386 protein-coding genes, 4 tRNA genes, 7 pseudogenes and 1 riboswitch (2 of these 398 cut by a window edge) are annotated in these 461,373 nt (G+C 59.4%); of the genes and pseudogenes, 184 read left to right on the top strand and 213 right to left on the bottom strand.

Annotation, left to right across the window (positions count from 1 at the left end; all coding sequences use genetic code 11):
• Positions 1-868: the 3' portion of an urease subunit alpha gene (gene ureC / locus ACZZ0G_RS14835; protein ID WP_463556621.1), read on the top strand. Its footprint begins 833 nt before the window's first position; 868 of the gene's 1,701 nt are visible here — the last part of the coding sequence; its start codon lies off the left edge, out of view; the stop codon is at positions 866-868.
• A gap of 160 nt (positions 869-1,028) precedes the next feature.
• On the opposite strand, the gene ACZZ0G_RS14830 is transcribed toward ureC, so the two are convergent.
• On the bottom strand, positions 1,029-1,334 hold the full coding sequence (locus ACZZ0G_RS14830; RefSeq protein ID WP_016984795.1) for a chaperone modulator CbpM: 306 nt from the start codon (positions 1,332-1,334) through the stop codon (positions 1,029-1,031).
• Between the two features lie 23 nt (positions 1,335-1,357).
• Positions 1,358-2,308, bottom strand: coding sequence for a DnaJ C-terminal domain-containing protein (locus tag ACZZ0G_RS14825; RefSeq protein ID WP_463556620.1), 951 nt, complete (start codon positions 2,306-2,308; stop codon positions 1,358-1,360).
• A 291-nt stretch (positions 2,309-2,599) separates the two neighbouring features.
• Here ACZZ0G_RS14825 and ACZZ0G_RS14820 point away from each other — a divergent pair, with 291 nt between their 5' ends.
• Positions 2,600-3,868, top strand: coding sequence for an Hsp70 family protein (locus tag ACZZ0G_RS14820; protein ID WP_463556619.1), 1,269 nt, complete (start codon positions 2,600-2,602; stop codon positions 3,866-3,868).
• 113 nt (positions 3,869-3,981) lie between these two features.
• Here ACZZ0G_RS14820 and ACZZ0G_RS14815 read toward each other — a convergent pair whose 3' ends face one another.
• From ACZZ0G_RS14815 to ACZZ0G_RS14805, 3 genes are all read right to left on the bottom strand, one after another.
• The gene (locus tag ACZZ0G_RS14815) at positions 3,982-4,995 is read right to left on the bottom strand and encodes an AI-2E family transporter (RefSeq protein WP_007915933.1); all 1,014 of its coding nucleotides are present in this window, start codon (positions 4,993-4,995) and stop codon (positions 3,982-3,984) included.
• A gap of 330 nt (positions 4,996-5,325) precedes the next feature.
• The gene (locus tag ACZZ0G_RS14810; protein WP_463397856.1) at positions 5,326-5,631 is read right to left on the bottom strand and encodes a PsiF family protein; all 306 of its coding nucleotides are present in this window, start codon (positions 5,629-5,631) and stop codon (positions 5,326-5,328) included.
• A 63-nt stretch (positions 5,632-5,694) separates the two neighbouring features.
• A complete protein-coding gene (locus ACZZ0G_RS14805; RefSeq protein WP_463556618.1) occupies positions 5,695-6,489 on the bottom strand; it encodes an AraC family transcriptional regulator in 795 nt (264 codons plus the stop codon).
• Between the two features lie 96 nt (positions 6,490-6,585).
• On the opposite strand from ACZZ0G_RS14805, the gene ACZZ0G_RS14800 reads away from it, so the two are divergent.
• Positions 6,586-7,473, top strand: coding sequence for a DMT family transporter (locus tag ACZZ0G_RS14800; RefSeq protein ID WP_095121883.1), 888 nt, complete (start codon positions 6,586-6,588; stop codon positions 7,471-7,473).
• Positions 7,474-7,582: 109 nt separating this feature from the next.
• On the opposite strand, the gene ACZZ0G_RS14795 is transcribed toward ACZZ0G_RS14800, so the two are convergent.
• From ACZZ0G_RS14795 to ACZZ0G_RS14785, 3 genes are all read right to left on the bottom strand, one after another.
• Positions 7,583-8,461 (bottom strand): alpha/beta fold hydrolase, encoded by an 879-nt coding sequence (locus ACZZ0G_RS14795; protein ID WP_463556617.1) that lies wholly within the window; start codon positions 8,459-8,461, stop codon positions 7,583-7,585.
• A 91-nt stretch (positions 8,462-8,552) separates the two neighbouring features.
• Positions 8,553-8,858, bottom strand: coding sequence for a DMT family transporter (locus ACZZ0G_RS14790; protein WP_007915923.1), 306 nt, complete (start codon positions 8,856-8,858; stop codon positions 8,553-8,555).
• The gene (locus ACZZ0G_RS14785; protein ID WP_463556616.1) at positions 8,859-9,497 is read right to left on the bottom strand and encodes an FMN-dependent NADH-azoreductase; all 639 of its coding nucleotides are present in this window, start codon (positions 9,495-9,497) and stop codon (positions 8,859-8,861) included.
• A 109-nt stretch (positions 9,498-9,606) separates the two neighbouring features.
• Between ACZZ0G_RS14785 and ACZZ0G_RS14780 the strand changes: the two genes are divergently transcribed.
• Together ACZZ0G_RS14780 and ACZZ0G_RS14775 are read left to right on the top strand one after the other, a co-directional pair.
• Positions 9,607-10,536 carry a LysR substrate-binding domain-containing protein gene (locus ACZZ0G_RS14780; protein WP_463556615.1) on the top strand — a complete coding sequence of 310 codons (930 nt, stop codon included), beginning with the start codon at positions 9,607-9,609 and terminating at the stop codon, positions 10,534-10,536.
• Between the two features lie 90 nt (positions 10,537-10,626).
• The gene (locus ACZZ0G_RS14775) at positions 10,627-11,160 is read left to right on the top strand and encodes a ferritin-like domain-containing protein (RefSeq protein ID WP_122606555.1); all 534 of its coding nucleotides are present in this window, start codon (positions 10,627-10,629) and stop codon (positions 11,158-11,160) included.
• Between the two features lie 129 nt (positions 11,161-11,289).
• Here ACZZ0G_RS14775 and ACZZ0G_RS14770 read toward each other — a convergent pair whose 3' ends face one another.
• A complete protein-coding gene (locus ACZZ0G_RS14770) occupies positions 11,290-13,365 on the bottom strand; it encodes an AsmA family protein (RefSeq protein ID WP_463556614.1) in 2,076 nt (691 codons plus the stop codon).
• Positions 13,366-13,750: 385 nt separating this feature from the next.
• Here ACZZ0G_RS14770 and ACZZ0G_RS14765 point away from each other — a divergent pair, with 385 nt between their 5' ends.
• The 7 genes from ACZZ0G_RS14765 to ACZZ0G_RS14735 all read left to right on the top strand — a co-directional run bounded on the left by ACZZ0G_RS14765 (position 13,751) and on the right by ACZZ0G_RS14735 (position 19,022).
• Positions 13,751-14,218, top strand: a complete 468-nt coding sequence (locus ACZZ0G_RS14765) for a hypothetical protein (RefSeq protein WP_463556613.1) — start codon at positions 13,751-13,753, stop codon at positions 14,216-14,218.
• 155 nt (positions 14,219-14,373) lie between these two features.
• Positions 14,374-15,006: a TetR family transcriptional regulator gene (locus ACZZ0G_RS14760; RefSeq protein ID WP_463556612.1), complete on the top strand. Its 633-nt coding sequence runs from the start codon at positions 14,374-14,376 to the stop codon at positions 15,004-15,006.
• Positions 15,007-15,309: 303 nt separating this feature from the next.
• On the top strand, positions 15,310-15,810 hold the full coding sequence (ureE, locus tag ACZZ0G_RS14755; RefSeq protein ID WP_463556611.1) for an urease accessory protein UreE: 501 nt from the start codon (positions 15,310-15,312) through the stop codon (positions 15,808-15,810).
• Positions 15,807-16,481 carry an urease accessory protein UreF gene (locus ACZZ0G_RS14750; protein WP_463556610.1) on the top strand — a complete coding sequence of 225 codons (675 nt, stop codon included), beginning with the start codon at positions 15,807-15,809 and terminating at the stop codon, positions 16,479-16,481. The genes ureE and ACZZ0G_RS14750 overlap by 4 nt, the downstream gene beginning before the upstream one ends.
• Before the next feature lie 11 nt (positions 16,482-16,492).
• A complete protein-coding gene (gene ureG / locus ACZZ0G_RS14745; protein WP_053116815.1) occupies positions 16,493-17,107 on the top strand; it encodes an urease accessory protein UreG in 615 nt (204 codons plus the stop codon).
• A 27-nt stretch (positions 17,108-17,134) separates the two neighbouring features.
• The gene (locus ACZZ0G_RS14740; protein ID WP_463556609.1) at positions 17,135-17,707 is read left to right on the top strand and encodes a HupE/UreJ family protein; all 573 of its coding nucleotides are present in this window, start codon (positions 17,135-17,137) and stop codon (positions 17,705-17,707) included.
• Between the two features lie 181 nt (positions 17,708-17,888).
• Complete coding sequence (locus ACZZ0G_RS14735; protein ID WP_463556608.1) at positions 17,889-19,022, top strand: AGE family epimerase/isomerase; 1,134 nt, start codon at positions 17,889-17,891, stop codon at positions 19,020-19,022.
• A 123-nt stretch (positions 19,023-19,145) separates the two neighbouring features.
• Here the strand turns inward: ACZZ0G_RS14735 and ACZZ0G_RS14730 are convergent, their stop codons facing one another.
• From ACZZ0G_RS14730 to amaB, 9 genes are all read right to left on the bottom strand, one after another.
• Entirely contained in the window at positions 19,146-20,051 is a 906-nt protein-coding gene (locus tag ACZZ0G_RS14730) for a cation diffusion facilitator family transporter (protein WP_463556607.1), read from the bottom strand.
• Between the two features lie 173 nt (positions 20,052-20,224).
• A complete protein-coding gene (locus ACZZ0G_RS14725) occupies positions 20,225-20,989 on the bottom strand; it encodes an SDR family oxidoreductase (RefSeq protein WP_007915905.1) in 765 nt (254 codons plus the stop codon).
• 838 nt (positions 20,990-21,827) lie between these two features.
• Positions 21,828-22,544, bottom strand: coding sequence for an ABC transporter ATP-binding protein (locus ACZZ0G_RS14720; protein WP_463556606.1), 717 nt, complete (start codon positions 22,542-22,544; stop codon positions 21,828-21,830).
• Positions 22,541-23,413, bottom strand: coding sequence for an ABC transporter ATP-binding protein (locus tag ACZZ0G_RS14715; RefSeq protein WP_016985385.1), 873 nt, complete (start codon positions 23,411-23,413; stop codon positions 22,541-22,543). The genes ACZZ0G_RS14720 and ACZZ0G_RS14715 overlap by 4 nt, the downstream gene beginning before the upstream one ends.
• Positions 23,410-24,711, bottom strand: a complete 1,302-nt coding sequence (gene livM, locus ACZZ0G_RS14710; protein ID WP_093430197.1) for a high-affinity branched-chain amino acid ABC transporter permease LivM — start codon at positions 24,709-24,711, stop codon at positions 23,410-23,412. The genes ACZZ0G_RS14715 and livM overlap by 4 nt, the downstream gene beginning before the upstream one ends.
• Positions 24,712-24,714: 3 nt before the next feature.
• Entirely contained in the window at positions 24,715-25,629 is a 915-nt protein-coding gene (locus ACZZ0G_RS14705; RefSeq protein ID WP_053116796.1) for an ABC transporter permease subunit, read from the bottom strand.
• A 239-nt stretch (positions 25,630-25,868) separates the two neighbouring features.
• Entirely contained in the window at positions 25,869-27,002 is a 1,134-nt protein-coding gene (locus ACZZ0G_RS14700; RefSeq protein ID WP_007915892.1) for an ABC transporter substrate-binding protein, read from the bottom strand.
• 368 nt (positions 27,003-27,370) lie between these two features.
• Complete coding sequence (gene amaA / locus ACZZ0G_RS14695; RefSeq protein WP_463556605.1) at positions 27,371-28,654, bottom strand: L-pipecolate oxidase; 1,284 nt, start codon at positions 28,652-28,654, stop codon at positions 27,371-27,373.
• A 171-nt stretch (positions 28,655-28,825) separates the two neighbouring features.
• Positions 28,826-30,316, bottom strand: coding sequence for an L-piperidine-6-carboxylate dehydrogenase (gene amaB, locus ACZZ0G_RS14690; RefSeq protein WP_180698178.1), 1,491 nt, complete (start codon positions 30,314-30,316; stop codon positions 28,826-28,828).
• A gap of 163 nt (positions 30,317-30,479) precedes the next feature.
• Here amaB and ACZZ0G_RS14685 point away from each other — a divergent pair, with 163 nt between their 5' ends.
• The 3 genes from ACZZ0G_RS14685 (at position 30,480) to nadE (ending at position 33,651) form a co-directional block, all read left to right on the top strand.
• Entirely contained in the window at positions 30,480-31,382 is a 903-nt protein-coding gene (locus ACZZ0G_RS14685) for a LysR family transcriptional regulator (protein ID WP_110719582.1), read from the top strand.
• A 213-nt stretch (positions 31,383-31,595) separates the two neighbouring features.
• Complete coding sequence (pncB, locus tag ACZZ0G_RS14680) at positions 31,596-32,819, top strand: nicotinate phosphoribosyltransferase (RefSeq protein WP_463556604.1); 1,224 nt, start codon at positions 31,596-31,598, stop codon at positions 32,817-32,819.
• Positions 32,820-32,823: 4 nt separating this feature from the next.
• A complete protein-coding gene (gene nadE / locus ACZZ0G_RS14675; protein WP_463556603.1) occupies positions 32,824-33,651 on the top strand; it encodes an ammonia-dependent NAD(+) synthetase in 828 nt (275 codons plus the stop codon).
• A 200-nt stretch (positions 33,652-33,851) separates the two neighbouring features.
• On the opposite strand, the gene azu is transcribed toward nadE, so the two are convergent.
• Positions 33,852-34,295 (bottom strand): azurin, encoded by a 444-nt coding sequence (gene azu / locus ACZZ0G_RS14670; RefSeq protein ID WP_095138131.1) that lies wholly within the window; start codon positions 34,293-34,295, stop codon positions 33,852-33,854.
• Between the two features lie 340 nt (positions 34,296-34,635).
• On the opposite strand from azu, the gene ACZZ0G_RS14665 reads away from it, so the two are divergent.
• Positions 34,636-35,223, top strand: a complete 588-nt coding sequence (locus ACZZ0G_RS14665) for an LOG family protein (protein WP_064117208.1) — start codon at positions 34,636-34,638, stop codon at positions 35,221-35,223.
• A gap of 68 nt (positions 35,224-35,291) precedes the next feature.
• A complete protein-coding gene (locus tag ACZZ0G_RS14660; RefSeq protein WP_129388337.1) occupies positions 35,292-35,480 on the top strand; it encodes a hypothetical protein in 189 nt (62 codons plus the stop codon).
• A gap of 209 nt (positions 35,481-35,689) precedes the next feature.
• Here ACZZ0G_RS14660 and ACZZ0G_RS14655 read toward each other — a convergent pair whose 3' ends face one another.
• From ACZZ0G_RS14655 to ACZZ0G_RS14635, 5 genes are all read right to left on the bottom strand, one after another.
• Positions 35,690-36,580: a transglutaminase family protein gene (locus tag ACZZ0G_RS14655; RefSeq protein WP_007915861.1), complete on the bottom strand. Its 891-nt coding sequence runs from the start codon at positions 36,578-36,580 to the stop codon at positions 35,690-35,692.
• Complete coding sequence (locus ACZZ0G_RS14650; RefSeq protein ID WP_463556602.1) at positions 36,580-39,066, bottom strand: circularly permuted type 2 ATP-grasp protein; 2,487 nt, start codon at positions 39,064-39,066, stop codon at positions 36,580-36,582. Before ACZZ0G_RS14650 ends, ACZZ0G_RS14655 begins: the two co-directional genes overlap by 1 nt.
• Before the next feature lie 88 nt (positions 39,067-39,154).
• Positions 39,155-42,430, bottom strand: a complete 3,276-nt coding sequence (locus ACZZ0G_RS14645; protein WP_463556601.1) for a transglutaminase family protein — start codon at positions 42,428-42,430, stop codon at positions 39,155-39,157.
• A 410-nt stretch (positions 42,431-42,840) separates the two neighbouring features.
• On the bottom strand, positions 42,841-45,153 hold the full coding sequence (locus ACZZ0G_RS14640; protein WP_463556600.1) for a YgiQ family radical SAM protein: 2,313 nt from the start codon (positions 45,151-45,153) through the stop codon (positions 42,841-42,843).
• 168 nt (positions 45,154-45,321) lie between these two features.
• Positions 45,322-45,576: a hypothetical protein gene (locus ACZZ0G_RS14635; RefSeq protein WP_463556599.1), complete on the bottom strand. Its 255-nt coding sequence runs from the start codon at positions 45,574-45,576 to the stop codon at positions 45,322-45,324.
• 13 nt (positions 45,577-45,589) lie between these two features.
• On the opposite strand from ACZZ0G_RS14635, the gene ACZZ0G_RS14630 reads away from it, so the two are divergent.
• The 3 genes from ACZZ0G_RS14630 to ACZZ0G_RS14620 all read left to right on the top strand — a co-directional run bounded on the left by ACZZ0G_RS14630 (position 45,590) and on the right by ACZZ0G_RS14620 (position 55,107).
• Positions 45,590-47,584 (top strand): hypothetical protein, encoded by a 1,995-nt coding sequence (locus tag ACZZ0G_RS14630; protein WP_463556598.1) that lies wholly within the window; start codon positions 45,590-45,592, stop codon positions 47,582-47,584.
• Positions 47,585-47,746: 162 nt separating this feature from the next.
• Positions 47,747-50,350 carry a hypothetical protein gene (locus ACZZ0G_RS14625; protein ID WP_463556597.1) on the top strand — a complete coding sequence of 868 codons (2,604 nt, stop codon included), beginning with the start codon at positions 47,747-47,749 and terminating at the stop codon, positions 50,348-50,350.
• 101 nt (positions 50,351-50,451) lie between these two features.
• On the top strand, positions 50,452-55,107 hold the full coding sequence (locus ACZZ0G_RS14620; protein WP_463556596.1) for an NEL-type E3 ubiquitin ligase domain-containing protein: 4,656 nt from the start codon (positions 50,452-50,454) through the stop codon (positions 55,105-55,107).
• Positions 55,108-55,149: 42 nt separating this feature from the next.
• On the opposite strand, the gene dnaB is transcribed toward ACZZ0G_RS14620, so the two are convergent.
• From dnaB to rnr, 7 genes are all read right to left on the bottom strand, one after another.
• Complete coding sequence (gene dnaB, locus ACZZ0G_RS14615; RefSeq protein ID WP_053116810.1) at positions 55,150-56,547, bottom strand: replicative DNA helicase; 1,398 nt, start codon at positions 56,545-56,547, stop codon at positions 55,150-55,152.
• A gap of 119 nt (positions 56,548-56,666) precedes the next feature.
• Positions 56,667-57,113, bottom strand: a complete 447-nt coding sequence (gene rplI, locus ACZZ0G_RS14610; protein ID WP_003221136.1) for a 50S ribosomal protein L9 — start codon at positions 57,111-57,113, stop codon at positions 56,667-56,669.
• A gap of 19 nt (positions 57,114-57,132) precedes the next feature.
• Positions 57,133-58,026, bottom strand: coding sequence for a hypothetical protein (locus ACZZ0G_RS14605; RefSeq protein ID WP_122599308.1), 894 nt, complete (start codon positions 58,024-58,026; stop codon positions 57,133-57,135).
• Between the two features lie 36 nt (positions 58,027-58,062).
• Positions 58,063-58,293, bottom strand: coding sequence for a 30S ribosomal protein S18 (rpsR, locus tag ACZZ0G_RS14600; RefSeq protein WP_002551829.1), 231 nt, complete (start codon positions 58,291-58,293; stop codon positions 58,063-58,065).
• A gap of 28 nt (positions 58,294-58,321) precedes the next feature.
• Positions 58,322-58,744 (bottom strand): 30S ribosomal protein S6, encoded by a 423-nt coding sequence (rpsF, locus tag ACZZ0G_RS14595; protein WP_038360383.1) that lies wholly within the window; start codon positions 58,742-58,744, stop codon positions 58,322-58,324.
• Between the two features lie 239 nt (positions 58,745-58,983).
• Positions 58,984-59,754, bottom strand: a complete 771-nt coding sequence (gene rlmB, locus ACZZ0G_RS14590) for a 23S rRNA (guanosine(2251)-2'-O)-methyltransferase RlmB (RefSeq protein ID WP_108224401.1) — start codon at positions 59,752-59,754, stop codon at positions 58,984-58,986.
• Positions 59,751-62,381, bottom strand: a complete 2,631-nt coding sequence (gene rnr, locus ACZZ0G_RS14585; protein ID WP_463556595.1) for a ribonuclease R — start codon at positions 62,379-62,381, stop codon at positions 59,751-59,753. Before rnr ends, rlmB begins: the two co-directional genes overlap by 4 nt.
• A gap of 226 nt (positions 62,382-62,607) precedes the next feature.
• On the opposite strand from rnr, the gene ACZZ0G_RS14580 reads away from it, so the two are divergent.
• The 4 genes from ACZZ0G_RS14580 (at position 62,608) to ACZZ0G_RS14565 (ending at position 65,727) form a co-directional block, all read left to right on the top strand.
• Positions 62,608-62,694, top strand: a tRNA-Leu gene (locus ACZZ0G_RS14580).
• A 180-nt stretch (positions 62,695-62,874) separates the two neighbouring features.
• A tRNA-Leu gene (locus ACZZ0G_RS14575) sits at positions 62,875-62,961 on the top strand.
• A gap of 190 nt (positions 62,962-63,151) precedes the next feature.
• Positions 63,152-64,162, top strand: coding sequence for an extracellular solute-binding protein (locus ACZZ0G_RS14570; RefSeq protein WP_463556594.1), 1,011 nt, complete (start codon positions 63,152-63,154; stop codon positions 64,160-64,162).
• A complete protein-coding gene (locus ACZZ0G_RS14565) occupies positions 64,162-65,727 on the top strand; it encodes an ABC transporter permease (RefSeq protein WP_463556592.1) in 1,566 nt (521 codons plus the stop codon). The genes ACZZ0G_RS14570 and ACZZ0G_RS14565 overlap by 1 nt, the downstream gene beginning before the upstream one ends.
• Before the next feature lie 116 nt (positions 65,728-65,843).
• On the opposite strand, the gene ACZZ0G_RS14560 is transcribed toward ACZZ0G_RS14565, so the two are convergent.
• The 12 genes from ACZZ0G_RS14560 to ACZZ0G_RS14505 all read right to left on the bottom strand — a co-directional run bounded on the left by ACZZ0G_RS14560 (position 65,844) and on the right by ACZZ0G_RS14505 (position 80,840).
• Complete coding sequence (locus ACZZ0G_RS14560) at positions 65,844-67,778, bottom strand: methyl-accepting chemotaxis protein (RefSeq protein WP_463556591.1); 1,935 nt, start codon at positions 67,776-67,778, stop codon at positions 65,844-65,846.
• A gap of 140 nt (positions 67,779-67,918) precedes the next feature.
• Positions 67,919-69,208, bottom strand: coding sequence for an adenylosuccinate synthase (locus ACZZ0G_RS14555; protein WP_007915835.1), 1,290 nt, complete (start codon positions 69,206-69,208; stop codon positions 67,919-67,921).
• A 54-nt stretch (positions 69,209-69,262) separates the two neighbouring features.
• Positions 69,263-70,450 (bottom strand): ATP phosphoribosyltransferase regulatory subunit, encoded by a 1,188-nt coding sequence (locus ACZZ0G_RS14550; protein WP_463556590.1) that lies wholly within the window; start codon positions 70,448-70,450, stop codon positions 69,263-69,265.
• 313 nt (positions 70,451-70,763) lie between these two features.
• Positions 70,764-71,633 (bottom strand): protease modulator HflC, encoded by an 870-nt coding sequence (gene hflC / locus ACZZ0G_RS14545; RefSeq protein ID WP_463397884.1) that lies wholly within the window; start codon positions 71,631-71,633, stop codon positions 70,764-70,766.
• Positions 71,633-72,805, bottom strand: a complete 1,173-nt coding sequence (gene hflK, locus ACZZ0G_RS14540; protein ID WP_463556589.1) for an FtsH protease activity modulator HflK — start codon at positions 72,803-72,805, stop codon at positions 71,633-71,635. Before hflK ends, hflC begins: the two co-directional genes overlap by 1 nt.
• A 96-nt stretch (positions 72,806-72,901) precedes the next feature.
• Complete coding sequence (gene hflX / locus ACZZ0G_RS14535) at positions 72,902-74,203, bottom strand: ribosome rescue GTPase HflX (RefSeq protein ID WP_095056368.1); 1,302 nt, start codon at positions 74,201-74,203, stop codon at positions 72,902-72,904.
• A gap of 12 nt (positions 74,204-74,215) precedes the next feature.
• Entirely contained in the window at positions 74,216-74,476 is a 261-nt protein-coding gene (gene hfq / locus ACZZ0G_RS14530) for an RNA chaperone Hfq (RefSeq protein WP_007902656.1), read from the bottom strand.
• 94 nt (positions 74,477-74,570) lie between these two features.
• A complete protein-coding gene (gene miaA / locus ACZZ0G_RS14525; RefSeq protein ID WP_463556588.1) occupies positions 74,571-75,542 on the bottom strand; it encodes a tRNA (adenosine(37)-N6)-dimethylallyltransferase MiaA in 972 nt (323 codons plus the stop codon).
• Positions 75,542-77,443 carry a DNA mismatch repair endonuclease MutL gene (mutL, locus tag ACZZ0G_RS14520; protein ID WP_463558859.1) on the bottom strand — a complete coding sequence of 634 codons (1,902 nt, stop codon included), beginning with the start codon at positions 77,441-77,443 and terminating at the stop codon, positions 75,542-75,544. Before mutL ends, miaA begins: the two co-directional genes overlap by 1 nt.
• A gap of 8 nt (positions 77,444-77,451) precedes the next feature.
• Complete coding sequence (locus ACZZ0G_RS14515) at positions 77,452-78,825, bottom strand: N-acetylmuramoyl-L-alanine amidase (protein WP_371748301.1); 1,374 nt, start codon at positions 78,823-78,825, stop codon at positions 77,452-77,454.
• Positions 78,826-78,882: 57 nt separating this feature from the next.
• A complete protein-coding gene (gene tsaE, locus ACZZ0G_RS14510; RefSeq protein WP_007915806.1) occupies positions 78,883-79,353 on the bottom strand; it encodes a tRNA (adenosine(37)-N6)-threonylcarbamoyltransferase complex ATPase subunit type 1 TsaE in 471 nt (156 codons plus the stop codon).
• A complete protein-coding gene (locus tag ACZZ0G_RS14505; RefSeq protein WP_463556587.1) occupies positions 79,341-80,840 on the bottom strand; it encodes an NAD(P)H-hydrate dehydratase in 1,500 nt (499 codons plus the stop codon). The genes tsaE and ACZZ0G_RS14505 overlap by 13 nt, the downstream gene beginning before the upstream one ends.
• Before the next feature lie 63 nt (positions 80,841-80,903).
• Between ACZZ0G_RS14505 and queG the strand changes: the two genes are divergently transcribed.
• On the top strand, positions 80,904-81,977 hold the full coding sequence (gene queG / locus ACZZ0G_RS14500; RefSeq protein WP_463556586.1) for a tRNA epoxyqueuosine(34) reductase QueG: 1,074 nt from the start codon (positions 80,904-80,906) through the stop codon (positions 81,975-81,977).
• Between the two features lie 25 nt (positions 81,978-82,002).
• On the opposite strand, the gene ACZZ0G_RS14495 is transcribed toward queG, so the two are convergent.
• The 7 genes from ACZZ0G_RS14495 to orn form a co-directional block, all read right to left on the bottom strand.
• Complete coding sequence (locus tag ACZZ0G_RS14495; protein WP_463556584.1) at positions 82,003-86,769, bottom strand: RHS repeat domain-containing protein; 4,767 nt, start codon at positions 86,767-86,769, stop codon at positions 82,003-82,005.
• A gap of 80 nt (positions 86,770-86,849) precedes the next feature.
• On the bottom strand, positions 86,850-87,836 hold the full coding sequence (locus ACZZ0G_RS14490) for a hypothetical protein (RefSeq protein ID WP_463397890.1): 987 nt from the start codon (positions 87,834-87,836) through the stop codon (positions 86,850-86,852).
• Between the two features lie 340 nt (positions 87,837-88,176).
• Positions 88,177-90,606 carry a leucine-rich repeat domain-containing protein gene (locus tag ACZZ0G_RS14485; protein ID WP_463556583.1) on the bottom strand — a complete coding sequence of 810 codons (2,430 nt, stop codon included), beginning with the start codon at positions 90,604-90,606 and terminating at the stop codon, positions 88,177-88,179.
• A gap of 184 nt (positions 90,607-90,790) precedes the next feature.
• Positions 90,791-91,822 (bottom strand): hypothetical protein, encoded by a 1,032-nt coding sequence (locus ACZZ0G_RS14480; RefSeq protein WP_463556582.1) that lies wholly within the window; start codon positions 91,820-91,822, stop codon positions 90,791-90,793.
• A 174-nt stretch (positions 91,823-91,996) separates the two neighbouring features.
• On the bottom strand, positions 91,997-92,608 hold the full coding sequence (locus tag ACZZ0G_RS14475) for a trimeric intracellular cation channel family protein (protein WP_038360340.1): 612 nt from the start codon (positions 92,606-92,608) through the stop codon (positions 91,997-91,999).
• A 65-nt stretch (positions 92,609-92,673) separates the two neighbouring features.
• Positions 92,674-93,699: a hypothetical protein gene (locus tag ACZZ0G_RS14470; RefSeq protein WP_463556581.1), complete on the bottom strand. Its 1,026-nt coding sequence runs from the start codon at positions 93,697-93,699 to the stop codon at positions 92,674-92,676.
• Positions 93,700-94,209: 510 nt separating this feature from the next.
• Positions 94,210-94,752 (bottom strand): oligoribonuclease, encoded by a 543-nt coding sequence (gene orn / locus ACZZ0G_RS14465; protein WP_034151653.1) that lies wholly within the window; start codon positions 94,750-94,752, stop codon positions 94,210-94,212.
• 107 nt (positions 94,753-94,859) lie between these two features.
• Between orn and rsgA the strand changes: the two genes are divergently transcribed.
• Positions 94,860-95,891, top strand: a complete 1,032-nt coding sequence (gene rsgA / locus ACZZ0G_RS14460; protein WP_038360332.1) for a small ribosomal subunit biogenesis GTPase RsgA — start codon at positions 94,860-94,862, stop codon at positions 95,889-95,891.
• A gap of 48 nt (positions 95,892-95,939) precedes the next feature.
• On the opposite strand, the gene ACZZ0G_RS14455 is transcribed toward rsgA, so the two are convergent.
• The 3 genes from ACZZ0G_RS14455 to motA all read right to left on the bottom strand — a co-directional run bounded on the left by ACZZ0G_RS14455 (position 95,940) and on the right by motA (position 99,119).
• The gene (locus tag ACZZ0G_RS14455) at positions 95,940-97,103 is read right to left on the bottom strand and encodes a sterol desaturase family protein (RefSeq protein ID WP_463556580.1); all 1,164 of its coding nucleotides are present in this window, start codon (positions 97,101-97,103) and stop codon (positions 95,940-95,942) included.
• A gap of 90 nt (positions 97,104-97,193) precedes the next feature.
• A complete protein-coding gene (gene motB / locus ACZZ0G_RS14450) occupies positions 97,194-98,264 on the bottom strand; it encodes a flagellar motor protein MotB (protein ID WP_463556579.1) in 1,071 nt (356 codons plus the stop codon).
• 3 nt (positions 98,265-98,267) lie between these two features.
• Positions 98,268-99,119, bottom strand: a complete 852-nt coding sequence (gene motA, locus ACZZ0G_RS14445) for a flagellar motor stator protein MotA (RefSeq protein ID WP_007915795.1) — start codon at positions 99,117-99,119, stop codon at positions 98,268-98,270.
• A 166-nt stretch (positions 99,120-99,285) separates the two neighbouring features.
• Here motA and ACZZ0G_RS14440 point away from each other — a divergent pair, with 166 nt between their 5' ends.
• Genes ACZZ0G_RS14440 through asd form a run of 3 tightly spaced genes read left to right on the top strand, consistent with a single transcriptional unit; the run spans position 99,286 to position 102,560 of the window.
• Positions 99,286-100,824 carry an HDOD domain-containing protein gene (locus tag ACZZ0G_RS14440; RefSeq protein ID WP_463556578.1) on the top strand — a complete coding sequence of 513 codons (1,539 nt, stop codon included), beginning with the start codon at positions 99,286-99,288 and terminating at the stop codon, positions 100,822-100,824.
• 42 nt (positions 100,825-100,866) lie between these two features.
• Complete coding sequence (gene rhdA / locus ACZZ0G_RS14435) at positions 100,867-101,700, top strand: thiosulfate sulfurtransferase (protein WP_463556577.1); 834 nt, start codon at positions 100,867-100,869, stop codon at positions 101,698-101,700.
• A complete protein-coding gene (gene asd, locus ACZZ0G_RS14430) occupies positions 101,700-102,560 on the top strand; it encodes an archaetidylserine decarboxylase (RefSeq protein ID WP_463556576.1) in 861 nt (286 codons plus the stop codon). Before rhdA ends, asd begins: the two co-directional genes overlap by 1 nt.
• A gap of 69 nt (positions 102,561-102,629) precedes the next feature.
• Here asd and ACZZ0G_RS14425 read toward each other — a convergent pair whose 3' ends face one another.
• A complete protein-coding gene (locus ACZZ0G_RS14425; protein WP_463556575.1) occupies positions 102,630-103,031 on the bottom strand; it encodes a lectin OAA family protein in 402 nt (133 codons plus the stop codon).
• Positions 103,032-103,251: 220 nt separating this feature from the next.
• Between ACZZ0G_RS14425 and ACZZ0G_RS14420 the strand changes: the two genes are divergently transcribed.
• Positions 103,252-105,006, top strand: coding sequence for a molecular chaperone (locus tag ACZZ0G_RS14420; protein WP_463556574.1), 1,755 nt, complete (start codon positions 103,252-103,254; stop codon positions 105,004-105,006).
• Between the two features lie 118 nt (positions 105,007-105,124).
• On the opposite strand, the gene serB is transcribed toward ACZZ0G_RS14420, so the two are convergent.
• Positions 105,125-106,339: a phosphoserine phosphatase SerB gene (gene serB, locus ACZZ0G_RS14415; RefSeq protein WP_008079219.1), complete on the bottom strand. Its 1,215-nt coding sequence runs from the start codon at positions 106,337-106,339 to the stop codon at positions 105,125-105,127.
• Positions 106,340-106,473: 134 nt separating this feature from the next.
• On the opposite strand from serB, the gene ACZZ0G_RS14410 reads away from it, so the two are divergent.
• Positions 106,474-107,979: an AhpA/YtjB family protein gene (locus tag ACZZ0G_RS14410; RefSeq protein WP_463556573.1), complete on the top strand. Its 1,506-nt coding sequence runs from the start codon at positions 106,474-106,476 to the stop codon at positions 107,977-107,979.
• Between the two features lie 384 nt (positions 107,980-108,363).
• Here the strand turns inward: ACZZ0G_RS14410 and ACZZ0G_RS14405 are convergent, their stop codons facing one another.
• The 9 genes from ACZZ0G_RS14405 to ACZZ0G_RS14365 form a co-directional block, all read right to left on the bottom strand.
• Positions 108,364-109,074: a PqiC family protein gene (locus ACZZ0G_RS14405; protein ID WP_007915780.1), complete on the bottom strand. Its 711-nt coding sequence runs from the start codon at positions 109,072-109,074 to the stop codon at positions 108,364-108,366.
• Positions 109,075-109,251: 177 nt separating this feature from the next.
• Positions 109,252-111,516: a DNA topoisomerase IV subunit A gene (gene parC, locus ACZZ0G_RS14400; RefSeq protein ID WP_463556572.1), complete on the bottom strand. Its 2,265-nt coding sequence runs from the start codon at positions 111,514-111,516 to the stop codon at positions 109,252-109,254.
• Between the two features lie 7 nt (positions 111,517-111,523).
• Positions 111,524-112,048, bottom strand: coding sequence for a retropepsin-like aspartic protease family protein (locus tag ACZZ0G_RS14395; protein ID WP_007915776.1), 525 nt, complete (start codon positions 112,046-112,048; stop codon positions 111,524-111,526).
• Positions 112,045-113,034 (bottom strand): esterase-like activity of phytase family protein, encoded by a 990-nt coding sequence (locus tag ACZZ0G_RS14390; protein ID WP_463556571.1) that lies wholly within the window; start codon positions 113,032-113,034, stop codon positions 112,045-112,047. The genes ACZZ0G_RS14395 and ACZZ0G_RS14390 overlap by 4 nt, the downstream gene beginning before the upstream one ends.
• On the bottom strand, positions 113,034-114,941 hold the full coding sequence (parE, locus tag ACZZ0G_RS14385) for a DNA topoisomerase IV subunit B (RefSeq protein ID WP_463556570.1): 1,908 nt from the start codon (positions 114,939-114,941) through the stop codon (positions 113,034-113,036). Before parE ends, ACZZ0G_RS14390 begins: the two co-directional genes overlap by 1 nt.
• A gap of 41 nt (positions 114,942-114,982) precedes the next feature.
• Positions 114,983-115,591, bottom strand: coding sequence for a YqiA/YcfP family alpha/beta fold hydrolase (locus ACZZ0G_RS14380; protein WP_463556569.1), 609 nt, complete (start codon positions 115,589-115,591; stop codon positions 114,983-114,985).
• A 288-nt stretch (positions 115,592-115,879) separates the two neighbouring features.
• A complete protein-coding gene (gene cpdA / locus ACZZ0G_RS14375) occupies positions 115,880-116,695 on the bottom strand; it encodes a 3',5'-cyclic-AMP phosphodiesterase (protein WP_463556568.1) in 816 nt (271 codons plus the stop codon).
• A gap of 99 nt (positions 116,696-116,794) precedes the next feature.
• Positions 116,795-117,247 carry a DUF1249 domain-containing protein gene (locus tag ACZZ0G_RS14370; protein WP_064117171.1) on the bottom strand — a complete coding sequence of 151 codons (453 nt, stop codon included), beginning with the start codon at positions 117,245-117,247 and terminating at the stop codon, positions 116,795-116,797.
• Positions 117,238-117,855 (bottom strand): NUDIX domain-containing protein, encoded by a 618-nt coding sequence (locus tag ACZZ0G_RS14365; protein WP_463397907.1) that lies wholly within the window; start codon positions 117,853-117,855, stop codon positions 117,238-117,240. Before ACZZ0G_RS14365 ends, ACZZ0G_RS14370 begins: the two co-directional genes overlap by 10 nt.
• A 227-nt stretch (positions 117,856-118,082) precedes the next feature.
• Here ACZZ0G_RS14365 and ACZZ0G_RS14360 point away from each other — a divergent pair, with 227 nt between their 5' ends.
• Complete coding sequence (locus tag ACZZ0G_RS14360) at positions 118,083-118,829, top strand: RsiV family protein (RefSeq protein WP_463556567.1); 747 nt, start codon at positions 118,083-118,085, stop codon at positions 118,827-118,829.
• Here ACZZ0G_RS14360 and cytX read toward each other — a convergent pair.
• Positions 118,798-120,090, bottom strand: a complete 1,293-nt coding sequence (gene cytX, locus ACZZ0G_RS14355) for a putative hydroxymethylpyrimidine transporter CytX (protein ID WP_007915751.1) — start codon at positions 120,088-120,090, stop codon at positions 118,798-118,800. The two genes, ACZZ0G_RS14360 and cytX, sit on opposite strands and share 32 nt — an antisense overlap.
• A gap of 110 nt (positions 120,091-120,200) precedes the next feature.
• The gene (thiC, locus tag ACZZ0G_RS14350) at positions 120,201-122,090 is read right to left on the bottom strand and encodes a phosphomethylpyrimidine synthase ThiC (RefSeq protein ID WP_463556566.1); all 1,890 of its coding nucleotides are present in this window, start codon (positions 122,088-122,090) and stop codon (positions 120,201-120,203) included.
• Positions 122,091-122,236: 146 nt separating this feature from the next.
• Positions 122,237-122,342: riboswitch (TPP riboswitch) on the bottom strand.
• A gap of 206 nt (positions 122,343-122,548) precedes the next feature.
• On the opposite strand from thiC, the gene ACZZ0G_RS14345 reads away from it, so the two are divergent.
• Entirely contained in the window at positions 122,549-123,982 is a 1,434-nt protein-coding gene (locus ACZZ0G_RS14345; RefSeq protein WP_463556565.1) for a TolC family outer membrane protein, read from the top strand.
• 90 nt (positions 123,983-124,072) lie between these two features.
• On the opposite strand, the gene waaA is transcribed toward ACZZ0G_RS14345, so the two are convergent.
• Both waaA and ACZZ0G_RS14335 read right to left on the bottom strand, forming a co-directional pair.
• Positions 124,073-125,347, bottom strand: a complete 1,275-nt coding sequence (gene waaA / locus ACZZ0G_RS14340) for a lipid IV(A) 3-deoxy-D-manno-octulosonic acid transferase (protein WP_463556564.1) — start codon at positions 125,345-125,347, stop codon at positions 124,073-124,075.
• A gap of 11 nt (positions 125,348-125,358) precedes the next feature.
• A complete protein-coding gene (locus tag ACZZ0G_RS14335) occupies positions 125,359-126,255 on the bottom strand; it encodes a LysR family transcriptional regulator (RefSeq protein WP_463556562.1) in 897 nt (298 codons plus the stop codon).
• 110 nt (positions 126,256-126,365) lie between these two features.
• Between ACZZ0G_RS14335 and ACZZ0G_RS14330 the strand changes: the two genes are divergently transcribed.
• From ACZZ0G_RS14330 to ACZZ0G_RS14315, 4 genes are all read left to right on the top strand, one after another.
• Positions 126,366-126,698, top strand: coding sequence for a DMT family transporter (locus tag ACZZ0G_RS14330; RefSeq protein WP_007915730.1), 333 nt, complete (start codon positions 126,366-126,368; stop codon positions 126,696-126,698).
• Between the two features lie 117 nt (positions 126,699-126,815).
• Positions 126,816-127,991 (top strand): NAD(P)/FAD-dependent oxidoreductase, encoded by a 1,176-nt coding sequence (locus ACZZ0G_RS14325; protein ID WP_463556561.1) that lies wholly within the window; start codon positions 126,816-126,818, stop codon positions 127,989-127,991.
• Positions 127,988-128,800 carry an aldo/keto reductase gene (locus ACZZ0G_RS14320; RefSeq protein WP_463556560.1) on the top strand — a complete coding sequence of 271 codons (813 nt, stop codon included), beginning with the start codon at positions 127,988-127,990 and terminating at the stop codon, positions 128,798-128,800. Before ACZZ0G_RS14325 ends, ACZZ0G_RS14320 begins: the two co-directional genes overlap by 4 nt.
• A 31-nt stretch (positions 128,801-128,831) precedes the next feature.
• On the top strand, positions 128,832-129,794 hold the full coding sequence (locus ACZZ0G_RS14315; RefSeq protein WP_463556559.1) for a metal ABC transporter ATPase: 963 nt from the start codon (positions 128,832-128,834) through the stop codon (positions 129,792-129,794).
• A gap of 4 nt (positions 129,795-129,798) precedes the next feature.
• Here ACZZ0G_RS14315 and ACZZ0G_RS14310 read toward each other — a convergent pair whose 3' ends face one another.
• From ACZZ0G_RS14310 to msbA, 7 genes are all read right to left on the bottom strand, one after another.
• Positions 129,799-130,599, bottom strand: coding sequence for a hypothetical protein (locus tag ACZZ0G_RS14310; protein ID WP_463556558.1), 801 nt, complete (start codon positions 130,597-130,599; stop codon positions 129,799-129,801).
• 58 nt (positions 130,600-130,657) lie between these two features.
• Positions 130,658-131,365 carry a hypothetical protein gene (locus ACZZ0G_RS14305; protein WP_463556557.1) on the bottom strand — a complete coding sequence of 236 codons (708 nt, stop codon included), beginning with the start codon at positions 131,363-131,365 and terminating at the stop codon, positions 130,658-130,660.
• On the bottom strand, positions 131,366-132,340 hold the full coding sequence (locus tag ACZZ0G_RS14300) for a glycosyltransferase family protein (RefSeq protein WP_463556556.1): 975 nt from the start codon (positions 132,338-132,340) through the stop codon (positions 131,366-131,368).
• Positions 132,341-132,470: 130 nt separating this feature from the next.
• Complete coding sequence (gene hldE / locus ACZZ0G_RS14295; RefSeq protein WP_463556555.1) at positions 132,471-133,892, bottom strand: bifunctional D-glycero-beta-D-manno-heptose-7-phosphate kinase/D-glycero-beta-D-manno-heptose 1-phosphate adenylyltransferase HldE; 1,422 nt, start codon at positions 133,890-133,892, stop codon at positions 132,471-132,473.
• A 64-nt stretch (positions 133,893-133,956) separates the two neighbouring features.
• Positions 133,957-135,357 carry a PIG-L deacetylase family protein gene (locus ACZZ0G_RS14290; RefSeq protein ID WP_463556554.1) on the bottom strand — a complete coding sequence of 467 codons (1,401 nt, stop codon included), beginning with the start codon at positions 135,355-135,357 and terminating at the stop codon, positions 133,957-133,959.
• Between the two features lie 4 nt (positions 135,358-135,361).
• The gene (locus ACZZ0G_RS14285; protein ID WP_463556553.1) at positions 135,362-136,258 is read right to left on the bottom strand and encodes a GNAT family N-acetyltransferase; all 897 of its coding nucleotides are present in this window, start codon (positions 136,256-136,258) and stop codon (positions 135,362-135,364) included.
• On the bottom strand, positions 136,252-138,078 hold the full coding sequence (gene msbA, locus ACZZ0G_RS14280) for a lipid A export permease/ATP-binding protein MsbA (protein WP_463556552.1): 1,827 nt from the start codon (positions 138,076-138,078) through the stop codon (positions 136,252-136,254). The genes ACZZ0G_RS14285 and msbA overlap by 7 nt, the downstream gene beginning before the upstream one ends.
• Before the next feature lie 125 nt (positions 138,079-138,203).
• On the opposite strand from msbA, the gene ACZZ0G_RS14275 reads away from it, so the two are divergent.
• Entirely contained in the window at positions 138,204-138,857 is a 654-nt protein-coding gene (locus tag ACZZ0G_RS14275) for a protein kinase family protein (RefSeq protein ID WP_463556551.1), read from the top strand.
• A gap of 3 nt (positions 138,858-138,860) precedes the next feature.
• Here the strand turns inward: ACZZ0G_RS14275 and ACZZ0G_RS14270 are convergent, their stop codons facing one another.
• The 12 genes from ACZZ0G_RS14270 to glnE form a co-directional block, all read right to left on the bottom strand.
• Complete coding sequence (locus ACZZ0G_RS14270) at positions 138,861-140,321, bottom strand: hypothetical protein (protein ID WP_463556550.1); 1,461 nt, start codon at positions 140,319-140,321, stop codon at positions 138,861-138,863.
• A 54-nt stretch (positions 140,322-140,375) separates the two neighbouring features.
• Entirely contained in the window at positions 140,376-141,284 is a 909-nt protein-coding gene (locus ACZZ0G_RS14265) for a glycosyltransferase family 2 protein (protein WP_463556549.1), read from the bottom strand.
• On the bottom strand, positions 141,277-143,031 hold the full coding sequence (locus tag ACZZ0G_RS14260; protein ID WP_463556548.1) for a carbamoyltransferase family protein: 1,755 nt from the start codon (positions 143,029-143,031) through the stop codon (positions 141,277-141,279). The genes ACZZ0G_RS14265 and ACZZ0G_RS14260 overlap by 8 nt, the downstream gene beginning before the upstream one ends.
• Positions 143,032-143,202: 171 nt before the next feature.
• Positions 143,203-143,538, bottom strand: coding sequence for a YceK/YidQ family lipoprotein (locus ACZZ0G_RS14255; protein WP_463556547.1), 336 nt, complete (start codon positions 143,536-143,538; stop codon positions 143,203-143,205).
• 124 nt (positions 143,539-143,662) lie between these two features.
• Complete coding sequence (locus ACZZ0G_RS14250; RefSeq protein ID WP_463556546.1) at positions 143,663-145,114, bottom strand: lipopolysaccharide kinase InaA family protein; 1,452 nt, start codon at positions 145,112-145,114, stop codon at positions 143,663-143,665.
• Positions 145,114-145,866 carry a lipopolysaccharide kinase InaA family protein gene (locus ACZZ0G_RS14245; RefSeq protein ID WP_463556545.1) on the bottom strand — a complete coding sequence of 251 codons (753 nt, stop codon included), beginning with the start codon at positions 145,864-145,866 and terminating at the stop codon, positions 145,114-145,116. Before ACZZ0G_RS14245 ends, ACZZ0G_RS14250 begins: the two co-directional genes overlap by 1 nt.
• Positions 145,863-146,597, bottom strand: coding sequence for a lipopolysaccharide kinase InaA family protein (locus tag ACZZ0G_RS14240; protein WP_463556544.1), 735 nt, complete (start codon positions 146,595-146,597; stop codon positions 145,863-145,865). Before ACZZ0G_RS14240 ends, ACZZ0G_RS14245 begins: the two co-directional genes overlap by 4 nt.
• Positions 146,597-147,403 carry a lipopolysaccharide core heptose(I) kinase RfaP gene (rfaP, locus tag ACZZ0G_RS14235; RefSeq protein WP_463556543.1) on the bottom strand — a complete coding sequence of 269 codons (807 nt, stop codon included), beginning with the start codon at positions 147,401-147,403 and terminating at the stop codon, positions 146,597-146,599. The genes ACZZ0G_RS14240 and rfaP overlap by 1 nt, the downstream gene beginning before the upstream one ends.
• Entirely contained in the window at positions 147,403-148,524 is a 1,122-nt protein-coding gene (locus ACZZ0G_RS14230) for a glycosyltransferase family 4 protein (RefSeq protein ID WP_463556542.1), read from the bottom strand. The genes rfaP and ACZZ0G_RS14230 overlap by 1 nt, the downstream gene beginning before the upstream one ends.
• The gene (gene rfaC, locus ACZZ0G_RS14225; RefSeq protein WP_122609428.1) at positions 148,524-149,585 is read right to left on the bottom strand and encodes a lipopolysaccharide heptosyltransferase RfaC; all 1,062 of its coding nucleotides are present in this window, start codon (positions 149,583-149,585) and stop codon (positions 148,524-148,526) included. Before rfaC ends, ACZZ0G_RS14230 begins: the two co-directional genes overlap by 1 nt.
• 1 nt (position 149,586) lies before the next feature.
• Positions 149,587-150,621 carry a lipopolysaccharide heptosyltransferase II gene (gene waaF / locus ACZZ0G_RS14220; protein ID WP_064387782.1) on the bottom strand — a complete coding sequence of 345 codons (1,035 nt, stop codon included), beginning with the start codon at positions 150,619-150,621 and terminating at the stop codon, positions 149,587-149,589.
• A gap of 307 nt (positions 150,622-150,928) precedes the next feature.
• On the bottom strand, positions 150,929-153,868 hold the full coding sequence (glnE, locus tag ACZZ0G_RS14215) for a bifunctional [glutamate--ammonia ligase]-adenylyl-L-tyrosine phosphorylase/[glutamate--ammonia-ligase] adenylyltransferase (RefSeq protein WP_463556541.1): 2,940 nt from the start codon (positions 153,866-153,868) through the stop codon (positions 150,929-150,931).
• Positions 153,869-154,252: 384 nt separating this feature from the next.
• Here glnE and aceE point away from each other — a divergent pair, with 384 nt between their 5' ends.
• From aceE to msrA, 5 genes are all read left to right on the top strand, one after another.
• Positions 154,253-156,898, top strand: coding sequence for a pyruvate dehydrogenase (acetyl-transferring), homodimeric type (gene aceE / locus ACZZ0G_RS14210; protein WP_008081364.1), 2,646 nt, complete (start codon positions 154,253-154,255; stop codon positions 156,896-156,898).
• An 11-nt stretch (positions 156,899-156,909) separates the two neighbouring features.
• The gene (gene aceF, locus ACZZ0G_RS14205) at positions 156,910-158,871 is read left to right on the top strand and encodes a dihydrolipoyllysine-residue acetyltransferase (protein WP_463556540.1); all 1,962 of its coding nucleotides are present in this window, start codon (positions 156,910-156,912) and stop codon (positions 158,869-158,871) included.
• A gap of 277 nt (positions 158,872-159,148) precedes the next feature.
• On the top strand, positions 159,149-160,546 hold the full coding sequence (locus ACZZ0G_RS14200) for an alkaline phosphatase D family protein (RefSeq protein WP_463556539.1): 1,398 nt from the start codon (positions 159,149-159,151) through the stop codon (positions 160,544-160,546).
• Positions 160,547-160,798: 252 nt separating this feature from the next.
• Complete coding sequence (locus ACZZ0G_RS14195) at positions 160,799-163,495, top strand: putative bifunctional diguanylate cyclase/phosphodiesterase (protein ID WP_463556538.1); 2,697 nt, start codon at positions 160,799-160,801, stop codon at positions 163,493-163,495.
• 206 nt (positions 163,496-163,701) lie between these two features.
• On the top strand, positions 163,702-164,367 hold the full coding sequence (gene msrA / locus ACZZ0G_RS14190; protein WP_422607185.1) for a peptide-methionine (S)-S-oxide reductase MsrA: 666 nt from the start codon (positions 163,702-163,704) through the stop codon (positions 164,365-164,367).
• Between the two features lie 126 nt (positions 164,368-164,493).
• On the opposite strand, the gene ACZZ0G_RS14185 is transcribed toward msrA, so the two are convergent.
• The gene (locus ACZZ0G_RS14185; protein WP_463556537.1) at positions 164,494-165,333 is read right to left on the bottom strand and encodes a 23S rRNA (adenine(2030)-N(6))-methyltransferase RlmJ; all 840 of its coding nucleotides are present in this window, start codon (positions 165,331-165,333) and stop codon (positions 164,494-164,496) included.
• A 517-nt stretch (positions 165,334-165,850) separates the two neighbouring features.
• Between ACZZ0G_RS14185 and ACZZ0G_RS14180 the strand changes: the two genes are divergently transcribed.
• Positions 165,851-166,264: a hypothetical protein gene (locus ACZZ0G_RS14180; RefSeq protein WP_463556536.1), complete on the top strand. Its 414-nt coding sequence runs from the start codon at positions 165,851-165,853 to the stop codon at positions 166,262-166,264.
• 108 nt (positions 166,265-166,372) lie between these two features.
• Here the strand turns inward: ACZZ0G_RS14180 and ACZZ0G_RS14175 are convergent, their stop codons facing one another.
• The 4 genes from ACZZ0G_RS14175 to putP all read right to left on the bottom strand — a co-directional run bounded on the left by ACZZ0G_RS14175 (position 166,373) and on the right by putP (position 171,567).
• The gene (locus tag ACZZ0G_RS14175; RefSeq protein ID WP_123376875.1) at positions 166,373-166,693 is read right to left on the bottom strand and encodes a hypothetical protein; all 321 of its coding nucleotides are present in this window, start codon (positions 166,691-166,693) and stop codon (positions 166,373-166,375) included.
• 333 nt (positions 166,694-167,026) lie between these two features.
• Positions 167,027-167,740: a DUF4123 domain-containing protein gene (locus tag ACZZ0G_RS14170; RefSeq protein WP_463556535.1), complete on the bottom strand. Its 714-nt coding sequence runs from the start codon at positions 167,738-167,740 to the stop codon at positions 167,027-167,029.
• Complete coding sequence (locus tag ACZZ0G_RS14165) at positions 167,730-169,745, bottom strand: type VI secretion system Vgr family protein (RefSeq protein WP_463556534.1); 2,016 nt, start codon at positions 169,743-169,745, stop codon at positions 167,730-167,732. Before ACZZ0G_RS14165 ends, ACZZ0G_RS14170 begins: the two co-directional genes overlap by 11 nt.
• 337 nt (positions 169,746-170,082) lie before the next feature.
• The gene (gene putP / locus ACZZ0G_RS14160) at positions 170,083-171,567 is read right to left on the bottom strand and encodes a sodium/proline symporter PutP (protein WP_463397938.1); all 1,485 of its coding nucleotides are present in this window, start codon (positions 171,565-171,567) and stop codon (positions 170,083-170,085) included.
• Between the two features lie 458 nt (positions 171,568-172,025).
• Here putP and putA point away from each other — a divergent pair, with 458 nt between their 5' ends.
• From putA to ACZZ0G_RS14145, 3 genes are all read left to right on the top strand, one after another.
• A complete protein-coding gene (gene putA, locus ACZZ0G_RS14155) occupies positions 172,026-175,979 on the top strand; it encodes a trifunctional transcriptional regulator/proline dehydrogenase/L-glutamate gamma-semialdehyde dehydrogenase (RefSeq protein ID WP_463556533.1) in 3,954 nt (1,317 codons plus the stop codon).
• 259 nt (positions 175,980-176,238) lie between these two features.
• Complete coding sequence (locus tag ACZZ0G_RS14150; protein WP_463556532.1) at positions 176,239-178,041, top strand: acyl-CoA dehydrogenase; 1,803 nt, start codon at positions 176,239-176,241, stop codon at positions 178,039-178,041.
• 165 nt (positions 178,042-178,206) lie between these two features.
• Positions 178,207-178,935, top strand: coding sequence for a hypothetical protein (locus ACZZ0G_RS14145; protein ID WP_463556531.1), 729 nt, complete (start codon positions 178,207-178,209; stop codon positions 178,933-178,935).
• A gap of 50 nt (positions 178,936-178,985) precedes the next feature.
• Here the strand turns inward: ACZZ0G_RS14145 and ACZZ0G_RS14140 are convergent, their stop codons facing one another.
• From ACZZ0G_RS14140 to ACZZ0G_RS14125, 4 genes and pseudogenes are all read right to left on the bottom strand, one after another.
• A complete protein-coding gene (locus ACZZ0G_RS14140) occupies positions 178,986-179,717 on the bottom strand; it encodes a methyl-accepting chemotaxis protein (RefSeq protein ID WP_463558858.1) in 732 nt (243 codons plus the stop codon).
• A 135-nt stretch (positions 179,718-179,852) separates the two neighbouring features.
• Positions 179,853-180,878, bottom strand: a pseudogene (locus ACZZ0G_RS14135) (cache domain-containing protein); the annotation flags it as partial.
• 144 nt (positions 180,879-181,022) lie between these two features.
• On the bottom strand, positions 181,023-181,325 hold the full coding sequence (locus tag ACZZ0G_RS14130) for a cell division protein ZapA (protein WP_016987569.1): 303 nt from the start codon (positions 181,323-181,325) through the stop codon (positions 181,023-181,025).
• On the bottom strand, positions 181,322-181,552 hold the full coding sequence (locus ACZZ0G_RS14125; protein ID WP_016987570.1) for a hypothetical protein: 231 nt from the start codon (positions 181,550-181,552) through the stop codon (positions 181,322-181,324). Before ACZZ0G_RS14125 ends, ACZZ0G_RS14130 begins: the two co-directional genes overlap by 4 nt.
• A gap of 210 nt (positions 181,553-181,762) precedes the next feature.
• Here ACZZ0G_RS14125 and ACZZ0G_RS14120 point away from each other — a divergent pair.
• The 7 genes and pseudogenes from ACZZ0G_RS14120 to ACZZ0G_RS14090 all read left to right on the top strand — a co-directional run.
• A pseudogene (locus ACZZ0G_RS14120) lies at positions 181,763-182,554 on the top strand (MCP four helix bundle domain-containing protein); the annotation flags it as partial.
• A 30-nt stretch (positions 182,555-182,584) separates the two neighbouring features.
• Positions 182,585-183,457, top strand: a complete 873-nt coding sequence (locus tag ACZZ0G_RS14115; RefSeq protein ID WP_371042268.1) for a methyl-accepting chemotaxis protein — start codon at positions 182,585-182,587, stop codon at positions 183,455-183,457.
• A 432-nt stretch (positions 183,458-183,889) separates the two neighbouring features.
• Positions 183,890-185,632 (top strand): potassium/proton antiporter, encoded by a 1,743-nt coding sequence (locus tag ACZZ0G_RS14110; RefSeq protein ID WP_016983888.1) that lies wholly within the window; start codon positions 183,890-183,892, stop codon positions 185,630-185,632.
• Positions 185,633-185,666: 34 nt separating this feature from the next.
• Positions 185,667-189,020 carry a mechanosensitive channel MscK gene (gene mscK / locus ACZZ0G_RS14105; protein ID WP_463556530.1) on the top strand — a complete coding sequence of 1,118 codons (3,354 nt, stop codon included), beginning with the start codon at positions 185,667-185,669 and terminating at the stop codon, positions 189,018-189,020.
• 48 nt (positions 189,021-189,068) lie between these two features.
• Complete coding sequence (gene selO, locus ACZZ0G_RS14100) at positions 189,069-190,532, top strand: protein adenylyltransferase SelO (protein ID WP_463556529.1); 1,464 nt, start codon at positions 189,069-189,071, stop codon at positions 190,530-190,532.
• Positions 190,533-190,622: 90 nt separating this feature from the next.
• Positions 190,623-191,783: a hypothetical protein gene (locus tag ACZZ0G_RS14095; protein WP_463556528.1), complete on the top strand. Its 1,161-nt coding sequence runs from the start codon at positions 190,623-190,625 to the stop codon at positions 191,781-191,783.
• Complete coding sequence (locus ACZZ0G_RS14090; RefSeq protein WP_463556527.1) at positions 191,783-192,307, top strand: hypothetical protein; 525 nt, start codon at positions 191,783-191,785, stop codon at positions 192,305-192,307. The genes ACZZ0G_RS14095 and ACZZ0G_RS14090 overlap by 1 nt, the downstream gene beginning before the upstream one ends.
• A gap of 27 nt (positions 192,308-192,334) precedes the next feature.
• Here ACZZ0G_RS14090 and ACZZ0G_RS14085 read toward each other — a convergent pair whose 3' ends face one another.
• From ACZZ0G_RS14085 to ACZZ0G_RS14075, 3 genes are all read right to left on the bottom strand, one after another.
• Positions 192,335-192,790, bottom strand: coding sequence for a hypothetical protein (locus ACZZ0G_RS14085; RefSeq protein ID WP_463556526.1), 456 nt, complete (start codon positions 192,788-192,790; stop codon positions 192,335-192,337).
• A gap of 99 nt (positions 192,791-192,889) precedes the next feature.
• Positions 192,890-193,291 (bottom strand): helix-turn-helix domain-containing protein, encoded by a 402-nt coding sequence (locus tag ACZZ0G_RS14080; RefSeq protein WP_463556525.1) that lies wholly within the window; start codon positions 193,289-193,291, stop codon positions 192,890-192,892.
• The gene (locus tag ACZZ0G_RS14075) at positions 193,288-193,584 is read right to left on the bottom strand and encodes a type II toxin-antitoxin system HigB family toxin (protein WP_463556524.1); all 297 of its coding nucleotides are present in this window, start codon (positions 193,582-193,584) and stop codon (positions 193,288-193,290) included. Before ACZZ0G_RS14075 ends, ACZZ0G_RS14080 begins: the two co-directional genes overlap by 4 nt.
• 194 nt (positions 193,585-193,778) lie before the next feature.
• Here ACZZ0G_RS14075 and trxC point away from each other — a divergent pair.
• Positions 193,779-194,213 (top strand): annotated as a pseudogene (gene trxC / locus ACZZ0G_RS14070) (thioredoxin TrxC).
• Between the two features lie 132 nt (positions 194,214-194,345).
• Here the strand turns inward: trxC and ACZZ0G_RS14065 are convergent.
• Entirely contained in the window at positions 194,346-195,116 is a 771-nt protein-coding gene (locus tag ACZZ0G_RS14065) for a ParA family protein (RefSeq protein WP_016772022.1), read from the bottom strand.
• A gap of 356 nt (positions 195,117-195,472) precedes the next feature.
• Here ACZZ0G_RS14065 and ACZZ0G_RS14060 point away from each other — a divergent pair, with 356 nt between their 5' ends.
• The 22 genes from ACZZ0G_RS14060 (at position 195,473) to ACZZ0G_RS13955 (ending at position 215,285) form a co-directional block, all read left to right on the top strand.
• Complete coding sequence (locus ACZZ0G_RS14060; RefSeq protein WP_463556523.1) at positions 195,473-196,198, top strand: beta-ketoacyl synthase chain length factor; 726 nt, start codon at positions 195,473-195,475, stop codon at positions 196,196-196,198.
• Complete coding sequence (locus ACZZ0G_RS14055) at positions 196,174-196,986, top strand: lysophospholipid acyltransferase family protein (RefSeq protein WP_463556522.1); 813 nt, start codon at positions 196,174-196,176, stop codon at positions 196,984-196,986. The genes ACZZ0G_RS14060 and ACZZ0G_RS14055 overlap by 25 nt, the downstream gene beginning before the upstream one ends.
• A complete protein-coding gene (locus tag ACZZ0G_RS14050) occupies positions 196,964-197,239 on the top strand; it encodes a phosphopantetheine-binding protein (RefSeq protein ID WP_194935841.1) in 276 nt (91 codons plus the stop codon). The genes ACZZ0G_RS14055 and ACZZ0G_RS14050 overlap by 23 nt, the downstream gene beginning before the upstream one ends.
• A gap of 9 nt (positions 197,240-197,248) precedes the next feature.
• Positions 197,249-197,503 carry an acyl carrier protein gene (locus tag ACZZ0G_RS14045; protein WP_435034440.1) on the top strand — a complete coding sequence of 85 codons (255 nt, stop codon included), beginning with the start codon at positions 197,249-197,251 and terminating at the stop codon, positions 197,501-197,503.
• Complete coding sequence (locus ACZZ0G_RS14040) at positions 197,500-198,045, top strand: COG4648 family protein (protein WP_463556521.1); 546 nt, start codon at positions 197,500-197,502, stop codon at positions 198,043-198,045. The genes ACZZ0G_RS14045 and ACZZ0G_RS14040 overlap by 4 nt, the downstream gene beginning before the upstream one ends.
• Positions 198,042-199,721 (top strand): AMP-binding protein, encoded by a 1,680-nt coding sequence (locus ACZZ0G_RS14035; protein ID WP_463556520.1) that lies wholly within the window; start codon positions 198,042-198,044, stop codon positions 199,719-199,721. Before ACZZ0G_RS14040 ends, ACZZ0G_RS14035 begins: the two co-directional genes overlap by 4 nt.
• Positions 199,722-199,780: 59 nt before the next feature.
• The gene (locus tag ACZZ0G_RS14030; RefSeq protein ID WP_463556519.1) at positions 199,781-200,515 is read left to right on the top strand and encodes a glycosyltransferase family 2 protein; all 735 of its coding nucleotides are present in this window, start codon (positions 199,781-199,783) and stop codon (positions 200,513-200,515) included.
• Positions 200,512-201,459: an LpxL/LpxP family acyltransferase gene (locus ACZZ0G_RS14025; protein WP_463556518.1), complete on the top strand. Its 948-nt coding sequence runs from the start codon at positions 200,512-200,514 to the stop codon at positions 201,457-201,459. The genes ACZZ0G_RS14030 and ACZZ0G_RS14025 overlap by 4 nt, the downstream gene beginning before the upstream one ends.
• Complete coding sequence (locus ACZZ0G_RS14020) at positions 201,440-202,984, top strand: HAL/PAL/TAL family ammonia-lyase (RefSeq protein WP_463556517.1); 1,545 nt, start codon at positions 201,440-201,442, stop codon at positions 202,982-202,984. Before ACZZ0G_RS14025 ends, ACZZ0G_RS14020 begins: the two co-directional genes overlap by 20 nt.
• Positions 202,977-203,402: an acyl-CoA thioesterase gene (locus ACZZ0G_RS14015; RefSeq protein ID WP_463556516.1), complete on the top strand. Its 426-nt coding sequence runs from the start codon at positions 202,977-202,979 to the stop codon at positions 203,400-203,402. Before ACZZ0G_RS14020 ends, ACZZ0G_RS14015 begins: the two co-directional genes overlap by 8 nt.
• On the top strand, positions 203,399-204,001 hold the full coding sequence (locus ACZZ0G_RS14010; RefSeq protein ID WP_463556515.1) for an outer membrane lipoprotein carrier protein LolA: 603 nt from the start codon (positions 203,399-203,401) through the stop codon (positions 203,999-204,001). The genes ACZZ0G_RS14015 and ACZZ0G_RS14010 overlap by 4 nt, the downstream gene beginning before the upstream one ends.
• A complete protein-coding gene (locus ACZZ0G_RS14005) occupies positions 203,985-206,324 on the top strand; it encodes an MMPL family transporter (protein WP_463556514.1) in 2,340 nt (779 codons plus the stop codon). Before ACZZ0G_RS14010 ends, ACZZ0G_RS14005 begins: the two co-directional genes overlap by 17 nt.
• Positions 206,321-207,484 carry a cation:proton antiporter gene (locus ACZZ0G_RS14000; RefSeq protein ID WP_463556513.1) on the top strand — a complete coding sequence of 388 codons (1,164 nt, stop codon included), beginning with the start codon at positions 206,321-206,323 and terminating at the stop codon, positions 207,482-207,484. The genes ACZZ0G_RS14005 and ACZZ0G_RS14000 overlap by 4 nt, the downstream gene beginning before the upstream one ends.
• Positions 207,471-208,718, top strand: a complete 1,248-nt coding sequence (locus tag ACZZ0G_RS13995; protein WP_463556512.1) for an NAD(P)/FAD-dependent oxidoreductase — start codon at positions 207,471-207,473, stop codon at positions 208,716-208,718. Before ACZZ0G_RS14000 ends, ACZZ0G_RS13995 begins: the two co-directional genes overlap by 14 nt.
• Positions 208,715-209,440, top strand: coding sequence for a class I SAM-dependent methyltransferase (locus ACZZ0G_RS13990; RefSeq protein ID WP_463556511.1), 726 nt, complete (start codon positions 208,715-208,717; stop codon positions 209,438-209,440). The genes ACZZ0G_RS13995 and ACZZ0G_RS13990 overlap by 4 nt, the downstream gene beginning before the upstream one ends.
• Positions 209,440-210,036 (top strand): hypothetical protein, encoded by a 597-nt coding sequence (locus tag ACZZ0G_RS13985; RefSeq protein ID WP_463556510.1) that lies wholly within the window; start codon positions 209,440-209,442, stop codon positions 210,034-210,036. Before ACZZ0G_RS13990 ends, ACZZ0G_RS13985 begins: the two co-directional genes overlap by 1 nt.
• Complete coding sequence (locus tag ACZZ0G_RS13980; RefSeq protein WP_463556509.1) at positions 210,033-211,229, top strand: beta-ketoacyl-[acyl-carrier-protein] synthase family protein; 1,197 nt, start codon at positions 210,033-210,035, stop codon at positions 211,227-211,229. Before ACZZ0G_RS13985 ends, ACZZ0G_RS13980 begins: the two co-directional genes overlap by 4 nt.
• Positions 211,226-211,690: a hotdog family protein gene (locus tag ACZZ0G_RS13975; protein ID WP_463556508.1), complete on the top strand. Its 465-nt coding sequence runs from the start codon at positions 211,226-211,228 to the stop codon at positions 211,688-211,690. Before ACZZ0G_RS13980 ends, ACZZ0G_RS13975 begins: the two co-directional genes overlap by 4 nt.
• A complete protein-coding gene (fabG, locus tag ACZZ0G_RS13970) occupies positions 211,683-212,411 on the top strand; it encodes a 3-oxoacyl-ACP reductase FabG (protein WP_463556507.1) in 729 nt (242 codons plus the stop codon). The genes ACZZ0G_RS13975 and fabG overlap by 8 nt, the downstream gene beginning before the upstream one ends.
• Positions 212,411-213,637, top strand: a complete 1,227-nt coding sequence (locus tag ACZZ0G_RS13965) for a beta-ketoacyl-ACP synthase (protein ID WP_463556506.1) — start codon at positions 212,411-212,413, stop codon at positions 213,635-213,637. Before fabG ends, ACZZ0G_RS13965 begins: the two co-directional genes overlap by 1 nt.
• A gap of 25 nt (positions 213,638-213,662) precedes the next feature.
• Positions 213,663-214,466 carry a hypothetical protein gene (locus ACZZ0G_RS13960; protein WP_116255739.1) on the top strand — a complete coding sequence of 268 codons (804 nt, stop codon included), beginning with the start codon at positions 213,663-213,665 and terminating at the stop codon, positions 214,464-214,466.
• Between the two features lie 381 nt (positions 214,467-214,847).
• Positions 214,848-215,285: an excinuclease gene (locus ACZZ0G_RS13955; RefSeq protein WP_463397963.1), complete on the top strand. Its 438-nt coding sequence runs from the start codon at positions 214,848-214,850 to the stop codon at positions 215,283-215,285.
• Between the two features lie 104 nt (positions 215,286-215,389).
• On the opposite strand, the gene ACZZ0G_RS13950 is transcribed toward ACZZ0G_RS13955, so the two are convergent.
• Positions 215,390-216,292 (bottom strand): LysR family transcriptional regulator, encoded by a 903-nt coding sequence (locus ACZZ0G_RS13950; protein ID WP_016983863.1) that lies wholly within the window; start codon positions 216,290-216,292, stop codon positions 215,390-215,392.
• 119 nt (positions 216,293-216,411) lie between these two features.
• Here ACZZ0G_RS13950 and ACZZ0G_RS13945 point away from each other — a divergent pair, with 119 nt between their 5' ends.
• Positions 216,412-217,686 (top strand): MFS transporter, encoded by a 1,275-nt coding sequence (locus ACZZ0G_RS13945; RefSeq protein ID WP_463556505.1) that lies wholly within the window; start codon positions 216,412-216,414, stop codon positions 217,684-217,686.
• A gap of 124 nt (positions 217,687-217,810) precedes the next feature.
• Here ACZZ0G_RS13945 and hemE read toward each other — a convergent pair whose 3' ends face one another.
• The 11 genes from hemE to ACZZ0G_RS13890 form a co-directional block, all read right to left on the bottom strand.
• Positions 217,811-218,878 carry a uroporphyrinogen decarboxylase gene (gene hemE, locus ACZZ0G_RS13940; protein ID WP_016983859.1) on the bottom strand — a complete coding sequence of 356 codons (1,068 nt, stop codon included), beginning with the start codon at positions 218,876-218,878 and terminating at the stop codon, positions 217,811-217,813.
• A gap of 347 nt (positions 218,879-219,225) precedes the next feature.
• The gene (locus ACZZ0G_RS13935; protein WP_039757038.1) at positions 219,226-220,644 is read right to left on the bottom strand and encodes an FAD-dependent oxidoreductase; all 1,419 of its coding nucleotides are present in this window, start codon (positions 220,642-220,644) and stop codon (positions 219,226-219,228) included.
• Positions 220,645-220,770: 126 nt separating this feature from the next.
• Positions 220,771-225,216 (bottom strand): glutamate synthase large subunit, encoded by a 4,446-nt coding sequence (gene gltB / locus ACZZ0G_RS13930; RefSeq protein ID WP_463556504.1) that lies wholly within the window; start codon positions 225,214-225,216, stop codon positions 220,771-220,773.
• 350 nt (positions 225,217-225,566) lie between these two features.
• Positions 225,567-227,156 carry an AAA family ATPase gene (locus ACZZ0G_RS13925; RefSeq protein WP_463556503.1) on the bottom strand — a complete coding sequence of 530 codons (1,590 nt, stop codon included), beginning with the start codon at positions 227,154-227,156 and terminating at the stop codon, positions 225,567-225,569.
• 10 nt (positions 227,157-227,166) lie between these two features.
• Positions 227,167-228,267, bottom strand: coding sequence for a 3-dehydroquinate synthase (gene aroB / locus ACZZ0G_RS13920; RefSeq protein ID WP_463556502.1), 1,101 nt, complete (start codon positions 228,265-228,267; stop codon positions 227,167-227,169).
• 152 nt (positions 228,268-228,419) lie between these two features.
• Positions 228,420-228,938, bottom strand: a complete 519-nt coding sequence (gene aroK, locus ACZZ0G_RS13915) for a shikimate kinase AroK (protein ID WP_025110261.1) — start codon at positions 228,936-228,938, stop codon at positions 228,420-228,422.
• 4 nt (positions 228,939-228,942) lie between these two features.
• Positions 228,943-231,021 (bottom strand): type IV pilus secretin PilQ, encoded by a 2,079-nt coding sequence (gene pilQ, locus ACZZ0G_RS13910; RefSeq protein ID WP_463556501.1) that lies wholly within the window; start codon positions 231,019-231,021, stop codon positions 228,943-228,945.
• A 13-nt stretch (positions 231,022-231,034) separates the two neighbouring features.
• Positions 231,035-231,562: a pilus assembly protein PilP gene (locus ACZZ0G_RS13905; protein ID WP_463556500.1), complete on the bottom strand. Its 528-nt coding sequence runs from the start codon at positions 231,560-231,562 to the stop codon at positions 231,035-231,037.
• Positions 231,559-232,182 (bottom strand): type 4a pilus biogenesis protein PilO, encoded by a 624-nt coding sequence (gene pilO, locus ACZZ0G_RS13900; protein ID WP_463556499.1) that lies wholly within the window; start codon positions 232,180-232,182, stop codon positions 231,559-231,561. Before pilO ends, ACZZ0G_RS13905 begins: the two co-directional genes overlap by 4 nt.
• Positions 232,179-232,745 (bottom strand): PilN domain-containing protein, encoded by a 567-nt coding sequence (locus tag ACZZ0G_RS13895; protein WP_463556498.1) that lies wholly within the window; start codon positions 232,743-232,745, stop codon positions 232,179-232,181. Before ACZZ0G_RS13895 ends, pilO begins: the two co-directional genes overlap by 4 nt.
• Entirely contained in the window at positions 232,745-233,809 is a 1,065-nt protein-coding gene (locus ACZZ0G_RS13890) for a pilus assembly protein PilM (protein ID WP_463397970.1), read from the bottom strand. The genes ACZZ0G_RS13895 and ACZZ0G_RS13890 overlap by 1 nt, the downstream gene beginning before the upstream one ends.
• A gap of 219 nt (positions 233,810-234,028) precedes the next feature.
• On the opposite strand from ACZZ0G_RS13890, the gene ACZZ0G_RS13885 reads away from it, so the two are divergent.
• Positions 234,029-236,473, top strand: a complete 2,445-nt coding sequence (locus tag ACZZ0G_RS13885) for a penicillin-binding protein 1A (RefSeq protein ID WP_463558857.1) — start codon at positions 234,029-234,031, stop codon at positions 236,471-236,473.
• 320 nt (positions 236,474-236,793) lie between these two features.
• Here the strand turns inward: ACZZ0G_RS13885 and ACZZ0G_RS13880 are convergent, their stop codons facing one another.
• From ACZZ0G_RS13880 to rpmE, 3 genes are all read right to left on the bottom strand, one after another.
• Positions 236,794-238,062: a malic enzyme-like NAD(P)-binding protein gene (locus ACZZ0G_RS13880; protein WP_007909407.1), complete on the bottom strand. Its 1,269-nt coding sequence runs from the start codon at positions 238,060-238,062 to the stop codon at positions 236,794-236,796.
• A 183-nt stretch (positions 238,063-238,245) separates the two neighbouring features.
• Positions 238,246-239,046 (bottom strand): thermonuclease family protein, encoded by an 801-nt coding sequence (locus tag ACZZ0G_RS13875; RefSeq protein ID WP_463556497.1) that lies wholly within the window; start codon positions 239,044-239,046, stop codon positions 238,246-238,248.
• Positions 239,047-239,060: 14 nt separating this feature from the next.
• Entirely contained in the window at positions 239,061-239,288 is a 228-nt protein-coding gene (gene rpmE / locus ACZZ0G_RS13870; protein ID WP_016984589.1) for a 50S ribosomal protein L31, read from the bottom strand.
• 287 nt (positions 239,289-239,575) lie between these two features.
• On the opposite strand from rpmE, the gene ACZZ0G_RS13865 reads away from it, so the two are divergent.
• Entirely contained in the window at positions 239,576-241,795 is a 2,220-nt protein-coding gene (locus ACZZ0G_RS13865; protein ID WP_463556496.1) for a primosomal protein N', read from the top strand.
• Between the two features lie 77 nt (positions 241,796-241,872).
• Here ACZZ0G_RS13865 and ACZZ0G_RS13860 read toward each other — a convergent pair whose 3' ends face one another.
• Entirely contained in the window at positions 241,873-241,995 is a 123-nt protein-coding gene (locus tag ACZZ0G_RS13860; RefSeq protein WP_256579857.1) for a hypothetical protein, read from the bottom strand.
• Between ACZZ0G_RS13860 and argS the strand changes: the two genes are divergently transcribed.
• The 9 genes from argS (at position 241,994) to ACZZ0G_RS13815 (ending at position 252,418) form a co-directional block, all read left to right on the top strand.
• Positions 241,994-243,730, top strand: a complete 1,737-nt coding sequence (gene argS, locus ACZZ0G_RS13855; RefSeq protein WP_463556495.1) for an arginine--tRNA ligase — start codon at positions 241,994-241,996, stop codon at positions 243,728-243,730. The genes ACZZ0G_RS13860 and argS overlap by 2 nt on opposite strands.
• Position 243,731: 1 nt before the next feature.
• Positions 243,732-244,448 carry an SPOR domain-containing protein gene (locus tag ACZZ0G_RS13850; protein WP_007909385.1) on the top strand — a complete coding sequence of 239 codons (717 nt, stop codon included), beginning with the start codon at positions 243,732-243,734 and terminating at the stop codon, positions 244,446-244,448.
• 232 nt (positions 244,449-244,680) lie between these two features.
• The gene (gene hslV, locus ACZZ0G_RS13845) at positions 244,681-245,211 is read left to right on the top strand and encodes an ATP-dependent protease subunit HslV (RefSeq protein ID WP_016984593.1); all 531 of its coding nucleotides are present in this window, start codon (positions 244,681-244,683) and stop codon (positions 245,209-245,211) included.
• A 54-nt stretch (positions 245,212-245,265) separates the two neighbouring features.
• Positions 245,266-246,603 carry an ATP-dependent protease ATPase subunit HslU gene (hslU, locus tag ACZZ0G_RS13840; RefSeq protein WP_463556494.1) on the top strand — a complete coding sequence of 446 codons (1,338 nt, stop codon included), beginning with the start codon at positions 245,266-245,268 and terminating at the stop codon, positions 246,601-246,603.
• An 83-nt stretch (positions 246,604-246,686) separates the two neighbouring features.
• Entirely contained in the window at positions 246,687-247,058 is a 372-nt protein-coding gene (locus ACZZ0G_RS13835; RefSeq protein WP_463556493.1) for a gamma-butyrobetaine hydroxylase family protein, read from the top strand.
• A gap of 258 nt (positions 247,059-247,316) precedes the next feature.
• Positions 247,317-248,996 (top strand): class II poly(R)-hydroxyalkanoic acid synthase, encoded by a 1,680-nt coding sequence (gene phaC / locus ACZZ0G_RS13830; RefSeq protein WP_463556492.1) that lies wholly within the window; start codon positions 247,317-247,319, stop codon positions 248,994-248,996.
• A 94-nt stretch (positions 248,997-249,090) separates the two neighbouring features.
• Entirely contained in the window at positions 249,091-249,945 is an 855-nt protein-coding gene (gene phaZ / locus ACZZ0G_RS13825; protein WP_007909378.1) for a poly(3-hydroxyalkanoate) depolymerase, read from the top strand.
• Between the two features lie 139 nt (positions 249,946-250,084).
• Positions 250,085-251,767 (top strand): class II poly(R)-hydroxyalkanoic acid synthase, encoded by a 1,683-nt coding sequence (gene phaC, locus ACZZ0G_RS13820; protein WP_463556491.1) that lies wholly within the window; start codon positions 250,085-250,087, stop codon positions 251,765-251,767.
• A gap of 30 nt (positions 251,768-251,797) precedes the next feature.
• Entirely contained in the window at positions 251,798-252,418 is a 621-nt protein-coding gene (locus ACZZ0G_RS13815) for a TetR/AcrR family transcriptional regulator (RefSeq protein ID WP_122855557.1), read from the top strand.
• A 254-nt stretch (positions 252,419-252,672) separates the two neighbouring features.
• Here ACZZ0G_RS13815 and ACZZ0G_RS13810 read toward each other — a convergent pair whose 3' ends face one another.
• The 3 genes from ACZZ0G_RS13810 to ACZZ0G_RS13800 form a co-directional block, all read right to left on the bottom strand.
• On the bottom strand, positions 252,673-253,596 hold the full coding sequence (locus tag ACZZ0G_RS13810) for a phasin family protein (RefSeq protein WP_463556490.1): 924 nt from the start codon (positions 253,594-253,596) through the stop codon (positions 252,673-252,675).
• A 10-nt stretch (positions 253,597-253,606) separates the two neighbouring features.
• Positions 253,607-254,029, bottom strand: a complete 423-nt coding sequence (locus ACZZ0G_RS13805) for a phasin family protein (RefSeq protein ID WP_116029249.1) — start codon at positions 254,027-254,029, stop codon at positions 253,607-253,609.
• A 262-nt stretch (positions 254,030-254,291) separates the two neighbouring features.
• Positions 254,292-254,567, bottom strand: coding sequence for a polyhydroxyalkanoic acid system family protein (locus ACZZ0G_RS13800; protein ID WP_122599417.1), 276 nt, complete (start codon positions 254,565-254,567; stop codon positions 254,292-254,294).
• Between the two features lie 166 nt (positions 254,568-254,733).
• Here ACZZ0G_RS13800 and ubiE point away from each other — a divergent pair, with 166 nt between their 5' ends.
• The 11 genes and pseudogenes from ubiE to ACZZ0G_RS13745 all read left to right on the top strand — a co-directional run bounded on the left by ubiE (position 254,734) and on the right by ACZZ0G_RS13745 (position 262,858).
• A complete protein-coding gene (gene ubiE, locus ACZZ0G_RS13795) occupies positions 254,734-255,504 on the top strand; it encodes a bifunctional demethylmenaquinone methyltransferase/2-methoxy-6-polyprenyl-1,4-benzoquinol methylase UbiE (RefSeq protein WP_008080626.1) in 771 nt (256 codons plus the stop codon).
• A complete protein-coding gene (locus ACZZ0G_RS13790; protein WP_463556489.1) occupies positions 255,504-256,127 on the top strand; it encodes a ubiquinone biosynthesis accessory factor UbiJ in 624 nt (207 codons plus the stop codon). Before ubiE ends, ACZZ0G_RS13790 begins: the two co-directional genes overlap by 1 nt.
• Complete coding sequence (ubiB, locus tag ACZZ0G_RS13785; RefSeq protein ID WP_463556488.1) at positions 256,124-257,728, top strand: ubiquinone biosynthesis regulatory protein kinase UbiB; 1,605 nt, start codon at positions 256,124-256,126, stop codon at positions 257,726-257,728. The genes ACZZ0G_RS13790 and ubiB overlap by 4 nt, the downstream gene beginning before the upstream one ends.
• Before the next feature lie 120 nt (positions 257,729-257,848).
• Positions 257,849-258,250 (top strand): phosphoribosyl-AMP cyclohydrolase, encoded by a 402-nt coding sequence (hisI, locus tag ACZZ0G_RS13780; protein ID WP_463556487.1) that lies wholly within the window; start codon positions 257,849-257,851, stop codon positions 258,248-258,250.
• Positions 258,243-258,575, top strand: coding sequence for a phosphoribosyl-ATP diphosphatase (locus ACZZ0G_RS13775; protein ID WP_007909355.1), 333 nt, complete (start codon positions 258,243-258,245; stop codon positions 258,573-258,575). The genes hisI and ACZZ0G_RS13775 overlap by 8 nt, the downstream gene beginning before the upstream one ends.
• A 25-nt stretch (positions 258,576-258,600) precedes the next feature.
• Positions 258,601-258,882, top strand: coding sequence for a twin-arginine translocase TatA/TatE family subunit (locus tag ACZZ0G_RS13770; RefSeq protein WP_003220847.1), 282 nt, complete (start codon positions 258,601-258,603; stop codon positions 258,880-258,882).
• A 10-nt stretch (positions 258,883-258,892) separates the two neighbouring features.
• Positions 258,893-259,360, top strand: a complete 468-nt coding sequence (gene tatB / locus ACZZ0G_RS13765; protein WP_463556486.1) for a Sec-independent protein translocase protein TatB — start codon at positions 258,893-258,895, stop codon at positions 259,358-259,360.
• Positions 259,357-260,148 (top strand): twin-arginine translocase subunit TatC, encoded by a 792-nt coding sequence (tatC, locus tag ACZZ0G_RS13760; RefSeq protein ID WP_083367258.1) that lies wholly within the window; start codon positions 259,357-259,359, stop codon positions 260,146-260,148. Before tatB ends, tatC begins: the two co-directional genes overlap by 4 nt.
• A complete protein-coding gene (locus tag ACZZ0G_RS13755; RefSeq protein WP_463556485.1) occupies positions 260,145-260,852 on the top strand; it encodes a 16S rRNA (uracil(1498)-N(3))-methyltransferase in 708 nt (235 codons plus the stop codon). Before tatC ends, ACZZ0G_RS13755 begins: the two co-directional genes overlap by 4 nt.
• 89 nt (positions 260,853-260,941) lie before the next feature.
• A pseudogene (locus ACZZ0G_RS13750) lies at positions 260,942-262,003 on the top strand (methyl-accepting chemotaxis protein); the annotation flags it as partial.
• Complete coding sequence (locus tag ACZZ0G_RS13745) at positions 261,986-262,858, top strand: methyl-accepting chemotaxis protein (RefSeq protein WP_435038515.1); 873 nt, start codon at positions 261,986-261,988, stop codon at positions 262,856-262,858. The pseudogene ACZZ0G_RS13750 and the gene ACZZ0G_RS13745, both read left to right, overlap by 18 nt.
• A gap of 122 nt (positions 262,859-262,980) precedes the next feature.
• Here the strand turns inward: ACZZ0G_RS13745 and ACZZ0G_RS13740 are convergent, their stop codons facing one another.
• The 19 genes from ACZZ0G_RS13740 to hutC form a co-directional block, all read right to left on the bottom strand.
• Complete coding sequence (locus ACZZ0G_RS13740) at positions 262,981-263,715, bottom strand: ATP-binding cassette domain-containing protein (RefSeq protein ID WP_016984608.1); 735 nt, start codon at positions 263,713-263,715, stop codon at positions 262,981-262,983.
• Positions 263,708-264,667, bottom strand: a complete 960-nt coding sequence (locus ACZZ0G_RS13735; protein WP_463556484.1) for an amino acid ABC transporter permease — start codon at positions 264,665-264,667, stop codon at positions 263,708-263,710. Before ACZZ0G_RS13735 ends, ACZZ0G_RS13740 begins: the two co-directional genes overlap by 8 nt.
• Positions 264,668-264,805: 138 nt before the next feature.
• Entirely contained in the window at positions 264,806-265,603 is a 798-nt protein-coding gene (locus tag ACZZ0G_RS13730; RefSeq protein ID WP_463556483.1) for a transporter substrate-binding domain-containing protein, read from the bottom strand.
• A gap of 375 nt (positions 265,604-265,978) precedes the next feature.
• A complete protein-coding gene (gene mdoH / locus ACZZ0G_RS13725) occupies positions 265,979-268,549 on the bottom strand; it encodes a glucans biosynthesis glucosyltransferase MdoH (protein WP_463556482.1) in 2,571 nt (856 codons plus the stop codon).
• Entirely contained in the window at positions 268,542-270,323 is a 1,782-nt protein-coding gene (locus ACZZ0G_RS13720) for a glucan biosynthesis protein G (RefSeq protein ID WP_463556481.1), read from the bottom strand. The genes mdoH and ACZZ0G_RS13720 overlap by 8 nt, the downstream gene beginning before the upstream one ends.
• Positions 270,324-270,673: 350 nt before the next feature.
• Complete coding sequence (gene dtd, locus ACZZ0G_RS13715) at positions 270,674-271,111, bottom strand: D-aminoacyl-tRNA deacylase (RefSeq protein WP_007909321.1); 438 nt, start codon at positions 271,109-271,111, stop codon at positions 270,674-270,676.
• Positions 271,108-272,079 (bottom strand): prolyl aminopeptidase, encoded by a 972-nt coding sequence (gene pip, locus ACZZ0G_RS13710; RefSeq protein WP_463556480.1) that lies wholly within the window; start codon positions 272,077-272,079, stop codon positions 271,108-271,110. Before pip ends, dtd begins: the two co-directional genes overlap by 4 nt.
• Before the next feature lie 244 nt (positions 272,080-272,323).
• A complete protein-coding gene (hutG, locus tag ACZZ0G_RS13705; protein ID WP_463556479.1) occupies positions 272,324-273,127 on the bottom strand; it encodes an N-formylglutamate deformylase in 804 nt (267 codons plus the stop codon).
• Between the two features lie 10 nt (positions 273,128-273,137).
• Positions 273,138-274,343, bottom strand: coding sequence for an imidazolonepropionase (hutI, locus tag ACZZ0G_RS13700; RefSeq protein WP_463556478.1), 1,206 nt, complete (start codon positions 274,341-274,343; stop codon positions 273,138-273,140).
• Between the two features lie 361 nt (positions 274,344-274,704).
• A protein-coding gene (locus ACZZ0G_RS13695; RefSeq protein WP_463556477.1) for an IS3 family transposase occupies positions 274,705-275,846 on the bottom strand; the annotation gives its coding sequence in 2 pieces (ribosomal slippage) (positions 274,705-275,585 and positions 275,585-275,846; 1,143 coding nt in all).
• Positions 275,847-275,963: 117 nt separating this feature from the next.
• Entirely contained in the window at positions 275,964-277,496 is a 1,533-nt protein-coding gene (hutH, locus tag ACZZ0G_RS13690; RefSeq protein WP_463556476.1) for a histidine ammonia-lyase, read from the bottom strand.
• Between the two features lie 116 nt (positions 277,497-277,612).
• Positions 277,613-279,136, bottom strand: coding sequence for an HAL/PAL/TAL family ammonia-lyase (locus ACZZ0G_RS13685; RefSeq protein WP_463556475.1), 1,524 nt, complete (start codon positions 279,134-279,136; stop codon positions 277,613-277,615).
• A 142-nt stretch (positions 279,137-279,278) separates the two neighbouring features.
• On the bottom strand, positions 279,279-280,109 hold the full coding sequence (locus ACZZ0G_RS13680) for a quaternary amine ABC transporter ATP-binding protein (RefSeq protein WP_273916599.1): 831 nt from the start codon (positions 280,107-280,109) through the stop codon (positions 279,279-279,281).
• Complete coding sequence (locus ACZZ0G_RS13675) at positions 280,106-280,957, bottom strand: ABC transporter permease (RefSeq protein WP_007949591.1); 852 nt, start codon at positions 280,955-280,957, stop codon at positions 280,106-280,108. The genes ACZZ0G_RS13680 and ACZZ0G_RS13675 overlap by 4 nt, the downstream gene beginning before the upstream one ends.
• 83 nt (positions 280,958-281,040) lie before the next feature.
• Positions 281,041-282,009: an ABC transporter substrate-binding protein gene (locus tag ACZZ0G_RS13670; RefSeq protein WP_064117062.1), complete on the bottom strand. Its 969-nt coding sequence runs from the start codon at positions 282,007-282,009 to the stop codon at positions 281,041-281,043.
• A 69-nt stretch (positions 282,010-282,078) separates the two neighbouring features.
• A complete protein-coding gene (locus ACZZ0G_RS13665) occupies positions 282,079-283,551 on the bottom strand; it encodes a purine-cytosine permease family protein (protein ID WP_463556474.1) in 1,473 nt (490 codons plus the stop codon).
• 154 nt (positions 283,552-283,705) lie between these two features.
• On the bottom strand, positions 283,706-285,388 hold the full coding sequence (hutU, locus tag ACZZ0G_RS13660; protein WP_463556473.1) for a urocanate hydratase: 1,683 nt from the start codon (positions 285,386-285,388) through the stop codon (positions 283,706-283,708).
• A 449-nt stretch (positions 285,389-285,837) separates the two neighbouring features.
• Entirely contained in the window at positions 285,838-286,407 is a 570-nt protein-coding gene (locus tag ACZZ0G_RS13655) for a HutD/Ves family protein (protein WP_463556472.1), read from the bottom strand.
• Positions 286,404-287,114, bottom strand: coding sequence for a histidine utilization repressor (gene hutC, locus ACZZ0G_RS13650; protein ID WP_162130175.1), 711 nt, complete (start codon positions 287,112-287,114; stop codon positions 286,404-286,406). Before hutC ends, ACZZ0G_RS13655 begins: the two co-directional genes overlap by 4 nt.
• Before the next feature lie 146 nt (positions 287,115-287,260).
• On the opposite strand from hutC, the gene ACZZ0G_RS13645 reads away from it, so the two are divergent.
• Positions 287,261-288,625: a formimidoylglutamate deiminase gene (locus ACZZ0G_RS13645; RefSeq protein ID WP_463556471.1), complete on the top strand. Its 1,365-nt coding sequence runs from the start codon at positions 287,261-287,263 to the stop codon at positions 288,623-288,625.
• 123 nt (positions 288,626-288,748) lie between these two features.
• Here ACZZ0G_RS13645 and ACZZ0G_RS13640 read toward each other — a convergent pair whose 3' ends face one another.
• On the bottom strand, positions 288,749-289,318 hold the full coding sequence (locus ACZZ0G_RS13640) for a lipocalin family protein (RefSeq protein WP_463556470.1): 570 nt from the start codon (positions 289,316-289,318) through the stop codon (positions 288,749-288,751).
• 30 nt (positions 289,319-289,348) lie between these two features.
• Positions 289,349-289,603, bottom strand: coding sequence for a hypothetical protein (locus ACZZ0G_RS13635; RefSeq protein WP_064388903.1), 255 nt, complete (start codon positions 289,601-289,603; stop codon positions 289,349-289,351).
• A gap of 281 nt (positions 289,604-289,884) precedes the next feature.
• Between ACZZ0G_RS13635 and ACZZ0G_RS13630 the strand changes: the two are divergent.
• Together ACZZ0G_RS13630 and ACZZ0G_RS13625 are read left to right on the top strand one after the other, a co-directional pair.
• Positions 289,885-290,919: pseudogene (locus tag ACZZ0G_RS13630) on the top strand (HAMP domain-containing protein); the annotation flags it as partial.
• Between the two features lie 93 nt (positions 290,920-291,012).
• Positions 291,013-291,777 carry a methyl-accepting chemotaxis protein gene (locus tag ACZZ0G_RS13625; RefSeq protein WP_463558856.1) on the top strand — a complete coding sequence of 255 codons (765 nt, stop codon included), beginning with the start codon at positions 291,013-291,015 and terminating at the stop codon, positions 291,775-291,777.
• 183 nt (positions 291,778-291,960) lie between these two features.
• On the opposite strand, the gene ACZZ0G_RS13620 is transcribed toward ACZZ0G_RS13625, so the two are convergent.
• The 5 genes from ACZZ0G_RS13620 to ACZZ0G_RS13600 all read right to left on the bottom strand — a co-directional run bounded on the left by ACZZ0G_RS13620 (position 291,961) and on the right by ACZZ0G_RS13600 (position 301,555).
• Positions 291,961-292,563 carry a DUF924 family protein gene (locus ACZZ0G_RS13620; protein WP_463556469.1) on the bottom strand — a complete coding sequence of 201 codons (603 nt, stop codon included), beginning with the start codon at positions 292,561-292,563 and terminating at the stop codon, positions 291,961-291,963.
• A 3-nt stretch (positions 292,564-292,566) separates the two neighbouring features.
• Positions 292,567-293,577, bottom strand: coding sequence for a class 1 fructose-bisphosphatase (locus ACZZ0G_RS13615; protein WP_007909265.1), 1,011 nt, complete (start codon positions 293,575-293,577; stop codon positions 292,567-292,569).
• Positions 293,578-293,904: 327 nt separating this feature from the next.
• The gene (locus ACZZ0G_RS13610; protein WP_463556468.1) at positions 293,905-295,269 is read right to left on the bottom strand and encodes a DUF3999 domain-containing protein; all 1,365 of its coding nucleotides are present in this window, start codon (positions 295,267-295,269) and stop codon (positions 293,905-293,907) included.
• Positions 295,266-298,850 carry a DUF2339 domain-containing protein gene (locus tag ACZZ0G_RS13605; RefSeq protein ID WP_463556467.1) on the bottom strand — a complete coding sequence of 1,195 codons (3,585 nt, stop codon included), beginning with the start codon at positions 298,848-298,850 and terminating at the stop codon, positions 295,266-295,268. The genes ACZZ0G_RS13610 and ACZZ0G_RS13605 overlap by 4 nt, the downstream gene beginning before the upstream one ends.
• Positions 298,851-299,104: 254 nt before the next feature.
• Positions 299,105-301,555: a glycogen/starch/alpha-glucan phosphorylase gene (locus tag ACZZ0G_RS13600; RefSeq protein WP_463556466.1), complete on the bottom strand. Its 2,451-nt coding sequence runs from the start codon at positions 301,553-301,555 to the stop codon at positions 299,105-299,107.
• A 260-nt stretch (positions 301,556-301,815) separates the two neighbouring features.
• On the opposite strand from ACZZ0G_RS13600, the gene ACZZ0G_RS13595 reads away from it, so the two are divergent.
• On the top strand, positions 301,816-302,253 hold the full coding sequence (locus ACZZ0G_RS13595; RefSeq protein WP_008080573.1) for a YkgJ family cysteine cluster protein: 438 nt from the start codon (positions 301,816-301,818) through the stop codon (positions 302,251-302,253).
• Positions 302,254-302,562: 309 nt separating this feature from the next.
• Here the strand turns inward: ACZZ0G_RS13595 and typA are convergent, their stop codons facing one another.
• Both typA and thiI read right to left on the bottom strand, forming a co-directional pair.
• A complete protein-coding gene (gene typA, locus ACZZ0G_RS13590) occupies positions 302,563-304,383 on the bottom strand; it encodes a translational GTPase TypA (RefSeq protein ID WP_038359982.1) in 1,821 nt (606 codons plus the stop codon).
• A 139-nt stretch (positions 304,384-304,522) separates the two neighbouring features.
• Positions 304,523-305,977, bottom strand: coding sequence for a tRNA uracil 4-sulfurtransferase ThiI (thiI, locus tag ACZZ0G_RS13585; RefSeq protein ID WP_463556465.1), 1,455 nt, complete (start codon positions 305,975-305,977; stop codon positions 304,523-304,525).
• A gap of 328 nt (positions 305,978-306,305) precedes the next feature.
• Here thiI and glnA point away from each other — a divergent pair, with 328 nt between their 5' ends.
• The 5 genes from glnA to ntrC all read left to right on the top strand — a co-directional run bounded on the left by glnA (position 306,306) and on the right by ntrC (position 311,884).
• Positions 306,306-307,712, top strand: coding sequence for a type I glutamate--ammonia ligase (gene glnA, locus ACZZ0G_RS13580; RefSeq protein WP_007909254.1), 1,407 nt, complete (start codon positions 306,306-306,308; stop codon positions 307,710-307,712).
• Positions 307,713-308,001: 289 nt separating this feature from the next.
• Entirely contained in the window at positions 308,002-308,514 is a 513-nt protein-coding gene (locus ACZZ0G_RS13575) for a DUF4124 domain-containing protein (protein WP_463556464.1), read from the top strand.
• Entirely contained in the window at positions 308,511-309,134 is a 624-nt protein-coding gene (locus ACZZ0G_RS13570; protein WP_463556463.1) for a DUF4124 domain-containing protein, read from the top strand. Before ACZZ0G_RS13575 ends, ACZZ0G_RS13570 begins: the two co-directional genes overlap by 4 nt.
• A 231-nt stretch (positions 309,135-309,365) precedes the next feature.
• Complete coding sequence (glnL, locus tag ACZZ0G_RS13565; RefSeq protein ID WP_007909240.1) at positions 309,366-310,451, top strand: nitrogen regulation protein NR(II); 1,086 nt, start codon at positions 309,366-309,368, stop codon at positions 310,449-310,451.
• Entirely contained in the window at positions 310,448-311,884 is a 1,437-nt protein-coding gene (gene ntrC / locus ACZZ0G_RS13560) for a nitrogen regulation protein NR(I) (protein ID WP_007909238.1), read from the top strand. The genes glnL and ntrC overlap by 4 nt, the downstream gene beginning before the upstream one ends.
• A 94-nt stretch (positions 311,885-311,978) precedes the next feature.
• On the opposite strand, the gene ACZZ0G_RS13555 is transcribed toward ntrC, so the two are convergent.
• From ACZZ0G_RS13555 to ACZZ0G_RS13540, 4 genes are all read right to left on the bottom strand, one after another.
• Positions 311,979-313,124: an integrase core domain-containing protein gene (locus ACZZ0G_RS13555; RefSeq protein WP_463556462.1), complete on the bottom strand. Its 1,146-nt coding sequence runs from the start codon at positions 313,122-313,124 to the stop codon at positions 311,979-311,981.
• Positions 313,125-313,790: 666 nt separating this feature from the next.
• Entirely contained in the window at positions 313,791-315,980 is a 2,190-nt protein-coding gene (locus ACZZ0G_RS13550; RefSeq protein ID WP_463556460.1) for a leucine-rich repeat domain-containing protein, read from the bottom strand.
• A 109-nt stretch (positions 315,981-316,089) separates the two neighbouring features.
• Entirely contained in the window at positions 316,090-319,200 is a 3,111-nt protein-coding gene (locus tag ACZZ0G_RS13545) for a leucine-rich repeat domain-containing protein (protein WP_463556459.1), read from the bottom strand.
• A gap of 372 nt (positions 319,201-319,572) precedes the next feature.
• Positions 319,573-320,013, bottom strand: coding sequence for a hypothetical protein (locus ACZZ0G_RS13540; RefSeq protein WP_463556458.1), 441 nt, complete (start codon positions 320,011-320,013; stop codon positions 319,573-319,575).
• On the opposite strand from ACZZ0G_RS13540, the gene trmL reads away from it, so the two are divergent.
• Positions 320,012-320,467, top strand: a complete 456-nt coding sequence (gene trmL / locus ACZZ0G_RS13535; RefSeq protein WP_027611265.1) for a tRNA (uridine(34)/cytosine(34)/5-carboxymethylaminomethyluridine(34)-2'-O)-methyltransferase TrmL — start codon at positions 320,012-320,014, stop codon at positions 320,465-320,467. The two genes, ACZZ0G_RS13540 and trmL, sit on opposite strands and share 2 nt — an antisense overlap.
• A 165-nt stretch (positions 320,468-320,632) precedes the next feature.
• Here the strand turns inward: trmL and secB are convergent, their stop codons facing one another.
• From secB to ACZZ0G_RS13520, 3 genes are read right to left on the bottom strand one after another with little or no spacing between them, the layout of a single operon-like run.
• Complete coding sequence (gene secB, locus ACZZ0G_RS13530; protein ID WP_007909233.1) at positions 320,633-321,118, bottom strand: protein-export chaperone SecB; 486 nt, start codon at positions 321,116-321,118, stop codon at positions 320,633-320,635.
• Positions 321,119-321,175: 57 nt separating this feature from the next.
• Complete coding sequence (gene grxC, locus ACZZ0G_RS13525; RefSeq protein WP_038359971.1) at positions 321,176-321,430, bottom strand: glutaredoxin 3; 255 nt, start codon at positions 321,428-321,430, stop codon at positions 321,176-321,178.
• A gap of 1 nt (position 321,431) precedes the next feature.
• Positions 321,432-321,845: a rhodanese-like domain-containing protein gene (locus tag ACZZ0G_RS13520; protein WP_016986346.1), complete on the bottom strand. Its 414-nt coding sequence runs from the start codon at positions 321,843-321,845 to the stop codon at positions 321,432-321,434.
• A 153-nt stretch (positions 321,846-321,998) separates the two neighbouring features.
• Between ACZZ0G_RS13520 and gpmI the strand changes: the two genes are divergently transcribed.
• The 5 genes from gpmI (at position 321,999) to ACZZ0G_RS13495 (ending at position 328,665) form a co-directional block, all read left to right on the top strand.
• A complete protein-coding gene (gene gpmI / locus ACZZ0G_RS13515; RefSeq protein ID WP_463556457.1) occupies positions 321,999-323,528 on the top strand; it encodes a 2,3-bisphosphoglycerate-independent phosphoglycerate mutase in 1,530 nt (509 codons plus the stop codon).
• A 229-nt stretch (positions 323,529-323,757) separates the two neighbouring features.
• A complete protein-coding gene (locus ACZZ0G_RS13510) occupies positions 323,758-325,044 on the top strand; it encodes a murein hydrolase activator EnvC family protein (RefSeq protein WP_463556456.1) in 1,287 nt (428 codons plus the stop codon).
• Between the two features lie 30 nt (positions 325,045-325,074).
• Positions 325,075-326,394 (top strand): S41 family peptidase, encoded by a 1,320-nt coding sequence (locus ACZZ0G_RS13505; protein WP_463556455.1) that lies wholly within the window; start codon positions 325,075-325,077, stop codon positions 326,392-326,394.
• Positions 326,395-326,396: 2 nt separating this feature from the next.
• On the top strand, positions 326,397-327,173 hold the full coding sequence (locus ACZZ0G_RS13500) for a divergent polysaccharide deacetylase family protein (RefSeq protein ID WP_463556454.1): 777 nt from the start codon (positions 326,397-326,399) through the stop codon (positions 327,171-327,173).
• A 118-nt stretch (positions 327,174-327,291) separates the two neighbouring features.
• On the top strand, positions 327,292-328,665 hold the full coding sequence (locus ACZZ0G_RS13495) for a Vps62-related protein (RefSeq protein ID WP_463556453.1): 1,374 nt from the start codon (positions 327,292-327,294) through the stop codon (positions 328,663-328,665).
• Here ACZZ0G_RS13495 and ACZZ0G_RS13490 read toward each other — a convergent pair.
• The 7 genes from ACZZ0G_RS13490 to ACZZ0G_RS13460 form a co-directional block, all read right to left on the bottom strand.
• Positions 328,646-329,401, bottom strand: coding sequence for a substrate-binding periplasmic protein (locus ACZZ0G_RS13490; RefSeq protein ID WP_463556452.1), 756 nt, complete (start codon positions 329,399-329,401; stop codon positions 328,646-328,648). The genes ACZZ0G_RS13495 and ACZZ0G_RS13490 overlap by 20 nt on opposite strands.
• An 82-nt stretch (positions 329,402-329,483) precedes the next feature.
• The gene (gene hisF / locus ACZZ0G_RS13485; RefSeq protein WP_007909211.1) at positions 329,484-330,254 is read right to left on the bottom strand and encodes an imidazole glycerol phosphate synthase subunit HisF; all 771 of its coding nucleotides are present in this window, start codon (positions 330,252-330,254) and stop codon (positions 329,484-329,486) included.
• A 92-nt stretch (positions 330,255-330,346) separates the two neighbouring features.
• The gene (hisA, locus tag ACZZ0G_RS13480; protein WP_463556451.1) at positions 330,347-331,096 is read right to left on the bottom strand and encodes a 1-(5-phosphoribosyl)-5-[(5-phosphoribosylamino)methylideneamino]imidazole-4-carboxamide isomerase; all 750 of its coding nucleotides are present in this window, start codon (positions 331,094-331,096) and stop codon (positions 330,347-330,349) included.
• A 101-nt stretch (positions 331,097-331,197) separates the two neighbouring features.
• Positions 331,198-331,458 (bottom strand): DUF2164 domain-containing protein, encoded by a 261-nt coding sequence (locus tag ACZZ0G_RS13475; RefSeq protein ID WP_122593988.1) that lies wholly within the window; start codon positions 331,456-331,458, stop codon positions 331,198-331,200.
• Entirely contained in the window at positions 331,459-332,097 is a 639-nt protein-coding gene (hisH, locus tag ACZZ0G_RS13470; protein WP_007909206.1) for an imidazole glycerol phosphate synthase subunit HisH, read from the bottom strand.
• Complete coding sequence (gene hisB, locus ACZZ0G_RS13465) at positions 332,097-332,690, bottom strand: imidazoleglycerol-phosphate dehydratase HisB (protein WP_007909204.1); 594 nt, start codon at positions 332,688-332,690, stop codon at positions 332,097-332,099. The genes hisH and hisB overlap by 1 nt, the downstream gene beginning before the upstream one ends.
• A 270-nt stretch (positions 332,691-332,960) precedes the next feature.
• Positions 332,961-334,625: an OFA family MFS transporter gene (locus tag ACZZ0G_RS13460; RefSeq protein WP_463556450.1), complete on the bottom strand. Its 1,665-nt coding sequence runs from the start codon at positions 334,623-334,625 to the stop codon at positions 332,961-332,963.
• 223 nt (positions 334,626-334,848) lie between these two features.
• Between ACZZ0G_RS13460 and ACZZ0G_RS13455 the strand changes: the two genes are divergently transcribed.
• The 9 genes from ACZZ0G_RS13455 (at position 334,849) to ACZZ0G_RS13415 (ending at position 342,828) form a co-directional block, all read left to right on the top strand.
• Positions 334,849-335,253, top strand: a complete 405-nt coding sequence (locus ACZZ0G_RS13455; RefSeq protein ID WP_463556449.1) for an acetyl-CoA sensor PanZ family protein — start codon at positions 334,849-334,851, stop codon at positions 335,251-335,253.
• A gap of 78 nt (positions 335,254-335,331) precedes the next feature.
• Positions 335,332-337,557, top strand: coding sequence for an AsmA family protein (locus tag ACZZ0G_RS13450; RefSeq protein WP_463556448.1), 2,226 nt, complete (start codon positions 335,332-335,334; stop codon positions 337,555-337,557).
• Positions 337,554-338,621, top strand: coding sequence for an A/G-specific adenine glycosylase (gene mutY, locus ACZZ0G_RS13445; protein WP_463556447.1), 1,068 nt, complete (start codon positions 337,554-337,556; stop codon positions 338,619-338,621). The genes ACZZ0G_RS13450 and mutY overlap by 4 nt, the downstream gene beginning before the upstream one ends.
• Positions 338,618-338,890, top strand: a complete 273-nt coding sequence (locus ACZZ0G_RS13440) for an oxidative damage protection protein (RefSeq protein WP_003220737.1) — start codon at positions 338,618-338,620, stop codon at positions 338,888-338,890. Before mutY ends, ACZZ0G_RS13440 begins: the two co-directional genes overlap by 4 nt.
• 104 nt (positions 338,891-338,994) lie before the next feature.
• A tRNA-Phe gene (locus ACZZ0G_RS13435) sits at positions 338,995-339,070 on the top strand.
• A gap of 582 nt (positions 339,071-339,652) precedes the next feature.
• The gene (locus tag ACZZ0G_RS13430; protein ID WP_463556446.1) at positions 339,653-340,732 is read left to right on the top strand and encodes a hypothetical protein; all 1,080 of its coding nucleotides are present in this window, start codon (positions 339,653-339,655) and stop codon (positions 340,730-340,732) included.
• Positions 340,733-340,808: 76 nt separating this feature from the next.
• The gene (locus ACZZ0G_RS13425) at positions 340,809-341,600 is read left to right on the top strand and encodes a TSUP family transporter (RefSeq protein ID WP_463556445.1); all 792 of its coding nucleotides are present in this window, start codon (positions 340,809-340,811) and stop codon (positions 341,598-341,600) included.
• Complete coding sequence (locus ACZZ0G_RS13420; RefSeq protein WP_463556443.1) at positions 341,597-342,478, top strand: alpha/beta hydrolase; 882 nt, start codon at positions 341,597-341,599, stop codon at positions 342,476-342,478. Before ACZZ0G_RS13425 ends, ACZZ0G_RS13420 begins: the two co-directional genes overlap by 4 nt.
• Positions 342,475-342,828, top strand: coding sequence for a hypothetical protein (locus tag ACZZ0G_RS13415; protein WP_463556442.1), 354 nt, complete (start codon positions 342,475-342,477; stop codon positions 342,826-342,828). Before ACZZ0G_RS13420 ends, ACZZ0G_RS13415 begins: the two co-directional genes overlap by 4 nt.
• Here ACZZ0G_RS13415 and ACZZ0G_RS13410 read toward each other — a convergent pair.
• Positions 342,825-343,115, bottom strand: a complete 291-nt coding sequence (locus ACZZ0G_RS13410) for a YceK/YidQ family lipoprotein (RefSeq protein ID WP_160037882.1) — start codon at positions 343,113-343,115, stop codon at positions 342,825-342,827. The two genes, ACZZ0G_RS13415 and ACZZ0G_RS13410, sit on opposite strands and share 4 nt — an antisense overlap.
• A gap of 248 nt (positions 343,116-343,363) precedes the next feature.
• Here ACZZ0G_RS13410 and ACZZ0G_RS13405 point away from each other — a divergent pair, with 248 nt between their 5' ends.
• The 4 genes from ACZZ0G_RS13405 (at position 343,364) to ACZZ0G_RS13390 (ending at position 346,366) form a co-directional block, all read left to right on the top strand.
• Positions 343,364-344,422, top strand: coding sequence for a PDDEXK nuclease domain-containing protein (locus tag ACZZ0G_RS13405; RefSeq protein WP_463558855.1), 1,059 nt, complete (start codon positions 343,364-343,366; stop codon positions 344,420-344,422).
• Positions 344,423-344,490: 68 nt separating this feature from the next.
• Positions 344,491-345,465, top strand: a complete 975-nt coding sequence (locus ACZZ0G_RS13400) for an alpha/beta hydrolase family protein (protein WP_463556441.1) — start codon at positions 344,491-344,493, stop codon at positions 345,463-345,465.
• A 28-nt stretch (positions 345,466-345,493) separates the two neighbouring features.
• On the top strand, positions 345,494-345,907 hold the full coding sequence (locus ACZZ0G_RS13395) for a hypothetical protein (RefSeq protein WP_236168218.1): 414 nt from the start codon (positions 345,494-345,496) through the stop codon (positions 345,905-345,907).
• A 6-nt stretch (positions 345,908-345,913) separates the two neighbouring features.
• A complete protein-coding gene (locus ACZZ0G_RS13390; RefSeq protein WP_064117023.1) occupies positions 345,914-346,366 on the top strand; it encodes a hypothetical protein in 453 nt (150 codons plus the stop codon).
• Positions 346,367-346,436: 70 nt separating this feature from the next.
• Here ACZZ0G_RS13390 and gabP read toward each other — a convergent pair whose 3' ends face one another.
• The gene (gene gabP, locus ACZZ0G_RS13385; protein ID WP_093430017.1) at positions 346,437-347,828 is read right to left on the bottom strand and encodes a GABA permease; all 1,392 of its coding nucleotides are present in this window, start codon (positions 347,826-347,828) and stop codon (positions 346,437-346,439) included.
• Positions 347,829-348,381: 553 nt separating this feature from the next.
• Between gabP and ACZZ0G_RS13380 the strand changes: the two genes are divergently transcribed.
• From ACZZ0G_RS13380 to ACZZ0G_RS13350, 7 genes are all read left to right on the top strand, one after another.
• Entirely contained in the window at positions 348,382-349,155 is a 774-nt protein-coding gene (locus ACZZ0G_RS13380) for an ABC transporter ATP-binding protein (protein ID WP_007909167.1), read from the top strand.
• A gap of 13 nt (positions 349,156-349,168) precedes the next feature.
• Positions 349,169-349,918 carry an ABC transporter substrate-binding protein gene (locus tag ACZZ0G_RS13375; protein WP_008080539.1) on the top strand — a complete coding sequence of 250 codons (750 nt, stop codon included), beginning with the start codon at positions 349,169-349,171 and terminating at the stop codon, positions 349,916-349,918.
• Positions 349,919-349,996: 78 nt separating this feature from the next.
• Complete coding sequence (locus ACZZ0G_RS13370; RefSeq protein WP_007909165.1) at positions 349,997-350,689, top strand: ABC transporter permease; 693 nt, start codon at positions 349,997-349,999, stop codon at positions 350,687-350,689.
• Complete coding sequence (locus tag ACZZ0G_RS13365) at positions 350,690-351,379, top strand: ABC transporter permease (protein ID WP_064388941.1); 690 nt, start codon at positions 350,690-350,692, stop codon at positions 351,377-351,379. It abuts the gene before it with no gap.
• The gene (locus tag ACZZ0G_RS13360; protein ID WP_463556440.1) at positions 351,360-352,595 is read left to right on the top strand and encodes a methyltransferase; all 1,236 of its coding nucleotides are present in this window, start codon (positions 351,360-351,362) and stop codon (positions 352,593-352,595) included. Before ACZZ0G_RS13365 ends, ACZZ0G_RS13360 begins: the two co-directional genes overlap by 20 nt.
• A gap of 345 nt (positions 352,596-352,940) precedes the next feature.
• A complete protein-coding gene (locus tag ACZZ0G_RS13355; protein WP_463556439.1) occupies positions 352,941-353,777 on the top strand; it encodes an FkbM family methyltransferase in 837 nt (278 codons plus the stop codon).
• Between the two features lie 75 nt (positions 353,778-353,852).
• Positions 353,853-353,928 (top strand) — tRNA-Thr (locus tag ACZZ0G_RS13350).
• A 315-nt stretch (positions 353,929-354,243) separates the two neighbouring features.
• Here ACZZ0G_RS13350 and ACZZ0G_RS13345 read toward each other — a convergent pair.
• A pseudogene (locus tag ACZZ0G_RS13345) lies at positions 354,244-354,354 on the bottom strand (helix-turn-helix domain-containing protein); the annotation flags it as partial.
• A 474-nt stretch (positions 354,355-354,828) separates the two neighbouring features.
• Between ACZZ0G_RS13345 and ACZZ0G_RS13340 the strand changes: the two are divergent.
• Complete coding sequence (locus ACZZ0G_RS13340) at positions 354,829-355,110, top strand: DUF3077 domain-containing protein (RefSeq protein WP_401164827.1); 282 nt, start codon at positions 354,829-354,831, stop codon at positions 355,108-355,110.
• Between the two features lie 43 nt (positions 355,111-355,153).
• Here ACZZ0G_RS13340 and ACZZ0G_RS13335 read toward each other — a convergent pair whose 3' ends face one another.
• Both ACZZ0G_RS13335 and ACZZ0G_RS13330 read right to left on the bottom strand, forming a co-directional pair.
• Positions 355,154-355,819 carry an RES family NAD+ phosphorylase gene (locus tag ACZZ0G_RS13335; protein WP_008080522.1) on the bottom strand — a complete coding sequence of 222 codons (666 nt, stop codon included), beginning with the start codon at positions 355,817-355,819 and terminating at the stop codon, positions 355,154-355,156.
• Positions 355,820-355,830: 11 nt separating this feature from the next.
• Positions 355,831-356,238, bottom strand: a complete 408-nt coding sequence (locus tag ACZZ0G_RS13330; protein WP_463556438.1) for an MbcA/ParS/Xre antitoxin family protein — start codon at positions 356,236-356,238, stop codon at positions 355,831-355,833.
• 858 nt (positions 356,239-357,096) lie between these two features.
• Between ACZZ0G_RS13330 and ACZZ0G_RS13325 the strand changes: the two genes are divergently transcribed.
• Complete coding sequence (locus ACZZ0G_RS13325; RefSeq protein WP_016986311.1) at positions 357,097-358,023, top strand: LysR family transcriptional regulator; 927 nt, start codon at positions 357,097-357,099, stop codon at positions 358,021-358,023.
• Here the strand turns inward: ACZZ0G_RS13325 and ACZZ0G_RS13320 are convergent.
• From ACZZ0G_RS13320 to ACZZ0G_RS13295, 6 genes are all read right to left on the bottom strand, one after another.
• On the bottom strand, positions 357,940-358,257 hold the full coding sequence (locus ACZZ0G_RS13320; protein WP_007952614.1) for an AzlD domain-containing protein: 318 nt from the start codon (positions 358,255-358,257) through the stop codon (positions 357,940-357,942). The genes ACZZ0G_RS13325 and ACZZ0G_RS13320 overlap by 84 nt on opposite strands.
• Positions 358,236-358,952, bottom strand: coding sequence for an AzlC family ABC transporter permease (locus ACZZ0G_RS13315; RefSeq protein WP_077570277.1), 717 nt, complete (start codon positions 358,950-358,952; stop codon positions 358,236-358,238). Before ACZZ0G_RS13315 ends, ACZZ0G_RS13320 begins: the two co-directional genes overlap by 22 nt.
• Entirely contained in the window at positions 358,949-359,326 is a 378-nt protein-coding gene (locus ACZZ0G_RS13310) for a GNAT family N-acetyltransferase (RefSeq protein ID WP_042608609.1), read from the bottom strand. The genes ACZZ0G_RS13315 and ACZZ0G_RS13310 overlap by 4 nt, the downstream gene beginning before the upstream one ends.
• Positions 359,327-359,405: 79 nt before the next feature.
• Positions 359,406-360,152: a 2OG-Fe dioxygenase family protein gene (locus ACZZ0G_RS13305; RefSeq protein WP_007909122.1), complete on the bottom strand. Its 747-nt coding sequence runs from the start codon at positions 360,150-360,152 to the stop codon at positions 359,406-359,408.
• A 232-nt stretch (positions 360,153-360,384) separates the two neighbouring features.
• The gene (locus tag ACZZ0G_RS13300) at positions 360,385-361,671 is read right to left on the bottom strand and encodes an OprD family porin (protein WP_463556437.1); all 1,287 of its coding nucleotides are present in this window, start codon (positions 361,669-361,671) and stop codon (positions 360,385-360,387) included.
• A 297-nt stretch (positions 361,672-361,968) separates the two neighbouring features.
• Complete coding sequence (locus ACZZ0G_RS13295; protein WP_463556436.1) at positions 361,969-362,637, bottom strand: DsbA family protein; 669 nt, start codon at positions 362,635-362,637, stop codon at positions 361,969-361,971.
• A gap of 255 nt (positions 362,638-362,892) precedes the next feature.
• On the opposite strand from ACZZ0G_RS13295, the gene ACZZ0G_RS13290 reads away from it, so the two are divergent.
• Positions 362,893-364,986, top strand: a complete 2,094-nt coding sequence (locus ACZZ0G_RS13290; RefSeq protein WP_463556435.1) for a TonB-dependent receptor — start codon at positions 362,893-362,895, stop codon at positions 364,984-364,986.
• A gap of 185 nt (positions 364,987-365,171) precedes the next feature.
• On the opposite strand, the gene ACZZ0G_RS13285 is transcribed toward ACZZ0G_RS13290, so the two are convergent.
• The 4 genes from ACZZ0G_RS13285 to ACZZ0G_RS13270 all read right to left on the bottom strand — a co-directional run bounded on the left by ACZZ0G_RS13285 (position 365,172) and on the right by ACZZ0G_RS13270 (position 370,780).
• Positions 365,172-365,384, bottom strand: coding sequence for a hypothetical protein (locus ACZZ0G_RS13285; RefSeq protein ID WP_397480796.1), 213 nt, complete (start codon positions 365,382-365,384; stop codon positions 365,172-365,174).
• A 246-nt stretch (positions 365,385-365,630) separates the two neighbouring features.
• Positions 365,631-366,737 (bottom strand): agmatine deiminase, encoded by a 1,107-nt coding sequence (aguA, locus tag ACZZ0G_RS13280; protein WP_095120796.1) that lies wholly within the window; start codon positions 366,735-366,737, stop codon positions 365,631-365,633.
• A 5-nt stretch (positions 366,738-366,742) separates the two neighbouring features.
• Positions 366,743-367,621, bottom strand: coding sequence for an N-carbamoylputrescine amidase (gene aguB / locus ACZZ0G_RS13275; protein ID WP_463556433.1), 879 nt, complete (start codon positions 367,619-367,621; stop codon positions 366,743-366,745).
• A gap of 246 nt (positions 367,622-367,867) precedes the next feature.
• Positions 367,868-370,780, bottom strand: coding sequence for an aminotransferase (locus tag ACZZ0G_RS13270; RefSeq protein WP_463556432.1), 2,913 nt, complete (start codon positions 370,778-370,780; stop codon positions 367,868-367,870).
• 164 nt (positions 370,781-370,944) lie between these two features.
• Here ACZZ0G_RS13270 and rfbC point away from each other — a divergent pair, with 164 nt between their 5' ends.
• Genes rfbC through ACZZ0G_RS13250 form a run of 4 tightly spaced genes read left to right on the top strand, consistent with a single transcriptional unit; the run spans position 370,945 to position 375,175 of the window.
• Positions 370,945-371,490, top strand: coding sequence for a dTDP-4-dehydrorhamnose 3,5-epimerase (gene rfbC / locus ACZZ0G_RS13265; RefSeq protein ID WP_463556431.1), 546 nt, complete (start codon positions 370,945-370,947; stop codon positions 371,488-371,490).
• A gap of 42 nt (positions 371,491-371,532) precedes the next feature.
• On the top strand, positions 371,533-373,341 hold the full coding sequence (locus ACZZ0G_RS13260; RefSeq protein WP_463556430.1) for a sensor histidine kinase: 1,809 nt from the start codon (positions 371,533-371,535) through the stop codon (positions 373,339-373,341).
• Complete coding sequence (locus ACZZ0G_RS13255; RefSeq protein WP_463556429.1) at positions 373,338-374,723, top strand: sigma-54-dependent transcriptional regulator; 1,386 nt, start codon at positions 373,338-373,340, stop codon at positions 374,721-374,723. Before ACZZ0G_RS13260 ends, ACZZ0G_RS13255 begins: the two co-directional genes overlap by 4 nt.
• Complete coding sequence (locus ACZZ0G_RS13250; RefSeq protein ID WP_463556428.1) at positions 374,720-375,175, top strand: YiiD C-terminal domain-containing protein; 456 nt, start codon at positions 374,720-374,722, stop codon at positions 375,173-375,175. Before ACZZ0G_RS13255 ends, ACZZ0G_RS13250 begins: the two co-directional genes overlap by 4 nt.
• A 205-nt stretch (positions 375,176-375,380) precedes the next feature.
• Here the strand turns inward: ACZZ0G_RS13250 and cysQ are convergent, their stop codons facing one another.
• Together cysQ and nudE are read right to left on the bottom strand one after the other, a co-directional pair.
• A complete protein-coding gene (gene cysQ, locus ACZZ0G_RS13245) occupies positions 375,381-376,208 on the bottom strand; it encodes a 3'(2'),5'-bisphosphate nucleotidase CysQ (protein WP_463556427.1) in 828 nt (275 codons plus the stop codon).
• 11 nt (positions 376,209-376,219) lie between these two features.
• On the bottom strand, positions 376,220-376,786 hold the full coding sequence (gene nudE, locus ACZZ0G_RS13240; protein ID WP_463556426.1) for an ADP compounds hydrolase NudE: 567 nt from the start codon (positions 376,784-376,786) through the stop codon (positions 376,220-376,222).
• Positions 376,787-376,874: 88 nt separating this feature from the next.
• Here nudE and yrfG point away from each other — a divergent pair, with 88 nt between their 5' ends.
• A complete protein-coding gene (gene yrfG, locus ACZZ0G_RS13235) occupies positions 376,875-377,537 on the top strand; it encodes a GMP/IMP nucleotidase (RefSeq protein WP_099757727.1) in 663 nt (220 codons plus the stop codon).
• A gap of 108 nt (positions 377,538-377,645) precedes the next feature.
• Here the strand turns inward: yrfG and lysM are convergent, their stop codons facing one another.
• Positions 377,646-378,086, bottom strand: a complete 441-nt coding sequence (gene lysM / locus ACZZ0G_RS13230) for a peptidoglycan-binding protein LysM (RefSeq protein WP_322845545.1) — start codon at positions 378,084-378,086, stop codon at positions 377,646-377,648.
• Positions 378,087-378,224: 138 nt separating this feature from the next.
• On the opposite strand from lysM, the gene ACZZ0G_RS13225 reads away from it, so the two are divergent.
• The 4 genes from ACZZ0G_RS13225 to ACZZ0G_RS13210 all read left to right on the top strand — a co-directional run bounded on the left by ACZZ0G_RS13225 (position 378,225) and on the right by ACZZ0G_RS13210 (position 383,201).
• Complete coding sequence (locus ACZZ0G_RS13225) at positions 378,225-379,112, top strand: LysR family transcriptional regulator (protein ID WP_463556425.1); 888 nt, start codon at positions 378,225-378,227, stop codon at positions 379,110-379,112.
• 92 nt (positions 379,113-379,204) lie between these two features.
• Positions 379,205-380,044, top strand: a complete 840-nt coding sequence (gene fdhD, locus ACZZ0G_RS13220) for a formate dehydrogenase accessory sulfurtransferase FdhD (RefSeq protein WP_463556424.1) — start codon at positions 379,205-379,207, stop codon at positions 380,042-380,044.
• Positions 380,041-382,389 carry an FdhF/YdeP family oxidoreductase gene (locus tag ACZZ0G_RS13215; protein WP_463556423.1) on the top strand — a complete coding sequence of 783 codons (2,349 nt, stop codon included), beginning with the start codon at positions 380,041-380,043 and terminating at the stop codon, positions 382,387-382,389. The genes fdhD and ACZZ0G_RS13215 overlap by 4 nt, the downstream gene beginning before the upstream one ends.
• A gap of 329 nt (positions 382,390-382,718) precedes the next feature.
• A complete protein-coding gene (locus ACZZ0G_RS13210) occupies positions 382,719-383,201 on the top strand; it encodes a glycine zipper domain-containing protein (protein WP_016986401.1) in 483 nt (160 codons plus the stop codon).
• A gap of 54 nt (positions 383,202-383,255) precedes the next feature.
• Here ACZZ0G_RS13210 and ACZZ0G_RS13205 read toward each other — a convergent pair whose 3' ends face one another.
• The 4 genes from ACZZ0G_RS13205 to ACZZ0G_RS13190 form a co-directional block, all read right to left on the bottom strand.
• Entirely contained in the window at positions 383,256-383,681 is a 426-nt protein-coding gene (locus tag ACZZ0G_RS13205; protein WP_150750201.1) for an acyl-CoA thioesterase, read from the bottom strand.
• Positions 383,682-383,916: 235 nt separating this feature from the next.
• A complete protein-coding gene (locus ACZZ0G_RS13200; protein WP_463556422.1) occupies positions 383,917-385,143 on the bottom strand; it encodes a 3-hydroxyacyl-CoA dehydrogenase in 1,227 nt (408 codons plus the stop codon).
• A gap of 131 nt (positions 385,144-385,274) precedes the next feature.
• Entirely contained in the window at positions 385,275-387,209 is a 1,935-nt protein-coding gene (locus tag ACZZ0G_RS13195; RefSeq protein WP_463556421.1) for a RecQ family ATP-dependent DNA helicase, read from the bottom strand.
• 178 nt (positions 387,210-387,387) lie between these two features.
• Positions 387,388-387,891, bottom strand: a complete 504-nt coding sequence (locus ACZZ0G_RS13190; protein ID WP_463556420.1) for a polysaccharide deacetylase — start codon at positions 387,889-387,891, stop codon at positions 387,388-387,390.
• Between the two features lie 303 nt (positions 387,892-388,194).
• On the opposite strand from ACZZ0G_RS13190, the gene ACZZ0G_RS13185 reads away from it, so the two are divergent.
• From ACZZ0G_RS13185 to nadS, 6 genes are all read left to right on the top strand, one after another.
• Positions 388,195-388,470 (top strand): hypothetical protein, encoded by a 276-nt coding sequence (locus ACZZ0G_RS13185; protein ID WP_122599488.1) that lies wholly within the window; start codon positions 388,195-388,197, stop codon positions 388,468-388,470.
• Between the two features lie 94 nt (positions 388,471-388,564).
• A complete protein-coding gene (locus tag ACZZ0G_RS13180; RefSeq protein ID WP_463556419.1) occupies positions 388,565-389,707 on the top strand; it encodes a hypothetical protein in 1,143 nt (380 codons plus the stop codon).
• 47 nt (positions 389,708-389,754) lie between these two features.
• Complete coding sequence (locus ACZZ0G_RS13175) at positions 389,755-389,937, top strand: antitoxin PaaA2 family protein (RefSeq protein ID WP_242209878.1); 183 nt, start codon at positions 389,755-389,757, stop codon at positions 389,935-389,937.
• Between the two features lie 322 nt (positions 389,938-390,259).
• Positions 390,260-390,559: a hypothetical protein gene (locus tag ACZZ0G_RS13170; protein ID WP_463556418.1), complete on the top strand. Its 300-nt coding sequence runs from the start codon at positions 390,260-390,262 to the stop codon at positions 390,557-390,559.
• A gap of 110 nt (positions 390,560-390,669) precedes the next feature.
• On the top strand, positions 390,670-390,990 hold the full coding sequence (locus ACZZ0G_RS13165; protein WP_463556417.1) for a type II toxin-antitoxin system RelE/ParE family toxin: 321 nt from the start codon (positions 390,670-390,672) through the stop codon (positions 390,988-390,990).
• Positions 390,987-391,274 (top strand): NadS family protein, encoded by a 288-nt coding sequence (nadS, locus tag ACZZ0G_RS13160; protein ID WP_038359833.1) that lies wholly within the window; start codon positions 390,987-390,989, stop codon positions 391,272-391,274. The genes ACZZ0G_RS13165 and nadS overlap by 4 nt, the downstream gene beginning before the upstream one ends.
• A 106-nt stretch (positions 391,275-391,380) precedes the next feature.
• Here nadS and ACZZ0G_RS13155 read toward each other — a convergent pair whose 3' ends face one another.
• Positions 391,381-392,922 carry a phosphoenolpyruvate carboxykinase gene (locus ACZZ0G_RS13155; protein WP_463556416.1) on the bottom strand — a complete coding sequence of 514 codons (1,542 nt, stop codon included), beginning with the start codon at positions 392,920-392,922 and terminating at the stop codon, positions 391,381-391,383.
• A gap of 181 nt (positions 392,923-393,103) precedes the next feature.
• On the bottom strand, positions 393,104-394,006 hold the full coding sequence (gene hslO, locus ACZZ0G_RS13150; protein WP_463556415.1) for an Hsp33 family molecular chaperone HslO: 903 nt from the start codon (positions 394,004-394,006) through the stop codon (positions 393,104-393,106).
• A gap of 104 nt (positions 394,007-394,110) precedes the next feature.
• Here hslO and ACZZ0G_RS13145 point away from each other — a divergent pair, with 104 nt between their 5' ends.
• Entirely contained in the window at positions 394,111-394,911 is an 801-nt protein-coding gene (locus tag ACZZ0G_RS13145) for a phosphatase PAP2 family protein (protein WP_463556414.1), read from the top strand.
• Between the two features lie 121 nt (positions 394,912-395,032).
• Here the strand turns inward: ACZZ0G_RS13145 and ACZZ0G_RS13140 are convergent, their stop codons facing one another.
• Positions 395,033-395,440 carry an RNA-binding S4 domain-containing protein gene (locus ACZZ0G_RS13140; RefSeq protein WP_463556413.1) on the bottom strand — a complete coding sequence of 136 codons (408 nt, stop codon included), beginning with the start codon at positions 395,438-395,440 and terminating at the stop codon, positions 395,033-395,035.
• A 116-nt stretch (positions 395,441-395,556) separates the two neighbouring features.
• Here ACZZ0G_RS13140 and rimA point away from each other — a divergent pair, with 116 nt between their 5' ends.
• The 3 genes from rimA to rimK are packed head-to-tail and all read left to right on the top strand — an operon-like array spanning position 395,557 to position 397,735.
• A complete protein-coding gene (gene rimA / locus ACZZ0G_RS13135; protein ID WP_463558854.1) occupies positions 395,557-396,336 on the top strand; it encodes a S6 modification regulatory phosphodiesterase RimA in 780 nt (259 codons plus the stop codon).
• 17 nt (positions 396,337-396,353) lie between these two features.
• Positions 396,354-396,833 (top strand): retropepsin-like aspartic endopeptidase RimB, encoded by a 480-nt coding sequence (gene rimB, locus ACZZ0G_RS13130; protein WP_007917936.1) that lies wholly within the window; start codon positions 396,354-396,356, stop codon positions 396,831-396,833.
• A complete protein-coding gene (gene rimK / locus ACZZ0G_RS13125; RefSeq protein WP_007949201.1) occupies positions 396,830-397,735 on the top strand; it encodes a 30S ribosomal protein S6--L-glutamate ligase in 906 nt (301 codons plus the stop codon). Before rimB ends, rimK begins: the two co-directional genes overlap by 4 nt.
• A gap of 85 nt (positions 397,736-397,820) precedes the next feature.
• Here the strand turns inward: rimK and ACZZ0G_RS13120 are convergent, their stop codons facing one another.
• Entirely contained in the window at positions 397,821-399,134 is a 1,314-nt protein-coding gene (locus ACZZ0G_RS13120; RefSeq protein WP_007917930.1) for an ATP-binding protein, read from the bottom strand.
• Positions 399,135-399,245: 111 nt separating this feature from the next.
• Positions 399,246-399,986: an osmolarity response regulator transcription factor OmpR gene (gene ompR / locus ACZZ0G_RS13115; RefSeq protein WP_463556412.1), complete on the bottom strand. Its 741-nt coding sequence runs from the start codon at positions 399,984-399,986 to the stop codon at positions 399,246-399,248.
• A 358-nt stretch (positions 399,987-400,344) separates the two neighbouring features.
• Here ompR and ACZZ0G_RS13110 point away from each other — a divergent pair, with 358 nt between their 5' ends.
• From ACZZ0G_RS13110 to tauD, 7 genes are all read left to right on the top strand, one after another.
• Positions 400,345-402,669, top strand: a complete 2,325-nt coding sequence (locus ACZZ0G_RS13110; protein ID WP_463556410.1) for a Tex family protein — start codon at positions 400,345-400,347, stop codon at positions 402,667-402,669.
• The gene (locus ACZZ0G_RS13105; RefSeq protein WP_007917925.1) at positions 402,669-403,052 is read left to right on the top strand and encodes a PaaI family thioesterase; all 384 of its coding nucleotides are present in this window, start codon (positions 402,669-402,671) and stop codon (positions 403,050-403,052) included. Before ACZZ0G_RS13110 ends, ACZZ0G_RS13105 begins: the two co-directional genes overlap by 1 nt.
• Before the next feature lie 304 nt (positions 403,053-403,356).
• Entirely contained in the window at positions 403,357-404,940 is a 1,584-nt protein-coding gene (gene gshA, locus ACZZ0G_RS13100; protein WP_463556409.1) for a glutamate--cysteine ligase, read from the top strand.
• A gap of 328 nt (positions 404,941-405,268) precedes the next feature.
• Complete coding sequence (tauA, locus tag ACZZ0G_RS13095; RefSeq protein WP_463556408.1) at positions 405,269-406,246, top strand: taurine ABC transporter substrate-binding protein; 978 nt, start codon at positions 405,269-405,271, stop codon at positions 406,244-406,246.
• A gap of 16 nt (positions 406,247-406,262) precedes the next feature.
• A complete protein-coding gene (tauB, locus tag ACZZ0G_RS13090) occupies positions 406,263-407,057 on the top strand; it encodes a taurine ABC transporter ATP-binding subunit (protein WP_038359812.1) in 795 nt (264 codons plus the stop codon).
• Positions 407,054-407,893 (top strand): taurine ABC transporter permease TauC, encoded by an 840-nt coding sequence (gene tauC, locus ACZZ0G_RS13085; RefSeq protein WP_463556407.1) that lies wholly within the window; start codon positions 407,054-407,056, stop codon positions 407,891-407,893. Before tauB ends, tauC begins: the two co-directional genes overlap by 4 nt.
• Before the next feature lie 57 nt (positions 407,894-407,950).
• On the top strand, positions 407,951-408,793 hold the full coding sequence (gene tauD / locus ACZZ0G_RS13080; RefSeq protein WP_463556406.1) for a taurine dioxygenase: 843 nt from the start codon (positions 407,951-407,953) through the stop codon (positions 408,791-408,793).
• A gap of 208 nt (positions 408,794-409,001) precedes the next feature.
• Here tauD and mgrA read toward each other — a convergent pair whose 3' ends face one another.
• The 3 genes from mgrA to ACZZ0G_RS13065 all read right to left on the bottom strand — a co-directional run bounded on the left by mgrA (position 409,002) and on the right by ACZZ0G_RS13065 (position 413,696).
• Positions 409,002-410,039 carry an L-glyceraldehyde 3-phosphate reductase gene (gene mgrA, locus ACZZ0G_RS13075; protein ID WP_007917913.1) on the bottom strand — a complete coding sequence of 346 codons (1,038 nt, stop codon included), beginning with the start codon at positions 410,037-410,039 and terminating at the stop codon, positions 409,002-409,004.
• Between the two features lie 110 nt (positions 410,040-410,149).
• Positions 410,150-411,469, bottom strand: a complete 1,320-nt coding sequence (locus tag ACZZ0G_RS13070; protein ID WP_463556405.1) for an LLM class flavin-dependent oxidoreductase — start codon at positions 411,467-411,469, stop codon at positions 410,150-410,152.
• A 1-nt stretch (position 411,470) separates the two neighbouring features.
• Positions 411,471-413,696 (bottom strand): TonB-dependent receptor, encoded by a 2,226-nt coding sequence (locus ACZZ0G_RS13065; RefSeq protein WP_463556404.1) that lies wholly within the window; start codon positions 413,694-413,696, stop codon positions 411,471-411,473.
• A 206-nt stretch (positions 413,697-413,902) separates the two neighbouring features.
• Between ACZZ0G_RS13065 and ACZZ0G_RS13060 the strand changes: the two genes are divergently transcribed.
• A complete protein-coding gene (locus ACZZ0G_RS13060) occupies positions 413,903-414,940 on the top strand; it encodes a LacI family DNA-binding transcriptional regulator (protein WP_463556403.1) in 1,038 nt (345 codons plus the stop codon).
• A 5-nt stretch (positions 414,941-414,945) separates the two neighbouring features.
• Here ACZZ0G_RS13060 and ACZZ0G_RS13055 read toward each other — a convergent pair whose 3' ends face one another.
• The gene (locus ACZZ0G_RS13055) at positions 414,946-415,347 is read right to left on the bottom strand and encodes a type II toxin-antitoxin system HicB family antitoxin (protein WP_250606436.1); all 402 of its coding nucleotides are present in this window, start codon (positions 415,345-415,347) and stop codon (positions 414,946-414,948) included.
• A 347-nt stretch (positions 415,348-415,694) separates the two neighbouring features.
• On the opposite strand from ACZZ0G_RS13055, the gene ACZZ0G_RS13050 reads away from it, so the two are divergent.
• Entirely contained in the window at positions 415,695-415,955 is a 261-nt protein-coding gene (locus ACZZ0G_RS13050; RefSeq protein ID WP_463556402.1) for a hypothetical protein, read from the top strand.
• Between the two features lie 25 nt (positions 415,956-415,980).
• Here the strand turns inward: ACZZ0G_RS13050 and betT are convergent, their stop codons facing one another.
• Together betT and epsC are read right to left on the bottom strand one after the other, a co-directional pair.
• Positions 415,981-417,942 carry a choline transporter BetT gene (gene betT, locus ACZZ0G_RS13045; RefSeq protein WP_463558853.1) on the bottom strand — a complete coding sequence of 654 codons (1,962 nt, stop codon included), beginning with the start codon at positions 417,940-417,942 and terminating at the stop codon, positions 415,981-415,983.
• A gap of 583 nt (positions 417,943-418,525) precedes the next feature.
• The gene (gene epsC / locus ACZZ0G_RS13040) at positions 418,526-419,452 is read right to left on the bottom strand and encodes a serine O-acetyltransferase EpsC (protein WP_463556401.1); all 927 of its coding nucleotides are present in this window, start codon (positions 419,450-419,452) and stop codon (positions 418,526-418,528) included.
• 190 nt (positions 419,453-419,642) lie between these two features.
• Between epsC and ACZZ0G_RS13035 the strand changes: the two genes are divergently transcribed.
• From ACZZ0G_RS13035 to ACZZ0G_RS12985, 11 genes are all read left to right on the top strand, one after another.
• Positions 419,643-420,635, top strand: a complete 993-nt coding sequence (locus tag ACZZ0G_RS13035; protein ID WP_463556400.1) for a D-cysteine desulfhydrase — start codon at positions 419,643-419,645, stop codon at positions 420,633-420,635.
• A 310-nt stretch (positions 420,636-420,945) separates the two neighbouring features.
• Positions 420,946-421,746, top strand: a complete 801-nt coding sequence (tcyJ, locus tag ACZZ0G_RS13030) for a cystine ABC transporter substrate-binding protein (RefSeq protein WP_463556399.1) — start codon at positions 420,946-420,948, stop codon at positions 421,744-421,746.
• A complete protein-coding gene (tcyL, locus tag ACZZ0G_RS13025; protein ID WP_007918741.1) occupies positions 421,746-422,411 on the top strand; it encodes a cystine ABC transporter permease in 666 nt (221 codons plus the stop codon). The genes tcyJ and tcyL overlap by 1 nt, the downstream gene beginning before the upstream one ends.
• Positions 422,412-422,415: 4 nt before the next feature.
• Entirely contained in the window at positions 422,416-423,165 is a 750-nt protein-coding gene (tcyN, locus tag ACZZ0G_RS13020; protein WP_134176193.1) for an L-cystine ABC transporter ATP-binding protein TcyN, read from the top strand.
• A 472-nt stretch (positions 423,166-423,637) separates the two neighbouring features.
• A complete protein-coding gene (locus ACZZ0G_RS13015) occupies positions 423,638-424,402 on the top strand; it encodes a hypothetical protein (RefSeq protein ID WP_463556398.1) in 765 nt (254 codons plus the stop codon).
• Between the two features lie 266 nt (positions 424,403-424,668).
• The gene (locus ACZZ0G_RS13010; RefSeq protein WP_463556397.1) at positions 424,669-425,910 is read left to right on the top strand and encodes an SfnB family sulfur acquisition oxidoreductase; all 1,242 of its coding nucleotides are present in this window, start codon (positions 424,669-424,671) and stop codon (positions 425,908-425,910) included.
• A 25-nt stretch (positions 425,911-425,935) separates the two neighbouring features.
• Positions 425,936-427,129 (top strand): SfnB family sulfur acquisition oxidoreductase, encoded by a 1,194-nt coding sequence (locus tag ACZZ0G_RS13005; protein ID WP_463556396.1) that lies wholly within the window; start codon positions 425,936-425,938, stop codon positions 427,127-427,129.
• The gene (locus ACZZ0G_RS13000) at positions 427,129-428,487 is read left to right on the top strand and encodes an LLM class flavin-dependent oxidoreductase (RefSeq protein ID WP_463556395.1); all 1,359 of its coding nucleotides are present in this window, start codon (positions 427,129-427,131) and stop codon (positions 428,485-428,487) included. Before ACZZ0G_RS13005 ends, ACZZ0G_RS13000 begins: the two co-directional genes overlap by 1 nt.
• Positions 428,488-428,649: 162 nt before the next feature.
• Positions 428,650-429,459, top strand: a complete 810-nt coding sequence (locus ACZZ0G_RS12995; protein WP_463556394.1) for a MetQ/NlpA family ABC transporter substrate-binding protein — start codon at positions 428,650-428,652, stop codon at positions 429,457-429,459.
• A 2-nt stretch (positions 429,460-429,461) separates the two neighbouring features.
• Positions 429,462-430,583: a methionine ABC transporter ATP-binding protein gene (locus ACZZ0G_RS12990; RefSeq protein ID WP_463556393.1), complete on the top strand. Its 1,122-nt coding sequence runs from the start codon at positions 429,462-429,464 to the stop codon at positions 430,581-430,583.
• On the top strand, positions 430,573-431,217 hold the full coding sequence (locus ACZZ0G_RS12985) for a methionine ABC transporter permease (RefSeq protein ID WP_034151854.1): 645 nt from the start codon (positions 430,573-430,575) through the stop codon (positions 431,215-431,217). Before ACZZ0G_RS12990 ends, ACZZ0G_RS12985 begins: the two co-directional genes overlap by 11 nt.
• 72 nt (positions 431,218-431,289) lie before the next feature.
• Here the strand turns inward: ACZZ0G_RS12985 and ACZZ0G_RS12980 are convergent, their stop codons facing one another.
• On the bottom strand, positions 431,290-434,097 hold the full coding sequence (locus ACZZ0G_RS12980; RefSeq protein ID WP_463556392.1) for an RHS repeat domain-containing protein: 2,808 nt from the start codon (positions 434,095-434,097) through the stop codon (positions 431,290-431,292).
• A 157-nt stretch (positions 434,098-434,254) separates the two neighbouring features.
• Between ACZZ0G_RS12980 and ACZZ0G_RS12975 the strand changes: the two genes are divergently transcribed.
• Entirely contained in the window at positions 434,255-434,881 is a 627-nt protein-coding gene (locus ACZZ0G_RS12975; RefSeq protein ID WP_463556391.1) for a class I SAM-dependent methyltransferase, read from the top strand.
• 214 nt (positions 434,882-435,095) lie between these two features.
• Here the strand turns inward: ACZZ0G_RS12975 and ACZZ0G_RS12970 are convergent, their stop codons facing one another.
• Genes ACZZ0G_RS12970 through ACZZ0G_RS12960 form a run of 3 tightly spaced genes read right to left on the bottom strand, consistent with a single transcriptional unit; the run spans position 435,096 to position 440,304 of the window.
• Positions 435,096-438,143, bottom strand: coding sequence for an efflux RND transporter permease subunit (locus ACZZ0G_RS12970; RefSeq protein ID WP_463556390.1), 3,048 nt, complete (start codon positions 438,141-438,143; stop codon positions 435,096-435,098).
• Positions 438,140-439,204 (bottom strand): efflux RND transporter periplasmic adaptor subunit, encoded by a 1,065-nt coding sequence (locus tag ACZZ0G_RS12965; RefSeq protein WP_463556389.1) that lies wholly within the window; start codon positions 439,202-439,204, stop codon positions 438,140-438,142. The genes ACZZ0G_RS12970 and ACZZ0G_RS12965 overlap by 4 nt, the downstream gene beginning before the upstream one ends.
• A complete protein-coding gene (locus ACZZ0G_RS12960; RefSeq protein ID WP_463556388.1) occupies positions 439,201-440,304 on the bottom strand; it encodes an efflux RND transporter periplasmic adaptor subunit in 1,104 nt (367 codons plus the stop codon). Before ACZZ0G_RS12960 ends, ACZZ0G_RS12965 begins: the two co-directional genes overlap by 4 nt.
• Positions 440,305-440,460: 156 nt before the next feature.
• Between ACZZ0G_RS12960 and ACZZ0G_RS12955 the strand changes: the two genes are divergently transcribed.
• Positions 440,461-441,657: an AAA family ATPase gene (locus ACZZ0G_RS12955; protein WP_463556387.1), complete on the top strand. Its 1,197-nt coding sequence runs from the start codon at positions 440,461-440,463 to the stop codon at positions 441,655-441,657.
• A 195-nt stretch (positions 441,658-441,852) separates the two neighbouring features.
• On the opposite strand, the gene ACZZ0G_RS12950 is transcribed toward ACZZ0G_RS12955, so the two are convergent.
• The 12 genes and pseudogenes from ACZZ0G_RS12950 to ACZZ0G_RS12895 all read right to left on the bottom strand — a co-directional run.
• Complete coding sequence (locus tag ACZZ0G_RS12950; RefSeq protein WP_463556386.1) at positions 441,853-442,725, bottom strand: transporter substrate-binding domain-containing protein; 873 nt, start codon at positions 442,723-442,725, stop codon at positions 441,853-441,855.
• Positions 442,722-443,504 carry an amino acid ABC transporter ATP-binding protein gene (locus ACZZ0G_RS12945; protein WP_463556385.1) on the bottom strand — a complete coding sequence of 261 codons (783 nt, stop codon included), beginning with the start codon at positions 443,502-443,504 and terminating at the stop codon, positions 442,722-442,724. Before ACZZ0G_RS12945 ends, ACZZ0G_RS12950 begins: the two co-directional genes overlap by 4 nt.
• Positions 443,501-444,160, bottom strand: a complete 660-nt coding sequence (locus tag ACZZ0G_RS12940; protein WP_463556384.1) for an amino acid ABC transporter permease — start codon at positions 444,158-444,160, stop codon at positions 443,501-443,503. Before ACZZ0G_RS12940 ends, ACZZ0G_RS12945 begins: the two co-directional genes overlap by 4 nt.
• Positions 444,141-444,806 (bottom strand): amino acid ABC transporter permease, encoded by a 666-nt coding sequence (locus ACZZ0G_RS12935; protein WP_123375646.1) that lies wholly within the window; start codon positions 444,804-444,806, stop codon positions 444,141-444,143. Before ACZZ0G_RS12935 ends, ACZZ0G_RS12940 begins: the two co-directional genes overlap by 20 nt.
• A 674-nt stretch (positions 444,807-445,480) precedes the next feature.
• Entirely contained in the window at positions 445,481-446,278 is a 798-nt protein-coding gene (locus ACZZ0G_RS12930; RefSeq protein ID WP_016985636.1) for a MetQ/NlpA family ABC transporter substrate-binding protein, read from the bottom strand.
• 167 nt (positions 446,279-446,445) lie between these two features.
• Entirely contained in the window at positions 446,446-447,378 is a 933-nt protein-coding gene (locus ACZZ0G_RS12925) for a sigma 54-interacting transcriptional regulator (RefSeq protein WP_463556383.1), read from the bottom strand.
• Between the two features lie 54 nt (positions 447,379-447,432).
• Entirely contained in the window at positions 447,433-448,014 is a 582-nt protein-coding gene (locus ACZZ0G_RS12920) for an alpha/beta hydrolase (RefSeq protein ID WP_038359745.1), read from the bottom strand.
• 366 nt (positions 448,015-448,380) lie between these two features.
• Entirely contained in the window at positions 448,381-448,782 is a 402-nt protein-coding gene (locus ACZZ0G_RS12915) for an ExbD/TolR family protein (RefSeq protein WP_003220570.1), read from the bottom strand.
• A gap of 1 nt (position 448,783) precedes the next feature.
• Positions 448,784-449,509, bottom strand: a complete 726-nt coding sequence (locus tag ACZZ0G_RS12910) for a MotA/TolQ/ExbB proton channel family protein (RefSeq protein ID WP_223025583.1) — start codon at positions 449,507-449,509, stop codon at positions 448,784-448,786.
• Positions 449,510-449,554: 45 nt separating this feature from the next.
• Positions 449,555-450,364 (bottom strand): energy transducer TonB, encoded by an 810-nt coding sequence (locus ACZZ0G_RS12905; protein ID WP_463556382.1) that lies wholly within the window; start codon positions 450,362-450,364, stop codon positions 449,555-449,557.
• 373 nt (positions 450,365-450,737) lie between these two features.
• A complete protein-coding gene (locus ACZZ0G_RS12900) occupies positions 450,738-451,064 on the bottom strand; it encodes a hypothetical protein (protein ID WP_122605710.1) in 327 nt (108 codons plus the stop codon).
• 189 nt (positions 451,065-451,253) lie between these two features.
• Positions 451,254-451,879: pseudogene (locus ACZZ0G_RS12895) on the bottom strand (aryl-sulfate sulfotransferase); the annotation flags it as partial.
• 129 nt (positions 451,880-452,008) lie between these two features.
• Here ACZZ0G_RS12895 and ACZZ0G_RS12890 point away from each other — a divergent pair.
• The gene (locus tag ACZZ0G_RS12890; protein ID WP_463556381.1) at positions 452,009-452,371 is read left to right on the top strand and encodes a hypothetical protein; all 363 of its coding nucleotides are present in this window, start codon (positions 452,009-452,011) and stop codon (positions 452,369-452,371) included.
• 16 nt (positions 452,372-452,387) lie between these two features.
• Here ACZZ0G_RS12890 and ACZZ0G_RS12885 read toward each other — a convergent pair whose 3' ends face one another.
• The gene (locus ACZZ0G_RS12885; protein ID WP_463556380.1) at positions 452,388-454,748 is read right to left on the bottom strand and encodes a TonB-dependent receptor; all 2,361 of its coding nucleotides are present in this window, start codon (positions 454,746-454,748) and stop codon (positions 452,388-452,390) included.
• Positions 454,749-454,913: 165 nt separating this feature from the next.
• On the opposite strand from ACZZ0G_RS12885, the gene ACZZ0G_RS12880 reads away from it, so the two are divergent.
• Both ACZZ0G_RS12880 and ACZZ0G_RS12875 read left to right on the top strand, forming a co-directional pair.
• Positions 454,914-455,858 carry a LysR family transcriptional regulator gene (locus ACZZ0G_RS12880; protein WP_463556379.1) on the top strand — a complete coding sequence of 315 codons (945 nt, stop codon included), beginning with the start codon at positions 454,914-454,916 and terminating at the stop codon, positions 455,856-455,858.
• Between the two features lie 190 nt (positions 455,859-456,048).
• Complete coding sequence (locus tag ACZZ0G_RS12875) at positions 456,049-457,665, top strand: alkaline phosphatase family protein (protein ID WP_463556378.1); 1,617 nt, start codon at positions 456,049-456,051, stop codon at positions 457,663-457,665.
• Between the two features lie 198 nt (positions 457,666-457,863).
• Here ACZZ0G_RS12875 and ACZZ0G_RS12870 read toward each other — a convergent pair whose 3' ends face one another.
• Positions 457,864-458,772, bottom strand: a complete 909-nt coding sequence (locus ACZZ0G_RS12870; RefSeq protein WP_463556377.1) for a TauD/TfdA dioxygenase family protein — start codon at positions 458,770-458,772, stop codon at positions 457,864-457,866.
• A gap of 181 nt (positions 458,773-458,953) precedes the next feature.
• Between ACZZ0G_RS12870 and ACZZ0G_RS12865 the strand changes: the two genes are divergently transcribed.
• Positions 458,954-459,874 carry a LysR family transcriptional regulator gene (locus ACZZ0G_RS12865; RefSeq protein WP_463398096.1) on the top strand — a complete coding sequence of 307 codons (921 nt, stop codon included), beginning with the start codon at positions 458,954-458,956 and terminating at the stop codon, positions 459,872-459,874.
• Between the two features lie 117 nt (positions 459,875-459,991).
• Here the strand turns inward: ACZZ0G_RS12865 and ACZZ0G_RS12860 are convergent, their stop codons facing one another.
• Positions 459,992-461,005, bottom strand: a complete 1,014-nt coding sequence (locus ACZZ0G_RS12860; protein WP_463556376.1) for an ABC transporter substrate-binding protein — start codon at positions 461,003-461,005, stop codon at positions 459,992-459,994.
• A 308-nt stretch (positions 461,006-461,313) separates the two neighbouring features.
• Here ACZZ0G_RS12860 and ACZZ0G_RS12855 point away from each other — a divergent pair, with 308 nt between their 5' ends.
• Positions 461,314-461,373, top strand: partial view of an ABC transporter permease gene (locus ACZZ0G_RS12855; RefSeq protein ID WP_463556375.1) — the start only. Its footprint extends 1,539 nt past the window's final position; only the first 60 of its 1,599 coding nucleotides appear in the window; it begins with the start codon at positions 461,314-461,316; its stop codon lies beyond the right edge, outside the window.

Genomic DNA, 461,373 nt, shown 5'->3' with positions numbered 1-461,373 from the left:
TCACGCGCCGGACATCATCAAGGCCTGCGGTTTCCCGAACGTATTGCCGAGTTCGACCAACCCGACCCGGCCGTTCACGCGTAACACCATCGACGAACACCTCGACATGCTGATGGTCTGTCACCACCTCGACCCGAGCATTGCCGAAGACGTCGCGTTCGCCGAAAGCCGCATCCGCCGCGAAACGATTGCCGCCGAAGACATTCTTCACGACCTCGGCGCGTTCTCGATGATCAGCTCCGACAGTCAAGCCATGGGCCGCGTCGGCGAAGTCATCACGCGCACCTGGCAAACCGCCGACAAGATGAAAAAGCAGCGCGGCCCGCTGACCCAGGACGGCGCAGGCAACGACAACTTCCGCGCCAAACGCTACATCGCCAAGTACACGATCAACCCGGCAATCACCCATGGCATCAGCCATGAGGTCGGTTCGATCGAGGTCGGCAAGTGGGCGGATCTGGTGCTGTGGCGTCCGGCGTTTTTTGGCGTGAAACCGACGCTGATTCTCAAGGGCGGCGCGATTGCTGCGAGCCTGATGGGCGATGCCAATGCTTCGATTCCAACGCCGCAACCGGTGCACTACCGCCCGATGTTCGCCAGTTACGGTGGCTCGCTGCACGCCACCAGCCTGACCTTTATCAGCCAGGCGGCGCAGGAAGCGGGATTGCCCGAGGCATTGGGGCTGAAGAAGAAAATCGCCGTGGTCAAAGGTTGCCGTGATGTGCAGAAAACCGACCTGATCCACAACGACTATCTGCCGAACATCGATGTCGACCCGCAGACCTATCAGGTCAAGGCTGATGGCGTGCTGCTGTGGTGTGAGCCGGCGGAAACATTGCCGATGGCACAGCGTTACTTTTTGTTCTGACCACAAAAAAAGGCCCTTCGGGGCCTTTTACTTGTCTGTCTGTTATACCTCGTCACCGTTCTTCGCGAGCAGCCTCGCTCCCACATTGGAATGCGCACTCCTGTGGGAGCGAGCCTGCTCGCGAAGAGGCCCGATCAATCAACCGAAAAGCATTAGACCACTACTCAACCACCAACCGCCCCAACCGCTGACGCAACATGCGGTTTTCAGCACGCAACTCGCGCACCTCTTCCAGCAAGTCCAGCGCCAGGGCAACCCCTTCCCACTCCAGTTCCAGATCACGGCGCAACTTCGCCGCACGTTTGGCCAGGGCCAGTTCGTAATCGGTGAAACGCCATTCCCGGGGCTGCGCGCCCTGAGGTTCGAGGATGCCGTGCTCGACGATTTCGATCACGTAGACGTCCGACAAATCGGCCGCCTCACAGAATTCTGCCAGGTCCAGTTGAACGATCAGGGGGCTGCTCATGATGGGCTACTCCGTCGTCGAATTTAAAAGTTCTCTCGCGGATTGAAGGCGGCTTTCTGCGCCAGTTCCTGCCACAGCGCCTTGACCTCGTCGTCGGCCGCTTTCGGCATCACCGCTTTGAGTTGCACAAACAGATAACCGCGCTCGCCGGCCTTGTTTTTCAAGCCATGACCTTTGGCGCGCATGCGCTGGCCGTTCTGACTGCCGGCCGGGACCTTGAGATTGATTTTGCCAGTCAGGGTCGGCACCGCCACTTCGGCACCCAGCGCCAGTTCCCACGGTGCCAGCGGCAAAGTGATGATCAGGTTTTCACCTTCGACATCGAATTTCGGGTGTGGCGCAAAACGAATGGTCAGGTACAGATCACCATTCGCCCCGCCACCGACGCCCGGTGCGCCCTGGCCTTTGAGGCGGATACGCTCGCCGTCGGTCACGCCTGCCGGGATCTTCACGTTCAGGCTCTTGCTGGTGTTGCTGACGTGCTGGCCGTTGGCGTTGTATTGCGGCACCTGGAAGGTGACTTTCTTCGACTCGTTCGACAGCGTCTCCTCGAGGAAGATCGGCAGTTCCATTTCCACGTCTTGCCCTCGGCGCCCAGCACTGCGTTGTTGCCGACCTTCGCCGCCACCGAAACCGGGGCCGCGATTGCCGAAGATCGAACTGAAGAAGTCCGAGAAGTCGCCGGTGTCGCCACCGCCGCCACCAAAGCCGCCACGGCTCTGCCAGCCCGGTGGCCCCTGGAACGGCTGACCGTGCTGGCCATAACGGCGCAGTTCGTCATATTCGGCGCGTTTGTCGGCGCTTTTCAGCGCTTCATAAGCTTCCGAGGCGTCCTTGAACTTGGCCTCGGCGTCTTTTTCCTTGCTGACATCGGGGTGGTATTTGCGCGCCAGCTTGCGATAGGCAGCCTTGATTGCCTTGTCGTCTGCTGTCGGCTCCACGCCGAGTATCTTGTAATAGTCTTTGAAGTCCATTGAAGGAATCACCATCCGTTATCGATTTCGCGCCGATGCCAGCATGCGCCGATTCGCGCGTGCCAGGTTGACCGATCTCAAGGTTGTGACCGGGTGGCGCAGCAGAAGTTTATCGGCAGTGGACGGCGGTTCTTGCGACCGCCGGTGGTTCTGCCGGCCCATGCCAGCAAGTTTGGGGCGAAGCTGCGAGTTTCAAGCAGTTTAGTCGCGAAATAGCAGATGACCGGCCTTCGATTCTGGCGCGCACTGACATACACTGCGCGGCCGTTTTTTTGACCGGAACCGAAAGACATGAAAGACGCCTCTCCAGCCCGTGCCTGCGGTATCGACTTCGGCACGTCCAACTCCACCGTCGGCTGGCTGCGCCCCGGCATGGAAACGATGATCGCGCTGGAAGACGACAAGATCACCCTGCCGTCGGTGGTCTTCTTCAACATCGAGGAACGCCGCCCGGTTTACGGTCGTCTGGCGCTGCACGAGTACCTGGAAGGCTACGAAGGCCGGCTGATGCGCTCGCTGAAAAGCCTGCTCGGTTCCAAGCTGATCAAGCACGACACCAGCGTGCTCGGCACGGCGATGCCGTTCAAGGACTTGCTCGGTCTGTTCATCGGCCAACTGAAGAGCCGTGCCGAAACCGCCGCCGGTCGGGAATTCGAGCAGGTTGTGCTCGGGCGCCCGGTGTTCTTTGTCGATGACGATCCGCTGGCTGACCAGGAAGCGGAAGACACCTTGGTCGATGTGGCCAAGAAGATCGGTTTCAAGGACGTCTCCTTCCAGTACGAACCGATTGCGGCGGCGTTCGACTACGAGTCGACCATCGAGAAAGAAGAGCTGGTGCTGATCGTCGACATCGGCGGTGGTACCTCCGACTTCTCGCTGGTGCGCCTGTCGCCGGAGCGTCGCGGTTTCGATAACCGTCACGACGACATCCTCGCCACCGGCGGCGTGCACATCGGCGGGACCGACTTCGACAAGCAGTTGAGCCTGCAAGGCCTGATGCCGCTGTTCGGCTACGGCAGCCGCATGAAGAGCGGCGCCTACATGCCAACCAGCCACCACATGAACCTGGCGACCTGGCACACCATCAACTCGGTGTACTCGCAGAAATCCAGCCTGGCGCTGGGCAGCATGCGCTACGACATCGAAGACACCGGCGGCATCGATCGCTTGTTCAAACTGATCGAACAGCGTGCCGGGCACTGGTTGGCGATGGAAGTCGAAGAAACCAAGATCCAGCTGACTCATACCGACAGCCGCCATGTGCCGCTGGATCGGATCGAGGCCGGTTTGAGTGTGGAACTGACGCGCGTGCTGTTTGAATCGGCGATTGATGCCTTGCTGGAGCGAGTGCGCGGCAGCGTCACGCAGTTGTTGAACGATGCCGGTGTGGCGGTGGATCAAGTTGATACGGTGTTCTTCACCGGCGGTTCAAGCGGAATTCCGGCGCTGCGTAACAGCGTCTCGGCGATGCTGCCGAATGCGCGCCATGTTGAAGGGAATATCTTCGGCAGCATTGGTAGCGGTTTGGCGATTGAAGCCATGAAACGCTATGGCGTTTAACGGCAGCTGCAAGTTTTAAGCTGCAAGCGGCAAGTAAGAGCAAAAGCAAGAGCCACTGCGACTCTCGCTTCTGCTTTTACTTGTAGCTTGAAGCTTGTAACTCGAAGCTGCTGTTAAACCATCCCGCCCAGTTTCAACTCACTCTTCAGGTACGCATAATAAATCGGCCCCGCCACCACCCCCGGCAGGCCGAACGCGGCCTCGAACACCAGCATCGCCAGCAGCAACTCCCACGACTTGGCACTGATCTGCCCGCCGACGATGCGCGCGTTGAGGAAGTACTCGAGCTTGTGGATAAAGATCAGATAGCCCAGCGCGGCAATCGCCACCCAGATCGACAGTGACAGGCCGACGATGGTGATCAGCGTGTTCGACATCAGATTGCCGATCACCGGCAACAGGCCGAGCAGGAAGGTCAGCACGATCAGGGTTTTGGTCAGCGGCAGCTTGATGCCGAACATCGGCAGTATCACCGCGAGGAAGATCCCGGTGAAGAAAGTGTTGAGCAGGGAAATCTTGATCTGCGCAAAAACGATGTTGCGAAACGCCTGCACCAGCAGGTGCAAACGGTCGAACAGCGCGGCGGCCAACGGTTTGCGTTTGGTCACGTCGGGGATGCGCTGCAAGGCGATGATTGCGCCGAGCACCATGCCGATCAGCAACGTCACGAACATGTGCGCGGCGTCCTTGCCGACCAGTTGCAGGTCGGACAGGTGTTTGCTCATCCACTCGCCAATCGCCACGCGAAACTCGGCAGCACTGGCCGGCAGATAGGCGTCGATGAACGGCGGCAATTGCCCGCGTGCGCGATCAACCACGCCCATGAATTTGTCGAGGGAAGCGCCGGGGTTTTCCGCCTCATGCAGTAGGAAGCTGATGGCGCCGGCGAAGATCAACGCCAGCACACTCACCACCAACGTGCCCAGCAACGCCACCGCCAGCCAACGTGCACGGCGGCCTTCGATCAGCCGTTGCAGTTGCGGCGTAAGCATGTTGACCAGTTCGAATACCAGCAGCCCGGCCAGCAGGCTCGGTAGCAAGCGCAGCGGCAACACCAGCAGCAAACCGCCGAAAATGATGATGCAACTGACCCAGAACACTACATGACGCTCAGAAAACGTTGGCATACAGCCTCAAAACGAACGGCGTAAAAGGATTGGCAGTCTGCCAGCGTTCCGGGGCGAGCACTAGAATTATGCGGTGCTTCAGCTTTTGGTGCCCGGCTTGAGATCCAGCCCTCACCCTAGCCCTCTCCCGGAGGGAGAGGGAACCGATCGAGGAGTGGCGAAATAATCCGGCGACATGCCAGTGCTGCATTGAATCCAAAATCGGCCAGATAGTTCAGGTCGATGGATATCTGAAAACAACGCGGTCAGTCCCCTCTCCCTCCGGGAGAGGGTTAGGGTGAGGGCAAATCTCAAGCGAACGCCTCGACCCCGCCCCCCCACAGAACCAGGTTATTTTTTCTTCAGGCAATCACTCATGAACGTCTTGCGCGCATCGCCGGTCAGCGCCTTGGTTTTCGCATCGGCGTTGCAGGTTTTCATTTTTTCCTGCTGCGGGGTCAGTGCCTTGGCATCGTTGGCCGCCGGCGCAGCCTTGAGGCAGGTGCTCATGAAGGATTTGCGCTCATCGCCTTTCAGACTCTTGGCGGTCGCATCGGCATTGCAGGTGGTCATTTTGTTCTGTTGCGCCGTGGCGGCGAAACCCTGGGAACACAGGAGCAAACCAATCATCAACAAAGGCACACGCAACATCTTCATGGAGTTTTCTCCTTGTCGCCGCACCGAGGGGGGCGGCCTCTGCTGGAGTGTAGCCAAATCCTGTTACACCTTCCTGCCGTCGAGATGGCTACGGCGATACTGCTCCGGCGTACAGCCGGCCTGCCGCACGAACATGGCGATAAATGCCGAGCCGCTGCTATAACCGAGGTCGAAGGCGATTTCCTGCACGCTGCGCGAAGTTTCCAGCGCCTCGATCGCAGCGAGGTAACGCAGACGCTGACGCCACTCGCCAAAACTCATCCCCAACTCCCGAACGAATTGCCGGGCCAGCGTGCGTTCACTGACGTGCACCTGCAGCGCCCAATGCGCCAGTGGCTGATTATTGCCCGGCTCGGCCTGCAAGGTTTCGAGGATTGCCAGCAATCCCGGGCTACTGGCGTAGGGCAGATAACACTCATGCACTGGCGCCTGTTGCAATTGATCGACCAACACCTGGGCCAGGCGCTGATCGGCATCGAGCTCGGGAATCTTCACGTCGCGGGCGGCGAAGTCCTTGAGAATCGCCTTGAGAATGTCGCTGATCGCCAGCGTACAGGCGCGCTTCGGCAGTTCGGCGCAGACCTTGGGGTCGAGGCACACCGCGCGATAGTTGACCGGTTGATGGCTGTAGAAACTGTGCTCGACCTGCGGCGGCACCCACACCGCGTACTGCGGCGGTGACATGAAGCGACTGCCGTCGACGTCCATGTGCAGCACGCCATGGGCGGCGTACTCCAGCGTGCCCCACGGATGGCGGTGCGGCGCGGCGAATTCGTGGGCGTTGAAGTCGGCATAACGGAAGTACACCGCCGATGGCAGTTCGCTGAAATCCAGCAGATCGATGTGTTTGCTGTTCATGCTGTCCGGTTTCAGAGGCAGGTTGTCCGGTTCGCAGTATAGGCCTGCATCCAGACAAGGGATAATTGCGCTTCATCAACGTACTGGTTTCGACTCATGCAATACGCGTTTCCGCTGCTGGCGATTTTTATCTGGGCCGGCAATACCGTGATCAACAAACTGGCGGTCGGGGCAATTTTTCCCGCCGAGATCGGTTTCTATCGCTGGCTGCTCGCCGGTTTGCTGTTCACCCCGTTCATGCTCAAAGCGGTGATCGCGCACTGGCCGCAGATCCGCCCGAACCTGGGCAAGATTTTCATTCTCGGCGTACTCGGCATGGCGGTGTATCAGAGCCTCGCCTACTTCGCCGCGACTCTGACCACGGCGACCAACATGGGCATCATTCTGTCGCTGATGCCGTTGATGTCGCTGGCCATGGCGATCATTAGCCTCGGGCAGCGCCTGACCGCCGGCGCGCTGGTCGGTGCGGTGTTGTCGTTTGCCGGTGTGCTGGTGGTGGTCTCGTCCGGCAGCCTCGGCGCGTTGCTGCAGCACGGCGTGAACATGGGTGATGCGATGATGTTGATCGCCACTCTGGCCTATGCGATCTACAGCACTTTGCTGAAAAAATGGCAGCTGCGCCTGCCGCCGCTGGTGTTGCTGTATTTGCAGGTGCTGGTGGCGATTGTCGTGTTGTTTCCGCTGTATGCCGCTTCGCCGAAGACCGGGCTGACCCTGCAGAACATTCCACTGGTGCTGTATGCGTGTCTGCTGGCGTCGATGCTCGCGCCGCTGGCGTGGATGCAGGCTGTGCAGCGTCTGGGGCCAAGTCGCACGACGTTGTTTTTCAATCTGCTGCCGTTGATTACTGCGCTGATTGCGGCGGTGGTGTTGAAGGAACAGTTGGCGATGTATCACCTGGTGGGCGGGTTGTTGACGTTGGGCGGGGTGATTCTTTCCGAGCGTTGGACCACCGTGTTGGGTCGCCGAATCAGCGTTGCCTGATGGAAAAGATCGCAGCCTGCGGCAGCTCCTACATGAGTTCGGGGCGTTCACAAAATTTGTGTTCGACACCGAACCTGTAGGAGCTGCCGAAGGCTGCGATCTTTTGATCCTAAAGCCCGGCAGCCGCAAGCCGCGCCGCATGCTCGACAAACAACCGCACCGGATCCGCGCCCTTGCCGACCAGCCCCAGCGACTGATTGACGATATCGAAGTGGTCCAGCGGATAATCATCGCCAATCACCGTGCCCAGATGCGAGCTGTAGCGCCCGACCATGCCGTCGCACTGCCCCGGCTCACGCACAAAGGTTTTCGCAAACAAGCGACAGCTGCGATTGGTGCCGTCGAACAGATTGCCGCCGCGATCAGTCTTGCCCGGCTGCAACGTCCCCGACCAAGAGTAGTAGCGCACGCCGTTAACCTCTTCCGGCCCGTGCCCGCCCCACGTTTGCGGCAGGCCCTGTGGATAACGCTGATTGAACAGCGCCACGCCCTCCGTCGTCAGCGATTGGTGCGAGGCGTGAATATCCACCGGCAATTTCGGCCCGTGGTAACCGGTTTCCAGCAGCGCCATCAGCCAGCCGACAAAACGCAACAGAACCTCAAGAATACGGCCCTTGGCGCTGTCCGCCGGGTAGTGTTTGTGCAGATAGTCAGCCAGCTCAGAGCCATGATTCGGCCCGGCCACCGATGTCACTGAGGCCACCAGATCCGGTCGTTTCGCTGCCGCATAGCGCGCCGTTAGCGAGCCCTGACTGTGGCCGAACAGGTTGACCTTTTGCGCCCCGGTCTCGCGCAAGATCTCATCGATCTGCGCGAGCAACTGCTCGCCACGCACCTCCGTCGAATGGAGCGGCGACACCTGCACCGCAATCACCGTCGCACCACCACGGCGCAATGCCTTGATGATGCCGTACCAGTACGGATAAAGAACCAGCCGGATAAACCCGAGCATGCCGGGCACCAGCACCAGTGGATAACGCGTCGACATGAGCAAACATCCTTGTGGTCGGTGAGTGGATGCAAGGCGTGCAAAACGCCCGCCAAGCATCCTCCGTGATGATGACAACTCAACCACCAGCCTACTTCAGGCCCACCACCCCCGCCACAATCAGCCCTACCGAAACCAGTTTGACCAGCGTCAGGCTTTCGCCCAGCAGGGCGAAACCGAGGAACACCGTGCCCAGCGAGCCAATCGCCGTCCAGATCGGGTACGCAATGCTTACCGGCAACTCGCGCATCGCCAAAGTGAGGAAATAAATGCCGCCAACCGCCGCAATCACCGTAATCAACGACGGCCAGAGCCGGGTGAAACCTTCGGCGTACTTCATGCCCATGGCGAAGGTCACTTCAAACCCGGCGGCGATCAGCAAGAACAGCCAGGCCATCTAGAACACCCGGGCGAGGTCGAGCAAACGCTGCTCGGCCTCGGCCACCGATACCGCGAAGGTGCGTTCAGCGGACTCTTCGCCCTCGGCCGCGACCACGGTGACGTCGTTGATGCCGATAAACCCCAGCGCCGTGCGCAGCCATGGATCGGCATGGTTCAAGGCTTCCAGCTCGCCACCCGGGCCGAAACCGAAACCGCCGCGACTGGTGACGATCAGCGCCTTTTTGCCCTGCAACAGCGGCGTGTATTGAGCGACGCCGTTGTCCAGCGTGTGATCGAAGGTCAGGCCCAGGCGCACAATCTGATCGACCCAGGCCTTGAGGCCGCTGGGCACGCTGAAGTTGTACATCGGCGTGGAAATCAGCAGCAGGTCGTGGTCGAACAACTCGCCAACCAGTTGATCGCTCAGGGCCAGATCGGCCTGCATCGACAATGGCCGCGCTTCAGGCTGTGGATGAAATGCAGCAGCGACAAAGGCTTCGTTTACCGCCGGGATCAGCGCCCGCCCGACCTCGCGGCGAGTCACTTGCGCCTGCGGCTGATGGACCTGCCAGGCACTGAGAAAGCTTTCCGCCAGCCGCCGCGAGTGGGAACGGTCGCCACGTGGGCTGGCATGAATCGCAAGAATTTTGCTCATCTATAAATCCTCCGGACTAGAATCAAACTACTTGTGGCTTGCAGCTTGAAGCTCGCCACTGCCTCTTTTCAAATGAGCAAAAGTCAGTCTGGATGAATTGATTTCATTCATGGAGATTTCAATGTTTGCCTCGCTGCCACTCACCGCCCTGCGCGCCTTTGAATCGGCATCACGACTGCTCAGCTTCAAGGCTGCCGCCGAAGAACTGTCGGTCACGCCGACGGCGATTTCGCACCAGATTCGTTCGCTGGAAGACTGGCTCGGCGTTGCGCTGTTCGAACGCCTGCCACGTCAGGTGCGCCTGACCGAGGGTGGCGAACGCCTGTTTCGCAGCCTGCATGGCGCGCTGCTGGAAGTGGCGCAAAGCGTCGACACCCTGCGCCCGCAGCGCAACGCCAGCACGCTGACGCTATCGACCACTGCCGCGTTTGCCGCGCTGTGGCTGGTGCCGCGGCTCGGCCGGTTTTATGCGCGGCATCCGAACATCAACGTGCGTCTCGATACCCATTGCGAAGTCATCGATCTGCATCAGGACGCCAGTGTCGATCTGGTGTTGCGCTACAGCCTCGACGATTACCCGAACCTCTACGGTCTGTGTCTGTTCGATGAATCGTTCGGCGTGTACGGCTCGCCCGAGCAAGTAGCGCTGGCCGCGCGGCGCACGCCGACGTTGATCAGCGTGCGCTGGCATAACTCGAAGCTGTATGCCCATGGCTGGGAAGCGTGGTGCGCCAAGGCCGGCGAACACTGGTTGAACCAACAGCCAGCCATCCGCGAATACGATGAAGAGCATTACGCCCTGCAAGCGGCGATCGCCGGGCAAGGGCTGGTGCTGGCGAGCAATATTCTGGTGTCGGAGAGCGTCGCCAGTGGTTTGCTGGTGCCGTTCATGGGCAAGGTTCAGGTCGATGGCGCCGGTTACAGCGCATTGTGTGTGCCGGGACGTGAGCGGCACCCGCCGGTGCGCGCATTTTTTGCCTGGTTGCGCGAAGAAGCGCAGCGCTCAGGATTGACGCCAAGGTCGGCGCAAATCGGGTAAAACTTTTTGCAACGCTCACTACTCACAGCTTAGGTAGCGACCGCGTCCGCAGAACGTGGCGCCCATCGGATTAGCCTCCAGGAGATCGAAATGAGCGACGACCTGCATCTGTCAGATGTTCAAACCTTGCGCGACCGTGCGCGCCAACACGTCGAGAACGGCGCCGTCACCGAGGGCTACAGCGCCGACCGTGAAGAGGTGCTGCGCTTGCTCAATGAATCGCTGGCCACTGAACTGGTCTGCGTATTGCGCTACAAGCGCCACTACTTCATGGCCAATGGTGTGAAAGCCCATGTGGCCGCCGAAGAGTTTCTCGAACACGCCACCCAGGAAGCCCAGCACGCCGACCGCCTGGCCGAGCGCATCGTGCAATTGGGCGGCGAGCCTGAGTTCAACCCCGACATGCTGTCGAAAATGTCCCACGCGCAATACGTGGCGGGCAACACCCTCAAAGAGATGGTCTACGAAGACCTCGTTGCCGAGCGGATCGCCATCGACAGCTACCGCGAGATCATCCAGTACATCGGCGAGAAAGACCCGACTACCCGCCGCATCTTCGAAGATATTCTGGCGCAGGAAGAAGAGCACGCCGATGACATGGCTGACATCCTGAACGACCTGTAAAACATTAGAACCGCCTGCTCGCGAAGGGGCCGCAACAGAAGCAAAAAGATCGCAGCTTTCGGCAGCCCCTACGTGGAAATGCATTCCAAGGTAGGAGCTGCCGAAGGCTGCGATCTTTTGATCTGGCTCTTATTTAGTGGGTTTAACGGTGACTGGCGCCTTGCCCGCCTTCATCTGCTCCAGCAACGGCGCACACTGATTCGGCTCGCCACCGCTCGGCGCCACCAGCGCCAACAGCCCCGCCGCCGGCGCCGCAATCACGCCCAGCGCGACCATCCCCGCCCCGCGCAACATCAGCGGCACAGCCTTCACGCCGGCATCCGGTTTGATGAACTTGCCACGCACATACAGCGGCGAACGCAGGGAAATCAAACGCCAGCCCTTGGATTCCGGGGTCACGGTCAGATCCAGCTGCTCGGTAGCCATGTTCGCCGTGCCGTCGATGTAGATGATCGCGTTCTCGGTATCGAAGACGAACAGCTGCGTGGTGGCCAGACCGGTCTTGATGTCGAAGTCCGCCGCCGCGCAGTTGATCTTCACTTCCTTGTCGCCAAAGATCTTGCCGACCACGTAGTTACCGACGTTGAGCCCGGCCAGCTCCATCAACTCACGGCTGATCGCGCCGTCGTTGATCAACATCTTCAATTTGCCGTTGGCCCCGCCGAGCAGCTTGGCCACCGAGTTGCCGCGACCGCTGATATCGGCGTCGCCGTTGAGCTCACCGAAACTGGTCTTCATTGGCTCAAAGGTCGGGAACAGCTCTTTGAGTTTGAAGCGGCGCGCGGTCAGTTTGGCCCGGCCTTCCAGCGGCTCGGTGCGGCCATTGAGGCGGATTTGCGCATCGAGATTGCCGCCGGCCACGCCAAAACGCAGCGGCTCCAGGCTCAGTTCGCCGTCGTTGAGTTTCAGGTGGGTATAGAGGTCGTTGAACGGCAGTTTCTCGCTGTGGACGATGCGCTTGCCGGTGAACTCGACATCAGCGTCCATCGCGCGCCAGCGGTCGGTCTTGAACTCTTCGACCGGCAGCACTTTATCGGCCGGTTGTTTGCTTTCGCCGCCACGAGCCTTTTGCTTGTCATTGGAGTCGGCGCCAATCAGCGGCGCGAGGTCGGCGAACAACAGCTGGTTGGAGAGCAACGCGCCGCTGAGTTTCGGCCGTGGCTGACTGGCGACGTAGGTCAGGTCGCCATGGATATCACTGCTGCCGATCTTGCCGTTGAATTGCTCATAGGTGAATTTCGCCCCGGCCTCGTCGTGCAGCTTGGCGATCAAGTGACCGTCAGTGGAATATGGCGGGGTGTCCGGCAGGGTCACGCCAGTCAGTGGATAAAGATTACCGAGGCTGGCACCAGCCAGTTTCAGGCGCAGATCGAGGGCGCCGAGATTCAGCGGATCGGTCAGCGTGCCGGCCAGTTCGATGCTGGTATCGCCGATCTTCGCCTGGGCCTGCAACGGGAAAGGTTTGCTTGCGTCCTGCAACGCTAACAATCCGCCGATCTTGCCTTGGCCGGTGAGGTTCTGGCCGTGGTATTGGCCTTTGACCTTCAAGGCAAACGCGTAATCCTGCGGCGCACCGCCCCTGTCCTGCGCAGTCTTCGCCGCTTTGGCGCCAACGATGTCGCTGTACGGGATCGGCTTGCCCAGAGGGTCGATCAAGACATCGAGGTTGGTCTTGAGCGTTTGATCGTCGAGGGTGACATGGCCCTTGTCGAAACCGATGGCGCCGATGTCGACCACCCAGTTCGAGGGTTCTGCATCGGGATCTTTCGGATCGAACTTGAACGTCCAGTTGGCGCGGCCGTCGGCCAGGCGCTGCAACTCGGCATTCGGTTCGGTCAGGTCGATGCGTGGAATCACTACCCGTTGCGCCAACAGTGCCAAAGGCGAAATACGCAACTCGACGCGCTTGAGCGTGACCATCTGCGCTTTCTTCGACCAGTCCGGGTTGCCCAGGCTCAAGTCCTCGGCCACCACATGCGGCCACGGCACCCACGCACGCCAGCCACCCTCGTCCGGCTCGCGCTGCCAGATCACCGCGAGGTTGCCGTTGATGGCAAACGGTCGGTGCAGTTCTTCCGAGACTTTGGCGTTGAGCGGCGGTTTGATCCGGTTCCAGTCGAAGAACACGATGATCAATACCAGCACGGCCAGTAGCAGCACGAGGATGGCGAAGGTCCAGCTGAAGATTTTTCCAGTGCGCGTCATGCACAAAGCTCCTGATCACGACCGCACGCAAAGACTGCGGCGCACGGCTGAAACGGCGGGCCAAAGCGGCCCTCATGAAATCTACGACTGGCAAACCCGCCGCAGGTTTAATCGAAAGGCCGATTACTGCGCAAAAAGTCGCGCGGAATCTGACCAATCAGTCGAACAGTGTTACCGCGACCCGCACTTTTGCGAGGCGCGAGTGAGTCGGAAATACCCACCCCGGTGCAAAACCGTCGCCCGGAAAGCCGCGATCTAGAGCCTCCCGGCAGAACAATCAATTCTGTTGATTATTACCATTGCGTTTATGAACTTTTATATCGACTTATCGAGAGTAGCATTGCCCTCGTACCCACTTTATCGCCCTCCCAAGGAGCAACCCATCATGAAACGCCAATTACTGCTCAGTCTTACCCTGTCGATGCTAGCCAGCACTGCTTTCGCCCTGCCCGCTGCCGATCAGGCTACCCCGCAAGTGAAATCCAGCCACTCGGTGTTCAGCCAAACCGTAGCCGCTGATGGTTCGGACCGCACCCCACAAGGCCAGACCCTGGCTGAAGGCGGCCGTGATCGCCTGGAAGAGAAAGGTCTGGTTCAGGACGGTTACGACAAGACTCCACAAGGTCAGACTCTGGCTTCCGACGGTAGCGAGCGCACTCCACAAGGCCAGACCCTGGCTTCTGACGGCGGCGACCGCACCCCACAAGGTCAGACCCTGGCATCCGATGGCGGCGACCGCACCCCACAAGGCCAGACCCTGGCATCTGACGGCGGCGACCGCACTCCACAAGGTCAAACCCTTGCTGAAGGTGGTGGTGACCGCGTGATCGAACGCAACAGTGCCTTGAGCTAAGCCCATGGCGGCCTCGAAAAAAAGCCCAATCACCCGATTGGGCTTTTGACTTTTCCGGCTCGATAAAATCTTTCGCTGCACACCCTCCCGTTCGACGCCGACAAAGCCGATTTGCTAGAGTGCGGCGCTTGTCCTGCCAAAGAACACACCCTGCGATGCTGCCCCGCGCCGAACAGAAGCAACAGACCCGCAACGCCTTGATGGACGCTGCCCGCCACCTTATGGAAAGCGGCCGAGGATTCGGCAGCCTGAGCCTGCGCGAAGTGACGAAAACCGCCGGCATCGTGCCCACCGGTTTCTACCGGCATTTCGCTGATATGGATGAGCTGGGCTTGGTACTGGTCAGCGAAGTCGGCCAGACCTTCCGCGAAACCATCCGCCTGGTGCGGCATAACGAATTCGTCATGGGCGGCATTATTGATGCTTCGGTGCGGATCTTCCTCGACGTGGTCAGCGCCAATCGCTCGCAATTCCTGTTTCTCGCCCGTGAACAATACGGCGGTTCGCTGCCGGTGCGTCAGGCGATCGGACGGTTGCGCGAGAACATCAGTTCCGACCTCGCGGCGGACCTGACGATGATGCCCAAGCTACAGCACCTGGATGCCGATGGCCTGAGCGTGATGGCAGACCTGATCGTCAAATCGGTATTTGCCACCCTGCCGGACATCATCGACCCGCCCCCTGAAGCGCTGCCGGAGCATCTGACGCCACAGGCGAAGATCACCCAGCAACTGCGCTTTATCTTTATCGGCCTCAAGCATTGGCAAGGGCTGGGCAGTACCGAGTAACACTCCCTCATTACTGACACACCAAATTCCCCCCTGTGGGAGCGAGCCTGCTCGCGACAGCGTAGTTTCAGCAACATTTATATGGCTGACACACCGCCTTCGCGAGCAGGCTCGCTCCCACAATTGGCTCATGTGTCGAGGCTCTGATTTGGTGCATTAAAAAATCTTCACGCACCAAAACCTTCCATATTTCCGCAACATCTTGAAACATCCACTACGCTCCGACAGGGATTTCCTACATCTCGTCCGATTGGCAAGGCCCTTGCTCTAGCCAGAGTATCGTCCATAGCTGGAAGCTTTCCGATGCTGGTGATTCACCGCAGAATCGACCCTCAACCCGTCTGGGCCGCCGAGTTGCACCTGACCTTCGAAGCGCGGAGTAAAAGCCGTTTGCGCTGTTTCAGTGCCGAAGGCGAAGACGTCGGGTTGTTTTTGGAGCGCGGCCAGCCGCCGCTGTTTGACGGCGAATACCTGCAAGCCGAAGACGGCCGCATCGTCCGCGTCTGCGCCCGCCCCGAGCAACTGTTGCATGTCACCTGCGCCAACGCCTTCGAACTGACCCGCGCGGCCTATCACTTGGGTAACCGCCACGTCGCTCTACAGGTTGGCGACGGCTGGTTGCGCCTGCTCGACGATTACGTACTCAAAGCCATGCTCGAACAACTCGGCGCGCAGGTCGAAGCGATCGAGGCGCCGTTCCAGCCGGAACACGGCGCCTACGGCGGCGGCCATCACCATTCACGCCACGGCGACGAAGACTTCAACTACGCGCCGAAACTCCATCAGTTCGGCGTACGCCTGTGAATCCGGCCTGGGCGCTGCTGCGCCTGGCCAGTCCGCAATTGCCGATTGGCGGTTACAGCTATTCGCAAGGCCTGGAAATGGCGGTGGATAACGGCCGCGTGAACAACCCGGACAGCGCGCGGCGCTGGATCAGCGATCAATTGTTGCTCAACCTCGCCCGCTTCGAGGCGCCGTTGCTACTCGCGCATTGTCAAGCCGCAGCGGATGAGGAATGGGCCGAACTGCGGATTCTGTGCGAAAGCCATCGCGCCAGTCGCGAGACTCGCGAGTTACATCTGGAGAGCCGGCAGATGGGCTATTCGTTGCAGCAACTGCTCAACGGTTTACCAGAACTCGACGCGCCGGCGCGCGACTTTCTCGATCAATGCACTGAACCGCATCTGGCCCTGTGCTGGGCGCTGGCCGCGCGCGCCTGGGGCATCAACCCGCAGGACGCCCTCGCCGCGTGGCTGTGGAGCTGGCTGGAAAACCAGCTCGCTGTATTGATGAAAACCCTGCCACTGGGTCAGCAAGCCGCGCAACGCCTGACCAGCGAACTGCTGCCGCTGCTGCAACAAGCGCAGCAGGACGCCAGCCGAATCAACCCCGAACACATGGGCAGCGCCGCGTTCGGTCTGTCCCTGGCGTGCATGGCCCACGAGCGCCAGTACAGCCGCCTCTTCCGTTCTTAGGAGAACACTCGATGAACACACAACCTCTGCGCGTCGGCATCGGCGGCCCGGTCGGTTCCGGCAAAACCGCGTTGACCCTGGCCCTGTGCCTGGCCTTGCGCGAGCGCTACAACCTCGCCGTGGTCACCAACGATATCTATACCCGCGAAGACGCCGATTTTCTCGTGCGCAACGAAGCACTCGCCCCCGAGCGGATCATCGGCGTGGAAACTGGTGGCTGCCCGCACACGGCGATCCGCGAAGACGCCTCGATCAACCTCGAAGCGGTGGATCAACTGAACCGGCGTTTTCCGGGCCTCGATCTGATACTGGTGGAGTCCGGCGGCGACAATCTCTCGGCGACCTTCAGCCCGGAACTGTCCGACCTGACCATCTACGTGATCGACGTTTCGGCCGGCGACAAGCTGCCGCGCAAGGGCGGGCCGGGGATCTGCAAATCCGATCTGCTGGTGATCAACAAGATCGACCTGGCGCCGCTGGTGGGCGCCTCGCTGGAGATGATGGACAGCGACACCAAACGCATGCGCAACGGCAAGCCGTTCGTCTTCAGCAACCAGAAAACCGGTCAGGGCCTTGAAGCCATCATCGCCTTCATCGAACGCCAGGGCCTGCTGACTGCAGCCTGACTCATTTATCAACAAGGAAGCTTATCCATGACACTCAAACGTATTCTTGGCGCCGTGGCGCTGCTGCTGACGCCGGCGCTGGCCTTCGCTCACCCGGGGCACGGCGACAGCGGTTTGATCGCCGGCATCAGCCACCCGATCGGCGGCCTCGACCATTTGCTGGCGATGGTGGCAGTCGGTTTGTGGGCGGCGCAGCAGCAAGGCGCGGCGCGCTGGGCGCTGCCGTGCACGTTTGTCGGCACCATGCTGATTGGCGGCATGCTCGGGTTTGAAGGGCTGGAATTGCCGGCGCTGGAAAGCGGGATTGCCGCGTCGGTGTTGGCGCTAGGTCTGGCGGTGGCATTGGCGGTGCGTCCGCCGTTGGTCATGGCGGTGGTGGCGACGGCGGTGTTTGCGTTGTTCCATGGCGTGGCGCATGGGCTGGAGCTGCCGGACATGAGCAGTCCTTGGGCGTATGCGGCGGGTTTTGTGGCTGCGACGGCTGCACTGCATGCGGCGGGTTATGCCGTGGTGCGTTTCCTGCCTCAGGCTGCGGCACCGTTGGTGCGCCTGGCGGGCGCGGCTTCGGCGGCGACTGGAGTTTGGTTACTGGCGGGCTGATCTCTATTGTTTGAAAGGGCCCCTTCGCGAGCAAGCTCGCTCCCACAGGTTTTGTGTGCACTGCAAATCCACTGTGGGAGCGAGCCTGCTCGCGAAGGCGGTCTGACAGACACCACATCGCTCAGGCCGGTCTCTCTGCTACCATGTCGCGCAATCGCCCCAGCCGTGACGACGTCCGCCCATGCCCCACGCTTCCCGCTCCACCTCCCTGCCTGAATTGACCGCCCTGTTCGGCGCTGTGCAGCAGCACTTCGTCAACGTGATCGTGCCGCTCTGGCAAGGCCCGGGCTGGAACGCCGACATGGCGTTGCCCTATGAAGCGCTGGACGCTGCGCATCAGCCGCTGCCACCGCAGCGCTATCGGGCGATGGCCTGTGCACGGCAGTTGTATCTGTTTTCCAGCCTGATCGGGGTTGTGGATAACGCGGATGTGCGCGCAGCGGCGCTGTTCCGCTCCTTGCAACGGCACTTTCATGATGCCGAGCACGGCGGCTGGTTCTACAGCATCGACGCGCAGGGCAAGCCGCTGGATCAGCGCAAGGATCTCTACACCCACGCCTTTATCCTGTTTGCATGCGCGCATTACTGGGCAAAGTCCGGCGATCCGCTGGTCGAGTCGACCCTGAATGCCGCGCTGGAAATCATCGGCCGACGCTTTGCGACCGGCGATGGCTTGTACGAAGCCTGCCTGGAGCGCGACTGGATCACCCTGCAAACCGGTCCGCTGCAAAACCCGTTGATGCATCTGGCCGAAGCGTTTCTCGCCACCCTGGCGGTTCGCGAAGATGCCCAGACGCAAAAGGCATTGCTGGAGTTATGCACAGCCATGCACAAGCAGTTCGTCGATCCGCAATATGGCGTGTTGATGGAGAAGCCGCTCGGCGCTGTGGATAACTGGTACGAGCCGGGGCATCAATTCGAATGGTATTTCTTGCTCGAATCGTCTGCGCTGTTGCGTGGTTCGAAATTGCATACGGCGCTGGATCGGGCGTTCGCCTTCACCGAGCAATACGGTGTGGTGCAGCCATCTGGTGCGGTGCGGGCAATGCTCGATCTGGAAACGAATGGACGCCCGCGAGACTCGACTCAGCGGATCTGGGCTCAGGCGGAATATCTGCGCGCACTGACGTTGCGTCAGGGCAGTGAAGCAGTGGTGCTGCGCCAGTTGCAGGCGTTGCAGCAGCGGTTTTTGCATGCCGGGGGCTGGCATGAGTGCCGGGATGAAGTGGGAGAGGTGAGCCGTAAGGACATGCCTTCTACTACGCCGTATCACCTGGCGACTTGCTACCACGGTCTCGCTGAATATCTTCGCTGACTTATAGATCGCTTTCGCGAGCAGGCTCGCTCCCACAGTTGATTTGTGCAGTTCACAAATAGTGTGTTCGACGCAATTCCAATGTGGGAGCGAGCTTGCTCGCGAACAGCCGTTACACGGTCTTCAGGCGATCCACTTCTTGTCGCCGGTAAAGCTGATGGTCAACCAGCGCGCCGCATCCGGTTTGCCCAGCTTCGCCGAAATCTCCTCACGCAACGTATCCAGCTGACCGACACTGCTCAACGCATAATCCGCCGGCAACACCACATGAATCTCGATAAACCGCGCCCGCCCGTGCTTCTGCACGTACGACACGTAATCGTCGAAACCGTGCTCGGCTTTCGCCGCGTCCATCACCTGGCGTACCTGATCATCCAGTGTGTCCGGCGCGATTCCCAGCACATCGCGTAAGGCCGGGCCAAGGATCTTGAACGCCGGTGGCAACATGGTCAGGGCCAGCACGATCAGGATCAGCGGGTCGACATACACCGCCCACTGGCCATAACCCTGGGACTTGAGCAGCAGTGCCGCGAGAAAACTGATCAACAGCCCCACGGACAGCATCGCGTCCACCAGCCAACTGATGTTGTCGAACTGGATCAGGCTGGATTTGAGCTTGCGGTTACGCCGACGTACGTAGAAGAAATAAGCGAACTCGACAACGGTGAACACCGCCGCATAAATGATCACCAGGCCCAACTCGATGTCGCGGCCACCGTTGATGATGCCGAACACGCCGTTAAGGAATGCGTAGATCGCGATCAACATCAGGAAACTGCCTTCGATCAGCAGCACCATAGGCTCCAGATGCCAGAAACCGAACTGGAAGCGGTGATTGCTTTGCTTGGCGATCAGCTTGGCGGTGATCAGCATCAAGACTTTGATGAACGTTGCGATCAGCGAGAAAAAACCATCGAACAGGATGGATTGCGAACCTGAAACAAAACCGGTGACGATCCCGGCAATCGCCACCGCCAACATCAGAATGGTCGATTGTTTGAGCAGTGCCTGCTCACCTCGGTTACTCACTTTGACTCCTCGAAACCTTGAAAACCGCGGGGTGCGGTTGGGTTGTTGCGAGGGGAGTTTACCTTATCGGAATTTATTGCCTGTGACGGCCCCTTCGCGAGCAAGCTCGCTCCCACATTTGATCGCGGTCTCATGTGGGAGCGAGCTTGCTCGCGAAGAACGATGACGCGGTGTCAGGCCTTATTACGCTCAATGGCAAAACCGGCCCAGGTCTGGCTCACCGGCATCAGTTCCAGGCTGTTGATGTTGATGTGCGCCGGCGCATTCATCACCCAGAAAATCGTCTCGGCGATGTCCTGCGGCTGGATCGGCTCGGCACCGGCATAAGTCGCGTTGTAACGCTCCTGATCGCCGGCAAAACGCACCAGCGAGAACTCGCTCTCGCACAGCCCCGGCTCAATGTTACTGACCCGTACGCCGGTGCCTTGCAAGTCGCAACGCAGGTTCAGCGAGAACTGTTTAACGAACGCCTTGGTCGCGCCGTACACATGGCTGCCCGGATACGGATAGTTGCCAGCGATGGAACCAAGGTTGACGATGCCGGCGCCACGGCCATGGGCAATCAGGCGCGGCAGCAGCAAGCGCGTGGCGTACATCAAGCCTTTGACGTTGGTGTCGACCATGGTGTCCCAATCGTCCAGATCGCATTTCGGCGCCGGATCCACGCCCAGCGCTAAACCTGCGTTGTTGATCAGCCCGCGCAGCTTGGCGAACGACGGCGGCAGATTGGCAATCGCCTCCTCCATCGCCTTGCGATCACGCACATCGAGGACCAGACCGTGGACTTCAGTCTGCTTCGACAACTCGGCGCACAAGGCGTTGAGGCGTTCTTCACGACGGCCGGTCAGCACCAGTTTCCAGCCAGCCTCGGCAAAACGGCGGGCACAGGCTTCACCAAATCCGGACGTCGCGCCGGTGATAAACAGGGTGTTGGACATCGTGTTCTCCTTGCTTCGGCCGCCTGAGCAGCCCTTGGAATAGAAAATCAGCAGGCAGCATGCCCGCCCGCGCATTCACGGGCAACTCCCACAAGCGGTACAAAAAACAACCAACTCTGTCGACGCCACAGCCGCCGTGGCCTGTAGCCATGTGCACGCATGTTATCCACAGTCCCTTCCACAGTTTCCGGGGGCAAGTGCAAATGCGCAAAGCCACGCCACACAAGGCTTTGCGGGCTAAATAGAAAGTTTTTTGCTTGACCCTGAAGCGGCAGATGTGCCGGACATGGCATTTTGCACGACCGACCGGTCAGTACAGTGATTGCGCGAGGCCAGTAACTACGGCCCTCAGCGCAGTCTTTCCAGAGTTTAATCACAGACTTATCCACAGGCTTATCGACATGGAATTGTCTGACAGTCAATGCCCAGAAAAAGGTTGACAACGACGTCTTGCGCTCCCATAAAAACGCCTGATCAAAAAACAACCACACACTTGAAAGCCACGGATTACAAGGCCTGCAGCCAGATACACCCACGTTATTCACAGCCAGCTCCACAGTAACCGGGGACAAGTCAAAACTGTGGAAAAACAGGCATTTGCAGCGTCTATATGTCGCGCTTTGGCAGCTTCGGGAATTTGTTTTCCACAATTCTGGATCTGCACAATTCAACGGTGGGAGCGAGCCTGCTCGCGAAAGCGATGGCATATCCAGACAATCAAGTGACTGATACACCGCATTCGCGAGCAGGCTCGCTCCCACAAGGGGTTGAGGTGGATTTGAGATGTAAAAAAGCCCCGGGACTTGCGTCGCCGGGGCTGTGCATAACGCTGGAAGACTCAGTGCCCGCCCAGATAGGCGTTACGCACTTCCTCGTTCACCAACAGTTCTTTACCCGTGCCAGTCAGGCGAATCTCGCCGTTAACCATCACATACGCCCTGTCCGACAGCTTCAGCGCATGGTTGGCGTTCTGCTCGACCAGGAAGATGGTCATGCCGGTTTTCGCCAGTTCCCGCAGGGTTGCGAAGATCTGCTTCACCACAATCGGCGCCAACCCGAGGCTCGGTTCATCGAGCAGCAGCAACTTCGGCCGACTCATCAACGCACGGGCAATGGCGAGCATCTGCTGCTCACCGCCAGACATGGTCATCGCCCGCTGGTTACGCCGTTCTTCCAGCCGTGGGAACAGCGTGAACATGCGCTGCATGTCCTCTTTGGCGTACTTGTCGCCAATCGGGATGGTGCCCATCAGCAGGTTTTCCTCGACGGTCATGTCAGGGAACACCCGCCGCCCTTCCGGCGACTGCGCAATGCCATTGGAGGCGATGTAGTGTGAGGACTTCTGGGTGATGTCGACGCCTTGATAAAGGATCTGCCCGCCCGCCGCCCGGGGCTGGCCGAAGATCGACATCAGCAACGTCGATTTGCCCGCGCCGTTGGAGCCGATCAGGCTGACGGTTTCCCCTTCATTGATTTGCAGCGAAACACCTTTGAGGGCCTGGATCGGGCCGTAGAAGACGTCGAGGTCTTTCAGTTCGAGGATCGGTTGCGTCATACCAGTTCCTCTTCGTCGGCGCCGAGATAGGCCGCGATCACTTTCGGATCGTTGCGGATCGCTTCAGGCCCGCCTTCAGCGATGACGATGCCGTGGTCCAGTACCACAATGTGGTCGGAAATGCTCATTACCATGCCCATGTCGTGTTCGATCAGCACCACGGTCAGATCGTGCTCGTCGCGCAGCAGGCGAATCATCGCGCTCAGCGCTTCGGTTTCCTGAGGGTTGAGGCCAGCGGCCGGTTCGTCGAGGCAGATGATCTGCGGCCGCGTGCACATGGCTCGGGCGATCTCCAGACGGCGTTGCTGACCGTAGGAAAGCTCACCGGCGAGACGGTTGGCACAGTCCACCAGATCGACCACTTCCAGCCAGTAGAACGCGCAGTCCAGCGCATCGCTTTCGGCCTTGCGATAGCCCTTGGTGTTGAGGATGCCGGCGAGCATGTTGCGGTTGACCCACATATGCTGAGCCACCAGCAGGTTTTCCAGCACCGACATTTCCTTGAACAGGCGAATGTTCTGGAAGGTCCGCGCCAGGCCAGCGCGGTTTACCAGGTGCGTACCGCCGAACATCTTGTAGTACATGCGGCTGAGGAAAGATTTCGGTGAGACAAAATCCGTCGGTTTGAACGACTCGCCCAGCAACTGGATGACGTTGGTCTGCTGACCGCGCACGTTGAGTTCGATCTTGCCGCCGGAGGCTTTGTAGAACCCGGTCAGGCAGTTGAACACCGTGGTCTTGCCGGCGCCGTTGGGGCCGATCAGGGCGAAGATCGAGTTGCGCTTGACCTTCAGGCTGACATCGCTCAACGCCTTGATGCCGCCGAAATGCATCATCAGCTTTTCGACAGAGAGTACGACTTCACTCATGGCGCAGTCCTCTCATAGTGAATGGCACCTTTGCGTGGAGTGACCCCGGTACGGCTGATGCGGATCAGCCCGCGTGGTCGCCAGATCATCATCAACACCATCAGAATGCCGAACAGCAGCACGCGATATTCGGCGAAGCCGCGCAGCAGTTCCGGAGCGACGGTGAGTACGAATGCCGCAATCACCACGCCAATGGTCGAGCCCATGCCGCCGAGCACGACGATGGCGAGGATCAGTGCCGATTCGAAGAAGGTGAACGAGGTCGGGTTGACGAACCCCTGGTAGGTAGCAAAGAACACACCGGCGAGACCGGCCGTCGATGCACCGATGGTGAACGCCGAGAGCTTGACCAACACGTGGTTGAGGCCCATCGAACGGCAGGCGATTTCATCTTCACGCAGGGCTTCCCAGGCGCGGCCGACCGGCATTTTCACCAGACGATGCTTGATGTACAACACAGCCAGCACCACCAGGAACAGCACCGCGTAAATGAAGTAGTACTTCACGTCAGGGTTGTAGGCGATGCCGAAAAACTCATGAAACGGCACCCCGCCATCCTTCGCCCGTTTGCCGAACTCCAGACCGAAGAACGTCGGCAATGGCGCCGGCATACCGTTCGGGCCGCCGGTCAGCGACAACCAGTTGTTGAGGATCAGGCGAATGATTTCACCGAAGCCCAGGGTCACGATCGCCAGATAGTCGCCGTGCAGACGTAGCACCGGGAAGCCGAGGATGCACCCGGCCAGCCCGGCAGTGATCGCCGCCAGCGGCAACACGGTCCAGAAACCCAGACCGAGATACTGATAACCCAGCGCCAGACCGTAGGCACCGATGGCGTAGAACGCCACGTAACCGAGGTCGAGCAGACCGGCCAGACCGACCACGATGTTCAGCCCCAGCCCCAGCAGCACGTAGATCAAGCCGAGGATGACCACGCCCAGCAGATAGGAGTTGGAGACAAACGGCACGATGACGGCCAGCACAATCAGCAGCGGGATGATCCAGCGCAGCGAAGATTTGTGATCGGCAGGCAGCACATGCACACCGGAACCGGTGCTCTCGAATCCGTCGAGAATTTTCAGGCCTTTGGGCGTTTGCAGGAACAGGCTGAGGGCAAAGCGGCCAAGCATGACAATGCCGATGATCCAGGCCACGCGGGTCGGTTCGAGGTTGAAGCTGTAACCCTCGAGCACAACGCCGACAATCGGGCCGAAAACGATCAGAGCAATCAGGCCGGCAAGAATCGCCTCAACCAGGCTTTTTTTGATATCGATGGATTTTTGAGTGGTTGAAGACATCGCTTACACCTTCGACACAAGAGGACGGCCCAACAGGCCCTGCGGCCGGAAGACCAGAACAAGTACGAGCAGCGAGAAGCTGAACACGTCTTTGTAGTCGGAGTTGACCAGACCGGAGAACAGCGACTCGGAAATGCCGAGGATGATCCCACCGAGCATTGCCCCGGGCAGTGAACCGATCCCGCCGAGTACTGCTGCGGTAAACGCCTTGATGCCAATAATGAAGCCGGCATAGAAGTCGAAAGTGCCGTAGTTCATGGTGATCAGCACGCCGGCCAGCGCCGCCATGGCTGCACCGATGATGAACACATAGGAAATCACCCGATCGGTGTTGATGCCGAGGATCGAAGCCATTTTGCGGTCTTGCTGGGTCGCACGGCACATCCGTCCGAGCTTGGTGTATTTGATGATGTAGGTCAGCACGCCCATGCCGACGAACGCGGCCACCAGAATGAAGACTTTGGTGTAAGTCAGTTGCACGAAGCCGGTGCCGATATCGACACGCCACGCGCCAGTGAGCAGGGTTGGCACGCCTTGCTGCTTCGCCCCTTGAGCGATCTGCGCGTAGTTTTGCAGGATAAGGGAAATACCGATGGCGCTGATCAGCGGTGCCAGTCGGGTGGAGTTACGCAGGGGTTTGTAGGCAACACGCTCGATGACCCAACCATAGACCGCCGTGACAACGATGGTGAAGATCAGCGTGCCGAGCATCAGCAGCGGGAAAGATTCGATACCGAAGTAAGCCAGCAGAGCCAGACTGATTGCCGCCAGGTAAGCAGAAATCATATAAACCTCGCCGTGGGCGAAGTTGATCATGCCGATGATGCCGTAGACCATTGTGTAGCCGATGGCGATCAGGCCATAGACCGACCCGAGGGTCAGGCCGTTGACCAGTTGCTGCAGGAAAATACCATCCATAACGCAATCTCACGCAGTGAGAACCTGCACACCCGGGGTGTGCGGCTCTTCTAGGAAAAATACAGATTTACGTCGGAGCAATGTCAGCCACGATCCGCCCGTCCCACACCGTCCCTGTGGGAGCGAGCCTGCTCGCGAAAGCGGTCGATCATTCAACACATGTGTTGGCAGTCATTCCGTCTTCGCGAGCAGGCTCGCTCCCACATTGGATTGGTGGGATCAGTTGGTCGCGTCAGCCCTTACTTCTGTTTTTCCAGCTGGTGATATTTGCCGTCCTTGTCCCACTGGTAAACCACGTAGTCGGAGACTTTCAGGTCGCCCTTGGAATCCCAGGTTTTTTCGCCCATCACGGTTTTCACCGGATTTTTCTTCAGCCAGGCTGCGGCCTCTTCGCCCTTGTTGGACTTCGCGCCGTTGAACGCGGCAGCCAGGGTCTGCACCGAAGCGTAGGCGTACAGGGTGTAACCCTCAGGCTCGGTACCGGCCTTGCGGAAAGCGTCTACCACGGTCTTGCTGTCTGGCAGCAGGCGTGGGTCGGCGCCAAAGGTCATCAGCACGCCATCGACGAATTGCGGGCCACCGGCGGTGGTCACCAGTTCGTCAGTCACGATGCCGTCATCGGACATGAACTTGACGTCTTTCAGGCCTTGTTCACGCAGCTGGCGAACCAGCGGGCCGGCTTCCGGGTGCAGACCGCCGAAGTAGACGACGTCGGCGCCAGCGCCACGAATCTTGGTGACGATGGTGCTGAAGTCTTTTTCACCACGGGTCAGGCCTTCGTACAACACAGGCGTCACGCCGCGCTTGACCAGTTGTGCCTTGGTGGCATCCGCCAGGCCTTGGCCGTAGGTATCTTTGTCGTGCAGTACGACGACTTTCTTGCCCTTGAGCACGTCGACGATGTAGTCGCCGGCCACGATGCCTTGCTGGTCGTCACGCCCGCACATACGGAACATGGCGCTGAGGCCGCGCTCGGTGACTTGTGGATTGGTCGAACCCGGGGTGATCGCGATGATCCCGGCTTCGTCGTAGATTTCCGACGCTGGAATGGTCGAAGAAGAGCAGAAGTGACCGACCACACCGGCGACTTTCTGGTTGGTGAGGTCCTTGGCGACCGTCACGGCCTGCTTCGGTTCGCAGGCGTCATCGCCTTTGACCAGAACGATTTTCTCCCCGTTGACGCCGCCCGCCGCGTTGACTGCGTCAGCCGCTGCCTGTGCACCCTTCATGTACTGCTCGCCAAATGCTGCGTTGGCGCCAGTCATTGGACCCGCTACACCGATTTTCACATCAGCTTGAGCAAACGCAGAAACACCCAACGCAGTAGCCACTGCGAGGGCCAGAAAGCCTTTCTTGTAAAACGTCTGGGACATGAGGTGGTGCTCCAAGGTTTTTTTTAGTTGGCACTGCGACTTCACTTCACTGAATGCTCAGAGCAAGGGCCGTGCCATCGGTTTTTTATTCTTCAAAAAGTCGCTGCTTTCTTGTTATTTCGACTGTTTCGTTCCCATTTTCATTGGGCGTGCAACCGTCTAAACCGCGGAAGGTAAAACCATTTATTTTTTCAGGCGCAACCCGCACGCGCCATCATTGCAACCGCGGCGCCAAACGACGTGCAACCAGCCTGTAACAGCCCGCGTCACCGAACTGCACACTGCTGGTGCGGGACTGCTACAACCCGCACCATTACAGGCTAGTCGCTGCATCGAAAAGCGCCGCTTCCGGCAACATATTTCAACACTCAAATGACGATGCGCAGGCACTGGCCCGCGTGATACAGCGAGAATCCGGCCTCATATAAACAACTACGCAAGCCCACGCCGGCCAGGGGCTGCATCGGTGCGAAGGGAATCGGCAGGGCTTGCGGATTGCTGTGACACAAATAGTCGGCGAAGGCTTTGCCGACCACGGTGCCGGTCGTCACGCCACGACCGTTGTAGCCGGTAACGGCCACCAGTCCTGGCGCCGGCTCGAACAGGCGCATGAGGTGATCAGGCGTAAAAGCTATACGCCCAGTCCAGGTGCATTCCCATTCGACCGGCTTCAGATTGGGGAAATAATGCTGCTGCACGCGATCGGCCCAGGCCTTGAGAAACCAGGTAGGTTTCTGATTGCCATTGCCGAGACTGCCGAGCAATAACCGCCCTTCTTTGTCGCGGCGGATGCTGCTCAAGACTTGACGGGTATCCCACGAGCCCTGGCCGCCCGGAAGGATTTCCTGCGCGGCATCCTCGGTCAGTGGCACCGACGCGACCTGATAGTAGTAACCGGGGAAGAAGTTGCGTTTGAGCTCGGTCCAGTCGCCCTCGGTGTAGGCGTTGGAGGCAATGACCACTTGCTCGGCCAGTACCGAACCCTGCTCGGTCTGCACCGACCAGTTCGCGCCCTGACGTTCGAGCCGGGTGACCGGCGAATGATCGAACATCTGCCCACCAAGACCGCTCACCGCGTTGGCCAGCCCGGTGACATACGCCATCGGATTGAGCGTACCGGCGCGGCGATCAAGCAACGCGGCGGCGATCTTTTGCGTACCGGTGGCCTGTTCGCAGGCCTTGCCGGTCAGCAGTTCGACTGGCGCACCGCGGCGTTTCCATTGCTGTTCACGACTACGCAGATCCGCTTCACCTTTGGCGTTGTGCGCCATGTGCAGCGTGCCTTCGCGGCGCAACTGGCAATCGATGTTGTATTTATCTACAAGGCTGAAGACCAGAGCCGGCGCGGCCCCGAGCATGCGGTTGAGCTGACTGCCAACCGCCTCGCCAAACCCGGCCTCGATCTCGTCCGGCGGGATCCACATGCCGGCGTTGACCAGCCCGACGTTGCGCCCGGAACCGCCATGACCGGCACGATGCGCTTCCAGCACGCAGACACTTTTGCCTTTTTCCAACAGATGCAGCGCCGCCGACAACCCGGTGAACCCGGCGCCGATCACGCAGACATCGACTTTGACTTCGCCTTTGAGCTCGGTGTTATCCGGCCTTTGCGGCGTGAGTTTTTCCCACAGACATTCTTCGCGTAACGGCATTGCCAGACTCCAACAGAAACCTGCCAAACACAGTGCTGATCCTGTGGGAGCGAGCTTGCTCCGGGCGGCGTTCCGACGAAAGCGGCGTATCAGCCAACATCAGTGTCGACTGACGCACCGCATTCGCGAGCAAGCTCGCTCCCACAGGGAATCTCCATTTGACGGGAGCAGTCAGTCGAAGGTAATGCCCTGCGCCAGCGGCAGCTCCAGCGAGTAGTTCACGGTATTGGTCTGGCGCCGCATGTATGCGCGCCACGCATCGGAACCCGACTCACGACCACCACCGGTTTCCTTCTCGCCACCAAACGCACCGCCAATTTCCGCGCCGCTCGGGCCGATATTGACGTTGGCGATCCCGCAATCACTGCCCACCGCCGACATGAACTGCTCAGCCTCGCGCACGTCAGTGGTGAAGATGCACGACGACAAACCTTGCGGCACCGCATTGTTCAGACGCAGCGCTTCCTGAAAATCGCTGTAACCGACCACGTACAAAATCGGCGCGAAGGTTTCGCTGCACACAACGTCACTTTGCTCCGGCATTTCAACAATCGCCGGCGACACGTAGTAAGCGTTAGGGAATTGATCTTCGAGCTGACGCTTGCCGCCAAACACTCGACCACCCTCGCTCAACGCCTGCTCCAGCGCGTCCTGCATGTTTTCAAAACTGTGTTTGTCGATCAGCGGGCCGACCAGATTGCCTTCCAGCGGGTTGCCGATGCGCACTTTCGAGTACGCGGCTTTGAGACGGGTGACGATTTCTTCTTTGACCGATTCATGAGCGATCAAACGACGCAATGTGGTGCAGCGCTGGCCGGCGGTGCCGACGGCGCTGAATAGAATTGCGCGTACCGCCATGTCCAAATCGGCGCTTGGGCCGAGGATCATCGCGTTGTTACCGCCCAGTTCCAGAATGCTGCGGGCGAAACGGGCGGCGACTTTCGGCGCCACTTCGCGACCCATACGTGTGCTGCCAGTGGCGCTGATCAGCGCGACACGCGGGTCATCGACCAGTGCTTCGCCGGCATCGCGGCCACCGATAATCACTTGGCAAAGATTCGCCGGCGCATCGGTGAAATTTTTCACCACACGATCAAACAGCGCCTGACAGGCCAGTGCGGTCAGCGGAGTTTTTTCCGACGGTTTCCACACCACCGGGTTGCCGCAGACCAGCGCCAGCGTGGTGTTCCACGCCCATACCGCGACCGGGAAATTGAACGCGCTGATCACCCCGACCACGCCCAGTGGGTGCCAGGTTTCCCGCATGTGGTGGCCCGGGCGTTCGGAGGCGATGGTCAAACCGTAGAGTTGGCGAGACAGACCGACGGCGAAATCGCAAATGTCGATCATCTCCTGCACTTCACCCAGACCTTCCTGGGTGATCTTGCCGGCCTCCCAGGAAACCAGTTCACCGAGATCAGCCTTGTATTCACGCAACACTTCGCCGAACTGACGCACCAGTTCACCGCGACGCGGGGCTGGCACCTTGCGCCATAGCTCGAACGCATGATCTGCGCGACTGATGTGCTGCTCGACTTCAGCCGGGCCTTCCCAGTTGACGGCGGCAATGCGGCTGCCGTCGATCGGCGAATGCACCGGCACTTTGCCGTTCTGATAAAGAGCCGGGTTCACACCGAGACGATCAAGCAATGCGGCAACCATGGGTCACTCCTCAAGCAAAAAACTGAATGTGTGCGGGCGCTTTTTTGCGACCGGGCAGGCCTTTAGTTGTAGCGTCACATTGGCAAGGCAACAAACGACCTTTACGCGAGATATCATTCCGTTTATTCATGCTGCGCACAGAAAGACAAGAAAAGGATCGGTCATGCTGAACAAACGCCACTTGCCCTCGATCACCGCCCTGCAGTGCTTCGAGGCCGTGACCCGGCACTTGAGCTTCACCCGCGCTGCCGAGGAACTGAACCTGACCCAGAGCGCGGTGAGCAAGCAGGTCGCGCAGTTGGAAGAACTGTTGCAGCATTTGTTGTTCCGCCGCGTACGTCGGCGCTTGCAGATGACCCCGGCCGGGGATTTGTATTTGGTTGAAGTACGAAAAATCCTTACCCAAGTGGAGATGTCGACGCATTACCTGCGTTCCTACGGCGGCGAGACCGAAGTCCTGCGCGTCTCGACGCCTTCGACCTTCGGCGCGCGCTGGCTGGTACCGCGTTTGAAAGGCTGGCGGCTACGTCATCCGTCGATCCATCTGGATTTGTGCAACGAGCAGGAAGCCGATGATCTGCTGCAAGGGCGCAGCGATCTGGCGTTCTATTTCGGTCAAGGCTCGCGGCCCGGCACGGAATGCCTGAAATTGTTCGGCGAAGAGCTGGTGCCGGTCTGCGCGCCGGGCAGCCTGCCGGACAAGCCGTTTACTGATCCGACGCAACTCACCGATCTGGTCCTGCTGCAAAATGCGTCGCGACCGCAGGCCTGGCACGACTGGTTCGACAGCCAGGGTTACCAGACCGAACACAGCTACCACGGACCACGTTTCGAAACCTTTTATATGTGCATCCGCGCTGCGCAAGTTGGCTGCGGCGTGGCGTTGTTGCCGCGATTTCTGGTGGAAGAGGAATTGGCCGACGGCAAACTGGTCATTCCCTTCGAGCATGCCATGCCGAGCACTGATGCCTATTACCTTGCGTACCCGGAGCATGCGGCGGAAGTGCCCAAGGTGCGAGACTTTGTGAAGTGGATGCTCGAACAGATCGACAGCCCGGAAATTTGACTCGATTGAAAAATGTGGGAGCGAGCCTGCTCGCGAAGAGGCCGGCACATTCAGTATCAATGTTGACTGAAATGACGCCTTCGCGAGCAGGCTCGCTCCCACCAGGGTTCTGCGGTGATCTAAAAAATTGCTGGCAATCTTCGTCCCTGATATGCGCCACTAGCGCCATTGATTGAGACCGCGCACAGGCGCGGCGCACCTGGAGACCCCGTTATGAGCGAGAGCGTGTTTGCCGATCGCATCGTGCAGAACCTGCTCGACACCGACTTCTACAAACTGACGATGATGCAGGCGGTGCTGCACAACTACCCCAACGTCGAAGTCGAATGGGAGTTTCGTTGCCGTAACAGCGAAGATTTACGCCCGTATCTGGCCGAGATCCGTTTTCAGATCGAGCGTCTGGCCGAGCTGAGCCTGAGTGCCGATCAGTTGAGTTTTCTTGAGCGGATCAGCTTCCTCAAGCCGGATTTTTTGCGCTTCCTCGGGCTGTTCCGCTTCAACCTGCGCTATGTGCACACCGGTATCGAAAACGGCGAGTTGTTCATCCGCCTGCGTGGACCATGGCTGCACGTAATCCTCTACGAAGTGCCGTTGCTGGCGATCGTCAGCGAAGTACGCAACCGCTATCGCTATCGTGAAACCGTGCTGGAACAGGCGCGCGAGCAGCTCTATCGCAAATTCGACTGGCTGACCGCCAACGCATCGGCCGATGAGTTGTCGCAACTGCAAGTCGCCGATTTCGGCACCCGCCGACGCTTTTCGTATGGCGTGCAGGCTGAAGTGGTGAATGTCCTCAAACACGACTTCCCCGGGCGCTTCGTCGGCACCAGCAACGTGCATCTGTCCCGCGAACTCGACATGAAACCGCTCGGCACGATGGCCCACGAGTGGATCATGGCCCACCAGCAACTCGGCCCGCGCCTGATCGACAGCCAGATCGCCGCGCTTGATTGCTGGGTCCGCGAATATCGCGGTTTGCTAGGGATCGCCCTTACTGATTGCATCACCACCGATGCGTTCCTCGGCGACTTCGACCTGTTCTTCGCCAAGCTTTTCGATGGTCTGCGCCACGACTCCGGTGACCCGGTGGTATGGGGCGAAAAATGCATCGCCCACTACCACAGGCTGGGCATCGACCCGATGAGCAAGACCCTGGTGTTCTCCGACAGCCTGACCTTGCCCAAGTCGCTGGAGATCTTCCGCGCGCTGCACGGCCGGATCAACGTCAGCTTCGGCATCGGCACCAACCTCACCTGTGACATTCCGGGTGTCGAACCGATGAGCATCGTGCTTAAAATGACTGCCTGCAACGGCCAACCGGTGGCGAAGATCTCCGACGAGCCAGGCAAGTCCCACTGCAAAGACCCGAATTTCGTCGCCTATTTGCGACACGTGTTCCAGGTTCCTGCCGATTCCAGTTCATCTAGCAAGGAGTGAATTCATGCAAGCCGTACAGCGTGAGATTGCTGAACAGCTCAAGGTGCAACCGCCGTTCGCCGACTACCAGGCCCTGCAGGCCGAAGTCGCCCGACGCATTGCCTTTATTCAGGATTGCCTGGTCAATTCCGGGCTCAAGACACTGGTGCTGGGCATCAGCGGCGGCGTCGACTCGCTGACTGCGGGCCTGTTGGCCCAACGGGCAATGCGTGAGCTACGCGACCAGACCGGCGACAACAGCTACAAATTCATCGCCGTGCGCCTGCCCTACGAAACCCAGTTCGATGAACATGACGCCCAGGCATCAGTGGATTTCATTGCTCCGGACGAGCGCCACACGGTCAACATCGGCCCGGCGGTGAAATCGCTGGCCCGTGAAGTCGCGGCGTTTGAAGGCAAGCATGCGGTGTCGGTGGACTTCGTATTGGGCAACACCAAGGCGCGGATGCGCATGGTTGCGCAGTACACCATCGCCGGCGCTGCTCATGGTCTGGTGATCGGCACCGATCACGCGGCGGAAGCGGTGATGGGTTTCTTCACCAAATTTGGTGACGGCGCCTGCGATCTCGCACCGCTCAGCGGTCTGGTGAAGAATCAGGTGCGCGCGATTGCCCGCAGCTTTGGTGCGCCGGAGTCGCTGGTCGAGAAAATTCCAACGGCCGACCTTGAGGACCTGTCGCCGGGCAAACCCGACGAAGCGTCCCACGGAGTGACCTATGCCGAGATTGATGCGTTCCTGCACGGCGAACCGGTGCGTCAGGAAGCGTTCGACATCATCGTCGCGACCTACAACAAGACTCATCACAAGCGCGTGATGCCGTTTGCGCCGTAAGCGCTGATGGCATGAAAAAGCCCGCTGAGGAGTGATCCTCAGCGGGCTTTTCTTTGGCCCAGACATCAGTTGATGCTGATGGCCCCTTCGCGAGCAAGCTCGCTCCCACAGGTTTATCTGTTGTTCACAAAATGTGTGGCCGACACAGACCCCTGTAGGAGCGAGCCTGCTCGCGAAGAACGATGACGCGGTGGCCCTGATTACTTGACAGTAATCGTGCCTTTCATCATCGAAATGTGGCCCGGGAACGAGCAGAAAAAGCCGTAGCCGCCATCAGCAATCTTCGCCACGTCGAAGGTCAGCGAATCGGTTTCCTTGGCGCCGATGATCTTGGTGTGAGCGATGATGCGCGCGTCACCTTCCGGCAGGTAATTCTTGTCGATACCGGCGGCCAGGCCAGCGGTGGCGATTGGCTGCATGTCAGCTTCTTTGCTGATCACCAGGTTATGACCCATCACGTTCTTCGGCAGGTTGCCGGAGTGGGTCAGCTCGACGGTGAAGGTCTTGCAGCTCTTGTCGATCACGATTTCCTTGGTGTTGAAGGACATCTGATCGGTGGAGTCAACGGTGGTTTTGCACTCGGCAGCCATCAATTGGCTGCTGGCCAGCGCCAGCAGGGATACCGCAACAACTTTGGAAAACATGGTGAATCTCCAAGGCAGGGTTAACAAAAACACGAATGGTGGAAAGACTGCCTGAAATCTTCGCAAGTTCCTATGACTTGAGTCAAAAATTGTATACAACTTTCAGGCTATGACACTCATCGACACAATCTAACGGCCAGAATTCCCGGCCGGCCCTATGATCGGCGCATCTACTGAGACGGAGTGCCTGTCATGTTCTTTAACGGTCTGTTGTGCAGTTTGCTCGCCGCCTACGCCTGTGGCGCCAGCGGTACCTTTGAATCGCCGGAACGCGAAGTTTAGCCCTTGGATGAAGGCGTGCCAGCCATTACCCTGTGACGGATTGACCCAGGAGGAAGGCATGTCTCTGAAATCCGTTTGTGTATTTTGCGGTGCCAACGCCGGCACCGACCCCGCTTACACCGAAGCCGCCATCGCGCTCGGCCGGGCCTTGGCTGAACGCAAATTGACCTTGGTCTACGGCGGCGGTGCTGTGGGCTTGATGGGGATTGTCGCCGACGCCGCGCTGGCGGCCGGCGGTGAAGTGATCGGCATCATCCCGCAAAGCCTGATGGACAAGGAAATCGGTCACAAAAGCCTGACGCGCCTGGAAGTGGTCGATGGCATGCATGCGCGCAAGGCACGCATGGCTGAACTCAGCGATGCGTTTATCGCCCTGCCCGGCGGCCTCGGCACGCTGGAAGAACTGTTCGAAGTCTGGACCTGGGGCCAGCTCGGCTACCACGGCAAGCCGTTGGGTTTGCTGGAAGTGAACGGTTTCTACAGCAAACTCACTGCATTTCTTGACCATATCGTCGGCGAAGGCTTCGTTCGCGCGCCACACCGTGACATGCTGCAGGTGAGCGAATCGCCGCAAACATTGCTCGATGCCCTGGATAACTGGAAGCCGACCGTCACGCCCAAGTGGGTCGACCAAAAACCCGGTTAACCCCCGGACACCGATACAGGGCAGAATATGCGCCGCTCAACCTCACCTTCGACCCAAGAGGATCGCCCATGGCCAAACCCAATTACTCCTTCGCCAAACGTCAACGAGACCTGGCAAAGGAACAGAAGAAAGAGGAAAAGCTTCAGCGCAAGAAACAAACCGCTGAAGAAGCGGCACTGAACCCTGAGGGTGAAGTGGCGACGGATGATGATGTTGATGCAACCGAAGCACCGAAAGACCAGGCGCCTGACGCCTGAGCCCCACCGGGTTTGATCATCGAATCAGACCCTGCGGATTTGTGACGGGGCTGGCGGTTTCACTGCCGGCCCTCACAGCCCCCCATTCCAAGTACACCCAATCCCATGTGGAAGCGAGCCTGCTCGCGAAAGCGGTGTACCAGCCACAAATAAGTTGACCGACCTGACGCCTTCGCGAGCAGGCTCGCTCCCACATTTTTTGATCGGCGTTAATCCAGGGGCATTACCGTGACGCGCACTTCCGGGTCATGATTACCGCCCCCAAGAATCACCCCGCGCAACGGCGACACATCAGAGAAATCCCGTCCCCACGCCAACGTGATGTGCTCCAGCGCCGGTTGCACATTGTTGGTCGGATCAAAATCCACCCAGCCCAGCACCGGACAAAACACCGAGACCCAGGCATGCGAGGCGTCGGCGCCGATCAAGCGTGGCTGCCCAGGTGGCGGCTGCGTCAACAAATAACCACTGATGTAGCGTGCCGCCAGCCCTCGTGAGCGCACGCACGCCAGCATCAAGTGTGCGAAGTCCTGACAGACCCCGCGTCGCCGTTCCAGCACCTCGACCAACGGGGTCGCCACCTGGGTTGCCTCGGCATCGAAGGTGAATTCGCTGAAGATCTTCTGCATCAAGTCCTGCACGCCCAACAGCAACGGTCGTCCCGGCGGAAAACAGCTTTGCGAAAACTCGACGAAACTGCGCTTCAAATGTACGTACGGTGACTGGAACCGGTAGCGACAGGCTTCGAGCAACTCAGCGGACAACGGCTGGCTACTGTAGGTCAGCGCATCGCGGGTCAGCTCCCAAGCGGGCGACTGATTGAAATCCAGCGCCGGCCGCGCCAGCACTTCAACGGTGAGTTGCGCATTGACCTGCAACTCGTCATGCGGACGTTCGAACGCCAGTCGGGTCAACGGATTACCAAACACATCCAGTTCATCGCGCCGTGCTGTCGGATCCGGACTGATCAGCAGTTGCTGTTCGGTACAGCGCTGCCAGTCGCATTTTCGCGGCCACAAGTGCGCCAGTTGCTGCGCCAAAGACACCGGGCTGTCGTAGTGGTAACAGGTGTCGTGGAAAATCTGGTATCGAGCATTCATCAGACGGACACCGTGCGTTGGCTGACGTCATCGACATGGGCGAAATGGCGCAGGGCCAGACGATCCGACACTTGCCCGCTGGCCTCGGCAATCTCTTGCAGCAGATCCGCCAGACCGTTCAAAGCCGCTCGTACGCTGGACTCACCGAACAAAGGATTCTCCAGACACCCCAGATCGAACCGCGCCAGGCGCTCGACCAGTTGCGGTAGCCCGGCCTCTCTTGGCGCGGCGAAATCATCGTTCAAACGTTTCAAGGTGCGGGTCACCAGTTTCAACTGGAACAACACCGCGTGCGGGTTTTGCTCATCGAGTAGCAACAGGTCGAGCACCGGAATCAGCTGCGCCACCGCCAGATAGCGTGAGCGATAGGTGATGCTGCTGTTGCCCAGTTCCAGCAACCATTCGAGGCCCGCTTGATCGAACGCCCCGGCGCCGCGCAGAAAAGCCGCGAGGCTGCTGCTGAGAAATTGCAGCCGCTCGATGCGCCGGCCAATCATCAGAAAGCGCCAGCCTTCGTCGCGGGTCATGTCGTCCAGCGCAAATCCGGACAACGCCGCCAGCGACATCACCAATCTGTTGAGAAAATCCAGCAGCTCGCCGAAGTCGGGTTCGTCGGTATCCAGTTCCATCGCTTCGCGTTGCAACTCCACCAGCGCCTGCCAGTTCTCCCGCGAAAGCTTGCCGCGCACCTGTGAGGCCGCCCACTGCAAGCGTTGCAGGTTGGAACGCAGGCTGAACGACCAGTCGTCGCCCAGCAGTGCCGCCAACAGACGCTCCGGCAGCTCACCTTCGTCCGGCAGCAGGGTCAGTCGCTCGCCGAGGTCGACGGCGGCCTGCAACGCTTGCGGGTCGTCGCCGTCGACATACCGTGCGAGCATGATGCGCAGCAACCGCGCACTGTCATCACAACGCTCGCAGTAGCGGCCGAACCAGAACAGGTTCTCCACCACACGTGATGGCAGATACGGATCGCGCCGCACCAGATCATGCACGCCGACGCTGCGCTGACTTTTCCACTGCTCGCCGCTGGGCGGACGATCACCGAGTACCCAAGTGTCCTTGCTCGCCCCACCGCGCTGCATCGACACCACTTCGGCATCGGCCTCGGCGGCCACCCGGGTCAGACCACCGGGAAGCACGCGATAATCACCAGCACCGGCCACGGCGTACATGCGCATGCCGATCGCCCGTGGTTGCAGTTGACCGTTTTCCGCCTGCCAGATCGGCGCATGCGACAGCTGAGCCAGTTCTTGCGCCACATAGGCGTAAGGTCGCGCCTGCATGCGCTCGGCGAGCGCCTGACGCTGCTTTTCACTCAGATCACGGCCAAATACAGGCGCGAAGCTTTGCGAGGGAAACGCCGGTTTGATCAGCAACTCAGGTAGTTTTTCCAAAGCCTGAGCCAGCACCGGCGCCTCACCGCACCACCACGTCGCGATCGACGGCAAAATCAGCTCTTCGCCAAACAGGTATTGGTTGATCTTCGGCAGAAAGCCCAGCAATCCCGGCGATTCCAGCACGCCGCTGCCCAACGCGTTGGCAACCAGTACTCGCCCCTGACGCACGGCTTCGAGCAGACCGGGCACGCCGAGCGCCGAGTCCGTGCGCAGTTCCAGCGGGTCGCAGAAATCATCATCGAGCCGGCGCATGATCGCGTGAACCCGACGCAAGCCGCTGAGGGTTTTCAGGTAGACCGTGGCATCGCGCACCGTCAGGTCTCCGCCCTCGACCAGCGGATAACCGAGCTGGCGAGCCAGGTACAAATGTTCGAAATAACTTTCGTTGAAGCGCCCCGGCGTGAGCAGCACCACCAGCGGCGCGTCATCGTCACTGGGCGCCTGTCGCGCGAGGGTTTCCTGCAAGGTGCGGAAGAACCCGGCCAGATGCTGCACCTTCAGATCCCGATACAACTCGGGAAAGGCGCGGGACACGATGGTGCGGTTTTCCAGGGCATACCCGGCGCCCGATGGCGCTTGTGTGCGATCCGCCGTGACCCACCAGCGCCCGTCCGGCGTGCGTGCCAGATCCACGGCGTACAGGTGCAGAAATGTCTCTTCCGGCGGCGTGATCCGCTGACACGGCCAGAGAAAATTGTTGTGACCAAAGACCAGCTCTGCCGGCAACAAGCCTTCGCTGATCAACCGTTGCGGCCCGTACAAATCGGCCAGCACCGCGTTAAGCAGCCGCGCACGCTGGGCGATACCGGCCGACAGTTGCTGCCACTCCTGCGCAGCAATTACGTGGGGCAGCAGATCCAGTTCCCACGGCCGATCCGCGCCCTTGGGATCGGCATAGACGTTATAGGTGACGCCGTTCTCCTGAATCTGCCGCGCCAGCAATGCCTGCCGCTGCACCAGCTGCGCCGGCGTGCTGCGCTGCAAGTGATCGAACAGCCGCGTCCAGTGCGGGCGCACCGCGCCACTGCCGTCGAGCAGTTCGTGATAAGTGCCCGCCGTGAGCGGGTAGCGGTCTAGCAGGTCAGGCATGGAAAGCTCGGCAGACAGCAAGGAACGGTCAGACTAACGCAGGCACATGACATGCGGATATACGAAAAATCCGCATGTCGCGTAGGCTCTAGAAGCGTCGCAAATCGATTGTCATCGGCAGCTCGTCACTGATTTCCACGTTGGGTATAGGAAGTTTCCCCGGTGTGTGTCCGACGCGGAAGAATCGCGCCATCCGCCGGCTCTCCGCTTCGTTGGCATTGACCGGCAACGTCTCGTAATTGCGCCCGCCCGGATGCGCGACGTGGTACTGACAGCCACCCAGCGAGCGGCCCATCCAGGTGTCGAGCAGGTCGAACACCAGCGGTGCGTGCACGGGTATGGTCGGTTGCAAACAGTTGGCCGGTTGCCACGCGCGATAACGTACACCCGCGACAAACTCGCCAACTCGTCCGGTCGGATGCAACGGCACCGCGACGCCATTACAGGTCAGCAGATAGCGCTGCGGCGGCAGCCCTTTGAGCTTGACCTGCAAACGTTCCAGCGAGGAGTCGACGTAGCGCACCGTGCCGCCCGCCGCGCCCTCTTCGCCCAGGACATGCCATGGTTCCAGCGCTTGGCGCAGTTCCAGTTCTATACCGTTGACGGCGTAATCGCCGACCTTGGGAAAACGAAACTCCAAATGCGCCGCAAACCATTCCGCCCGCAGCGGATACCCGGCGTTATTGAGTTCAACGATGACGTCGGCAAAGTCCTGCTCGATAAAGTGCGGCAGCAAAAAGCGGTCGTGCAACTCGGTGCCCCAGCGCGCCAGTTTCGGCGGCGCATAAGGTTCGCGCCAGAACCGTGCGACCAGCGCCCGCAACAGCAACTGTTGAGCGAGGCTCATGCGCGCGTGCGGTGGCATTTCAAAGGCGCGCAGCTCAAGCAAGCCGAGACGCCCGGTGGCGCCGTCCGGTGAGTACAGTTTGTCGATACAGAACTCGGCGCGGTGCGTGTTGCCGGTGACGTCGATGAGCAAGTTGCGCAGCAGTCGATCAACCAGCCACGGTGCGCATTCCTCGCCCGGTTCCGGCATCTGTGCGAAAGCGATTTCCAGTTCGTACAGGGCGTCATTGCGCGCCTCGTCGACACGCGGCGCTTGCGACGTCGGGCCGATGAACAAACCGGAAAACAGATACGACAACGACGGATGGTTGTGCCAATAACTGATCAGGCTGCGCAGCAGATCGGGGCGACGTAGAAACGGCGAGTCCGCCGGCGTCGCACCGCCAAGAACGAAGTGGTTACCGCCACCGGTACCAGTGTGACGCCCATCGATCATGAATTTCTCGGTGGTCAGGCGAGTCTGCCGCGCCTCTTCATAGAGAAACTCGGTGCGTTCGACCAACTCGTCCCAGGTCGCCGACGGCTGCACGTTGACCTCGATCACGCCCGGATCGGGGGTGATGCGGAAGTTGCTCAGGCGCGGATCGCTCGGCGGCTCATAGCCCTCCAGCAACACCGGGCAATGCAACTCTTCAGCTGTGGCTTCGATGGCCGCCACCAGCTCCAGATAATTCTCGACCCGCTCCAGCGGCGGCATGAACAGGTACAAACGCCCCTCGCGAGCCTCGGCGCAGAATGCGGTGCGGGTGAGCCAGTCGGCGGATTCGTCGATTTTCGGCACGCGTTCGTCAGTCGCTGCAGGTTCGCCATGGCGGTTGAGCTGAGCGGTTTCTGGCAGCTCGGGGAAGTCCTGATTCGGATCCTGTGGATGAATGAACGGGTACTCGGCGGCCTTCACCCAAGGCTGCGAACCCAACGGCAGGCGATAACCCAGCGGCGAATCCCCCGGCACCAGTCGGCAGTGCTCGTCACGCAGATACCAGCGCCCGCTCTGCCACTGATCGCCCTTGGCGGTGCGCGCCAGCGGCAGCACCTGACCAATGACTTTGTTCAGGCCCTGACTGAACACCTTGCGCAAGCGTGCGCGCTCCAGCGGCTCCTCCAGACGCGAATCTTCGGCGCTGACGTTGCCGGGCAAGGTGCCCTCACGCCAGAGGTAATAGAAATTGTCTTCGTAGGCCGGAAACACAAAACGCGTAGGCAACTTCAGTCGCTCGGCGACACTCGCGAGGAAGCGTCCAGCCAATTCGCCATTGGCGCCGTAATCCTGTTGCTCGTCGGCGATCAAAGCATCGTTATGCCAGATCGGCACGCCGTCACGGCGCCAGTAACAATTGAGCGACCAGCGCGGCAGTTGCTCGCCGGGATACCACTTGCCCTGACCAAAATGCACCAGACCTTTCGGCGCGTAATGTTTGCGCATGCGCTGGAACAGTTCGGCGGAAAGCCTACGTTTATCCGCACCCAACGCGGCAGTGTTCCACTCGGCACCATCCGGATCATCGATTGAGACGAAGGTCGGCTCGCCGCCCATGGTCAGGCGCACATCGTCCGCCAGCAGGTCGGCATCGATCTGCCGGCCGAGCGCCTGAATCGACAACCATTGCTCATCGGTGTAAGGCTTGGTGACGCGCGGCGCCTCCCAGATCCGTTCCACCGACATTTCATGGCTGAATTCACATTCGCACGGCTCGACCAAGCCGCTGATCGGTGCCGCCGAGGACGGATCGGGACTACAGGCCAACGGGATATGCCCTTCACCGGCGAACAGCCCTGACGTGGCGTCGAGGCCGATCCAGCCGGCACCGGGCAAATACACTTCGCACCAGGCGTGCAGATCGGTGAAATCGACTTCAGTGCCGGACGGCCCGTCGAGGCTTTTCACATCCGCCGTCAGTTGAATCAAATAGCCTGAAACAAATCGCGCCGCCAATCCGAGGTTGCGCAGCAATTGCACCAGCAGCCACGCCGAATCCCGACAGGAACCGGAGGCATGTTCGAGGGTGTGTTCCGGCGTCTGCACGCCCGGTTCCATGCGGATCAAGTAACCGATGTCTTCACTCAGGCGCTGGTTGAGCGCCACGAGGAAGTCCACCGCCGGTAGCGGCGTGCGGTCGATGGCGTCCAGATAGGCCTTGAATTTCGGCGTCAGCGGCAAGGTTTCGAGGTACGGCGCCAGCTCTTTGCGCTCATCGGACGCATAGGCGAAGGGGATTTTCTCGGCATACGGCTCGAGGAAGAAGTCGAACGGGTTGAACACGGCCATCTCTGCGAGCAGATCGACTTCAATGCGCAGCTCATTGGTCTTCTCGGGGAACACCAATCGGGCGAGGTAGTTGCCCTGCGGATCCTGCTGCCAGTTGATGAAATGCTGCTCGGGCGAGACTTTCAGCGCATACGACAAAATCCGCGTGCGGCTGTGGGCGGCCGGGCGCAGGCGAACGATCTGCGGGCCGAGTTCGACAGCGCGGTCGTAGCGATAATGCGTGACGTGATGCAATGCGACATGAATCGACACGGCGTGCCTCCTGCGAGCCTAAGCGTATTCGAAAGCGCGCAAGACTTATGCCATGCAGAGGGCTTGGGCGCTTTCCCGGAATGCTTAGGGCAGTACAGCACCAAAATCGGGCGATGCGGGGAAATGGTTTGGGCTCATTGCACGTAAATGTTGCGAAGAGCCCCCCTCACCCTAGCCCTCTCCCGGAGGGAGAGGGGACTGATCGCGTTGGATGTTGAAGATACGCCGACGTGGAAGTATTGAGTCGAACTCAGGTTTGAAAGGCACAGAGATCGGCTCCCTTCCCCCTCGCCCCCCATGGGGGAGAGGGCTGGGGTGAGGGGGATGGATCTTGCGGCCTGCATAAATCCAACGGCAGAAACGCAAAACGCCAACCCGATGGTTGGCGTTCTGTTCAACTAAAAAGCAACTTAGCGCGGTACGACCGGCTTGCGGGTCGGCTTCGGCCCTTTGCCTTTCGCGGCGTCCTTGCGTTCCTTGGCCGCCTGCTGATTGCGGGCAAACGCCGCTGCCTTGGCCTGTTCACGCTTGTCCCAAGGGTTACCACCATCACTGGCACGCGGCGGTAAACCGGTGTGCTGGGTGAGGATCTTGGTGGTCTTCTCTTTGCCTTCCTTCGCCACTTTATGGCTGCCGGCCGGCGTCGAGTTCTTTCGACGGGCGCTCTGGTAGCTATCGGTGGTCGGCTGATGAGTCGGGATCAACTGATCCTTGCCCGAACCGATCAGGTCGGCGCGGCCCATACGGATCAGTGCTTCACGCAGCATCGGCCAGCCTTTCGGGTCGTGATAACGCAAGAACGCCTTGTGCAGACGACGCTGCTCTTCGCTCTTGACGATGGTCACGCCGTCGCTCTTGTAGGTGACCTTGCGCAGCGGGTTCTTGCCCGAGTGGTACATCGCGGTGGCAGTGGCCATCGGCGACGGGTAGAACGCTTGCACCTGGTCAGCGCGGAAGCCATTGCCCTTGAGCCACAGAGCGAGGTTCATCATGTCTTCGTCGGTGGTGCCCGGGTGGGCGGCGATGAAGTACGGAATCAGGTACTGCTCTTTGCCCGCTTCCTTGGTGTACTTCTCGAACATGCGCTTGAACTTGTCATAGCTGCCAATGCCCGGCTTCATCATCTGGTTGAGCGGACCTTCCTCGGTGTGTTCTGGGGCGATCTTCAGGTAGCCACCGACGTGATGGGTCACCAGCTCTTTGACGTACTCCGGCGACTCGACCGCGAGGTCGTAACGCAGGCCGGAGGCAATCAGGATCTTCTTCACACCCGGCAACGCACGGGCGCTGCGGTACAGCTGAATCAGCGACGAGTGGTCGGTGTTCAGGTTCGGGCAGATGCCCGGGAACACGCAGGATGGCTTGCGGCACGCCGATTCGATTTCCGGGGTTTTGCAGGCGATGCGGTACATGTTCGCGGTCGGGCCGCCGAGGTCGGAAATGACGCCGGTGAAGCCTGGGACCTTGTCGCGGATCTCTTCGATTTCGCGAATGATCGACTCTTCGGAACGGTTCTGGATGATCCGGCCTTCGTGCTCGGTGATCGAGCAGAAGGTGCAGCCGCCGAAGCAGCCTCGCATGATGTTCACCGAGAAACGGATCATGTCGTAGGCCGGAATTTTCTCCTTACCGTACGCCGGGTGCGGAACACGGGCGTAAGGCATGCCGAACACGTAGTCCATTTCTTCGGTGGTCATCGGAATCGGCGGCGGGTTGAACCAAACGTCGACTTCGCCATGCTTCTGCACCAGCGCACGGGCGTTGCCCGGGTTGGTTTCCAGGTGCAGCACGCGGTTGGCGTGGGCATACAGAACGGCGTCACCACGGACTTTTTCAACCGACGGCAGACGAATCACAGTCTTGTCGCGAGTCATGCGCGGGCTGGCCAGAATCTGCACGACCTTGGCTTCCTGCGGATCTTCGACCGGGCCTTTTTCCTGCTCGATGGCGCAGGCCTGAGTGTCCTGAGTATTCACATACGGGTTGATGATCTTGTCGACCTTGCCCGGACGATCGATACGCGTCGAGTCGACTTCGTACCAGTCTTTCGGCGTATCGCGACGAATGAACGCGGTGCCGCGCACGTCGGTGATGTCTTCGATCTTGTGGCCGTAGGACAGACGCTGGGCGACTTCGACGATCGCGCGCTCGGCGTTGCCGTACAGCAGGATGTCGGCGCTGGCGTCGATCAGGATCGAATTACGCACACGATCCTGCCAGTAGTCATAGTGCGCGATGCGGCGCAGCGAGGCCTCGATGCCGCCGAGGACGATCGGCACATGCTTGTACGCTTCCTTGCAGCGCTGGCTGTAAACCAGGCTCGCGCGGTCCGGACGCTTGCCGGCCATGCCGCCCGGTGTATATGCGTCGTCGGAGCGGATTTTCTTGTCCGCGGTGTAGCGGTTGATCATCGAGTCCATGTTGCCCGCTGCAACGCCGAAGAACAGGTTCGGCTCGCCAAGCTTCATGAAGTCGTCTTTGGACTGCCAGTTCGGCTGGGCAATGATCCCGACGCGGAAGCCTTGCGACTCCAGCAGCCGGCCAATGATCGCCATGCCGAACGACGGGTGATCGACGTAGGCATCACCGGTAACAATGATGATGTCGCACGAATCCCAGCCAAGCTGATCCATCTCCTCCCTGCTCATTGGCAGGAATGGCGCTGGTCCGAAACATTCGGCCCAATATTTTGGATAGTCAAATAACGGCTTGGCTGCTTGCATGTCGACGACCGGTGTTGAAGTGAAAAATCGCGGGCGCGGAATATAGCACAAATTTTGACCAATTCCGACGGCAATGGTCGGTTTCTCTTACAGCCTCCGCGACACACGGCTTACACGACGACCGGCCAGGAAAAATCGCCATTCAAATCACATATTCATCGGCCAGCGTTAAAACTGGCTGATGTGACACCCCTTCAAGGATGAAGAAATGTCACCAAAATTGCCTGCCAAAGGCAGCCTTACCAGCAACACCACAACACGAGCCACGCAATCGACCACCTCGAATCCGCGGACGCCCAACAACCCGCATCCCGCAGTCGCGAGTTCATCCACCAGCAGGCCAGGAGAAACCTCGAGCACTCCGCTCAGACCCGATTTGCAGCCTCGCGTAACAGTCAGCCGGTCACCTTCCGGGGCGGCCATGGTGGCGACACCGGTGCAACGACCGCTGGAAGATTACTGGATTCCCGCCGACGTCCGCCTGCCTCCTGCCGATACGCAGGGTTTTCGCCACTACAAAGCACGCAGTTACGTCGATGTGCCGGGCGGTCACTCGGTTCTGGTGGCGATTGATCCGAAAATGGGCCTCTATCGCGCCACGCTGACGAATGAGCGGGACCCTTCCGGCCCGGTGCTGCAACTTGATCCGCAGCGCAAACTCTGGCGGCCGCTGCAGGCACCGGGCGACTTCCCGGCCCTTCGCTCGATCGCTGATCTGAACGGGGAACTGGACGTCCATATGCAAATGATGGATGAGTCTGCTGCTCTCGCCAGAGAGTTGGAAAGCGCCTGGTACGATTTGACCGGTCAGGAGGGCGAACGAACGGCAATCATCAAATACGAGGTTCAGTACCACAGACATTTGGCCGCCGTGGACAAATGCCTCGATTTCTACCTGAGGGAACAGATCGCCCTCTTGCTCTACAAAGGCATCGCCGTTTACGAGGCAGACCTGTTCAAGATTCAGATAAGGCGTTTCGAAATTCTTTGCAGAATGATGCAGGCCGGCGATCGGCGCAAACTGATCGACATGCCGCCCAATACACGCATCACTCCCGAACAACATCGTTCGAGCGCCGGATATCTGAAGGGCAAACTGGCGCTGTTGCGCAAGCGCCAGATCCTTGCCGATGAATTACTGCACAAATCGCAATACAACCAGAACGATTTTTCCGAGTGGGGTTACGACCCTATGGAAATACACAGAGACACTGCTGACTGGCTGCAATCAAAGTGTCAGGTGCTGGCCGCCGATCAGGGCGTTTTCAGACCTTTGTACCTTTCGTTGTCATTTTCAGAAACGACGCGGGCCTTTCTTGATATCGACGCTATCCCGCTGGAAGCGCGCATTCCTGTTTTGAGCGATCTGCTGGAGCAATGTACCTCGATCAAGAACTCCTTTGAGTACCTTGAATACCCTTCGGGCTCCACCCACACCACTTCCCGGCAAGAAATCATCGACGCCATCAGCTCGTTCGAGAGCACGCTGGAGGATCGGCTGACGCGCTATCACCGTGATCTGCAAAGCATTCCATTACTACCCTCGTCCGATCAGTCCATCGACTTCGATTTCTTACCGGCGCAACGCGCAAACGAACCGGCCCCGCAGCCGACCAGGATGTTCCGCAGCAAACATAACGGCGTTCACAAGATCCGCCTCGGGCAACCGCGACGTGGTGCCGCTGACGAAGAACTGATTGATGTCATGCACCCACACCAACCCGCCGAGATCCTGCAGACGTATGAGCGGCGAGAGGGCGAGTGGCACCGCCGCGTAGCCACCCCGGCAAAAAGCCTGTCGAAGCTGACCACGGAAGCCGAGCAGCACCTGGCAATGTCAGATCAGTATTTGCGCGAGGCCTGGAAAAAAGAGGCGGCAAAACACAATGCATCAGGCATCGTGGATGAGTTGGTCAGCAAAGCCATCGTGCTCGATGACTTTGTTCCACAGATAGAAAAAGCTCCAAACCCTTCCGCCATCGATACTGGACCTGTCCTGCAACGACTCAGGCAAGACAGCCAGCGATTACACAACGAAGCCGAAGCGATCCGCGTTCGGCTGTTCAAGGACAAAAGCTACTTGAGCGCCGATCGGGTGGTGTACCTGATCAGCCGCGACGAACTGCGCGTCAGACGAATTCAAACCCGGCAGCCGCTGGGCAGAGGCGCGAAAAAAGAGTTTCTGGATATCTACGTGCTGAGCGACAAGCAGACGGGCGAGCGATTATGGGAGGCCCATTTTCACTATCCGAAAGCAGACACTTCTGCACTCGGGTTCAACGACCGCGGCGGTCATCTGAAAACGCTTGATCAAGCCCGCACAGGTGCCGCGTCCCAACGTCGGGATGAACAGGCCGGGCGTCCGCATGTCGCCGTCTGGAGACTGACCCTCGACCGCAAAACAGCGCAGAAGATCTTCGACATGGCGTAATGAAACCGTGCCTGGGCCGGGATGAACAGGCGGGTCGGGCACATGTGCGTATATGGCGAGAAGACATCGACCTGTCGACAGCGCGGCAAATATTCCAACTGACTTCATAGAACAGCCTCACCCTGAACCAGGGCTGAGGGACTTTTTCAAGGATGAAAAAACATGGCTCCAAAAAAACCCGCCAAGAGCACCACTAATGTGGATGGCCCTTCTCGCCCGGATGCACCGCTGCACGGTAATACGGGGCAAGCGTCGCGTACGACACTGGATTCGCCGTTATCCTTCGGCTTAGAACTGCGACCGGCCCTCCCTCACAGCGCTGCCGCCCCAGGAGTGGCCAGCCCCTCTCCTGTCGTGATCACGCACTCGACAGCACCCGCACTGGAAGTCGGTTCGTCGGCCCCCCGAACCCTGGAGCGCTATTGGCTCCCGGCGCCTGCCCGTTTGACACCGGCCAGTGCCGAGGGCCTCAGGGTGCACAAGGGACGCGAATATGTCGATGTAGCAAACGACGGCATCGTTATGATCGGTGCAGACGAGCAGACCGGTCTCTATCGTTGCAGATTCGCCGCTGAACAGACGGCCTCAGGACCGCTACTGCTGCGCGACGCCGACAGCGGTGTCTGGCATCCGCTCAAGGACGGTGACGCCGTAACCTTGAGCGATACTCACCTGCGAACGCTGCGTACCCCTCTGGATTTCACCGGCGTCGAGGCAGACGGCGACGGAATGTTTCGCCACGAAGGTCGGCTGTACCTGAGCATTCACCATGACGTTTATCAGGCCATGCACGATGTCAGGGCATCCACCGCGACACAAAAAGCCTGGCGCATCGTCAACCCGAATGATCCTGTCGCCATCGACATTGCCAATATCTACCGGGCCAGCCGCAGCGGCATAACACGAACGGTCAGGCGCGATGAGGGCAACCGATGGGTCTACCATTTGTCGGCCGACAAGGCTGGCATCCCGGATGCGCAGGCAGCGCTGTTAAGCAAAGATAATCTGCTGCTGATGTACGTACCTTTTCAGAAGGCCCATTCCGAGTTGGTGGCCTCGTCAGCACGGCATGACGCGCTCTGGGCCGATGCCAAAAATCTGCCGCAGGGCAGTACAGAGAAAAACGCCAAACTGCTCAACCTTGAAGTGAATCTGCTCAGACACGTTCTCAAGCAAGCAGACTTTGTGGATTCGCTTGTTCTCAACAAGAACTGGCTGATACGCGTGAAAGCAAGCGGGCTGTTCGGCGAAGAACTGCACACCTTCCGGATCGAGCGAGCAGAGTTCCTGAACCGGCTCATGGCGGCCATGGACTTGAGGGTCAGGCCTACGTTTTCCAGACTGGACGCCGACAGTTGCAAAAGGGTCATCCCCCACCTGAACAAGAAGTTGAGGTATCTCGAAGAGCGGGAATTGGTGATGGCTGAAATCAAAAAAGCCAATCCCGGCGCGGCCCCGACACTCGAAGAAATCCGCCAGCAAGTGCCCTCGGCCGAACGCATCAACTTCAACAAGCTGATCCTCTACGTCCACCTGTATGCGGGCACGCCCGACCATGCGCCCAATGCGACCATGCCCTCGCTTGCGGCCATCGACCTGATTACCGGCGACTTGAAAAACGTCCCGCAACGCGATCACCCGATGGCGCTGTTGTTGACCCTTGATCAGATAAGGACAGACAAATCCCGCTTTGAGATGCAACTGGCCGCCATCGACGCTTCCAGGACCGAGTACACAAGGGAAATCCTCAGCCTGATAGGTCCATTCGAGAAGCGCATCGAAACCAGATTAAGCGAAATTCTTGACTCGCTTGATCGCAACACCGCGCTGCCAAGCGTCAGCCACGACATCGATTTCGATTTTCTTCCAGCGCAGCCCGACCCTTCCGAAAATGCGCGCCCCGTGCCGGCCAGGAAGATTTTCCGTGTCCGTCAGCATGGCACTTACCGGGTCTTGGTCGGGAACATGGAAACGGCTCAAGACGGCAGCGTCACCGTCAATGTTCCGGATCCGTTGCGTCCGGACTTTCCTTCGGCACGCTACGAAAAAAGACATGGCGAATGGTTGCCCGTGCCCCCTCCCATGATCAGTGAACCCAGGCCACAACTCGTCGCCGAGGCTAAACGGTTACTGGCCGAAGTCGGACAACACGCCGACAAGGCCAGACAGGACGAAGCCCGAAAGACCAATCCCACTGAAATTGTCGAAGACCTGGATAAAGCGACGCAAAGCCTGAATGAGCAGGCAAGACGCCTGCAAAACCACGAAGGGGCCGCCGAGGATTTAGAGATCATCGACCTGGCAGCCCGATTGCGAGCCGCCGCTGACTCGCTTGCCGCGCAAGGTGAAAGCGTTCTGGTGCGCATGTACAAGAACAAGGAAGTACTCGACATCATGCGCTTGAACTATCTGATGGATGCCGACGAGCTCAATGTGCGCAAGACCGTTGATCGCACGCCGCAGGGCAAAGGCCAGAGCAAGTCGTTTCTTGACGTTTACTCGATCCGTGACCGTGCCGACGACACTCCGTTATGGGAAGCCCATTTCCACTACGACAGGCGCGAAGCCCTGCCCCTGAATTTCACGACAAGAGGCGGTCACCTCAAAACGCTTGAACAGAGCAGACGCGGCATCGAGTCTCAACGTCGCGATGAACAGGCCGGCTTACCGCACGTGGCCATCTGGCGTCAGACCTTCGATGGCAAGACCGCGACAAAAATATTTGCACTGGCCAGTCCGGCTGCCGTGCTTCCCAAGCCCGAGTGAGGAGCATTGGGACCAAACGCTGAATCAGGCAATGACGCCGCCCCTGCCATCAGCCCCTGCTCAGGCGAGCTGATGCGCACACTCTACAAGGATAGAAAGACATGCCCGTTAAACGGCCCCCTAATGGCAACAGTTCCGGAAATACACCCCTTCCCCCAAACACCACACCGGAGGTGAACACCCCTCGTCCTGACCTGCCACCGCGCACAGGTGTCGATATCCCGACGCCGGGCGGCCACTCGCCGCGACCGGGCAGTTCAGGGACGCAAGCCGACCTGGATGCGATCACGCCGGCACCGACCATCACGGTGCATTCGGCCCCTTCGTCAGACATCTCCCATCCGATCAATCAATCACTGGAACATTATCGGCTCACCGCAGCGGCGGGATTGGCGGCACCCGACGACAACGGTTTAAGGACGCACAAGGGTCGTCAATACGCTGAGCTGGCCGACGGCGGCATCGTGCAGGTTGGCAAGGACCCGCTCACGGGTCTGTTGCGGGCCACGTTATCAAGCGAATCAGTAGCGTCCGGCCCATTGCTCCTGCGCGACCCCGTGAGCGGGCTCTGGCACAGGCTGGAAGACTTTCAACCGGTCACCTTTCGTTTGAGCGAGACCCGCCTGGAACCGTTTCGCACAGGGCTGGATTTCAACCGCGCAGTACCTGGCCACGACGGCCTTCATCGATTTGACGGCAAACTCTACGCGGTGATCGAAAACCACGCCTATCAGGTCCTGCATGATGCCGATGGATCAACCCCGTTGGCAGCAGTGATGCGCATTGTGCGCAGCGAGGACCCCGTAGCCAGTGACAGCGCCAACCGGTATATCGCGACGCGCCCGGGAAGGTCGGAACCGATTGTTTTCGATGCGGTACAAGGCTGGGTTGGCATCACGGTCGCCGGTGCGGGCGGGATGATACGCAGCGATGGTGCTCGAGCGCCTGTTCGCCTGGGGCTACTGGACCGGCTATCTCTGTCCCTCAACAAATTGCGCAGCGCAAAGTCCCGCGCGAAAAAACTGTTCCCGGACCATACCGGTGACGAGATTGACAGCTTCATCGAGTCATTGGGAAATGACGTCGCGGATGGCTTGACCCGTCGCGAAACCGCCTACAAAACGCTCGAGATCGAACTGAGTACCTGGGCCAGACAATCTCCCCTCGCGTCCACACCGGTAACATCGCGAAACTACGCGCAAGAAGTGACTGATAGCCTCAAGTCCTGTTGGCGCCATCAGGGCGGGGACACTCTCGGACTGGACACCGGGAATGCAACTCTGCCCGCACTGACAGCGGATTTCAGCCATGTCAGGCACCTGACACTGCAATCGGTCACCTGGTCCGACTCGGCCAACATATTTCTCGGAAACTTCTCCGCTCTGGAGTCTCTGCAGATTACCGGCTCTACGCTGGGTACGTTGCCCGCTGCCATTGTGCAGATGCCCAATCTGAGCAAGCTGGATCTGAGTTCGAACCGTATTGCACTCAACGAACAAACGGCAGCAGAACTGAGCACGCTGGGCAAACTCAAGACGCTTGACCTGTCGGGCAATCCATTGGGTAAAACCCCTGATTTTGCCGGCATGCCTGAACTGGAAACGCTGAACCTGCGTCATGCACAACTGGATCAGTGGCCAACGGGTTTGCGCAATCAGGCACAACTGAAGCAACTGGACCTGCGCAATAATCAGTTGACCGAGGTTCCCGAGGCACACCTCACCCCCTCGACGGATGAACTCGAGGCGATCGCACGGATCAACCGCGTCACGCTGCTTGAGGGCAATCCTTTCCCGCGCGACTATTGGGAAAAACTTGAAGTATTTTGGCGACGCGTAGCGACCGAGCACCCGCAGCTGAGCACCGAGGCATTGGCCGGCGCATTCAGACTTGATGGTGATATGCCCGAGGTCGCCACAGTGCAAAGGCTCTACCCGAACAAGAACGCACAAGAGGCCCGGAAGTTTTTCACCGGACTGGATGATGAGGCCAAACAAAAACTGGCTCGACGCGCTGAGGAACTGGACTCGCTGGAGGCCCAGTTGAAATCCTACGTTGACAGCAGCCAGACCGATTCATCCGAGGCTGACTCACCTGCAAGGATGCAGGCGCGACGTGTCGCAAGAATCATCAGAGGCTGCTGGCTTCAAGACCCCGGAGAAATACTACGGCTGGCGTCCTTCAATACGCCGCTCCCGGCTCTCACCGCAGACTTCAGTCATGTCAGATTGCTGATGCTCGACAACGTTACCTGGTCGGGTGATGCCGACATATTCCTCGCTAACTTTACTCATCTTGAGCATCTACTGATCAACAATTGCGGGATTGAAACCCTACCCCGAGCTGTGGGTGCGATGGACAAACTGACCCACCTCAACTTGAGCGATAACCGGCTTGTACTGGACGAAGAAAGTGCGGCAACGCTCAGTACCTTGCGGCATCTGGAGCTTGTTTCTCTTTCCGGGAATCCAGCGCTATCGCGGCTCCCTGACTTCAGCAACATGTCCGGGTTGAAATACCTGCGGTTGAAAAATACGGGGATCGATCAATGGCCGACCGGACTGCAGGACAAGACCGGGCTGAGCACTGTGGATCTGCGCGACAACCGTTTGACTGAAGTGCCACAGGGCTTCATCAATCCGGCGTCAGAACAATTGCTGACGATCGCCCGAATCAACAGCAACACGCAACTTGCTGGCAATGATTTTCCGCCCGATTACTGGAAATCTTTCGACGACTACTGGCGGCGTTTGAGCACGGAAGCGCCCGATCTGCTGACTTCTCGGCATGAGGTGACATTTGACAGCGACAACTCGCCGACGCAGCGTTATCAGCGGCTGTTTCCAAACAAGGACATCAAACAATGCAGGGAATACGTCTGGAGCTTCGACCGTGATGCGGCGGTCACCAAAGTCCACAGCCTCGAGCTGGAGTTCGGCCTGCTGAAACGTCAGCTCGACGCCTGGGTTTACTCTGGCGGGGGCGATCGTGGGGGCTACGTTCGGGCGAACCAGTTGGCGCTCAACGCCCAAACCCGCCCTGACAGGGTCACGGCCAGCGAGAAGATCATCAGTTGCTGGCGCCAAGAGACACTCCCGAAACTGGCCGCTGACGGAACGCCCATCGGCCTGGAACTGAATCTCAGCGGCCTGAGGTTGCCAAGCCTGCCCGACCTTGATGTGGACTTCAGTCACGTTGGCTCTCTCAACCTGAGCAATATGAACCTGGGCACTTCGCCCGAAGGCTTTCTGACTCGTTTTCGGCATGTTCGCTGGCTGGATCTTTCGCAAAATCAACTGCGTGAACTGCCACCCGCCATTGGCGAAATGAACGGGCTGACAAGACTGTTTCTAGAGCGAAACCGGATTTCCCTCACCGCTGACACTGCCCGAGTCCTGTCAGAGCGAACAACCCTGCGAGCACTCTGGCTGCATGAAAATCCGCTACTGGGTATCGCCCCTGATTTCAGCGCGATAACCGACCTGCGTTCGCTCAATCTGGCCATCACCGGTATCGACACCTTTCCGACAGGCATTGCCGATCAGCCCCTGCTGGACACCGTCAATCTGAGCAACAATCGGATTACCGAGATTCCGGATACTGTCATTGCACCGCCCGACGAGCGCTTGGGACACACCGTGCGCATCAACGATGTGACCGACATTGCCCATAATCCGCTGTCCGCAGTGACCCTGACCCGGCTGACCCAGTACAACGACCGTCTGGTGCAGGCCGGAACACCGCTGACTGGCTTGAGAAATCTGGTCGACACGGCGCGAGGTCACGCCCCGGTCATCAACCGTAGTTCCACAGACGATCCCGTGGTGCGCTGGACAGCAGGATTTACCGCGGATCAACTGGCGAGCAGAAAAATCCAATGGCAGAGACTGCGTAAACAGCCACGCTCGGATGGCCTGTTCAATACGTTTGAACGCCTGTTGGAGTCCCCCACCGGTCACAACGAACTGCAGAGTCGGGTCTGGCGGCTGATCGACAGCATTACCGAGAACACGCCTGAGTCCGAACGTCTGCGCAGCGAAGTGTTTGATCGGGCGGGCGACGCAGCCTGCTGCGATCGGGCGGCTTTCACCTTTGCCAATCTGGAAACCCGAATGATGATGCATAACGCCCTTGCCCAGGCCGGCGACAAGGCGCAGGGGCCAAAGCTGTTCGCCTTATCCAAAGCGTTGTTCCGCTTGCATGAAGTCGACAAAATCGCCTCGGCGGACATTGCGCAACGCGAGGCCGCCATTGCCGCAGCCAGGTCCCCTCAAGACGCAGCAGCCCTTCCACCGCCGCATGTTCCCGAGGAGGTCGAAGTCCGACTCTTTTATCGCCACGGTTTGAAAGACCGACTGCAATTGCCGGGGCAACCGGAAAGAATGGGCTTTTCTCGTCTGGCCGGCGTTTCAGCAACGCAACTGGAGGACGCATACAAGAAAGTCATCGCGCTGGATAACTCCCCTGAAGAATTCCAGGAGTTGGTGGCGAGAGAGTTCTGGCAAAAATTCCTTACCCATAAGTACCAGGAAACGTTCGAAAAGCAGCGCCAGCCATTTCAGGATCGGCAGGCTGTACTCGACGAGTCACACAGCGCCAGGGAACTATCGTTTGCCGATTACGAGACGCAATCCAAAGCGATGCAGGCATCGTTGATGATTGAGGAAGCAGCATTGATCGAAACATTGACCCGGCAAGAGCTTGCCGAGTACACAGCGGCCAACACTGCTGAAGAAGCAGTGGGCACAAGCGCATAAATCCACAGCAACGGATGCTGGCCGAAAGACTTCGGCCAGCATTTATTCGTCGTCGTCGAAGTTGTAACTACCCGGCGCGAGGTTTTCGAAACGGGTGTATTTGCCGATGAACGCCAGGCGGATAAAACCGATCGGGCCGTTACGCTGCTTGCCGATAATGATTTCGGCGATGCCCTTGTGTTCGGTTTCCGGGTGATACACCTCGTCGCGGTACACGAACATGATCACGTCGGCGTCCTGCTCGATCGCTCCGGATTCCCGGAGGTCGGAGTTGATCGGACGTTTGTTCGGCCGTTGCTCGAGGGAACGGTTGAGCTGGGACAGCGCCACCACCGGGCAGTTGAATTCCTTGGCCAGCGCTTTCAGGGAACGCGAGATTTCAGAAATCTCGTTGGTTCGGTTGTCGCCGCCGGAACCTGGAATCTGCATCAACTGAAGGTAGTCGATCATGATCAGGCCGATATCACCGTGCTCACGCGCCAGACGCCGGGTACGCGCACGCATTTCCGAAGGGCTGATACCGGCGGTGTCGTCGATGAAGAGCTTGCGGTCATTGAGCAGGTTGACCGCCGAGGTAAGGCGCGGCCAGTCGTCATCTTCCAACTGACCGGAACGCACTTTGGTCTGGTCGATCCGGCCGAGCGAGGAGAGCATACGCATGACCAGCGATTCGCCTGGCATTTCGAGGGAATACACCAGCACCGCTTTGTCGCTGCGCAGTACGGCGTTTTCCACCAGGTTCATCGCGAAGGTGGTTTTACCCATCGACGGACGACCGGCGACGATGATCAGGTCGGCCGGTTGCAGGCCGCTGGTTTTCTCGTCGAGGTCGGTGTAACCGGTAGACAGGCCAGTGATGGCGTTATCGGTGTTGAACAAGGTGTCGATGCGGTCGATGGCCTTGGTCAGCAAGTCATTCACACCGACAGGGCCACCGGTTTTCGGCCGGGCCTCGGCAATCGCGAAGATCTGCCGCTCGGCTTCATCGAGGATCTCCTCGGCGGTGCGCCCTTCCGGGTTGAAAGCGCTGTCGGCAATCTCGGTGCTGATGCCGATCAGTTGGCGCAACGTCGCACGCTGGCGGACGATCTGCGCATAGGCCTTGATGTTGGCGACGGATGGCGTGTTTTTCGCCAGCTCGCCGAGGTAACCGAGGCCGCCGACTTGCGAGGTCTGACCTTCCTTGTCCAATTGCTCGGCAAGGGTCACGACGTCGATCGGGGAGTTCTGATCAGCCAGTTTGGCGATCGCACGGAAGATCAGACGGTGGTCATGCCGATAGAAATCGCCGTCGGAGACTTGATCGAGCACGCGTTCCCAGGCGTTGTTGTCCAGCATCAGACCACCGAGTACGGCCTGTTCGGCCTCGATGGAATGCGGCGGCACCTTCAGGGCAGCGGTTTGCAGATCGTATTGCTCGGGAGCGGAGATATCGTTCATGGCCACTTGTGTTGTTTGGAAAAACAGGGAATTCAGAAAGACAAAGGGCACGACCTGTAAACAGGATCGTGCCCGATGTTAACCGTCTGACGGACAAGCCGCCAGCCGATCAGTGTTGCTTAAGCTGCTACCACGACAACGCGTACGGTGGCTTCAACTTCGGCGTGCAGGTGCACAGCCACGTCGAATTCACCCACGTTGCGGATGGTGCCGTTCGGCAGACGAACTTCGCTCTTCTGCACTTCAACGCCGGAGGCGGTCAGTGCGTCAGCGATGTCGTGAGTACCGATCGAACCGAACAGCTTGCCTTCGTCGCCAGCGGTGGCAGTGATGGTCACTTCCAGCTCGGCCAGTTGGGCAGCACGGCTTTCAGCCGATGCTTTACGGTCTGCGGCAGCTTTTTCCAGCTCGGCACGACGCTCTTCAAACGCAGCCAGGTTGGCAGCGGTTGCAGCGGTTGCTTTGCCGAAAGGCAGCAGGTAGTTACGGCCGTAACCGGCCTTAACGTTTACTTTGTCGCCCAGGTTGCCCAGGTTGGCGATTTTTTCCAGAAGGATCAGTTGCATGTGGAAATCCTCTTAACTTTTAACCTTCACCGTTCGCGTTATCGGCGTCTTTCGACACGTGACGACCGCGAAAATCAATCAGGCTGTCGACAATGGCCAGGACCACGAGCAACGGATAGATCAGCTGCATGAACAACAGCAGCGTGACGTACAACCCCACCAGCCAGAAACCGGCCAGTCGCTTCTGCCCGACCAGCCCGTGAATCAGGGCAAGTCCGGCGAACACCAGCGGTACACTGCACAACGGCGTCAACATGGCCATCTGTGCACCGAGATTCGGGCCCAGAAGCATCAACGCCAGCAGTAACATCGCCGGCCCCAGCGGGATCCGGATGGCGCGAAACTCGCGACCAAAACCACCCGGGTTGTACAACAACGCCTGCCAATGCCGCCCGACAATCAGGCTCAGCACGCTGACGATCTGCAACAGCGCCGCAATCAGTCCGGTCAGGACTGGTGCGATCAGGGACGCGAAACGCGCTTGCTCATCGACCGACAATTGCTTGTAGGTTTCACCGAGAAGCGCCGGCATGACCTTTATCAAGGCCTGCGCGAGCATCTCGATCTGGGCCGCAAACGCTGCCCCGAGCACCACCGAAAACACCACTCCGATCACTACGCTGACCAGCAGCGTGCGAACCCAGGACTCACTTGCGCGCAAAACCAACGCAAGCCCCGAAGACCCCAGCAGCACCAGAAGTGCGCGGGGGTCATCGGCATACAGCCACCAGATCAACGCCGGCAGCAGCCCCAGAGACAGAACACCCAGGGCGTCCGTCAGTCCGCGCCGCAGCAGCACAAGGCTCCCCGCGGCAGCACCCAACCAATACAACAACGGCAATGTTGCACATCCGGCCACCACGAGAGTGGCCTGCATACGGCCTCGCATGATGAACTCAGCTAAGGCACGCATGCATTCAATCCTTTGCTACTTGTCGACTGCCCGGTCTCAGCGGCCGTGGCTGTCGGTGTAGGCCAGCAGGGCCAGGAAGCGGGCGCGCTTGATAGCGGTGGCCAGCTGACGCTGATAACGAGCTTTGGTACCGGTGATGCGGCTTGGAACGATTTTGCCGGTCTCGGATACGTAGGCTTTCAGAGTGTTGAGATCTTTGTAATCGATCTCTTTCACGTCTTCAGCGGTGAAGCGGCAGAATTTACGACGACGGAAGAAACGTGCCATTTGATAGGCTCCTTAAAAGGTCCGTGGATTACTCGTCAGCGTTATCGCTGTTGTCGCTGTCATCACTATCAGCGCTATCAGCGCCTTCGTGCTCAGGACGGTCGCGACGCTCACGGCGCTCACTGCGGTTTTCTTCAGCCTTGAGCATCTCGGACTGGCCGGTAACGGCTTCGTCGCGACGGATGACCAGGTTACGGATCACTGCATCGTTGTAGCGGAAGTTGTCTTCCAGCTCGGCCAGAGCCTTGCCAGTGCACTCAACGTTCAGCATCACGTAGTGAGCCTTGTGAACATTGTTGATTGCGTAGGCCAGTTGACGACGGCCCCAATCTTCCAGACGGTGGATTTTGCCGCCGTCTTCTTCGATCAGCTTGGTGTAACGCTCAACCATGCCGCCGACTTGCTCGCTTTGATCCGGGTGGACCAAAAAGATGATTTCGTAATGACGCATGAATGCTCCTTACGGGTTGTAGCCTGCCGCTCAAAAACGGTCAGACAAGGAGTGAATGACACTTATGGACTTGCTGGCGCGGGGCACATGCGTGCCTGCCGTCACAGCAAGGGGCGCAATTGTAGAGAAGGGACAGAAGAGGTGCAAGGCAATTGGTGAATATTTGAACAGCAGCTGTAAGCATCGAGCCTCAAGCTGCAAGCGGGTCCGCTTTGAGCTTGAGGCTTGCAGCTATAGGCTTATGGCTTGCGCGAAGCGCTCGCCTTGGCTTTTGCGCCGCGCTGACGCTGCGCTTCGAACAGGCACACGCCGGTTGCTACCGAAACGTTGAGGCTGCTGACGCTACCGGCCATCGGCAGCTTCACCAGATAGTCGCAATGCTCACGGGTCAGGCGACGCATGCCTTTGCCTTCGGCGCCCATGATCAGAATGGTCGGGCCAGTCAGGTCCTGGTCATAAATGCTGACCTCGGCCTCACCTGCCGTGCCGACAATCCACAGACCGCGCTGCTGAAGCTTTTCCAGGGTGCGAGCGAGGTTGGTCACCGCCACCAGTGGAATCACTTCCGCCGCGCCGCAAGCGACTTTACGCACGACCGGCGTCAAAGTTGCCGACTTGTCTTTCGGCACGATCACCGCCAGCGCACCGGCCGCATCGGCCGAACGCAGGCAGGCGCCGAGGTTGTGTGGATCGGTCACGCCGTCGAGCACCAGCAGCAGTGGCGCGCCCTCAGTGCGATCGAGCAGCTCATCGAGCATCGCTTCGCCCCAGACCTGGCTCGGGCTCACTTCCGCGACTACGCCCTGGTGCACACCTTCAACCCAAGCGTCCATTTCGCGACGTTCGGCCTGGCCGACCTGGACACGATTTTCGTTGGCCAGCTCAACCAGGGTCTGCACGCGCGGATCGTTGCGGCTTTCGGCCAGCCAGATCTGCTTGACGCGTTTCGGGTGGTGACGCAGCAACGCTTCTACCGCGTGAACGCCGTAGATTTTTTCCAACTGACTCATGACTTCGCCTTCGGTTTACGTGCCCCGCCACTTTTGGCTGGGGCGGAACCCGCTTTCGGCGGGCCCTTACGGTGTTTGCTCGGTTTGGCTGGCTTGCCGCCGGAGGCCTTTTCAGGCGCCGACCGTCCGGCCTTTCCCCCGGACGCCGCTTTACCACCGTTTTTGGCGTCGGAAAGCAGCGCTTTCTTCATTTCACGGCTTTTGCGCAACTCGGCGTTTTTCGCCACGGCGTCGCTTGGACGGTAGGCTTCTGCCGCTTTTTCCTTGGCCGGACGACGGCTGGCGGATTTTGCCGGAGCCTTTTCTTCCGCAACCTTGGCCGCTGGAGCAGCGGTTTCGGCGCCACGTTTTTTCCTACCAATCGGCGCGCTGATGGTTTTTTCAGCCATCTCGAAGTCGATCTTGCGTTCGTCGAGGTCAACGCGCATCACGCGCACTTCAACGGTATCCCCAAGACGGAAGCTGCGACCGGTGCGCTCGCCCGCCAGGCGGTGATGCACAGGATCGAAGTGGTAGTAATCGCCCGGCAGCGCGGTGACGTGCACCAGGCCTTCGACGTAGATATCGGTCAGCTCGACGAACAGACCAAAACCGGTCACGGCGGTGATCACGCCCGGGAACGACTCGCCCACGCGATCTTTCATGAACTCGCACTTCAGCCAGTTCACCACGTCGCGGGTCGCTTCGTCGGCACGGCGCTCGCTCATCGAGCATTGCTCGCCGAGTTGCTCCAGCGCCGCTTCGTCGTACGGATAAATGCGCGCCTTCGGAATGGTCATCGCACCGGCACGACGAACGTGCGGGGTGTCCTGTTTCGAATGGATCACACTGCGGATCGCGCGGTGCGTGAGCAGGTCCGGGTAACGACGGATCGGCGAGGTGAAGTGCGTGTAAGCCTCGTAATTAAGGCCGAAGTGGCCTTGATTGTCAGCGCTGTACACCGCTTGGCTCAGCGAACGCAGCATCACGGTCTGGATCAGGTGGAAATCCGGACGATCCTTGATGCTCGCCAGCAGTGCCTGATAATCCTTCGGCGACGGACCGTCTTTGCCTTTATGCAGGGACAGACCGAGCTCGCCGAGGAAGGCACGGAGTTTTTCCAGACGCTCCGGTGGCGGGCCGTCGTGGACGCGGTACAGCGCAGGGATTTCGTGCTTCTTGAGGAATTCGGCAGTGGCCACGTTGGCCGCCAGCATGCATTCCTCGATCAGTTTGTGCGCGTCGTTACGGGTAGTCGGACGGATTTCGGCAATCTTGCGCTCGGTACCGAAGATGATTCGGGTTTCCTGCGTTTCGAAATCGATCGCGCCACGTACGTGACGAGCAGCCAGCAGAACCTTGTACAGCGCATAAAGCTGTTTGAGGTGCGGCAGAACGTCGTTGTACTCACCGCGAAGCTGACGTGCCTCGGTGATTTTCGGCGTTTCCAGCATCGCGCTGACTTTGTTGTACGTCAGACGAGCGTGGGAATGGATCACCGCTTCATAGAAGCAGTAGTCGGTCATTTCGCCGGACTTGGAGATGGTCATCTCGCAAACCATGGCCAGACGATCGACGTGCGGGTTCAGCGAGCACAGGCCGTTGGACAACTGCTCAGGCAGCATCGGCACCACGCGCTCTGGGAAGTACACCGAGTTGCCGCGCACTTGCGCTTCGTTATCCAGCGCCGAACCGATCTTCACGTAGCTGGAAACGTCGGCAATCGCCACGTACAACTTCCAGCCGCCGGAGAACAGGCGCAGCTTGCCCGGCTTGGCTTCGCAATAAACAGCATCGTCGAAGTCGCGGGCATCTTCGCCGTCGATGGTGACGAACGGCAGATGGCGCAGGTCGACGCGCTTCTCTTTGTCTTTTTCTTCGACTTCCGGTTTCAGCTTGGCCGCTTCTTTCAGAACAGCTTCAGGCCAGACGTGCGGGATGTCATAAGTGCGCAGGGCTACATCGATTTCCATGCCCGGCGCCATGTAATTGCCGACCACTTCGACCACATCGCCTTGCGGCTGGAAGCGCGGCGTTGGCCAGTGGGTGATTTTCACCTCGACGAACTGACCGATCTGCGCGTTGGCGTTGCGGCCCGGGGTGACCAGCACTTCCTGCTGGATCTTCGGATTGTCCGCGACGACGAAGCCGATGCCGCCTTCTTCAAAGTAGCGACCGACGATGGTTTCGTGAGCACGCGAGACCACTTCGACGATCACGCCTTCGCGGCGACCGCGACGGTCGAGGCCGGAAACGCGGGCCAGCGCACGGTCACCGTCAAACACCAAGCGCATTTGCGCCGGGCTCATGAACAGGTCATCGCTGCCGTCATCCGGCACCAGGAAACCGAAACCGTCACGGTGACCGCTGATGCGACCGAGGATCAGGTCGAGCTTGTCGACCGGCGCGTATGTGCCACGACGGGTGTAGATCAGTTGTGCGTCGCGCTCCATGGCGCGCAGGCGGCGGCGCAGGGCTTCGATCTGGTCTTCTGTGGTCAGACCAAACTCTTCAACCAGTTGCTCGCGGGCAGCAGGCGAACCCCGATCGGCGAGGTGCGCCAGGATCAGTTCGCGGCTAGGAATAGGGTTTTCATATTTTTCCGCTTCACGAGCGGCCTCGGGATCGAGGGACTGCCAATCGGCCATTAGAGAGTTTTCACCTTGTCTATATGCGGGTTAGTTTGGCATAGGCGCCATGAAACGGGAAATTTCCGACTATATAAGGCCCAACTGAGGGCCTGTATCGACGCCCGAAAGCCGTTTTGACTACCGCCGGTAAAAAAAATCATATTTTTTGCTGACAGGGGTTTACAGTTAAAAACACGCTCCGTATAGTGCGCGCCATCGACGACGTACAAGCGTTGCCGATACTGCCCAGATGGTGAAATTGGTAGACACGCCAGCTTCAGGTGCTGGTGACCTTACGGTCGTGGAAGTTCGAGTCTTCTTCTGGGCACCAATTTCGAGTTTGAGACTAGATCAGTTTCAAGACTCACACAAAACCCGCGAAAGCGGGTTTTTTGCATTCTAAGCCCGGGTTTTCTTAAAACTGATTTATTAAAATTAAATCAGGGGTTTACAGATCAAAAGGCGCTCCGTATAGTGCGCCACATCAACAGCGGCAACGCTCGCGATGACTGCCCAGATGGTGAAATTGGTAGACACGCCAGCTTCAGGTGCTGGTGACCTTACGGTCGTGGAAGTTCGAGTCTTCTTCTGGGCACCAATTCAAATTCAGGGTTACGACCCTGGATTTCACAAAACCCCGCGAAAGCGGGTTTTTGCGTTTCTGGCTTCCAGAAACTTATCACCCTGCGCCTATCAAAACGCCAGCCCCACCGCAAGGCGCACTTGAGAAACAATATCGTTTATCATTGTTGCAAGTTTTTGCAATGCGACAGTGAGGAACCCTGCGAATGACGTTTCGAAATACCCTGCGCCGAGGCCTGACCTTCACCCTCCTCGGCCTGGCGCTCGCCACTCCCCTCACCCAGGCTGCCGACGCGGTTTCCCTGACTCTCTACAACGGCCAACACAAGGAAGTCGGCGATGCGATCGCCAAAGCCTTCGAAGCCAAGACCGGCATTCATGTCAACGTGCGTAAAGGCAGCAGCAATCAGCTCGCCAGCCAGATCATCGAAGAAGGCGACCGCTCCCCTGCCGACGTGATCTACACCGAAGAATCGCCGCCATTGAATAATCTCGGTGAACTGGGCCTGCTAGCCAAGACCGACGACGCCACCCTCGCCGTTTTGCCAGAAAAATATGTCGCTGGTAACGGCACGTGGATCGGCGTGACGGCGCGCGTTCGCGTAGTCGCTTACAACCCGAAACTGGTCGACGAAAAAGACCTGCCGAAATCGGTAATGGAATTCTCCGATCCGAAGTGGCAGGGCAAAGTCGGCTTCGTACCGACCAGCGGCGCGTTCCAGGAACAGGCCGTGGCGATCATCAAGCTGCACGGTCGTGACGCCGCCGAAGAATGGCTCACCGGCCTGCGCGCCTTCGGCAAGACCTACAGCAACAACATGGTCGCCCTTAAAGCGGTGGAAAACGGCGAAGTCGCCACTGTGCTGGTGAACAACTATTACTGGTTCGCCCTACAGCGTGAGAAAGGCAAACTGGATTCAAAACTGCATTACTTCACCGGCGGCGACGTCGGTGGCTTGATCACCGTATCCAGCGCTGCCGTGCTGAAATCCAGCAAACACCCAAAAGAAGCCCAGCAATTTCTTGCCTACATGGCCAGCGAAGAAGGTCAGCGCGTGATCACTCAGACCACCGCCGAATATCCGCTGCACAAAGGCATGGAATCGGATCGCGGACTCAAGCCGTTCAGCGAGCTGGAAGCGCCGAACGTAACGCCGGCCGATCTGGGCAATGCCGAAGAAGCGCTGGAACTGGAACGTGAAGTTGGCTTGAACTGATGGCCGCATCGTTATCCGCCCCCGCCGCGCGCGGGGGTTACGTGCCACGACGCAAACGGCCGTCGATCTGGCTGGTGCTGCCGGTGTTGTTGCTAGTGGTGCTGAGCCTGTTGCCGCTGGCCTACGTCGGCCTCAAAGCCTGGCAGGCGGGCTGGGCCGAGGCGCTGCATTTGTTGTGGCGCCCGTATGTATTCGGCCTCCTGCGCAATACGCTGGCACTGATGATTGGCGTAACCCTCACCTGCGGGGTGATCGGCCTGTCGCTGGCCTGGCTGCTGGAGCGCAGCAATCTGCCGGGACGCCGCCTCTGGGGCGTAATCTTGTGCCTGCCATTTGCGGTGCCAGCGTTTGTCAGCAGCTTCACCTGGGTTTCTTTGAGCGCGCAGTTCGAAGGGCTTGGCGGGGCGATTCTGGTGATGAGCCTGTCGAAGTACCCGCTGATCTTTTTGCCAGTGGCCGCGACGCTGCGCAATCTCGATCCCTCCCTCGAAGAGTCGGCCCGCACCCTCGGACAGAATCGCTGGGGCGTGTTTTTTCGTGTCACCCTGCCACTGCTCTGGCCATCGCTATTGGCCGGTTCGCTGCTGATTGCCTTGCACATGCTGGTGGAATTCGGCGCGCTGTCGATCATCGGCCTGCAAACCTTCACCACCGCTATCTACCAGCAATTCGAACTGGAATTCAGCAACGCCAACGCAGCGATGCTGTCTGCCGTGCTGCTGGCGTTGTGTCTGGTGCTGTTGTGGCTAGAGCTGCGAGTACGCGGTAAAGGCCGGCACGTGCGCACCGGACAAGGTGCGGCGCGGCAGGCTGAACAGGTTCGACTCGGACCATGGGCCGCAGTCGGTCAGTTGTATTGCCTGATGCTGGCGGTTGTCGGCAGCGGGATTCCGTTGGGAATGTTGGCGTATTGGTTGGCAGTCGGTTCGTCGGCAGCTTTCCCGGTGGCAGCGATCACTGAAGCGCTGCTTTCCTCTCTAGCACTTTCTCTTGGTGGCGCTTCGTTGTGCCTGGTGCTGGCCGTGCCGGTCGGTTTGCTGGTGGTGCGCTGCAAAGGCCAACTGGCGATCTGGGCCGAGCGCTTGCCGTATCTGCTGCATGCGCTGCCGGGCTTGGTGATTGCGTTGACGCTGGTGTATTTCGCCCTGCATTACGTGCCGGCGCTGTACCAGACTTCGGGGTTGCTGTTGATCGCTTATGCGCTGCTGTTTCTACCGCTGGCACAGGCACCGATTCGCACGGCACTGAACAAGGCTGCACCGCAACTGGAAGAAGCTGCGCGCACGCTCGGCGCTTCGTCGTTCACCGCGTTTTGCCGGGTGACGTTGCCGATCATCTTCCCGGCATTGGGCGCGGCGTTTGCGCTGGTGTTTCTCGATGCGATGAAGGAATTGACGGCGACGTTGCTGCTGAGCCCGACCGGGCTTAACACACTGGCAACCGAGGTTTGGGCGCATACCGCGAATGTCGAGTTTGCGGCGGCGGCGCCTTATGCGGCGCTGTTGATTTTGGTATCGGGGTTGCCGGTTTATTTACTGACGACCCGGATGTATCTGAGCCGCTGACACCGCTTTCGCGAGCAAGCTCGCTCCCACAATGATTGCTGGCGAACACAGAACCTGTGTACACCTCGAAACCTGTGGGAGCGAGCTTGCTCGCGAAGAGGCCCTCCCAGACGACGCTATGCCCTGAACTGCCCCAGACTCGCTTTGAGCTGCGCCGCCAAACCATCCAGCACCTTGCCACTCGCCGTAGTCTCAACCACCGCCTGCGCCGCTTTCTCGGCCTGCGCATGAATCGTCTCGACGCGCCCACGCACCGCCTGCGCACCTTGTGCCTGATGCGCCGCTGCCTGGGTTGCCAGACCAATCGCCGCGTGCACCTGCTCGACAGACGTTTGTACCGACTGCTGCAACCGCGCGCTGTCGCGCAACACCAGCAAACCTTCGCTGGCCTGACGCCCGGCCTGACCGATCGCCTCTACCGCCTCACGCGCGCCCTGCTGCAACGCCACAATGTGCGCCTGAATATCGCCGGTCGAGCTTTGGGTCTTGCTCGCCAACGCACGAACTTCGTCGGCAACAACGGCGAACCCACGCCCGGTCTCACCGGCACGTGCCGCTTCGATCGCAGCGTTCAACGCCAGCAGGTTGGTCTGCTCGGCGATCCCGTGAATCACCGTCAACACCACTTCAATCTGCTCACTCTGCTGCGCCAGACGCTCGATGACTTTCGCCCCGGTATCGACCTGTCCCGCCAGCGCTTCGATCAGGCTGCCGACCTTGGCTGAGGTGCGGGTGTTTTCATCCGTGGCCTGGCGAATGTCCACCACTTGCTTCAACGCCGCCTGCATCGCGTGACTTTCCGATTGCGCTTCATCAGCCATTTGCGACAGCGCGCGCAGACTCTCCGCCACTTCATCACGCTGCATGCCCGCCGCCGCATCCGCACCGGCATTACGCAACGTCATCGCGCCGATTTCCACACCAGTACGCTGCGCGACATCACCCGCCTCGCGCACGATCGGCTGCAACTTATCCACAAAGCGATTGACCGCCGAGGCCATGTCGCCAATTTCGTCCTTGCTGTTGATCTGCACACGCTTGGTCAGATCACCCTCGCCCGCTGCCAGATCATCCATCGCCGCATTGAGCATCTTCAGGCGATTGACTACGCGATGGCCGAGCACGACCGCCAGCAACAGCAACACGCCGCAGCCGACCAGCGCCAGGCCCATACCGATCCGCCAGCGCAGGGTTGCAGCCGCTTCCTGAACGGTATTGGCGGTGTTGGATTTCATCTCGGTCGCAGTGGACTGCGCCGATTGCAGACGCGCCTGCATGGCCTTGGCGCTGTCCGCTGCAGCGCCCTTGAGGCTGTCACCGACCAGTTGATCACTGCTGGCGATCAACGCCGAGAAGCGCTTGTCGAGCGCAGCCAGATCGGTCTCCACCGAGGCCGTGGAAACACCCATCAGCACCTTGCCGATTTCCACGCCATTAGGGTTGATCGACGCTTCGAGGTAGTAGACCGAGGGATCGTTCTTCGCCGCATCCAGCACTTTATCCAGCGCACGCTCGCCCTGACCTTTTTCCAGCAAGGCCTTGTTGATCGGGTTTTCGCGATTGAGATAGCGGGTCAGATGCTGGCCGGTGGCGTCGTCGTAGACCACGAACAGAACGTTGGGATTACGCTGGGCACGCCGGGCGAACTCGGACAGGGTCGGTACGTCGCTGTCCCACATGGCACGCGGGGCGACAGAGGCCAGTAACTGCGCCATGTCATTGGCCGAATCCTTCAGATCCTTTTCCAGCGTCGCACGCAATTGCGCCTGCTCGTCCTTCAGTCGCGAAGACAAGCCAGCAGTAAGCCGCTGACGAGTACTGGCGGACAAGGCATCGAGGCTCGAGGTGACTTCACGCCCGGCCTGCTCCAGTTCGCCGGAGAGTTTCTGGCTATCGGTGCCGAGACGCACCGCCAGATCAGCTTCCAGCGCCGTGACGGTGCTCCGCGTCAGGGCAACGGCCACCAACACTTGCACCAAAAGGGCGATACCAAGGGTAACGAACACGGGACGCAACAAACGGCTTTGTAACAGTGAGAGAACGGCCGACACTGTGAATACCCCTACTTCTGACGCCATTAATTTGATGGCACTCTTGTAGACAGATTCACAGCAAAGGTCATGCCGTCCAACAGGCATAAACGACAAAGGCCCCGATTAAGGGGCCTTTGTGTTTTTACATCAACGACTTATCAAGCAAACGGATGACGCAGAACGATGGTTTCGTTGCGGTCCGGGCCCGTCGAAATAATGTCGATCGGCGCGCCGATCAGCTCTTCAACGCGCTTGATGTAGGCACGAGCGTTAGCTGGCAGCTCTTCCAGGGTTTTCGCACCCACGGTCGATTCGGTCCAGCCCGGCACTTCTTCGTACACAGGCTGCAGGCCTACGTAGCTGTCAGCGTCGGTCGGCGCAACAGCATTGCCTTCGGCATCTTTGTAGCCAACGCAGATGTTGATGGTTTCCAGACCGTCGAGCACGTCCAGCTTGGTCAGGCAGATGCCCGAGATGCTGTTCACATCGATCGCGCGACGCAGGATAACCGCATCGAACCAGCCGCAACGACGGGCACGGCCGGTGGTCGCACCGAACTCGTGACCTTGTTTGGCCAGATGCGCGCCGACGTCGTCGAACAGCTCAGTCGGGAATGGACCCGAACCGACGCGAGTGGTGTAAGCCTTGGTGATGCCCAGGATGTAATCGAGGAACATCGGGCCAACGCCCGAACCGGTCGCCACGCCACCCGCGGTGGTGTTGGAGCTGGTCACGTACGGATAGGTACCGTGGTCGATGTCGAGCAACGAACCTTGCGCGCCTTCGAACATGATGTCTTTGCCGGCGCGACGCAGGTCGTGCAGCTCGGCAGTGACGTCCAGCATCAGCGGCTTGAGCAGCTCAGCGTATTCCTTGCACTCGGCCAGGGTTTTTTCGAACTCGATGGCTGGCTCTTTGTAGTAACCGACCAGCATGAAGTTGTGGTAATCCACCAGTTCACGCAGCTTGTCTTCGAAGCGCGGCATGTTCAGCAGGTCGCCAACACGCAGGCCACGACGAGCAACCTTGTCTTCGTACGCCGGGCCGATGCCGCGACCGGTGGTACCGATCTTCAGCTCGCCACGGGCCTTTTCACGGGCCTGGTCCAGCGCCACGTGAAAGGACAGGATCAGCGGGCAGGACGGGCTGATACGCAGACGCTCACGCACCGGTACGCCTTTCTCTTCCAGCTTGGTGATCTCGCGCAGCAAGGCGTCTGGTGCAACCACCACGCCGTTGCCGATCAGGCACTGCACGCCTTCGCGCAGTACGCCCGACGGAATCAGGTGCAGGACGGTTTTTTCGCCGTCGATCACCAGCGTGTGACCAGCGTTGTGGCCACCTTGGTAGCGCACTACGGCGGCAGCATGTTCGGTCAGCAGATCAACGATCTTGCCTTTGCCCTCATCACCCCATTGGGTGCCCAGGACTACGACATTCTTACCCATAACACTTGTCCTCATTCGCGCAAACTTGGTGCCGGCGATGGCCGGCAGGAAAACTCAAGAAGCCAGTGGCGATACTTGCCAAAGCCCGTTCTGCTGAATCAATTGCCGGTCGCAGTCCGCATCACGGGCGGCGGCCAAAGGTTGTCCAGGCAAAGCCTGAACGACACGCTGACCCTCACTGCGCAACTGGCAAACCTGCTGCCAGAGTGCCGCATCCGTACTGTCAGGCATCCAGATACCGCCAGACGGTAGCTCGATGTCAGCACGCCCCAGGGTCACCAGGGTTTTCAAATCGGTGGAAAAGCCAGTCGCCGGACGTGCGCGACCAAAATCCGCGCCGATGTCGTCGTAGCGACCGCCCTGAGCGATGGACTGGCCAACACCCGGCACGAACACCGCGAACACCACACCGGTGTGGTAGTGGTAGCCACGCAGCTCGCCCAGATCGAAGTACAGCGGCAAATCAGGGAAACGCGCCGACAAACGTTCGGCGATCGCCAGCAAATCTTCCAGTGCCGCCAGCACCGGCGCCGGCGCATGGGCCAGACGCTCACGGGCGGCGCTCAACACTTCACGGCCGCCGCACAGATCAACCAGCGCGCGCAGCATGCCGGACAAATCGGCCGGCAAGCCTTCGGTCAAGGTAATGACCTCGTCGATGGCCTTGCGTTGCAACGCATCGAACAACTGCTGCTCGACTTCACCGGACAGACCGGCGGCACGCGCCAGACCACGGTAGATGCCGACATGACCCAGATCCATGTGCACTTCCGGCACATCGGCCAGTTGCAGCATGGCCAGCATCAGGCTGATCACTTCAACGTCGCTGCTCGGGCTGGCGTCGCCGTACAACTCGGCGCCCAACTGGATCGGGCTGCGCGAGGACGACAATGCACGCGGCTGGGCGTGCAGCACGCTGCCGGCATAGCACAGACGGCTCGGGCCTTCGCGACGAAGGGTGTGCGCATCGATGCGCGCCACTTGCGGCGTGATGTCGGCACGGAAACCCATCTGCCGGCCCGACTGCGGGTCGATGACCTTGAAGGTACGCAGATCCAGGTCCTGGCCCGCGCCGGTCAGCAGGGATTCCAGGTACTCGATATGGGGAGTCACGACAAACTCGTAACCCCAGCTCTGGAACAGATCCAACACCTGACGACGCGCGACTTCAATGCGCGCCGCTTCCGGTGGCAGTACTTCTTCGATGCCATCTGGCAGCAGCCAGCGGTCTACCGTTGCCATTACGCCATTCCCCTTTGATCCGGGCGGCCAGCCTGCGGGCGAGCCTTGAGTGAAGCAGAAAATGACCAATCCGTTCAAAACGCACGCGCATGAACGACGCGGCGAAAGGCCTGTTACCGGCTTCGCCCATCACTTTCCTCGAAATACTCTCGGGCCATTCAACCCGATGCCTGCAACAAAAAACAGCAATCAAACGTGCAGACGCAAAAAAGCCGGGAATTTCCCGGCTGCCGCATCATACACACGTTTTCCGAAAGGATCACCCCGCCCGAGGTTTTAGCCGCCAGGCGGAATGATTCAGGTCAACGTCGTATCAAGGCTTGGCTTTTTCCAGGTAATGGAAGAAGTCACTGCTTGGGTCGAGGACCAGGACGTCGGATTTGTTCGCGAAGCTTTCACGGTAGGCACGCAGGCTACGGTAGAAACTGTAGAACTCCTGATCCTGACCGTAGGCCTTGGAGTAGATCGCAGCGGCCTGGGCATCACCATCACCGCGAACCTCTTCAGATTCACGATAGGCTTCAGCCAGCAGCACGCGGCGTTGACGATCGGCGTCGGCACGGATGCCTTCGGCCAGCTCGTTACCCTTGGCGCGGTGCTCGCGAGCTTCACGCTCACGCTCGGTGCTCATACGTTCGAACACACTGCGGTTTACTTCTTTCGGCAGATCGATGGCCTTGACCCGGACATCGACGACTTCGATACCCAGCTCTTTTTCCGCCATTTTGTTCAGCGATGCAGTGATGTCGGCCATCAGTGCGTCACGCTCGCCCGACACCACTTCGTGCAGGGTGCGCTTACCGAACTGGTCACGCAGACCGGATTCCAGACGACGGGACAGACGCTCGTCGGCGATTTGCTTGAGGCCGGAAGTTGCGGTGTAGAAGCGCTCGGCATCTTTCACGCGCCACTTGGCGTAGGCATCGACCATCACGGCTTTCTTTTCCAGAGTCAGGAAGCGCTGTGTCGGTGCATCCAGCGTCATCAGACGTGCGTCGAATTTACGCACCTGGTTAACGAAAGGCACCCTCACATGCAGGCCTGGCTGAACATCGGCCTGAACCACACGACCGAATTGCAGCAGCACCGCACGCTCGGTCTGAGCAACGATGTAGAAGCAGTTCCAGCCCACCAGTACTACAACGACGCCAACAATAAGGGCGATCAGCGATTTATTGCTCATCAGCGGGTCTCCCTTGTACGCGACTGCGGCAGGTCAGTGACATGCGGCGTGACGTCCGTGTTGTTGCTGGCGGCAGCCGAACCGGTGACCGGTGCATTGCTGCCCGAACTGTTCTGAATCATTTTGTCCAACGGCAGGTAAAGCAGGTTGCTCTGGCCGTTCTTGTTACCGGTCACAAGTACCTTGCTGGTGTTGCTGAAGACTTCCTGCATGGTGTCCAGGTACAGACGCTGGCGGGTGACTTCAGGTGCCTTGCGATACTCGGCGACCAGTTTGGTAAAGCGATCCGCCTCACCTTTGGCGCGCGAGACCGTTTCGTCACGGTAACCGTTGGCATCCTCGAGGATACGCTGGGCCTGACCACGGGCTTCCGGCACGACGCCATTGGCGTAGGTTTCAGCCTGGTTGCGCGAGCGCTGCTCGTCTTCACGGGCGCGGATCACGTCATCGAAGGCTTCCTGCACTTCACGCGGTGCCGCTGCGCTCTGTACGTTGACCTGGGTAACGGTGATACCGGTGCGATAGGTATCGAGGAAGCGTTGCAGACGCTCCTTGATTTCGCTGGCCATCAACTCACGACCTTCGGTCAGCACCTGGTCCATGGCGGTGGAACCCACCACGTGGCGCAGGGCGCTGTCGGTCGCATGTTGCAGGCTGATTTCCGGCTGATCGACGTTCAGCACGAAATCCTGCAGGTTGCTGATCTTGTACTGCACGGTCAGTGGCACTTCGACGATGTTCTCGTCTTCGGTCAGCATCTGGCCCTGCTTGGTGTACGCACGCTCACGCGTTACGTTTTCCATGTACTTCTTGTCGATCGGCGGGAAATAGATGTTCAGGCCCGGGCCGACAGTCTCGTAGTACTTGCCGAAGCGCAGCACCACGGCTTGCTCCTGCTCGTCCACCACGTAGACCGCGCTGTATAGCCAGACAGCCGCGAGCACGACCAGGCCGATGCCGAGCAGGCCGCCGAAGCCACCACCACTGCGACCCGAACCACCACCGTCATCACCACGTTTCTTACCACCACCGAACAACCCGTTCAGGCTTTCCTGCAGCTTTCGGAAGGCCTCGTCGAGATCCGGTGGCCCCTTGCGGTCGCCGTTATTGCGGCGTTTGCCACCCCAAGGATCCTGATTATTCGAGTTGCCACCCGGCTCATTCCAAGCCATAGCGCTCTCCATCTGATAAAGCAAAGACGCACCCACGGCGCGCCGACCAATGCTACAGAATGCCTGCCGTTGCGGCACAACCGCTTTGTCAGGCTTTTATTGCAAAGTGTGTTGCTCGATGAATTCCATCGGCTGCAATCCTTCGCGGCTTACCAGTCGATTCAACTCGACCCGGGGCAAACGAACGGCCAGCAAACTGATGCCTTCTTCGTCGTGCTCTTCTTTCTGCACCGCACCGAGTTCGAAAAACTGCGCACGCAGTCGCGCGAATCGTTGCGGCAAGCGCAAGGTACCGATAAACAAATCACTGCCAAGTAATTCGGCGATGGCTTGTTCAAGCAATTCCAGACCGCTGCCATCACGCGCCGACAGCCAGACCCGCTGGGGCTTGCCGTTTTCGTCACGCTGGATTTGTGGCTCAACGCCCTCAAGCAAATCGAGTTTGTTATAGACCTCGAGGATCGGCAAGTCCTGGGCACCAATCTCGCCCAGCACCACCATCACCTGCTCGATCTGCAACATGCGATCCGGTTCAGCCGCATCGATCACGTGCAACAGCAGATCGGAATTGCTCGACTCTTCGAGGGTAGACCGAAATGCCTCGACCAGCTTGTGCGGCAAGTGACGAATGAAGCCCACCGTGTCCGCCAGGACAATCGGACCCAGGTCGTCCAGTTCCAGACGGCGCAGGGTCGGGTCCAGCGTGGCGAACAATTGGTCAGCCGCGTAGACGTCGGATTTCGTCACGTTGTTGAAGAGTGTGGATTTACCGGCGTTGGTGTATCCCACCAGAGACACGGTAGGGATATCCGCACGGGAACGGCCGCGTCGCGACTGCTCGCGCTGGCTGCGCACTTTCTCCAGTCGGCCCTTGATCTGACGCAGGCGAACCCGCAGCAAACGGCGGTCGGTTTCCAGTTGGGTTTCACCTGGACCGCGCATGCCGATACCACCGCCCTGACGCTCAAGGTGAGTCCAGCCGCGAACCAGCCGGGTGCTCATGTGGTCAAGCTGGGCCAGTTCAACCTGGAGCTTGCCTTCATGGGTACGGGCGCGCTGGGCGAAAATATCGAGAATCAGACCGGTACGGTCGATCACGCGACACTCGAAAACACGTTCGAGGTTACGTTCCTGACTGGGCGTGAGGATGTGATTGAAAATCACCAGATCGGCTTCTTCAGCCTTGACCAGGTCGCGCAGTTCCTCGACCTTGCCGCTGCCGATCAGGAATTTGGCGGTTGGCCGATGACGCGGCACGTTAAAAAACGCAACGGTCTCGGCGCCCGCCGAATTAGCCAATTCCTGAAACTCCTGCGGATCTTCGCGCGCCTCAGGGTCCTGTCCATCCAAGTGAACGAGGATCACTCGTTCACCACCACCGTGGCGCTCAAAGAACAAAGGAGACTCCTATCAGGCGTTACCTGGCTCAGCGTCACCTGCTTCGGATTCGGTTGCGCTAGGCAGACGAATTGGACGAACCGGCACCACTGTCGAGATAGCGTGTTTGTAAACCATCTGGCTTACGGTGTTTTTCAGCAGGATCACGAACTGGTCGAACGACTCGATCGTGCCTTGCAGTTTGATACCGTTGACCAGGTAGATGGAAACCCCAACTTTCTCTTTACGTAAAGTATTCAAGTAAGGGTCTTGTAGCGAATGCCCTTTTGACATGTGCCGCACTCCTTTAAGGATTCAATAATAAAAATAGGTAATTCAGATGGCTTTGGCCGTCACACCCCCAAGGATAGACGGCAATTGCAAGGACTCAGCTCAATATGGAGATGGTCCCAAGGTATTTCAAGGCGCGTGGCAGATTGTCGCAATCAAGACTGTCCAGCCAGTGTATATCTTCCCAGCTGCGCAGCCAGGTGAACTGGCGTTTGGCCAATTGGCGCGTGGCGATGATGCCGCGCTCCTGCATTTCGGCCAACGTCAGCTTGCCATCCAGGTAGTCCCAGACTTGGCGGTAGCCTACCGCACGTATAGACGGCAACCCCGAATGCAGGTCACTTCTTTTACGCAGGGCTACGACCTCGTCGATGAACCCCTGTTCCAACATATTTGTGAATCTTTGTTTAATGCGCTCGTGCAGTACCTGACGATTTGCCGGGGCAATGGCCAAGTTCGCGACAGTATAGGGCAATTGTTGCAGTCCCGAAGCGGCTGCTTCAGTACTTTGCGCAGATTGTTGCTGGCGAAGTTCGGTCATGCTCTGACCGCTGACCCGATAAACTTCCAGTGCGCGACTCAGGCGCTGCGGATCGTTCGGGTGAATTCGCGCCGCCGACACTGGATCGATGACTGCCAACTGCTCGTGCAGGGCCTGCCAGCCAAGGCGTGCAGCCTCTTCTTCGATCTGCGCGCGGACGTCGGGGTCGGCGGCTGGCATGTCCGCCAAGCCTTCGATCAAAGCCTTGTAATAGAGCATCGTGCCGCCCACCAGCAGCGGAATTTTTCCGCGCGCGGTGATTTCAGCCATGGCTTGCAGGGCATCTCGACGGAAATCCGCAGCCGAATAAGCTTCAGCCGGATCGAGAATATCGATCAAACGGTGCGGATATTCGGCCAGCAGTTCTTTCGAAGGCTTGGCGGTGCCGATGTCCATGCCGCGATAGACCAGCGCCGAATCGACACTGATCAGCTCGCACGGCAGGATCTTGGTCAACTCGATGGCCAGATCGGTTTTGCCCGCAGCGGTCGGGCCCATCAGGAAAATCGCTGGAGGAAGCTGGCTCATCAACGACCGCGCAAGAACAGTTTGTCCAGATCGTCCAGGCCCAATTGGGTCCAGGTCGGTCGGCCATGGTTGCATTGACCGCTGCGTTCGGTGTTTTCCATGTCACGCAGCAGACCGTTCATTTCCGGCAGGGCCAGGCGCCGGTTGGCGCGAATCGCGCCGTGGCAAGCCATGGTGCCGAGCAGTTCGTTGAGGTGCGCCTGAATCCGATCGCTGGTGCCGTACTCCATCAGATCCGACAGCACATCACCGACCAGACGGTTGGCTTCAGCTTGCTTCAACAGCGCCGGAATCTGGCGGATGGCCAGGGTTTCCGGGCCCAGGCGCTGCAATTCGAAGCCCAGGCGCTGGAACCACGCCGCGTGCTCTTCAGCACAATCGGCCTCACGCTGACTGACCGCCAGCGATTCCGGCACCAACAATGGCTGGCCACTCAAGCCTTCGCTGGCCATGGCGATCTTCAAGCGCTCGTACATGATCCGCTCGTGAGCGGCATGCATGTCCACCAGCACCAGACCTTGAGCATTCTCGGACAGAATATAAATGCCTTTGAGTTGCGCCAGCGCGTAACCGAGCGGCGGAATGTCTTCCTGACCGGCCGGCAACGCGTTGGCATTGGCTTCAGGCAACGGCGCAAAAAACTCGCGATACGCCGCCTGAGCCTCGGCAGCCGGCGGCATCGCCGATTGCGGGCGCGGTGTGTATTGATACTGATAAGCGCCGCCAGCACTGGCACCGGACGAGGTATTGAACGCCGGTTGCGCCTGCGGTTGCTCCAGCAGCGCGTTGGCCGCCAGACGCATTTCGCCTTGCGGACCGAACTCACCGGCATCAAGGCCCGTAGGCCGGACGATAGCGGTGGTCACGGAACCGGCCAGTTGATCTTCCGGCCGCACATCGCCCAACGCACGGTGCAGCGTGCCGTAGAGGAAGTCATGCACCATGCGCCCGTCACGGAAGCGCACTTCGTGTTTGGTCGGATGCACGTTGACGTCGACCGCCGCCGGATCAACCTCGAAGAACAATGCAAACGTCGGATGGCGACCGTTGAACAACACGTCGCGATAGGCCTGACGCACAGCGTGGGCGACCAGTTTGTCGCGCACCGCCCGGCCATTCACAAAGAAATACTGCAAATCCGCCTGACTACGGTTGAAGGTTGGCAAACCGACCCAGCCCCACAGGTGCAAGCCGTTGCGCTCGATCTCGATCGGCAACGCCTGCTCAAGGAAACCCGAGCCACAGATCGCCGCCACACGCCGGGCGCGGGCCGCGTCATCGTGGGCTTCGTGCAGGCTGAGGATGGTTTTGCCGTTATGACGCAGATGAAAAGCCACGTCGAAACGCGCCAGTGCCAGACGCTTGATCACTTCTTGCAGGTGATCGAATTCGGTCTTTTCAGTCTTGAGGAATTTGCGTCGCGCCGGGGTGTTGAAAAACAGGTCGCGGACTTCCACCGAGGTGCCGACCGGATGCGCCGCTGGTTGAACCCGGGGCGCCATGTCGCGACCCTCGGTTTCAACTTGCCACGCTTGATCGGCACCGCGGGTACGCGAGGTCAGGGTCAGACGTGCCACGGAGCTGATCGACGCCAACGCCTCACCACGGAAGCCCAGGCTCATCACCTGCTCGAGGTCTTCGAGGTTGCGGATCTTGCTGGTGGCGTGACGGGCCAGGGCCAGCGGCAGGTCATCGGCAGAGATGCCGCTGCCATCGTCGCGCACGCGCAGCAGCTTGACGCCGCCCTGCTCGACGTCGACATCGATGCGTTTGGCGCCGGAGTCGAGACTGTTTTCCAGCAGCTCCTTGATCACCGAGGCCGGGCGTTCAACCACCTCACCGGCGGCAATCTGGTTCGCCAGCCGTGGGCTGAGCAGTTCAATGCGAGCAGCGGCGTTCAGCACTTCGTTCATTCTTTGGACGCCAGTTCGGTGCCTGGAATGGTCAGGTGCTGACCGACTTTCAGCTCATCACTTTTCAGGTTGTTGGCAGCGCGCAATGTGGCCGGCGACACCTGATAGCGCACGCCGATCATCGCCAGCGTTTCGCCCGGGCCGACACGGTGGTCGCGTGGGCCTTGAGCAATCTTGCCGGAATCACGCAGCCAGGCAATGTAGGTGCCCGGTGGCGGGTTCTGCTGGAAGAACTGGCGCACGCCGCTGCTGATCGAACGCGCCAGCGCTTGCTGGTGGCTCGATGCCGAGAGCTTGTTCGCTTCGTTGGCGTTGGAGATAAATCCGGTTTCGACCAGGATCGACGGAATGTCCGGCGACTTCAGCACCATGAACCCGGCCTGCTCCACACGCTGTTTGTGCAGCGGCGTGACGCGGCCGATGTTGGTCAGGACCTTCTGGCCGACGTTGAGGCTGGAGGTCAGCGAGGCCGTCATCGACAGGTCGAGCAGTACGCCCGCGAGCATGCGGTCCTTGTCGTCGAGGCTGACGTTGCCGGCACCACCGATCAGGTCAGAACGGTTTTCGCTGTCGGCCAGCCAACGGGCGGTCTCCGAGGTTGCACCACGATCAGACAGGGCAAACACCGAAGCGCCGAAGGCTGCAGCAGATGGTGCGGCGTCGGCGTGAATCGAAACGAACAGGTCGGCGCCTTTCTTGCGGGCGATTTCGGTACGGCCGCGCAAAGGGATGAAGTAGTCGCCGGTACGGGTCAGTTCGGCGCGGAAGCCTTTCATGCCGTTGACCTGACGCTGCAGTTCGCGAGCGATCTGCAATACCACGTCTTTCTCACGCTGGCCGCGCGAGCCGGACGCACCCGGGTCTTCGCCACCGTGACCGGCGTCGATCACGACAATAATGTCGCGTTTGCCGGCCGGGGCTGGCGGCAACTTGATTGCCGGTTCTGTCGGCGTCACCGGCACCGCCGGCACCGTCGCGACCTGCGGCGTTGGCGCTGGCGGCGGCGCGGCGTCGGCCGGGTTGTCGAACAGATCGACCACCAAGCGGTTGCCGTACTGCGCGTTCGGCGCCAGCGAGAAGCTTTTCGGGGTGACGGCCTTTTTCAGGTCGATGACCACGCGCAAATCAGTCGGCGTACGCTGGGCCGAGCGCATCGCGGTGATCGGCGTGTTCGCGGTCTGCACATTCAACGGCGCACCGAGGGTGGCACCGTTGATGTCGATCACCAGCCGGTCCGGCGCAGTCAGGGTGAAAACGCTGTGCTGCACCGGGCCGCTCAGGTCGAAGACCAGTCGCGTGTTATCCGGCGCCCGCCACAGGCGCACGCTGTTGACCTTTGAATCGGCCACAGCGTTGACGGTTACTGCCATCAACAACAGTCCAGCGGCAGCCACCATCGCGCGAAAGCGCATACCTAACCCCATCATTTAATTGGATTCCAATGCCAAAGCGGCACACCAGGCCTCGCCACGCGAGCCCTGGGATAAAATTTTCAGCGAACGCCCGCTGTCTTGCGGGCTAATGGTAATGGTCAGGTCAGGCTTTGGCAAAAAGCCTGCACCTTTATCGGGCCATTCGATCAGGCACATCGCATCGTCTTCGAAGTAGTCGCGGATGCCGAGAAACTCCAGTTCTTCCGGGTCGACCAAGCGATACAGGTCAAAGTGGAAGGCGCGGATGTCACCGATTTCGTAAGGTTCGACCAAGGTGAAGGTCGGACTTTTTACCGCGCCAACATGACCCAAACCACGAATGATGCCCCGCGACAGGGTGGTTTTGCCCATGCCCAGGTTGCCTTCGAGAAAAATCAGCCCGTGGCCCTGGGTCACGCGGGCGATCCGTGCGCCAAAGTCGCTCATGGCCTGTTCATCGGCCAGGTACAGGGTTACTTCAGACACGGTGCTTGCTCCTCCAACAACTGACGAATGACTGGAATCAGATCACTGGCCGCCAGCCCACGGCCGAATTTTCCTTGTTGCAGACCGGCATTGGCGTGCAGCCAGACCGCCAGGCAGGCGGCGTCGAAACCGTCCATTCCTTGTGCCAGCAGCGCGCCGGTCAAACCGGCGAGCACGTCGCCGAGTCCGGCAGTGGCCATGGCCGGATGGCCCTGATGACACAACGCCAGACGTCCGTCGGGGTGCGCGATCAGGCTGCCAGCACCTTTCAACACAACTACTGCTGTATATTTTTTGCTCAGCGCCAGCGCCGCCGCCGGACGGTCCGACTGCACCTCGGCGGTGCTGATCCCCAGCAAACGCGCCGCTTCGCCCGGATGCGGGGTGATCACGCAATCCTTGGGCAACTCGACCAGACCATTGGCCAACAGGTTCAAAGCGTCGGCGTCCCATACTTGCGGCAATGCAGCATTGGCTGCCGCCGACAACAGCGCCCGCCCCCAACTGGCCTGCCCCAACCCCGGACCGACCACCAACACCGAGACTTTCTCCAGCAAGCCCATCAATTGATTGGCCGACGACGCGCCGAGCGCCATGGCTTCCGGCACACGGGTCAGGGCCGCTGGCACATGTTCGGGACGAGTCGCCAGCGAAACCATGCCCGCGCCACTGCGCAGGGCCGTTTCAGTGCTGAGCAAAATCGCTCCGCCAAATCCGTGATCGCCACCGATCAGCAACACGTGGCCGAAACGGCCCTTGTGCGAAGTCGGTGCACGCGCCGCCAATCCCGGAAGATTAGCCGTGTTGAGCCGTCGGGCGATGACTGGAATGTCACGATAGATGTCGGCGCTGGCCTGCAAATCGTTAAATACCAATTGGCCGACATGATCCGCCGCGTCCCCGGTGAACAAGCCGAGCTTCAGACCGATAAAGGTCACCGTCAGATCGGCTTGCACGGCGACACCCAGCACATGTCCGGTGTCGGCACACAGTCCGGAAGGGATATCGACGGCTGTCACCGGCAAACCGCTGGCGATGATGGCTTTGATCGCCGACACGTAAGGCTCGCGCACATTCCCGCTCAGCCCCGTGCCGAGCAATGCATCGAGAATGACGCCGCGCAATTCGCTTTCAGCCTGCCAGCCCTGCACCGCAACACCTTCAGCCAACGCCTCGGCATGGGCCTGCGCGGCATCGCCCTGCAAACGCTGCGGATCGCCGACCGCCAACACCCGCACCGACCACCCGGCCCGCTGCGCCATGGCTGCGACCAGATAACCGTCACCGGCATTGTTGCCATGCCCGGCCAGCACCGTCAGTTCAGTCGCCGACGGCCATTGCCGCACCAACGCTCGCCAGGTCGCATGGGCCGCCCGCTGCATCAATTCGAGGCCCGGCGTGCCAGCGGCAATCAGCCGTGCATCGAGTTCACGCACCTGTGCGGCGCCATACAGCGCGTCGGGTAATTCATCTTTCGTGTGCGGCATGCGTCTTCGGGCTCCGATGTCTGGCAGAATTATACGCACCTCAGCACCGGTTTCTCTCGCCTCATGTCCGCCATCACCACAGACCTGCCCACTCTCGCCCAATCGATCAAGGATTGGGGCCGCGAGCTGGGCTTTCAGCAAGTCGGCATCAGCGGTCTGGATCTGGCCGAGCATGAGCAGCACCTCGCGCGCTGGCTCGAGGCCGGTTACCACGGCGAAATGGACTACATGGGCGCCCATGGCAGCAAACGCTCGCACCCGGAAGAGCTGGTGCCGGGCACGTTGCGCGTGGTTTCGCTGCGTATGGACTACCTGCCCGGCGACACACAAATGGCGCAAATGCTCGCGCAACCGGAAAAAGCCTACGTCTCGCGTTATGCCTTGGGCCGCGATTACCACAAATTGATCCGTAAACGCGTGCAGCAATTGGCCGACAAGATTCAGTCCGAGATCGGCCCGTTCGGTTTCCGTGCATTTGTCGACAGCGCCCCGGTGCTGGAAAAAGCCATCGCCGAACAGGCCGGACTGGGCTGGATCGGCAAAAACACGCTGGTACTCAATCGCAAGGCCGGCAGTTATTTCTTCTTGAGCGAACTGTTCGTCGATCTGCCGCTGCCGGTAGATGAACCGCACAGCAGCGAACATTGCGGCCGTTGCACTGCGTGTCTGGATATCTGCCCGACCAACGCCTTCGTCGGCCCGTATGTGCTGGACGCGCGGCGCTGCATTTCCTATCTGACCATCGAACTGAAAAGCGCCATCCCTGAAGACCTGCGTCCGTTGATCGGAAATCGCGTGTTCGGCTGTGATGACTGCCAGATCGTCTGCCCGTGGAACCGCTTCGCCAAGCCTTCCGGAGAAAGCGATTTCAAGCCACGGCACAACCTGGACAATGCTGAACTGGCCGAGCTGTTTTTGTGGGACGAAGAGAAATTTTTAAGTAGCACTGAAGGTTCGCCGTTGCGGCGAGCCGGGTATGAGCGCTGGTTGAGGAATCTGGCGGTGGGATTGGGCAATGCGCCCTCAACGATTCCGGTGCTGGAAGCGCTGAAGGCGCGACGGGATTATCCGTCAGAGTTGGTTAGAGAGCATGTGGAGTGGGCGCTGGAACGGCACTCCAGACCTTCAACCCCGTAAAGGGCAGGCAAAGTGCTCAAGCCGCTTACTCGCGCATTGTTTTCATACGTCTAGCCGATTTCAGTATTGCGTTGGTCTCCCCGTCGGACCAATGGCCGCCCGCCTGGATGACTTTGCAAACTCTCTGTTTAGTGTCCTCTAGAAGGTAAATACGCTCCCCACGTCCTCCATGGCTCGAAAAAAACACATGCGATACTGTTCTTCCATCGCCCGCGGGTCCGAACTCCTCGTATTTCATGGCGAGTTCCACCGCTGCTTGTCTGGGGGACTTATTGCTTTCCACGCTTCTATAGAAATCTTCAGCCATTTCCTCCCTGGCTTTAGTCGAGATTAAGTTTTCCTTGGCTTTGTGCAATTGCCAAGGCTCTTGCACCACTTCCTCCACGGGAGCATTGGCTTTTTTGGCCGCAGCCTTGGCGCCTTTTCCACCCTTCTTCAAATATTGTCCTGCCTTGCCTGCCCCCTTGCCACTGAGCCCCTGGCTAAAGGCTGAAGCCATCTTCCTGCCAGCATTCACAGCCGCTTTTGCACCCGCCGCCAACCCTGCACCGAGCGAAGCCAGCCCAAGACCGAAACTGATCCAGCCTAATATCTCGCCTGCTTGAGAACCCGGTTCAAGCCCGTCGGCCACCTCGCTGGCAATACCCGCCAAGCCTGAAGTCACTGCCAGTCCCAACGCCGCCGCGGCCCATGGCGTCGCCGCGCCCATAGTCAGCACGCTGGCAACAACCCCGAAGATACTGAGCCCGATACCCAGGATCGATTGCCAAGAGATATGACCGGTAGGGTCGACACGATTGACAGGATCGCCCAAGCAATAACTGTAGGCATTCAATCCGCCCGCGCCGAACGGACTCATGCTGTCGGGGGCGAGAAAACGCATCAGTGTCGGACTATAGGCTCTGTAACCGTTACCCAGCAGATACAGCCCTGTTACCGGATCCAACTGCTCGCCGTTGAACCCCGCCAGACTGAACAAACCACCTTCAGCCGGACGATGCCCGTAAGGGCTGTAGGCGCAATCGGTGAGCTGCTCCTTACCCAGCATTGCCAGCACACTTTGCTGCTGATCGGTGCCAAACAGTTGCGCGCCAGCGTTCAAACCGAGTTGCTGTTGCCCCACAAGCGCGCCACCGTGACGCACAACACTGGATGAATTTTCCCCACTCACCTCATTGGCGACCCGGCCTGCATAGTAGTAACGCTGCGTAGTTATCTTGTCAGGTTGCGACAGTTCAACCAGATCGTCGAAACCGTCGTAATGGTAGCCACGAATGACTGATTCCCCTGCGCCGGATAATTGCTCCAGACGTCCGAACGCGTCATATGCCAGAGTTCGCGCCTGATCGTCCTTGATCATCCTGCCGTTGGCGTCGTACTCCAGCGTCACTGCCGGTGGATAGTCGACATGGGAATGTTTGACTGCGCTGAGCTGGGCAGGATCAGGATTGTCATAACTGAAGGTGGTCAGATTCACACCCAGCGGGAACTTCGTCTGCACGGTAAGAATGTTGTCCAGCGCATCGAAGGTGAACGTCTGCTGGACAATTTCCTTGCCATACGGATCGCGGGTTTTTTGGGTGCCAGCGCAGTCGTACTGGATCAGACGCCCGCGCACGTCGTAGGTGAATTGTTCATCGCGCAATAGCTGCGTGCCACGCCTGGAGACTTTCTGCGCCAGTTTGCCAGCAAGGGTATAAGTCGATTCCAGCGTCTGGTCAGGCTGCCCCTGAATCTCGAATGTACGACGGGTTTCACGACCGATATCGTCATAGGCAAACCGCGTGATCATTTGACGCTTGATCGACGTTTCTTCGGTTTTCGTCCAGTCCAGCATCCCCGTCTGGATGTTGTAGTGGAACTCGGTTTTCAGCGTGCCCTGCGAGGTGGATAGCAGGCGGCCATGCTGATCGTATTCGGATCTGCTTTCGGCTCCGAGTACATCGACATGGGTGATCGGTCGCCCATGCAAGGACCAGGTACTGGACGTTGCTTTCGTGATAGAGCCGAAGGTCGTCGTTTCGGATTTGAGGCGCCCGGAGGGGTAATAGGTGAAATTGCGTTCCCTGCCGTTTTCGGTACAGGTCAGGGGATTGCCACTGACGGGGTCGTAAGTCATGGTCGTGAGCAATGCACCGGCCTTGCGCTCCGTCAGCAACCCGCCCAGCTCGCGCAAATAAGTGAATTCGGTTTTTTTGCCATCAGCACTCTTGTACCACTGCGGCTGAGTGAACCCCGCTTCGTAACCCGCCTCGGACTTTCGTCCGCCCACGGTGCTTTGTATCAAACGCCCCAAACCATCATAAGTTTGCTGCCCCAACACTTTGTCACCGACCTTGATCCCGATCGGTAGCCCTTCATCGCTATGCTCGGCGTAGTCGGTCACGACCACACTGGTGTCAGGCAGGACAGTGCGGATCATCCGGTCAAAAACGTCGTACTCATAACGCGTGGTATTGCCGACAGGATCTGTCGCGCTGGTTGTGCGCCCGTACCCGTCATAGGTATAAACGCTTTTGCCCAGACTCTTGTTGTTCAGATTGAAGCTCTCGACACTGAGCGGTTTACCGAACTCATTGATGAGGGTGAGTGTCTTGCCCATCCCCTGGAGCCAATGGGTTTGCTGGCGCAGAACCGGATCCGCCTCGCTGTGTTCGATACGCCCATCGGCATGCAGCGTTTTGCTGACCTGGCCCCAGGAATCGAATTCGTAGCGGGTGCTGACCGAAAAAGGCTTGCCATCACGCCAATCGGCCAGCGTCACTTCCACCTTGTGACCGACCGAATCATGCTGGGCAGAATAAAGGGTACGAGTCGGGATGAGCCCGTCCTCATCTGGATGGTCGCAGTCCTTTTCCTGAACGGTGATCACCCGCTCCAGGCCGTCATAGCTCACTCGTTGCTCGCCGCCGGTGGGGTCGGTGGTCACCCTCGTAGCCGGTTGCTTTCGGCTCGCGGCCAGATAGGACCATTTGGTGGAGGCGGCGTAGGGGGTGCCGGAAGCGACCGTTTTGCACACTGCCCGGCCGATCGCATCGTATTCATGCTCGATGCGCTCGCCATCGACAGCGACCTCTGACACCGGTAATCCGGTTAGCGTCGAAAGCACTTTCTCAGTGGTCTGTAGCGCGCCGTCAAATCCGCGTGTACTGGATTTGACCCGCAACCTGTCACCCTCAAGTTCATAGGAAAATCCGGTAGAGGTTTTTTTATCATTCAGGAGGATGCTTTGCTCTTTCGTGGCCCCGTGCTTGAGTGGGTCCTTGGGCGTATTCAGGTAACTGCGTTCGGTTTTCGAGCGTAATACTTCAATGCCCTCCACGACTTCGAAAAAGCGCTCCTCAACCGGTAACACCGATGCCAGCTCCACACCTTCCAACGCAGTATGCAGGGCATAGTCGTAATACGTGACAGTCGCCCCCCCACCCGACGCAGCAGCGGTAACTGTCTTCTTTTTCGGGAACCTGGAGAAACCCAGCGGATCCTCTGGGCAATTAACGCCACCACTTTCCGGGTAATACTCCGTCGAAGTCATCACCCCGCTTGGCTCAACGTGCTTGAGCAAGTTACCTGCGCCATCGAACTCGGTGACGGTGGTTTCCACACGCTGCTGTTGGGTGCGCCGATCAAGGTGAGTAACCGTCTGGACTTTCGGCAGGCGGAACTGAGCCACCTGATCATTGAAGGGCTTGGTGACGGAACAGTGATACTCCGTGGCGGTAGAGATCCGGGCGTCGCCACAGGTAGTAACCTCAGCCACCAACAGATGGAACTTGTTGTAGGTGCGTTTAATGTGGGTATGTACTTTGCCATTTACCAACAACTGCTCGTCCGAGCTGTAGACATAGTGACCGGGCGCCAGATAGAGAGGATCCAGATCACTGTCTTTGGACGGAAGGAGGCCCTGCCCAAGGAAGTTATGGTCGGAGTACGTGTATACCTTGCAAAGCCTGGGTTGGCCGAAGCCGGGATAAATATCGTGAGCGATGACAAACGGCAATGTCTGTTCCACGCCATTGACGAACTGATGACCTTGCCGTTTGTAGCGAATGATTTCCACGCCGCGTAATGGATTTACGACGCGATGCAAATAGCTCGCCTCATCAATGACTTCATATTCGAGTTCCCACCCTTTACCGACCGGAAGTTCGATTGCCGTTACTCGAGCGTTTTTCAAGATCAACTTGTAGTCGACGCTGGCCGAGGTTTCGGGATGCCGGGTCAATGTGACCTGACCCGCATTGCGTGTAATTTTCAGCAGGCATCGTTTAGCGTCAAGGACTTCGCTCAATCTGGGAAACTGGTTGAACAACTCGTGCTTCAACGCAATGCTCACACCGTTCGCCGCGATTATTTTTTCCGCTACCGCCACCTGAGTGCCAGCCAGGACTTTTAGCAATTCGCGCCGACCATCCTTGTATCGAACTTCATAACGCCCTGCCCCGGTCACCAAAACCTTTGCCGTCTGCAGCTTCATTTCCTTGAACTTCAGACCGGCGGACGTTTCGACAGCCTTGTAGCGCTCACCGTTGGACAATGTCATGACTTTGCTGCGCAAGTCGTAATTTGTCAGGGTCAGTGCCCAGCCAATACCGAAACCGACATCTGCCTGATTGAGCGGATTAAAACCCAGTGAAAGTGCGAACTCAGGGCCATTGAGATCCGACGAATGCAACTTTCCCAACGAAAAGGAACACGTATACATACCCGTACGCGGATCGACGCCTCCGGAAACAAACTCACCAAAGTTGAAAGCGTTTGATTGAACAGCGGCAGATAAATCACTACCCATTGAAAAACGTCCTTTTATTTCAAGACTCAGATATTGGCAAATTAACTCACCAACGAAAACTTGCTGGCTACATAATAAAATCAGACAAGCTGTTTCATTGACCGCCTCGATTCATCCAGAATAAAAGCAAGCCGTTCTTTATCACCATCGATACAAAGCCTGTGTTCCGAGCCGAACTCATCGATCACGGCAAACTCGAATGCGCTATCATTTTCCCGCGCCGCCTGCGGATCAGCGGAAACATACTGAACCAGCGTCAACTTTCCAGGCGCTTTGTTGATAGGTACGGTGACGTAGCTATGGGGACTGTGAAATGTTGCCTGCAGACCATATATCGGCGCCATATACCCATAAAAAACTTTGCGACTACCTTGTCTACCGGGAATATTACCGGACACGTAAACCCGCACCGCATCTTCGGAATCATAAGGATCAAGTTTCACCTCACTGCTGTACCAGTCAAGAAGGTGAATCTGCCTGCCGTCCGCGCGCAGACCAATATGATAGTGCTGAACCCATTCATATAGGCCCCTATCCTGTTTCTCATCATATTTGCTCAACGAAAAGCTGCTCAGCGAATACTCTTTCGGCGGAATCGCCTCCAGCGTAACACTGCTGTCGAAACCAATTCCGTTGCTTCGCAATACGACGCCGTTTATGGAAATCTCGGCGGCCACTTCCATGATTCCAGGCCTGGAAGCCGAAACCCAGAACTGAAAAATCTGTACCGGATCAGAGTCATCGCTTATCCGGTTGTGCGTGGTACGTGGGACTTCTGTCAGCCGCGTTGCCCCACCCGACATTTCGTGAGCATAACGGTTCTCCTGAAGCGATACACTCCAGTCTCCCTCCAGAGGCCGCGCGCCGTTATAGGCGATCAACCGCAGTGATTGCAACGCAGGGTGTCCATGCAGTGAAGCGCCGTCGCCATTGTTATCGATCCCGTGCAGCAGCACTAACACACGCACCTGCATACGACCGTTGGCATAAAGTACTTTATGCTGGCCAGACCTTGTAGCGTCGAGCTTCACCTCGATACGGGAAATACCAATTTGATCATCAAACATTTAAAAACACCTTGCTGATTAATAGATTTCGCCCTTTAAGGACTCAGCAAAGTATTGAAGATCGATTTAAATAAAAACAGCAGCGACATCAGACAAATTGTGAAGAGGCAACATTTTAAAACCTCCTTCAACAACCCACACAAATACCAATATATTCAGCAACCCCAGATTTGATGAAACGCAACTTGCCAACACTCTTCTCGCGCCGCTGATTCCAACACTCAATGATCTTTCTCCCCTCTCGACGCAAATTATAGATAATCAAAAGGGGAGCCGTCTGGCAGTCAATTCATGTCAGATCATGTGAGAAAAACAAAGAAGCCGTTACTTCCATCAACATTCAGTCACTTTCTGAACCTGTCGAGAACCCGCTCTCAGAGGACTCACTATCGGAGTCAGATTCTGAAACTGCATCCTCCGTCTGGATTTCTATCTTCCGATCCATACTTGAATTTTTAAGATACTGACTGATCCGTTGCCTTGAGGCGTCACTCAGCGGATTATTCAATAAACCCACGAACAGATCCTGTGTATCCGGAATTTCGAACAGTTCATACCCCACGTCGGAAATATTATTATCATGCAACGCCACGACACCCAGTTTCCTGAGCGTATCTATGCCTGAAGGAACGCTGAAAAGATTGGCGTTGTTCAGCATCAATCCGGTTAAACCTGCCATGTAGCCTACATGTGGGGCAACTGTCAGAGGATTGTTTGCCAGATTCAATCTGGTAAGTGTTTCCATTCTGGACAATCCTTCAACTGTGACTTCGGATAGTTTTAGCGAGCACCCGTCCAGCGTAAGCTCACTTAACTGGCGCATTTGAAATATTCCTGACGCGAACTCTTCCATTTTTATGCCAAAAATCCCCAAACATTGAATATTGGGAAAGCTGTCAAGAAACGCGCCTAACCGTGCACCCGGTTCATTTGCGGTTAATATCAAGTCTGTTACATACTCAAATCGGGTGGACAACCTTGGTAACTCACCCGAAAAATCTACATAGTGAGAAAACTGATATTCTCCCTCTTCCCACTTCGAAACCGACTTTCGCTGCCAGATATCCTGCAACTTTGCGCTGAACTGCTCGCGAGCCTGGCGTCGTTCGGTAAGTGTCGGCGCGCCTTCCGGTTCCGACCTCTGCGCATGAGGCAACTCGTCATCGACAGTCCATATCGCCAGTTCATCACGCAACGTCGCAAGCTCCGTTTCCAGGCAAAATAAAACGCCTGATGGATCATTCTTCAAGCGCTCATTGATAAATGCCGTCACGTCCTTATCTGTAAGCTGCGGGTAAAGATCACGCACGCGTTCTACGACGGACTTTTTCGCTGCCGGCTGATTGTCGCCACCACCACGCAACTGGCCCGCCTGCCTGTATTGCGCGGTGGCAGGATCGACGGTCACCGGAAGCGGCGCCAGCCCCAGCAACCCGCTCACAGTTTGGCGTGGCGGCAACGGCTGTGCACGGATCAACTGTTGCAGTGCCGAACCACCACCTTCTGTTACACCCAGCAAATGACGATGCCTGGGCAACAACAGAAGCCAGAGAGTTGAATACAGATCTTTCGATCCTTGAGTTAATTGAGTGTCGCTGCTCTGAATGACATAGCCATCATCCTGACGAATCAATACGTGACGATCCGGCGACCGGGCATCGCCGATAGCCGCAAAGACCTCTGCGTCAATCGCGCCAAGGCGAATCTCGATACGAATCTGCTGCGGCCAATTCACCAGATCCCCGATCATATGCAGCACTAACCGATCAATGTCCGGATTGGCTACGGCCTCTAAGTGAATGCCTTCCACAGCCCTTGCCAGGCGAATGTCTCGCAGTGCCACCAGTGCCTCTTTCGCCACTCGCTGAGGCATGCCTGGCTGGTTGTGCATATGCAAACGCTCGGCAGCGCTGGTATTGCGCCATATCGCCAGCGCAGCCGTTTTCGGTAGATCTGGAAATACCCGGCGCATCCGCAAGGTGTTTTCATCGCAATCGGATTCAAATGCATCGTCCAGATCCTTGAACCGCTTAAAATGATCAGGTACCCCCCCGCGTCCTTGCGCCTGAATTTTCTGATCAAGTTCGAACCGCCTGATGGTGTCCTCCAGTAAAAAAGGCACAGGGCGATCATTGATGAGCACATCGTGCAGCACTGATTCATTGACCCCGCTCACTGCCAGCATGCGGTGCACCGTGGCGTCGGAAAACTGCGCCACGGAACGGCCCATCCGGCGAAAAAGTTGTGCGGTCTGTACTGATATTGAATCAGTGAAAGTTGCGAAATCGCCGTCCAGCGGGACCCAGAACCGGCCCTCGCTGTCCCGCTTCATGAGCGGGCCGGAGGGGTCGAGCTCACTGGCCAGAGTGGCCCGAAACAGGCCACTTTCGGCGTCCGCGACCACTTGCACGATATGGTCATCGGCTACGGCGACATACTGACGCTGCTTCACAATCCGGATGCCCTGTGCATCGGCCTCGCCGAGGCCTTTGGGTGTGGGTATCCAGTAATCGGCCAGAGCCGACTCTGTGGCATGCATCGCGAATTCAGCGATCGTGGATGACCTCGGACTTACGCTCACCCTGATCGCTGGCGTCAATACGACAGAGTCAGACCCGAAAGAAGGATTCAAGGGTTCCTGGCGATGCGGTTTGGGCGGTTGCTGCATTGCGGAAGCGGGGGACGGTGGGCGATGAATTCCCTCTAAGTTGAAATCGGTTTTTTTTGTCGGGTCAGGTACAGGTTTGACCTTAGGCGGCTTGCCAGTCATGAATACTCATCCTTGAGATGTACTAGTGTTGGCCCCGCATAATTCAAGGGCCAACACTCGATAAGTAAAAGCACTTTAGGGGCGATTACCTGATGATTGAACACCGCAGCTTATCGATAGTCGCCACGCCAAAAAGCATAGATATCTACTACATCCACCGACATTGCATCAGTGAAGGTGAGACTCAGCCTCGTTCCAGATATAAATTACGTTCATAAAAGTCCACGCGAATCGCCAGCTTATGCTCCGTACCGTGTTCATCAATAGCGAGAAAATATAGTTTTCTACCGTACTTATATTTTTCATGTCGCGTCGAGTATTCGGAAAGGCCTTGCACGACAGTCAGCTCCCCGTCACTCTGAATCCTTACATCATAATGATCCTGAGACCATGTATGAGCGTCAGAAAAAAAAGCGAATACAAAAGGATCACCTCTACTCGGCAAGGTCACAGTCAGCGTGCCTCTTGCGGGGCGAACAAGCGTGACTTCCATATAATTGGTTTTTGATTCATTAAGCCTGTTACCCCCTGCAAAGTTATAGTCAGCGCCTTCTTCTATTCCCTCTGCAACCCAATCGACGAGTTTAATCTGCTGTCCCCCTGGATAGAGTCCAAGGCGATAGCTGAAGATGCGATTGCCGGGGGCCTCATTACCGCGCCGGGTTTGATACCAGCGAAACTCCGTCAGGCTATACGCCGAAGGTGGTTGTGCTTCGACGGTTACACTGCTGTCATGAACGCTGGACAGCGTGGTGCCATTACTGAGAATCCTCTCACCGTTCAGAGACAGGCGCGCGGCAATCTGGGTCGTTCCGGCGCTCGATGAGGACACCCAGAACGTGCGAATCTGAGGATGGATGCTGTCATTTTCCGGATCACCGTCTTGAACCTCTCCAGCAGCGGATGAAGAACGCGCCTCAATGGTAAACCGCCCCTGCTCCAGGCTCGCGGCCCAGCCGTCGCGCAACGTCCTGCCCGTGCTGTAATGAATCAGTTCGATGCTTTCCATAACATTTGCCGGTACGTGCATAGCATTACCGTCGGCATCTACCCCGGAAACCAGAACTTGAACTTTCACCTGCATCCGGCCATTGGCGAACAGCGATTTACTGCGTGCACTGTCGCCGGCATCAAACTTGACCTTGATACTGCCAAGGCCTGCAAGAATCGGCGGACTGGTTTGCTGATCGGTTGTAGCATCCATGCTTTCGCTCATGATTTATCCCTTTGAAAAGTCATATTTAAATATTGGCATCGGAATATGCCAACAAAAAAACTACATACCTTTCAAATAAACAGCAAAGCGAAAAATGTAAGAAACATACACTTGCAAGCTACAGCAGTTCACAGGGTTTTTATCAGGCAAACCAACATGTCCCTGCGCCGAGGGTCAATGCTCGTCGTTATAAACGAATTTTGGCATTTCCCAATGAAAACGGATCGCCAGCAGACGTAACAAAAAACCGCCGAACAGGGTTATCAGAATAGCTTGCTCACTCGGCACATTCAGATAAAGACAGAGCATGTAGCACCATGCAGCTGCAAACGAAACGCTCGCATAAAGTTCGCGGCGAAAAATCAGAGGAATGTCGTTGCAGAAAATATCGCGAAGAATGCCGCCGAATACCCCGGTAATCACGCCGCTCACCGAAGCCACCAACATGCCGTGGCCCATTTCCAGCGCGGTCATGCAGCCGATCAGGGTGAATGCCACCAGACCGACGGCGTCAAGTACCAGAAACAGCGAGCGCAAGTGGCGCATCCAGCGTGCGGTGAACACCGTGAACATCGCTGCGACCGAGGTCAGCACCAGGTATTCCGGATGTTTGACCCAGGTCAGCGGATAGTGCCCGAGCAGCACGTCGCGCACCGAGCCACCGCCCAAGGCTGTTACGCAGGCGATCAACACCACGCCAAACCAATCCATGCCTCGCCGTCCGGCAGACAGCGCGCCCGTCATGGCTTCAGCGGTAATGGCGATCAGATAGAGCATCAGCAACATGGTGGCAATCCTGGCAGTGAGGCGCGCAGTTTAGCCACTACGCGCCGGCACCAACAATAAAAGTCTCAGCCTCGTTCAAGCCTGAAGCTTCGCTCTTTAAAGTTAGTGCGGATAGCCAGCTCATGTTTAGTGCCAAATTGATCCAGAGCGGTGAAGCGGAATATTTCCGACCTGTCGACGGGTGGTTGATTTCGTGCTGCCGGGGACAGTGCCTGGACAACAGTCAGTTCTCCGATGCGGTCGTTGACTTTAACCCTATAGTCCTTTTCATGGTAAATCATCCTGACGGCCTCCGGCACCACACCGGAGGCCTCGACAAACGGTAACGACATGTTAAACGTGTACAGGTCCGGATGGATCAGAACGCCTGCCTGAAACGCTGCATTCCATCCATCGACTTTATTACCGAAGGCAAATACAACGCTGTCATCAGAATCCTCAACAATCCAGTCCACCAACTTTACTTGTTGTGCATGGGGATACAAGCCGAGATAGTATTTGTAGACACGCTGATTTTTAAAGCCGCCGTCATACCAGACATTCTCCCACCGGAATTGCTCAATCGCGTAGGTTACCGGCAGGATGGCCTCAATGCTGATACTGCTGTCATGCCTGCTCGACAGAGTTGTTCCATTACTGCGGATGACTTCGTTATCAAATTTTATGGAAGCACCGATCTGGATGGTTTCAACGTTTTCGCTGGATACCCAGAACGTTCGTACCCGGCGCTGACTGGAAAGATCCTCGTCTCCATCATCCTCATCCTCCACAACCGTGGCGGAGTGCGCTACCGCCAGGGTGAAACGGCCCTGCTCCGTGCTGGCTCGCCAACCATTGCGCAAGATTTTGCCGCTATCGTAGTGAATAAGACGAATACTCTCCATGACCTCGTCGGAAACAGTAACGACATCACCATTGCGATCCAGACCAGTAACTACAACTTGGACCTTGACCTGCATACGCCCGTTTGCGTATAGCACTTTGTTTCGACTGGATGCACCCGCGTCAAACTTTACGGCAAGGCTACCGATACTTTCTGCCACGCCAGCCTCATGGGATTGATCCTGTGACGCATTAAGCCTCTCACTCATTAACTTCTTCCTTGATAGAGATAAACCCGAACCTTTCTAAAATTCGAAGTATGGAGCGACAGTAATAACATGCACCCAGAAAAACCTCTCACGCAAAAGTGTAAGAATAAAATAGTTATTCGAGATTCTAATTCGGAAAGGAATCACACTTGAATCAAGCTGCCAAAGCATTGCCTTATCCAGCATCGACAATATATGCACACTATCAAACACAGACTGGCGTGTCCGTTCGAAACATGAGACAAAGGCACAACACCTAACATCAGACGGATGCAACAGTGAAGTTAGCATCACTTTATTTCGAAAAGTTATCGGGAGGTTATTGCACTGGTGTCGCACAAGATGCAGCGGTCAGGGTAAATGCCGCCACATCATTTCGCACTGGCACGACGGAGCGTTTGCCGCACGTTTCAATTGAGGAACTGCCGGGGGCTGTGATCTTTTAATATTTGTGAATGCACAACAAGCGCAAAAAGATCGCAGTCTGCGGCAGCTCCTGCACAAACCACATCAGAACTTGATGAAATGTTTGCGGTAGTGCTGCAGTTCGGCGATCGATTCGCGGATATCGTCCAGCGCCAGGTGCGTGCTGCCCTTTTTGAAGCTGTCGCGCACGTCCGGTGCCCAGCGCGCGGCCAGTTCCTTGAGCGTGGAAACGTCGAGGTTGCGATAGTGGAAGTAGCTTTCCAGCGCCTTCATGTGCGTATAAAGGAAGCGGCGGTCCTGGCAGATGCTATTGCCGCAGATCGGCGACTTGCCCTTCGGCACCCATTTTTCCAGGAAAGCGATGGTTTCGGCCTCGGCTTCGGCCATGCTGATGCGGCTGTCGCGCACACGTTGGGTCAGGCCGGAGTTGCCGTGGGTGCGGGTGTTCCACTCGTCCATGCGCGCGAGCACTTCGTCGCTGTGATGGATGGCGATCACCGGGCCTTCGGCCAGGGTGTTGAGATCGCTATCGGTGACGATGGTGGCCATCTCGATGATGACGTCGTTTTCCGGATCCAGACCGGTCATTTCCAGGTCGATCCAGATCAGGTTCTGCGGGTTTGGCATATTTCGGCTCCTAGGCAATGCTGCGCAGTTTAGCCTAGGCCGGTGGCCGGGCGTGCTAAACTCGCGGCCGTTTTACCTAATCGCTGCATTCTTCAGACGGAACACCCATGGCCAAACGCCAACTCAATCGTCGTCAAAACTGGCGCATCGAAAAGATTCAGGGCGAGCGCGCTGCCCGCGCCGCCAAACGCGAGTCCTCGGCGGTCGAAGCCCTTGAGGGCGGCGACCTGGGCCCGGAACAAACCGGCCTGGTGATCGCCCACTTCGGTGTGCAGGTCGAGGTCGAAGCGGTTGACGGTGATCAGGCCGGCCAAGTGTTCCGCTGCCACTTGCGCGCCAACCTGCCTGCGCTGGTGACCGGCGACACAGTCGTCTGGCGTGCCGGCAATCAGGGCATCGGGGTGATCGTCGCGCAACTGCCGCGCACCACCGAATTGTGCCGCCCTGACAGCCGTGGCCAGCTCAAACCGGTAGCGGCCAACGTTGACATGATCGTCATCGTCTTCGCGCCGCTGCCCGAGCCCCACGCCAACCTGATCGACCGCTATCTGGTCGCTGCCGAACACGCAGGCATCCGCCCGCTGCTGCTGTTGAACAAGTTCGACCTGATCGACGAGCAGAACGCCCCGGCGCTCAATGCGCTGCTGGCGGTTTACCGCACGCTGGGTTATCCGGTGCTGGAAGTGTCGGCGCACCACGGCAATGGTATGGAGCAACTGCAACAGCAACTCGACGGGCGCATCAGCGTGTTCGTCGGCCAGTCCGGTGTCGGCAAATCGTCGCTGGTCAACAGCCTGTTGCCTGAGGTGGAGACCCGTGTCGGGCCGTTGTCCGAGCTGTCCGGTCAGGGCACACACACGACGACCACCGCGCGCCTGTTCCACTTCCCTGGCGGCGGCGAACTCATCGACTCCCCGGGTATTCGCGAATTTGGCCTCGGCCATGTCAGCCGCGCCGACGTCGAAGCCGGTTTCATCGAGTTCGACGACCTGCTCGGCACCTGCCGCTTCCGCGACTGCAAGCACGACCGCGAACCGGGTTGCGCGTTGCTCAAGGCACTGGAAGATGGCCGCATCCAGCAGCAGCGGATGAACAGCTACCGCTCGATCATCGCCAGTTTGCCGGAAAACGGCTATTAACTAGCCAGACACAAAAAAGCCGCGATCGTCTCGCGGCTTTTTTTTGCCTCAAACGCTAGCCGGCGGTTTTGGCACAACCACTTTTGGCTCAGGCTTGCGAAACGCATACAGATGCTGATGCACAATCCCGCCAGGCAGCTCCTTGCCAAAAACGCCATAACGTACCGGCCATTCTTTGGGCGGCAATTTGAACGTGCCGAACAGCATGTCCACCAGCGGCGTGTGGATCGCATAGTTTTTGTAGATGTAATCCTTGTGCCGGGCGTGGTGCCAATGGTGGTAGCGCGGCAGCACGATCAGGTAGTTCAGCCAGCCACCGTTGATCCGCACGTTGGCGTGGGCCAGTACTGCTTGAACACCGACCAGAATCACATAGGCATTCAACGCTTGCGGCGCGAAGCCCAGCAGCATCAACGGCACCAGCACACCGGTGCGGGTCAGCAGGATTTCAATGAAATGCACGCGCGAACCGGCGAGCCAGTCCATGTGGGTGCTGGAGTGATGCACCGCGTGGATGCGCCACAGAAATGGCACCACGTGATAGAGACGGTGCAGCCAGTACTGGCCGAGATCGGCAACCAGAATCGCCAATAGAAACTGCACAACGAGCGGCAGGCTTTGCACACTCGCCTGCAAGCCGGGCGACACCGCCCAACCGGCGATATAGCTGGAGGACGCGGTGATGAAGATCAGGATGAATTGCACCAGCATGTGGCTGACGAAAAAGTAGGTCAGGTCGGTGCGCCAGTGCGGGCGCAGGATGTTTTGCTCAGGGTCTTTGGAATAGAGCTTTTCCAAGGGAATGAACACGATCGCCGACACCAGCAGCGCCAGGACAAACCAGTCCAGACCCAGCGTGTAAGGGGTCTGCCCGATCGAGCTGACCTGGACATTGGTACCCCCGAGAAACACCGCGAGGCCTGATGCCACCAACCCGGTAATCCCCAGACGTTTGCGTTTGTTGAGCAGGATATTCAGGGTGCCGAGGCTGAACGACAGCACCAGACCGAGCAACAGCGTGGTGCGCGCGAACTGCTCGTCATAGACCTTGCGCAGTTCGGCGGTGGTCAGCCACTCGGGGAACAGGAAGCAGAACACCGCCAACAGGCTCAGCAGCCCGAGGGTGGCCGAAATATAGCCACTGACCCGTCCCTCGCCAAACTTGAAGGGTGCGTTGCCGTGCCGCTGAAAATAGGCTTTGAGTCTTTCCATTACTGATCTTCCGTGATTGCGAAAACTGCGACTGGTGATTGCGACGCAGGCAGAAACAAAAAAGCCACGGTGACCGTGGCTTTTTGTGAATCACTGCTTAGGCGCGGGGGCCGGTGCAGTGGTGGGTGGCGCCGCTGGCGCCGCACTCCCCGGCTCCGTCGGTTTCGGCGCCGCGTCATCAAACAGGTTCAACCGTTCACGCAACTCATGCGCCGGCACCGGTTGCTGATCCGCCGGCAGCGCGTTCGGATCAACTGGTGTCGCCGGGGCGTTGCCGTTCTGACTCTGATCCGCCGGTTTAGCCGCGTCGGCACCTTGCGCACCTTCGATGGCCGCTTGGGCTTTCTTCGTCAGTACGACAATATCGATACGCCGGTTGACCGGGTTGAACGGGTTTTCCTTGTCGAACAGCGCCGAAGAGGCATAACCCACCACCCGCGCGACTTGCGCATCCGGATAGCTGCCGGCGATCAACGCACGGCGAGCCGCGTTGGCGCGGTTGGCCGACAGCTCCCAGTTACCGAAATCGCCAGTGCCGGTGTACGGCTTGGCGTCAGTGTGGCCGCTGATGCTGATCTTGTTCGGCACCGCTTTGATGGTGTCGGCCATGGCCAGCAGGATGTCTTCGAAGTACGGTTTCAAGCGTGCAGAACCGGAGTCGAACATCGGCCGGTTTTCCGCGTCCATGATCTGGATGCGCAAGCCGTTAGGGGTGATCTCGAAGAGGATCTGGTCCTTGAACTTCTGCAACTGCGGGTTCTCGTCGACCTTGTTCTGCAGTTCTTGCAGAAGCAGTTCCAGACGTTCCTTCTCGACCTGCTCGGCCATGCCTTCAACCTGTTCGGTATCGACCGTGACCTTGTCCGGTTGCGGCTGCGATTTCACTTCCGGGTTGAGGGTGTTTTCCGGCGCCAGGGTCGGCGTGCCGCCCAGGTCGATGATGTACGGCGTGCCGCTTTCGGAGAAGCCGACCGGATCCTTGAAGTAACCGGCGATGGCGATCTTCTGCTCCGGTGTCGCGGTGGACAGCAGCCACAACACCAGGAAGAACGCCATCATCGCCGTGGCGAAGTCGGCGAAGGCGATTTTCCACGCCCCGCCGTGATGCCCGCCGGCTATGCGCTTGACGCGCTTGATGATAATCGGCTGATTATTTTCCATGGCTTAGCGACCGCGAACGGCTTGTTCCAGCTCGGCAAAGCTTGGACGGTGGGCCGGGTACAAAACCTTGCGACCGAACTCGACCGCCAGCGATGGCGGCATGCCGGAAGCCGAAGCCACCAGCGAAGCTTTGATGGCTTCGTAGACGTTCAGCTCTTCCTTGGCATCGTGGGCCAGGGAATGCGCCAACGGGCCGAAGAAACCGTACGCCGCGAGAATACCGAAGAAGGTACCGACCAGTGCCGCACCGACGTGCAGACCGATGGACTTCTGATCGCCTTCACCCAGGGAAGCCATGGTCACCACGATGCCGAGTACCGCCGCGACGATACCGAAACCGGGCATGGCGTCGGCGATGCCGTTCACCGCGTGGGACGGATGTTCGAGGTCTTCTTTGAGGCTGTACAGCTCCATGTCGAACAAGCCTTCGAGCTCGTGCGGGGCCATGTTGCCGGACGACATGATGCGCAGGTAATCGCAGATGAACGCGGTCATGCGTTCGTCTTTGAGCACTGCCGGGTACTTGGCGAAGATCGGGCTCGCAGCGGCATCTTCGATGTCGCCTTCAATGGCCATCATGCCTTCGCGGCGGCTCTTGTTGAGGATCTCGTAGATCAGGCCCAACACTTCCAGATAAAACGTGTGGCTGAAGCGCGAACTGAACATGCTCAGGGATTTCTTGAGCACGTGCATCGTCATGTAGCCGGGGTTGGCCTGCAGGAATGCACCGAGTGCAGCACCACCGATGATCAACACCTCGAAGGGCTGGATCAGGGCGGCAATCTTGCCGTGGGAGAGCACGTATCCGCCGAGCACGCTCGCGAATACGACGATGATGCCGATAATTTTAGCCATAGGTAGAAAGTACTTATTTAAGTCGGGTTCAAGGTCATATTCGGAAGTTAAAAAATCTCTTCTTCTACTTATCGGCAAAACTGCGCCAGACTATAGCCAGTTCAGGCGAAAAGCCAATTTAGCCCATGCCGGGCGCGTCTACAGTCAGTGAAGATCCCGTCCAGACATGGCTAATGAAACGAACGTCCCACACGCAAAACCGACCACCCTCGACGGCTGGGTAAAGTTGCTCGATGGCGTCCGGCTGCCCGTGCCGCAAGAGTCTCACGACAAGGTATGTCGGGCGATTCGCGACAATCGCAGCTCGTTGCGCGACATCGCCGACTTGATGCAAGACAGCCCGGCGCTGGCCTTGAGCATCATCCGTGAGGCGAATCGTCACACCCACGGCACCATGGCCGCTCCAGCGGAAAATCTCGAGGTGGCGATCAACCGTCTCGGCCTGGCGCGGACCGAAGAATTGCTCGCGCGCCTGCCAGTCGAACCGCAGATGCAGATTCCCAAGGCCCTGCGCCAGTTGCAGATGATCAGCCAGCACGCGACGCAACAGGCCAATGGTTTTTTCGCCAGTCGCCTGGCGCGGCTGTGGCAGGACATTCATTGGGGCAGCCTGCTGTTTCTGTCGCCGTTATGGCCATTGGCGCTGACCTATCCGCAATTGCTCGAAGAGTGGGAACTGCGGGTTATCCACAAGGGCGAATCGGCGCGAACGGTCGAAAAGCAATTGTTCGGCGTGCGCCTGCTGAAAATCGCCGAAGCGCTGGTCGAGGCCTGGCACCTGCCGATCTGGGTGCAGCAGGGCTATAAACTGCTGCTCAGTGAACAGCGCGAACTGGTGAAAGTGTTGCGCATCGCCCGCGACAGCGAACACCCGCTGCGCCAGCAGAATCGCCTCGACGACGATCCGACGCTGCGCCGCTGGCTCAACCAGCCGGCCAATACCGTACTGCTGGCCAATGGTCTGGCGCTGTCGGCGCAACAGGCCTGGGACAGTCCGCACAGCGAGCGTTGGCAGTACCTGACCAGCCTTTATCTGCAAATTTCCATGGACGAGGTGCAACAACAGTTGCACCAGCAAGCCGCCAACAGCGCGCGTCAGCATGCGATGGCCGATTTGTGGCACCCAGCGGTTTCACTGCTGTGGCCGTGGGGCACGCGTCGTTTGCCGGCCGGCATGTTGCCCGCCGCCGCGCCCTCCGCTGAAGACCTGGGCCAATGGCGCAAACAATGCGCCGAATTGCTCGCAGAACCGAGTCGCTTCACCAATGCGATGAGCCTGACCGTCGCCGCGCGCGATGCCTTGGCCGCCAGCGGCATGCGCCGGGTGATGATCCTGATGGCCGACCGCACGCAATCCAGTCTGCGCGTGCAGCAAACCTATGGTTTGCCGAAAGAAGCGGCGGCGCTGAATTTTGTCGTCAGCCAGAGCAAGGTCCTGCAACGGCTGCTTGCGCAACAGGCGCAGGTGCGGATCAATCCCGAGAACAACGCCCAGTTCTCCGCCCTGCTGCCCGCGAGCCTGCGCACGCTGTTTCGCGGCGAACATCTGTTCCTGCGCTCGCTGGTCAACAATGGCCGGGTGATCATGATCGTCGTCGCCGATCAGGGCGGCGGGCCGTTCGCCGACATCACCGTGCAAGCCTTTGGCAAAACCGCGCAGTGCATCGAAAAAGCCCTGCACAGCTTTAGCAGCCGTGGCCGATGAGGCTGCGCTACAATCCTCCCCTTTGTGCTCTGGAGACCTCACATGTCTGACTTCTCTGGCTTGCCGCTCGTCATCGAACCGAGCGACTTGCTTCCTCGGCTGGAGGCCAGCAACCTGGTTCTGGTGGACCTGACCAGTCCTGCCCGTTATGCCGAAGGTCATTTGCCCGGCGCACGCTTTGTCGACCCGAAACGCACCCAGCTCGGCCAGCCGCCGGCACCGGGCCTGCTGCCGGCGAAAGCCGATCTGGAAGCGCTGTTCGGTGAACTGGGCCATCGCAAAGATGCGGTCTACGTGGTCTATGACGACGAAGGTGGCGGCTGGGCCGGACGTTTCATCTGGCTGCTCGACGTGATCGGTCACGACAAATATCACTACGTCGACGGCGGTCTGCCGGCGTGGCTGGCGGATGGCATGCCGATGTCGATCCAGGTTCCGCCGGCAGTGGGCGGCCCGGTGTCGCTGACCCTGCACGATGAGCCGACCGCCACGCGCGAATACCTGCAAAGCCGTCTCGGCGCCGCCGATCTGGCAATCTGGGATGCGCGCGGGCCGCTGGAATATTCCGGCGAGAAAGTGCTGGCCGCCAAGGCCGGGCACATTCCCGGCGCGGTCAACTTCGAATGGACGGCGGGCATGGACAAGGCGCGTCAGCTACGCATTCGCACGGACATGCCGCAGATCCTCGAAGACCTCGGGATCACCAAGGACAAAGAAATCATTACCCACTGCCAGACCCATCACCGGTCGGGCTTCACTTATCTGGTGGCCAAGTCCCTCGGTTATCCGCGGGTCAAGGGCTACGCCGGTTCCTGGGGCGAATGGGGCAACCACCCTGATACGCCTGTCGAGATTCAAGGTTCTAAGGACAACTAATGAAAGAGCGTCTGTTTATCCTCAGCCAGTACCTGCTGCCGCATCACCTGCTGTCGCGCCTGGCCGGCTGCGTTGCCGAGTGCCGCGTGCGCTGGTTCAAAAATGCCTTCACCCAATGGTTCGCCAAGCGTTATCAGGTGGACATGTCGCAAGCGCTGGTCGAAGACCTGACTGCTTACGAGCACTTCAATGCCTTCTTCACCCGCGCCCTGAAAGACGGCGCGCGTCCGCTGGACGAGACTCCGGGCGCGATCCTCAGCCCGGCTGATGGTGCAGTCAGCCAACTCGGCCCGATCGAACACGGTCGCGTGTTCCAGGCCAAGGGCCACAGCTTCAGCGTACTGGAACTGCTTGGCGGTGACGCGGCCAACGCGGCGCCGTTCATGGGCGGTGACTTCGCCACCATTTACCTGTCGCCGAAGGACTACCACCGCGTGCACATGCCGCTGGCCGGCACCCTGCGCGAGATGGTCTACATCCCGGGCCGGATCTTCTCGGTGAATCAGACCACCGCTGAAAACGTCCCGGAACTGTTCGCCCGCAACGAGCGTGTAGCGTGCATCTTCGACACCGAGCGCGGCCCGATGGCCGTAGTGCTGGTCGGCGCGATGATCGTCGCTTCGATCGAAACCGTATGGGCCGGCCTGGTCACCCCGCCGAAGCGCGAGCTGAAAACCTTCCGCTACGACGAAGCTGCGCGTGCGCCGATTCACTTGGAAAAAGGCGCTGAACTGGGCCGCTTCAAGCTGGGTTCGACCGCGATCGTGCTGTTCGGGCCGGATCAGGTGAAGTGGGCTGAAGAACTGCTCGCGGGTTCGCCTGTGCAGATGGGTCAGGGCCTGGCGCTGCCAAAAGCCTGAACATGATGTGAGCCACTGATCCGCCCGTTCGCACGTCTGCGAAAGGGCGGATACGACTCGGTGGTGCCGCTACTCTATCTGCCCACGGAAGCCGATCGGGCCTTCGTTGACATAGGTATTGGTGCCACTGAGGTTTTTCCCTCCGTCACTGGACGTGACGCTCAACGCGATAACGTTCTGATTGTCCCGGCCGCCAATCACCCACTTGCCGCCCGGATGCCATGGGGCATCATTGCCACCCCACTGATTCTCGACGTTGTACTGGTTCTGACCGGTGCGTTGCGCTTTGAAGCCAATGGGACCTTCCCCGGCATAGGTCATAGTGCCGGTGAACGTTTTACCGTCATCGTGCGACTTAATCTCGATAGCGACGACATTCTGGTTGTCCCGCCCGCCGAGTTCCCAGGTTCCACCCGGATGCCACGGCGCCGAACTGCCACCCCATTGATTTGCCACTGCATAGTTAGACATGAACCTCATCTCCTTGAAGTTTCGGGAGACCTGCCCGAGGTTGACGGCAGGCCGTGCAACCGTGCGTTTCCGATCGCACGCCAGAGAGACTAGTCGGGCTTAAGGAATGGCATCCGGCCAGCAGACCAGCGGTCAAAAAGCCTGACGCTACCCAGCGAAACAGACCACAGCTGCTAGAGTTTTGGGCATTGCCCCTTTCGCCGCCGGAGCCCGTCAAGGCATGAGTGAGTCTCGTCACCAACCCTCTCTGAGCGCCCCGCCCCCAACGCAAACGCGCCTGTCGTTTTGCGAAGCCACCCCGCGTGACCTCAAGCGCTGGATCGCCGGCCTGCCCAAGGCCAACATCGGCGAAACCGCCCGCCTGCTCTATCAAGGCCTGGGTGAACTCAATCAGTTGCTCACGCCCAGCGATAACCGTCTCAACCTGCTTGAACTGCTGCGGCCCGAGGTTTATTTCGTCTGCCAGCACCTGGAGCGGCACTTCCTGCATCAGGCGATCATGCTCGACGAGCGTTCGCGCAAGATCAGCAATCTGTGCCAGGCACTGCAAAGCCATCTGGCCATCGGCTACAAACAAATCGTGCTGCGAATTGCACCGAAGTACAGCAAGGATCGCGCGGCATTGGTCAGCACGGCCCTGCAACGTGCGGCCCATGCACTCAAAGGCCAACTGCTGCGCGCCACGCAGCTATATAGCTCGCCGCCGGAGCATGTGTGGTTCGAACTGCATCAGCTGTATCGCAGCGCCGTTGAACTGCAACTGCAACACCGCCGTGTCCACGACGAGTTGGCCAGCCTGACGACAGAACTGAGCCTGGAACAGACCTACATCGCCGCACTCCTGCTGGGCAGCGCCCGGTGCAATCAGTTGCGGCAGAACCAGATCGCACGGCTGGCCGAGGTGTTGGAGCCGTGGAGTGCGTTGCTCAAGCTGCATCCAGCGAGTCCAGACGCAGGCTTGCTGGCGATCAGCGCAGAACTGGATGCCGGCCCACGCTACCGCAGCATGTTTCGCAGCGAACAAAAGGCCCGACTGCTCGGTTTCGACCCGCAACCGCTGGTGAACGCCATCGCAGCACATCTGCTGCATCAGGACACTTCGACGCCGCTGCCCGTGCCGAACGGGTTGAGCTTCGATACCCTGCAACACTTGCACGCAACCTGGGGGCAAGCGGCTGAACGCAGTTTTCAGCGCACGGTTGGCCAAGGCCATCTGACCGTGTGCGTGGGCATGAGCGCCCTGCACTTCTATCTCGGCGGCGAGCGCAGTTTCAGTGAACTGCTCAAGCATCCAGGAGCGCGCTCGGCGAACTTCAGCAGTGCCGTCGCCAAAGGCGAAAGGGACAGTTGGAGCCAGGCTTTCGACGCAGCACCACAGAGCAAGGCCGATGAGTTTTTACCTTACGAGGAAATTCAGTACGACCATTTGCTCGAGGATGAAAACGCAACGGACAGCACGCCGCATTACCCGACCTATGCCCTGCCGGTGATCAATCACAGCCCTGGCGGCTACTGCCTGGCATGGCCAAATGAGGTGCCTGCCGAACTGCAGGCCGGGGAAATGCTCGGGATACACGACAGCGTCAGTCTGGGCTGGAGCATTGCGGTGATCCGCTGGATCCGTCAGGTGCGCGGTGGCGGCACACAAATGGGCATTGAACTGGTGGCGCCACATGCACAGCCTTGTGGTTTGCAACTGGTGCGCTCGCGGGACGATCACAGCCAGTATCTGCGCGGACTCTTGTTACCGGAGATCAGTTCGATCGATTTGCCGGCGACCTTGCTGGCGCCACGCCTGCCGTTTCAGGAGGGCAGCAAGGTGCTGATCAACACCCAGGGCGAAGAACACCGTGCCGGGCTGGATCGGCGGGTGGCGAGTACACACAGTTTCAATCAGTTTGCTTATCGCTCGCTGGAAGCCGCGCAGAATGGCGGGAGCGAGGAGGATTTTGATTCGTTGTGGAAGTCGCTTTGAGTATCAGATCTTGAATCGGTGGCGCGGCCTTCGCGAGCAGGCTCGCTTCCACATTGGAATGCATTTCAAATGTGGGAGCGAGCCTGCTCGCGAGAGTCCAAGTCAGGCAATAGAGATCCTAGAGCTGCCCGTCGCGATCGCGGAAGCCCAGCAGATACAACACGCCATCCAGCCCCAGCGTCGAAATCGCCTGCTTCGCCGACTGCTTGACCAGCGGCTTGGCGCGGAACGCCACACCCAAACCGGCAATTGCCAGCATCGGCAGGTCATTCGCGCCGTCGCCGACCGCGATGGTCTGCTCCAGACGCAAACCTTCCTTGTGCGCCAGCTCTTTCAACAGATCAGCCTTGCGCTGGGCATCGACAATCGGCTCGATCGCCACGCCGGTGCACTTGCCGTCGACCACTTCCAGTTCGTTGGCGAACACGTAGTCGATGCCGAGTTTGGCCTGCAACTGCTTGGCGAAGTAGGTGAAGCCGCCGGAGAGGATCGCGGTCTTGTAGCCCAGGCGCTTGAGCTCGGCGAACAGCGTTTCGGCGCCTTCGGTCAGGCGCAACGAAGCGCCGATCGAATCCAGCACGCTGACGTCGAGGCCTTTGAGCAAGGCCAGACGCTCTTTGAAGCTGGCGCGGAAATCCAGTTCACCGGCCATGGCGCGCTCGGTGATTTCAGATACCTGTTCGCCTACCCCGGCTGCCTTGGCCAGTTCGTCAATAACCTCGGCCTCGATCAGCGTCGAGTCCATGTCGAACACCGCCAGACGCCGGTTGCGGCGGAACAGCGAATCTTCCTGGAAGGCGATATCGACGTTCAGTTCCTGGGCAACGCTGAGGAATTCGGCGCGTAAAGCCTGCGGATCAGCCGCTTCGCCACGCACGGAAAACTCGATGCAGCCTTTGCCCTTGTCGGCCGGCGTGTCCAGTGGCATGCGACCCGACAGACGGTCGATGTGATCGATGTTCAAGCCATATTTGGCGGTGATCGAGCTGACCGCCTGCAATTGGCCGGCGGTCACTTTGCGCGTCAGCAAGGTAACGATGTGGCGCTTCTTACCCTGATTGCCCACCCACTGCTGGTAATCTTCTTCGGACACCGGGGTGAAGCGCACCTGCTGATCGAGCTCGTAGCCCTTGAACAAAATGTCCTTGAGCACGGACTTGCCTTGCTCGGAATCGGGGATTTCAACCAGGATGCCGAACGACAGGGTGTCGTGGATCACCGCCTGACCGATGTCGAGAATGTTCACACCACCTTGTGCCAGAACGCCGGTAATGGCCGCAGTCAGACCCGGACGGTCGACTCCCGTGATGTTAATCAGGACGATTTCGCGCAACGCGCACCCCCGCAACTGGAAAAAAACCGCATTCTACCCACTTTCAGTGACCATCGGGCACCGCGAGCGCTTTGCCGGTCTAGGGCCTGTCGCTATACTGCGCGTCAACTTCACGGACAAAAGAGCCGAGCTCAGTGAACCGGCCCACGCCAGTTAAAACCGATAACTTCTTCCTGCTGATCTTCCGTGCACTGCGACACCGCCGTGTACCGATTGCATTGCGCATTGCCAGCCATAACGTGATCCTGGTCGCTCTGGCCTTGGTGATCTATGCCGGCGTGATGGGTTTGCAATTCAAGCAGGCCATGCACCAGCAGGCCGATGCGCTGGGCGAAAGCCTGACCACGCAGACCGCGACCTCGGCCACCGAGCTGTTGGTGTCCAACGACATCCTCAGCCTCAACGTGCTGCTCAACAACCTGACCAAGAACAAACTGGTGGCCCACGCGGCGATCTACAGCGTGGATAACCGCATCCTCGCCGAGTCCGGTCAGCGGCCCAAGCACAGCCTGCTGGGCGAAGCCGAAGGCATGTACGAGAGCAAGATCACTTTCCAGGACGTGACTGCCGGGCAACTGCGCATCAGCCTCGACATGGATCAGTTCCAGCAGCCAATGACCATCAGCCTGCAAAGCATGGGCATTCTCAGCGGGATTCTGCTGGCGCTGTCGCTGGCCCTGAGCCTGCGCATGGGCCGCTATCTGTCGACGCCACTGCTGCAATTGCGCGTCTGGTTGCGCCGCATCGACGAACACACGCCGGGCATCGATCGTCAGGATGAAATCGGCGATCTGGCGCGTCAGCTCCACGCCAACTACGCGCCGGAGCCTGCACCGGAACCGGAACCCGAGTTCGTGGACGAAGAAGACGAGCCGGAATTCGAGGTGCGCAACTTGCGTGATCCGAGTTTCGACGAAACCCGTCCGATGGCCGCGCAGAAGCCAGCACCGCGACATCTGGTCAGCACCGTCGAAGACGATGATGACGATGACGCGTTCGCCGATCTGCGCGACGAGTCGCTCAATGACGCGCCCCAACCCGTCGTCCGTAAACCGTCGCCAAGCGTGCCGCAGCACACCGCTGTGCTGGCCGTGCAACTGGGCTCGCAGGAGCAACTGCGCCGCTTGCCGCGCGCTCGTCTGGAAGAGTTGCAGGAGCGTTATCGCGACTGTCTCGATCAGGCCGCGTCGCTGTATCAGGGCGAAATCGAAACCCTGAACGACGGCAGCACGCTGATGCTGTTCCACACTGAAGACAGTGGCGACGATTACCTGACCAATGCGATCTGCTGTGGCGAACTGCTGCGGGCGCTGGGTCATCAGTTGCAGATCGAAGTCGCGGACAGCGGCATCACTCTGCAATTGCAATTGGGTTTGACGCTGGGCGATGAACTGTTCGGGTTGAGCCAGATTGATCTGCTGCTGACTGATTCGGCGCAGGACGCGCTGGCCTTGTCGCAGCACAGCCGCAACCTGCTGCTGGTTGAGCGCAAGATCAGTGACGATGCGCTGATCCGCCAGCGTGCGCGGATCCGCCCGATTGCCAGCCCTGAGGGTGCTTGCTGCGTGGAGCGGTTGATGGAGCCTTATCCGTCGATGCTCGAGCGGCAACTGGCGCGGATGCATGAGCGTCGGGCGTAAGCATTAGGCCCGATGTGAAAAAGCCCGCAGACAAGCGATTGTCTGCGGGCTTTTTTGTGGGTGGCTGAAGAGCCCCTCACCCTAGCCCTCTCCCAGAGGGAGAGGGGACCGATTGGGGGATATTCTGGAGCTACACCGAATTGAACGTCTTGCTTTGAATCCATAATCGCCAAGATCGTCGACGTAGGGCGCCAGACATTTCGGTCGGCCCCTGCTCTACCAAATCCACAATCGCCAAGATCTTTCAGGTCGATGAATAGCGCCAGACACCAAGGTCGGCTCCCTCTCCCTCGGGGAGAGGGCTGGGGTGAGGGGCTTTTGATCTTCTATCCCAGACACAACAAAGCCCGCAAAAGGCGGGCTCTGTTTTGACTCGGTTCAGGCTTAGAAGCGGAACACTTCCATATCCGTACGAATCGGCGAAGCCATCGGTATCTTCGGCTGCTTCTCGGCTTCCGCCGCCGGAGCTGCCGGTTTCGGTGCCGACTTACGCGGCGCCTCAGCCACCGGAGGCTGGTTGGCCAACGGTTTCAGCGCCACCGACAACTGCTCGGCCAGACGCTGCAGCAAAATGCCCTGCGCCTGCACCTGCGAAGCCGTACTGCCAGCATGCAGTTCTTGCAGATGCACGATGCGGTTATCGCGCACTTGACCACGACGATCGATCAGACGCCATTGCGCATCGAGGATCGCCGGTTGTTTCTGACCGGAGTCCAGACGCGTGATGGTCAGCAACACCTGCACATCCGGGGTGAACCCGGTCGTGGCCGGTGCCAGCACCACACGCTGGCTGTCCAGATGACCCGCCACTTGGCGCATCAGCAACTGATCGATATCCGACGAAAGGCTGCCAGCCCAACGACCGTCGGTCGCCGCTTGCAGACTGCCGTCCGGTTGGCGTTGCAGCAATGTCTCACGTTGCAGGTAATCAGCGACGACTACCGGGCCTAACAAAACCGCCATGCCCGCGCTTTGCGCAGGCTGAACCGGACTTCCGCTGTCCAGTTGATACAGCGACACCGGCTGGTGAACGCTGCAACCCGCCAGGCCCAAAACGCCGGCGAGCAGGAAAATAAGGGGGCGCAGAGCAGTCATCATCCCGTCCAGGTGGCCGCCACAAGGCTGACCACAGTGAAAATACTCAATAAATATGAAGAACGCTCGGCCACGCCGGCGCTTGGAAAGGCCATATCATCCGTGAATATGCGTTCCGACTCCAGCGCCAAAGCGTCGATCTACGCGTTAAATCGTGGATCGAGCTCTCTAGGACGCCTAATTGAGGTTTTCGACGAGCAGCGCATCGACCCGCTGGAAGCCTCTCGGAAGTTTATTCCCGCGACGCCCACGCTCACCTTTGTAGTGTTCGAGGTCGTCGGCCTTCAGCGACAGGGTCCGTTTTCCGGCCTGCAGCACCAATGTGGCACCTTCCGGAATGACGGCGATGTCCGTGACATATTCTTCGCGACTGGCCACACGTTCACCGGAAATACCGATGATCTTGTTGCCTTTGCCCTTCCCTAATTGTGGCAGATCGCTGATTTTGAAGATCAGCAGGCGACCTTCGGTCGTGACCGAGGCCAGCCAATTGTGCTCACGATCGGCCACCGGACGCGGCGCAATCACTTTGGCGTTGTTCGGCAGGCTCAACAGGGCTTTACCGGCCTTGTTCTTGGCTTGCAGGTCTTCGCCTTTTACGACGAAACCGTAACCGGCGTCGGAAGCGATCACGTACAGCGCATCGTCTTCCGGCATCAGCACGCATTCAAACGAGGCGCCCGGTGGCGGTGTCAGACGACCGGTCAACGGTTCGCCCTGGCCACGCGCCGACGGCAGCGTATGCGCGGCGACCGAATAGCTGCGGCCAGTGGAGTCAATCACCACAGCAGACTGGTTGGAGCGCCCCGCCGCCGAGGTCTTGAAGCCGTCGCCGGCCTTGTACGACAGGCCGGTGGCGTCGATGTCGTGGCCCTTGGCCGAACGGATCCAGCCTTTTTCCGACAGCACGACGGTGACTTTCTCGTTCGGCAGCAGATCGTGTTCGGTCAGCGCTTTGGCTTCGGCACGTTCAACGATTGGCGAACGACGATCATCGCCATAGGTTTCGGCATCTTTGATCAGCTCGGTACGCACCAGCTTCTTCAACTTGGCTTCGCTGCCCAGCAAGGCTTGCAGCTTGGCTTGTTCCTTGAGCAGTTCGTCCTGCTCGTCGCGCAGCTTCATCTCTTCCAGTCGCGCCAACTGACGCAGACGGGTGTCGAGGATGTAGTCGGCCTGAATCTCGCTGAGGGCGAAACGCTCGATCAGCTTGGCTTTCGGGTGCTCCTCGGTGCGGATGATGTGAATCACTTCATCCAGGTTGAGGTAAGCGATCAACAAACCATCCAACAGGTGCAGACGACGCTCAACCTTGTCGAGACGGAATTGCAGGCGGCGACGCACGGTCTGCACGCGGAATTCCAGCCATTCGACCAGCAAGGCGCGGAGGTTTTTCAGCTGCGGCTTGCCGTCCAGACCGATGATGTTGACGTTGACCCGGTAGGTCGACTCCAGCTCGGTGCTGGCGAACAGGTGCTGCATCAGGGCTTCGTGATCGACGCGGCTGTTGACCGGGATAATCACGATGCGGCACGGGTTTTCGTGGTCGGATTCGTCACGCAGGTCAGCGATCTGCGGGGCTTTCGACGGCTTGGCCTGCATCAGCGCGGCGATCTGCTCCAGCACCTTGGCGCCGGACACCTGATGCGGCAGCGCGGTGACGATGATGTCGCCGTCCTCGACGTGGTACACGGCGCGCATGCGCACCGAGCCCTTGCCGGTTTCGTACATTTTCAGCAGGTCGGCGCGCGGCGTGATGATTTCCGCTTCGGTCGGATAGTCCGGCCCCTGAATATGTTCGCAGAGTTGTTCAACCGTGGCTTTCGGCTCATCGAGCAGGCGCACGCACGCGGTGGCGACTTCGCGCAGGTTGTGCGGCGGCACGTCGGTGGCCATGCCCACGGCGATACCGGTAGTGCCGTTGAGCAGAATATTCGGCAGCCGCGCCGGCAGCACCAGCGGCTCCTGCAGCGTGCCGTCGAAGTTCGGGCCCCAATCTGCAGTGCCTTGGCCGAGTTCGCTGAGCAGCACTTCGGAATAACGCGACAAACGTGCTTCGGTGTAACGCATGGCGGCGAAGGACTTCGGATCGTCCGGCGCACCCCAGTTGCCCTGACCGTCGACCAGCGTGTAGCGATAGCTGAACGGCTGGGCCATCAGCACCATTGCTTCGTAGCACGCCGAGTCGCCGTGCGGGTGGAACTTGCCGAGCACGTCACCGACGGTACGCGCCGATTTCTTGTGCTTGGAATCGGCGTCCAGGCCCAACTCGCTCATGGCGTAGACGATACGCCGCTGTACCGGTTTCAAGCCGTCGCCGATATGCGGCAGAGCACGGTCCATGATCACGTACATGGAGTAGTTGAGGTAGGCTGTTTCGGTGAAGTCGGCCAGCGAACGGCGCTCTACACCGTCCAGGCTGAGATCAAGGGGGTTGCTCATGCAGACCTCATCGGTTCGTTGTCTGGCGCAGCAGCATGGTGCCACCGCGCTGAGTAAATTCAAGTTTGTTCAGGGCGCTCATGCCGAGCAGCACCTGATCGCCATGCAGCCCCGGCGCGACCAGTGCGCGGACATCCCGCAGCACGATGTCGCCCAGTTGCAGGCGGTCGATTTTGGTCCGATAGCCCTGGCTCAGACCGTTGGCCGTGCTCAGGGTCACACCGAAGCCTTCTTCCAGCTTCAAACGTTTGGCCAGATCCGCCGGGATCGCCACATCGGTCGCGCCGGTGTCGAGCATGAACTCCACCGGTTCGCCGTTGATCTGGCCGCTGGCGACAAAATGCCCTTGGGCGTTGCCGGCCAGCTTCACTTCGATAAAACCTTCTCCCTGCTCCGAACTGACTACGACGTTCGGATTCTGCTGGCGCTGTTCCCACTGGCCGAAAAACCGCGTGGCCAGAAACAGCGCCGCGCACCACGCCAGAATCATCAGCACTCGACCGGCGCGCTTGCCCGGTGGTTGCTGGCTCATGGCTTGGCGCTCCAGCCACCGTCAGGCGCAGCGAAGCGCCAGACGATCGGGCGTTTCTCGCCATCGGCACGCACGCCATCGTTGTTGTCCAGACCAATCCATGCACCTTGCGCATCGACCACCAGCGCTTCCGCCAGACCATAGGCCTGTGAATACAGGCGCTGTGGCTGCAAGGCATCCTCGGCGAAGGACCAGCATTGTTCGACTTTGGCGGTCACCACATCGCGACGGCAGATCTGAAACGCGTTGCGTTCAAGAGTAAACAGCTTGCCATTGAACAGCGACAGATCGGCGAAATCGCGGGTGACGGCGCGGGCCTTGGGAAACTGCGGCGGCTGCATTTCGACCCCGGCTTCACTGAGCAGCACACAGGCACCGTCACAATCCCAGACCGTTTGCTGGCGCTTGATCTTCAGCAAGCCACGGCGCTCACGCTCCGCCGCCAGCCACAGCTGATCACCCGCCGGGTTGATCGCCAGACCTTCGAATAGCGCATTGAAGTGCAGCAACATGCCACTGGCCCGGGCTTCTTTCACCAGCATTGGCGAGATTTTCAACCACGACGCCGGGCCTTGTGGCGGCACCTGCAACACGGCCGCATGGGCCTCGCTGACGATGTAGCGGTTGCCAGCGCTGTCGCAGGTGATGCCTTCAAAATCCAGATCACCGCCACGGATGAACGAAGCGGCCCAGGTCCGCGAGCTGATACCCCACGGCAAGCCGCTGTCAGGCACCGGTGGTACGTCGATGTGCACGGTTTCCGCCTGCCAAACCTGATCGGCGGTTTTAAGCCGGTAGATCTGCTCGTCATCACGATCGGACACAGTCCACAGTTCATTGCCGCACAATGCCAGCCCTGACAGGTTGCCGCCGCGCATGCCATCGACCGGGTGCTCGGAGAGCAGGCGCAATTCCTGCAACGGCTCGGCCGACACATTCATTGCACTCAGCAGCAAGGCACCCGCGAAGGCAACCCCAAACCGCATCAGGCCAGCACCTCGGCGAGGTTGCCTTTGGATTCCAGCCAGGTCTTGCGGTCACCGGCGCGTTTCTTCGCCAGCAGCATGTCCATCATTTCCGAGGTTTCGGCGAAGTCTTCGCCCAGCGTCAGTTGCACCAGACGCCGAGTGTTCGGGTCCATGGTGGTTTCACGCAGCTGCGGCGGGTTCATTTCACCCAGACCTTTGAATCGGGTGACCTGCGGTTTGCCGCGTTTCTTCTCGGCGACCAAGCGATCGAGAATGCCGTCACGCTCGGCATCGTCGAGGGCGTAGTAGATTTCTTTGCCGAGGTCGATGCGATACAGCGGCGGCATGGCGACGTAGACGTGACCGGCCTCCACCAGCGGGCGGAAATGCTGGACGAACAAGGCGCAGAGCAGCGTGGCAATGTGCAGACCGTCGGAGTCGGCGTCGGCGAGGATGCAGATCTTGCCGTAGCGCAGCTGGCTCATGTCCGCCGCGCCCGGATCGACACCGATGGCCACGGCAATGTTGTGTACTTCCTGACTGGCCAGCACTTCGCTGCCGTCGACTTCCCAGGTGTTGAGGATCTTGCCGCGCAACGGCAGGATCGCCTGGAACTCCTTGTCCCGCGCTTGCTTGGCAGAACCGCCAGCGGAATCACCTTCGACCAGGAACAGTTCGGAACGCATCGGGTCCTGCCCGGCGCAATCCGCCAGTTTGCCCGGCAATGCCGGACCTGCGGTGACGCGTTTGCGCTCGACTTTCTTGCTGGCCTTGAGACGACGGCCGGCGTTGTTGATCGCCAGTTCGGCCAGGGCCAGACCGGTTTCCGGGTTGGCGTTGAGCCACAGGCTGAAGGCGTCCTTGACCACTCCGGAGACAAACGCCGCCGCTTCACGCGATGACAGTCGCTCTTTGGTCTGGCCGGAGAATTGCGGCTCCTGCATTTTCATCGACAGGACGAACGCGATGCGCTCCCAGACGTCTTCCGGCGCCAGCTTCACACCGCGCGGCAACAGGCTGCGGAATTCGCAGAACTCGCGCATCGCGTCGAGCAAACCCTGACGCAAACCGTTGACGTGAGTACCGCCCTGCGCCGTCGGGATCAGGTTGACGTAGCTTTCCTGCACCGCGTCGCCACCTTCCGGCAACCACAGCAGCGCCCAGTCGACCGCTTCTTTATTACCGGCGAAAGCGCCGCAGAATGGTTCGTCCGGCAGACGCTCGAATTCGCTGACGGCGTCGACCAGATACGAGCGCAAGCCGTCTTCGTAATGCCACTCGACTTTCTCGCCGGTGCCTTTGTCTTCAAAGCTGACCAGCAGCCCCGGGCACAAAACGGCCTTGGCCTTGAGCACGTGCTTGAGGCGGCTGATGGAGAATTTTGGTGAGTCGAAATATTTCGGATCCGGCGCGAAGTACACGCTAGTGCCGGTGTTGCGCTTGCCGACGGCGCCGACGATTTCCAGCTCGGTGGCTTTGTAGCCATCGGCGAAGGTCATCTGGTATTCATTGCCGTCACGCTTCACGCGCACACGGACTTCGGTCGACAAGGCGTTGACCACGGAAATACCCACGCCGTGCAGACCGCCGGAGAACTGGTAGTTCTTGTTGGAAAACTTGCCGCCCGCATGGAGTTTGGTGAGGATCAGCTCGACGCCCGACACGCCCTCTTCCGGGTGGATGTCGACCGGCATGCCACGGCCATCATCGCTGACTTCCAGCGAGTGGTCGGCGTGCAGGATGACCTGCACCGATTTGGCGTGGCCGGCCAAGGCTTCGTCGACGCTGTTGTCGATGACTTCCTGGGCGAGGTGGTTCGGCCGACTAGTGTCGGTGTACATGCCGGGGCGTTTGCGCACCGGGTCGAGGCCCGAGAGGACTTCGATGGCGTCGGCGTTATAAGAGCTAGCGCTGGGAGTGGCCATAGGGTCTCGTCGTCAGTCATTCATGAAATAGGGGCAAGACTTCACAGTGCGGTGAAATCGATTGCCTGATACACATCGGCACCAATGCCGGCAAAACTCAGCAACGCCGGCAACTGGCCGGCAAAGCCTTGGAAACTGTGGTCGCCGCCGGCCTGAATGCGCAGGGCACAGGCGCGGTAATACTGCTGGGCGAGGCGATAATCCAGTGTTTCATCGCCGGTCTGCAACCAGACCTGATAACGCTGGGCGTCCACAGGTGCTGGCACTTCCAGCTCGGCCAGGGCCGCAACGTGGTCGTGGGTCAATTCCCAGGTTTCATCGGTATACAGGTTTTTCTGCGTGCCCAGGTAGCCGTCGAACATCCGGTGCGGGCTAACCGCCGGGTTGACCAGCAGGGCTTTCAGGCCATGGCGCTCGGCGAGGTGAGTCGCATAGTAGCCGCCGAGTGAGCTTCCCACCAGCAGCGGGCAGCCCAGCTCGGCGATTGCCTGCTCCAACTGACCGATGGCTTCGCGCGGATGGTGATGCAGGGCCGGGACACGCAGTTTGTCGCTCAAACCCAGTTGCTCCATCACCGTTACCAGCTGACAGGCCTTTTTCGAGGCCGGGGCGCTGTTGAAACCGTGGATATAGAGGATCGAACCGGACATTTGAGCTCCCTGGGTGTCGGTTTGGGTTTGCGGAGTTTACAGGGAGAGAAGATTGGATTGGGGGTGGTTTCGAGAATTTGGTCATTCAGCAGGGGCGGCCCTCACCCTAGCCCTCTCCCGGAGGGAGAGGGAACTGAATGGGGGAGATTCAAGTGTTACACCGACTTGAGCGAGCTTCAGCGAATCCATAATCGACACATTCTTTCAGGTCGATGGATGACGCCAGACACCTCGGTCGGCCCCCTCTCCCTCTGGGAGAGGGCTGGGGTGAGGGTTTTGATTTGTCGCTCAATAACCGTTGGAGCCGTAGTCGACAGTGAACTCGAAGTCGGTGACGCGCTCAACCCCGGTTTCCAACCGCCCATCCGGCAACAACCGCAACCACCGATACCCAGGCGCCTGCTCACCCACCTTAAAATCCTCACTCCCCGGCTCAAACTGAATGCACGTCGAAGGCGAAGCCATCAAGCGCACGCCATTGCGCTCACGATCAATCTCCTGATGCACATGCCCCCACAACACCGCGCGGGCCTGTGGAAAACGATCCAGCACTTCGAAAAACGCCTCGGGATTGCGCAAGCCAATCGGCTCCATCCACGCGCAGCCGATCGAAACCGGATGATGATGAAAGCACACCAGGTGATGCCGCTCCGGCGCTTCGCTCAGCGAGCGGGCCAGCAGTTGCAGTTGATCATCCTGCAAATAGCCCGGCACCGAACCCGGCACTGCCGAATCCAGCAGCGTCACCCGCCAGTTGCCGATATCGACTACCGACTCCAGCAGCGCGCTCTGCACGGCGGCCTCGGCCATGATCATCGGTTCGTCGTGATTACCGGGAATCCAGCGCGCCGGCGCAACAATCTGCGCGCTCATCTGGCGAAACTGCCGATACGACTCCAGCGTGCCGTCCTGCGAGATATCGCCGGTGGCCAGAATCAGGTCGATCTGCGGCTGCTGCCCAAGCACCAGTTCGATGACCTTTTGCAGGCTGTCGCGGGTGTTCATGCCCAGCAGTGTGCCGTCCGCTTCGGCGAACAGATGGCTGTCGGACAACTGCACCAGCAACGCCGGATCGGCGGAGGTCAACGTGGATACGCTCGGCAAGGCGTTCTCCCAAGGCAAAAGCACGGAATCGATCAAGTACCGCAATTATGCTGGGGGATCAGTGAAAGAGGAAACCGCCGAACCGGACGCAGTTCACAACTAGCGTACGACTTCGTACTCATGCCCCAACGCCAGGCAATGACTCAGCCATTCCCCCAGGAACAGATTGAGCTGAGCTTTTTCATCTGGCTGATGCATGGCCGCGTTCGGGTAAGGATAGATGCCGCGAAAGCGTCGTGCATGTTCGGCGCTGACCACTTCGGCCATGCGCGCGTCGTGATAGACCTGCACTTCGAGTTGCGGCACCGGCAGCCAGGGCAGACTGTGTTCCTGGCGCACCTGCAACGTCGTGGTGTAAGGGCAGGTTTGCAGCACTTCAAGGGCCAGCACGCCAAGCATCTGTTCGCCCTGAGTCACGGCGATGCGCCGCGCCTCGGGTTCGTTGCGCATGTCCGGGACCAGTCGCATCAGGCGCGCGTAGTTGGCCTCGCAGGCGGCTTGCAGCCCCGCGAGGTCGACTCGATAACGATCGCGCAACTTGTTTACGACCATAACCCCCTCACTTCGGCGCGGTTCAGCGCCAGCCACTGCAAAGCGATGATGCTCGCCGCGTTGGCAATGCGTCCGTCGCGGACGGCCTGCAAGGCATCTTCAAAGGCCCAGACCGTGACGCGGATATCTTCTGCCTCTTCTTCCAGGCCATGCAAGCCACCAACGCCATCAGTGCTGCAACGCCCCAGATACAAATGCACGAACTCGTTGCTGCCGCCCGGCGACGGGAAATATTTGGTCATCGGCCACAGGGCCTTGATGTCCAGTCCAGCTTCCTCCTGCGCCTCGCGGTGAGCAACTTCTTCTGGCTGCTCGTCCTTGTCGATCAGACCGGCGACCAGTTCGACCAGCCAAGGGTTATCGGCCTTGCCCATGGCGCCAACGCGAAACTGCTCGATCAATACCACTTCGTCGCGCTGCGGATCGTAGGGCAGCACACAAACGGCGTCGTGGCGCACGAACACTTCACGGTTGATCTCGCGGCTCATGCCACCCGCGAACAGCTCATGGCGCAGGTGCACACGGTCGAGCTTGTAAAAGCCCTCGTAGCATTTTTCGCGCCGCACGATATCGACGGCGGTCGGAATGGCGTTGGCAAAATCAGTCATGAGCATCCTCTTTACTGCAGATCCATTACGAGTTGCCTTGGTGTAACTGGCAGTCTCGACTTCGCGCCATCCTAACGCGCCCGAACGGTTTGATGCAGCCCCTTTACCGTCAGCGGGATGGACGGTGGCGGCGAAACCCACTCTAATTAGCTTAGTGGCGAACTGACTGCTTCGTTGAGAGTCGAAGCGGTAACTTTTTGCCTTCCCCTGCTTTCGAAAGGACGCCCATGTCGCTTTTCAAAATTGCCTCCGTGGCCGCCATCGCCCTGACTCTGGGCGCGTGCGCCAGCCTGTTCCAGCCCAACTACCGCACACCGCTGGAAACCACCCGCGATGCGTCGGAACAGCTTAAGCCTGGATGTTCCAACCCTGACTGCCCACTGGTGAACATCGACACCCTGCGCTTCCCGGCCGAACCGGCACTGGACGGCATCATCGAAAAACGTCTGCTGCAAATGACCCGCACCGAGAAGAACGCCCCGGTGGCGCCGACTCTGGCTGCCTATCGCGATCAGTTCCTCGCCAGTGCCGGCCCGCGCAACAGCAGCTACCTGCAAGCGAAAGTACGCGAGCAGCATGACGGCTTGGTGATCATCGAAGTGTCGAGCTACCTGGATACCGGCGGCGCCCATGGCACACCGGGTCGCGGTTTCATCAACTATTCGCGCCAGCAGCACAAAGTGCTGAACCTGTCGGACATGTTGCTGCCGGGTCAGGAAGAGGCATTCTGGAAAGCGGCGCAGGTTGCGCACAACAGCTGGTTGATCAGCACCAAGCTCGATCAGGAAGCGGATTTTGTGAAGAGCTGGCCGTTCGTGAAAACCCCGAACGTGGCGCTGACCTATGGCGGCGTGATTCTCAAGTACGACGTGAGCACCATCGCGCCTTACGCACTGGGCCACGTCGAACTGAAGATTCCTTACCCGCGTCTGAACGGCATTCTCAAGCCTGAGCTGTTTCCCGGCCGTAACTGAAGGCTCGGCCCAGAACCAGTTGCAACAGCCCTGCCAGCACCAGCGCCGGCAGGGTTGCACCAACATCCGGATACAGATTCGCCAGCAAGTGGTAGGTGCTCACGCCACCCAGCCACGCCAACAACGCCGGCCAGCGCAATGCGGCCGAGGCGACCTGAGCACTGCGCTTGCGCAGAATGAAGTGATCCACCAGCACCACGCCGAACAGCGGCGCAAACACCGAGCCGATCAACAGCAGGAAATTCTGGTACTGCGCCAACGGCGCCAGCAGGGCGATCAGCGTGCAGATCACACCGATGGCCAAGGCCAGATGCTCGACTTTCAGACGCAATAGAATCCCGCTGGAAACCGCTGCCGAGTGAATGTCGGCGAAAGCGTTTTCCGACTCATCCAGCAGAATCAGCAACAGCGGAATGCCCAGACCGGCGCCAGCCAGAGCCAGCAACAGCGCATTGACTTCACCGCTTGGCGCGAAGGCCAGAGTGTAGGCGACGCCGAGGCTCATCAGCCAGAAGTTGCCGATGAAGAAACCGACCGCAGTGCCACCAAAAACATTTTTCGCACGTTTGCCGAAACGCGAGTAGTCAGCGATCAGCGGCAACCACGACAGCGGCATCGCGATCGCAATGTCGAAGCCCACGGCGAACGGCATCGAACCGTCACCGGCGCGCGACCAGAGATCGGCCAGATCGGCTTTGGCAAACAGGTTCCAGGTCAGCCAGAGGCACGCAGCGAGCAGCAGCCAGATGCCCCACTTGCGCAGAATCTGCCGCACGAAAGTCAGCGGCCCGCTGACCGCAAGCAGCGTCGCCAGCGCGCCGAAAAACAGTGTCCACAGAACGGGATTCGACCACAGCGAACCTTCGCTGAACGCGCGGGTGCCGAGCAGGCTGGCCGCATCGCGCATGACGATGATTTCAAACGAGCCCCAACCGATCAGTTGCAGCAGGTTGAGCAGCGCCGGCAGGCTTGCGCCTTTGCTGCCGAGGCTGAGTTTCAGCGCGGCCATCGACGACAGGCCAGTGTCGCTGCCGATCACGCCAACGGCGGCCAGCAGCAGAACGCCGACCAGCGTGCCGAGGAAAATTGCCAACAACGAACCGGACAGGCCCAGACCTGGCGCGAGCAATGCGCCGGTCTGCAGGACCATCAGGCCGATGCCGAGGGAGAACCACAGGGAAAACAGATCACGACCGCCGAATACACGCTTGTCGGCGGGTACGGCGAGGTCGGGAGAATAAGTGCTGGGTTGAATGCTCAAGGGTGTTATCTCAAAAAAGAGCAGAGAAAAAGCTGCAAGCTGCGAGCTACAAGTTAGAAGCAGTGCGCGGACTGCTTCTGATCTTGCAGCTTGTAGCTTGCCGCTCGGGGCTAGACTTTCTTGTACAGCTGACTGCCTTCCTTCTTGAACCGCTCGGCCTGTTCCGCCAGGCCTTGGGCGACGTCCACGTCGACCGCGTCGATCCGCTGGTTGGCCGCGTATTCGCGGACTTCCTGAGTGATCTTCATCGAGCAGAATTTCGGCCCGCACATCGAACAGAAGTGCGCGACCTTGGCCGAATCCTTCGGCAGGGTTTCATCGTGATACGAACGGGCGGTGTCCGGGTCCAGACCGAGGTTGAACTGGTCTTCCCAACGGAATTCGAAACGCGCCTTGCTCAGGGCGTTGTCGCGAATCTGTGCGCCCGGATGCCCTTTGGCCAAGTCCGCCGCATGCGCCGCGATCTTGTAAGTGATGATCCCGGTTTTCACGTCATCCTTGTTCGGCAGGCCCAAGTGCTCCTTCGGCGTCACGTAACAGAGCATCGCGCAACCGAACCAGCCGATCATCGCCGCACCGATACCGGAGGTGATGTGGTCATAGCCAGGCGCGATGTCGGTGGTCAGCGGGCCGAGGGTGTAGAACGGCGCCTCGTCGCAGCACTCCAGCTGCTTGTCCATGTTCTCTTTGATCAACTGCATCGGCACATGGCCCGGGCCTTCGATCATGGTTTGCACGTCGTGCTTCCAGGCAATCTTGGTCAGTTCGCCGAGGGTTTCCAGTTCGCCGAATTGCGCGGCATCGTTGGCGTCGGCAATCGAACCCGGCCGCAAGCCATCGCCCAGCGAGAAGCTGACGTCGTAGGCTTTCATGATTTCGCAGATTTCTTCGAAATGCGTGTAGGCGAAGTTCTCTTTGTGGTGCGCCAGGCACCACTTGGCCATGATCGAACCGCCACGGGAAACGATACCGGTCACGCGTTTGGCGGTCAGCGGCACGTAGCGCAGCAACACGCCAGCGTGAATGGTGAAGTAGTCGACGCCCTGCTCGGCCTGCTCGATCAGCGTGTCGCGGAACAGCTCCCAGGTCAGGTCTTCGGCCGCGCCGCCGACTTTTTCCAGCGCCTGATAGATCGGCACTGTACCGATCGGCACTGGCGAGTTACGGATGATCCACTCGCGGGTTTCGTGAATGTGCTTGCCGGTGGACAAGTCCATGATGTTGTCCGCACCCCAGCGAATGCCCCAGGTCAGTTTCGCCACTTCTTCTTCGATGGACGAACCCAGCGCGCTGTTGCCGATGTTGCCGTTGATCTTCACCAGGAAGTTACGGCCGATGATCATCGGTTCCAGTTCGGTGTGGTTGATGTTGGCCGGGATGATTGCGCGGCCGCGAGCGATCTCTTCGCGGACAAATTCAGGGGTGATGATTTTCGGCACGCTGGCGCCGAAGCTGTGACCCGGGTGTTGCTGGTCCAGCAGGCCGGCGGCGCGGGCCACCTCAAGCTTCATGTTTTCGCGGATGGCGACGAATTCCATCTCGGGCGTGATGATGCCCTGACGCGCGTAGTGCATCTGCGTGACATTGCCGCCAGCCTTGGCGCGGCGCGGGTTGTTGACGTGGGCAAAGCGCAGTTTGGTCAGTTCCGGGTCGGCGAGGCGCTCACGGCCGAAGTTGGAACTCAGCCCCGTCAGACGCTCGGTGTCGCCACGGTCGTCGATCCACGCCGAACGCACATCGGCCAGACCTTTGCGCACATCGATGATCACGTTCGGATCGGTGTACGGGCCCGAGGTGTCGTAGACGGTCACCGGCGCATTGATTTCGCCGCCGAAGTCGGTAGGGGTCACATCGAGGGTGATTTCGCGCATCGGTACGCGGATGTCCGGGCGGGAGCCCTGAACGTAGACTTTTTGCGAACGGGTGAACGGCTTGACCGATTGCTCGTCGACCTTGGCCGAGTCACTCAGGTTGATCGCGTTTTTTGATTTTGTAGTCATCACGGGCTCTCCAGACAGCATCCAGGCAGTGGATTGTCGGAGCAGAACCTGAAAGGCACGGACGCACCAGGACCGGTGCTGTGCATCGTCGTCGAGCGTTCGATTGTCGAACAATTTCCCGGACGAAGCACAAGAGGACTCGCCGGGTGACGAGAAATCTTGTTCCCTACGCAGGCGCTAACCTGATCAGGTTCAACGGGATCCGAAATTATTCGATCTCAGCCTCATAGCAAGGCACCCCGACAAGAACCCGGCCAGTCTAGACACAACCGGCAAAGAACGCCAACACCGCAGCAAACACCATGATGAATGGCGCAAATACACAGGTTGGGCCGATTGTTGTGATGCGCTTGCGCAACTACACTCGCTTTGCCCCGTCGAGCCTTGACGCTGCGGGGCCTGCGCCTTACCTTTGGCGCCCGGATTACTTCCATAATATTAATGCTAGGGATCGCCTCATGCTGCGCAAACTCTCACTGGCTGTTGCCGTGTCTTGTGCGTCCAACGCAATGGCCTGGGCAGCAGAAGCGCCCTTGTCGACCAAAACCGATCTGGTCAGCGTCTATCAGGAAGCGGTCGACAACAACGCCGACCTCGCCGCCGCCCGCGCCCAGTACGGCGCGCAGAAAGAAGTCGTGCCACAGGCCCGCGCCGGGTTGCTGCCGAACCTGTCCGGCGGTGCCGAAACCGCCAATGTGCGAACCTCGATCGATCAGCCGTCGGCCATTGCCAATCGCAGCGCTCATTCTTACCAGGCGACGCTGGCGCAGCCGTTGTTCCGCGCCGATCGCTGGTTCCAGTATCAGGCCGCCAAAGACGTCAACGAGCAAGCCGCCCTGCAACTGTCGGCGACCGAGCAGAACCTGATCCTGCAATCGGCCGAAAGCTATTTCAACGTGCTGCGCAGCCAGGACAACCTGGCGTCGACCAAGGCCGAAGAAGCCGCGTTCAAACGCCAGCTCGACCAGTCCAACGAGCGCTTCGATGTCGGCCTCTCGGACAAGACCGACGTCCTGCAATCGCAAGCCAGTTACGACACCGCGCGGGCCAACCGCATCGTTGCACAGCGTCAGGTCGATGATGCCTTCGAAGCGCTGATCACTCTGACCAACCGCCAGTACAACTCGCTTCAGGGCATCGTCCACACGCTGCCGATCCTGCCGCCGGCGCCGAACGATGCCAAGGCGTGGGTCGATACCGCGGCGAAACAAAACCTCAATCTGCTGGCCAGCAACTTCGCTGTCAGCTCGGCTGAAGAAACGTTGAAACAGCGCAAGGCCGGTCACTTGCCGACCCTTGATGCGGTGGCGAAATACGAAAAGGGTGACAACGACGCGCTCGGTTTTGCCAACCCGAACTCGTTCGGCACGCCTTACCACGGCAACGTCGAACAGAGCACGGTCGGCCTGCAACTGAATATCCCGATCTACAGCGGCGGGCTGACCAGCTCGCAAGTGCGTCAGTCGTACGAGCAACTGAATCAGAGCGAACAACAGCGCGAATCGCTGCGTCGGCAGATCGTCGAAAGCACCCGCAATCTGCACCGCGCGGTGAACACTGATGTCGAGCAGGTGCAGGCGCGTCGTCAGTCGATCATCTCCAACCAGAGCGCGGTGGAAGCGACCGAGATTGGCTATCAGGTCGGCACGCGCAACATCGTTGACGTGCTCGATGCGCAGCGTCAGCTGTACACCTCGGTGCGCAACTACAACAACACGCGCTACGACTACATCCTCGACAACCTGCGCTTGAAGCAGGCGGCGGGGACGTTGAATCCGGGGGATCTGGAAGATCTGCGGCGGTATCTGAAAGCCGACTACAACCCGGACAAGGACTTCCTGCCGCCGGATCTGGCCAAGGCTGCAGAAGCGCAGCTCAAGGCCCGGCCTTAAGCCTTAAAAACAAAAAATCGCAGTCTTCGGCAGCTCCTACAGAGGAACACTTTCCAATGTAGGAACTGCCGAAGGCTGCGATCTTTTTGCTTACTTGATCAGTCGGCCCAAACCATCGAGCAAACGCTGCAACGCGCCCTGATTGCGCCGCATCACCGCCAGACCGGCCTCGGCCATACGCTGCGCATCACGCGGCAGCTCAAACAAACGCTGCACCTCCACCGCCAGCCCTTCGGCATCATCGACCTCCGCCAACGCCCCGGCTTCGCGCAATTGCGCGGCGATGTCGAGGAAGTTGAACAGGTGCGGGCCGCTGATCACCGGTTTCGCCAGTGCTGCCGGCTCCAGCAGATTGTGCCCGCCGTTGGCCACCAGGCTGCCGCCAACAAAGGCGCTGTCTGCCAAGGCATAAAGAAACAGCAACTCGCCCATGGTGTCGCCGAGCAGTACGCTCGTCTGCCCATCGACATTGGCTCCGGTCGAACGTCGCACCGTGGCGAAGCCTTCACGCTGGCACAGTTCGAACACCGAGTTGAAACGCTCCGGGTGACGCGGCACCAGAATCAGCAGCGCATCCGGGTGATTGGCCAGCAAGCGACGGTGGGCATCGAGCACCACTTCGTCCTCGCCTTCGTGGGTGCTGGCGGCGATCCACACCGGACGCTCCAGCGCCTGCCATTGGCCGCGCAGTTCAGTGGCACGTTGCAGCAGTTGCGGGTCGATGGTCAGGTCGAACTTGATCGAACCGGTGACCTCGACCGTTTCCGCACGCGCACCCAGATCGCGGAAGCGCTGGGCTTCGGTTTCGGTCTGCACGGCGAACAGACTCATCTCGGCGAGCATCGGCGCGGTCAGTTTACTGAAGCGGCCATAGCCGCGTGCCGAACGCTCGGACAAGCGTCCATTGGCCAGCGCCACCGGGATCCCGCGCTTGGCGCATTGGTGTATGTGGTTGGGCCACAACTCGGTTTCCATGATCACCGCGAGCTTGGGCTGAACGCGATCCAGAAAACGCGCCGCCGCACACGGCAAGTCGTAGGGCAGATAACAATGCTGGATGCGCGGCTCGTTGGCGAACAGCGCCTGAATCCGCTCCGAACCGGTCGGGGTCATGCAGGTCACGGTAATCGGCAACTGTGGATAACGTTGCAGCAAGGCGCGGATCATCGGCGCGGCAGCGATGCTCTCGCCCACCGACACCGCGTGCACCCAGATGCCACCGGGTTGCAGCGGCGGCATGCCGTAGGAGAAACGTTCGCCAATCCGTTTGGCGTACGCCGGCGCCTTGCGTGCGCGCAGCCACAGCCGAATCGCCACCAATGGCAGCCCCAGGTAAAACAGCGCGGTGTAGAGAGTTCTATTCATGGCGGCGGAGTTTATCGACTTTTGTCGCCGATCGCCCGCAAGTGCACGGCAAAACGTTCCGCCAGCCAACGCGCGGCCGGGCCGAGAGGTTCGTCGCGGCGCCAGACCAGCTCGACCACCAGTGCCGGCGGCGTCCACTCACTGTCGAGTTCGACCATCAAACCCTGATAGGCCGAATACTGCACCACATGGCGCGGCAACCAGGCCCAACCGAGATCGCGCACCAGCCATTCGGACATGACGTAAAAACTGTCCGCGCGCCACACCTGCGGGCTGGCCGGCTCGTTGCCGGGATAGACACTGGTTTGCGTCGACATCAACAGTTGTCGGTGCTGCGCCAGTTGCTGACAGGTCACGTAAGCCTGCTTCGCCAATGGGTGATTGATCCCGCAGACCGTGACCATTTCCACACTGCCCAACACTCGGCGCTCCAGCGCTTCGGGAATTTCGTCGTGATAGAACAACAGGCCGAGATCGGCACGGCGTTCCACCAGCTTCCGGGCGACTTCACCTTGAGCGGCGCTGGTCAGTTGCACTTCAAGGCTGGGGAACTGCTCGGCCAGTTCACCGAAACTTTCCACCAGCGCCTGATACGGCATCGCCTCATCCTGAGCCACGCGCAATTGCGCTTCCTGGCCGCGCATCATTGCCATGGCCCGACCGTTGAGGCGCTCGCATTGGCGCAGGACTTCCCGCGCCTCTTCCAACAGCGCTTCGCCCGCCTCGGTGAGCGTTGGCTGACGGCCGCTGCTACGCTCGAACAAGCTGACGCCCAAATCATCTTCGAGCATGGCAATCGCGCTACTGATCGCCGACTGCGCTTTGCGCTGTTGGCGTGCCACGGCGGAAAACGAGCGATGTTCGGCGACGTCGACAAACACCCGAAGCTGATCCAGATTCCACTGCATGCTAATTCGCCAACCCATCTTCAAAACAGATAGGTAATGACTTTACCCCATCTGGCGAATCACTAGAATGCCGCCTCAGCAAGTAACGTTTTACATTGAGGATTTGAACCATGAACGCCTACGCCTACCTGGCCATTGCCATCTGCGCCGAAGTGATCGCCACCGTGTCGATGAAAGCCGTCAAAGGCATCAGCACGCCACTGCCGTTGGTGCTGGTTATCGTCGGCTACGCGATCGCGTTCTGGATGCTGACACTGGTGGTGCGCACCGTTCCGGTCGGCGTTGCCTACGCAGTGTGGGCCGGCATGGGGATTGTGATGGTCAGCGTCGCGGCGCTGTTCATTTACGGGCAGAAGCTGGATATTCCGGCGATGCTGGGGATGGCGTTGATCGTCCTGGGTGTAGTCGTGATTCAGCTGTTCTCGAAAACTGCCGGCCATTAAAAGCAGCGACAAGCATCAAGCCCCGAGCTGCAAGCAGAGCTGATTTTCCAGCGCCGGGTTGCAGCTTGCGGCTTGAAGCTTGAAACTTGCGGCTTCTCTAAGCCCCGAGGTCGCTGCATGCCATCCGTTATTTCCACCGACGTTCTGATTGTCGGCGCTGGTGTCGCCGGCCTCTGGCTGAATGCGCGCCTGCGCCGTCAGGGTTTTTCGACCGTGCTGGTGGAAAGCGCCAGCCTCGGCGGCGGGCAAAGTGTGAAGTCCCAGGGCATCATCCACGGCGGCGCCAAATACGCGCTGCACGGTGCGCTGACCGGCGCCTCGGAGGCCATCGCCGACATGCCGCGCCGCTGGCGTGAAGCGTTGGCCGGTAATGGCGAACTGGATCTGTCCGGTGTGCGCCTGCTCTCCGAAGCTCACTATCTATGGTCGCCGGGCACCCTCGCCGGCAACCTCACCAGTTTCTTCGCCAGCAAAGCCGTGCGTGGTCGGGTCGATCAGGTCAAGGGCGAGCAACTGCCTCCGGCCCTGCAAGACAAGCGCTTCAAGGGCAAGGTCTACCGCCTCGCCGAACTGGTGGTCGACGTGCCGAGCCTGATTCAGCGCCTCGCCGATCTGGCCGGCGATGGCCTGCTCGCCGGGCAAACCATCGAGCCACTGCTGGAAGCGGGCCTGCTGGTCGGCTTGAGAGTCGACGGCCGCGAGATTCGCGCTCAGCGCATCGTCCTCAGCGCCGGCGCCGGTACTGCCCAATTGCTCGAAGACCTCGGTTTGAGCCAGCCGGCCATGCAGCGCCGGCCGCTGCACATGATCATCGCCAAAGGCCCGGGCCTGAAACCGCTATACGCCCACTGCCTCGGTGGCGGCACCAAACCGCGCATCACCGTGACCACGCATCCGGCCGCTGACGGCCAATGGGTCTGGTACATGGGCGGCGACATCGCCGAAAGCGAAGGTGTTAACCGCGAGCCGGCCGAGCAGATCGCCACCGCGCAGAAAGAGATCGCGCAGTTGTTGCCGTGGATCGACCTCAGCACCACGCAATGGGCGACCCTGCGGGTTGACCGTGCCGAGCCGCTGCAAACCGGGCTGACTCGCCCGGACAACGCTTTCCTTGCCGAACAGGGCCGCTTGCTGGTCGGCTGGCCAACCAAACTGGCGCTGGCACCCGACTTCGCTGACCGCGTGATCGCTTCTCTTGAACGCGACGGCATCCAGCCACAAGCCACCGAACCATTGCCGGCCCTGCCAAAACCACCGCTGGGCGTTCCTGCCTGGGAGCAACTGCTGCCATGACCATTGCCAACCTGCATGACTTGCACCGTCCGCTGGGCAGCACCGGCCTGATGGTTTCGCCGCTGGGCCTGGGCACGGTCAAACTCGGCCGCGACCAAGGGGTGAAATACCCCAATGGTTTTCAGATCCCCGGCGACGATGAAGCGCGGATGCTGCTGCGTCAGGCGCGCGAACTCGGCATCAACCTGATCGACACCGCCCCGGCCTACGGCCGCAGCGAAGAACGCCTTGGCCCGCTGCTACGCGACCAGCGCCAGGATTGGGTGATCGTCAGCAAGGTTGGCGAAGAGTTCGCCGACGGCCTGTCGCATCACGATTTCAGCGCAGCGCACACGAGGATGTCCGTCGAGCGCAGCCTGCAACGTCTTGAAACCGATTTTATCGACCTGGTGCTGGTGCACTCCGACGGCAACGACATGGCGATCCTCGAGCACGAAGAGGTTTACGCAACACTCGCCGCGCTCAAGGCCGAAGGCAAGATTCGTGGCTTCGGCTTCTCCGGCAAAACCGTCGAAGGTGGCTTGAAAGCACTGGAGCAAGGCGACTGCGCGATGGTCACCTACAATCTGAACGAACAAAACGAGAAGGCTGTCATTGACTATGCTGCTGCCCACGGCAAAGCCATTCTGGTGAAAAAAGCCCTGGCCAGCGGGCATGTTTGCCTGAGTCCGGGCGTGGATCCGGTGCGCGCCAGCTTCGAACTGCTGTTCGCGCAGCCGGGTGTTGCCAGTGCTATTGTCGGGACGATCAATCCGCTGCACCTCGCCCACAACGTTGCGACCGTTGCCCAGGTCCTACGTGGTCACTGACGCCGCCTCGCGGCCTTAAGCAGGAGCCGATATGCCGCGCACGCTCATCAGAAAGAACCCGAGCAACTTCAAGACCCTGCCGTTGTACGTCGAAGCCACTCCCGAAGGTCTGACTTACCAGAGCGTGGGCATGCCGCTGAACTTCGCGCAGACCCTGCAGCGGCGCAAACCGGTGAACGTGGCCGATGCCGAGCGCTTCTCGCTGGAACTGGCCAACCTCGGCGTTTCGGTACGTCTGACCCTGCACTGGCAGAATCGCGATTATTGGGTGCTGGTGCGCCAGCGCCGACAGGATCGTGGTGACGTGGTGCTCAAGTTGATTTCCGGCTACGTGCCGGCCCATGAACTGAATATTCCGCTGCACACGGCGATTCAGGAAATTGCCGAAGAGTGTTTGCTGGAGACGCCTGAAGGCTGGCTCGGTGGACGCTTCAACGACACCTGGCTGCCGGCGCCCTACTCAGCGGCGCTGCATTATCGCGAAGCGCTGCCGTTTCGCCTGACCCCGTTGTCCGGCTCGGCGCGGCCGATTCGCTGCGCCAATCTGCAATTGCTCGAACGGCCTCGAGCCTACGTGCACCTGCCGACCGCGTCATTGCAATTGATCTACGACCTGCGCCTGGATGTGCCCAAGGAAGCCAAATCCCTGAGCCTGTTCCACGTCGACGAGCGCCTGGAAGGTGATCAACTGGTGGCCCGGCTCGACCGCAAACGCCCTGACCTGTACTTGATGCCACTCAAGGACGGCGCGCCACTGGCCGAGCTGTACACGCTCAAGCGCGACAAACTCGTTCCCGCCAGCACCCGAGGTCTGTATCTGGCCGAAAGCTTTGCGACTCAGTCCGGCTGGGTTGTACGCGAAGAGCGGATTCGCTGGAAGGACTGGCTGGTGCAACAGGGCCTGCAACCGGCGAAAGCCCCGCGTCAGGGACTCAAGCAGCTGAGTATCAAGGCGCTGCGATTGGTCGGGCTGGGCAAAAAAACCGCCAAATAGCGGTTTAGCGCCGGCGATCCCACCACGTGCGCAACGCGGCGAAGAAATGGAAGTAGCGGTTTTCGCGCTTGCCCATGCCGCGCTTGGGCGAGAACGACTCTTCGGCAAAGGCACCGGTAATGCGCACCCGTGATGCCTGGGTCGGCAGTGTGCAGATTTTGGCATCGACCTGCTGCAACGCATATTTGAGCAAGCGCTCGGAATGCAGCTTTCGGCCGGTCGCCTTGCAGAAATCGAAGATGCGCTCGACCCGTTTGCCGTACGCGACATAGGTATCGCGCCCGCAAACCGCAAAACGGTCGTTCAAACCACCCCACCACTGCCAATCAGGAATGTAGGCGTTGTGTCGCCGCGCCTGCGGACGATTGAACACATAGCCGGGCAGCGCGGTGTGGAAGAAGTTATCCGGGCGCACGAACACGACGAAATCCGGATCGAAGGTTTCGATCATCGAGGTCACGGTGTGCAACGAGTTGAGCTGATAGATCAGATTACGCAGCGACGCATAGTCATCGGCCCAAGTGTCGCCCTGTGCTTTGACCTGTTCGAAGTCCCAGCGCTCCAGCACACCGTCGGTCGAGGCAAGCGTGCCGGTCATCGACTCGAACGGCTGGTAGTTGTCCGCCTTCAGTTGACCCTTCTCGCCGGACCGCGTGTTCTGCACCTCAGCGATCTTGTACAGATGGTAGAAGCACTTGACGTCGCTGCCCGCAGGCAACTGCGCCAGAACGTTCTGTTCGATAGAGGGGAAACAGATTGTCGAATTTCTCGGGATCCCGAAAAAAGCCACGGCAATTTTCAACACTCAACAGCACCTTTTGAAAATGGTTCGGGCCTGACGGCAACCGGGTTGACGATGTGGCTTACTTTTGCCGAAACAGCTTTTGCCACCAGCGACGGGGTGGCAGCGGCACCACAATGACGTCCGATTTCTGCAGCCAGTCGCGCTCGTAATCCCAGGCATGGCCGCCCCACAGCTTTCCTGCTTCGTTGGAAAACCCCAGGGTCATCAGCTGATAGGTATAACCGGCGTGATCACGCAACCAGTCGAACAACACCAGCGTGTTAAAACCCGTGGACGGCCCGACGTAACGTTTGCCGCCCGGCCGGTCGACCGGGTAGTTCCACAGCGGCGGCAGCGGAATGCGATCCCAATACATCGCCACACGTGGCAAGGGGCACATCGGTGCGGCGCAGCCCACCAGCATGCTGAAACAGCGTTCATTCGCCTGTTCGAACATGCGCTGCACCGGCGGTGCGTAAGGCAGACCAAAAAAATAGGCGTCCTGCGCGTTGTAGCCATGCACGAAGACATTGACGCTGTGCTCGTTGAGCAGCGCTGCCTTGATGCAGGTATTGAAGCTGACGACGACATCATCGGCGCCAATGTTCAGCGCCTGAAAGTCTGCCGCGGTGATGGCCGGATTGTTGGCAATCAGCACGACCCGAGGTGCACGGCGGAGACGCTCGAGAAGGTCGGCAGGCAATGCGCCCAGAACGGACTGATCACCGCCGGGCAGCGCATCCAGCGCCATGTGTTCGTCGGGTTGCGACGCTTGATGATCCTTCATTCAGACTGGCACCTTCATCCCGTAGCGCAGTTTCACCCAGAACCGCGTAAACGCCGAAGGCGGCTGCCACGGGCGCATCTCACGCTGGATTTCCATGGCCAATGCCTGGCCGACACGGGCAAAGGAATAACGGCTCTGCGCGAACTCCTGGCCGTTACGGGCGATGCGCTCCGCCAGTTCCGGGTCGCTTTGCAGCAGTTTGATCTTTTCCACCGCCTCATCTTCGCTGCGGTAGAACACGGTGTTGTGCATGTCTTCAAATCCGAGCAGGCGGTCTTCTTCGCCCTGGCTCCAGGCCAGCAACACGCAGCCACAAGCCATGGCTTCATAGTTCTTGATCATGAACTCGTTCATGCCGATGTCAGCACTGACGAAAATCCTGATGCGATTGAGCGTCTGCAGGTATTCCTCACCCGACTTGGTGCGGGTCACCAGCATCCCGGTCCGCTGCGAGAGCGACTCGAGCATGGCTTTGCGCTCGGCATATTCGGTGCTTTTAAGGCTGCCCAGAAAGCCGATGGGAATGTCCCGCTCGCCGCCGGTGTTGTGCAGCATCTGCTCGTCATAACCTTTGGAGACGAACACCGTGTCGATGCCCTCAGCCAGCATCTTGCGCGCGACCACAGCACCGGACACCAGCGCCCGACAACTCGGCAGGCGACGGTAGAGGCGTGAATACACGCCACGATACTTACTCGCCGGCATGTAGTTCTGGTAGGCGTCGTGTTCGAGGAAGACCAGCCCGGGAATGCACTGGAGCACGCGCAATTGCGGGGCCAGGCGCTTGACCCTGGAGAAGATGACAACGCGATCGAAGTTCTGATAATCAACCGAGGCCAGAAACGGCCCCAGGTTCATTTGTTGCTGCTTGCTCAAACGATAGATGAAACATTCATCACAGTTCTGCTGCACGATGTCGTAGAGCCGGTCGAGGATGACCCGCTGCTCGTCCATCACCAGGAGCATGACTTTCATAGATTATTTGACCACGCGACGTAGGCAGGCAAGCGCATCGGATTCAAAGCTGCCTACATCAACGGAAACGGTAAAATCCCCAAGGCAAAATCCGTTCACACGCAGTACACAACAGTAAGAATTCATCTGATCAACGACTGCGGATCTTCTCGACAATCGCAGTTGTCGAGCTGTTTTCCACAAGCCCCAAGACCTTCACGGTGCCGCCATAAGCGCTGACGATATCAGCGCCGACCACTTGATCGATGCCGTAATCGCCGCCCTTGACCAGCACGTCCGGTTTGACCTCGCGCAGCAGGTTTTCCGGGGTGCCTTCAGGGAAACTGATCACCCAGTCCACCGCGCCGAGGCCAGCGAGAACAGCCATGCGCCGATCAACGCTGTTGATCGGACGGCCCGGCCCTTTCAGGCGACTGACCGAAGCATCGTCGTTGACCGCGACAATCAGGCGATCGCCCTGTGCCCGCGCTTGTTCCAGATAGGTCACATGCCCGGCATGCAGGATGTCGAAGCAGCCGTTGGTGAAGACGATCTTCTCGTTGTGCGCGCGGGCATCGGCCACGGCGAGCAGCAGTTGCTCCAGACCTAGAACGCCGCGTTCGGAACCTTCTTCACGCTGGATCGCGCGACGCAATTCCGGAGCACTGATGGCAGCCGTACCGAGCTTGCCGACCACGATACCTGCGGCCAGGTTGGCCAGCGCGACTGCGTGAGGCAGGTCTTCACCGGCGGCAATCGCGGCGGCGAGGGTAGAAATCACCGTATCACCGGCACCGGTGACATCGAATACTTCACGGGCACGGGCCGGCAGGTGCAGTGCCGGCTGGTCCGGACGCAGCAGGGTCATGCCGTGCTCACCACGGGTTACCAGCAGCGCGCCGAGTTCGAGGTCGTGCATCAGGGCGGCGCCCTTGCTCACCAGCTCATGCTCATCGACACAACCGCCGACGATGGCTTCGAACTCGCTGAGGTTCGGGGTAATCAGGCTGGCGCCGCGATAGATCGAGAAATCCTTGCCCTTCGGATCGGCCAGCACTGGAATGTTCTTCGCGCGGGCGGCCTGGATCAGCGCCTGATGGTTTTTCAGGGCGCCTTTGCCGTAATCGGAAAGGACCAGCACCTTGACGCCTTCGAGCAGGTCGTCGACCTGCGAACCGAGGGCCAGGGCATCGGTGGCGAACGGTTCTTCAAAGTCGATACGCAGCAGTTGCTGGTGCCGGCTCATGACCCGCAGCTTGACGATGGTTGGCTGGTGCGCAATGCGCTGGAACAGGGCACGTACGCCCGCGCCTTTGAGACTGTTGCTCAGGCTGTCGGCGGCCTCGTCGTCACCGGTCACACCGACCAGGGACGCCGGCGCACCCAGCGCGGCAATGTTCAAGGCAACGTTCGCGGCGCCACCTGGACGGTCTTCGATCTGCTCGACCTTAACGACCGGCACCGGCGCCTCAGGGGAAATCCGTGAGGTTCCGCCATGCCAGTAACGGTCGAGCATGACATCGCCGACTACCAAGACCGGGGCTTGATCGAAACGCGGCATGGACAACTTCATGGAGCAACCCACATACAAAATGAACAGGGGCGCGATATTAACACAGGGTAAAGCGCCGTCCGCCTCAATCTGAAAGGTCGCGTACCCAGAACAATTCGTGACGCCGGACTGCCTTGCGGAAAAACTCGTTGCTGCCCGTTGCAGGCCAGCGACGGCCGGCCAGCCCCTGCTGGATCCAGCGGCGCAATTGCCGTTTGAACACTTGGCCACCCTGCAAATCGTGCTCCATGGCCAGCGCCATGGCTTTGTCCAGCTGCACGTCTGCCGACAGCAACGGACTCCACAGCCGGTCCGCCGGTAGCGGTTCGATGGCGGGCGGCAGTGCAATACCGGCACCGGCGGGGCCCATCGGCCAGCGGTCGTTATCGTGCAGGTGATTGGCATACATCAGCAAGGTCGTCGGCTTCCAGCCGCTGCGTTCGATAACTTCGAGCAATGCCTGAGTCGACGCCACATGATCACTGTGGGGATCGAGTTCAGGATGCGGTGTCACCACCACTTGCGGACGATAGTGCTCAAGCAGCGCCGTCAGGTCGCCCAGCAGATTTTGCCAGGTTGGCTGCCCGTCGACATCGGCAGGCAAGGTCAATGGATTGTGCCGACGCACACTGCGCACATCACTTTCCTGCGACTCACGGGAACCGAACGCCTGGGCAGGTTGTTCGGCCATTGAGGGCAACTGCAAGCAGTAATAACCCAGCTGCACACAACGATCGGCAGGCACGCCACCCCACAGCGGGATCACCAGACTGTCCCAACTGCGCAAACGCCCCTTCAAGCGTGCGGCAGCGGCTTGATCGAGGCCCAGACGCTGCAAGTCTTCAGCCTCGATCTCGCCTTGAGTCAGGGTGACGATACTGACGTCTTCACTACGGCTGTATAAGCCGAATGCGGCGAGTTCGGCATCATCGGCATGGGGAGCGATGATCATCACCCGCTGGCGGCTGTATTCCGGATTGGCCATGACCCACAACACGCCCGTCGCGGCGGGCGCGCAATATTGACCACGCAGTGCCAGAACGCCTTGCACCAGCGCATCGGCCTGACCAGACAAATTGAGGAAACGCCGGCCATTGACCCCGCGCTCGAAGTCCTGGCGATCATCGCCCACTTCAACATAAGGGTCGAACCAGCGCCCCAGCCAAGTGGATTTCACTTCAAGTTCGAATACCAATGTCTCGCCCTGCGCCAGCGGCTCGCTCAGGCGCAAAACGCCGCCCTCAAGGCTCACGACCTGCCGCGCGGTTTGCGCCGGGAAGTTGTACTGATAGCTGTCAGAAGGCCGATAAAACAGATGATCGGCGAACCAGGCCTCGTGTGCGATCCAGGCCAGCACCAGCAACAGCGGTACCAGCCACCACTTGACCAGTAAACCGATCAGCAACAGCGCCAGCACGAAGAAGATCAGGAACAGACGCTTGTTGCGCCGATGGGCCTTGAGCAGCTGTTGCTTGCGAGCACTCATGAATTCAGACCTTGTAGACCGGCACCGTGTGGCACCAGCGATCCTTGTACTCACGGTCGGCACGACCGAATGAGTAGCGCAGAGGTTTGCCCAACGCTTGCGCGTGTGCCCAGGCCTCCTGGGTGTTGACGAAACTCAGCACACTGCCGGGGCTGAACTCGCGGCTCTGCGGGTCGACACCCCCGTTGATATATTCCAGCGAAACCCATTGCGGCGCTTCGACGCGGTACAGCACCTGAATGGCCACGGGCGCCGAATCGAGCATTGCTACCGAACCGGTCATGAACTCGCGCAGCAAGGTGAAGACCTCAACCAGCCCCGCCTTGCCCGGCACCTCGAAGCCCCAGCGTCGCTGGAACAAATCGCCGTAAGCGGCAGCCTGTTCCTGCGGCGTAAAGTCGGACATCGGCACCAGCGAACCACCCGCCTCTTCCAGCAGGCGCTGTTCGCGACGCTGGTTGTAGCGGAATTTCTTCGAATACTCTTCCGGCAACCGCGCCAGCGCCAAACCCTCAGGCTGCGGCTTCAACGTGCTGATCTGCTCGGCATTGAGCTGGGATACATACGCCATACGCTGGCGCACCGGCACGATGACGTCTGGCGCAATCGGCAGAATGATTTCCGCATTGCCCATATCCAGCAAACCACGCTTGCCCTCGCGCTTGAGCACTTCCTTGGACAAGGCAACATGCCGCCCCCAGCAGGGAATGGCAGCAACGACGTCGCCATCAACGATCCAGCCGAGATAACGCAGTTCGATAGCAACGAAGGTCGACAGGCGCTCGACAACCTCCGGATGCGTAGCGAAGCTGCCGCCGAAACGCTGCCAGGCCCGGGCGTAACTGTCGCGGTCGATTTCGCTCCAGCCACGCTCGCGAAAGCTGCGAAACATCGTCAGCATACGTCGGTCGCGTGGGCCGGCTGCGGCTCGTCACCCTCTTCAAACTCTTTGGCATGCAGACGGGCGTAGTAGCCATTTTGTTCGAGCAATTGCGCGTGAGAACCGCGCTCAACGATGCGACCTTCGTCCATGACCAGAATCAGGTCGGCTTTCTCGATGGTGCTCAAACGGTGGGCGATCACCAGGGTCGTGCGGTTCTGCACCACATGATCCAGTGCAGCCTGGATATGCCGCTCCGACTCGGTATCGAGCGCGGAAGTGGCTTCGTCGAGAATCAGCAGCGGTGCATCCTTGAGCAGCGCCCGGGCAATGGCAATGCGCTGACGCTGGCCGCCGGAGAGCAGCACGCCGTTTTCGCCAACCATGGTTTCATAACCCTGCGGCATCTTGATGATGAACTCATCGGCGTAGGCTTCGGTGGCCGCGCGCTTGACCTCATCGAACGGCGCACCAGCCAGATCGCCATAAGCGATGTTGTTGGTCACCGTATCGTTGAACAGCGTGACCTGCTGGGTCACCAGCGCAATCTGCCGACGCAGGCTGCGCAGGGTGAAGTCCTGCACCTGCACGCCATCGAGCAGGATCTGACCCTGCGCATGATCATGCTGATAAAAACGCGGAATCAGGCTGGCCAGGGTCGACTTGCCACTGCCCGAGCGGCCGACCAGAGCAACCATTTGCCCCGGTTCGACAACGAAGCTGATGTCGTTGAGCACTGCTTTGTCAGTGTCTGGGTAATGGAAGCTCAGATTACGTACTTCCAGACGGCCTTCAAGACGATCCTGTTCGACCGTACCGCGATCCACTTCTGCCGGCTCATCCAGTTGCTCGAAAATGCTTTCGGCACCGGCCACACCTTTCTGAATCGTCGAGCTGACTTCCGACAACTGACGGATCGGCTTGGGCAGCAGGCCCGCCATGGTGATGTACGCCACCAGATCGCCCGGCGAAGCGTCACCGCGAAGGTACAGCACGAGGAACATGACCACCGCCATGGCGCTGTAAGTCACCAATTGCAGCATCGGCGTATAAACGGCGCCGGTCTTGGTCATCGTCAGCTGCTTGTCGGTATTGCTCTGGCTGGCATCGCGAAAGCGATCCTTTTCGTACTGCTCGCCGCCGAAGCTGCGCACCACGCGGTAGCCGTGGATGGTCTCGGAGGCGACGTGGGTGACGTTACCCATCGAGACCTGGATCTTCTTGCTTTGCTTGCGGAATTTCTTGCTGGTGCTGTTCACCATCAACCCGATCAACGGCAGAATGGCGACCATCACCAGCGTGAGTTTCCAGTTCATCCACAACAGCGTGCAGAACAGGAAAATCACAGTCATGCCTTCACGGATGACGACTTTGATTGCATCCGTGGCCGCGCCGGTGACCATGGTCACGTTGAAGGTGATCCGGGAAATCAGGTGGCCGGAATTGTTCTTGTCGAAAAAGCGATTGGGCAGTTCCAGCAGTTTGTTGAACAACACCACCCGCAGGTCATGCACCAGCCCCAGCGAAACCCGCGCCAGGAAGAAGTTGCCCAGATACGAACCCACCCCCTGCCACAGCGCGATGAAGACAATCATCAACGGCACGGTTTCGAGCAACTGCAGCTTGCCCAGATAAGGGTTGCCCGGGAACAGGCTGGCTTCAGGATTGGCCAGACCGTCGACAAAGTACTTGAGGATGTAAGCGAGCATCGGTTGAGTCGATGCGAAGATCAGAAACCCGACGATGCTGAGAAGGAAAAGGCCGGCATAAGGCCGCACGTAAGCCAAAAGGCGGAAATAGATCGCCAGCGTGGACTGGGCTTTCGGTTCAGGACTGCTCATGGTGATCCGCGCAATTCAGTGAGGCGCCGATGATATCACACGCGTTTTTGCCTCGATAAACATGACTTCAAGCCAGCCTTGGACCAAGTCGGTTAAGATAGCCCGCTAATGATGGGGAGCCCGACATGCAATCGATTGATCACAGCACTTACGAGGCACTGCGCAAAGGTGCACACGTACTGGAGGCCGACGGTTCCGGCGACAAGGTGCTCAGATTGGCCGATGGACGCATGCTCAAGCTGTTCCGCCGCAAGCGCTTGCTCAGTTCGGCGCTGTTCTATCCTTATGCACAGCGCTTTGCCGACAACACCCGAGCCCTCGAACAGCGCGGCATCCTCTGCCCGACAGTCATCGCGGTCTATCGCATCCCGAGCATTGAGCGTGACTGCGTCTATTACAGTCCGCTGGAAGGTAATACGGTGCGCCAGCTCCAGGGCACTGACGATGAGACCGACGCACTGCGCTTCCAGCTCGGCGGGTACTTCGCCTTGCTGCATGAAAAAGGTGTGTACTTTCGATCGCTGCACTTCGGCAACGTGGTGCTGACCCCGGACAACCATTTGGGCCTGATCGATATCGCCGACCTGCGCTGCCAGAAGCGCGCGCTCAGTGACAGCAAACGCCTGCGCAACTTCGCTCACTTGCTGCGTTACAAGGAAGACCGCCAATGGTTGCTGGGCAAGGACGCCGGCGACACCTTTATCGAGGGCTATCGGCAAGCCCTGCCGAGCAGCCGGCAAGCGCCATTGATCTCGCGCCTGCGTCCGCTGCTCGCGTAAGCCTCAGGGGCCGATGACCACCACGGTGGCGCCTTTGCGATTGGCGAAATGCTCGATGATGCGCAGCTTGTGTGTCGCCAGCCATTCACTCAGCCACGGCTCGTTACCTTTGGCTTCGATGAGGAAGTACTGATAGTCGTCAGCGTGGGCTGCCGACATCGCTTCCTCCGCGGTCAGTACCGGCATCACGTAGCCGCGACCCGCGTAATAGCTGATCCGCCCATCCTCGAAATAGGTCTTCGCCCCTGGCTCGACATGGGCAGACAACCAGCGACCGGCCTCGACGTAATGCGTTTTGCCCGCCCCGGTAGAAATGACGTTCGACAACATCACCAACAACCCGAGCACCACCAGCCACTTGCCCCACCGCGGGAACTCGCGAACAAATGCCGCCAGCCCCATCGCCAGCACGGGCACAAACAACAGATTCAGAAAGCTCAGGTAGCGCGCGTTCATGAACTGTTGCTTGATGAAAAACAGCACCAGCACGATCAAATACAACAACGCCGTCCAGGCGAAGGGACGGTAGTCGCGCCAGTAAACACCCAGAAATCCCCAGTTTCGCCGCAAAACGAAAGGGACGGCGAAAGGCCCCATCAACTTCACGAAGCTGATCGCCATGGTCGCCAGGATGCCAAAGAAAATGATCCGACCGGCTTCATCCTGGGAATACTTGTTGATGAGCGAGTTGGCAAACTGCTCGCACAGCATCTGAAAGGATGCAAACACACCGTGCGGCTCGATCATGTCCAGATACAGCATCACGCGCGCCGACATGAGCACACCGGTCACTGAAACAGCCAGCAATCCCAAAACCGGTAGCAGCGAAAACTGAGTGAATTGCATCCGTCGGCTCGACGACCACAGATTAGGCAACTGCCACAGCGCCAAGGCCGGCACCAGCAACAAGGCTTCCAGTCGAAACAAGGCTGCCGCAACGATAGCCAAATGGATGAAAGCTGCCCGCAGCCAGCCGCCACGGGCTTGCCAGCGCAGCGCGAGCCAGAGCGTCAGTGTGCAGAAGAACCAGAAACCGCATTCACGGATGATGTCATTTCGAAAGCCATTCACCGCCGGCATTGCCAATACCACCAGGCACGCCCAGCGGGTGACGTGTGGAGACCGCTGACGAACGCAGTCCACCATCAGGGCGCTGGCACCGGCAAAAAAGAGCGCGCACCAAAGATAGGCGCTCAGTTCCAGCGGCAAATGCAGGACGGCATGCGTACCGGCCAGGAGAAAGGAAAACCAGGGCCAGTCAAAAGCAGCCCAGGCCACATTCGGCCCATGCTCGGTGACCTGTTGCGCAATATCGATGTACAGCGCGGCATCACGCCCCACCGTCGCCGTGCCCGAGACCGCTATCAGCGATAACAGTGCACTGCCCAAAAACGCCAGCCAAACCGGGTATTCGTCGATGACTCTGGAGACTTGAGCCCCTACCTTGCCGCCCGTACCTTTCACCCAGCCACCTCATCGACACTCATTACAAGGTACGCGCACTTCACCGCGACCTGTTTAACGAAACAGCACCCGCAACGCCTTGCGGGTATACGACCAACGCGAAAACGTTCGCCAGTCCGCACGCAACGCCTGGAAATAGAACGACTTGGCCAGTTTGTACTCGCCATGGGAATAACAGTCGCGAAACAACGACAAACAGCGCTGCGCCAGAAATGCCTGACGCAGATCACGCATCTCTTCGGGCATCCGTCGACTGGAAAAAACTTCGCTGACGACCTGCTCCGTACCGGCGGCAAGACTTTGGCGCAAGTCATGGCGCATGCTGTCGGCGTGCTTGTAAATCAGCGCCAGAGGCGTGTCCAGAACGGTGCAGGGATATCGCGCCAGTACTTGGGCAAACACCGGCAAGTCCTCGACGTTGCGCAAGTGTTCCGGATAATTACCCAAAGCGAACACATCGCGATGCATCGCGCAGGCACCGTTGGAAATCGATACGGTCTTGTTCAGCAAGTAACCCTGCAGGCGCTGCCGGGGCGTCACAGGCAACGGCTTGGCCGCTTGCAAGCTGCGTCGCCCGTCGGCGAACACCGACCAGTGTGCGCCGATCACCATCAGACTTTGCGGGTTGCTGGCAATGTGCTGAGAAAGCGCGGCCAATGCACCGGGAGCCATTTCGTCATCGGAGTCGAGAAACACCAGATACTGGCCGGTCGTTTCCTCAAGCCCTCGATTGCGCACGGAAGACAATCCGCCATTGCTTTTTCGCAGCGCGCGAAAACGCCCGCCGTGCTTGAGCAGGAGCTGTTCCACTACCTCTGGCGTATCGTCCGTCGACCCATCGTCGATGACCAGCAGATCCGCCGTCGCCTCATCCAACTGCGCCAACACCGACTCCACTGCTCGTGGCAGGGTTCGCGCGTAGTTGTAAACCGGAATGACGACGCTGATCAGTGTTTCAGTCAAGTTCGTATCCTTTTACACCCTCTTTTACGACCAGAATATCTTCCATGATCAGGTATTCCAGGTCTGAACCGAAAAACATGTTCAACGCGTCGGTCGGCGAACAGATCATCGGTTCGCCACGACGGTTGAGCGAGGTGTTCAGCGATACACCATTACCGGTCAGATTTTCCAGCGCTTTCATCATGTCGTAGTAGCGCGGGTTGTATTCGCGCTTGAGCACCTGGGCGCGAGAGGTACCATCTTCGTGGACAACTTCCGGCACGCGGGTCTTCCACTCTTCAGCCACTTCAAAGGTGAAGGTCATGAAAGGTGCAGGATGATCGATCTTGATCATCTGTGGCGCAACGGTGTCGAGCATCGACGGGCAGAAAGGCCTCCAGCGCTCGCGGAACTTGATCTGGTGGTTGATCCGGTCAGCCACGCCGGCCACGCTCGGGCAACCGATGATCGAACGACCACCCAGTGCGCGCGGACCGAATTCCATGCGCCCCTGAAACCAGGCCACCGGATTGCCGTCGACCATGATTTTGGCGATCTGCTCAGGCATGTTGTCGAGCTTGCGCCAAGCCGGTTTGTTCTCGTGACGGGCACACGCGGCAATCACGTCTTCGTTGCTGTATGACGGGCCGAGGTAGACGTGTTCCATCTTCTCGACCGGCACGCCACGCGCGTGAGACACGTAGGCCGCTGCGCCGACCGCAGTGCCGGCATCGCCGGACGCCGGCTGTACGAACAGTTCCTTGATGTCATCACGGGCGATGATTTTCTGGTTCAGCTTGACGTTCAATGCACAGCCACCGGCGAAGGCCAGTTTGCCGGTTTCCTTGAGCACGTCGCCCAGGTAGTAATCGATCATCTGCAACGCCAGCTTCTCGAACAGCGCTTGCATGCTTGCGGCGTAGTGGATGTACGGTTCGTCAGCGATGTCGCCTTCGCGCTTCGGACCCAGCCACTCGATCAACTTCGGCGAGAAGTAGAAGCCTTTGCCCTTTTCTTTGTAGCGACGCAGACCGATCACGTTGGCGTAGTCGGTGTTGATCACCAACTCGCCGTTCTCGAATGAGGCCAGACGCGAGAAGTCGTACTTGCTGGCGTCGCCGTACGGCGCCATGCCCATGACCTTGAACTCACCGTCGAGCATCTCGAAACCGAGGAACTCGGTGATCGCACCGTACAGGCCGCCGAGGGAGTCCGGGTCGAAGAATTCCTTGATCTTGTGGATCTTGCCGTTTTCGCCATAGCCGAAGAAGGTCGTGGCGTACTCGCCCTTGCCGTCGATGCCGAGGATCGCGGTTTTCTCTTTGAAACCGGAGCAGTGGTAGGCGCTGGAGGCGTGAGCCAGGTGGTGCTCGACCGGCTCGATCTTGATCTTTTTCGGATCGAAACCCAATTGCTCCAGGCACCAGACGATCTTGTTGCGATAGCGCTTGTAGCGGCGGTTACCCATCAGGATCGCATCGAGGGCGCGGTCCGGCGCATACCAGTAACGCTTGGCGTAGTGCCAGCGCGCCTTGCCGAACAGGCTGATCGGGGCGAACGGGATCGCTACCACGTCAACGTCGGACGGCTTGATGCCGGCCTGTTCAAGACAGAACTTCGCCGATTCGTAGGGCATGCGGTTCTTTGCATGCTTATCGCGTACGAAGCGCTCTTCTTCAGCCGCCGCCACCAGCTTGCCGTCGATGTACAAGGCTGCTGAAGGGTCATGGCTAAGGGCGCCGGACAGGCCAAGAATCGTCAATGCCACAGGGGTCTAGCCTCTTTAGTCTGCGTGCAGGCGCGATGCGCCTTGAAAATTGATGTGCCCTCGCACAGGGCGAGTGACAGCTAAAGGGCGGGATTATAGCGTAAACGAGAGGGGAATTACCCTGCGCGATTGCCCCAGGGTGAATGGTTTGGAGAAACCCTGCCCTGCAACTCAATAACCGCCCTTGCGCCAGTAAATGCCAAGGTTGCCGTCGGTGACCTGACGATAAACCGTATAGGGCAGCGATACTGTATCGAATACGCCGGACAATGGCAGATCCAGCAGCACGAACGGCACCAGAAATCCGCTGGGATCGGGTGGCGCGTTCAACACGCAGAAATCGAAGGCCAGACCGCTATAGATCCGCGGTATCGATTGGCAGTAGGTGTTTTGTTTACGCATGTCCCGGGCGACGTCGGCATCGTCTTGCAATACGGTCATGACGCTGCCACAGCCAGTCAGAACCCAAGAAAATGCACCTATTGTTACAGCCTGTTTGATGTTCAAGATTCGCCCTCCAAGGTGGTTGGGCAAATTAGCATCGAGGCTGGACAGAGCACAGTTCATGGCTTCTGGAGAAGCTGTAGGACAAGTCTCTGAATCTTGTCCTCCAGTGTTGCGGTGGTTTTACTCAGACCGCGCTGGCGATGACGGTGGGCAAACGCTGATCGATGACCTGATACAGCGCGCTGCTTTGCGGCCAGTTCCGCATGAATCGCGCCCGGTCCCGGGCATAGGCCGGCGCGAAACTGCCTACAGATCCATGCTGGCACATCGAATCCAGATCAATCAGCGCCCAGCGATCCTGGTGCCAGAACAGATTGTGCCCTTTGAAATCGCCATGGCTGATGCGCTCGTCAATCAGTCGCGCGAACAACTGATCCAGCGCCTGCAGCTCCGCTTCTGGCGCTTCGCCACTTTCAACGTACGGCGCAAAGCGCTCGATGATATCCGGCCCCGACAGAAACTCGGTCACCAGATACGCACGACTGCGCAGCCACAAGAAGCGCTTTTCCAGCACCGCCAGCGGCTTGGGCGTGGCGATCCCGAGGAACGCCAGGCGATTGCCTTCGCGCCACGAATGCCACGCACGACTCGGCCTCCAGAACCGCTTGAGCCAATGCGCAAAGCCCTTGATGTTGTAGCGTTTGATCACCAGCGTGCGTGTGCCGGCCTGAACCTTGCCGACGCTCGCCGCGCCACCGGTCTTGTACAGATGGCCCTGATCGAGCAACGCATCGGCCTGCTCCAGCACCGGCAGCATGGCGGATTCTTCTTCGCGACGAATTGCACGCAAAGCAAACGCGTCACGCCGCACGCTGAACAGCGTGCACTCGCGACCGACCTTGGTCAGAAAGTCTTTCAAACGCCAGCGCCGCACTTTGTCGATCTGCTTCTGTAAAGCTTCCAGCGGCAACGCGTGCTCACTGTTGCTCAACAAGTAATACACCAGCAGCTCTTCAATGAACGGCTCCAGCGACTTGGGTAACTGGGCGAAAAACACCCCGAGGTTTTCCAGGACTTTTTGCCGCGATAACGGCTGACCCGCGGTTTCTGCACAAATGCCGGCACCGTCGATCAAGTACAACTGGCCACCGTGACGCAAGAGATTGTCCAGATGCAGGTCTTCCTGCCAAAGCCCCTTGCCGTGCAACTGAGCAATGGCCCCCAGCGCTTCAGCCAACACCGCCGATTGTTCATCGGCCAGCACCGGCAGCGCCTCGACTTTCGCCCAGGCGTCGCCAAGGCTTTCAGCACCTTCAAGGTAATCGAACAGCAGCCAGCCACCCTCGCCATTGTTCAGACCATCGACCAGCAGCAGCGGTGTCGTCATGCCTTGCGCGGCGAGCAAGCGCACGCCTTCCAGCTCGCGCTGAAAATGCCGGGCAGCCTTGCCGCCGACCAGCAATTTGGCCAACACAGGACGCCCGCGCCACACACCGGCGCCGACGTAACGCTGTCCCGGCAAGACCCGCAGCAGACTCAGCAATTGCAGATCAGCAACGCCAGCGGCATCGGCCAGAGTCACCGTCAGCGGCAGTTGCGGGGCTCGCCCGACACCGGCCAGCTCGGACAATTGCATCAGCGCCCCTCCTTGTGACTGCGCCGCGCGGTCAGCCGGGCGAGCCAGCTGTCGAGCAGCGAGCTATCGGTGGGCTGATCGAGATAAGCCGCGAGCAATTCACGCAACTGCGCCTCGCTCCACTCCGGAGCGCGGCGTTGCAGCGGCTCCAGATCCTTGATCCGGTCGCGCATGCCGAACAACAGAGGACGGGTTTTTTCCAGGTCGATCAATTGCGCCTGATAGCCGTCACCGGTAGCCCGGAGAAAAATATGTTTGGGATAGAAGCAGCCGTGCACCTGACGCACGCCGTGCAGATGCCGAGCCAGCAATCCGCAGGCCTTGAGGATGGCCGAGTGCTGCGCGGCACTGAGCTGTGCCCAACGTTGCAACAGCGATTCCAGATCGCTCCAGCCGTCCAGCGCACGGGTCAGCAGGATGGCGCGAACTTCGCCGTCGACCTTGCGCTCACCGAAGAACGCCGCCTGCAGCGCCGGGATACCGAGCTTGCGATAGCGACTGATATTGCGAAACTCGCGGGCAAAGCTTGGCTCGCCAAAAGGCGCATGCAAGGTCCGCGTCAGGTAGTTGCTTTGGCGCTTGAGGTAATAACCCTGCCCTTCCAGGTCCAGGCGGAAGACGCTACTCCAGCCGCCACGGGCGGTATTGGGTTCGTCCACAGCTTCAAGCTGTTTGGTCCACAGTGCGTCGAAAGTGCCGAGACCATGGCGCTCGAGCAGCGCACGGTCTTCAGCGGCCAGAAAATCAGTCATTCGCGTCCCTCGAAAAATCTCACCACGTGCCGAATCCGTTTCTTGTCGGCGCTATCAAGCCGATCGCACTGGCGGTATTGCTTATAGAAGCGCAGGCGTTGGGTATTGGACAGGTGGTATTTGGCGAGCTTATCGAGACAGGCCAGATCCTTGGTGATCCGATACTTGAGCCAGAAGCCGCGCCAGAACTCGCCGTTAGGGCAATCGATCAGAAATATCCGCGCCTGATCATCGATCAACAGGTTGCGCCATTTCAGATCGTTATGGGTAAATCGGTGATCATGCATCGTCCGGGTATAACCGGCCAATTGCCGGCTGACGCCGTCGACCCAGGCGCGATCCTTGAGCTTCGGATCCTTGCGCTCGGCGAGCGCCGAAAGGTCTTCGGTGTTAGGCAATTCGCGAGTGATCATGGCGCCACGATCATACGCCGCGCCACGTCGCTCCAGCCCCCACGCCACCACTTCAGCCGTGGGAATGCCCCACTTGGCGAAGCGTTTGAGGTTCTGCCATTCCATCTTCACGCGCGGCTTGCCGAGGTAACGGCGCAGGCCTTTACCGGCGCCGACGTAGCGTTTGACGTAATAGTTGACGCCGTTGCGCTGCACGCGAATCACTTCCGACAGCGGATCACGGGTCAGGCGTTCGCCTTGCAACGCAAACACCGCCTCAAGGCTGCCAAAATCTGCCGCGAGCTCGCTGTATTGCGGTTCAAGAGTCCAACCCGCCATCAGAGCGCATCCCCGTAACGCTGTTTACGCGCGTAGAGTTTGTTGGCCTTGCCTTCCAGCCAGCTCAGCAACGGCGCTTCTTCCGCCAGGATCTGGCGCAGCGGTTGCTGGAAATAGCCCTTGAGGAAACGCAGTTTGTCGCGGCGGGTCAGGCCGATGTCCAGCGCTGAAAAGTACAGCGCGGCCAGATCCTTGTTGCGCCAGCGTTGCGTGATTTTTGCGCGGGTCTGGGCGCGGTGCAGGTCGATCACCGAGAGCTTGAAGTCGTCCGGCGTCACCGGTTTATCGGTGTGCAGCAGGAAGTGGCAGATGTAGCAGTCGCGGTGGTTAACCCCGGCGCGATGCATCATGCCGGTCATGCGCGCGACCTCAGCGATCAGCGCGCGCTTGAGTTTTGGCTCGGGGGGCTGTTTGACCCAGTCGATGCTGAAGTCTTCCAGGCTGATGGTTGGCGCCAGCTCTTCGGTGACAATGAACGAGTGCTGATCCGCCGGGTTGCTGCCCTTCTCGCCGTATGCGACGGCAGTCATGGTTGGCACGCCGACTTCCTGCAGACGCTGGATAGCCTTCCACTCCTGACCCGCGCCGAGTACCGGCAGCTTGGCGGTCAGCAGGTTCTTGAAGATCTCGCCCCAGCCGATGCCACGGTGGATCTTGACGAAAAATCCGTTGCCGTCGACTTCCGTGCGCAGTGTCCGGCGTGCTTCCAGCTCGCGATATACCTCGCCCTGCAAACCTTCGACTTCGGCGAATGGGTCGCGTCCGGCCCAAAGGCTTTTGAACGGTTCAGCCAGCATCAACTTCATTAAGCGTGCTCCGCCAGAATCACATCGGCCGCGTGCTGCGGCATGCTGTAGAGGTCGGCTGTCTCGGCGAAGGCCAGACCATTGCGGCTCCAGGCCGCGCGTGCAGCGTCGTCTTTCAACATTTCAGTCAGGTATTGCGTCAACTGCGCCTGCTCGAATGGCTCGTCCAGCACTCGCCCGGCGTCGGCCTCGGCGATGTAATGGGCGTAACCGCAGACCGCGCTGACCAGCACCGGCAAACCGGCAACCAGTGCTTCGAGCAAAACCGTACCGGTATTTTCGTTGTACGCCGGGTGGATCAACAGATCGGCACCGAGCAGGAAACGCGGAATATCGCTGCGCCCCTTGAGGAACGTCACGTTGTCGCCCAGACCTAAAGTTGCACTCTGCATCTGGAACAATTTGGGGTCATCCTGGCCAATTACAAACAGCCGGGTGCGTTTCTTCAGTTCGGCGGGCAACGCCGCCAGCGCTTTCAGGCTGCGATCGACGCCCTTGGTCTTGAACCCGGAGCCGATCTGCACCAGCAGCAGTTCGTCGTCCTTGAGATTGAATTCAGCGCGGAAACCGGCGCGAATCTCATCGGCATCCGCCGGGCGGCGACGGTCCTGGGCGATGCCTGGCGGCAACAGATGGAAGCGCTCAAGCGGCGTGTCGTAATACTTGATGAACAGCGGCTGCTGCACTTCGGAAATCATCAGCACTTCGGTCTTCGCATCTTTAGCGAACACCGCGCGCTCGTATTCGGCAAAGTGGCGATAACGGCCCCAGCGGCGGTACAGCGAATGGCGCAGGTTCTGCGCCTTGTCTTCGAAGCAGCCATCGGCGGCGTAGTAAACGTCCAGCCCAGGCATCTTGTTGAAGCCGATCAGGCGATCAACCGGGCGCTTGGCCAGGTCCGCTGCCATCCACGCACTGAGTTTTTCGTTGCGACGGTGATTGAAGAATGCCTTGACCGGCGCCACCAGCACCTCAAAACCGGGAGGCACGTCGCCTTCCCAGATCAGCGTGTAGACGCGAATCTGGTGCCCGCGCTTCTGGCATTCGAGGGCGATGCGCATGAAGTCGCGCTGCAAGCCACCGAACGGGAAATATTTGTACAGGACGAATGCCAATTGCATCAGCGCAGCTCCTCAGCCATTAACAACGTGCTCAGACGGCTGGCGACACGCTCGGGGTTCAGACGCGTGAAGCACAGAGGCTGTTCACGCTTCAGGTCAAACTGACGGGCATCCTGCGCGGTCGGTTGATAGGTACATTTCTTTTGCAGACACGGCGCGCACGGAAAGTCGCTGGCCAGGTGAATCTGCAATTTGCCGTAGGCGCCGGTCAGGCCCGGGTTGGTCGGGCCGAACAGCGAGATGGTCGGCACATCCAGTGCGGCGGCCAAGTGGCCGAGACCGGTGTCCACCGCCACGCAAGCCTGCGCACCAGCGAGGACTTTGCCGACGCCGGCCAGATTGAGTTTCGGCAGCACTTCGGCATGTTTGAAACCGGCAGCGATGCGTTCGGCGCGGGCCTTTTCCTGCGGGTTGCCCCACGGCAGTTTCACACCGACGCCGAGGTAACCGACGCGTTCGGTCAGTTCACGCCAGTAGGCTTCCGGCCAGTGTTTGGTGTCCCACGTCGTGCCGTGCAGGAACACTACGAAGGCGTTTTTGCGTGGCAGTTCGACCAGACGCTCGACGTTGAGGCCGTAATCACCCAATCCTTTCGGCAAGTCGTATCCGAGGGCGATGGCGAACAACTGGCGCACACGTTCGACGGCATGCTGACCACGGGCCACCGCCAGTTTGCGGTCGTAAAAACGCGAGGCCATCGGCTCGCGGGCCGAACCTTTGTCGAGTCCGGCCACCGGCGCTTTGACATAGCGGGTCAGCCAGGCACTTTTCAGCAGGCCTTGGGCGTCGATCACCAAGTCGTATTTGTTGGCCCGTACGCTTTGCTTGAAGCGTTTCCACTCGCCACTGGTGATGGTTTTCCAGAGGTTTTTGCGCCAGCGGCGAATCGCCACCGGAATCACTTTGTCGACGGCCGGGTGCCAGGTCGGGATCTCGGCGAAGCCTTCTTCCACGACCCAGTCGAACTTGATCCCGGGAATGGCCCGGGCAGCGTCGGTCAGCGCCGGCAACGCATGAATCACGTCGCCCAGCGATGAAGTCTTGATCAGCAGTACCCGCAACTTAATGAACCTCGACCACAGAGCCCTGCAACTTCTGCAAAGCATCGTTGACCGCGTCCGGCATCAGCTGGCGCAGGCAGTTGTAATGGCCGAAACGGCAGGTACGGTCGAAGCACGGGCTGCAGTCGAGGCCCAGACGAACCACTTCGACGTGCTCGGCCAGCGGCGGAGTGAAGCCCGGCGAAGTGGAACCGTAGACCGCCACCAATGGACGGTTCAGCGCAGCAGCAACGTGCATCAGGCCGGAATCGTTGGAGACCACCGAGTCGGCGCAGGACATCAGGTCGATGGCCTCGGCCAGTGAGGTGCCGCCACTGAGGTTGACCGATTCTTCACGCAGGCCAGGTATCAACCGGGCGCGGATGTCTTCGCCGACCGCGTGATCATTTTTCGAACCGAACAGCCACACCTGCCAGCCTTCACGAATACGCGCTTCGGCGACTTTGGCGTAGTGCTCGGAAGGCCAGCGCTTCGATTCGCCGAACTCGGCGCCTGGGCACAGAGCCAATACCGGGCGATCAAGGCTCAGGCCGAATTTGGCCAGTGCGGCTTCACGGGTGACCGGATCGATTTGCAGGCTTGGACGTGGATAGGGTTTGGGCAACTCGGCGTTCGGCTCATAAGCCAGAGCCATGAAGCGCTCGATCATCAGCGGATAGCGTTCTTTGTCGAGGGTGCGCACGTCGTTGAGCAGGCCGTAGCGAAACTCGCCGCGCCAGCCGGTGCGTTTCGGGATGCCGGCGAAAAACGGCACCAGCGCCGATTTCAGCGAGTTGGGCAGCAGGATCGCTTGATCGTACTGGCCGCGCAGGGATTTGCCGATGCGCCGACGCGTCGCCAATTCCAGCGCGCCGTGGCCGAGCGGGAAGCTCAAGGCCTTGCGCACTTCGGGCATGCGCTCAAGGATCGGCCGGCTCCACTCAGGGGCCAGCACGTCGATTTCGCATTGCGGGTGGCGCTGCTTGAGACACTGAAACAGTGTCTGCGCCATCACCATGTCACCGACCCAACTGGGCCCAACGATCAGAATATTCATGTAGTTTCCAAAAACGAACCGGGGAGGCATTTATGCCTCCCCGCCTCGAAAATCACTGAGGGAGCGGCGCTGCTTGCGATGGGTCATTACCTTCAACACTACTGTCGACTGTCACTCCGCTATCGCGAGCAGGCTCGCTCCCACATGGTTTGTTCGTCCTGCTTCAGATCTACAGACACTGTAGATCCACTGTGGGAGCGAGCTTGCTCGCGAAGGGGCCATCACATCCGACATCGGTGTCGTCTGACACTCCGTCTTCGCGAGCAAGCTCGCTCCCACAGGGTATTGGGTGCTACACAAACCGGTTTCAGCTTAGCCCCATCTCTTTCCATATCCGTAAAACCTGCCGGCGTTCGTCGGCAAACTGGTCGCCCGGGATCACCCCGGCGTCCTTCTGCAAGGCCTGCCGGTGGGCGGCGGAGCGGTAGGCTTTGTAGGCCTCGCGCAACAGGCTGGCGTCTTCGGCGGGCATCAGCCCTTCGCGTTCCAGCTCTTCCGTGATGCGGATGTTATCGGTCCAGCGCAGCAATGGCGGGTGGCTGTGCGACCACGCCAGAGCCGCGTATTGCACCATAAATTCAATATCGACGATACCACCGGCGTCCTGCTTGAGGTCGAACGGCGCCGTGGCGTCGAAGGCATTTGCCGCTGTGCCGGCCGCTGTGCTCTTCGTGCCGAGGTTGTCGCGCATCTTCGCGCGCATCTCGCTTACCTCCTGTTGCAACTTCGCCAGATCTCGGGATTTGCCCAACACCTGCGCACGAACCTTCTCGAACGCCTGACCGACATCCTGACTGCCCACCAGCACCCGTGCGCGCACCAAGGCCTGATGCTCCCAGGTCCAGGCTTCATTTTCCTGATAGCGGGCAAACGCGCCGAGCGAACTCACCAACAGCCCGGAAGCACCGGATGGGCGCAGACGCATGTCCACTTCGTAGAGTTGACCGGAGTTGGTCTGCGCCGTCAGCAAGTGAATGATCCGCTGCCCCAACCGCGTGAAGAATTGCGCGCCATCGATCGACTTCGGCCCATCGGTTTCCGCCTGCGGATCGCCGTCGTGGATGAACACCAGATCCAGATCCGAACCGTGCCCCAGCTCCAGACCGCCGACTTTGCCATAACCGACAATGATGAAACCGGGATCGCACAAGGTGCCGTCGGTGCGCAACGGCGTGCCGTACTTGGCCACGGTCTGGCGCCAGGCCAGGGCCAGCACTTGCTCAAGAATCGCCTCGGCCAGCCAGGTCAGGTAATCGCTGACTTTCATCAGCGGCAGGCTGCCGGCAATTTCCGAGGCGGCGACGCGCAAGCGGTGCGCCAGTTTGAAATGGCGCAGGGCTTCCATCTGTTGTTCGAGGTCGTCTTCGGGAATCCGCGTCAGGCGCTCACGCAACTCGGCAGCCAACTCTGGTGCCAACGGTGGCTTGAACAGGCGACCTTCGTTAAGCAATTCGTCGAGCAGCAGCGGGAAACGGGTGATCTGCTCGGCAATCCACGGGCTCGCCGCACACAGCGTCAGCAAGCGGCGCAATGCACTGGGGTTCTCCGTCAGCAAGACCAGATAAGCCGAGCGCCGGGCCACTGCTTCAACCAGCGGCAACACGCGCTCAAGCACCAGATCCGGATTGGCATGCTCCACGGCCTGCGCAAGCAAACGCGGAATAAAGGCATCGAGACGCTCACGCCCCAACCGTTGCATCGCGCGCAATTGCGGGCTGCTGCGCAATCCGGCCAAGGCTTTCAGAGCTTTGCTGGCATCGGCAAAACCGCCCTCCTCCAACTGCCGGCACGCCGCTTCTTCGTCCTGCGCCTCTTCCCACAGCGGCAGCCATTCACCGCCGACCACCACTTCGCTTTCGGCGCCTTCATCCTCGTCGGGATCGGCAATTACCTGGGCGAAGTGCCAGGCGACACGGCCGCGCCAGAACATCAGTTTTTCGTGGAAAGCATCCCAATCGGCGAAACCGAGCATGAAGGCAATGCGTGCCTGATCCTGCGCGCCATCCGGCAGCATCTGGGTCTGGCGGTCGGCGATCGCCTGAATCGCGTGCTCGGTGTAACGGAGAAATTCGTAGCCCTCGCGCAACTCGCTGATCACCGCCGGTGGCAGATAACCCTGCCCTTCCAGCGTACTCAACACCTTTAATAGAGGACGTTGTTGCAGACTCAAGTCGCGGCCGCCGTGGATCAACTGAAAGGCCTGAGCGATGAACTCGACCTCACGGATGCCACCGGAGCCGAGTTTGATGTTGTCGGCCATGCCTTTGCGCCGCACCTCCTGCTGGATCAACTGCTTCATGGTGCGCAGCGCGTCGATCGCCGAGAAGTCCAGATAACGCCGGTAAACGAACGGTCGCAGCATGTCGAGCAACTGCGCGCCCGCCACCTGATCGCCCGCCACCACCCGCGCCTTGATCATCGCGTAACGTTCCCAGTCGCGGCCCTGATCCTGGTAATACTGCTCCAGCGCGTTAAAGCTCAGCACCAGCGCGCCGGACGAACCGTACGGGCGCAGGCGCATGTCGACGCGGAACACAAAGCCGTCGACAGTCATCGGATCGAGCGCCTTGATCAGGCGCTGGCCGAGGCGAATGAAGAATTCCTGATTATCCAGCGAGCGCTTCACGCCCACCGTTTCGCCGCCCTCGGGGTAAGCGAAAATCAAATCGATGTCCGAAGACAGGTTCAACTCGACAGCGCCGAGCTTGCCCATGCCGAGAATGACCATTTGCTGCGGCTCACCGCTGCGGCGGCCGGTGGGCGTACCGAATTGTTCGCAATGGCGGCTGTACAACCATTGATAGGCTTGATCGATGGTGGCGTCGGCCATGTCCGAGAGATCACGGCAGGTCTGCACCAGATCGGCCTGCCGGGTGAGATCACGCCAGATGATCCGCACTTGATGGCGAGCACGTTGGCGGCGTAACGCACGGCCAAGTTCATCTTCACTCTGGGCGGCGTTCACCGCAGCGGCAATCTGCGCACACAATTCACCCGGCGCGAAGGCCCGGTCGAGTTCCCCGGACTGCACCAGCGACAACAACATCAAAGGGTCACGAACGCTCTGTTCAATGACGAATTCGCTGGCAGCGGTAACGCGAGCAAACTGTGCCCAGCGCTCTGGCGTCCAGGCCGCGAAGCCGTGATCGTCTTCCAGCGCGGCGACGGCCGTACGGAACGACTGCTCGGATCGAGTGACCAACGGCAGGAGAATGGCGGGCAGTTCGGCAAGCACGGGCAGGGTCATGGTCTATCCTTGATCGGCGTGTAAATGGCCGCTTGTAGTGATTGGTGAAAACCCGCTACCCGGAGGACTGTCGAACAAAAGTTAGAAATAGCTGAAATTTCTTTCTCTTTGGCAGCGAACATCAAATTTTCACCTTTTTCGGATGGCAAAAGACCAACCTTAACGATTATTCTCACAACGCAGCCGGAGGCCACAAGCCATTCTTCTGTAGTTTTACTACTCGTCTATACATTCGAAAGGCTGAAATGCCGGAAGATTTGTAGTAAAACTACACGCCGCCGGAACAACCTGTCGGCAATCCAAGAATTTTAAATCGTCTGCCCACAAGGCCAGTCGCAAACTCAGGCAACCGATTCTGGAAGCCTTTCCGCCCTGGAGCAAGCCATGCAAGACCTCGATCCCGTCGAAACCCAGGAATGGCTGGACGCCCTGGAATCGGTTCTCGACAAAGAAGGCGAAGACCGTGCTCACTATCTGATGACCCGTATGGGCGAACTCGCGACCCGCAGCGGCTCGCAGCTCCCTTACGCCATCACCACGCCTTACCGCAACACCATCCCGGTAACCCACGAAGCACGCATGCCTGGCGACCTGTTCATGGAACGCCGCATTCGCTCGCTGGTACGCTGGAACGCGATGGCCATGGTAATGCGTACGAACCTGAAAGATTCTGACCTGGGTGGTCACATCTCCAGCTTCGCCTCCAGCGCGACCCTGTATGACATCGGCTTCAACTACTTCTTCCAGGCCCCGACCGACGAACACGGCGGCGACCTGATCTACTTCCAGGGCCACACCTCGCCAGGCGTTTACGCCCGTGCGTTCATGGAAGGTCGCATCACCGAAGACCAGATGAACAACTTCCGCCAGGAAGTCGACGGTCAGGGCCTGTCGTCCTACCCGCACCCTTGGCTGATGCCTGACTTCTGGCAGTTCCCGACCGTATCGATGGGTCTGGGTCCGATCCAGGCGATCTACCAGGCACGCTTCATGAAGTACCTGGAACACCGCGGTTTCATCCAGCCGGGCAAACAGAAAGTCTGGTGCTTCCTGGGCGACGGCGAGTGCGACGAGCCGGAATCCCTGGGCGCCATCTCCCTGGCCGGCCGCGAGAAGCTCGACAACCTGATCTTCGTCATCAACTGCAACCTGCAGCGCCTCGACGGCCCGGTTCGCGGCAACGGCAAGATCATCCAGGAACTCGAAGGCGTGTTCCGTGGTGCTCAGTGGAATGTGACCAAAGTCATCTGGGGCCGTTTCTGGGACCCACTGCTGGCCAAAGACGTCGACGGCATCCTGCAACGTCGCATGGACGAAGTCATCGACGGCGAGTACCAGAACTACAAAGCCAAAGACGGCGCGTTCGTCCGTGAACACTTCTTCAACACGCCAGAACTGAAGGCGATGGTTGCTGATCTGTCCGACGACGAGATCTGGAAACTCAACCGTGGCGGCCACGACCCGTACAAGGTCTATGCGGCGTACCACGAAGCGGTCAACCACAAAGAACAACCTACCGTTATCCTGGCCAAGACCATCAAGGGTTATGGCACCGGTGCCGGCGAAGCGAAAAACACTGCGCACAACACCAAGAAAGTCGATGTCGACAGCCTGAAGTTGTTCCGCGATCGCTTCGACATCCCGGTCAAGGACGAAGAGCTGGAGAACCTGCCGTTCTTCAAGCCAGAGCCAAACAGCGCCGAAGCCCGCTACCTCAGCGAGCGTCGCACTGCACTGGGCGGTTTCGTGCCACAGCGCCGCGCACAAAGCTTCAGCGTGCCGACTCCGGATCTGGACACCCTCAAGGCCATCCTTGACGGTTCCGGCGACCGTGAAATTTCCACCACCATGGCCTTCGTGCGGATCCTCGCGCAACTGGTCAAGGACAAGGAAATCGGCCCGCGCATCGTTCCGATCATCCCGGACGAAGCCCGTACCTTCGGTATGGAAGGCATGTTCCGTCAGCTCGGCATCTACTCGTCCGTCGGCCAGCTCTACGAGCCAGTCGATAAAGACCAGGTGATGTTCTACAAGGAAGACCAGAAAGGTCAGATCCTTGAAGAAGGCATCAACGAAGCAGGCGCCATGAGCTCGTTCATCGCTGCCGGTACTTCGTACTCCAGCCACAACCAGCCGATGCTGCCGTTCTACATCTTCTACTCGATGTTCGGTTTCCAGCGCATTGGCGACCTGGCCTGGGCCGCTGGCGACAGCCGTACCCGTGGCTTCCTGATCGGCGGCACCGCCGGCCGGACCACCCTGAACGGTGAAGGTCTGCAACACGAAGACGGTCACAGCCACCTGCTGGCCGCGACCATCCCGAACTGCCGCACCTACGATCCAACCTACGGCTACGAGCTGGCGGTGATCATTCAGGACGGCATGAAGAAGATGACCGAAGAGCAACAGGACATCTTCTACTACATCACCGTGATGAACGAGTCGTACCAGCAGCCAGCCATGCCGGCCGGTGCCGAAGAAGGCATCAAGAAAGGCATGTACCTGCTCGAAGAAGACACCCGCGATGCGGCGCACCACGTCCAGCTGATGGGCTCCGGCACCATCCTGCGTGAAGTCCGTGAAGCGGCGAAGATCCTGCGTGAAGAGTTCAACGTTGGCGCTGACGTGTGGAGCGTTACCAGCTTCAACGAACTGCGTCGCGACGGTCTCGCTGTAGAGCGCAGCAACCGTCTGAAGCCAGGCCAGAAGCCTAAGCTGAGTTACGTCGAAGAGTGCCTGAACGGCCGTAAGGGTCCGGTCATTGCCTCTACCGACTACATGAAGCTGTTCGCCGAGCAGATCCGTCAGTGGGTACCGTCCAAGGAATTCAAAGTCCTGGGCACCGACGGTTTCGGCCGCAGCGACAGCCGCAAGAAACTGCGTCATTTCTTCGAAGTCGACCGTCATTTCGTGGTGTTGGCAGCCCTGGAAGCACTGGCTGACCGTGGTGATATCGAACCTAAGGTTGTGGCTGAAGCCATCACCAAGTTCGGCATCGACCCGGAAAAACGCAACCCACTGGACTGCTGAGGAGACATTTTGTGAGCGAACTCATTCGCGTACCTGACATCGGCAGCGGTGAAGGTGAAGTAATTGAACTGTTTGTGAAGGTCGGCGACCGTATCGAAGCCGACCAGAGCATCCTGACCCTGGAATCGGACAAGGCCAGCATGGAAGTGCCGGCCCCGAAAGCCGGCGTCATCAAAAGCCTGAAAGTGAAGCTGGGCGATCGCCTGAAAGAAGGCGACGAACTGCTTGAGCTGGAAGTCGAGGGCGCCGCTGAAGCGGCCCCTGCTCCGGCTGCTGCGCCGGCTGCAAAAGCGGAGGCCAAACCGGCTGCCGCGCCTGCTGCCGCTGCACCAGCCGCTGCCCCTGCTGCCGCTTCGGTTCAGCAAGTGCACGTGCCGGACATCGGTTCGTCGGGCAAGGCGCAGATCATCGAAATCCAGGTCAAGGTCGGCGATACCGTCGAGGCTGATCAATCTTTGATCACTCTGGAATCCGACAAGGCGAGCATGGAAATCCCGTCGCCTGCCGCTGGCGTGGTCAAGGCCATCAGCGTCAAGCTTAACGACGAAGTCGGCACTGGCGACCTGATTCTGGATCTGGAAGTGGCGGGTGCTGCGACCCCTGCTGCAACCGCTCCAGCTCAGGCGGCTGCTCCGGCCGCTGCCGCTGCGCCTGCTCCGGCAGCCGCGCCAGCAGCACCGGTTGCCGACAGCGTTCAGGACATCCACGTTCCGGACATCGGTTCGTCGGGCAAAGCCAAGATCATCGAAGTGTTGGTCAAGGCTGGCGACAGCGTTGAAGCCGACCAGTCGCTGATCACTCTGGAATCCGACAAGGCGAGCATGGAAATTCCATCGCCTGCCGCTGGCGTGGTGGAAAGCGTTTCCATCAAGCTGGATGACGAAGTCGGTACCGGCGACCTGATTCTGAAGCTGAAAGTCAAAGGCGCGGCCCCTGCTGCTGCCCCGGCTCCAGCTGCCGCCGCTGCTCCAAGTGCTCCTGCCGCTGCTGCTCCGGCTGCCGCTGCGCCTACACCTGCTGCCGCTCCGGCCGCCGCACCGGCCAAGCCGGGCGCGAAAGTTCACGCCGGCCCAGCCGTGCGTCAACTGGCCCGTGAGTTCGGCGTCGAGCTGAACGCTGTCGGCGCCAGCGGCCCGCACGGTCGTATCCTGAAAGAAGACGTGCAGACTTACGTCAAAGCGATGATGCAGAAGGCCAAGGAAGCACCGGCCGCTGCTGCTGGCGCAACCGGTGGCGCGGGCATCCCGCCGATTCCGGTCGTCGACTTCAGCCGTTTCGGCGAAATCGAAGAAGTGCCGATGACTCGCCTGATGCAGATCGGCGCGTCGAGCCTGCACCGCAGCTGGCTGAACATCCCGCACGTGACTCAGTTCGATTCGGCTGATATCACCGAGCTGGAAGCGTTCCGCGTGGCGCAGAAAGCCGTTGCAGAGAAGGCCGGCGTCAAGCTGACCATCCTGCCGCTGCTGCTCAAGTCGTGCGCGCACATGCTCAAGGAGCTGCCGGACTTCAACAGTTCGCTGGCGCCAAGCGGCAAAGCGATCATCCGCAAGAAGTACGTCAACATCGGCTTCGCCGTCGACACCCCGGATGGCCTGCTGGTACCGGTCATCAAGAACGTCGACCAGAAGAGCCTGCTGCAATTGGCAGCCGAAGCCGCTGCGCTGGCCGCCAAAGCCCGCGACAAGAAGCTGACTGCTGACGACATGCAAGGCGCCTGCTTCACCATTTCCAGCCTCGGCCACATTGGCGGCACCGGCTTCACGCCGATCGTCAACGCGCCGGAAGTGGCGATCCTCGGTGTTTCCAAGGCAACCATCCAGCCAGTCTGGGACGGCAAAGCCTTCCAGCCGAAACTGATGCTGCCGCTGTCATTGTCCTACGATCACCGTGTGATCAACGGCGCCGCTGCCGCACGCTTCACCCAGCGTCTGGGCAGCCTGCTGGCGGACATCCGCACCATCCTGCTGTAACTCGATCGGCCCTCCGGCAACGGCGGGCCGATTGCTGCACCCTTTCGAGCGCCACACGCTCGTACCTCAACCCCGCCAGTTTGGCGGGGCTTTTTTTTGCCTGAAGAAAACTCATCCTGGTCTTTTTCCCACACGTTGCGCTGACATCGGCCACAGCCTCAGTCGACTTGACGCCGATCTTTTTCATTCGATCCGCAACTAATCTAGGCGCAGAAAATTCAACTAAGCAAACTTCTCAAAACTCACATTTATTCAAATTCATTCGAATGGATTCGACATGTTAAAACCAACTATCGGCCCGATTGTCGGCCACATTACAACTAATCACGCACGCATATTCATGCGTGGCGACCGGCAAAACAATGCACGGGTATTTGCTGGAATGCGTTATCGCGCAACTGGCACAAAACAATGGTCGAAAGGTAACTTTGCCCGCCTGAGCGAATTACGCGACATGTCGCAAGTATTCGCCCTCACCAATTTGAGCAGCGATACCGAATATGAATATCAGACTGGCTGGTTCAGCCCGATGAATCCGGTGCACACGCCGGACAGCGTCGCCGAGTTGCCGTTGCAATGGCCACGAGAAATCTACCGCCTGCACACCCGCTCCAGCAAAGCCCTGCAACCCAGAGCCTATATTGTCGGTTCCTGCCGCTACCTGCGCATGACTGCCGGTGTCGCCTCGCTGCCGCAACTGGGTGATCGGATCTTTGCATCCATCAATCAAGTGATTGAAGGCGTACAACCACCGATCAGTGCGGTAATGATGACCGGCGATCAAATTTACGTGGACGATTTGAACTTGATCGCACCGGACCGCGAATACAAAGACATCCTCAGTAAATACCGCGCCGCGTTTTCCCAGCCGAACATTCAACGTCTAATGTCGAACACTTCGACTTACATGATTCTCGACGATCATGAGATCGAAGATAACTGGCCGGCCAATGCCAGCAAGTCCGACGGTGACTTATATCGTAACGCCATGGCCGCTTACGAACTGTATCAGGCCAGTCACAGCCCGGCACATCCGCTGACAACTAACGGAGAAGTAGATCACGCAACACTTGAGCATTACTGGTATCAATTCAGCGATGGCGATATCGAATGGTTTGTCACCGACAGTCGCACCCGCCGCAACTTGTCTGCCAATGATCGACGCATCCTCGACGAGGCGCAGGAACAAGCCTTGCTCAAATGGCTGAGTCATAGCACGGCGCGGGTCAAGTTTGTGGTCACCAGTGTGATGTTCTATCCGGATCGCAAGCTCCACGGCGATGATGCCTGGAAAGCCTTTCCCGAGCAGCGCCTGCGCCTGCTGGAAACCGTCCGCACCCGACGCATCAAGAATGTCGTGTTCATCTCCGGGGACGTGCATGGCTCGCTGACCGCTCGCCTGACCCACAGCGAAGACCCGGACTTCGAAGTCCACACCGTCGTGTCCTCACCGCTGTGCAACAGCAAACTGCTGCCGTATGCCAAAGCGTCGACGTTCATCCTGGATCAGCCGCTGGTGCGCACAGCGGCGGGCGATTATCGGCATGAACTGACCAGCACCGTGGTGAGTGAAGACAATTTCGCCCACTTGGTGGTCGAGGCTGAAGAGATTCAGGTGAATTACCACGACCGCGATGGCAAACGGCTGCAGTCGATTGCCATAAAACTGCGCTAAGCCTTAAAAATCGCAGCCTTCGGCAGCTCCTGTAGAGCGCGCACTCCCCTGTAGACGCTGGCGAAGGCGGCGATCTTTGGCTCTTTTCAACCACGGGCTGGAGAAATGTTCAGTCCAGCCGACATATTCTTATAGCACTTGGCCTTCATGTCTCTTGTCAGTCGGTGCCGCAATGATGCAACCTTGCCGCAGGCAACAGTAAAGAGGGCGTGAGCCCGGCGCGTTCAGCATATTTCCAAGCGAGTTCCCTTCATGAAGAGCCAACCCGATGCCGCCAGCCGTATGGCGGCCGAGGTAGTGACGCAGTTGCCTGTGCCCTCGCGGCTCGGCATGCTGCGTTTCGAGCGCTTGAATGAAGCCAGTTGGGCCATGCTGTTTCTCGATCCCAACTGCGAACGCCAATTCGGCCAGCCGGCCGTCGAGCTTTGCGCACTGGTCGGCTCACCCTACGCGAGCCTGATGGAACCGGAAGCGCGTTATCAACTGCACGACGCGATCCAGCAACAGCTGACCGTCAGCCCACATTATCTGGTGCGCTATACCCTGCACACGGCGGCTGGTGCGCTAAGCATCCTGGAACTGGGCGAAGCCTACAAACAACACAACCGTCACCTGCTGCGCGGCTATCTGCTGGCGGTCGATCACGTCTTCGACGAAGCGCCGCCAGTGCCCTCCGTTGACCTCGAAACCCAGAACTCCCGCCTGCAGATCGCCCTTGAACTCAATCAACGCGCCCAGCAGGAGCAACTGCAACACCTTGAGCGCGTGCGCGCCCAGCAGGACCTGATTCTGCTGCTTGCGCGCCAGCGCTACAGCACGCACAACTCGTTGCAGGAAGCCGCCGAGCTGATCACCCGCTGCGCCTGCGATATCTATGAAATCGACTGCGCCAGCCTGTGGAACCTCGAAGGCCAGCAACTGGTGCCGATCTCCGCGTACCACCGCGCGACCCAGGAGTACATCCTCCCGGACGTGATCGACGTCAGCACTTTCCCCGATTACATGGAAGCGCTGCACAGCAGCCGTGCCATCGACGCACACAATGCAATGCGCGATCCGCGCACCCGGGAGATGGCCGAAGCCCTGCGCCCGCGCGACGTCAACGCCATGCTCGACGCCAGTATTCGCGTCGACGGCCAAGTGGTCGGCGTGCTCTGTCTGGAACAGACCGGCGTCACCCGCGCCTGGCAGTCCGATGAAATCGCCTTTGCCGGCGAGTTGGCCGATCAGTTCGCGCAAGTCATCAACAACCACAACCGCCGCACTGCCACCAGCGCCCTGCACCTGTTCCAGCGTGCGGTCGAGCAAAGCGCCAACGCCTTTTTGCTGGTCAATTGCGATGGCGTGGTCGAGTACGTCAACCCGAGCTTCACCGCGATCACCCAGTACACCACCGAGGAAGTTCACGGCCAGCGCCTTTCCGAGCTGCCGGCCCTGGAAAACCTCAGCGAACTGCTGTTCGACGCGCCCTCCGCGCTGGCCAAGAGCAACAGTTGGCAGGGCGAGTTCAAGAGCCGGCGGAAAAACCTCGAACCGTACTGGGGCCAGTTATCGATCTCCAAGGTTTACGGCGACAACCGCGAACTGACCCACTACATCGGCATCTACGAAGACATCACCCAGACCAAACTGGCGCAGCAGCGCATCGAACGTCTGGCCTACACCGACAACCTGACCAACCTCGGCAATCGCCCGGCGTTTATCCGCAACCTGGACGAACGCTTCGCCCGCGACAGCGATACGCCGATCAGCCTGTTGCTGGTGGACATCGACAACTTCAAGCGGATCAACGACAGCCTCGGTCACCAGACCGGTGACAAACTGCTGATCAGTCTGGCCCGGCGTCTGCGCAACAGCCTGAGCCCGAGCGGCAGCCTCGCGCGGTTTGCCAGTAACGAATTTGCGGTGTTGCTCGACGACACCGACCTTGCCACCGGCCAGCAGATTGCCAACCAATTGTTGGCGACGCTGGATAAACCGATGTTCGTCGACAATCAGTTGATCAGCGTCACCGGTTCCGTCGGCCTGGCCTGCGCGCCGCTGCACGGCCGCGATCCGCAAACCCTGATGCGCAACGCCGGTCTGGCGCTGCATAAGGCCAAGGCCAACGGCAAACATCAGGTACAAGTCTTCACCGAGGCGTTGAACGCCGAGGCCAGTTACAAGCTGTTCGTCGAAAACAACCTGCGCCGCGCCCTGACCCAGAACGAACTGGACGTGTTCTACCAGCCCAAGTTGTGCCTGCGCAGCGGACGTCTGCTGGGCATGGAAGCACTGTTGCGCTGGAATCACCCGGAACGCGGCATGATCCGCCCGGACCAATTCATCAGCGTTGCCGAAGAAACAGGCCTGATCATACCGATCGGCAAGTGGATTGCGCGTCAGGCCTGCCGTATGAGCAAATCGCTCACTGCCGCCGGCATGGGCAATCTGCAAGTGGCGATCAACCTGTCGCCGAAACAGTTTTCCGATCCTGATCTGGTGGCATCCATTGCCAACATCCTCAAGGAAGAAGCGCTGCCGGCCCACCTGCTCGAACTGGAACTGACCGAAGGCCTGCTGCTGGAAGCCACCGAAGACACCCACTTGCAGCTCGACCAGCTCAAGCGCCTGGGCCTGACGTTGGCCATGGACGACTTCGGCACCGGTTATTCGTCGCTGAGTTATTTGAAGAAATTCCCGATCGACATCATCAAGATCGATCGCAGCTTCATCCATGAAATCCCCGACAATCAGGACGACATGGAAATCACCTCGGCGGTGATCGCCATGGCGCACAACCTGAAACTCAAGGTCGTGGCGGAAGGGATCGAGACCGCCGAGCAGTTGGCGTTCCTGCGTCGGCACCGTTGCGACGTCGGCCAGGGCTACCTGTTCGACCGGCCGATCCCTGGCGGCGAGCTGATCCAGGCCCTCAAGCGCTACCCGCGCGGTCCGCTCTGCCTCTGATCACCCCACCCTGTTGCGCTAGAAGACATTCCCCTGTGGGAGCGAGCCTGCTCGCGAAGACGGAGTGTCATTCGACATCAACATTGCCTGACATACCGCTTTCGCGAGCAAGCTCGCTCCCACAGTTTTGATAGTGCGAATTCCGGCATCATTGGGCACACTGGTGGTCTGACTTTTTACATCCAACCTGACTGAGAGGAACGATCATGGTTCTGCGCTCGGAAATTCTGGTGAACAAAAACGTGCTCCCGACTAAAGAACAAGCTCTGCCCGGCCGCGAAACCGCGATGACCCTGCCTGAAAAGCACTTCGTCTTCGAAGAAACCCCGCTGCTTGGCCCGTTTTTCCAGGACGTCGATTTTGCGATTTTCGGTCTGGGCTGCTTCTGGGGCGCCGAGCGCCGCTTCTGGCAGCGCGAGGGCGTGGTCAGCACGGTCGTCGGTTATGCCGGCGGTTTCACGCCGAACCCGACTTACGAAGAAGTCTGCTCGGGCCTGACCGGCCACGCCGAAGTGGTGCTGGTGGTGTATGACAAGGATAAAGTCAGCTACGAAGAGCTGTTGGCGATGTTCTGGGAATTGCACAACCCGACGCAGGGCATGCGTCAGGGCAACGACATCGGCACGCAGTACCGCTCGGTGATCTACGCGACCTCACCTGAGCATCTGGATGCTGCACTGAAAAGCAAAGCGACCTATCAGGCTGAGCTGTCGAAGGCAGGTCTGGGCGAAATCAGCACCGAGATCGAACAGGCGCCGACCGTGTACTTCGCCGAGGCGTATCACCAGCAGTATCTGGCGAAGAATCCTGAGGGTTATTGCGGAATTGGCGGCACCGGCGTGTGCATGCCAGCGAGTTTGGCAGGTAACTGATCCAGCCGCCGATCGTTCCCACGCTCTGCGTGGGAATGTCTCAATGGACGCTCTGCGTCCGCTGTTGGGACGCGGAGCGTCCCAGGCTGCATTCCCACGCGGAGCGTGGGAACGATCAGTCAGTGATCAGCTCTCGGCAATCAGCCAATCCATCTGCCAGCCACCCTGGGTCTGCCCCAGCTTCTTCGACAACCACGGCAGCAACTCACGCAATTCTTCCTCCAGCCCCCACGGCGGATTGGCAATCGCCATGCCGGAACCGTTCAGGCTGTTCGGCGTATCCAGCGGATGCACCAGCAGTTCCACGCGCAACAACTTCGGCGCACCGGTGCCGGCCAGATCCTGATGAAACCGACGCAACGCGCGCTGATCCTTTACCGGATACCAGATCGCCCCCACGGTTTGACGCATCCGGCCAATCGCCTCTTTCAACGACGCTGCGCAACGCTGCATCTCGTCGAGCTGCTCGAACGGCGGATCAATCAACATCACCGCACGCTTTTCCTGCACTGGCAGCATCGCCCGAGCGACGTGCCAACCCTCGCCGAGATGAACCTTGACCCGCCGATCGCCGGCCATGTTGTCCTTGAGCAGCACGCCGTCTTCCGGGTGTTTCTCGTTGAGCATCACCCGATCCTGCGGGCGGGTCAGGCGCCGCGCCAGCTCCGGCGAACCCGGGTAGTAGCGCAACTGGCCATCCGGGTTCATTTCGTGTAGCACCTTCATGTAGTCGGCGGTCAGCGCCGGCAGATCCGGCTGATCCCACAAGCGCGCGATGCCTTCCAGGTACTCGCCGGTGCGATTGGCCTGATCACCCTGCAAGTCATACAGACCGATGCCGGCGTGTGTGTCGAGATAGGCAAACGGCTGCTCCTTGCGCGACATCAGGGCGATGAGGCGGGTCAAGGTCAGGTGTTTGAACACATCGGCGTGATTGCCGGCATGGAAGGCGTGACGATAATTCATGGCTGCTCCTGCGAAGGGCGCAAAGTTTACCTTTTACCGCGCGGCAAGTCAGGGGTTGGCGGCTGAGCGGACAAAAGCCTTTCCCTCACCCTAGCCCTCTCCCGAAGGGAGAGGGGACTGACGGTGGCGATCTTGCGAGTTACATCGACCTGAAAGATCAGCGTGATCTCAGGTTTGGCCAAGCGAAGATCAGCGCAGAAGTCGCAAGTCGGCGTACATCACCCAGACAACTCGGTCAGTCCCCCCGAAACAACAACGCATATCCAGGCTTGGCCAAGCCAAGTTCACCACTGAAGTCGCAGGTCGGCGCACATCACCCAGACAACTCGGTCAGTCCCCAGAAACAACACATAGCGAGGCCTGGCCAAGCCAAGTTCACCACTGAAGTCGCAAGTCGGCGCACATCACCCAGACAACTCGGTCAGTCCCCTCTCCCTCTGGGAGAGGGCTAGGGTGAGGGGCTTTGCTTTTATGGCATTACACTGGCAAAACATAAGAGACAGGAAGTCAAAAACTCATGCGATATCTAATCATCTGCTTACTCAGCCTGCTTGGCCCATACCTCGCCCGTGCCGACGAAACCCACATTGAACAGGCACGCCAGACACTCAAGAACTACGGCCTGAGCCACTGCATCCTAAAGCCATTCAACGAACGCTCCGCGCTGGAAAAAGACATTGCACTGTCCGCCAATGCCTATTCGTTCATGGGCAAAGGCATGCATTCCATCCTGCAAAATGAAGACACGCTGCAGGTGCTGCACGATCCCTACAAAGAAACCCGAAACTACGTGTTGGCGGCTTACGAGCAGACACCTTCAAACAGCAAATACTCGAATAAAAAAGTAGTGTTCCTTGCGTGCCTGAAGGTCTACAACTCCGAGGCGTTCAACAGCTTTATCAAAACTCAGGATGCGTACATTTCCGACTGACGCTTTGATATCCATCAACAGCAAAAGATCGCAGCCTGCGGCAGCTCTTACAGAGTGAACACCAGTCCCTTGTAGGAGCTGCCGCAGGCTGCGATCTTTTGATCTTTTTCAGGCGGGCATGCTGCGCAGGCGCCTGCCGATGACATCAAGCACATCACAGCCATCGCGCAAAGGAATCACGCAGAGCTGGGCGAAGTCGCTGAGGATGACGGAGTCGCATTCGACCGAGCCGCGCATGCACATGTTTTCCAACACCTGGATCACGGCGCGCAGGCGATGGTTGGCGGCGTCCATAAGGATGTCGAGGGGCACGTGGGTGTCGATGAACAGGGTCGGCATGTCGCTGCAATTGCCGGTAAGTGCCATGAAGCGGTTGTCGGGATGGGGGACGATTTTTTCGTAGGGTGGAGCCGGTTTAAGCGTTGTCATATTTTGCACCTCAACTGATTAAATGAGGCTACCAATGACCTTCCTACAGGTTTGGGTGGCAGCCGTACGCGAGAGTAGGAAACTGAGGAACCAGCCAAAACTCAGCTACGCCGAAGCGTTCCCGCGCACAGCCGCCGCGAAAGATGTTACGGACACGGGTTAGGTGCCGCAATCAGACAACAGGGCTGGTGCACGGTAAATTCCAAGGGTTCCTACACCCTGCCACCACTCTCGCAGTGACAACGAAAAGACTATCCCTGCAACCCACCGCCCACCAGTTCATGAAAACCGCCGCAACTCGAAGGAATCGTCCGAGACCTTCGCCCCGAAAACTCACTCCGACTCTGCCAGCAAAAACGCCAGCAACGCCGATTGCGACGATTCTTCCGACATCGAAACCTGAATAAACCGCCTCACTTTGCAACGCAAAACCGCTTCGGGAAAGGCCTCGAAGACTGCCGGATATTCCTCGCTCAACCACTGCAACGTATTGGCCGTTTGAACGTCATTACCTTGCTGCGCCAGCACCGACTCCGGCACCTGCCACCAAGGGAATGCCCGCCCCGAAACCTGCGCCCTGCCGCCAATTTCCAGCGCTTGCCCATTGATCAAACAACGCCCGATCAGCGGGAACAGTTGTGCCGCATCCACCTCATCAGACTGCAAAATCGGCAACAGAAAGCGCCCGTCCCAAAAACGAAAAAACACCGTTTTGCCTCCCGGCATCAGCACTTGGGTGATACTGCGAAAGTGCGCCACCACCTCTTCCAGACTCGCCGAAGAAACCGCCAACCATCCCCAATCCCGCGACTCGGTGGTGGCAACCCAATGCAGAAACTCACTGTCAGCAGCGACAATTCCCACATAAGGCATCACCGCATCCCACTCGGCATAGATCGTCTCGGCCCAGATCGGACTCGCCATGTCTGGCCAGGCCTTGAACGGCTCCGCCTCGCTGGCATTGCTGAACACCGCGAACAATTGCTCGGATGCGTTCAAAGGTTCGCGCGCCAACCAATCGACAGGCAAGAGAAAATCAGGCTGCACAGAGACCGTCCTTGCAACGCTCGCACTCTTCACAGAATGGCGCATCACCCTTGAAACTCATGATTTGTGCCGCGGTGAGCATGGCAGCCGGCGCGGCGGCGAGTTTCTCCGGCAATCCCGGTACAACCGGCGCGGCACTCATCGCTGCCATCGGCGCACCACCTACAACAATCGGCACGCTGCTGAAAATGCCGCCGGGGCCGATGTTGATCCATTGCCCGCCGGCCTGAATCGTTGCACTCGCGCCGCCATCGATGACCACTTGCTGGCCGGCGCCGATATGGAATTGCTGACTGGCGCTGGTCGCCTGATTGCTCACGCGAATATGCCGGTCGCCGATCACGTTCAGATGGTCGTCTTGCTTCACCTCGGTCTGGCGCTGGCCGTGGGTGATGCGCTGCTCATCTGCCTTCAATTCATGCCGCGCGGTGCCGGTAACGACGATGCTGCGCTGGTTATCGACCTGCACTTGTTGATCGTGCAACACATGCTGCGTCCAGTTGCGCTGGGCGCGCAGGTAGATTTCCTCGGCGCCTTTGCGATCCTCGATGCGCAGCTCGTTGTAGCCACCACCGCCGGGGCTGCTCTGACTGCGGAAAAGGCTGCGTGTCTTGTCCGCTGGCAAATCCAGCGGGATCGGAGTCGCGGCGTTGGGCAGGCAACCCACGACCAAGGGTTTGTCGGCGTCGGCATCGATGAAACCGACCAGCACTTCCATGCCGACTCGCGGAATCAACACACTGCCATAGCGGTCGTGAGCCCAATTAGTGGCGACGCGCAGCCAGCAACTGGAATGCTCATTCAATTCACCGTCGCGGTCCCAGGCCAGTTGCACCTTGACCCGGCCGTACTCGTCGCAGTGGATTTCCGTGTCTTTCGGCCCGGTCACCACGGCCGGTTGGTAGCCGGGCATCCGTGGCTTTTCCGAGCCCAGCGCCGGGCGAAAGAAAACGTCCCACGGGGTGGCGAGAAAGGTATTACGGTAACCCTGGAAAGCGTCCCCATCGCTGGTCACCGATTCCTCCAGCACTTGCGGCTGTCGGCCATGATGTTCAACGGCAGTCAGCAGCCACAGGTCATTCCAGTCGTGGCGCGGATGCTCGCTCAGTTGCAGGAAATGTCCGCAAACCAGCGCGGATTCATCGCTGATGCCTTCGGCCTGACGGTAATCGGCGACATGTCGCTCAAGTGCTCGCTGGGCCAGGTGCTTGCCGGTTTCCCGGTCTTTGAATTGGCCGGGGAAGTGATAGTCCTCCAGCACCGGGCGCTGCTCGCCATCCATACGACTTTGCAAATGCAGACGTGGTTTTTCGAAGTCGTAGTCGCGCCGGGTGACTACGCTGGTGCGGGTTTCCACGCGAACGTTAAAGCGCTGAACCGCCGGCGCACCAGCGGACATGCCGCTGCCCGGCAAATAAACCGTCGACTCGGCCAGACGCGGGAACACCGTCTGATCATCACCGAACACCAGCAGATGCCCCTGAGGACTGTGCTGAAAGTGGTAGTGAATGCCAACCTCGGCACACAGGCGCTGGATAAACGCCAGATCGCTCTCGGCGTACTGCACACAATATTCGCGCACCGGGTATTCGCTGCCGAGTCGAAACTCAAAGGCATCACGCAAGATCGAATGATCCTTGAGCACTCGCGCCACAATCTGCGGCACGGTCAGATGCTGGAAGATCCGCTGATTGATCCGCTGCCCGAGGTAGGTCAGACGCGGCACCAGACTGACGTGATAACGCGTCAGACGTTTCCCGGAATCGCCCTGCCCGACCTGATAAATCTGACCGTGAACGCCGGAGCCCTGAGCATCAAAACGCAGAAACGCCTGACAGTGCAGCAGGCTTTCGAGGTCCAGATCCGCTCGTTCGCTGACCAGTTCCAGCTCGAATCTAAAGGGTTGGCTGATGGCTTCCTTGCCCGTGAACTCAAGGACTTTGAGGTCATGCTGGGCGCCTTCGAGGGTCAACGTGAAACGCGGTTGATTGGCAGGCGCGAACATCCGATGTCTCTCTGCAGTGTGAGGGCGGGCGATTCTGCATGAGGGGCAAGGGGTGGTGAATGGGTGACGTGAAAATCAGATTTGCCCTACTTTGTTTGCCGAAAAACCCTGCAAAAATCGGCGCCTTCAACTACAGACAAATCTCCTAAACCACCACCGAACCCTGCTCGCGAAAGCGGCATGTCAGTCGACACATTCATTGAATGATCAATCGCATTCGCGAGCAGGCTCGCTCCCACAATGGATTTCCACAGGATTCGAGAAATCGCAGGCACAAAAAAACGGCCCGTCTCCTGTAGGAAACGGGCCGTTTTCGTGTGAGCCGAAGCTCAGGGTATTACTTGTTCAGATTGAAATCTTTTTCCGCTGCCTGGAAGCGCTCAACCATGCCGCGAGTCGGTTCGCCGGCCTTGCTGACAAAGTAGATCGCCAGGCTGGCGAAGATGAAGCCCGGGATGATTTCGTACAGACCCAGCAGTTCGAAATGCTTCCAGACCACCACGGTGACTGCACCGACGATGATGCCGGCCAGTGCGCCGTTGCGGGTCATGTCTTTCCAGATAACCGAGATCAGCACAACCGGACCGAACGCAGCACCGAAACCAGCCCAGGCGTAGGACACCAGGCCCAGTACGCGGTTTTCCGGGTTGGCGGCCAGACCGATGGCGATCAGGGCAACCAGCAGAACCATCGCGCGGCCAACCCACACCAGTTCAACCTGGGAAGCGGATTTACGCAGGAAGGTTTTGTAGAAGTCTTCGGTCAGGGCGCTCGAGCACACCAGCAACTGGCAGCTCAGGGTGCTCATGACGGCAGCCAGAATGGCCGACAGCAGGACACCGGCAACCCATGGGTTGAAGAGGATCTTGGCCAGTTCGATGAACACACGCTCAGGGTTCTCGGTGACTGCACCCGCCACTTCCGGGTGCGCCGAGAAGTAAGCGATACCGAAGAAGCCCACGGCGACAGTGCCGCCCAGGCACAGGATCATCCAGGTCATGGAAATGCGACGCGCCTTGGCGATCGATTTCACCGAATCCGCCGCCATGAAACGCGCGAGGATGTGCGGCTGACCGAAGTAGCCCAGACCCCAGCCCATCAGCGAGATGATGCCGATGAAGGTAGTGCCTTTAAGCATGTCGAAGTTGCTTGGATCTTGTGCTTCGATGGCCAGGAACGTGGTGTCGACGCCACCGGTGGCCAGCAGAACGATGATCGGCGTGAGGATCAGCGCGAAAATCATCAGCGTGGCTTGCACGGTGTCGGTCCAGCTCACGGCCAGGAAACCACCGATAAAGGTGTAGGCAATCGTCGCCGCAGCACCGGCCCACAGCGCCGTCTCGTAGGACATGCCGAAGGTACTTTCGAACAGACGGGCACCGGCCACGATGCCGGAAGCGCAGTAAATGGTGAAGAACACCAGAATCACCACGGCCGAGATGATCCGCAGCAGGCCGCTCTTGTCTTCAAAACGGCTGGCGAAGTAGTCCGGCAGGGTCAGGGCGTCGCCGTTGTGCTCGGTCTGCACACGCAGACGGCCGGCAACGAACAGCCAGTTCAGGTAGGCACCGATGATCAGACCGATGGCGATCCAGCTTTCGGACAGACCGGACATATAGATGGCGCCCGGCAGGCCCATCAACAACCAGCCGCTCATGTCGGACGCACCGGCAGACAGCGCGGTGACGACGCTGCCGAGGCTGCGACCACCGAGAATATAGTCAGAAAGGTTGTTGGTGGAGCGATAGGCCATCAAGCCGATCAGCACCATTGCTGCGATGTAGATCACGAACGTGATCAGGGTTGGATTGCTTACGCTCATTGAGTTACGCCCTGGCTTTGTTTTTATGTAGCGGCGGTGGTGAACCGCACGCAAACGACGACGTTTGGCAGACGATCCGGGATCCCGCGCATTTAGGACTGATGTTTCCCCAGGAAAGCCATCAGCCGGTGCGCCGGATTATTTCCGGTTGCACCTTGGGCGCGAATGCTATGCAACAAATCAAATAAGGTGCAACCAGTTTCGTGAGAATTAGTTGCACCTAGTCGGATTTATCGACGATCACCCCGTTTTTGCTCCCTTTTGTGGCAGTCATGGCCCTTTGCTAGAAGCAAAAGCACCAAGCAGGAGCAGCACTTTCGTACCAGAAAATAATTCCTGACGAGCTGCCTATTATTCCGACAAAAAAAGGGTTGCACCCGGTTGCACCTCGTTCAGCGCACGGCTAATCTTGCGGCCAGCTGATGCCACGCAACTGTGGCAACCATGAGGATAAAAATATGGCTACCACCACCCTTGGGGTCAAACTCGATGACCCGACCCGCGAGCGCCTGAAGGCGGCCGCAACCTCGATTGATCGCACACCGCACTGGCTGATCAAGCAGGCAATTTTCAATTACCTGGAAAAACTCGAGGGTGGTGCAACCCTGACCGAGCTGAACGGTTTGACCGCCAAGGACGCCGATGAGGCGGGCGAAGTCCACACCGATCACGCCCACCAGTGCTTCCTCGAATTCGCCGAAAGCATCCTGCCGCAGTCCGTTCTGCGCGCCTCGATCACCGCCGCTTACCGCCGCCCTGAGCCGGAAGTCGTGCCGATGCTGATCGAGCAGGCTCGCCTGCCAGCACCGATGGCCGAAGCCACCAACAAACTCGCCGCCTCCATCGCGGAAAAACTGCGTAACCAGAAAAGTGCCGGCGGCCGTGCAGGCATTGTTCAGGGTCTGCTGCAGGAATTTTCCCTGTCGTCCCAGGAAGGCGTGGCGCTGATGTGCCTCGCCGAAGCGCTACTGCGTATCCCGGACAAGGGCACTCGCGATGCACTGATCCGCGACAAGATCAGCACCGGCAACTGGCATCCGCACTTGGGCAACAGCCCGTCGCTGTTCGTCAACGCGGCCACCTGGGGTCTGCTGCTGACCGGCAAACTGGTCTCGACGCACAACGAAGCCGGCCTGACTTCTTCGCTCAGCCGCATCATCGGCAAGAGCGGTGAGCCGATGATCCGCAAGGGCGTCGACATGGCCATGCGCCTGATGGGCGAGCAGTTCGTCACCGGCGAAACCATCGCCGAAGCACTGGCCAACGCGAGCAAGTTCGAAGCCAAGGGCTTCCGCTATTCCTACGACATGCTCGGTGAAGCAGCGCTGACCGAACACGACGCGCAAAAGTATCTGGCGTCGTACGAACAAGCCATTCACTCGATCGGCAAAGCCTCCCACGGTCGTGGGATTTATGAGGGCCCGGGCATCTCCATCAAGCTGTCGGCACTGCACCCGCGCTACAGCCGCGCGCAGTACGAGCGGGTGATGGACGAGCTGTACCCGCGCCTGCTGTCGCTGACCCTGCTGGCCAAGCAATACGACATCGGCCTGAACATCGACGCCGAAGAAGCCGACCGTCTCGAACTGTCGCTGGATCTGCTGGAGCGCCTGTGTTTCGAGCCGCAACTGACCGGTTGGAACGGCATCGGTTTCGTTATCCAGGCTTACCAGAAGCGTTGCCCGTACGTGATCGACTACGTGATTGATCTGGCCCGTCGCAGCCGTCATCGCCTGATGATCCGTCTGGTCAAAGGCGCGTACTGGGACAGCGAAATCAAGCGCGCCCAGGTCGAAGGCCTGGAAGGCTATCCGGTCTACACCCGCAAGGTGTACACCGACGTTTCCTACATCGCTTGCGCACGCAAACTGCTGTCGGTGCCGGAAGTCATCTATCCGCAGTTCGCTACGCACAACGCCCACACCCTGTCGGCGATTTACCACATTGCCGGTCAGAACTATTACCCGGGGCAGTACGAATTCCAGTGCCTGCACGGTATGGGCGAACCGCTGTACGAGCAGGTTGTAGGCAAAGTTTCCGAAGGCAAGCTGAACCGTCCGTGCCGCGTGTACGCTCCGGTCGGTACTCACGAAACCCTGCTGGCTTACCTCGTACGTCGCTTGCTGGAAAACGGCGCGAACACTTCGTTCGTTAACCGTATCGCCGACCAGTCGATTTCGATTCAGGAACTGGTGGCCGATCCAGTGGCGCAGATCGAGCAGATGGCGACCGTGGAAGGTGGTTTCGGCTTGCCGCACCCGCGTATTCCGTTGCCGCGTGACCTGTACGGTGCTGAGCGCGCCAACTCCAGCGGCATCGACATGGCCAACGAACATCGTCTGGCTTCGCTGTCCTGCGCCCTGCTTGCCACTGCGCACAACGACTGGAAAGCTGCGCCGATGCTCGGTTGCGCCTCCAGCAACGAAACACCGGTAGCCGTTCTGAACCCGTCGGACCACCGTGATGTGGTCGGTCATGTACAGGAAGCCACCGTCGAAGACGTCGACAACGCGATTCAATGCGCACTGAACGCCGCGCCGATCTGGCAGGCCACTCCGCCGGCCGAACGTGCGGCGATTCTGGAACGTGCCGCTGATTTGATGGAAGGCGAGATCCAGCCGCTGATGGGCCTGTTGGCCCGCGAAGCCGGCAAGACCTTCGCCAACGCCATCGCCGAAGTCCGCGAAGCCGTCGACTTCCTGCGTTATTACGCGGTGCAGGCGCGCAACGATTTCAGCAATGACGCCCACCGCCCACTGGGTCCGGTGGTGTGCATCAGCCCGTGGAACTTCCCGCTGGCGATTTTCAGTGGCCAAGTCGCTGCGGCATTGGCTGCCGGTAACCCGGTATTGGCCAAACCAGCTGAGCAGACTCCGCTGGTTGCCGCTCAGGCCGTACGCCTGATGCTTGAAGCCGGGATCCCGGAAGGCGTTCTGCAATTGCTGCCGGGTCGCGGTGAAACCGTCGGCGCCGGTCTGGTGGGCGATGAGCGCGTCAAAGGCGTGATGTTCACTGGCTCCACTGAAGTTGCGCGCCTGCTGCAACGCAACATCGCTGGCCGTCTCGACAGCCAGGGCCGTCCGATTCCGCTGATCGCCGAAACCGGCGGCCAGAACGCGATGATCGTCGACTCTTCGGCACTGACCGAACAAGTCGTCATCGACGTAGTTTCGTCGGCCTTCGACAGCGCTGGTCAGCGTTGCTCGGCGCTGCGGGTCCTGTGCCTGCAGGAAGATTCCGCCGATCGCGTCATCGAAATGCTCAAAGGTGCCATGGCCGAAAGCCGTCTCGGCAACCCTGAGCGCTTGTCCGTGGACATCGGCCCGGTGATCGACGCCGAAGCCAAGGCGGGCATCGACAAGCACATCCAGGGCATGCGCGACAAAGGTCGCAACGTCTACCAAGTAGCGATCGCCGATACCGAAGAAGTCAAACGCGGCACCTTCGTCATGCCGACCCTGATCGAGCTGGAAAGCTTCGACGAACTGCAACGCGAGATCTTCGGTCCGGTGCTGCACGTGGTGCGTTACAAGCGCAAAGAGATCGACCAGTTGATCGGCCAGATCAATGCTTCCGGTTATGGCCTGACGCTGGGCGTGCACACCCGTATCGACGAGACCATCGCCAAGGTGATCGATAACGTCAACGCCGGTAACGTCTACGTCAACCGCAACATCGTCGGTGCCGTGGTCGGCGTGCAGCCATTCGGCGGCGAAGGCCTGTCGGGTACGGGTCCGAAAGCCGGTGGTCCGCTGTACCTGTACCGTTTGCTGGCGACACGTCCTACCGATGCTATTGAACAATCCTTCGCTCGCGGTGATGCCGTTATCGCCCCGGACGTTCGTTTGCGCGACGCCATGAGCAAACCGCTGAACGCCCTGAAAGCCTGGGCTGAAAGCAACAAGTACGCCGACCTGAGCACCCTGTGCGTGCAATACGCTGCACAATCGCAAAGCGGCATCACCCGCGTGCTGGCCGGCCCGACCGGTGAGAAAAACAGCTACGCCATCCTGCCGCGCGAGCACGTGTTGTGCCTGGCCGAGGTTGAAGGTGATCTGCTGACGCAACTGGCAGCGGTGCTGGCGGTAGGCGGTTCGGCGGTATGGCCGGAGTCCGACATCAGCAAGGCATTGTTCGCACGCCTGCCGAAGGACATTCAGGCGCGGATCAAGCTGGTTTCTGACTGGAACAAGGATGAGGTGGTGTTCGATGCGGTTCTGCATCACGGCCATTCCGACCAGTTGCGCGGTGTTTGCCAGCAGATTGCCAAGCGTGCTGGCGCGATTGTTGGGGTTCAGGGCTTGTCCCAGGGCGAGACCAACCTTGCCCTGGAGCGTCTGGTGATTGAGCGGGCGTTGAGCGTTAACACTGCTGCGGCGGGTGGTAATGCCAGCTTGATGACTATCGGCTAACACCGATAAACCGGGCACCTGCGTAGATGCCCGGCATAGCAACAATCCCTGTGGGAGCGAGCTTGCTCGCGAAAGCGGTTTGCCAATCAACTCATCTGTTGAATGTGCCGACCTCTTCGCGAGCAAGCTCGCTCCCACAGTGTTTTGGGGTGTTTGTTAAGTAGTTACTCGGCTCTAACATCACCGCGATCAATCATCCTATCCAGCTTCCATTCCCCCGCCTTAGACTCGGCCCAACCCCAATTCCAGGTAGGCCGCCATGTCCGAGACGCTGCTCAGTTCCCGCAATCTGGCTTTCGAGCTGTATGAAGTCCTTGATGCCGAGGGCCTGACCCGGCGTGAACGCTTTGCCGAGCACAACCGCGAGACCTTCGACGCCGCCATCGGCACCGCACGCAACATCGCCGAGAAGTACTTCGCGCCGCACAACCGCAAGGGCGACGAGAACGAGCCGCGCTACGAGGACGGCAAGGCGATTCTGATTCCCGAAGTGAAACCGGCGGTGGATGCCTTCCTTGAAGCCGGATTCCTCAACGCCGCGAGAAGTTTCGACGCTGGCGGCATGCAACTTCCTACACTCTTGTCCCAAGCCTGCTTCGCGCATTTCCAGTCTGCCAACGCCGCCTCGACTTCGTACCCGTTCCTGACCATGGGCGCGGCGAATCTGATTGAAAGCTTTGGCACGGACGAGCAGAAACAGCGTTTCCTGCAGCCCATGATCGACGGACGCTTCTTCGGCACCATGGCCCTGACCGAGCCGCACGCCGGTTCGTCGCTATCGGATATTCGTACGCGCGCCGAGCCGGCGTCCGACGGTACTTATCGCCTGAAGGGCAACAAGATTTTCATTTCCGGCGGCGATCACCCGCTCTCGGAAAACATCGTGCACATGGTTCTGGCCAAACTGCCGGATGCTCCTGCGGGCGTTAAAGGCATTTCGCTGTTTATCGTACCGAAGTTTCTGGTTAACGATGACGGCAGTCTCGGCCCGCGCAATGACGTGCTGCTGGCCGGACTGTTCCACAAGATGGGCTGGCGCGGCACCACCTCCACTGCGCTGAACTTCGGCGATAACGGTGAGTGCGTCGGCTATCTGGTGGGCGAGCCGCATCGCGGTTTGAGCTACATGTTCCAGATGATGAACGAGGCGCGGATCGGTGTCGGCATGGGCGCAGTGATGCTCGGTTATGCCGGTTACCTGTATTCGCTGGAGTACGCCCGCGAGCGGCCGCAAGGCCGAGTGCCGGACAGCAAGGACCCGACCACCGCTCCAGTGGCGATCATTCAACACGCCGATGTACGACGCATGCTGCTGACGCAGAAGTCCTACGTCGAAGGTGCGTTTGATCTCGGCTTATATGCTGCTCGGCTGTTTGATGACACCACGACTCTGGAAACCGAAGCCGAGCGCAAACAGGCACATGAGTTGCTGGATCTGCTGACGCCGATCGTCAAATCCTGGCCATCGGAGTTCTGCCTAAAGGCCAACGAACTGGCGATCCAGATTCTCGGCGGTCACGGTTACACCCGTGAGTATCCGGTGGAGCAGTATTACCGTGACAACCGCTTGAACCCGATCCACGAAGGCACCCACGGCATTCAGTCGCTGGACTTGCTCGGGCGCAAACTGGCGCAAAACGGTGGTGCCGGGCTGAAACAACTGATTCGCCTGATCGCCAACACCGCTGAACGCGCAACGGCTTATGAATCGCTGACCGCACTGCGTGAGCCTTTAGAGAAACTGGTGGCGCGCTTGCAAACGGTGACCATTGGTTTATTGACCGATCTGGCGCAGGGCAAGGTCAATAGCAGTCTGGCGAACTCAGCGCTGTACCTGAAGGTGTTCGGGCACACAGTGATTGGCTGGCGCTGGCTGGAGCAGGCGATTCGTGCTGAAGAAGGACTGGCGAAGGGTAATGCGGCGGATGCTGACTTCTATAAGGGCAAGTTACAGGCGGCGCGGTATTTTCTGACGTGGGAAGTGCCGGGGTGCCATCATGAACTGGCGTTGCTGGAGGCACGGGATGATACGTGTCTGGCGATGCAGGACGAGTGGTTCTGATCAAGCCGTTGAGTTATCCACTCACACTTAACGCATTTGCGCACCTGTCAGGTTTTACAGGTGTGCAAATCAGGAGCTGGCGATAGGCTGTTCTCGCCTGACATGCAGTTTGCCCGGCAAGTATGGATTTGTTGTACACCTTCCACTCCGAGCGAGTCAGAGATCATGAGCAGCAAAACATTCGAAGAACGATCCATCAAGCTTCCGGGGCTTGTGACCGAGGACTACTGCATTCTCGCCTCCACCTCAGCCACGTCCCTGCGCAACGGTACGATCTGGACGAATAAGGATTCAACCGTATCCACCGTCATCAGCAAAAATCATCAACGATTGTCGGATGAACAAACCCTGATCAGTATCGTAATGGCTCCAGGCGATAACGAACTTGGTACTACAACTACTGCAACGGCAATGTTTGAAGTGACTTCTGTGGGCGATCACTATTTATCCACACATCGTGTCACCTTCAAGGATTTCACCCACATGCAAGACAATCAATGGAATGCTACGGTGTACGGCACTCCACTTCTTAATGACACGCCAGAATCGTTAATCGACCCCTATGTCATGCTCAGCGAATATCAGTTTTTCATGGCGGCCAGAGTCAATGACAACGTGAAAGATGAGGGCAGCCAAGAGCGCATCAGCAAAAAAACCTACACAAAGTTAGCCAACAATCTTTACAGCAATGAAATTGTGACCCCGTATAAGACCTATACCAACTCCAAGGCTTTCAACAACGACGACATGTTCAGAACATTGGCGTCAGACGATCTCTACGTTGATGAGTCAGGAGAGTGGTTGGTCAAGGAGAAACAGGTTTATTACTTGTTTAACTTGGGCGAGATCGACTTTTACGGTAGAGAACTCCGCCTGATAAAAGCTGCGCAGTAATTTGCCCGACGCGCCTCAGCCGGCGCGTCGAACTGAAAAAACAAAGGCTATCAATTCAATCGGAACCCACCCATCTGCCGCGCCAGATCATCCGCCAGCTTCTGCAACATCTGACAATCCTCACGACAGGCCCGAACCTCCCCCGCCGTCGCCCGCGCCAGATCAGAAATCCCCTGCACATTACGGTTGATCTCTTCAGTCACCGCCGACTGCTCCTCTGTCGCCGTCGCCACCTGATGGTTCATGTCACTGATGCGCTCGACCTGCCCGGTAATCGCCGTCAACGACGCTCCGGTACGCTGGCTCGACTCAACCCCGGTGCCCGTCGCCGCCTGCCCGGTACGCATCGACGACACGGCGTTTTCCGCACCCTGCTTGAGGCTGCCGATCATCTGTTGAATTTCGTCTGTGGATGCCTGCGTGCGTCGTGCCAGGGTACGCACTTCATCGGCAACAACCGCAAAGCCGCGCCCCATGTCCCCGGCCCGCGCGGCCTCGATGGCGGCATTGAGTGCCAGCAGGTTGGTCTGCTCGGACACACCACGAATCACTGCTAATACAGAGTCGATCGAGGCCACTTGATGTGCCAGCTCGCCGACCGCACCCGCCGCTACGCCAATCTCATCGGACATGCTTTCAATATGCCGAATCGAGCCACCGACCACTTCCCGCGCCTGCATCGCTTCATCACGCGCGGTTTGCGAGGCCAGTGCCGCGTTACCGGCGTTCTGCGCGATTTCCTGCACGGTCAGGCCCATCTCGTGAACGGCAGTCGCTACCATGTCGGTCATTTCCTGCTGACGGCCGGAACGTTCAGCGGTGTTCTCGACGACTTTCGCCACTTGCCCCACAGCAGTGCGCAGACGCTCGCTGGTGGTCAGCACTTCGCCGATCATGCCGCGCTGGCTATCGAGGAAACGGTTGAAGCCCCGAGCAAGGTCGCCCAACTCATCAGCACGGCTGGAATCTAACCGGTGGGTCAAATCTCCACCACCGCTACCGATTGCTACCAGCGCGGCTGTTACTTGGCGAATCGGCCGCACCAGACCTTGCGCCAGCCACACCACCAGAGCGAGGCACACCAGCGCCACCGCCAGACCAATGCCGCCGCTCATCCACATGGCTTTACGCGCCTCGGCGTAGATCTGCGATTGCGGCACTTCGGCCACCAAGGTCCAGCCGAGATCGCGCAGCGGCAGGCTGAAAGCGAGGAAGTCTTCACCCTCTCTTTCGAAGCTGCTGCTGACAGCGTTTTTTTGACCCATGACGGCCTGCGCCGCATTGGCGCCGATCTGCTCGCTCAAGGTGCGCTTGCCACTGAATTGCGCCTCGGGATGTACTTGGATCAAACCATCGGAACGCACGAGATAGACCTTGCCGCGCTCGCCAAAGCTGAAGTTGTGGATCAGCTCCGACAGCTCTTTCATGCTCAAACCTAGCCCGGCCACACCGACCACTTTGCCGGCCTGCTCGACCTTCAAATCAATGAACAGCGCCAACTCTCCGGTCGCCCCGTCGTTGTCGATATTGAGGGTGCGCGGCTGATTGCTGTCGAGGAAGGAATAGAACCACGCGTCAGCCGGTTTGGTGCGACTGAGGGTGCGATCCAGACCTTTTTCGGTGATGTAGTGATTGGATTCGGTGCCGATGATCAAAGCGGTAAACGCTTTATGTTCGGCGCGGATGCCTTCCAGATACTGCGCGAAGCCAGCAGTTTTACTGGCGTCCTCACCCGAGGCAAGCCAGTCGCGGACCATCGTATTGCTGGCAATGTCTTTGGCCGCCGTCAGCGGCTGCACGAGGATCCGCTCGATATCGTTGCGCGTCGCTTCGATGCTCGACGGCAGGGCTTGTTCGACCAGATAGCTCTGGGCGAGGCGGTTGACCACCAGGGTATAAATGCCAACCACGATCAGAATACTGACCAGCAGGGCGGTGCCCATGCTGAGAATCAGCTGCCATTGAATACTGCGTCGCCACAACTGCATGGAGCACCCCCAAAGAATAAGTGGCCGAAACAATGCAACAGCCGTGCCGATTGTATACAACCCGTTCGACAATCTATTCTTTGGTTGTGCGCACCTCCATCAACCCTGATTGATGGTCTTGGCGATGGTGTCGACCGTGGCGCTGACTTGCTCTTGGTAACGGTCGAGTTCTTCCTGGTGTTGCTTCTTCATTTCAATCTGCTGCGAGCACAGATTCATCGCCGCCAGCACCAGCAAGCGGTCACCGATCAGTGTCGGGTATTTGCGCTTGGTGTCATCCAGCGCTGCCTTGAGCATCATGGCCGCGTCCAGCAGGGTCTGTTCTTCCCCGGCCGGTGCCTTGATCGAATAGTCCTCCCCGAGAATGGAGACGACTTTTACCCCTGCTGTGTGGTGGTTCATGCGCTGACAGGACCTGCGTTGACGCGATCAACCAGTGCCTGAATGCGGGCCGCGGTGGCGCCGTGCTTTTCTTCCTGCTCCATCAGGTTCAGTTGCAGGCTTTCGTTTTCATCCTTGGCCTGAGCCAGTTCCGTGGACAGGGTCTGGTTGGTTTGCGCAAGGCTCTGGTTCTGTTGCACCAGGTCGCTGACGAGCTGTTCCAATTGGCTGAGGGATGCTTCCAACATTTTGATCTTCCAAGCGTTTTTCAAAGGGCGCGTACGATAAAGAAAAGTCACCACGGATGCCAGGGTTAAACCGGCGCAAGGCCTTGATTTTCCTGGTGGCGGACCGTTCCTGCGAGTTTTAAAGACTGTGATCTGCCGATCTGGTTCCTGCACTTCGTCGCCCAAGCCCTTCTGCGACAAATACGCACACCGCCTCAAGACTTTAGTCGTATGACCGATAAGTCATCCATACAGCAGTCTCAGCCCGCATGGACGCGGCCCTCTCTTGGTATCCGCCCCATGTCCCTTCGCAATATGAATATCGCCCCACGGGCGTTTACCGGCTTCGCCCTGATCGGCGGCCTGATGCTGATTCTCGGTGTGTTCGCCCTGAACCAGATGAGCAAAATCCGCGCAGCAGGCGAAGACATCGCCACGGCCAGCGTGCCTTCCATCAAGGCCCTCGACGAATTCACCCAACTGACTCTGCGCTTGCGTGTTTTGTCGTATCGGTTGCTGATCAACCGTGAACCGGACGTTCAACAAAAGACTGTCGAACTGTTCGAGCTGCGCAACAAGCAGATCGCCGACGCCCAGCGCGCCTACGAGCCGTTGATCGACGGCCCGCAAGAACGTGCGGCTTATGATCAATACGTGCAGTTGCTCGCGCAGTACCGCCAACTTGAAGACCGGATGAAAACCCTGTCGCGCAATAATCAGATCGATGAACTGCGGCAGATGCTCAACTCGGACTTGCTGAGCAACTCGGAAGCGGTGAACACCGCTCTGGCGCGTTTGCTCGAGATCAACACTCAGCAAATCGCCGAGACGGATAAAGGCGCGAGCGATCAGTTTTCGATGTCTTTCAACCTTGTGGTCACACTGTTGGTGATCGCCACTGGCCTGACATTTCTCTTCGCCTGGCTGCTGACCGTCAGCATCACCAAGCCGATCTCCAAAGCATTGGAAGCTGCGGAAACCATCGCCGAAGGCAACCTGACTCAACCGATCCACGTTGACGGTGAAGACGAAGCCGGCCGCCTGCTGGCAGCCATGGCCAAGATGCAATCGAAACTGCGTGACACCCTGCAGCGCATTTCCGGCTCGGCCACTCAGCTGGCTTCGGCGGCGGAAGAACTGAACAGCGTCACCGACGAAAGTGCGCGCGGCCTGACTCAGCAGAACAACGAAATCGAACAAGCGGCCACGGCGGTCAATGAAATGACCAGCGCCGTGGAAGAAGTCGCGCGCAACGCCGTGAGCACTTCGGAAGCCTCGAAAAACGCCACCACCTCGGCCGGCGACGGTCGTGATCTGGTGCAGGAAACCGTCAGCGCCATCGAACGCATGAGCGCCGATGTGCAGAGCACGGCCAGCCTGATCGGCGATCTGGCCAACGAGTCCCGTGACATCGGCAAAGTGCTGGATGTGATTCGTGGCCTGGCGGATCAGACAAACCTGCTGGCCCTGAACGCAGCGATTGAAGCGGCGCGTGCCGGTGAAGCGGGCCGCGGTTTTGCCGTAGTGGCAGACGAAGTACGTGCCTTGGCGCATCGCACCCAGCAGTCGACCAGCGAAATCGAGCGGATGATCGGCAGCATTCAAAGCGGCACGGAGCACGCGGTGGACTCGATGCGCAACAGCACCGAGCGTGCCGAGTCGACCCTGAACATTGCCCGTGGCGCCGGCATGTCGCTGGATACCATCAACACTGCCATCGTCGAGATCAACGAGCGCAACCTGGTGATCGCCAGCGCCGCCGAAGAGCAGGCGCAGGTGGCGCGGGAAGTGGATCGCAATCTGGTGAATATTCGTGATTTGTCGGTGCAATCGGCGACGGGCGCGAATCAGACGAGTGCGGCGAGTAATGAACTTTCGCGGTTGGCGCTGGACCTGAACAACATGGTTGGGCGGTTCAGTCTGTAATTCGGTAGATCAAGATCAAAAGCACCCTCACCCCAGCCCTCTCCCAGAGGGAGAGGGGGAAAGGGAGCAGATCTTGGTGTTTTTCAAACCCTGAGTTCGACTCGAGGTTTCAGGTCGGTGCACCTCGCACAAACACTTCGATCAGTCCCTCTCCCTCCGGGAGAGGGGGAAAGGAAGCAGATCTTCGTGTTTTTCAAAACTTGAGTTCGGCGCGATATTTCAGGTCGGTGTAACTTGAACAAACACCGCGGTCGGTCCCCTCTCCCTCCGGGAGAGGGCTAGGGTGAGGGCAGCAATCGCCCGCCGAACACAAAACCTGATGCCCCGCTGAAAAAGCTTTTTGACAGCATCACATTTCAACAGGTTAGAATCGCTGGCACGCAGACTGCATGGTCAGTTTGTGCCCGTCTTTACGCTTCTGGAGTACTGCCTTTGAATGCGACGACCATCAACAGCCTGTTCTTGATCGGCGCGTTGCTGGTAGGCGCAAGCATTCTCGTCAGCTCACTTTCTTCCCGTCTCGGCATCCCGATTCTGGTCATCATCCTCGCAGTCGGCATGGCCGCCGGGGTCGATGGCGGCGGCATTATTTTCGATAACTACCCGACGGCCTATCTGGTCGGCAACCTCGCATTGGCGGTGATTCTCCTCGACGGCGGCTTGCGCACGCGGGTGTCGAGTTTCCGTGTGGCGTTATGGCCAGCGCTGTCGCTGGCCACGGTCGGGGTGTTGATCACCACCGGTCTGACCGGCATGGCCGCCGCCTGGCTGTTCGACCTCAATCTGATCCAAGGCCTGTTGATCGGCGCCATCGTTGGCTCAACCGACGCCGCAGCAGTGTTCTCGTTGCTCGGCGGCAAAGGTCTGAACGAACGGGTGACCGCCAGCCTGGAAATCGAATCCGGCAGCAACGACCCGATGGCGGTGTTTCTCACTGTCACTCTGATCGACATGCTCGCCAGCGGCCAGACCGGCCTGCACTGGAGCCTGCTGACCCACCTGATCCGCGAATTCGGCATCGGCGGCGTGATCGGCCTCGGTGGCGGTTGGCTGATGCTGCAACTGGTCAATCGGATCAATCTGGCCGCCGGCCTGTATCCGATTCTGGTGATCGCCGGCGGTCTGGTGGTATTCGCCCTGACCAACGCCCTGCACGGCAGCGGCTTCCTCGCGGTTTATCTGTGCGGGCTGGTCATCGGCAACCGTCCGGTGCGCAGCCGCCACGGCATTCTGCATATGCTCGACGGCATGGCCTGGCTGGCGCAGATCGGCATGTTCCTTGTGCTCGGCCTGCTGGTGACGCCGCACGACTTGCTGCCAATCGCCCTGCCCGCCCTCGGTCTGGCGCTGTGGATGATTCTGTTCGCGCGACCGCTGTCGGTGATGGTCGGCCTGCTGCCGTTCAAAGCCTTCCATGGCCGCGAAAAAGCCTTTATTTCCTGGGTCGGCCTGCGTGGCGCGGTACCGATCATTCTCGCGGTGTTCCCGCTGATGGCCGGCCTGCCGAATGCGCAGCTGTACTTCAACCTCGCCTTCTTCATCGTGCTGGTGTCGCTGCTGGTGCAGGGCACGAGCCTGCCGTGGGTCGCCAAGCTGCTGAAAGTGACGGTACCGCCGGAGCCTGCACCGATTTCCCGGGCGGCGCTGGAAGTCCATGTCACCAGCGAGTGGGAGCTGTTCGTTTACAAGCTCGGCGCGGAGAAATGGTGCATCGGTTCGCCCCTGCGTGAGCTGAAAATGCCCGAAGGCACGCGCATCGCGGCACTGTTTCGTGGCCAGCAACTGCTCCATCCGTCGGGTAGTACGGTGCTGGAAGTCGATGATTTGCTGTGTGTTATCGGCCATGAACACAACCTTGGCGCCCTCGGAAAACTGTTCAGCCAGGCGCCGCAACGCGGCCTCGATCTGCGTTTCTTCGGCGACTTCGTGCTCGAAGGAGACGCCCAGCTTAAAGCGGTTGCAGCGCTCTATGGCTTGCCAGCCGAAGGCATTGATCCGGACATGACCCTGGGCGCCTTCATCGCCCAGAAAGTCGGTGGTGCTCCCATCGTCGGTGACCAGGTGGAGTGGAACAACACCCACTGGACGGTTGCGGTCATGGACGGGAACAAGATCGGCAAAGTGGGCGTCAGATTCCCCGAAGGAAGTCGCCCGGGCCCCGGGCTCTTCCTCTAAACTGCGTCCACTCTCACTTGCTTGACCGGTCTCTATGCCTACCCTGCGCTCCTTTTTCGCCGCGGCCCTGCTGGGCCTGAGTCTTACTGTCGGCCCGCTGTACGCCGCCGAACCACCGTCCAGCGACGCCGTGCAGGCCAGCCTCGACAAACTGGCCGACAGCAAACTGCCGGATGCCGATAAAAAGGCTCTGCAAACCACCTTGCAGAGCACGCTGACTCAGCTGAACAATCAGCGTGATTACGCGCAGAAGCTGATCGACCTGAAACAGCAACTGGCCACGGCGCCCAAGCAGACGATCGAAAACACCCGCGAACTGACGCGCCTCAAGGCCACGGCGATAGTGCCGGTGGCGCAGCGTTTTCCCAAGGAGTCGATCCCGCAGCTGGAACAGATCCTGACGGATCGCTCGACCCAGCAAAGCGATCTGCAAAAAGCGCTGGCCGACGCCAACAGCCTGATCATCACTGCCCAGACGCGTCCCGAACGTGCTCAGGCAGAAATTTCCGCCAGCCAGACGCGCATCCAGCAGATCAACAACATCCTCAAGTCCGGCAAGGATGCTGGCAAGACTGTCAGCAACGAGCAACGTGATCAGCTGAACGCGGAGCTGGCAGCACTGAACGCGCTGATCCCTTTGCGCCGTCAGGAGCTGGCCGGCAACAGTCAGTTGCAGGATCTGGGCAACGCCCAGCATGACCTGCTTTCGGAGAAGTCCGACCGTCTCGACCGCGAGATTCAGGAACTGCAGACACTGATCAATCAGAAGCGTCTGGCGCAGTCGCAGGAAACCGTCACCCAGCAATCGATCGAGGCGCAAAAGGCCGGCAGCAGCAGCTTGCTCGCCACTGAAAGCGCAGCCAACCTCAAACTCTCGGACTATCTGCTCAAAAGCACCGACCGCCTCAACGAAGTCACCCAGCAGAACCTGCAAACCAAGCAGCAACTCGACTCCCTGACCCAGAGCGATGCGGCCCTCGATGAGCAAATCAATGTGCTCAAGGGCAGCCTGCTGCTGTCGAAGATTCTCTACAAACAGAAGCAAGCCCTGCCACGACTCAAGGTCGACCGTGATCTGGCGGACCAGATCGCCGACATTCGCCTGTATCAGTTCGATGTCAGCCAGCAGCGTGAACTGTTGAGCAATCCGGCGTCCTATGTCGACAGCCTGCTGGCCACTCAGCCCCCGGAACAAGTCACCCCGCAATTGCGCAAAAGCCTGCTGGATCTGGCGAACACCCGCGTCGATCTGCTGGAGCGTCTGAACCGCGAATTGAGCTCAATGCTCAACGAATCGATCACCCTGCAACTCAACCAGAAACAACTGCTGAGCACCGCGCAGAGCCTGCGTGCGACCCTCGATGAGCAAATGTTCTGGATCCCTAGCAACAAGCCGCTCGATCTGGAATGGATGCGCGGCGTGCCGGAGCGGCTGAAACGTCAGGTTGACACACTGCCGTGGGCCTCGAGCCTGAGTGAACTGACCGACGGCCTGACCCAGCGCCCCTTGCTGTTTCTGCCTCTGGCATTGCTGATCGGCGCGCTGCTGTGGCGCCGCAAAAGTCTCTACGGTCGCCTGAACAAAGTTCACCAGGACATCGGCCATTTCAAACGCGACAGCCAGTGGCACACACCACAGGCCATTCTGATCAATATTCTGCTGGCGATGCCGGTGGCGCTGGGCCTCGCCTTGTGCGGGCTGGCCTTGCAGATCGACGCGCGCGGTCAGAACGCCAACATGGGCGCAGCGCTCCTGCAGATGGGGCAGGCATGGCTGGTGTTCTACACCGCCTATCGAATCCTCGCGCCCGGCGGTGTCGCCGAATTGCACTTCCGCTGGGAAAAACCCCAGGTCGAATTCCTTCAAGGCTGGGTACGCCGGCTCGGGCTGGTGGTCATGGCGCTGGTGGCTGTGGTGGCGGTCGCCGAATTGCAACCGGCGGCGCTCGCCGACGATGTACTCGGCATGCCGGTGGTGCTGACCTGCTACGCGTTGATGGCATGGCTGCTCAGCCGCTTGCTGATCAGCAGCCCGGCCCACGAAAACGCCTCGCTGTTCCGCAAAGCCGTCGGCGTGATGTTCACCCTGCTGCCGATCGCCTTGTTCGTGGCGGTGTGCTTCGGCTATTACTACACCGCGCTGAAACTCAGCGACCGATTGATCAACACCCTCTATCTGCTGATGTTCTGGCTGGTGATCGAAGCCACCTTCGTCCGTGGTCTGAGCGTTGCCGCACGGCGTCTGGCTTACCAGCGCGCCCTGGCCAAACGTCAGGCGGCGAAAGAGGCTGGCGACGGCGAAGCCGTGATCGAAGAGCCGACGCTGGATATCGAAAAGGTCAACGAACAGTCCCTGCGCCTGATCCGTCTGGCCCTGCTCGGCGGCTTCATCGCGGCGTTGTACTGGGTCTGGTCGGACCTGATTTCGGTGTTCTCGTACCTCGACAACATCACCCTGTACGAATACACCAGCGGCACCGGCGCCAACATGAGCATGGTGCCGATCAGCATCGGCGACATGCTTGGCGCGCTGATCATCATCGGCATTACCTTCGCCCTCGCGCGCAACTTGCCCGGCCTGCTCGAAGTGTTCGTGTTGTCCAAGCTGAACTTGGCCCAGGGCAGTGCCTACGCAACCACGACGCTGCTGTCGTACGTGATCGCCGGTGTCGGTTTCGTTTCGACCCTGTCGACCCTCGGGGTGAGTTGGGACAAGTTGCAATGGCTGGTGGCGGCGCTGTCGGTCGGCCTCGGTTTCGGTATGCAGGAGATCTTTGCCAACTTCATCTCCGGCATCATGATCCTCTTCGAACGTCCGGTACGGATCGGTGACACCATCACCATCGGCAACCTGTCGGGCACGGTGAGCAAGATCCGCATCCGCGCCACGACCATCACCGACTTCGACCGCAAGGACATCATTGTCCCGAACAAAACGTTCATTACCGGGCAACTGATCAACTGGTCGCTGACCGACACCATCACCCGCGTCACGCTGAAGCTCGGCGTCGATTACGGCTCCGATCTCGATCTGGTCAAGGAACTGCTGCTCAAGGCTGCCCGGGAAAACCCGCGCGTGCTCAAAGAGCCTGAACCGCACGTGTACTTCCTCAACTTCGGCGAAAGCACCCTCGACCACGAATTGCGCATGCACGTGCGCGATCTTGGCGACCGTAACCCGGTGCTCGATGAGGTCAACCGCTTCATCAATCGCGAGTTCAAGAAGCAGCACATCAACATCTCGTTCCGCCAGATGGAGGTTTATCTGAAGAACCTTCACGGCCAGGAATACAAGATGGTGCCGATCGAGCCGGAAACCAAAACCATCGTGCCGGTTGCCGACAATCAGAAACCGCTGCAAGAGCCGCCGCCGGCCAAACTCGACTAACCGGTCTAATCCCAGCAGAATGCTCGGACATTCTGCTGGAGCCGGCCCTTGAAAGCCCTCGACGAACTGACCTTCGACAATCGCTTCGCCCGCCTGGGCGACGCGTTCTCAGCCCACGTGCTGCCCGAGCCGATCGACAACCCGCGTCTGGTCGTCGCCAGCCCGGCGGCCCTGGCCTTGCTGGATCTCGACCCGGCCACCGCTGAAACCCAAGAATTTGCCGAACTGTTTGGCGGCCACAAACTGTGGGCCGATGCCGAGCCGCGAGCGATGGTTTATTCCGGGCATCAGTTCGGCGGCTACACGCCGCAATTGGGTGATGGTCGCGGCTTGCTGCTGGGCGAGGTCTACAACGCGGCCGGCGAGCATTGGGACTTGCACCTCAAAGGCGCCGGGCAAACGCCGTTTTCGCGCATGGGTGACGGTCGCGCCGTGCTGCGTTCGTCGATCCGCGAATTCCTTGCTTCCGAAGCGCTTTACGCGCTGAACATTCCGTCCTCGCGCGCAGCCTGCGTGATCGGTTCCGACACCCCGGTCTGGCGCGAAAAGCAGGAGCGCGCAGCGATGGTGCTGCGTCTGGCGCCGAGCCACATCCGTTTTGGCCACTTTGAATATTTCTACTACACCAAACGCCCCGAGCAGCAGAAAGAACTCGGTGACCACGTGCTGGCGATGCATTTCCCGGAATGTCTGGAGCAGCCGGAACCGTACCTGGCGATGTTCCGCGAGATCGTCGAGCGCAACGCCGAACTGATCGCCAAATGGCAGGCCTACGGCTTCTGTCACGGCGTGATGAACACCGACAACATGTCGATCCTCGGCATCACCTTCGACTTTGGCCCGTTCGCCTTCCTCGACGACTTCGACGCCAACTTCATCTGCAACCACTCCGATGATCAGGGTCGTTACTCGTTCAGCAATCAGGTGCCGGTGGGCCAGTGGAACCTCAGTGCACTGGCTCAGGCACTGACGCCGTTCATCAGCGTCGAAGCCCTGCGCGAAACTCTCGGCTTGTATTTGCCATTGTTTCAGGCCCATTACCTCGACCTGATGCGCCGCCGCTTCGGCTTCACCACCGCTGAAGACGACGACCAGAAGCTGTTGGAGGATCTGCTGCAACTGATGCAGAACAGCGGCGTCGACTACACGCTGTTCTTCCGCCGTCTCGGTGAAGAGTCGGCCGAACAGGCCGTCGCCCGCCTACGTGATGACTTCGTCGACATCAAAGGCTTCGATACCTGGGGCGAACGCTACGTCGCCCGAGTCGCCCGCGATGGCGCGCCTGATCAAGTGCAACGTCGTACGCGAATGCATGCGGTCAATCCGCTGTATATCCTGCGCAATTATCTGGCGCAAAAAGCTATCGACGCGGCTGAACAAGGTGACTACTCCGAGGTTCGGCGCCTGCACGCGGTGCTGAGCAAACCTTTCGAGGCGCAGCCGGGGATGGAAAGCTACGCCGAGCGGCCGCCGGAATGGGGCAAGCATCTGGAGATCAGTTGCTCGTCGTGAGCCGAGCGATGTGACACTGCCGGGCATTCTGGCTTCATAGAACACCGCCGTGTACGGGACAACGCGGCATTACAGGACAAGGACGTTGCAGTGCTCGGCTATCTTTCCGTTGGCATCACGCTGTTTCAAACGCTTTCAATGCTTATCTACGTCGGCGGCATCTGGGCGTGCCAGTTCAGACTCAACGCACTGCGCCGCGACGAACCTGCGCGGTGCGCGACGATCGAAGAGCACCGGCTGCTCGCCCTCTATTACCCCAAGGAAACCTTCGAGCGCGATGTTCACCTGATCAGCGGCGCCTATAGAAAAACCGGCACCATGAAAGACTGGTCCGGCATGGACCGCATCGCTGAAATCCCGGTATTGCTGCCCGCACTGGCCCTGCCGTTTCTGAACAAGGAAGGCAACAACGAGGCCGAAATCATCTGCGGCAAAAAACGCGCTTATGTGATCCGCCTGAATGACGGCTACCACATCGAGGCGTTCGCCCAGCGTGTCGAGACCGACGAACGGGCTGATGCTCAGTGGAAGTTCGGTATTCCCGGCCCATGTATCGACGACGAAGAAACACTGATCCTCGGGCAACGCCCTGCCCGCAAGAAAGAGCGTCGACGCCTCGCGTATGAAATGTACGGGCACACGCCCTGTCTGCGGCGCTTTTGGGGGGCCTGTGCGGTTGTGGCAAGCGTGTTGCTGTTCTGGGCGATGGCCTTCGAGTGGCTGACCGCCAAGGAATGGTTTGTCCCTTTCTTCTTCGTAACCCTGGCAGGTTTCCTGCCCATGGCGCTGGAAAAGCATCAGCCGCGCAGCGTGGTCAACCGGGTTCAAGGCGTTTATCGCTGGGTTCCTGAGGAGGGAATGACCATCGGTAAAAAACGTGTGTCCGTCGAGCCACCGATCCGGCTGCAGATTGAAAATCACATCAAGGAAGGCCAGACCGTTATTGCTCATATCGACGTCGATGCCCAGAGAGGCTGGTATGACTGGCTGCTCAAGATCGAGGGCCTGCCCGATGCCTATGCCGACTGGCGCCATCAGGAGCACGAAGCCTGGCTCGGCAACGCGGTGATGATGGGACTGTTCGGGATTTCCTGGCTGGTGGCGCACTTGTGCTACCCCGACGTTGATCGCAGCAACGCGCAGGCGTGGGTGGAATATGTCAGCGGCGGACTGTGCGTCGCCTACGGCGTCAATCTGGCCAGGCGTCTGTGGGAGCGCCGGCCCTTGTCGAACGGCGTGAGCGCCTCCTGATGGCCCAGCCAGAGTTCGAAATGATCGCGGTTTTCGTCATCGTGGCGCTGCTCACCGGCCCCGCGGTGATGGTTCTCTGGAAACTCGCGGCCCTGTCCTGGTCGACTCGCCGGTTTGTCGCCAAGGCGCAACCCCTTCGCGAACTGAGCGATGCAGAAAGAGCCGCACTGGCATTCATGGACAGTCGGGCAATCGGCTTTATTCATCTGGTGGGGACGACCATTCTGCCGTTCAGGGAACTGGAGGCCGCGCAGGGCAAAGCCGCGGCGGTCTATCGGTTAAGCGGCCCGTTGAAAATTTCCGGATATGGTTCGCAATGGGGCGGGGAAGTGCATTACGCGATTCAAAACGTCGAGGTGTTCATGGCGGTGGATCAACTGACTGATTTCACCCGCGATCAGAACATTGTCGACGTGGTGTTCTGCAAGAACGTCGGCATCGTATTGAGCTGCAACGACAGTTACTCGCTGGTCGATGCCAGCGCTGCGTGGAAGCAGCGCATCTTCGGCCTCGAAGCACAATAGCGCTCGCGAGACCGCGGCACCGCTGAGTTATGCAGCCTGCGCCTCTGCAGCTGGACGCTCGCCCTGTTTGAACAGCACGAAATCGCGCTCTTCGCTGTCCGTGGCGGCGCTCTTGAGGAGGAATCCGATCACTAACCCGCCGCCAAACAGCACGCCCGTGAACCCGGAAAACGGCGGCTCAGCGAAGAACATGAAATAGAGTGTTGCAAGCATGCTGATCAGGAAGTACGGCCCCAGAATCAGCAACGCCAGCTTGCCGATACGGGTGGCTGTCTGCAGTTTTTTGTCCAGCACCTGACGGTCGGCCTCTTCGAGCAACAGATCCGAACTGCACTGATAACAGTTGATGGGCTGCAACCGAACCAGCTCGAAGACCTGGTGATACGTCGGCTTGAGCGTGTAGCTGCAATACCCGCAACTCATGCTTGCGTCTTTGTAAGGCGTGGAATCGGTAGGCGCTGCGGCCTCTTGGGTGGTGCTCATGACAGTTAATTCCCTTTAGATGAAAGCGCGGCTGAAAAAGCCGCGCGACATGCTAGCAGAGTGCAACTGCAATGGCCCTGGATAGCCCTGCCACGGCCTTCAGATGAATACATCTACTGGCAGCTTGAAGTGATCGGCCAGCCAACGGACCTGCCGTAAGTTAAGCTGGCGCTTGCCGCTCAAAATTTCCGAAACCACTGACTGAGGGCCGACACCGGGCAAATCGCTCTGGGTCAAACCATGTTCGCGCATCAGATATCCCAGCACTTCGTAACCAAGCGGCTTGGGCATTGGGTGATGAGTGTGATCCCACTCCTCAATCCAGTCACCGATGATATCCACCAGGCTCATTAAAGGATGGGATTCGTCATCGCCGGTCATTTCGAGTAACTCGTCGAGTGCTTGAACCAGTCCGTCGTAATCACTTTCGTTTTTCGGTTTGCGCAGCAACGGCGAGACGAACTCCCAGTGCTCGGCGGCTTTTTTGATCAGAACACTCATGCCTTCGACTCCTTCCATTTATCGCGATCATATTCGCGATGATCCAGCACATATTTGATATACAACTTTTGTGGTCGGTATCTGACGTAGGCGATCAACCTCAGTTTATTACCGCCAATATCGAACACATGAAATTCACCCACTTTATCGATAGCCGGGAACAGCGCCTTCATGGCGGCAAAGTCCAACGGTTTGCTTCCTTTTGCCACTTCAAGCCAGTGATCCAGTGCGGTGGCCGCTTTCGGCCATTTATCTTTCGCTTCTCGTATCCGTTTTGCAGTGATGACATGCATGCAACATCCTTATCGCATTTTGCTATGGGGAGTTAATCACAGATCAGGATTATCGCAAGTTGCGATACTTCCAAGCAGACCAACGGACCTGCTCGGCGTGCTTCAGCCTAGAATCACCGCCGAACCCTGCACGATTGAAAATATGAGCAAACGTCTCCAACTAAGGGGTATCAGCTCTTCACCGGACCACGCTCATGACCGACCCACTACTCATTCCCTGCCCCTCCTGCAACGGCCTCAATCGCATTCCCGCCGAGCGCCTTGCTGACCAGCCCAAATGCGGTCGTTGCAAATCCGCAGTGCTGCTGAACAAACCGTTCGAACTCAAGCAAGGCGATTACGCCAGTCAGATCAAGGGTGATCTGCCGTTGCTGGTGGATGTCTGGGCGGACTGGTGCGGGCCGTGCAAGTCGTTTGCGCCGGTGTTCGAGCAGGCAGCTGCGCAGTTGGCGGGTAAGTGCCGGCTGGCCAAGCTCGATAGTGAGGCGAATCAGCAGTTGTAGGCGCAGTTGGGGATTCGCTCGATTCCGAGTCTGATTCTGTTCAAGAACGGGAAAGAGGTGGCACGGCAGAGCGGCGCGTTTCCGTTGCCGCAGTTGATGGCGTGGCTGCGTAGCCAGGGGATCTGACACCACACAAATCCAATTGTGGGAGCGAGCCTGCTCGCGAAGGCGTCCGGTCAGTCAACACAGATGTTGAATGTACTGGCCTCTTCGCGAGCAGGCTCGCTCCCACCGGTAGGTTGGGTGCAACCCGGGAAATCAGTGATCTTCGAGCAGATTATGCAGTTCGACGAACTGCTGGGTCAGCTTGTGTCGTGGGTCGAGGTGGATCAGCGGCATGCTGGCCTGGTGCGATTCGCGCATGCGCACAGAACTGCTCAGATACACCGGCAATACCGGCAAACCTTCAGCAATCAACTCGTCAAGGATCTGCTGTGGCAGGCTCGCCCGGGCCTGGAACTGGTTGACCACGATGCCTTCGACTTCCAGACCTTCGTTGTGGTCATCCTTCAGCTCTTCGATTTCAGCAATCAGCCCATACAAGGCTTGGCGCGAGAAGCTGTCGCAATCGAAGGGGATCAACACGCGATCCGCAGCAATCAACGCCGATACTGCATAAAAATTCAGCGCTGGCGGGGTATCGAGGTAAATCCGGTCGTAATCCTCGGACAGCTCATCGAGCAACTTACGCAGCTTGTTGATCTTGTGCTTGGCCTCAAGCTTGGGCTGCAAGTCGGCCAGCTCGGCCGTCGCGGTGATGATGTGCAGGTTGTCGAACGGCGTTTCGTAGATATCCGCCTGATTCTTCTTTGAGAACGGCCCCGAGGACAGGGTCTGCTTGAAGAAGTCGGCAATGCCCATCGGGATGTCGTCACCGGTCAGCCCGGTCAGATATTGAGTGGAGTTGGCCTGGGCATCGAGGTCCACCAACAGCGTGCGATAACCCTCGCTGGCGCTGACCGCCGCCAGATTGCAGGCAATGCTGGACTTGCCTACCCCACCTTTCTGATTGAACACCACGCGCCGCATGACCAAACCTCCGTGTATCAAAGAATGACCGAGTGTAGATGCGCTCGACCTCGCTTCGCTACCTTCACGGACACGGACTACAAAGTCAGGTGCAAATATCCGCAGACAGTTGGCGCAATGACTGCCATTGATCGCCGAGATTGCTGACAGACAAGCCGCTCACGATCTGGATAATGGCCAAGTGACAGTTTTCTTGCGAACCACTCGGTACATTTCGTTGCGCAAAATGTAACCAGCATTTGCTACACACCCGTCGCACCGGGATAATGCGCGCCACCCGGCGCTATGCGCCACGTCAAGTCTGCCGCGGCTTTGGCGATTCAACGCGTCAACAAAGGCCCGCAGGGGCGGGATGAATGTCCGTGATCAACTTCAACATCGCCCAATGGCGCGCGTGGGCTCCCGGGCTCGACAGCGTGGACGCCTGGCAGGCCTGGAGCCGACAACCGGTCGTGCTCCAGAGCAGTGATGCCGCGCCCGATGTGTCGTTTTTGCCGGCCATGCAGCGCCGTCGCCTCAGCCGATTGGCACGCATGGCATTCAGTGTTGGCTGGCCCCTGGCCGACGGACGGGAAAATCTGCCGCTGGTGTTTGTTTCGCGTCACGGCGAAACCCCGCGAACCTACGAGATCCTCAGCGATCTGGCCAACGAACAGCCGTTGTCACCGACGCAGTTCAGCCTGTCGGTGCACAACGCGATCATCGGCCTGTGGTCGATCATGCGTGGCGAAACCAGCGAAATGACCGCCCTCGCCGCTGCCGGCGACGGTCTTGAGCACGGCATGCTCGAAGCGGCGGCCCTGCTCAATGAAGGCGCACCGGCGGTGCTGCTGATCATCACCGAAGAACAACCCCCGGAAGCCTATTCGACATGGATCGATGACGTGCCGTTTCCCTACGCGCTCGGCCTTTTGATGACCCCCGGTACCGACTGGCGGCTGACCCTGAACAGCACCACAGAAACACGGTCAAAAGCGCACTGGCCTCACGCGCTCGATCTGCTGCGAACCCTGCTCGGCCAGCAACCCCATTGCCAACATGCCTGGAAAAATCGTGTATGGACCTGGCAACGCAACCCGTGACCGAAAAAAACCGCGACGCCTATTACTGGCGCTTGCTGGCCACCGCTGCAAGCTTCGCCCTGTTCGGGCTGGGCGGACTGTGCCTGCGCGTACTGGTGTTTCCGTTGCTCGGATGCCTGCCGGGGGATGCGCTGAAACATCGACAGCGCGCACGGCAGACCGTCAGTCGGCTGTTCTGGTTTTTTGTGCGATTCATGGCCCGTACCGGCGTGCTGACCTATGACATTCAAGGCGCCGAACGTCTTGGCCGCCCCGGGCAAATGATCATCGCCAATCATCCGTCGCTGATCGATGTGGTGTTCCTGATCGGTCTGGTGCGCCAGGCCAATTGCGTGGTGAAGAAAAGCCTGTGGGAAAACCCCTTCACCCGTGGCCCGCTGCGCAGCACCGAGTACATCAGCAACGACGGCAGCATGGACATGCTCGATGCCGCCGCCCAATCCCTGCAAAACGGCCAGACCTTGATCATCTTTCCCGAAGGGACTCGTACCCAGCCAGGACAGGCGCCGGCCTTTCATCGGGGCGCCGCGGCGATTGCCCTGCGCGGTGCGAAAATTCTCACGCCGGTGATCATCAAGGTCAGCCCGACCACTTTGACCAAAGCCGAACCCTGGTACCGGATCCCCCGCCGCCGCGTGCACTTCAGTTTTCGCGTTGGGGCCGATATAGACCCACAGACTTTCGCCGCGCAGGGCCCCGCACCGCAGGCCTCGCGCAAGCTCAACGATTATTTGCATACCTATTTCATTAAGGAGCTCGCCGAAGATGAGCGATCTGAACACCCCTAGCCTGGTGCGTGACATCAAACTGCTGATCATCGACGCCCTGGGCCTCGAAGACATCAGCGTCGACGACATCGGCGACGAGCAGACGCTGTTCGGCGAAGGCCTGGGCCTGGATTCCGTCGACGCGCTGGAACTGGGTCTGGCAATCCAGAAAAAGTACGGCATCAAGATCGACGCCGACGCCAAAGACACCCGCAACCATTTCACCAACGTGGCCAGCCTTGCGGCGTTCGTCACGGCAAAACAGGCAGCTTGAGACCGGACCATGCAAACTCGTGACGATATTTTCAACACCCTGCGCGCTGCCCTGGTCGAGCTGTTCGAACTGGATCCGGCCCGTGTGAGCCTGGAGTCCAATCTGTATCAGGATCTGGAAATCGACAGCATCGACGCGGTCGATCTGATTGATCACATCAAACGCCAGACCGGCAAGAAAATCGCCGCCGAAGAGTTCAAATCGGTGCGAACCGTCGGCGACGTGGTCGAGGCGGTCTACCGTCTGGTTCAACCGGCCGCATGAGCCGACTGATCGGCCTGGGCCTGCTGCTGGCCGGTCTGCTGTACCCCTTTGCGGTGTATTTCGGCATGGAGCACTTTGCTCCGTGGCAGTTCGGACTGTTGCTGGGCAGTCTGTGGCTGGCGCGAGCGCTGACCGGTGAACGTAAACCCGGCAGCCTGTGGATGGCTGGCGTGGCCATTGTGTTCTGCCTGCTGCTGGCGCTGCTCGACAGCCCGCAGCTGCTGCGCTGGTACCCGGTGCTGATCAGCGGCTTCATGCTGGTGCTGTTCAGCCTGAGTCTGAAATTCGGGCCGCCCATGGTCGAGCGACTGGCGCGGCTGCGCGAGCCAGAGCTGCCGGACATCGCGATTCGCTATACGCGCAAGGTCACCGTGGCCTGGAGCGTGTTTTTCTTCTGCAACGGTTTGTGCGCTGCCCTCCTGACCCTGTGGGCGCCGCTGAATTGGTGGATGTTGTACACCGGCCTGATCTCCTATGGATTGATCGGCCTGATGTTTGCCATTGAATGGCTGATACGACAACGGGTAAGAGGCCGTACATGACTTGGATAAAACTTGAGCAGCTGTTGCTCAAGCCTGTGCCGGCGCGCGCGATCAGCCACGCACCGGCGCTCGAACACACGCAACTGTGCGAGCAGGCGTTAAGCGTTGCCGCCGGCCTGCAAGCTCAGGGCGTGAAGCGCATGGTTGTGCATCTGGAAGATGCCGCCGAACTGGCCATCGCTTTGCTGGGCGCATGGCGCGCTGGCGTCAGCGTTCTGCTGCCTTCGGATCTGCAGCCACAAACCCGCCAGCGCTGGTCGGGCGAAGTCGATCTGTGGCTGACGGACCGGGCCGATGACGCACAACTCAGCGACTTTCAGCAGCCGCCGCTGCCCGGCGCCGAACTGGATCTCGACCAGTGCCATTTGAGCCTGTGCACGTCCGGCTCCAGCGGCGAGCCCAAGCGTATCGACAAGACCCTGCGCCAACTGGCCAATGAAGTCGAAGCGCTGGAGCAGTTGTGGGGCGCGGATCTCGGTAAGGCCTGCATCATCGGCAGCGTCGCCACTCAACATATTTACGGTTTGCTGTTTCGCGTGCTGTGGCCGCTGTGCGCCGGGCGCCCGTTTGTGCGCCGGCAACTGGCGTTCCCCGAAGACTTGCAGCGTGCCAGCCGTGAACATCCGGCCTTCGCGTGGGTCGCCAGCCCGGCGTTGCTCAAACGCATGGGCGACAACCTCGACTGGCCGGCCCTGAGCGCCGTGCGCCGGGTGTTTTCCTCCGGTGGTGCGTTGCCGTTTGAAGCTGCGCAGAGTCTGCAACAACGCTTGCAGCAATGGCCGACGGAAATTCTCGGCAGCTCGGAAACCGGCGGTATCGCCTGGCGTCAGGGCGAACAACTGTGGCAACCGTTCGCCGATGTCGAACTGAGCCAGGACAGCGAAGGCGCCCTGTCGATCGCCTCTCCTTACCTGCCTGCCGGGCACATCGAGCACACCGCTGATGCCGCGCGTATCGCTGCTGATGGCCGCTTCGAACTGCTCGGACGGCTGGACCGCATCGTCAAACTCGAAGAGAAACGCATCTCGCTGCCGATGCTCGAACAAGCCCTGGTTGCCCACGATTGGGTCAACGAAGCGCGCTTGGGCGTAGTCCAGGAAAATCGCGCTTCGCTCGGTGCGCTGCTGGTGCTCAGCGAGTCGGGTCTGTTTGCCTTGCGTGAGCACGGGCGCCGCAGCCTGACCGAAACCTTGCGCCAGCATTTGCGCCAACACTGTGAAGCGCTGGCGCTGCCCCGGCGCTGGCGGCTGCTGCGGCAATTGCCGTTGAACAGTCAAGGCAAACTGCCGCAGGCCAACATTGAAGCGCTGCTGATGGCGCCGCGACCAAAAGCGCCCGAGGTGCTGGAGCAGGTCGAAACAGATGGCGAGTGGAGCCTGCAACTGTGCGTGCCGCCGGATCTGGCCTACTTCAGCGGCCACTTCCCTAAAGCTCCGGTATTGCCCGGCGTGGTGCAGGTGGAATGGGCGCTGAACCTGGGTCGCCAATTGCTCAACCTGAAAGGTCCGTTTGCCGGTATGGAAGTGCTGAAATTCCAGCAACTGGTGCGCCCCGGCGATGAAATCCAGTTGCACCTGCGCTTCGATCCGGAGCGCCGCAAATTGTATTTCGCTTACCGCAATGACACGGCGACCTGCTCCAGTGGACGGATTCTGGTGGGTGTAGAGCATGATTGACCATGGTGAGTGCTGCGCACTCGATCGCGAGCAGGCTCGCTCCTGCTGGGATCGTCGTTATGCATAACCCTTGCGCCGTGATCCCGGTCTACAACCACGAAACCGCGATCGGCACCGTGGTCGACGCCCTGCTCGCGCAAAGCCTGCCGTGCATTCTGGTGGACGACGCCAGCACCCAGTCCTGCGCCAAAGTGCTCGACACACTGGCCGAGCGCGACAACGTGCATCTGGTGCGCCTCACTGCCAATCAGGGCAAGGGCGGTGCGGTGATGACCGGCCTGCGCGAAGCCTCGCGGCTCGGCTTCACCCACGCCTTGCAGGTCGATGCCGACGGCCAGCACGACTTGCACGATGTCGCCAGTTTCATCGATGAATCCCACGCCCATCCCGAAGCGATGATCTGCGGTTATCCGCTGTTCGACGAGAGTGTGCCGAAAGGCCGTTTGTACGCGCGTTACCTGACCCACGTGATGGTCTGGATCAACACGCTGTCGTTGCAGATACGCGATTCGATGTGCGGTTTCCGCGTCTATCCGCTAGCGCCAACGCTGGCGGTGATCGACTCGGCGAAAGTCGGCAAACGCATGGATTTCGACTCGGACATTCTCGTGCGCCTGTCGTGGCGCAATCAGCCGATGCGCTGGCTGCAAACCAGCGTGCATTACCCGCTGGACGGCGTGTCGCACTTCCGCCTGTTCCACGACAACGCGCTGATTTCCAGCATGCACACGCGGCTGTTCTTCGGCATGTTGCTGCGCTTTCCACTGATCCTCTGGCGTCGGTGGCGAGCATGACCAACGAGGTCGACAAGAAGCACTGGGCTGACCGCGAAGAACGCGGCAGTTTCCTGCTGATGAAATTCACCGCGTTCGCCGCCAAGGTCCTGGGCCGTCGTCTACTCAGCCCGTTGCTATATGGCATCGTCCTGTATTTTTTCCTGTTCGGCCGCACGGCTCGGCGCAGTGCCTGGCAATACCAGCAGCGCCTGGCCGCATGGAGTCAGCGCGAAGATCTGCGCCCTTCTCATTGGCGGGTGTTCGGCCAGTTCATGGCGTTCGCCGATTCGATGCTCGACAAGCTCGACGTGTGGAACGGCAAACTCAGCATTGAGCAGATTGAAATCATCGACCCGGCGCTGCTGCGTAATCAGCTACGCGGCAGTCGCGGGCAACTGCTGGTCGGCGCTCACCTGGGCAATCTCGAAGTCTGTCGCGCACTGGCGGAGATCGGCGAAAAAGTCACCATGAACGTGCTGGTGCACACCAAGCACGCCGAGCAATTCAACCGTTTGCTGGGTGAGGCTGGAGCGACCAATCTGCGCCTGATTCAGGTCAGCGAACTCGACCCGGTGATCATGCTGCAACTGCACGAACGTTTGGAGCGCGGCGAGTGGCTGGCGATCGCCGGCGACCGTGTGCCGCTGCACGGTGGGCGCAGCGTAACCGTCGATTTCCTCGGCCATCCGGCGCCATTCCCGCAAGGCCCGTGGCTGCTCGCCGGTCTGCTGAAATGCCCGGTCAACCTGTTGATGTGCCTCAAGCAACCGGACGGTCACTATCGCCTGACCCTCGAACCCTTCTCCGACGCCATCGTGTGGAAGCGCAGCGAGCGCGAACAGGTCATTCATCAGTGGGCCACCCGCTATGCGCAGCGCCTGAGTCACTATTGCCTCGAAGCGCCGCAACAATGGTTCAACTTTTACCCTTTCTGGAAGACCGATGACGACGCCAACCCATGAGCCGGTAACCTTCGGCGAACGCCCTTTGCGCATCGAAGACGTGCTGGCCCTGGCCAACCGTCAGGCGCCCGTGCAGTTGCAGAGCGACGCCGAGTATCGCGAGCGCATTGCCAAGGGCGCGCGGTTCCTCGATTCGCTGCTGGACAAGGAAGGCGTGATCTACGGCGTGACCACCGGTTACGGCGATTCCTGCGTGGTCGCGGTGCCGCTGCATCACGTCGAAGCGTTGCCGCGTCATCTCTACACCTTTCACGGTTGCGGCCTCGGCAAACTGCTTGATGCGCAAGCCACTCGCGCGGTGCTCGCGGCACGTTTGCAGTCGTTGTGCCACGGCGTTTCCGGGGTACGCGTGGAACTGCTTGAGCGTCTGCACGCGCTCCTCGAACACGACATCCTGCCGCTGATTCCTGAAGAAGGTTCGGTCGGCGCCAGCGGCGATCTGACGCCGCTGTCCTACGTCGCCGCGACACTCTCCGGCGAGCGCGAAGTGATGTTCCGAGGTGAACGTCGCCAGTCCGCCGATGTGCATCGCGAACTCGGCTGGACGCCGCTGGTGCTGCGCCCGAAAGAAGCGCTGGCGCTGATGAATGGCACCGCCGTGATGACTGGCTTGGCCTGCCTCGCTTTCGCTCGCGCCGACTACCTGCTGCAACTGGCCACGCGTATCACTGCGCTCAACGTAGTCGCGCTGCAAGGCAACCCGGAGCACTTTGACGAACGCCTGTTCGCCGCCAAACCGCATCCGGGGCAAATGCAGGTGGCCGCGTGGCTGCGCAAGGATCTGGCAATCGACGCGCCGACTGCGCCGCTGCACCGCTTGCAGGATCGCTATTCGCTGCGCTGCGCCCCGCACGTGCTCGGCGTGTTGGCTGACAGTCTGAACTGGCTGCGCTCGTTCATTGAAATCGAACTGAACAGCGCCAACGACAACCCGATCATCGACGCCGAAGCCGAACGCGTGTTGCACGGTGGGCATTTCTACGGTGGGCATATCGCGTTCGCCATGGACAGCTTGAAAAACCTCGTGGCCAACGTCGCCGACCTGCTCGACCGTCAACTCGCCTTGCTGGTGGATGAGCGTTACAACCACGGTCTGCCGAGCAACCTCTCCGGTGCTCCGGCGGATCGCGCCATGATCAACCATGGCTTCAAAGCCGTGCAGATCGGCACCAGCGCCTGGACCGCCGAAGCGCTGAAAAACACCATGCCGGCCAGCGTGTTCTCGCGCTCCACCGAGTGCCACAACCAGGACAAGGTGAGCATGGGCACCATCGCCGCCCGCGACGCGATTCGCGTGCTGGAACTGACCGAACAGGTCGCCGCCGCGACATTGCTCGCCGCCAACCAGGGCGTGTGGCTGCGTGCTCAAGCCGAGGATGCCCGGCCATTGCCGCCGTCGCTGGCGGCAATGCACGCAGAACTGGCCAAGGACTTCCCGCCGGTCATCGAAGACCGCGCGCTGGAAGGCGAACTGCGCCTGTGCCTGCAACGCATCGCCGCGCAACACTGGAGGCTGCATGCGTAGCGCCGGAGTGCTTCACGCCGACACCGAGATCCTCGTGCCGTTCTTCGACGTCGACACCATGCACGTGGTTTGGCACGGCCATTACGTCAAATACCTCGAAGTGGCGCGTTGCGCGCTGCTCGACAAGATCGGCCACAACTACACGCACATGGTCGAGTCCGGGTTCGCCTGGCCAATCATCGACCTGCAACTGCGTTACGTACGTAGCGCGGTGTTTGGTCAGCGCCTGAATGTGCGCGCCAGTCTGGTCGAGTGGGAGAACCGTCTGAAGATCAATTACCTGATCACCGACCTGCAAAGCGGTGAACGCCTGACCCGCGCCAGCTCGGTACAGGTCGCCGTCAAAGTCAGCAGCCGCGAAATGCAACTGGCCTCGCCGAAGGTCTTCACCGAAGCCGTGGAAAGGATGCTGCGATGAGTGTTTTGGTTAAAAGCCTGAGCGTATTGGCGCTGCTGACGATATCAGCGCTGGCCAACGCCTTCGACCTGCAACAACTCAGCGAGCAACTGGCGAAACCGGAAGTGATCCACGGCCAGTTCATCCAGGAAAAACACCTGCGCGCCCTGCCCCAACCGCTGATCAGCAAGGGCAGTTTCGTTCTGGCGAAAAATCACGGTCTGCTCTGGCTGCTGAGAACCCCGCTGCAGCAGGACTACCGCATCAGCGCCAAAGGCATCGCCCGCCGCGACGATAATGGATGGCAGTTGCTGCCGAACAAGAGCGCCGGGGCCGAGCAGAACCGCTTGTTCCTCGCCGTACTGCAAGGCGACAGCAGCGGCCTGCAACGCGACTTCGAACTGGCGCTGAGTGGCGACGCGCAGCAGTGGAAACTCACGCTGACCCCGCGTTCGCTGCTGCTCAAGCAAGTGTTCAACCAGATCAACATCGACGGCGGCGCGCTGGTGCAGACCATCGAACTGCTGGAAACCCAGGGCGACAGCACCGTGCTGCGCATGCAGGACAGCAGCGCCGGGCAACCGTTGAGCGACGCGGAGCAACATGACTTTGCCGAGTGAACGCAGGCTGCCCTGGCTGTTTCTGATCCTGCTGCTGGCGGTTGTCGCGCTGGCCGGTTGGCAGTGGCGCGACGGCGCGCCGCTGTCGGCGAATCTGATGGAGCTGGTGCCCGGCACCCACCCCGACGCCCTCGAACAGCGCGCCGAGCAGCGCATGCAGGAACCGCTAAACCGAGAAATGCTGGTGCTGGTCGGCCATGCCGATCGTCAGCAAGCGGTGAGCATGGCGCAGACGTTGGGCGAGCAATGGCAGGCCAGCGGATTGTTCGAGAAAGTGCAGTGGAACCTGCAAGCGGATCTGCCGGCGCTGCGCACGCAACTGCTGCAAGGGCGGCTGGCGATGCTCTCGGCGGATGACCGGCAATTGCTGATCGAACACCCAGACGTATTCATTCAGCAACGCGTACAGGCGTTGTTCGACCCGTTCAGCGGTTTCAGTCTGGTGCCGAGTCAGGACGATTGGCTGGGCCTGACCGGGCGCATCCAGAACAGTCAGCCGCAGCACGGTTCGGTGCAACTGGACATCGGCAGTGGTGCGCTGATCGCCGATGCCGACGGCAAGAGCTGGGTGCTGCTGCGGGCACGCACCACCGGCAATGCCTTCGACATGAACCTGCCACTGCAAGTCGCCGCCCTGCTGCAACACAGCCGCGAGCAAGCAGCGGAATCCGACGTGCAATTGCTCGCCGCCAGTGGTTTGCTTTACGCGGCCAACGGTCAACAGCAAGCGACGCGCGAAATGACCTGGGTCGGCGGCGGTGCCACCGTCGGCATTCTGTTGCTGCTGTTGCTCGCGTTCCGCCGCTGGCGTGTGTTGCTGGCGTTCGTGCCGGTATTGGTCGGCATGCTCTTCGGCGCGGTGGCCTGTGTCGCGCTGTTCGGCCATATGCATGTGATGACGCTGGTACTCGGCTCCAGCCTGATCGGTGTGGCCGTGGATTATCCGCTGCACTATTTGTCGAAGAGCTGGAGCCTGAAGCCGTGGCGCAGCTGGCCGGCGCTACGCCTGACCCTGTCGGGTTTGACCTTGAGCCTGATCACCAGCGCTATCGGTTATCTGGCGCTGGCGTGGACGCCGTTTCCGGCACTGACGCAAATCGCCGTGTTCTCCGCCGCCGGATTGCTCGGTGCCTATTTGTCGGCCGTATGCCTGCTGCCGGCGTTGCTGAAAAACGTCGAACTGCGCCCCGCGCAATGGCCGCTGCATCTGGCCGAGCGCTTGATCAAACTGCGCGAAAGACTCCTCGTACGCGTGCGCACACCGGTGCTGTTGACGCTGCTGATCGCCTTCTGCGTGGGCGGTCTGATACAGCTGCAAAGCAAGAATGACATCCGCCAATGGGTCGGCGCACCGCAACAACTGACCGACGAAGCGCAGGCCATCGCGCGCATCACCGGCTATCAGCCGACCAGCCAGTTCTTCCTCGTGCGCGCCGACAATCAGCAGCAATTGCTCGAGCGCCAGGCCGCGCTGAGTGAGCGTCTGGAGCAACTGGTCAACCTCGACAAGCTGCAAGGTTATCTGGCCCTCGATCAATTGGTCAGTCCGCCGAACCAGCAAGAACAGGTGCGCGAGGCGCTGAACAAACTGCCGCAATATTGGCAGCCACTGCTCGACCTCGGCGTGCCGCTCGCAGCGCTGCAAAGCGAGCTGAAACAGCTGCAGACCGTTCCAGCGGAAGACATCGACGCGGCACTGGCCGGCCCGCTCGGTGAGCCTTATCGCACGCTGTGGCTCGGTCCCGCCGAAGACGGCGTGGCGGCGATGACCAGTCTGCAAGGTTTGAACAACCCGGCGCTGTTGCGCGTGCAGGCGCTGGATTTGCCGGGTGTGATGCTGGTCGATCGTCTGGGTGAATTGAATGAAGTCTTCGCCGCGACGCAAATCAGCGCGGCCGAACTGAAACTCGCTTCCTGCGCGTTGATCGTGCTGGTGCTGATGCTGCCGTTCGGTCTCGGCGGGGCGTTGCGTATCGTCGCCCTGCCGCTGCTCGCTGCGCTGTGCAGTCTGGCCAGCCTTGGCTGGCTCGGTCAGCCACTGACCCTGTTCAGCCTGTTCGGCCTGCTACTGGTCACGGCGATCAGCGTTGATTACGCGATTCTCATGCGTGAGCAAGTGGGTGGCGCGGCGGTGAGCCTGCTCGGCACCTTGCTGGCGGCTGTGACGACGTGGCTGTCGTTTGGTTTGCTGGCGGTTTCCAGCACGCCGGCAGTGAGCAACTTCGGTTTGTCGGTGAGCCTCGGTCTGGCGTTCAGCTTCATGCTCGCACCGTGGGCCGGGCGTCAAGAACATGCAACCGCCGTCGCGGAGCCAGCAGCGTGATGGTCGCCGGTTTCTGGCTGCTGGCCTTGGCGTTGTTTGCCGTGGCCACTCGTATCGGGCGCCATTTCGGGCTGATCCCGATCGTCAGCCAGTTGCTGCTGGCGAGCTTCGGCTTGCCGCTGCTGATGTATTTCTGGATCGAGCCGGGCTGGCAGCTCAGCGGTGCCGAACTGATCGCGCCAGACTGGCTGAAAAACCTCTACAGCCTGAGTTTCGCCTTGCTGCTCGGGCACATTCTCAGTGATGTGATCGACCTGAAACTCGATCGCCAGAGCGTGAAAATCGCCGTACCGAGTTTTGCCGTGCCGTTCGTCTGTGGTCTTGCCGTGGCGTATTGGTTACTGCCGGCGCAACCGTGGCTCAACTCGCTGGCCATCGGCCTGGTGTTCGCGATCACCGCGATCCCGGTGCTGTATCTGTATCTGCGCCACATCGATTATCCGCCCGCCGCCACCCGGCGTCTGGTGCAAACCGCGATCCTCATTGATCTGACCTGCTGGACATTGTTCGGCCTCGCTCAGGGCAGTCTGCATCTGAGCAGTCTGCTGCTGCCGCTGGGTCTCGCCTGTGTGCCGTTGCTATTAAATCTGTTGCGTGTGCGTCGGCCGCTGACTTACAGCCTCGGTTTCTTTGCGCTTCTGGTAATGGCCGAGCATTACAAACTCAACGCGCTGATCTTCGGCATCGGTTATCTGCTGTGCATCGCCGTGCAGAAAGTGCCGCTGGTGCTGCCATTGCCGGCGCGCTGGATGAGCCGTTTGCAAACGTGGCTGGCGATCCCGCTGATCCTCACGTTCGGCATTGTGCAGATCGACGTGCACAGCGCCCTCGCCAGCCTCGGCGCGGTGCAATGGGCGGCGCTGCTGCTGTTGCCGATTGCCAGTAAACTGCTCGGCAACTGGCTCGGCCTCGGCTGGGCCGGTACTTCGTTCGAAGGCGCCAGCCGCTGGCGCGAAAGCGTGCTGCTGAACATTCGAGGCCTGAGCGAAATCGTCTTTCTCAATTTGCTCTTGCAACAACAACTCATCACCCCGGCGCTGTACTTTGCGCTGATGCTGATGGGCCTGATCGCGACGCTGCTGCCGGCCCTGATCGGCCTGCATCGCGCACCGCTGGATATCAAACCTCACCTGCCCCGGAGTTCACGTGCCAATCGTTGAAATGGAATCCCGTCAGGTCGTGATCATCGGCGCCGGCCCGTCCGGCGCCATCGCCGCGGCGTTGCTCAAGCGCAAGGGCCACGATGTGCTGGTGCTCGAGCGCCAGCATTTTCCGCGCTTTTCCATCGGCGAAAGCCTGCTCAGCCATTGCCTGGATTTTGTCGAAGAAGCCGGCATGCTCGACGCCGTCAACGCCGCCGGATTCCAGCGCAAGACCGGCGCGGCATTTGCCTGGGGCGAGCGCTACAGCGCCTTCGATTTCAGTGACACCTTTACCGGCGGCAAGCCAACCACGTTCCAGGTGCAGCGGGCCGATTTCGACAAACTGCTGGCCGATCAAGCGGCGCTGCAAGGCGCGGAAATCCGCTACGGCGATGCCATCGTCAGCGTCGATTTCAACCGGGCGAAACCACAGCTGAATGTGCGTCGCGAGGACGGCAGCGAGTATCGCGTCGAAGCGGATTTCGTCCTTGATGCCAGCGGCTACGGCCGTGTGTTGTCGCGGCTGCTGGACCTGGAAGCACCGTCGAATTTCCCGGTGCGCCAAGCGGTGTTCACCCACGTCGAAGATCACATCGACAACCCGGCGTTCGACCGCGAAAAAATCCTCGTCACCACGCATCCGGAACATCGCGATGTCTGGTTCTGGACGATCCCCTTCAGCAATGGTCGTTGCTCGGTCGGCGTGGTCGCGGCCGAAGAACACTTCAAGGGCCGCGACAGCGACCTGGATGCCTGCCTGCGTGGTTTTATCGCAGAAACACCGAGCCTTGCCGGCGTGCTGAACAACGCTGTCTGGGACACCCCGGCGCGTACCCTCGGCGGCTACGCGGCCAATGTGAAAACCCTGCACGGCCCAGGCTTCGCGCTGTTGGGCAACGCGGCGGAATTTCTTGACCCGGTGTTTTCCTCCGGCGTGACCATCGCCATGCGTTCGGCGAGCATGGCCGCTGCCGTGCTGCATCGTCAGTTGCAGGGCGAAGCCGTCGACTGGCAAAGCGAATTCGCCGAACCGCTGAAACGCGGCGTTGATACTTTCCGCTGCTACGTCGAGGGCTGGTACGCCGGCACCTTTCAGGACGTGATTTTCTATGAAGACAGCCAGGCCGACATCCGCCGGATGATCTGCTCGATCCTCGCCGGTTACGCCTGGGACGAACGCAACCCGTTCGTCAGCGAAGCGCGCCGCCGCTTGAAGATGATTTCCGAACTCTGTGCAAAGGACGCCACATGAATTACTTGAGCGACAGCTACGTCGAGGAAACCCGTTTCGGTTTCTGGTTCCTGCGCAGCCACACCTGGCAGCACCATGTGCTGCGCGTGGCGATCAATGATTTGCGCGGACTGTTCAGTGAAGCACTGCCGCAAAACCCGGTGCTGCTGGACGCCGGTTGCGGCCAGGGCAAGTCGTTCGGACACCTGCGCCAGACCTTCGCCCCGCAGCGTTTGATCGGCGTTGATGCCGACCCGCACAGCCTTGAATTGAGCGGCGCAGAAGCGACGCGTCTGGAACTGGACGTGGAATTGATCGGCAGCGATTGCGCGACGCTCAATGTGTCGGACGCCAGCGTTGATCTGCTGTTCTGCCACCAGACCTTCCATCATCTGGTCGAGCAGGAAAAGGCCCTTGCCGAGTTTTATCGGGTGTTGAAACCGGGTGGTTATTTGCTGTTTGCCGAATCGACCGAGGCTTACATTGATACCTGGGTGATTCGCTGGTTGTTTCGCCATCCGATGCATGTGCAGAAGAGCGCGGCGCAGTACCTGGAGATGATTCGCGGGCAGGGTTTCGAGTTTGGCGAGAAGAATGTCTCGTACCCATATTTGTGGTGGAGCCGCTCGAAGGATTTCGGTTTGCTGGAGCGGTTTGGGTTGCGTAAGCCGAAGCCGTTTGGGCAGCGAGAGGAAACGTTGGTCAACGTTGTCGCGCGTAAACCGCTGGCAGAGGTTTCCTGATGCTACCTATAACCTGTGGGAGCGAGCTTGCTCGCGAAAGCGGTATAGCAGTCACCAGAACTGTTGAATGTGAGACCGCATTCGCGAGCAAGCTCGCTCCCACAGTGACCTCGGCGCTACGACTGTTGTTGATCGGCGTAATGGTGGTGTTGAGTGCCTGCGCCAGCCAGGCCCCGCTGCCTGAGAGCGACCCGACGTTGCCCCTGCCGCTGCAACTGCACATCGAACGTAATCAGGCCGATCAGCGTCAGGACTGGCTACTGGTGATCCAGCGCGAAGGCCCCGGCATTCGCTGGTCGATGATGGATCCGCTGGGCATTCCCCAGGCGCGTCAGCAACTGATCGACGGCCACTGGCAGGCCGATGGTCTGCTGCCGCCGAACCCGGAAGCCCGGGAATTGTTTGCCGCGCTGTTGTTCGCCCTGACCCCGTCCGGCGAGCTGCTGCGCAATTACCCCGGCGCGCAGCAACAGGGCCAGCAACGCTCTCTGTCAGCGCGCTGGGAAATCCGTTATGCACAACCGTTGAGCTTCGAATTGAACCTGCCTCAAGGCCCGCACTACCGTGTTTCTCCGTTGGATGAACCGACGCCATGACCGCTTACCTGAATGCCCTCGGCGTGATCTGTGCACTGGGTCGCGACAAATCCGAAGTCGCGCGCAACCTGTTCGCCGGCGACTGTTCGGGCATGCGTCGCGAGTCCGGCTGGGTGCCGGAACGTGAGTTGCCAGTCGCGGCCGTCCGCGGCGAACTGGCGGTGATCCCGGCAGAACTCGCCGATCAACGCAGCCGCAATAATCAACTGTTGCTGGAAGCGGCACTGCAGATTCGCAATGACATCGATCAAGCCATCCAGAGCTTCGGCCGCGAGCGCATCGGCGTGGTGCTCGGCACCAGCACCTCGGGCATCGACGAGGCCAGCCGTGGCCTGGCGCACTACATTCGCGAGCAGCAGTTCCCCGCCGAATACGATTATCGGCAACAGGAACTCGGCGCGCCGGCCAACTTCCTCGCCGACTGGCTGCAACTGAGCGGCCCGGCCTATGTGATTTCCACGGCGTGCACCTCCAGCGCCCGTGCCCTGATGAGCGCTCAGCGGTTACTCGATCTGGGCCTGTGCGACGCGGTGCTGTGCGGCGGCGTCGACAGCCTGTGCGAACTGACGCTCAACGGTTTCTCGTCACTCGAAGCGATGTCCGACGAACGCTGCAATCCGTTCTCGGCCAACCGCAGCGGTATCAATATCGGCGAGGCGGCGGTGCTGTTCGTCATGAGCAAGCAACCCGGTGAAGGCCCGGCCATTGCCTTGCTCGGCGCCGGCGCCAGCTCCGACGCCCATCACATTTCCGCCCCTGAGCCGACCGGGCGCGGTGCCCTGCAAGCGATGCAGAAAGCCTTGAACCGCGCGCACCTGCAAGCGGCGCAGATCAACTACCTGAACCTGCACGGCACCGCTACCCAACACAACGACGCCATGGAAAGTATGGCGGTTGCCACGCTGTTCCCCGAAGGCGTCGCGTGCTCGTCGAGCAAACCGATGACCGGCCACACCCTCGGTGCGGCCGGTGCGCTGGAAGCGGCGTTTTGCTGGTTGAGCCTGAGCGCCGAAAACCCCGACCACGCCTTGCCGCCTCACGTTTGGGACGCTCAGCCCGATCCTGCGCTGCCACCGCTGAACTGGGTGACCGCAAGCGAGCGCCTGACGTCCATTGCACCCCGCTACCTGATGAGCAACTCGTTTGCCTTTGGCGGCAATAACGTCAGCCTGATTATCGGAGACGCCCCATGATCCCTTGGCCGCTCGCCGAGCTGCTGCCCCATGCCGGCGACATGATTCTGATCGACAGCATCTCGAGCTTTGACGATGAGCAGATTTACACCCGCCTCACGGTCAGGCCTGATGGCCTGTTCAATTTGCCCGACGGCAGCCTGCCGGCCTGGGTCGGCATTGAGCTGATGGCGCAAAGTGTCGCCGCGTTTGCCGGTTGCCACGCGCGACAAAAAGGCAATCCGGTCGAGCTGGGCTTTCTGCTCGGCACACGCAAGTTCGAGTGCAACGTCGAAGCCTTTCCCGCCGGCATCGAGCTGACCATCCATGGCCTGCGCTCGCTGGAAGACGACAACGGGATGGGCGTCTTCGAATGCCATATCAACGGCGCCGGCATTCATGCCAGCGCGCGGCTGAACGTGTTCCGCCCGCCCGAAGCCACTCAATATCTGCAACAGACACAGGAGTCGAACGATGACTGAATCCGTACTGGTCACCGGCTCCAGCCGTGGCATCGGCCGCGCCATTGCCTTGCGCCTCGCGCAGGCCGGGCATGACATCGTCCTGCATTGCCGCAGCGGCGTGACTGAAGCGAAAGCCGTTCAGGCCGAAATCGAAGCACTGGGGCGCAAGGCGCGCATTCTGCAATTCGACGTCGCCGACCGGGAAACCTGCAAAGCCATTCTTGAAGCCGACGTCGAAACCCACGGCGCCTATTACGGCGTGGTGTTGAACGCCGGGCTGACCCGCGACGGCGCGTTCCCAGCTCTGACTGACGACGATTGGGACGTGGTGTTGCGCACCAACCTCGACGGTTTCTACAACGTTCTGCACCCGGTGATGATGCCAATGATCCGCCGCCGTGCCGCTGGTCGCATTGTCTGCATCACCTCGGTGTCGGGGCTGATCGGCAACCGTGGCCAGGTCAACTACAGCGCCTCCAAGGCCGGCGTGATCGGCGCGGCAAAGGCGTTGGCGATAGAGCTAGGCAAGCGCAAAATCACCGTTAACTGCGTCGCCCCGGGCCTGATCGACACGGCGATGCTCGATGAAAACGTGTCGGTGGAAGAATTGATGAAAATGATCCCCGCACAACGCATGGGCACCCCGGAAGAGGTCGCCAGTGCGGTGAATTTCCTGATGTCGGCGGAAGCCTCGTACATCACCCGCCAAGTCCTGGCGGTCAACGGAGGCCTGTGCTGATGAAGCGCGTCGTCGTCACCGGCATGGCCGGCATCACCTCGCTGGGCAGCGACTGGCAGACCATCGCCAGCAACTTCGCGGCCAACCGCAGCGGCATCCGCCGGATGGACGAGTGGGATCGTTTCAGCGAACTCAACACGCGCCTGGCCGGGCCGATCGATGACTTCGTCGTGCCGGCGCACTGGACGCGCAAACAACTGCGCAGCATGGGCCGAGTTTCGCGTCTGGCGGTCGGCGCGGCGGAAAAAGCCTTGGCCGATGCCGGCCTGCTCGGCGACGCGATGATCAAGGACGGCCGGATGGGCGTCGCTTGTGGCTCGTCCACCGGCAGCACCGACGAGATCAAAGCGTTCGGCAACATGTTGCTCAACTCGGTGGCCGAGGGTCTCAATGCCAACTCTTACGTGCGGATGATGCCGCACACCACCGCCGCGAATATCAGCATCTTCTTCGGCCTCACCGGGCGCCTGATCCCGACGTCGAGCGCCTGCACCAGCGGCAGTCAGGGCATCGGTTACGCCTACGAGGCGATCAAGTTCGGCCGTCTGCCGTTGATGCTCGCCGGCGGCGCCGAAGAGCTGTGCCCGACCGAAGCCATGGTCTTCGACGCGCTCTATGCGACCAGTTTGAAAAACGATGCGCCGCAAACCAGCCCACGTCCGTACGACAAGGGCCGCGATGGTCTGGTGATCGGTGAAGGTGGCGGCATGCTCGTCCTCGAAGAGCTGGAACACGCCCTCGCGCGCGGTGCGCACATCCACGCCGAGATCGTCGGCTTCGGCAGCAACGCCGACGGCCAGCACACCACACGCCCGGAACAAGTGACCATGCGCCGCGCCATGGAGCTGGCGCTGGAAGACGCCGGCCTGACGCCGGATGCCATCGGTTATGTAAATGGCCACGGCACCGCTACAGAACAGGGCGACATTGCCGAAACACTGGCGACCAGCAGTTTGTTTGGTGAACGCATGCCGATCAGCTCGCAGAAGAGCTTCCTCGGCCACACCCTCGGCGCCTGCGGCGCGCTGGAGTCGTGGTTCAGCATCGAAATGATGAATCGCGACCTGTACGTGCACACGTTCAACCTGGACGAGGTCGATCCGCACTGCGGCAAACTCGATTACCTGCGCGGCGAATTCCGCCAGATGCATCACGACTACGTGATGAACAACAATTTCGCTTTTGGTGGCGTCAACACCTCGTTGATTTTCCGCCGCTGGCACTGACCGCAATACGTTTGGAGTGAAGGGAATGACTCAGTTTCACCGCATCGCCGCTCTGTTGGCCCTGGCTTTTGTGCTCGGCGGTTGCACCAGCAAACCGGTTTACAACGCCAAGGAAGAGTTCTCGCCCAACCTCGGTTTCACCCAGCAACAGATGAGCCGCGCCATCGTCACTGCGCTGAACGATCGCCAGTGGGTCGTGCAATCGGTACGTCCGGGCATGATCAAAGCGGCGATCACCGTACGCGGCCGCCATCACGCCGAAGTCGATATTCCGTTCACCCCGACTTCGTTCGAAATCGACTACCGCAGCAGCTACGGCCTCGATGCCAAGGACGGCAAGATCCACGGCAACTACAACCGCTGGGTCAACCGTCTGCGCGACAACGTGCTCAAAGAGCTGTCGATCAACCCGGACATCGAGTTCGTCAACGATCTGGGCATCGTCAAACAAGGCGCCGATGAGCCGACTTACCTGAGCTTCCGTGAAGGCGTGAAACGCGCCACCGACGCCGGCCTGCTCGACGGCAGCGTGAAGTTCTACCTGGCCGGCGAAACGCTGCCAAAACAGGTGCGCAAACTCGACACTGTGAGCAGCAGCCGCAAGACCAACGGCTCGAACAAGTCCGACGAAGACGCCTGCTTCTGGGCCCTGCAGTCGGCTTTGGCGACTCTGCAGAATGCCGCGAAGAAAGCCGACGCCAACGCGGTGATCAACATCGCCAGCGTCGACCAGCGCGACCTGTACAAAGACACCGAGAAATTCCAGTGCCGTGCCGGGCTGGTGGTGTCGAGCGTGGCGTTGCGCGGGGATCTGGCGCACGTGGATTGATGGGATTGTAGAAACGACAAAGGGCGCCATTCGGCGCCCTTTCACAAACAGGTTGGCTTGTCATCGCCGATTACCTGTCTGGCTCTGCGATGGCTGGTCACCCAGGATCCTCAGAGTCTCACAAGCCCCTTGCGGGAACGCTCGCAGTATTGCCCGAATCATCAATCCAAACAACGGCTGGCGTTTGGCCTCACTGCGCAAGAAAACAAACACTCGCTAAAACAGTTCGTAACCGCAAATGTGGTGAACACGGCTCCACAAGCTGAACACTCGCCACACAGCATCTACACTCGCTCATGCAGGCCATCAATACGCCTGTCAGAACGGCGGGCCCGGTCGGTCGAGCACTCGCGGTTCTCTTTCACCGTCAAGGAGATGACCATGCAAGTGAAAGCCGTGATCGCCGCCGCGCTTTTCGCGCTACTGCCCAGCGCCAGCCACGCCACCAATCTGATGTACATGCCCTTCGAAACCGTGCTGTCGGACGCCATTCGCGCCGGGCGGCTGGATGGCAGTGTGAAGTTCTATCTGCTCGGCAATGGGCCGCGAGGGACTCAGCAGTTGCTGCGCAGCGGGGTAGTCAGTGATCTGAAAACCAACGGTTTCAACAAGAGTGATCACGATTCCTGCGAGTGGGTGCTGCAGTCGAATCTGATCAAGTTGCAGGCTGATGCCAAGCGGGTTGGGGCGAATGCGGTGGTCAATATCGTCAGTTATTACGACCAGCATGTGCGCAAGGACTTGAATACCTACGAGTGTCGGGCGGGGATTTTTGTCACGCGCGTGGCGTTGAAGGGGGATTTGGTGCGGTTGCCCTGAAATCTGTGATGTTTGGGCCGACGCCTTCGCGAGCAGGCTCGCTCCCACCTTGGACTGCGTTCCCCTGTGGGAGCGAGCCTGCTCGCGATTTGATTGCGCAGCAATCAGGCCTTTGAAGGTTCGACCTTGCGCGTGAGCAGGTCGACAAACGCCTTGGCCATCGGCGATTTCTGATCCTTGCGCTGCACCAGCCACACCGCAGACACCGCCTCCGGATCGAGCAACGGGCGATAGACCACTCCGTCGATGCGCATCCGCTGATAGGACGCCGGCAGCACCGAAACTCCGAGCCCCGCTGCGACCAGACCGATGATGGTCATCGCCTCACCCGCCTCTTGCGCAAAGTGCGGGCTGAACCCGGCATCACGCGCCAGACTCAGCAATTGCGCATACAGCCCGCTGCCGTAGCTGCGCGGAAAGAACACGAACGGCTCCAGCGCCAGCGCCGAGAGGAACAGCCCTTCTTCACTGCCCTGCGCCAACGGATGCTTGGAACCGAGCACGGCGACCAGCGGCTCGCGCATCAACTCCACCACACTCAGCGAATCGGGCAGACCCAGCGGGCGCATGATGCCGACTTCGATCGACTCATCCACCAGGCCCTCGGCGACTTGCGTGCTGCTCATCTCACGAAGGTTGAGGTGCACCGCCGGAAAACGCTGGCGGAAGGAAAAGATCGCTTGGGGAATCGTCGAGTTGAACGGTGCCGAAGAGGTAAAGCCGATTTTCAACTCGCCCAGTTCACCCAATTGCGCACGCCGGGCAACATCCGCAGCTTTGTCGACCTGAGCCAGCACCAAGCGCGCCTCCTCCAGAAACAACCGCCCCGCCTCACTCAGTTCGACCCGACGATTGGTGCGTTCGAACAACCGTGCGCCGACCTCTTGCTCCAGCGCCTGAATCTGTTGGCTGAGCGGTGGCTGCGAGATGCCCAACACCTGTGCCGCGCGGCCGAAGTGCAGTTCTTCGGCAACGGCGATGAAGTAGCGCAGATGACGCAATTCCATGGAAACCCCATTAGGTCGTTAAAGCTATCAAACAGGTCGAACAATATATTGGATAGAAACATTAGCCAGCTATATGATTTTTTCATTGCCTGCCCTGGCCGTGCCCTCCGAGGTCTGAAGTGAAAACTGCTGTCGCGCCCCTTGCCCATGAAGTCCCGCCTGCTGCGGCCGACGATGTCGTTGCCGAGTTGCAAGAGATCTACATCGAAAAAGGCACGCCGATGTTCATGCGCACAGTGCTGGCGCTGTTTAGCGGCGGCTTTGCGACGTTTGCCCTGCTCTACTGCGTGCAGCCGATGATGCCGCTGCTGTCCCACGAGTACGGAATCAACGCGGCGCAGAGCAGCCTGATCCTTTCGGTGGCCACCGGCATGCTCGCCATCGGCCTGCTGATCACCGGGCCGATTTCCGATCGGATCGGACGCAAACCGGTGATGGTGACTGCGCTGTTCGCAGCGGCGCTGTGCACCATGGCCAGCGCAATGATGCCGAGCTGGCAAGGCGTGCTGATCATGCGTGCTCTGATCGGGCTGTCACTGAGCGGGCTGGCAGCGGTGGCAATGACTTACCTGAGTGAGGAGATCCATCCGCAGCACATCGGCCTGGCGATGGGTTTGTACATCGGCGGCAACGCGATTGGCGGGATGAGCGGGCGCTTGATCACCGGTGTGTTGATCGACTTCGTCAGTTGGCACACGGCGATGCTGGTGATCGGCGGTCTGGCGATGATTGCCGCAGCGGTGTTCTGGAAAATCCTTCCCGAATCGCGCAACTTCCGTTCACGCTCGCTGCACCCGCGCAGCCTGCTCGACGGCTTCACCATGCATTTTCGCGATGCCGGGCTGCCGCTGCTGTTTCTTGAAGCATTCGTTCTGATGGGCGCGTTTGTCACGCTGTTCAACTACATCGGCTATCGCTTGCTGGCTGCGCCGTACAACCTTGATCAGGTGTTCGTCGGTTTGCTGTCGGTGGTGTATCTGTCGGGGATCTACAGCTCGGCGAAGATTGGTTCGTTGGCGGATAAGCTGGGGCGACGCAAGGTGCTGTGGGCGACGATTGCGCTGATGTTTGCCGGCCTTGCCTTGACCATGTTTACGCCGTTGCTGCTGGTGATTGTCGGCATGTTGATATTCACCTTTGGCTTCTTTGGCGCGCATTCGGTGGCGAGCAGCTGGATTGGTCGGCGGGCGACTAAGGCCAAAGGACAGGCGTCGTCGTTGTATCTGTTCAGCTATTACGCCGGGTCGAGCATTGCCGGCACGGCGGGTGGGGTGTTCTGGCATCTGGGCGGGTGGAACGGGATCGGCTTGTTTATCGGTTCGCTGTTGTTGATTGCGCTGCTGGTGGCGCTGAAGCTGGCGAAGTTGCCGCCTCTCGGTGGTGTCAAAGCTTAAAAGCAAAAGATCGCAGCCTTCGGCAGCTCCTACATTAATCCCATGTAGGAGCTGCCGCAGGCTGCGATCTTTTGATCTTGAAAAAACGCTCGGCATTGGCCGGGCGTTTTTTATTACAACGCGATCACTCGTGATACTGCGCCGACAACTCATGCACCGCGCGCAGGAACGCACCCGCATGCTCCGGATCAACCTCTGGCGTGATGCCATGGCCGAGGTTGAACACGTGGCCGCTGCCCTTGCCGTAGCTGGCCAGAATGCGCCCGACTTCAGTGCGGATCGCTTCCGGTTTGGCGTAGAGCACGGTCGGGTCCATGTTGCCTTGCAGCGCAACCTTGTCACCGACACGGGCGCGGGCGTTGCCGATGTCGCAGGTCCAGTCCAGGCCCAGTGCGTCGGCGCCAGCGTCAGCGATGCTTTCCAGCCACAGGCCGCCGTTTTTGGTGAAGAGGATCACCGGCACTTTGCGACCGTCGTGTTCACGGATCAGGCCGCTGACGATTTTTTTCATGTAAGCCAGCGAGAACTCCTGGTACGCCGCCGCCGACAGGTTGCCGCCCCAGGTATCGAAGATCTGCACCGCTTGCGCGCCGGCCATGATCTGACCATTGAGGTACGAGGTCACCGACTGCGCCAGTTTATCCAGCAGCAGGTGCATGGCTTGCGGGTTGTCGTAGAGCATGGCTTTGGTCTTGCGGAAATCTTTCGACGAGCCGCCTTCAACCATGTAGGTAGCCAGTGTCCACGGGCTGCCGGAGAAGCCGATCAGCGGTACACGGCCGTTCAGTTCGCGACGGATGGTGCTGACCGCGTCCATGACGTAGCCGAGGTCTTTGTGCGGATCAGGGATCGGCAGCGCTTCGATATCGGCGAGGGTGCTGACGACTTTCTTGAAGCGCGGACCTTCACCGGTCTCGAAGTACAGGCCCTGGCCCATGGCATCGGGGATGGTGAGGATGTCGGAAAACAGGATCGCCGCGTCCAGTTGTGGATAGCGGTCGAGCGGTTGCATGGTGACTTCGCAGGCGAATTCCGGATTCATGCACAGGCTCATGAAATCACCGGCCTGGGCGCGGCTGGCGCGGTATTCAGGCAGGTAGCGACCGGCCTGACGCATCATCCACACCGGGGTGACGTCTACGGGTTGCTTGAGCAGGGCGCGGAGGAAACGGTCGTTCTTCAGGGCAGTCATGTCGGCATCCGGAAAAAAAGTGCGGGCATTTTCTCAGAGCGCGACGCAAAAGGCACGGATGCAGGTCAGCCTTTTGTCTATCGGGTCAATTTATCGCGCAATGATCGTTCCCACGCTCTGCGTGGTAACGCCTCCTTTGACGCTCTGCGTCACGCTTTTTGGGACGCAGAGCGTCCCCGGCTGCATTCCCACGCAGAGCGTGGGAACGATCAACACCGAGAAACAACTGTGGGAGCGAGCCTGCTCGCGAAGAGGCCGGTACATCCAACATTTAAGTTGGCTGACAGACCGCTTTCGCGAGCAGGCTCGCTCCCACATTTTTGATCGCATTTCAGTTTGAAATGTAATCAGACGCCCAGGTAATCAAGGATCCCTTCGGCAGCATTGCGGCCTTCGAAGATGGCCGTTACCACCAGGTCGGAACCGCGCACCATGTCGCCACCGGCGAAGATTTTCGGATTGCTGGTCTGGTGCTTGTACTGACCTTGCTCAGGCGCAACGACGCGGCCCTGGCTGTCGGTCTGGATTTCGAACTGTTCGAACCACGGCGCCGGGCTCGGGCGGAAGCCGAAAGCGATGACCACAGCATCAGCCGGGATGATCTCTTCGGAACCCGGGATCGGCTCAGGGCTGCGACGGCCACGGGCGTCCGGTTCGCCGAGACGGGTCTCGACCACTTTGACGCCTTCGACCTTGTCTTCACCGACGATCGCGATCGGCTGGCGGTTGTAGAGGAATTTCACGCCTTCTTCCTTGGCGTTCTTCACCTCTTTGCGCGAGCCGGGCATGTTCGCTTCGTCACGACGATAGGCGCAGGTCACCGACTTGGCGCCCTGACGGATCGACGTGCGGTTGCAGTCCATCGCCGTGTCGCCGCCGCCGAGAACCACAACCTTTTTGCCTTTCATGTCGACGAAATCTTCCGGCGACTTTTCAAAGCCCAGGTTGCGGTTGACGTTGGCGATGAGGAAATCCAGCGCGTCATAAACGCCCGGTAGATCCTCACCGGCAAAGCCGCCCTTCATGTAGGTGTAAGTGCCCATGCCCATGAACACCGCATCGTATTCGGCGAGCAGTTGTTCCATGGTCACGTCTTTGCCGACTTCGGTATTCAGACGGAACTCGATGCCCATGCCGGTGAAGACTTCGCGACGATTGCTCAGCACGGTCTTCTCAAGCTTGAACTCGGGGATACCGAAGGTCAGCAGACCGCCGATTTCCGGGTTCTTGTCGAACACCACCGGGGTCACGCCACCACGCACCAGCACGTCGGCACAACCCAGACCCGCCGGGCCTGCGCCGATGATCGCGACACGTTTGCCGGTCGGTTTGACCTTCGACATGTCCGGGCGCCAGCCCATGGCGAACGCGGTGTCGGTGATGTACTTCTCGACCGAACCGATGGTCACCGCGCCGAAGCCGTCGTTAAGGGTGCAGGCACCCTCGCACAGACGATCCTGCGGGCACACGCGGCCGCAGACTTCCGGCAAGGTGTTGGTCTGGTGCGACAGCTCGGCGGCCTGAAGGATGTTGCCTTCGGCCACCAGCTTCAGCCAGTTCGGAATGAAGTTGTGCACCGGGCACTTCCATTCGCAATACGGGTTGCCGCAACCCAGGCAACGGTGGGCCTGATCGGCCGACTGCTGGGGTTTGAACGGTTCGTAGATTTCGACGAACTCTTTCTTGCGTTGACGCAACAGTTTCTTCTTCGGATCTTTGCGCCCGACATCGATGAATTGAAAGTCGTTACTGAGACGTTCGGCCATCTTCAAAACCTCTTACACGACAGCTCCAAGCTACAAGCTTCAAGCTGCAAGAAAATCACATTAGTCCGTTACAGCGCGCACTGGCTCCAGCTTGCCGCTTGAAGCCAGTGGCTTGCAGCTGCGCCGTTATTGCGGACTCGCACGAGTACTGGAGAGCAGAGATTTCAAACTCGCCGCCTTCGGTTTGACCAGCCAGAAACGGCGCAAGTAGTCATCGAGGTTTTCGGCGAGTTCACGACCCCACTCGCTGTCGGTTTCCGCGACGTACTCGTTCAGCACGTTTTGCAGGTGGCTGCGATAGGCTTCCATCGCCTCGCCGCTGATCCGCTGGATTTCCACCAGTTCGTGGTTGACCCGGTCAACGAAGGTGTTGTCCTGATCGAGCACGTAGGCGAAACCACCGGTCATGCCAGAGCCGAAGTTGTAACCGGTCTTGCCCAGAACGCAGACAAAACCACCGGTCATGTACTCACAGCAGTGATCGCCAGTGCCTTCCACAACCGTATGGGCACCGGAGTTACGCACGGCGAAACGCTCGCCTGCGGTGCCGGCGGCGAACAACTTGCCGCCGGTGGCGCCGTACAGGCAGGTGTTGCCGATGATGGCGCTTTCCTGAGTCTTATAAACGCTGCCCTTCGGCGGCACGATGGTCAGCTTGCCACCGGTCATGCCTTTGCCGACGTAGTCGTTGGCGTCGCCTTCGAGGTACATGTTCAGACCGCCGGCGTTCCACACGCCGAAGCTCTGACCGGCAGTGCCTTTGAAGCGGAAGGTGATCGGCGCTTTCGCCATCCCCTGATTGCCGTGCTTGCGCGCGATTTCGCCGGAGATCCGCGCGCCGATCGAACGGTCGCAGTTGCAGATATCCAGTTCGAACTCGGCGCCGCTCATGTCGTTGATCGCCGACGAGGCCATCTCGACCATTTTCTCGGCCAGCAGGCCTTTGTCGAACGGCGGGTTGCGCTCAACGCCGCAGAACTGAGGTTTGTCTGCCGGGATATGATCGCTTCCCAACAGCGGCGTCAGGTCCAGGTGATTCTGCTTGGCGGTCTGGCCCTCGAGGATTTCCAGCAGATCGGTACGACCGATCAGCTCTTCGAGGGAGCGCACGCCGAGCTTGGCCAGCCACTCACGGGTTTCTTCGGCGACGTAGGTGAAGAAATTCACCACCATGTCGACGGTACCGATGTAGTGATCCTTGCGCAGCTTCTCGTTCTGCGTCGCGACGCCGGTGGCGCAGTTGTTCAGGTGGCAGATACGCAGGTATTTGCAGCCCAGCGCGATCATCGGCGCAGTACCGAAGCCGAAGCTTTCAGCGCCGAGAATCGCTGCTTTGATCACGTCGAGGCCGGTTTTCAGGCCGCCGTCGGTCTGCACCCGGACTTTGCCGCGCAGGTCGTTGCCGCGCAGGGTCTGGTGCGTTTCAGCGAGGCCGAGTTCCCATGGTGCGCCAGCGTATTTGATCGAAGTCAGCGGCGAAGCACCGGTGCCACCGTCGTAACCGGAAATGGTGATCAAGTCCGCATAGGCCTTGGCTACACCGGCGGCGATGGTGCCGACGCCTGCTTCGGCTACCAATTTGACCGAAACCAGTGCCTTCGGGTTGACCTGTTTCAGGTCAAAAATCAGCTGCGACAAGTCTTCGATCGAATAGATGTCGTGGTGCGGCGGCGGCGAAATCAGGGTTACGCCCGGCACGGCGTAACGCAGCTTGGCGATCAGCCCGTTGACTTTACCGCCCGGCAGTTGCCCGCCCTCGCCCGGCTTGGCGCCTTGCGCGACCTTGATCTGCAGCACTTCGGCGTTGACCAGATATTCCGGCGTTACGCCGAAACGGCCAGTCGCGACTTGCTTGATTTTCGAGCTCTTGATGGTGCCGTAACGCGCCGGATCTTCACCACCTTCGCCGGAGTTGGAACGCGCGCCGAGGCGGTTCATGGCTTCAGCCAGGGCTTCGTGAGCTTCCGGCGACAGTGCGCCCAGCGAGATACCGGCGGAGTCGAAGCGCTTGAGCACCGATTCCAGCGGCTCGATTTCACTGATGTCCAGCGGCGTGTCGAGGGTCTTGACCTTGAACAGGTCGCGGATCATCGACACCGGACGGTTGTCCACCAGCGAGGTGTATTCCTTGAACTTGGCGTAGTCGCCCTGCTGCACGGCGGCTTGCAGGGTGTTGACCACGTCCGGGTTGTACGCGTGATATTCGCCACCGTGGACAAACTTCAGCAGACCGCCCTGCTGGATCGGCTTGCGCGGACTCCAGGCTTCGGTGGCGAGTGCTTTCTGCTCGGCTTCGATGTCGACAAAACGCGCACCCTTGATGCGGCTCGGCACACCACGGAAGCTCAGATCGCAGACTTCTTCGGACAGGCCAATGGCCTCGAACAGCTGCGCACCACGGTACGAAGCGATGGTCGAGATACCCATCTTCGACAGGATCTTCAGCAGACCTTTGGTGATGCCTTTGCGGTAGTTTTTGAACACCTCATAGAGGTCGCCCAGCACTTCACCGGTACGGATCAGGTCGCCCAGCACTTCGTACGCGAGGAACGGATAGACCGCCGAGGCGCCGAAACCGATCAGCACCGCGAAGTGATGCGGGTCACGGGCAGTCGCGGTTTCAACAAGGATGTTGGAATCGCAACGCAGGCCTTTTTCGGTCAGGCGGTGGTGCACGGCACCGGTCGCCAGCGAGGCGTGGATCGGCAGCTTGCCCGGGGCGATATGGCGGTCGCTCAGGACGATCTGGGTGCGACCGGCGCGCACCGCTTCTTCAGCCTGATCGGCGACGTTGCGGATCGCCGCTTCGAGGCCGACGCTTTCGTCGTAGTTGAGGTCGATGATCTGCCGCTCGAAACCCGGGCGGTCGAGGTTCATCAGCGAGCGCCACTTGGCCGGCGAGATCACTGGCGAGCTGAGGATCACGCGCGAAGCGTGTTCCGGCGACTCCTGGAAAATGTTGCGCTCGGCACCGAGGCAGATTTCCAGCGACATCACGATCGCTTCACGCAGCGGGTCGATCGGCGGGTTGGTGACCTGCGCGAACTGCTGGCGGAAATAGTCGTACGGCGTGCGCACGCGCTGCGACAGCACGGCCATCGGCGTGTCGTCGCCCATCGAGCCAACGGCTTCGTAGCCTTGTTCGCCGAGCGGACGCAGGACCTGATCGCGCTCTTCGAACGTGACCTGATACATCTTCATGTATTGCTTGAGCTGATCGACGTCGTAAAACGCCGAACCGTGGTCGTTGTCTTCCATGGTCGCCTGAATGCGCAGGGCATTCTTGCGCAGCCATTGCTTGTACGGATGACGGGATTTCAGACGGTTATCGATCGCATCGGTGTCGAGGATCTGCCCGGTTTCTGTGTCGACGGCGAAGATCTGGCCAGGGCCGACACGGCCTTTGGCAATCACGTCTTCCGGCTTGTAGTCCCACACGCCGATTTCCGACGCCAAGGTGATGAAACCGTTGGTGGTGGTGACCCAACGCGCCGGGCGCAGACCGTTACGGTCGAGCAGGCACACCGCGTAGCGACCGTCGGTCATTACCACGCCGGCCGGGCCGTCCCACGGTTCCATGTGCATCGAGTTGTACTCGTAGAACGCACGCAGATCCGGGTCCATGGTTTCAACGTTCTGCCACGCCGGCGGAATGATCATCCGCACGCCACGGAACAGGTCGATGCCACCGGTGACCATCAGTTCGAGCATGTTGTCCATACTCGACGAGTCGGAACCGACACGGTTAACCAGCGGGCCGAGCTCTTCAAGATCCATCAGATCGTTAGTGAACTTGGTCCGACGAGCCTGCGCCCAGTTGCGGTTACCGGTGATGGTGTTGATCTCGCCGTTGTGGGCGAGGAAGCGGAATGGCTGGGCCAGCGGCCATTTCGGCAGGGTGTTGGTGGAGAAGCGCTGGTGGAACACGCAAATCGCGGTTTGCAGGCGCTCGTCGCTCAGGTCTGGATAGAACGCGGCCAGATCGGCCGGCATCATCAGGCCTTTATAGATGATGGTCTTGTGCGAAAAGCTGCAGATGTAGTGGTCGGAATCGACGGCGTTGGCCACCGACGAACGACGACGCGCACTGAACAGCTTCACGGCCATGTCCTGATCGCTCAGGCCTTCGCCGCCGATGTACACCTGCTCGATCTGTGGCAGGCGCTCAAGGGCCAGGCGGCCGAGGACACTGGTGTCGATTGGCACTTTACGCCAGCCGATCAACTGCAGGCCTTCAGCGAGGATCTCGCGGTTCATGTTCTCGCGAGCGGCTTCGGCCTTGGCCGGATCCTGGTTGAAGAAGACCATGCCCACCGCATATTGCTTGGGCAACTCGACGCTGAAAGTTTCCTGGGCAATGGCTCGCAGGAACGCATCAGGTTTCTGAATCAGCAGACCGCAACCGTCACCGGTCTTGCCGTCGGCATTAATCCCACCGCGGTGGGTCATGCAGGTCAGGGCCTCAATGGCCGTTTGCAAAAGGGTATGACTGGGCTCGCCCTGCATATGGGCTATCAGGCCGAAACCGCAGTTATCCTTGAATTCATCTGGTTGGTACAGACCTGCTTTCATAGACACTTTCTCACCAGGCTGCCTCTTTTCGAGGCAAATTTCTTTTCAATTCAACCACTTGCATCCCGCGCCGAACGTACGCCGGCTTAGCAGGGGCAAAAGGGTGGTCATTGTACACAGCGACACAGAGGCTCACAAATTTGACGACGAAATGTCGCAAATTCATGTCGCATTTGTGAAAGGTTTAAAGCGATCTGCTGTGCTAGTCAAAACTTTTTTTAATTTTGACCGCAACGACTCAAAGACTACTGTGACGCAGACACCACAAGGCACGCGACCTGGAAGGAAGCGCGCACTTGCAGAAATTTTGAGGTGCTTGGAGAGGCGGCCTGGGTAAGGCCGCCGAATCTTCAGCGAGTTGTTGCCAGTTCCTGTTGGACGCTGGCGACAGTGCGAGGCCAAGGTTTACCAGCCTGAACCTTCGCTGGCAAGGCCTTGATGGCAGAAACGGCTGCATCACGATTGGCGAAGTTGCCGTAGGTGATCACGTAAAGCGGCTTGCCGTTGAGGACTTTCTTGAAATAACGGTACTCGCCGCCCTGCTCCTTGACGAAGTTTTGCGCAGCGGCTTCGGAGCTGGTGCCAAGGATCTGCACCACGTAGTTGCCGGTCGGCTGACCCGCATACCAGCTGCCACCGGCGGCTTTGGCGACGGTCACTGGCTTCTCGGCCGGTTTCGCAGCGGCGACTGGCTTGGCTGGCGCTGGAGCCGGTTTCGCCGCTGGCGCTGCTGGAGCAGGCTTGGCGGTGGCAACTTGAGTTGGCGCTGGAGTCGGTTTGGCCGCCGGGACTGGAACCGGTGTCGGTGCAGGACCGGCCGGAACGCCTGCTGGTGGCGCAGAAGTGGTCACGGTGGGCGGTGTAGCGCTGGAGCCTTCGAGCGGCACGCCGTCGTCGCCCTCAGTGATGCCACCAGCCTCTTCAGCCAACGGGCCACGCATGACTGGTTGCGAGTTGCCGACCAACGGCAACGGCATCGGTTGCGTATTGCCGGCGAATTCGACGTTTGGCGCGCCGCCATTGGCACCCTGCCCGAGTGGCAACTGTGCCTGTTCATTGGCAGGAGCGCCGGTGGTTGGCGCCTTGTTGCGACCCGGCATCAACCAGGCGGCGGCGACCGCGACCACAACGACGGCGGAAATCGCCAATACGTGTTTCTTCGGCATGTTGAACCCCATACTTGGACGCTTCACCGCAGAGCGGCTGGCAATCATGACTTCGATCAGAGCATCGCGAGCGACCTGGTTGATGTTGCCCGGCCAACCCTCGGCACTTTCGTGAATATCAGAGATCTGATCCGCGGTGAAAAGTTCGACACCCCGACCGGCACCTTCGAGCCGTTGGTCGAGATACTCGCGGGTCTCTTCTTCGGTGTACGGCTGCAGTTCGATAACGTGAAAGCGCTCTTCCTCGAGGTGCAAAGCCTCGAGCTGCGCGATCAGCGAAGACTCGCCGAACAGGAAAACATGCGGGCGACCTTCCGGTGCGCCGGCACCCAGCGCCATCAGCGCTTCAAGAGCGGACTCGTCGAGCTGCTCGGCATCATCCACCAGCAGATAGACTTCCTGGCCGGTCAGTGCGAGTTGCACCACCTGGTCCAGAATCGCGCCGACTTCAGCCTGGGCCACGTTCAGTGCCTGCGCCACCTGGCGCAGCACGCCAGCAGCATCGCCGGCACCACGGGCGGAAACCACCACGCTCTGCACCGACTGTTTGTTGGTGCTGGCGACCAGCGCCTGACGCAGCAGGGTCTTGCCGCTGCCCTGCGGGCCAGTGACTACCAGCAGCAACTGGCTATAACGCGCCAGATGGTGCAGCTGTCCCAGCACCGGCTTGCGCTGGGCCGGAAAGAATTTGAAGCCCGGCACGCGCGGCGCGAACGGGTCGTGACTTAACTGGAAATGGCCGAGGAACGCCTCGTCGGCATGCAAACTAGTCATCGGAATCTTATTAACCTTTAAGCTGAGCCAGGGCGCGGTAATCCGCTCCCAGCGTGGCCTGTAGAACCTCTTTCGGATAATCGTCGGTCACTACCGCTTCGCCCATCCGGCGCAGCAGCACCAGGCGCAGACGACCGTCGATCACTTTTTTGTCGATTGCCATGTGTTGAAGAAAATCGGCTTCGGTCATTTCAGTCGGCGGCACCACCGGCAGACCGGCGCGCTGGAACAGCCGGATGCCGCGATCGCGCTCCGCATCACTGATCCAACCCAGACGCGCGGACATTTCCAGCGCCATCACGGTGCCAGCGGCGACCGCCTCTCCATGTAGCCAGACACCATAGCCCATGTGGGTCTCGATGGCGTGGCCGAAGGTGTGGCCGAGATTGAGCGTGGCGCGTACGCCAGTTTCCTTCTCATCGGCGCCGACCACTGCAGCCTTGGCCGCGCAAGAACGCTCGATCGCATAAGTCAGGGCTTTCTGATCCAGCGCGCGCAGGGCGTCGACGTTGTCTTCGAGCCAGGTCAGGAACGGCTCGTCACAGATCAGACCGTACTTGATGACTTCGGCCAGACCGGCGGACAGTTCGCGTTCCGGCAGGGTTTTCAGGGACGCGGTATCGATCAGCACGACGTTCGGCTGATAGAACGCGCCGACCATGTTCTTGCCCAGTGGATGGTTGATGCCGGTCTTGCCGCCTACCGAAGAATCGACCTGGGACAGCAAGGTGGTAGGAATCTGGATGAAGTCGACGCCGCGCTGATAACAGGACGCGGCGAAACCGGCCATGTCGCCGATCACACCGCCGCCGAGGGCGATCACGGTGGTGCGGCGGTCATGACGGGCGGTCAGCAGACCGTCGAAGATCAGTTGCAGGGTTTCCCAGTTCTTGAAGGCTTCGCCGTCCGGCAGCACCACCGAGATCACCGAGAACTGCGCGAGGCTGCGGGTCAGACGTTCGAGATAGAGCGGTGCAACGGTCTCGTTGGAGATGATTGCCACTTGTCGGCCATGGATATGCGGCGCCAGCAACTCGGGCTGATCCAACAAACCTTCGCCAATATGAATCGGGTAGCTGCGCTCGCCTAGATCGACCTTGAGTGTCTGCATGTGTCCCCACAGTGAAGATGGAAGCAGGCGTCCTGCCCTGAATTATTGGTTGTCTGCGGCTTGTAGCGGGTATGACGCCGCTCGCACGCCATCCGCCACAACCTCGGCGGGCTGTGACGGGACGCCGAGGATAGCGCATTTCGAGCGATGCTTTAACGGGGTGGAAGCTGCGCCAGACGATCGAGAATGTCGAGCACCACCATCCGCGGTGGCCGTTCGTCGGTTTCCACCACCAGATCGGCAATTTCCCGATAAAGCGGATCGCGGATCGCCAGCAAGTCGCGCAGGGTTTTTTCAGGATTGGCTGTACGCAGCAACGGCCGATTGCGGTCGCGCGCCGTGCGGCCGACTTGCTGTTCGACGGAGGCGTGCAGATACACCACTCGCCCACCCTCATGCAGGGCCTTGCGATTGGCATCGCGCATGACTGCGCCACCGCCGGTCGCCAACACCACGCCATCGAACGCGCACAGCTCGGCGATCATCGCCTGCTCACGGTCACGAAAGCCGGGCTCGCCTTCCTTGTCGAAGATCCACGGGATATTGGCGCCCGTGCGCAGTTCAATTTCCTTGTCGGAATCTTTGAACGGCAGGCGCAGCTCTTTGGCCAGCAACCGGCCGATGGTGCTTTTGCCAGCGCCCATCGGTCCTACAAGAATCAAATTTCGCACAGAATCAACGACTCACAGCAATCGCCTGGTTATTCATGATACGTGGTGTGAGAAATACCAGCAGCTCGGATTTTTTCTCCGAAACCACATCACGCCGGAAAAGGCGGCCAAGATACGGCACATCGCCAAGAAATGGCACCTTATCTACGACCTTGCTTTGAGTATTTGAGAAAACACCGCCAATCACGATGGTTTCGCCGTCGTTGACCAACACCTTGGCGTTGACCTCGTTTTTCTTGATTGGCGGCACATCCTGCACTTTGTTCAGGTAATCCGGTTCGTCCTTGGTGACCTTGACCTCCATGATGATGCGGTTGTCGGGGGTGATCTGCGGGGTGACTTCCAGTGACAGCGAGGCCTCCTTGAACGACACCGAGGTTGCACCGCTGGAGCTGGCTTCCTGATAGGGAATCTCGGTGCCTTTGAGGATTTTTGCGGTTTCCTTGTCGGAGGTGACCACCTTCGGCTGCGAGACGATTTCACCGTTGCCGGTTTTCTCCATCGCTGTCAGCTCAAGATCGAGCAGGACATTGTCAGTGATGAAGGCAATGCCGATCCCCGAGGTATTGCCCACGGTACCCATGTCGACGAACGGTGAGTTGGTGCTGGTGCTGCCGGGTGTACCAATGGTGGTCGACGAACCGTTGACCCCGGAAGCGTTCCAATTGCCCTTGTTCTGGATCGACCCGCCCCAGCGCACGCCCAGACTTTTATCGTAATCGACGTTGGCCTCGACGATGCGCGCCTCGATCATCACCTGACGCACTGGTATATCCAGTTGTGCCACGATTCGCCGCAATTCGTCGAGGCGATCCTGGGTCTGGTAGGCAATGATGTTGTTGGTTCGTTCATCGACGGTGATCGAGCCGCGTTCGTCGATTTTCGCCTCGGCACTTGTCACCGACTGAAACAGCTTGGCGATGTCCGCTGCCTTGGCGTAATTCACTTGCAGCAGCTCCCGGCGCAACGGCGCCAGTTCGGCGATCTGTTTCTGCGACTCCAGTTCCTGGCGCTCGCGTGCTGCGATTTCATCGGCGGGAGCGACCAGCAGCACGTTGCCGATCTTGCGTTTATCCAGGCCTTTGGTCTTCAACACCAGATCCAGCGCCTGATCCCACGGCACGTTTTGCAGGCGCAAGGTGATGCCACCCTGCACCGTGTCGCTGGCGACCAGATTGAGATTGGTGAAGTCGGCGATCAGTTGCAGCACCGAGCGCACATCAATGTCCTGGAAGTTCAGCGAAAGCTTTTCGCCGACGTACGCCTGACGGTCGGCGTTGCGTTTTTGCAGGTCATCGACTGTCATCGGCCGGATGCTGACGGTCAGCTTGTTGTCGGTCTGGAAGGTGGAATATTCGTAGGTGCCGCTGGGCTCGACGGTAATAACCGTGCGATCAGCGGTCACTCCGGCGTTGACGAACTGCACCGGGGTGGCGAAATCCTTGACGTCGAGGCGCACCCGCAGCTTGTCCGGCAACTGCGTGCGGGCGAAGCTGAGGATGATCTTGCCGTCATGCTCCTGGATATCCGGGGCGATAGTCGGGTCGGACAGGTCGATAACGACATTGCCTTCGCCTGCCGTACCGCGTTGAAAGTCCACGCCGCGAATGGCGCGGTTTTTCGGCACAAACGCCTTGGCCGGCGGGGCCGCCACAGTGGCCGGGCGCGGTGTTACGGCTGCTGGTCGCGGCGCGGCCGCTGGCGCACCCTGCCCCACCACCACGAACAGATTATTGCCTTCGACCCGCGTGTTATAAGGCGCCAATTGCGTGAGGCTGACGATCAACCGCGTCCGGTCCTTGGCCTCGACCACCGTTGCTGTGCGAGCGTTGCCGCTGCCCAGATCAAGGTTTTTGCTCGCCAACTGACTGGCGACACCGGGCAAATCCAGGGCAATTCGCGCTGGCGACTCGGTGGTGTAGCCCTTGGGTTGCGGCGGCGGGCCGTCGAACGACAACTTCAACTCGACGCGATCACCCGGCAGCGCCGCCACGTCGAGCGTCTTCAGATTGGCCGCGAGTACCATCGGCGACATCAGCGCTATCCATAGCGAAAAACCGAGGGTGGAGAAAATCCTGTTCATTGTTCGACTTCCACTATGAGTGCTCTTTCAAAGGAATGGTGCGCGGACGCTCCAGCCAGGCGCCTTCGCCGTCGGGGACGATTTCGATGACATCGACCTGGGTGGCGCTGATGGCGACGATGCGACCGTCGTTGCGCCCCAGGTAATCGCCGACTTTCAGCCGGTGCACCCCGCCTGCTCCGCGCAATAACGCGAAGGAGCCGGAGACATTGGAAATCGTGCCGACCATCTCGAACTGCTCGATATTGAAACCTTCGAGGTATTGCTTGACCCGGTTGAGGTCCGGTTTGACGTTGCGCGAGCCGTGTTTCTGCCCGGCCAGATCGACCCGCACCTGGCGCGAGAACGGGCTGCGCAGATTGGCAGCGCTGTAAGTGAATGTTGGGTAAGACCGAAATGTCGGGGTTGGTTCAATCTTGCCTGCCGGGCGCAGGCGCACTTCATTCAAGTAGGCGTCGAGGTCGCTGAAGTCATCGTTGCCACCACAACCGTTCAACGCGAGCAGGGTCATCGACAACGCGATATAACGAATCGGGCTCATTTCTGTAGCCCCTTGTCGTTATAGCGGTAGGTCTTGGCCAGGATGCTCATGCGCAATTTGGGACCGCCCTCTTTATCGGCAGGAGCGAGTTCGAAATCATGCAAAGTCACGATGCGCGGCAGCCCGGCCACGCCACTGACGAAGGTCGCGAGGTCGTGATAGGCGCCGGTGACGGTGATCTGAATCGGCAGTTCTATATAAAACTGCTGGGTGATTTCCGGCAGCAGTTTGATTTCCTCAAACTCCAGGCCACTGCCCAGACCGGTGCGGGTGATGTCTTCCAACAGCCCCGGCACTTCGGTGTCGCTGGGCAATTGCCGCAGCAGCACGCCGAAGGTATTTTCCATTTCCTTCATTTGCTGGGTGTACAGCTCGAGATTGGCTGACAGGCGCGCCTTGCTTGCGAACTGTTCTTTGAGAGTGATCTCCTCCTCTCGCTTGAGATCAAGCTGATTTTCCATGTCACTGATGAAAAAGTTATAGCCAAGCGCCAACACCAGGATCATCAACAGCGCTCCGGCGATGGCTTTCACGGCCGCCGGCCAGGACCCGATGTTGCTGGTGTCGAGGTCGTTGAAGTCGATGTCGCGCAGACTTTCCAGCCATTGGGACGGCTTCATTGGTCGTCCTCCACGGCCTGTGGCTGGGTCTGCCGTACGGTCAGTTCAAATGTGTTGGCCTGGTCCACTTGGCCGGCGGCCGTCGCCTTCACTTCGTTGAGACTCGGCGCATCGAACCAGTCCGACGCCTCCAGATTGCGCATCAGGTCCGAAACGCGATTGTTGGATTCTGCCGCGCCACTGATCGACAGGGTTTTGCCGACCATCTTCACGTCAGTGAAATACACCCCGTCCGGCAGCGTGCGCGCCAGCTGATCGAAGATTCGCCCACTGATCTGCCGGTTGCCCTGCAAGTCCTGGATGATGCGCATGCGTTCTACCAGTTGCTGGCGGCGCGCCTTGAGATCGCTGATCTGTTTGATCCGTTCGTCGACCACAGCGATCTGCTTGCCGATGTAGTCGTTGCGCGCCACTTGCCGCTCGATGGCCGCGCTGAGGATCTGATCGGCGATGAGCACTGCGCCGACCGAGCCGACCACCACGCCGATCAGAGCCAGCAGGAAGCGTTTGCGCCGCTCTTCGCGACGCTCTTCGCGCCAAGGTAGAAGGTTGATCCGCGCCATCAGTCGAAACTCCTGAGCGCGAGCCCGCAGGCGATCATCAGCGCCGGCGCATCGCTGGCCAGCGCGCCAGCATTGACCTTGCTGCTCAAGGCCATGCTGGCAAACGGGTTGGCCACTTGCGTCGGTGTATTCAGGCGTTGCTCGATCAACCGGTCCAGCCCGGGCACGGACGCCGTGCCGCCGGCCAGCAGAATGTGATCCACCGCGTTGTATTGCCCGGAGGCGAAGAAGAACTGCAACGAGCGTGAAACCTGCTGGACCAGTGCCTCACGAAACGGCTGCAGGACCTCGCTGATGTAATCGTCGGGCAGACCGCCCTGCTTTTTCGCCAGCCCTGCCTGCTCGAGGGTCAGCCCATAACGGCGCTGGATTTCCTCGGTCAATTGCCGACCGCCGAACAATTGCTCGCGGGTATAAATGATCTTGCCGTTGTGCAGGACGCTGAGGGTGGTCATGGTCGCGCCGATGTCGACCACCGCCACGGTCAGGCGCTCCTGCGAGGCCGCCAGTTGCGTGGCCAGCAAGCCGAACGAGCGCTCCAGCGCATAAGCCTCGACATCGACCACCCGCGCAGTCAGCCCGGCCAGTGCCAGCGCCGCTTCACGGACTTCGACGTTTTCCTTGCGACAAGCGGCCAGCAGCACGTTGACCCGCTCGGGGTTGCGCGGCGATACGCCCTGGACTTCGAAGTCGATGGCGACTTCGTCCAGCGGATAGGGAATGTATTGGTCGGCTTCGATCTTCAGCTGGTTTTCCAGCTCGTCGTCGGACAGCCCGGCGTCCATCTCGATGATCTTGGTGATCACCGCAGAGCCGGCCACGGCCACGGCCACGCTCTTGAGCCCGGTGCGCGCCTTGACCAGCACGCGGCTCAGCGCCTGACCGACGCCTTCAAGTTCGGCGATGTTCTTTTCGACCACGGCGTTGACCGGCAATGGCTCTACCGCATACGCCTCGACCCGGTAGCGATCACCCTGACGGCTCAGTTCCAGCAGCTTCACTGACGTGGAGCTGATGTCGATCCCCAGTAACGTATTGGCCTTTTTATTGAAGAGTCCCAGCACTACCAATTCCCTATGACTTTCCGTGAGTTACGGACTCTGTAATACGCATTGCGTTCCTTTACCCCGTCTTGACAGAAGCGCAAATGACGCCCCCAGCAGAAAAGTGCTTATAATGCCCAGCGTTTTTTTCTGCTTTTTACTGCAAGCGCGGGCTGTTCTGTGTGTAGCCGGAACCCCGTCGCCAAATTCATTCTTTGCCCTGGATGTCCAAACGCCTTGATTCGTCTGCTGAAATTTTTCGGTTGGTCCATCGTCGCCGTTTTCTGCGGACTGCTTTTAGGTCTCAGCGGCGCGTTTCTTTACCTTAGTCCGGGTTTGCCGTCTGTGGAGGCTCTGCGAAGCATTCAGTTGCAGATTCCGCTGCGGGTCTACTCCAGCGACAACAAGTTGATCGCAGAATTTGGCGAAATGCGCCGTACGCCGATCCGTTTCGCCGACATTCCCCCCAATTTCATTAATGCGTTACTAAGTGCTGAAGACGACAACTTCGCCAACCACTACGGCGTCGATCCGAGCAGCCTGATGCGCGCCGCGACCCAACTGGTCAAAAGCGGACACATTCAGTCCGGCGGCAGCACCATCACCATGCAGGTCGCGAAGAACTTCTTCCTGACCAGCGAACGCAGCTTCTCGCGCAAAACCACCGAAATTCTGCTGGCCCTGCAGATCGAACGACAGCTGACCAAGGATGAAATCCTCGAGCTGTACGTGAACAAGATCTACCTGGGCAACCGCGCCTACGGCATCGAGGCGGCGGCGCAGGTGTATTACGGCAAGTCGATCCGTGACGTCAGCCTGGCGCAGATGGCGATGATCGCCGGCCTGCCGAAAGCGCCGTCGCGCTTCAACCCGTTGGCCAACCCGGCGCGCAGCAAAGAGCGTCGTGACTGGATCCTCGGGCGCATGTACAAGCTCGGCAAGATCAGCGAAGCGGATTACACCGCCGCGATCAACGAACCGCTGAACGCCAGCTATCACGTGCCGACCCCGGAAGTGAATGCACCGTACATCGCCGAAATGGCCCGTGCCGAAATGGTCGGCCGTTATGGCAGCGACGCTTACACCGAAGGTTTCCGTGTCACCACCACGGTGCCGAGCAACCTGCAGGAAATGGCCAACACCGCGCTGCACGAAGGTTTGATGACCTACGACCAGCGTCACGGCTACCGCGGCCCCGAGTCGCGCCTGCCGGGCAAGACCCGCGAAGCCTGGGCGAGCGAACTGACCAAGCAGCGCACGATCAGCAGCCTTGAGCCGGCCATCGTCACCCAGGTCGACAAGAACGGCCTGCAAGTGCTGACCCGCACCGGCGAAGAGCACGTCGCCTGGGACACCATGAAATGGGCGCGGCCGTTCCTCAACACCAACAGCATGGGCGCCAATCCGCGCCAGCCGTCGGATGTCGCGGCGGTCGGCGATCTGGTTCGTGTCCAGCGCCAGAAAGACAATTCGCTGAAATTCAGCCAGATCCCGCAGGCGCAAGGTGCGCTGGTGTCGCTGGATCCGCAGAACGGTGCGATTCGCTCGCTGGTCGGCGGTTTCGCCTTTGAGCAGAGCAACTACAACCGTGCCATGCAGGCCAAGCGTCAGCCGGGTTCGAGCTTCAAACCGTTCGTCTACAGCGCTGCGCTAGACAGCGGCTACACCGCTGCCACGCTGGTCAACGACGCGCCGATCGTGTTCGTCGACGAGTACCTGGACAAGGTCTGGCGTCCGAAAAACGACACCAACACCTTCCTCGGCCCGATTCGCCTGCGTGAGGCGCTGTACAAGTCGCGTAACCTCGTATCGATCCGCTTGCTGCAAGCGATGGGCGTGGGCAAGACCATCGACTACATCACCCGTTTCGGCTTCAACAAGCAGGATCTCCCGCCGAACCTGTCGCTGGCGCTGGGCACTGCAACGCTGACGCCGATGGAGATTGCCACCGGTTGGAGCACATTCGCCAACGGCGGCTACAAGATCACCCCGTACATCATCGACAAGATTGAAAGCCGTAATGGCGACACGCTGTTCGTCGCCAATCCGCCGACCGTGCCTCAGGGTGGCTCGGCGACGGACGGTATCGCTGCGCCGGATACTCAATCGTTCACGGTCAATGCCGCGCCGGTTCCGGGCGAAGCCCCGGGCAACGCAGTTGTGCCACAAGCACCCGCCGTGGCGGAACGTATCGTCGATGGGCGCACCACATACATCCTCAACAGCATGTTGCAGGACGTGATCAAGCTCGGCACCGGCCGTCGCGCACTGGCCATGGGCCGCAGCGATATCGCCGGCAAAACCGGTACCACCAACGAATCGAAAGATGCGTGGTTCTCCGGTTACAACGCCGATTACGTGACCACGGTGTGGACCGGTTTCGACCAGCCGGAAAGCCTCGGGCGTCGCGAGTTCGGCGGCACTGTTGCGCTGCCGATCTGGATGAACTACATGTCGGCTGCGCTGAAGGACAAGCCGCCGCACGTGCAGCCTGAGCCGGAAGGTTTGTTGAGTCTGCGCGTGGATCCGGTCAGCGGCCGTGCGGCGACACCGAGCACGCCGGGCGCGTACTTCGAGCTGTTCAAGTCCGAGGACACGCCGCCGTCGGTAAATGAACTGGGCAATGGCACAGCGCCAGGCAGTCCGCTGCCGGCGGATGAGCAGGCGCCGATCGATTTGTTCTGATCCGCAGCTACTGAAAAGCCCCGCCTTCGTGAGAAGTGCGGGGCTTTTTTATGGCTGAAGATCAAGAGCCCCTCACCCTAGCCCTCTCCCGGAGGGAGAGGGGACTGATTGGGGGATGCTGGGAAGTGATGCCGACCTGAACCTGCTGTGTTGAATCTATAGGCGCTAATGCACTTTCAGGTCGGTGTATCTCGCGAATATCCCACGGTCAGTCCCCTCTCCCTCCGGGAGAGGGCTAGGGTGAGGGGCCTTTGATCTCCAGACAATAAAAAGCCCCGACTCTCACGAGCCGGGGCTTTCGCTTGAAGCGCTACAACGGCTTAGCCGTTGAACACGTCATCCACGCTTTTCAGCGGGTAGTTCTTCGGATACGGCAGGGTTGCCACACCAGTCTCGATCGCAGCTTTTGCCACTGCGTCGGAGATCAGAGTGATCAGGCGCTTGTCCATTGGCTTCGGAATGATGTATTCACGGCCGAATTCCAGCGGAGCACCGCCGTAGGCATCGCACACGTCCTGTGGAACAGGCAGCTTGGCCAGTTCACGCAGGGCGTTGGCGGCAGCCACTTTCATTTCTTCGTTGATGCGCTTGGCGCGAACGTCCAGAGCACCACGGAAAATGAACGGGAAGCCCAGTACGTTGTTGACCTGGTTCGGGTAGTCGGAACGGCCGGTGGCCATGATCACGTCGCTACGGGTGGCGTGCGCCAGTTCCGGGGAGATTTCCGGATCCGGGTTCGAGCACGCGAACACGATCGGGTTGGCCGCCATCGACAGCAGGCCTTCAGCGCTCAGCAGGTTCGGGCCGGACAGACCGACGAACACGTCAGCGCCTGCCAGTGCGTCAGCCAGAGTGCGCTTGTCGGTAGCGTGAGCAAATACTGCTTTGTACTGGTTCAGGTCGTCACGGCCGGAGTGGATCACGCCGGTACGGTCAACCATGAAGATGTTTTCGATGCGAGCGCCCATGCTCACCAGCAATTTCATGCAGGAGATGGCGGCAGCGCCGGCGCCCAGGCAGACGATTTTCGCGTCAGGCAGGGTTTTGCCAGCGATTTCCAAGGCGTTGATCATGCCCGCAGCGGTCACGATCGCGGTGCCGTGCTGGTCATCGTGGAATACTGGAATGTCGCACTGCTCGATCAGAGCACGTTCGATCTCAAAGCACTCTGGCGCCTTGATGTCTTCCAGATTGATACCACCGAAGGTGATGGAGATGCGTTTTACGGTGTCGATGAAGGCTTGCGGGCTTTCGGAGTCGACTTCGATGTCGAAAACGTCGATGCCGGCGAAGCGCTTGAACAGAACGCCTTTACCTTCCATCACTGGCTTGGAAGCCAATGGGCCGAGGTTGCCCAGGCCGAGAATCGCGGTGCCATCGGAAATGACTGCAACCAGGTTGCCCTTGCCGGTGTATTTGTAGGCCAGTTCAGGATCGCGAGCGATCTCACGCACTGGTTCAGCTACGCCGGGGCTGTAGGCCAGCGACAAGTCGCGAGCGGTAGCAGTGGCCTTGGTGAGCTCGACACTCAGCTTCCCTGGACGAGGATTGGCATGATATTCGAGAGCGGCAGTTTTCAGATCAGACATTTTGGCATTCCGCTTTTTACTGTTGGACAGACTGGTCAGCGAGGATACGCGCCTCGCAAAGTCCCCACAAGACTGAGCGGTCACCCCTGTCAAGCGCCCTGCCCTACGACTTTGGGCCAAGAGCCACGGCGCATAAGGGCTGGACTGTTCACAATCGACAGAAAAAATGTCTACAATTTTTCTTTAGCGCGGCGTTTGCAGCATCGAAGGGTCGGTTAGCGGAAGCAGCCAACGTGACTGACCGGATTGCAGCCCACCGCGTCGCGAACGATCAACGATCCAGCCGCGCGCCTCGATCTGCTTGCCTTTCAGAGCCTGCAAACGGGCATTGTCGAATTGTCCGACCAGATTGGGTGCAACGCGCAATACAAGCGCATCCTGCAACTCGATCCAGATTCCGCCACGATTGCGCTGAAGCTTGCTCACACGCCCACTGATCACGGCGAAGCCCGAGCGCTGGATCTGCTCCGCTTTCAGTACAGGCGACTGCCGCCAGAGGCCCAGTCCGGCCTTTCGCGCACTGCGTTCGGCGGCCTGCTGGCAGGCGACCAGATCGACATTCGGTGCAACGGCGACCTGGAAACCCAGGCCATCGGCGAGCATTTGCGCTTCGAGATTGGCGCCGCTGGCGCTGTAAATATGCGCGAGCGTACGCCCGTAGTGGTCTTTGGCTTGCGTGCCGGGGAGCAAGCCGACGCGTCCGCCGCTGGCATCGACCAGCGTTTGCAGGCGCTTGCGTGCTGCCACCGCGAAGGGCTCATCACCGCGACCCTGCTTGCCCAACTCAGGCGTGTTGAGGCCGATCATCCGCACACTGCGACCGTCGCTCAGGCGCAGAGTGTCGCCATCGACCACCCGCTGCACCGTGACGCTGGTCAGCCCCGCAGGCGCCGGGCAAAAGGCCTGCGCGCCGGACAGCCAAATCGCAGATACAAAAAAGGCGCCCGCGAGGGACGCCTTTTTCAGCAACGAGGAAAAGCCCACCGGGCCCTTCAACCTTACTCTGCAGCAGCAGGTTTCTTGCCGAAAGCACCGAAACGGTCTGCGAAGCGCTGAACGCGGCCGCCAGTGTCCAGAGTCTTCTGCTTACCGGTGTAGAACGGGTGGCATTCGTTGCAAACGTCGATTGGCAGAGCTTTGCCGAAAGTCGAACGGGTTTCGAACTTGTTGCCACAGCTGCAGGTTACAGCGATGACTGGGTAATTCGGGTGGATATCAGCTTTCATGGTGTCTTCCTCAGCTAGCGTGCCGCCACCCAACACTATTGTTGAATACCGCACGTAATTAGGCCGCGGATTCTACCAGACCTTTTCAATCACGCAAGCTGTCACCGAGACCGACCGTCTGCTAGGCTCCCGACCTTGAACGCATTCCTCTGTGGGAGCGAGCTTGCTCGCGAATGCGTTGTGTCAGTCAATGTTTAAGCGCCTGATACACCGCCTTCGCGAGCATGCTCGCTCCCACAACTGATCTGCGCTCAGCCCTTCTTTTGCGTTTATCGAGATCCCCCCGCGTGCCCGACGCCATTCTGCGCCTTGCCCTGCCTTCGCCCCTGCGCCGCCTGTTCGACTATCGAGCGCCGGCCGGCGTGCTGCGCGAGCAATTGCAGCCGGGCATGCGCCTGCGGGTGCCGTTCGGCCGGCGCGAGATGATCGGCATTCTGGTCGAGGTCACGGACACCAGCGAAGTGCCGGTGGAGAAACTCAAACCGGCGCTGGCCCTGCTGGATGCCACAGCACCGCTGCCGCCAGCGCTGTTCAAGCTGTGCCTGTGGACCTCGCAGTATTATCAGCACAGCCTCGGCGATACCCTGAGTTGGGCGTTACCGGTACTGCTGCGTCAGGGCGAACTGGCCGAGGCCCGGCAGGAACGCTTTTGGTCGATAACCCCCGGCGCCAGCCTTGAGGATCCGCGCATCGCCCGTGCCCCGCGCCAGCGTGAAGCATTGGCGACGCTGGCTCAGCATCCCCATGGCGTTGCTCATCAACTGTTAAGCAAACTGATGCTGAGCAAAGACAGTCTCGACCTGCTGCTGGCCAAAGGTCTGGTGCAAGTGGAAATCCGCCGCCACGCACCCGGCGCACGCCACGAACACTGGCTGGCGCAACCGGAATTGCCGCTCAACAGCGAACAGCGCGCCGCCTACGAGGCGATCCGCGCCGGTTTCGACAGCTATCACGCGTTCCTGCTGGCCGGGGTCACCGGCAGCGGCAAGACCGAAGTCTATTTGCAACTGATCCGCGAAACCCTCGAAGCCGGCAAACAGGCGCTGGTGCTGATCCCGGAGATTAACCTCGGCCCGCAGACTTTGGCGCGCTTCGAGCAGCGTTTCAATGCGCGGATCGCCCTGCTGCACTCGGCAGTCAATGACCGCGAGCGCCTCGATGCCTGGCTCGCGGCGCGCGATGGCGAGGCCGACATCATTATCGGCACCCGCTCGGCGCTGTTCACGCCGATGAAGAACCCCGGTCTGATCATCATCGATGAAGAGCACGACGGCTCTTATAAACAGCAGGAAGGGCTGCGTTACCACGCCCGCGATCTGGCGCTGGTTCGCGCACGGCAGGAAAACATCCCGATCGTGCTCGGTTCTGCGACACCATCACTGGAAAGCCTGCACAACGCCTACACCGGACGTTACGGTCTCCTGCGCCTGAATGAACGTGCCGGCGGTGCCAAGCAACCACGCTTCCTACGCCTCGATGTAAAAAGTCGTCCACTCGACAGCGGTATTTCCGGGCCGATGCAGCAAGCCATCGGCCAGACCCTCGCCAATGGTCAGCAGGTGCTGGTGTTCCTCAACCGTCGCGGTTTTGCGCCGACGTTGCTGTGCCACGATTGCGGCTGGATGTCCGAGTGCTCGCGCTGCGACGCACGGATGACCGTGCATCAGCGCTACGGAGAGTTGCGCTGCCACCACTGCGGCTACGTCGAGCGCACGCCGCGCCAGTGCCCGAAGTGCAACAAGGTCGATCTGCGCCCGGTCGGTGCTGGCACAGAACGTGCCGAAGAACGGCTGGCGATTCTGTTCCCCGATTACCCGGTGCTGCGCGTCGACCGCGACAGCACCTCGCGCAAGGACGCGATGAACCAGCTGTTCGCGACGATTCAGAAGGGCCAGCCGTGCATTCTGGTTGGCACGCAGATGTTGGCCAAGGGTCACCACTTTCCGCGAGTGACGCTGGTGTCGATTCTGGACGCCGACGGCGGTTTGTTCTCCGGCGACTTCCGCGCCAGCGAGCGCATGGCGCAGTTGATCGTGCAAGTTGCTGGTCGTGCCGGGCGGGCCGAAGAGCCGGGCAAGGTGATCATCCAGACCCACCTCGCCGATCATCCTTTATTGGTGCAACTCACCGAGCAGGGCTATTTCGCCTTTGCCGAGCAGGCCTTGAGCGAACGTCGTGCGGCCGGGCTGCCACCGTTTGCGCACTTGGCGCTGTTGCGCGCCGAAGCGCACAAGCCGGGGCAGGCTGAAGGGTTTCTCGATGAGGCGTGCAGCGAGGCTGAGCGCCTGTTGGCTGAACAGAATCTGAGCGGGATTGAATTGCTTGGGCCAGTGCCGGCACCAATGGAACGCCGCGCGGGCCGATATCGCGCACAGTTGTTGTTGCAGGCGACGGCGCGGGCACCGTTGCATCGATTGCTGGCCAGTTGGCTGCTGGTGCTGGAGCAGATGCCAAGTGGGCGGGCGGTGCGCTGGTCGCTGGATGTCGACCCTGTAGATTTGTATTGAAAGAGAGATAGCCTTCGCGAGCAGGCTCGCTCCCACAGGGATTGCGTCGCCCCTTGTTCGCGAAAGCTCTCTATTTGTCACCACATATCCATAAGCTGCCTGCTAAGGTTGGCAAGCCCGTCTTCGCAACGGATAATGCCCAGTTTTTCCACCCGCGCATCGATGCGCCCGCCGCGCTTGCGGTCGAAAGAGAAGACCATGAAAGACACCATTCGCCAGCTGATCCAACAAGCCCTCACCCAACTCGTCAACGAAGGTGTGTTGCCTGAAGGCCTGACGCCGGCGATTCAGGTGGAAAACGCCCGCGACAAGACCCACGGCGACTTCGCCAGCAACATCGCGATGATGCTGGCCAAGCCTGCGGGCATGAAACCGCGCGATCTGGCGGAAAAAATCATCGCCGCACTGCCGGGTGACGAGAACGTCACCAAGGCCGAAATCGCCGGCCCGGGCTTCATCAATTTCTTCCAGAACAACCAGGCTTTGGCCTCGCGTCTCGACGCTGCATTGGCTGATGCCCATGTTGGCGTGCGCAAGGCTGGCCCGGCGCAGCGCACCGTGGTCGACCTGTCGGCACCGAACCTGGCCAAAGAGATGCACGTCGGCCACTTGCGTTCGACCATCATCGGCGACGGCGTGGCCCGCGTACTGGAATTCCTCGGCGACGAAGTGATCCGGCAGAACCACGTCGGCGACTGGGGCACCCAGTTCGGCATGCTGATGGCCTATCTGCAGGAAAACCCGATCACCAGCGACGAGCTGTCCGATCTGGAAAACTTTTACCGCGCCGCCAAGCAGCGTTTCGACGAATCCGCAGAGTTCGCCGACCGCGCCCGTGGCCTGGTGGTCAAGCTGCAGGCCGGCGATGCCGAGTGCCTGGCGCTGTGGACCAAGTTCAAGGACATCTCGCTGTCGCACTGCCAGAAGATCTACGAACTGCTCAACGTCAAACTGACCATGGCCGACGTGATGGGCGAAAGCGCCTATAACGACGACCTGATCAACGTGGTCAACGACCTCAAAGCGGCGGGCATGCTGGTCGAGAGCAACGGCGCCCAGTGCGTGTTCCTCGACGAGTTCAAGAATGCTGACGGCGACCCGCTGCCGGTGATCATCGTCAAGGCTGACGGCGGCTACCTCTACGCCACCACTGACCTCGCCGCCGTGCGCTACCGCAGCGGCAAACTGAAAGCCGATCGCGCGCTGTACTTCGTCGACCAGCGTCAGGCTCTGCACTTCCAGCAAGTGTTCGCCGTGGCGCGCAAAGCCGGTTTCGTCACTCATCCGATGGAAATGGAACACATGGGCTTCGGCACCATGAACGGCGCCGACGGCCGTCCGTTCAAGACCCGTGACGGCGGCACCGTGAAGCTGATCGACCTGCTGACCGAAGCGCAGGAACGTGCCTACACCCTGGTCAAAGAGAAGAACCCGGAGCTGGCTGAAGACGAGCTGCGCAACATCGCCAAAGTCGTCGGCATCGGCGCAGTGAAATACGCCGACCTGTCGAAGCACCGCACCAGCGACTACAGCTTCAACTTCGACCTGATGCTGAATTTCGAAGGCAACACCGCGCCGTACCTGCTGTATGCCTACACCCGTGTGGCCGGTGTATTCCGCAAATTGGGCAAGGACTTCAGCGAAGTCGATGGCCAGATCGTGCTGGAAGCGGCCCACGAGCAAGAGCTGGCGGCAAAACTGGCGCAGTTCGGTGAAGTGTTGAACAACGTGTCCGACAAAGGCACGCCGCACATTCTCTGCACTTATCTGTACGACGTTGCCGGCCTGTTCTCCAGCTTCTACGAGAACTGCCCGATCCTCGCCGCCGAAACCCCGGCCCAGATGCAGAGCCGTCTGCGTCTGGCCGCGCTGACCGGTCGCACCCTCAAGCAAGGCCTGGAGCTGTTGGGTCTGGAAACTCTGGAGCGTATGTAAGTTGGCTGCCAAGAAAAAACCTGCACCCAAGCGTGGCGCCAGCCGTTACCAAGCTCCTGCGAAGCAACCGATTCCGGGTTGGCTGTGGATGGCCATCGGCCTCACGGTCGGCGCGTTCATCGTGTTTCTGATGAAGCTGGAGCCGGGCAAGGGCAGCGACACGGTCAAGCGTGAGAAGGTCGAGCAGGCGCAACAGCAGAAAGCGTCGAAAATCGCCGAGGCCAACAAGACCCCGCCGAGCCCGACTCAGCCGGTCAAGCCGAAGTACGACTTCTACACACTGTTGCCAGAATCGGAAGTGATCGTGCCGCCGGACGCGGTGCCGGAGAAGACTTTGCCGACGCCACAAGTGCCGGCCATCCCGACCACGCCGGTGACACCGGCAGAAGCGGCGAAGATCGACACCGCGCGCGCTCAGGCAGCCTTGGCCGGGATTACCCCGCCGCCAGCACCGCCGGTGAGCAAAGCCGCGCCGGTGACGAAGTTCTTCCTGCAGGCTGGCTCGTTCCGCAAGGAAACCGATGCCGACAAGGTCCGCGCGCAGATCATTCTGCTCGGTCAGGCGGTGGCGGTTGAGTCCGGCACAGTGAAGGATGAAACCTGGTACCGCGTTTTGGTCGGGCCGTTCAGCAACCGTGAACAGCTGACTACTGCGCAGAAACAACTGGCCGGGGCCGGCTTCAGCAACCTGTTGTTACAACAACGCCAGAGCCGCTGATTTCGTCAGAGTCACCGCTTCATCGTTCTTCGCGAGCAAGCTCGCTCCCACAGGATATGCGCTGTCCCTTTGGGAGCGAGCCTGCTCGCGAAGGCAATGTTTGCCACACCACATATCCCTGATCAGTCCCCGCCGTTCGTCCCTCCGCACCCTCTCCGGTTGAAATCCTCTCCAGCACCCCCATATGAATGGGCATAAGGCACTTTCGCCCCGCTGTGTGGAGACTCTTCCCTTGACCACCATCGTTTCAGTTCGCCGTCACGGCAAAGTCGTCATGGGCGGCGACGGCCAGGTTTCTCTCGGCAATACCGTGATGAAAGGCAACGCGAAAAAAGTTCGTCGCCTGTACCACGGCCAGGTCATCGCCGGTTTTGCCGGTGCCACCGCCGACGCCTTTACCCTCTTCGAACGTTTCGAAGGCCAGCTTGAAAAACATCAGGGCCACCTGGTGCGCGCCGCTGTCGAACTCGCCAAAGAATGGCGCACCGACCGCTCCCTGAGCCGCCTCGAAGCCATGCTCGCCGTCGCCAACAAAGACGCTTCGCTGATCATCACCGGCAACGGTGACGTGGTCGAACCCGAAGACGGCCTGATCGCCATGGGTTCCGGCGGCGGTTACGCGCAGGCTGCGGCCAGCGCCCTGTTGAAAAAGACCGACCTGTCGGCACGCGAAATCGTCGAAACCGCCCTTGGCATCGCCGGCGACATCTGTGTATTCACCAACCACACCCAGACCATTGAGGAGCAGGATCTCGCTGAATAAGCCTGACGCGGCCCTGTGCCACGGCTTGTTTCTGCTTGAGGACCGTCAACTATTATGTCCATGACTCCCCGCGAAATCGTCCACGAACTCAACCGCCACATCATCGGCCAGGACGATGCCAAGCGCGCCGTCGCGATTGCCCTGCGCAACCGCTGGCGCCGCATGCAGCTACCTGAAGAGCTGCGCGTTGAAGTGACCCCGAAAAACATCCTGATGATCGGCCCGACTGGTGTCGGTAAAACCGAAATCGCCCGTCGCCTGGCGAAACTGGCCAACGCGCCGTTCATCAAGGTCGAAGCGACCAAGTTCACCGAAGTCGGCTACGTTGGCCGCGACGTCGAATCGATCATCCGTGATCTGGCCGACGCCGCGATCAAAATGCTCCGCGAGCAGGAAATGTCCCGCGTGCGCCATCGCGCCGAAGACGCTGCCGAGGATCGCATCCTCGACGCGCTGCTGCCGCCGGCCCGCATGGGTTTCAGTAACGAAGAAGCGCCGAGCTCTGATTCCAACACTCGTCAGCTGTTCCGCAAGCGCCTGCGCGAAGGTCAGCTGGACGACAAGGAAATCGAGATCGAAGTCGCCGAAGTGGCCGGCATCGAGATCGCCACGCCGCCCGGCATGGAAGAGATGACCAATCAGTTGCAGTCGCTGTTCGCCAACATGGGCAAGGGCAAGAAGAAGGCACGCAAGCTCAAGGTCAAAGAAGCCCTGAAACTGGTGCGCGACGAAGAAGCCGGGCGTCTGGTCAATGAAGAAGAGCTGAAGGCGAAAGCGCTGGAAGCGGTTGAACAGCACGGCATCGTCTTCATCGACGAGATCGACAAAGTCGCCAAGCGTGGCAATGTTGGCGGCGCCGATGTCTCCCGTGAAGGCGTACAGCGCGACCTGCTGCCGCTGATCGAAGGCTGCACCGTCAACACCAAGCTGGGCATGGTCAAAACCGACCACATCCTGTTCATCGCTTCCGGTGCGTTCCACCTGAGCAAGCCGAGCGATCTGGTGCCTGAGCTGCAAGGTCGTCTGCCGATTCGCGTTGAACTCAAAGCGCTGAGCCCCTCGGACTTCGAACGCATCCTCAGCGAACCGCACGCCTCGCTCACCGAGCAATATTGCGCGCTGCTGAAGACCGAAGGCCTGAACATTCAGTTCCAGCCCGAAGGCATCAAGCGTCTGGCGGAGATCGCCTGGCAGGTCAACGAGAAGACCGAGAACATCGGTGCCCGTCGCCTGCACACACTGCTTGAGCGTCTGCTTGAAGAGGTGTCGTTCAGCGCCGGCGATCTGGCCAGCACCCACGATGAGAAGCCGATTCTGATCGACGACGAATACGTCAACAGCCACCTCGGCGAATTGGCGCAGAACGAAGACCTGTCCCGCTACATTCTGTAGAGCGGCAAGCTCCGAGCTGCAAGCGACAAGCTGCGGGCTGAGTTAAGCTTGCAGCTTGTTGCTTGTAGCTCAGGGCTGTTTTTATGATTCCCACCGACATCAAACTGCACAAAGCCTCGAAAACCCTGACGCTCACCTACGCGTCCGGCGAGGAATACACCCTGCCCGCCGAATTCCTGCGCGTGCATTCCCCCTCCGCCGAGGTCCAGGGCCACGGCAAGCCGATCCTGCAATTCGGCAAGATCAACGTCGGCCTGAGCAAGCTGGAACCGGCCGGTCACTACGCACTGAAACTGACCTTCGACGACGGTCACGACAGCGGCTTGTTCACTTGGGATTATCTCTACGAGCTGGGGCGACGTCATGACGCACTCTGGGCCGATTATCTGGCCGAGCTCAAAGCCGCCGGAAAAACCCGCGATCCGAACGAGTCGATCGTCAAGCTGATGCTCTAGTCCGAGCGTTGCGCTCATTAGAGGGCATTTTCTAAATTCATCTGTTTGAATGCTCCGCTTAAGTGGTCGAGGATCGGCTGCTTGCGAAAAAAATTAAACTCGGGTAACCAATGGAGCTGGCAAGTTCCCTGCAGTGCTCTACGACTGTAAAGCAGCTATGCAGAATTAACGGTCACCCGAGCAGTAGTACCTGGCATTGGCTGTGGAACTGCACAGCAGAAAACCGGGTACTCGTCTCAGGACAATGGAGCGTCGTAGATGAGTAACAAGAATAACGATGACCTGAAGTACCAAGCCTCGGAAAACACCCTGGGGCTTAATCCCGTCGTTGGGCTACGCGGAAAGGATCTGCTGGCCTCTGCTCGTATGGTGCTGAAACAGGCCATTAAACAACCGATCCATAGCGTCAAGCACGTCACCCATTTCGGCCTCGAACTGAAGAACGTGCTGTTTGGCAAATCCGAACTGCAACCGGCTGGCGATGACCGTCGCTTCGCCGATCCTGCGTGGAGCCAGAACCCGCTCTACAAACGTTATCTGCAAACTTATCTGGCGTGGCGCAAGGAACTCCATTCCTGGATCGATGACAGCAGCCTGTCACCCAAAGACATCGCCCGCGGCCACTTCGTCATCAACCTGATGACCGAAGCCATGGCCCCGACCAACACCGCCGCCAACCCGGCCGCCGTGAAACGCTTCTTCGAAACCGGCGGCAAGAGCCTGCTCGATGGCCTCTCGCATCTGGCCAAGGATCTGGTACACAACGGCGGCATGCCGAGCCAGGTCAACATGGGCGCGTTCGAGGTCGGCAAGAGTCTCGGTGTCACTGAAGGCGCGGTGGTGTTTCGCAACGACGTGCTGGAGCTGATCCAGTACAAGCCGATCACCGAGCAAGTCCACGAGCGCCCGTTGCTGGTGGTGCCGCCGCAGATCAACAAGTTCTACGTATTCGATTTGAGCCCGGACAAAAGTCTGGCGCGTTTCTGCCTGCGCAATAACGTGCAGACGTTCATCGTCAGTTGGCGCAACCCAACCAAGGCCCAGCGTGAGTGGGGCCTGTCGACGTATATCGATGCGCTGAAAGAAGCGGTCGATGTGGTTACCGCGATCACTGGCAGCAAAGACGTGAACATGCTCGGCGCCTGCTCCGGCGGCATCACTTGTACCGCCCTGCTCGGCCACTACGCGGCGATCGGCGAGAAGAAGGTCAATGCCCTCACGCTGCTGGTCAGCGTGCTCGACACGACGCTGGACAGCGACGTCGCCCTGTTCGTCGACGAGCAGACCCTGGAGACCGCCAAGCGCCACTCGTACCAGGCCGGCGTGCTCGAAGGCAAAGACATGGCCAAGGTCTTTGCGTGGATGCGCCCGAATGACCTGATCTGGAACTACTGGGTCAACAACTACCTGCTGGGCAACGAGCCGCCGGTGTTCGACATCCTCTTCTGGAACAACGACACCACAAGGTTGCCCGCCGCGTTCCACGGCGACCTGATCGAGATGTTCAAAAACAATCCATTGATTCGCCCCAATGCACTGGAAGTGTGCGGCACGCCGATCGACCTCAAGCAGGTCACCGCCGACATCTTCTCGCTGGCAGGCACCAACGACCACATCACGCCGTGGAAGTCCTGCTACAAGTCGGCGCAGTTGTTTGGCGGCAAGGTCGAATTCGTGCTGTCGAGCAGCGGGCATATCCAGAGCATTCTGAACCCGCCGGGCAACCCGAAATCGCGTTACATGACCGGCGAAGAAATGGCGGCCAACGCCGATGAGTGGCAAGAGAACTCGACCAAGCACACCGATTCCTGGTGGCTGTACTGGCAGGCGTGGCAGGCCGAGCGCTCGGGCAACCTGAAAAAGGCCCCGCTGAAACTGGGCAACAAGGCGTATCCGGCGGGTGAAGCATCGCCGGGCACGTACGTACATGAAAGATAGCGGCAAGCCACAAGCGACAAGCCGCAAGCTGAGCAGGTTCTGCTTGAAGCTTGCGGCTTGTCGCTGCTCCACTCTAACCCGAAGGGCCTGACGCATGCCGCAACCGTTCATATTCCGCACCGTCGATCTGGATGGTCAGACCCTCCGCACGGCGGTACGCCCCGGCAAGCCTCACTTGACGCCCTTGCTGATTTTCAACGGCATCGGCGCCAACCTGGAGCTGGTGTTTCCGTTTGTCGCGGCCCTGGACCCGGATCTGGAGGTGATCGCCTTCGACGTGCCCGGTGTCGGCGGTTCCTCGACGCCGAACCGGCCGTATCGCTTTCCCGGTCTGGCCAAGCTGACGGCGCGGATGCTCGATTACCTCGACTACGGTCAGGTCAACGTCATCGGCGTGTCGTGGGGTGGCGCACTCGCGCAGCAGTTCGCCTACGACTACCCGGAGCGCTGCAAGAAACTGGTGCTGGCGGCGACCGCTGCCGGGGCAGTGATGGTGCCGGGCAAGCCGAAAGTGCTGTGGATGATGGCCAGTCCGCGGCGCTACATTCAGCCTTCCCACGTGATCCGCATCGCCCCGCTGATCTATGGCGGCTCGTTCCGCCGCGACCCGACCCTCGCCGCCAGCCACGCGGCAAAAGTGCGTTCGGCCGGCAAGCTCGGTTATTACTGGCAACTGTTCGCTGGCCTCGGCTGGACCAGCATTCACTGGTTGCACAAGATCCATCAGCCAACGCTGGTGCTGGCCGGCGACGACGACCCGCTGATCCCATTGATCAACATGCGCATGCTCGCCTGGCGCATTCCCAACGCGCAACTGCACATCATCGATGACGGTCATCTGTTTCTGATTACCCGCGCCGAAGCGGTGGCGCCGATCATCATGAAGTTTCTCCAGGAGGAACGTCAGCGCGCGGTGATGCACCCGCATCCGACACCGCTCGGCGGTTAACCCCGGCGGCAGGCTTTATGCAGGCCTTTGGCAAAGAGTGCGCGGCAGGACGCCGCGCAGGCAGCAACCCACAACAGCGTCTATGGTGTTCTGGTTCGGTGAGTTTGTTTTTGGCCTGAAGACGAAGGAGTGTTGAGTCATGCGTGACAAACCAGCGACGGGCGTAGTGCCCAGTCCCGCCGTGTTCATCAACGCACAAAGTGCGATCACCGGCCTACGTGGGCGGGACCTGATCTCGACCTTGCGGAGCGTCGCCGCCCATGGCCTGCGCAACCCGATTCACAGTGCGAAACACGCCTTGAAACTCGGCGGCCAATTGGGCCGCGTGCTGCTCGGCGAAACCCTGCACCCGACCAATCCGAACGACAGCCGTTTCGCTGACCCGGCATGGAGCCTCAATCCGTTTTACCGGCGCAGCCTGCAGGCCTATCTGGCCTGGCAAAAGCAGGTCAAAAGCTGGATTGATGAAAGTAACATGAGCGATGACGATCGTGCCCGCGCGCACTTCGCCTTCACCTTGCTCAACGACGCGGTGGCGCCATCGAACACCCTGCTCAACCCGCTGGCGGTCAAGGAGCTGTTCAACTCCGGTGGGCACAGCCTGGTGCGTGGGCTCAGTCATTTGTTCGATGATCTGCTGCACAACGACGGCCTGCCTCGGCAGGTGACCAAACAGGCTTTCGAGGTCGGCAAGACCGTCGCTACCACCACCGGCTCGGTGGTGTTTCGCAACGAGATGCTTGAGCTGATCCAGTACAAACCGATGAGCGAAAAACAGTACGCCAAGCCACTGCTGGTGGTGCCGCCGCAAATCAACAAGTACTACATTTTCGACCTCAGCCCGCAGAACAGTTTCGTCCAGTACGCACTGAAGAACGGCCTGCAGACCTTCATGATCAGCTGGCGCAACCCGGATGTGCGCCATCGCGAATGGGGCCTGTCGACCTACGTCGAAGCCGTGGAAGAAGCGATGAACATCTGCCGGGCGATCACCGGCGCCCGCGAGGTCAACCTGATGGGCGCCTGCGCCGGCGGGCTGACCATCGCCGCGCTGCAAGGTCACCTGCAGGCCAAGCGCCAACTGCGCCGCGTCTCCAGCGCAACCTATCTGGTCAGCCTGCTCGACAGTGAAATCGAAACCTCAGCCACGCTGTTTGCCGACGAACAAACCCTTGAGGCGGCCAAGCGCCGCTCGTACCAGAAAGGCGTGCTCGACGGTCGCGACATGGCCAAGGTGTTCGCTTGGATGCGCCCCAACGATTTGATCTGGAGCTACTTCGTCAACAACTACCTGTTGGGCAAAGAGCCGCCGGCCTTCGACATCCTCTACTGGAACAACGACAACACCCGCCTGCCCGCTGCGTTTCACGGCGACCTGCTGGACTTCTTCAAGCACAACCCGCTGACCCATCCGGGCGGGCTGGAAGTGTGCGGCACGCCGATTGATCTACAGAAAGTTACCGTCGACAGCTTCAGCGTTGCCGGCATGAATGACCACATCACGCCGTGGGACGCGGTGTATCGCTCGACCCTGCTGCTCGGTGGCGAGCGACGCTTTGTGCTGTCCAACAGCGGCCATGTGCAGAGCATCCTCAACCCGCCGAGCAATCCGAAAGCCGCGTACGTCGAGAACGGCAAAATGAGCAGCGACCCGCGCGCCTGGTACTACGACGGCAAGCATGTCGACGGCAGTTGGTGGCCGCAGTGGCTGACGTGGATTCAGGAACGCTCCGGCGCCCAACACGAAACCAGCTTTACCCTCGGCAACCCGAACTATCCACCGATGGAGGCCGCGCCCGGGACTTACGTGCGCGTGCGCTGACGCTTAACCGAACTTTTCTAAGAAGACTGGATGAAAACCCGCGACCGGATTCTCGAATGTGCTTTGCAACTGTTCAACGAAAAGGGCGAGCCGAACGTCTCCACCATGGAGGTGGCCAACGAAATGGGCATCAGCCCGGGCAACCTCTACTACCACTTCCACGGCAAGGAGCCGTTGATTCTCGGGTTGTTCGAACGCTTCCAGAATGAACTGGCACCACTGCTCGATCCGCCGGCGGATGTGGAACTGGCGCCGGAGGATTACTGGCTGTTTTTGCATTTGATTGTGGAGCGGTTGGCGCAGTACCGGTTCCTGTTTCAGGACCTGTCGAACCTGGCCGGACGCTTGCCGAAGCTGGCCAAAGGCATTCGTCATCTGCTCAATGCGTTGAAGCGTACGCTGGCATCGCTGTTGGCGCGCTTGAAGGCTGGGGGGCAGTTGGTCAGTGATACGCAGGCGTTAGGGCAACTGGTGGAGCAGATCACCATGACGCTGCTGTTTTCGCTGGACTATCAGCGGATTCTGGATCGTGAGGGTGAGGTGAGGTTGGTGGTTTATCAGATCATGATGCTGGTAGCGCCGCATCTGTTGCCGCCGGTTAAGGTCGCCACGGAGCGGATGGCCCTGCAATACCTCGAAGACCACGACTGAACTCAAGAGCCCCTCACCCTAGCCCTCTCCCGGAGGGAGAGGGGACTGACCTTATCGTCTTGCGCTATACGGCGACCTGAAAAATCCAGTCGATTATGGATTCAATACGACACTTTCAGGTCGGTGTAAGGCTGAAGCATCCCACAATCGGCCCCCTCTCCCTCCGGGAGAGGGCTGGGGTGAGGGGCTGTTGGAATTCAGATACAAAAACGCCCGACCTTCACAGGCCGGGCGTTTTGTTTTGCCCTGTAAAATCAGGACTGACTGGTTGGCGTCGACGGGGTCGATGCAGCAGTCGGGGTAGCCGCCGGAGTCGGTGCGGCGGCGGAGTTCGACGCGCTCACCGGAACTGCCGGGGTGGCCGGCTTGGCTGCAGCAGGTGCTGCTGGCTTCGGCGCTGCGGCTTTCGGCGCGGCCGGTTTTTTCACTGCAGGCTTCTTCGCCGCTGCCGGTTTGGCCGCAGGCTTGGCAGCCGGTTTGGCGGCAGCGGTTTTCGCGGCTGGCTTGGCGGCGGGTTTCGCTGCAGTTTTGGCCGCTGGTTTTGCTGCTGGTTTGGCTGCGGCTTTGGCGGCAACCGGTTTGGCGGCTGCTTTGGCTGCTGGCTTGGCGGCAGCGGTTTTCGCTGCAGGCTTGGCCGCTGCTTTTGCTGCGGGTTTAGCCGCCGCTTTTGTCAGTGGCTTGGCAGCGGATTTTGCCGCTGGTTTGGCCGCTGCGGTTTTGGCTGCCGGTTTTGCTGCTGCGGTTTTCGCCGCCACAGGCTGGGCTTTCAGACCGGTGAGTTTCTCGATCTGTTTGGTCAGCGTGTCGACCTTGCTGTTAAGTGCCTTGACCTCATTGCGGCTCGGTACGCCCAGGCGCGAGATCGCACTGTTCAGGCGCTTGTCGAAAGCCCCTTCCAGCTCGTCCCACTTGCCCAGTGCACGATCTTTCACGCCGCTGATGCGCGATTTTGCCGAAGAGGCAGAGTCCTTGGCAGCGTCGACTTTTTTGCCGACTGCGGACTTGGTGAGCTTCTCGGCTTTCTCGCCGTCTTTGACCAATGTATCGAAGAGCTTGCTGCCGTCAGTGTCGATCTTCGAGTACACGCCTAAACCAGCCAGCCAGATTTTGCGGGAGTAGTCTTCGACTTTCCCGATCCACGAGCTGCCTTCTTTATCGGTGTTCTTTTTACCAGCCATCCCGTTCTCCTTAAGATTTACGCGCGACGCGTTCGAGCAATGCCGTCAGCTCATCGAGCTTAGCAGAGAGTGTCTCAACGTCATGTTTAGACGGAATGCCGATACGATTCAAGGCGCTTGCTACGCGGGAGTCGAACGCCTTCTCGACCTTGTCGAGTTGAACTTCGACACGACCTTTGAAAGAACTCACTTCGCCCTTGGCTTCATCGATCTCGGCGTTGGCCGCTTCGAGTTTTTCGGTGACGGCTTTTTTGCCTTTCTTTTCAACAGTTTGACCAGCCTTGATCAGCTCTTGAAAGTACTCGCTGCCCTCTTGGCCGACCTTGGCGTAGGCACCCAGACCTGCCAGCCAGATCTTGCGGGCATAGGATTTGACGTCGCTCAGAGCAGAAGTCGAAGCGTCGATTTTTTTCTTCAAAATAACTTTGGCCATGGTGCACCTCACGCGCAGAAGGTTTGAGGAACTGCCCGCGAAAGTGTCGGGCTCTGGCACAAAGTAGGCAGAAAAATTAGAAACGGCACCCTAACAACTGACATGAACAGCAGGAGCACCATAAAACAAATGTGGGAGCGAGCTTGCTCGCGAATGCGGTGTGTCAGTCACGGAAATGTTGGCTGATACAACGCTTTCGTCGGATCGCCGCCCGGAGCAAGCTCGCTCCCACAGGGGATCTCGGGTTACCGAAAAAACGCGATCAGACCAAAGCTTTATCGAGGGCCTTCTCGATTTCGGCTTTGATCATGCCGCTCATGGCCGACATCATGATGCCCAGTTCCACATCGACCTTGATCGAATCGTCCGCCACATGCACCGCGCCTTTCACACCCGAGCGTTTGAGGTTCAGGGTGTCGCCGGACCACTGCGGCTCCAGGCCATATTGCTCGGAGAGTTTCTGCGCCAGTTTGTCGGCCTTCTCGCGGGCCGCTTCCTTGCCCAGGTTGTGAGCACGCTCAACACTGATTTTGGCCATTGAATGACTCCTGCTTTTTGAATGGGGCTATGAATGGGTCTCGGTAAATCTTGACCGCCGCTGCGGCAAATCGTCCCGAAGGTTGCCCATCTTACCTTTAGCCATTCCAAGACAAAGCATGGCTTGGGGATTAGAATGTCGCGCATTCTCTTTTGGTGACAGCGATATGACTGATCAGCGCAAAGGCAGCGATGCCGAACCCACCACTCACTTCGGCTTCAAAAACGTTCCGGAAAGCCAGAAAGCGGAAAAAGTCGCTGAGGTTTTCCACTCGGTAGCCGCCAAGTACGACCTGATGAACGACCTTCTGTCGGGCGGCATGCACCGTTTGTGGAAGCGTTTCGCGATCGAACTGTCGGGCGTGCGCAGCGGTAACCGCGTGCTGGACATCGCCGGCGGGACCGGTGACCTGACCAAAAAATTCTCGCACCTGGTCGGCCCGACCGGCCAAGTGGTGCTGGCCGACATCAACGAATCGATGCTCAAGGTTGGCCGCGACCGCCTGCTCGATCTGGGTGTCGCCGGCAACGTCGAGTTCGTTCAGGCGGACGCCGAAAAGCTGCCGTTCCCGGACAACCATTTCGACTGCGTGACCATCGCTTTCGGTCTGCGCAACGTCACGCACAAGGAAGACGCTCTGCGTTCGATGCTGCGCGTGCTCAAGCCTGGCGGTCGTTTGCTGGTGCTGGAATTCTCCAAGCCGACCAACGCGCTGATGTCGAAAGCCTACGACGCCTACTCGTTCGCCTTCATGCCGTTGATGGGCAAGCTGATCACCAACGACTCGGAAAGCTATCGCTACCTGGCCGAATCGATCCGCATGCACCCGAATCAGGAAACGCTGAAGTCGATGATGGTCGACGCCGGTTTCGACCGCGTGACCTATCACAACATGACCGCAGGTATCGTCGCCCTGCACCGCGGCATCAAGCCCTGATGTTGCTCACCGGGCTGCTCGCCAGCGTTGAACTCGGCCTCAACCGGGTGCTGCGTCTCGACAGCACGGCGCTGCCGCGGCTGGCGCATTTGACCGGCAAGGTGATCGCCGTCGACTGCCGCAGCCCGGCGCTGCAACTGTTCATCCTGCCGAGCGATGAAGGTTTGATGCTGGCCTCGCACTGGGAAACCGGCGTCGACTGCACCCTGCGTGCGCCAGCCTCCAGTTTGATCAAACTGGCCGTGAGCAAAGACAAGACCGCGGTGTTGCATGCCCCGGAAGTCGAACTCGACGGCGACAGCGGCGTGCTGCTGGAGCTGGCCGGCGTGCTGCAGGACCTCGAGCTGGATTGGGAGTACGAACTCTCGCGCTGGCTGGGACCTGTCGCCACGCAACTGGTCGGTGGCCATCTGCGCAGTCGCGCGCGCTGGTATCAACAAGGATTTGCCAGCCTCAACCAGAACCTCGCCGAATACCTCGCCGAAGAATCGCGCACCCTCGTCGGGCAGTGCGAAGCCGAAGCACGGTTCAGCGAACTGGACCGGATCAAACTTGATCTGGAACGTCTCGAGGCGCGTTTCGAGCGCCTTTCCCGATCCCTCGACCCAAGCGATAACGCATGAAGCTGCTTGCCGTCCGCCGTCTGTTGCGCATCCAGCGCGTCGTGATCCGCTACCGCCTCGATGACCTGCTGTTCGATCTGCCGCTGCCCTGGTTCCTCCTCGCGCTGCGCTATGTGCTGCCGTGGCGCTGGTTTCCGCGCAAGCCGCTGGAACTGAACCGGGGTGCGCGTCTGCGTCTGGCGTTGCAGGATCTCGGGCCGATTTTCATCAAGTTCGGGCAGATCCTTTCGACCCGCCGCGATCTGCTGCCGGAAGACATCGCCGATGAGCTGATGTTGTTGCAGGATCGCGTGCCGCCGTTCGATTCGCAGCTGTCGATCAAGCTGATCGAAGAACAGCTCGGCAAGAAAATCAGCGACGTGTTCAGCCGTTTCGACGTCGAACCGCTGGCTTCGGCCTCGGTGGCGCAGGTGCATGCCGCGCAACTGAAAACCGGCGAAGAAGTGGTGGTCAAGGTGATCCGCCCGGGCCTCAAGCCGATCATCGCGCAGGATCTGGCGTGGCTGTTCATCCTTGCCCGCGCCGCCGAAAAGCTCTCCGCCGATGCGCGCCTGCTGCACCCGGTCGACGTGGTCCAGGACTACGAAAAAACCATCTACGACGAATTGGATTTGCTGCGCGAAGCGGCCAACGCCAGCCAGTTGAAGCGCAACTTCGAAGGCTCGCCGCTGCTCTACGTGCCGCAAGTCTATTGGGACTGGTGCCGGCCGAAAGTGCTGGTGATGGAGCGTATTTACGGTATTCAGGTCACGGATCTGGCGACCCTTGCCGACCAGCGCACCGACATGAAAATGCTCGCTGAACGCGGCGTGGAGATTTTCTTCACCCAGGTATTCCGCGACAGTTTCTTCCACGCCGACATGCACCCGGGCAACATCTTCGTCAGCACTGTCAATCCGTGGAGCCCGCAGTACATCGCGATCGACTGCGGCATCGTCGGCAGCCTGACCCCGGAAGATCAGGATTATCTGGCGCGCAACCTGTTCGCCTTCTTCAAGCGTGATTACCGTCGCGTGGCGCAACTGCACATCGATTCGGGCTGGGTCCCGGCGGAAACCAAACTCAACGAATTCGAAGCGGCGATCCGCACAGTGTGCGAACCAATCTTCGAAAAACCGTTAAAAGATATTTCATTTGGCCAAGTGCTGATGCGCCTGTTCCAGACTGCGCGACGCTTCAACATGGAAGTTCAGCCGCAACTGGTGCTGCTGCAAAAGACCTTGCTGAACATCGAAGGCCTCGGCCGTCAGCTGTATCCGGATCTGGATCTGTGGAACACCGCGCAACCGTTCCTCGAGCGCTGGATGCGCGAGCGCGTCAGCCCGAAAGCCTTGCTGGGCAATGTGCAGAGCCAGTTCGAACAGCTGCCGCACCTGGCCAACATGGCCCGCGACCTGCTCGAACGCATGTCGCAACCGCACGCCTACGACCCACCACCACCGTGGCACAAACGCAAGGACGACTGGTTCCTGCGCCTGCTCGGTTGCGCGCATCTGGCCGGTGGGGTGATCCTTGCCATCGGTGGCCCGCTACACGAATTGGGGCATTGGCCGGCCGGAATCATGGTGGCCGTGGGCTTGTATCTGGTCGTTCGCCGATAGCACGAATCAGCTGCAAGTTATAAGCTGCGAGCTGCAAGCCTGACGATACTGGAACACCGCAATCTGCTTTTACTTGCAGCTTGAAGCTCAAAGCTTGTAGCTGCGTTTCGGGAATTGAAGATGAATAACTGGCTGGACGAGATCAAGTGGGACGCTGATGGCCTGGTGCCGGCGATTGCCCAGGATCACAAGACCGGACGTGTGCTGATGATGGCCTGGATGAACCGCGAAGCGCTCGAACTGACCGCTGCGGAACACCGTGCAATCTACTGGTCACGTTCCCGTGGCAAGCTGTGGCGCAAGGGCGAAGAGTCCGGCCATGTGCAGACCTTGCATGAAATGCGTCTGGACTGTGACGCCGACGTGATCATCCTGATGGTTGAACAGATCGGCGACATCGCTTGCCATACCGGCCGTCAAAGCTGCTTTTACCGTGTCTTCGAGAACGGCGACTGGAAAACCGTCGACCCGGTCCTGAAAGACCCGCACGCCATTTATTCCGCAGGACACAAACATGAGTGACACCCTGACCCGCCTGGCCGAAGTGCTCGAAGAGCGCAAAGGCGCAGCCGCCGACAGCTCATATGTGGCTAGTCTGTATCACAAGGGTTTGAACAAGATTCTGGAGAAAGTCGGCGAAGAGTCGGTCGAAACCATTATTGCCGCCAAGGACGCTGCGATCAGCGGCGACTGCAGCGACGTGATCTACGAGACCGCCGACCTGTGGTTCCACAGCATGGTCATGCTCGCTCAACTGGGGCAGCATCCGCAGGCCGTGCTGGATGAACTGGATCGCCGCTTCGGCCTGTCCGGACACGTCGAGAAAGCCTCGCGCCCGTCCGCCTGAACAATTTTTAGAGAGGAACAGCAACATGGGCATTTTTGACTGGAAACACTGGATCGTCATTCTGGTAGTCGTGGTGTTGGTGTTCGGCACCAAGAAACTGAAAAACCTCGGCACCGACGTCGGCGAATCGATCAAGGGCTTCCGTAAAGCCATGAACGATGACGAAAAACCGGCCGCTGATCCAACCGTGACGCCTGCGCAACCAGTGCCACCGGTGCAGCCGCAAGCCACCGCTCAGGCCAATCCGCCGCACACCATCGACGTGCAGGCGCAGAAAGTCGAAGAGCCGATCCGCAAAGACGTGTGAGCACTGACTAATGTTTGGTATCAGCTTCTCTGAACTGCTGCTCGTCGGCCTCGTCGCCCTGCTGGTGCTGGGCCCCGAGCGTCTGCCGGGCGCTGCGCGCACTGCCGGCCTGTGGGTCGGACGGCTGAAGCGTAGCTTCAACGCGATCAAACAGGAAGTTGAACGCGAAATCGGTGCCGACGAGATCCGTCGGCAACTGCACAACGAGCACATTCTGTCGCTGGAGCAGGAAGCGCGGAAGATCTTCAGCCCGGTTCAGCAAGAGCCGACGCCGGTTGAGCATGTGGGTCAGCAGACGATTCATACGCCTGCCGCACCTGCTCCAACACCAGCACCAGCACCAGCACCTGCTGCCGTTGTAGCATCGACAGAACCGGCGCCAGCCGTTGCGGAACATTCTGTTGAACACGTTGCGCCAAACGCCGCGCCGACCACACCTGCGCCTCACGACCCAACATTGCCGCCGCGAGCCCCATGAGCGATCTCCCCGAAAACGACCAGCACATGCCGCTGGTTTCGCACCTCACCGAGTTGCGCACCCGCCTGCTGCGTTGTGTGGCGGCGATCTTCATCATCTTCGCCGGGTTGTTTGCCTTCACCCAGCAGATTTACACCTTCGTCTCGACGCCGCTGCGCCAATACCTGCCGGTCGGCGCAACGATGATCGCCACCGACGTGTCGTCGCCGTTCCTGACGCCGTTGAAGCTGACGATGATGGTCTCGTTGTTCCTCGCGATCCCGGTGATTCTGCATCAGATCTGGGGCTTCATCGCGCCGGGCCTTTACAAGCATGAGAAGCGCATTGCGGTGCCGCTACTGGTGTCGAGCATTCTGCTGTTCTATACCGGCATGGCGTTCGCCTATTACTTCGTGTTCCCGCTGATCTTCAAATTCTTCGCCGCAGCCACCCCGGCCGGCGTGGAAATGATGACCGACATCGCCAGTTACCTCGATTTCGTCATGACGCTGTTCTTCGCCTTCGGCGTGGCGTTCGAGATCCCGGTGGCCGTGGTGCTGCTGGTGTGGATCGGCGTGGTCGACGTCAAATACCTGAAGAAAATCCGCCCGTACGTGATCATCGGCTGCTTCGTGGTCGGCATGATCCTGACGCCGCCGGACATCTTCTCGCAGACCTTGCTGGCCGTGCCGATGTGGATGCTGTTTGAAATCGGCATTCTGTTCGGTGGTTTGATCAGCAAGCGCGAACGTCCGGACGAAACCCCGGCCGACGACCACAACGACCAGCCGCCAGCGACCCAGGCATGAACCTGCTGTTGCTCGAAGAGGCCGATTTCATTGCGGCCGACCGCGTAGTGCTGCGTGATCGACGCCTGACGCACATGCAGGAAGTTCACCGCTCGGAAGTCGGTGACAGCCTGCGCGTCGGGCGCATCAACGGGCTGATGGGTTCGGCTGAGTTGCTGCGACTGGAAACAGGCGAAGCTGAGCTGCGCGTCACTCTCGATCAGCCGCCACCGGCCAAACTGCCGCTGACTCTCGTGCTAGCGCTGCCGCGTCCGAAAATGCTTCGCCGGGTGTTTCAGACCGTGGCGACCATGGGCGTGTCGAAGGTGATTCTGGTCAACAGCTACCGCGTCGAGAAGAGTTTCTGGCAGACGCCGTTTCTTGAGCCTGAAGCGATTCGTGAGCAACTTATTCTCGGCCTCGAACAGGCCCGTGACACGGTGCTGCCGGAAATCATCATCGAGAAGCGCTTCAAGCCTTTCGTTGAAGACCGGCTGCCGGCGATTACCGAAGGCACTCTCGGTCTGGTCGGCCATCCCGGCAACTACCCGCCGTGCCCGCGCGCGCTCAGCGAACCGGTGACACTGGCCATCGGCCCTGAAGGCGGCTGGATTCCTTACGAAATCGATCTGCTGGCCAAGTCCGGCCTGCAACCGGTGCAACTCGGCGAACGTATCCTGCGCGTCGAAACCGCCGTCACCGCCCTGCTCGCCCGGCTCTTCTGATCTTCGCACCAGATAAATGGTGTTACAGATTGCTATCATTTGGCCGATACCCTCTCCATAAGTCCAATTAGTGGTCGGGGAGTCGTCGCATGTACCGTTGGTTAGCCGAGAATCTTGGAAACGTCAGCGTCAAACGCAAGCTGGGCATCGGTTTCGGCCTGGTGCTGTTGCTGACACTGTTGATCACCTTCACCGGCTGGACCGGCATGAGCGGCATCATCAGCCGTGGTGACAAGCTGGGTTTTATCTCCAGCCTCAACGAGCTGACCAAGGATCTGCGCCTGGCGCGTCTGGACTACGAAGCACGCCGCGGTGAACAAGGCCCGGGCGTGGTCAACGACCTGCTCGGCAAACTCGACAGCGGCCTGCAAACCGCGCGCAGCCTGATTGAACAGCCGTCCGACGCGGCGATGGTCGATCAACAACTGGCCGCCGTTGCCGAATACAAACGCGCTTTTGCCGACATGACCCAAGCCACCGTGCAGCGCGAAGACGCCCGCAGCAAGCTTGGCGCGAGTGCCGACAACGCCGTGGCGAAAGTCGCGGAAGTGGAAAAATCCATGCTGGCGGGTGACAGCGTCGCGCAATTCAACAGCGTGATCGAGTTGAGCAAACTGCTGCAGCAAGCACGCTACCAAGTGCGCGGCTACACCTACAGCGGTAAGGTCGAAGCTGAGCAACCGGCGCTGGACGCCATCGACAACGCCCTGAAAAACCTCGACAGCCTGCCGGCCAAATTGCCGGAACAGCACATCGCCAACCTGCAACAGGCGACCGACTCGATCAAAGCCTATCGCGCAGCGGTCGCTCAGTTCCGCGATTCGCAGGTCAACAACGCCAAGGCCGCCGCGCGCATGTCGACTCAGGGCGACATTCTCATCGACGTCAGCAAGAAACTCACTGAATCGCAAACCGTGGTGCGCGACACCGATGCCGCGCATGCCAAAAACATGCTGATCATCGCCACCCTGCTCGCCGTGGCGTTCGGGTTGTTGGCCGCTTGGGCGATCACCCGCCAGATCATCATCCCCCTGAACCAGACCCTTAAAGTCGCCGAACGCGTAGCTGCCGGTGACCTGACCCACAATCTGGTGTCCCTGCGCCGCGATGAACTTGGCCAACTGCAACGTTCGATGCAGAGCATGACCCAAGGCCTGCGTGAGCTGGTCGGCGGGATCAGCGATGGCGTTACCCAGATTGCCAGCGCCGCTGAAGAACTTTCGGCCGTGACCGAGCAGACCAGCGCCGGGGTCAACAATCAGAAGATCGAGACCGACCAGGTCGCCACGGCCATGAACGAGATGGCCGCCACCGTGCAGGAAGTTGCGCGCAATGCCGAGGAGGCTTCCGAAGCCGCCGTTGCCGCTGACCAGCAGGCCCGTGAAGGCGACAAAGTCGTTGGCGAAGCGATTGCGCAGATCGAGCGTCTGGCCGTTGAAGTCGGTCACTCCACCGAAGCCATGGGCGAGCTCAAGCGCGAGAGCGACAAGATCGGCAGCGTCCTCGACGTGATCAAATCCGTGGCCCAGCAAACCAACCTGCTGGCCCTCAACGCGGCCATCGAGGCCGCGCGTGCCGGTGAAGCCGGGCGTGGTTTCGCGGTAGTTGCCGATGAAGTTCGCAGCCTCGCGCAGCGCACGCAGAAGTCCACCGAAGAGATCGAAGAGCTGATCGTCGGCCTGCAGAACGGCACTCAGCAAGTGGCGACGATCATGGACAACAGCCGCACATTGACCGACAGCAGCGTTGAGCTGACCCGCCGTGCCGGCGGTTCGCTGGAAAGCATCACGCGCACCGTGTCGGCGATTCAGGCGATGAACCAGCAGATCGCAGCGGCCGCCGAGCAGCAGAGCGCGGTGGCTGAAGAGATCAACCGTAGCGTGCTGAATGTGCGGGACGTGTCGGATCAGACGTCGGCGGCGAGTGAAGAGACCGCGGCGTCCAGCGTTGAGTTGGCGCGCCTGGGCAATCACCTGCAGATGCTGGTGGGGCGGTTCAAGGTCTAGCCCAACGATCGTTCCCACGCTCTGCGTGGGAATGCATCCTGCGACGCTCCGCGTCGCGCATGCAAAGGGACGCGGAGCGTCCCGGGCGGCGTTCCCACGCGGAGCGTGGGAACGATCAGGTACTACAGGACCTGACGCAAGAAAGCCTGAGCACGCGGATCCTTCGGTGCATCAAAGAACGCTGCCGGTGCGGCATCTTCCAGCAACTTGCCGTGATCGAAAAACAGCACCCGATCCGCCACTTCCCGGGCAAAGCCCATTTCGTGGGTGACGCAGACCATGGTCATGCCCTCGACGGCCAGGTTCTTCATCACGTCCAGCACCTCACCGACCATTTCCGGGTCGAGCGCCGAAGTTGGCTCGTCGAACAACATCACTTTCGGTTCCATCGCCAGCGCCCGGGCAATGGCCACGCGCTGTTGCTGACCGCCGGACAGGCGTGATGGAAACTCGTTGGCTTTTTGTGCGATACCGACCTTTTTCAGCAACTCCATCGCCTTGGCCTCGCGCTCTTTCTTGCCACGCTTGCGCACGACTTTCTGCGCCAGACAGAGGTTTTCCAGCACGGTCATGTGCGGGAACAGGTTGAAATGCTGAAACACCATGCCGACTTCACGACGGTAGGCGTTGACGTCGGTTTTCGGGTCGGCCAGTTGCAGACCGTCGATGCTCACCGAACCGGAATCGAATTCTTCCAGGCCATTGAGGCAACGCAGGAATGTCGATTTTCCGGAACCCGACGGGCCGATCACCACCAACACTTCGCCCTTGGCTACCGTGGTGCTGACGTTATCCACCGCGCGCACAACTTGCCCACGGGTGTCGAAGACTTTTACCAGATCGCGGACTTCAATCACTTTGCGCGAGCCTCCGCTCAAGCCGGCTGGCGATTTTCGACAGCGGCAGGTTGATCAACAGGTACAGACCGGCGACGCAGAACAGGATTTCGAACGGCGAGAACGACGTGGTGATGACTTCACGGCCGCTTTTCAGCAGCTCGGTGATGGCGATTACCGACACCAGCGAGGTGTCCTTGACCAGACTGATGAACTGCCCGGCCAGCGGCGGCAGCACGCGTTTCAGCGCTTGCGGCAGTACCACGTGGCGCATCGACTGGCCGGCACTCAGGCCGAGCGAACGCGCCGCTTCGTTCTGGCCACGGGCGATCGACTGCACGCCGGAACGGATGATCTCGGCCACGTAGGCGCCAGTGAACAGCGACAGCGCGGCGATCCCGGCGAACTCGCGGGACAGGTTCATCACCGTGCCGATGAAGAAATAGAAAATGAAGATCTGCACCAGCAGCGGCGTGCCGCGCACCAGTTCGACATAAATGGTCGAGAGGTCACGCAGGGTCGGGTTGTTCGACAGCCGGCACAAGCCAGTGACCAGACCGATCAGCAATCCCAGAATCCCGGACACCACCGACAGCCAAAGCGTCGTCCACAGCCCCCACAACAACGGTCCTGCCGCCCAATGGCGAGTGACGCCCACGACGTCGCCTTCAGCGACATCGTCACCCTGAGCGAATTGCAGGCTGTTCTCGTCGACGGTCAGGTGCTGCTCGTCACCGGCGTCGTTGCGCAGGGTGACTTGCGCGCTGCTGCCCGTGCGCACCAACTCCGTGACGGTGGAAATGTCCGTGGCACGCTGGCTTTCTTCGGCCTGATAGGCGAAGTACTGCGGCACGCGGTTCCAGCGCCATTCGTAGGACATCAGCGACGTCGCGTAATACAACGCGCCCGCCAGGCCGACCAGCACCAGCACGGTGAGGACGTGCCAGGGCCATTGGGCTTTTTTCTGTTTCATTGCAGGTTCTCGGATGATCGTTCCCACGCTCTGCGTGGGAATGCCGCTCGGGACGCTCTGCGTCCCTGCCTGTTCGTGACGCGGAGCGTCACAGGATGCGTTCCCACGCAGAGCGTGGGAACGATCAGCGGATGCGCGTTATTCCATGTCCTTGAGCCACTCGGTGCTCTTGAACCACTTGTCATGGATGCGATCGTAGGTGCCGTCCTCGTGGATCTGGTGCAGGAAGTTGTTGATGAAGTTGAGGCTGTCGTAATCACCCTTCTTCAGACCAAACGCCAAAGGTTCGTAGGTGAACGGCTTGTCGAGGAACACCAGTTTGCCGGCGCCGACCTTGGTCACCGCGACCACGTTGTACGGGGCGTCATAAATGAAGGCGTCAGCCTTGCCGTTAACCACGTCGAGCACGGCTTCCTGCTCGTTGTCGTAGCCGTGGTACTTGGCTTTGGAGATCAGCTTCTTGGCGACCATTTCGCCGGTGGTACCGAGCTTGGAGGTGATGCGGTATTCGGCGGTGTTCAGGTCTTTGTAGGACTTGATGGTGCCTTCCAGTTCCTTGCGGATCAGCAGAGTCTGGCCAACGACGATGAACGGTTCGCTGAAGTTCAGGCGCAGGTTGCGTTCCTGGGTCAGGGTCATGCCGCTGCCGATCATGTCGAACTTGTCGGTCATCAGCGCCGGGATGATGCCGTCGTAACCGGTGGAAACCAGTTCCAGCTTGACGCCCATGGCCTTGGACATGGCTTTGAGGATGTCGACTTCGAAGCCGATGATTTCGCCGCGTTTGTTGGTCATTTCGAACGGCATGTAGGTCGGATCCATACCGACTTTCAACGTGCCGCGCTTGACCGCGTCATCGATTGCGCCTGCCTGCGCCGCATTGACTGCAACCAGTGCCGTGACGCCAACCAGCAGCATCGACAGATACTTCTTCATCTTCAAGTCCCCAAAACCATTGCGTTTGCGGCGCGAAAACCAACAGAGACGGGCAAAAAAACCCGGGTGCGCCAATTCGGGGACGGATGCTAACGCACTCGTTTTTTTGCACAAGGTTTAATCGGGGATTTGTTTGAAGATCAAGAGCACACCCTCACCCCAGCCCTCTCCCGGAGGGAGAGGGGGCCGATCGGGGGATGCTTCAGGAATACGCCGACCTGAATCGGATTTGCCGAATCCATAATCGACTCGATGTTTCAGGTCGATGGAGAGCGCCAGACACCTCGGTCGGTCCCCTCTCCCTCTGGGAGAGGGTTAGGGTGAGGGGCTTTTCAGCAGGCAAAAAAAACCCCGCAACATCGCGGGGTTTCTTCATCAGGCCGGTTGCGCCTGCAAGCTCAGCGGTCGCAACGGCAATGGCGGCGCATGCGGATCGGCTTTCACCGAAGCGCGCCATGCATCCAGCCACTCAGCGTGACCTTCCGCCCAGACCTGCTCATGCAAACGCGCCAGCGCCACAGGATCGCTCAGCAATTGCAGACGATCATGGTTGTTCAACCCCGCAGGGCCAACCTTGAGCGCGTGACGCACACGTTCCTGACGCAGCCATTCAATCGGTTCGGCCTGGCCGTGACGGGAGGTCGCCAGCGAGCACGCCAAAGCGTTCTGCTGAGGATCGACCACCGCGCGGACGAAGCCGTCGTTGAGGGCGTGGTAACGGTTTTCGTGGGTGTACTGATCGGTCGCCAGCAGCGCCTGTGGCGGGTTGTATTCCTCAGGGATGAGGAACAGGCTCTCGTCACGGGACTTCAGGCCCAGACCAACACGACTGGAAATCACCGACACCGGAATCGACAACATCAGCGAACCAACGATCGGCACCAGCCACCAGAGGAAGCTTGGGTTCAGCCAGATCACCAGCAGCGCCCAGCAGAAACCCAACAGGGTCTGCGGGCCGTGGCGTTTGACCGCTTCGCTCCAAGGCGTCGAGTCGTCGTCACGTTGCGGCGAGTTCCAGGTCGCGGCCCAGCCGAGGAACGCGGCGAGGACGAAACGGGTGTGGAAAATCATCCGCACCGGCGCCAGCAGTATGGAGAACAGCATCTCCAGCAGCATCGACAGGGTCACCTTGAACTTGCCGCCGAACTCTTTCGCGCCCTTGGCCCAGATCAGGATGATGCTCAACAGTTTCGGCAGGAACAGCAGCACGATGGTCGTCGAGAACAGCGCGATCGCCTTGTCCGGGTGCCATTGTGGCCACAGCGGATAGAGCTGACGCGGTTCGAGGAAGTACTGCGGCTCCATCAGCGTGTTCACCGCCAGCAGCGCGGTCGACAACACCAGGAAGAAGAACCACAACGGCGCCGACAGGTACGACATCACGCCGGTCAGGAACACCGCACGGTGCACCGGGTGCATGCCTTTGACCAGGAACAGACGGAAGTTCATCAGGTTGCCGTGGCACCAGCGACGGTCACGCTTGAGTTCGTCGAGCAGGTTTGGCGGCAATTCTTCGTAGCTGCCCGGCAAGTCGTAGGCAATCCATACGCCCCAACCGGCACGGCGCATCAGCGCGGCTTCAACGAAGTCGTGAGACAGAATCGCACCGGAGAACGCCCCTTTACCCGGCAACGGCGCCAGGGCGCAGTGGTCGATGAACGGCTTCATGCGAATGATCGCGTTGTGACCCCAGTAGTGGGATTCACCCAACTGCCAGAAGTGCAGACCGGCGGTGAACAGCGGGCCATACACGCGGGTGGCGAACTGCTGCATGCGCGCGTACAGCGTGTCCATGCCCGACGCACGCGGCGCGGTCTGGATGATCCCGGCGTCCGGCGTGGCTTCCATCAAGCGCACCAGACTGGTCAGGCACTCGCCGCTCATTACCGAGTCGGCGTCGAGGACGACCATGTATTTGTAGTCACCGCCCCAACGACGGCAGAAGTCGTCGAGGTTGCCGCTCTTGCGTTTTACACGACGGCGACGGCGGCGATAGAAGATCTTGCCGAAGCCCTTGGCTTCGCGGCAGACGTCCAGCCAGGCCTGCTGCTCGGCCACGCAGATATCGGTGTCGTTACTGTCGCTGAGGACGAAGAAGTCGAAGCGATCCAGATCACCGGTGGCAGCCACCGATTCGAACGTAGCACGCAGACCGGCGAAAACACGCGGTACGTCTTCGTTGCAGATCGGCATGACCAACGCGGTACGCGCGTCTTTGGCAATCGGCTCGTTGCCGGCGCTTTTGCCGGAGATACGGTATTTATCGTGACCGGTGAGCAACTCAAGGAAGCCCATCAGCGCGGTCCAGAAACCGGCCGACACCCAGCAGAACAGAATCCCGAACAGAATCAGAATGCTGGTTTGCAACGCGTACGGCAGCACTTGCGTGGCGGTTTGCAGCAGCGGTTGATGCAGGACTTCTTCCAGATCGACGAACGACCAGCCCTGGTACGGCATGATGCCTTTCATGTACCAGCCGGCAACGATGGTCTGGCCGAGCATCAGCAGCAACAGAATGTAGCGACGGATCGAACCGACCGTGCGCCAGCGCGCGGCCGGCAAGACGTTTTCGTCTTTCGGCGGTTGCGGCGGGTTGGTGCGACCGGTCATGCGGCGCCAGCCACGCACCAGAATATTGGTGCGCCACGGCTCCGGCACGACTTTGGTCCGACGGATCGGCGGCGTTGCCTTCAAACTGACGCGGCCGCTGGCGTCAAGCACCAGCATTTCCGCTTCTTCAAGCTGTTCGGCAGTGCTCAGAATCAGGCGCTTGCCCACCGAAGCCTGGGCGGCCTCGGCAGGCGCGTCGAATGTCGAGGACGACAGGCGTTCATGCAACTCGCTGAACGACTGGCAGCCCGCGAGTTCCGCGCGCTGCTCGTCGGTCATCGGCAGATGCGCCAGATACTCGGACAGAGTCTCTGGCTGTACTTGAGAGTTACTCATCGGCAGGCAACTGATAGCTCCAGGTCTCGGTCAGGACTTCTTCAGTCGGTGCCGATTCCGGTGTGGCTGGGGCCGCGTCGGCAGCAACAGGCTGCTTGGCGTCTTTGTTGGCCTTGTCCTTGGCTTCTGCCGCTGGCTTGGCGTCGGCCTGCTTGGCCTCGGCTGCCTTGGCTTCCTTGTCGATTTTCTCTTGCTGCTTGGCGGCAACCTTGTCGGCCTTGGCGACGGACGAGTTGGACGCCGGCACCGATTTCGCCAGATCAGCGGTCACGACTGGTTGAACCAGTGCGGCACGCATCTCGGTCGACTTGCTCGGGTCCTTGATTTTCATCCGCAGGGTCAAGCGCCAGCCCTTGGTTTCCGGGTTGTAGCGCACGCTGTTTTCAACCAGCTCGGCGTTGTCGCCAACACTGACCTGACTGCGCACGTCGGCATCCGGGGTCAGTGCGGCGAGCGATGGACCTTCGAAGTCGACCAGGTAAGCAACGCTGCCATCCGGCTGACGGATCAGGTTCGATTGCTTGACGTCACCGGTCGAACGCAGGGTCTGCGAAACCCAGGCGCTGTCTGGCGCATGAATCGCCGCTTCGTCCATGGTCCAGTGCATGCGGTAAGCGAAGTCCAGCGGCTGGCCCGGCTCCGGCATTTTTTCCGGACTCCAGAACGCAACGATGTTGTCGTTGGTTTCGTCGGCGGTCGGAATCTCTACCAGATCAACGGTGCCCTTGCCCCACTCGCCCTTCGGCTCGATCCAGGCGCTTGGGCGCTTGTCGTAGCGGTCGTCGAGATCTTCGTAGTGGCTGAAGTCGCGGCCACGTTGCAGCAGACCGAAACCACGCGGGTTCTCGATGCTGAAGTTGCTCACGGCCAGGTGTTTCGGGTTATTCAGTGGGCGCCAGATCCACTCGCCGTTGCCAGCATGGATCGACAGACCGCTGGAGTCGTGCAGTTCACGACGGTAGTTGAGGACTTTCGACGGCTGGTTGGCGCCGAACAGGAACATGCTGGTCAGCGGTGCGATGCCCAGTTTGCCGACCTTGTCACGCAGGAACATCTGCGCTTTGACGTCGACAATGGTGTCGCTGCCCGGACGCAGGATCAGACGGTACGCACCGGTAGCGCGCGGCGAATCCAGCAGCGCGAAGATCACCAGGTGCTTGTCACCCGGCTTCGGCTGTTGAATCCAGAACTCACGGAAACGCGGGAATTCTTCGCCCGACGGCAGCGCGGTATCAATCGCCAGACCACGGGCCGAGAGGCCGTAGGTGTGGCCCTTGCCGACAACGCGGAAGTAACTCGCGCCAAGCATGGTCATGATTTCGTCTTGCTTGTCGGCCTTGTTGATCGGGTACAGCACACGGAAACCGGCATAGCCCAGTTGTTCGGTGGCTTTCGGATCGAATTTCAGGTCGCCGAAATCGAAGCGCGTCGGATCGTATTTGATCTCTTCGACGGTGTTCGCCGTGATTTCGTTGATTTTCACCGGCGTATCGAAATGCATACCCTGGTGATAGAAGGACAGTTTGAACGGGGTCTTCTGATCAGCCCACTCAGCCTTTTCGGTGAGGAAGCGGATTTTCTGATAGTCCGCGAACTTCATGTCGCGGAATTCGTTCGGCAGGTTGCTGCGCGGGGCTTCGAACTTCTGCCCGGCCAGCTCTTTGGCCTTGGCCGTTACATCGTCAAGATTGAACGCCCAAAGCTGACCGGCGCTGAGCAGGCACAGGAGCGCCGAACCCGCTACCAGGGCACTTCGCACGCGTTTGGCAGACATTTTTGCTGCATTACAGGGACTAACAATCACGAGCAACCCTCGCCGAAAACAGATCAAAAAACCAACGGCCAGATGAAGTGCCTGTGAGGCTTTCGGCAGTGAAAAACCGACCTTCCAGAGCACCCTTGCCAAGTTGGCGAGCATTGTTCCGACTCCGCTGGGGCAAAATGATTCCCCAATCGGATCCGGACAAGTCTCTACCTAAGTGAAAAATGGATCAGCGAACGCTGATCCCAGTGCGCGCGATTATCTAGTAGCCCGCATGACAACGCATCAGGGGTAACAAAGTATTTATCGCGAAAACACCCTAAAAACGGTCGAAATTTCCCAAAAAGGTGTTTCAAGCGCTTTCAGGTCTGTAACAAAAAGGTAACCGGGCCATCGTTGACCAAATGCACCTGCATATCGGCGCCGAATCTACCTGATGCCACAGTGCCATGCACCTGTTTCGCACTGCTTAATAGATAGTCGAACAATTCCTCGCCCAACGCAGGTGGCGCGGCCGTCGAAAAGCTCGGGCGCAACCCGCTTTTGGTGTCAGCCGCGAGGGTGAACTGCGAGACCAGCAGTAACCCACCACCGACATCGGCGAGGGACAAGTTCATCTTCCCCTCCGCATCACTGAATACCCGATAGTTAAGCAGCTTATGCAGAAGTTTGTCGGCGCTGGTACGCGTGTCGTCGGGTTCGACCGCTACCAGCACCAGCAAACCGTGATCTACCGCACCCACCACTTCGCCTGCCACTTCGACCCGCGCACCACGTACGCGCTGCAAAAGCCCCTTCATGCTTCTTCGGGCGGCAGGTCGAGCAGGCGTCGGGCCATGTTGCCCGCGGCGCGCACCAGTGCATCGGTGATGCCCGGTTCAGAGGCCGCGTGGCCCGCATCGCGGATCACCTGCAGTTCGCTGTTCGGCCAGGCTTGATGCAATTCCCAGGCGTTGTCGAGCGGGCAGATCACGTCATAGCGACCGTGAATGATCACGCCGGGCAAATGGGCGATCTTGCCCATGTCGCGAATCAATTGGTTCGGCTCAAGGAAAGCATTGTTAGTGAAGTAGTGGCATTCGATCCGCGCAATCGACAGTGCGCGCTGCGGCTCGGAGAAACGATCGACCACCAGCGGGTTCGGCCGCAGGGTGGCGGTGCGCCCTTCCCACGTCGACCAGGCTTTGGCCGCGTGCATCTGGGCGATCTGGTCGTTGCCGATCAGGCGTTTGTGGAAAGCGCTGAGCAGGTCATCACGCTCGTCCAGCGGAATCGGCGCGATGTAGTCCTGCCAGTAATCGGGGAACAGACGGCTGGCGCCGGCCTGATAGAACCACTCGATTTCCTGCGGACGGCAGAGAAAGATCCCGCGCAGGATCAAGCCGTGAACACGCTCAGGGTGGGTTTGCGCGTAAGCCAGCGCCAGGGTCGAACCCCACGAGCCGCCGAACAGCACCCATTTGTCGATGCCCAGGTGTTTGCGGATGCGCTCGAGGTCGGCGACCAGATCCCAGGTGGTGTTGTTCTCGAGGCTGGCATGCGGCGTGGAACGTCCGCAGCCGCGCTGGTCGAAGGTGACAATGCGATACAGGTTCGGATCGAAATAGCGACGGCTCTGCGCGTCGCAACCGGCGCCGGGGCCGCCGTGAATGAACACCACCGGCAAACCCTCCGGTGAACCGCTTTCGTCGACGTACAGCGTATGGGTGTCATCGACAGCCAGATCGTGCCGGGCGTGAGGTTTGATCTGCGGAAACAAAGTCTGCATTGCGCGCTCCGTAAGGGGTCGAGGTCATCCCTGGGGGGACTTCTATTATTCTGCCGTTGGGCATCATAAACCCGATTTACGTCAATGAGCATGCCTGTGGACTTGATCGTTCCCACGCTCTGCGTGGGAATGCCTCTTGGGACGCTCCGCGTCCAGTGACGCGGAGCGTCACGGGCTGCATTCCCACGCGGAGCGTGGGAACGATCAAAAGATCGCAGCCTTCGGCAGCTCCTACAGGGGTGGATCAGCCGGTGTAGTGAGACTTTGCCCAGGCCAGATAGCCTTGTAGCAGTTTCTTGAGTACGACTTGCGTCGGCTCGGCCAGGTCGGCGCGGTAGCGGAACGGTTCGAACTCTTCCATGTAGGTGCTCTGGCACAACTCCAGTTGCACGGCGTGGATGTTCTCGGCCGGATTGCCGTAATGACGGGTGATGTGGCCGCCCTTGAAACGGCCATTGAGCACATGACTGTAATCGCCGTGGCGCGCGCAGATCGCTTCCAGTTGCGCAGCCAGTTGCGGATCACAACTGGCGCCGTTGAAAGTGCCGAGGTTGAAGTCCGGCAGTTTGCCGTCGAACAGGTGCGGGATGATGGAGCGGATCGAGTGCGCATCGAACAGCAGCGCGTAACCGAACTCGGCTTTCAGTCTCGCCAGCTCTTCTTGCAGCGTGCGGTGGTACGGTGTCCAGATTTGCTCAAGGTAAGTTGCGCGCTCTTGTTTCGACGGCTCGTGCCCTTCGCGGAACAACGGAATGCCATCGAACAGCGTCGCCGGGTACAGTCCGGTGGTGGCGCCGGCGTACAGCGGTTTGTCGTCGGAGGGGCGATTCAGATCGATCACAAAACGCGAGTACTCGGCGGCCAACGTACTGGCGCCCAGTTCTTCAGCAAAATCGTAGAGCTGCGGAATGTGCCAGTCGGTATCCGGCAGGCTTTTCGCGTCAGGGATCAACCCGGCCTCGACCACAGGGGTCAGACGCACACCGGCGTGGGGCATGCTGATCAGCAGCGGCACGCGACCTTGTTTGAAGTTCAGAACCTTATCCACAACCGCTCTCCTACAGACTTGATTCGACGCCGTGACGCACGACGCGTTTGTCCAGATCACCACCGAGCCAATAGGCCAGATCCGCCGGACGATCGATGTGCCATGCAACAAAATCGGCAACCTTGCCGACTTCAAGTGAACCGTGGGTGTCGGCCATGCCCAGTGCTTGCGCGGCGTGAATGGTCGCGCCGGCCAAGGCTTCTTCCGGGGTCATACGGAAACAGGTGCAAGCCATGTTCAGCATCAAGCGCAACGACAGCGCCGGCGAGGTGCCGGGGTTGAGGTCGCTGGCGATGGCGATTTTCACTTTGTGCTTGCGCAGGGCGTCCATCGGCGGCAACTGGGTTTCACGCAGGAAATAGAACGCGCCCGGCAGCAGCACTGCGACGGTGTCGGCTGCGGCCATGGCGATGGCGTCGGCCTCGTCCATGAATTCCAGGTGATCGGCAGACAACGCCTTGTAGCGCGCGGCGAGGCTGGAGCCGTGCAGCGACGACAGTTGTTCGGCGTGCAGTTTCACTGGCAGACCGAGTTTTTGTGCGGCGATGAACACGCGCTCGACCTGTTCTGGCGAGAACGCCAGGTATTCGCAGAACGCGTCCACGGCGTCGACCAGACCTTCAGCCGCTAGGGCCGGGAGCATCTCGGAGCAAATCAGATCGATGTAATCGTCGGCGCGATCCTTGTACTCCGGTGGCAACGCGTGGGCAGCCAGACAAGTGCTGCGCACGCTGATCGGCAGCTCTTTGGACAGACGACGGATGACGCGGAGGATTTTGCGTTCGTTGACCAGATCGAGACCGTAGCCGGATTTCATCTCGACCGTGGTCACGCCATCGCGCATCAGGCTTTTCAGGCGTTTGGCGGCGCTGGCGAACAGTTCGTCTTCAGTGGCATCGCGAGTCGCTCGCACGGTGCTGGCGATGCCGCCGCCGGATGCCGCGATTTCCGCGTAGCTGACGCCTTGTAGACGTTTTTCGAATTCGCCGCTGCGGTTGCCACCGAACACCGTGTGGGTGTGGCAGTCGATCAGGCCGGGAGTGACCCACGCGCCTTGCAGGTCATTGACCGCTGGGTATTCGCCGGCGGGCAATTGGTTACGCGGGCCGATCCACTCAATGAGCGCGCCGGACGTTACGATAGCCGCATCCTCGATGATCGAGTAGACGCCCTGCGCCATGGTAGCGACGTGGCAGTGTTGCCAGAGGGTTTTCACTGTTGGCCTCCGTTGGGGCTGGTTTGGTGGGTGACCTCTGAAAAGCCCCTCACCCTAGCCCTCTCCCGGAGGGAGAGGGGACTGACCGTTTTGTTCTGTCGAGGTGCGCCGACCTGAAATCTTTGTGTCGAACTTGGACCTTGAAACTCACCGAGATCGGCTCCCTTCCCTCTCTCACTCTTGGGAGAAGAAGGACTGACCGGGCTGTTTGCCGAGGTACATCGACCTTAATTTCCTGAGCCGAACCCAGATTCTGAAAACCATGAAGATCGGCTCCCTTCCCCCTCTCCCCCCTGGGGGAGAGGGCTGGGGTTGATCTGGTCAAACGATACTGGACACGGTTATAGGGTTTTACCCTTTTTCATGCCGCCAGGGCTTCCATGGCTACGGGAGTTCGATAGCCGTTGTAACTGTGTAGCCTGATCCGATTGTAATAGTGGGTCAGGTAGCGCAACACATCGGTACTGGCCTCGTCTTCGTTTCGGTAGCCAGCCTTGGGTATCCATTCAGATTTCAAACTGCCGAAGAAACGCTCCATCGGGGCGTTATCCCAGCAGTTTCCTCGTCGACTCATGCTTTGTTTTATCCGCATCTCCGACAGCGTTTCACGAAACATTTTACTGCTGTAATGGCAGCCCTGATCCGAATGGAACATCAGGTTTGCAGGACGTCCTCGCGACTCGAAAGCCATCTTCAACGCTTTACAGGTCAGAGCCGAATCGGGACTCCTGGATATCGCCCAGCCGACGATGCGTCGGGCATACAGGTCTAGTACCGCGGCCAGATAAACCCAGTAAGTACCGGCCCAAATGTAAGTCACGTCGCCACACCACACTTGATTGGGCGCCTCAACGTTGAATTTACGCTGCAAATGATTAGGGGCGTATTGAGCCTCCGCGCCGCTAGGTTTGTAACGATGCCTGCGCCGTTGCTGGCTCTTCAATCCGATCTCGCGCATCAGGCTACGAGCCATGTAACGACCTACCGACTCCTTTTCGTTACACAACGCCTTTGCCAGGCTGCGCGCGCCCATTGAGCCGCGACTTTGCTCATGTAGTTCGGCAGCCTTGATCTTGAGGCGATCGCGCTCGACATCCACTTTTGTCCGCCGTTTCAGACGCTCGTAATAACTGCTGCGGTTGATACCAAATACGCCACACAACTCGGATCTTGGATATTGCTCGCTTAACTCCTCGACCAGCTTTACCGATCGAGGGAATCCGACATCAAGAGAGCAGTAGCCTTTTTTAAAATTTCCTTCTCGCGCTCAATCCGTCGGATTGTTGCTTCCAGTTCCTGGATGCGTTGTTGGTCAGCGGTCATGGCCTTGGACTTCTCAGGTGTCTTCCCGCTGCGCTCTGCACGCAGTTGCTCAACCCAGCGGCGCAGAGCTGTAGGGCCTACACCCATTGCTTCACAGGCTTCGCTCACCGAATAATCTTTATCCAAAACCAGGCAAGCCGCGTCCCGTTTGAAATCTGTCGAAAAATAGCGTCTGGTCAAATCACACCTCGTCGTTGGGCGTAGATTAACGCCCTTTAGGGGTGTCCAGAATCATTAAGCCAGATCAGGTGAGGGGGATCGATTTCACTAACAACAAAACTCCCCCTGAAAACACACTTACAAACTAGGCAGCAACTTCGCCGAAACCAGCTCAGTCAAACAGCGCGAAGCCAACAACTCAGTCGCCGCATTAATGTCCGGCGCAAAAAAACGGTCCTTCTCATAGAACGGCACTTCCTTGCGCAGAATAGCCCGCGCCTGCTCCAGCTTCGCCGAGGTCTTCAGACCATTACGCAGGTCCAGCCCTTGCACCGCCGCGAGCCATTCCACCGCAAGAATCCCGCGCGTGTTTTCGGCCATTTCCCACAGACGCTTGCCCGCCGCCGGCGCCATCGATACATGGTCTTCCTGGTTGGCCGAGGTCGGCAGGCTGTCCACCGAATGCGGATGGGACAGTGCTTTGTTTTCGCTGGCCAACGCCGCAGCGGTCACCTGAGCAATCATGAAACCGGAGTTCACCCCGCCATTGGCCACCAGGAACGGCGGCAGTTGCGACATGTGCTTGTCCATCATCAGGGAGATGCGGCGTTCGCTCAGCGAGCCGATTTCAGCGATGGCCAAGGCCATGTTGTCAGCAGCCATGGCCACTGGTTCGGCGTGGAAGTTACCGCCGGAAATCACATCGCCTTCAGCAGCGAAGACCAGCGGGTTATCGGACACCGCATTGGCTTCAACCGCGAGCACCTCAGCGGCCTGACGGAACTGAGTCAGGCACGCGCCCATGACTTGCGGCTGGCAGCGCAGCGAGTACGGATCCTGAACTTTCTCGCAGTTCTGGTGCGAATCAGAAACTTCGCTGCGCTCACCGAGTAGATCACGATAAGCCGCAGCCGCATCGATCTGACCTTTCTGGCCACGCGCCGCATGAATGCGTGCATCGAACGGCGAACGCGAACCCAAAACCGCTTCAACCGTCAGACCGCCCAACGCCAACGCGCCGGCAAACAAATCTTCACCTTCAAACAATCCACGCAGCGCGAATGCAGTAGAAACCTGAGTACCGTTAAGCAACGCCAGACCTTCTTTCGCCGCCAACGTCAGCGGTGTCAGGCCGGCGACTTTCAGCGCTTCAACAGCCTCCATCCACTCGCCCTTGTAGCGCGCCTTGCCCTCGCCCAGCAGCACCAGCGACATGTGCGCCAATGGCGCGAGGTCACCCGAAGCACCCACCGAACCTTTCAACGGAATGTGCGGATAGACCTCGGCATTGATCAGCGCGATCAGCGCATCAATCACCACGCGGCGGATACCGGAGAAACCACGGCTGAGGCTGTTGACCTTGAGCACCATGATCAGCCGCACCAGTTCGTCGCTGATCGGCTGGCCAACGCCGGCGGCGTGGGACAACACCAGCGAACGCTGGAGGTTTTCCAGGTCTTCGCTGGCAATGCGCGTCGAGGCCAGCAGGCCGAAACCGGTGTTGATGCCGTACGCGGTGCGATTCTCGGCGAGGATCTGCTCGACGCAGGCAACGCTGGCTTCGATCTGCTGCGATGCGCTGTTGTCGAGCGTCAGCTTGACCGGATTCTGGTAGACGTCACGCAGTTGGGCCAGGCTCAGTTGGCCGGGAATCAGGTTCAGCGCAGTCATTTTGTGCTCCTTTTGAGAGTTTGTTATTAACTCGCCAGACGCTCCGGAGATGTCCGTTGTCCGTCGCGTCTCGCCTTTTGGGGAGTCGCGCCTTGGCACGCTGGCGTGGGTATTTTTCAGTGCAAATTCGGTAAAGCGTTGTGCGGCAGATTCGGGTCTTTCAACACGCTCGCAGCAGCAGCGATATCCGGTGCCAGCCAACGATCCTGATCATAGGCCGGGACTTTTTCGCGTAGCAGTCGCCAGGCGACATCGGTGCCCGCGCCGAAGCGCTGCTCCTTGAGGAACTCAAACGCCTGCGCCGCCAGCAAATATTCGATGGCGAGGATCTGCGTGCAGTTTTCCAAAGCGCGATGCAGTTTCAGCGCGGCGTTGGTGCCCATGCTCAAGTGGTCTTCCTGCAGACCCGAAGTGATGTAGTTGTCGAGCACCGCCGGTTGCGCCAATTGACGGTTTTCCGCACACAGCGACGCGGCGACGTATTGCACGATCATCATCCCGGAGTTCACTCCCGGATTGGCCACCAGAAACGCCGGCAAACCACTGACGTGCGGGTTGACCAGACGATCCAGACGACGCTCGGCAATCGAGCCGATTTCGGCCATGGCAATCGCCAGCAGATCGGCTGCCATTGCCACCGACTGACCGTGCGGGTTGGCTTGCGACATCACCCGGAAGTTGTCCGGTGTGCCGAGCAGCAACGGATTATCGGTGCAGCCATTGAGTTCGGCTTCGACCTGTTTGATCACATGTTCCAATTGATCGCGCGCAGCACCGTGTACTTGCGGGATCGAGCGAATGCTTAAAGCATCCTGAGTACGAATGCCTTTGCTCGACGCGATCACTTCACTGCCGTCAAGCAAGGCGCGCAGATTGATGCCGACCTGCTGCATGCCCGGGTGCGGTTTCAACGCGATGATCTCGGCATCGAACGCGTCGATCTGACCGCGCTGCGCTTCGAAACTCATCGCGCCGATGACATCGGCCCACTGCACCAGCCGCGTGGCATCGGCAATCGCCAGACAGCTGAGGCCGGTCATGCACGGCGTGCCGTTGACCAGGCACAAACCGTCCTTCGCACCGAGTTGCACTGATTGCAGGTCTTCTTCGGCCAGCGCCTGTTGTGCGGAAATAACCTGGCCGCGATAGCTGACATTGCCGACGCCCAGCAGGGTGATGCCGATGTGCGCCATGTGGGTCAGATAACCCACCGAACCTTGCGACGGCACTTGCGGGGTGATACCGCGATTGAGCAGCGCCAGCAGCGCTTCGACGACCCGCCGGTGGATGCCGGATTTACCGTGGCTGTAGTTGTGGATCGCCGCGCAGATGATCGCGCGGGTCTGCTCGTCGGCAAGCACCGGGCCGACGCCGCAGGCATGGCTGAGCAAGGTGTTGCGCGAGAGCTGGCTGAGTTGTTCATCTTTGAGCGAGACGTTGGACAAACCGCCCAGGCCGGTGTTGACGCCATAGGCGCGCTCGCCGCTTTCGACGATGCGCTGGACGATGGCTTGCGCATTTTCGATGCGCGCCCAGGTGTCGCTCGACAGTTCGAGATGCGCGCCGTGACGGGCGACGGCGACCACGTCCTGCCAACGCAGAGGGGCGCCGGTGATAACGATTTTTTCAGCCTGGGACATCTAAAAAACCTCTTGAACAAGATCGCTCCCACGCTCTGCGCGGGAATGCCGCCTGGGACGCTCCGCGTCCCGACTTTTGCTTTGTGCAAGGTGACGCGGAGCGTCACGGGATGCATTCCCACGCAGAGCGTGGGAACGAGCGTCAGACCACCGCCGCCCGCCGCTGCACAAACCGGTCGACATACTCATCCGCCGGCGAATGCAGAATCTCGCGTGGCGTACCGACCTGAATCAACTTCCCATCCTTGAGAATCGCAATGCGGTTGCCGATACGCACCGCTTCATCGAGGTCGTGGGTAATGAAGACGATGGTCTTGTGCAACGTCTTTTGCAGCTCCAGCAACTGGTCCTGCATCTCGGCGCGGATCAGCGGATCCAGAGCACTGAACGCTTCGTCCATCAGGATGATGTCGGTGTCCGCCGCCAAGGCCCGAGCCAAACCAACACGCTGACGCATGCCGCCGGAGAGTTGGTGCGGGTATTTGTTTTCGTAGCCTTTGAGGCCGACGGTGTTGATCCAGTGCAGCGCGCGCTCCGAGCACATTTGCTTGCTCTCGCCGCGCACTTTCAGGCCGTAGGCGACGTTGTCGAGCACGGTCTTGTGCGGCAGCAGGCCGAAGCTCTGGAACACCATGCTGATCTTGTGCCGGCGAAATTCGCGCAGGGCGTCCATGTCGTATTGCAGGATGTCCACGCCGTCGACGAGGATCGCGCCGCTGGTGGGATCGATCAGCCGATTGAAGTGGCGCACCAGCGTCGATTTTCCCGAACCGGACAGGCCCATGATCACGAAGATCTCGCCGGTGCCGATGCTCAGCGACAGATCGTTAACGCCGACCACGCAACCGGTTTCGCTCAGCACCTGATCCTTGGTCTTGCCCTGGCCGACCATGGCCAGCGCATCCTTGGCGCGGTTGCCGAAAATCTTGAAGACGTTTTTGACTTCGATCTTGCTCACGGTTGCGTTGTTCATTTGCTCACCTCATGCCGTGGCCGACCGTACGCCTGAGTAATGCGGTCGATGACCACTGCGAGAATCACGATCGCCAGACCGGCCTCAAGGCCACGTCCGACGTTGAGGGTCTGAATCCCCACCAGCACATCTTCACCCAGGCCACGGGCGCCAATCATCGAGGCGATCACCACCATTGACAGGGCCATCATGGTGGTCTGGTTGATCCCGGCCATGATGCTCGGCAGGGCCAGCGGCAGTTGCACGCCGAACAGTTGCTGCCAGCGGTTGGCGCCGAACGCGTTGATCGCTTCCATCACTTCGCCGTCGACCTGGCGAATGCCCAGATCGGTCAGGCGAATCAGCGGCGGCGCGGCGTAGATCACGGTGGCAAAAATCGCCGGCACTTTGCCCAGGCCAAATAGCATCAGCACCGGGATCAGGTACACGAAACTTGGCATGGTTTGCATGATATCGAGCAGCGGCATCAGCACCGAACGCAGGCGATTGCTGCGCGCCGAGAGAATCCCCAGCGGAATGCCGATCAGCACCGAAATGATCGTCGCGACCATCATCAGCGCCAGCGTCTGCATGAGCTTGTCCCACAGGCCAACGGCGCCGACGAGGAACAGCAGACCAACGATGACGGCGGTGGTCACGACTTTGCGCGTGGCGTGCCAGGCAACCACACCGACGATCGCCAGCATCAGCCACCACGGCGCCGCACGCAGCAGGCCTTCGAGGTTGACGATGGCCCAGAGCAGGGTGTCGGAGATGTGGCGGAACACATCACCGTAGTTGGTGACCAGCGAATCGACCCAACCGTTGACCCAGTCGGCGATGGAAAAGGTAAAGCTTTCGGGAAACATAAGCGGCTCTCAATCAGAAATCTCAATCAAGCGTTTACGGCATATCTCCCGGCCAGCCTCACGGTTGACCGGGAGGTATCGACCTACAGCGCCGCGTCGATTTTCTTGGCAGCGTCGTCACTGACCCACGCATGCCAGACCTCAGGATGTTCCTTGAGGAAGATTTTCGCCAGTTTTGGCGACTCGATACGTTCCTTGGCCATGCGCCCCAGATTCTGGTTCAGCAGGTCGATCGGCAGGTTGACCTTTTCCAGCACGGCCACCAGTTCCGGCGCCTGTTCGTGGAAGGTTTTCGACAGGCCGACCTTGATGCTTACAGTCTTGTCGACGCCCGGTTTTTCTTCGAGTTTGACCAGATCCACCTGGCCCATCAGCGGAGTTGGCGACCAGTAGTAGAACAGGATCGGCTCGCCGCGCTTGTAGCTCGACAGCACCGCCGCATCCAGCGCCGGGCCGGTGCCCGGGCGGAAGTTGGTGTAGCTGCTTTCCAGACCGTAGCTTTTCAGCATTTCGCTGTTGTCGAGTTCGCAAGTCCAACCGGCCGGGCAGTTGTAGAAACGGCCCTTGGATGGTTCTTCGGCGTCCTTGAACACGGCGGCGTACTTGCCCAGATCAGCGATGTTTTTCAGGTCAGGGGCTTTGGGTTCGAGCTTGCGCTTGGCGTCGCCTTCGATCACGTAGCGCGGCACGTACCAGCCTTCCACCGCGCCCACTACCGGAGCGCCGACACCGACGACCTTGCCGGCCTTCTCGGCCTTGTTCCAGACCTCGCTGCGGCCGACCCATTCTTCGGCGAACACTTGAATATCGTTGCTGCTCAGGGCGTTTTCCATGGTGATGGAGTTGCCCGGCAGACTGTCGGTCTTGCAGTCGTAACCTTTTTCCAGCACCACTTGCAGCACGTCGGTCAGCAGCATGCCGCTTTCCCAGTTCAGCCCGGCGAATTTCACCGGTTTGCCCGATTCGCACCAGCCGGCGGCCTGAGTCGCGCCAGCACTGGCCAACAGGCCCATGGACAGCAATGTGGTCAGCAGGGTCTTGTTCGATTTCATTGTTGTGACGCTCCTAATCATGAATTGGCTTACGGCAGTCAAGAGGCATCCAGCCCTGTCCACGTCCAATCAGGCCTGCGCCGCAGCGCGACCGGCCCCGCTTGTTTTAGGTTGTACAACGCTGTTCTGCTCGACCGGCAGAATCAGTTGATCGGGCACTGCGCTGTGCCATTTTTTCGCGCACACGTAGTAGACGACGGCCGGCAGTACGAGGCCGATGATCCAGGAAATATCAACATCACCGAGGGCCGCCACCAGCGGGCCGGTATAGAACTTGGTAGAGATGAACGGCAACTGCACCAGCACACCGAACACGTAGACGCTGATGCCGAGCAGGTTCCAGCGGCCGTAGCGACCGTTCGGATCGGCCAGCGCCGGCACGTCATAGCGCTCACGGGTGATGCAGTAGTAGTCGACCAGGTTGATCGCGCTCCAGGGTGTGAAGAAGGCGAGCAGGAACAGGATGAAGGACTTGAATGCACCGAGGAACGAGTGCTGACCAAGCAGCGCGATCAGCGTCGCTGCGCCCACGATCACCAGCACGAACACCAGACGCTGCATGCGCGTAACGGTCAGGTGGCCTTTGAAACCACTGATGATGGTCGCGATGCACATGAAGCTGCCGTAGGAGTTCAGGGTGGAGATGGTCACCTTGCCGAACGCGATGCTGAAGTACAGCAGCGCAGCGGTGGCACCGGCGCCGCCCAGACCGACGATGTAGGCGACTTCGTGACCGGCGAACTGGCCGTTGGAGGAAGCCGCGGCGAACACGCCGAGAATCATCGCCACTTGCGCGCCGACCACTGAACCGGCACCAGCAGCGAAGAAGGTTTTGACTGCCGAGGTCTTGCTCGGCAGGTAACGGGAATAGTCAGCCACGTAAGGGCCGAATGCGATCTGCCACGACGCGGCAAGGGATACCGCGAGCAGGAAACTGCTCCAGCTGAAGTGACGGATTTGCAACAGTGCACCAACGTCTACCTGACTGATCAGACGGCTGAACAGATAAACGAAAGCGATCACGCCAATGACGCTGGCGACACGGCCGATCCAGTGGATCACCCGATAACCGAGCACAGTGACTACCACAATGACACTGGCAAACAGCAGGATACCCACGGTGTCGCTAACGCCAAACAACTGGCCCAGCGCCTGGCCGGAAAGCACCGTGCCCGTTGCGGTGAAACCCAGGTACATCAGGCACACCAGCACGATCGGAATCGCCGCACCATAAACGCCGAACTGCACGCGACTGGAGATCATCTGCGGCAGGCCCAGCTTCGGCCCTTGCGCAGCATGCAGCGCCATCACCCCGCCACCGAGCAGTTGACCGATCAACAGACCGATCAACGACCAGAACACATCACCGCCGAGCACCACGGCCAAGGCCCCGGTGACGATCGCGGTGATTTGCAGGTTGGCACCCATCCACAGGGTGAACTGGCTAAACAGACGACCGTGTCTTTCCGCTTCCGGGATGTAGTCGATCGAACGCCTTTCGATCAACGGTTTGTTGCATGCACGATCGGTGTTAACAGCCATGATTCAACCTCTGTGGATTGTTATTCGAGTTCACTGAACGTCTTGCGCACTACTGTGGGAGCGAGCCTGCTCGCGAAGGCGTCAGCACATTCAACATGTGTGTTGGCTGACAGACCGCATTCGCGAGCAGGCTCGCTCCCACAGGGTTTTGCATTTATTTGCCGGTAATCATCGGCAGGTTCAGCCCCTGTTCCTTGGCGCAGTCGATGGCGATCTGGTAACCGGCATCGGCGTGACGCATGACACCGGTGGCCGGGTCGTTGTGCAGCACGCGCGCAATACGCTCGGCCGCTTCGTCCGTACCGTCGCAGACAATCACCATGCCCGAGTGTTGCGAAAAGCCCATGCCGACGCCGCCGCCGTGATGCAGGGAAACCCAGGTCGCACCGCTCGCGGTGTTGAGCAGGGCGTTGAGCAGTGGCCAGTCGGACACGGCGTCGGAACCATCCTGCATCGATTCGGTTTCGCGGTTCGGGCTGGCGACCGAGCCGGAGTCGAGGTGGTCACGACCGATCACGATTGGCGCCGACAACTCGCCGCTACGAACCATTTCGTTGAACGCCAGACCGAGCTTGGCGCGCAGGCCCAGGCCAACCCAGCAGATACGTGCCGGCAGACCCTGGAAGCTGATGCGCTCGCGGGCCATGTCCAGCCAGTTGTGCAGATGTGCGTCGTCCGGGATCAGCTCTTTGACCTTGGCGTCGGTTTTGTAGATGTCTTGCGGATCGCCCGACAGTGCTGCCCAGCGGAACGGGCCGATGCCACGGCAGAACAGCGGACGGATGTAAGCCGGTACGAAACCGGGGAAATCGAACGCGTTTTCGACGCCTTCTTCCTGCGCCATCTGACGGATGTTGTTGCCGTAGTCGAAGGTCGGAATGCCTTGCTTCTGGAATTCCAGCATGGCTTTGACGTGCACGGCCATCGACTGCTTGGCGGCTTTGATCACAGCGGCAGGTTCGGTCTTGGCGCGGGCGCGGTATTCGTCCCAGGTCCAGCCGGCAGGCAGGTAACCGTTGAGCGGGTCGTGGGCGCTGGTCTGGTCGGTGACCATGTCCGGGCGCACTCCGCGCTTGACCAGTTCCGGCAGAATTTCTGCGGCGTTACCCAGCAGCGCGATGGAGATCGCTTTGCCTTCTTTGGTGTACTTGTCGATGCGCGCCAGGGCGTCGTCGAGGTCTTTGGCTTGCTCGTCGACGTAACGGCTTTTCAGGCGGAAATCGATGCTCACTTGTTGGCATTCGATATTCAGCGAGCACGCCCCAGCGAGTGTTGCCGCCAGCGGTTGTGCGCCGCCCATGCCACCGAGGCCAGCGGTCAAAACCCACTTGCCGGTGAGGTTGTCGTTGTAGTGCTGGCGACCGGCTTCGACGAAGGTTTCGTAGGTGCCTTGAACGATGCCTTGGCTGCCGATGTAGATCCAGCTGCCGGCGGTCATCTGGCCGTACATGGCCAGGCCTTTGGCGTCGAGTTCGTTGAAGTGCTCCCAGCTCGCCCAGTGTGGAACGAGGTTGGAGTTGGCGATGAGTACACGCGGGGCATTGCTGTGAGTCTTGAACACGCCGACCGGCTTGCCGGATTGCACCAGCAGGGTTTCGTCGTCGTTCAGGTGGGTCAGGCTTTCGACGATTTTGTCGTAGCACTCCCAGTTACGCGCGGCGCGACCGATACCACCGTAAACCACCAGCTCTTTCGGGTTCTCGGCGACTTCCGGGTCGAGGTTGTTCATCAGCATGCGCAGCGGCGCTTCGGTCAGCCAGCTCTTGGCGGTCAGCTTGTTACCGCGCGCGGCACGGATTTCGACATCGCGAAACTTTGTAGGCTTATTGTCAGTCACGAAAAAGACTCCTCAGCGATCAATTCAAACCAACCCTGGCAGTGGGCAAGCAGCCTGCGTGCATCAATGCGCGACAAGCGAATCAGTGGACGCTGCAGAGAGTCCCGAACGACTCATACGCATACGTCTTTACTTGTACATACAAGCATATGCAATCAAGCGGCCAACTTGTTGGAGGGCCGTTCAAGAAAAATCGCGGCCAGGGCTGGAGAGCGCCTGAATCAAGGGTTCTGGCGCTGATGAAATATTTCGAGGGTATTGATGGAGGGGATTGGGGATTGTTACGAAAGCGAGGTTTTGCGCCACTCTGGGGCGTTCGGTAACAAGTTGGTGCGTGGGTTGGGAACACCCCAAAAGCAAAAGATCGCAGCCTTCGGCAGCTCCTACACTGGGTTTGATGTACACCCTGTAGGAGCTGCCGAAGGCTGCGATCTTTTAAGATTTCTGAATCAGCGTCCAGTCAGTTCAATGACGCAGCAACCCGCATTGGTGGAGACTTCGGCCAGACCGCTGTTGCCGTCCAGTTGCAGGCAATCATGTCGCCCCAACTGCGAAACACTGTCACCGATCCGGACTTCCAGCAACTCACTGACACTGAACACCAACACCGTCCCCGCCGAGCTGAAGAAACGCTGCTCACCGTCCAGCCACTGCAACCGCGCGCTGTAACGCTGCGGCGTATAGATCAGGTTGAAATCGCGAATCGCACCGCCGAGCAGCGTGCACGACACCTGACTTTCGCCGCTGAAGGCAAACGGGTCGAGCGGTAACAATGGCCGCGTATCGTCGCCATCAACGCACAGGGTCATGCCGTCACCCTGCAACACCGTTATCACTCGCTGGTAACCGGCGAAGGTGGAGAAACCGCCGGACTCGGCGATGTCGGCAATCGACAAGCGCCAGCCAAAACCTTCCAGACCGGTGCCCGCATCACGGGTGATTTCTTCAGTGCTGCCACCGCCGTTTTTCCACGGCATGCGCGGGTAGCCTTCGGCGCGTAAAACCTTCAAACCATTCATTTGTGAAAGCGTCCTTCCAGACGATGACGAGAACCGGGATGGATCAGACGAGCAGCGGTCACCGGCTGACGCCCCGACCACGTGCGACGACGAATCAACAAGCAAGGCTCGCCCTTTTCGATCTGCAACAACTTGCACTCGGACGATTCGGCAAGGATCGCTTCAACCACGTGCTCGCCTTCGGTCAGCGGCGCGACCTGGTTCAAATAGGCGTACGGCGTTTGCAGAGTGAAGTCCTGCTTGAGGTATTCCGGGGCCACCAGCGCGTTGACGAAACGGTCTTCGATTTGCACCGGAATGTCGTTTTCGTAATGCACGATCAGCGAGTGGAACACCTTCTGCCCCTCGCGCATGTCCAGCGCCAGCGCGCGCTCGGATCCGGCGGCCTCTTCTTCGAGGGTGATCACCTGGCAAGTGTGGCGATGGCCACGGGAAGCGATTTCGTCAGCGATGTTGTGCACTTCGAACAGCGCCGACTGGCTCTTCGGTTCGGCGACAAACGTGCCGACGCCTTGCATGCGCACCAACAGGCCGTCGGCGGTCATCTCGCGCAGGGCGCGGTTGATGGTCATGCGGCTGAAACCGAGTTGATTGACCAGCTCGCTTTCGGACGGCACGCGGTAGTGCGGCGGCCAGTTTCCGCTGTCGATCTGCTGGGTGATCATCTGTTTGACGCGGGCGTACAAGGGCGCCGGACTGTCGCCCATGTTCGCGGCCAACGGGGAGACTGGAGGCGGAGTCGGCACGGTTGATCCCTGTTCATTGGATGAAAGTGGCTAGCTTGCCGGAGTTTACCGGGCAGGCAAACGTCTGTATATGTATATACAAATAACACACGATGGGGTGCTGAACCATGTCCGCCTTCTTTGCCGAACGCGCGCTGCTGCCTAACGGATGGGCCAACAATGTACGTCTTGAGGTCAGCGCCGAGGGCGTGCTGACCCAAATTCAGGCCGATTCCACCGCAGATGGCGCCGAACGGCTGAGCGGCCCGCTGCTGCCGGGCATGCCCAATCTGCACTCCCACGCGTTCCAGCGGGCGATGGCGGGTCTGGCCGAAGTAGCCGGCAATCCCAACGACAGTTTCTGGACCTGGCGCGATCTGATGTATCGCCTCGTCGGAAAAATCAGCCCGGATCAACTCGGCGTGATCGCCCGTCAGCTGTATATCGAAATGCTCAAGGCTGGTTACACATCCGTTGCAGAGTTTCACTACGTGCACCACGACAGCAATGGTCAGCCGTATGCCGATCCGGCTGAGCTGGCGTTGCGCATCAGTCAGGCCGCGAGTGAAAGCGGCATCGGCCTGACCCTGCTGCCGGTGCTCTACAGCCACTCAGGCTTCGGCGGCCAGACGCCGAATGATGGTCAGCGTCGTTTTATCAACAGCGCCGAAAATTATCTGAATCTGCAATCGCGCTTGCAGCCATTACTGGCGCAGCAAAAGGCGCAATCGCTGGGGCTGTGCTTTCACTCGTTGCGTGCGGTGACGCCGCAACAGATCAGCGAAGTATTGGCCGGCAGTGACAAGCAATGCCCGGTGCACATCCACATCGCCGAACAGCAGAAAGAAGTCGACGACTGCCTGAGCTGGAGCGGTCGGCGTCCTCTGCAATGGCTTTACGAAAACACCGAAGTCGATCAGCGCTGGTGCTTGGTGCACGCCACTCATGCCAACCCGGAAGAAGTCACGCTGATGGCCAAGAGTCGCGCCATCGCCGGGCTGTGCCTGACCACTGAAGCGAATCTGGGCGACGGGATTTTCCCGGCGGTGGATTTCCTCGCTCAGGGCGGGCGCATGGGCATCGGTTCCGACAGTCATGTATCGCTGAGCGTGGTGGAAGAATTGCGTTGGCTGGAATACGGCCAGCGTCTGCGTGATCAGCGGCGTAACCGTTTGTATGGCGCGGATCAACCGATGGTTGGGCGCACGCTGTATGACGCAGCACTGGATGGCGGTGCGCAGGCGTTGGGGCAGCCGATCGGAGCGCTGGAAGTGGGCAAGCGTGCCGATTGGATTGTGCTCGATGGCAACGATCCGTATCTGGCGACGGCCAATGGCGACGGGATTTTGAATCGCTGGTTATTTGCCGGCGGCGATCGTCAGGTGCGCGATGTGCTGGTCAATGGCCAGTGGGTGGTGCGCGATGGGCGGCATGCCGGAGAAGAAGACAGTGCGCGCGCCTTCACCCAGGCCCTGCGCGACCTCCTCGGCTGACGGCTGATCGTTCCCACGCTCTGCGTGGGAATGCAGCCCGGGACGCTCTGCGTCCCACAAGCGGACGCAGAGCGTCCATTGCGACACTCCCACGCGGAGCGTGGGAGTGATCAGGATAGGTGATTAATTAGAGGTCTTGGCCATCTGCCGATCCGACGCCCGCCAGATCAATCGCGTGGTGTCATAACCCTGCTGACGCGCCTTGCTCAGCAGCTCTTCACGCACCACACCGTTGACAGTCGGCGTGCGCGACAACAGCCACATGTACTTGCGACTCGGGTCGCCGACAATGGCGGTCTTGTAGTCATCGCTGACGTACAACACCCAGTATTCGCCTTTCGCCACACCCGGGATCAACCGCGAGAACCAGGTATCGAATTCGACCCAGAGCTTGTCGGTCTTGCCCGGCACCTGTGGATAAGCCGTGCCCTTGGCCTCTTCCCATTGCCAGTCCGGAGTCAGGCAGCGATTGAGCACCGCGACATTGCCGTCAGGCTTGAGGGTGTAATGGGCTTCGGATTGTGCGCAGTTGCGCTGGAAGTACATCGGCAAGCGCGCCAGTTCGTACCAGGTCCCCTGATAGCGCTTGAGGTTGACGCTGCTGGCGGTTTTCGGCGCCAACGGGTCGACGCCGGAACTGGCGCAGCCGGCCAGTACCAGGCCGGCAAAAAGGATCAGCAATAACCGCTTCATTTTTCTTCTCCGTGGGCGCGAAGCCCCGGTTTACTTCAGGCCTTGGCCGGAAAACATCAGCACTTTGTCACCGGCGTACTGCACGCTGATAAAGCTGTTCTTGTCGCCCCAGGTGCAACTGGACATGCCGAGCGCGCCCGAACAATCGGTCGGTTTGCCCAGCAGGGTCTCGACTTCGGCCTTGGCCATGCCGGCCGAGAGCTTCGAGTAGTTTTCCTGATTGACCTTGCTGCATGCGGCCAGCAGCACGCAAAACGTCAGAAGGGCGAGAGATCGCAGCGACATGGTGTAACTCCTGGAACGAGGGGGGATGGCATGGTGCCAACCAGAAGCTTAGAAGAGAAAACCCTCATCTGGTTCCGTGGGGCAAGGGCTATTTATTAGCCCGCCCGTCTGGCATTTGCCGATAAATCAGACACTTTGTAGGGCTATTGAGCATTTCGTCGCATTTCGCCAAAGACGCCTAATCTTTGGCGCGCCACGGTCGAAATAAGAGCAGCGCAAAGCCCCCGAGTGTGGCAAATTGCCGCCCTTTCTTGACCAGCCCCTTCGCGGTAGTTCATTCGATGACCAGAAACATGAAATTCAGCCACAAGATCTTGTTGGCTGCCGCCCTCGTGGTGGCCGTTGCGTTCGCCTGTTTCATTTTGTTCAACGACTATCGACAGCGCGAAGCACTGAGCAACAGCACCGAATCCTCGATGCAGGAACTCGGCAGCCTGACCACCAGTAACATCCAGACCTGGCTGGAAAGCCGCATTCAGTTGCTGCAATCGCTGTCGCAGCAAGTCGCCGTCGACGGTAATGCCACGTCCAGCCTGAAACGCATCATCGACCTGCCCGCCTACACCGGCAATTTCCAGCTCAGCTATTTCGGCGGCGCCGACGGCGTGATGTTCTCGGTGCCGGCCGGCAACCGCGCGCCGGACTACGATCCACGCGCACGCGGCTGGTACAAAGCCGCCAACAGCGCACAGCAGACCATCGTCACCGAACCTTACATCGCCGCGTCTTCGGGCAAACTGGTGATCACTGTCGCCACCCCGGTGCAGCGCCAAGGGCAGATGCTCGGCGTCGCCGGTGCCGACATCGACCTGACCAGCGTCAGCGCGATCATCAACTCGCTGAATTTCGGCGGCCACGGCCACGCGTTCATCGTCAGTGCCGACGGCAAGATCCTGATCCATCCGGACAGCAAACTGGTGCTCAAGACCCTCGCCGAGGCTTATCCGAACGGAGCACCGAAAGTCAGCCCGGGCCTGAAAGAAGTCGAGTTCAATGGCAAAACCCAACTGATCTCCTTCACCCACGTCAACGGCGTGCCGTCGGCCGACTGGTATGTGGCGCTGGTGCTCGATAAAGACACCGCGTTCGCAATGCTCAGTGAGTTCCGCACCTCGGCGCTGATCGCCATGGTCATTGCCGTGGTGATCATCATCGCCCTGCTCGGCATGCTCATCCGCGTGCTGATGCAACCACTGCTGACCATGGGCCGCGCCATGCACGACATCGCTGAAGGCGAAGGCGACCTGACTAAACGTCTGGTGATCCACGGCAACGACGAGTTCGGCGCACTGGGCACCTCGTTCAACCGTTTCGTTGAGCGCATCCACACCTCGATCCGCGAAGTGTCCTCGGCCACCGGCCAGGTCAACGAAGTCGCCCTGCGCGTAGTCGCAGCGTCGAACTCGTCGATGTACAACTCGGATCAGCAAGCCAGCCGTACCAACAGCGTCGCCGCCGCGATCAACCAGCTCGGCGCCGCCGCGCAGGAAATCGCCCAGAACGCCGCCCTCGCCTCGCAGCATTCCAGCGATGCGCGCAGCCTCGCGGTCGACGGTCAGCAGGTTGTGGATAAAACCATTTCGGCCATGCAACAGCTGTCGGCAAAGATCAGCGACTCCTGCGGCAACATCGAAACGCTGAACGCCAACACGGTGAACATCGGCCAGATTCTCGAAGTGATCACCAGCATCTCGCAGCAAACCAACCTGCTCGCACTCAACGCCGCGATCGAAGCAGCGCGTGCCGGTGAAGCCGGGCGTGGTTTCGCCGTGGTTGCCGATGAGGTGCGCAACCTGGCGCACCGCACGCAGGACTCGGCGCAGCAAGTGCAGAAGATGATCGAAGAACTGCAAGTCGGCGCGCGTCAGGCGGTGAGCATCATGACCGAGAGCCAGCGCGAGAGCGAAAGCAGCGTCGGCATCGCCAACCAGGCTGGTGAGCGGTTGGGTAGCGTGACCCAGCGGATCGGTGAGATCGACGGGATGAACCAGTCGGTGGCCACCGCAACTGAAGAGCAGACAGCAGTGGTCGAGTCGATCAATGTCGATATCAACGAGATCAACACGCTGAATCAGGAAGGCGTGGAGAACTTGCAGGCGACGTTGCGGGCTTGTTCGGATCTGGAGCAGCAGGCGGCGCGGTTGAAGCAGTTGGTCGGCAGCTTCCGCATCTGAAGATCAAGAGCCTTACCCCCTCACCCCAGCCCTCTCCCCCCAGGGGGGCGAGGGGGAAAGGGAGCCGATCTTCATCCTGTTCAAACCTGAGTTCGACTCGATGTTTCAGGTCGGCGTACCTCGCCCGATCACCTCGGTCAATCCCCTCTCCCCTTGGGAGAGGGCTAGGGTGAGGGTAAGCCCTTAAAACCTTGACCCAGGTTCTGAAAGAAACACCAACTCCTCAGCCGTAGACTCCCGCCCCAACACCGCATTGCGATGCGGAAACCGGCCAAACCGCGCGATCACTTTCTGATGCCGCTCGGCATAATCCAGATTATCCGCAAACACCGCCCGCTCCGCCTCCGGCTGTTCAGCTACCAGTTCGATAAACCTGGAAACCGCCTCATTCTGCACCGCGAGGTTTTCGCAGTGTTCGAACACCAGATAAATGAACACACGTTGAATCGGTTTCAGCTGCCGATCGAAATCCGCCGCAATGCCTTGCGCGACGAGTTTCTGCGCGCGCAGATCGCCGGAAAATGCTTTGGGGGTATCGCGAAAGATCATTCGCGGCAGTTGATCGAGCAGTAGCACCACCGCCAGCCAACCTTCGGGACATTGCGTCCACTCGGTCAATTCGCCGGCCAGGGCCTGATCGACAAAGACCCCGAAACGCGTCCGCGCTTCGAGGTCTTGGCTGTCTCGCTTACCGAACCACAACTTGCCCTTGTCAGCCGATATCTCATCCGGTGATTCGGCATGTCCGAACCACCAATCGAGCAACGGCTGCCAGGGCGCGGTCATGGTTTATTCCTTGTGGTAGGCCGTAGCGCGTGCGACTTCTTCTTTCGAGCCGAGGAACACCGCTACGCGCTGGTGCAGGCCTTCTGGCTGAATGTCGAGGATGCGCTGGTGACCGTCGGTGGACGCGCCGCCCGCTTGTTCCACCAGGAACGACATCGGGTTGGCTTCGTACATCAGACGCAGTTTACCTGGCTTGGACGGCTCACGGCTGTCGCGCGGGTACATGAACAGACCGCCACGGGTCAGGATGCGGTGTACGTCGGCAACCATCGCCGCGACCCAACGCATGTTGTAGTTCTTTTTCAGCGGACCTTCTTCACCGGCCAGCAGCTCGCCAACGTAGCGCTGTACCGGAGCTTCCCAGTGACGCTGGTTGGACATGTTGATGGCAAATTCCTGGGTCGATTCAGGAATGGTGATGTCTTCGTGAGTCAGCACGAAGCTGCCCATTTCGCGGTCCAGTGTGAAGCCTTTGACGCCGTCGCCCAGGGTCAGTACCAGCATGGTTTGCGGGCCGTAGATTGCGTAACCGGCGGCAACTTGCTGAGTGCCTGGCTGCAGGAACGCTTTCTCGTTCAGCGGCTCGTTCTGGCTCAGGTATTCGTTCGGGCAACGCAGTACCGAGAAGATGGTGCCAACCGGGGCGTTGATGTCGATGTTCGACGAGCCGTCCAGTGGGTCGAATACCAGCAGGTACGCGCCTTTCGGGTATTTGCCCGGGATCTGGTAGGCGTTGTCCATTTCTTCGGACGCCATGCCGGCCAGGTGACCGCCCCATTCGTTGGCTTCGAGCAGGATCTCGTTGGAGATCACGTCGAGTTTCTTCTGCACTTCGCCTTGGACGTTTTCAGTGCCCATGCTGCCCAGAACACCACCCAGGGCGCCTTTGGACACGGCGTGGCTGATCTCCTTGCAGGCACGCGCCACCACTTCGATCAGGAAACGCAGATCGGCAGGAGTGTTATTGCTGCGGGTCTGCTCAATCAAATAGCGACTCAGGGTAACGCGGGACATGGACGGCTCCGGTGGAATGGGGGGCTAAAAACCCGCGCAGTTTACAGGGAGTCTGAAAACGTAGCGAGCGAAGACGCCCGGTAACGTGCGTTGGGGTGTAATTGCCTGCATGAGACGTGATTGTCGGTGGAGAGTTCAGGTAGCGGGTTTAGCGTAGTTGGAAATCCGACGAAGGCTGATCCGTTTGGGGTATGTATTGATTGAGAGACCGCTTTCGCGAGCAGGCTCGCTCCCACAGGGGATTTGAGTGAACACACAACTGGCGTCCACTGAAGATCCACTGTGGGAGCGAGCCTGCTCGCGAATGGCGCGCAGCGACAGCCATTCTCAGGTATTGGAAGGAGGCTTGCGCAACAAGCTGAACGCCATCGCCCCAAGAAAAACCACACTCAGCAACAACACCGCCCACAACCCGATCTTCTTCCAATTGGTCTCGGCCACCGCCGCCGTAGTAGCCCCAGAAGTCTGCGTAACAACCGTCTCACCTTGAACCGAAGCCTTACCCAACGCCGCCAGCTTCTCCGGTTTGAAATCCGGAATCAGCGTCGCCAACGGCAGATTCGCCGTTTTTACACTCGGATTACCCAGCGCCAGACTGTACGGCCCCTCCCCGCGCGCGAGGAAGATCACCTGCGTCGCCCGCACCGCATATTTCAGACTCGGCGCCTGCTCACCCAACCCACCGCCGCGCTCGTCGACGCTCAGTTTCAATTGCTGCACGGTTTGCCCGTAGAGTTGCAGTTCGTTCTGCAGCACATCCTGATTATTCTGGGTCAGGCGATAGAGCAAACCGCTGCTCAGCGTCTGCCACGGCAAACTGCTTTCACGGCGGCCGGCCAGCGTCACCGGCGCCAGACTGTTCGGCTGTTTCAGCTCAACCTGCACCCGCTCGACATTCAGCCCCATCGGCAATTGCCAGGTGTACTCCCCGGCCTTGGCGCTGCTGCCGGCCAAGGCCTGCGACCAGACCAACGGCAGCGGCACATTGCGCGGATCACTGCTTTTCAGTTGTGCCGCCGTCAGGATCGGCGCCGAGTTCGGCGACTCCCACAACAGCCGTACATAACGCGCCGATTGTCCCGGCAGCGTCACTTCGTGCTGCTCGATACGCTCATCGGAAAAGGTCAGTCGTGCGACCTGACCTTCGCCCCACGGCTGCCAGTGCTGCAAGTCGTCGCTGGCTTCGATGCTGAAACGCTGGAAGCCGTCGCGCTCGCTGGTCCAGTCAAGGATCAACTGCTGCAGCGGCGCCTTGATCGCGCTGGCATCCAGCAGCCAGCCGCGCAGCACTTCTTCACCCGCCTCCAACTGACTGGACGGCTGCACTTCGACCAGCGTGCCGTTGGTGGTCGATTGCACACGCACGTTCGGCGCTCGTTCGCTGGCGTCGGCGGCGTTGTACAGCGGGAACCACTTCACCTCATGCAACTTACCGTCGTCGCGGGTTTGCGCCGACTCGCGCGCCAAGGCGTAAGCCTGCGGTTCGCCGGCGGCGTTGAACACACGCAGATCACTGAGATCGGTCTGGCGCGCCTGCAATTGCACGCTCAGCGGCAACTCGAGGCGATACCACGGGCCGTTGCCACTGACCGCCAGCGGCACTTGCGTGGCGAAGTCCGCCGGTTTTTCCTGAGCGCCGGCCACCATCACCACGCCCAACGCCAACCAACCCAGATTCAGCATGCGACTCAAGATGAAACTCCTTCGGTGTCCGGGGCCGGTTTGTCCGCCGCCAGGTCAGCATCGACGCGTTTGGGCGGCAGCGGCGCGAAATAGCCGACCACCAGCAGCAACACGCCGACGCCGATAAACGAGACGATCCGGGCGAGGCCGCCACGGTTGCTCAGTTCGACAAAAATCAGTTTGGCCACCACCAGCGCAATCAGCGCCGCGCCGATCAGCCACACTTCGCGGCGATGACGCAGATGCCCGCCGATCATCAGGCCGAGCGCCATCAGCGTCCAGACGATCGACAGCCCGGCCTGCACCAGCATCGAAGCGAGCAGCGTATCCAGCTCGAATGGGATCCCGGCCCAATGGTGCGCGGCGCGGGTCACCAGCGCGGTGCAGAAAGCGAACAGCGAAACCCCAGCGATCAATTGCGTGGCGTAATCGGCGTAGTCCTGACGGATCGACAACTGCGAAATCGCACTGCGCGACCACACATAAACGCCAAACAAAGCGAACAGCAGGCCCAACTCCAGCGGGTTGAGCAGCGGCACGTACGGCAACGGTTGGGCATTGCCATCGCTGACGCCATTCGCCAGCCAGAACCACGCGAGCATCAGCACCGCCAACGGTGCGGCGGCATACAAGCGGTATTCGCGAGGGAATGCCACCACCGGCCACGGCCAGTTGCGCGGTGCCGCCGCCAGCAGCAAATACAGGCTCGGCAGAATCGCCCAGCCCAGCCAGCGCCAGGCGTTGTATTGCTCGGACAACAGCAGCAGGCCGAAACGCAGTTCCAGTGCCAGCACGCCGATCAGCAGCCAGCAGCCGAGCACATGCGCGGTGCTCAAGGCTCGCGTTGGCAGCATCGGCGCCAAACGTCGAAGGCTGAAGAAATGCACGGCAAACAGCGCCGTCCACGCCAGCCAACCGAAATCGGCCGCCGGGTGATAACGCGAATGCCACGCAGCGAGCAACACCAGCCCCGCCGCCGGAATCAGCAAGGTGCACAGCAAACCCAGCGCCGGCCATTTCAACCGCGATGACAACAGTGTCCACAACGCCACACTGACGGCGGCAACCAACAGCAACAACGTGGCCTGCAGATTCGGCGCAGCAAATCGCAGCACCTCACTGACCCACGCCAACGCCCACCAACCGGCGCCCCACACCAGCAACACTTCGGACAAGCGCTGCAAACTCAACGCATCAAATGCCGTGGCGTGATTGCCCAGTTGCAGACGCCAGGCACCGATCATCGCCGCCAGCCCCAGCACCAGCGGCGTCCAGAATCCGCCATGGGCCAACGGTTTCAAACCTTCGCTGGACAGCGGCCCAAGCAACTCGGGACCGGCCAGCAAAAACGCCGCGCCGCCGATCACCTGCAACAGCAAACCGAAGACAAAACTCACACGCTGCTTGAGGTACAGGCTCAGCCAGATGATCAGCAAACCACTCGTGGCCCACACCGCACTCGCCGTTTGCCACGGCAGCACAAACAGCACGGCCAGATTGATCAGCACCAGACCGGCCAGTAATACCACCGACAGACCGTGCAACAGGCGCACATCGCTGCGCACCATGTCATCGCGAGCCGCCACCAGCATGCCGGCGATCAATGCCAGACCGATCAACGACGCACTAAGCAAACCGCTCCAACCGGCGCTGAACACCGCAGCGGAATCTTCCCCTGCACCTTGCAGACGCAACAGAAACAACGCGCCACCGAGCAACTGCACAGCAAACGCAGAGAACAGGAACGTACGCGATTGAATCCGCAGACCGACAAACAGAGTCGCCAACCCGGCCAGCGCCCAACTGATCGCCGTGCCCTGCACGAAGAAAAACAGCGGCGCCAGCAGATAGAGGAAAGTCAGGCCCAGAGCTGCCAGCACTGGCAGGCCCTGGCGTTCCCAAGGCGATGCCTGTTCCGGCGAGGCCTTGCGCAGTTGATAGAAACTGAACAGCAACGCGATGCCGAGCATCAACGCACCTAGCGGCGCACCGTCGAGCAGACTGCTTTCGCCAGCGCGCAACTGACTAAGGAAGGCCAACGCGGAACCCAGTTGCAGCAGCAACGCAAAGGCCCGGGCGAACGGTCGATGCTGACGCAGACCGAGCCAGAAAATCCCCGCACCTTCCACCGCCCAGGCTGCCGAGGTCCAACGCGCATCGAGTCCCAGCGGAATGGCCAGACTGGCAAAAATCACTCCGAGCGCCAGACAGGTTTCACCCAGCAGCACCGCGCGGCCGCCCATCAATACCTTGGCCAACGCCATGTAGATCATGCCCAGGGCCAGCGCACTGAACGCTGCGGCAAATTCCAGATGCTGTACCAGCGCGAACTGCAAACCGAAGCCAATAATCGGTGGGCCGAATAACATGGTGCCGTCGACGTAATCGCCCTTGCGCGCCGACCAGTGCAGCAACGCGTCGCGGTCGCCGTCCGCCGGGGCATCGGGCATGTCGAGCAATTTGCGCCGGGCAAATAACAGGCCGATGGCGAGGTACATCAGGAAGAACAGAATCAGGAACGGCTCGGTGCTCCACAATAGCTCTGGCGCATACGAACGAAGACCCCACGCGAAGCCAATACCAAAGGTGCCGACGAAGCCGATCAGGTTGAGCAAGCGCCAGGCCTTGAACCAGGCGATGGCGAGAATCCCGGCGTTGAGCAGCGCGAAATAACTGAACAGCGCGACGTGGTTGCCGGCGCCGGTCGAAGTCAGGATCGGCGCGGCGAAACCACCCAATGCTGCCGCAGCCGCCAATCCCAACGCATCCTGTGTAATCGCCAGAATCGCCGAGAACACTGTCACTGCAACCAGCAAACCGAGCGCGGCGGAAGGATCGAGTAGCGGATGCAGACGCATCGCCGCAAACACCGTCAGGTACAGCACCGCAATCCCCGTGCCTTGCAGCATCAAGGCGTAATTGCTGTTGCGCCGGCGCAGCCACCAACCGAGCGCGAGCAAACCCAGCGCGGCGGCCGCGACACCGGCGTAGCGCAACTCGATCGGCACGACCATGCCTTCAGTGGCGTAGCGCAACAGGAATGCCAGACCGAAAAACAGCAAAACCACGCCGACCCGCAGCACGGTGTTGCCGCCAAACAGCCAATTGCGCGCAGCACTTATGCCGCGCTCGATGAGGTTCGGACCACGGGGTTCGGCAGGTTTTTGCGGTTCGGGCGTGACGGCGTCAAGGCGCCAGACATCGACGGGCAGCGGTTGACTGGTTTCGCTGGCGACGGCGGAAATCGGTTGGAGTTCGGGCGGCAGCTCCCACACCAGTTCTGGCGCTGGAGCTTCTTCGACGACTTTAACGGGTTCTACAACGGGTTCGCTGACAGGCGCTGCGCTCGGTGGCGGCGCGGCATGAACCGGCGCACCTTCCAGCAAAAACAGACGCTGTTCAACGCCCTGCAAGGCAATCTTTGCTTGCTCAAGTTGATGTTGTTGCTGCGTCGTCTGCGCACCCAGCCGCGCAATGCGAATCGTCTGTCCGATCACCAGCCCCAGCAATGCGCCCAACAGCGCGTCACTGAACGACTCGTCGAGCAGCCAGCCGAGCACCAGCCCGATCAACATGAACATCCATTGCATGGTCGATATCCCTAAGCAGCCCCAAGACAGGGCAAGTCCGGCGATTGCTTCAGTCTAGGCACAAACCCAGTGGGAGCGAGCCAGCTCGCGAAAGCGGTTTGTCAGCCAACATTTCTGTTTAACATGACAACCGCTTCGCGAGCAGGCTCGCTCCCACATTGGATCGGTGGTGACTGGAGCATCCGGTAACCGGCGCTCAGTATATCGATCCGGCCCAACAAACGTTGGGCCTTGCGCACATTTGTAGTGGAAAGTTACTCCAGCGCTTTCCAGATATCCGTGGCGTACTCGCGAATCGTCCGGTCCGAGGAGAACCAGCCCATCCGCGCCGTGTTCAGCACCGCTGAACGCCACCAGTTATTCGAATCATGCCAATGCGCTTCGACACGTTTCTGCGCTTCCCAATACGAGTCGAAATCGGCACAGACCAGGAAGCGGTCGTAATCCACCAGCGAGTCGATCAACCCGGTATAGCGCGAGGTGTCATCCGGCGAGAACACCCCGCCGCGAATCGCTTGCAGCACATCGTTCAGACGATGGGAGGCGGCGATGTCGGGCAAGGCACTGAACTCATGATTCTGTTTACGCGCTTCAACCTGCTGCGCACTGAGACCGAAGATGAACATGTGCTCGGCACCGATGCGCTCGCACATTTCCACATTGGCGCCGTCCAGCGTGCCGATGGTCAGTGCGCCATTAAGGCCGAACTTCATGTTACTGGTGCCCGACGCCTCGAACCCGGCGGTGGAAATCTGCTCGGACAAGTCCGCTGCGGGAATGATGCTTTCCGCCAGGCTGACGTTGTAGTTGGGCAGAAACACCACTTTCAGCAGGCCACGCACGGTCGGGTCGTTGTTCACCACCCGGGCGATATCGTTGGTCAGCTTGATGATCAGTTTGGCCTGGTGATAACTCGCCGCCGCTTTACCGGCGAAGATTTTCACTCGCGGCACCCAGTCGACTTCCGGCTCGGCGCGAATCGCCTGATACAGCGCCACGGTGTGCAGCAGGTTGAGCAACTGGCGTTTGTATTCATGGATCCGTTTGACCTGCACGTCGAACATCGCCGCCGGGTTGACCGCGATGCCCAAGCGTTCATGAATCAGATAGGCCAAGGCTTTTTTGCTGTGCAGGCGTTGTTCGGCGAAGGCTTTGCGGAACGCGGGCTTCTCGGCGAACGGTTCAAGATCGAGCAAGCGCTCCTCCGCGTTATCCAGCAGATCCGGGCCCAATGCGTCGACCAGCATCGAAGTCAGTTCCGAGTTGGCCTGATACAGCCAGCGACGGAAAGTAATGCCGTTGGTTTTGTTGTTGATCCGCTCCGGGTAGAGCTTGTGCAGTTCGGCGAACACGGTTTTACGCATCAGCTGCGTGTGCAGTCCGGATACACCGTTGACGCTGTGCGAACCGAGGAACGCGAGGTTGCCCATGCGCACGCGGCGACCGTTGTCTTCTTCGATCAGCGACACGGCGCGGAGCACGTCGAAATCGTGAATGCCTTTGGCCCGCAGCGAATCGATGTGCTGGGCGTTGATCAGGTAAATGATCTGCATGTGCCGTGGCAGCATGCGTTCCATCAGGCCCACCGGCCAGGTTTCCAGCGCTTCCGGCAACAACGTGTGGTTGGTGTACGACAGCGTATCGACCGTCACTTGCCACGCCGCGTCCCACGCCACGTCGTAGACGTCGACCAGTTGTCGCATCAGTTCGGCGACGGCAATCGAAGGGTGGGTGTCGTTGAGCTGGATCGCCGCGTGATCGCCCAGCGTCAGCACTGAGGTGTGCATGTTGCGATGGCGACGCAGCAGATCCTGCAGCGAAGCGGCGACGAAGAAGTATTCCTGGCGCAGGCGCAGCTCCTGCCCTGCTTCAGTGCTGTCCGCCGGGTAAAGCACGCGGGAGATACTTTCGGCGCGGGCCACTTCGGCGACGGCGCCCAAGTGGTCACCGGCGTTGAAGCGCTCCAGGTGCAAATCTTCCATGGCGCGGGCACGCCACAGGCGCAAAGTGTTAACGCTCGCCCCGCGCCAGCCAACCACGGGCGTGTCGTAAGCAATCGCGCGGACGGTTTCTGCCGGCGACCAGACTTGCTTGGATTTACCAGAGACATCGGTGACGGTTTCGACGCTGCCGCCGAAGCCGATGGTGTAGACGACTTCTGGCCGTTCGAACTCCCACGGGTTACCGAAATCCAGCCAGTGCTCGGTCTGCTCCTGCTGCCAGCCGTCGACGATGGCCTGGCGGAACAAGCCGTGCTCATAGCGAATGCCGTAGCCGTGACCGGCGATGCCGAGGGTCGACATGCTTTCCATGAAGCACGCCGCCAGACGCCCGAGGCCGCCGTTACCGAGCGCCGCATCGGGTTCCAGTAAACGGATGCGTTCCAGATCGACACCGAGTTCGGTCAACGCTTCACGGGCGACGTCGAGCAAGCCGAGGTTGCTCAGGCTGTCGTAGAGCAAGCGGCCGATAAGGAATTCCAGCGAGAGGTAATACACCCTTTTCTGGCCTTTGCGGTAGATCTGCCGGGTGTGGTCCATCCAGTGTTCGACCATGTGATCACGCGCAGCCAACGCGATGGCTTCGAACCAGTCATGGTCGAAGGCGTGATCGGGGTCTTTGCCCACCGCATAGGTGAGTTTGGTCAAGACGGCGTCGCGGAATGCGGCCACCTCTGCTTCGCGAACTAGTGGTTCTTGAGTCATCGATAGGACCTCGAGCGAGCGGGGAATTGTCTGAGCCTAGACGGTCTGACCGACGGTAGCGGCTCTGGTTCGGCAGTTTTTCCCGAGACTGTGAGATAGCCCGGCATTACCTTGGCAAGTGAGCTAATGAATGCAGGGGCCGTGCCGAATTGTCCGGCAATGTGCCTGTATGCAGAAAAAATCTGGCGAAAGGTTGTTCAAAAATCCACCAGTCCCGGTATGATCGCGCGCCCTGATGCACACACGCCTGGTAACTCCCGATGATGAAGCCCAACCTGATTGCCGCCGCCGAGATCGATCGTCTCGATACGTGGGCAAAATACTCAGCCCCGATGTGCGGTTCCTGCATATCCAGCTGCTGCACGCTGCCGGTTGAGGTGAAGATCAAGGATCTGGTGCGCATCGGCGTAGTCGACGAGTTCGAACTGGGCGACCCGCCGAAGAACATCGCCAAGCGTTTGCAAAAGGAAGGTCTGGTCGAGCGCTTCAACCAGAAGTCCGGCATCTTCACCCTGCAGCGCATGAGCAACAACGATTGCTACTACCTGGATCGTAAGAGCCGCCTGTGCACCATTTATGACAAGCGCCCGGATACCTGCCGCAATCACCCGAAGATCGGGCCACGGCCGGGGTATTGCGCTTACAAGCCGAAGGAAGTGGTGCGCGAGCAGAATTTCCGCGCAATTGAGAAGTTTTAAAAGCTTACCCCCAGCCCTCTCCCCGAGGGAGAGGGGGCCGACCGAGGTGTCTGGCGCCATACACCGACCTGAAAAAACCAGTCGATTATGGATTCGATAAAGCTCGACCACATCGATTGTGGATTCAGCAGAATTCTTTCAAGTCGGTGCATCTCACGAATATCCCCCATTCAGTCCCCTCTCCCTCCGGGAGAGGGCTAGGGTGAGGGGCTCTTGATCTTCAAGACCTAACCTGCATTTCCCCCAGACAAACAAAAACGCCCCCGGTCTCTCGACCGGGGGCGTTTTCATTCAGCCTGAACTAATGACTCAGTTCTTGGCTTTCTTGGCAGCGCGGGTACGCTCGCTTTCGTCCAGGATCTTCTTGCGAAGACGGATGGACTTAGGAGTGACTTCGCACAGCTCGTCTTCCTGGATGTATTCCAGAGCCTGTTCCAGGGTGAAGCGAACAGGTGGTACCAGAGCGATGGTTTCGTCTTTACCCGAAGCACGCATGTTGTCGAGCTTCTTGCCTTTGGTTGGGTTTACACCCAGGTCGTTGTCACGGCTGTTCTGACCAACGATTTGACCGTTGTAGATCTCTTGGCCGTGTTCTACGAACAGCTTGCCACGAGCCTGCAGGGTTTCCAGCGAGTAGGTCAGTGCCTTGCCGGTTTCAACCGAAACCAGAACGCCGTTCTGACGGCCGGACATGTGGCCCGACTTGACGGTGTCGTAACGATCGAAGATCGAGGTCAGGATGCCAGCACCGTTGGTCAGGGTCAGGAACTGGTTACGGAAACCGATCAGACCGCGAGCAGGGATGTTGTATTCCAGACGAACACGGCCCTTGCCATCCGGCACCATGTTGCTCAGGTCGCCTTTACGCAGACCCATCTCTTCCATGACCTTGCCCTGAGCTTCTTCAGGGATGTCGATGGTCACGTTTTCGAACGGCTCTTGCTTGACGCCGTCGACTTCACGAATGATCACTTCCGGACGACCCAGAGCGATTTCGAAGCCTTCGCGACGCATGGTTTCGATCAGTACCGAGAGGTGCAGCTCACCACGGCCGGAAACCTTGAACTTGTCAGCGGTGTCGCCTTCTTCAACGCGCAGGGCAACGTTGTACAGCAGCTCTTTGTCCAGACGGTCCTTGATGTTACGGGACGTCACGAACTTGCCTTCTTTACCGCAGAATGGCGAGTCGTTTACCTGGAAGGTCATCGAAACGGTTGGCTCGTCAACGGTCAGAGGCTTCATCGCCTCGACGGTATCCGGGTGGCACAGGGTGTCGGAGATGAACAGCGAGTCCATACCGCTGATGCAGACGATGTCGCCGGCTGCAGCTTCTTCAACGTCGATGCGGTGCAGACCGTGGTGACCCATCAGTTTCAGGATACGGCCGTTGCGGCGCTTGCCGTCAGCACCGATAGCCACAACCGGGGTGTTCGGCTTGACGCGGCCACGAGCGATACGGCCAACGCCGATAACACCCAGGAAGCTGTTGTAGTCCAGAGCGGAGATCTGCATCTGGAACGCACCGTCACGGTCAACGGCCGGAGGCGGAACGTGGTCGACGACCGCTTGGTACAGCGGAGTCATGTCTTCCGCCATGGCGGTGTGATCCAGACCGGCAATACCGTTCAGGGCCGAAGCGTAAACAACCTGGAAGTCCAGTTGTTCTTCGGTTGCACCGAGGTTGTCGAACAGGTCGAAGATCTGGTCCAGAACCCAGTCCGGACGCGCGCCTGGACGGTCAACCTTGTTGATCACCACGATTGGACGCAGGCCGGCTTCGAAAGCCTTTTTGGTCACGAAACGGGTTTGCGGCATAGGGCCGTCTTGAGCGTCAACCAGCAGCAGAACGGAGTCAACCATCGACATTACGCGTTCAACTTCGCCGCCGAAGTCGGCGTGGCCCGGGGTGTCCACGATGTTGATGTGGTAGCCGTTCCAGTTGATGGCGGTGTTTTTCGCCAGAATGGTAATACCGCGCTCTTTTTCCTGGTCGTTGGAGTCCATCACGCGCTCGTCGTTGAGCTCGTTGCGCTCCAGAGTGCCGGATTGACGCAGGAGTTTGTCTACCAGGGTGGTTTTACCATGGTCAACGTGGGCAATGATGGCGATGTTGCGTAGATTTTCGATCACTTGTGTATCTCGATCAGAGGATTCGGTTTGCTGACAAGTCTTGGCAGCGATTAGCAGTAGTGTCCGGCATGGCCGTTACAGCTTGACGGCGGTGTCGGGGGGCCGGTGACGCAGGCCACAGGCAAACAGCCCCGGGCACTTAGCTCGGTCGATAAACGCGCACATTGGCATGCCCCTCACTGAGCAAATGGTGAGCATGCAGGCGACTCATCACGCCTTTGTCGCAATACAGCAGGTACTGGCGAGTCGGATCCAGCTCCTTGAAACGAGCGTTCACTGCGTAGAACGGCATCGTCTGTACTTCTACGCCAGCGAGTTCCAGCGGCTCATCCTCGGCGGCATCCGGGTGACGGATGTCGATCACGATCTGGCCGGCCAGTGCTTCGCTGACTTCTTCAATCTGTATGTCCTGGCCCAATTCGTCGATCACCCGATCGATCGGCACCAGTTTGGCGTTTTCGAGCGCACGCTCGAGGACCGCCATGTCGAATTCTTTCTCTTCGTGCTCAACGCGACCGCGCTTGGCGGCGGTCTTCGGGTTGACCGAAATAACCCCGCAGTATTCCGGCATGTGCCGGGCGAAATCAGCAGTGCCGATCTCGTTGGCGGTGTCGATGATGTCCTGCTTGTGCGCTACGATCAGCGGACGCAGGACCAGCTTGTCGGTCACGCAGTCAATCACCGACAGGTTCGGCAGCGTCTGGCTCGACACCTGGGAGATCGCTTCGCCAGTGACCAGCGCTTCGATGTGCAGGCGGTCGGCGATGTTCGACGCCGCGCGCAACATCATACGCTTCAATACAACGCCCATATGACTGTTATCGACTTTGCCGAGAATTTCGCCCAGAACTTCTTCGAACGGAACACTGACAAATAGCACGCGTTGCGAGCTGCCGTACTTCTTCCAGATGAAATGCGCGACTTCCATCACGCCCAATTCGTGGGCACGACCGCCCAGATTGAAGAAGCAGAAGTGCGTCATCAGGCCGCGACGAATGATCTGGTAGGCCGCAACGGTCGAGTCAAAGCCGCCGGACATCAATACCAGCGTCTGCTCCAACGCACCCAGCGGATAACCGCCGATGCCGTTGTGCTGGCTGTGAATCACAAACAACCGTTTGTCGCGAACTTCGATGCGCACTTCGATTTCCGGCGCTTTCAGGTCGATGCCGGCGGCACCGCACTCACGGCGCAGCTTGCTGCCGACGTATTTTTCAACGTCCATCGAGCTGAAGGTGTGCTTGCCGGCACGCTTGCAGCGCACCGAAAAAATCTTCCCGGCCAGTGCAGCGCCATAGTGCTCTTTGCACTTCTCGGTGATGTCGTCGAAGTCGCCCAGAGGGTACTCGTCGATCTGCAAAAAGTGCGCGATGCCCGGCATGCAGGTCAGGCGCTCACCCATCTCTTTCAAGGCTTTGGCGTCGGTAATGCGGGTTTCCAGCTCGAGATTGTCCCACACACCGTTCACCACCACGGCCGGGTCCAGGTCGCGGAGCACGGTGCGGATGTTCTTGGCCAACTGGCGGATGAACTTCGTCCGGACAGGTCGGCTTTTGATGGTGATCTCGGGGAAGACTTTTACGATTAGTTTCATGAAAACAGCGCGCGAACGGCCAGCCGAAAAAGGGGGGCGCGGATTATAGCGGAAATTGCTCAAGGTTTAACCAGTTAATGTGCAGAAGGTTTTGCATGCACCAAAACAGGTCATTTTCGATTTATAACGCTACATTAGAGGGCGAGATTTTCCACTTTCAGGCGCGTAGCACCTTAATAAGCGTGAAATTGGGGCAAAAAACCCATGCTGGGGCACTGGCATGCAATTTGCTCCCTTGTGAGGCAGGTTGCCTTGGCAGAGTATTCGCGCCGGCATCAACCAAATTCAAGGGCATCCACTACCAAGCCCGAAGCCACCCGGAGGACATATGTCGAAGACGGTTCAACTCATCAAAGATCATGACGTCAAGTGGATTGATCTGCGCTTCACGGACACCAAAGGCACTCAGCACCACGTGACCATGCCGGCTCGCGATGCGCTGGATGAAGACTTCTTCGAAGTCGGCAAGATGTTCGACGGTTCCTCCATCGCTGGCTGGAAAGGCATCGAAGCCTCCGACATGATCCTGATGCCGGTTGACGAAACTGCCGTTCTCGACCCGTTCACCGAAGACGCCACCCTGATTCTGGTGTGCGACATCATCGAACCTTCGAGCATGCAAGGCTACGACCGCGACCCACGTGCGATCGCCAAGCGTGCCGAAGAACACCTGAAAGCCACCGGTATCGGTGACACTGTGTTCGCCGGTCCAGAGCCTGAGTTCTTCATCTTTGACTCGGTGAAATTCAAGTCGGACATCTCCGGCTCGATGTTCAAGATCTACTCCGAGCAAGGTTCGTGGATGTCCGACCAGGACATCGAAGGCGGCAACAAGGGTCACCGTCCAGGCGTCAAAGGCGGCTACTTCCCGGTTCCACCGTTCGACCACGACCACGAAATCCGTACCTCCATGTGCAACGCACTGGAAGAAATGGGCCTGACCGTTGAAGTTCACCACCACGAAGTGGCGACTGCCGGCCAGAACGAAATCGGCGTCAAGTTCAACACCCTGGTGAAGAAAGCCGACGAAACCCAAACCCTGAAATACGTTGTGCACAACGTTGCTGACGCTTACGGCCGCACCGCGACCTTCATGCCGAAGCCACTGTACGGCGACAACGGTTCGGGCATGCACGTACACATGTCGATCTGGAAAGACGGCAAGAACACCTTCGCCGGTGAAGGCTATGCCGGCCTGTCCGATACCGCTCTGTACTTCATCGGCGGCATCATCAAGCACGGTAAGGCCCTGAACGGCTTCACCAACCCGGCGACCAACTCCTACAAGCGTCTGGTGCCAGGCTTCGAAGCTCCGGTCATGCTGGCCTACTCGGCTCGCAACCGTTCTGCTTCGATCCGTATTCCTTACGTGTCGAGCCCGAAAGCCCGCCGTATCGAAGCCCGCTTCCCGGATCCGGCTGCCAACCCGTACCTGGCCTTCGCAGCACTGCTGATGGCCGGTCTGGACGGTATCCAGAACAAGATCCACCCAGGCGATGCTGCCGACAAAAACCTGTACGACCTGCCGCCTGAAGAGGCGAAAGAGATCCCACAAGTTTGCGGCAGCCTGAAAGAAGCCCTGGAAGAGCTGGACAAGGGCCGCGCGTTCCTGACCAAGGGCGGCGTGTTCTCCGACGACTTCATCGATGCTTACATCGCGCTGAAATCGGAAGAAGAAATCAAGGTTCGCACCTTCGTACACCCGCTGGAATATGAGCTGTACTACAGCTGCTGATCCGGTAGCGCCGCGGTAAGTGGCGTGAGTGAAAGAGGCCTCCTTCGGGAGGCCTTTTTTATTGCCCGCAATTTATGACGTGATGCTGATCGTTCCCACGCTCCGCGTGGGAATGCAGCCCGTGACGCTCCGCGTCACTGGACGCGGAGCGTCCCTTGAGGCGTTCCCACGCAGAACGTGGGAACGATCAATTGTGGTCTCTGAATGATCTCTGGATGTGTGCAGGGTTGGGCCAACCGCCGCACCTGACCTATGCTGCACCCCATCGCTTTCAATCCCGGTCGATTTCATGGGTCGCACGCTTCTCTACATTCTGCTGCTGATCGCCCTACCCGCCGTCGCGCAGATCTATAAGTACACCGACGCCAACGGCAACACGGTGTACAGCGATCATTCGCCGGACGGTGTGCAGGCGCAGCCCGTGGAGTTGCCGCCGCTCAACCGTGTCGAGCCGCAGGCGCCCAGCGCACCACCCGCGCCTGAAACCGACAACCGTGAACCTGCGCGCAATGCCTACGACATTCTCGAACTCGCCGGCCTGCCCAGCGAGGAAGCCCTGCGCGCCAATAACGGCACGTTCACCGTCCAGGTACTGATCAAGCCGCGCCTGCATCCGCCGCATCAATTAAGACTGGTTTTGGATGACGAACCCTACGGCCAGCCGAGCAACGTGCCGATCCTGCAACTGGTGAACGTTGATCGCGGCGAACACCGACTCGCCGTGCAGGTGATCGATGGGCAGACGATCATCCAGCAGAGCCCGCCAGTCCCCCTCAGCGTACAGCGAGTACACAAGCCATGATTCGCGCGTGGCTGGTCGCCGCTTTGGCCTTGATGACGCTGCAAGCCTCGGCAGAGGTCTTTACCTACGTAGATGCGCAGGGCAATCGCGTCTACACCGACCAGCCACGCGGCAACGCCAAGCGCGTACCTATCGCTACCAGCAATCGCATGTCGGCCAATCCAACGGCCGCCGCGCCGATCACCACGGCGAAGAAATCCCCAGAACAACCGCCGTTCCACTACGACATGCTGCGCATTCTGGTGCCCGAACCCGATGCCACGATTCGCAGCAGTGCAGGGGAAATCATTGTCAGCGTCACCAGCGAGCCGGGCCTGCAACGCGGTCATCGTTATCGCCTGCTACTGGACGGTCAGGCCACCGGCGAGCCCGGCCTGAGTCCAGTGTTTCCGCTGAACAATATCGACCGTGGCAGCCACAACCTTTCTGTCGAAATCCTCGACGCCGAAGGCCGTACCGTCGAACGCACAGCCAACCAGCCGTTTCACATGCTACGCATTTCCCTCGCACAGAAACGCCAAGTCAAACCCTGCGCCAAGGACGATTACGGCATCCGCCCGGAATGCCCACTGAAAGACAAACCGCCTGAGACAAAAAACCCCTTCCTGCGTTTCTTCTAACGTCGCTTAGCTTTGCGCACTATATTGGTGCAACAAGCTGCACCGTACTCACATTCCAACCCATTTTGGTTCGAAACTACCCGCGAGAGCAGGCCCTGTGCCACGCAAACGAGCGTCAAACGCCTGTTTCACGGGTTAAGCGCTTCTTTTCAGAGCCTTGGTTTGGTTTTTGCATTTTCCGTTCACCGACGCTTGCTTGTTGCGCACGCTCCGCCCCCAAAAGAGGCTCCGATGACCATTAGCGACGCAATCCACCGTTTGCTGCTCGATAACCTGACTACCGCGACGATCCTGCTCGACGCCGAATTGCGCCTCGAGTACATGAACCCGGCGGCGGAGATGCTGCTCGCCATCAGCGGGCAGCGTAGCCACGGGCAGTTCATCAGCGAGCTGTTCACCGAATCCACCGAGGCGCTCAATTCCCTGCGCCAGGCGGTGGAACAGGCGCATCCGTTTACCAAACGCGAAGCCATGCTCACCGCCCTCACCGGCCAGACGTTGACCGTGGATTATGCGGTTACGCCGATTCTCAGCAACGGCGCCACGATGTTGCTGCTGGAAGTCCACCCGCGTGACCGCTTGCTGCGGATCACCAAGGAAGAGGCGCAGCTGTCCAAACAGGAAACCAGCAAGATGCTGGTGCGCGGCCTCGCTCATGAGATCAAGAACCCACTCGGCGGCATCCGTGGCGCTGCGCAACTGCTGGCCCGCGAACTGCCGGAAGATAGCTTGCGCGATTACACCAACGTGATCATTGAAGAGGCGGACCGCCTGCGCAATCTGGTCGACCGCATGCTCGGCTCGAACAAGCTGCCGTCGCTGGCGATGTGCAACGTCCACGAAGTGCTCGAACGCGTCTGCCAACTGGTGGAAGCCGAAAGTCAGGGCTGCATCACCTTGGTGCGCGATTACGACCCAAGCATTCCTGACGTATTGATCGACCGCGAGCAAATGATTCAAGCCGTGTTGAACATCGTGCGCAACGCGATGCAGGCGATCAGCAGCCAGAACGAGCTGCGTCTGGGCCGCATCAGTCTGCGCACCCGGACCATGCGCCAGTTCACCATCGGCCACGTCCGCCATCGACTGGTGACCAAGATCGAGATCATCGACAACGGCCCCGGGATCCCGGCGGAACTTCAGGAAACCATTTTCTTTCCCATGGTCAGCGGTCGCCCGGACGGTACCGGGCTGGGCCTGGCCATTACCCAGAACATCATCAGCCAGCATCAGGGCCTGATCGAGTGTGACAGCCATCCAGGCCACACCACCTTCTCGATCTTTCTGCCACTGGAACAAGGAGCCACATCGACATGAGCCGTAGTGAAACCGTGTGGATCGTCGATGACGACCGTTCTATCCGTTGGGTTCTGGAAAAGGCCTTGCAGCAGGAAGGCATGACCACCCAGAGCTTCGACAGCGCCGATGGCGTGATGAGTCGCCTGGCCCGTCAGCAGCCGGACGTGATCATTTCCGACATTCGCATGCCGGGCGCCAGCGGTCTGGATCTGTTGGCGCGGATTCGCGAGCAGCATCCACGGTTACCGGTCATCATCATGACCGCTCACTCCGATCTGGACAGCGCTGTCGCCTCGTATCAGGGCGGCGCGTTCGAGTATTTGCCGAAGCCGTTCGACGTTGATGAGGCGGTGTCGCTGGTCAAACGTGCCAATCAGCACGCGCAAGAACAGCAAGGCCTGGAAGTGGTGCCAGCACTGACCCGCACCCCGGAAATCATCGGCGAAGCGCCGGCGATGCAGGAAGTGTTTCGCGCCATCGGGCGCTTGAGCCACTCCAACATCACCGTGCTGATCAACGGCGAATCCGGTACCGGTAAAGAACTGGTCGCCCACGCCCTGCACCGCCACAGCCCGCGCGCGGCCTCGCCGTTCATCGCGCTGAACATGGCGGCGATCCCCAAGGATCTGATGGAATCCGAGCTGTTCGGCCATGAGAAAGGCGCATTCACCGGCGCAGCCAACCTGCGTCGCGGTCGCTTCGAACAGGCTGATGGCGGCACGCTGTTCCTCGATGAAATCGGCGACATGCCGGCGGATACGCAAACGCGCCTGTTGCGCGTATTGGCCGATGGCGAGTTCTACCGCGTTGGCGGGCATGTGCCGGTCAAGGTTGATGTACGCATCATCGCCGCGACGCACCAGAATCTGGAAACCCTGGTGCACGCCGGCAAATTCCGTGAGGACTTGTTCCATCGCCTCAACGTGATTCGCATCCACATCCCGCGCCTGTCGGATCGTCGTGAAGACATCCCGACCCTGGCCAAACACTTCCTCAGCCGCGCCGCGCAGGAACTGGCTGTCGAGCCAAAACTGCTGAAAAGCGAGACCGAGGAATACCTGAAGAACCTGCCGTGGGGCGGCAACGTGCGTCAGCTGGAAAACACTTGCCGCTGGATCACCGTGATGGCGTCCGGGCGCGAAGTGCACATCAGCGACCTGCCGCCAGAACTGCTGAACCTGCCGCAGGATTCGGCGCCGGTGACCAACTGGGAGCAGGCGCTGCGTCAGTGGGCTGATCAAGCCTTGGCGCGTGGCCAGTCGAGCCTGCTCGACAGCGCGGTGCCGGCGTTTGAACGGATCATGATCGAGACGGCGCTGAAGCACACCGCCGGGCGTCGTCGTGATGCTGCCGTTTTGCTGGGTTGGGGGCGTAATACCCTAACGCGCAAGATCAAGGAATTGGGCATGAAGGTGGATGGTGGGGATGATGATGAGGGGGATGAGGGTTAACGCTTGAGAATTGTTGTGTGCTCAGGATCCATCCCCCTCACTGTAGAGACCGGTACATCCTTTACAAATTAGACCGGGGACATCGTTTACACCTTTAAAGGCTTGAAACGCGTTTGGCGCCGTTTTCAAGCCTGCCTAAACAGTGGGTGCAAAGGTACAGTTCCCAAGCGTCATCAGCCACTTCCTTCAGCGCGATGTCCTCTCCAATCAGAGCCTCTCCTAGAAAAATCAGCTGTCCTTTCCATTTAATTTCCCCATTTGACCGAACCTTGCGTACTTCAACATCGGAACCGTATTCAAACGCAGGCAAGTAACCAGGATAAGCGCGTGTCGACGGGCTATAGACAGATGCCGGCGGTTTCATGCCCAGCGCGGTGTGCGGTCGGTGGTGGTTGAAGTCTTGGATGAACTCCTGAAAAGCCAGCTGCTGGCGCACCATGTTTTCCGCCGGTGGCACTGCTGCCTTTAGCGTTCTATGCATCCGTTCATGTCGCCCATTTTGGTCGGGACGGCCAGGCGTAATCGTTTCGACATGGATTCCAAGCCTGATGAACCAAACCGATAACTTCGAAAGTCGCGCCAGACCTGTCGACGCAAAAGGAGCGCCATTGTCAGTGCGGATCACATCCGGCAGCCCATATTCTCGAAAAGCCCACTCGAAGCCTTCCCGCGTCGGCGCTCCGTGCGTACTGGGCAAGGCGCGACAGACGAATAAAAAGCGGCTCATCTGATCGGTAATGGTCAACGGGTAGCACCAATTACCGTCCTGCATTTTGAACTGCCCTTTGTAATCAGCACACCAAGTCTGGTTGGGCGCGTCGACCGGACGCAAATGTGTTGGAGCACGGGGACGCGGGGGATAGGGCCGTCGCGCCACCACCAAACCAGCTTTCTTCAACCACTCCCCGGCGGTGCTCGCGGCCGGCCATTGGATATGCGGATCGGAATCGCGCAGGCGACCAATGATCTGCTTGGGTCCCCGATCGGGATGTTCGTTTTTCTTGGCCAGCAGCGTGGCAATAATTTCGTCGGGCGTTTGATGAGGACAGTTCAACGGCTTGCGCGATTGCTCTTTCAAGCCATCTACGCCCAACGCTGCGTATCGTTCCAGCCACTTGTCGATGGTTGGACGGCTGACACCATAGCGCCGGCTTAATTGGCTCTTGGTGTAGCTGCCGCCAAGCCAGTCACTGACTAACTTCACTCGTTGATCCATTGGGGACTCTTGATTCCAGGGCATGGTCAGCACCTCCTGACCATGATTAATACCTGTAAACCATGTCCCCGGTCTCAAACGTAAAGGATGTACCCGGTCTTTACCCACCCCAGCCCTCTCCCCCAAGGGGTAGAGGGGGAAGGGAGCCGATTTATGTGATGTTCAAAATCTGAGTTCGGCTCGGTATTTCAGGTCGGTATATTTTGACCGGGCAACTCGGTCAGTCCCCTCTCCCTCTGGGAGAGGGCTAGGGTGAGGGGCCACCGTGCACCGCATCAATGCACAATGACCCGTGATCGCGCACAGCCGCATCTGCACCCTGCGTTCTGAAAACACCGACAAAACCATTATCCAAAAACACGAAAGCCCCGAACCCCGGGGCTTTCGCGTTTCTGACCAGATTTTTTGTTTCAACAAATTAAAACCTGGCACGCCCCCTGCAATACCTCTGACAGGTGATTCGATTCACCCACCCTTTCGGGGACCTTGGTACAGGCAGGCCGGGGATTCCCCCCTTTACACCGGCGCGCACCGCAACGCGATGCGCCCACCCTTTTGGGATCCTTGGTACAGGCAGGCCGGGGGTTCCCTCTTTATACCGGACCGACGCTGCAAGCGAAGTCCACCCTTTTGGGAACCCTGATACAGGCAGGTCAGGGATTCCCGCTTTTACAACTCATGGCGAGGCGTTCAGCCCGGTGTCAATCGAGGACGCTTGGGCAATGCAGGGGCGGGTTCGCCGCCTTCGCGATGTTTGCGTATTTCATCTTCCATCCTGTTCAGCATCCTTGCAGGACTATGCTCGTAATTTCCAATTGCTCTTGCTAGCTCCTGAACAACCGGATCGGCTTTCCGGTAGTTATTGAGCAACATCCAGACCCGAAGCTGCAAAGATTGTTGTTCGATCTGGTATTCAGGCGTTCTGGTCAGTTTTGCCATGCTCGAGGTAATTTGCGAGTGTTGACGATCCTGTTTGAACCACTCCCAAAGATCATGCTTTTCCTGGGACTGCTCCGCGGGTACATCTTTCATCCAGTAATCCATCCGCAGCGGATAGTTCGGCAACTCCCCCCCCAGCCAGATGTCAGCGCCTGTTTGTCGACGTGCAGTCATTAGTCGGCGAAGCGAAGCGGGGTCGGATATCGGGTTGTTAATCAGTTCAAAACCCTGCCTGAGTTCGATGGTGTCGGGGATCGACGTTATTAGATTGTTGGAGAGACGTAAGCGGTCCTTGGGAATCTCACGTGTGACGCCCTCTGGAAACCTGTCTATTCCGGTATAACTCAGATCAACCTCCCGCAGCGCTGTCATGCCTTCCAGCGTTGGCACGGAAGACAGAGGATTTCCACTGAGTTTCAATACCTCTAGCCTTGACGGCCCTCCCTCCGCCCCCAACCCGGCAGGCAACTGTTTTATCAGGGAGTGCGAGAGATCCAACTCCCGTAACGCAGGCATTGCCATGAGCGACGGCGCATCCCGCAACGGAATGCTCGCCAGCTTCAATACCTCTAACGGCAATGGCCCGGCCTTGGAATCAAACCCATCGAAGTCTGGACTCATGTTGGTACCCGACAAATCCAGCACCCGTAACTCGGACATACCGGACAGCGTAACGGCCCCCTGCAGATATCGATCATCATGCAGATCCAGCACTCGCAAACGTGAGCGCAAGGCCAAGTCGTTCAGCCCTTCAGGCAAATGCAGCAAATAAGAGTTGCTGACCTTCAACACTCGCAACTCCGTCATGCCGGACACTGACAGATCAGATTGTATGGTGCAGTCGCTCAGATCCAGCTCTTGTAAACGGGGCAACACTTTGAACTGCAATTCAGCGGGAGGCAGCGGCCTTAGATTGGTGTGCTGAATACTCAGGGTTCTCAACTCTGAAATCATGGCGATAGCATCCAGTAATTCTTTACCGCGTATGCCGAATTCTTTCAATTTGAGGGTTTCAACATGAGAAAACGTGGACAGAAAATCTCCCAGATTACGTACAACGTTGCCCTTCAGGCTTAGAGAAACAACCGAGTCCAGTCGTTTGGAAAAAATCGGCAAATTGAGGTTGGCGCGAGTCCCAAGATCGAGCTCCAACTCAAAGCCCAGCAGCCGCCCGTCCCGGTAGACTTTCTCGCTTTCGTCACCCTGCCATTTATACAACCGACGAAATTTGTCCCCGATCGCAAGTCGTCTGTTGCGCTCGTGGTCGGCGCTGCCCTTGTAGGTGGCCTCCCAGGCGCTGATTTCGTGGTGCAACCTGACAAACCCAAGCTGAAGATCCTTGAGTTTCACCTCTGCCGCATCCTTGTCACCGAACCGGGCGATGAAGTCATCCGCGTGTTGATCGGTCGCCTCCGGAAAGTACTTCTGGACCTGGGCTCGGGTGGTGGGTTCAACGACTCCACGCGGATACCAAAGGCCGCTGCGGGTATCGCGAAGCAGCACCGGCCCTGACGGCAGCCGTTCCGTGTAGAGTCGCGCCTTATGCAATCCGGACTTTGCATCCACGGCAACAAGAACAGTGCCGCCATCAACCAGATCGACGTAGGTGCGCTTGTTGTGAATCCGTAAACCTTCTCCGTTGGCTGCTGAAAGGTTTTCTGCGGGGTTGATCAGGTAATCCTGCAGGGACAATTGAGGTGCAGGAGGACGGACTTCAACGGGAGCCGCATGAACCACTATGGCCGGAATCGGAGGAGTGATATCCGCGTCGGTAACCCTGGACGACCCTGCTCGCGGCGACGGACTATCGGGGAAGGCACCTGAACTTCTGTGGCCCGACGGGCCGGGGAGTGAAGTGTTCACGTCTGGTGGCCGGTTCGGGCTGCCGGAAACATCCACTTGCACGCGGTTACCGCCACCGGAAGTTGGTTTTACTGGCATGTTTTCATCCTTGAAAATGTCGCCCCTGGCATTCGCGCAAGGGACGAAGGTTTTGGCATCCTGCCGGTATCAATGGAGCGCCACGCTTCTGTATTACCCGTCGAGACTTTTACGGATCAAGTCTCGGACGCTTGGGCAAATGATGCAGCGGCGGATTTTGCCGCCCAGAGTCATATTCCCGAATCTCGGCTTCCAGCCTGTCGAGCATTTTTCCGGGGCTCCGTTCTGTGAGCAAAATGTTGTCGAACCGTGCCTGCTCGCCAGCTCCGCGCTCGCTGTAGATCTTGAGGAACGACCAGACCCGTCGCTGCAAAAGCAGGTACTCGACATGAAACTCTGGTGTTCGACTCAGTTGCCGGATCGCGTCCAGCAGACGCGAGTCGGGGCCGAAGCTGTCCCACAGCTTCAGTTTTTCAATTAACTCTTTTCCCGGCGGCACATTTCGCAGCCAAAGATTTGCCGAGCGATCATGACTTGCATCTCCCAGCCAGATATCGGTACCCGTTGCGATACGGGCATGTATCAGCCGTCGCAGGGAAGACGGATCGGTAACAGGATTGCCACTGAGCTTGAAGCCGGCTCTGATTTCAACGGATTCGGGAATCGATGTAATACGATTATTCCTCAGATCCAACACTTTCCCGGGAATCTCATTGGTGATGCCTTCCGGAAATCTGTCTATCCCTGAATTGGACAGATCCAGCTCCTTCAGCGCGGTCATTCCTTTGACTGAAGGCGCAACAGACAGCCGATTATGGCTGAGCTTCAATACTTCCAATCGCAACGGCCCGTTATCGGCATTGAGTCCTGGAAGGTGGGTTAGTCCGTTCTGCTCCAGATCCAATAAACGCAACCCGGTCATGCCGGCCACCGAAAAATCAGGCGACAAGTTAGCCCGTTGCAGCTTCAACTCTCGTAACCGCGCAAGCCTTGCCAGGCCTTCAATATTGCCCGGTTCCACGGTGAGCCGCAGGCCGGGATTATCAGAAGTCATTCCATATCCGAAAACCACCCCCAGACTTTCAAGATTAGGGAAAGCTGAAAGAAAACCTTCCGGAAGAGGCATGCGTATCCCACTTAGTTCAAGGGAAACGACGGAGTTGAAGGGTGTTGGCAGTGCCCAATGATCTGGCCATACCGAAAGAGTCGAAGACAACTTGAAACCCACCGGCCGCTTATCGTGAAAGACCAGCTCGTCAGGTTCCCCTTGCCACGTGTACAGACGGCGCAATGTGGGACCCAATTCATTTCCGTAGAACCTGGAGGAACTCGGCCAAAGGCGCAGTTTTGAGTCCAGTTGAGCAAGTCCAAGCTGGAGCCGTTTTAGCTCAACCTCTGCCGCATCCTTGTCACCGAAGTGCACGCGAAAGTGATCGGCTTGTTGATCGGTCACGTCCGGGAAGTATTTCCGGACCTGCGCTCGAGTGGTTGGCTCAGCGGCATCGAGCAAGTGCCCAACGTCGCTGCCGGTATCACTGCGCAGCACCGGGCCCGCCGGCAGTGGTTCGCTTGACAGCCCTGTTTCTGCTTCCAGTCTCTCCAGCTTTTTCAAAGGACTGGGCTCATTCCACAAAATGCTCTCCAGCCTGGCCTTGACGCCGGACTCAGCCTTTCTGTAGCGCTCGAAAAACTGCCAGACCCGTTGCTGCAAAAGCGGGCGCTCAACGTGAAATTCGGGGGTACGAGCCAGGTCCCAGACGATTTGCCTCACGCCTGACAAAGAATGGCCATAACTGTTCCAAACGTTCAAATTTTCCGACAGTTCCTCTAGCGGCAAATGTCGCAGCCACGCATTTGGCGAGCTATCAGTACTTCTTTTTCCCAGCCAAATGTCGATGCCTGTTTTTATACGCGCGTCCCTCAGCCGCCGCAGAGTCGCCAGATCCGTTATGGGATTGCCCATGAGATTGAAGCCCGCTCTGATTTCAACGGACTCGGGGATCGATGTAATACGGTTATTCGAAAGATTCAGCACTTTCCCGGGATTATCGGATGTGACGCCCTCCGGAAACCTGTCCAGACCGGTGTTGGAAAGATCCAGCTCCTGCAGCGCAGTCCTGACTTTCAGTGAAGGCATAGCAGACAGCGCATTGTCTCCGAGCTTCAATACCTCCAGTCGTAACGGCCCGTTGTCAGCATCAAGCCCGAGCGGGAGCTGGTCTATACCGGTCTGCGTCAGATCCAATACACGCAACTCGGCCATCCCCGTCACGTCAGGTGCCACTTTCAAGGACGCATTCCGCTGCAGATCGAGAACCTGCAAGCTCAACCGCCCTGGCAGGCCGTTCACTACGGCATTCAGATCCGTCACCCCCTGAACGTTGCCGAGTGCCAAGGCTCGCAGTTCGGTCATACCTGCCAGCGAGAACTCGGCTGGCAAATCGCAGTTTTGCAGGTTCAGCTCGCGTAAATGGGCAAGCTTTGCCAATTCGTGATCGAAACCTCGCTCAATCTTTAGCCTCGATGCAGAGTTACCGCCAGGGAGAATGGATGGCAAGCCAACCACCGTCAGACTTTCAATGTTGGGAAATTGCGCAGATAAACGATACGAATATTGATGTCCACCCGCTCTGAAGGTAAGGGCGACAACAGAGTTGAATGTTGTAGAGACAGGAAAACCGAATTGCCGGGCACCAAGGTCGATATCCATCTTGAAACCCACTAGTCGGCCTTCGTGATAGACGCGCTCACCGGGTTCGCCCTGCCACTTGTAAAGCCTGCGAAGCTGGCTCGCCACTTCCTCGCTGACATTGAAGTACGTGCGCTCCAGCTCAGGGAACTCACGCTCGATCCGTTTGAGCTCCACATCCGCCACATCCTTGTCTTCGAACCGTGCGATGAACGCGTCGGCGTCCAGATCGGTGGTTTCAGGAAGGTATCGTCGGACCTGCTCCCGGGTGCTGCGCTCGACGAGCGTACGCTGGTACCAGAGTCCGCTATCGGCGTTACGCAACATCACCGGTCCTAAAAGCAGCTCGCTTGGCCGCCGGGCACGATGCAATCCAGTCTTCGGATCCACGGCGACAGGAACAAAAACGCCATCGGCCACCTCAGCGTAGGAACGATTGTTGAAAACCCTTAAACCTTCGTCGTTGGCGTCTGGAAGTAATGCCTTGGCGGGGATGACGTAATGATCCAGCGACGGCTGAGGTGCCAGCCGAGGGGTTTGAACGGGAACCGTGTGTACGACGACGGCCGGCGTCGGGTGGATGGATTCCATATCTGTAGTGCCGGATCCCCCGGCTCGCGACTGCTGATTATCGGGAAAGATATCTGAGCCGGAACCTCTGCGGCCCGATGGACCGGGAAGCTCAATGTTCACCTCCGCCGGTCGGGTCGGACTGGTGGACGCATCCACTCTTACGTGGCTACTGCCACCGGTAGGTGGTTTTACTGGCATGTTTTTTCATCCTTGAAAAAGTCGCCCCTGGCATTCACGCGAAGGGACGATGGTTTTGGCATCCTGCCGGTTTAAAGGAGCAGCGCACGATAGCGTGCACAGGTGTTGAAGGAGATAGGAAAGGCAGACTGGCGAAGCGGGAAACAACGCCAGGAAACGTAGGAGAACCGGAGAGAGGCGGCAGCTTTGCGCTCAGTTCGCTTGCAAGCGAATCTCCAGCCGCCACCGGTCGTCGACCTTGCTGCCAGCCCAGTCGCCCTGTAATGGCCGCGCCGCCAGTACCGTCAACAGCAATCCGCCGTCACTTTTGCGCGTACGCCAGTTGACGTCTTTGCCGTTGAGCCTGAGCTGGCCCTTTTGCGCCTGGCCTTCAGCCTGAAACAGCAGCGCCACGGTGCCATCGATGATCTCGCCATGCAGCTTTGGCTCATTGTTGAACCACACCACCAGCCCCTGTTCCGTCACCTCAACTTGCTGTAGCACAGTCGGGTCCGGCGTGGTCAGGCGGCCGATCATCAAACCGATCATCAAGCCGACAATCGCCAGCGAACCGATGACACGCGGGAATAGTTTCGAACGGTTGTCCACAGGCGGCGTAGAATGCCGCTCATCTTTACCTTCGGAGCCGTGCATGTTTCACGTCATCCTTTTTCAACCAGAAATTCCGCCGAATACCGGCAACGTTATCAGGCTGTGCGCCAACAGCGGCTGCCACCTGCATTTGATCGAACCGCTGGGCTTCGAGATGGACGACAAGCGCTTGCGCCGTGCCGGTCTCGACTACCACGAATATGCCACGCTACAGCGCCACGCGGACCTCGCCAGTTGCCTGGAAAGCCTGGGCAACCCGCGACTGTTTGCGTTCACCACCAAGGGTTCGCGACCGTTTCATGATGCCGCGTTTGTCCCGGGGGATGCGTTCATCTTTGGCCCGGAAAGCCGTGGCCTGCCGGCGGAGGTGCTCGATGCCTTGCCCGCCGAGCAACGCCTGCGCCTGCCGATGCGCGAAGGCTGCCGCAGCCTGAACCTGTCTAACACCGTGGCCGTCGCTGTATACGAAGCCTGGCGCCAGAACGACTTCAAGTAACACCACACCTGATCGTTCCCACGCTCTGCGTGGGAATGCAGCCCGTGACGCTCCGCGTCACTGGACGCGGAGCGTCCCCAGAGGCATTCCCACGCGGAGCGTAGGAACGATCAGCCAAGAAAAAAGCGCCTGTTACGGCGCTTTTTTCGTTGTAGCCCAGACCGCTTACTGAACGGTTGGCGTCTCGCCGCTTTCCTGCATGCGCTGCAATTCTTGCGCGTACAGAGCGTCGAAGTTCACCGGCGCCAGCATCAGTGCCGGGAACGAACCACGGGTCACCAGGCTGTCCAGGGTTTCGCGCGCGTACGGGAACAGGATGTTCGGGCAGAACGCACCCAGAGTGTGGCTCATCGAAGCCGCATCCAGGTTCTTGATCAGGAAGATACCGGCCTGTTGCACTTCAGCGATGAAGGCGACTTCTTCGCCGTTTTTCACGGTAACGGACAGGGTCAGCACGACTTCGTAGAAATCACCTTCCAGCGCTTTCTGGCGAGTGTTCAGATCCAGCGCAACAGCCGGATCCCACTGCTGGCGGAAGATCGCCGGGCTTTTCGGGGCTTCGAAGGACAGGTCGCGTACATAGATGCGCTGCAAGGAGAATTGCGGTGCGGTTTCTTCTTCGCTGGCTGCAGTGTTCTGTTGGTCAGTCATCTCAGATCCTTTCTGATCTTGGGTCTTTTAGGGAGTGCTGTACGTGGGTGCAGCCGTTCAGGCCTTGAGCAGCGCGTCGAGCTTGCCGGCGCGCTCCAGGGCATACAAATCATCACAACCGCCGATGTGCTTGCTGCCGATCCAGATCTGCGGCACGGACGTGCGCCCGGCTTTCTGGGTCATTTCGGCGCGCACCTGCGGCTTGCCATCGACCTTGATCTCTTTGAAGGCCACGCCTTTGTTCTCGAGCAGGTACTTGGCTCGCGAGCAATAAGGGCAGTAATCGCTGGAGTAGACGATGACTTCGCTCATATCACTTCACCAACGGCAGGTTGTCGCCTTTCCAGCTGGAAATCCCGCCGGACAGCTTGGCGGCGGTGAAGCCGGATTTCATCAGTTCGCGGGCGTGGGTGCCGGCGGTCTGGCCCAGGGCGTCGACCAGAATGATGGTCTTGGCCTTGTGTTTTTCCAGCTCTGCAACGCGTGCAGCCAGTTTGTCCTGGGGAATGTTCACGGCGCCAACGATGTGGCCGGCAGCGAAATCCTTGGCCGGACGGATGTCCACCACCACGCCTGCATCTTTATTGACCAGCGCGGTCAGTTCGCCGGTGCTCAGGCTTTTACCGCCGCCCTGCATCGTGTGCGCCAGCAGCAGAGCCAGCAGTACGACGAAGATACCGACAAGAATGTAGTGGTTAGTGGCAAATTCAATCAGGTGAGCAACCATCGAAGGAGGTTCCAGGGCGTTAAAATGTCGGCCAGTATACACAGCCACTATGGTCGGCCAAACCCCGTCCGGCGGTGACGCGGTCGGAACTTAGCTTTAAACTCCAACTCCCTTTTCCATCGCCCTCTTCTTTATTAGCCACGAGTGGATTCCATGACGACTACGCCTAAACCTTTGGTCCTGATGATTCTCGACGGCTTCGGTCACAGCGACAGCCCCGAATCCAACGCCGTTTTCGCGGCGAAGAAGCCTGTTCTCGATCGCCTCTGGGCCACCGTGCCGAACGGCTTGATCTCGGGCAGCGGCATGGACGTCGGTCTGCCGGACGGCCAGATGGGCAACTCCGAAGTCGGCCACATGAACCTCGGCGCCGGCCGCGTGGTGTATCAGGACTTCACCCGCGTGACCAAATCGATCCGTGACGGCGAGTTTTTCGAAAACCCGACGATCTGCGCCGCTGTGGATAAAGCCGTGGCCGCCGGTAAAGCCGTGCATTTCATGGGCCTGCTGTCGGATGGCGGCGTGCACAGCCACCAGGATCACCTGATCGCCATGGCCGAACTGGCCTTCAAGCGCGGCGCCGAAAAAATCTACCTGCACGCTTTCCTTGATGGCCGCGACACCCCGCCAAAAAGCGCTGCATCGTCGATCGAGCTGCTCGATGCGACCTTCCAGGCACTCGGCAAGGGCCGCATCGCCAGCATCATCGGCCGCTACTTCGCTATGGACCGTGACAACCGCTGGGACCGCGTCGCCCAGGCGTACAACCTGATCGTCGATGGCAACAGCGAATTCAACGCCGCCACCGCACAGGAAGGTCTGGACGCTGCTTACGCGCGCGGCGAGAGCGACGAGTTCGTTAAAGCCACGTCCATCGGCGAGCCGGTGAAAGTCGAAGACGGCGACGCCGTGGTGTTCATGAACTTCCGCGCCGACCGCGCTCGCGAGCTGACCCGCGTGTTCGTCGAAGATGACTTCAAGGATTTCGAGCGCACCCGCCAGCCAAAACTGGCCGGTTTCGTCATGTTGACCCAATACGCAGCGAGCATTCCTGCACCGTCGGCGTTCGCCGCGGGCAGTCTGGAAAACGTCCTCGGCGACTATCTGGCGAAGAACGGCAAAACCCAGTTGCGCATCGCTGAAACCGAGAAGTACGCCCACGTAACCTTCTTCTTCTCCGGCGGTCGCGAAGAACCGTTCCCGGGCGAAGAACGCATCCTGATCCCATCGCCGAAAGTCGCCACTTATGACTTGCAGCCGGAAATGAGCGCGCCGGAAGTGACCGACCGTATCGTTGAAGCCATCGAAAACCAGCGTTTCGACGTAATCGTGGTCAACTACGCCAACGGTGACATGGTCGGTCACAGCGGCGTGTTCGATGCGGCAGTGAAGGCTGTGGAATGCCTCGACACTTGCGTCGGTCGTATTGTCGATGCGTTGGAGAAGGTTGGCGGCGAAGCACTGATCACCGCTGACCACGGTAACGTCGAGCAGATGGCCGATGAATCCACCGGACAAGCACACACCGCACACACCACCGAGCCAGTGCCGTTCATTTATGTCGGCAAGCGTGACCTGAAAGTTCGTGAAGGTGGCGTGCTGGCGGACGTAGCGCCGACCATGCTGAAACTGCTGGGCCTGGAAAAACCGGCGGAAATGACCGGCACGTCTATCTTGGTGTAATCCGCCCGATCAAACTCCACAAAACCCTGTGGGAGCGAGCTTGCTCGCGAATACGATGGATCAGTCGATATCAATGTCGCCTGACACACCGCTTTCGCGAGCAGGCTCACTCCTACAATGGTTCGGGGTGTTTTTCAGGCCAGTTATCACACAGCCCCAATTGGGCGTTTTTTTTGCAGCCTCGGGCGGGCATACTAGGCCGTCCCTTACCCTGGTGTCGCCCGCCTCTATGCTCCGCGTCCTGATCGCCCTCGCTCTGACCTGCCTGCTCCAACCGGCCTTCGCTGACGAGCGCGCGCAAACCCAACAACAGTTGGACGCCACGCGTCAGGACATTGCCGAGCTGAAAAAGCTGCTGAGCAAAGTCCAGGAAGAAAAGTCCGGTGTACAGAAAGAGCTCAAGGGCACTGAAACCGAGCTGGGCAAGTTGCAGAAGCAGGTCGACGCGCTGCAGAAAGAACTGCAGAAAAGCGAATCCGAGCTACAGCGGCTCGATGCAGAGAAAAAAAAACTCCAGAGCGCGCGCACTGAACAGCAGCGACTGATCGCCATTCAGGCCCGTGCGGCCTATCAGAACGGTCGGCAGGAATACCTCAAACTGCTGCTCAACCAGCAGAATCCCGAGAAATTCGCCCGCACCCTCACCTATTACGATTACCTGAGCCAGGCGCGCCTGGAGCAGTTGAAGAGCTTCAACGAAACCCTGCGCCAACTGGCCAATGTCGAAAAAGACATCGGTTTGCAGCAAGCGCAATTGCTGGTGCAGAAAAGCGACCTCGATACTCAGCGCGATGCACTCGAGAAAGTCCGCAAGGAACGCCAGCAGGTTCTCGCCAAGCTCAACGATGACGTGAAGGCCCGCGATCAGAAACTGGCCGCGCGCGAGCAGGATCAGGCAGACCTGTCTAAAGTCCTTAAAACCATTGAAGAAACCCTGGCCCGCCAGGCTCGTGAGGCAGAAGAAGCGCGGCAGAAAGCGCTGATCGCCCAGCAGGAAGCGGAAAAAAAGCGCTTGCGTGAGGCGCAGGCTGAAAACAGCGACGCCCCACGAAAACCCGCCAGATCCACTCCCGGCGCGCTGGTCTCGAGCAGCGGCGAGACCTTCGGTGGTCCTTTTGCTGCAACCCGGGGAAAACTTCCATGGCCGGTTGATGGTCGACTGCTGGCACGCTTCGGCGAAACCCGAGGCGACGACGCCCGTACCAAGTGGGACGGCGTGATGATCAGCGCCTCCGCCGGCAGCCAGGTGCATGCCGTACACGGTGGTCGCGTGGTGTTCGCCGACTGGTTGCGTGGCGCCGGGCTGCTGGTGATCCTCGATCATGGCAACGGTTTTCTGAGTCTTTACGGTCACAACCAGACGCTGCTGAAGTCGGCCGGCGACGTGGTAAAAGCCGGTGAGTCGATCTCTACTGTCGGTAACAGTGGCGGTCAGGACACACCAGCGCTGTATTTCGCAATTCGTCAGCAGGGTCACCCGAGTGATCCAGCACAATGGTGTCGTGCGCAAGGATAAGCGCCCGCCTAATTAAGGAGTTCGTTCGACATGCTGCATTTGTCCCGCCTTACCTCGCTGGCCCTGACGATCGCTCTGGTGATCGGCGCGCCTCTGGCGTTCGCCGCGCAACCGGCCCCGACCGTCGCTCCGGCAGGCACTGCCGCGACTTCCAAGGCGCCCCTGCCGCTGGAAGAGTTGCGCACCTTTGCCGAGGTCATGGACCGGATCAAAGCCGCCTACGTCGAACCGGTGGACGACAAGACCCTGCTCGAAAACGCGATCAAGGGCATGCTCAGCAACCTTGATCCGCACTCGGCGTACCTCGGCCCGGAAGACTTCACCGAGTTGCAGGAAAGCACCAGCGGTGAGTTCGGCGGTCTGGGCATTGAAGTCGGCGCTGAAGACGGTTTCATCAAAGTCGTCTCGCCAATCGATGACACGCCAGCATCGAAGGCCGGCATTCAGGCCGGCGACTTCATCGTCAAGATCAACGGCCAGCCGACACGCGGCCAGACCATGACCGAAGCCGTGGACAAAATGCGCGGCAAGATCGGCCAGAAAATCACCCTGACCCTGGTTCGCGACGGCGGCACGCCGTTCGACGTGACTCTGGCGCGTGCGGTGATTCAGGTGAAGAGCGTCAAGGCGCAGTTGCTGGAAACCGGTTATGCGTACATCCGCATCACCCAGTTCCAGGTCAAGACCGGCGAAGAGGTCTCCAAGGCTCTGGCCAAGCTGCGCAAGGACAACGGCAAGAAGCTCAACGGCATCATTCTCGACCTGCGCAACAACCCGGGCGGCGTGCTGCAGGCGGCGGTGGAAGTGGTCGACCACTTCATCACCAAAGGCCTGATCGTTTACACCAAAGGCCGGATCGCCAATTCCGAACTGCGCTTCTCCGCTACCGGCAAAGACGAAAGCGAAGCGGTGCCAATGGTCGTGTTGATCAACGGTGGTAGCGCCTCGGCCTCGGAAATCGTCGCCGGTGCCCTGCAGGATCAGAAGCGCGCCGTGGTCATGGGTACCACCAGCTTCGGCAAAGGCTCGGTGCAAACCGTGCTGCCGTTGAACAACGATCGCGCACTGAAGATCACCACGGCGCTGTACTTCACGCCAAATGGCCGTTCGATCCAGGCGCAAGGCATTGTTCCGGACATCGAAGTGCGCAAGGCCAAGATCACCAACGAGGCCGACAGCGATTACTTCAAGGAAGCCGACCTGCAAGGTCACCTGGGCAACGGCAACGGCGGTGCGGACAAACCGAGCGGTTCCAGCGGCAAGGCCAAAGCCATGCCGCAGGATGACGATTATCAACTGGCCCAGGCCCTGAGCCTGCTCAAAGGCCTGAGCATCACGTCCGGCCGTTGAGGATGTCTCTGCGGTTCGTCTTCGTTCTGTTGTGCTGTCTGGCGGGTGCTGCTCACGCAGAGCCCGCCAGCCCAAAGCCACACAAAGCCTACCTGACACTGATCATCGACGATCTGGGGCAAAACCTGCCCCGGGATCGCCGCGTGCTGGCCCTGCCCGGCCCGGTGACCACGGCGATCATGCCCGATACCCCCCACGCCACCGAGTTCGCCCGCGAGGCGCATCGCGCCGGCAAGATCGTCATCCTGCACATGCCGATGGACCCGGCCACCGGGCCGTACGCCTGGCATCCCGAGCTGCCGATCGAAGAACTGGAAAAACGCCTCAACGCCGCTTTCAAAATGGTCCCGTACACCGCCGGCATCAATAACCACATGGGCAGCCGCATGACTGCGCAACCGGTGGCGATGGCGTGGTTGATGGCTGAGTTGCAGCGCCGGCACAAGTTCTTCGTCGACAGCCGCACCAGCGCACAAACCGTGGCAGCGCAGCAGGCACAGAAGATCGATCTGGCCAGTGTCTCGCGGGATGTGTTTCTTGATGACGAACGCACTGAAGCGGCGATCTCCACGCAATTGCAGACGGCGATCAGCCTGGCGCACAAGCAGGGTTCGGCAGTGATGATCGGGCATCCGTATCCACAGACACTGGCTGTGCTGGAGCGCGAATTGCCCAAACTCAAGGCGCAGGGAGTCGAGTGGATCGACATCAAGCAAATGATCAGCGTGCGCAGCAATCGCGCCATGAGCGGCCACGGTAAAGACGGGGTTTATCGGTAATACCCTGTCACGTTGCTCAATACATAGTTACCGCCAGTCCCCCGCCCCCTTTCCGGATAGTGAGACCTGCAACAGGTCGCGACTCCCTCGAGTCGCCTTTGAACTATCAGGAGTAACCATGACAACCAATGCCCCGATCACCCCGCCTGCCGGGCAAATCGAACCCATCAGAATCGACAACCTGCTGGTCAGCTTCACGACAGAGCATCTCCGCGTCTGGGACACCGACGGTTTGCAGGCAAAACCAGCTTCCTTCTGGCACCCCACCCCTGCCCCCGATGTGTTGCCAGGCTATTTCCCCCTGGGCGACGTCGTCGCAAGAGGCCTCAGCAATATCAATGGCAAAAGAATGGTGGCTGTCGTTTGCGAATCTGGTGCTCCAAGCGTCGACCCCGCTAAAGGCAAGGCGCTACGCCGCCCCGACGATTACGAGTTGATCTGGAAAGACTCTGGCTCAGGATCGAAAAGGGATCTGTCGATCTGGCGACCGATCCCCCCCGAAGGCTACGTAGCCTTGGGATCGGTGTGTTCGAGCGACCACGAAAAGCCTTCATTCAACGCTGTGCGGTGCGTCCGCGAGGACTTGGTGATCGCCTCGAATAGCAGCGATCCGGTCTGGAACGACAAGGGCAGCGGCGCTCGTCAGCGCGTCAGCACCTGGAGTGCCGTTCCTCCAGTCGCCCCATCGGGTGAAATCCACCTGGCAAGCGGTAGCTTTGTCGGGTTGAACGACTACACCAAACCGGCAAACTTCCCGGTCTACTGCTTGCGCTTGAAGATTGCGCTTCAAGTTAATCCGCGCCCGACGGCACCCGTGCTTTGCGCAGAAACGCCGACGCCCGTGGATGCGCCGGAAAACCCTTCTTATGTGGCCTTCCTTCCCTGGTTCGCGGTCAGAGATCCGCACTACTCTCGTATCGAGCAACTCAGCCACTCGCCCTTCTATCTTCTGGAACGCACAGATCAGTACTTGCTGGTCGGCCATGCGAACAACACCGAGAACCACAGCCAGATATTCAGGTGGACAGCGCCCCGCGCGCAGCGCGCAGGAAGCCTGCAGGCGTTCACCCAGACCACCTCTGTCGAGTTCGGAGCACCATGGCAGACCAACCTGCACGACCCGCTGTTGTTTTCGGCGCGGCTGGGCCATGACTTCACCCAATGCGAAATACACTCGAACGAATGGCTCAACACAGCAGCGATTGATGTGGTTGCTGTCGTGGACAAAAACAGGTCCGTGGCGGCGTATCTGGTGCAAAGTGACTACCGACTGCTGCGCGCAGACGGCACATCCGTGACAGATGCTTTCAGTTACACCGATGGCGGCAGCTTGCACATCAGCCAATATGCGCCGATGGAGCCTGAGACCGACGTTGTTACTGCAGCGGAGCCAGTTGTGGAAACGATCGCCCAGGCGCCTGTAGCAGACGAAGAAATCATCGCTGCACTACCGGTGCCGGAGCTGCCAATGGCTACAGATATCGCCCCATGATCTCGTCCACCACGCCTTCTTTGCGCAACTGATCCAGTGCGGTCTGGAGTTTGGTGACCACTTCGTCGGAGACGTCCTTGTTCAGCGCCAGATACAGTTCTGCGCTATTGAAGCGCAGCACGGTCTTGAGACCGGTGACACCGTCCTGCCGTGCCAGATAACGCCCGGCAGGATCACCGGTTGCCCACAGATCGATCTGGCCATTGACCAGTTTCTTTGCATTGTCCTGATCGCGCAGTACGACAATCGGCTTCAGGCCTTGCTTGGCCAATGTCTCGGCAATCGCATCGCCCTTGTAGGCGCCAATCTTGTATTTGCGTGCGTCATTGAGGGTTTCAAGGGCGATCTTGCTGTCAGCCTTGGCCAGCAGAATCCAGTCATCCGGGCCGATCGGGCCAACCCATTTGAAGAGCTTTTCGCGGTCCGGCAGGCGCGCCATCACGAAAGCACCGTAGCCAGGATTTTCCAGGGCGAGCTTATACACGCGCTCCCAAGGAAAGCGCAGGGTCAGGCTGTAGGTGATGCCGGCACGCCTGAACATTTCGCGCACGATGTCGGTGGCGATACCGTTGATGTTCTCGCCCTGAGCGAAATTCTTGCCGTTCTTCGCCATGTTGTACGGCGGGAAGTTTTCGGTGAGGAGCACCAGATCGGTGTCGGGACTGGTTTCGGCGCGGGCCGTGTTGATGAGCAACAGAGAGGCGCTGGCGAGAACGAGAAGCAGGCGTTTGATCATGTCGGGCTACCGAAATCCATGGCGTGCCCAAGAGTGCCTTGGGTGCGCCATGCTGTCCACTGGCCTGTATGAGTTTTGACGCTTAACGCATTACGATGCCGCGTTTGGCCATATAGGCCTTGGCCTCCTGCACAGTGTATTCGCCGAAGTGGAAAATACTCGCAGCCAGCACTGCGCTGGCATGGCCTTCGAGAATGCCGTCAGCCAAGTGCTGCAGGTTGCCGACGCCACCGGAAGCGATCACCGGAATGCCCAGCGCATCGCTGATCGCGCGGGTCACGCCGAGGTCGAAACCGTTTTTCATGCCGTCCTGATCCATGCTGGTCAGCAGGATCTCGCCGGCACCGAGGCCTTCCATTTTCTTCGCCCACTCGACCGCGTCGAGGCCGGTTGGCTTGCGCCCGCCGTGGGTGAAGATTTCCCAGCGCGGGGTTTCGCCGGGACCGGAGACTTTCTTGGCGTCGATGGCGACGACGATGCACTGCGAGCCGAAATGCTGCGCGGCTTCGCCAACGAATTCCGGGTTGAACACGGCAGCGGTGTTGATCGACACCTTGTCCGCGCCGGCATTCAGCAGATTGCGAATGTCCTGCACGGTACGCACACCGCCGCCGACGGTCAGCGGGATGAACACCTGGCTGGCCATGCGCTCGACGGTATGCAGCGTGGTGTCGCGGCCATCGACGCTGGCGGTGATGTCGAGAAAAGTAATCTCGTCGGCACCCTGCTCGTCGTAGCGACGGGCGATTTCCACCGGGTCACCGGCGTCGCGGATGTTCTCGAACTTCACACCTTTGACGACCCGGCCGTTGTCCACGTCCAGGCAAGGGATGATGCGCTTGGCTAACGCCATGGGCTTAATCTCCGATTAAGAGTTGCAAGCTTCAAGCTTCAAGCTGCAAGAAAGAGCGGACGCGGTCGCGCTTCTAACTTGCAGCTCGCAGCTTACAGCTTGGAGCTGGTCGCGTAGCTATCGCAGTAAGCCTGGGCTTCTGCCACATCCAGCGTGCCCTCATAAATCGCGCGACCTGTGATGGCGCCGATGATGCCTGGCGCCTTGGCGTCGAGCAGCGACTTGATGTCACCCAGATTGTGGATGCCGCCGGAAGCGATCACCGGGATCTTGGTGGCAGCGGCCAGCGCAGCGGTGAAGGGCACGTTGCAGCCCTGCATCATGCCGTCTTTGGCGATGTCGGTATAAACAATCGAGGACACGCCGTCGGCTTCAAACTGCTTGGCCAGATCGATGACCTGTACGGTGCTGATTTCCGCCCAGCCATCGGTGGCGACAAAACCGTCTTTGGCGTCCAGACCAACGATGATCTTGCCCGGGAACGCGCGGCAGGCTTCAGCGACGAACGCCGGATCTTTAACGGCTTTGGTGCCGATGATCACGTAGCTCACGCCAGCCTTGACGTAGTGCTCGATGGTTTCCAGCGAACGGATGCCACCACCGATCTGGATCGGCAATGTCGGGTAGCGCTTGGCGATCGCGGTGACCACTTCGCCATTGACTGGCTGGCCTTCGAACGCGCCGTTCAGATCGACCAGATGCAGACGGCGGCAACCGCCCTCCACCCACTTGGCAGCCATGCTCACCGGGTCATCGGAGAACACTGTGGAATCTTCCATGCGGCCCTGGCGCAGACGTACGCAGGCACCGTCTTTAAGATCGATAGCGGGAATAATCAGCATGCTTTTTCCTTCGTCAAAAGAGCGGCAAGCTGCAAGCGACTAGCTGCGAGCATGCGGTGTACCAGTTCTTGCAGCTTGAAGCTTGCGGCTTGCAGCTGCTCCTAATTTTTTTCGAGCGCCCACAGGTCGCTTTCGATGCTTTCAAACCGCTCTTTGAGGTGGGTCTGCACATCGAAAATCGCCCTGTTGTAATAGTGCGGAGCAATTTCGCGGGTAAACAGCTCAAGAATTTCCGCTGCTTCGAACGAACCCAGGTCCAGTTCGAAACGGTCCTCCATGAACCGCTGGATCTTGCGATTGGCGTCACTCTCCTGCTCGGGAGTGAGGGTCAGGATCGGCGGTTTGGACTTCTTGGCAGCCATTTACCAGCGACCGTCCCACGCTGCGAAGTTCTGCAGCAATTGCAGGCCATGGGTATGGCTCTTCTCCGGGTGGAACTGCACGGCGAAACGCGAGCCATCGGCCAGCGCTGCAGCGAAATCGACGCCGTAATGACCGCCACCCACCACCTGCCGCGCATTGGCGGCAGCGATGTAGTAGCTGTGCACAAAGTAGAAACGCGCCATGTCCGGAATGTCATGCCACAGCGGGTGGCTGACCTTCTGCTTCACCTCGTTCCAGCCCATGTGCGGGACTTTCAGGTGCTCGCCGTCTTCATGCAGGTCTTTGCCGAAGAACTTCACCGCACCCGGGAACAGGCCGATGCAATCGACGCCGTCGTTCTCTTCGCTGGTGTCGAGCAAGGCTTGCATGCCGACACAGATGCCGAGGAACGGACGATCCTGACTGACTTCGCGCACCAGCGAGTCGAAACCGAGGCGACGGATCTCCGCCATGCAGTCGCGAATCGCGCCAACACCGGGGAACACCACGCGGTCAGCTTCGCGAATCACGGCCGCATCGCTGGTGATCAGCACCTTGCCGGCGCCGACGTGCTCCAGAGCCTTGGCCACCGAGTGCAGGTTGCCCATGCCGTAATCGATAACTGCAACCGTCTGCATTACAGAACGCCTTTGGTCGATGGCATTTGCCCGGCCATGCGCTCATCCAGCTCGACGGCCATGCGCAGCGCGCGGCCGAAAGCCTTGAACACGGTTTCGATCTGGTGGTGAGTGTTGGTGCCACGCAGGTTGTCGATGTGCAGGCTGACTAACGCGTGATTGACGAAGCCCTGGAAGAATTCCTGGAACAGGTCAACGTCGAAGCCGCCGACGGTGGCGCGGGTGTACGGCACATGCATCTGCAGGCCTGGACGACCGGAGAAGTCGATCACTACGCGCGACAGCGCTTCATCGAGCGGCACGTAGGCATGACCGTAGCGACGGATGCCTTTTTTATCGCCGATGGCTTTGGCAAATGCCTGGCCGAGGGTGATACCGACGTCTTCCACCGTATGGTGGTCGTCGATATGCAGATCGCCCTTGCATTCAATATCCAGGTCGATCAACCCGTGACGGGCGATCTGATCCAGCATGTGCTCAAGAAAAGGAACACCGATATCGAATCGGGCCTTTCCGGTGCCATCAAGGTTGATCGAGGCTTTGATCTGGGTTTCCAGAGTGTCGCGCTCGACAGACGCCTTACGTTCGGCCATCACCAGCTCCGCAAAATCATTGGGCGAAAAAGGCAGCCATTATAGGCACGCAGGAAGCAAACAGAAACATGAGAGGTGAGATGGCTGACGGATAGAACGCCCGGCTGTCGCGGGTAGACATGTCCATACAAGCCATAAAGGGCATTGATCGCTCCCACGCTCTGCGTGGGAGTGCAGCCCCGGACGCTCTGCGTCCGCTTCGAATGTGACGCAGAGCGTCACGGGAGGCATTCCCACGCAGAGCGTGGGAACGATCAGGTAGAAACGAACTTAGTGAAACAGTACCGCCGTCTTCTGCAGGGTCACCCACACACCCCACGCCAACGGAATACCCACAGCCAGCCACGCGGCGATTGCCAGCGGCTTGCTGCCCGGTGCGGCTTTCCACTCCAGAACCGTGCTGGCATCAGCACCTTTGTCGTGGCCCAGTGCCTGTTCGGCAGCCAGTTCAGCGTCGGTCATGAAGTACTTGTCGGCCACCGGACGGACCATCAGGTTGCACAGGAAGCCCAGCACCAGCAGACCGGCGAGGATGTACAGGGTGATGTCGTAAGCGGCAGCGCGTTCAACGCCGATGCTCAACTGATACTCACGCAGGTAGTTGACCAAAACCGGACCGAGCACGCCGGCCGCAGCCCAGGCAGTCAGCAGACGACCGTGGATCGCGCCGACCATCTGCGTACCGAACAGGTCGGCCAGATACGCCGGAACCGTGGCGAAACCGCCGCCGTACATCGACAGAATGATGCAGAACGCCGCTACGAACAGCGCAACGTTGCCCAAATGACCCATGTTCGGAATCAGCGCGTACAGGGCAAAACCCAGGGCGAAGAACACGAAGTAGGTGTTTTTGCGACCCAGGTAGTCCGAGAACGAGGCCCAGAAGAAGCGACCACCGATGTTGAACAGGCTCAGCAGACCGGTGAAACCGGCAGCAATCGCCGCGATCGAAGCCAGTTGCCCGGCGTCGAGCTGGCCAAACGGCACATCAACACCCAGCAATTTGCCGCCGAACACTTCCTGCAGCAGTGGCGAAGCCATGCCGAGGATGCCGATACCGGCGGACACGTTCAGGCACAAAACCAGCCAGACCAGACGGAATTGCGGGGTTTTCCACGCCACATTCACGTGCACGTGACGATTGGTGATCATCGCGTTTGCGGCTTTCTTCGCCGGCGCGGTCCAGCCTTCAGGTTTCCAGCCGGTAGGCGGCACGCGGTAAGCCAAAGCGCCACCGATCATGAACACGAAGTAGATCGCGGCCATGGCGACGAAACTCTGCCAGACACCAACACCTTCAGCCGAGCCAAAGTGGCTCATCAGCGCAGTTGCCAGCGGTGCACCGACCATCGCGCCGCCACCGAAACCCATGATCGCCATGCCGGTGGCCATACCGCGCTTGTCCGGAAACCACTTGATCAGGGTCGAGACCGGCGAGATATAGCCCAGGCCCAGACCGATACCGCCGATCACGCCGGAGCCGATCCACATCAGCCAGATCTGGTGGGTATAAATCCCCAGCGCCGAGATCAGCAGACCACCGCACCAGCACAGGGCCGAGACAACGCCAGCCTTGCGCGGCCCAGCGTGTTCCAGCCAGCCACCCCAGATCGCTGCCGAGCAGCCGAGGAAGATGAAGAACAGCGTGTAGATCCAGCCGAGCATGGAGATCGGCCAGTCGCATTGCGACGAGAACACTTGTGCGATGAAGCTCATGTCCGGTGCGCAAGCCACCGGAGCGGTAACGCCCAGCGCCTTGGACAGCGGCAACCAGAACACCGAGAAGCCGTAGGCCATGCCGATGCACAGGTGGATGGCCAGAGCGGCCGGTGGGACAAGCCAACGGTTGAAACCGGGCTTGGCGATGATGCGTTCCTTGGACAGGAACGCGGGCTGATCGGCTTTGAGGCCGTCCGCCGTGATGCTCGTGCTCATTGTGTATCCCCCAATTATTAGTATGGTTCGCCAGCCACTGTTCACCCCCGGCCTTTATGCACGCAGGCATGACCGTTTTTTTGGGTGAAGCTCCTTGAAGGCGCGACGTTAAGTCGCAGAAGGACGGACGAACGGGCGAAGGTTACCATTTGCAGATGACAGAAAAACCAAACTGATATCACCTTTTTTCAGTCATCTGTTCTCGTACCACCAGGAAAACGCCATGCCGATCATTGTCCAAGCCTTGAAAGACGCCGGTTATCAGGATCAACAGGATCTGCAGAAGATCTATCGCGACGCCCCTGAATGGCTGTTCGCGCCATTTTCCGGGGAGGCCGGGCTGATCGAAAGCGCACTCGCTGACGGGACTTTTATTACCGGGCGCTTCAATGATCGCCTGCTCGGTGCCGGCATTCTGCAAAGGCACCACGACGTTTGGTACTTGTCCCATTTATGCGTACGAAAAGTTACCCGTCGCCGTGGGGTTGCTGAACGGCTGGTGAACCAAGCACAGAAAATGGCGTCGCAAGCGGGGGCCGAACTGCGTCTGCTGGCACCTGCCGGGCATCTGGAGGCTCAGGCGCTCGCCGCCAGCTTGCAGGTACCGCTCGATGTCCTGGCAACATGACGTCACAGCGAACCGGGCGGTTGCGGCGCTATACTCCCCGGCTAAATTACGAATTCGACTAACTACAAGGACTCGCCCATGAAAGCGTTCGGCAAAATCCTGGGTCTGGTACTTCTCGGGTTGTTGCTGATCATTGTGGCGGCAGGTTTTGCCCTGACCCACCTCTTCGATCCCAACGACTATAAAGACGAGATCCGCCAGATAGCCCGCGACAAGGCCCACATCGAGCTGACGCTCAATGGCGATATCGGCTGGAGCCTGTTCCCATGGCTCGGCCTGGAACTGCACGAGGCCAGCGTTGCCACCCTGATCAATCCGACCGAACCGTATGCCGATCTGCAGATGCTCGGCCTGTCCGTGCGCGTGCTACCGCTGTTGCGCCGCGAAGTGCAGATGAGCGATGTACGCGTTGAAGGCCTGAACCTGCGCCTGAAACGCGACAAGAACGGCCACGGCAACTGGGAAGACATAGGCAAGGTGCCGACAGCCGCCGCACCTGCCGGCAGTCCTGCGCCTGCCAGCACAGCCACTGCAGAGGCCCCTGCCCAACCCGAAAAACCGCCACAGCCGATCCGCCTCGACATCGACAGCCTGACCGTCAACAACGCCCGCGTTGAATACAACGATGAACTTACGGGCAAGCAGTTCAGCGCCGAAAGCATCCAGTTGAGCACCGGCCCGGTACACGACTCGACGAATATTCCGCTGAAAGCCACGGCATTCCTCGGCACCAACCAGCCCGTCTTGCGCGTGCGTACCGAGCTCACCGGCGAGCTGCGCATCGAGCGCGCCCTGCAACGCTACAGGTTCGAAGACATGAAGCTGTCCGGCGAACTGGCCGGCGATCCTTTGCAAGGCAAGACCATGACCTTCGCCGCTCAGGGCCAGTTATCGCTGGATAAAGCCGCGAACGTCGCCGAATGGACCGGCATCAAGATCTCTGCCAACCAGTTGCGCGCCTTGGGTGAGCTGAAAGCCAACGACCTCGACAAGACCCCGCAGATTACCGGCGGCATATCCATCGCCCAGTTCGATCTGGCGAAATTCGTCGACAGCATCGGCCAGAAACTCCCAGCCATGGCCGAAGGCAGCCTAAGCAAGGTCGAATTGGTCAGCCGCGTGGCAGCCACGCCAACCAGCATCGCGTTCGACAATATCAATCTGAAACTGGACGACAGCAGCTTCAGCGGTCGCATCGCCGTCGAAGATTTCGCCAAGCAATCGCTGCGGGCAATCCTCAAGGCTGACACCTTCAACGTCGACCGCTACCTGCCACCCAAATCAGCGCAAGCCAACAGCGCCACGCAAGTGCGTCAGGCCGAAGTCGCTAGCACCGAAGCTGATGCCATGGCCGGTGCCGGCTCCACGCCGCTGCCGGACAAACCGAGCAAAACCGCCTGGAGCACCGAGCGCCTGTTGCCGGTTGAACGCCTGGCCAAACTCGACGTCGATGCCGATCTGACCTTTGGCCAACTGACACTCGACAAACTGCCGATCCACAACGCCGCACTGAAAGCCACCGGCCAGGGCGGTCTGCTGACCCTGACCAACCTGAGCGGCGAGTTGTACAACGGCGGTTTCACCGCCAATGGCACCCTCGATGTACGCCCGAGCGCGCCTGTGCTGAACCTGCAGACCAAACTCAATCGGGTCCCGGTAGAAAAAATCCTCGAAAGCCAAGGCAAGAACCCGCCCGTCAAAGGTCTGGTGACCCTCACCAGCAATGTCACTGGCAGCGGCAACAGCCAGCAGGCGCTGATCGACACGCTTAACGGCAACGCCAGTTTCGTGATCAACAACGGCGTGCTGCTCAACGCCAACCTTGAACAGCAACTGTGCAAAGGCATCGCCACGCTCAACCGCAAAACCCTCAGCGGTGAGCCACGGGGCAAGGACACACCGTTCCAGGAGCTCAAGGGCAACTTGACCTTCCGCAACGGCATCGCCAGCAACCCGGACCTGAAAGTGCGCATCCCCGGCATGACCGTCAACGGTGACGGCGACATCGACCTGCGCGTGCTCGGCATGGACTACCGCGTCGGCATCATCGTCGAAGGCGACACCAGCGCCATGCCGGACCCGGCCTGTCAGGTCGGCGAGAAATTCGTCGGCATCGAGTGGCCGCTGCGCTGCCGTGGCCCGCTCGAATTGGGCGCTAAAGCCTGCCGCGTCGACAACGATCGCCTCGGTCAGGTGGCGACCAAACTGGCCGGCGACAAGCTCAGTGAAAAAATCGACGAAAAACTCGGTGACAAGGTCAGCCCGGAGCTGAAAAACGCATTGAAGGGGCTGTTCAAGCGATGAGAGCGGAGCAATTTTCTTCGGCGGTGCTGGATTGGTTCGACCGCCACGGCCGCCACGATTTGCCTTGGCAGCAGGACATCAACCCGTATCGGGTGTGGGTGTCCGAGATCATGTTGCAACAGACCCAGGTCAGCACTGTGCTCAATTACTTCGACCGTTTCATGGCCGCGCTGCCGACGGTCGAAGCGCTGGCCGAGGCGCCGGAAGATGAAGTGTTGCACCTGTGGACCGGCCTCGGTTACTACACTCGTGCGCGCAATTTGCAGAAGACCGCGAAGATCGTCGTCAGCCAATACGGTGGCGAATTTCCCCGGGACGTTGAAAAGCTCACGGATTTGCCGGGCATTGGCCTGTCCACCGCTGGCGCCATCGCCAGCATCAGCATGGGCCTGCGCGCGCCGATCCTCGACGGCAACGTCAAACGCGTGCTCGCGCGCTTTACCGCGCAAGAGGGCTACCCCGGCGAGCCGAAGGTCGCCAAACAGCTCTGGGCCAACGCTGAGCGCTTTACGCCGCACGATCGGGTCAACGCCTACACCCAGGCGATGATGGACCTCGGAGCAACGCTGTGTACGCGCAGCAAGCCGAGTTGCCTGCTGTGTCCGCTGGAGCGTGGTTGCGAAGCACACATGCTCGGCCTGGAGACCCGCTACCCGATCCCCAAGCCGCGCAAAGCCATCCCGCAGAAGCGCACGCTGATGCCGATGCTCGCCAACGTCGACGGCGCGATTCTGCTTTACCGTCGCCCTTCGACGGGCCTGTGGGGCGGTTTGTGGAGCTTGCCGGAACTCGATGACCTCGACGACCTGCAACATCTTGCCGATCAGCACTCGCTGACCATGGGCGAGCAGCAGGCGCTGCCGAGCCTTGTCCACACGTTCAGCCATTTCCAGCTGTCCATCGAACCCTGGCTGGTTCAGGTGCAGGAGGCCGCCCATCACGTGGCCGAGGCCGACTGGCTCTGGTATAACCTCGCCACCCCGCCGCGCCTGGGCCTCGCCGCCCCGGTCAAAACCTTGCTCGAACGCGCGGCCGCCGTATTGAATGCAGGAGAGTCATCATGACCCGCACCATCATGTGCCGTAAGTACAAAGAAGAATTGCCCGCGCTGGAACGCGCTCCTTTCCCGGGCGCCAAAGGTCAGGATATTTTTGACCACGTCTCGGCCAAGGCCTGGGCTGACTGGCAGAAACACCAGACTCTGCTGATCAACGAAAAGCGTCTGAACATGATGAACGCCGAAGACCGCAAATATCTTCAGGGCGAAATGGACAAGTACTTCTCCGGCGAGGATTACGCCAAGGCTGAGGGCTACGTTCCGCCTGCCGAGTAAACCCCGCAAAATCGGGGGTCGGATCGTAAGCGACGGAATTAATTTAAGAAATTTTAAAAAAGTCGTTGACGTAAATCCGAAAAACCCTTTTAATGCGCCCCGTTGCCCAGATAGCTCAGTCGGTAGAGCAGGGGATTGAAAATCCCCGTGTCGGCGGTTCGATTCCGTCTCTGGGCACCAAATACCGAAAACCCTGAATCGCAAGATTCAGGGTTTTTTTATGCCTGCGATTTAACAGGCCGCGCTTCACCCCCTCTTCCAGTGCTTTTGCTGGCCATTATATTGATGTTAGGCTCCGTCAGCTTTTTCCGGCAGGTCATTGTTGATTGCCCGAAATAATCTCCGGGCACTTCAGCCCTGACGATCAGCATTTAACGCATTACCCGAATAACGCACTCCGCTCCCTCGAGCTTTCGGAACCTATCGAGGTTATTGCAGGCAGCAGGAGAGTTGCGTCTGCGAGCAGGATCGCTCGCAGAACTAAGCCCCCTCATAACGTTGTCATGGAGGACAAGACCTCAGCGCAGGTCATCTGCTGTTGTTTCAACTGTCAGGCAAGCGACAGCAAACACGGACCCGGCATTCAACATTTGTTTGAACTGTCGCGTCACAGCGCCCTGTGCCCTCCCGAAAAAACCAGACCTGTATCAACTCGCCCACGTCCGGATCTGTGCGTGCGCTCGGCACGTACTGCATCATCGAAACAGCCAACAGCTCCCATAAAAAAATACAAAGGGAGCCGATACGACAGGGATGTAAAAAATGACCGAAGCCCTACAACAAACCAATAAAACCGTTGAGTCTTTAGTTGAACAGGAAGTCAGAACTTTCAGTTTTGATACGCAACAAGCAACGCTACTGCACAAGTTCTCCGAAGAACTGGCAGGCATGGGCGGGCCACAAGCCGCAGGCGCCAAGTCCAAGGCTTCGCTGGCAGCGACCGAGTTGAAGTTTTCGTTTTCCAAAGATCAATGCGAACTGCTTGGCGCTTACTCCGACGGCCTCGTCTCCCTGCTGATTTTTGAGGGCATGCAAACATTCACCGAGACCAGCCCACCGGATGAGCTTCCCGAGCTGGCCGCGCTGGAGAACCGTCACGACGTACTGTGTCTGGCGGCACGCAATCAGATTCTGTTGAAACTGGTGGATAACAGCTCCTTTGCCTACGACATGGACAACGAAGGCAAACTGGTCCGCTTGGTCGCCAACTTCAAGGGCGGCGGACTGACAAAAATCAATGATGAACCGGAAATCAAAGAGCTGAGCTCTCACTCCGGTCTCGCGCTCGGCCCGCACACCGAAGCGCCGTACTGGTGCGCCGTCAACGCGAAAGACGGGCACTCGCCCTCGCCTTCGTCGTTGATTCTATCGGCCCTGTGGAATCCAAGCCTGGAACCGACCTCGGTGATTCCATTGCCACCCCTGCTGGATGAAATCGGCGTCACCGGATGCCTCGCGCTCACGACCGGCAGCTTCCAGTTCACCCGCAGCGACTCATTCGTCAACGGCAAGGGCGAAGACGGCCGTAATGTTTCGATTCTGGAGTTCGATGACAACGTCGGATTCGCCGCGCGTTTCAACTCGTACCGTTTTTCGGTCAACGAAAACGCTTCGGACTTTGTAAAAGAGGCTTATTCCGCGCTTTGCCAAAGCGTGAGTAAAGCAACACCGGTGCAATACACACTGACGCAAGAGTCGGCCATGGTGATCAATAACGTTCGGGCCCTGCACTGTCGCGATGTCATCAAAGATAACCGGCGTGTATTGGTGCGCATCTTCGGCCTGTCGAAGTTCTCATCCCCGATTGTCATTTCAGATGATCCGCTGCTAATACAGGGCTGATATTTAGCGCACGTCAAAGCTGCTGAATGGTCAGCCATGTGGATGGCTGACCAATAACTATAAAAGGGAAAACGTAATGGCTTGGGATGTAATTGGCATGTTGGCGCTCGTGGCTTTTTGCGCCGGTTTTTTTGATGCGATTGCCGGGGGTGGTGGATTGATTACTTTGCCTGCCTTGTTTCTGGCCGGCGTCGACCCGATTAGTGCGATTGCCACCAACAAGTTTCAGGCCGCGTCGGCGACTATCTCGGCCACGGTCACTTTTGCTCGCAAAGGCATGATTGAATGGCGCGAGGGGCGCTTCCTGGTTATCTGCGCGTTCCTGGGGGGCGCCAGCGGGGCACTCTTGGTCAGCTCTATTGATAAGCGCTATCTGGAAGTGTGCGTGCCCGTCATGCTTATTCTGGTGGCGATCTACTTTGCGCTCTCGCCGAAACTGGCCAATGAGGATCGACGCAAGAGAATCGGCATTCTGCTCTTCTCGTTCACCGTGGCGCCGATCCTGGGCTTCTACGACGGCATTTTCGGTCCGGGTGTAGGCTCGTTTTTTATCGTCGGTTTCGTGCTGCTCTGCGGGCTTGGCATGATGCGGGCCATGAGTTTCACCAAACTGGCCAACGCTTCGTGCAACCTGGGTTCGCTGTCCGTCTTCATCACCAAAGGCGTGATCATCTGGCCGATTGCGATTGCCATGGCTTTGGCAGCCTTTCTCGGCGCACAACTCGGCGCCAGAGCCGCTGTCCGGGTCGGCCCACGCTTGATCAAACCCATGTTGATCGTGGTCTGCTGCGCCCTGGCAATCAAGCTGCTGAGTGTGGAGACCAATCCATTGCGTGTTGCAGTCCTGCACACCCTGGCTTCCTTGTGATCAATCGGTTGGCGCTGACCGGCGCGTCTCGACTTCAGTCTCGATTGCAGTTCGATGAGGCGCCAACCGGTCCCGAGTTTTTCTTTTCGCAGAACTTTGCGGGCTATCAACTGGAAGCTCGAGTACTGAGCGGCTCCGACGGCGAAGCGTCAATGCCAAAGGTGCTGGCGATTCACGGCGCCCGCTCTGACTATTCGCGACTCAACGCCATTCTGCACCCCTTGCAGGCGCAGGGGATTGCCAGCCTGAGCTTCAATCTTTCCGGCCACGGACCCGGCGCCGATGTGGCCCTTGAAGCCACTTCACTGGCGCAGAATCTTCATGAGGCCTTAGGGTTTGCCGATCATCTTGGCGCCGAGTTCAGCACAGTGATCGGTCACAGTCTGGGGGGCGCACTGGCGCTCAAGGTGGCGCAGGCTCATCACGATTCAGTCAGGCGCATTGTGCTGTTCTGTCCGGCCCTGTATGCGGAGGCAGCCTGGCAGCACCACTTCGGGGAACCGTTCAAACGTGCCATTTCTGTGCCTTACGGTTTTCTCGACTCGCCATCGCTGGAGTTCCTGCGCACGTTCGAAGGGCAAGTCCTGCTGGTGATCGGCGAGTACGACGGTCTTCCGGACACCAATTTTGGCGGGATCGCCGGGACGTCTGCCGGGACGCAGCAATGGAGCGAGCGCGCTATCTACAGCGCAATTCCCTATGAGGTCATCGAGGCCATTGAAAAGAACCTGAGCCCGCATCAGTTCAGAAAAATCGTCCTGCCAGGGTGCGACCACGCCGTATCAACGTGGCTCAGGGAAAACCCGCCGCGCGCAATGGAATTGGCCAACGAGATAGCGCAGTTCATCAATGCCGGAAACAGGCCCCAAGCGTCATGAACCAAAGGAAAACCCGCGTCCCCCTGCCCCATCCACCACCCTATCGCCCAAGTCGCGTGACGTACTGGCTGACTGTTCTCGTTGCTCTGCTGATTACTTTAGCCATCGGGTTGTCGATCTGGATGCTGGTCGACAGCTGGATCACTGGCTCCATCACCACCAATAATCGCGGCCCGCGCAGCACTTATACGCTGGCCCTGCAACCTCGGCAGTTCTGGTTCGAGTTTGTCTGGCAGAGCGTTGGCACAGTGTTTCTGCTGGCGGTGGGTGTGTTCGGCGTGTGGATCTATCGCAAAGTGCAGGAGCCAGTGCACACGCCGAAGAGCAAGCGCCGCGCAAATAAAACCTAAAGCGTATTGATGTAATCGATCGGCAGCAAAACCGTATCCAGCGCGGCATCCACTGGCAGGGATACAACGGTGATGACCGGGCAGACAATCATCATGTAACAGACGATCGCCGCCGGCATGCCATCGCTGCCCCCACCACGCACACCCAACAGGTGAAGATTGCCATCCACCCCACGGTAATACTGAGCATCGGACAAACCGTCATTCAAACGCCCGATAAACGTTCCACAACCAGCCAACTGCAACATGAGGCCTGCAACACCAACAACACGCAAAATCCCTTTCAAACCAGCACTTCCCTACGTCACAAAAGATGAGGCGCGGGATTGTACCCGCGCTCAGGCTTTGCAATCACCACGACTCACGAGCATGTACGAAAAGGACTACAGACCTTTACTGTCTGACGCCTCTTTCAGCGGCAACGTCCTGCAATACCAATCTCCTCTTCCTTCCAACTTCACCGGCTCGCCCGACATACCCACGCAGCGACTCTTGGCATGCTTTGACGCCTGTTTCCAACGATGTGGAAGAGCCGATGAGCCCGCTAAAACCTGCTGACTCGCAAGACCCGAAAATCGATTCGTTGCTGGGGGAGCTGGGCGAACTGATTCGCCAAGCGCGGCAAAAAGTGCTGCGTGCGGTGGACACGATTCAAGTGCAAACCTGCTGGCAGATCGGCAGGCATATTGTCGAGTTTGAACAGCAGGGAGCCCAGCGTGCGGGCTATGGAAAACAACTGATTAGGCTACTGGCGAAGGATCTGACTGGACAGTTCGGAAGAGGCTTTGATGAAACTAATTTGTGGAAGATGCGCCTGTTTTATCAAAAATTTCCAATTCGAGACGCACTGCGTCCCGAATTGAGCTGGACCCACTACCGCCGACTACTGCGGGTCGAAAGCGAAAAAGCACGCCACTGGTACATGGACGAATGCGCCAACCTGAACTGGTCAAGCCGCGCCCTCGATCGTCAGATCCTCACGCTCTACTACGAGCGGCTTCTCATGAGTCGCGACAAGGCCGATGTGATCGAAGAAGCCACCACCAACATCGAAGCAATGAAATGCAATCCGCGTGAATTCATTCGCGACCCCGTCATGCTCGAATTTCTCGGCCTGCCCTCGGCAGGCAAGGTCAGGGAAAGCGGTCTCGAACAAGCTCTGATCGACCATCTGCAGGGCTTTCTGCTAGAGCTGGGCAAAGGCTTTTCCTTTGTCGCCCGCCAACAACGCATCAGTACCGACGGCGTCGATCTGTACATCGATCTGGTGTTCTACAACTACCTGCTCAAATGCTTTGTGATCATTGATCTCAAACGCGGCAAGCTCAGCGCCCGCGATGTCGGGCAGATGGATATGTATGTGCGCATGTACGACGAGCTCATGCGCAGCGAGGGCGACAAGCCGACTGTTGGCATCATTTTGTCTGCCGAGAGCAACGACTCGGTGGCGCGCTACTCAATGCTCAAGGGCAATGAGCAACTGTTCGCCAGCAGTTACAAGACGATCCTGCCGAGTGAAGACGAGTTACGCGCAGAACTCAATCGCGAGCAGGCGTTGATCGAAGAGCGCAGGCTCACTCAATCCACCGAGTAAAACTTGCGGATTGTTGCCGGGCGGCGCTGAGACTATCGTTGTCAGCTCACTCTTCAAGGCCGAGCGTCATGAGCTGTCAGGACATGCCCGCAAGGCAAGACATGCAGTCAGGGTCGCCAACCTTGACTGCTGAGCAAGGTGAGCCTTTCAAAGAAGCGGCCGCCGACGGTTTTGCACTTGGCGGTTTCGGCTGGCGTCATTCCTTGCCCGACTCGCAACGCCCAGTGGTCATCATCAACGCCGCCACATCGGTACGTTGCCGCCACTACTCGCGCTTCGCGGCTTACCTGTTTGCCAATGGTTTCGACGTGATGACCTACGACTACCGTGGCATCGGCGAATCGCGCTCCGTGTCGATCAAAGGCTTGAATGCTTCATGGACAGATTGGGGCGCCCTGGATTTCGAAGCGATGCTCAAACGCGCGCAACGGGAGTTCCCCGGTCAGCCCATCGACGTGGTCGGTCACAGTTTCGGCGGTTGCGCGGCAGGTCTGGGCGAGTCCGGGCGGGTTATCCGACGGCTGGTCACCGTTGGTGCGCAGTTCGCCTACTGGCGCGATTACGCCCCCGAACAACGCTGGCGCATGTTCGGCAAATGGCATGTCGTCATGCCGTTGCTGACGCTGTTCTGCGGCTTCTTCCCCGGCAAGCGACTCGGCTGGCTGGAAGATACGCCGACCGGCGTTGTACGCGACTGGAGCACGCCTGCCGCGCGTTACGAACGGCGTCCCAGTGGTCGCGCATTGATGAAAAAGACCGGCGCCCTGCCCTTCGCCAATGTCCGCGCACAGACCATGGCCATCAGCATCAGCGACGACCCTTACGGCACAATCCCGGCGATCGAACGCCTGCTCGGTTATTTCGACAACGCTGAAAAAACCCACCTGCGCATCGAGCCGCAGGACATCGGCGAACAACAAGTCGGACATTTCGCCTTTTTTCGCAGCGCATACCAAGCCACACTATGGCCCATCGCTCTGACCTGGCTGCAAACCGGCACACTGGCCCCCGACACACCCGGGCGGCAAGTCCCACGCAGCTGAGCCCTCTCAACGCACGACGGAACACATCATGGCCTCCGCCAACAAGCAGCAAAAACGCGCCACTCGGGCCAAAGCCAAGGCCAAGCAGAACCGCACCAAGCGCGCTGAAGCGCCGGTCGAGCTGGACCCGAACGACGACCGCATCGACTTCGAATCGGTGGACCTGACCGAGTTGTTCAAGAAAATGATCGACGCCGAGAAGATCAGCCAGCAAGCGATGTGCAGCGCGTTCCTCGAAGACCCGTTGCTGGAACTGGTTTATGAGCAGGAAGGCGAAGAAGGCGCGATGGATTTCATCCTCGCCGCACTGATCGAGTATCGCCAGTGGTCGCAGGAAACCGACGAGGCCGGCGCGCTGGCGTGGATCGAATCCCCGGCCTTCCAGGCCGACTATGTGGCGGCGTCCGACGCAATCGCCGCGCAAACCCAACAGAAGAACTGAGTTCCCATGGCATCCCTGAACAAGCAACAGAAACGCGCCAAACGCGCCAAGGCCAAAGCCAAGCAAATCCGTATGGTCGGCCGCAAGCCACTGGAACAGGACGAAGACCTCGACCACCTCGCCGAGCCGATCCCGGAATACACCCTGGCGATGTTCAGCAAAATGCGCGACGCCGAAGCCATCAGCCGCAACGAAATGCTGCTGACCCTGCTGCGCGAACTCGCGTTCGTCATCGTTGATCATCCAGAACTGCTGGACATGGAAAACGCCGACAACGAAGGCATGGCCGCCACCCACCTGGCCGCTGACATGCTGATCGACTACCGCATGTGGGCCGAAGGCGTAACGATCGAAGAAGCCCAGGCCTGGCTGAGCGAGCCACAGTTCATCACCGATTTCGGGGTTGCGCTGGATGCGTATGGCAAGTCGGTGGAAGCACAGGAAGACAAGAGCGAATAAACATCGCTCACAAACAAAAACGGCCGCTCGTCATCACTGACAGCGGCCGTTTTGCATTACGCGTTACGGATCAGTTCAACACCACCGCGCCACGTTTTTCCAGCTTGCGACGGCGTGCCACCAGCAAACCGGCAGCCACCACCATCAGGCTCAGCAGACCAGTCGCGAGGATCTCCACGCGATGCGCTTCCTGGAACAGCATGATGGTCAGGGCTGCGACGATGAAGATGATCACCGCGTAGGTCAGGCCCGGGAACAGCCACATGCTGAAGACGATTTTCTCGCCGCGCGCCATACGCTGTTTACGCATGCGCAGTTGCGAGAACGCGATCACCAGGTACACCAGCAGTGCGATCGCGCCGGAGCTGGCCAGCAGGAATTCGAACACGGCGGCCGGGGCCACGTAGTTGGCGAAGGTGCAGAGGAACGCCGCGCCGGTGGACAGCATCACCGCCCAGTAAGGCGTACCGCTTTTGTTGGTGCGGGTCGCCATGGCCGGGGCGTCGCCGCGCTTGCCAAGGGAGAAGAGCATGCGCGACGAGGTGTACAGCGCCGAGTTCAGGCAGCTGGTTACCGCGACCAGAACCACGATGTCGACGATCATCTTGGCGTTCGGGATGCCCATGCGCTCAAGCACGGTCTGGTAGGAACCGAGGTTGGCCAGCGTAGGATCGTTCCACGGCACCAGGGCCACAACGATGAAGATCGACACGAGGTAGAACAAGCCGATCCGCCAGATCACCGAGTTGGTAGCCTTGGAGATTTGCTTGCCCGGATTCTTCGATTCCGCGGCCGCGATGGTCACGATTTCGGTACCCATGAAGGAGAACATGGTAGTCAGGATTGCACCCAGCACCGCACCCATGCCGTTTGGCAGGAAGCCGCCGCTGTCGAACAGGTGCGAAACGCCGCTGACCTGGCTGTTCGGCAGGAAGCCGAAGATCGCCGCCAGACCGAGAATGATGAAGCCGATGATTGCCAGCACTTTGATCAGGGCGAACCAGAATTCGAACTCGCCGTAATTCTTTACGCTGAACAGGTTGGTGACGGTCAACAACAGGGTGATGACCAGCGCGAACGCCCAGATGCCGACATCAGGGAACCATGCGTGCAGGATGGTCGCAGCGGCGTTGGCTTCCAGCGGAATCACCAACACCCAGAACCACCAGTACAACCAGCCGATGGTGAAACCGGCCCAGTGCCCGATGGCACGGTCGGCGTAAGTCGAGAACGAACCGGTGTCCGGCGAGGCAACGGCCATTTCGCCGAGCATGCGCATCACCAACACCACTAGGGTACCGGCGGCGGCATAGGCCAGCAGCACGGCGGGGCCGGCGGCTGCGATGGCGTGGCCGGAGCCAACGAACAGACCGGCGCCGATTACACCGGCGATCGACAACATGGTCACATGACGCGGTTTGAGCCCCTGTTCGAGGCCATTGGAGCTTGGGGTACTGCTCATCGAAACTACCTTTGCGAGGAAAGCGATTGCGTCCGGCCCGTCTGGCATTTCCTTCTCGTAAAAAGAATCCAACGGGGCGTTCCTTATTCTGCACGCAATAAATGCGCCAAAATGTTTCAAAGTCTTCTGACTCGCGGCTTTGCCCGCGACCGGACAGTCATCGCAAGTCCTTGAGATTAATGGCTATTCGCCAGAACGTTACCCTGCGACTCACTTTCAAGACAAATCAGCGCACCAGAAACACACTGAAAAAGTGCGGGATGCACAATAAAAGGGCGAATCAGGAACGTTCGGCCGGATAGCGCTTCCAACACCCCGCCAAAGCTGGCAACATCGCGCCTTTTTTTACGCGACACCCACGGGTTTGCACGATCAAACACCCGTTCGGTTGTTGATGGGGCGACAGTCTGCTGTGCCGATGCGACAACCTGCCACATGCCACCCGTTAACCGCTCGTAGCGCTGTTGGCTGCCATTGAAACGCTATGCTAGCTTGGCCGCCTCGCCAGGACGGCCATCCAACAGCTGGAGCGCAACATATATGAGGAACGCACATGGCTGAGGCCACGCCCGCGCTTGAAATCCGCAACCTGCACAAACGCTACGGACAGCTTGAGGTGCTCAAAGGCATCTCGCTGACCGCCCGCGACGGCGATGTGATCTCGATCCTCGGTTCCTCCGGTTCCGGCAAGTCCACGTTCCTGCGTTGCATCAACCTGCTGGAAAACCCGCACCAAGGCCAGATTCTGGTGGCCGGTGAAGAACTCAAGCTCAAGGCCGCCAAAAATGGCGAACTGGTTGCCGCCGATGGCAAACAGATCAACCGCCTGCGCTCCGAGATTGGTTTTGTGTTTCAAAACTTTAATCTGTGGCCGCACATGAGCATCCTCGACAACATCATCGAGGCACCGCGCCGCGTGCTCGGCCAGAGTAAGGCCGAGGCGATCGAAGTCGCCGAAGCGCTGCTGGCCAAGGTCGGCATCGCTGACAAGCGCCACGCCTACCCGGCGCAATTGTCCGGTGGCCAGCAGCAACGCGCGGCGATTGCCCGCACGCTGGCGATGCAGCCGAAGGTGATCCTGTTCGACGAACCCACCTCGGCGCTTGACCCGGAAATGGTTCAGGAAGTACTTAGTGTCATCCGCGCATTGGCCGAAGAAGGCCGCACCATGCTGCTTGTGACCCACGAAATGGGCTTCGCCCGTCAGGTCTCCAGCGAAGTGGTGTTCCTTCACCAAGGTCTAATAGAAGAGCAAGGATCGCCTCAGCAGGTGTTCGAAAACCCGCTTTCGGCGCGCTGCAAACAATTCATGTCCAGCAACCGCTAACGGAGCAACATGCATGCAGAATTTCAAGAAGGTCTTCCTGGCCGCCGCTGTCACCCTCGCGTTCAGCGCCGGTGCCATGGCTGAAACCCTGAAGATGGGCATCGAAGCGGCTTACCCGCCATTCAACAACAAAGACGCCAGCGGCAACGTGGTCGGCTTCGACAAAGACATCGGCGACGCCCTGTGCGCGAAGATGAAAGTCGAGTGCACCGTAGTCACTTCCGATTGGGACGGCATCATCCCGGCACTGAACGCGAAGAAGTTCGACTTCCTGATCTCATCGCTGTCGATCACCGACGAGCGCAAAGGCGCGGTCGACTTCACCGACCCGTACTACTCCAACAAGCTGCAGTTCATAGCACCGAAAAACGTCGACTTCAAAACCGACAAGGACTCGCTGAAAGGCAAGACCATCGGTACCCAGCGTGCGACCCTGGCCGGTACCTGGCTGGAAGACACCTACGCCGATGACATCAAAGTCAGCCTCTACGACACCCAGGAAAACGCCTACCTCGACCTGACCTCCGGTCGTGTCGACGCGATCCTCGCCGACAAGTATGCCAACTATGACTGGCTGAAAAGCGACGCTGGCAAGAACTACGAGTTCAAAGGTGACCCGGTCGTAGAAAGCGACAAGATCGGCATCGCTGTGCGTAAAGGCGATCCACTGCGTGAGAAGTTGAACGCTGCCCTGAAGGAAATCGTCGCCGACGGTACCTACAAGAAGATCAACGACAAGTACTTCCCGTTCAGCATCTACTGATCCTGACCTGTGGGACTGGCGCCGTGATTGAACGGCGCCGGCTCCCGACTTTGCCTGCCGCAATTTGAACAGAACTCCATGATTATCGACCTCTACGGATTCGGCCCGGCCCTCGCTGCCGGCGCGCTGATGACCGTCCAACTGGCCCTTACGGCCCTGTGCCTGGGATTGGTGCTCGGTCTGCTCGGCGCCTTGGCCAAGACTTCCCCGTACAAGCCGCTGCAATGGCTTGGCGGCACCTATTCGACCCTTGTGCGTGGCGTCCCGGAATTGCTCTGGGTACTGTTGATCTACTTCGGTACGGTCAATCTGATGCGCGCCCTCGGCGAGTTCTTCGGCAACCCCGACCTGCAACTCAATGCCTTCGCCGCCGGTGTCATCGCCCTCGGCCTGTGCTTCGGCGCCTACGCCACGGAAGTGTTCCGTGGTGCGATCCTCGCCATTCCCAAAGGCCACCGTGAGGCCGGTCAGGCTCTGGGCCTGTCGAAATGGCGGATCTTCACTCGGCTGATCATGCCGCAAATGTGGCGTATCGCCCTGCCCGGCCTGGGCAATCTGTTCATGATCCTGATGAAAGACACCGCGCTGGTCTCGGTGATTGGCCTGGAAGAAATCATGCGTCATGCGCAAATCGGCGTGACCGTGTCGAAACAACCGTTCACCTTCTATATGGTCGCCGCGATCATGTACCTGGGCCTGACCGTGCTGGCGATGACCGGCATGCACTTCCTGGAAAAACGCGCCGCTCGCGGCTTTGCGAGGAGCGCTTAAATGAACTGGGAAGTCATCATCAAATGGCTGCCGAAACTGGCACAGGGCGCGACCCTGACCCTGGAACTGGTGGCCATCGCCGTGATTGCCGGTCTGCTGCTGGCGATTCCGCTGGGCATCGCCCGCTCTTCGAAGCTGTGGTACGTGCGCTCGCTGCCTTACGCCTACATCTTCTTTTTCCGTGGCACGCCGTTGCTGGTTCAGCTGTTTCTGGTTTATTACGGCCTGGCGCAGTTCGACGCGGTGCGTCAAAGCGCATTGTGGCCGTACCTGCGCGATCCGTTCTGGTGTGCAACCGTGACCATGACGCTGCATACGGCGGCGTACATCGCGGAGATCCTGCGCGGGGCGATCCAGGCGATTCCGCCGGGGGAAATCGAAGCGGCGCGGGCCTTGGGCATGTCCAAGCCGAAAGCGATGTTCTACATCATCCTCCCGCGAGCAGCGCGCATCGGCCTGCCGGCCTACAGCAACGAAGTGATCCTGATGCTCAAGGCCAGCGCTCTGGCCAGTACCGTGACCTTGCTGGAACTGACCGGCATGGCGCGCACGATCATTGCCCGCACCTATCTGCCGGTGGAAATCTTCTTCGCGGCGGGCGTGTTCTATCTGCTGATGGCTTACGTGCTCGTGCGCGGCTTCAAGCTGCTGGAGCGCTGGCTGCGCGTCGATGCCTGCCAAGGGCGCTGATATTTCCCACGTGCTGACGGGCGAGGACTTACTCGCCCGCTTTACGGCGCTGGATGCTTTTTTGATTGAGCATCAGGCGCTGTGGAAACCCCGACCGTTCACTCATCTACATCTTCCTTGGGAAGAATCCTACCCGGAGCTGGCCTCTTGGCTGCGTGGGCGCACACTGGACGACGCGGAAAGCGCTCACAACCAACCTGCTGATCTTGTCGATGCGCCGGAGCCGTTCGCTTCATTGGCGGCGATGTCGGCTGAGTTGAGCTCGGTTGGCGAGTTGCCGGGGCATGCGCTGGAAGCTGCGGGGCATCGATTGAATGTCGATGTGCCGGGGCGTAAGTGGCAGCAGATCGAGGCGTTTGCCAGCCGTTTGTCCTTTGCTTCGCAGCCGACGCACTGGCTGGATTGGTGTTCGGGCAAGGGGCATTTGGGGCGGCGCTTACTGGGCGCGGGACAGCAACTGACGTGCGTTGAATACGACCCTCTATTGGTCGCCAGCGGTCAGGCATTGAGTCAGCGTCATCAATTGCACGCTTTGCATGTGGAACAGGATGTCCTGGCAGCGGACGCCGCTGCTGTGTTGAGCGCGACTCACACGCCCGTCGCTCTCCATGCTTGCGGCGATCTGCATGTTCGGCTGATGCAACTGGCCAGTGCTGCAGGTTGCCAGCAAATGGCGATCGCGCCCTGCTGCTACAACCGCATCAGTCGCAGCGAATATCTGCCGTTGTCCCACGCCGGACTGGCATCGCTCCTACAGCTCTCGCTGGAAGATCTGGCACTACCGATGAGCGAAACCGTCACCGCCGGTGCACGCGTCCGACGCCAGCGTGACACTTCGATGGCTCGACGACTGGCGTTCGACCTGCTGCAACGGCAGGTGCGTGGCGTCGACGAATACTTGCCAACGCCATCCCTGCCAAGCGCCTGGCTGGAAAAGCCGTTCGCGGATTACTGCCACGAACTGGCTGCGCTTAAAGAGTTATCCACAATCGGTTCGCTCGATTGGTCTGCATTCGAAGCCGCCGGTCGGCAGCGATTGGCCGAAGTCCGCAACCTCGAATTGCTTCGCGGATTGTTCCGACGACCACTGGAGCTTTGGCTGACTCTGGATCGGGCGCTTTTTCTCGCCGAACAGGGATACGTCGTACGCCTCGGTACCTTCTGCGAAGCCCCCCTCACACCACGTAACCTGCTGCTATTGGCCGAACGCGGATAATCCACGGCCGACCTGTGGATAACTCTGTTGATGAATTCTTCGTGGATCCAATATCCATGCCTGTTTCGAGCCTTTAACAGCGCTGGTCATTTTTTGTTCACATTGATAAAAAACCAATAAAACAGGTATTTGCGAACAAAATGAGAATGCGTCCGCAAATAACCGCCTAAGCATGGTCTCGTGCCAGCCCGTTGTGCATAAGCCGCCAATCAAAACGACATAACCGCCGAAATTTACTGGTTCGAAGCGAATAATTGCGGCGCATCGCCAGCCTTGCTATACAAGTCCACAGCGTGCCGCCAGCGCACCTTCAAACAAGAACAATCAGACCGACAGGAAGCGCCCGTGACGTTCATTTCTTATGCGCAGAATTTTGAAGACGTCCGCTTGTGGCGCGCGCTTAAACAGTTCGAACACGGTTTCTACATCGACGTCGGTGCCAACGACCCCAGCCACGACTCTGTCACCAGAGCCTTCTACGATCACGGCTGGCACGGCGTTAACGTCGAGCCGATGCAAAACTACTACGACGCGCTCTGCCAACAACGCCCGCGCGACACCACCGTGCAGTGCATCGCCAGCGACCAATCCGGCGAAATGACCTTCTATGGCATTCCCGGCACAGGCCTCTCCACCGCCGATTCCGCCGTCGCCCAGCAGCGCAAAGACCTCGGCATGGACGTGCGCAGCCTCACCGTCAAAGCCCGCACACTGACCTCCATCTGCGAACAATATGCTGCCGGTCGGCCCATACATTTTTTGAAGATAGACGTCGAAGGCCACGAAGAAACCGTCCTGCACGGCATGGACTTCAGCCGCTTCCGCCCATGGATCATCGTCGTCGAAACCCCATGGCTGCGCGACCACACGTGGGAGCACCTGATCATCGACGCAAGCTATCAATCGATCCTGTTCGACGGCCTCAACACCTGGTTCCTCGCCGACGAACACCACAACCTCAAACCCGCGTTCGACATCCCGCCGTGCAACCTCGACAACTTCCAGCTCTGCAAGGGCCACGCCCTCGCCCACCCACTGAGCCCCGGCGAACTCGACACCGCACAACAACTCGCCGACGCTCTGCACCGCGCCGAACAGGCCGAAAATCAGCTGCGGGCGCTGCAAAACAGCAAGACAGTGCGGGCAGTACAAACGCTGCGAAATGTACTGAGAAAGGCATGATTTGCAGAGATGCAAAAATAGTCTGAATTCAGGGGTTTACAGAAATTATCCAGTCGCTATAATCGTCGCCCACACGCCGGTATAGCTCAGTTGGTAGAGCAACTGACTTGTAATCAGTAGGTCCCGGGTTCGACTCCTGGTGCCGGCACCATACAAAACGAAGCCCCTGCAGAAATGCAGGGGCTTTGTTGTTTCTGGGTGTTTATATTTTTAGCCGCGTTCAGCTTCAGCAGAAATAGCGCCTCTCCTCTGCACACGTCGGTCTAATCGCCATACGCCCTTCTCCACCAAGCACGGCTTTACCCAAAACGCCCGAATTTCCGCTTTTATGCCAAATTATGAACTGGCAATAATTATGGCGTGCCCATAAAACGGTGTAATTGCATGAGCAGCGTTCCTCAGCTCACTGAACCGGCGGAGTCAATGGCAACGCGGTTCCCCAGTGAAGAGTTGCCTCGACGCTTTGTTCCTCCGCCGCAGAGAGCGGCATCTGCGTTATGCGCGCGGCCTCACCGGCCTTCATCTGACGTACAGACTCCAGTAAGTCCTGCTGGAATTGCTCCAGTTCATAGACCATCGCTGATCTCCTCGTTTTGTAGCTTAGAAAAGGCTAAGGACAAGTCATGACCGACAAAACGCATGGCGTGAAATCCTGAGAAATTTGTTGTAACGAGAAGCCAAGCAAAGCCACTACTGGCCACGATTGTGCATCGGCTCTTCCTCAAGCTACCGTTCGCTTCGTCGCTGCCAATTCAGCGACCGGGCCTGAGAACCCGGGTAAGATGCAGGCGCACCAGCGCCCCAACTCACGTTTGCCGGCGCATTTTTTGTGTCAGCATTACTGTGCAATGGCGGCTGTGCGTGGGAGACCTTCGGGTCTGCCGGGTTCCTGTATCTCCGGTTTCTCAGCCTGCGCATAGCTGCCACCTTTTCGCCTGAGAACGAAATGGCAGCTCTCATTTGATACAGGGAGTTAACAAATGAAAAGCATTGATCCGTCAGCATACCGGTCACTTCACGCCCGTCCATCTCGAACGGAAGGTGAAGCGAAATGACCCATTCTCAAGATCTGAAAACCCTCGGCCTCACCCACTTTTCCTTCCACTCCAATCAAGCAATGTTCCGCACCAACCGTGGTGTACCGGTAATCGCCGCCCTTTCCCATGCCTCGCACTTGCTTCACATTTCACGACTGCTCACTGCGGACACTTCGGTCTCGCGCGATCCTGATCTTCACGCTTATGCCTCGCAGTATTTGCAGGAATTGAGCAAGGCGCTGATCGATGATGTGGTGAAAGTGATGGATGTGCCGCCGGACAAACCGTTGATGTAAACACCGGTGTAACGCCCTCGCCGATGCGAGGGCTTTTTGCGTTTCAGACCTGACTGATTTCAAGCACAAACGAAATCTTCTGCTGCGTCGCACTCCATACATAGCGCAAATGCTTGCCCTGCTTTGGAATCGACACCGCAGGCGGTCGAAACGCGGCGATGCATTCATGGCCCGGCAGGCGAACGCTGTTGTAAAGCAGTCCCCACGACTCGGTTTCGCGTAGCTGCCGGGCGAATAGTTGAGACGGCCCATAAGCGTCCGGATCCGGATTGTGCAGCTCGGGGTGATCGTGGCGGATATCGTGCAGCGGTTTAACCACCCGATTGACGTAAGTGCGCATGGTCAACTCAAGATCCGCTTCCTGGGTCGCCGCCAGAAATCGCTCCTGGTGATAACAGGTCTCTGCGATCGCAGCAGCCTGACTGCTCGCGGCGTAGTAAACACCGAAGGTGCCGTCGCAGAAACGACTGCGTTTGCCGATGTGGGTGAACGCAGCCATCACCGGAGTAGAGCCGGGGCCAGAGAGTCGATCTTCGGGACGCACGCGGGCGAGAACCCCGGCCTGCTCTATCAACCGATCATTGGTCAGCGCTTCAATTGCGTAGGCAACTTCCAGATCTTCGGGATCGAGCACGTCTTCGAACAACGCAATCGGCGGGAAGCTGCTGTTGACGATCCGATAGGCTCTCGGCCACGCCACATCAACCATCTCTGGCGCCTTCAACCGCGCACCCCATCGAGGTAACGACGCACATCGGCGATATCGACCACGCGTCCAGCGAGCATGTAATCCAGCGCCGTTTGCCCATTGAACGGCGCCGCCGTGTTCGGACTACTGACCCATGTGTACGCGCGCTCACGGCTGTTGCTGAAGATGATGCTCAACGCCTTGTGAATGCCCATCAGATAGGAGATGCGCTCAAGCGTGTCGTTAGGCAGACGTACGTTCGGCAGGTGTTTGTATTTATAGAAAGTAGTGTTGCCAACGCCGCCGAGTAATGTGCGTTGCTGCTCGGCGCTGCAGCCCCAGCGCTCCATAAGGTTGAAGAAGAACTTCAGCGCGACGCGGCCGGCTTCGGGGGCGTCAAGTTGTTCACGTGGGATGAGGGCTGGGGATGAGGTAGTCATTGCGCCTCTCCTGATTTGATTTGCTTTGATACTAGTACAGATATGAACCAATCTATAAATCTGATTCGTAAGCGTAGAGACAATGACCCGAACCCAGATTGACAGCTTTACTCGCGATGCCGAGAATCGGCCCAAGAGCGCGAAACCGACTGCCATCAGGTGGCGATAGTCGGCGTTAGGAACCCCACTGATGACCTGAGGATCAGTGTCCGGGTGAGACCTCTTTCCCTATTTGGGGAGTAAAAAAAGACCGACAGCGATGTCGGTTTTTTATTGCCTCAATTATTTGAGCAGTCCGTCGACCGACTCAAACCGCTGCAGAATATTTAGTGCTTCCAACATCGCTTGAGCTGTCTTGTCCGTAGGGATTCGTGCAACGGAAGGCCGCTCTCGAATCTCAATAACCTGGTGCTGCCGGGTGCCATTTGGGCAGTCCAGATCAACCGCTTCTTGTGATGCACTCAATTCGCTTACCTCATTCAGATCCGCAGCCACATAGGCTTGATGCCTTCCCACTGCCACTTCATCTGCTTTAACAAGTCGCCGCTATCAGCTCGGTCGCAAGTTCTCCTAGGACGCATCCACGTATTTCGCAGGCCAAAACCACTAACGTTGTCAGCCATTTCCCCGTGAAAAATCGTCCCCACGCACCAAAACCACGCACTTTTTTTGACCCCCATCACCCCCATCCCCCCAAAAACCCCGATCCTGTGTCAGCCTCCAGCCATCGGCGGGGACATCGATTCGCTACTAAACCCGCGACAACTATGCTCAGGTACAGGAATATAGCCAGCATATGGCGCCTGACCGGCAGTCTCGTAAACAACAATACCCAGCCCACTTCAGAGGGCATTACCCATGGATAGCAGAACCTTACGCAACCTCATGCGCATCGTGCAGACCGGCTCGTTGTCGGCCGCAGCCGAGCATTCGTGCCTGACTGTGCAGGCGTTGGCCGCGCAGTTGAACAAGGTCGAAGAGCAGTTCGGTTTCCGCTTGTTTCGACGCTCCAACAAAGGGCTGACGCTGACGCCGCAAGGCACTGAGCTGACGCCGTATATGGACAAAGTGCTGATTGCCACGCGACAGATGGAAGAAAAAGTCGAGGCGCTGAAGGTGCCGGGGCAGCGCACGTTGAAGGTGGCGTTAAACAACACCTTGGCCGCTGACTTCAACCGGAGAATGATCGGACGCCTGATTGAGGTGTTTCCCGATTATCAGATGGAATTCAGTTATGCCGAGTCGATGGAAAACCTCAGCAAGCTGAAGAACGAAGACTTTGACCTGGCGGTGCTGATCGGTCCGCAACGGCCGGGTCTGCCGAGCATTGTCTTGCCGGATGTGCAGGTACAAGTCGTCGGTGCGCATTGCGGGCAGGAGAACGATCCGCTGACGTTGCTGGGCAACAAGTTTCAGGTGCGTCCCGCAGAAGATTGTCCGTATTCCCACAGCTTTTTGCGTTTTCTCGATGCGGGGCTGGGCAATCACGAGAACGGCCAGCGCATGGTTTATTCGTGCAGTGAAACGTTGACCCTGTCGCTGATCACTCAGATGGATGCGGTCGGCATGGTCTCGCGTGAGGCCGCGCAAAAGAACGGCCTGACGATTTTCCCCGGTTTCGAGGATTTCCTCGAAGTTCGCCTGGCGGTGAACAATCCGGAGTTGTCGAGCCAGGCGCTGAACGACGTCGTCGATCTGCCGCTACATGAACGAGCCGAGCGCAATGTACGCAGCCGTCCCAACCGCCACACTGAGAAAGAGGTTTTTGCTGAAATACGCACATAACAACGTCGGAATCGCGGCATAGAATTCCGGGCGATCGAGCTGTATGTGCTGATCCTTGATCAACAAGGGAGTCAGGCTGATCGCAGCGACGATCGCCACCGGCAAGTATTCCAGCGCCCGCGCCACGAACGGCGGCCAGTGTTCAGTGTTGACTTGCAGGGGCAAGGCGCGCGGCAGGAAGGTCACGGCCATCATCAGCGCGACCACCAGAATCAGGAACGTTTGGTCAGGCATACACCCACTCCGCAGCCCACAAACGTGGCGATAAACACATTGAACGGCGAGCTGCCGACCAGGCTCAGCGCGCCCATGCACACCACGGCAGCAGCGGCCGCGATGAGTTTGTTGCGGGTGTTGCACAGCGACACCAGCACGTAGAGCATCATCGCCGTCAGGGCGTAATCGAGCTGATATTTGATCAGGTGTGCGGCATATTGCGCGCAGACCGCGCCGAGCAAGCCGCCAAGCACCCAGGACGTGTGGCAGAACAGGTTGAAGCCGATCAGATAGCGCACGTTGACCGGCGCGCCAGTGCCGAGTTTAACGCTGTGGAAAGCGAAGGATTCGTCAGTCAGGCCACCGGCATAAGCCCAGCGCTCCATCCGGCTCAAACCGAGTGCGCGCAGGGCCTTGGCCATGTACACCGACATGAGCATGTGCCGCGCATTGATCAGGAACGTGGTCAGCACAATGGTGGTCAGCGAGGCGCCGCTGGAGATCAATGCCAGTGCGGCGAATTGCGAAGCGCCGGCATAGACGAACAAGCACATCGCTACCGGCAACCACATCGGCAGCCCGGCGTTGACGGCCATCAGCCCGAACACGAATGACACCGTGAAGTAGCCAGCGACGACCGGGCTGGCTTCGGCAAACGTGCGCGATGGCTGATGGGCAGCCATCAGCGGCGCACTGCCGGACGTTTCATTCATAGATCCCTCTCAAATGTCCGTTCGCCATGAGGCTCGCAAAAACCCTGGGCGGTCCAAAAACGCTTGCCCGCGAGGTTAGCATCGTCGACGAACAGAAACATCCGTAACACTCCGACCCGTTTCATATCGGATGAGGCCGCTTCAACCAGGCGTTGACCGACACCCTGACTGCGATAGCGCGGGCTGACTGCCAGATGATTGATGGTGCCGCGACTGCCGAGCATGCCGCCCAGCACCGCGCCGACGATTTCGCCGTCCACATCGAAGGCGAGATAGGCCGTGGTGGTTTTCTGGATCAGCACGCCACGCAGGCACTTGGCGTCCTGCCATTCGCAGAACGACACTTCGTCGAACTGGCGGAAAAAGCGCTCCATGCGCTGCGCATCCTTGGCCGTGGCGCGCCGCAGCACCACCGGCGTCGAGCACTCGACGCCGTCGATTGGGGTGATCTGATTAGCGAACAATGTCGAAAGCGGTCCCGGGCCGCGAGAAGGAGATCGCCAGAATCTGCCGGTACGCCATCGCGTGGGTGTGCGGGTTGCGTGCCGGGGTCACGTAGTGGCGCATATCGCGATCAAGGAAGTACGTGGTGTCGAGAATTTCCTGGTAAGTGGTCGACGCCAGTTGGTGCTCGTGAATGTCGTACAGGCGACTCTCAGCGCCCTCGACGTTGTTGCGGCCCCAGAAGTGCACACCGCTGAACGGATAACCGTCGCAGTGAATGCCTTCAGGGGTGATTTCCAGTTGTTTGCCGGGTTTGATCTCGATGCGGATCTGATGGATCTGGCACTGCCAAATCTCATCGTGCAGTTCTTCCGGCAGCACGCTTTTGTACACTTCAAAATCCGTGTCGATCAGGCTGCGCATCACCGGTGAAGTAATCACTTCATCGGAGAAGTCCTGAAAGTGTCGTACCAGGCCGCCGACATAGGCGTTGTTTTCCTTCGATTGCACATAGGCGCGATGTTCGAGCTGCTTCAGTTCGCGAGTCTTCGGGTTGTACTCAAAGTCGCTGTAACGACGGTAACGCATGCCGGCTTCGGCCTGACCGTAGTAGCTGTCAGGCTCCATGTTTTCCCAACTTTTGGTCAGTCTGACGAAGTCGGCGAAATGACCGTAGAGATTGAAGTCACCACCCTGGACGTTGACATATTTGTCGCGCCGTAGCGATTCGCCCACTTCTCTGTTCAAAACGATCATTACCAAATTCTCCGCTGCATTGAGCGGCCTAATCTATTAGGTGGAGAATTTGCGTCCATGAGAAAGAATTTCAGGCATTTAAAGCCCTGTTTGAAACGGCGTTTGCAGCGGCCTGAAAACAACTTTTACATGACAAAAACACGGGTTTTTTCCGGTTTTCTTCGAAAAACCGTCAAAAAAAAACCCCGAACCATTCGGGGTTTTTCTCATGTTTCTTACACTTGATCAGGCATCAGAAGATGTTGATCGGGTAGTCCACGAATACACGCAGTTCGTTACCGCTGACGTTGTACTCACTGGATTTCTGCGAAACACGCAGGATCGAGCTGCGCAGTTTCACACTCAGGTCTTTGGCCGGGCCAGACTGCACGACGTATTTGAACTGGTTGAAGATCTCACGCTCGGTGCCGCCTTCGCTGGTGGAAGTGGTGATGTTGTCGCCACGCACGTAAGCGAAGTTGTAGCTCAGACCCGGTACGCCGAAAGCGCCGAAGTCGAGGCCGTAGCCCAACTGCCAGCTGCGTTCGTCTTCAGCGTTGAAGTCCGACCAGTAGGAGTTGGCCAGGTAGATGGAGTTACCACCATCACCGACACGACCTTGATCTTTCTGGTAACCGCCGTAGGCGTAACCCAGGTTGCTGTCGCCGGTGGAACGCTGGTGCGCCACGGTGAACGAGTGCGGGCCGGTAGCGAAGGTTGCGGCCAGGCTCCAGATCTTGTTGTCGTCACCGGTTACACCGTTTTCCCGGACATACGAGTTGTCCAGCTTGGTGCGATAACCGTTGAAGTCCAGGGTCAGCGACTGATCCTTGTTGAACGGCAACACATAGTTGGCGTTCACGTATTGTTTCTTCAAGACGTCTTCGACGTCGGAAGCGTACAACGCACCCTTGAAGTTCTCGGTGAACTGGTAGCTACCGCCCAACACGTTGATCGACTTCAGACCACCGCTGTCACGGCCTTCGTCGCTCTTGCGCGATTCAGCGGTGAAACGACCGGCGTTCAGTTCCAGACCTTTGATCTCTTTGGAAGTGATCAGGGTACCGGTGTAGCTTTCCGGCAGCAGACGCACATTGTCGTAGCTCAGCACCGGCAGGGCCGGCATCTGGTCGCCGTAGGTCAGCACGGTATTGGAGAAGCGGAACTTCACCGCTGCACCGCCCTTCGCTATGTCATGGTTCGCGCGACCGTCATTTTCCTGCTTGAAGAAATCGATACCACCGGCGCCGCTGCGGCCCTTGCCGCCGTCCAGACGCAGTGCGTACAGACCGAAAGCATCCACACCGACACCCACGGTGCCCTGGGTGAAACCGGACGAGAACGTACCGATGGCCGCTTGGCCCCACTCGGCCTTGTCGTCGTTACCGTTTTTGTAATCACGATTGATGTAGGCATTGCGCAGCAGCACTTTGAGGCTGCTGTCTTCAACAAAACCCTTGGACTCGGCCTGGTCGTTAGCCATGGCCTGAGTGGCGCTCAACATCCCCAATGCGATCAGACTGATTCGCTTGTTCAACATTTTGTTTTCCTTATTACGGGTTGAAACGCGCTGTGTCGAACGGCGGAAACGGCGCTTTTGCACTCTTTTATTCACCCCGAAACAAAAAGACCCGCCCACGACTTGGTCATGGCGGGCCTGCTCCTTATTTTGAGTCATGGCGGTTGGCCACAGGCGTTGGGCCGAATCGTAGCCGTGCCCTGAACAATGTGTCAATTTCAAGAATCGTCTTTAAATAGGCAAAAAAAGTCTAAGAAACGTAAATTTTGCGCTGACTGCTTGCTGGGAAATGCACACAGCCAGTGAATCCAGTGCGTATCACGCGCAGCCATCGATAGCACAAACTGCAGAGACTGTGCCTGGCTCGTCGAGGACGATGGCCTGCTTCAACCAATCGGCAAATGCCTGCGGCTTGCCCAACCAGGGACTGATGTCGATCAATTGGAATGTGCCGTTCTGTTCTAAAGCCATGGTGGGAAAACCCTGACCGCCGAGTTGCGCCAGAAACTGGCGACTGGCTTTTATATGCCCCTCGCTATCAACGGACTCCAGCGCAGTGTGGAAATCTTTCTGCGCATAGCCCATCTGCATCGCCAATTCCAACAGCACGGCTGAGTCGGCAATGCGTCGCCCTTCCACGTAGTGCGCAGTCTGCAGCCGCCCCAGCAGGCGCAATCCGCCGGCGTCGATCGCTTCCGCCGCCATGACCGCAGCAATCGGTGGCGTCGAATCGAATACCGCCGAGTGATCGCGCAGCAAACCTTCGAAATACGCTTCGCCAAAAGGCTGGCCGATGTATTCGGCAATGCGTCGGTCATGGGGCATGACGTAATCACGTAATTGCGGGGAAACACGTTGGCGATTGGCGCCGCTCATCATTCCCCCGGCATGGGCGACCACTGGCAGCACCTGCTGCGCAGCTTCAACCAGCGGCTTGGCGCCATAGCACCAGCCACACAACGGGTCGTAAACATAATGAAGAATCATGGGAAAACTCCGGCAGTAAGTCAGAAAAATCGATGGCGGCAGATTAGTCCTCGCTCCCCTGTGGAAAAACGCCGGAATGGCTTTCAGTCTGTTTCGTGAATCGGTCGAATTGTCTGGTCGGTCAGATTGTGTCGAACCAGACACAAATTGAAACAATCAGAGCAGGGAACTTATAAGGAATAATTAACGGAAGTAAATGCAAAGCATTACCATTCGCGCGCTCGAATTCTTCCACCCCTTCGGATGCGCTTTTCAATGCCTGCCCCGTTCCGTCTCACGCCCGTCACCCTTGGGCTTTCTGCCTTTCTTTCCAGTGGTTTTGCCTATTCGGCGACCGAATTACCCGCCACCGCGATCAGCGCCGAAGCGCAAGCCGATGACCCGCGCGTGAAGCTCAGCAACACCGCGACCCGCACCTCGACGCCGGTGCGCTACGTGCCGCAGGCGATCGATTCGATCAAGACTTCCAACGTCGCCAACTACGGCACCAATGACATCGCCGACGCCTTGAGCGGAATGCCCAACGTCAGCAGTAGTGCCGACACGCGCTTCGACAGCCTGCGCATCCGCGGCTTCGATGCCAGCAATGACTTCTATCTGGACGGCATCCGCGACGACAGCCAATACAAGCGCGATCTGCACAACATCGAACGCGTCGAAGTGCTCAAAGGCCCGGCCGCCGTGCTGTACGGTCGTGGCAGTCAGGGCGGGATCGTCAACCGCGTGAGCAAGATGCCGGAATTCGGCCGTCGCTCGACCATCGAGGCCCAGGGTGGCAGCGAGGATTTGCGCAGCCTTTACGCCGACCTCAGCACTGACCCGAGCGAAAACATCAGCCTGCGCCTGAACATGGGCAACATGGATGAAAACAGTTTCCGCGACGGCGTCAGCGGCAATCGCCAATTGTTCGCACCGTCGATGAGCTGGCAACTGACACCGGATCTGAACTGGCTGGTGCAGTACGAATACAGCCGCTACAACCGCACCCCGGATCGCGGCATCCCCGGCGTCAACGGGCGCCCGGCGGATGTCGGTCGGGACACGACCTACGGCAACGATCACGATTTCATCGATGACAAGTCGCAATCGCTACGCTCGAAACTCACTTACGAAATCAACGAAAACTGGCAACTGCGCCAGACCCTCGGCGTGTTCAAGCTCGACAGCGACTTCGACAACACTTACCTCACCGGTTACACGCCGGCGACCAACAAGGTCACACGCCAGCACTGGCAGCAGGATCTGACCACACGCAACGTTTACAACAACGTTGAACTGGAGGGCGGATTCGATACCTTCGGCCTAGAACATCGTCTGCTCACTGGCGTCGAGATCGGCAGCCAGCGCCGCGATCCAACGCTGTACAACGCCGCCACCGGTAGAACGCCGGGCGCACAACCGGTGCCGTCGCTCGACCTCTTCAATCCGAACCGCGATCTGCGCCACACCGGCAGCATGCAGGTCTCGAGCAGCAGCCACACCGAAGTCGAAAGCCGTGCGGTGTACGTGCAGGATCAACTGCGCCTGAACGATCAGTGGCAACTGCTTGCCGGTCTGCGTTACGACACCTTCGATATCGAGTCGACCAACAAGCTGCGCAACCTCTCCGAAGACCGTGACAGCCACAGCACCAGCCCGCGCGTGGGCCTGGTATGGACGCCATTGCAGAACCATTCGTTCTACGCCTCATGGTCCAAAACCTTTTCGCCTGTGGGCGGTGGCTTGATCGGCATCACCCCGGGTGCGGCCGGCAATACCAACGACCTCAGTCCCGAGCTGACCAAGCAAAAAGAGATCGGCGTGAAGAGCGACTGGTTCGACGATCGTCTCAGCACCACGCTGGCGATCTACGACCTGGAACTCTATAACCGCCGTACCACCGATCCAAACGACCCGACCCTGACCGTGATGTCCGGCCTGCAACGTTCGCGCGGGATCGAATTGACGGCTACCGGCAACATCGTCGGCAACTGGTACATGCGCGGTGGCGTCGGTATGCAGGATGCGAAGATCGAGAAGGACAACAACGGTCTGGAAGGCAAACGCATCAACAACGTCGCCAAGCACAACGGCAGCCTGTTCCTGACCTGGAAACCGGAAATGGGCTGGTACGGCGAAACCGGTCTGACCCTGGTCGGCCAACGTTATGCCGATAACGCCAACACGACCGTGTTGCCGGGTTACGGCCGCTGGGATGCGCTGGTCGGTTACCGCTTCAAGGATTGGGATTTGCGTGGAGCGCTGAACAACATTACCGATCGCGAGTATTACGCGTCGGCGACCAGCCAGTATCAGATCCAGCCGGGTGCGCCACGTAGCGTCGTGATGACCGGTACCTACAGTTTCTGATTTCACACAAATCCTGAGGGAGCGAGCCTGCTCGCGAATGCGGTGGGTCATTCAACGACGATGTTGACTGACCGGACGCTTTCGCGAGCAGGCTCGCTCCCACATTGAATGGCGTGTACAAAATAGCCGGGCATAAAAAAGCGCCGCCATCCCGGCAGCGCTTTCACCAATCCCTGTTGTTCTTCTTATCCTTCCATCACAGCCCACAACGCATCCAGTTCGGCCTCGCTGAACAGGCCAGCGGGGTAACGCTCGATCATCATCCGGCGCGGATCAGGTTGCCTGATCTGACGCGTTCCATTGGACTTCAACCAGTGCGCGACAATCTGGAGCGATTCGCCGTCAACGGCCATGGGATGCAACGTCCGCTCGCTGACTACGTTCACTTCGGCGTTCATTTCAGCGCTCTCTCCCCGTTCGTGAGCGGCTACGTTATCCAAGGTTTATGACAGAACTGTTGAAGTTCTCCCCCCTCCCTAGTGCACGGGTGATGAATACAAGAGCTATGCCAAGGTTTCTCATATGTCGACAAGCGGATACAAAGAAGCCCGCAATCCAGCCGGGCTGCGGGCTTCTTCACATGCAAAGCGAGCTAATCGATGCCCGGCTGATTTATTAATCAACTCAAGCTGTTACGACTCAACTCACTCTTTGTGCGGCGCGGGCTGCTGTTGGGTAAGGCAGTGGATATTGCCGCCGCCCAGTAACAGTTCGCGGCCCGGCACCATCACCACTTCGTGCTGCGGGAACAGCTTCTGCAGAATTTCCTTGGCCGGCGCATCCATCGGATCGTCGAAGCTCGGCGCGATGATGCCGCCGTTGACGATCAGGAAGTTCACGTAGGAACCGGCCAGGCGCACGGACGGATTGCGCTCCTGTGTGCCGTCCACCGGGTCGACACCGGCGCACTCTTCTTCGGTCGCGTAGAGCGGCCCCGGAATCGGCATTTTGTGCACCGTGAACGGGCGCCCCTTGGCGTCGGTGCTGCTTTGCAGGACTTTCATCGCCGCCTGGCAACGCGGGTAGTTCGGATCCTGCGGATCGTCGGTCCACGCCAGCAGCACTTCGCCCGGACGCACGTAGCAGCAGAAGTTATCCACATGGCCGTCGGTTTCGTCGTTGAACAAACCGTCCGGCAGCCAGATGATCTTATCCACAGACAGATTGGCGCTGAGTACCGCTTCGATTTCTTCGCGGCCCAGGTGCGGGTTGCGATTGCGGTTGAGCAGGCACTCTTCGGTGGTGATCAACGTGCCTTCGCCGTCGACATGAATCGAACCGCCTTCAAGCACAAAACCTTCCGTGCGATAACGCGGGCTGCGCTCGATCTCGAGGATCTTGCCGCCGACCTGCGAATCACGATTCCACGGCGAGTACAGACCGCCGTCGAAGCCACCCCAGGCGTTGAAGTCCCAGTTCACACCGCGCACTTCGCCGCTGTTGTTGATGACGAAGGTCGGGCCGCTGTCGCGTACCCAGGCGTCATCGCTGGACATCTCCACCACGCGGATATTCGGCACGTCGAGGCGAGCGCGGGCGTTTTCGTATTGGCCGGCGGAAACGGCAACGGTCACCGGTTCAAAACGCGCGATGGCTTTGGCCACCGCTGCGTGTGCGGCTTGCGCCGGTTTGCCGCCCAGACGCCAGTTGTCCGGGCGCTCGGGCCAGATCATCCAGGTCTGCGTTTGCGGCGCCCACTCGGCCGGCATGTGAAAGCCGTCGGCGCGCGGGGTACTTTTCAAAGTTGTCATCGGGATCAGGACTCCAGGGAACCGTCGAGGGTTTTCAACGCGCCGTACAGGTTCGGACGGCGGTCACGGAATGAACCCCACGCGCTGCGAATATGTTCGAGCTCGTCGAGGTTGAAAGTGTGCACAAGAATACCTTCTTCGGTTTTATTCAGCTCCTGCACTTTTTCGCCGAACTGGTTGGCGATGAACGAAGAGCCGTAGAACGTGATGTCGTAGCCGTCCTGTTCTTCGTTGCCAATACGGTTGCTGGCAATCAGTGGCATCAGGTTGGCGCCGGCATGGCCCTGCTGCACGCGCTGCCAGTGATCGCGCGACGAGATGGTTTTGTCGTGCGGCTCGCTGCCGATCGCGGTCGGGTAGAACAGGATTTCTGCGCCTTGCAGCGCCATGCTCCGCGCGGCTTCCGGAAACCACTGATCCCAGCAGATGCCCACGCCGATTTTCGCGTAACGGGTGTTCCACACCTTGAAACCGGTGTCGCCCGGGTTGAAGTAATACTTCTCGTGATAGCCCGGCCCGTCCGGGATGTGGCTTTTACGATAAATCCCGAGGTTGCTGCCGTCGGCATCGATGATCGCGATGCTGTTGAAACGCGCCCGCCCGGCCAATTCGTAGAAGCTGATCGGCAGCACCACTTGCAGTTCTTTAGCGATTTTCTGGAAATGCTTGATCGCGACATTTTCTTCCACCGTCGTCGCCAGTTGCAGGTAGTCCGGGTTCGGCTTCTGGCAGAAGTACGGCGCCTCGAACAGCTCCTGGATCAGGATGATCTGCGCGCCTTTGGCGGCGGCTTCGCGCACCAGTCTTTCAGCGATTTCGAGGTTGGCGTGCAGATCCCACGAACAGGCCATCTGAGTGGCGGCAACGGTAACGATACGGCTCATGAATCATCTCCGGGCAAGTGCTTTGACGGCCGAGAATTCGACCGAAAAGAAAAACGCGCGCACCGGACATGAGATCGCCATGCCGGAGCAATGGCGACTTTATAACCGATAAATATCGGCCTTAGAAGCTGTAAAATAGCATTTCGTCTAAATACACCCAACAAAAGCCGATACAAATCGAATTAACAACTCAAGAAAAAATGTGGGAGTGAGCTTGCTCGCTCCCACAGGGGTTCGGGTGAGGGCTTACAGACCTTCGCTGAGGACTCGGTCGAGCATATCGACAAAGAAATCCACACTCTGGCGCGACGTCACCATCGGCGGCTTGATCTTGAGAATGTTCAGATCATCGCCGGTCGGCTGCATGAAGATCCCCAGCTCACGCAGGCAATCACACAGCAACACCGTCTCCTCGGTCGCCGGCTCCAGCGTCTCGCGATTGCGGATCAGCTCAAGCCCCAGATAGAACCCTGAACCGTGCACTGCGCCCACCAGCGGATGTTTATCGACCAACGCTTCGAGCCGCGCCTTGAAGTGGCCACCGACCACTTGCGCGTTCTCCCAGAGCTTTTCTTCTTCCATGACATCGAGCACCGCCATGCCGATCTGGCAACTCACCGGACTGCCACCCGCCGAGGAGAAAAAGTAACCTTCTGCCTCTAGCGCCTCGGCGATTTCCCGGCGGGTGATAACCGCGCCCAGCGGTTGACCGTTGCCCATGCCCTTGGCCATGCAGATGATGTCCGGCACCACGCCCTGCTCTTCAAAGCCCCAGAAGAAGTGGCCCATGCGCCCGTAACCGACCTGCACTTCGTCGGCGATGCACACGCCGCCCTGCGCGCGCACCAGCGCATACACCTGTTTCAGATAACCCGGCGGCAGCGAGATGCCCCCGGCATTGCCATACACCGGCTCGCAGATGAACCCGGCCAGTTGGCGCTTCTGCTCGGCGAGTTTTGCCAGATGATGCTCAACGCTGCGCACGTAATCCGGCGCCGAATCGAGGCCACGGAATTCACCGCGATAAGTGTTTGGCGCAGGCACCGGATGCACCCAGTCCGGGCGACTTTCCAAGGCATTCGGGTTGTCGGCGACCGACGTCGATACCGCGTCGGCACCAACGGTCCAGCCGTGATACGCCTCGAGCACGCTGATCATGTCGCGCCCGCCGCTGTAGGCCCACGCCAGACGAATCGCCAGGTCGTTGGCCTCGCTGCCGCTGTTGACCAGAAACACCCGATCCATGCCTTCCGGCGCCAGCTTCAGCAAGCGCTCGGAGAATTCAGCGACCGCCGCATAGTTGAAGCGCGAGTTGGTGTTCAGTAGCGACCATTGGCGTGCGGCGACAGCGGCCATGCGCGGGTGACCATGACCAAGCACGGCTACGTTGTTGAGCATGTCCAGATAGGAGCGGCCCTGCATGTCGATCAGATGATTGCGCCAGCCACGTTCGATGCGCGGCGGGTCGGCGTAGTAGTGTTTTTGCGTGCGGGCGAAACTGGCATCGCGGCGTTCGAGCAGGGTTTTCGCGTCCAGCTCCGGTTCGGCATCGCAGGCCAGGCCTAGCAACGCGGCCGGCGACGGGCACAGCGCCTGCCATGCCGCTGCATGCGTCGGGGTACAAAACAACGGCGCATCGAGTTGCGCGCCTCGGCACAACTGCACCCGCATTGGGCCGCTGACAGCGCCCAACACCTGACCTTTGACCAGTGCCGCGCCGCTGTGCAGTGAAGGTGTCACGCCCCACAGGCGAACGCTGAGTTGCGGCCCGTCGAGTTGCAGCACGCCTTCCGCCCCTTGATGCAGCACGCCGGCAAAGGGTGCTTCGACAGCGGTGCCGTTGGGCACGCGCAGTTCAACATGCAGCGGGTAGGTATCCGGCTCCTCGGCGCTGTCGGGCCGGGTGCGAGACAAACGATACTGGCCATAACGGCTGGCCGCCAAACCGTGCGCAACAGCTGCTTCGGTCAGCAAGCGCTGATCAATGCCTTCCTGCTCCCAATTGCCGGCCTCGAAATGCGGACTCAGAACACCGAGATCAATCAGCGCAAATTCGCGCCCGACCAGACCGGGCAGCAATGGCGCGAACCCTTGGCTGTCGATCGTCGGCAAAGTCTGCCCCACGGCTGTCAGGATCGCCGCTTCCATCAGCGCCTGTGGCACCGATGTCGCCACCCGGAAGATTTCCCACTCATGGCTGAGATTGTCGCGGCTATAAGTATTCGCGGGGTCGATGCTGACCTGTTGTTCGCCACTGAGCACCAGCACTGCCGCGCGTGCGACGATCAATGGCCACAGCGCTTGCAGCTCCTCATGTTGCAGCGGGTTGACCGCGTGATAGGCCTGAACCGCCGGCAGGATGACAAACGGATCGCCACCGGCGTGATGCAGCAACGCCGCACAAGTCACCGACAGATCGGTGATGCGCCAGGTGCGCACCAGATCACCAAAGTCGATTACGCCCTGCAACTGCCAGTGACGTTGGGCATCGCGCGCCCAGACGGCGTTGTCATCGGTGATGTCCATGTGGATCGCCTGCATCGGCAGCTTGTCCAGCAACGGCTGCAACCGGCGCTCGGCCTGTGCGGCAGCGTCGGCGATCGACGTGCGTTGCTGCTCGTCCTTGATCACCGGCAGCAAATGGCTGATCAGTGCACTGGCGTGACGGGCATCCCACTGCAACGTGCGCTCAAGGCCCGGATGATCGAACCCGGCCAGCGCCAGATCCATTTCTCCGCAGAGCCGGCCAAACCTCGCCACCACATCACGACCCAAATGATCGAGATGCGTGAGCGGCTGGCCCTCGATGTAATCCAGCAGCCGCACGTGAACCGCTGCGCCATCGACTTCCAGCGACAGCAGATCCTCGCCATTATTGGCCGCGATCACCCGCGGTACTGTCACAGCAGAATGCTCGGCCAGATACTTGAGGCCGGCGTGCTGTGCTTGCAACTCCACCAGGGCGTAATCGCCACGGCATATTTTCAGTACGAATCGACCGCGCGGGCTGTCGACCCGATAATTCAGATCCTGCTGGCTGCCAAGGGCCCGCAACGTGCCGCTGAGTCCGTAATGCTCCGCCAGCCATTGCTGGGCCTGCTCCGCAGAAACCTGCGGGCTGGGCAAACTGGCGCGATGAATCAACGTGGCGAGCGGCATGAAACGACCCCTGAAATTTTATTAGGCGCCTATATCGCCATTGCTTCGCAGGATCCGCAACCCCCAAGCGCGTAAAGGTATCCGGGCTATTTGTCTTCCGGCACTCGCGCCCTCCGGCCGTTTGCGCAAGAATATCGGCCATTCACACTGCCGATGGAAAACCCATGAATGTAATCACCACCGACCTGCCCGGTGTCCTGATCATCGAACCCAAGGTGTTTGGTGACGAGCGCGGGTTTTTCTACGAAAGTTTCAATGCCAAAGCTTTCCAGGACGCCACGGGGCTGGACAAGCAATTCGTTCAGGACAACCACTCGCGCTCGCAAAAAGGCGTATTGCGTGGCCTGCATTACCAACTGCAACACACCCAGGGCAAACTGGTCCGGGTAACCGCCGGTGAAGTACTGGATGTAGCCGTGGACATTCGCCGCAGCTCGCCGAATTTCGGCAAGTGGTTGGCCGTGCGTCTGTCGGCTGACAATCACCGCCAATTGTGGATCCCGGAAGGTTTTGCCCATGGTTTTCTGGTGCTGAGCGAATTCGCCGAGTTCCTCTACAAAACCACCGACTACTACACGCCGTCGGCAGAACGCAGCATTCGCTGGGATGATTCGGACCTGGGCATCGACTGGCAACTGGGCGAACCACCGAAATTGTCGGCCAAGGATCAGGCCGCTGCCTTTTTCAAGGACGCTGACGTCTTCGCCTGAGCCTAGGCATAATGCGCCTGTCACCCCAGGCGCATCAGGCTCATGAAACCATCCCTCCCCCGCAGACCCCGCTGGCGCAGCCTCGCGCTGCTGGCCCTGTGCCTGGCGCCGCTGCTGTGGCCACTGGAACATCTCGCCGAGCGTTATTACCGCAGCGAACTGGCCGGGCAGAACCGTCAGACCCTGGACCTGTACGTCGCCAACCTGCTGGGCACCCTGCACCGCTATGAAGTGTTGCCGCAGATCCTTGGCGATCTGCCGGCGCTGCGTGCGGTACTCGGGGCGCCGGACGACGGTGTCACCCAAGGCAATGCCAATCGCCTGCTGAAGAACATTGCCGCGCAGACCGGCGCCGAAGTCATGTACCTGATGGACACCAGCGGGCAAACACTGGCGGCGTCGAACTGGGACAAGCACGACAGTTTCGTCGGCCGCAATTTTTCCTTCCGCCCATATTTCAGCGAAGCCATGGCCGGGCGTCTGGGGCGGTTTTTCGGCCTCGGTACCACATCGGCCAAACGCGGTTACTTCTTCGCCGCTGCCGTGCGCAACGGCGAAAAAATCATCGGCGTGCTGGTGATCAAGGTCGACCTCGACCACACCGAAAGCCTGTGGGGTAAAACCCCGGAGCAACTGCTGGTCACCGATCACAACGGCGTGGTCATCCTCACCTCGCGCCCGGAATGGCGCTTTCGTTCGACCCGTAACTTGAGCGACAGCGAACGCTCGGCGATCACCGCTATCCAGCCTTACCCGACCCGCGAGCCACGCCCGCTGAACCTTAGCCCGACTGCGTGGCTGATCCAGACCCACGACATCGCCGAAACCGGCTGGAGCGTCAGCATCCTCGCCCCGCGCACGCTGATCGACCGCCCGGTGCGCACCGTAGTGGCCATCGGCGGCGCCACACTGCTGGTGCTGATGCTGTTGCTCGGCCTGATGATGCAGCGCCGTCGGCATTATCTTGAACGCATCGCGTTCGAAGCCAAGGCACGCCGCGAGCTGGAAGGCCGGGTGGCGGAACGCACCAGTGACCTCGAAGGCCTCAACCGACGCTTGAAGGAGGAAGTGCTGGAGCGTGAACAGGCTCAGCAGGAACTGGTGCGCGCCCAGGACGACCTGGTTCAGGCCGGCAAGCTGTCGGCGCTGGGCACCATGTCAGCGAGCATCAGCCACGAACTCAATCAGCCGCTGGCAGCGATCCGCAGCTACGCGGAAAACGCCGAAGTGCTGCTCGATCATCAGCGCACCGACGACGCTCGCGGCAATCTCAAACTGATCAGCGAACTGACCGGGCGCATGGCCTCGATCATCGCCCACCTGCGCGCCTTCGCCCGCCGCGATCGCCATGCCCCGGAAAGCGTCGCCTTGCAACCGGCGCTCGACGATGCGCTGGCCTTGCTGGCCAAACGTCGGCGCAGCATGGAAGTCGAACTGATCCGCGATCTGCCCGCCGCCACGCTGTGGGTCGAGGCCGGGGAAACGCGTCTGCGCCAGGTGCTGGGTAATCTGTTGGCCAACGCCCTCGACGCCCTCACCGAGAAAGGTCCGCCGCGCAAACTCTGGCTGAGTGCCGAATCCACCGCCGAAGGCGTCAATCTGTACATTCGCGACAACGGCCCGGGTTTCTGCATGGAAGCTCTCGGCCGCGCCAGCGAGCCCTTCTACACCACCAAGACCCGCACTCAGGGCTTGGGTTTGGGGCTGGCGATTTGTGAAACGCTGATGCGCGCCTTCGGCGGTGAACTGTCGTTCGCCAACCACAAGCAAGGTGGCGCCTTGATTACCCTGCGGCTGCGCGCCGGTGCGCCCGGGGTCAGCCTGCAACCGTCCGAGGATCGAAGTGCATGACCATCGACAATCGCATTCAGGTGGTGTTGATCGACGACGATCCGCACCTGCGTCAGGCCCTCGGCCAGACCCTGGATCTGGCCGGTCTGAAAATTCTGCCGCTGTCCGAAGCCAAGGGCCTGGCCGCTCAACTGGAGCGTGACTGGCCGGGCGTGGTGGTCAGCGACATCCGTATGCCGGGCATGGACGGTCTGGAATTGCTCAGCGAATTGCACGCGCAAGATCCTGAGTTGCCCGTGCTGCTGATCACCGGCCACGGCGATGTGCCGTTGGCAGTGCAAGCCATGCGTGCTGGCGCTTATGACTTCCTCGAAAAACCCTTCGCCAGCGACGCGTTGCTCGACAGCGTGCGCCGCGCCCTCGACCTGCGTCGGTTGGTGCTGGACAACCGCAGCCTGCGCCTGGCCCTCAGCGACCGCAATGAACTGAGCGCGCGACTGGTCGGCCATTCGACGCCCATGCTGCGTCTGCGCGAACAGATCGGCGCACTGGCCGCGACCAAGGCGGACGTGCTGATCCTCGGCGAAACCGGCGCTGGCAAAGAAGTGGTCGCGCGCGCCTTGCACGATTTATCCAGCCGCCGTAACGGCCCGTTCGTGGCGATCAATGCTGGCGCACTGGCCGAGTCCGTGGTGGAAAGTGAACTGTTCGGCCACGAACCCGGCGCGTTCACCGGCGCGCAAAAACGCCGCATCGGCAAGTTCGAATTCGCCAATGGCGGCACGCTGTTTCTCGACGAAATCGAGAGCATGAGCATGGACGTGCAAGTGAAACTGCTGCGCATGCTGCAGGAGCGCGTGGTCGAACGGCTGGGGGGCAATCAATTGATCCCGCTGGACATCCGCGTCATCGCCGCGACCAAGGAAGACCTGCGTCAGGCCGCCGATCAGGGCCGCTTCCGCGCCGACCTGTATTACCGCCTCAACGTTGCACCACTGCGCATTCCGCCGCTGCGCGAACGTGGCGAAGATGCATTGGTGCTGTTCCAGCACTACGCAGATGAAGCCAGCGCCCGCCACGGCTTGCCGCCACATGAACTGCAACCGGCACAACGCGCCTTGCTGCTACGTCACACCTGGCCGGGCAACGTGCGCGAACTGCAGAATGCCGCCGAACGTTTCGCCCTCGGTCTGGAACTGGCGCTGGATAACGCTGACGCCGAAGGGGGTGGCAGCAGCACCGTTGAGGTCATCAATGGCGGGCTCAGCGAGCAGGTGGAAAACTTCGAGAAGTCGTTGATCGCCGCCGAACTGGCGCGCTCGCACAGTTCGGTGCGCAGCCTCGCCGAAGCCTTGGGTATTCCGCGCAAGACTCTGCATGACAAATTGCGCAAGCATGGTCTCAACTTCGGCGACAGCAGCCATGGGGACGAGAACGAATGAGCACAGACACTCGCTATCTGGAGTCGGTCCTGCATCACGACATCCCGCTGACACGGGACATGGGCCTCAAAGTGCTCGACTGGCATGAACAGCAGTTGAGTCTGCATTTGCCACTCGAGCCGAACGTCAATCACAAGAGCACCATGTTCGGCGGCAGCCTTTACTGTGGCGCGGTGCTGGCCGGTTGGGGCTGGTTGCATTTGCGTTTGAAGGAAGAAGGCATCGCCGACGGACACATCGTGATTCAGGAGGGGCAGATCAGTTACCCGCTGCCAGTTACTGGCGATGCCACGGCGATTTGCCCAGCGCCTGATGCGAAGGTGTGGAAGAAGTTTCTGGCGATGTATCAGCGTTATGGGCGGGCGCGGTTGACGTTGAATACGCGGATCGTCAATGCGGGTAGCGATGAGGATGCAGTGAGGTTTACCGGCCAGTACGTTTTGCACCGCTGAAGATCAAAAAACCCTCACCCTAACCCTCTCCCGGAGGGAGAGGGGACTGACCGAGGTGTCTTGCGTTGTGCATCGACCTGAAAGATCGCAGCGATTATGGATTCAGCAAACCTCGACCAGGTCAGCGCTGCTTTCCAATATCCCTCGATCGGCTCCCTCTCCTGGGGGAGAGGGCTGGGGTGAGGGGGATTGCGGATCAGCCCACTTAACCCCGAGCCAACTCCAACAATCTGGAACGCCAGGCCGCCTTCGCAGGCAGCGCCAAAAAGAACTCGTTCAACAGCGATTCCCGCGCCGGATAACAGAATGCCTCCCCGCGCAAATCCAGCACCTCACCACCCGCACCTTCCAGCACACCTTGTGCCGCCGCCGTGTCCCACTGCGAAGTCGGTGCCAGTCGCGGATAGCAATCCGCCGCACCTTCGGCCAGCAGGCAGAATTTCAGCGAGCTGCCAATGTTGGCCAATTGCAACTCGCCCAGACTCGCACTCAACCCGGCGAGCAAGCGTTCCTGCTCGGGACTCGAATGGCGACGACTGGCAACCACGGTAAACGCCTCTTCCGGCCCTGGCACATCACGCACCTGAATCGAAACCGGCGTGCCGCCGTGGTCGCAGCGCCATGCCCCAAGCCCGGCGCCGCCGATGTAGAAACGACCGTTGGTCGGCATCGACACCACGCCAAATACTACTCGACCGTTTTCGATCAGCGCGATGTTGACGGTGAACTCTTCACTGCCGCTGATGAATTCCTTGGTGCCATCCAGTGGATCCACCAACCACCAGCGCTGCCAGCCGGCGCGCACGCTCTGGGGGATGTTGGCGTCTTCTTCCGACAACACTGGAATGCTCGGATCCAGCGCCGTCAGCCCGGCGACGATCAAGTGGTGCGCAGCCAGATCCGCCGCCGTCACCGGCGAGTCATCGGATTTGGCGCTGACCTCAACGTCAACACGCCAGAACGGCAAAATCGCCGCGCCAGCCTGCAATGCCAGCTCAACCACTGGCGCCATCAACGGGTGGGGAAAATTCATCGACACTTCACTCATGCAGGGAAAAACCCGCGCTGGGTCAGCAGATCGCGGGTCAAATACAGGGCGGCCAAGGCGCGACCTTCGGAGAATTGTGGATTGAGCGCCAGCGACGACAGTTCGCGCAGGTTCACTTTATCGACACGCATCGGCTCGGGTTCGTCGCCTTCCAGACGCTCTTCGTACAAATCAGTGGCCAGAACAACCTGAATCTTCTGGCTCATATAACCGGGCGACAGCGACAGCTCGGTCAGATGTTCCAGTTGTTTTGCGCCAAAACCCGCTTCTTCCTTCAGCTCACGCTCGGCTGCCGCCAGTACATCTTCGCCCGGTTCGATCAAACCTTTAGGCAAGGACAGTTCGTACTCATCGGTACCGCCGCAGTATTCCTCGACCAGCACTGCGTGCTCGCTGTCCAGCATCGCCACGATCATCACCGCGCCGTAGCCCGCACCCTTGCCGACCAGACGTTCGTAAGTGCGCTCCACGCCGTTGGAAAAGCGCAGCTTGAGTTCTTCGACGCAAAACAGGCGACTGGTGGCGACGATCTCGCGGGCAAGTACGGTGGGTTTCTGGCGCATGCAAAGCTCCTTGGCGTGAACGCGCTACTATAACGCGGCTTTCCCGATTGTTTACGTCGGATATCTTTCTACCGCTCGAGACGTTGCCATGCCTTCATTACCGTGGTCCGACATCGATACCGTTCTGCTCGACATGGACGGTACGCTGCTGGATCTGCACTTCGACAATCATTTCTGGCTGGAACACCTGCCCCAGCGTTACGCCGAACTGCACGGGGTCAGCCGGGCCATGGCCGAGATGGAATTGCAGCCGCTGTTCGAACGCCACGCCGGCCAGTTGCAGTGGTACTGCCTGGATTTCTGGAGTGCCGAGTTGAAGTTGTCGGTGCGTGAATTGAAACTGGAAACTGCGCATCTGATCGCCTTGCGCCCGGACGCCGATACCTTTCTGGAAGCGATCAAGCGTGCGGGCAAACGGGTGATCATGATCACCAACGCGCACCGCGATTCACTGTCGTTGAAGCTTGAGCGGATTGAGCTGGCGCCGTATTTCGAGCGGCTGATCAGCTCGCATGATTACGGGTTTCCCAAGGAGAACCCGCAGTTCTGGGATGCCTTGCAGGCGGACATCGGCTTTGATCCGGCGCGCAGTCTGTTTATCGACGATACCTTGCCGATTCTGCGCAGTGCGCGGGATTTTGGTGTCGCGCATTTGTTGGCGGTGAAAGAGCCGGACAGTCGTAAAGGTCCGAAGGACACGGCTGAGTTTGCCGCAGTCGAGGACTATCGCAGTTTGATTGCAGGGCTTTGATTCCGAGTTGCCCCATTCGCGAGCAGGCTCGCTCCCACATTTGGAATGCGATCCAATGTGGGAGCGAGCCTGCTCCGGGCGGTGTTCCGACGAAGGCGTTTCGGCGTATTACTCAGGGATACGCAAAGTCTGCCCCGGATAGATTTTGTTTACGTCCTTGAGCATTGGTTTGTTGGCGTCGAAAATTTTCTGATACTTGTTGGCATCTCCGTACACGCGCAGAGAAATCGCGCTGAGGGTGTCACCCGACTTGACCACGACAAATTGCGCGGCCGTGACAACTGGCCCGCTCACGGTGATCTGGTCATCAACGCTGCCAACTCCGGCAATATTGCCCACCGCCAGCAGAATCTTCTCTTTCTCTTCCTGACTCGCGACTTCACCGGTAACGGTCACTTTGTCGCCATCCACCGTCGCCTGCACATTCGGATTGCCCAGCCCGACCTTGCTGATGTGTTCCTTCAACTGCTCACTGGCATTGGCGTTGCCCGGGGTCAGCAGATCGATCAGCTTCTCACCAGCTTCTTTGACAAAACTAAAAAGGCTCATCGTGGTTCTCTCCATGGAATAAAGGGTCAGTCGTCCAAGCCTAGACCACCTCAGACAAACCCGGTTCCAAGCCGACCAATGACCCTGCCGCCGCGCAAGCGGTAGAATCGCCCAACCCTGCCAGCGCCCGGAGCGAAGATGGACATCAAGCAACTGAAATTCCTCATCGCCCTCGACGAAACCCGCCACTTCGGCCAGGCCGCCGCGCGTTGTCATATCACCCAGCCAACCCTGTCGATGCGCCTGCGCAGCCTCGAAGAAGAACTCGACCTGCCGCTGGTCAACCGTGGCCAGCGCTTCGAAGGTTTTACCGCGCCGGGTGAACGCGTGCTGGCGTGGGCACGTTCGGTGATGGCGGCCTATGACGGTTTGCACGCGGAAGCGGCAGCGTGTCGTGGCAACCTGATCGGCACTCTGCGACTCGGCGTGGTGCCGTTGTCGAGTTTCGATCCGCTGCCGCTGATGCAACGCCTGCATGCCGCACACCCGGACCTGCGCTTTGAAATGTCGGCACTGAGCTCCGAGCAGATCCTCGAACATTTGGCGAACAACCGCATCGACATCGGCGTGTCCTACCTCGATCGTCTGGATAACGAGCGCTTCGAATCCCTGGCCTTCAGCGAAACCCGCATGGGTCTTTTATACGACCAGCGAACCTTTACCTTCGGCGACGCACCGTTGAGCTGGGAATCACTGATCGAACTGCCGCTGGGCATGCTCACCAGCGGCATGCACTTTCGCCAGTCCATCGACCATAACTTCCATAGCCGTGGCCTGAACCCGCAACCATTGTTGCAAACCGACGCCGTGCATCAATTGTTACAAGCCGTACACGGCGGGTTCTGCTGCGCAATCATGCCGTTGGACGGCGGTCTGGAAAAACTCACCGACCACCTGCGCCTGCAACCCATCGAAAACGCCCAGACCCTCGCCCCGCTGGGCTTGATCATGCGTCGCGGGGCGCCACGCTCGGCGCTGGCCGAGGCTTGTTTCGCGCTGTATCAGAAATCGCCAACGGCAGCTTGATCGACGGCATCTATCGATAGATCGACACTAGCGATTAGACGCGACAACTTGCCGCGCCTAGTCTTAACGTTGATCAAACCGTCGGTGATGCCATGAACGCCAAGCGCCCAGCCTGCGCGGCGCCTGCACTTGAAACGCCCGCGCCTGCCGCCAGCCAGATGTACAGTTACAGCGATTTGCCCCGCGAGGAATCGGCCAGCACTGCGCTCGCCGAGGAAGTCGCGTTGGCGATTGCCTACAACGGCATCAGCCAGGCGGTGATGCTGGTGACGCCGACTGACCTTGAAGACTTCATCGTCGGCTTCAGCCTCGGCAGCGGCATCATCATCGATGCCACCGACATCTATGACCTGCAACTGACCGGCGCCGGCTCCGCGCAATATGCACAAGTAACCATCGCCAATCGCGCGTTCTGGAACCTCAAGCAGCAACGCCGGCAAATGGCAGGCACCAGCGGTTGCGGACTGTGCGGGGTTGAAGCGGTGGAGCAGGCGTTACCTGATCTGGATATCCTTCCCGGTGCGCCATTGCCACCGATTGAATGGCTCGACGGTTTGCGTCAGCGCATCAGTGCATTTCAACCTTTGGGCCAGTACTGCGGTGCGGTGCACGCGGCGGTGTTCATGAACGCCAGCGGTGAATTGCTGCTCGGCCGCGAAGACATCGGCCGGCACAACGCCCTCGACAAACTGATCGGTGGGCTGATCCGGCAAAAGATATCCACAGCAGGCGGCCTGGCGATTGTCACCAGCCGCTGCAGTCTCGAATTGATCCAGAAAGTATTGCGCGCCGGCATCCAGACTCTGGTCAGCCTGTCCGCGCCCACGGGCCTTGCCGTGCAATGGGCCCGTCGACACAACCTCAATCTCATCCACCTGCCGCAGAAAAGTGCGCCGCGGGTGTACAGCCCCGCGATGGAGAATCAAGCGTGAGCCAACATCATCAAGCCGACCAGAAACCTGTCCCGCGCTACAAGCCTTACAAAGGCGCTGCCGGCGGTTGGGGTGCCCTGATCAGTGTGGCCCAGGCCTGGTTGACCAGCGATAACGCCCTGAAGAACCTGCGCATGATGCTCAAGACCAACCAGAACGGCGGTTTCGACTGCCCCGGTTGCGCCTGGGGCGATTCGCCGGAAAGCGGCATGGTCAAGTTCTGCGAGAACGGCGCCAAAGCGGTGAACTGGGAAGCGACCAAGCGCCGCGTCGATGCCAAGTTCTTCGCCAAACACAGCGTCACTTCGTTGCTGGAGCAGAGCGACTACTGGCTGGAATATCAGGGTCGTCTCACCGAGCCGATGGTCTACGACGCCGAAACTGATCGCTACAAGCCGATCAGTTGGGACGACGCCTACACCCTGATCGCCAAACACCTGCAAAGCCTGCCGAGCCCGGATCTGGCCGAGTTCTACACATCGGGTCGCGCCAGCAACGAGGCGGCGTACCTGTATCAGCTGTTCGTGCGCGCCTACGGCACCAACAACTTCCCTGACTGCTCGAACATGTGTCACGAGGCCAGCGGTGTTGCCTTGGCGCAAAGCGTTGGCGTCGGCAAAGGCACCGTGACCTTTGACGATTTCGAACACGCCGACGCAATTTTCGTCTGGGGCCAGAACCCGGGCACCAACCACCCGCGCATGCTCGAACCGCTGCGTGAAGCGGTGAAGCGCGGCGCTCAGGTGGTGTGTATCAACCCGCTGAAAGAGCGTGGTCTGGAACGCTTCCAGCATCCGCAGCACCCGATCGAAATGCTCACCAACGGCGACAAGCCGACCAACACCGCATACTTCCGCCCGGCTCTGGGTGGCGACATGGCGGTATTGCGCGGCATGGCCAAGTTCCTGCTGCAGTGGGAGCGCGATGCGCAGAAGGCCGGCGAACCTGCTGTGTTCGATCACGACTTCCTCAACGCCCACAGCGCCAACGTCCTCGAGTACCTGGGCGTGGTCGATGACACGCCGTGGGAGCAGATTGTCGAGCAATCCGGCCTGACCCTTGTGGAAATCGAGCAAGCCGCGCGCATGTACGCCAAGGGCAAGAACGTGATCATGTGTTGGGCGATGGGCATCACCCAGCATCGCCATTCGGTGCCGACCATTCAGGAAATCGCCAACCTGATGCTGCTGCGCGGCAACATCGGCAAACCCGGCGCCGGCCTGTGCCCGGTGCGCGGTCACAGTAACGTGCAGGGCGACCGCACGATGGGCATCAACGAGCGTCCGCCGGTGGCATTCCTCGACTCGCTGGAACGGCGCTTCCAGTTCAAGGTACCGCGCCACAATGGCCACAACGTGGTCGAGGCGATCCACGCGATGGCCGAAGGTCGCGCCAAGGTCTTTATCGGCCTGGGCGGCAACTTCGCTCAAGCGACGCCAGACAGCCCGCGTACATTCGAAGCACTGAGCAATTGCGACCTGACCGTGCAGATCAGCACCAAACTCAACCGCAGCCACCTGGCCCATGGTAAAGACGCGCTGATCCTGCCGTGCCTCGGTCGTACCGACATCGACATCCAGACCGAAGGCCCGCAAGCGGTGACCGTGGAAGACTCGTTCAGCATGGTTCACGCCTCCAACGGTCAGTTGCAGCCGCTGTCGAACCAGATGCGCTCCGAGCCGTCGATCATCGCCGGCATCGCCGCTGCCACGCTGGGCAGCAAACCGGTGGACTGGAACTGGCTGGTGGCCGATTACGGGCGCATCCGCGAACTGATTGCCGACACCATTCCCAATTTCAAAGAGTTCAACGAGAAGATCAAGAACCCGGGCGGTTTCTATCTCGGTAACAGCGCTGGCGCGCGCAAGTGGAACACGCCGTCGGGCCGGGCCAACTTCCGCGCCAACATGCTGCCCAAGGATCTGGTGCACGAACGCACCCGCGCCACCGGGCAACTGCCGGACCTGATTCTGCAATCGATGCGCTCCCACGATCAGTACAACACCACGATTTACGGTCTCGACGACCGTTATCGCGGGGTGAAAGGCCAGCGTGATGTGCTGTTCGCCAACGAGGCCGACATCATTCGTCTGGGCTTCCGGCCGGGGCAGAAGGCTGACATCGTGTCGCTGTGGGACGATGGTCGTGAGCGTCGTGTGAAGGGCTTCACTTTATTGGCGTTTGATATTCCGGCCGGGCAAGCGGCGGCGTATTACCCGGAAGTGAATCCGCTGGTGCCGCTGGAGAGCACTGGGGATGGCAGCCATACGCCGACATCGAAGTTCATTGCGATTCGGTTGGAAGCGGCGAGTGAGACCGGGTTGATCATGGCTAAATCCGCATAGCGCGGTGTCAGTACCGGCCTATTCGCGAGCAAGCTCGCTCCCACATTGGAATGCGGTTCAAATGTGGGAGCGAGCTTGCTCGCGAAAGGGGTGGGACATTCAATACATTTCGTCCCGCTCGCACTTTTCAAACGCCCACAAAAAAAGGCCGCTTTTTCACAAAAGCGGCCTGTCCGAAGTAGCTAAAGACCGGCGAAAATCGGTTAAGTTCCGGTGAAAAAACAGTAACTTGCAAAATTGTATACAAGTCGTGTTATTCGTCGGATTTCGATTGTCACGCTCGTTACACAGCCTCAGGATCGGCGCCGTCATCCCTTTGAGGCTCATCTATGAAGTTCTCCTCGATTCTCTTGTTGTCCCTTGGCCTGGTCAGTGGTTTTGCTTCCGCAGGCGGCACCACCGAAGCAGGTGTGGGCGGCGCATTGGGCGGGGTTCTTGGCTCGGTCGTCGGTCAGTCCTTAGGCGGCAATACAGGTTCCACCATCGGCGCAGCCTTGGGCGGCGCGGGTGGTAGTGCGGTCGGCGCCGACAAACGCAGCCGTGGCGAAGCCGCCATCGGTGGTGCGCTGGGCGCAGCCGGCGGTAACGTGGTCGGCCGCAGCATGGGCGGCACCACCGGCAGCCTGATCGGCTCCGCAGCAGGTGGCGGCGCCGGTGGCGCGCTGGGCAACTACATGGGCAACAAGAGCGATGACGACGATCGTCGCTACGACCGTCGCCATGATGATCGCCGCTACTATCGTGACGACCACCGTGGTCGCGGCCATGCCTATGGCCACCGCAAGCATCACAAGTACTATCGCCACCGTTAAGGCGAATGCTTGAACAAAAATCGCAGCCGAGGGCTGCGATTTTTTTTGCCTTTTTTAAACCACCAAGTATTCCAGGGCCTGCCGCAGCTTCGCGGGAATCGGCACTGGCTGGTTGCTCGCCCGATCGACGAATACATGAACGAAGCGCCCGGCCGCACACGCCTCGCTTTCGCCGACCTTGAACACCGCCAGTTCATATTGCACCGAACTGTTGCCCAACTTGCCGACTCGCAGACCGATCTCGATCAGATCCGGGAAGGCGATCGAGGCAAAGTAATCGCACGCCGAACTGACCACAAATCCAACCACCTCACCGTCATGGATATCCAGACCACCGACCTGTATCAGGTAGGTGTTCACCGCCGTGTCGAAGAAGCTGTAGTAGGTGACGTTGTTGACGTGACCGTAGGCGTCGTTGTCGTGCCAGCGCGTGGTGATGGGCTGGAAATGCGGGTAGTCGGTGCGCTGAGGGGTGGACATGGTTGGGCTGATTCTCTTGTTTTTCAGTGAGGGCGCTTGCCCTCACCCTAGCCCTCTCCCAGTGGTAGAGGGGACTGACCGAGGTGTTCTCTCGAAATACACCGACCTGATCCTTCGAGTCGAACTCAAATGTTGAAACCCACGCAGATCGGCTCCCTTTCCCCCTCGCCCCCTTTGGGGGCGGTCCGACGTTTCGGGAGGGCTGGGGTGAGGGGGATCGATTCTGGCGGCGACATCACATTTGAGCAAACCCCTTCCCTTGCGCCGCCAACTCACCAATCAACCGCGCCGGTTTCCACTGATCGCCCTGCCGCGTCTCCAGCGCCAGCAAACGCTGATGAATATCCGCCAGCCCCTGCTGATCCGCCCAGGCCATCGGCCCGCCCTTGTCCGCCGGGAAGCCATAGCCGTTCAGATACACCAGATCGATATCGTGCGCCGACTCGGCAATACCCTCCTGCAAAATCTTCGCGCCTTCGTTAACCAATGCCAGCAGACAACGCTCCAGAATCTCCTCAGGACCGATCTCACGGCGCTGGAAGCCCAGCCCTTCGCTGACCTGCAATACCAGCGCATCGACCTCAGGATCGTGCTCAGCCTGACGACTGCCCGGCTCGTAATGGTAATAACCGTTGCCGGACTTCTGGCCAAACCGGCCCATCTCGCACAAGCGGTTATCCACCTGAACCTCCGGCGCATCCTGGCCCTTGCCGGCAAGCTCGCGGGCACGCCACTCCAGATCAATGCCGACCACGTCGTACATGCGAAACGGCCCCATGGCAAAACCGAAACCTTGCAGCGCCGCGTCGACCTGCTGTGGATAAGCGCCCTCAAGCAACATCTTGCGCGCCTCCAGCACATACGGATGCAACATGCGATTGCCAATAAACCCGTGGCAGTTGCCCGACACCACACTGACCTTGCCCATGCGCTGGCCCAGCGCTAGCGCTGCTTCCAGAGCGGCCGGCGAAGTCTGCGCGCCGCGTACGATCTCCAGCAGTTTCATGATGTGCGCCGGGCTGAAGAAATGCAGGCCGAGCACTTGCTCCGGACGCCTTGTCGCCGCAGCAATCGCATCGATATCAAGCGCCGAGGTATTGCTCGCTAAAAGTGCCTCAGGCTTGAGCAAGCCATCCAGCTCACGGAAGATCTTCTGCTTCAGCTCAAGATTTTCGTACACAGCCTCGATCACCAGATCGACATTGCGAATCGCCGCGTAATCCGCCGCCGCACTGACCCGCGCCAGACGCGCATCCGCCTCGGTCTGAACAATCCGGCCTTGGCGCACGTTGTGTGCATAGGTTTCGGCGACGGTGGCGAGCGCCTGTTCAAGCATCTGTGGATTGTTATCCACCCACTGTACGCTCACGCCAGCATTCGCCAGGCACATGACAATGCCACGGCCCATGGTTCCCGCGCCGATCACCGCGGCCTGCTGAATATCGAAGGATGTCTGGCTCATGTTGTTCTCTTGTTGGCGATCCAAAGACTGGTCTCACCTTAGTCAGCCAACGACGGTTTTTGAAGTTTATTACCGTGATGATCGACATTCAGCGGATGGATGCAGGTGCCCTGATCCCACAGGATGTTTGTTCAACCGAGCAAATGATCGTCAGCCCAGCTGCGCACTTCGGCGTAGGGATACTCTTCCAGTGCCGCAAACCCGGGAATCGCCCGCGCCTTGAGCTTGGTGAACAACGGCACGCTGATCCCGCACAGAAACCTTGTCAGCCGCTCCGCCGTCGGAATCGCCCCGGTGTGCTGCTCATGCCTGTGGATAAAATCGCCGCACAGCGCCGCAAAATTTTTATCCACAAGCGCGGGCAACTCTGGTGGTGCCGGCAATCGCGCTACCTGCCCGTGACACACCGAACAATGCCCACACTGCTCGGGCGCATTGTGATCACCGAAATACTCGGCCAGGCGATAACCCAGGCAACGCTCGGTGGCGAATACTTCAAGCATCGCGTGGATACGCGCCACTTCCGCCTGCTCATGCCGGGTGAAATACTCGTGCAGTTCAGCGTTCAGGGCATCGCTGTCAAAGTCGCTTCGCAGCAGGCTGTAGACCTCGGTCATCTGCTTGCTTTCCAGTTCGACCCAGCCCTTCTCCTGAAAGTAATCCAGCGCCTTCACCACTCGATTGCGCTCGGCGGAATACTGCGCGTACATCGCCTCGAAATTCACCGTGGCCCAGGTGCGCGCGCGCGCCGAGGTCTGAATGATCGCCGCTACGAAATCCCTGCGCTCCCCGTCGAAACGCTCAAGCAGCGCTTCGGGTTCCAACAGGTATTTGAAACGGTATTCGGCGTAATAGGCATAGCGCGGCGCGATCAAACCGCGCAGCTCCAGTTGTACCAGCAATGTTTTCAGCGGCAGCGAGCGAATATTGCTCTGATCCGCCAATGGCCCGAGCAGAAACTCCCACTGCCCTTCCGGCACCGAAGCTTTCAACTCGTCGAGCACATAGCGAATTCCGTCGCGCTCCGGCGTATCGCCATAGACGAAGTTTTCCAGCACATTGAGGCTGTCGCGATTGGCCAATACCAGGCAGTCCGACGGCTGCCCGTCACGCCCGGCACGGCCGATTTCCTGACTGTAGTTTTCGATGGATTTGGGCAGGTCGAAGTGCACCACATTGCGGATATCACTCTTGTCGATGCCCATGCCGAACGCGATGGTCGCGACGATGCAATTGGATTGCCCGGCCATGAAGCGCTTCTGGATCGCTTCGCGTTTGTCGTGGGCTAAACCGGCGTGATACGCCTCGGCCTGAATGCCGTTGCGCTCAAGGTGTTCGGCGATGTGTTCGGCGGTTTTCTGCAAGGTCACATAGACGATGCTCGGCTGCCCCGCACGCTCGGCCATCCACTCCACCAGACGCCGGCGCTTGTCCTGACCGCGCACCGGTTCGACCAGCAGATTGAGATTGGGCCGGTAGAAACCGGTAGTCACCACATCGTCAGCGGCGATAGCGAATTTGGCCTGCATGTCGGCGATGACTTTCGGCGTTGCCGTCGCCGTCAGCAGCAAGGTCTGCGGGATGTTGAACTGGCGTTGGTAGTCCGGCAGCTTGAGGTAATCGGGGCGGAAATTGTGGCCCCATTCCGAGATGCAATGCGCCTCATCCACCACCAGCAGCGAGATCGGCACCTGCTGCAAAAAGTTGCGGAAACGCTCGTTCTTCAAGCGCTCCACCGAGATCATCAGAATCTTCAACTCGCCCGAACGGGCGCGGGTCATCACGTCATTGGCGTCATCGCGGCTCTGCGCCGAATCGATGCTGCCGGCCGAAATACCGTGTCTTTGCAAAAAGGCCAACTGATCCTGCATCAGCGCCAGCAACGGCGAGACCACCAACGTCAGGTGCGGCAGCATCAGTGCCGGCAATTGATAGCAAATCGACTTGCCGGAACCGGTGGGGAAAATCGCCGCCGCCGAGCGCCCGGCCAGCACCGCGCTGATCGCCGCTTCTTGTCCGGGTCGAAACTGTGGAAAACCAAAAACCTGTTCCAGGGTGTTGTGCATTCGCTGTCACTCCATTGACTGCTGCCATGCCAACAGCCTAGCGGGCGATCGCAGCGAGTCGAGAAAAGGTCGGGGCCAAATCGATTCGGAATGATACAGCGATTACTTGAACGCCACGGTCCTTGTGGGAGCGAGCCTGCTCGCGAAGAGGCCGGTCAGAACAACACAAAACTGAGATTCACGGACGCAACACCGCCACCCGCAACTGCTCGTTCAGCATCTGCTCATGCACACCTTGGCTCTTGCTCGCCCACAGCGCATGGGCCGGGCTGATGTCGCCGGTGAACGCTGCCGCCAACTGACGCAAGTCAGCGACACTGCGCACGCGCGGGCAGAACACTTGTTCATCACAGTTCTTGCTGGCATTGCGATAGGTGCTCAACAATCCCTCCCAGAGACCGTCACGCACGTGGCGAATCGACTTCAGTTGCACATGGGGCACACCGAGTCGCTGCTCAAGCCCTTCCTCATCCAGTGCTTCGCTGGCTAACAAGGCTTTGCCGAACATCAACACTTCACCGCGTGAAGCCGTGTCCATGCTCGCCTGGCTGATAAGTGCTTCCGGCCAATCGGTGCGATCAAGACGATCCAGCACCCATGCATTGCCAACATCAGAGGCCATGGCCAAACGGCAAGTGCCCAGCCCGAGCAATAAAATTGCGGCCATTCGTAGCCAGTGCATACCTAATTCCCTTTAAGCGCGTGTCAGACGTTTGGAAACGCCCTACAGATTCTGGCGCGCACGATACAGCGGTTTACCGCGAATCGCCTGACAATCACGTAGGAATTATTACGCCTAAGGGTTTTGGCCTGAAAAAGCTGCGAAAACACGTAAGGCATTTCCTAAAAACACGGAAAAACCCCTACGAGTACTGTCCATTGCCGCCATCTTGTCCCACAGAGAAACGCCCTTCTATAGTGGCCGGCGCGGCTGCAAACACTCTGCCGGCCCGCCCCAGCGCCTTAGAACAGGACACGCCTGACAATGATCAACCGCTATCGCCCACTCAAGACTTGCTACAGCGAAAACCCGGTACTGCTTATCGACAGCCACTCCAGCCAGACTGACCTGATCAATGCCGCCGATCAGCGTTTACGCGCAGCCGGAGATTTGCTGGAGACACTCTATTGCTTATGTTTCAAACAGGCTGATGTGAAAGATATTCCCAACATCGTCAATGCGCTTTATTTGCTGGTACAGGACAGTTGCGATTTGCTTGAAGTTGCCAAACAAAAACCACCACAAACAACATACAACTAAGCCGCATTACAAATGCGGAAACACCACCACGCTTTATTTATACATTCAACTAACACTAACTTGTCCGCTCTTACAACTAAACGAGAGCAACACCATGACAGTGTTAACTATATTTTTTTGCGGCACCGGTTCCAACAAGTTCGATACCGCCCATGAAAACTTCTGGGACGGCGAGCTGATTTCCACGCTGGCTTCCCACCATACCGGCCGTGAGTTCGCCGAATGGATCGTCGTTGACGGGCCGGGCAGCGGCAACCTGCAAGCCGACGACCTATTCACCAAGACCAAGGAGTACGGCCTTACCGGCACACTGTTCGGTAAAGGCTGGGAGGAAAACGTGCAGCATGCCGTCAATGTTATCAAGGGCAAGTGCGACTGGCAGCGTGAGCAACTGACCGAAGCCGAATACAACCGCCTTAAAGCCGCCGGTATTCCTATTGACGATGTCAAAGTCGAAGGCTCGTGGATGTGGCGAAAGTACAACTACGGCGACCGCAGCATTACTCAACAGAAGTTACAGGAAGGGATCATCAGAACGTTCCGCAAAGATGGCATTATTCCCACCCGCGTCAATCTGGTGGGTTGGAGCCGAGGGGGTGTAAGTTGTCATATGCTGGCCAATGCGATGCTCAATGATCGCGAACTGAACAATATTCCGGTCAATATATTCGCCCTTGATCCAGTACCAGGAATCGGCAACTTCCAGGATCAGCGCGTCAAACTCGGCGCCAACGTCAAAGAATATGTCGCCTTCTATGCCCGCGATGAACGCTCCAAAGGTTTCAGCTGTGTCATTCCGCAAACCGCCACTGGCACTAAAACCCGCGTCTACCCGATGGCCGGCCGCCACGCGACCATGGCCGGCAATGCCACCGCTAGTGGTGGCGTGCCCACCAGCAGCGGCGACCTGAAAACTCTGGTCGAGCCTGGCCGCATCGTCCGCCACCTCGCCGAAACCTGCCTCAAGCGCTGGGGCGTGCAACTGAACAAAACCCTGAACCTGAGCGAAACAGATCTGCTGCGCCTGACGGGCGCCATCGTCGCCGACGAATCGCGCTACAAGAAGATGCACAGCGTTTCCTACACCTACTTCACCGAACTGGATAAAGGTGAGCGCTACGTGTCTCTGGGCAGCAAAGGCGTGCCGTTCTCGGCGGTGAAAGGCCCGATCTACGCGCCTGCGACGGGGCTGACGACGAGTGTGCTGGATGTGGCGGCGTATCGGGTTATTGGTTGAGGCGGAGCGGCGACCGATAGGTTTTTAACCAAGAAGGAAATAGAACGATGAACAGTACGAGCGGTGAATCGGAAAAGGCTAGCGACGAGGAAACCTACGAGGCATGGTTCATCCGGCAGGTCCAAGCCAGCATTGATGATCCTCGGCCAAGCATTTCCGATGAAGTAAGCAGGAAACTGATGGCAGATAAACGCGCTCGTTTAAGACGTCTGAAGGATTGTCAGCAATGACCTATTGAATCTACGTCCTGTTCCTACAAGGACAGACTCCTTGTCTTCTATCGCCGTCGTGTAGCTCGTCTCTATAGTCGTGACTGTCGCTGCCAAATCAGCGGCTCGGGCTTGGTCACCCGTATTAGATGCGCATTCACAGTCGTTGTATGCTGCTGGCGCTTTTTTGTGTCAGCACGCTTTATGGCGGCTGTGTTCGGGACACCTTCGGGTGTGCCGGTTGTGAATGCCTCATCGGTTGACCAACCCGAACGCAGTCCGCCACCTATCGCTTGGTCACGGTGGGCGCGGATTCTCATGACGCATAACGAGGCAAAAAATAATGAAATCATGGAATCAATTCACCACCGATCGCTACCGCCCACTCGAATCCAACCTCACCGACACCAAGCCCCTGATCATCGACACACACGCCAACCCGCAAGACATCCTCGAATGCGCCGTCCAGCGCCTGCGCGCTTCAAGCGACCTGCTACGCACCCTTTACTGCCTCAACTTCAGACAAGCCGACGTCGAAGACATCCCCCACATCACTCACGCCCTCTATCTACTGACGCAGGATGGCTGTGACCTGCTGCAGGTTGCGCAGCAGCGAATGCTCAATTGGAAAGCTCCGGCCTAAGGCTGCGTGGACAGATCGCTCTCATTCTTAAGTGAGAGCGATCAGAAACCAGTCATCCTTTTCAAACACTTCAGCGTTGCCTCGAAGTAAGTCACTGGCGTACATTGACGATGATTTTTATTGAGACTTCAGTCTTCACCCGCCGAGTAATCGAGCTTCTGGACGACGACACCTATGCAGCCTTTCAAAAGCAGCTAGTTGTGAACCCGTCTATCGGCGATTTAATCGAAGGGGCAGGGGGCGTTCGTAAAGCTCGAGTAGCCTCCAAGGGTCACGGCAAACGCGGTGGCGCCCGAGTGATCTACTACCACTTTGTCTCGGCGTCACAGATCGCTTTGTTGATGATTTACCCAAAAAATGAACAACACGATCTGACCCATGATGAACGGAAAGCTTTGAAAGCCATGATCGGAAACTGGAGACAACCATGAGCAAGTTTTTTGATGAGCTGATGGAGAGCGTGCAGGAGATGGATGAAATTCTGCGGGGTGAAAGAAAACCCTCCCGCGAATTTTATGTTGATGCATTACAGGTCAAAGAAATTCGTAAAGCCACCGGAATGACACAAGCAAAGTTCGCGGCGTTAATCGATGTCCAACTCGGAACTTTGCGTAATTGGGAGCAAGGTCGTCGGGTACCAACCGGGCCAGCTAAAGCATTACTCAAGGCCATCCATAATGATCCAGTTCATGTACTGAATGCGTTGGCTGATTGAGCAGCATTCTGCGGGAATAATGGCAGTCTAGCCTTTGCCTCAGGATCAGTTACCCACAAAAAAGCCGCCCCTAAAGGGCGGCTTTTTCATTCACAACAAACCAATCTTACAACTTAGGCCCAGCAGCCTTGATCGCGTCGCTCACTTCGAACTTCTTGAAGTTCTCGATGAACAGACCGGCCAGTGCTTTCGCTGCCTCGTCGTACGCAGCCTTGTCAGCCCAGGTGTTGCGTGGGTTGAGCAGGTTGGTTTCAACGCCCGGTACGGCCAGTGGCACGTCGAGGTTGATGGTGTCGAGGTGTTCGGTGGCTGCACCGATCAGCGCGCCGCTCTGGATCGCTGCGATCACTGCGCGGGTGGTCGGGATGTTGAAGCGTTTTCCGACGCCGTAGCCGCCGCCGGTCCAGCCGGTGTTGACCAGGTAAACCTTGGAGCCGAAGCCGCGGATGCGCTTGATCAGCAGCTCTGCGTATTCGCCGGCTGGACGCGGGAAGAACGGTGCGCCGAAGCAGGTGGAGAAGGTCGACTTGATGCCGCTGCCCGAACCCATTTCAGTCGAGCCCACCAAAGCGGTGTAGCCGGACAGGAAGTGGTAGGCCGCTTGTTCTTCGTTGAGGATCGACACTGGCGGCAGGACGCCGGTCAGGTCGCAGGTCAGGAAGATCACCGCGTTTGGCTCGCCACCGAGGTTGTGCTCGGAACGCTTGGCAACGTGCTCCAGCGGGTACGCGGCGCGGCTGTTCTGGGTCAGGCTGACATCGGCGTAGTCGGCGTGCTTGGCGTCGTCGATGACAACGTTTTCCAGCACAGCGCCGTGCTTGATGGCTTTCCAGATAACCGGCTCGTTCTTCTCGGAGAGGTCGATGCACTTGGCATAGCAACCGCCTTCGATGTTGAACACCACGCCTTCGCCCCAGCCGTGTTCGTCGTCACCGATCAGGTAACGGCTTTCGTCAGCCGACAGGGTGGTTTTACCGGTGCCCGACAGACCGAAGAACAGGGTCACGTCGCCTTCTTCGCCGATGTTGGCAGCGCAGTGCATTGGCAGCACGTCAGCGGCCGGCAGCAGGAAGTTCTGCACGGAGAACATGGCTTTCTTCATCTCACCGGCGTAACGCATGCCAGCGATCAGCACTTTCTTCTGTGCGAAGTTGAGGATCACGCAACCGTCGGAGTTGGTGCCGTCACGCTCAGGCACGCACTCGAAGTTGGCCACGTTGAGCACTTGCCACTCTTCACGACCGGCCGGGTTGTACTGGGCCGGGTTGATGAACAGGCAACGACCGAACAGATTCTGCCAGGCAGTCTGGGTGGTCATTTTCACGGCCAGGTAGTGATCTTCCGCCGCGCCTACATGGACGTGGGACACAAAGTGCTCTTGCGCGTTGTTGAATGCTTCTACGCGAGTCCACAGCGCGTCGAACTTATCGGCCGGGAACTTGCGGTTGATCGGGCCCCAGGCGATAGCGGCCTGGGTGGAAGGCTCTTCAACGATGAAACGGTCAACAGGCGAACGACCGGTGCGGTGACCAGTGCGAACAACCAGAGCGCCGGTATCGGCAAGCTCGCCCTCACCGCGGTTCAGGGCTTCTTTTACCAGATCATCAACACTCAGATCGGTGTACACGGCGTTATTGGCTTGCGTCATGAGGTTCCCCGTCGGCCAGTGGCCGAGTGTGCTCCAAACGTTTTGTAGTAGAAAGTCGTGCACTACTACCGCGAAAAAAGTGGGCCGGATTATGCCAGAAAAGCCCAAAAAGAGTAGGGTCCTCCCGTCGTAACGGCGATATTCCGTCGTTACGCAGTGAATTTACCTGCGCTGAACCGTTTTAGTGCCGGGTATCTGACGGCGTGTCGACGCCTGCGCCAGCGAACAATTGAGCAATATCGGCCGCGTCGAACAGGTATTGCTGATTGCAGAACTGGCAATCGATCTCGATAGTGCCGCCGTTCTCTTGAACCAATTGCTGTGCATCTTCAAGACCCAGACTGACCAGCGCGTTGCCCGAACGCTCGCGTGAGCAGGTGCAACGGAAGCGCAGGTTCTGCACATCGAACAGGCGCACCTGCTCCTCATGGTAGAGGCGATGCAACACGGTCTCGTTGTCCAGGCTCAACAGTTCATCGGCGGTCAGCGTGCTGGCCAGTGCGGTGAGGTGCTGCCAGCTGGCGGCGCGCTCTTCTTCGTCTTTCAGGCGATCGGCCGGCAGTTGTTGCAGCAGCATCCCGCGAGCACGACGGCCGTCGGCAAACAGCTTGAAACGCGTGCCGACCTGTTGCGACATGACGAAATAATTGGTGAAGCATTCCGACAGGGTTTCGCCGTCGAGATCGACGATGCCCTGGTAGCGCTGACCGACAGTCGGGTCGACGGTCAGGGTCAGGTCACCGCCCGGCATCAGGTCGGCAAGGGTCGCGTCAGGCGCGATCTGCTCGGCGTTGTAACGCGCCAGGCCACGGATCTCGCGCTCGCTGGAGCATTCGATCATCAGCAGCGGGATCGGCCCTTCGGAACGTGCCTGCAGAATCAGCAAGCCATCGAACTTCAGGGTGCCTACCAGCAACGAGGCGGCGGCCATCAGTTCGCCGAGCAATTGCGCTACCGGTTCCGGGTACGGGTGCTTGGCGAGAACTTCGGCATAGCTGCGCTCAAGCGCAACCAGTTCGCCGCGCGTGTCGCTGTCATCGAAGATGAAACGTTGGGTGAAATCGGTATCCGCTAGGTCGGTCATAATTTGGGTATCTGAATGTGGTGACAAAATGGTTACAAGACGTGAAAATTTGCGCTTCTTGGCACCCTTTTTGGTGCCGACTGCTCTGCCATGGGAGGCATTTTATGAACAATCCGGGTTTGTTCCAATCAAGGTGGAACCTCGGCCGGCTGGTTCTGTGCAACGTAGTGCCATTAGCGCTACTGGCTTTCTGGTTATGGCCTACGGGCAACGCGCTGTGTGTGATTTTCGACGAGTGGCTGTTCCGCTCGCTCAATGCACCCTTGGCCAGCAACCCGATATGGCTCCACATCTGGGCAATTGCAAGTCTGCGTCCGTTCGATATCGTCGTCGGGCTGATTTTGCTGACGCTGCTGATCAAGGGCGACTGGGTGTTCAAGGCCATTGATGTGCGTCGCGCATTCTTCGGTTTTTTCTCGATCCTGCTGTTGATGGTGGTGATCCGCGCGCTGTTTTCCAAGTTCGCCGACCACATGGACTGGCAGCACAGCAGTCCGTCGATGGTGCTGGAAGGTGCGGTACACATCAGCGATTACTTCCCGCACCTGGAGAAGACCTGGGAACTGAAAGACCGCTCGGGCCAGAGTTTCCCGGGTGATCACGCTTCGGTATTACTGATCTGGGCGCTGTTCATGGGTGTGTTCAGCCGCACGGTCGGCCAATTCGTGACGATCTGGGGTCTGGCGCTGTTGTTCATGCTGCCGCGACTGGTGGCCGGTGCGCATTGGGGTCAGGACGATTACATCGGCGGCGTGCTGCTGGCGGTGTGGGCGTTGGGTTGGGGTTACTACACGCCGTTCGCGTATCACGCCGCGAATTTCTGGCTGAAGGTGACGGCGCCGATTTTCGCGTTGCTGGGCAAGTTGCCGCTGGTTTCGCGTATGAGTGTGGTACGTAGCGCCTGATACCGAGTTGTCTTCGGCGAGGGCTACGCCCTCGATTCGCGAGCAGGCTCGCTCTCACATTGGATTGCAATCTTCTGTGGGAGCGAGCCTGCTCGCGAAGAGGCCAGCACCAACAACGCGATTATTCGTCGTTACTGCTGCCGCGAAACTTGAACAAATCCCGCCGCTGCTTCTTGCTCGGTTTGCCATCAGTGCTAACGCCCAACGCGCCCGCCTTGCGCATCGCCGCAGCCGCTTCACGCTTGGCAATGCTCGCCTCGGTCTCGGCATACAGCGTCTGCGCTTCCGGCGCCCCGCGCCGCACAATCGACAACGCCTCGACCTTCACCGTACGCACTTCAAAACCGGTTCGAATCTCGAACTCATCACCAACGCGTGGCTCTTTGCCAGGCTTGCAGCGTTCGCCGCGACAATGCACCTTGCCGCTCTCGATTGCTGCTTTGGCCAAGGCGCGGGTCTTATAAAAACGCGCAGCCCACAGCCACTTGTCGAGACGGACCTTGTCGTCCTCTTCGCTTTTTTGTGCCATTTGAATTCCTCGTTCAGCCAGTAGTCGGAACTGTACTACCGTTTCTGGCGGGCGCAAGAACTCGAGCCTCCAGATAGACTGTGATCTTGGCCGGTTCATCGGCATGGAGTGATCGAGTGACTAAATTTCCGTCTTCATTAACCTCACCCAAGGCCGGTTGCCAAGGGTGTCAGCAAAGCGAACCGCTGGGCTTCGACTTTTCCTTCGCCTATCAACCCATCGTCGATCTTCGCGACCAGTCGGTTTTCGCCCATGAAGCGTTGGTTCGTGGTGTGGCCGGTGAAGGCGCATTCACTGTGTTGAATCAGGTAACAGAAGACAACCGCTACCGTTTCGACCAGCTCTGCCGGACCCGCGCCATCGAAGGCGCGGCCGATCTTAATATGCAGACACACTTGTCAATCAACTTCATGCCCAACGCGGTCTATCGTCCAGAGCTGTGCATTCGCAGTACGCTCGAGGCAGCAAAAAAACACCGTTTCCCTATCGACCGGCTGATTTTCGAAACCCTGGAAAGCGAGCACGTAGATAACTATCGCCATTTGACCAATATTCTGCGTGAATACCGCGAATTCGGCTTCAAGACCGCCATCGACGATTTCGGTGCGGGTTATTCGGGGCTCAATCTGCTGGCTGATTTCCAACCGGACCTGATCAAACTCGACATGGCGCTGATCCGCGATGTCGATCAAGACCGTGTTCGTCAGGCGATCGTCCGGGGGATTGTCACAATCTGTGCGGAGTTGGACGTTACAGTCATTGCCGAAGGCATTGAGAGCGCCGGTGAACGGGATTTCCTGGCGGACTGTGGAATATTTCTGATGCAGGGCTACTGGTTCGCCAAACCTGCATTCAAAGCGCTGGCTCGGGTTTCGCCTGACGCCTGGGCGCGTTAATCGTTGGTTTTTTTCTATTGAAGACATTTGACCATTTGACCGTTGTCGGTCTGCGCGAGTGGGTGGCGCTCCCGGATTTGGGAGTCGCGGGCCTGCGAGCGAAAATCGACACCGGTGCCAGCACTTCCAGCCTGCATGCCACCGACATCGAGCCGTTCGAACGCGACGGCGAGAAGTGGGTGCGTTTCACTGCGCATCTGGGCACGGTGGTGCAACTGCGTCACCGCCGCTGCGAAGCACCGCTGGTAACCCGCAAAACCATTAAAAGCTCCAACGGCCATGCGCAGGTGCGCTACGTGATCAGCACCACCCTGGCCCTGGGTGATCGAGTGTGGCCGGTCGAGTTCACCCTCGCCTGCCGCAAGTCGATGCGTTATCGCCTGTTGCTCGGTTCCAAAGCCCTGATCGATGGCCAGTTGGTGGTCAATCCGGGCATCAAATATGTACAAGACAAGCCGGTGTTCCCGGTATCTACCTCCTCCACAGGTGTTGCATGAAGATCGCTGTGCTGTCGCGGAACCCGCGTCTGTATTCCACCCGCCGTCTGGTCGAAGCCGGAACCGAGCGCGGGCATGAAATGGTAGTGATCGACACCTTGCGCGCCTACATGAACATCGCCAGCCACAAGCCGCAGATCCACTATCGCGGCAAACCGCTGGAAGGCTTTGACGCGGTGATTCCACGGATCGGCGCGTCGGTGACGTTTTATGGTTGCGCGGTGTTGCGTCAGTTCGAAATGATGGGGGTGTTCCCGCTCAATGAATCGGTGGCCATTGCCCGTTCGCGGGACAAGCTGCGTTCGCTGCAATTGCTGTCGCGACGCGGCATCGGTTTGCCGGTGACCGGGTTTGCCCACTCGCCGGATGACATTCCCGATTTGATCGACATGGTCAACGGCGCGCCGCTGGTGATCAAGGTACTGGAAGGCACTCAAGGTATCGGTGTGGTGCTGTGCGAAACCGCCACGGCGGCGGAATCGGTGATCGAAGCGTTCATGGGCCTGAAACAGAACATCATGGTTCAGGAGTACATCAAGGAAGCGGGCGGTGCGGATATTCGTTGCTTTGTGGTCGGTGACAAGGTGATCGCGGCAATGAAGCGCCAGGCCAAACCGGGTGAGTTCCGTTCAAATCTGCATCGCGGCGGCAGTGCTAGCCTGATCAAGATTACCCCGGAGGAACGCATGACCGCGTTGCGCGCCGCCAAGGTCATGGGCCTGGCGGTGGCGGGTGTGGATATTCTGCGTTCCAATCACGGGCCATTAGTGATGGAAGTGAATTCGTCGCCAGGGCTGGAAGGGATCGAGACCACCACAGGGAAGAATGTGGCGGGGATCATCATTGAGCATCTTGAGAAGAATGGCGGGCCGAATATGACCCGCACCAAAGGCAAAGGCTAAAAAGTCAGCTTCGAGCGGCAAGCTTCAAGCGGCAAGTCAAAACCGCTTTTGCTTGCAGCTTGCAGCTTGAAACTCGTCGCTGCTTCTATACCGCATCGCGCGGCAACATCAATCCCAACGGCAACCTCACCCGCGCTTCCAGCCCTCCCCCGGACCGATTGCGCAATTCAACATTGCCGCCATGCATCGAAGCAATCCGCTTCACGATCGCCAACCCCAAGCCAGTACCCTTCCCGCCCCGGGCACGATCGCCTCGGGTAAACGGGTTGAAAATCGCCTCCAGCTCCGAAGGGTCGATCCCCGCGCCACGGTCCATCACGCTCAGCACCACATATGGCGCACTGACGTCACCGGACACATAGGCCGCGACTTCAACGTGACCGCCGGCATGGTTCAAAGCGTTGCCGATCAGGTTATTGAGCAAGCGTTTCATCGATACCCGACGCAGCGGAAACGGCTGGATCGGCTCCAGACGCAAACGCACTTTCTCTTCATTCTGGTTGTACGGCGCCGCGACCTCGCGCACCAGATCCGTCAGATCCACCTCTTCCACCGACTCGTCGCGACCATCGCGAATAAACGCGAGGAACTGGTCGAGAATCGCGTCCATGTCTTCGATGTCGCGCACCATGTCGTCAGTCAGGTCGTTGCGATCGCCCATCAATTCCAGCGACAGGCGCAACCGCGTCAACGGCGTGCGCAGGTCATGGGATACGCCAGCCAGCATCAACTCGCGCTCGCGCCCGGCCTGCTCGACGTCTTCGGCCATCTGATTGAAGGCGCGATACACCTCGGTCATTTCGCTCGGTGTGTCGCTGATTGGCAGACGCACGCTACGACCCTGACCGAGCTGCCGGGCGGCGTACACCAAGCGTTTCAAGGGTTGGTTGAGCTGGCTGACGAAAATCCACGCCGACGCCGTCGACAGCAAGCCGATGGCGAGGAACCAGCCGAGCACGTTCCAGATTTTCTGGCCGCGCAAAGGATGTGGATACAGCGGCACCTTCAGCCAACCGTCCCCCAGGCTCGGTGCACGCACCCACAACGCCGGCGGCGAGTGCATGCGCAAGCGCACTTCGGTGTCGGCACCCAGTTCGGCTTGCATTTGCCGCTGATAGATTTCGCTGTAGGGCCAGTGCTGTTCGCCTTCCGGCACACCGGCGCCCACGACCCGAATCAGGGTGGCGGCATCAGCGATCTTTGCGCGGTTTTCTTCATCGGCTGCCCAGTAGGCACGCAGCGTCAGGGCGACGCCGTGGCTGTATTGGCGATCCACCAGCACGTCCTCGTTCATCAACAGATAAACCAGGGTCAGCGCCTTGGAAAACAGCACGACGATGAGCACCAGCCAAAGGGTGCGGGAGAAAAAACTTTGGGGGAACCAGACAGGGGTTTTCATCTATAACCGCTACACACTTGCAGGAGCGAGCAATGCTCGCATATTGCGGATTGCGAGTCTGCGGGCTGGCCGTTCGACCAAACCTGCAGACCCGCTCCTACAAATCACCGATCACTTGGTGGCGGCGCCATCCGGTACGAACACGTAACCCACACCCCAGACGGTCTGGATGTAGCGCGGCTTGGATGGATCAGGTTCGATCATGCGGCGCAGACGGGAAATCTGCACATCGATGGAACGCTCAAGGGCATCCCACTCGCGGCCACGGGCCAGGTTCATCAGTTTGTCGCGGGTCAGCGGCTGACGCGCGTTCATTACCAAAGCCTTGAGTACCGCAAACTCACCGGTGGTGAGCATGTGCACTTCTTCGCCGCGTTTCAGTTCGCGGGTGGCCAGCGACAACACGTAATCACCGAAGGTGACGTTTTCGTCTTCACTGCCCGGTGCGCCCGGTACGGGTGCAGCCTGACGACGCAGGACGGCTTTGACCCGGGCCATCAGCTCGTCCGGGTTGAACGGCTTGGCCAGATAATCGTCGGCGCCCAGTTCCAGGCCCTTGATGCGGCTCAGCTCGTCGCCCTTGGCGGTAAGCATGATGATCGGAATCTGGTTGTTCACGCCACGCAAGCGGCGGCAAGCGGTCAGACCGTCTTCGCCGGGCAGCATCAGGTCGAGAACGACCAGATTGAAAACTTCACGCGACAGCAGACGATCCATCTGCTCGGTGTTCGGTACGGTACGGGCACGGTAGCCCTTGCTGACGAAAAACCGTTCCAGCAGGCTGCTCAGCCCCGGATCGTCGTCAACGATGAGAATTTTTTCGCCTTCAGCAGTTTGTGCAGTGCTGCTCATTGGATGCTCCTTTTAGCTCGGCGCGCATTATGGCGTAGCTGCCGTTATACGCACCGTGTGCATTGTTAGCAGATTTTTCCTTCACTGCCAGAAAACCGGGGTTTATGCCTACAGACTGCGACGCCCCCGAATGACAGAACGCTGGTTATAATGCGCGGCGTTTTGTGCCAGGCAACGTCTGAATCGTTACCGCAGGTGGCAGGCTTTTTTTCCTGTCCTGCGCAGTAATTGTTCGATTTCACGGGTCAATGGGCTGCCTTTTGACCCAGGCAGCGGCAATTTTCTAGCCGCTCAACCAGACTCCGGGCCTTTATTTGTGCGCCTGCGAGCCTGCTTTCACAATATGTCAGGTGGTTTTATGGACAGCATCAACAGCCGCATTGCCGAGGAACTCGGTGTACGCCCACAACAGGTCGAAGCGGCCGTCGCGCTACTCGATGAAGGCTCTACCGTTCCCTTCATCGCCCGTTACCGGAAAGAAGTCACCGGCAGCCTCGATGACACCCAATTGCGTCATCTGGAAGAGCGCCTGCGCTACCTGCGAGAACTCGACGAACGGCGCATCAGCATCCTCGCCAGCATCGAGGAGCAAGGCAAACTCACCCCTGCCCTCGAGCGCGACATCAAACTCGCCGACACCAAGACCCGCCTCGAAGACTTGTACCTGCCGTACAAGCAGAAGCGCCGCACCAAGGGCCAGATCGCCCTGGAAGCCGGCCTCGGCGACCTCGCGGATGGTCTGTTCAACGACCCGAACCTGGCCCCGGAAACCGAAGCTGCGCGCTTCGTTGACGCCGAAAAAGGCGTGGCCGACGTGAAGGCTGCGCTGGAAGGCGCCAAATACATCCTCATGGAACGTTTCGCCGAAGACGCCAGCCTGCTGGAAAAACTGCGTAACTACCTGAAACAGGAAGCCACCCTCAGTGCCCGCGTCATCGCTGGCAAGGAAGAGGAAGGCGCCAAGTTCCGCGATTACTTCGAACACGACGAGCCGCTGAAAAGCATGCCATCGCACCGTGCGCTGGCGATTTTCCGTGGCCGCAACGAAGGCATCCTCAGCTCCGCGCTGAAAGTCGGCGACGAGCTGCCGGGCACCATGCACCCGTGCGAAGGCATGATCGGTCAGCAATTCAACATCCAGAACCAGAACCGTCCGGCCGACAAATGGCTCGGCGAGGTGGTGCGCTGGACGTGGAAGGTCAAGCTCTACACGCACCTGGAAACCGACCTGCTCGGCGAACTGCGTGACGGCGCCGAAACCGAAGCGATCAACGTGTTCGCACACAACTTGCACGACCTGCTGCTGGCCGCGCCGGCAGGCCCGCGCGCAACCCTGGGCCTCGACCCGGGCCTGCGTACCGGTTGCAAGGTTGCCGTGGTCGACTCCACCGGCAAACTGCTCGACCACGCCACGGTTTACCCGCACGTGCCGCACAACAAGTGGGATCAGACCATCGCCATTCTGGCCGCCCTGTGCGCCAAGCACTCGGTTGATCTGATCGCCATCGGCAACGGCACCGCCAGCCGTGAAACCGACAAACTGGCGATCGAACTGATCAAAAAATACCCAGCGATGAAAATGACCAAGGTCATGGTTTCCGAAGCGGGTGCATCGGTGTACTCGGCGTCGGAACTGGCGGCCAAGGAATTCCCGGATCTGGACGTGTCGATCCGTGGCGCGGTATCGATTGCCCGTCGTCTGCAGGATCCACTCGCCGAACTGGTGAAAATCGATCCGAAATCCATCGGTGTCGGCCAGTATCAGCACGACGTTTCGCAACTGAAACTGGCGCGCGGTCTGGACGCCGTGGTTGAGGATTGCGTGAACGCCGTTGGCGTTGATGTGAATACCGCATCCGTAGCGCTGCTGGCCCGTATCTCCGGCCTCAACGCGACCCTGGCGCAAAACATCGTTGCTCACCGCGACGAACATGGCGCGTTCAAAACCCGTGCAGCACTGAAGAAAGTCGCGCGTCTGGGCGAAAAAACCTTCGAACAGGCGGCCGGTTTCTTGCGCGTGATGAACGGCGACAACCCGCTGGATTCGTCGGCGGTGCACCCGGAAGCCTATCCCCTGGTGCAACGCATTGCCGCTGAAACCGACCGTGATATCCGCTCGTTGATCGGCGATGCAAGCTTCCTCAAGCGTCTGGATCCGAAGAAATTCACCGACGAGACTTTTGGTCTGCCAACCGTCACCGACATCATCCAGGAACTGGAAAAACCGGGCCGCGACCCGCGTCCGGAGTTCAAGACTGCCGAGTTCCAGGAAGGCGTTGAAGATCTGAAAGACCTGCAACTGGGGATGATCCTCGAAGGCGTGGTGACCAACGTGACCGCGTTCGGTGCATTCGTCGACATCGGCGTGCATCAGGACGGTCTGGTGCACATCTCGGCGCTGTCGGAGAAGTTCATCAAGGATCCGCGTGAAGCGGTGAAGGCCGGTGATGTGGTCAAGGTGAAGGTCATGGAAGTCGACATTCCGCGCAAACGCGTTGGCCTGTCGATGCGCATGGGCGACACCCCGGGGGAGAAGATCGACGGTGCGCGTGGTTCGCGTCCTGGCTCGGCGCAGCGCCAGCCTTCGAACAACGCGCCACGCAAGGAAACTGCGACTGCCGCACCAGTGAGCAACGCGATGGCCTCGCTGTTCGCCAACGCCAAGCAGTTGAAGAAACGCTGATGGAAATTCCGGCCGGGCTCGTCGAGAGCGCGTTTTTCAAGCTGTTGGGCTGCCGCCTGCACAGCCTGGAAACCGGGGTGGCGCAAGTCGCCCTGGTGCTGGAACCGGAACTGCGCAATCGCGGCGGCAAATTGCACGGTGGCGCGCTGTTCAGTCTGGTCGACATTGCCATGGGGCTGGCCTGTTCCAGCACCCACGGCTTCGATCAGCAGAGCGCGACCATCGAGTGCAAGATCAACTATATCCGCGCCGTTTCTGACGGTGAGGTGCTGTGCACGGCACGGGTGATTCACCCGGGCCGGCGCACGTTAGTGGTCGAGGCCGACGTGATGCAGGGCGACAAACTGGTCGCAAAAGCACAAGGCACGTTCGCTGTCCTGTAGCTTGTGGTCATCAATTTGAGTTAATTTCGGCGCTGTGATCGCAGCGTCGAGCTTTTCTGTGGGAGCGAGCTTGCTCGCGAAGAGGGCGTTTCAGTCAGCCTCAAGTCGCCTGACACTCCGCCTTCGCGAGCAAGCTCGCTCCCACAGTTCGCGTGCATCCGCCAGATTCAGGGAATGAAGTTGGCGATTCAACGGGGGCTTACAGGCCCGAAAAACCAGGCGATAACGCCAGTTTCAACTTCACCCTTGTAGACCGTCCTGCCCACCCCCATATTGGGGCGACTGACGCGTGAAGGAATCCAAATTGAGCGAACTTCTCAACCGCCGCCTGGCTCTGCTCGGCGAGCGCGCTAACCTCTCTCTGCTCGAGCAGTGCCTGCACGGTATCGAACGTGAATGCCTGCGCGTGACCAGCGAAGGTCGCCTGGCGCAAACGCCGCACCCCGAAGCCTTGGGTTCCGCGCTGACCAACGAACAAATCACCACCGACTACTCCGAGTCGCTGCTGGAATTCATAACGCCCGCCCTGCCCGACCCGACTGATACGCTGGCGAGCCTGGACAAGATTCATCGTTTTGCCTACAGCAAACTCGGCAACGAGTACCTGTGGAGTCCATCGATGCCGTGCCCGTTGCCGGCCGAGGAAGACATTCCGATCGCCTATTACGGCACCTCCAACATCGGTCAGCTCAAGTACGTTTATCGCAAAGGTCTGGCCCTGCGATACGGCAAGACCATGCAGTGCATCGCCGGGATTCACTACAACTTCTCCCTGCCGGAACAGCTCTGGCCGCTGCTACGCGAAACCGAAGGTTTTGTCGGCACTGACCGCGATTACCAGTCGTTTTCCTACATCGCGCTGATCCGCAACTTCCGTCGCTACAGCTGGCTGCTGATGTACCTGTTCGGTGCCTCGCCTGCGCTGGACGCCGGTTTCCTGCGTGGTCGTTCGCATCAGCTGGAACAGCTCGATCCGGACACCCTGTATCTGCCGTACGCGACCAGCCTGCGCATGAGCGACCTCGGTTATCAGAGCAACGCCCAGGCCGGTCTGACGCCGTGCTACAACGATCTGGCGAGCTACACCGACAGCCTGCGCAAAGCCGTGGCCACGCCGTACGCGCCGTACGTTGAAGTCGGCACGCACAAGGATGGCGAGTGGGTGCAGCTCAACACCAACATCCTGCAAATCGAAAACGAGTACTACTCCAACATCCGCCCGAAACGCGTGACTTACACCGGCGAGCGGCCGATTCAGGCGCTGGTCGCACGTGGCATTCAATACGTCGAAGTGCGTTGCCTGGATATTAACCCGTTCCTGCCGATGGGCATCGACCTGACCGAATCGCGCTTCCTCGACGCGTTCCTGCTGTACTGCGCGCTGAACGACAGCCCGCTGCTGACCAACACTTCGTGTGGCAACGCCACGTCGAACTTCCTCAGCGTCGTGAAAGAAGGTCGCCGTCCGGGCCTGCAATTGCAGCGTGACGGTGAGTCGGTGGAGATGAAGACCTGGGCGGCCGAACTGCTGGAGCAAATCGCGCCATTGGCGGCGCTGCTAGATCAAAGCCATGGCGGCGATGCCCACAGCAAGGCGCTGGACGCGCAACTGGCCAAGGTCAGCGACCCGTCCCTGACGCCGTCCGCACAGGTTCTGGCGGCGATGGCTGAGCATAAGGAGAGCTTTGCGCAGTTCTCCTTGCGCCAGAGTCAGGCGCATGCCGAGTTTTTCCGTAGCGAGCCGTTGGTGGCGGAAGAGCAGGCAAAGTTTGAGGAACTGGCGCGCACTTCTTTGGCCGCGCAGGCTGAGCTGGAGCAGAACGAAGTGGGCGATTTTGATGTGTTCGTTGGGTCGTATCAGGCGAGCATTCTCGCGATCAGCAACTAAAGGCCCCTCACCCTAGCCCTCTCCCGGAGGGAGAGGGGACTGATTTAGGTGCTCATGAAAGTTACGCCGACCTGCAATACCAAGCCGAACTCAGGCCTTGAAAAGCACAGAGATCGGCTCCCTTTCCCCTCGCCCCCTTGGGGGAGAGGGCTGGGGTGAGGGGGAAAAAATCTAACGCCGAACGAAAAATCCGAAATACCCCACAATTCCCCCGCTCTTAGACTTTTCCGCTCATAAGCTCATTCGAAAAAGTTATTTATTTACTGATTCTTAGATCATTTAGTCTCCTTTCACGCCGACGCTCGGTCGCCTGATATGGAGCTGTTCAATGAAACTGAATTTCCCGCTTCGCCTGCTCGCCGTGGCCTCTCTGGCTGCTGCAAGCTTTCTGGCTCAGGCCGCCGACCTCACCGTCGCCTACCAAACCACCGTTGACCCGGCGAAAGTCGCCCAGGCCGACGGCGCTTACGAAAAAGCCACCAAAGCCGATATCGCCTGGCGCAAGTTCGACAACGGCGCCGACATCATCGCCGCCATCGCCTCCGGTGACGTGCAGATCGGCTACCTCGGTTCCAGCCCATTGACCGCTGCGATCACCCGCAAAGTCCCGGTCGAAACCTTCCTCATCGCCACACAGATCGGCGCCGCCGAAGCACTCGTTGCTCGCGACGGTTCCGGCATCAAGACCCCGCAGGATCTGGTCGGCAAAAAAATCGCCGTGCCATTCGTATCGACCGGTCACTACAGCCTGCTCGCCGCACTGAAGCACTGGAACATCGATCCATCAAAAGTCACCGTGCTCAACCTCGCGCCGCCAGCGATCATCGCCGCGTGGAAACGCGGTGACATCGACGCCACTTACGTGTGGGATCCGGCGCTGGGCGTGGCCAAGGAAAACGGCAAAGTGCTGATCACCTCCGGCGAGCTGGCCAAGTTTGGCGCGCCGACTTTCGATGCGTGGATCGTGCGCAAAGACTTCGCCGAGAAGCACCCGGAAATCGTCACCGCGTTCGCCAAGGTCACCCTCGACGCCTACGCCGATTACCGCAAAGACCCGAAAGCCTGGCTCGCCGATCAAGCCAACGTCGACAAACTGGTGAAACTCTCCGGCGCCAAGGCCAGCGACATTCCGCTGCTGCTGCAAGGCAACATCTACCCGCTGGCAGCTGATCAGGTCGTCACCCTCGGCGCGCCGACCACCAAAGCCATCACCGACACCGCCGCGTTCCTCAAGGAGCAAGGCAAGGTCGAAGCCGTTCTGCCGGACTACGCGCCGTACGTCAGCGCCAAATACATCACCAATTGATCGGGAGTTAACTGCGATGGCCTTGCTACAGCTGGAGCGCATCAGCGCACAGTACCCGGGCAGCCCGGAACCGGTGCTGGCGGATATTTCTCTGACCCTGGGGCCTCAGCAATTGCTGGTCGCCCTCGGCCCGTCCGGCAGTGGCAAGACTTCGCTGTTGAACCTGATTGCCGGTTTCGTCGAACCGAGCGCCGGGCGCATCACCCTCGACGGCGTACCGGTCAAAGGCCCGAGCGCCGAACGTGGCGTGGTGTTCCAGGACGACGCGTTGCTGCCTTGGCAGGACGTGTTGGCCAACGTTGCATTCGGTCTGGAGCTGGCCGGTGTCGCCAAGGACAAACGCGAAAAAATCGCCCGCGAAATGCTCGCACTGGTTGATCTTTCCGGTTTCGAAAGTCGTCGAATCTGGCAACTCTCAGGAGGCCAAAAACAGCGTGTCGGCCTCGCCCGCGCCCTCGCTGCCGACCCACGCGTATTGCTGATGGATGAACCCTTCGGCGCCCTCGACGCGTTCACCCGCGAACAGATGCAGGAATTGTTGCTGCAAGTCTGGCAGCGCACCGCCAAGCCGGTTTTCCTGATCACCCACGACATTGAAGAAGCGGTGTTTCTCGCCACTGACCTGATTCTGCTCGCGCCGAATCCGGGGCAAATCGTTGAACGCCTGCACCTGGATTTCGGCCAGCGTTACGCCGCTGGCGAGTCCGCCCGTGCGATCAAATCCGATCCGCGTTTTATCGAAACCCGCGAACACGTGCTGAGCAAAGTGTTCTCGCAACGCAGCGCCGGGCAACGGCAGGAGCGCGCATGAGCAGTTACGACGTTTCCTCGGCTGCGGTAAAACCGGTCAGCGCATCCGTGGCGACTCCGGTGCGCCGCAGCCTCAGCACGCGCTGGATCAGCTTGCTGACCTTGTTTTCATTGTTGGCAATCTGGTGGGCAGTGACCGCCACTGGATTGATCGAGCCGCTGTTCCTGCCGCCACCGTCCGCCGTACTGCAAAAAGGTTGGCTGCTGGCGACCACGGGATACATGGATTCGACGTTGTGGCAGCACTTGGGCGCGAGCCTGAGCCGTATCGGTCTGGGCCTCGGTTTCGCGATTCTGACCGCTGTGCCGGTGGGTATCGCCATTGGGGCCAACCGCATCGCCCGTGGCGTGCTCGATCCGCTGATCGAGTTCTACCGCCCTATTCCGCCGCTCGCCTATTTGCCGCTGATCGTGATCTGGTGCGGCATCGGCGAGTTGTCGAAAGTGCTGCTGATTTATCTGGCGATTTTCGCGCCGATTGCCATTGCTACGGCCACTGGCGTGCGCACAGTTGATCCAGCGAAATTGCGCGCAGCGCAGTCGTTGGGAGCGACGCGCGTGCAGCTGATTCGTCATGTGATTTTGCCGAGCGCGCTGCCGGACATTCTTACCGGCGTGCGTATTGGTCTGGGCGTTGGCTGGTCGACACTGGTTGCCGCTGAACTGATCGCCGCCACCAGTGGTTTGGGCTTTATGGTGCAGTCGGCCGCGCAATTCCTGGTCACTGATGTCGTGGTGCTGGGGATTCTGGTCATCGCCCTGATCGCCTTCGCCATGGAAATGGGCCTGCGCGCCCTGCAGCGCAAATTGGTGCCGTGGCACGGCCAGGCCCACTGATTTTTTCAGCACTGACTACCCCGACACATCGGGGCCCGAGAATTGAAGAGAAAGACCATGAGCAGCCTCAACATCACCCCATTAAGCTCAGCCCTCGGCGCACAGATCAGCGGCGTCGACATCAGCCAGCCGCTGACCTTGGAACACCGCGACGCCATCGAACAGGCGCTGCTCAAGTATCAAGTGCTGTTCTTCCGCAATCAGCCAATCGAACCGCCGCAACAGGCGCGCTTCGCCGCCTATTTCGGCGACCTGCACATCCACCCGATCTACCCGAACGTGCCGGAACAACCGGAAGTGCTGATCCTCGACACCGCCGTCACCGACGTGCGCGACAACGCGATCTGGCACACCGACGTGACCTTCCTGCCGACCCCGGCGATGGGCGCGGTGCTCAGCGCCAAGTTGCTGCCGGAGTTTGGTGGCGACACGCTGTGGGCCAGCGGCATTGCCGCGTATGAAGCGCTGTCGGCGCCGCTGAAAAGTTTGCTGGAAGGGCTGACCGCGACTCACGATTTCACACGCTCGTTTCCGCTGGAGCGCTATGGCAACACGCCTGAAGCATTGGCGCAGTGGGAAGAGGCGCGACGCAAGAATCCACCGCTGTCGCATCCGGTGATTCGTACGCATCCGGTCAGTGGACGGCGGTCGTTGTTCGTCAATGAAGGCTTCACGTCGAAGATCAATGAGCTGTCGGAAACCGAGAGCGAGATGATTCTGAAATTTCTCTTCGCCCATGCAACGCGGCCGGAATTCACCATTCGCTGGCGCTGGCAGCAGGACGATATTGCGTTCTGGGATAACCGCGTGACGCAGCATTACGCGGTGGATGATTACCGCCCGGCGCGGCGGGTGATGCAGCGGGCGACGGTGTTGGGGGATGTGCCGTTTTTTCGTTGAGCCTTGAACAGCAAAAGCCCCTCACCCTAACCCTCTCCCTGAGGGAGAGGGGACTGACCGAGGTGTTTGTACGAGCTACACCGACCTGAAATATCGGGTTGAATTCAAGTATTGAAAAGCATGAAGATCGGCTCCCTTTCCCCCTCGCCCCCTGGGGGAGAGGGCTGGGGTGAGGGGGTTGGATCTTGCTGACCCAACCCAATCTTCATCACTCCGCCGTCGAAGGCTTCTCCCACAGATTGATCCCGCCCTCCTGGGCAAACCGGTCAATCTCCGCCAGCTCTTCAGCACTAAAACTCAAATTCTTCAACGCCCCGACGTTCTCGATAATCTGCTCCGGCCGGCTCGCACCAATCAAAGCCGAGGTTACTCGCGGATCCCGCAACGTCCACGCCAGCGCCAGTTGCGCCAGGCTCTGACCACGACGCTTGGCGATTTCATTCAGCGCCCGCACGTGAGCAATGTTGGCCTCGGACAAGTGCGAAGCCTGCAGCGAACCACCGCCCGGACGATTGACCCGCGCATCTGCCGGCACGCCATTGAGGTATTTGTCGGTGAGCAGACCTTGCGCCAACGGGGTGAACGCAATCACGCCGGTGCCGAGTTCATCAGTGGTATCCAGCAGATCTTTTTCCACCCAGCGATTGAGCAGGTTGTACGCCGGCTGATGGATCAGCAGCGGCACTTTCCACTCTTTCAACAGCGCCGCGATCTCGCGGGTTTTCACACCCGAGTACGACGAGATACCGATGTACAACGCCTTGCCCTGCTGCACGGCGGTGGCGAGGGCGCTGGCGGTTTCTTCCAGTGGGGTGTCCGGGTCGAAGCGGTGCGAATAGAAGATATCCACATAGTCCAGACCGAGGCGTTGCAGGCTCTGGTCGAGGCTGGCCAGCACGTATTTGCGCGAGCCGCCGCCCTGACCGTAAGGGCCGGGCCACATGTCCCAACCGGCCTTGCTGGAGATGATCAGTTCGTCGCGGTACTGCTTGAAGTCTTCGCGCAGCAGGCGACCGAAATTGATTTCGGCGCTGCCGTACGGCGGGCCGTAGTTGTTAGCCAGGTCGAAGTGGTTGATGCCCAGATCGAATGCAGTGCGCAGCAAGGCGCGCTGGGTGTCGATCGGCGTGCTGTCGCCAAAGTTGTGCCACAGACCCAGCGACAGCGCCGGCAACACCAGACCGCTGCGGCCGACGCGGCGGTAAGGGATGGAGTCGTAGCGGTTTTCGGCAGCGGTGTAAGTCATCGAATCCTCTCTTGTCTGTCTTGAAATGGGTGTCGACTGCTTCGCGAGCAGGCTCGCTCCCACCTTTGGAATGCATTTCCCTGTGGGAGCGAGCTTGCTCGCGAAGGGTGTTACACAAATCTATTGTTCGGTCGGGCGAGGCCAAGGTTCTGGCGCAACGTCCGGCCCTCATACTCCGTTCTGAACAAACCACGCCGTTGCAGTTCCGGGACCACGCCATTGGCGAAATCTTCGAGCCCGCCCGGCAGGTGCGGCACCAGCACATTGAAGCCGTCCGCCGCGCCCTGTTCGAACCATTCCTGCAAGCGATCAGCAATCTGCTCGGAGGTACCGACCAGGCTGTAATGCCCGCGCCCGCCGGCAATCTTGCGCCCGAGTTCGGCAAGGCTCAGGTTCTCCCGGCCCGCCAGTTCAGTGAGCAATTTCTGCCGGCTCTGCTGACCGCTTTCGGTCAGCGGCAATTCCGGCAACGGCCCGTCCAGCGGGTACTTCGACAAATCGAAGTTGCCCAGCATACGCCCAAGCAAGGCGACGCCAACCTCGGGTTCGACTAATTGCTGAAACGTTTCACATTTTTCCTGCGCTTCCGCTTCGGTGCGGCCGACCACGACAAAAACCCCGGGCATTATTTTCAGCGAATCGGCGCTGCGTCCGTACTTCGGTAGACGTCCTTTGAGGTCAGCGTAAAACGCCTGAGCACTGGCCAAGGATGTCTGCGCGGTGAACACCACCTCAGCGGTCTGCGCCGCCAATTCACGCCCAGTCTCGGAAGAGCCGGCCTGCACGATCACCGGTTGCCCCTGCGGCGAGCGTGCAACGTTGAGCGGGCCTTTGACCCGGAAGTGCTCGCCGACGTGATCCAGCACATGCAGCTTCGCAGGGTCGTAATACGCCCCACTGGCCTTGTCGCGCGCAAACGCATCATCCTCCCAACTGTCCCAAAGCCCGGTGACTACCTGATGAAATTCGCGAGCGCGGCTGTAGCGTTCGGCATGGCCGATATGTTCGTCACGCCCGAAATTAAGCGCCTCGGCAGCGTTGTCCGATGTCACCAGATTCCACCCCGCACGCCCACCCGAAAGATGATCGAGCGAGGCAAATTTGCGCGCCACGTGATACGGCTCGTTGTAACTGGTGGTCGCCGTAGCGATCAGGCCGATGTGCTCGGTCACCGCACTGAGGGCCGAGAGCAAGGTCAGCGGTTCGAAGTGATCGGAGCGCGCCATGCGACTGGCGATGTCCTGAGTCGGCGCGGCAACACTGTCAGCAACAAACAACGCATCGAACTTCGCCGCCTCGGCAATCTGCGCCAGCCGTTTGTAATGGGCGAAATCCAGACCCGCATTGGCCGGTACATCCGGATGACGCCACGCCGCAACGTGGTGCCCGGTGGCCATGAGGAACGCACCGAGTTTCAACTGTCTGCTCATCTCAGAAATCCTTGCGCAGTTGCACGCCGAAATAGCGCTCGTCATCCCGTGGCACGGCGCGATAAATGTAATTGCCGCCGCTGGCGAGCAATGGCGAATAGGACTTATCGGTGAGGTTCTTGCCCAGCAGCGCGACGCGCCAGCCATTGCTGTAATCGGCCAGCGCAACACTGGCGTTCCACAGACCGTAGGCGCCTTGTTTGGTGTCGGCGTTCTGGCTGATGTCGTACTGCACTTCGCTCTGCCAGCTGTAGTCGGTGCCGAGCTCGATATCCAGACCGTTATCCAGCGGGATGCTGTAGTCGGCGCGCACGTAGCTTTTCCAGTCCGGGCTGAACGGCAGCGGTTTGCCGTTGACGTTGCACGACGCCGCCGCGCCCGCCGGGCAGGCGAATTCGTCGATGCGTGCACGGGTGTAAGCGAGTGCGCCGGACAGTTTCAATTGCTGGGTCGCCTGCAAGGCGTAATCGAGTTCGACACCTTCGGTGCTGACACTGCCGGCGTTGATCAAACGCGTCACTACTTGCCCGGCGACGGTGTCAAAGAAGTTCGCCTGATAGTTGTCGTAATCGCTGTGGAACACCGCGAGGTTGGTGGTCAGGCGATTGTTCCAGGAAGTGGCTTTGATCCCGGCTTCCCAGGTGTTCGAGGTCTCCGGCTTGAGCGCTTCGGTGTCACGCGGTTGCATGTTGAAGAACACGTTGTAGGCCGGGCCTTTGTAGCCGCGCGAGTAGGTCAGGTAAGTGGTGACCGTATCGCTCAAGTCGTACTGCACACCAAGGCGCCCGGACCAGCCGTCTTCGTCCACCGACCCGGAACTGCTGGTCGCCGGTTGAATGCCACTGACCGTGGTCGCTGAAGTGGAGACGCGGCGGTGATCGTATTCCAGATCATCATGGGTGTAGCGCAGGCCGGCGATGCCGCGAAAGTCGGACGTGAAGTTCAGCGTGCTCTCACCGAACACCGCGTAACTGTCGCTGGTGGTGCTGTAATCGGCGACACCACGGTCGGTGCGCGTGGTGGTGGTCAGCGTGCGCTGATAGGTCTCGTCGTCCTTGCCGTGCATGTAGAACAGGCCGCCGACGTACTCGAGGAATTCGCCTTTCGGTGAGGCCAGACGCAGCTCCTGCGAGTATTGATCGAAGGCCAGATCGCCTTTGTCCGCGGTGCCGGGAAACGCTGCGGTCACTGTGCCGAGACGGTCGCCGTCCTGATACTGGGTGTTGTCCCAGCCGCGCCATGCGGTAATCGACGTCAGGGTGTAATCGCCCAGTTGCCAGTCGAGTTGGCCGGACAGGCCTTTGTTGGTGTCTTCAACGTGTGAGCGGGTGTCGGTGTTGATGTCGCGGTTGTGGCTGCTTGCATTGACCGGACTCAGCGCGTTGGCGAAGGCCGGCGTCAGCGACTTGCTGACCACGCCGTTGGGACCGTCGTCGTGGGACTGCATGTAATCGGCGATCAGGGTGAAAGTGACGTCGTCATTCGGGGTGAATTCGAGTTTTCCGCGCACGCCGCGATGGTTGTAACCGTTGACCTCCTGACCGTTGTGTTGGTTGTCGACGTTACCGTCGTAGCTGCCGAACAGCGTGCTGATCGAGCCTTTCAACGTGTCCGGAATCAGGCTGCCGCCGATGCCGAATCGAGTGCGGCTTTCGTTGCCGCTGTAGTACGACTGATCGATGTAGCCGTGAGTCTCGGCGGTCGGTGCCTTGCTGGTGATGTTGAGCACGCCGGCCGAGGCGTTCTTGCCGAACAGCGTGCCTTGCGGGCCGCGCAGCACTTCGACGCGCTCCAGATCCAGCAGGTCGAGCGTGGACTGTCCCGGCCGCGCATACACCACGCCATCGATCACCGTCGCCACGGTCGGCTCGACGCCCGGCGAGGTGGAAATGGTGCCGACCCCACGAACGAACAACGAGGTGTCCTTGTTCGAAGCGCCAGTGCGGAAGTTCAGCGACGGCACTTGCTGGACGATGCTCGCCACGCCGTTGCGGTTGTCGCGCTCAAGCTGTTCACCGTCGATCACCGAGACCGCAACCGGGACTTTTTGCAGCGACTCTTCGCGACGGGTCGCGGTGACAGTCACGGATTTGAGTGTCGGCTCCTGTTCACTGCTCTCGGCAGCGAATGCGTTGGGCAACGGCAGCGCCGCCAACCCGGTGAATAGCCAGCCGGCGGCGCGAATCGACTGCGCCAGTGTGTGTGTCGCCCCAGGAATATTGTGCATGCTCTGCCCGCTCGAAATTGGCCCTTAACCGCTGCCGTTCTACGACGACAACGCCTGAATCGGTGTCTTGGGCATTCGCTCGAGCGAGTAGCAGACAGCGCGCTTTGTTAGCGCTAACATCGCCAATATTGGCCATCTGCACATAGACCGTCCAATACTGAAAAATTAGTTTTATATGCGATTTGGTTTTTAACAAGGATCGAACCATGAGCGAAGAAAAGCCCCGAAAACGCCGTGGCGCCGGACGCGTGACCCTGAATGCCGTCGCGCGCGAGGCCGGAGTTTCAGCGATCACCGTGTCGCGCTACTTCAACCAGCCGGAGCAGGTTTCGCCCGAGCGTCGGGAGCGGATTGCGGCGGTGGTAGCTGAGTTGGGCTATGTACCGAATCTGGTGGCCGGCGGTCTGGCCTCGGCGCGGGGAAAAATCGTCGGAATGGTCATCCCGAACATCTCCGGGCCGATCTTCGCCAATACCATTCAGGGTTTCAGCGACACCCTCAGTCGTCATGGTTATCAACTGTTGCTGGCATCGAGTTACTTCAGCACCGAGCAGGAAGAAAACGCCGTACGCGCATTTCTCGGCTGGTCGCCGGCGGCGCTGGTGCTGACCAGTCACTTTCACAGTGCCGGCACGGAAAAGATGATCGCCGAGGCCGATGTGCCGGTGATCGAGACGTGGGATTACCAACCGGATCGTGAGCCGATGCAGATCGGTTTTTCGCATTTCGACGTAGGTGTGACGGCGGCAAAACATCTGCTGAAAAAAGGCTATCGAAGAATTGCCTTCGTGCAGAACAGTGCACCGGGAGATTTCAGCGCACTGGAACGCCGCGACGGTTACGCGGCGACCTTGCGAAATGCCGGCCTGGAGTCGTGGGTCTACGCCCCTGACGCTGATCGCGCACCGTTCGAGGCCGGCAAACAGGCGATGGACGCCCTGATGAGCGCCTCACCACGCCCCGACGCGATCATCTTCGCCAACGACAACCTCGCCGCCGGCGGCCTGCTCGCCGGGCAACGGGCCGGTTTGAAAATCCCCGAAGACTGCGCCGTTCTTGGCTTTGGCGATTACCCATTCGCCGAGATGCTCCTGCCCAGCCTGAGCACCATCCAACCACCGGCGCTGGAGATTGGCGTACTGGCCGCAACCCGCGTACTGGAAAGCCTTGGGGTATTACCTGGCGACGAGGTGCAACGCTTGAATCTGTTGCAATGCCAGGTGATCGAACGCGAAAGTACCTGACTTCGCTATACCGACAGTTCGCGCAAGGCGGCCGCCGCGAGGAAACCGGAGCGGGATCGATAGCGCTGGTCACGTCGGACTGTCTGGTCAATACGCTCAAGTAGTTGCTCAGGCAATGTGGCGTTAAAACGCACTGACTTGCCGAAATACGGGGTGATATCAAAATCGACCACACCCCAGATCCCTCCCGCGTAATCCGGGTTATCGAGATGAGCATCAATGTCCCGCACTTGAGGCAACGGCGCGCCGTCGGCGACCAAACCTTCATAATGAAGCGCCAAAGCTTCCTGAGTATTCTCAAACGCCTCGGCGACCGTAGTGCCCGCAGAGAAGCAGCCCGGTACATCCGGGATGATCACGCCGTAGTCTGAGTCGGCATCCTTGTGCAGAACGACCGGGAATTTCATAGGAAAACCCATTCTTCAAGCCATTTAATGCCGGCAACTATAGGCGTAACTCTCGGCGAGTAATTCAAACGACACATCCTGAATTGATCGTTATTTGAGAGCTAACCCTGCTCTGCGAATCGACATCGCGCACTAGCCACAAACTATCAATGGTCAGATAAAAGAACAGTAGGCTGGATTGGCTATGCTCTAAAGTACACCGAGGTGGCCCCTTCGCGAGCAGGCTCGCTCCCACAGGGATTTCCTGTGTACGTAAAATTTATGTCCAGCCGAGATCCATTGTGGGAGCGAGCCTGCTCGCGAAAGCGATCCTTCAGGCAATGCACCTTCACCAAGCAGAACCCGCCATGCACACCGCCATCATCATTTTCTTCGGCCTGGTCCTCCTCACGCTGATGCTCTACATCGGCGAGCGCATCGGCTTCAGCCGTCAGACCATGGCCTACGGCTTCGCCGCCCTGTGGCTGGCGTTGACGGTGATTAATGGCGCGGTGGGCGTGGTGCATGCGGGCCAGCCGCTGGGTTCGGAAATAGCGATTGGTAGTGCGGTATTCGGGGTGCCAATGGCGGCGATGGTGTTGTTCATGGTGCTGAGCGCCGAGTCGTAAAAACGTCCCGGCGCTCAGCTGCCGATCAACGCACCAGATGCAGGAACTGCATGTGGCGTTCGTACTGGTCAAGGATGTCGTTGATGATCTGCTCTTTGGTGTAGCCGACCAGATCGTAGTCCTGACTGCCCTCGCTCAAATGCACTTCGGCGCGGTAGTAGCGACGATTGTTGAGCTGCTTGGAACCCATGCCGCCACGCGCGAACGACGGCGTGAAGTAGCCGCGCATCTGCACCTGATAGATGAACGGATGCGCATCTCCGTGGCCGATTTCGAGGCTGACGCTGTCATTCGCCGGATCCGGCTGGGTGACCACGTTCAGGCCTTTTTCAACGAACACCGCCGTCACTTCTTCAATCGCCGGGCGCACCGTGGTGTCCATGAAGCGGTACACCTCGTCACGCGACGGGAAGTGCACAGCCTGACTCAGACGCTGTCGCCAGCCGCCCGTGCCACGCCGCGAACCGGAGACTGGTGCCAGCGAATGCAGCTGCGCAATCTGCTTCTGCGACTCCAGATAGAACGCCTTGTGCAGGCCCCACATCATCAGCAACAGAATCAGCGAGAACGGCAATGAGGTCAGCACGACGGCTGACTTCAGCGCATCGATACTGCCGGAGAACAGCAACGCACTGGTGATCAGCGCGGTCATCGCGCCCCAGAACACCCGCAGCCACTTCGGCCCGTCTTCGTCCGGGTTGCCGCCCTTGGCCGACAGCGTCGAGAGCACCACGGTGCCGGAGTCGGCAGAGGTGACGAAGAACACGAAGCTGATAAACACCGTCACCGCGATAACGGTTTTGCTCCATGGATAAGTTTCCAGCAGCAGATAAATACTCATCGACGGGTTGTCGAGGGCCGACATGCCCAGCGCGCTCATGCCGTGGTTGAGCACTTGATCGATTGCGCTGTTGCCGAAAATCGACATCCACGCGAGGGTGAATCCGAGCGGAATCAACAGCACGCCGAAGACGAATTCACGGATGGTACGGCCACGGGAAATCCGTGCGATGAACAAGCCCACGAACGGCGACCATGCAATCCACCAGGCCCAGTAAAACACTGTCCAGCCGCCGAGCCAGTCGCTCGGTTTGTCGTAGGCGTAGAGGTCAAAACTCTTCATCGGCAGGGCGCCGAGGTAATCGCCGATATTCTGGATCAAGGTGTTGAGCAGGTGCTGCGTGGGCCCGGCGAACAACACAAACAGCAGCAGCGCACAGGCCAGCAGCATGTTGATGTCGGACATCACCCGCACGCCTTTATCGACGCCGGAGACTGCCACGATGATTGCCGCGCCCATCATCAACGTGATCAGACCGACCTGAATCCACTGGGTGTGCGCGATGCCGAACAGGTAGTCGAGACCCGAGTTGAGGTGCAGCACGCCGAAGCCCATGTCGGCACCGAGACCGAACACCGTGGCGATGATGCCGAAGCCGTCCACCGCGTAACCGATCGGGCCGTTGATGCGTTTGCCGATCAGCGGATACAGCGCCGAACGCAGGGCCAGCGGCAGGTTGTGGCGGTAAGCGAAATAGGCCAGCGCCATGCCGACGAAGGCGAACACGCCCCAGCCATGCAGACCCCAGTGCAGAAAGAGAATCTGCATCGCCTGACGCGCCGCATCCGCACTGCCGGCCTCGCCTTGCGGCGGTTGCAACATGTGGGTCAGCGGCTCAGAGACGCAGAAGAAGAACAGCGTGATGCTGATCCCGGCGGCGAACAGCATGCCGGCCCAGGACAGGTAACTGAATTCGGGTTCGTCGTGGTCGGCACCGAGTTTTATCTTGCCGTAGCCGGATAAGGCGGTGACCACCACGAAGACCAGATACAGGGTCATCGCGAGCATGTAGTACCAGCCGACCGTGTTGGCCGCCCAGTTTTGCGCTTGCAGCAGCCAGGCACCGGCCTGCTCCGGCATGGCGATGACAACGAGACCAAACAGCAGAATGACCGTCGCGGCGAAGTAGAACACCGGCGGATTCATGCGCACCAGACCGCTGGCGGGGGTTGACGATGCACTCATGAAACGTGCACCTCGAGGGGTTGAAACGTGGCTGAAATGATCGGACTCAGCAAAGGCAAGCCTCCTGTTGTGAGCGGGCAGCGAACCACCGGTTTAACTTGAATGAACGTTCAAGTTAAACATGGATGGGGTGGTAAGGACTAATCGTACGGCTAGGCGGTAGTTTTCCTACGCTAGCTCAAGGAGGGGTATGACGTGGGTTTGGGGGGATTCGTTCAATAGCCCCTCACCCTAGCCCTCTCCCGGAGGGAGAGGGGACTGATTGGGGAATATTTGAGAGATACGCCGACGTGATCCTGCTTTACCGAATCCAGAATCGACTCGGTATTTCAGGTCGATGTATGACGCAAGACACTTCGGTCGGCTGCCTCTCCCAAAGTGAGAGGGGCTGATTGGGGAATATTTGAGAGATACGCCGACGTGATGCATCTGTACCGAATCCATAATCGACCCGGTATTTCAGGTCGATGTATGACGCAAGACACTTCGGTCGGCCCCCTCTCCCTCCGGGAGAGGGCTGGGGTGAGGGTCAGCTTTTAAAGCCCTATTTCTGCGTCCCGTCATCATGCTGCAAATTCGCCTGGGTCAAATTGCACCCCGCCGGTACGCTGCGCGTCAGCCACACATTGCCGCCAATGGTCGAACCCTTGCCAATGGTGATCCGCCCGAGAATCGTCGCCCCGGCATAAATCACCACATCATCCTCAACAATCGGGTGACGCGGATGGCCCTTCTGCAACTGCCCGTCCTCATCCGCCGGAAAGCGCTTCGCCCCCAACGTCACCGCCTGATAGATCCGCACGCGCTCGCCGATGATCGCGGTCTCGCCGATCACCACGCCCGTGCCGTGATCGATAAAGAAACTGCGGCCGATCTGTGCGCCCGGATGGATATCGATACCGGTCGCCGAATGGGCGATTTCTGCACTGATCCGCGCCAGCAACGGCAACCCGGCGCGATACAGATGATGCGCCAGACGATGATGAATCACCGCGAGAATTCCCGGATAGCACAGCAGCACTTCATCGACACTGCGTGCAGCCGGATCACCGTGATAAGCGGCCAGCACATCGGTGTCGAGCAGCGTGCGCAGGCCCGGTAATGCGAGGGCAAAATCCTGCACGATCTGGATCGCACGGGCTTCAACTTCAGTGTCGGCCTGCGCACTGTGGCGAGCGACGTAGCGCAGCTCCAGGCGGGTCTGCGCCAACAAGGCATTCAGGGCGACATCGAGGGTGTGACCGACGTAGAAATCTTCACTCTCTTCACGCAGATCCACGGGGCCCAACCGCATCGGGAACAACGCGCCACACAACGCCTCGAGAATCTCCGCCATCGCCGCGCGCGACGGCAACTCACGACCACCCTGCTCGCCGGACGCCCGGCCATTCTGTGCCCGCCACTGATCCCGCGCGCTGCGCAGTTGATTGACGATGGTCTGCAATTGCCAATGGCTGGAACGCTCGCTCACGGTAAAGACTCCTCACGGGCGGCCGGACTGTCTGGCCGCGTCAACGGCGCCTACTTTACGACATGCTCACGAGGGCGAATTAAGAACCGATAGTGCTGGACTCAGTTCATTTGGCTATAAGCGATCCACGGTTGCCCCAGCAAAAGCGCGTGCCTATAGTCCTTCCATCTTCCTCCGCCAGTACGGACTCATGATCAAACAACAACTGGACCGCTTTAACCGTCTCGACCTGCTCGGCCACCCGACGCCGCTGGAAAAACTCGAACGCCTGTCGTCCTGGCTCGGCCGCGAGGTGTACATCAAGCGCGATGACCTGACGCCGCTGGCCATGGGCGGCAACAAGCTGCGCAAGCTCGAATACCTCGCCGCCGATGCCCTGGCACAAGGCGCCGATACGCTGATTACCGCTGGTGCGTTGCAATCGAACCACGTTCGCCAGACCGCCGCCCTCGCCGCCAAACTGGGTCTTGGATGTGTGGCGCTGCTGGAAAATCCGCTGGGCACTGACGACAGCAACTACATCGGCAACGGCAACCGCCTGCTGCTGGATCTGTTCGACACCAAGGTCGAACTGGTCGACAACCTCGACAACGCCGACGAACAATTGGCCGCACTCGCGGTGCGCTTGCGCAGCAACGGCAAGAAGCCGTATCTGGTGCCGATCGGTGGCTCGAATGCCCTTGGCGCGCTGGGTTATGTGCGCGCAGGTCTGGAACTGGCCGAGCAGATAAAGGACACCGGAATCGATTTCGCGGCGGTGGTTTTAGCCTCCGGCAGCGCCGGGACGCACAGCGGTCTGGCCTTGGCACTGAGCGAAGTGTTGCCGCAATTGCCGGTGATTGGCGTGACGGTTTCGCGCAGTGAAGAAGATCAGCGGCCGAAAGTTCAGGGACTTGCCGAACGCACGGCGGAGCTGCTCGGCGTCGAACTGCCGGCGAGTTTCAAGGTCGAGTTGTGGGACGAATATTTCGGCCCGCGCTATGGCGAGCCGAATGCCGGGACCTTGGCCGCAGTAAAACTGCTCGCGAGTCAGGAAGCGGTACTGCTGGATCCGGTTTATACCGGCAAGGCGATGGCGGGGTTGCTCGATGGCATTGGCCGTCAGCGCTTCGATGAGGGCCCGATCATCTTCCTGCACACCGGCGGCGCGCCGGCGTTGTTTGCTTACAAGGATTTCCTGTAACGAGATCGTTCCCACGCTCTGCGTGGAAATGCAGCCGTGGACGCTCCGCGTCCCCTTGAGCGCTGGAACGCGGAGCGTCCCTAGAGGCATTCCCACGCAGAGCGTGGGAACGATCCTCATATTCCAATAAAGAATAACATTTTAAATATTAAGTATTTTCAAGTCTAAAGAAGACATCTTATAGTCTCGCCGCAGGCGAATTTCGCGCAAGACGCATAAGCTGCTTTAAGGCAGGATAGCGCTGTCGTCGAAATCATAAATTCGCCAACTTTCCTTAAGCGTCTTCCATAAGAAAACACAGGGGCTCGTCATGAATTTTTCCGCACTACGTCGCAATCTGCTGGTGGGTTCGCTGGGCCTGGCGCTGAGCGCCGGTCTGATCGGCCAGGCAGTGGCCGGTGAGCAGCTGCAACAGATCAAGGACAAGGGCGTTATCAACGTCGGCCTGGAAGGCACTTATCCACCGTTCAGCTTCGTCGATGCAGACGGCAAACTGTCCGGTTTCGAAGTCGAACTTTCCGAAGCACTGGCACAAAAACTCGGCGTCAAAGCCAAGGTTCAGCCAACCAAGTGGGACGGTATCCTCGCTGCGCTGGAATCCAAGCGTCTGGACGTTGTCGTCAACCAGGTGACCATCTCCGAAGAGCGCAAGAAGAAGTATGACTTCTCCGAGCCGTACACCGTTTCCGGGATTCAGGCGCTGGTGCTGAAAAGCAAAGAAGCGGCGCTGAACATCAAAACCGCCAATGACCTGTCCGGCAAGAAAGTCGGTGTGGGCCTGGGCACCAACTACGAGCAGTGGGTCCGCGCCAACGTGCCGGGCGCTGACGTGCGCACCTACGATGATGATCCGACCAAGTTCGCCGACCTCAACAACGGCCGCACCGACGCCATTCTGATCGACCGTCTGGCCGCACTGGAATACGCCAAGAAAGCGCCGAAAACCGTCGCCGCCGGTGAAGCCTTCTCCCGTCAGGAAGCCGGTGTTGCTCTGCGCAAAGGCGAGCCTGAACTGCTGGCCGCCGTGAACAAGGCCCTCGACGAGCTGCGTGCCGACGGCACCCTGAAGAAGCTGTCCGAGAAGTACTTCAACGCTGACGTCACTCAATAATGGAAGAAGCTTTCCAACTCGCACTGGACTCCGCGCCCTTCCTGCTCAAGGGCGCGTATTACACGGTAGTCCTCAGCCTCGGCGGGATGTTCTTCGGTTTGCTGCTGGGCTTCGGCCTGGCGTTGATGCGCCTGTCGCGTTTCAAATCGGTGAGCTGGCTGGCGCGCATCTACGTGTCGTTCTTTCGCGGCACGCCGTTGCTGGTGCAACTGTTCGTGATCTATTACGGCTTGCCGCAATTGGGTCTCGAACTGGATCCGCTGCCAGCGGCGCTGATCGGCTTCTCGCTGAACATGGCCGCTTACGCCTGTGAAATCCTCCGCGCTGCGATCGGTTCGATCGAGCGTGGCCAGTGGGAAGCCGCTGCGAGCATCGGCATGACCCGTGCGCAAACCCTGCGCCGGGCCATCCTGCCGCAAGCGATGCGCACGGCGTTGCCGCCGCTGGGCAACAGCTTCATTTCGCTGGTCAAGGACACGGCACTGGCCGCCACCATTCAGGTGCCGGAGCTGTTCCGTCAGGCGCAATTGATTACCGCCCGGACTTTTGAAGTCTTCACCATGTATCTTGCCGCCGCGCTGATCTACTGGATTCTGGCCACGGTGCTTTCGCACTTCCAGAACAAGTTGGAAGAGCGGGTCAATCGGCACGACCAGGAGTCCTGACCCCATGATTGTCGTGGAAAAACTGACCAAGCAATTCAAGGGTCAAGTGGTGCTCAATGGCATCGACCTCGAGGTCAAGGAAGGCGAAGTCGTCGCGATCATCGGCCCCAGCGGTTCGGGGAAAACGACATTCCTGCGCTGTCTGAATTTCCTTGAACAACCCACCAGCGGCCGGATCAAGGTCGGCGATATCGAAATCGATACCAGTCGCCCGCTGAACCAGCAACAAGGTCTGGTGCGCAATTTGCGCCAGCACGTGGGCTTCGTGTTCCAGAACTTCAACCTGTTCCCCCATCGCACCGCATTGGAGAACGTCATCGAAGGCCCGATCGTGGTCAAGAAGATGCCGCGCGACGAGGCCGTTGCCCTGGGTAAAAAGCTGTTGGCCAAAGTGGGTCTCGCTGGCAAAGAGGACGCTTATCCGCGTCGGCTCTCCGGTGGTCAGCAACAGCGCGTGGCGATCGCCCGGGCGCTGGCAATGGAGCCGGAAGTGATCCTGTTCGACGAACCGACTTCGGCGCTCGACCCGGAACTGGTTGGCGAAGTGCTGGCAACCATTCGTGGTCTCGCCGAGGAAAAACGCACCATGGTCATCGTTACTCACGAAATGGGTTTTGCTCGCGACGTGGCCAACCGTGTGGTGTTCTTCGACAAGGGCGTAATCGTCGAGCAAGGCGAAGCGAAAGCGTTGTTTGCCAACCCGAAAGAACAACGCACTCAACAGTTTCTCAGCAAGTTCTTGAATCACGCCTGAGAACTTTCATTGCGATACCGGCAACTTCCATGGATGGAAGTTACCTTTGTTAAAATCCCCGCCTCATCAACACCCTATCCAGACAAAACATATCCGAAGCGCTACATATATATGTTCTGCAATAGATAATCCCTGCCTCAATCCCACCCCACCCGACATGACAACGCTAGAATAAACGTGCGCAAAACCCGCCAAAAAGCCCAGAATTCCGTGGCTCATTTCGTCTGAGCACCTAGGCAGATGACCACAACAGCGTAGGAAATTTCTGATTAATTCGTAATTCACGGATTAACTAATATCGTCTATTGACACCCCATCCCGCACACTCTTATCTAGTCGACAACTGGCACCACTTAGTTCAGTCAACCCGTATTCAACTTGAATAAAAGTTCAAAGTTTTATTGCCAGTTTATTCACGCCTTTTGTTCTTTCAGAAACGGACTTCGCTGCAAGGCTTCAAGGAGAGAAATCGATGACCCGTACTTCGCATACCCCCGAACTGGCAGCGCCGATCCTGGCGCCTGCGCAAAAAACCGGCATCAATCTGAGCGCCGCTGCACATTTTCTGGTCGAGGTGGCGCCCTACCCCGATATGGACAGCGGAGACCTCATCGAGCTGTTCTGGAACAAATGCTATGTCGCCTCCAGGGTGCTGACGGCCGATGACATCGGCACGGCAGTCCGCCTGCGGGTGCCGGAGAGTTTCATCGCCAACGGCACCGCGCGCATTCACTACCGGGTGATGCAGGTCGGTCAGGGGCCGGCGCTGTCGGCAGCGACGCACGTACAGGTCAAACTCGACTGCCCCGGTGGGCAACCCTCGACGCTGAGCGCTGATGAAAACCAGCAACTGGCCCCCGTGACCATCCCCGACGCCATTCGCCGCCAAGGCGTGAATCCGAACCAGATCAAACGCGGTGTGCCGCTGACCATCGAGCCGTACCTGAACATGGCCGTGGACGACGCCATCACCTTGCGCTGGGGCGATGTGCGCATGGATCTGGCGCCGGTCACCGCAGCGGATATCGGCTTGCCGATTCAGGTCTGGGTTCCACCGGCGGTCATCGTCGAAGCGGGTGAGGATCTGCGTCTGGACGTGACGTATTGCATCCTTGACCGGGTCGGCAACAACTCACGCTGGGCGCCACCACGGACCCTGAAGATCGGCTGTGTAAATCCTTATCTGAAAGTCCCCCAGAGACAGGAGCTCAAGGTAGCCGAATCACGCAAGGCCTAGGCGCTTTGCTGGTGATGGGGGTTCAGCCCCCTCACCTGACATTCTTGACCAGCCCGACCATGACCCCTTCTATGCATATTCCTAAAAGTTAGTTTATTTAATATTTATACGCGCCTAGGGTATATGAACCGGACCACCGGACATTCTTTCGTTCGCCGCACTTTTGCGGCGTTTTTCATGAGATGTGAGGTAGGTAGTATGGTCCGGAACACAATCACCCCAGTGCAGATCGCCAGGGCATTGCGTGCAGCCAAGGAGCGGCACTGATGTCCAGTCTGGCAGACGCAAACGTCCAGTCGGATCTGGACATCGCCCCACTGTTGTTGCCCGCGCAGGTCTTGCGCAACGACGCCCAAGCCATCAAGGCCGCCCATGAGCTGGCGCAAGTCGCCCGTGTGCAGGCGGCCAAACGCGACCGCCAGCGCAAGTTGCCATGGTCGGAAATCGAACAGTTCACCCGCAGCGGTCTGGGCAGCATCGCCATCCCGCGTGAATACGGTGGACCGCAGGTTTCGTTTGTCACACTGGCCGAAGTTTTCGCGATCATTTCTGCCGCCGATCCGGCGCTGGGACAGATCCCGCAGAACCAGTTCGGCATCATCAACCTGGTGCTCGGCAGCGCCACCGAAGCGCAGAAAAAGCAGCTGTTCCAGAGCGTTCTGGAAGGTTGGCGCATCGGCAATGCCGGTCCTGAGCGCGGCACCAAAAACACTCTGGAACTGAAAGCGCGGATCACTGCCGACGGCGACGATTACCTGATCAACGGCCAGAAGTTCTATTCCACCGGCGCGCTGTTTGCGCACTGGGTCGCGGTGAAGGCGCTTAACGATGACGGCAAGCAAGTGCTGGCCTTTGTCCGTCGTGGTACGCCGGGCCTGCGCATCGTTGATGACTGGTCAGGCTTCGGCCAACGCACCACCGCCAGCGGCACGATTTTGCTCAATAACGTGCGCGTCGAGTCGAGCCTGGTTGTCGACAACTGGAAGATCAACGAAACCCCGAACACCCAAGGCGCCGTGTCGCAGCTGATTCAAGCGGCCATCGACGCCGGCATCGCCCGTGGCGCGATCGACGACGCCATCGAATTCGTCAAAACCCGCGCGCGACCATGGATCGATGCCAAGGTTGATCGCGCCAGCAATGACCTCTACGTGATCGCCGACATCGGCAAACTGAAAATCGAACTTCATGCCGCCGAAGCGCTGTTGCGCAAGGCCGGCAAAGTACTCGACCAAGTCCACGCTGCACCACTCACCGCCGAATCCGCCGCCCGCGCTTCGATTGCCGTGGCCGAAGCGAAAGTGCTGACCACCGAGATTTCCTTGCTCGCCAGCGAGAAGCTTTTCGAACTGGCCGGCAGCCGCGCGACCCTCGCCGAATTCAACCTCGACCGCCACTGGCGCAACGCCCGCGTGCACACGCTGCACGACCCGGTGCGCTGGAAGTATCACGCAGTCGGCGCCTATCGCCTCAACGGCACTCTACCGGCTCGCCATTCCTGGATCTGACGACCAGACATCTGGAGAAAAAAGCATGACTCTTTCCCATCACGTCGCGGTCATCACCAGCGATGAACAAGCCCTGATCGTCGCCAGCGACCTGGCCGAGGATTTCAAACGCGACAGCGCCGTGCGCGACCGTGAACGCCGCCTGCCACTGCCGGAACTCGAGGTGTTTTCTCGCTCGGGCCTGTGGGGCATCAGCGTGCCGAAGGAATACGGCGGCGCTGGCGTGTCAAACGTGACCCTGGCCAAAGTCATCGCCCTGATCGCTCAGGCCGACGGCTCGCTCGGACAGATCCCGCAGAACCACTTTTACGCACTGGAAGTGCTGCGGGTGAACGGCAGCCACCAGCAAAAACAACGGCTGTACGCCGAAGTGCTCGCCGGCCAGCGATTCGGCAATGCACTGGCGGAGCTGGGCACAAAAACCGCCCACGACCGCGTCACCAGCCTCAGACGCGACGGCGATGGCTATCGCATCAACGGCCGCAAGTTCTATGCGACCGGCGCGATTTACGCACAGCGCATTCCGACTTCGGTAGTCGATGAAAACGGTGTGCAGCAACTGGCCTTCGTCCCCCGCGACAGCCAAGGCCTCACCGTGATCGACGACTGGAGCGGCTTCGGTCAGCGCACCACCGGCAGCGGTTCGGTGGTATTCGAAGACGTCTACGTCGCTGCTGAAGACGTGATCCCGTTTCAAAGCGCCTTCGAACGGCCAACCACCGTTGGCCCGTTGGCGCAAATTCTTCACGCCGCCATCGACACCGGCATCGCCCGCGCCGCTTATGAAGACGCGTTGCACTTTGTGCGCAGCAAAACCCGGCCGTGGATCGATTCCGGCAACGACAAAGCCACCGAAGACCCGCTGACGCTGAAAAGCTTCGGCCACTTGAGCATTCGCCTGCACGCCACCGAAGCCTTGCTTGAGCGCGCTGGCGAATTCCTCGACGCCGCGCAGGCCGAGACCAACGCAGAAACCGTTGCCGCCGCTTCGATTGCCGTCGCCGAAGCACGAGCGATCAGCACTGAAATCTCTTTGGCCGCCGGCAGCACGCTGTTCGAACTGGCGGGTAGCCAGGCGACCCTGATCGAACACGGCCTCGACCGCCACTGGCGCAACGCCCGCGTGCACACCTTGCACGACCCGGTGCGCTGGAAATATCACGCGGTGGGCAACTACTACCTCAACGATGAAAACCCTCCGTTGCGAGGAACGATCTGATGAGCGCGGCGAAAAAGAAGATCCTGCTCAACGCGTTCAACATGAACTGCATCGGCCACATCAACCATGGCCTGTGGACGCATCCGCGCGACACCTCGACCCGCTACAACACCATCGAATACTGGACCGAACTGGCGCAGTTGCTCGAGCGTGGGCTGTTCGACGGTTTGTTCATCGCCGACATCGTCGGCGTGTATGACGTCTACCAGAACTCGGTCGATGTCCCGCTGAAAGAGTCGATTCAGTTGCCGGTCAACGACCCGTTGCTGCTGGTGTCAGCGATGGCCGCCGTGACCAGAAACCTTGGCTTCGGCCTGACTGCAAATCTCACTTACGAGCCGCCCTATCTGTTCGCCCGACGCATGTCGACGCTCGATCATTTGAGTCGTGGTCGCGTCGGCTGGAACATTGTCACCGGCTACCTCGACAGCGCCGCCAAAGCCATGGGTCTTAGCGAACAGGTCGAACATGACCGCCGCTATGACCAGGCTGACGAGTACCTGGAAGTTCTCTACAAACTCTGGGAAGGCAGTTGGGAAAACGGCGCCGTCCTCAACGACCGCGAACAACGCATCTACGCCAACCCGGAAAAAGTGCACAAGGTCGAGCACAAGGGCGAGTTCTATCAGGTCGAGGGTTATCACCTCTGCGAGCCTTCACCACAACGCACGCCAGTGTTGTTTCAGGCCGGCAGCTCCGATCGCGGTTTGCTCTTCGCCGGGCGTCATGCCGAATGCGTGTTCATCAGCGGCCAGAACAAGCCGTCGACCAGGGTTCAGGTCGACAAGGTCCGCGCCAGCGCCGTTGAAGCGGGGCGCAACCCTGAGGACATCAAGGTGTTCATGGGCCTCAACGTGATCGTTGGCGCGACCGAAGAGGCCGCATGGGCCAAGCACGCCGAGTATCTGAGCTACGCCAGCGCCGAGGCCGGCGTCGCGCATTTTTCTGCATCGACCGGCATCGACTTTTCCCAGTACGAGATCGACGAACCGATCCAGTACGTGAAGAGCAACGCCATTCAATCGGCGACCAAGAACCTGCAAAACAACGACTGGACCCGGCGCAAATTGCTCGACCAGCATGCCCTCGGCGGCCGCTACATCACCGTGGTCGGTTCGCCTGAGCAAGTCGCGGATGAGCTGGAATCGTGGATCGCCGAGACCGGGCTCGACGGCTTCAACCTGACCCGCATTGTCACGCCGGAAAGCTATGTGGATTTCATTGAGCTGGTGATTCCGGAGCTACAGCGGCGTGGGTCGTACAAGACCGCGTACGACACCGGCAGCTTGCGCGAGAAGTTGTTTCACGGCGGGGCACAGTTGCCCGAGCAACACACCGGCTCCCACTATCGCCAATAACTCTTTGTACTGATCGTTCCAACGCTCTGCGTGGGAATGCAGCCCGGGACGCTCCGCGTCCCAACAGCGGACGCAGAGCGTCCATAGAGGCATTCCCACGCAGAGCGTGGGAACGATCTGTCCAGACACCACAAAATTAATGCACTGACTGGAAAAACCATCATGACCAAGAAACGCCTGTCCCACCCAGTCAAAGCACTGGCCCTGGCCCTCGGCCTGTTCAGCTCGGCCGTTTTCGCCGCCGACGCGCCGTTGAAAATCGGCACCACCGCCGCCTTCGCCATCCCGCTGGAAGCCGCTGTCGAAGAAGCTTCCAGACAAGGCCTGAAAGTCGAGCTGGTGGAGTTCACCGACTGGATCGCACCGAACGTCAGCCTCGCCGCCGGCGACATCGACGTGAACTACTTCCAGCACATCCCGTTCCTCGAAAACGCCAAAGCTGCGTCGGGTTTTGATCTGGTGCCGTTCGCCCCGGGGATCATCAACAACGTCGGTCTCTACTCGAAAAAATACAAAAGTTTCGACGAGTTGCCCGAAGGCGCCAGCGTTGCCATCGCCAACGACCCGATCAACAGCGGTCGCGGTCTGCAACTGTTGGCCAAGGCCGGTTTGATCACGCTGAAACCGGGTGTTGGCTACAAGGCCACCGAAGATGACATCGTCGCCAACCCGAATAAAATCAAAATCCTGCAAGTCGAAGCGGTGCAACTGGTGCGCGCTTATGACGACGCCGATCTGGTGCAGGGCTACCCGGCCTACATTCGTCTGGCAAAGACTTTCGATGCCGGTTCGGCGCTGCTGTTCGACGGTCTCGATCACAAGGAATACGTGATTCAGTTCGTCATCCAGCCGAAGAGCAAAACCGATCCGCGCCTGATCAAATTCGTCGACATCTACCAGCATTCGCCGGTCGTTCGCGCGGCGCTGGATAAGGCCCACGGCAAGCTGTATCAAGCCGGTTGGGAAAGCTGAACATGACGGCCGCGATCCAACGGCGACTGGAAACTCCAGAGCCACACATTGCTGAAAAAACCGAGCTGCATCCTGAGCTGAATCGCGCCCACGTGCGCTTCATCGGGCTGGGCAAAACCTACAACGGCCGGCAAGGCCCGGTCGCGGCATTGCAGGGCATTGATCTGGCGATTCAGCGCGGAGAAGTGTTCGGCATCATCGGCCGCAGCGGTGCTGGCAAGTCGTCGCTGATCCGTACGATCAATCGTCTGGAACAGCCGACGTCGGGGCGAGTGTTGATCGATCAGGTCGATATCAGCGAATTCGATGAAGACCGTCTCGTCGCGCTGCGTCGGCGCATCGGCATGATCTTCCAGCACTTCAATCTGATGTCGGCCAAGACCGTTTGGCAGAACGTCGAACTGCCGCTGAAAGTCGCCGGCGTGCCGAAAGAGCAACGCGAGAAAAAAGTCCGCGAACTGCTCGAACTGGTTGGCCTGCAAGCCAAGCACAAGGCTTATCCGGCGCAGCTCTCCGGCGGGCAGAAACAGCGTGTCGGCATCGCCCGCGCGCTGGTGCATGACCCGGATATTTTGCTCTGTGACGAAGCCACTTCGGCACTTGACCCGGAGACTACGCAGTCGATCCTCGGCCTGCTGCGCGAGATCAACAAACGCCTGGGCCTGACCATCGTTTTGATCACTCACGAGATGGCGGTGATTCGCGAAATCTGCGATCGCGTCGTCGTGTTGGAACACGGGCGGGTTGTCGAGCAAGGCCCGGTCTGGGAAGTTTTCGGTAATCCGCAGCACGAAGTCAGCCAGACCTTGCTGGCACCGCTGCAATACGCTTTGCCGGAAGAATTGCAACGCCGTTTGCAGACGCAGCCGCCCTCCTCCGACGCCGCTGTGGTGCTGCGTTTGCAATTCACCGGCAACGCCAGTGATGAACCGGATCTGGCCGCGCTTTTCACAGCACTCGGCGGTCGGGTGAAGTTGCTTCAGGGCGGCGTTGAGCGGATTCAGGGGCATGCGCTGGGGCAACTGTTGTTAGCCGTAAGCGGCTCAGCGTTCAGCGCCGAACAATTACGCGAGCGCGCCGCGCAATGGGCGCAGCGAGTGGAGGTAGTGGGTTATGTGGTTTGATCGCTTGCTGCAGGGTTTTATCGACACGTTTCTGATGGTCGGCGTGTCGTCGTTGATCGCTTTGCTGGTGGGGATTCCCATGGCAGTGATCCTGGTCACCAGCGACAAGGGCGGCATCTACGAAGCGCCGGTTTTGAACCGTGCCTTGGGCGCGTTCGTGAACCTGTTCCGCTCGATCCCGTTTCTGATTCTGATGGTCGCGCTGATTCCGTTTACCCGGTTGATCGTCGGCACCACCTACGGTGTCTGGGCTGCCGTGGTGCCGCTGACGATCGCCGCGACACCGTTTTTTGCGCGGATTGCCGAAGTGAGCCTGCGCGAGGTTGATCATGGTCTGATTGAAGCGGCGCAGGCGATGGGTTGCCGGCGTTGGCACATCGTCTGGCATGTGCTGTTGCCGGAAGCGCTGCCAGGGATTGTTGGCGGTTTCACCATTACCCTGGTGACGATGATCAACTCGTCGGCCATGGCCGGCGCCATTGGGGCTGGTGGGTTGGGGGACATTGCCTATCGCTACGGCTATCAGCGCTTTGATAGTCAGATCATGTTGACGGTGATTGTATTGCTGGTGGCGTTGGTCGCGGTGATTCAATTGGGTGGGGACCGGTTGGCTCGGGGCCTCAACAAGCGCTGAGTTTGTCGTCCTTCTTCCGTTGCGGCTCAGGCTCTGTTCTAGCCGCAATACGGATGCAATTCCAACGCTGGCTCACCCTGCGACATGCACTTGAATGGAGTTTTTTTTCAAAAAACGATTGGTGCTCTCGTGGCTGATGGCACTGTCCAGATCCTGTTGACTCTGAAAAACCAGATCGGTCATGTTTTTCCAACTCACAGCGCTGTGAGATTGCCATTCCACGTATGCGGCAGGCGATTCAAGACCCTTTTCACTTCCGTCAATAACCTGGCTTAACACTTTCCAGGTGTCCAGTTCCATTCTGTGAAAAACGGGATATAAATTTTCAAATGAAGCGAGGTTATCCATTGAAGTTTTCAGATCGAAGCTGTCAACTCCGGTCAGCGTCATGTACTCGCGTGACTGATCCGGCAAATAGAACGCGGCCGCACCGTATGACGATGCACCTCCGGCGCTAGCGAGACTTTCAGAGAGTTTCAATGCTCCGTAAACAGGCCGCATTTCTCCGCTGAATTTTGGATGATCCACCGACCCATACTTTTTTAATATCTTGGAGGGGGAATGAGCATAGTCGTACATGCCCATTTCAACTCCATCCCTGATTTCAGAACTAAACCCTGGTTCAAATCCCCGCTGCCATACATTTTCAACAACACTGCCTCTTAATTCATTAATACTCTCGATCGTAAAATTGATGGTGAGTTTCGACTTGGCAATAACCTCCACGGCTGCCTTAAGCAATTCTTCCGCAGCACCTGCGTTGTCTACACGCGCCAGTTTTTTCACTTTTAAGATGGCGTAGCTTTTATCCGTTTCTTTGCGGGCCATGATGTTGGGCACCAGATGCTGTTTGAAGTGAATTTTTTTAGCGGTCTCAGCTTTGCTTTCACCACTGAAAAATTCACTTAGCCCCCGTACTGTTCCTCGCTCATCAGTAAAGATCACTGGATTGTTGCCTACCATTTCAAATAAATTCAGACCGTCAATTTCCCCCATGGGATCGGCACTGACCCACCGTTGCAACCAAGGTGCGTAGTAGCGATAACCGTAGTGATAAAGCCCGGTCGCATCCCTCTCCTTGAGCGAATAACGGATAGTCTTGTACTTCGCCAGCAACGCACTTTTAGCCGCCCAGCACGCTGTGCCACCAAAAGCGTAATAGTGTTCCTGACTCAATATTGCTGCGTCATTGTCCAACTCCAAAGTGCTGGAACGGAGATGATCGTGAAGGCTGTAGCTCAGCAGATCACTTTCAGTACCATCGGGCCAGTGCAGTATTCGCACCTGATTACGCCCGGCCTCGACGCTAACCACATGCCGTTCTTTTCCGTCCGCTTCGCGATGAACCTCAAGACCCGGCAGATAACGCACTTCTGTTATCAAGGTTTGCCCGGATGCCAAGCTGAAACGTGTTTTACGCAGTCGATGACCCGGTTGGTCGTAGCGATAACATTCACAGTCATCAGGCTCATCCTCGCGTTGCACCAACACCACTCGGCTCAACTCATTGCGCACATTCCAGGTCATGGCCTGCCCGCGCACCAGCCCCAAGTGATTGCCGCAGGCATCGAATCCGCTAACGATATCTGACTCTTGCGGCAGAGAACCGTCATCGCGCTGTCCCAGACTTCGATTGCTGCCGGCAGAGGTAAACATCGAAAAAGCCGGTGCACCGCTGTGGTGGCGAGTGAGCAGATTGCCCGCCGCATCGTAGGCAAAGGTCTGGGTGTAATTGCGTCGTTGATTAGGGTCCAGCGGCGCGGGTAGCAGATCTGGTAATGCCGGGCCGTGGGTCGGCTCACTGACCTCCCAGCCCTTGGCTTCGATCAGTTGGTACAGGCTGTCGTAGCAATACCGGCTGACAGGATCGATGCGCTGGTTATTGAAGTAACTCACACCCTGAACTCTATCTTCCAGGCTAACAATATTGCCAACCGGGTCATAGGCGTAGTTCAAGTCCTGCACAGGTGTCTGCGCGCTGATACCGGCGACCAATCGACGTAAGCGACCGTCATCGCGGCTGTACTCGGCACAGGCAGTAATGCCGTTACCGGCCGTCTCACTTTCCACCTGATCCTCAGCGTTGTAGCGGATTTCGCTGACCAGGCATTTCGGCTGCGTGCCTTCGCCGGCCTGCAAAAGCCAGGTCGCGCGAGATTGTCCGGCGACGTTGGAATGCATCGTTTTGATGTTGCCTACCGCATCGACATGACGCCGAAGTTCACCCGTTGGATTGAAAGTCTGGCGGGTGACGTAGCTTCTTTCTTCGAGATATTTATCTCGTTCGACAAGTTCGAGTGGCCAGTCGGGCGTTTCAAGCTCAATCAGAAAACGCTGCGACTCCACCAACACTGCGCCACCCAGGCCATAGTCATTGAAGTGTCGGTTGCCGGCTGGGCCGTCGTGGCGAATCAGTTGGCTACACTGATTGTGCAGCGCACGTTCATCCGTGGAATCCCCATAAACCTGACGTTCAACCACTTGAGATGGCCCGCCGTGCGCTTGCTCGATAAGCGCTATCGGCCGTTGGAGCGCATCGTATTGGTGATGGCTCTGGTTGCCCCGCGCATCCCAGCCGGAACACATCGAACCGGCCTCACTCAACAGACTCAACTGCCAACCGGCGTCAACGCTGTCTGTCAGTACCGCATGCCCGCTCAACGCATAGAGGGTGGCCAGATTCGGCTTCGGCGCCGCTCCCCACAACCGCGGATCCCACGCTGCCACTTGCCGCCCTGCGGCGTCAAAGATCTGCCGGGTAATACGCGATTCGATGTCGGGTTGGTCCGGATGCCGACAATAGGCAACGCTACGAATCGCCAAGGCGCGCGGGTCCATGACCGACAAGGTCGGAGTGGCGGTGTCATGGTGAGTCTTCATGGTGACGCGAGTCCCTGGCATCAGTGGAGCAAGAGTGAACCTGTTTTCCTTCGCCCGATACTGTAAGAACTAACAGGTGCGGCCAGCCATTTATCACCAGCGCTCCCGCCGTCATGGCGTATATTCGGCAAATCCCAATTGCCCGCGTATCCCTACCATGAAGCAGACCCCCAACGATCTCGAACAGATCACCGCCACCACCCTCGGCCACTACAACTCGGTGGCCGAAGACTTCCGTGAAGGCACCCGCGACCACGACGTCAGCCAGAACATCGATGCGTTACTGCGGCATATCCAAGGCGCGGCGCCGTTCACGATTCTGGATTTCGGCTGCGGGCCGGGGCGGGATTTGCAGACGTTTACGCGCATGGGTCACATCGCCGTCGGGCTGGATGGTTCGCAGGAGTTTGCGCGAATGGCCCGTGAGGACAGTGGCTGTGAAGTGTTGCAGCAAGACTTTCTGAAGCTGGATTTGCCGGCTGAACGCTTCGACGGGATCTTTGCCAATGCAGTGCTGTTTCATGTGCCGTTGCAGGAATTGCCACGGGTATTGAAGCAATTGCACGACGCGTTGAAACCGGGGGGCGTGTTGTTCAGCTCCAATCCGCGCGGGGATAATCGTGAAGGCTGGAACGGGCCGCGGTATGGCTCGTATCACGATCTTGAGGCGTGGCAAGGGTTGTTGATGGCGGCGGGGTTTGTCGAGCTGGAGCATTATTACCGGCCGGCGGGGCTGCCGCGTGAGCAGCAGCCTTGGTTGGCGAGTGTTTGGCGCAGGCGTTGAGTCAGAAAAAGCCCTCACCCCAGCCCTCTCCCGGAGGGAGAGGGCGCCGATTGGGGGATATTCGAGAAGTACACCGGCCGGATCCAACTGCGCCGAATCCATAATCGACGCGATTTTTCAGGTCGATGAATAGCGCCAGACACCCCGGTCAGTCCCCTCTCCCTTTGGGCGGTCCGACGTTTCGGGAGGGTTAGGGTGAGGGGCTGCTGTTGACTCAGTCCCTCTTCGGCTCGCGAATCTTGTACCAGGCCACATACAGCGCCGGCAGGAACAGCAGCGTCAGTAACGTCGCCACCACAATCCCGCCAATCATCGCGTAGGCCATCGGCCCCCAGAACACTTCGCGGGCAATCGGGATCATGCCCATGCTCGCTGCGGCTGCGGTCAGCAGGATCGGTCGGCGCCGATGCTCGGTCGCCTCGACCACCGCATCCCACGGCGCATAACCTTTCTTCTCGAACTCATCGATCTGCGTCACAAGAATCACCGAGTTACGAATGATGATGCCGATCAGCGCGAGAATCCCCAGGATCGCCACGAAGCCCATCGGCGTGCCGGTCGGTACCAGCGCCAGCACCACCCCGATCAGCCCCAGTGGCGCGACACTCGCCACCAGGAACATCTTCTGCACGCTGTGCAACTGGATCATCAGAAAGGTCGCCATCAGGAACAGCATCAACGGCAACACCTTGGCGATCGGCCCCTGGGCCTTGCCGCTTTCCTCGACCGTACCGCCGGTGGCGACTTTGTAGCCCACCGGCAGTTTGGCGGCGAACGCATCGATCGACGGCTTGAGGATTTTCACCAGGTCGGTCGGCTGGATCTCGTCGCGCACCGAAGCCTTGATGGTAATCGTCGGCAAGCGGTCGCGACGCCACACCAGCGGCTGCTCCAGTTCATAACGTACGGTGGCGAATGCCAGCAATGGAATCGACGTACCGCTCGGCGTGACAATCTGCAGGTTTTGCAGGGTCTCCGGCGTACCACGCTCGGAATCCACCGCGCGGCCGACCACGTTGATCAGGTAGATATCGTCATCGACCTGAGTCAACGGCGAACCACTGACGATGCTGTTCATCAGGTTCGCCACGTCTTCGGACGACAGCCCGAGCTGGCGTGCCTTGTCCTGGGCAATGTCGATGCGCAGGACTTTGCCCGGCTCGTTCCAGTCGTAAATGATCTCGCCGATGTGCGAGTTCTTGTCCAGTTCGGTGGCAAGGTCGATGGCGTGCTTGCGCACCTGATCGATGTCCTTGCCGCTGACCCGGTACTGAATCGGACGCCCCACCGGCGGGCCCATTTCTAGCGCTTGCACGTAGCTGCCGATGCCGACGAAGTCCTTGTGCAAGCGCTCGCGCAGGCGTTGGCTCAACGCCTCACGGGCCTCGAAATCCTTGCTGACGATCACCAGTTGCGCGTAGTACGGGTTCTGCAACTGCTGGTCGAGGGGCAGGTAGAAACGGATCGCGCCCTGACCGATGTAGGTGCTCCAGCGCACGATGTCCGGGTCGCCCTTGAGCGTCGCTTCAAGCTTGTCGACGGCCTTGCGGGTTTCGTCGATCGAGGCGTTTTGCGGCAGGTTGAGATCAACGAGGATTTCCGGACGGTCCGAGGACGGGAAGAACTGGTTCTGCACAAAGCGCATGCAAAAAATCGACAGGGCAAACAACAGCACGGTGATACCGATTGCCCACCAGCGATTGCGCATGGCCCACAGCAAGCCGCCATTGAATGCGCGGCCGATGCGACCCGGTTCCGCCTCATGGGGTTTCACGTTGGCGCTGAGGATGTGCACGCCGATCACTGGCGCAAAGAACACCGCCACCACCCACGAGACGATCATCGCCACCGCGATCACCGCAAACAGCGTGTAGGTGTATTCACCGGCAGAACTGGCGTTGAGGCCGATCGGCACGAAACCGGCGACGGTCACCAGCGTACCGGTGAGCATCGGGAACGCCGTCGAGGTGTAGGCGAACGTGGCAGCCTGCTCCTTGGTCTCGCCCATCTCCAGTCGGGTGACCATCATCTCCACGGTGATCATTGCATCGTCGACCAACAGACCGAGGGCGATGATCAACGCCCCGAGGGAAATCCGCTGCATGGTGATGCCGCTGTATTCCATGAACACAAACACCATCGCCAACACCAGCGGAATCGAGCAGGCCACCACCAGACCGGCGCGCACGCCGAGGCTGATGAAGCTCACCACCAGCACGATGATCACCGCTTCGAACAATGCGCTGGTGAAGCCGCCGACAGCCTCTTCCACCACCACAGCCTGATCGGACACCGTGTGCACACCGACGCCCACCGGCAAGTCAGCCGTCAGTTGGTCGATGCGCGCATGCAGGGCCTTGCCGAACTCCTGAACGTTGCCACCTTTCTGCATGGCAATGGCGAGACCAATCGCCGGTTTGCCGTCGAAGCGGAACTCCGGCGTGGCCGGGTCGACGTAACCTCGGCTGATCTCGGCGATATCGGCCAGACGATAGAAGCGGTCATTGAGCTTGAGATTGACCTCGGCCAGATCCTTCTCCGAAGCAAACTGCCCGGAGGTGCGCACGGAAATCCGCTCCGGCCCGGCCTCGATCACACCCGCCGGCGTCACGGCGTTCTGCGATTGCAAGCTGTCCACCACCTGACGCTGATCGATGCCCAGCGCGGCGAGTTTGCGCGTGGAGAAGTTCAGGTAAATCACTTCGTCCTGCTGGCCGACCATTTCGATCTTGCCCAGCCCCGGCACATTGCGAATCTCGGCCCGCGCCTGCTCGACGTAATCGCGTAGTTGACGCATGGTCAATCCGTCGGCAGTAAACGCATACACCGAACCGAACACATCTCCGAACTCGTCGTTGAATCCCGGCCCCTGAATACCCTGGGGAAACTGCCCGCGAATGTCATCGATCTTCTTGCGCACCTGGTACCAGATTTCCGGGATGTCCTTGGCGCTGGTGGTGTCGCGCAGGTACACGTACACCGTTGATTCGCCGGGGCGCGTGTAGCTTTTCACGTAATCGAGGGAGTCGAGTTCTTCGAGTTTTTTCTCGATGCGGTCGGTGACCTGCTTGAGGGTTTCCTCTTGCGTCGCGCCCGGCCATTTGGTCTGGATCACCATAGTCTTGATGGTGAACGAAGGATCTTCTTCGCGCCCCAGATTGAAGTACGAGAACACCCCCATGAGCAATCCGACGAACATCAGATACCAAACGAAAGACTGATGCTTGAGGGCCCATTCGGAGAGGTTGAAAGAGCCTTTCATTGACTGTCCTCGTCAAGTTTTACCGATTGTCCGGGTTTGAGACTGTTGACGCCGGCGCTGACCACACGCTCGCCGTTCTTCACGCCGCCGGCGAGTACCACGCTGCTGTCAGTGCGGCTGACCACCGTAACGTCGCGGGGGCTGACGGTTTTGTTTTGCGTGTCGATGACCCAGATGCGTGATTTGCCGTCGATCTCCTGCAGCGCCGTCGCGGGCAGTTCGATACGCGGTTTTATCGCCGAACTGAGGGTTACGCTGATTGCCGTACCGAGGCGGAAGCCGTCCGGTGTATCGGCCAGGGTCAGGCGTGCCCGCCGGGTGCGCGTGGCGCTTTGCGCCTGCGGCTCGATTTCGCGGATGACCGCTGTGGTGTTGATGCTCGGGTCGAGTTGCGCGGCCACCGAGAACACTACGTCGCTGGGAATCTGATCGACCAGGGTATCCGGCAGATCGATCACCGCTTCCTTGATGTCCGGTTGCGCCAGGGTCACCACTTGCTGACCGGCGGTGACGACCTGCCCGGCCTCGGCATTCCACGCGGTGACCACGGCGCGGTGGTCGGAGCGCAGTTCGGTGTAGCCGAGCTGGTCCTTGCTCTGATTGACCGCCGCGCGCGCTTGATCGAGCGAGGCCTGGGTGGTTTTCAGATCGGTCGTGGCGATGTCCAGTTGCGCCTGTGCGCCAACACCGCGATCGAACAGCGCTTGCTGGCGGCGCGCATTGGCTTGCGCGTTGATCAATTGCGCCTGGACTTTCGCCAGATCACCCTGGGCCGAGCGCAACTGGTTTTGCTGATCGGACGGGTCGAGGGTGGCGAGCAGCGTGCCCTTCTCCACTTCGGCGCCGACATCGACGTTGCGGCTGGCGATGCGGCCACCGACGCGGAATCCAGTGTTGCTCTCGTAGCGCGCCTGAATGCTGCCAGCAAAACGGCCGAGGTTTTCCTCACTCAGCGCTTCGACTTTGACCGACAGCACCGGACGTACCGGCTCCGGCGGCGGTTCTTTCTTCGAGCACGCAGCCAACAACACAGCAACGGGTAACAGCCACAGAGACTTCATGGCTGTGCTCCCGGTTGCAGATCCTTGTAGGTGTTTTCGGCGATCTCGACTTTCATCCCCGGGTGCAACAACTGCCCGCCGGCGACGATGACTTTCTCGCCGCCCTTGAGGCCCTCGCTGATGATGACTTTACCGGTCAGGTAACGCCCGACAGTGACCGTGTGCAGTTGCGCCTCACCGTTGTCGTCGACCATCCACACCGCCGGATCGCTGACGTTTTTGGTCAGTGCTGACCACGGCAGTTCAACCGCTGATTTGCCCGAACCTTTGGCCGTGGCGCTGACCACCGAACCGAGTTGCATGCCCGGCGGCAGTTTGTCGAGGGTGACTTTGACTTGCACGGTGCCGGACTGCGCCGACACCGCCGGGGTGACTTCGCGCACGGTGCCGGTGGTTTTGATTTCTGGGTTGTCGAGCAGGCTGACGGTGATTTTGTTATCCGTGGGGCGCTCGGCGAGCAGTGATTCATAAACGTTGAACACCGCATCGCGGTCGCCATCGCGGGCGAGGCTGAATATCGGCGCGGTGGCCTGCACGACCTGGCCGACTTCGGCCTGGCGCTCGGTGATCACGCCCGGCGCGTCAGCAATCAGTGAGGTGTAACTGAGTTGATCCTTGGCGTTGGCCAATTGCGCCTGCGCCGCGCTCAAGGCGCTCTGGCTGCTGCGCAACGCGGCTTGGGCGGAGTCGTATTCACTCTGGCTGGTGTAGCCCTTGGGCAGGAGTTTTTGCTGGCGCACGAACGCAGCGGCGCTCTGTTTTACCCGGGCTTGTTCGGCAACTACCTGGGCCTGAGCGGAATCGACGTTGGTCTGCAAATCCTTCGGGTCGAGTTTGGCCAGCACCTGTTTGGCTGTGACGCGGTCGCCGACGTCGACCATACGCTGAATGATCTTGCCGCCGACGCGGAACGACAATTCAGTCTGCACGCGCGCCTGCACGTCACCGGTCAACGTCACCGAGGCCGCGTAATCAGTGGGTTTGACCTCTTGTACAAAAACCCGTGGCAGGTATTCCTCAGGGGCTTTCTTCTCGCCGCAAGCGGTCACCAAAGTGAACAGACTCAGCACGACCGCTGTTTTCAAACCGGGACTCGCCATGCAGACTCCTTCCTGTGTACGAACGTGCAAGTGACGATACGACTGTGAGCTTAGAACAGGGTTCAACGTTCGCCCGCTCGTCTCCCCATATTTCCATGTCGGCGCTGCCGCAGGGGTATTCTGTCGCAGATTCAGTACATCCAGAGAAGGACTTCCATGCTCAACACCCTGGCAGTGGCCAATTACCGCTCGATCAATAAATTGGTGATCCCGCTGGGCCGACTGAACCTGATCACCGGCCCCAACGGCAGCGGCAAGTCCAATCTCTACCGGGCCTTGCGCCTGCTGGCAGAAACCGCACAGGGCGGTGTGGTCAATGCGCTGGCCCGCGAGGGCGGGCTGGATTCGACGTTTTGGGCCGGGCCGGAAACCATCAGCCGGCGCATGCGCAACGGTGAGGTGCCGATCCAGTCGACGGTTCGTCAGGGTGTGAAGCGATTGCGCCTGGGATTCGCCGGGGAGGATTTCAGCTATTCGATCAGCCTCGGCCTGCCTGATTCCAACGGGCACTTCATGCTGCCCGAGCACTCTCGGCCGATTCCCTCGCGCTTCAGCCTCGACCCGCAGATCAAGCGTGAATGCATCTGGGCCGGCCCGCATTACCGGCCCGCCAGCCTGCTGGTCGATCGCGACGGCCCGATGATCCGCGCACGCACCGAACGAAAATGGGATGTGCTGGCGCAACACACGCCGAACTTCGACAGCCTGTTCGATCAGGTTGGCAGCCTGCGTAGCTCGCCGGAAGTCTTTCAGATGCGCGAGTTCATTCGTCGCTGGCGCTTTTATGATCACTTTCGAAGTGACGCCGATGCACCGGTGCGCCAGCCGCAGTTGGGCACGCGCACGCCGGTGCTGCATCACGATGGGCGGGATCTGGCGGCGGCGTTGCAGACCATTATCGAGATTGGTGACGGCGACGCGATGCGTGCGGCGATTACCGATGCTTTTCCTGGTGCAAGGGTGCATATCGAAGCGCAGGCCGGTGGACGCTTTGCCATTGAGTTTTATCAGGAGGGTTTGTTGCGGCCGTTGTCGGCGGCAGAGTTGTCCGACGGCACATTGCGCTATCTGCTTTTGGTTGCGGCACTACTGACGCCGAGGCCACCGTCGCTGATGGTGCTGAACGAGCCGGAAACCAGTCTGCACCCAGATCTGTTGCCAGCGTTGGCGCGGTTGATTATCCGCGCTTCCGAGCAGTGTCAAGTGTGGGTGGTGTCGCATGCGCGGCGGTTGATTTCGGCGTTGCAGGAAGAACCGGAGTGCAATTGCATCGTGCTGGAGAAGACGCTGGGGGAGACCGGGATTGTCGGGCAGCGGATGCTGGATGAACCGGCGTGGCATTGGCCGGATTGAGCGTTCCAGTCAAAAGCGCCTCACCCTAGCCCTCTCCCAGAGGGAGAGGGGACTGACCGAGTGGTTCTTTCGAGTAACGCCGACATGAAAGTCGCGAGTTGAACTCAGGTTTTGAAAAGCCCAGAGATCGGCTCCCTCTCCCTCCGGGAGAGGGCTGGGGTGAGGGGCAGGCCTCACCGCCGACCTAACAGACAATCACCCCTGCCACTTGCCACCCTCGACAATCACACTCTCAGGCTTGGTGTCATCGCTCAGTTCTTTACGCACATATTGGTCGTACAGCTTGAGCAGATACTTCTCCTCACCCAGCTTGGCCAGCTCAGTATTCACCCAGTCACGCAGCTCGAGATTGCCCTTCTTCACCGCCGGCGCAATCGGCGCTTCCGCACCCAGTTTTTCATCGAGCACGCGATAGCCCGGGTTCTGCTTGGCCCAGCTGAACAGCACCAGATTGTCCTGCGCATAAGCATCGCCGCGACCATTGGCCAGGGCTTGCAGCGATTCGGAGTTTTTCTCGAACTTGAGCAGCTTCCAGTCCGGATGATTCTTGGTCAGCCAGATATCGGCAGTGGTGCCCGTAGTGACGATGGTGGTGCGGGTCGCCAGGTCATCAAGATTTTTCACCGAGCTGTTTTGCGGCACCAGCGCCTGCACCGCGACCTTGAGGTTCGGGTTGGTGAATTCCACCGCTTCCTTGCGCTCAGGCGTGACGGTCATGTTGGCGAGGATCAGGTCGACCTTGTCGCTTTGCAGAAACGGAATGCGACTCGCCGGTTCGACGGCGACGAATTCGACCTTGTTTTCATCGCCGAGCAGATCCTTGGCGAAACGACGGCCGATGTCGGTATCGAAACCTGCGTAGCGCCCCGCTTCATCGACAAAACCAAACGGCGGCTTGTCGGTAAACACGCCGACGATCAGTTTGTCGCGGGCCTTGATCTTGTCCAGATAACCGGCCGGCGCGGTGCTTTCGCTGGCGACCTTCGGCTTTGGCGGTTCTTCGGTTTTGCTGCAACCGGCAAGCAAGGCGAGGCTCAGTAGGGGCAGTAAAAAAAAGGCAGTTTTCATAACAGTTCCAGTTCCTTTGTCGGATTCGTTTTGGGCAGTGTTGCAACGAAGGAGAACTTCTCCAGAAACTGCTGCGCGCGTGCGGTTTGCGGGTTCGTAAAGAAAATCTCGGGCGGGTTCTGTTCAAGGATGCGCCCGGCATCCATGAACACGATGCGGTCGGCCACCGCGCGGGCGAAGGCCATTTCGTGAGTGACGATCAATAGGGTCATGCCTTCGCGAGCGAGGCCCTGAATGACCTGCAACACTTCCTTGACCATCTCCGGGTCAAGGGCGGCGGTGACTTCATCAAAGAGCATCACCCGTGGGTTCATGCACAGCGAACGGACGATGGCGATGCGTTGCTGTTGGCCGCCGGAGAGCTGACGCGGAAAGGCATCGCGCTTATCCAGAAGTCCCACGCGTTCAAGCAGCGCTTCGGCTTGCTGCTGCGCCTCGCGGCGCTGACGCTTCTGCACCTTCAGCGGGCCGAGCAACAAATTGTCAAGCACGCTCATGTGCGGGAACAGGTGATAACTCTGGAAGACCATACCGATCTGCTGGCGAATGTCGCGCCAGTCGGTGGCCTTGTCGAGCAGCTCGCGGTCGATAAATTTCAGGCTGCCGCTGTGGGCCTCTTCCAGTCCATTGAGGCAACGCAGCAAGGTACTTTTGCCGCAACCACTGGGGCCGAGGATGACGATCACTTCGCCGCTCTGCACCTGCAGTTCGATGCCGTTGAGCACCTGCTGCTCGCCATAGAATTTGTTGAAACCGTGAAACTCGATCAATGCGCTCATGCTTGCGTCCAGCGCCGCTCCAGCACGCGCGAAGCGGCCGACAGCGGGTAGCAGATGAAAAAGAAAAACAGGAACAGCGCGCCGTAGATCAGCACTGATTCGTAGGTGCGTTCGATGATCTGCTGGCCGACCTTGATCACGTCGACCACACCGATCAACACCGCCAGCGAGCTGGTCTTGATGATCCGCGTGTAGACGTTGATAGTCGGCGGCGTCATGCGCTTCAGCGCTTGCGGCAGCAGCACGTAGCCGTAGAGCTGCGCGGCGTTCAGAGCGATCGATAGTCCCGCTTCACGCTGTCCGCGTGGCAAAGAATGCAAGGCTCCGCGCGCCACTTCGCCGACCTCGCTGGCGCCCCACAGCGACAGCACCAGCACCGCGCACCAGAAACTCGGAATGCTCAGGCCGAAGAAAATCGGCAAACCGAAGAACAACAGGTACAGCCAGACCAGCACCGGAATCGCCCGGAACAGCTCCAGATACACCCGCAAGATCGCGTTCAGCCACGTCACGTTCAACGTGCGCAACACCCCGTAGACCACACCGCCGACCGTACTGATGGCGATGCTCAAAAACGAGATCGACAAGGTTTGCCCGGCGCCCTTGGCCAATTGCGGCAACGACACCCAGAGCAGTTCAAGACCCGAACTGGCCATGCTGGAGCCTCCTTTCCAGACGGCTGAGCAACAGCGACAGCGGCAAGAACAGCAGCACGCAGATCAGCGTCAGCACGGCGAGCATTTCGTAGGTTTTGTAATAGAGCGCGATGTAGCTCTTGGTGGTGTAGAGAATTTCCGGCACCGCCACCGCCGAGACCACGGTGGTTTCCTTGAGCAGGAAAATGAAATTGGCGAACAGCGACGGCAAGCTGAGAATCCCCGCTTGCGGCAGGATTACGTAGCGCAGCAATTGACCGTGGGACAGGCCGATCGAACGCCCCGATTCCAGTTGCGCCTGCGGCACCGCATCGACGCCAGCACGCAGCACTTCGGTGAGGTAGGCGCCGCCAAGGAACGTCATGGTGATGATCGCGGCGGTGAATCCGGAGACTTTGATCCCCAGCGCCGGCAAGGCGAAGTAGACGAAAAACAACTGGATCAGCAGCGGCGTGTTGCGCGCCAGTTCCACATACAAGCCCACCAGTTTTTGCAGGTAAGGCGTGCGGAACACCAGAATCGTCGCGTTGAGCAGCGCCACCAGCAGCGAGGTACCGATGGCGATAAATCCGACCTGCAGCGTCACGCCCACGGCTTTTAGAAACGCCGGCAGGGTGCTGAGGATAAATGCGTAATCGAAGGTCATGAAACGTCCTGGACGCCGCTCGGTAAGCGACGGTGCTGCAGTCCATGGACAGCGGATGGCTGTCCGGCAAGCACTGACTTTATAGGTATAAAAACAAGAATTTAAATACCGTTAAAGCATATTGATATCACCCAAAAAACTAACCTGTGGGTTTGCCGGGAAGGAATAAGAAGGCTATTTTCCTTTGCGCTGTAGGACGGATCTTTTTTTCACGAAAGCCCTCCAAGGACGAACAGCTTTTGGCCAGACTCCCCCGGCCAAACCCATAACAAGGAAGAAAACATGGACGTAAAAGTGCCGCAGCGACTGGATCCGCAGGAAATTGTGAAATTGTTGGTGGCGTTGAGGCGGGCGCTGAAGGCCACAGCGTAAATCAAAAGCCCCTCACCCCAGCCCTCCCGAAACGTCGGACCGCCCGGAGGGAGAGGGGGCTGACCGAGGTGTCTGGCGTCATACATCGACCTGAAAGACCGAGTCGATTATGGATTCAGCAGAGATCTTTCACGTCGGCGTACCTCTACGGCATCCCCCAATCAGTCCCCTCTCCCTCCGGGCGGTCCGACGTTTCGGGAGGGTTAGGGTGAGGGGCTTTTCCAACGCACACACAAAAACGCCGATGACCATCACTGGCCATCGGCGTTTTCACACCTTGAAGGGGGTGTTCAAGCGTCAGATCAGAACGCCGGCAGTACCGCGCCGTTGTACTTCTTCTCGATGAACGCTTTGACTTCCGGGCTGGTCAGGGCTTTGGCCAGTTTCTGGATCGCGTCGCTGTTCTTGTTGTCCTCACGGGCCACCAGGAAATTCACGTACGGCGAGTCAGCGCCTTCGATCACCAGCGCATCCTTGGTCGGATTCAACTTGGCTTCCAGCGCGTAGTTGGTGTTGATCATGTCCAGATCAACTTCCTTCAGAACGCGTGGCAGCAGCGCCGATTCCAGTTCCTTGAACTTGAAGTTGTGCGGGTTCTTGGCGATGTCTTTCGGTGTAGCCAGAGCGTTTTTCGGGTCTTTCAGCTCGATCAGGCCAGCCTTCTGCAGCAGGATCAGCGCACGGCCGCTGTTGCTGCCTTCGTTCGGGATGGCGATGGTCGCGCCGTCCGGCAGTTCAGCCAGGGTCTTGTACTTGCTCGAGTAGCCACCGAACGGTTCAACGTGCACGCCTTGCACAGTCACCAGGTACTTGGACTTGTCGTCCTTGTATTTGCCCTGGTTGAAGCTGTTCAGGTACGGCAGGGTCTGGAAGTAGTTGGCGTCCAGACGCTTCTCGCCAACCTGTACGTTCGGCTGAACGTAGTCGGTGAAGACTTTGATTTCCAGATCCACGCCTTCTTTGGCCAGGGTCGGTTTGATCAGCTCGAGGATTTCAGCGTGCGGCACCGGGGTCGCAGCAACCACCAGTTTCTCGCCGGCATTGGCCAGGGAAGCAGTCAGAGCAGCCGCCAATGCGGTAAACAACAGAACCTTTTTCATGCAGTGTCCTTATCGAAAATCACGGTCGCACATGGCGACGGCATTTAATACGTGTGCCAGTGAAGTGATATCGCTGGCGTGGGTCGGACAATACCGGGATTTTTTATTCCCGGACAATAACGTTTATTCAGCTTCATATTCCATTTTGTTCATGTTGAACGAAACGGTTACAAACCTTCACTCAAACGAATCAGCAAATCTTTCAAGGCCTTACGCTCATCGACGCTGCCGCCGATGTTGATTTGTGCAACCAGCCGTTCGATCTGAAGCTGCGGCCCAGACACCTCGGGCAGATTCAGGTGCTCCGGGAGAATCTCGTCACCGGTGCTCACCAGCAGTGCAAAGTGAATAACATTTTCCAGCTCGCGGGTGTTGCCCGGCCAGCTGTGTTGTTCGAGTACATGCTGCGCGGCTTCGCTGATCAGCGGCACAGGGAGGTCGAGACGCTGGCTGTAGATGCCAAGGAAGTACTCGGCCAGCGAGAGGATATCGCCGGTACGCGCGCGCAACGCCGGCAACTCGAGATGACCTTCGCTGAGGTAGTGATAAAGCCGCTCGTGGAATTTCCCGGCGTCCACTGCCTGTGCCAGATCGATACTGGTCGCGGCCACCAGACGCACATCCACCGGACTCGGCTGATGCGCACCGACCCGGGTGACTTCATGATTCTCCAGGGCGGCGAGCAATTTGATCTGGATTGGCAGCGGCAAGTCGCCAATTTCGTCCAGGTACAGCGTGCCGCCATTGGCCGAACCAAACCAACCGGCGCGGCTGCTGGCCGAGCCGCTGAACGTGCCAGCAGCGTAGCCGAACAGTTCGGCATCGGCATAAGTCGGACTGATCGCACCGCAATTGACCGAAACGAACAGACCGCTGCGGTCACTGGCGCGATGGATGTGCCGGGCGAGCAACTCTTTACCGGTTCCCGTCTCACCGCGAATCAACACTGAAATCGAACGCGGTGCCAGTTGCTCCAGCTCTTCGCGTAACTGACGCGAGCGCGGGTCGACAAACACCAACGCCTTGGCGCGAATGCTCAGGGGACTTTTTTCAGCGTCGGGAAAGGTCAGCAATGGCTGACCGAAGGTTTCAAAACTCATGGCAGACTCCCGCCCAAAACCGCCGGCAGACGGGGGCGTTGAAAGAAATAAAAATCAGGCGCGGCGGCGGGCGTGGTGTTCCATGCGGTTTTGCAGGCGATAGAGATAGGCAAAACCCTGCTCCCAACGCTGATGCCCGGACTTGACGTTGATGTGTCCGGCGCCAGCAAGAATCCCCGCCTCGGCGCCCCAGTTGCGCGCCAGCTCCAGAGCGCGCGGCGCACTGACGGCGGCGTCGTTGTCGGAACTGACGACCTGGCTCGGAAAAGGCAGCAAATCAGTCGGGATCGGTGCGAAGTTACGCAGCGCCGGCGCGCAGGTTGGGCGCTCGACATCGGCTGGCGCGACCAGCAAGGCGCCGCGTACCTGACGCAGGTATTGCAGCGGCGCAGTGGCCGCCCAGTGGGCAACGGTAACGCAGCCGAGGCTGTGGGCGATAAGGATGACGGGCGTGCTGTCGGCAGCAATCGCCTCGGCCAGTGCCGCCACCCAGTCTTCACGACGCGGCGTCAGCCAATCGGCCTGCTCGACCCGCGCACTGTTTGGCAGACTGTTCTGCCAATGGCTTTGCCAATGATCTTCTGGCGATCCTTGCCAGCCCGGCACAATCAGGTAGCGGATTGATTCGTTGCGCATGGGGAGCTCTCCTGCGTCGTGTCTGTTCCTGAGCGAGTATAGGGAGGGGATTTATATTCGTTAAGGAATAAGAAGCTATTTATTAAGACCTGAATTGAATATGAGTATTGTGTATGACTTTAGATCCTTTCCCCCTCACCCCAGCCCTCTCCCCCAAGGGGGCGAGGGGGAAGGGAGCCGATCTTCATCCTGTTCAAATCTTGAGTTCGGCTCGAAATCTCAGGTCGGCGTACCTCGAACAATCACCTCGGTCAGTCCCCTCTCCCTCTGGGAGAGGGTTAGGGTGAGGGTTCTGCTTTTAATGCCAGAAATAAAAAAAGGGCCGCACCCTGCCAAGGAGACGGCCCCGGAAAAACGTTGAATCTGTCACCGCGCAGTAATCACCGACAACTTGGTAATCCCCGCCCGTTCAATCGAGGCCATCGCCCGCGCCACTTCGCCGTAATTCACCCCGTCATCCGCCTGCAATTGCACGCGCACTTCCGGGTCCTTGGCCTTGGCCGACTTGAGGTTGAATTCCAGCAAGTCCGGCTGAATCTCGTCCTTGTTGATAAACAATTTGCCGGCGCCATCGATGCTCACCACCAGCGGATCCTTCTGCTCGACCGGCGCCACCGCTTCGGTCTTCGGCAGGTTGATCGGTATCGCATTGGTCAGCAGCGGCGCGGTGACGATAAACACCACCAGCAGCACCAGCATCACGTCCACCAGCGGCGTCACGTTGATCTCGCTGAGTACCTCATCGCTGTCTTGCGTGGAGAAGGCCATATCAGGACGCCTCCTTCACTTTTGCCGCGTTGCCCTGCGCTGCAACCTTGTGCGCGGTCGGGTGAATCAACACGCGGAACGCACTCTTCTGCGCCAGGCTGTAGAAGTCGTGGGCGAAGTCATCCAGATCCGCCGCCGTCAGTTTCAACCGACGCAAAAAGTAGTTGTAAACCAGCACCGCCGGCACCGCGACGGCGATACCCACACCGGTCGCAACCAGCGCTGCACCGATCGGCCCGGCGACCGTTTCCAGGCTCGCTGAACCAGCCGCGCTGATGCCTTTCAACGCCTCCATGATTCCCCACACTGTGCCGAACAAACCAATGAACGGCGACGTGCTGCCAATACTCGCGACCACGGCCAGACCAGTTTCCAGCGAACGCCGTTCGCGGACGATCTGCTGGCGCAAGGCGCGCTCCAGTCGATCCTGATGGTTGATCGCCTGGCTCAAATCATTGGCCTGAGGCGCCTCGCCCACCTGAATCGCCGCGTAACCGGCTTGCGCCACCCGCGCTGCAGCGCCCGGTTGGGTTTCGCTTAACTCAGCGGCGGAGTCGAGACTCGACGCCGCCCAGAAACGTTTATGAAAACGCCGGTCCTGCGCCTTCAAACGACCGAACTGCACAGCCTTGAGCAATGCCAGGCCCCAGGTGGCGACGGAAAAAACCACCAGCAGCCAGATCACCGCGCTTTCGATGGATTCCAGTGGAGATGCCAGTAACGTCATGATGTATTCCCTCGTGTAAACGTTTCGCGCGAATTTGGTTTCGGTTTAATGAATCTTGAAATCGATGGGCACGCTGACCCAGCCGTCCTGGGCGACATCACCCTGCTTGGCCGGGACAAAACTCCAGCGTTTGACGGCGTTCAGCGCCGCGTCGTCGAGCTGCTGCCGGCCGCTGCTTTTGGCTATCTGGATCTCACCCGGTTTGCCACTGGCCAACACATGCACGCGCAGCAACACCGTGCCTTCCCAACCGCGACGCTGAGCCAGCGACGGGTATTCCGGTGCCGGGTTTTTCAGGTACGCGGCATTCGCTGAGGCCGGGGTTACCGGTGCCGGCGCGGGCGGAGCAGGTGGCGCTGGCGCTGCAATCGGGGCGGCCGGTTGTGGCGGCGCGGGTGGCTGCTCGACGGCTTTCGGTGCTGGTTTGGGTACCTGTTTAACCACCGGTTTCGGTTTCGGAACGGGTTTTGGCGGCGGCGGCTTTACTGCCAACTCGTCTTCTACCGGCGGCGGTGGCTCAACAACGGGCGCAGGCGGTGGTGGCTCGACAACCGGTGGCGCTGGCGGTGCCGGGCGCGAGAACTCGATGGTCATCGGCGGAATTTCCGGCGGCACGATTGGCAGCACTGGCGTCGGTTTCTGGCTGATCCAGTAGATCACCGCGCCATGCACCACCAGCGCGAGCACGCCGAGCAGAAGGGTTTCGCGTCGGCTCAAAATGCCTTTGGGCGCACGCTGCAACCGCAACTGCCCCAGCGGCACACGATGCGGCCGGCCGAGATCGACCAATTCGCCACCCGGCGTCTGACGCCACAGCAATTCCTCTGTGCTGGCGGCGGTCTGGACATTGCCCATTGATTCACTCCCTGCGGTCTTTTTGCGTTCTCTACAAAAACTGCCGATCGACCGTTTGTTGAATCCCCCACGGCGGATCGATGGGTGAATCATTGGGCTTGACGCTTATCTCCGAAAGTAATCTTTAACGTTATGCATAGGCTTTTATGGAATATATAAATTGATCAATTCCGCCAAAGCCGCGTGCTACGCGGGCTGCAGCGACAGGTGAAAAAGCGAATGCTTTTCAGGCATTGAAAGTATTCATGCAACGCATCAAATTCGGTTGACCCGGTTTTGCGGGACGATTAATACCAAGCAGATAGTTGTTTTTTCCAAAATAAAAAAAGCCGGAGCACTTTCGTGCACCGGCCTTATAAATATTTAAACGGGATTACTGTTTGACGAATTCTCCGCCCAGGGTCACCACATCACCATCGAAGTTTGTACGGGAGCCGGCAGCGCGCAATTTTGCATAGTTATGATCCGGCGAAAACAGTGTCCATGTCTGATAACCGCTATTACCATTCTGAGCAAGTACTGCAATGGTGGTCGGGTTACCGGTACTGTTCTGGAAATGGTAGTTTCCATAGCGGATGTCGTAATTCACGCCACCCTGACTCAACGTTCCGCTGAACGAGCCGTTGGAATCATTACCATCGGTAATCACCAGCTTGGCGCCAGAGTTGGAATTTACATAAGTGCCATTAATGCTCGACATAACGAGATTTCCTTTATCGTTGGATAAGTGTCTTCCGATGAGAGCAAGTTTCCTCCTGGAAACTCACGACAGTCAGAATGGTTCGACATTCAATTATTGTCCACGCCACTGACTAACTAAATTGCAATAAACACTATTCAACTCGCTCATAACTTATCGCCGTTCGTTCGAGCATTAATTCCAATTCAACTAACGACTGGCATTGGTTTGCTGCACGCCGACAACCGGTGCATCAACCGCTGTCTCGGAGCGTGGCGTGCCCGTTGGCACCCAGTCATAACTCACAGGCAACGCCCGATACACCCAGTTGCTGATCGCGTCGCTGCCCGGTGCCTTGCCGAGATACAGGCTGATGTATTCCCAGACGTTTTCACCGTTGGCCGTCACCTGGAAAAACCGTCCGTTCATGCCCTCGTCGATCAGCGTGTTGCCATTGGGCAAGCGCCGCGCACTGCTGATGAATGAACTGTAGAACGCCCACCCAGGCTGCTTCGAATTCGCAGCGCTGTACTGCCAGACAATCTCGTTTTTCAGCGGGTCGATTTCCAGCACGCGCGAGCCGGAAATCAGCCCGAGGGTAACGTTCGGATAACCCGCCGACCCCTGGTTATCGAACACCAGCAAGTTACCGGCGCCAGGCAATCCGGCCGGAATGATGTGCGCATCATGCTGACCGACAAACTGATCCACCGGACGCGGCAGTTTCTGCGCGGTTTTCGGGTTGATCAGCGGCAGGTTAGGCCAAGACGCCAGACCACTTTGCCGCTGCTCTTGTCGATGATCGCGATGAAGTTGGCGTTGCGTGAATAAATCATACCGACGGGAAACACACATAAACTCCATACCTGTCAGGTTTGACAGGTGACACGCCGGAGTTTTGCTTCCTAAATATAGGCGTCGTCCCTCTACATCCGAAGTCACCTGACTGATCAAGGAAATTCGCTATGGAAGCCAAACGCCTTATTTATTTTTTCCCTCTGATGCTGACTAGCTGTTTGCTGGTCGCACAGGCCGATACCGTACCGCCCGACGGCCAGGTTGACGTCGCACCAGCCCAAGCGCCAACGGCCAGCTCCGGAACACCGCCGGAGCTCTCGGTATCAGTTCGAAACAATCACGATGGCCCGGTCAACGTCTTCCAGCAGCGCACAAAATTCGTCCTGCAAAAGGGAGATGTCTGGAATTCTGACTATTCGAAAGGCGTCATTTCCGTAACAACTGCAAATACGGAATCGACCATCAAGTACGTCATTTCCGAAGGGCGCAGCACTCGATGTGCGACCGACCTTTGCCTGATAGTGCAGTGACTTCCTCCACGTGATGTCAGAAGTCGTAGCGACCGGTGACGCCGAGGGTACGAGGTGTTCCGAGCAGGCCCTCATAGCCGCCGTTGCCGCCCGTCCACAGGGTCGTGTAGTAGGTTTTGTCGAAGGCGTTTTTCAGCCACAGCGACACATCCCACTGGCCCTGATTGAAATCACCGCGCAGGCCGGTAGAGAAGTTGACCACCGCATAACTGGGGATCTGGCCGTAGTCGGAATCCTCCACCGTGCCGACGGCTTTCGAGCGGAATGCGTAGCTCGCGGTGACGTAAGGTTCAAAGCCGTTATCCAGATTCCATTTGTATTCGCCGTTGGCGTTGCCGATCCACTTCGAAGCGCCGACCACTTGATGACCACTGAGGTCGCATGAGGCTGGAGCACCTGGCGCCTGGCTGACTTCCGGCGGGCACGGGGCATCTTTGTACGAAAGGTAGCTGACGTCATTGTAGGAACCGTTGATGTTCAGCGTCAGCCCGCGCAATGGGATCACCGTACTTTCGAACTCGACCCCGCGCGAACGCACGGAGCCGGCGTTGGTCAGGTATTGCACGCGGTTTTCGGCGTCGTAGGCGTTGGTCTGATAAGCGTTGACCTGGGTCCAGAACACATTAGCGTTGAGTTGCAGACGGTGATCCCACAGCGTGCTTTTGAAACCCAGTTCGGCGTTGTTCGCACGTTCGGTGCCGATCAGCAACGAATCGGCGCCGGCCACTGGAGCGGAACCGACGGCGAGGTTGACCCCGCCGGATTTCTCGCCGTGGGACAACGTGGCGTAGCCCAGAACATCATCGGTGATGCGATAGCTGAGATTGAGCAGCCCGGAGGGACTGGAGCTGTACTGATTCAAGTCGCCGGAATCGTAAGCGCCGGCACGACCGCGTCGCGCTGTGGCCGCAGCGCCCGTTACTGCGGCGCCACCGAGCGGCGCATCGCGGGTGACCCAGGCAGATTTTTCTTCATACGTACCACGCACCCCGGCGGTGAAATCCAGCCGCTCGGTGAGGTGCCATGTGCCTTGGGCGAACAGCGCAAAGCTGTCGGTCTTGATATGGCCGTTGCCGACACTGGTGACGTTGGCCAGCGCACCGGGCGCGGTGCCATTCCATATATCCGCTTGCGGTCCGTAATAGGCAAAGGATTTGTTGTCCAGATCCGAACCGAAATAGTAGGCACCGACCACGTAATCGAAGAACTCGCCCTTGGGCGAAGCCAGGCGAAATTCCTGCGAGTACTGTTTGTCTTCCACCGACACCCCGGCGTTGTAACTCGCCGGCACGTTGAGACCATCGTCGTTGCGCGGGGTGAAATTCCAGAAGCGATAGGAGCTGATCGAGGTCAGCGTGAAGTCGCTCGGCAGCGTCCAGTTGGCCTCCACCGAGGTGCCGCCCTGATGCACGGTGACATGCTGGTCGTTGTCCAGATTGACCTTGCGGTGTGAGCCGTTGACCAATGTTGCGCCGGCCGCGTTGGCGCGCGATTGGTACAGGTTGACGCCGTTGATGGTCGGCCCGGTGTTGTACAACACGCGGGTGCCGGCGCTGGAATCCTCTTCGTTGTAGTCGCCGATCCAGCGCAGGTTGAAATCTTCATTGGGCTTGAACAGCAGTTGCGCGCGGAAGCCCTCGCGCGAGCCGCCATTCAAATCATGGCCGTCGTATTCGTTTTTGATGTCGCCGTCACTACGGGTGCGATAGGCCGAGAAGCGTCCAGCGAGTTGATCATTGAGCGGCCCGGAAATCGTGCCCTTGGTCTGGAAATAACCGTCCTCGCCGACCGACGTTTCGATGCTGCGTTCGGGCGTGAAGGTTGGCGCGCGGGTGCTGATGTTAATCACCCCGGCGGTGGTGTTTTTGCCGAACAGCGTGCCTTGCGGCCCACGCAACACTTCAAGCTGTTCGATGTCCATCAAGTCAAACACTGCCATCCCCGGACGGCCCAGGTAGACGTTGTCGATGTACAAACCGACGCTGCCTTCCAGACCATCACTGGCCGGGTTATTACCCAAGCCACGGATCGACACGCTGGACTGGCGCGCATGCATATAAGCGACGTTGACGCTCGGCACCAGTTGCTGCAAATCCTGAATCCGGTAGACCCGCTGCGTCTCCAGATTCTGCCCGCTGACCACGCTCATTGGCGTCGGTACATCCTGCGAACTTTCTTCGCGACGGCGGGTGGTGACGGTCACGGTTTCCAGTTGCGAACTATTGGCGGCAGGCTTGCCGGCCGGCACTGGCGCAGGGGTTTCTGCTTCAGCAGCGTAGCCGTGAGTCCAGCTCGCGCTCCCTGCCAGCAACAGGGCCAGAGGCAGGCGTTTGAGCCGTCGTGGCGTTAAGGGTGACGCAAGGTTCAACGGACTCATGGCGCGGCTCCTGGTCAAAAAACACACAGACATCTTCAGCGCTGCATATTCTTTTAAGTTATTTATTTATGGATTTACAAATATTTACTGCATAAGAGATTGCCTTTATAAGGAGTCGACCTAATGCATATCCAATGCATTTCCCGGATATTTTTTATGTGAAAAATGCATATCGACTTGCGCCAACTTCGTCACTTCATCGCCCTGGCTGAACAACGCAGCTTCGTCGCGGGCGCGCAGGCGGTGAACCTGTCGCAGTCGGCGTTCAGCCGCAGTATTCAGGCGCTGGAGCACAGCGTCGGTTGTCAGTTGGTTGATCGCGGGCGCAAGGAATTACCGCCGACCAAGCAGGGTCAGGTGTTGCTCGAACACGCGCGGCGACTGGTCAGTGGCGCGCAGCAGATGGCCAACGAGATCAGCCAGTTCAATGGGCTGGAGGCGGGGGAATTGCGCTTTGGGTGTGGGCCGGCGCCGGCGGCGGGATTGATTCCTCGGGCGATTGGCAGCTTCATCGGACGCTATCCGAAAGCGCGGGTGCAGTTTCAGGTCGATGACTGGCAGAGTCTGAGCAAACGACTGATGAGCGAGGAGTTCGAATTCTTTGTCGCTGACACTCGCTACTTCGAGGCGGATCCGGATTATCTGACGCACCGGTTGCGGCCGCGTAAATGGCATTTCTGCTGCCGTGCGGCGCATCCGCTGGCGGGTTTTGAGCGGGTCACCGCCGAGCAATTGATGAGCTATCCGCTGGCAGTGAGTATTCGCCCGCCGAACCTGCGCAAGGTGATCGTCGATCTCAGTGGGCGACCGGATTTCACCCCGAATGTGGAGTGTGAAAACAGCTCGAGTCTGCTCAGCGTGGTGCTGCGTTCGGAGGCGATCGGGATTGTCGGCGCGTATTCCGATGCGCTGCACCAGGCCAAGGGCGAGTTGGTGTGTTTGCGCATCGAAGGACTGGCGGATGATCTTGAGGAGTTGTACACCCGATATGGGATTGTCAGTCGTGCGGGGTATCGGTTGTCGCCGTTGGCGCAGGCGATGATTGAGCAGATCAAAGAGATAGATCAGCAGGATGAGGAAGTTTGCTCGCTGCAGAATCTTGCCGTCTGACCGGACCTCTTCGCGAGCAAGCTCGCTCCCACAGGGGAACGCAGTCTAAATGTGGGAGCGAGCTTGCTCGCGAAGGGGCCAGTGCAGGCACCGATGCATTTCCTGCATAAAACCCATTCCCCAAATGCACTTGCCGAACACCCCCGCCGAAAGCGAAAACCCTCGCCTGTCCCATTGACCGGTAAACCCCATGCCCACCTCGCCAAACCCCGTGCGCAACGTGCTGTACATCATGTGCGATCAACTGCGCCGCGATTACCTGTCCTGCTACGGCCATCCGCATCTGCATACACCAAACATCGATCGACTCGCTGCGGCCGGCGTGCGTTTCAGCCGCGCCTACACCCAAGGCACGATCTGCGGGCCGTCGCGGATGTCGGCTTATACCGGGCGCTACGTCAGCAGCCATCAAGTAGCGTGGAACGCAGTGCCGTTACCGCTGGATGAGCTGACCATCGGCGACTATCTGCGTCCCCACGGCATTCGTACCGCGCTGGTCGGCAAGACCCACGCCACCGCCAACATCGATGCCTTGCAACGCCTGGCGATCAATCCCGAAAGCGAGCAAGCCGAAATCCTCAATGAAGTCGGCTTCGAACCGTACATGCGCCACGACGGCATCTATCCCGACGATCCGCTGTTCGACGACAAACGCGAAGCCGCGCCCTACACCCACTACCTACGCGAACACGGTTTCGACGGCGAAAACCCTTGGCACGACTGGGCCAACGCCGCCGAAGGCGAAAACGGTGAAATCCTCAGCGGCTGGCAAATGCGTCATGCGAATTTGCCAGCACGAATTCCCGAGCAACACTCAGAGACTGTCTACACTACAAATCGAGCCATCGACTTCATCACCGAGCAAGGCGAGAAATCGTGGTGTTTACACCTTTCCTATATCAAACCGCACTGGCCCTACATCGTACCGGCGCCGTACCACGCCTTGTACAGTACGAAATCGATTCTCAAAGCGGTCCGCGCGACGCCCTCCGAGGCCAGCAAACACCCCGTATACACTGCCTTTCGCCAGCATGAGGAAAGCCTCAACTTCTCCCGTGACTCAGTACGATTGACTGTAATCCCTACGTATATGGGTCTGATCAAGCAGGTGGATGATCAACTCGGACGACTGTTCGATTTTCTGCAGAGCAGCGGTCGCTGGAATGACACGCTGATCGTGTTCACCAGCGATCACGGCGACTTCCTCGGTGATCACTGGCTCGGCGAGAAGGAGTTTTTGCTGGAGCAGGCGGTGGGCGTGCCGTTGATCGTGCGCGACCCTCGGGCGGCGGCGGATGTCACCCGGGGAACCGTCGATGATCGACTGACAGAAACCATTGATGCGTTGCCAACGTTTCTTCAGGCATTGGGATTGCCGGGGGCAGAGCATCGGCTTGAAGGGCGTTCGTTGATCCCGCTTCTGCACGGTGAAAATCCGGATTGGCGCCGCTATGCAATCAGCGAATACGACTACGCCTTCCAGGCTCCGGCGCGGGAGCGTTTGGGCCAGCCGATTGATCGTTGCCGGATGACCATGGTGCGCAGCGAGCGCTGGAAATACCTGGCGTACGACGGTTTTCGGCCACAGTTGTTTGATCTGCTCAATGATCCGCAAGAGTTGCGCGATTTGGGGGATGACCCGGCGTATGCGGCGGTGCGCGAGGAGCATGCGGGGTATTTGTTTGAGTGGGTACGGGGGTTGAAGCGGCGGACGACGATTAGTCATCAGGAGATTGATGGGCGTGGGCAGCGGTTTCGGTATGGTGAGCCGGAGACCGAGAAGGTTGTGCAGATTGGGGTTTGGTAGCTGGGAGAGCCCCTCACCCTAACCCTCTCCCGGAGGGAGAGGGGACTGATTGGGGGATGTTTCAGAGGTACGCCGACCTGATCCAGCTTCATCGAATCCATAATCGATAAAGATCTTTCAGGTCGATGCATAGCGGGAGACAACTCGGTCGGCTCCCTCTCCCTCCGGGAGAGGGCTGGGGTGAGGGGCTTTTGATCTTCAATCGCGACCTTTGATGGTCTGGCTACGCTGTCCCGAAGCCCCAACCGGCACCTCACCTTTCAACGTCACCCGCCGCACCACCCGATCCTGAGTGCCGTAATCATCGATCGCGTAATGCTGCGTCGAGCGATTATCCCAGATCGCCACATCACCCGCCTTCCAGCGCCAGCGCACGGTGTTTTCCTGGCGGATCACATGGCTCTGCAGCAAGCCGAACAAATGTGCGGAATCGGCCTGCGAGTAACCCTTGATGCGTTTGACGAAATGCCCCAACAACAAGCTCTTCTCGCCACTGATCGGGTGCACGCGCACCACCGGGTGCTCGGTCTCGTAAACGGTGGAGGTGAAAACCTTGCGATAGCGCTCGAGCTTCTCCGCTGACACGTCCGGTTTGGCGCTGGCGTAGTCGTACTCGTTGCTGTGCACAGCGACCAGTTTGTCGGCCAGCTCACGCAGCTCGGTCGGCAAGCCGTTGTACGCCGTGGCGGTGTTGGCCCACAAGGTGTCGCCGCCGAATGCCGGGGCCACCACCGAGCGCAGGATCGAGGCTTTCGGGTAGGCGTCGACGAAGGTCACGTCGGTGTGCCAGGAGTTGGCGCGCTGGCCTTCAGCGCCGTCCAGTTCAAGCAGATAACGCGTGCCTTCGCGGGACGGCACAGTCGGGTGCGCCACGGGTTCGCCGAGCAAATGGGCGAAGGCTTCCTGACGCTGATCATCAAGCTGGGTCTGCTCGCGGAAGAACACGACTTTGTACTCGACCAACGCCTGTTGAATCGCTTCGATCGTGGCGGCATCCAGCTCACCGGACAAATGCACGCCACGGATCTCGGCGCCGATACGACCGGCCACCGGATGAATTTCCAGCGCGTGGACAGCGGGTTTTACTGCGAGTGCGGCATTGCTCATGGGTAGACCCTCATCGACTGCTTACGGTTTGGCGGCAGCGAAACAACGCTCTATCTATATTCCATTTACATCTAATAGATATTCACATGCTTCGTTGACGGAATAAGAGCTTGCATTTAAAACCTCTAGCAACCCTCGTCGCAAATGCCTTCGAGCTATTTTTAGGATGCCGGAAAAGCATATGGATCTTCGCCAGTTGCGTTACTTCATCGCCCTCAACGAACACCGCAGTTTTGTCCGTGCGGCGGACGCGATGGGCATCACTCAACCGGCGTTCAGCCGCAGCATTCAGGGGCTTGAGCAAGAGTTCGGCTGCGTGCTGGTGGATCGCGGCAACAAGGATCTGCGCCCCACTCCCGAGGGCCAGGTGGTGCTGCAGCACGCTTTGAGCCTGGTGCAGGGCGCGGCGCTGCTGAGTGCCGAAGTGACGCAGATGACCAAGCTCGATGCCGGTGAAGTGCACTTCGGTTGCGGCCCCGCGCCGGCGGTAAAACTGGTACCGGACGCCGTGGCGCAATTCATCAACGCGCACCCGAAAGTGCGCACCTGTTTTCAAGTGGATAACTGGGAAAAACTCAGCCGCGCGTTGAGCCGTGAAGAGATCGAGTTCTTTATCGCCGACATCCGTCACTTCGAGTCCGATCCGAACTTCCAGACCCAGGCACTGACGCCCAAACGCGGGGTGTTTTTCTGCCGGCCGGGGCATCCGTTGCTGGCCAAGGAGAGCTTGTCGACCAACGACATGTTCGACTACCCGCTGGCGACCACGCTGATCCCGCCGGGCATTCGCAAACTGCTGGCGAACCTCAGTGGGCGCATCGACTTTTCACCGACCATCGAGACCGAGCACTTTCCGGCGCTGGTGAAGGTGGTGCTGCAATCCAATGCGATTGGCGTGGGCACGGAAGAGGCGTTTGTCGAGGACGTCGCGAAGGGTTCGCTGGTGCTGCTGCACTGGCGCAATCTGCCGCAGAACCTGGAAAGCATGAATGCGCGCTGCGGGATCGTCAGTCGCACCGGATTTCGCCTGTCGCCGGCGGCGCGGGCGCTGATTGAGACATTGGTGGCGGTGGACCGGCAGGAGATCAGCGTCGCTGTTTGAAGAGATCGTTCCCACGCTCTGCGTGGGAATGCAGCCCGGGACGCTCCGCGTCCCAAAGCGGACGCAGAGCGTCCATTGATGCGTTCCCACGCAGAGCGTGGGAACGATCGGCGTACGTTAGAGTTTGGCCGCTGCCAGCTCAGGCGCCACCCAGTCATTCACCTTGAACGGCTTGCGAATCAGCTTCTGCTGCGCCGCCAGATCGACCTTGTCCTGCAAACTGCCGAGGAACACCGGATCCAGCGTCGACGGGAACACTTCGCTCAACTTCTGATCCTGCAGATCCTGGGTCAGGATCACCGGCGGATAACTGGCCAACCCTGAGACCAGTTGCACGTAAGCGGCCTTGTTGCTGTCCTGTGTCAGCCACTCCACGGCCTGCTGTTGCGCCTTGAGCAATTTGGCCACCGCTTCCGGGTGCGCTTCGACAAACTTGCCCGTGCCGACCAATACCGACTGCACGCTGCCTGCGCCACCGAGATCCTTGGTGTTCAGCGGCAACTCGGCCAGGCCCTTGGCCTGCAATGCGGTCAACCCGGAGCTGCCCCATGACGCATCGATCTGCTTGGCTGCCAACGCCGCGACCGCAGCATTGAAATCCAGATTGATGACCTTCAGATCCTTCTCGCTCAGACCCTGACTGGCCAGCGCCGCGTCAAACGACAACTGGGTTGCTGTGCCGCGGAAGATCGCCACGCGCTTGCCTTTCAGATCCTGCAGCGTCTTGATCCCTGACCCCGGCACCACGCCCAGATACTGCTTCACCCCACGCGCACTGGCACTGAGCAAACGCGTATCCAGCCCATTGGACTTGCCGATGATCGCCGCCAGATCGCCCAGATACGCCAGATCAACCTGGCCATTGGCGAATGCCTCGTTGATCACCGGCCCGGCGCCTTTGAAGAAACTCCACTGAATCTTGATGCCCTGATCGGCGAAGGCCTTTTCAAAAATCTGTTGATCGCGCAGCACGTCGACCACCCCGCCGCCGCTGTGCTGGTTGCCGGCACTCAGGTCGGGCACCGCGATTCTGATTTCCTTGAGTTCGTCGGCATGCGCGGTAAACGCCAGCAGGCCCGCCAGAGCAGGAACGGCAAACAGACTGAAAACACGTTTGAAGGGGAGGTTCATGGGTGCAGCTCCTTGATCACGACGGGCATTGAGGAGCCGAAAGTAGGCCGAATGCATACCTTCGCTTAAATACTATAAATGCACATTTTTATAGCTTTTTACGCTAAGCGAGCAGCGGCGGGGCTTGCAGCGGCGTATGCATTAACAGCATCGAAAATATTCTTCGAATGCATTGGATGCGTGTGGGCTGGAGGCCTTAAATGGCTTCGCTTATCTCTTAAAAGAATCTATTTCGACATTGTTATAACTTTTTGTTTTTAGCTAATGCCGCTAGAGATCTTGAGCCAACCCGACAACGGAGGTCACCCATGGCCCGCCAATCCTTGCTCAGTCTTCCACTCGCCGCGCCGCCGCTGAAAAGCCGCCGT

Source organism: Pseudomonas sp. AC169, from assembly GCF_979258515.1.
This window is presented reverse-complemented; position numbering and strand designations above follow the sequence as displayed.

Coding starts and splice junctions, on each gene's coding strand:
- ACZZ0G_RS14830 (WP_016984795.1), bottom strand. CDS start 1,334: ATGAGCAGCCCCCTGATCGTTCAACTGGACCTGGCAGAATTCTGTGAG.
- ACZZ0G_RS14825 (WP_463556620.1), bottom strand. CDS start 2,308: ATGGACTTCAAAGACTATTACAAGATACTCGGCGTGGAGCCGACAGCA.
- ACZZ0G_RS14820 (WP_463556619.1), top strand. CDS start 2,600: ATGAAAGACGCCTCTCCAGCCCGTGCCTGCGGTATCGACTTCGGCACG.
- ACZZ0G_RS14815 (WP_007915933.1), bottom strand. CDS start 4,995: ATGCCAACGTTTTCTGAGCGTCATGTAGTGTTCTGGGTCAGTTGCATC.
- ACZZ0G_RS14810 (WP_463397856.1), bottom strand. CDS start 5,631: ATGAAGATGTTGCGTGTGCCTTTGTTGATGATTGGTTTGCTCCTGTGT.
- ACZZ0G_RS14805 (WP_463556618.1), bottom strand. CDS start 6,489: ATGAACAGCAAACACATCGATCTGCTGGATTTCAGCGAACTGCCATCG.
- ACZZ0G_RS14800 (WP_095121883.1), top strand. CDS start 6,586: ATGCAATACGCGTTTCCGCTGCTGGCGATTTTTATCTGGGCCGGCAAT.
- ACZZ0G_RS14795 (WP_463556617.1), bottom strand. CDS start 8,461: ATGTCGACGCGTTATCCACTGGTGCTGGTGCCCGGCATGCTCGGGTTT.
- ACZZ0G_RS14790 (WP_007915923.1), bottom strand. CDS start 8,858: ATGGCCTGGCTGTTCTTGCTGATCGCCGCCGGGTTTGAAGTGACCTTC.
- ACZZ0G_RS14785 (WP_463556616.1), bottom strand. CDS start 9,497: ATGAGCAAAATTCTTGCGATTCATGCCAGCCCACGTGGCGACCGTTCC.
- ACZZ0G_RS14780 (WP_463556615.1), top strand. CDS start 9,607: ATGGAGATTTCAATGTTTGCCTCGCTGCCACTCACCGCCCTGCGCGCC.
- ACZZ0G_RS14775 (WP_122606555.1), top strand. CDS start 10,627: ATGAGCGACGACCTGCATCTGTCAGATGTTCAAACCTTGCGCGACCGT.
- ACZZ0G_RS14770 (WP_463556614.1), bottom strand. CDS start 13,365: ATGACGCGCACTGGAAAAATCTTCAGCTGGACCTTCGCCATCCTCGTG.
- ACZZ0G_RS14765 (WP_463556613.1), top strand. CDS start 13,751: ATGAAACGCCAATTACTGCTCAGTCTTACCCTGTCGATGCTAGCCAGC.
- ACZZ0G_RS14760 (WP_463556612.1), top strand. CDS start 14,374: ATGCTGCCCCGCGCCGAACAGAAGCAACAGACCCGCAACGCCTTGATG.
- ureE (WP_463556611.1), top strand. CDS start 15,310: ATGCTGGTGATTCACCGCAGAATCGACCCTCAACCCGTCTGGGCCGCC.
- ureG (WP_053116815.1), top strand. CDS start 16,493: ATGAACACACAACCTCTGCGCGTCGGCATCGGCGGCCCGGTCGGTTCC.
- ACZZ0G_RS14740 (WP_463556609.1), top strand. CDS start 17,135: ATGACACTCAAACGTATTCTTGGCGCCGTGGCGCTGCTGCTGACGCCG.
- ACZZ0G_RS14735 (WP_463556608.1), top strand. CDS start 17,889: ATGCCCCACGCTTCCCGCTCCACCTCCCTGCCTGAATTGACCGCCCTG.
- ACZZ0G_RS14725 (WP_007915905.1), bottom strand. CDS start 20,989: ATGTCCAACACCCTGTTTATCACCGGCGCGACGTCCGGATTTGGTGAA.
- ACZZ0G_RS14720 (WP_463556606.1), bottom strand. CDS start 22,544: ATGACGCAACCGATCCTCGAACTGAAAGACCTCGACGTCTTCTACGGC.
- ACZZ0G_RS14715 (WP_016985385.1), bottom strand. CDS start 23,413: ATGAGTGAAGTCGTACTCTCTGTCGAAAAGCTGATGATGCATTTCGGC.
- livM (WP_093430197.1), bottom strand. CDS start 24,711: ATGTCTTCAACCACTCAAAAATCCATCGATATCAAAAAAAGCCTGGTT.
- ACZZ0G_RS14705 (WP_053116796.1), bottom strand. CDS start 25,629: ATGGATGGTATTTTCCTGCAGCAACTGGTCAACGGCCTGACCCTCGGG.
- ACZZ0G_RS14700 (WP_007915892.1), bottom strand. CDS start 27,002: ATGTCCCAGACGTTTTACAAGAAAGGCTTTCTGGCCCTCGCAGTGGCT.
- amaA (WP_463556605.1), bottom strand. CDS start 28,654: ATGCCGTTACGCGAAGAATGTCTGTGGGAAAAACTCACGCCGCAAAGG.
- amaB (WP_180698178.1), bottom strand. CDS start 30,316: ATGGTTGCCGCATTGCTTGATCGTCTCGGTGTGAACCCGGCTCTTTAT.
- ACZZ0G_RS14685 (WP_110719582.1), top strand. CDS start 30,480: ATGCTGAACAAACGCCACTTGCCCTCGATCACCGCCCTGCAGTGCTTC.
- pncB (WP_463556604.1), top strand. CDS start 31,596: ATGAGCGAGAGCGTGTTTGCCGATCGCATCGTGCAGAACCTGCTCGAC.
- nadE (WP_463556603.1), top strand. CDS start 32,824: ATGCAAGCCGTACAGCGTGAGATTGCTGAACAGCTCAAGGTGCAACCG.
- azu (WP_095138131.1), bottom strand. CDS start 34,295: ATGTTTTCCAAAGTTGTTGCGGTATCCCTGCTGGCGCTGGCCAGCAGC.
- ACZZ0G_RS14665 (WP_064117208.1), top strand. CDS start 34,636: ATGTCTCTGAAATCCGTTTGTGTATTTTGCGGTGCCAACGCCGGCACC.
- ACZZ0G_RS14660 (WP_129388337.1), top strand. CDS start 35,292: ATGGCCAAACCCAATTACTCCTTCGCCAAACGTCAACGAGACCTGGCA.
- ACZZ0G_RS14655 (WP_007915861.1), bottom strand. CDS start 36,580: ATGAATGCTCGATACCAGATTTTCCACGACACCTGTTACCACTACGAC.
- ACZZ0G_RS14650 (WP_463556602.1), bottom strand. CDS start 39,066: ATGCCTGACCTGCTAGACCGCTACCCGCTCACGGCGGGCACTTATCAC.
- ACZZ0G_RS14640 (WP_463556600.1), bottom strand. CDS start 45,153: ATGCAAGCAGCCAAGCCGTTATTTGACTATCCAAAATATTGGGCCGAA.
- ACZZ0G_RS14635 (WP_463556599.1), bottom strand. CDS start 45,576: ATGGCCGCCCCGGAAGGTGACCGGCTGACTGTTACGCGAGGCTGCAAA.
- ACZZ0G_RS14625 (WP_463556597.1), top strand. CDS start 47,747: ATGGCTCCAAAAAAACCCGCCAAGAGCACCACTAATGTGGATGGCCCT.
- ACZZ0G_RS14620 (WP_463556596.1), top strand. CDS start 50,452: ATGCCCGTTAAACGGCCCCCTAATGGCAACAGTTCCGGAAATACACCC.
- dnaB (WP_053116810.1), bottom strand. CDS start 56,547: ATGAACGATATCTCCGCTCCCGAGCAATACGATCTGCAAACCGCTGCC.
- rplI (WP_003221136.1), bottom strand. CDS start 57,113: ATGCAACTGATCCTTCTGGAAAAAATCGCCAACCTGGGCAACCTGGGC.
- ACZZ0G_RS14605 (WP_122599308.1), bottom strand. CDS start 58,026: ATGCGTGCCTTAGCTGAGTTCATCATGCGAGGCCGTATGCAGGCCACT.
- rpsR (WP_002551829.1), bottom strand. CDS start 58,293: ATGGCACGTTTCTTCCGTCGTCGTAAATTCTGCCGCTTCACCGCTGAA.
- rpsF (WP_038360383.1), bottom strand. CDS start 58,744: ATGCGTCATTACGAAATCATCTTTTTGGTCCACCCGGATCAAAGCGAG.
- rlmB (WP_108224401.1), bottom strand. CDS start 59,754: ATGAGTCAGTTGGAAAAAATCTACGGCGTTCACGCGGTAGAAGCGTTG.
- rnr (WP_463556595.1), bottom strand. CDS start 62,381: ATGGCCGATTGGCAGTCCCTCGATCCCGAGGCCGCTCGTGAAGCGGAA.
- ACZZ0G_RS14570 (WP_463556594.1), top strand. CDS start 63,152: ATGACGTTTCGAAATACCCTGCGCCGAGGCCTGACCTTCACCCTCCTC.
- ACZZ0G_RS14565 (WP_463556592.1), top strand. CDS start 64,162: ATGGCCGCATCGTTATCCGCCCCCGCCGCGCGCGGGGGTTACGTGCCA.
- ACZZ0G_RS14555 (WP_007915835.1), bottom strand. CDS start 69,208: ATGGGTAAGAATGTCGTAGTCCTGGGCACCCAATGGGGTGATGAGGGC.
- ACZZ0G_RS14550 (WP_463556590.1), bottom strand. CDS start 70,450: ATGGCAACGGTAGACCGCTGGCTGCTGCCAGATGGCATCGAAGAAGTA.
- hflC (WP_463397884.1), bottom strand. CDS start 71,633: ATGAGCAATAAATCGCTGATCGCCCTTATTGTTGGCGTCGTTGTAGTA.
- hflK (WP_463556589.1), bottom strand. CDS start 72,805: ATGGCTTGGAATGAGCCGGGTGGCAACTCGAATAATCAGGATCCTTGG.
- hfq (WP_007902656.1), bottom strand. CDS start 74,476: ATGTCAAAAGGGCATTCGCTACAAGACCCTTACTTGAATACTTTACGT.
- miaA (WP_463556588.1), bottom strand. CDS start 75,542: ATGAGCCAGCTTCCTCCAGCGATTTTCCTGATGGGCCCGACCGCTGCG.
- ACZZ0G_RS14515 (WP_371748301.1), bottom strand. CDS start 78,825: ATGGCAGTAACCGTCAACGCTGTGGCCGATTCAAAGGTCAACAGCGTG.
- ACZZ0G_RS14505 (WP_463556587.1), bottom strand. CDS start 80,840: ATGCCGCACACGAAAGATGAATTACCCGACGCGCTGTATGGCGCCGCA.
- queG (WP_463556586.1), top strand. CDS start 80,904: ATGTCCGCCATCACCACAGACCTGCCCACTCTCGCCCAATCGATCAAG.
- ACZZ0G_RS14495 (WP_463556584.1), bottom strand. CDS start 86,769: ATGGGTAGTGATTTATCTGCCGCTGTTCAATCAAACGCTTTCAACTTT.
- ACZZ0G_RS14490 (WP_463397890.1), bottom strand. CDS start 87,836: ATGTTTGATGATCAAATTGGTATTTCCCGTATCGAGGTGAAGCTCGAC.
- ACZZ0G_RS14485 (WP_463556583.1), bottom strand. CDS start 90,606: ATGACTGGCAAGCCGCCTAAGGTCAAACCTGTACCTGACCCGACAAAA.
- ACZZ0G_RS14480 (WP_463556582.1), bottom strand. CDS start 91,822: ATGAGCGAAAGCATGGATGCTACAACCGATCAGCAAACCAGTCCGCCG.
- ACZZ0G_RS14475 (WP_038360340.1), bottom strand. CDS start 92,608: ATGTTGCTGATGCTCTATCTGATCGCCATTACCGCTGAAGCCATGACG.
- ACZZ0G_RS14470 (WP_463556581.1), bottom strand. CDS start 93,699: ATGAGTGAGAGGCTTAATGCGTCACAGGATCAATCCCATGAGGCTGGC.
- orn (WP_034151653.1), bottom strand. CDS start 94,752: ATGCCAAACCCGCAGAACCTGATCTGGATCGACCTGGAAATGACCGGT.
- rsgA (WP_038360332.1), top strand. CDS start 94,860: ATGGCCAAACGCCAACTCAATCGTCGTCAAAACTGGCGCATCGAAAAG.
- ACZZ0G_RS14455 (WP_463556580.1), bottom strand. CDS start 97,103: ATGGAAAGACTCAAAGCCTATTTTCAGCGGCACGGCAACGCACCCTTC.
- motB (WP_463556579.1), bottom strand. CDS start 98,264: ATGGAAAATAATCAGCCGATTATCATCAAGCGCGTCAAGCGCATAGCC.
- motA (WP_007915795.1), bottom strand. CDS start 99,119: ATGGCTAAAATTATCGGCATCATCGTCGTATTCGCGAGCGTGCTCGGC.
- ACZZ0G_RS14440 (WP_463556578.1), top strand. CDS start 99,286: ATGGCTAATGAAACGAACGTCCCACACGCAAAACCGACCACCCTCGAC.
- rhdA (WP_463556577.1), top strand. CDS start 100,867: ATGTCTGACTTCTCTGGCTTGCCGCTCGTCATCGAACCGAGCGACTTG.
- asd (WP_463556576.1), top strand. CDS start 101,700: ATGAAAGAGCGTCTGTTTATCCTCAGCCAGTACCTGCTGCCGCATCAC.
- ACZZ0G_RS14425 (WP_463556575.1), bottom strand. CDS start 103,031: ATGTCTAACTATGCAGTGGCAAATCAATGGGGTGGCAGTTCGGCGCCG.
- ACZZ0G_RS14420 (WP_463556574.1), top strand. CDS start 103,252: ATGAGTGAGTCTCGTCACCAACCCTCTCTGAGCGCCCCGCCCCCAACG.
- ACZZ0G_RS14405 (WP_007915780.1), bottom strand. CDS start 109,074: ATGACTGCTCTGCGCCCCCTTATTTTCCTGCTCGCCGGCGTTTTGGGC.
- parC (WP_463556572.1), bottom strand. CDS start 111,516: ATGAGCAACCCCCTTGATCTCAGCCTGGACGGTGTAGAGCGCCGTTCG.
- ACZZ0G_RS14395 (WP_007915776.1), bottom strand. CDS start 112,048: ATGAGCCAGCAACCACCGGGCAAGCGCGCCGGTCGAGTGCTGATGATT.
- ACZZ0G_RS14390 (WP_463556571.1), bottom strand. CDS start 113,034: ATGCGGTTTGGGGTTGCCTTCGCGGGTGCCTTGCTGCTGAGTGCAATG.
- parE (WP_463556570.1), bottom strand. CDS start 114,941: ATGGCCACTCCCAGCGCTAGCTCTTATAACGCCGACGCCATCGAAGTC.
- ACZZ0G_RS14380 (WP_463556569.1), bottom strand. CDS start 115,591: ATGTCCGGTTCGATCCTCTATATCCACGGTTTCAACAGCGCCCCGGCC.
- ACZZ0G_RS14370 (WP_064117171.1), bottom strand. CDS start 117,247: ATGGTCGTAAACAAGTTGCGCGATCGTTATCGAGTCGACCTCGCGGGG.
- ACZZ0G_RS14365 (WP_463397907.1), bottom strand. CDS start 117,855: ATGACTGATTTTGCCAACGCCATTCCGACCGCCGTCGATATCGTGCGG.
- ACZZ0G_RS14360 (WP_463556567.1), top strand. CDS start 118,083: ATGTCGCTTTTCAAAATTGCCTCCGTGGCCGCCATCGCCCTGACTCTG.
- thiC (WP_463556566.1), bottom strand. CDS start 122,090: ATGACTACAAAATCAAAAAACGCGATCAACCTGAGTGACTCGGCCAAG.
- ACZZ0G_RS14345 (WP_463556565.1), top strand. CDS start 122,549: ATGCTGCGCAAACTCTCACTGGCTGTTGCCGTGTCTTGTGCGTCCAAC.
- waaA (WP_463556564.1), bottom strand. CDS start 125,347: ATGAATAGAACTCTCTACACCGCGCTGTTTTACCTGGGGCTGCCATTG.
- ACZZ0G_RS14335 (WP_463556562.1), bottom strand. CDS start 126,255: ATGCAGTGGAATCTGGATCAGCTTCGGGTGTTTGTCGACGTCGCCGAA.
- ACZZ0G_RS14330 (WP_007915730.1), top strand. CDS start 126,366: ATGAACGCCTACGCCTACCTGGCCATTGCCATCTGCGCCGAAGTGATC.
- ACZZ0G_RS14325 (WP_463556561.1), top strand. CDS start 126,816: ATGCCATCCGTTATTTCCACCGACGTTCTGATTGTCGGCGCTGGTGTC.
- ACZZ0G_RS14320 (WP_463556560.1), top strand. CDS start 127,988: ATGACCATTGCCAACCTGCATGACTTGCACCGTCCGCTGGGCAGCACC.
- ACZZ0G_RS14315 (WP_463556559.1), top strand. CDS start 128,832: ATGCCGCGCACGCTCATCAGAAAGAACCCGAGCAACTTCAAGACCCTG.
- ACZZ0G_RS14305 (WP_463556557.1), bottom strand. CDS start 131,365: ATGAAGGATCATCAAGCGTCGCAACCCGACGAACACATGGCGCTGGAT.
- ACZZ0G_RS14300 (WP_463556556.1), bottom strand. CDS start 132,340: ATGAAAGTCATGCTCCTGGTGATGGACGAGCAGCGGGTCATCCTCGAC.
- hldE (WP_463556555.1), bottom strand. CDS start 133,892: ATGAAGTTGTCCATGCCGCGTTTCGATCAAGCCCCGGTCTTGGTAGTC.
- ACZZ0G_RS14290 (WP_463556554.1), bottom strand. CDS start 135,357: ATGAGTGCTCGCAAGCAACAGCTGCTCAAGGCCCATCGGCGCAACAAG.
- ACZZ0G_RS14285 (WP_463556553.1), bottom strand. CDS start 136,258: ATGCTGACGATGTTTCGCAGCTTTCGCGAGCGTGGCTGGAGCGAAATC.
- msbA (WP_463556552.1), bottom strand. CDS start 138,078: ATGAGCAGTCCTGAACCGAAAGCCCAGTCCACGCTGGCGATCTATTTC.
- ACZZ0G_RS14275 (WP_463556551.1), top strand. CDS start 138,204: ATGCAATCGATTGATCACAGCACTTACGAGGCACTGCGCAAAGGTGCA.
- ACZZ0G_RS14250 (WP_463556546.1), bottom strand. CDS start 145,114: ATGCAATTGTCCGAGCTGGCCGGTGTCGGGCGAGCCCCGCAACTGCCG.
- ACZZ0G_RS14245 (WP_463556545.1), bottom strand. CDS start 145,866: ATGACTGATTTTCTGGCCGCTGAAGACCGTGCGCTGCTCGAGCGCCAT.
- ACZZ0G_RS14240 (WP_463556544.1), bottom strand. CDS start 146,597: ATGGCGGGTTGGACTCTTGAACCGCAATACAGCGAGCTCGCGGCAGAT.
- rfaP (WP_463556543.1), bottom strand. CDS start 147,403: ATGAAGTTGATGCTGGCTGAACCGTTCAAAAGCCTTTGGGCCGGACGC.
- ACZZ0G_RS14230 (WP_463556542.1), bottom strand. CDS start 148,524: ATGCAATTGGCATTCGTCCTGTACAAATATTTCCCGTTCGGTGGCTTG.
- waaF (WP_064387782.1), bottom strand. CDS start 150,621: ATGAATATTCTGATCGTTGGGCCCAGTTGGGTCGGTGACATGGTGATG.
- glnE (WP_463556541.1), bottom strand. CDS start 153,868: ATGACCCTGCCCGTGCTTGCCGAACTGCCCGCCATTCTCCTGCCGTTG.
- aceE (WP_008081364.1), top strand. CDS start 154,253: ATGCAAGACCTCGATCCCGTCGAAACCCAGGAATGGCTGGACGCCCTG.
- ACZZ0G_RS14200 (WP_463556539.1), top strand. CDS start 159,149: ATGTTAAAACCAACTATCGGCCCGATTGTCGGCCACATTACAACTAAT.
- ACZZ0G_RS14195 (WP_463556538.1), top strand. CDS start 160,799: ATGAAGAGCCAACCCGATGCCGCCAGCCGTATGGCGGCCGAGGTAGTG.
- msrA (WP_422607185.1), top strand. CDS start 163,702: ATGGTTCTGCGCTCGGAAATTCTGGTGAACAAAAACGTGCTCCCGACT.
- ACZZ0G_RS14185 (WP_463556537.1), bottom strand. CDS start 165,333: ATGAATTATCGTCACGCCTTCCATGCCGGCAATCACGCCGATGTGTTC.
- ACZZ0G_RS14180 (WP_463556536.1), top strand. CDS start 165,851: ATGCGATATCTAATCATCTGCTTACTCAGCCTGCTTGGCCCATACCTC.
- ACZZ0G_RS14175 (WP_123376875.1), bottom strand. CDS start 166,693: ATGACAACGCTTAAACCGGCTCCACCCTACGAAAAAATCGTCCCCCAT.
- ACZZ0G_RS14165 (WP_463556534.1), bottom strand. CDS start 169,745: ATGTTCGCGCCTGCCAATCAACCGCGTTTCACGTTGACCCTCGAAGGC.
- putP (WP_463397938.1), bottom strand. CDS start 171,567: ATGAGCGTAAGCAATCCAACCCTGATCACGTTCGTGATCTACATCGCA.
- putA (WP_463556533.1), top strand. CDS start 172,026: ATGGCTACCACCACCCTTGGGGTCAAACTCGATGACCCGACCCGCGAG.
- ACZZ0G_RS14150 (WP_463556532.1), top strand. CDS start 176,239: ATGTCCGAGACGCTGCTCAGTTCCCGCAATCTGGCTTTCGAGCTGTAT.
- ACZZ0G_RS14145 (WP_463556531.1), top strand. CDS start 178,207: ATGAGCAGCAAAACATTCGAAGAACGATCCATCAAGCTTCCGGGGCTT.
- ACZZ0G_RS14140 (WP_463558858.1), bottom strand. CDS start 179,717: ATGGTAGCGACTGCCGTTCACGAGATGGGCCTGACCGTGCAGGAAATC.
- ACZZ0G_RS14130 (WP_016987569.1), bottom strand. CDS start 181,325: ATGAACCACCACACAGCAGGGGTAAAAGTCGTCTCCATTCTCGGGGAG.
- ACZZ0G_RS14125 (WP_016987570.1), bottom strand. CDS start 181,552: ATGTTGGAAGCATCCCTCAGCCAATTGGAACAGCTCGTCAGCGACCTG.
- ACZZ0G_RS14115 (WP_371042268.1), top strand. CDS start 182,585: ATGGCCAAGATGCAATCGAAACTGCGTGACACCCTGCAGCGCATTTCC.
- mscK (WP_463556530.1), top strand. CDS start 185,667: ATGCCTACCCTGCGCTCCTTTTTCGCCGCGGCCCTGCTGGGCCTGAGT.
- ACZZ0G_RS14090 (WP_463556527.1), top strand. CDS start 191,783: ATGGCCCAGCCAGAGTTCGAAATGATCGCGGTTTTCGTCATCGTGGCG.
- ACZZ0G_RS14085 (WP_463556526.1), bottom strand. CDS start 192,790: ATGAGCACCACCCAAGAGGCCGCAGCGCCTACCGATTCCACGCCTTAC.
- ACZZ0G_RS14080 (WP_463556525.1), bottom strand. CDS start 193,291: ATGAGTGTTCTGATCAAAAAAGCCGCCGAGCACTGGGAGTTCGTCTCG.
- ACZZ0G_RS14075 (WP_463556524.1), bottom strand. CDS start 193,584: ATGCATGTCATCACTGCAAAACGGATACGAGAAGCGAAAGATAAATGG.
- ACZZ0G_RS14065 (WP_016772022.1), bottom strand. CDS start 195,116: ATGCGGCGCGTGGTGTTCAATCAGAAAGGTGGGGTAGGCAAGTCCAGC.
- ACZZ0G_RS14060 (WP_463556523.1), top strand. CDS start 195,473: ATGTCCGTGATCAACTTCAACATCGCCCAATGGCGCGCGTGGGCTCCC.
- ACZZ0G_RS14055 (WP_463556522.1), top strand. CDS start 196,174: ATGGACCTGGCAACGCAACCCGTGACCGAAAAAAACCGCGACGCCTAT.
- ACZZ0G_RS14050 (WP_194935841.1), top strand. CDS start 196,964: ATGAGCGATCTGAACACCCCTAGCCTGGTGCGTGACATCAAACTGCTG.
- ACZZ0G_RS14045 (WP_435034440.1), top strand. CDS start 197,249: ATGCAAACTCGTGACGATATTTTCAACACCCTGCGCGCTGCCCTGGTC.
- ACZZ0G_RS14040 (WP_463556521.1), top strand. CDS start 197,500: ATGAGCCGACTGATCGGCCTGGGCCTGCTGCTGGCCGGTCTGCTGTAC.
- ACZZ0G_RS14035 (WP_463556520.1), top strand. CDS start 198,042: ATGACTTGGATAAAACTTGAGCAGCTGTTGCTCAAGCCTGTGCCGGCG.
- ACZZ0G_RS14030 (WP_463556519.1), top strand. CDS start 199,781: ATGCATAACCCTTGCGCCGTGATCCCGGTCTACAACCACGAAACCGCG.
- ACZZ0G_RS14025 (WP_463556518.1), top strand. CDS start 200,512: ATGACCAACGAGGTCGACAAGAAGCACTGGGCTGACCGCGAAGAACGC.
- ACZZ0G_RS14020 (WP_463556517.1), top strand. CDS start 201,440: ATGACGACGCCAACCCATGAGCCGGTAACCTTCGGCGAACGCCCTTTG.
- ACZZ0G_RS14015 (WP_463556516.1), top strand. CDS start 202,977: ATGCGTAGCGCCGGAGTGCTTCACGCCGACACCGAGATCCTCGTGCCG.
- ACZZ0G_RS14010 (WP_463556515.1), top strand. CDS start 203,399: ATGAGTGTTTTGGTTAAAAGCCTGAGCGTATTGGCGCTGCTGACGATA.
- ACZZ0G_RS14005 (WP_463556514.1), top strand. CDS start 203,985: ATGACTTTGCCGAGTGAACGCAGGCTGCCCTGGCTGTTTCTGATCCTG.
- ACZZ0G_RS13990 (WP_463556511.1), top strand. CDS start 208,715: ATGAATTACTTGAGCGACAGCTACGTCGAGGAAACCCGTTTCGGTTTC.
- ACZZ0G_RS13985 (WP_463556510.1), top strand. CDS start 209,440: ATGCTACCTATAACCTGTGGGAGCGAGCTTGCTCGCGAAAGCGGTATA.
- ACZZ0G_RS13980 (WP_463556509.1), top strand. CDS start 210,033: ATGACCGCTTACCTGAATGCCCTCGGCGTGATCTGTGCACTGGGTCGC.
- ACZZ0G_RS13975 (WP_463556508.1), top strand. CDS start 211,226: ATGATCCCTTGGCCGCTCGCCGAGCTGCTGCCCCATGCCGGCGACATG.
- fabG (WP_463556507.1), top strand. CDS start 211,683: ATGACTGAATCCGTACTGGTCACCGGCTCCAGCCGTGGCATCGGCCGC.
- ACZZ0G_RS13965 (WP_463556506.1), top strand. CDS start 212,411: ATGAAGCGCGTCGTCGTCACCGGCATGGCCGGCATCACCTCGCTGGGC.
- ACZZ0G_RS13960 (WP_116255739.1), top strand. CDS start 213,663: ATGACTCAGTTTCACCGCATCGCCGCTCTGTTGGCCCTGGCTTTTGTG.
- ACZZ0G_RS13955 (WP_463397963.1), top strand. CDS start 214,848: ATGCAAGTGAAAGCCGTGATCGCCGCCGCGCTTTTCGCGCTACTGCCC.
- ACZZ0G_RS13950 (WP_016983863.1), bottom strand. CDS start 216,292: ATGGAATTGCGTCATCTGCGCTACTTCATCGCCGTTGCCGAAGAACTG.
- hemE (WP_016983859.1), bottom strand. CDS start 218,878: ATGACTGCCCTGAAGAACGACCGTTTCCTCCGCGCCCTGCTCAAGCAA.
- ACZZ0G_RS13935 (WP_039757038.1), bottom strand. CDS start 220,644: ATGGCCGAACGTCTCAGTAACGACTTTCAATTCATCGATGTCGGGCGC.
- gltB (WP_463556504.1), bottom strand. CDS start 225,216: ATGAAAGCAGGTCTGTACCAACCAGATGAATTCAAGGATAACTGCGGT.
- ACZZ0G_RS13925 (WP_463556503.1), bottom strand. CDS start 227,156: ATGACTAGTTTGCATGCCGACGAGGCGTTCCTCGGCCATTTCCAGTTA.
- aroB (WP_463556502.1), bottom strand. CDS start 228,267: ATGCAGACACTCAAGGTCGATCTAGGCGAGCGCAGCTACCCGATTCAT.
- pilQ (WP_463556501.1), bottom strand. CDS start 231,021: ATGAACAGGATTTTCTCCACCCTCGGTTTTTCGCTATGGATAGCGCTG.
- ACZZ0G_RS13905 (WP_463556500.1), bottom strand. CDS start 231,562: ATGAGCCCGATTCGTTATATCGCGTTGTCGATGACCCTGCTCGCGTTG.
- pilO (WP_463556499.1), bottom strand. CDS start 232,182: ATGAAGCCGTCCCAATGGCTGGAAAGTCTGCGCGACATCGACTTCAAC.
- ACZZ0G_RS13895 (WP_463556498.1), bottom strand. CDS start 232,745: ATGGCGCGGATCAACCTTCTACCTTGGCGCGAAGAGCGTCGCGAAGAG.
- ACZZ0G_RS13880 (WP_007909407.1), bottom strand. CDS start 238,062: ATGTCTGATCTGAAAACTGCCGCTCTCGAATATCATGCCAATCCTCGT.
- rpmE (WP_016984589.1), bottom strand. CDS start 239,288: ATGAAAGCTGATATCCACCCGAATTACCCAGTCATCGCTGTAACCTGC.
- argS (WP_463556495.1), top strand. CDS start 241,994: ATGAAAGACACCATTCGCCAGCTGATCCAACAAGCCCTCACCCAACTC.
- ACZZ0G_RS13860 (WP_256579857.1), bottom strand. CDS start 241,995: ATGGTCTTCTCTTTCGACCGCAAGCGCGGCGGGCGCATCGATGCGCGG.
- hslU (WP_463556494.1), top strand. CDS start 245,266: ATGTCCATGACTCCCCGCGAAATCGTCCACGAACTCAACCGCCACATC.
- ACZZ0G_RS13835 (WP_463556493.1), top strand. CDS start 246,687: ATGATTCCCACCGACATCAAACTGCACAAAGCCTCGAAAACCCTGACG.
- phaC (WP_463556492.1), top strand. CDS start 247,317: ATGAGTAACAAGAATAACGATGACCTGAAGTACCAAGCCTCGGAAAAC.
- phaZ (WP_007909378.1), top strand. CDS start 249,091: ATGCCGCAACCGTTCATATTCCGCACCGTCGATCTGGATGGTCAGACC.
- phaC (WP_463556491.1), top strand. CDS start 250,085: ATGCGTGACAAACCAGCGACGGGCGTAGTGCCCAGTCCCGCCGTGTTC.
- ACZZ0G_RS13815 (WP_122855557.1), top strand. CDS start 251,798: ATGAAAACCCGCGACCGGATTCTCGAATGTGCTTTGCAACTGTTCAAC.
- ACZZ0G_RS13810 (WP_463556490.1), bottom strand. CDS start 253,596: ATGGCTGGTAAAAAGAACACCGATAAAGAAGGCAGCTCGTGGATCGGG.
- ACZZ0G_RS13805 (WP_116029249.1), bottom strand. CDS start 254,029: ATGGCCAAAGTTATTTTGAAGAAAAAAATCGACGCTTCGACTTCTGCT.
- ACZZ0G_RS13800 (WP_122599417.1), bottom strand. CDS start 254,567: ATGGCCAAAATCAGTGTTGAGCGTGCTCACAACCTGGGCAAGGAAGCG.
- ubiE (WP_008080626.1), top strand. CDS start 254,734: ATGACTGATCAGCGCAAAGGCAGCGATGCCGAACCCACCACTCACTTC.
- ACZZ0G_RS13790 (WP_463556489.1), top strand. CDS start 255,504: ATGTTGCTCACCGGGCTGCTCGCCAGCGTTGAACTCGGCCTCAACCGG.
- ubiB (WP_463556488.1), top strand. CDS start 256,124: ATGAAGCTGCTTGCCGTCCGCCGTCTGTTGCGCATCCAGCGCGTCGTG.
- hisI (WP_463556487.1), top strand. CDS start 257,849: ATGAATAACTGGCTGGACGAGATCAAGTGGGACGCTGATGGCCTGGTG.
- ACZZ0G_RS13775 (WP_007909355.1), top strand. CDS start 258,243: ATGAGTGACACCCTGACCCGCCTGGCCGAAGTGCTCGAAGAGCGCAAA.
- ACZZ0G_RS13770 (WP_003220847.1), top strand. CDS start 258,601: ATGGGCATTTTTGACTGGAAACACTGGATCGTCATTCTGGTAGTCGTG.
- tatB (WP_463556486.1), top strand. CDS start 258,893: ATGTTTGGTATCAGCTTCTCTGAACTGCTGCTCGTCGGCCTCGTCGCC.
- tatC (WP_083367258.1), top strand. CDS start 259,357: ATGAGCGATCTCCCCGAAAACGACCAGCACATGCCGCTGGTTTCGCAC.
- ACZZ0G_RS13755 (WP_463556485.1), top strand. CDS start 260,145: ATGAACCTGCTGTTGCTCGAAGAGGCCGATTTCATTGCGGCCGACCGC.
- ACZZ0G_RS13745 (WP_435038515.1), top strand. CDS start 261,986: ATGCAGAGCATGACCCAAGGCCTGCGTGAGCTGGTCGGCGGGATCAGC.
- ACZZ0G_RS13735 (WP_463556484.1), bottom strand. CDS start 264,667: ATGAAACAGAAAAAAGCCCAATGGCCCTGGCACGTCCTCACCGTGCTG.
- ACZZ0G_RS13730 (WP_463556483.1), bottom strand. CDS start 265,603: ATGAAGAAGTATCTGTCGATGCTGCTGGTTGGCGTCACGGCACTGGTT.
- mdoH (WP_463556482.1), bottom strand. CDS start 268,549: ATGAGTAACTCTCAAGTACAGCCAGAGACTCTGTCCGAGTATCTGGCG.
- ACZZ0G_RS13720 (WP_463556481.1), bottom strand. CDS start 270,323: ATGTCTGCCAAACGCGTGCGAAGTGCCCTGGTAGCGGGTTCGGCGCTC.
- dtd (WP_007909321.1), bottom strand. CDS start 271,111: ATGAAGGGGCTTTTGCAGCGCGTACGTGGTGCGCGGGTCGAAGTGGCA.
- pip (WP_463556480.1), bottom strand. CDS start 272,079: ATGCAGACTTTGTTTCCGCAGATCAAACCTCACGCCCGGCACGATCTG.
- hutH (WP_463556476.1), bottom strand. CDS start 277,496: ATGACTGCGCTGAACCTGATTCCCGGCCAACTGAGCCTGGCCCAACTG.
- ACZZ0G_RS13685 (WP_463556475.1), bottom strand. CDS start 279,136: ATGTCCCAGGCTGAAAAAATCGTTATCACCGGCGCCCCTCTGCGTTGG.
- ACZZ0G_RS13680 (WP_273916599.1), bottom strand. CDS start 280,109: ATGAACAACGCAACCGTGAGCAAGATCGAAGTCAAAAACGTCTTCAAG.
- ACZZ0G_RS13675 (WP_007949591.1), bottom strand. CDS start 280,957: ATGTTTCCCGAAAGCTTTACCTTTTCCATCGCCGACTGGGTCAACGGT.
- ACZZ0G_RS13670 (WP_064117062.1), bottom strand. CDS start 282,009: ATGAAATCGAACAAGACCCTGCTGACCACATTGCTGTCCATGGGCCTG.
- ACZZ0G_RS13665 (WP_463556474.1), bottom strand. CDS start 283,551: ATGGCTGTTAACACCGATCGTGCATGCAACAAACCGTTGATCGAAAGG.
- ACZZ0G_RS13655 (WP_463556472.1), bottom strand. CDS start 286,407: ATGAATGGTTTGAAGGTTTTACGCGCCGAAGGCTACCCGCGCATGCCG.
- hutC (WP_162130175.1), bottom strand. CDS start 287,114: ATGGGCGACAGTCCGGCGCCCTTGTACGCCCGCGTCAAACAGATGATC.
- ACZZ0G_RS13645 (WP_463556471.1), top strand. CDS start 287,261: ATGTCCGCCTTCTTTGCCGAACGCGCGCTGCTGCCTAACGGATGGGCC.
- ACZZ0G_RS13640 (WP_463556470.1), bottom strand. CDS start 289,318: ATGAAGCGGTTATTGCTGATCCTTTTTGCCGGCCTGGTACTGGCCGGC.
- ACZZ0G_RS13635 (WP_064388903.1), bottom strand. CDS start 289,603: ATGTCGCTGCGATCTCTCGCCCTTCTGACGTTTTGCGTGCTGCTGGCC.
- ACZZ0G_RS13625 (WP_463558856.1), top strand. CDS start 291,013: ATGTACAACTCGGATCAGCAAGCCAGCCGTACCAACAGCGTCGCCGCC.
- ACZZ0G_RS13620 (WP_463556469.1), bottom strand. CDS start 292,563: ATGACCGCGCCCTGGCAGCCGTTGCTCGATTGGTGGTTCGGACATGCC.
- ACZZ0G_RS13615 (WP_007909265.1), bottom strand. CDS start 293,577: ATGTCCCGCGTTACCCTGAGTCGCTATTTGATTGAGCAGACCCGCAGC.
- ACZZ0G_RS13605 (WP_463556467.1), bottom strand. CDS start 298,850: ATGCAATGGATGTTCATGTTGATCGGGCTGGTGCTCGGCTGGCTGCTC.
- ACZZ0G_RS13600 (WP_463556466.1), bottom strand. CDS start 301,555: ATGACTCAAGAACCACTAGTTCGCGAAGCAGAGGTGGCCGCATTCCGC.
- ACZZ0G_RS13595 (WP_008080573.1), top strand. CDS start 301,816: ATGATGAAGCCCAACCTGATTGCCGCCGCCGAGATCGATCGTCTCGAT.
- thiI (WP_463556465.1), bottom strand. CDS start 305,977: ATGAAACTAATCGTAAAAGTCTTCCCCGAGATCACCATCAAAAGCCGA.
- glnA (WP_007909254.1), top strand. CDS start 306,306: ATGTCGAAGACGGTTCAACTCATCAAAGATCATGACGTCAAGTGGATT.
- ACZZ0G_RS13575 (WP_463556464.1), top strand. CDS start 308,002: ATGGGTCGCACGCTTCTCTACATTCTGCTGCTGATCGCCCTACCCGCC.
- ACZZ0G_RS13570 (WP_463556463.1), top strand. CDS start 308,511: ATGATTCGCGCGTGGCTGGTCGCCGCTTTGGCCTTGATGACGCTGCAA.
- glnL (WP_007909240.1), top strand. CDS start 309,366: ATGACCATTAGCGACGCAATCCACCGTTTGCTGCTCGATAACCTGACT.
- ntrC (WP_007909238.1), top strand. CDS start 310,448: ATGAGCCGTAGTGAAACCGTGTGGATCGTCGATGACGACCGTTCTATC.
- ACZZ0G_RS13555 (WP_463556462.1), bottom strand. CDS start 313,124: ATGCCCTGGAATCAAGAGTCCCCAATGGATCAACGAGTGAAGTTAGTC.
- ACZZ0G_RS13550 (WP_463556460.1), bottom strand. CDS start 315,980: ATGCCAGTAAAACCAACTTCCGGTGGCGGTAACCGCGTGCAAGTGGAT.
- ACZZ0G_RS13545 (WP_463556459.1), bottom strand. CDS start 319,200: ATGGAATCCATCCACCCGACGCCGGCCGTCGTCGTACACACGGTTCCC.
- trmL (WP_027611265.1), top strand. CDS start 320,012: ATGTTTCACGTCATCCTTTTTCAACCAGAAATTCCGCCGAATACCGGC.
- ACZZ0G_RS13540 (WP_463556458.1), bottom strand. CDS start 320,013: ATGCACGGCTCCGAAGGTAAAGATGAGCGGCATTCTACGCCGCCTGTG.
- secB (WP_007909233.1), bottom strand. CDS start 321,118: ATGACTGACCAACAGAACACTGCAGCCAGCGAAGAAGAAACCGCACCG.
- grxC (WP_038359971.1), bottom strand. CDS start 321,430: ATGAGCGAAGTCATCGTCTACTCCAGCGATTACTGCCCTTATTGCTCG.
- ACZZ0G_RS13520 (WP_016986346.1), bottom strand. CDS start 321,845: ATGGTTGCTCACCTGATTGAATTTGCCACTAACCACTACATTCTTGTC.
- gpmI (WP_463556457.1), top strand. CDS start 321,999: ATGACGACTACGCCTAAACCTTTGGTCCTGATGATTCTCGACGGCTTC.
- ACZZ0G_RS13510 (WP_463556456.1), top strand. CDS start 323,758: ATGCTCCGCGTCCTGATCGCCCTCGCTCTGACCTGCCTGCTCCAACCG.
- ACZZ0G_RS13505 (WP_463556455.1), top strand. CDS start 325,075: ATGCTGCATTTGTCCCGCCTTACCTCGCTGGCCCTGACGATCGCTCTG.
- ACZZ0G_RS13500 (WP_463556454.1), top strand. CDS start 326,397: ATGTCTCTGCGGTTCGTCTTCGTTCTGTTGTGCTGTCTGGCGGGTGCT.
- ACZZ0G_RS13495 (WP_463556453.1), top strand. CDS start 327,292: ATGACAACCAATGCCCCGATCACCCCGCCTGCCGGGCAAATCGAACCC.
- ACZZ0G_RS13490 (WP_463556452.1), bottom strand. CDS start 329,401: ATGATCAAACGCCTGCTTCTCGTTCTCGCCAGCGCCTCTCTGTTGCTC.
- hisF (WP_007909211.1), bottom strand. CDS start 330,254: ATGGCGTTAGCCAAGCGCATCATCCCTTGCCTGGACGTGGACAACGGC.
- hisA (WP_463556451.1), bottom strand. CDS start 331,096: ATGCTGATTATTCCCGCTATCGATCTTAAAGACGGTGCCTGCGTACGT.
- ACZZ0G_RS13475 (WP_122593988.1), bottom strand. CDS start 331,458: ATGGCTGCCAAGAAGTCCAAACCGCCGATCCTGACCCTCACTCCCGAG.
- hisH (WP_007909206.1), bottom strand. CDS start 332,097: ATGCAGACGGTTGCAGTTATCGATTACGGCATGGGCAACCTGCACTCG.
- hisB (WP_007909204.1), bottom strand. CDS start 332,690: ATGGCCGAACGTAAGGCGTCTGTCGAGCGCGACACTCTGGAAACCCAG.
- ACZZ0G_RS13460 (WP_463556450.1), bottom strand. CDS start 334,625: ATGAGCACGAGCATCACGGCGGACGGCCTCAAAGCCGATCAGCCCGCG.
- ACZZ0G_RS13455 (WP_463556449.1), top strand. CDS start 334,849: ATGCCGATCATTGTCCAAGCCTTGAAAGACGCCGGTTATCAGGATCAA.
- ACZZ0G_RS13450 (WP_463556448.1), top strand. CDS start 335,332: ATGAAAGCGTTCGGCAAAATCCTGGGTCTGGTACTTCTCGGGTTGTTG.
- mutY (WP_463556447.1), top strand. CDS start 337,554: ATGAGAGCGGAGCAATTTTCTTCGGCGGTGCTGGATTGGTTCGACCGC.
- ACZZ0G_RS13440 (WP_003220737.1), top strand. CDS start 338,618: ATGACCCGCACCATCATGTGCCGTAAGTACAAAGAAGAATTGCCCGCG.
- ACZZ0G_RS13430 (WP_463556446.1), top strand. CDS start 339,653: ATGACCGAAGCCCTACAACAAACCAATAAAACCGTTGAGTCTTTAGTT.
- ACZZ0G_RS13425 (WP_463556445.1), top strand. CDS start 340,809: ATGGCTTGGGATGTAATTGGCATGTTGGCGCTCGTGGCTTTTTGCGCC.
- ACZZ0G_RS13415 (WP_463556442.1), top strand. CDS start 342,475: ATGAACCAAAGGAAAACCCGCGTCCCCCTGCCCCATCCACCACCCTAT.
- ACZZ0G_RS13405 (WP_463558855.1), top strand. CDS start 343,364: ATGAGCCCGCTAAAACCTGCTGACTCGCAAGACCCGAAAATCGATTCG.
- ACZZ0G_RS13400 (WP_463556441.1), top strand. CDS start 344,491: ATGAGCTGTCAGGACATGCCCGCAAGGCAAGACATGCAGTCAGGGTCG.
- ACZZ0G_RS13395 (WP_236168218.1), top strand. CDS start 345,494: ATGGCCTCCGCCAACAAGCAGCAAAAACGCGCCACTCGGGCCAAAGCC.
- ACZZ0G_RS13390 (WP_064117023.1), top strand. CDS start 345,914: ATGGCATCCCTGAACAAGCAACAGAAACGCGCCAAACGCGCCAAGGCC.
- gabP (WP_093430017.1), bottom strand. CDS start 347,828: ATGAGCAGTACCCCAAGCTCCAATGGCCTCGAACAGGGGCTCAAACCG.
- ACZZ0G_RS13380 (WP_007909167.1), top strand. CDS start 348,382: ATGGCTGAGGCCACGCCCGCGCTTGAAATCCGCAACCTGCACAAACGC.
- ACZZ0G_RS13375 (WP_008080539.1), top strand. CDS start 349,169: ATGCAGAATTTCAAGAAGGTCTTCCTGGCCGCCGCTGTCACCCTCGCG.
- ACZZ0G_RS13370 (WP_007909165.1), top strand. CDS start 349,997: ATGATTATCGACCTCTACGGATTCGGCCCGGCCCTCGCTGCCGGCGCG.
- ACZZ0G_RS13365 (WP_064388941.1), top strand. CDS start 350,690: ATGAACTGGGAAGTCATCATCAAATGGCTGCCGAAACTGGCACAGGGC.
- ACZZ0G_RS13360 (WP_463556440.1), top strand. CDS start 351,360: ATGCCTGCCAAGGGCGCTGATATTTCCCACGTGCTGACGGGCGAGGAC.
- ACZZ0G_RS13340 (WP_401164827.1), top strand. CDS start 354,829: ATGACCCATTCTCAAGATCTGAAAACCCTCGGCCTCACCCACTTTTCC.
- ACZZ0G_RS13335 (WP_008080522.1), bottom strand. CDS start 355,819: ATGGTTGATGTGGCGTGGCCGAGAGCCTATCGGATCGTCAACAGCAGC.
- ACZZ0G_RS13330 (WP_463556438.1), bottom strand. CDS start 356,238: ATGACTACCTCATCCCCAGCCCTCATCCCACGTGAACAACTTGACGCC.
- ACZZ0G_RS13325 (WP_016986311.1), top strand. CDS start 357,097: ATGGATAGCAGAACCTTACGCAACCTCATGCGCATCGTGCAGACCGGC.
- ACZZ0G_RS13320 (WP_007952614.1), bottom strand. CDS start 358,257: ATGCCTGACCAAACGTTCCTGATTCTGGTGGTCGCGCTGATGATGGCC.
- ACZZ0G_RS13315 (WP_077570277.1), bottom strand. CDS start 358,952: ATGAATGAAACGTCCGGCAGTGCGCCGCTGATGGCTGCCCATCAGCCA.
- ACZZ0G_RS13310 (WP_042608609.1), bottom strand. CDS start 359,326: ATGGAGCGCTTTTTCCGCCAGTTCGACGAAGTGTCGTTCTGCGAATGG.
- ACZZ0G_RS13305 (WP_007909122.1), bottom strand. CDS start 360,152: ATGATCGTTTTGAACAGAGAAGTGGGCGAATCGCTACGGCGCGACAAA.
- ACZZ0G_RS13300 (WP_463556437.1), bottom strand. CDS start 361,671: ATGTTGAACAAGCGAATCAGTCTGATCGCATTGGGGATGTTGAGCGCC.
- ACZZ0G_RS13295 (WP_463556436.1), bottom strand. CDS start 362,637: ATGATTCTTCATTATGTTTACGACCCGTTGTGTGGCTGGTGCTATGGC.
- ACZZ0G_RS13290 (WP_463556435.1), top strand. CDS start 362,893: ATGCCTGCCCCGTTCCGTCTCACGCCCGTCACCCTTGGGCTTTCTGCC.
- ACZZ0G_RS13285 (WP_397480796.1), bottom strand. CDS start 365,384: ATGAACGCCGAAGTGAACGTAGTCAGCGAGCGGACGTTGCATCCCATG.
- aguA (WP_095120796.1), bottom strand. CDS start 366,737: ATGACAACTTTGAAAAGTACCCCGCGCGCCGACGGCTTTCACATGCCG.
- aguB (WP_463556433.1), bottom strand. CDS start 367,621: ATGAGCCGTATCGTTACCGTTGCCGCCACTCAGATGGCCTGTTCGTGG.
- ACZZ0G_RS13270 (WP_463556432.1), bottom strand. CDS start 370,780: ATGCCGCTCGCCACGTTGATTCATCGCGCCAGTTTGCCCAGCCCGCAG.
- rfbC (WP_463556431.1), top strand. CDS start 370,945: ATGAATGTAATCACCACCGACCTGCCCGGTGTCCTGATCATCGAACCC.
- ACZZ0G_RS13260 (WP_463556430.1), top strand. CDS start 371,533: ATGAAACCATCCCTCCCCCGCAGACCCCGCTGGCGCAGCCTCGCGCTG.
- ACZZ0G_RS13255 (WP_463556429.1), top strand. CDS start 373,338: ATGACCATCGACAATCGCATTCAGGTGGTGTTGATCGACGACGATCCG.
- ACZZ0G_RS13250 (WP_463556428.1), top strand. CDS start 374,720: ATGAGCACAGACACTCGCTATCTGGAGTCGGTCCTGCATCACGACATC.
- cysQ (WP_463556427.1), bottom strand. CDS start 376,208: ATGAATTTTCCCCACCCGTTGATGGCGCCAGTGGTTGAGCTGGCATTG.
- nudE (WP_463556426.1), bottom strand. CDS start 376,786: ATGCGCCAGAAACCCACCGTACTTGCCCGCGAGATCGTCGCCACCAGT.
- yrfG (WP_099757727.1), top strand. CDS start 376,875: ATGCCTTCATTACCGTGGTCCGACATCGATACCGTTCTGCTCGACATG.
- lysM (WP_322845545.1), bottom strand. CDS start 378,086: ATGAGCCTTTTTAGTTTTGTCAAAGAAGCTGGTGAGAAGCTGATCGAT.
- ACZZ0G_RS13225 (WP_463556425.1), top strand. CDS start 378,225: ATGGACATCAAGCAACTGAAATTCCTCATCGCCCTCGACGAAACCCGC.
- fdhD (WP_463556424.1), top strand. CDS start 379,205: ATGAACGCCAAGCGCCCAGCCTGCGCGGCGCCTGCACTTGAAACGCCC.
- ACZZ0G_RS13210 (WP_016986401.1), top strand. CDS start 382,719: ATGAAGTTCTCCTCGATTCTCTTGTTGTCCCTTGGCCTGGTCAGTGGT.
- ACZZ0G_RS13205 (WP_150750201.1), bottom strand. CDS start 383,681: ATGTCCACCCCTCAGCGCACCGACTACCCGCATTTCCAGCCCATCACC.
- ACZZ0G_RS13200 (WP_463556422.1), bottom strand. CDS start 385,143: ATGAGCCAGACATCCTTCGATATTCAGCAGGCCGCGGTGATCGGCGCG.
- ACZZ0G_RS13195 (WP_463556421.1), bottom strand. CDS start 387,209: ATGCACAACACCCTGGAACAGGTTTTTGGTTTTCCACAGTTTCGACCC.
- ACZZ0G_RS13190 (WP_463556420.1), bottom strand. CDS start 387,891: ATGCACTGGCTACGAATGGCCGCAATTTTATTGCTCGGGCTGGGCACT.
- ACZZ0G_RS13185 (WP_122599488.1), top strand. CDS start 388,195: ATGATCAACCGCTATCGCCCACTCAAGACTTGCTACAGCGAAAACCCG.
- ACZZ0G_RS13180 (WP_463556419.1), top strand. CDS start 388,565: ATGACAGTGTTAACTATATTTTTTTGCGGCACCGGTTCCAACAAGTTC.
- ACZZ0G_RS13175 (WP_242209878.1), top strand. CDS start 389,755: ATGAACAGTACGAGCGGTGAATCGGAAAAGGCTAGCGACGAGGAAACC.
- ACZZ0G_RS13170 (WP_463556418.1), top strand. CDS start 390,260: ATGAAATCATGGAATCAATTCACCACCGATCGCTACCGCCCACTCGAA.
- ACZZ0G_RS13165 (WP_463556417.1), top strand. CDS start 390,670: ATGATTTTTATTGAGACTTCAGTCTTCACCCGCCGAGTAATCGAGCTT.
- nadS (WP_038359833.1), top strand. CDS start 390,987: ATGAGCAAGTTTTTTGATGAGCTGATGGAGAGCGTGCAGGAGATGGAT.
- ACZZ0G_RS13155 (WP_463556416.1), bottom strand. CDS start 392,922: ATGACGCAAGCCAATAACGCCGTGTACACCGATCTGAGTGTTGATGAT.
- hslO (WP_463556415.1), bottom strand. CDS start 394,006: ATGACCGACCTAGCGGATACCGATTTCACCCAACGTTTCATCTTCGAT.
- ACZZ0G_RS13145 (WP_463556414.1), top strand. CDS start 394,111: ATGAACAATCCGGGTTTGTTCCAATCAAGGTGGAACCTCGGCCGGCTG.
- ACZZ0G_RS13140 (WP_463556413.1), bottom strand. CDS start 395,440: ATGGCACAAAAAAGCGAAGAGGACGACAAGGTCCGTCTCGACAAGTGG.
- rimK (WP_007949201.1), top strand. CDS start 396,830: ATGAAGATCGCTGTGCTGTCGCGGAACCCGCGTCTGTATTCCACCCGC.
- ACZZ0G_RS13120 (WP_007917930.1), bottom strand. CDS start 399,134: ATGAAAACCCCTGTCTGGTTCCCCCAAAGTTTTTTCTCCCGCACCCTT.
- ompR (WP_463556412.1), bottom strand. CDS start 399,986: ATGAGCAGCACTGCACAAACTGCTGAAGGCGAAAAAATTCTCATCGTT.
- ACZZ0G_RS13110 (WP_463556410.1), top strand. CDS start 400,345: ATGGACAGCATCAACAGCCGCATTGCCGAGGAACTCGGTGTACGCCCA.
- ACZZ0G_RS13105 (WP_007917925.1), top strand. CDS start 402,669: ATGGAAATTCCGGCCGGGCTCGTCGAGAGCGCGTTTTTCAAGCTGTTG.
- tauA (WP_463556408.1), top strand. CDS start 405,269: ATGAAACTGAATTTCCCGCTTCGCCTGCTCGCCGTGGCCTCTCTGGCT.
- tauB (WP_038359812.1), top strand. CDS start 406,263: ATGGCCTTGCTACAGCTGGAGCGCATCAGCGCACAGTACCCGGGCAGC.
- tauC (WP_463556407.1), top strand. CDS start 407,054: ATGAGCAGTTACGACGTTTCCTCGGCTGCGGTAAAACCGGTCAGCGCA.
- tauD (WP_463556406.1), top strand. CDS start 407,951: ATGAGCAGCCTCAACATCACCCCATTAAGCTCAGCCCTCGGCGCACAG.
- mgrA (WP_007917913.1), bottom strand. CDS start 410,039: ATGACTTACACCGCTGCCGAAAACCGCTACGACTCCATCCCTTACCGC.
- ACZZ0G_RS13070 (WP_463556405.1), bottom strand. CDS start 411,469: ATGAGCAGACAGTTGAAACTCGGTGCGTTCCTCATGGCCACCGGGCAC.
- ACZZ0G_RS13065 (WP_463556404.1), bottom strand. CDS start 413,696: ATGCACAATATTCCTGGGGCGACACACACACTGGCGCAGTCGATTCGC.
- ACZZ0G_RS13060 (WP_463556403.1), top strand. CDS start 413,903: ATGAGCGAAGAAAAGCCCCGAAAACGCCGTGGCGCCGGACGCGTGACC.
- ACZZ0G_RS13055 (WP_250606436.1), bottom strand. CDS start 415,347: ATGAAATTCCCGGTCGTTCTGCACAAGGATGCCGACTCAGACTACGGC.
- ACZZ0G_RS13050 (WP_463556402.1), top strand. CDS start 415,695: ATGCACACCGCCATCATCATTTTCTTCGGCCTGGTCCTCCTCACGCTG.
- betT (WP_463558853.1), bottom strand. CDS start 417,942: ATGAATCCGCCGGTGTTCTACTTCGCCGCGACGGTCATTCTGCTGTTT.
- ACZZ0G_RS13035 (WP_463556400.1), top strand. CDS start 419,643: ATGATCAAACAACAACTGGACCGCTTTAACCGTCTCGACCTGCTCGGC.
- tcyJ (WP_463556399.1), top strand. CDS start 420,946: ATGAATTTTTCCGCACTACGTCGCAATCTGCTGGTGGGTTCGCTGGGC.
- tcyL (WP_007918741.1), top strand. CDS start 421,746: ATGGAAGAAGCTTTCCAACTCGCACTGGACTCCGCGCCCTTCCTGCTC.
- tcyN (WP_134176193.1), top strand. CDS start 422,416: ATGATTGTCGTGGAAAAACTGACCAAGCAATTCAAGGGTCAAGTGGTG.
- ACZZ0G_RS13015 (WP_463556398.1), top strand. CDS start 423,638: ATGACCCGTACTTCGCATACCCCCGAACTGGCAGCGCCGATCCTGGCG.
- ACZZ0G_RS13010 (WP_463556397.1), top strand. CDS start 424,669: ATGTCCAGTCTGGCAGACGCAAACGTCCAGTCGGATCTGGACATCGCC.
- ACZZ0G_RS13005 (WP_463556396.1), top strand. CDS start 425,936: ATGACTCTTTCCCATCACGTCGCGGTCATCACCAGCGATGAACAAGCC.
- ACZZ0G_RS13000 (WP_463556395.1), top strand. CDS start 427,129: ATGAGCGCGGCGAAAAAGAAGATCCTGCTCAACGCGTTCAACATGAAC.
- ACZZ0G_RS12995 (WP_463556394.1), top strand. CDS start 428,650: ATGACCAAGAAACGCCTGTCCCACCCAGTCAAAGCACTGGCCCTGGCC.
- ACZZ0G_RS12990 (WP_463556393.1), top strand. CDS start 429,462: ATGACGGCCGCGATCCAACGGCGACTGGAAACTCCAGAGCCACACATT.
- ACZZ0G_RS12985 (WP_034151854.1), top strand. CDS start 430,573: ATGTGGTTTGATCGCTTGCTGCAGGGTTTTATCGACACGTTTCTGATG.
- ACZZ0G_RS12980 (WP_463556392.1), bottom strand. CDS start 434,097: ATGAAGACTCACCATGACACCGCCACTCCGACCTTGTCGGTCATGGAC.
- ACZZ0G_RS12975 (WP_463556391.1), top strand. CDS start 434,255: ATGAAGCAGACCCCCAACGATCTCGAACAGATCACCGCCACCACCCTC.
- ACZZ0G_RS12970 (WP_463556390.1), bottom strand. CDS start 438,143: ATGAAAGGCTCTTTCAACCTCTCCGAATGGGCCCTCAAGCATCAGTCT.
- ACZZ0G_RS12965 (WP_463556389.1), bottom strand. CDS start 439,204: ATGAAGTCTCTGTGGCTGTTACCCGTTGCTGTGTTGTTGGCTGCGTGC.
- ACZZ0G_RS12960 (WP_463556388.1), bottom strand. CDS start 440,304: ATGGCGAGTCCCGGTTTGAAAACAGCGGTCGTGCTGAGTCTGTTCACT.
- ACZZ0G_RS12955 (WP_463556387.1), top strand. CDS start 440,461: ATGCTCAACACCCTGGCAGTGGCCAATTACCGCTCGATCAATAAATTG.
- ACZZ0G_RS12950 (WP_463556386.1), bottom strand. CDS start 442,725: ATGAAAACTGCCTTTTTTTTACTGCCCCTACTGAGCCTCGCCTTGCTT.
- ACZZ0G_RS12945 (WP_463556385.1), bottom strand. CDS start 443,504: ATGAGCGCATTGATCGAGTTTCACGGTTTCAACAAATTCTATGGCGAG.
- ACZZ0G_RS12940 (WP_463556384.1), bottom strand. CDS start 444,160: ATGGCCAGTTCGGGTCTTGAACTGCTCTGGGTGTCGTTGCCGCAATTG.
- ACZZ0G_RS12935 (WP_123375646.1), bottom strand. CDS start 444,806: ATGACCTTCGATTACGCATTTATCCTCAGCACCCTGCCGGCGTTTCTA.
- ACZZ0G_RS12930 (WP_016985636.1), bottom strand. CDS start 446,278: ATGAAAAAGGTTCTGTTGTTTACCGCATTGGCGGCTGCTCTGACTGCT.
- ACZZ0G_RS12925 (WP_463556383.1), bottom strand. CDS start 447,378: ATGAGTTTTGAAACCTTCGGTCAGCCATTGCTGACCTTTCCCGACGCT.
- ACZZ0G_RS12920 (WP_038359745.1), bottom strand. CDS start 448,014: ATGCGCAACGAATCAATCCGCTACCTGATTGTGCCGGGCTGGCAAGGA.
- ACZZ0G_RS12915 (WP_003220570.1), bottom strand. CDS start 448,782: ATGGCCTTCTCCACGCAAGACAGCGATGAGGTACTCAGCGAGATCAAC.
- ACZZ0G_RS12910 (WP_223025583.1), bottom strand. CDS start 449,509: ATGACGTTACTGGCATCTCCACTGGAATCCATCGAAAGCGCGGTGATC.
- ACZZ0G_RS12905 (WP_463556382.1), bottom strand. CDS start 450,364: ATGGGCAATGTCCAGACCGCCGCCAGCACAGAGGAATTGCTGTGGCGT.
- ACZZ0G_RS12900 (WP_122605710.1), bottom strand. CDS start 451,064: ATGTCGAGCATTAATGGCACTTATGTAAATTCCAACTCTGGCGCCAAG.
- ACZZ0G_RS12890 (WP_463556381.1), top strand. CDS start 452,009: ATGGAAGCCAAACGCCTTATTTATTTTTTCCCTCTGATGCTGACTAGC.
- ACZZ0G_RS12885 (WP_463556380.1), bottom strand. CDS start 454,748: ATGAGTCCGTTGAACCTTGCGTCACCCTTAACGCCACGACGGCTCAAA.
- ACZZ0G_RS12880 (WP_463556379.1), top strand. CDS start 454,914: ATGCATATCGACTTGCGCCAACTTCGTCACTTCATCGCCCTGGCTGAA.
- ACZZ0G_RS12875 (WP_463556378.1), top strand. CDS start 456,049: ATGCCCACCTCGCCAAACCCCGTGCGCAACGTGCTGTACATCATGTGC.
- ACZZ0G_RS12870 (WP_463556377.1), bottom strand. CDS start 458,772: ATGAGCAATGCCGCACTCGCAGTAAAACCCGCTGTCCACGCGCTGGAA.
- ACZZ0G_RS12865 (WP_463398096.1), top strand. CDS start 458,954: ATGGATCTTCGCCAGTTGCGTTACTTCATCGCCCTCAACGAACACCGC.
- ACZZ0G_RS12860 (WP_463556376.1), bottom strand. CDS start 461,005: ATGAACCTCCCCTTCAAACGTGTTTTCAGTCTGTTTGCCGTTCCTGCT.